This is a genomic window from Pseudomonas sp. F-14 TE3482, assembly GCF_053629455.1.
In genome coordinates, this window is the sequence record NZ_JBRJII010000001.1 from 2204237 (window position 1) to 2665609 (window position 461373).

General features: G+C 59.1%; 391 protein-coding genes, 4 tRNA genes, 3 rRNA genes, 1 other RNA gene, 6 pseudogenes and 1 riboswitch (1 of these 406 running past the window's edge). Of the genes and pseudogenes, 220 read left to right on the forward strand and 185 right to left on the reverse strand.

The genetic code is table 11. The features are described from left to right. From AB7M26_RS09955 to dksA, 4 genes are all read right to left on the reverse strand, one after another. Positions 1-2331 carry the 5' portion of a sensor histidine kinase gene (locus AB7M26_RS09955; RefSeq protein ID WP_185022148.1) on the reverse strand. The gene continues 624 nt to the left of window position 1, outside the view, so 2331 of the gene's 2955 nt are visible here — the first part of the coding sequence; its start codon is at positions 2329-2331; the stop codon falls past the left edge of the window. Further along, the gene (locus AB7M26_RS09960; protein ID WP_003176118.1) at positions 2315-2491 is read right to left on the reverse strand and encodes a hypothetical protein; all 177 of its coding nucleotides are present in this window, start codon (positions 2489-2491) and stop codon (positions 2315-2317) included. Before AB7M26_RS09960 ends, AB7M26_RS09955 begins: the two co-directional genes overlap by 17 nt. Positions 2492-2568: 77 nt before the next feature. Beyond that, positions 2569-3465 (reverse strand): tRNA glutamyl-Q(34) synthetase GluQRS, encoded by an 897-nt coding sequence (gene gluQRS, locus AB7M26_RS09965; protein WP_123497195.1) that lies wholly within the window; start codon positions 3463-3465, stop codon positions 2569-2571. Positions 3466-3668: 203 nt separating this feature from the next. Then, on the reverse strand, positions 3669-4112 hold the full coding sequence (dksA, locus tag AB7M26_RS09970) for an RNA polymerase-binding protein DksA (protein ID WP_030130357.1): 444 nt from the start codon (positions 4110-4112) through the stop codon (positions 3669-3671). A 334-nt stretch (positions 4113-4446) separates the two neighbouring features. On the opposite strand from dksA, the gene AB7M26_RS09975 reads away from it, so the two are divergent. Both AB7M26_RS09975 and sfsA read left to right on the forward strand, forming a co-directional pair. Beyond that, on the forward strand, positions 4447-5619 hold the full coding sequence (locus AB7M26_RS09975) for a pyridoxal phosphate-dependent aminotransferase (protein WP_052967680.1): 1173 nt from the start codon (positions 4447-4449) through the stop codon (positions 5617-5619). After that, on the forward strand, positions 5619-6332 hold the full coding sequence (gene sfsA / locus AB7M26_RS09980) for a DNA/RNA nuclease SfsA (protein WP_123497199.1): 714 nt from the start codon (positions 5619-5621) through the stop codon (positions 6330-6332). The genes AB7M26_RS09975 and sfsA overlap by 1 nt, the downstream gene beginning before the upstream one ends. Here the strand turns inward: sfsA and AB7M26_RS09985 are convergent. Next, the gene (locus AB7M26_RS09985; protein ID WP_123497202.1) at positions 6321-6638 is read right to left on the reverse strand and encodes a Rieske (2Fe-2S) protein; all 318 of its coding nucleotides are present in this window, start codon (positions 6636-6638) and stop codon (positions 6321-6323) included. The genes sfsA and AB7M26_RS09985 overlap by 12 nt on opposite strands. A 240-nt stretch (positions 6639-6878) precedes the next feature. Between AB7M26_RS09985 and AB7M26_RS09990 the strand changes: the two genes are divergently transcribed. The 3 genes from AB7M26_RS09990 to AB7M26_RS10000 are packed head-to-tail and all read left to right on the forward strand — an operon-like array spanning position 6879 to position 9517. Next, positions 6879-7862: a FecCD family ABC transporter permease gene (locus AB7M26_RS09990; protein ID WP_185022152.1), complete on the forward strand. Its 984-nt coding sequence runs from the start codon at positions 6879-6881 to the stop codon at positions 7860-7862. Further along, on the forward strand, positions 7862-8629 hold the full coding sequence (locus AB7M26_RS09995) for a heme ABC transporter ATP-binding protein (RefSeq protein ID WP_123497206.1): 768 nt from the start codon (positions 7862-7864) through the stop codon (positions 8627-8629). Before AB7M26_RS09990 ends, AB7M26_RS09995 begins: the two co-directional genes overlap by 1 nt. Before the next feature lie 21 nt (positions 8630-8650). Beyond that, entirely contained in the window at positions 8651-9517 is an 867-nt protein-coding gene (locus AB7M26_RS10000) for a ChaN family lipoprotein (RefSeq protein ID WP_123497208.1), read from the forward strand. Between the two features lie 268 nt (positions 9518-9785). On the opposite strand, the gene AB7M26_RS10005 is transcribed toward AB7M26_RS10000, so the two are convergent. The 3 genes from AB7M26_RS10005 to AB7M26_RS10015 form a co-directional block, all read right to left on the reverse strand. After that, entirely contained in the window at positions 9786-10058 is a 273-nt protein-coding gene (locus tag AB7M26_RS10005) for a TfoX/Sxy family protein (RefSeq protein ID WP_007902045.1), read from the reverse strand. A 231-nt stretch (positions 10059-10289) separates the two neighbouring features. Next, entirely contained in the window at positions 10290-10634 is a 345-nt protein-coding gene (locus tag AB7M26_RS10010) for a pentapeptide repeat-containing protein (RefSeq protein WP_008015079.1), read from the reverse strand. Between the two features lie 91 nt (positions 10635-10725). Continuing rightward, a complete protein-coding gene (locus tag AB7M26_RS10015) occupies positions 10726-12282 on the reverse strand; it encodes a bifunctional aminoglycoside phosphotransferase/ATP-binding protein (protein ID WP_123497210.1) in 1557 nt (518 codons plus the stop codon). Positions 12283-12400: 118 nt separating this feature from the next. Between AB7M26_RS10015 and mrcB the strand changes: the two genes are divergently transcribed. Genes mrcB through AB7M26_RS10030 form a run of 3 tightly spaced genes read left to right on the forward strand, consistent with a single transcriptional unit; the run spans position 12401 to position 15805 of the window. Then, positions 12401-14719: a penicillin-binding protein 1B gene (gene mrcB / locus AB7M26_RS10020; protein ID WP_123497212.1), complete on the forward strand. Its 2319-nt coding sequence runs from the start codon at positions 12401-12403 to the stop codon at positions 14717-14719. Between the two features lie 16 nt (positions 14720-14735). Further along, a complete protein-coding gene (locus AB7M26_RS10025) occupies positions 14736-15470 on the forward strand; it encodes a tetratricopeptide repeat protein (protein WP_123497214.1) in 735 nt (244 codons plus the stop codon). Then, positions 15470-15805, forward strand: a complete 336-nt coding sequence (locus tag AB7M26_RS10030) for a YqcC family protein (RefSeq protein WP_123497216.1) — start codon at positions 15470-15472, stop codon at positions 15803-15805. Before AB7M26_RS10025 ends, AB7M26_RS10030 begins: the two co-directional genes overlap by 1 nt. A 48-nt stretch (positions 15806-15853) precedes the next feature. Here the strand turns inward: AB7M26_RS10030 and AB7M26_RS10035 are convergent, their stop codons facing one another. Further along, positions 15854-16276: a DUF4124 domain-containing protein gene (locus tag AB7M26_RS10035; protein WP_123497218.1), complete on the reverse strand. Its 423-nt coding sequence runs from the start codon at positions 16274-16276 to the stop codon at positions 15854-15856. 401 nt (positions 16277-16677) lie between these two features. Here AB7M26_RS10035 and AB7M26_RS10040 point away from each other — a divergent pair, with 401 nt between their 5' ends. The 14 genes from AB7M26_RS10040 to AB7M26_RS10105 all read left to right on the forward strand — a co-directional run bounded on the left by AB7M26_RS10040 (position 16678) and on the right by AB7M26_RS10105 (position 32138). Next, the gene (locus AB7M26_RS10040) at positions 16678-18402 is read left to right on the forward strand and encodes an acetolactate synthase 3 large subunit (protein ID WP_123497228.1); all 1725 of its coding nucleotides are present in this window, start codon (positions 16678-16680) and stop codon (positions 18400-18402) included. Between the two features lie 2 nt (positions 18403-18404). Continuing rightward, a complete protein-coding gene (ilvN, locus tag AB7M26_RS10045) occupies positions 18405-18896 on the forward strand; it encodes an acetolactate synthase small subunit (RefSeq protein WP_003176102.1) in 492 nt (163 codons plus the stop codon). Positions 18897-18943: 47 nt separating this feature from the next. Beyond that, on the forward strand, positions 18944-19960 hold the full coding sequence (ilvC, locus tag AB7M26_RS10050; RefSeq protein WP_003185459.1) for a ketol-acid reductoisomerase: 1017 nt from the start codon (positions 18944-18946) through the stop codon (positions 19958-19960). 146 nt (positions 19961-20106) lie between these two features. Then, a complete protein-coding gene (pssA, locus tag AB7M26_RS10055) occupies positions 20107-20964 on the forward strand; it encodes a CDP-diacylglycerol--serine O-phosphatidyltransferase (protein ID WP_429388809.1) in 858 nt (285 codons plus the stop codon). Positions 20965-21027: 63 nt separating this feature from the next. Next, the gene (gene msrP, locus AB7M26_RS10060) at positions 21028-22041 is read left to right on the forward strand and encodes a protein-methionine-sulfoxide reductase catalytic subunit MsrP (RefSeq protein WP_123497222.1); all 1014 of its coding nucleotides are present in this window, start codon (positions 21028-21030) and stop codon (positions 22039-22041) included. Continuing rightward, a complete protein-coding gene (msrQ, locus tag AB7M26_RS10065) occupies positions 22041-22661 on the forward strand; it encodes a protein-methionine-sulfoxide reductase heme-binding subunit MsrQ (protein WP_123497224.1) in 621 nt (206 codons plus the stop codon). Before msrP ends, msrQ begins: the two co-directional genes overlap by 1 nt. Before the next feature lie 555 nt (positions 22662-23216). Next, positions 23217-24755: ribosomal RNA gene (locus AB7M26_RS10070) — 16S ribosomal RNA — on the forward strand. An 82-nt stretch (positions 24756-24837) separates the two neighbouring features. Next, positions 24838-24914, forward strand: a tRNA-Ile gene (locus AB7M26_RS10075). A gap of 30 nt (positions 24915-24944) precedes the next feature. Continuing rightward, positions 24945-25020: transfer RNA gene (locus tag AB7M26_RS10080), tRNA-Ala, on the forward strand. A gap of 235 nt (positions 25021-25255) precedes the next feature. Beyond that, a 23S ribosomal RNA gene (locus tag AB7M26_RS10085) occupies positions 25256-28147 on the forward strand. Between the two features lie 160 nt (positions 28148-28307). Then, a 5S ribosomal RNA gene (gene rrf, locus AB7M26_RS10090) occupies positions 28308-28423 on the forward strand. Together the 16S, 23S and 5S rRNA genes with 2 tRNA genes alongside form the textbook arrangement of a ribosomal RNA operon. Positions 28424-28572: 149 nt before the next feature. After that, entirely contained in the window at positions 28573-29232 is a 660-nt protein-coding gene (locus AB7M26_RS10095) for a paraquat-inducible protein A (RefSeq protein ID WP_123501347.1), read from the forward strand. Further along, positions 29219-29842 (forward strand): paraquat-inducible protein A, encoded by a 624-nt coding sequence (locus AB7M26_RS10100; RefSeq protein ID WP_123501346.1) that lies wholly within the window; start codon positions 29219-29221, stop codon positions 29840-29842. The genes AB7M26_RS10095 and AB7M26_RS10100 overlap by 14 nt, the downstream gene beginning before the upstream one ends. Beyond that, complete coding sequence (locus tag AB7M26_RS10105) at positions 29835-32138, forward strand: PqiB family protein (RefSeq protein ID WP_123501345.1); 2304 nt, start codon at positions 29835-29837, stop codon at positions 32136-32138. Before AB7M26_RS10100 ends, AB7M26_RS10105 begins: the two co-directional genes overlap by 8 nt. A gap of 221 nt (positions 32139-32359) precedes the next feature. Here the strand turns inward: AB7M26_RS10105 and mksF are convergent, their stop codons facing one another. From mksF to mksB, 3 genes are read right to left on the reverse strand one after another with little or no spacing between them, the layout of a single operon-like run. Further along, positions 32360-35200, reverse strand: coding sequence for an Mks condensin complex protein MksF (gene mksF, locus AB7M26_RS10110; protein ID WP_123501344.1), 2841 nt, complete (start codon positions 35198-35200; stop codon positions 32360-32362). Continuing rightward, positions 35197-35898, reverse strand: coding sequence for an Mks condensin complex protein MksE (gene mksE / locus AB7M26_RS10115; protein WP_123501343.1), 702 nt, complete (start codon positions 35896-35898; stop codon positions 35197-35199). The genes mksF and mksE overlap by 4 nt, the downstream gene beginning before the upstream one ends. Then, entirely contained in the window at positions 35888-37165 is a 1278-nt protein-coding gene (gene mksB, locus AB7M26_RS10120; protein ID WP_185022262.1) for an Mks condensin complex protein MksB, read from the reverse strand. Before mksB ends, mksE begins: the two co-directional genes overlap by 11 nt. 206 nt (positions 37166-37371) lie before the next feature. Here mksB and AB7M26_RS10125 point away from each other — a divergent pair, with 206 nt between their 5' ends. Then, positions 37372-38112: an energy transducer TonB gene (locus tag AB7M26_RS10125; protein ID WP_123501340.1), complete on the forward strand. Its 741-nt coding sequence runs from the start codon at positions 37372-37374 to the stop codon at positions 38110-38112. Continuing rightward, the gene (gene rimI, locus AB7M26_RS10130) at positions 38105-38557 is read left to right on the forward strand and encodes a ribosomal protein S18-alanine N-acetyltransferase (RefSeq protein ID WP_123501339.1); all 453 of its coding nucleotides are present in this window, start codon (positions 38105-38107) and stop codon (positions 38555-38557) included. The genes AB7M26_RS10125 and rimI overlap by 8 nt, the downstream gene beginning before the upstream one ends. A 120-nt stretch (positions 38558-38677) precedes the next feature. Here the strand turns inward: rimI and AB7M26_RS10135 are convergent, their stop codons facing one another. Continuing rightward, positions 38678-39082, reverse strand: a complete 405-nt coding sequence (locus AB7M26_RS10135; RefSeq protein WP_429374880.1) for a serine kinase/phosphatase — start codon at positions 39080-39082, stop codon at positions 38678-38680. Between the two features lie 183 nt (positions 39083-39265). Here AB7M26_RS10135 and can point away from each other — a divergent pair, with 183 nt between their 5' ends. After that, complete coding sequence (gene can, locus AB7M26_RS10140) at positions 39266-39910, forward strand: carbonate dehydratase (protein ID WP_052965823.1); 645 nt, start codon at positions 39266-39268, stop codon at positions 39908-39910. A 6-nt stretch (positions 39911-39916) separates the two neighbouring features. Here the strand turns inward: can and AB7M26_RS10145 are convergent, their stop codons facing one another. Further along, positions 39917-40441 carry an SET domain-containing protein-lysine N-methyltransferase gene (locus AB7M26_RS10145; protein WP_123501337.1) on the reverse strand — a complete coding sequence of 175 codons (525 nt, stop codon included), beginning with the start codon at positions 40439-40441 and terminating at the stop codon, positions 39917-39919. Between the two features lie 180 nt (positions 40442-40621). Beyond that, entirely contained in the window at positions 40622-41794 is a 1173-nt protein-coding gene (locus AB7M26_RS10150) for a hypothetical protein (protein WP_123501335.1), read from the reverse strand. 236 nt (positions 41795-42030) lie between these two features. Here AB7M26_RS10150 and AB7M26_RS10155 point away from each other — a divergent pair, with 236 nt between their 5' ends. The 3 genes and pseudogenes from AB7M26_RS10155 to AB7M26_RS10165 all read left to right on the forward strand — a co-directional run. Next, positions 42031-43344, forward strand: coding sequence for an MFS transporter (locus tag AB7M26_RS10155; protein WP_123501349.1), 1314 nt, complete (start codon positions 42031-42033; stop codon positions 43342-43344). A gap of 208 nt (positions 43345-43552) precedes the next feature. After that, a pseudogene (locus AB7M26_RS10160) lies at positions 43553-44239 on the forward strand (PAS domain-containing protein); the annotation flags it as partial. Positions 44240-44347: 108 nt separating this feature from the next. Beyond that, a pseudogene (locus tag AB7M26_RS10165) lies at positions 44348-44779 on the forward strand (methyl-accepting chemotaxis protein); the annotation flags it as partial. A gap of 129 nt (positions 44780-44908) precedes the next feature. On the opposite strand, the gene ggt reads toward AB7M26_RS10165, so the two are convergent. From ggt to AB7M26_RS10180, 3 genes are all read right to left on the reverse strand, one after another. Further along, positions 44909-46753, reverse strand: a complete 1845-nt coding sequence (gene ggt, locus AB7M26_RS10170) for a gamma-glutamyltransferase (protein ID WP_123501331.1) — start codon at positions 46751-46753, stop codon at positions 44909-44911. A gap of 149 nt (positions 46754-46902) precedes the next feature. Then, positions 46903-46979, reverse strand: a tRNA-Met gene (locus tag AB7M26_RS10175). Between the two features lie 116 nt (positions 46980-47095). Further along, positions 47096-49153: a methyl-accepting chemotaxis protein gene (locus AB7M26_RS10180; protein ID WP_123501329.1), complete on the reverse strand. Its 2058-nt coding sequence runs from the start codon at positions 49151-49153 to the stop codon at positions 47096-47098. A 322-nt stretch (positions 49154-49475) separates the two neighbouring features. Between AB7M26_RS10180 and AB7M26_RS10185 the strand changes: the two genes are divergently transcribed. Continuing rightward, positions 49476-50693, forward strand: a complete 1218-nt coding sequence (locus AB7M26_RS10185) for an MFS transporter (protein ID WP_123501327.1) — start codon at positions 49476-49478, stop codon at positions 50691-50693. A 15-nt stretch (positions 50694-50708) separates the two neighbouring features. On the opposite strand, the gene AB7M26_RS10190 is transcribed toward AB7M26_RS10185, so the two are convergent. From AB7M26_RS10190 to AB7M26_RS10230, 9 genes are all read right to left on the reverse strand, one after another. Continuing rightward, complete coding sequence (locus AB7M26_RS10190; protein ID WP_123501325.1) at positions 50709-51722, reverse strand: 1-aminocyclopropane-1-carboxylate deaminase; 1014 nt, start codon at positions 51720-51722, stop codon at positions 50709-50711. 162 nt (positions 51723-51884) lie between these two features. After that, on the reverse strand, positions 51885-52985 hold the full coding sequence (gene ychF / locus AB7M26_RS10195; protein ID WP_123501323.1) for a redox-regulated ATPase YchF: 1101 nt from the start codon (positions 52983-52985) through the stop codon (positions 51885-51887). A 22-nt stretch (positions 52986-53007) separates the two neighbouring features. Continuing rightward, the gene (gene pth, locus AB7M26_RS10200; protein ID WP_007905795.1) at positions 53008-53592 is read right to left on the reverse strand and encodes an aminoacyl-tRNA hydrolase; all 585 of its coding nucleotides are present in this window, start codon (positions 53590-53592) and stop codon (positions 53008-53010) included. A 168-nt stretch (positions 53593-53760) separates the two neighbouring features. Beyond that, positions 53761-54360 carry a 50S ribosomal protein L25/general stress protein Ctc gene (locus AB7M26_RS10205; RefSeq protein ID WP_123501321.1) on the reverse strand — a complete coding sequence of 200 codons (600 nt, stop codon included), beginning with the start codon at positions 54358-54360 and terminating at the stop codon, positions 53761-53763. A gap of 142 nt (positions 54361-54502) precedes the next feature. Next, positions 54503-55444 carry a ribose-phosphate pyrophosphokinase gene (locus AB7M26_RS10210; protein ID WP_003171603.1) on the reverse strand — a complete coding sequence of 314 codons (942 nt, stop codon included), beginning with the start codon at positions 55442-55444 and terminating at the stop codon, positions 54503-54505. A gap of 46 nt (positions 55445-55490) precedes the next feature. Further along, a tRNA-Gln gene (locus AB7M26_RS10215) sits at positions 55491-55565 on the reverse strand. A gap of 37 nt (positions 55566-55602) precedes the next feature. Continuing rightward, positions 55603-56454 carry a 4-(cytidine 5'-diphospho)-2-C-methyl-D-erythritol kinase gene (gene ispE / locus AB7M26_RS10220; RefSeq protein ID WP_123501319.1) on the reverse strand — a complete coding sequence of 284 codons (852 nt, stop codon included), beginning with the start codon at positions 56452-56454 and terminating at the stop codon, positions 55603-55605. 2 nt (positions 56455-56456) lie between these two features. Then, positions 56457-57074, reverse strand: coding sequence for a lipoprotein insertase outer membrane protein LolB (gene lolB, locus AB7M26_RS10225; RefSeq protein ID WP_008074188.1), 618 nt, complete (start codon positions 57072-57074; stop codon positions 56457-56459). A gap of 4 nt (positions 57075-57078) precedes the next feature. After that, entirely contained in the window at positions 57079-58803 is a 1725-nt protein-coding gene (locus tag AB7M26_RS10230) for a tetratricopeptide repeat protein (RefSeq protein ID WP_123501317.1), read from the reverse strand. 235 nt (positions 58804-59038) lie between these two features. Here AB7M26_RS10230 and hemA point away from each other — a divergent pair, with 235 nt between their 5' ends. The 6 genes from hemA (at position 59039) to AB7M26_RS10260 (ending at position 64409) form a co-directional block, all read left to right on the forward strand. Continuing rightward, positions 59039-60328 carry a glutamyl-tRNA reductase gene (gene hemA, locus AB7M26_RS10235; protein ID WP_123501315.1) on the forward strand — a complete coding sequence of 430 codons (1290 nt, stop codon included), beginning with the start codon at positions 59039-59041 and terminating at the stop codon, positions 60326-60328. Then, entirely contained in the window at positions 60325-61407 is a 1083-nt protein-coding gene (prfA, locus tag AB7M26_RS10240) for a peptide chain release factor 1 (RefSeq protein ID WP_095051167.1), read from the forward strand. Before hemA ends, prfA begins: the two co-directional genes overlap by 4 nt. Next, complete coding sequence (gene prmC / locus AB7M26_RS10245) at positions 61408-62238, forward strand: peptide chain release factor N(5)-glutamine methyltransferase (RefSeq protein WP_123501314.1); 831 nt, start codon at positions 61408-61410, stop codon at positions 62236-62238. Further along, on the forward strand, positions 62232-62987 hold the full coding sequence (locus AB7M26_RS10250; RefSeq protein ID WP_123501312.1) for a molybdopterin-synthase adenylyltransferase MoeB: 756 nt from the start codon (positions 62232-62234) through the stop codon (positions 62985-62987). The genes prmC and AB7M26_RS10250 overlap by 7 nt, the downstream gene beginning before the upstream one ends. After that, positions 62980-63771, forward strand: coding sequence for a glutamate racemase (murI, locus tag AB7M26_RS10255; RefSeq protein ID WP_123501310.1), 792 nt, complete (start codon positions 62980-62982; stop codon positions 63769-63771). Before AB7M26_RS10250 ends, murI begins: the two co-directional genes overlap by 8 nt. Positions 63772-63890: 119 nt before the next feature. Further along, positions 63891-64409: an acyloxyacyl hydrolase gene (locus AB7M26_RS10260; RefSeq protein ID WP_123501308.1), complete on the forward strand. Its 519-nt coding sequence runs from the start codon at positions 63891-63893 to the stop codon at positions 64407-64409. A gap of 117 nt (positions 64410-64526) precedes the next feature. Here the strand turns inward: AB7M26_RS10260 and AB7M26_RS10265 are convergent, their stop codons facing one another. From AB7M26_RS10265 to AB7M26_RS10290, 6 genes are all read right to left on the reverse strand, one after another. Further along, entirely contained in the window at positions 64527-64832 is a 306-nt protein-coding gene (locus AB7M26_RS10265) for a YkgJ family cysteine cluster protein (RefSeq protein ID WP_123501306.1), read from the reverse strand. Positions 64833-64892: 60 nt separating this feature from the next. After that, entirely contained in the window at positions 64893-65669 is a 777-nt protein-coding gene (locus AB7M26_RS10270) for an SDR family NAD(P)-dependent oxidoreductase (protein WP_123501304.1), read from the reverse strand. A 56-nt stretch (positions 65670-65725) separates the two neighbouring features. Beyond that, a complete protein-coding gene (gene phrB / locus AB7M26_RS10275) occupies positions 65726-67174 on the reverse strand; it encodes a deoxyribodipyrimidine photo-lyase (protein ID WP_123501302.1) in 1449 nt (482 codons plus the stop codon). A 34-nt stretch (positions 67175-67208) separates the two neighbouring features. Further along, the gene (locus AB7M26_RS10280) at positions 67209-68150 is read right to left on the reverse strand and encodes a MerR family transcriptional regulator (protein WP_123501301.1); all 942 of its coding nucleotides are present in this window, start codon (positions 68148-68150) and stop codon (positions 67209-67211) included. Then, a complete protein-coding gene (locus AB7M26_RS10285; RefSeq protein WP_123501299.1) occupies positions 68150-69109 on the reverse strand; it encodes a YbgA family protein in 960 nt (319 codons plus the stop codon). Before AB7M26_RS10285 ends, AB7M26_RS10280 begins: the two co-directional genes overlap by 1 nt. Before the next feature lie 141 nt (positions 69110-69250). Then, entirely contained in the window at positions 69251-70237 is a 987-nt protein-coding gene (locus tag AB7M26_RS10290; protein WP_123501297.1) for an NAD(P)/FAD-dependent oxidoreductase, read from the reverse strand. A 196-nt stretch (positions 70238-70433) separates the two neighbouring features. Between AB7M26_RS10290 and AB7M26_RS10295 the strand changes: the two genes are divergently transcribed. Continuing rightward, on the forward strand, positions 70434-71342 hold the full coding sequence (locus AB7M26_RS10295) for a TIGR01777 family oxidoreductase (RefSeq protein WP_429384111.1): 909 nt from the start codon (positions 70434-70436) through the stop codon (positions 71340-71342). A gap of 8 nt (positions 71343-71350) precedes the next feature. Further along, complete coding sequence (gene hemH, locus AB7M26_RS10300; protein ID WP_429384114.1) at positions 71351-72376, forward strand: ferrochelatase; 1026 nt, start codon at positions 71351-71353, stop codon at positions 72374-72376. A 154-nt stretch (positions 72377-72530) separates the two neighbouring features. On the opposite strand, the gene AB7M26_RS10305 is transcribed toward hemH, so the two are convergent. Both AB7M26_RS10305 and upp read right to left on the reverse strand, forming a co-directional pair. Further along, positions 72531-73805 carry a uracil-xanthine permease family protein gene (locus AB7M26_RS10305; protein ID WP_123501291.1) on the reverse strand — a complete coding sequence of 425 codons (1275 nt, stop codon included), beginning with the start codon at positions 73803-73805 and terminating at the stop codon, positions 72531-72533. A gap of 2 nt (positions 73806-73807) precedes the next feature. Then, the gene (gene upp, locus AB7M26_RS10310; protein WP_007905839.1) at positions 73808-74446 is read right to left on the reverse strand and encodes a uracil phosphoribosyltransferase; all 639 of its coding nucleotides are present in this window, start codon (positions 74444-74446) and stop codon (positions 73808-73810) included. Positions 74447-74622: 176 nt separating this feature from the next. On the opposite strand from upp, the gene AB7M26_RS10315 reads away from it, so the two are divergent. Then, the gene (locus AB7M26_RS10315; protein ID WP_052965782.1) at positions 74623-75180 is read left to right on the forward strand and encodes a hypoxanthine-guanine phosphoribosyltransferase; all 558 of its coding nucleotides are present in this window, start codon (positions 74623-74625) and stop codon (positions 75178-75180) included. 101 nt (positions 75181-75281) lie between these two features. Here AB7M26_RS10315 and dauA read toward each other — a convergent pair whose 3' ends face one another. Next, complete coding sequence (dauA, locus tag AB7M26_RS10320; protein WP_123501289.1) at positions 75282-77003, reverse strand: C4-dicarboxylic acid transporter DauA; 1722 nt, start codon at positions 77001-77003, stop codon at positions 75282-75284. 151 nt (positions 77004-77154) lie between these two features. Between dauA and AB7M26_RS10325 the strand changes: the two genes are divergently transcribed. Both AB7M26_RS10325 and AB7M26_RS10330 read left to right on the forward strand, forming a co-directional pair. After that, positions 77155-77640, forward strand: a complete 486-nt coding sequence (locus AB7M26_RS10325) for a hypothetical protein (protein ID WP_123501287.1) — start codon at positions 77155-77157, stop codon at positions 77638-77640. A 63-nt stretch (positions 77641-77703) separates the two neighbouring features. Beyond that, a complete protein-coding gene (locus tag AB7M26_RS10330; protein ID WP_123501285.1) occupies positions 77704-77991 on the forward strand; it encodes a PA4642 family protein in 288 nt (95 codons plus the stop codon). A gap of 200 nt (positions 77992-78191) precedes the next feature. Here the strand turns inward: AB7M26_RS10330 and mqo are convergent, their stop codons facing one another. Both mqo and AB7M26_RS10340 read right to left on the reverse strand, forming a co-directional pair. Beyond that, on the reverse strand, positions 78192-79700 hold the full coding sequence (gene mqo / locus AB7M26_RS10335; RefSeq protein ID WP_123501281.1) for a malate dehydrogenase (quinone): 1509 nt from the start codon (positions 79698-79700) through the stop codon (positions 78192-78194). Between the two features lie 740 nt (positions 79701-80440). Then, positions 80441-80674, reverse strand: coding sequence for a hypothetical protein (locus AB7M26_RS10340; protein WP_008012002.1), 234 nt, complete (start codon positions 80672-80674; stop codon positions 80441-80443). 204 nt (positions 80675-80878) lie between these two features. Between AB7M26_RS10340 and AB7M26_RS10345 the strand changes: the two genes are divergently transcribed. Next, on the forward strand, positions 80879-81463 hold the full coding sequence (locus AB7M26_RS10345) for a YajG family lipoprotein (protein ID WP_007905851.1): 585 nt from the start codon (positions 80879-80881) through the stop codon (positions 81461-81463). 269 nt (positions 81464-81732) lie between these two features. Here the strand turns inward: AB7M26_RS10345 and AB7M26_RS10350 are convergent, their stop codons facing one another. Beyond that, positions 81733-81939 carry a hypothetical protein gene (locus AB7M26_RS10350; RefSeq protein WP_007939788.1) on the reverse strand — a complete coding sequence of 69 codons (207 nt, stop codon included), beginning with the start codon at positions 81937-81939 and terminating at the stop codon, positions 81733-81735. A gap of 193 nt (positions 81940-82132) precedes the next feature. On the opposite strand from AB7M26_RS10350, the gene AB7M26_RS10355 reads away from it, so the two are divergent. Continuing rightward, on the forward strand, positions 82133-82411 hold the full coding sequence (locus tag AB7M26_RS10355; protein WP_123501277.1) for a hypothetical protein: 279 nt from the start codon (positions 82133-82135) through the stop codon (positions 82409-82411). 235 nt (positions 82412-82646) lie between these two features. Here AB7M26_RS10355 and AB7M26_RS10360 read toward each other — a convergent pair whose 3' ends face one another. Beyond that, positions 82647-83813, reverse strand: coding sequence for a 1-acyl-sn-glycerol-3-phosphate acyltransferase (locus AB7M26_RS10360; RefSeq protein ID WP_123501275.1), 1167 nt, complete (start codon positions 83811-83813; stop codon positions 82647-82649). Positions 83814-83952: 139 nt separating this feature from the next. Between AB7M26_RS10360 and AB7M26_RS10365 the strand changes: the two genes are divergently transcribed. Genes AB7M26_RS10365 through AB7M26_RS10375 form a run of 3 tightly spaced genes read left to right on the forward strand, consistent with a single transcriptional unit; the run spans position 83953 to position 85066 of the window. Beyond that, positions 83953-84135 (forward strand): CPXCG motif-containing cysteine-rich protein, encoded by a 183-nt coding sequence (locus tag AB7M26_RS10365; protein WP_123501273.1) that lies wholly within the window; start codon positions 83953-83955, stop codon positions 84133-84135. An 11-nt stretch (positions 84136-84146) separates the two neighbouring features. Further along, positions 84147-84407 (forward strand): putative signal transducing protein, encoded by a 261-nt coding sequence (locus AB7M26_RS10370; RefSeq protein ID WP_123501271.1) that lies wholly within the window; start codon positions 84147-84149, stop codon positions 84405-84407. Positions 84408-84442: 35 nt separating this feature from the next. After that, positions 84443-85066, forward strand: a complete 624-nt coding sequence (locus AB7M26_RS10375; RefSeq protein WP_123501269.1) for an SOS response-associated peptidase — start codon at positions 84443-84445, stop codon at positions 85064-85066. Between the two features lie 106 nt (positions 85067-85172). Here the strand turns inward: AB7M26_RS10375 and AB7M26_RS10380 are convergent, their stop codons facing one another. Then, positions 85173-87314 carry a methyl-accepting chemotaxis protein gene (locus tag AB7M26_RS10380; RefSeq protein ID WP_429384126.1) on the reverse strand — a complete coding sequence of 714 codons (2142 nt, stop codon included), beginning with the start codon at positions 87312-87314 and terminating at the stop codon, positions 85173-85175. A gap of 274 nt (positions 87315-87588) precedes the next feature. Between AB7M26_RS10380 and AB7M26_RS10385 the strand changes: the two genes are divergently transcribed. Beyond that, positions 87589-88407: a M48 family metallopeptidase gene (locus AB7M26_RS10385; RefSeq protein WP_429374918.1), complete on the forward strand. Its 819-nt coding sequence runs from the start codon at positions 87589-87591 to the stop codon at positions 88405-88407. A gap of 150 nt (positions 88408-88557) precedes the next feature. Here AB7M26_RS10385 and AB7M26_RS10390 read toward each other — a convergent pair whose 3' ends face one another. The 3 genes from AB7M26_RS10390 to AB7M26_RS10400 form a co-directional block, all read right to left on the reverse strand. Next, positions 88558-89142 (reverse strand): TMEM165/GDT1 family protein, encoded by a 585-nt coding sequence (locus AB7M26_RS10390; RefSeq protein ID WP_123501348.1) that lies wholly within the window; start codon positions 89140-89142, stop codon positions 88558-88560. Positions 89143-89233: 91 nt separating this feature from the next. Continuing rightward, positions 89234-89358: riboswitch (yybP-ykoY riboswitch) on the reverse strand. A 40-nt stretch (positions 89359-89398) separates the two neighbouring features. Next, positions 89399-90397: a class I SAM-dependent methyltransferase gene (locus AB7M26_RS10395; protein ID WP_123501263.1), complete on the reverse strand. Its 999-nt coding sequence runs from the start codon at positions 90395-90397 to the stop codon at positions 89399-89401. Positions 90398-90430: 33 nt separating this feature from the next. Then, a complete protein-coding gene (locus AB7M26_RS10400; RefSeq protein WP_123501261.1) occupies positions 90431-91396 on the reverse strand; it encodes a 2-hydroxyacid dehydrogenase in 966 nt (321 codons plus the stop codon). Positions 91397-91715: 319 nt separating this feature from the next. On the opposite strand from AB7M26_RS10400, the gene AB7M26_RS10405 reads away from it, so the two are divergent. The 5 genes from AB7M26_RS10405 (at position 91716) to AB7M26_RS10425 (ending at position 100922) form a co-directional block, all read left to right on the forward strand. Beyond that, entirely contained in the window at positions 91716-92345 is a 630-nt protein-coding gene (locus AB7M26_RS10405; RefSeq protein ID WP_123501259.1) for a LysE family translocator, read from the forward strand. Between the two features lie 296 nt (positions 92346-92641). Then, a complete protein-coding gene (locus AB7M26_RS10410; RefSeq protein WP_123501257.1) occupies positions 92642-94324 on the forward strand; it encodes a fatty acid--CoA ligase in 1683 nt (560 codons plus the stop codon). A 334-nt stretch (positions 94325-94658) separates the two neighbouring features. Beyond that, positions 94659-96548, forward strand: a complete 1890-nt coding sequence (locus AB7M26_RS10415; RefSeq protein WP_123501255.1) for a DUF1302 domain-containing protein — start codon at positions 94659-94661, stop codon at positions 96546-96548. Between the two features lie 28 nt (positions 96549-96576). After that, positions 96577-97941 (forward strand): DUF1329 domain-containing protein, encoded by a 1365-nt coding sequence (locus AB7M26_RS10420; RefSeq protein ID WP_123501253.1) that lies wholly within the window; start codon positions 96577-96579, stop codon positions 97939-97941. Positions 97942-98183: 242 nt separating this feature from the next. Continuing rightward, complete coding sequence (locus tag AB7M26_RS10425) at positions 98184-100922, forward strand: LuxR C-terminal-related transcriptional regulator (protein WP_123501251.1); 2739 nt, start codon at positions 98184-98186, stop codon at positions 100920-100922. A gap of 72 nt (positions 100923-100994) precedes the next feature. Here AB7M26_RS10425 and AB7M26_RS10430 read toward each other — a convergent pair whose 3' ends face one another. Continuing rightward, positions 100995-109976, reverse strand: coding sequence for a M10 family metallopeptidase C-terminal domain-containing protein (locus tag AB7M26_RS10430; protein ID WP_429384134.1), 8982 nt, complete (start codon positions 109974-109976; stop codon positions 100995-100997). A gap of 216 nt (positions 109977-110192) precedes the next feature. Here AB7M26_RS10430 and AB7M26_RS10435 point away from each other — a divergent pair, with 216 nt between their 5' ends. Both AB7M26_RS10435 and AB7M26_RS10440 read left to right on the forward strand, forming a co-directional pair. Next, positions 110193-110837, forward strand: a complete 645-nt coding sequence (locus AB7M26_RS10435; protein ID WP_123494479.1) for an MBL fold metallo-hydrolase — start codon at positions 110193-110195, stop codon at positions 110835-110837. A gap of 117 nt (positions 110838-110954) precedes the next feature. Next, positions 110955-111677, forward strand: coding sequence for an OmpA family protein (locus AB7M26_RS10440; RefSeq protein ID WP_123494478.1), 723 nt, complete (start codon positions 110955-110957; stop codon positions 111675-111677). Between the two features lie 100 nt (positions 111678-111777). Here the strand turns inward: AB7M26_RS10440 and AB7M26_RS10445 are convergent, their stop codons facing one another. Beyond that, the gene (locus AB7M26_RS10445; protein ID WP_123494477.1) at positions 111778-112212 is read right to left on the reverse strand and encodes a YhcB family protein; all 435 of its coding nucleotides are present in this window, start codon (positions 112210-112212) and stop codon (positions 111778-111780) included. A gap of 144 nt (positions 112213-112356) precedes the next feature. On the opposite strand from AB7M26_RS10445, the gene AB7M26_RS10450 reads away from it, so the two are divergent. From AB7M26_RS10450 to zapE, 3 genes are all read left to right on the forward strand, one after another. Then, positions 112357-112989, forward strand: coding sequence for an alpha/beta hydrolase (locus tag AB7M26_RS10450; protein ID WP_123494476.1), 633 nt, complete (start codon positions 112357-112359; stop codon positions 112987-112989). A gap of 24 nt (positions 112990-113013) precedes the next feature. Continuing rightward, positions 113014-114369 (forward strand): tryptophan--tRNA ligase, encoded by a 1356-nt coding sequence (locus tag AB7M26_RS10455; protein ID WP_123494475.1) that lies wholly within the window; start codon positions 113014-113016, stop codon positions 114367-114369. Positions 114370-114459: 90 nt separating this feature from the next. Beyond that, positions 114460-115554, forward strand: coding sequence for a cell division protein ZapE (zapE, locus tag AB7M26_RS10460; protein WP_123494474.1), 1095 nt, complete (start codon positions 114460-114462; stop codon positions 115552-115554). A 175-nt stretch (positions 115555-115729) separates the two neighbouring features. On the opposite strand, the gene AB7M26_RS10465 is transcribed toward zapE, so the two are convergent. Then, entirely contained in the window at positions 115730-116626 is an 897-nt protein-coding gene (locus AB7M26_RS10465; RefSeq protein WP_173667540.1) for a GlxA family transcriptional regulator, read from the reverse strand. Between the two features lie 244 nt (positions 116627-116870). On the opposite strand from AB7M26_RS10465, the gene AB7M26_RS10470 reads away from it, so the two are divergent. Further along, complete coding sequence (locus tag AB7M26_RS10470; RefSeq protein ID WP_008004989.1) at positions 116871-118007, forward strand: acyl-CoA dehydrogenase family protein; 1137 nt, start codon at positions 116871-116873, stop codon at positions 118005-118007. Positions 118008-118109: 102 nt separating this feature from the next. Here AB7M26_RS10470 and AB7M26_RS10475 read toward each other — a convergent pair whose 3' ends face one another. Continuing rightward, the gene (locus tag AB7M26_RS10475; protein ID WP_008072121.1) at positions 118110-119150 is read right to left on the reverse strand and encodes an NADP(H)-dependent aldo-keto reductase; all 1041 of its coding nucleotides are present in this window, start codon (positions 119148-119150) and stop codon (positions 118110-118112) included. Positions 119151-119395: 245 nt separating this feature from the next. Here AB7M26_RS10475 and rplM point away from each other — a divergent pair, with 245 nt between their 5' ends. From rplM to AB7M26_RS10510, 7 genes are all read left to right on the forward strand, one after another. Continuing rightward, a complete protein-coding gene (gene rplM, locus AB7M26_RS10480; protein WP_007905295.1) occupies positions 119396-119824 on the forward strand; it encodes a 50S ribosomal protein L13 in 429 nt (142 codons plus the stop codon). 14 nt (positions 119825-119838) lie between these two features. Beyond that, on the forward strand, positions 119839-120231 hold the full coding sequence (rpsI, locus tag AB7M26_RS10485) for a 30S ribosomal protein S9 (protein ID WP_002555064.1): 393 nt from the start codon (positions 119839-119841) through the stop codon (positions 120229-120231). A 267-nt stretch (positions 120232-120498) separates the two neighbouring features. Beyond that, a complete protein-coding gene (petA, locus tag AB7M26_RS10490) occupies positions 120499-121092 on the forward strand; it encodes a ubiquinol-cytochrome c reductase iron-sulfur subunit (protein WP_123494473.1) in 594 nt (197 codons plus the stop codon). Continuing rightward, the gene (locus tag AB7M26_RS10495; protein WP_030129766.1) at positions 121092-122303 is read left to right on the forward strand and encodes a cytochrome b; all 1212 of its coding nucleotides are present in this window, start codon (positions 121092-121094) and stop codon (positions 122301-122303) included. Before petA ends, AB7M26_RS10495 begins: the two co-directional genes overlap by 1 nt. Further along, the gene (locus AB7M26_RS10500; RefSeq protein ID WP_123494472.1) at positions 122303-123085 is read left to right on the forward strand and encodes a cytochrome c1; all 783 of its coding nucleotides are present in this window, start codon (positions 122303-122305) and stop codon (positions 123083-123085) included. Before AB7M26_RS10495 ends, AB7M26_RS10500 begins: the two co-directional genes overlap by 1 nt. Before the next feature lie 150 nt (positions 123086-123235). Next, positions 123236-123853: a glutathione S-transferase N-terminal domain-containing protein gene (locus AB7M26_RS10505; RefSeq protein WP_007905304.1), complete on the forward strand. Its 618-nt coding sequence runs from the start codon at positions 123236-123238 to the stop codon at positions 123851-123853. Positions 123854-123869: 16 nt separating this feature from the next. After that, complete coding sequence (locus AB7M26_RS10510; protein ID WP_008004998.1) at positions 123870-124283, forward strand: ClpXP protease specificity-enhancing factor; 414 nt, start codon at positions 123870-123872, stop codon at positions 124281-124283. A 103-nt stretch (positions 124284-124386) separates the two neighbouring features. On the opposite strand, the gene AB7M26_RS10515 is transcribed toward AB7M26_RS10510, so the two are convergent. The 4 genes from AB7M26_RS10515 to AB7M26_RS10530 all read right to left on the reverse strand — a co-directional run bounded on the left by AB7M26_RS10515 (position 124387) and on the right by AB7M26_RS10530 (position 127834). Beyond that, entirely contained in the window at positions 124387-124965 is a 579-nt protein-coding gene (locus AB7M26_RS10515) for a BON domain-containing protein (protein WP_008072118.1), read from the reverse strand. Continuing rightward, the gene (locus AB7M26_RS10520; RefSeq protein ID WP_007904374.1) at positions 124962-125555 is read right to left on the reverse strand and encodes a phosphoheptose isomerase; all 594 of its coding nucleotides are present in this window, start codon (positions 125553-125555) and stop codon (positions 124962-124964) included. The genes AB7M26_RS10515 and AB7M26_RS10520 overlap by 4 nt, the downstream gene beginning before the upstream one ends. Before the next feature lie 105 nt (positions 125556-125660). Further along, positions 125661-126023, reverse strand: a complete 363-nt coding sequence (locus AB7M26_RS10525; protein ID WP_007904371.1) for a YraN family protein — start codon at positions 126021-126023, stop codon at positions 125661-125663. Further along, positions 126023-127834, reverse strand: coding sequence for a penicillin-binding protein activator (locus tag AB7M26_RS10530; protein ID WP_123494471.1), 1812 nt, complete (start codon positions 127832-127834; stop codon positions 126023-126025). Before AB7M26_RS10530 ends, AB7M26_RS10525 begins: the two co-directional genes overlap by 1 nt. Positions 127835-128044: 210 nt before the next feature. On the opposite strand from AB7M26_RS10530, the gene rsmI reads away from it, so the two are divergent. From rsmI to lpxC, 18 genes are all read left to right on the forward strand, one after another. Next, the gene (rsmI, locus tag AB7M26_RS10535) at positions 128045-128917 is read left to right on the forward strand and encodes a 16S rRNA (cytidine(1402)-2'-O)-methyltransferase (protein WP_123494470.1); all 873 of its coding nucleotides are present in this window, start codon (positions 128045-128047) and stop codon (positions 128915-128917) included. 74 nt (positions 128918-128991) lie between these two features. Further along, an RNA gene (rnpB, locus tag AB7M26_RS10540) (RNase P RNA component class A) lies at positions 128992-129345 on the forward strand. A gap of 354 nt (positions 129346-129699) precedes the next feature. Further along, on the forward strand, positions 129700-130155 hold the full coding sequence (mraZ, locus tag AB7M26_RS10545; RefSeq protein WP_008147486.1) for a division/cell wall cluster transcriptional repressor MraZ: 456 nt from the start codon (positions 129700-129702) through the stop codon (positions 130153-130155). Next, positions 130152-131099 carry a 16S rRNA (cytosine(1402)-N(4))-methyltransferase RsmH gene (gene rsmH / locus AB7M26_RS10550; RefSeq protein WP_008072115.1) on the forward strand — a complete coding sequence of 316 codons (948 nt, stop codon included), beginning with the start codon at positions 130152-130154 and terminating at the stop codon, positions 131097-131099. Before mraZ ends, rsmH begins: the two co-directional genes overlap by 4 nt. Next, positions 131096-131389: a cell division protein FtsL gene (ftsL, locus tag AB7M26_RS10555; RefSeq protein ID WP_032830409.1), complete on the forward strand. Its 294-nt coding sequence runs from the start codon at positions 131096-131098 to the stop codon at positions 131387-131389. Before rsmH ends, ftsL begins: the two co-directional genes overlap by 4 nt. Continuing rightward, positions 131389-133128, forward strand: coding sequence for a peptidoglycan D,D-transpeptidase FtsI family protein (locus AB7M26_RS10560; RefSeq protein WP_177319036.1), 1740 nt, complete (start codon positions 131389-131391; stop codon positions 133126-133128). Before ftsL ends, AB7M26_RS10560 begins: the two co-directional genes overlap by 1 nt. Further along, the gene (locus tag AB7M26_RS10565) at positions 133128-134591 is read left to right on the forward strand and encodes a UDP-N-acetylmuramoyl-L-alanyl-D-glutamate--2,6-diaminopimelate ligase (RefSeq protein ID WP_429384154.1); all 1464 of its coding nucleotides are present in this window, start codon (positions 133128-133130) and stop codon (positions 134589-134591) included. Before AB7M26_RS10560 ends, AB7M26_RS10565 begins: the two co-directional genes overlap by 1 nt. Continuing rightward, positions 134584-135951, forward strand: a complete 1368-nt coding sequence (locus tag AB7M26_RS10570) for a UDP-N-acetylmuramoyl-tripeptide--D-alanyl-D-alanine ligase (protein WP_123494467.1) — start codon at positions 134584-134586, stop codon at positions 135949-135951. Before AB7M26_RS10565 ends, AB7M26_RS10570 begins: the two co-directional genes overlap by 8 nt. Continuing rightward, positions 135951-137033, forward strand: coding sequence for a phospho-N-acetylmuramoyl-pentapeptide-transferase (mraY, locus tag AB7M26_RS10575; RefSeq protein WP_007904350.1), 1083 nt, complete (start codon positions 135951-135953; stop codon positions 137031-137033). Before AB7M26_RS10570 ends, mraY begins: the two co-directional genes overlap by 1 nt. Positions 137034-137038: 5 nt before the next feature. Further along, positions 137039-138385: a UDP-N-acetylmuramoyl-L-alanine--D-glutamate ligase gene (gene murD, locus AB7M26_RS10580; protein WP_123494466.1), complete on the forward strand. Its 1347-nt coding sequence runs from the start codon at positions 137039-137041 to the stop codon at positions 138383-138385. Further along, positions 138382-139599 carry a putative lipid II flippase FtsW gene (gene ftsW / locus AB7M26_RS10585; RefSeq protein WP_123494465.1) on the forward strand — a complete coding sequence of 406 codons (1218 nt, stop codon included), beginning with the start codon at positions 138382-138384 and terminating at the stop codon, positions 139597-139599. The genes murD and ftsW overlap by 4 nt, the downstream gene beginning before the upstream one ends. After that, positions 139589-140659: an undecaprenyldiphospho-muramoylpentapeptide beta-N-acetylglucosaminyltransferase gene (gene murG / locus AB7M26_RS10590; RefSeq protein ID WP_008072109.1), complete on the forward strand. Its 1071-nt coding sequence runs from the start codon at positions 139589-139591 to the stop codon at positions 140657-140659. Before ftsW ends, murG begins: the two co-directional genes overlap by 11 nt. After that, positions 140652-142112, forward strand: a complete 1461-nt coding sequence (gene murC, locus AB7M26_RS10595) for a UDP-N-acetylmuramate--L-alanine ligase (RefSeq protein WP_401177573.1) — start codon at positions 140652-140654, stop codon at positions 142110-142112. The genes murG and murC overlap by 8 nt, the downstream gene beginning before the upstream one ends. Continuing rightward, entirely contained in the window at positions 142109-143092 is a 984-nt protein-coding gene (locus AB7M26_RS10600; protein WP_123494462.1) for a D-alanine--D-alanine ligase, read from the forward strand. Before murC ends, AB7M26_RS10600 begins: the two co-directional genes overlap by 4 nt. Before the next feature lie 4 nt (positions 143093-143096). Beyond that, a complete protein-coding gene (locus tag AB7M26_RS10605; RefSeq protein WP_007904320.1) occupies positions 143097-143963 on the forward strand; it encodes a cell division protein FtsQ/DivIB in 867 nt (288 codons plus the stop codon). A gap of 15 nt (positions 143964-143978) precedes the next feature. Beyond that, positions 143979-145238, forward strand: a complete 1260-nt coding sequence (ftsA, locus tag AB7M26_RS10610) for a cell division protein FtsA (RefSeq protein ID WP_007904319.1) — start codon at positions 143979-143981, stop codon at positions 145236-145238. A 67-nt stretch (positions 145239-145305) separates the two neighbouring features. Further along, positions 145306-146499, forward strand: coding sequence for a cell division protein FtsZ (ftsZ, locus tag AB7M26_RS10615; protein WP_007904318.1), 1194 nt, complete (start codon positions 145306-145308; stop codon positions 146497-146499). Positions 146500-146611: 112 nt separating this feature from the next. Further along, positions 146612-147523 (forward strand): UDP-3-O-acyl-N-acetylglucosamine deacetylase, encoded by a 912-nt coding sequence (gene lpxC / locus AB7M26_RS10620; protein WP_007904315.1) that lies wholly within the window; start codon positions 146612-146614, stop codon positions 147521-147523. A 76-nt stretch (positions 147524-147599) separates the two neighbouring features. Here the strand turns inward: lpxC and AB7M26_RS10625 are convergent, their stop codons facing one another. The 3 genes from AB7M26_RS10625 to AB7M26_RS10635 all read right to left on the reverse strand — a co-directional run bounded on the left by AB7M26_RS10625 (position 147600) and on the right by AB7M26_RS10635 (position 153615). After that, the gene (locus AB7M26_RS10625) at positions 147600-149096 is read right to left on the reverse strand and encodes a sensor domain-containing diguanylate cyclase (protein ID WP_429384161.1); all 1497 of its coding nucleotides are present in this window, start codon (positions 149094-149096) and stop codon (positions 147600-147602) included. Positions 149097-149365: 269 nt separating this feature from the next. Beyond that, a complete protein-coding gene (locus tag AB7M26_RS10630) occupies positions 149366-152458 on the reverse strand; it encodes a multidrug efflux RND transporter permease subunit (protein WP_429384164.1) in 3093 nt (1030 codons plus the stop codon). Next, a complete protein-coding gene (locus tag AB7M26_RS10635; protein ID WP_429384166.1) occupies positions 152455-153615 on the reverse strand; it encodes an efflux RND transporter periplasmic adaptor subunit in 1161 nt (386 codons plus the stop codon). The genes AB7M26_RS10630 and AB7M26_RS10635 overlap by 4 nt, the downstream gene beginning before the upstream one ends. Positions 153616-154226: 611 nt before the next feature. Here AB7M26_RS10635 and AB7M26_RS10640 point away from each other — a divergent pair. The 3 genes from AB7M26_RS10640 to AB7M26_RS10650 all read left to right on the forward strand — a co-directional run bounded on the left by AB7M26_RS10640 (position 154227) and on the right by AB7M26_RS10650 (position 156382). Then, complete coding sequence (locus AB7M26_RS10640) at positions 154227-154595, forward strand: DUF6124 family protein (protein ID WP_429384169.1); 369 nt, start codon at positions 154227-154229, stop codon at positions 154593-154595. Positions 154596-154838: 243 nt separating this feature from the next. Beyond that, entirely contained in the window at positions 154839-155096 is a 258-nt protein-coding gene (locus AB7M26_RS10645) for a hypothetical protein (protein WP_123494455.1), read from the forward strand. Between the two features lie 143 nt (positions 155097-155239). Beyond that, complete coding sequence (locus tag AB7M26_RS10650) at positions 155240-156382, forward strand: transporter substrate-binding domain-containing protein (protein ID WP_429384171.1); 1143 nt, start codon at positions 155240-155242, stop codon at positions 156380-156382. Positions 156383-156435: 53 nt separating this feature from the next. On the opposite strand, the gene AB7M26_RS10655 is transcribed toward AB7M26_RS10650, so the two are convergent. From AB7M26_RS10655 to norR, 5 genes are all read right to left on the reverse strand, one after another. Next, positions 156436-157185, reverse strand: a complete 750-nt coding sequence (locus AB7M26_RS10655) for a YkgJ family cysteine cluster protein (RefSeq protein ID WP_429384174.1) — start codon at positions 157183-157185, stop codon at positions 156436-156438. Between the two features lie 83 nt (positions 157186-157268). Next, complete coding sequence (locus AB7M26_RS10660) at positions 157269-157595, reverse strand: hypothetical protein (RefSeq protein ID WP_429384176.1); 327 nt, start codon at positions 157593-157595, stop codon at positions 157269-157271. Positions 157596-157742: 147 nt separating this feature from the next. Beyond that, positions 157743-158201 carry a GNAT family N-acetyltransferase gene (locus tag AB7M26_RS10665; protein ID WP_123494481.1) on the reverse strand — a complete coding sequence of 153 codons (459 nt, stop codon included), beginning with the start codon at positions 158199-158201 and terminating at the stop codon, positions 157743-157745. A 27-nt stretch (positions 158202-158228) separates the two neighbouring features. Next, positions 158229-159131, reverse strand: coding sequence for a chemotaxis protein CheV (locus tag AB7M26_RS10670; protein WP_123494450.1), 903 nt, complete (start codon positions 159129-159131; stop codon positions 158229-158231). Positions 159132-159404: 273 nt separating this feature from the next. Further along, positions 159405-160958, reverse strand: a complete 1554-nt coding sequence (gene norR / locus AB7M26_RS10675) for a nitric oxide reductase transcriptional regulator NorR (RefSeq protein WP_123494449.1) — start codon at positions 160956-160958, stop codon at positions 159405-159407. 147 nt (positions 160959-161105) lie between these two features. Between norR and hmpA the strand changes: the two genes are divergently transcribed. Beyond that, positions 161106-162287 (forward strand): NO-inducible flavohemoprotein, encoded by a 1182-nt coding sequence (gene hmpA / locus AB7M26_RS10680; protein WP_123494448.1) that lies wholly within the window; start codon positions 161106-161108, stop codon positions 162285-162287. A 233-nt stretch (positions 162288-162520) separates the two neighbouring features. Then, positions 162521-163297, forward strand: a complete 777-nt coding sequence (locus AB7M26_RS10685; protein ID WP_123494447.1) for an ABC transporter substrate-binding protein — start codon at positions 162521-162523, stop codon at positions 163295-163297. Between the two features lie 123 nt (positions 163298-163420). On the opposite strand, the gene AB7M26_RS10690 is transcribed toward AB7M26_RS10685, so the two are convergent. The 5 genes from AB7M26_RS10690 to AB7M26_RS10710 all read right to left on the reverse strand — a co-directional run bounded on the left by AB7M26_RS10690 (position 163421) and on the right by AB7M26_RS10710 (position 168747). Next, positions 163421-164062: a helix-turn-helix transcriptional regulator gene (locus tag AB7M26_RS10690; protein ID WP_038981650.1), complete on the reverse strand. Its 642-nt coding sequence runs from the start codon at positions 164060-164062 to the stop codon at positions 163421-163423. Positions 164063-164154: 92 nt separating this feature from the next. Then, complete coding sequence (locus tag AB7M26_RS10695) at positions 164155-165282, reverse strand: NAD(P)/FAD-dependent oxidoreductase (RefSeq protein ID WP_123494446.1); 1128 nt, start codon at positions 165280-165282, stop codon at positions 164155-164157. Between the two features lie 149 nt (positions 165283-165431). Then, complete coding sequence (locus tag AB7M26_RS10700; RefSeq protein ID WP_185022045.1) at positions 165432-166379, reverse strand: ornithine cyclodeaminase family protein; 948 nt, start codon at positions 166377-166379, stop codon at positions 165432-165434. A 138-nt stretch (positions 166380-166517) separates the two neighbouring features. Then, complete coding sequence (rhlB, locus tag AB7M26_RS10705) at positions 166518-168005, reverse strand: ATP-dependent RNA helicase RhlB (RefSeq protein ID WP_123494444.1); 1488 nt, start codon at positions 168003-168005, stop codon at positions 166518-166520. Between the two features lie 85 nt (positions 168006-168090). After that, positions 168091-168747, reverse strand: a complete 657-nt coding sequence (locus AB7M26_RS10710; protein ID WP_123494443.1) for an alpha/beta hydrolase — start codon at positions 168745-168747, stop codon at positions 168091-168093. Positions 168748-169216: 469 nt separating this feature from the next. On the opposite strand from AB7M26_RS10710, the gene AB7M26_RS10715 reads away from it, so the two are divergent. The 4 genes from AB7M26_RS10715 (at position 169217) to AB7M26_RS10730 (ending at position 173378) form a co-directional block, all read left to right on the forward strand. Next, positions 169217-170248 carry an amino acid ABC transporter substrate-binding protein gene (locus tag AB7M26_RS10715; protein ID WP_123494442.1) on the forward strand — a complete coding sequence of 344 codons (1032 nt, stop codon included), beginning with the start codon at positions 169217-169219 and terminating at the stop codon, positions 170246-170248. 65 nt (positions 170249-170313) lie between these two features. Then, positions 170314-171495, forward strand: coding sequence for an amino acid ABC transporter permease (locus AB7M26_RS10720; RefSeq protein ID WP_123494441.1), 1182 nt, complete (start codon positions 170314-170316; stop codon positions 171493-171495). A gap of 10 nt (positions 171496-171505) precedes the next feature. Beyond that, positions 171506-172603, forward strand: coding sequence for an amino acid ABC transporter permease (locus AB7M26_RS10725; RefSeq protein WP_007905491.1), 1098 nt, complete (start codon positions 171506-171508; stop codon positions 172601-172603). A 10-nt stretch (positions 172604-172613) separates the two neighbouring features. Further along, a complete protein-coding gene (locus AB7M26_RS10730; protein ID WP_007905492.1) occupies positions 172614-173378 on the forward strand; it encodes an amino acid ABC transporter ATP-binding protein in 765 nt (254 codons plus the stop codon). Between the two features lie 65 nt (positions 173379-173443). Here the strand turns inward: AB7M26_RS10730 and AB7M26_RS10735 are convergent, their stop codons facing one another. Further along, complete coding sequence (locus AB7M26_RS10735) at positions 173444-173926, reverse strand: type II TA system antitoxin MqsA family protein (RefSeq protein WP_123494440.1); 483 nt, start codon at positions 173924-173926, stop codon at positions 173444-173446. Next, positions 173923-174234, reverse strand: a complete 312-nt coding sequence (locus AB7M26_RS10740; RefSeq protein WP_123494439.1) for a type II toxin-antitoxin system MqsR family toxin — start codon at positions 174232-174234, stop codon at positions 173923-173925. Before AB7M26_RS10740 ends, AB7M26_RS10735 begins: the two co-directional genes overlap by 4 nt. A 166-nt stretch (positions 174235-174400) precedes the next feature. On the opposite strand from AB7M26_RS10740, the gene AB7M26_RS10745 reads away from it, so the two are divergent. The 5 genes from AB7M26_RS10745 (at position 174401) to AB7M26_RS10765 (ending at position 178324) form a co-directional block, all read left to right on the forward strand. Continuing rightward, positions 174401-175060: a FadR/GntR family transcriptional regulator gene (locus tag AB7M26_RS10745; RefSeq protein ID WP_123494438.1), complete on the forward strand. Its 660-nt coding sequence runs from the start codon at positions 174401-174403 to the stop codon at positions 175058-175060. Next, positions 175050-176366, forward strand: a complete 1317-nt coding sequence (locus AB7M26_RS10750) for a CynX/NimT family MFS transporter (RefSeq protein ID WP_123494437.1) — start codon at positions 175050-175052, stop codon at positions 176364-176366. The genes AB7M26_RS10745 and AB7M26_RS10750 overlap by 11 nt, the downstream gene beginning before the upstream one ends. A gap of 112 nt (positions 176367-176478) precedes the next feature. Beyond that, positions 176479-176949, forward strand: a complete 471-nt coding sequence (locus tag AB7M26_RS10755) for a nuclear transport factor 2 family protein (protein ID WP_123494436.1) — start codon at positions 176479-176481, stop codon at positions 176947-176949. Positions 176950-176988: 39 nt separating this feature from the next. Continuing rightward, positions 176989-177300, forward strand: a complete 312-nt coding sequence (locus AB7M26_RS10760) for a GIY-YIG nuclease family protein (protein WP_123494435.1) — start codon at positions 176989-176991, stop codon at positions 177298-177300. A gap of 88 nt (positions 177301-177388) precedes the next feature. Further along, entirely contained in the window at positions 177389-178324 is a 936-nt protein-coding gene (locus AB7M26_RS10765; RefSeq protein WP_429374971.1) for a glutathione S-transferase family protein, read from the forward strand. Between the two features lie 147 nt (positions 178325-178471). Here the strand turns inward: AB7M26_RS10765 and AB7M26_RS10770 are convergent, their stop codons facing one another. Both AB7M26_RS10770 and yejK read right to left on the reverse strand, forming a co-directional pair. Further along, the gene (locus tag AB7M26_RS10770) at positions 178472-178822 is read right to left on the reverse strand and encodes a glutaredoxin family protein (protein WP_123494432.1); all 351 of its coding nucleotides are present in this window, start codon (positions 178820-178822) and stop codon (positions 178472-178474) included. Further along, positions 178822-179826, reverse strand: coding sequence for a nucleoid-associated protein YejK (yejK, locus tag AB7M26_RS10775; RefSeq protein WP_007905511.1), 1005 nt, complete (start codon positions 179824-179826; stop codon positions 178822-178824). The genes AB7M26_RS10770 and yejK overlap by 1 nt, the downstream gene beginning before the upstream one ends. 396 nt (positions 179827-180222) lie before the next feature. On the opposite strand from yejK, the gene AB7M26_RS10780 reads away from it, so the two are divergent. Further along, complete coding sequence (locus AB7M26_RS10780) at positions 180223-180504, forward strand: HU family DNA-binding protein (RefSeq protein WP_007905514.1); 282 nt, start codon at positions 180223-180225, stop codon at positions 180502-180504. 195 nt (positions 180505-180699) lie between these two features. On the opposite strand, the gene rlmF is transcribed toward AB7M26_RS10780, so the two are convergent. From rlmF to AB7M26_RS10805, 5 genes are all read right to left on the reverse strand, one after another. Continuing rightward, on the reverse strand, positions 180700-181722 hold the full coding sequence (rlmF, locus tag AB7M26_RS10785; RefSeq protein ID WP_007905515.1) for a 23S rRNA (adenine(1618)-N(6))-methyltransferase RlmF: 1023 nt from the start codon (positions 181720-181722) through the stop codon (positions 180700-180702). 264 nt (positions 181723-181986) lie between these two features. Continuing rightward, entirely contained in the window at positions 181987-184833 is a 2847-nt protein-coding gene (locus tag AB7M26_RS10790; protein WP_123494431.1) for a valine--tRNA ligase, read from the reverse strand. A gap of 269 nt (positions 184834-185102) precedes the next feature. After that, positions 185103-185492 (reverse strand): hypothetical protein, encoded by a 390-nt coding sequence (locus tag AB7M26_RS10795; RefSeq protein ID WP_008072054.1) that lies wholly within the window; start codon positions 185490-185492, stop codon positions 185103-185105. A gap of 8 nt (positions 185493-185500) precedes the next feature. After that, a complete protein-coding gene (locus AB7M26_RS10800) occupies positions 185501-185929 on the reverse strand; it encodes a DNA polymerase III subunit chi (protein WP_123494430.1) in 429 nt (142 codons plus the stop codon). A 61-nt stretch (positions 185930-185990) separates the two neighbouring features. Further along, positions 185991-187481, reverse strand: a complete 1491-nt coding sequence (locus AB7M26_RS10805) for a leucyl aminopeptidase (protein WP_123494429.1) — start codon at positions 187479-187481, stop codon at positions 185991-185993. A 295-nt stretch (positions 187482-187776) separates the two neighbouring features. On the opposite strand from AB7M26_RS10805, the gene lptF reads away from it, so the two are divergent. The 8 genes from lptF to pdxJ all read left to right on the forward strand — a co-directional run bounded on the left by lptF (position 187777) and on the right by pdxJ (position 196238). Next, positions 187777-188895, forward strand: coding sequence for an LPS export ABC transporter permease LptF (gene lptF / locus AB7M26_RS10810; protein ID WP_123494428.1), 1119 nt, complete (start codon positions 187777-187779; stop codon positions 188893-188895). After that, positions 188888-189949, forward strand: a complete 1062-nt coding sequence (gene lptG, locus AB7M26_RS10815) for an LPS export ABC transporter permease LptG (protein WP_063341463.1) — start codon at positions 188888-188890, stop codon at positions 189947-189949. The genes lptF and lptG overlap by 8 nt, the downstream gene beginning before the upstream one ends. 170 nt (positions 189950-190119) lie before the next feature. Further along, a complete protein-coding gene (gene lepA, locus AB7M26_RS10820; protein WP_123494427.1) occupies positions 190120-191919 on the forward strand; it encodes a translation elongation factor 4 in 1800 nt (599 codons plus the stop codon). Positions 191920-191924: 5 nt separating this feature from the next. Next, entirely contained in the window at positions 191925-192779 is an 855-nt protein-coding gene (gene lepB, locus AB7M26_RS10825; RefSeq protein ID WP_123494425.1) for a signal peptidase I, read from the forward strand. Between the two features lie 184 nt (positions 192780-192963). Next, positions 192964-193653: a ribonuclease III gene (gene rnc, locus AB7M26_RS10830; RefSeq protein ID WP_007905528.1), complete on the forward strand. Its 690-nt coding sequence runs from the start codon at positions 192964-192966 to the stop codon at positions 193651-193653. Then, positions 193646-194548, forward strand: a complete 903-nt coding sequence (gene era / locus AB7M26_RS10835) for a GTPase Era (RefSeq protein WP_123494424.1) — start codon at positions 193646-193648, stop codon at positions 194546-194548. Before rnc ends, era begins: the two co-directional genes overlap by 8 nt. 171 nt (positions 194549-194719) lie before the next feature. Next, on the forward strand, positions 194720-195409 hold the full coding sequence (recO, locus tag AB7M26_RS10840; protein ID WP_123494423.1) for a DNA repair protein RecO: 690 nt from the start codon (positions 194720-194722) through the stop codon (positions 195407-195409). Between the two features lie 82 nt (positions 195410-195491). Next, entirely contained in the window at positions 195492-196238 is a 747-nt protein-coding gene (gene pdxJ, locus AB7M26_RS10845) for a pyridoxine 5'-phosphate synthase (protein WP_123494422.1), read from the forward strand. 128 nt (positions 196239-196366) lie between these two features. On the opposite strand, the gene mltF is transcribed toward pdxJ, so the two are convergent. Continuing rightward, positions 196367-197827 carry a membrane-bound lytic murein transglycosylase MltF gene (mltF, locus tag AB7M26_RS10850; protein ID WP_123494421.1) on the reverse strand — a complete coding sequence of 487 codons (1461 nt, stop codon included), beginning with the start codon at positions 197825-197827 and terminating at the stop codon, positions 196367-196369. A 274-nt stretch (positions 197828-198101) separates the two neighbouring features. Between mltF and purL the strand changes: the two genes are divergently transcribed. From purL to AB7M26_RS10865, 3 genes are all read left to right on the forward strand, one after another. Continuing rightward, positions 198102-201998 (forward strand): phosphoribosylformylglycinamidine synthase, encoded by a 3897-nt coding sequence (gene purL / locus AB7M26_RS10855; protein WP_123494420.1) that lies wholly within the window; start codon positions 198102-198104, stop codon positions 201996-201998. 18 nt (positions 201999-202016) lie between these two features. After that, positions 202017-202328: a Nif3-like dinuclear metal center hexameric protein gene (locus AB7M26_RS10860; RefSeq protein ID WP_123494419.1), complete on the forward strand. Its 312-nt coding sequence runs from the start codon at positions 202017-202019 to the stop codon at positions 202326-202328. Positions 202329-202585: 257 nt separating this feature from the next. Next, positions 202586-202885, forward strand: a complete 300-nt coding sequence (locus AB7M26_RS10865; RefSeq protein ID WP_123494418.1) for a hypothetical protein — start codon at positions 202586-202588, stop codon at positions 202883-202885. 240 nt (positions 202886-203125) lie between these two features. Here the strand turns inward: AB7M26_RS10865 and AB7M26_RS10870 are convergent, their stop codons facing one another. After that, positions 203126-203629: a L,D-transpeptidase family protein gene (locus tag AB7M26_RS10870; RefSeq protein WP_038981698.1), complete on the reverse strand. Its 504-nt coding sequence runs from the start codon at positions 203627-203629 to the stop codon at positions 203126-203128. Positions 203630-203694: 65 nt separating this feature from the next. After that, positions 203695-204246 (reverse strand): NUDIX hydrolase, encoded by a 552-nt coding sequence (locus tag AB7M26_RS10875; RefSeq protein WP_123494416.1) that lies wholly within the window; start codon positions 204244-204246, stop codon positions 203695-203697. 146 nt (positions 204247-204392) lie between these two features. On the opposite strand from AB7M26_RS10875, the gene AB7M26_RS10880 reads away from it, so the two are divergent. The 5 genes from AB7M26_RS10880 (at position 204393) to purT (ending at position 207741) form a co-directional block, all read left to right on the forward strand. Continuing rightward, positions 204393-204992, forward strand: a complete 600-nt coding sequence (locus AB7M26_RS10880; RefSeq protein ID WP_007897550.1) for a CoA pyrophosphatase — start codon at positions 204393-204395, stop codon at positions 204990-204992. Between the two features lie 56 nt (positions 204993-205048). Then, a complete protein-coding gene (locus tag AB7M26_RS10885) occupies positions 205049-205573 on the forward strand; it encodes a gamma carbonic anhydrase family protein (RefSeq protein ID WP_003221962.1) in 525 nt (174 codons plus the stop codon). Then, positions 205570-205785, forward strand: a complete 216-nt coding sequence (locus AB7M26_RS10890) for a DUF1289 domain-containing protein (protein WP_123494415.1) — start codon at positions 205570-205572, stop codon at positions 205783-205785. Before AB7M26_RS10885 ends, AB7M26_RS10890 begins: the two co-directional genes overlap by 4 nt. Positions 205786-205992: 207 nt before the next feature. Then, entirely contained in the window at positions 205993-206460 is a 468-nt protein-coding gene (locus tag AB7M26_RS10895; RefSeq protein ID WP_123494414.1) for a VUT family protein, read from the forward strand. Positions 206461-206559: 99 nt separating this feature from the next. Beyond that, complete coding sequence (purT, locus tag AB7M26_RS10900; protein WP_123494413.1) at positions 206560-207741, forward strand: formate-dependent phosphoribosylglycinamide formyltransferase; 1182 nt, start codon at positions 206560-206562, stop codon at positions 207739-207741. A 112-nt stretch (positions 207742-207853) separates the two neighbouring features. Here purT and AB7M26_RS10905 read toward each other — a convergent pair whose 3' ends face one another. The 3 genes from AB7M26_RS10905 to AB7M26_RS10915 form a co-directional block, all read right to left on the reverse strand. Next, complete coding sequence (locus tag AB7M26_RS10905) at positions 207854-209170, reverse strand: MFS transporter (protein ID WP_123494412.1); 1317 nt, start codon at positions 209168-209170, stop codon at positions 207854-207856. 343 nt (positions 209171-209513) lie between these two features. Beyond that, entirely contained in the window at positions 209514-210752 is a 1239-nt protein-coding gene (locus AB7M26_RS10910; protein WP_123494410.1) for an HlyC/CorC family transporter, read from the reverse strand. Between the two features lie 12 nt (positions 210753-210764). Continuing rightward, on the reverse strand, positions 210765-211577 hold the full coding sequence (locus tag AB7M26_RS10915; protein WP_123494409.1) for a cytochrome C assembly family protein: 813 nt from the start codon (positions 211575-211577) through the stop codon (positions 210765-210767). A gap of 210 nt (positions 211578-211787) precedes the next feature. Between AB7M26_RS10915 and ffh the strand changes: the two genes are divergently transcribed. The 5 genes from ffh (at position 211788) to rplS (ending at position 215358) form a co-directional block, all read left to right on the forward strand. Beyond that, positions 211788-213164, forward strand: coding sequence for a signal recognition particle protein (gene ffh / locus AB7M26_RS10920; RefSeq protein WP_123494408.1), 1377 nt, complete (start codon positions 211788-211790; stop codon positions 213162-213164). A gap of 249 nt (positions 213165-213413) precedes the next feature. Continuing rightward, a complete protein-coding gene (rpsP, locus tag AB7M26_RS10925) occupies positions 213414-213665 on the forward strand; it encodes a 30S ribosomal protein S16 (protein ID WP_003198088.1) in 252 nt (83 codons plus the stop codon). A 5-nt stretch (positions 213666-213670) separates the two neighbouring features. After that, positions 213671-214207, forward strand: coding sequence for a ribosome maturation factor RimM (gene rimM / locus AB7M26_RS10930; protein ID WP_123494406.1), 537 nt, complete (start codon positions 213671-213673; stop codon positions 214205-214207). Then, entirely contained in the window at positions 214189-214962 is a 774-nt protein-coding gene (trmD, locus tag AB7M26_RS10935) for a tRNA (guanosine(37)-N1)-methyltransferase TrmD (protein WP_173667518.1), read from the forward strand. Before rimM ends, trmD begins: the two co-directional genes overlap by 19 nt. A gap of 45 nt (positions 214963-215007) precedes the next feature. Beyond that, complete coding sequence (rplS, locus tag AB7M26_RS10940) at positions 215008-215358, forward strand: 50S ribosomal protein L19 (protein WP_003175895.1); 351 nt, start codon at positions 215008-215010, stop codon at positions 215356-215358. A 228-nt stretch (positions 215359-215586) separates the two neighbouring features. On the opposite strand, the gene suhB is transcribed toward rplS, so the two are convergent. Beyond that, positions 215587-216405 (reverse strand): type III secretion system regulator SuhB, encoded by an 819-nt coding sequence (gene suhB / locus AB7M26_RS10945; RefSeq protein ID WP_052967503.1) that lies wholly within the window; start codon positions 216403-216405, stop codon positions 215587-215589. 146 nt (positions 216406-216551) lie between these two features. On the opposite strand from suhB, the gene trmJ reads away from it, so the two are divergent. The 21 genes from trmJ (at position 216552) to AB7M26_RS11050 (ending at position 235563) form a co-directional block, all read left to right on the forward strand. Continuing rightward, the gene (trmJ, locus tag AB7M26_RS10950; protein WP_007903572.1) at positions 216552-217322 is read left to right on the forward strand and encodes a tRNA (cytosine(32)/uridine(32)-2'-O)-methyltransferase TrmJ; all 771 of its coding nucleotides are present in this window, start codon (positions 216552-216554) and stop codon (positions 217320-217322) included. A gap of 2 nt (positions 217323-217324) precedes the next feature. Beyond that, complete coding sequence (gene cysE, locus AB7M26_RS10955; RefSeq protein WP_008014724.1) at positions 217325-218101, forward strand: serine O-acetyltransferase; 777 nt, start codon at positions 217325-217327, stop codon at positions 218099-218101. A gap of 264 nt (positions 218102-218365) precedes the next feature. Then, positions 218366-218857 (forward strand): Fe-S cluster assembly transcriptional regulator IscR, encoded by a 492-nt coding sequence (gene iscR, locus AB7M26_RS10960; protein WP_007903581.1) that lies wholly within the window; start codon positions 218366-218368, stop codon positions 218855-218857. A 50-nt stretch (positions 218858-218907) separates the two neighbouring features. After that, on the forward strand, positions 218908-220122 hold the full coding sequence (locus AB7M26_RS10965; RefSeq protein ID WP_123494405.1) for an IscS subfamily cysteine desulfurase: 1215 nt from the start codon (positions 218908-218910) through the stop codon (positions 220120-220122). Positions 220123-220207: 85 nt separating this feature from the next. Continuing rightward, positions 220208-220594 (forward strand): Fe-S cluster assembly scaffold IscU, encoded by a 387-nt coding sequence (iscU, locus tag AB7M26_RS10970; protein ID WP_003443374.1) that lies wholly within the window; start codon positions 220208-220210, stop codon positions 220592-220594. A 34-nt stretch (positions 220595-220628) separates the two neighbouring features. Further along, positions 220629-220952, forward strand: coding sequence for an iron-sulfur cluster assembly protein IscA (iscA, locus tag AB7M26_RS10975; RefSeq protein ID WP_007903589.1), 324 nt, complete (start codon positions 220629-220631; stop codon positions 220950-220952). Positions 220953-220960: 8 nt separating this feature from the next. Further along, entirely contained in the window at positions 220961-221482 is a 522-nt protein-coding gene (gene hscB / locus AB7M26_RS10980) for a co-chaperone HscB (RefSeq protein WP_095632456.1), read from the forward strand. A 51-nt stretch (positions 221483-221533) separates the two neighbouring features. Then, entirely contained in the window at positions 221534-223399 is a 1866-nt protein-coding gene (gene hscA / locus AB7M26_RS10985; protein ID WP_123494404.1) for a Fe-S protein assembly chaperone HscA, read from the forward strand. After that, positions 223399-223740, forward strand: a complete 342-nt coding sequence (gene fdx / locus AB7M26_RS10990) for an ISC system 2Fe-2S type ferredoxin (RefSeq protein ID WP_007903596.1) — start codon at positions 223399-223401, stop codon at positions 223738-223740. Before hscA ends, fdx begins: the two co-directional genes overlap by 1 nt. Before the next feature lie 14 nt (positions 223741-223754). Next, complete coding sequence (gene iscX, locus AB7M26_RS10995) at positions 223755-223955, forward strand: Fe-S cluster assembly protein IscX (protein ID WP_123494403.1); 201 nt, start codon at positions 223755-223757, stop codon at positions 223953-223955. Between the two features lie 92 nt (positions 223956-224047). Next, a complete protein-coding gene (ndk, locus tag AB7M26_RS11000) occupies positions 224048-224473 on the forward strand; it encodes a nucleoside-diphosphate kinase (RefSeq protein WP_007903599.1) in 426 nt (141 codons plus the stop codon). A gap of 28 nt (positions 224474-224501) precedes the next feature. After that, complete coding sequence (rlmN, locus tag AB7M26_RS11005; protein WP_007903600.1) at positions 224502-225650, forward strand: 23S rRNA (adenine(2503)-C(2))-methyltransferase RlmN; 1149 nt, start codon at positions 224502-224504, stop codon at positions 225648-225650. Positions 225651-225662: 12 nt separating this feature from the next. Next, positions 225663-226421: a type IV pilus biogenesis/stability protein PilW gene (pilW, locus tag AB7M26_RS11010; protein ID WP_007903601.1), complete on the forward strand. Its 759-nt coding sequence runs from the start codon at positions 225663-225665 to the stop codon at positions 226419-226421. Next, on the forward strand, positions 226421-227473 hold the full coding sequence (locus tag AB7M26_RS11015; RefSeq protein ID WP_429375003.1) for a RodZ domain-containing protein: 1053 nt from the start codon (positions 226421-226423) through the stop codon (positions 227471-227473). The genes pilW and AB7M26_RS11015 overlap by 1 nt, the downstream gene beginning before the upstream one ends. A 2-nt stretch (positions 227474-227475) precedes the next feature. Beyond that, positions 227476-228585 (forward strand): flavodoxin-dependent (E)-4-hydroxy-3-methylbut-2-enyl-diphosphate synthase, encoded by a 1110-nt coding sequence (gene ispG / locus AB7M26_RS11020; protein ID WP_008070966.1) that lies wholly within the window; start codon positions 227476-227478, stop codon positions 228583-228585. 37 nt (positions 228586-228622) lie between these two features. Then, positions 228623-229912, forward strand: a complete 1290-nt coding sequence (hisS, locus tag AB7M26_RS11025) for a histidine--tRNA ligase (RefSeq protein ID WP_123494401.1) — start codon at positions 228623-228625, stop codon at positions 229910-229912. A 40-nt stretch (positions 229913-229952) separates the two neighbouring features. Next, positions 229953-230594: a tetratricopeptide repeat protein gene (locus tag AB7M26_RS11030; RefSeq protein ID WP_007903605.1), complete on the forward strand. Its 642-nt coding sequence runs from the start codon at positions 229953-229955 to the stop codon at positions 230592-230594. Then, positions 230587-231738, forward strand: coding sequence for an outer membrane protein assembly factor BamB (bamB, locus tag AB7M26_RS11035; protein ID WP_429375007.1), 1152 nt, complete (start codon positions 230587-230589; stop codon positions 231736-231738). The genes AB7M26_RS11030 and bamB overlap by 8 nt, the downstream gene beginning before the upstream one ends. Before the next feature lie 135 nt (positions 231739-231873). Then, positions 231874-233343, forward strand: a complete 1470-nt coding sequence (gene der / locus AB7M26_RS11040; RefSeq protein ID WP_008070964.1) for a ribosome biogenesis GTPase Der — start codon at positions 231874-231876, stop codon at positions 233341-233343. 292 nt (positions 233344-233635) lie between these two features. After that, positions 233636-234784: a pyridoxal phosphate-dependent aminotransferase gene (locus AB7M26_RS11045; protein WP_429375011.1), complete on the forward strand. Its 1149-nt coding sequence runs from the start codon at positions 233636-233638 to the stop codon at positions 234782-234784. Then, positions 234772-235563 carry an amidohydrolase gene (locus AB7M26_RS11050; protein ID WP_123494398.1) on the forward strand — a complete coding sequence of 264 codons (792 nt, stop codon included), beginning with the start codon at positions 234772-234774 and terminating at the stop codon, positions 235561-235563. Before AB7M26_RS11045 ends, AB7M26_RS11050 begins: the two co-directional genes overlap by 13 nt. A 203-nt stretch (positions 235564-235766) precedes the next feature. Here the strand turns inward: AB7M26_RS11050 and leuA are convergent, their stop codons facing one another. The 4 genes from leuA to AB7M26_RS11070 all read right to left on the reverse strand — a co-directional run bounded on the left by leuA (position 235767) and on the right by AB7M26_RS11070 (position 241141). Beyond that, positions 235767-237446, reverse strand: coding sequence for a 2-isopropylmalate synthase (gene leuA, locus AB7M26_RS11055; protein WP_123494397.1), 1680 nt, complete (start codon positions 237444-237446; stop codon positions 235767-235769). A 452-nt stretch (positions 237447-237898) separates the two neighbouring features. Beyond that, positions 237899-238720 (reverse strand): peptidoglycan DD-metalloendopeptidase family protein, encoded by an 822-nt coding sequence (locus tag AB7M26_RS11060; RefSeq protein WP_123494395.1) that lies wholly within the window; start codon positions 238718-238720, stop codon positions 237899-237901. A 3-nt stretch (positions 238721-238723) separates the two neighbouring features. Next, on the reverse strand, positions 238724-240103 hold the full coding sequence (xseA, locus tag AB7M26_RS11065) for an exodeoxyribonuclease VII large subunit (protein WP_429375012.1): 1380 nt from the start codon (positions 240101-240103) through the stop codon (positions 238724-238726). Between the two features lie 87 nt (positions 240104-240190). Next, a complete protein-coding gene (locus AB7M26_RS11070; protein ID WP_123494393.1) occupies positions 240191-241141 on the reverse strand; it encodes a LysR family transcriptional regulator in 951 nt (316 codons plus the stop codon). 100 nt (positions 241142-241241) lie between these two features. Between AB7M26_RS11070 and AB7M26_RS11075 the strand changes: the two genes are divergently transcribed. From AB7M26_RS11075 to guaA, 4 genes are all read left to right on the forward strand, one after another. Then, positions 241242-242009, forward strand: coding sequence for a sulfite exporter TauE/SafE family protein (locus tag AB7M26_RS11075; protein ID WP_123494392.1), 768 nt, complete (start codon positions 241242-241244; stop codon positions 242007-242009). Positions 242010-242193: 184 nt separating this feature from the next. Further along, positions 242194-242742, forward strand: coding sequence for a sugar ABC transporter ATPase (locus tag AB7M26_RS11080; RefSeq protein ID WP_123494391.1), 549 nt, complete (start codon positions 242194-242196; stop codon positions 242740-242742). A gap of 216 nt (positions 242743-242958) precedes the next feature. After that, positions 242959-244428: an IMP dehydrogenase gene (guaB, locus tag AB7M26_RS11085; RefSeq protein WP_008070940.1), complete on the forward strand. Its 1470-nt coding sequence runs from the start codon at positions 242959-242961 to the stop codon at positions 244426-244428. 93 nt (positions 244429-244521) lie between these two features. Beyond that, a complete protein-coding gene (gene guaA / locus AB7M26_RS11090) occupies positions 244522-246099 on the forward strand; it encodes a glutamine-hydrolyzing GMP synthase (protein ID WP_007903619.1) in 1578 nt (525 codons plus the stop codon). 196 nt (positions 246100-246295) lie between these two features. On the opposite strand, the gene AB7M26_RS11095 is transcribed toward guaA, so the two are convergent. Then, a complete protein-coding gene (locus tag AB7M26_RS11095; protein WP_123494389.1) occupies positions 246296-248368 on the reverse strand; it encodes a TerD family protein in 2073 nt (690 codons plus the stop codon). Positions 248369-248896: 528 nt separating this feature from the next. After that, a complete protein-coding gene (locus tag AB7M26_RS11100; protein ID WP_123494388.1) occupies positions 248897-249544 on the reverse strand; it encodes a TetR/AcrR family transcriptional regulator in 648 nt (215 codons plus the stop codon). 108 nt (positions 249545-249652) lie between these two features. Here AB7M26_RS11100 and AB7M26_RS11105 point away from each other — a divergent pair, with 108 nt between their 5' ends. Further along, on the forward strand, positions 249653-250546 hold the full coding sequence (locus AB7M26_RS11105) for an NAD(P)/FAD-dependent oxidoreductase (RefSeq protein WP_123494387.1): 894 nt from the start codon (positions 249653-249655) through the stop codon (positions 250544-250546). Here the strand turns inward: AB7M26_RS11105 and AB7M26_RS11110 are convergent. After that, positions 250525-250704: a DUF736 domain-containing protein gene (locus AB7M26_RS11110; protein ID WP_123494480.1), complete on the reverse strand. Its 180-nt coding sequence runs from the start codon at positions 250702-250704 to the stop codon at positions 250525-250527. The genes AB7M26_RS11105 and AB7M26_RS11110 overlap by 22 nt on opposite strands. Positions 250705-250751: 47 nt before the next feature. Between AB7M26_RS11110 and AB7M26_RS11115 the strand changes: the two genes are divergently transcribed. After that, the gene (locus AB7M26_RS11115) at positions 250752-251615 is read left to right on the forward strand and encodes a class I SAM-dependent methyltransferase (protein WP_123494386.1); all 864 of its coding nucleotides are present in this window, start codon (positions 250752-250754) and stop codon (positions 251613-251615) included. 322 nt (positions 251616-251937) lie between these two features. Here AB7M26_RS11115 and treR read toward each other — a convergent pair whose 3' ends face one another. After that, the gene (gene treR / locus AB7M26_RS11120; RefSeq protein ID WP_019647781.1) at positions 251938-252642 is read right to left on the reverse strand and encodes a trehalose operon repressor; all 705 of its coding nucleotides are present in this window, start codon (positions 252640-252642) and stop codon (positions 251938-251940) included. Positions 252643-252879: 237 nt separating this feature from the next. Here treR and treP point away from each other — a divergent pair, with 237 nt between their 5' ends. The 5 genes from treP (at position 252880) to AB7M26_RS11145 (ending at position 260297) form a co-directional block, all read left to right on the forward strand. Continuing rightward, on the forward strand, positions 252880-254322 hold the full coding sequence (gene treP, locus AB7M26_RS11125) for a PTS system trehalose-specific EIIBC component (protein ID WP_123494385.1): 1443 nt from the start codon (positions 252880-252882) through the stop codon (positions 254320-254322). Between the two features lie 117 nt (positions 254323-254439). Beyond that, a complete protein-coding gene (treC, locus tag AB7M26_RS11130) occupies positions 254440-256089 on the forward strand; it encodes an alpha,alpha-phosphotrehalase (protein WP_123494384.1) in 1650 nt (549 codons plus the stop codon). 94 nt (positions 256090-256183) lie between these two features. Next, positions 256184-257407, forward strand: a complete 1224-nt coding sequence (locus tag AB7M26_RS11135) for a maltoporin (protein WP_123494383.1) — start codon at positions 256184-256186, stop codon at positions 257405-257407. A gap of 62 nt (positions 257408-257469) precedes the next feature. Continuing rightward, a complete protein-coding gene (ptsP, locus tag AB7M26_RS11140) occupies positions 257470-260004 on the forward strand; it encodes a phosphoenolpyruvate--protein phosphotransferase (protein WP_429384243.1) in 2535 nt (844 codons plus the stop codon). Positions 260005-260006: 2 nt separating this feature from the next. After that, positions 260007-260297 carry a PTS transporter subunit EIIB gene (locus AB7M26_RS11145; protein WP_429384246.1) on the forward strand — a complete coding sequence of 97 codons (291 nt, stop codon included), beginning with the start codon at positions 260007-260009 and terminating at the stop codon, positions 260295-260297. Positions 260298-260456: 159 nt separating this feature from the next. Here AB7M26_RS11145 and AB7M26_RS11150 read toward each other — a convergent pair whose 3' ends face one another. The 4 genes and pseudogenes from AB7M26_RS11150 to AB7M26_RS11165 all read right to left on the reverse strand — a co-directional run bounded on the left by AB7M26_RS11150 (position 260457) and on the right by AB7M26_RS11165 (position 267888). Continuing rightward, complete coding sequence (locus tag AB7M26_RS11150) at positions 260457-261707, reverse strand: IS256 family transposase (protein WP_123501454.1); 1251 nt, start codon at positions 261705-261707, stop codon at positions 260457-260459. A gap of 273 nt (positions 261708-261980) precedes the next feature. Beyond that, positions 261981-262304 (reverse strand): hypothetical protein, encoded by a 324-nt coding sequence (locus tag AB7M26_RS11155; protein WP_429384249.1) that lies wholly within the window; start codon positions 262302-262304, stop codon positions 261981-261983. A 523-nt stretch (positions 262305-262827) separates the two neighbouring features. After that, positions 262828-263223 (reverse strand): Imm50 family immunity protein, encoded by a 396-nt coding sequence (locus AB7M26_RS11160; RefSeq protein ID WP_429375041.1) that lies wholly within the window; start codon positions 263221-263223, stop codon positions 262828-262830. Between the two features lies 1 nt (position 263224). After that, a pseudogene (locus tag AB7M26_RS11165) lies at positions 263225-267888 on the reverse strand (RHS repeat-associated core domain-containing protein). Positions 267889-268334: 446 nt separating this feature from the next. Here AB7M26_RS11165 and AB7M26_RS11170 point away from each other — a divergent pair. Together AB7M26_RS11170 and tadA are read left to right on the forward strand one after the other, a co-directional pair. Continuing rightward, a complete protein-coding gene (locus AB7M26_RS11170) occupies positions 268335-269711 on the forward strand; it encodes a multicopper oxidase family protein (RefSeq protein ID WP_123500584.1) in 1377 nt (458 codons plus the stop codon). Beyond that, on the forward strand, positions 269711-270208 hold the full coding sequence (tadA, locus tag AB7M26_RS11175) for a tRNA adenosine(34) deaminase TadA (protein ID WP_095631346.1): 498 nt from the start codon (positions 269711-269713) through the stop codon (positions 270206-270208). The genes AB7M26_RS11170 and tadA overlap by 1 nt, the downstream gene beginning before the upstream one ends. A gap of 129 nt (positions 270209-270337) precedes the next feature. Here tadA and cmoB read toward each other — a convergent pair whose 3' ends face one another. The 9 genes from cmoB to AB7M26_RS11220 all read right to left on the reverse strand — a co-directional run bounded on the left by cmoB (position 270338) and on the right by AB7M26_RS11220 (position 282292). Further along, a complete protein-coding gene (gene cmoB / locus AB7M26_RS11180) occupies positions 270338-271294 on the reverse strand; it encodes a tRNA 5-methoxyuridine(34)/uridine 5-oxyacetic acid(34) synthase CmoB (RefSeq protein ID WP_123500586.1) in 957 nt (318 codons plus the stop codon). Further along, positions 271291-272070, reverse strand: a complete 780-nt coding sequence (cmoA, locus tag AB7M26_RS11185) for a carboxy-S-adenosyl-L-methionine synthase CmoA (RefSeq protein WP_019647788.1) — start codon at positions 272068-272070, stop codon at positions 271291-271293. The genes cmoB and cmoA overlap by 4 nt, the downstream gene beginning before the upstream one ends. A 160-nt stretch (positions 272071-272230) precedes the next feature. Further along, positions 272231-272719, reverse strand: a complete 489-nt coding sequence (locus tag AB7M26_RS11190) for a hypothetical protein (protein WP_123500588.1) — start codon at positions 272717-272719, stop codon at positions 272231-272233. A gap of 150 nt (positions 272720-272869) precedes the next feature. Further along, positions 272870-273502, reverse strand: coding sequence for a lysoplasmalogenase (locus AB7M26_RS11195; protein WP_123500590.1), 633 nt, complete (start codon positions 273500-273502; stop codon positions 272870-272872). 2 nt (positions 273503-273504) lie between these two features. Next, the gene (locus AB7M26_RS11200) at positions 273505-273897 is read right to left on the reverse strand and encodes a protease inhibitor I42 family protein (protein WP_123500592.1); all 393 of its coding nucleotides are present in this window, start codon (positions 273895-273897) and stop codon (positions 273505-273507) included. 203 nt (positions 273898-274100) lie between these two features. Further along, positions 274101-276518 carry an endopeptidase La gene (gene lon, locus AB7M26_RS11205; protein WP_123500594.1) on the reverse strand — a complete coding sequence of 806 codons (2418 nt, stop codon included), beginning with the start codon at positions 276516-276518 and terminating at the stop codon, positions 274101-274103. 180 nt (positions 276519-276698) lie between these two features. Next, complete coding sequence (locus tag AB7M26_RS11210; RefSeq protein ID WP_429384260.1) at positions 276699-279107, reverse strand: glucose/quinate/shikimate family membrane-bound PQQ-dependent dehydrogenase; 2409 nt, start codon at positions 279105-279107, stop codon at positions 276699-276701. 214 nt (positions 279108-279321) lie between these two features. After that, on the reverse strand, positions 279322-280704 hold the full coding sequence (locus tag AB7M26_RS11215; RefSeq protein WP_429384263.1) for a carbohydrate porin: 1383 nt from the start codon (positions 280702-280704) through the stop codon (positions 279322-279324). 382 nt (positions 280705-281086) lie between these two features. Beyond that, positions 281087-282292: a benzoate/H(+) symporter BenE family transporter gene (locus AB7M26_RS11220; RefSeq protein WP_123500600.1), complete on the reverse strand. Its 1206-nt coding sequence runs from the start codon at positions 282290-282292 to the stop codon at positions 281087-281089. A gap of 348 nt (positions 282293-282640) precedes the next feature. Here AB7M26_RS11220 and AB7M26_RS11225 point away from each other — a divergent pair, with 348 nt between their 5' ends. From AB7M26_RS11225 to AB7M26_RS11235, 3 genes are all read left to right on the forward strand, one after another. Next, positions 282641-284029, forward strand: a complete 1389-nt coding sequence (locus AB7M26_RS11225) for an aminotransferase-like domain-containing protein (RefSeq protein ID WP_063341427.1) — start codon at positions 282641-282643, stop codon at positions 284027-284029. A 161-nt stretch (positions 284030-284190) separates the two neighbouring features. Further along, the gene (locus AB7M26_RS11230) at positions 284191-284421 is read left to right on the forward strand and encodes a VF530 family protein (RefSeq protein WP_007941719.1); all 231 of its coding nucleotides are present in this window, start codon (positions 284191-284193) and stop codon (positions 284419-284421) included. A 2-nt stretch (positions 284422-284423) separates the two neighbouring features. Then, positions 284424-285080 (forward strand): Pr6Pr family membrane protein, encoded by a 657-nt coding sequence (locus AB7M26_RS11235; RefSeq protein ID WP_429384268.1) that lies wholly within the window; start codon positions 284424-284426, stop codon positions 285078-285080. 165 nt (positions 285081-285245) lie between these two features. Here AB7M26_RS11235 and AB7M26_RS11240 read toward each other — a convergent pair whose 3' ends face one another. Next, a complete protein-coding gene (locus tag AB7M26_RS11240) occupies positions 285246-286037 on the reverse strand; it encodes a siderophore-interacting protein (RefSeq protein ID WP_123500604.1) in 792 nt (263 codons plus the stop codon). Beyond that, a complete protein-coding gene (locus AB7M26_RS11245) occupies positions 286034-286615 on the reverse strand; it encodes a PadR family transcriptional regulator (protein WP_008010671.1) in 582 nt (193 codons plus the stop codon). The genes AB7M26_RS11240 and AB7M26_RS11245 overlap by 4 nt, the downstream gene beginning before the upstream one ends. 513 nt (positions 286616-287128) lie before the next feature. Between AB7M26_RS11245 and AB7M26_RS11250 the strand changes: the two genes are divergently transcribed. The 6 genes from AB7M26_RS11250 to AB7M26_RS11275 all read left to right on the forward strand — a co-directional run bounded on the left by AB7M26_RS11250 (position 287129) and on the right by AB7M26_RS11275 (position 294221). Beyond that, positions 287129-287623, forward strand: a complete 495-nt coding sequence (locus AB7M26_RS11250) for a fimbrial assembly protein (protein ID WP_123500606.1) — start codon at positions 287129-287131, stop codon at positions 287621-287623. 108 nt (positions 287624-287731) lie between these two features. Continuing rightward, positions 287732-290254, forward strand: a complete 2523-nt coding sequence (locus tag AB7M26_RS11255; protein WP_429384272.1) for a CS1-pili formation C-terminal domain-containing protein — start codon at positions 287732-287734, stop codon at positions 290252-290254. Positions 290255-290291: 37 nt separating this feature from the next. Then, positions 290292-291551 (forward strand): hypothetical protein, encoded by a 1260-nt coding sequence (locus AB7M26_RS11260; RefSeq protein WP_123500610.1) that lies wholly within the window; start codon positions 290292-290294, stop codon positions 291549-291551. A 59-nt stretch (positions 291552-291610) separates the two neighbouring features. Continuing rightward, positions 291611-292354, forward strand: coding sequence for a molecular chaperone (locus tag AB7M26_RS11265; protein WP_123500612.1), 744 nt, complete (start codon positions 291611-291613; stop codon positions 292352-292354). Between the two features lie 47 nt (positions 292355-292401). Then, entirely contained in the window at positions 292402-292896 is a 495-nt protein-coding gene (locus AB7M26_RS11270) for a CS1 type fimbrial major subunit (RefSeq protein ID WP_429384275.1), read from the forward strand. A 50-nt stretch (positions 292897-292946) separates the two neighbouring features. Continuing rightward, entirely contained in the window at positions 292947-294221 is a 1275-nt protein-coding gene (locus AB7M26_RS11275) for a hypothetical protein (RefSeq protein ID WP_429384278.1), read from the forward strand. A gap of 221 nt (positions 294222-294442) precedes the next feature. Here AB7M26_RS11275 and AB7M26_RS11280 read toward each other — a convergent pair whose 3' ends face one another. Both AB7M26_RS11280 and AB7M26_RS11285 read right to left on the reverse strand, forming a co-directional pair. Further along, complete coding sequence (locus AB7M26_RS11280; protein ID WP_429384281.1) at positions 294443-299557, reverse strand: NEL-type E3 ubiquitin ligase domain-containing protein; 5115 nt, start codon at positions 299555-299557, stop codon at positions 294443-294445. A gap of 146 nt (positions 299558-299703) precedes the next feature. Further along, on the reverse strand, positions 299704-302853 hold the full coding sequence (locus AB7M26_RS11285) for a transglycosylase domain-containing protein (protein ID WP_123500620.1): 3150 nt from the start codon (positions 302851-302853) through the stop codon (positions 299704-299706). 638 nt (positions 302854-303491) lie between these two features. Between AB7M26_RS11285 and AB7M26_RS11290 the strand changes: the two genes are divergently transcribed. Further along, on the forward strand, positions 303492-304913 hold the full coding sequence (locus tag AB7M26_RS11290) for an amino acid permease (RefSeq protein ID WP_123500624.1): 1422 nt from the start codon (positions 303492-303494) through the stop codon (positions 304911-304913). Between the two features lie 217 nt (positions 304914-305130). On the opposite strand, the gene AB7M26_RS11295 is transcribed toward AB7M26_RS11290, so the two are convergent. After that, the gene (locus tag AB7M26_RS11295) at positions 305131-306255 is read right to left on the reverse strand and encodes an OpgC family protein (RefSeq protein ID WP_123500626.1); all 1125 of its coding nucleotides are present in this window, start codon (positions 306253-306255) and stop codon (positions 305131-305133) included. A 221-nt stretch (positions 306256-306476) separates the two neighbouring features. On the opposite strand from AB7M26_RS11295, the gene AB7M26_RS11300 reads away from it, so the two are divergent. Genes AB7M26_RS11300 through AB7M26_RS11310 form a run of 3 tightly spaced genes read left to right on the forward strand, consistent with a single transcriptional unit; the run spans position 306477 to position 310487 of the window. Beyond that, a complete protein-coding gene (locus AB7M26_RS11300; RefSeq protein WP_123500628.1) occupies positions 306477-307418 on the forward strand; it encodes a glycosyltransferase family 2 protein in 942 nt (313 codons plus the stop codon). Between the two features lies 1 nt (position 307419). Beyond that, positions 307420-308928, forward strand: a complete 1509-nt coding sequence (locus AB7M26_RS11305) for a glucosyltransferase domain-containing protein (RefSeq protein ID WP_123500630.1) — start codon at positions 307420-307422, stop codon at positions 308926-308928. 5 nt (positions 308929-308933) lie between these two features. After that, on the forward strand, positions 308934-310487 hold the full coding sequence (locus AB7M26_RS11310; protein ID WP_259698715.1) for a glycosyltransferase family 39 protein: 1554 nt from the start codon (positions 308934-308936) through the stop codon (positions 310485-310487). Between the two features lie 8 nt (positions 310488-310495). Here the strand turns inward: AB7M26_RS11310 and AB7M26_RS11315 are convergent, their stop codons facing one another. From AB7M26_RS11315 to AB7M26_RS11340, 6 genes are read right to left on the reverse strand one after another with little or no spacing between them, the layout of a single operon-like run. Then, positions 310496-310780 (reverse strand): putative quinol monooxygenase, encoded by a 285-nt coding sequence (locus AB7M26_RS11315; RefSeq protein WP_123500632.1) that lies wholly within the window; start codon positions 310778-310780, stop codon positions 310496-310498. Between the two features lie 57 nt (positions 310781-310837). Further along, positions 310838-312241: an ATP-binding protein gene (locus AB7M26_RS11320; RefSeq protein ID WP_123500634.1), complete on the reverse strand. Its 1404-nt coding sequence runs from the start codon at positions 312239-312241 to the stop codon at positions 310838-310840. Next, positions 312238-314049 carry a DAHL domain-containing protein gene (locus tag AB7M26_RS11325; protein WP_123500636.1) on the reverse strand — a complete coding sequence of 604 codons (1812 nt, stop codon included), beginning with the start codon at positions 314047-314049 and terminating at the stop codon, positions 312238-312240. The genes AB7M26_RS11320 and AB7M26_RS11325 overlap by 4 nt, the downstream gene beginning before the upstream one ends. Further along, a complete protein-coding gene (locus AB7M26_RS11330; protein WP_123500638.1) occupies positions 314046-315005 on the reverse strand; it encodes a cytochrome-c peroxidase in 960 nt (319 codons plus the stop codon). Before AB7M26_RS11330 ends, AB7M26_RS11325 begins: the two co-directional genes overlap by 4 nt. Before the next feature lie 46 nt (positions 315006-315051). After that, positions 315052-316926, reverse strand: a complete 1875-nt coding sequence (locus AB7M26_RS11335) for a putative bifunctional diguanylate cyclase/phosphodiesterase (protein ID WP_123500640.1) — start codon at positions 316924-316926, stop codon at positions 315052-315054. Then, positions 316923-319229, reverse strand: a complete 2307-nt coding sequence (locus tag AB7M26_RS11340; protein ID WP_123500643.1) for an EAL domain-containing protein — start codon at positions 319227-319229, stop codon at positions 316923-316925. Before AB7M26_RS11340 ends, AB7M26_RS11335 begins: the two co-directional genes overlap by 4 nt. A 257-nt stretch (positions 319230-319486) precedes the next feature. On the opposite strand from AB7M26_RS11340, the gene AB7M26_RS11345 reads away from it, so the two are divergent. The 4 genes from AB7M26_RS11345 to AB7M26_RS11360 all read left to right on the forward strand — a co-directional run bounded on the left by AB7M26_RS11345 (position 319487) and on the right by AB7M26_RS11360 (position 322666). Next, on the forward strand, positions 319487-320845 hold the full coding sequence (locus AB7M26_RS11345; RefSeq protein ID WP_123500645.1) for an HD domain-containing phosphohydrolase: 1359 nt from the start codon (positions 319487-319489) through the stop codon (positions 320843-320845). A 207-nt stretch (positions 320846-321052) separates the two neighbouring features. Further along, on the forward strand, positions 321053-321487 hold the full coding sequence (locus AB7M26_RS11350; RefSeq protein ID WP_123500647.1) for an NUDIX hydrolase: 435 nt from the start codon (positions 321053-321055) through the stop codon (positions 321485-321487). Positions 321488-321510: 23 nt separating this feature from the next. After that, a complete protein-coding gene (locus AB7M26_RS11355; RefSeq protein ID WP_008072313.1) occupies positions 321511-322149 on the forward strand; it encodes a LysE family translocator in 639 nt (212 codons plus the stop codon). A gap of 1 nt (position 322150) precedes the next feature. Then, the gene (locus AB7M26_RS11360) at positions 322151-322666 is read left to right on the forward strand and encodes a GNAT family N-acetyltransferase (protein WP_123500649.1); all 516 of its coding nucleotides are present in this window, start codon (positions 322151-322153) and stop codon (positions 322664-322666) included. A gap of 209 nt (positions 322667-322875) precedes the next feature. Here the strand turns inward: AB7M26_RS11360 and metR are convergent, their stop codons facing one another. Beyond that, positions 322876-323793, reverse strand: coding sequence for a transcriptional regulator MetR (gene metR, locus AB7M26_RS11365; protein ID WP_007898547.1), 918 nt, complete (start codon positions 323791-323793; stop codon positions 322876-322878). 120 nt (positions 323794-323913) lie between these two features. Here metR and metE point away from each other — a divergent pair, with 120 nt between their 5' ends. Continuing rightward, positions 323914-326226 (forward strand): 5-methyltetrahydropteroyltriglutamate--homocysteine S-methyltransferase, encoded by a 2313-nt coding sequence (gene metE, locus AB7M26_RS11370; protein WP_429384292.1) that lies wholly within the window; start codon positions 323914-323916, stop codon positions 326224-326226. Between the two features lie 41 nt (positions 326227-326267). Here the strand turns inward: metE and AB7M26_RS11375 are convergent, their stop codons facing one another. Further along, positions 326268-331841 carry a dermonecrotic toxin domain-containing protein gene (locus AB7M26_RS11375; protein ID WP_123500653.1) on the reverse strand — a complete coding sequence of 1858 codons (5574 nt, stop codon included), beginning with the start codon at positions 331839-331841 and terminating at the stop codon, positions 326268-326270. A gap of 252 nt (positions 331842-332093) precedes the next feature. On the opposite strand from AB7M26_RS11375, the gene AB7M26_RS11380 reads away from it, so the two are divergent. Then, complete coding sequence (locus AB7M26_RS11380) at positions 332094-333128, forward strand: alpha/beta fold hydrolase (RefSeq protein ID WP_123500655.1); 1035 nt, start codon at positions 332094-332096, stop codon at positions 333126-333128. A gap of 189 nt (positions 333129-333317) precedes the next feature. On the opposite strand, the pseudogene AB7M26_RS11385 reads toward AB7M26_RS11380, so the two are convergent. After that, positions 333318-333675: pseudogene (locus tag AB7M26_RS11385) on the reverse strand (DUF6124 family protein). Between the two features lie 553 nt (positions 333676-334228). Between AB7M26_RS11385 and AB7M26_RS11390 the strand changes: the two are divergent. Then, a pseudogene (locus tag AB7M26_RS11390) lies at positions 334229-334579 on the forward strand (DsbA family protein); the annotation flags it as partial. Positions 334580-334759: 180 nt separating this feature from the next. Here the strand turns inward: AB7M26_RS11390 and AB7M26_RS11395 are convergent. The 11 genes from AB7M26_RS11395 to AB7M26_RS11445 form a co-directional block, all read right to left on the reverse strand. Beyond that, positions 334760-335089, reverse strand: a complete 330-nt coding sequence (locus AB7M26_RS11395) for a GlpM family protein (RefSeq protein ID WP_429388818.1) — start codon at positions 335087-335089, stop codon at positions 334760-334762. An 8-nt stretch (positions 335090-335097) separates the two neighbouring features. After that, the gene (locus AB7M26_RS11400) at positions 335098-336426 is read right to left on the reverse strand and encodes a two-component response regulator AauR (protein WP_123500659.1); all 1329 of its coding nucleotides are present in this window, start codon (positions 336424-336426) and stop codon (positions 335098-335100) included. Further along, the gene (locus AB7M26_RS11405; protein ID WP_123500661.1) at positions 336423-338324 is read right to left on the reverse strand and encodes a two-component sensor histidine kinase AauS; all 1902 of its coding nucleotides are present in this window, start codon (positions 338322-338324) and stop codon (positions 336423-336425) included. Before AB7M26_RS11405 ends, AB7M26_RS11400 begins: the two co-directional genes overlap by 4 nt. A gap of 163 nt (positions 338325-338487) precedes the next feature. Then, positions 338488-339222 carry an amino acid ABC transporter ATP-binding protein gene (locus AB7M26_RS11410; RefSeq protein ID WP_008069475.1) on the reverse strand — a complete coding sequence of 245 codons (735 nt, stop codon included), beginning with the start codon at positions 339220-339222 and terminating at the stop codon, positions 338488-338490. Continuing rightward, on the reverse strand, positions 339219-339890 hold the full coding sequence (locus tag AB7M26_RS11415) for an amino acid ABC transporter permease (protein ID WP_008069476.1): 672 nt from the start codon (positions 339888-339890) through the stop codon (positions 339219-339221). Before AB7M26_RS11415 ends, AB7M26_RS11410 begins: the two co-directional genes overlap by 4 nt. Continuing rightward, positions 339890-340636, reverse strand: a complete 747-nt coding sequence (locus AB7M26_RS11420; RefSeq protein ID WP_008069477.1) for an amino acid ABC transporter permease — start codon at positions 340634-340636, stop codon at positions 339890-339892. The genes AB7M26_RS11415 and AB7M26_RS11420 overlap by 1 nt, the downstream gene beginning before the upstream one ends. 190 nt (positions 340637-340826) lie before the next feature. Then, positions 340827-341741: a glutamate/aspartate ABC transporter substrate-binding protein gene (locus tag AB7M26_RS11425; protein WP_123500663.1), complete on the reverse strand. Its 915-nt coding sequence runs from the start codon at positions 341739-341741 to the stop codon at positions 340827-340829. Positions 341742-342187: 446 nt separating this feature from the next. Beyond that, positions 342188-343726, reverse strand: a complete 1539-nt coding sequence (gene glpD, locus AB7M26_RS11430; protein WP_429375089.1) for a glycerol-3-phosphate dehydrogenase — start codon at positions 343724-343726, stop codon at positions 342188-342190. A 290-nt stretch (positions 343727-344016) separates the two neighbouring features. Continuing rightward, positions 344017-344772: a DeoR/GlpR family transcriptional regulator gene (locus tag AB7M26_RS11435; protein ID WP_007898523.1), complete on the reverse strand. Its 756-nt coding sequence runs from the start codon at positions 344770-344772 to the stop codon at positions 344017-344019. Positions 344773-344855: 83 nt separating this feature from the next. After that, complete coding sequence (gene glpK, locus AB7M26_RS11440) at positions 344856-346361, reverse strand: glycerol kinase GlpK (protein WP_008009318.1); 1506 nt, start codon at positions 346359-346361, stop codon at positions 344856-344858. A 76-nt stretch (positions 346362-346437) separates the two neighbouring features. Continuing rightward, positions 346438-347289 carry an MIP/aquaporin family protein gene (locus tag AB7M26_RS11445; RefSeq protein ID WP_123500668.1) on the reverse strand — a complete coding sequence of 284 codons (852 nt, stop codon included), beginning with the start codon at positions 347287-347289 and terminating at the stop codon, positions 346438-346440. 369 nt (positions 347290-347658) lie between these two features. On the opposite strand from AB7M26_RS11445, the gene ybaK reads away from it, so the two are divergent. After that, positions 347659-348129 (forward strand): Cys-tRNA(Pro) deacylase, encoded by a 471-nt coding sequence (ybaK, locus tag AB7M26_RS11450; protein WP_218399012.1) that lies wholly within the window; start codon positions 347659-347661, stop codon positions 348127-348129. 110 nt (positions 348130-348239) lie between these two features. Further along, entirely contained in the window at positions 348240-349022 is a 783-nt protein-coding gene (locus AB7M26_RS11455) for a PhzF family phenazine biosynthesis protein (protein WP_429375092.1), read from the forward strand. A 45-nt stretch (positions 349023-349067) separates the two neighbouring features. On the opposite strand, the gene AB7M26_RS11460 is transcribed toward AB7M26_RS11455, so the two are convergent. Both AB7M26_RS11460 and argF read right to left on the reverse strand, forming a co-directional pair. Next, positions 349068-350177: an ABC transporter ATP-binding protein gene (locus tag AB7M26_RS11460; protein ID WP_123500674.1), complete on the reverse strand. Its 1110-nt coding sequence runs from the start codon at positions 350175-350177 to the stop codon at positions 349068-349070. After that, entirely contained in the window at positions 350174-351094 is a 921-nt protein-coding gene (argF, locus tag AB7M26_RS11465) for an ornithine carbamoyltransferase (RefSeq protein ID WP_032830187.1), read from the reverse strand. Before argF ends, AB7M26_RS11460 begins: the two co-directional genes overlap by 4 nt. 405 nt (positions 351095-351499) lie before the next feature. Between argF and AB7M26_RS11470 the strand changes: the two genes are divergently transcribed. The 3 genes from AB7M26_RS11470 (at position 351500) to grxD (ending at position 354472) form a co-directional block, all read left to right on the forward strand. Then, a complete protein-coding gene (locus AB7M26_RS11470) occupies positions 351500-351790 on the forward strand; it encodes a hypothetical protein (RefSeq protein ID WP_192345600.1) in 291 nt (96 codons plus the stop codon). Positions 351791-351924: 134 nt separating this feature from the next. Continuing rightward, a complete protein-coding gene (locus AB7M26_RS11475) occupies positions 351925-354033 on the forward strand; it encodes a molybdopterin oxidoreductase family protein (protein ID WP_429384305.1) in 2109 nt (702 codons plus the stop codon). Between the two features lie 97 nt (positions 354034-354130). Beyond that, positions 354131-354472, forward strand: coding sequence for a Grx4 family monothiol glutaredoxin (gene grxD, locus AB7M26_RS11480; RefSeq protein ID WP_007898513.1), 342 nt, complete (start codon positions 354131-354133; stop codon positions 354470-354472). 197 nt (positions 354473-354669) lie between these two features. Here the strand turns inward: grxD and bfr are convergent, their stop codons facing one another. Further along, the gene (gene bfr / locus AB7M26_RS11485; protein WP_123500680.1) at positions 354670-355143 is read right to left on the reverse strand and encodes a bacterioferritin; all 474 of its coding nucleotides are present in this window, start codon (positions 355141-355143) and stop codon (positions 354670-354672) included. A 199-nt stretch (positions 355144-355342) separates the two neighbouring features. Then, complete coding sequence (locus AB7M26_RS11490; RefSeq protein ID WP_429384310.1) at positions 355343-355561, reverse strand: bacterioferritin-associated ferredoxin; 219 nt, start codon at positions 355559-355561, stop codon at positions 355343-355345. 322 nt (positions 355562-355883) lie between these two features. On the opposite strand from AB7M26_RS11490, the gene AB7M26_RS11495 reads away from it, so the two are divergent. After that, entirely contained in the window at positions 355884-356486 is a 603-nt protein-coding gene (locus tag AB7M26_RS11495) for a peroxiredoxin (protein WP_007898510.1), read from the forward strand. Between the two features lie 119 nt (positions 356487-356605). On the opposite strand, the gene rnt is transcribed toward AB7M26_RS11495, so the two are convergent. Both rnt and pyrC read right to left on the reverse strand, forming a co-directional pair. Continuing rightward, positions 356606-357283, reverse strand: a complete 678-nt coding sequence (gene rnt, locus AB7M26_RS11500) for a ribonuclease T (protein WP_008069497.1) — start codon at positions 357281-357283, stop codon at positions 356606-356608. Then, positions 357280-358326 carry a dihydroorotase gene (pyrC, locus tag AB7M26_RS11505; protein WP_192345602.1) on the reverse strand — a complete coding sequence of 349 codons (1047 nt, stop codon included), beginning with the start codon at positions 358324-358326 and terminating at the stop codon, positions 357280-357282. The genes rnt and pyrC overlap by 4 nt, the downstream gene beginning before the upstream one ends. Positions 358327-358483: 157 nt before the next feature. Here pyrC and AB7M26_RS11510 point away from each other — a divergent pair, with 157 nt between their 5' ends. After that, positions 358484-359392 carry a flagellar protein MotY gene (locus AB7M26_RS11510; RefSeq protein WP_123500686.1) on the forward strand — a complete coding sequence of 303 codons (909 nt, stop codon included), beginning with the start codon at positions 358484-358486 and terminating at the stop codon, positions 359390-359392. Positions 359393-359521: 129 nt separating this feature from the next. Then, positions 359522-360739, forward strand: a complete 1218-nt coding sequence (locus AB7M26_RS11515; protein ID WP_123500688.1) for an argininosuccinate synthase — start codon at positions 359522-359524, stop codon at positions 360737-360739. A 174-nt stretch (positions 360740-360913) separates the two neighbouring features. Here AB7M26_RS11515 and AB7M26_RS11520 read toward each other — a convergent pair whose 3' ends face one another. After that, positions 360914-361495, reverse strand: a complete 582-nt coding sequence (locus AB7M26_RS11520; RefSeq protein ID WP_123500690.1) for a hypothetical protein — start codon at positions 361493-361495, stop codon at positions 360914-360916. Between the two features lie 547 nt (positions 361496-362042). On the opposite strand from AB7M26_RS11520, the gene AB7M26_RS11525 reads away from it, so the two are divergent. Next, complete coding sequence (locus tag AB7M26_RS11525; protein ID WP_008069501.1) at positions 362043-362669, forward strand: response regulator transcription factor; 627 nt, start codon at positions 362043-362045, stop codon at positions 362667-362669. Between the two features lie 86 nt (positions 362670-362755). Here the strand turns inward: AB7M26_RS11525 and AB7M26_RS11530 are convergent, their stop codons facing one another. The 8 genes from AB7M26_RS11530 to metG all read right to left on the reverse strand — a co-directional run bounded on the left by AB7M26_RS11530 (position 362756) and on the right by metG (position 369632). Next, a complete protein-coding gene (locus tag AB7M26_RS11530; RefSeq protein ID WP_007898493.1) occupies positions 362756-362935 on the reverse strand; it encodes a PA3496 family putative envelope integrity protein in 180 nt (59 codons plus the stop codon). 108 nt (positions 362936-363043) lie between these two features. Beyond that, the gene (gene nth, locus AB7M26_RS11535) at positions 363044-363682 is read right to left on the reverse strand and encodes an endonuclease III (protein WP_429384318.1); all 639 of its coding nucleotides are present in this window, start codon (positions 363680-363682) and stop codon (positions 363044-363046) included. 25 nt (positions 363683-363707) lie between these two features. Then, the gene (locus AB7M26_RS11540; protein WP_123500765.1) at positions 363708-364298 is read right to left on the reverse strand and encodes an Rnf-Nqr domain containing protein; all 591 of its coding nucleotides are present in this window, start codon (positions 364296-364298) and stop codon (positions 363708-363710) included. Further along, positions 364291-364902: an RnfABCDGE type electron transport complex subunit G gene (locus AB7M26_RS11545; protein WP_429384321.1), complete on the reverse strand. Its 612-nt coding sequence runs from the start codon at positions 364900-364902 to the stop codon at positions 364291-364293. Before AB7M26_RS11545 ends, AB7M26_RS11540 begins: the two co-directional genes overlap by 8 nt. Then, complete coding sequence (locus AB7M26_RS11550; RefSeq protein WP_429384324.1) at positions 364899-365891, reverse strand: RnfABCDGE type electron transport complex subunit D; 993 nt, start codon at positions 365889-365891, stop codon at positions 364899-364901. Before AB7M26_RS11550 ends, AB7M26_RS11545 begins: the two co-directional genes overlap by 4 nt. Continuing rightward, positions 365878-366885 carry an electron transport complex subunit RsxB gene (rsxB, locus tag AB7M26_RS11555; protein WP_429384327.1) on the reverse strand — a complete coding sequence of 336 codons (1008 nt, stop codon included), beginning with the start codon at positions 366883-366885 and terminating at the stop codon, positions 365878-365880. Before rsxB ends, AB7M26_RS11550 begins: the two co-directional genes overlap by 14 nt. After that, entirely contained in the window at positions 366882-367451 is a 570-nt protein-coding gene (locus AB7M26_RS11560; RefSeq protein ID WP_123500758.1) for an Rnf-Nqr domain containing protein, read from the reverse strand. Before AB7M26_RS11560 ends, rsxB begins: the two co-directional genes overlap by 4 nt. A 129-nt stretch (positions 367452-367580) precedes the next feature. Beyond that, a complete protein-coding gene (gene metG, locus AB7M26_RS11565; protein ID WP_123500756.1) occupies positions 367581-369632 on the reverse strand; it encodes a methionine--tRNA ligase in 2052 nt (683 codons plus the stop codon). 367 nt (positions 369633-369999) lie between these two features. Between metG and apbC the strand changes: the two genes are divergently transcribed. Then, complete coding sequence (gene apbC, locus AB7M26_RS11570) at positions 370000-371094, forward strand: iron-sulfur cluster carrier protein ApbC (protein ID WP_123500752.1); 1095 nt, start codon at positions 370000-370002, stop codon at positions 371092-371094. 106 nt (positions 371095-371200) lie between these two features. Here the strand turns inward: apbC and AB7M26_RS11575 are convergent, their stop codons facing one another. Further along, the gene (locus AB7M26_RS11575; RefSeq protein WP_123500750.1) at positions 371201-371959 is read right to left on the reverse strand and encodes an SDR family oxidoreductase; all 759 of its coding nucleotides are present in this window, start codon (positions 371957-371959) and stop codon (positions 371201-371203) included. Positions 371960-372128: 169 nt separating this feature from the next. Here AB7M26_RS11575 and AB7M26_RS11580 point away from each other — a divergent pair, with 169 nt between their 5' ends. The 4 genes from AB7M26_RS11580 to groL all read left to right on the forward strand — a co-directional run bounded on the left by AB7M26_RS11580 (position 372129) and on the right by groL (position 375637). Then, positions 372129-372860 (forward strand): HugZ family pyridoxamine 5'-phosphate oxidase, encoded by a 732-nt coding sequence (locus AB7M26_RS11580; RefSeq protein WP_123500748.1) that lies wholly within the window; start codon positions 372129-372131, stop codon positions 372858-372860. A gap of 66 nt (positions 372861-372926) precedes the next feature. Further along, the gene (locus tag AB7M26_RS11585; protein WP_123500746.1) at positions 372927-373403 is read left to right on the forward strand and encodes an FxsA family protein; all 477 of its coding nucleotides are present in this window, start codon (positions 372927-372929) and stop codon (positions 373401-373403) included. A 247-nt stretch (positions 373404-373650) separates the two neighbouring features. Then, on the forward strand, positions 373651-373944 hold the full coding sequence (locus tag AB7M26_RS11590; protein WP_007898444.1) for a co-chaperone GroES: 294 nt from the start codon (positions 373651-373653) through the stop codon (positions 373942-373944). A 49-nt stretch (positions 373945-373993) separates the two neighbouring features. Beyond that, positions 373994-375637: a chaperonin GroEL gene (gene groL, locus AB7M26_RS11595; protein ID WP_123500744.1), complete on the forward strand. Its 1644-nt coding sequence runs from the start codon at positions 373994-373996 to the stop codon at positions 375635-375637. Positions 375638-375701: 64 nt separating this feature from the next. Here groL and AB7M26_RS11600 read toward each other — a convergent pair whose 3' ends face one another. Beyond that, on the reverse strand, positions 375702-376457 hold the full coding sequence (locus tag AB7M26_RS11600; protein WP_123500742.1) for a phosphatase PAP2 family protein: 756 nt from the start codon (positions 376455-376457) through the stop codon (positions 375702-375704). 218 nt (positions 376458-376675) lie between these two features. Between AB7M26_RS11600 and colR the strand changes: the two genes are divergently transcribed. The 5 genes from colR to AB7M26_RS11625 all read left to right on the forward strand — a co-directional run bounded on the left by colR (position 376676) and on the right by AB7M26_RS11625 (position 380394). Next, complete coding sequence (gene colR / locus AB7M26_RS11605; protein WP_008069526.1) at positions 376676-377359, forward strand: two-component system response regulator ColR; 684 nt, start codon at positions 376676-376678, stop codon at positions 377357-377359. After that, the gene (locus AB7M26_RS11610) at positions 377349-378629 is read left to right on the forward strand and encodes a sensor histidine kinase (RefSeq protein WP_123500740.1); all 1281 of its coding nucleotides are present in this window, start codon (positions 377349-377351) and stop codon (positions 378627-378629) included. Before colR ends, AB7M26_RS11610 begins: the two co-directional genes overlap by 11 nt. Before the next feature lie 148 nt (positions 378630-378777). Continuing rightward, positions 378778-379446 (forward strand): class I SAM-dependent methyltransferase, encoded by a 669-nt coding sequence (locus AB7M26_RS11615; protein WP_123500737.1) that lies wholly within the window; start codon positions 378778-378780, stop codon positions 379444-379446. A gap of 4 nt (positions 379447-379450) precedes the next feature. Further along, on the forward strand, positions 379451-380164 hold the full coding sequence (locus AB7M26_RS11620; RefSeq protein WP_123500735.1) for a lipopolysaccharide kinase InaA family protein: 714 nt from the start codon (positions 379451-379453) through the stop codon (positions 380162-380164). A 2-nt stretch (positions 380165-380166) separates the two neighbouring features. Further along, entirely contained in the window at positions 380167-380394 is a 228-nt protein-coding gene (locus tag AB7M26_RS11625) for a hypothetical protein (RefSeq protein ID WP_026331876.1), read from the forward strand. An 89-nt stretch (positions 380395-380483) separates the two neighbouring features. Here AB7M26_RS11625 and AB7M26_RS11630 read toward each other — a convergent pair whose 3' ends face one another. From AB7M26_RS11630 to AB7M26_RS11675, 10 genes are all read right to left on the reverse strand, one after another. Beyond that, positions 380484-383510, reverse strand: a complete 3027-nt coding sequence (locus AB7M26_RS11630) for a multidrug efflux RND transporter permease subunit (protein ID WP_123500733.1) — start codon at positions 383508-383510, stop codon at positions 380484-380486. Between the two features lie 13 nt (positions 383511-383523). Then, positions 383524-384672: an efflux RND transporter periplasmic adaptor subunit gene (locus AB7M26_RS11635; protein WP_123500731.1), complete on the reverse strand. Its 1149-nt coding sequence runs from the start codon at positions 384670-384672 to the stop codon at positions 383524-383526. 169 nt (positions 384673-384841) lie between these two features. Beyond that, positions 384842-385942: a DUF1513 domain-containing protein gene (locus AB7M26_RS11640; RefSeq protein WP_123500729.1), complete on the reverse strand. Its 1101-nt coding sequence runs from the start codon at positions 385940-385942 to the stop codon at positions 384842-384844. Positions 385943-385956: 14 nt separating this feature from the next. Then, entirely contained in the window at positions 385957-387021 is a 1065-nt protein-coding gene (locus AB7M26_RS11645; protein ID WP_123500727.1) for an imelysin family protein, read from the reverse strand. 27 nt (positions 387022-387048) lie between these two features. Continuing rightward, positions 387049-388476 carry a di-heme oxidoreductase family protein gene (locus AB7M26_RS11650; RefSeq protein WP_123500725.1) on the reverse strand — a complete coding sequence of 476 codons (1428 nt, stop codon included), beginning with the start codon at positions 388474-388476 and terminating at the stop codon, positions 387049-387051. Between the two features lie 266 nt (positions 388477-388742). Beyond that, positions 388743-390086: an imelysin family protein gene (locus AB7M26_RS11655; protein WP_123500723.1), complete on the reverse strand. Its 1344-nt coding sequence runs from the start codon at positions 390084-390086 to the stop codon at positions 388743-388745. A gap of 323 nt (positions 390087-390409) precedes the next feature. Further along, complete coding sequence (locus AB7M26_RS11660) at positions 390410-392458, reverse strand: putative bifunctional diguanylate cyclase/phosphodiesterase (RefSeq protein ID WP_123500721.1); 2049 nt, start codon at positions 392456-392458, stop codon at positions 390410-390412. 383 nt (positions 392459-392841) lie between these two features. Continuing rightward, the gene (locus AB7M26_RS11665) at positions 392842-393438 is read right to left on the reverse strand and encodes a superoxide dismutase (protein WP_007898423.1); all 597 of its coding nucleotides are present in this window, start codon (positions 393436-393438) and stop codon (positions 392842-392844) included. Positions 393439-393614: 176 nt separating this feature from the next. Further along, positions 393615-394217, reverse strand: a complete 603-nt coding sequence (locus AB7M26_RS11670; RefSeq protein ID WP_008069553.1) for a LysE/ArgO family amino acid transporter — start codon at positions 394215-394217, stop codon at positions 393615-393617. A gap of 5 nt (positions 394218-394222) precedes the next feature. Then, complete coding sequence (locus AB7M26_RS11675; RefSeq protein ID WP_123500719.1) at positions 394223-394624, reverse strand: ACT domain-containing protein; 402 nt, start codon at positions 394622-394624, stop codon at positions 394223-394225. Positions 394625-394720: 96 nt separating this feature from the next. On the opposite strand from AB7M26_RS11675, the gene AB7M26_RS11680 reads away from it, so the two are divergent. The 3 genes from AB7M26_RS11680 (at position 394721) to AB7M26_RS11690 (ending at position 397692) form a co-directional block, all read left to right on the forward strand. Then, positions 394721-395620, forward strand: coding sequence for a LysR family transcriptional regulator ArgP (locus AB7M26_RS11680; protein ID WP_429384349.1), 900 nt, complete (start codon positions 394721-394723; stop codon positions 395618-395620). A 96-nt stretch (positions 395621-395716) separates the two neighbouring features. Next, a complete protein-coding gene (locus AB7M26_RS11685) occupies positions 395717-396709 on the forward strand; it encodes an NAD-dependent epimerase/dehydratase family protein (RefSeq protein WP_007898415.1) in 993 nt (330 codons plus the stop codon). 116 nt (positions 396710-396825) lie between these two features. Next, positions 396826-397692 (forward strand): GumC domain-containing protein, encoded by an 867-nt coding sequence (locus AB7M26_RS11690; protein WP_427622944.1) that lies wholly within the window; start codon positions 396826-396828, stop codon positions 397690-397692. Positions 397693-397936: 244 nt separating this feature from the next. Here AB7M26_RS11690 and AB7M26_RS11695 read toward each other — a convergent pair whose 3' ends face one another. After that, positions 397937-399454: an MDR family MFS transporter gene (locus tag AB7M26_RS11695; protein WP_429375132.1), complete on the reverse strand. Its 1518-nt coding sequence runs from the start codon at positions 399452-399454 to the stop codon at positions 397937-397939. A gap of 78 nt (positions 399455-399532) precedes the next feature. After that, positions 399533-400726 (reverse strand): 4-hydroxybenzoate 3-monooxygenase, encoded by a 1194-nt coding sequence (pobA, locus tag AB7M26_RS11700; protein WP_429375134.1) that lies wholly within the window; start codon positions 400724-400726, stop codon positions 399533-399535. Positions 400727-400905: 179 nt separating this feature from the next. Here pobA and AB7M26_RS11705 point away from each other — a divergent pair, with 179 nt between their 5' ends. Then, positions 400906-401817, forward strand: coding sequence for a helix-turn-helix domain-containing protein (locus AB7M26_RS11705; RefSeq protein ID WP_429384356.1), 912 nt, complete (start codon positions 400906-400908; stop codon positions 401815-401817). Between the two features lie 9 nt (positions 401818-401826). On the opposite strand, the gene AB7M26_RS11710 is transcribed toward AB7M26_RS11705, so the two are convergent. Then, positions 401827-402048, reverse strand: a complete 222-nt coding sequence (locus AB7M26_RS11710) for a hypothetical protein (RefSeq protein WP_123500711.1) — start codon at positions 402046-402048, stop codon at positions 401827-401829. A 172-nt stretch (positions 402049-402220) separates the two neighbouring features. Beyond that, positions 402221-403126, reverse strand: a complete 906-nt coding sequence (locus AB7M26_RS11715) for a LysR family transcriptional regulator (protein ID WP_429384359.1) — start codon at positions 403124-403126, stop codon at positions 402221-402223. 114 nt (positions 403127-403240) lie between these two features. On the opposite strand from AB7M26_RS11715, the gene AB7M26_RS11720 reads away from it, so the two are divergent. Beyond that, a complete protein-coding gene (locus AB7M26_RS11720; RefSeq protein ID WP_429384362.1) occupies positions 403241-404122 on the forward strand; it encodes an MBL fold metallo-hydrolase in 882 nt (293 codons plus the stop codon). A gap of 195 nt (positions 404123-404317) precedes the next feature. Then, complete coding sequence (locus tag AB7M26_RS11725) at positions 404318-404932, forward strand: NAD(P)-dependent oxidoreductase (RefSeq protein WP_429384365.1); 615 nt, start codon at positions 404318-404320, stop codon at positions 404930-404932. Positions 404933-405088: 156 nt separating this feature from the next. Here the strand turns inward: AB7M26_RS11725 and AB7M26_RS11730 are convergent, their stop codons facing one another. Then, complete coding sequence (locus AB7M26_RS11730) at positions 405089-405970, reverse strand: LysR substrate-binding domain-containing protein (RefSeq protein WP_429384368.1); 882 nt, start codon at positions 405968-405970, stop codon at positions 405089-405091. A gap of 159 nt (positions 405971-406129) precedes the next feature. Here AB7M26_RS11730 and AB7M26_RS11735 point away from each other — a divergent pair, with 159 nt between their 5' ends. The 6 genes from AB7M26_RS11735 to AB7M26_RS11760 all read left to right on the forward strand — a co-directional run bounded on the left by AB7M26_RS11735 (position 406130) and on the right by AB7M26_RS11760 (position 413551). Next, complete coding sequence (locus AB7M26_RS11735; RefSeq protein ID WP_123500702.1) at positions 406130-407767, forward strand: 5-guanidino-2-oxopentanoate decarboxylase; 1638 nt, start codon at positions 406130-406132, stop codon at positions 407765-407767. Next, positions 407764-409212, forward strand: a complete 1449-nt coding sequence (locus tag AB7M26_RS11740) for an aldehyde dehydrogenase family protein (protein WP_429384371.1) — start codon at positions 407764-407766, stop codon at positions 409210-409212. Before AB7M26_RS11735 ends, AB7M26_RS11740 begins: the two co-directional genes overlap by 4 nt. 218 nt (positions 409213-409430) lie before the next feature. Next, positions 409431-410534 (forward strand): ABC transporter substrate-binding protein, encoded by a 1104-nt coding sequence (locus AB7M26_RS11745; protein WP_008010017.1) that lies wholly within the window; start codon positions 409431-409433, stop codon positions 410532-410534. A gap of 192 nt (positions 410535-410726) precedes the next feature. Further along, positions 410727-411635, forward strand: a complete 909-nt coding sequence (locus AB7M26_RS11750) for an ABC transporter permease (protein WP_007898367.1) — start codon at positions 410727-410729, stop codon at positions 411633-411635. Next, positions 411632-412480: an ABC transporter permease gene (locus AB7M26_RS11755; protein WP_008069587.1), complete on the forward strand. Its 849-nt coding sequence runs from the start codon at positions 411632-411634 to the stop codon at positions 412478-412480. Before AB7M26_RS11750 ends, AB7M26_RS11755 begins: the two co-directional genes overlap by 4 nt. 15 nt (positions 412481-412495) lie before the next feature. Next, positions 412496-413551, forward strand: coding sequence for an ABC transporter ATP-binding protein (locus AB7M26_RS11760; protein ID WP_008069588.1), 1056 nt, complete (start codon positions 412496-412498; stop codon positions 413549-413551). 129 nt (positions 413552-413680) lie between these two features. On the opposite strand, the gene AB7M26_RS11765 is transcribed toward AB7M26_RS11760, so the two are convergent. Then, positions 413681-414610, reverse strand: a complete 930-nt coding sequence (locus AB7M26_RS11765; protein ID WP_063341346.1) for an AraC family transcriptional regulator — start codon at positions 414608-414610, stop codon at positions 413681-413683. A gap of 335 nt (positions 414611-414945) precedes the next feature. On the opposite strand from AB7M26_RS11765, the gene AB7M26_RS11770 reads away from it, so the two are divergent. Both AB7M26_RS11770 and AB7M26_RS11775 read left to right on the forward strand, forming a co-directional pair. Continuing rightward, the gene (locus AB7M26_RS11770) at positions 414946-415299 is read left to right on the forward strand and encodes an antibiotic biosynthesis monooxygenase family protein (RefSeq protein ID WP_123500696.1); all 354 of its coding nucleotides are present in this window, start codon (positions 414946-414948) and stop codon (positions 415297-415299) included. 41 nt (positions 415300-415340) lie between these two features. Next, a complete protein-coding gene (locus AB7M26_RS11775; protein ID WP_008010028.1) occupies positions 415341-415571 on the forward strand; it encodes a hypothetical protein in 231 nt (76 codons plus the stop codon). Here AB7M26_RS11775 and AB7M26_RS11780 read toward each other — a convergent pair whose 3' ends face one another. From AB7M26_RS11780 to AB7M26_RS11800, 5 genes are all read right to left on the reverse strand, one after another. Then, on the reverse strand, positions 415572-416201 hold the full coding sequence (locus AB7M26_RS11780; protein WP_429384379.1) for a flavin reductase family protein: 630 nt from the start codon (positions 416199-416201) through the stop codon (positions 415572-415574). 161 nt (positions 416202-416362) lie between these two features. Then, entirely contained in the window at positions 416363-417682 is a 1320-nt protein-coding gene (locus AB7M26_RS11785; RefSeq protein WP_123501351.1) for an MFS transporter, read from the reverse strand. 318 nt (positions 417683-418000) lie between these two features. After that, on the reverse strand, positions 418001-419335 hold the full coding sequence (locus tag AB7M26_RS11790) for a sigma-54-dependent transcriptional regulator (protein WP_123501352.1): 1335 nt from the start codon (positions 419333-419335) through the stop codon (positions 418001-418003). Next, positions 419335-421095, reverse strand: coding sequence for a sensor histidine kinase (locus AB7M26_RS11795; protein WP_123501374.1), 1761 nt, complete (start codon positions 421093-421095; stop codon positions 419335-419337). Before AB7M26_RS11795 ends, AB7M26_RS11790 begins: the two co-directional genes overlap by 1 nt. A gap of 238 nt (positions 421096-421333) precedes the next feature. Next, positions 421334-422857, reverse strand: a complete 1524-nt coding sequence (locus tag AB7M26_RS11800; protein ID WP_095632211.1) for a fumarate hydratase — start codon at positions 422855-422857, stop codon at positions 421334-421336. A 557-nt stretch (positions 422858-423414) separates the two neighbouring features. Here AB7M26_RS11800 and AB7M26_RS11805 point away from each other — a divergent pair. The 3 genes from AB7M26_RS11805 (at position 423415) to AB7M26_RS11815 (ending at position 426333) form a co-directional block, all read left to right on the forward strand. Then, the gene (locus tag AB7M26_RS11805) at positions 423415-424521 is read left to right on the forward strand and encodes a GGDEF domain-containing protein (RefSeq protein ID WP_429384383.1); all 1107 of its coding nucleotides are present in this window, start codon (positions 423415-423417) and stop codon (positions 424519-424521) included. Continuing rightward, entirely contained in the window at positions 424514-425449 is a 936-nt protein-coding gene (locus AB7M26_RS11810) for an iron-sulfur-binding ferredoxin reductase (protein ID WP_123501353.1), read from the forward strand. Before AB7M26_RS11805 ends, AB7M26_RS11810 begins: the two co-directional genes overlap by 8 nt. Positions 425450-425583: 134 nt before the next feature. Further along, positions 425584-426333, forward strand: a complete 750-nt coding sequence (locus tag AB7M26_RS11815) for an enoyl-CoA hydratase-related protein (RefSeq protein WP_123501354.1) — start codon at positions 425584-425586, stop codon at positions 426331-426333. Positions 426334-426539: 206 nt separating this feature from the next. Here AB7M26_RS11815 and pyk read toward each other — a convergent pair whose 3' ends face one another. Beyond that, positions 426540-427991 (reverse strand): pyruvate kinase, encoded by a 1452-nt coding sequence (pyk, locus tag AB7M26_RS11820; protein ID WP_123501356.1) that lies wholly within the window; start codon positions 427989-427991, stop codon positions 426540-426542. A gap of 188 nt (positions 427992-428179) precedes the next feature. On the opposite strand from pyk, the gene AB7M26_RS11825 reads away from it, so the two are divergent. Both AB7M26_RS11825 and AB7M26_RS11830 read left to right on the forward strand, forming a co-directional pair. Then, positions 428180-428563 carry a tetratricopeptide repeat protein gene (locus tag AB7M26_RS11825; RefSeq protein WP_429384388.1) on the forward strand — a complete coding sequence of 128 codons (384 nt, stop codon included), beginning with the start codon at positions 428180-428182 and terminating at the stop codon, positions 428561-428563. 222 nt (positions 428564-428785) lie between these two features. Continuing rightward, positions 428786-429145: a PilZ domain-containing protein gene (locus AB7M26_RS11830; RefSeq protein ID WP_063341337.1), complete on the forward strand. Its 360-nt coding sequence runs from the start codon at positions 428786-428788 to the stop codon at positions 429143-429145. Positions 429146-429291: 146 nt separating this feature from the next. On the opposite strand, the gene AB7M26_RS11835 is transcribed toward AB7M26_RS11830, so the two are convergent. The 8 genes from AB7M26_RS11835 to AB7M26_RS11870 form a co-directional block, all read right to left on the reverse strand. Further along, a complete protein-coding gene (locus tag AB7M26_RS11835) occupies positions 429292-429678 on the reverse strand; it encodes a DUF6124 family protein (protein WP_123501359.1) in 387 nt (128 codons plus the stop codon). A 300-nt stretch (positions 429679-429978) separates the two neighbouring features. After that, positions 429979-430227 carry a hypothetical protein gene (locus AB7M26_RS11840; RefSeq protein WP_123501360.1) on the reverse strand — a complete coding sequence of 83 codons (249 nt, stop codon included), beginning with the start codon at positions 430225-430227 and terminating at the stop codon, positions 429979-429981. Positions 430228-430364: 137 nt separating this feature from the next. Continuing rightward, a complete protein-coding gene (locus tag AB7M26_RS11845) occupies positions 430365-431696 on the reverse strand; it encodes a DUF58 domain-containing protein (protein WP_123501361.1) in 1332 nt (443 codons plus the stop codon). A gap of 169 nt (positions 431697-431865) precedes the next feature. Next, positions 431866-432867, reverse strand: coding sequence for an AAA family ATPase (locus AB7M26_RS11850; RefSeq protein WP_123501362.1), 1002 nt, complete (start codon positions 432865-432867; stop codon positions 431866-431868). Continuing rightward, positions 432864-434027, reverse strand: a complete 1164-nt coding sequence (locus AB7M26_RS11855; protein WP_429384394.1) for a DUF4350 domain-containing protein — start codon at positions 434025-434027, stop codon at positions 432864-432866. The genes AB7M26_RS11850 and AB7M26_RS11855 overlap by 4 nt, the downstream gene beginning before the upstream one ends. Then, the gene (locus AB7M26_RS11860) at positions 434024-435568 is read right to left on the reverse strand and encodes a DUF4129 domain-containing protein (protein WP_429384397.1); all 1545 of its coding nucleotides are present in this window, start codon (positions 435566-435568) and stop codon (positions 434024-434026) included. Before AB7M26_RS11860 ends, AB7M26_RS11855 begins: the two co-directional genes overlap by 4 nt. After that, positions 435555-436532, reverse strand: coding sequence for a stage II sporulation protein M (locus AB7M26_RS11865; RefSeq protein WP_123501365.1), 978 nt, complete (start codon positions 436530-436532; stop codon positions 435555-435557). Before AB7M26_RS11865 ends, AB7M26_RS11860 begins: the two co-directional genes overlap by 14 nt. Continuing rightward, entirely contained in the window at positions 436529-437254 is a 726-nt protein-coding gene (locus AB7M26_RS11870; RefSeq protein WP_429384401.1) for an RDD family protein, read from the reverse strand. The genes AB7M26_RS11865 and AB7M26_RS11870 overlap by 4 nt, the downstream gene beginning before the upstream one ends. Before the next feature lie 170 nt (positions 437255-437424). On the opposite strand from AB7M26_RS11870, the gene sbcB reads away from it, so the two are divergent. After that, positions 437425-438855, forward strand: coding sequence for an exodeoxyribonuclease I (sbcB, locus tag AB7M26_RS11875; protein ID WP_429388821.1), 1431 nt, complete (start codon positions 437425-437427; stop codon positions 438853-438855). Positions 438856-438953: 98 nt separating this feature from the next. Here the strand turns inward: sbcB and mvaT are convergent, their stop codons facing one another. Continuing rightward, complete coding sequence (gene mvaT / locus AB7M26_RS11880; protein WP_007933316.1) at positions 438954-439331, reverse strand: histone-like nucleoid-structuring protein MvaT; 378 nt, start codon at positions 439329-439331, stop codon at positions 438954-438956. Between the two features lie 328 nt (positions 439332-439659). Between mvaT and purU the strand changes: the two genes are divergently transcribed. Together purU and AB7M26_RS11890 are read left to right on the forward strand one after the other, a co-directional pair. Further along, complete coding sequence (purU, locus tag AB7M26_RS11885) at positions 439660-440508, forward strand: formyltetrahydrofolate deformylase (protein WP_123501370.1); 849 nt, start codon at positions 439660-439662, stop codon at positions 440506-440508. Between the two features lie 82 nt (positions 440509-440590). Continuing rightward, positions 440591-440767: a hypothetical protein gene (locus AB7M26_RS11890; RefSeq protein WP_429378270.1), complete on the forward strand. Its 177-nt coding sequence runs from the start codon at positions 440591-440593 to the stop codon at positions 440765-440767. 74 nt (positions 440768-440841) lie between these two features. Here the strand turns inward: AB7M26_RS11890 and AB7M26_RS11895 are convergent, their stop codons facing one another. From AB7M26_RS11895 to AB7M26_RS11915, 5 genes and pseudogenes are all read right to left on the reverse strand, one after another. After that, complete coding sequence (locus AB7M26_RS11895) at positions 440842-441837, reverse strand: lysylphosphatidylglycerol synthase transmembrane domain-containing protein (RefSeq protein WP_429384407.1); 996 nt, start codon at positions 441835-441837, stop codon at positions 440842-440844. Then, positions 441834-442610 carry a DUF2334 domain-containing protein gene (locus tag AB7M26_RS11900; RefSeq protein ID WP_429384410.1) on the reverse strand — a complete coding sequence of 259 codons (777 nt, stop codon included), beginning with the start codon at positions 442608-442610 and terminating at the stop codon, positions 441834-441836. Before AB7M26_RS11900 ends, AB7M26_RS11895 begins: the two co-directional genes overlap by 4 nt. Continuing rightward, on the reverse strand, positions 442603-443724 hold the full coding sequence (locus tag AB7M26_RS11905; RefSeq protein WP_429378276.1) for a glycosyltransferase family 4 protein: 1122 nt from the start codon (positions 443722-443724) through the stop codon (positions 442603-442605). Before AB7M26_RS11905 ends, AB7M26_RS11900 begins: the two co-directional genes overlap by 8 nt. A gap of 219 nt (positions 443725-443943) precedes the next feature. After that, positions 443944-444708: a methyl-accepting chemotaxis protein gene (locus AB7M26_RS11910; RefSeq protein ID WP_427623017.1), complete on the reverse strand. Its 765-nt coding sequence runs from the start codon at positions 444706-444708 to the stop codon at positions 443944-443946. Between the two features lie 93 nt (positions 444709-444801). Then, positions 444802-445833: pseudogene (locus AB7M26_RS11915) on the reverse strand (HAMP domain-containing protein); the annotation flags it as partial. 183 nt (positions 445834-446016) lie between these two features. Between AB7M26_RS11915 and AB7M26_RS11920 the strand changes: the two are divergent. After that, positions 446017-447504, forward strand: a complete 1488-nt coding sequence (locus AB7M26_RS11920; RefSeq protein WP_123495529.1) for a helicase HerA-like domain-containing protein — start codon at positions 446017-446019, stop codon at positions 447502-447504. A 93-nt stretch (positions 447505-447597) separates the two neighbouring features. On the opposite strand, the gene AB7M26_RS11925 is transcribed toward AB7M26_RS11920, so the two are convergent. After that, the gene (locus AB7M26_RS11925; RefSeq protein WP_123357942.1) at positions 447598-448053 is read right to left on the reverse strand and encodes a DUF721 domain-containing protein; all 456 of its coding nucleotides are present in this window, start codon (positions 448051-448053) and stop codon (positions 447598-447600) included. A 307-nt stretch (positions 448054-448360) separates the two neighbouring features. Here AB7M26_RS11925 and secA point away from each other — a divergent pair, with 307 nt between their 5' ends. The 4 genes from secA (at position 448361) to AB7M26_RS11945 (ending at position 454171) form a co-directional block, all read left to right on the forward strand. Continuing rightward, positions 448361-451096, forward strand: coding sequence for a preprotein translocase subunit SecA (gene secA, locus AB7M26_RS11930; RefSeq protein WP_123495523.1), 2736 nt, complete (start codon positions 448361-448363; stop codon positions 451094-451096). 120 nt (positions 451097-451216) lie between these two features. Next, positions 451217-452434 carry a bifunctional glutamate N-acetyltransferase/amino-acid acetyltransferase ArgJ gene (argJ, locus tag AB7M26_RS11935; RefSeq protein WP_008015216.1) on the forward strand — a complete coding sequence of 406 codons (1218 nt, stop codon included), beginning with the start codon at positions 451217-451219 and terminating at the stop codon, positions 452432-452434. A 163-nt stretch (positions 452435-452597) separates the two neighbouring features. After that, the gene (locus AB7M26_RS11940) at positions 452598-453230 is read left to right on the forward strand and encodes a glutathione S-transferase family protein (protein WP_429384417.1); all 633 of its coding nucleotides are present in this window, start codon (positions 452598-452600) and stop codon (positions 453228-453230) included. Beyond that, positions 453227-454171, forward strand: a complete 945-nt coding sequence (locus tag AB7M26_RS11945; RefSeq protein ID WP_123495517.1) for a Nudix family hydrolase — start codon at positions 453227-453229, stop codon at positions 454169-454171. The genes AB7M26_RS11940 and AB7M26_RS11945 overlap by 4 nt, the downstream gene beginning before the upstream one ends. Positions 454172-454305: 134 nt before the next feature. Here the strand turns inward: AB7M26_RS11945 and AB7M26_RS11950 are convergent, their stop codons facing one another. Genes AB7M26_RS11950 through AB7M26_RS11960 form a run of 3 tightly spaced genes read right to left on the reverse strand, consistent with a single transcriptional unit; the run spans position 454306 to position 457889 of the window. Next, positions 454306-454887 (reverse strand): cob(I)yrinic acid a,c-diamide adenosyltransferase, encoded by a 582-nt coding sequence (locus AB7M26_RS11950; RefSeq protein ID WP_429378283.1) that lies wholly within the window; start codon positions 454885-454887, stop codon positions 454306-454308. 2 nt (positions 454888-454889) lie between these two features. Next, the gene (locus AB7M26_RS11955; protein ID WP_192343864.1) at positions 454890-456926 is read right to left on the reverse strand and encodes a sensor histidine kinase; all 2037 of its coding nucleotides are present in this window, start codon (positions 456924-456926) and stop codon (positions 454890-454892) included. A 45-nt stretch (positions 456927-456971) separates the two neighbouring features. Further along, the gene (locus AB7M26_RS11960) at positions 456972-457889 is read right to left on the reverse strand and encodes a putative 2-dehydropantoate 2-reductase (RefSeq protein ID WP_429384422.1); all 918 of its coding nucleotides are present in this window, start codon (positions 457887-457889) and stop codon (positions 456972-456974) included. 140 nt (positions 457890-458029) lie between these two features. On the opposite strand from AB7M26_RS11960, the gene AB7M26_RS11965 reads away from it, so the two are divergent. Together AB7M26_RS11965 and AB7M26_RS11970 are read left to right on the forward strand one after the other, a co-directional pair. Continuing rightward, positions 458030-458515 carry a YajQ family cyclic di-GMP-binding protein gene (locus AB7M26_RS11965; protein ID WP_007906601.1) on the forward strand — a complete coding sequence of 162 codons (486 nt, stop codon included), beginning with the start codon at positions 458030-458032 and terminating at the stop codon, positions 458513-458515. Positions 458516-458650: 135 nt separating this feature from the next. Continuing rightward, the gene (locus tag AB7M26_RS11970) at positions 458651-459493 is read left to right on the forward strand and encodes a mechanosensitive ion channel family protein (protein WP_123495511.1); all 843 of its coding nucleotides are present in this window, start codon (positions 458651-458653) and stop codon (positions 459491-459493) included. A gap of 143 nt (positions 459494-459636) precedes the next feature. Here AB7M26_RS11970 and AB7M26_RS11975 read toward each other — a convergent pair whose 3' ends face one another. Further along, positions 459637-460965 carry an OprD family porin gene (locus AB7M26_RS11975; RefSeq protein WP_429384426.1) on the reverse strand — a complete coding sequence of 443 codons (1329 nt, stop codon included), beginning with the start codon at positions 460963-460965 and terminating at the stop codon, positions 459637-459639. Positions 460966-461373 lie beyond the last annotated feature (408 nt).

Genomic DNA, 461373 nt, shown 5'->3' on the forward strand with positions numbered 1-461373 from the left:
ACAGGCAATGCCGGTGATCGGGTTGCCGATTTCATGGGCCACGCCGGCCGCCAGTCGACCGATGCTGGCCAGGCGCTCGGAGTGCACCAGCTTGTCTTCGAGCATCTGGGTTTCGGTCAAATCTTCCACCAGCAGCACCAGGCCACTGTTGCCCGGCGCCAGCGGTTCATCGATCGCCGCTTTGTGCAGGTTCAGCCAGCGCGTCTGACCGTCGAGAGCCAGGTGCTGTTTGTGCAAATGCTCGTCCGGCAGATTGATGAAGCCTTGCAGCAGTTCTCTCCACGGATCGCCAATGGTGCTCAGGCGCGAACCGACCACACGCTGCGCGGCAATCCCGGTCAGTTCCTCCATGGCTTTGTTCCACATGAGGATTTCCTGATCCTTGGCCAGCGAGCACACGCCCATCGGCAATTCCTGCAAGGTCTGGCGGTGGTAGCGGCGCAGGGCATCAAGTTCGGCGGCAAGACCGGTGAGGCGCGAGTGGTAGTCCTCAAGACGGCTTTCGATGAAGTGGATGTCTTCGGTGACGTAGTTTTCGCCGCCAGCCTTGTAGGGCAGGAAGGTTTCGACCATGTCCTGCGCCACGCTTGGCCCCATCAGGCCCGAGAGGTTGGCTTCGATACGGTCCCGCAAACGGCGCAAGGCGTATGGCCGGCGTTCATCGAATGGCAGATAGAGGTCTCGCAGCGCCTGCTCGACTTCTTTCTGCGCAGCCTTGGCGCCCAATGGTTTTGCAAGCTGCGTGGCAAACTCCTGAGGCGAGGCCGCGTGCAGTTCGCGGCGTTGTGGGCGGCGAACGTTGTCCACCGCGCAGGCTTCGGCGGCGCTGGCCTCTTCGGGACTGGCGTTGGTGAACAACGAGATCAGCGTGAACATCAGCACGTTGGCGGCCAGCGAGGCGATTGCCGCCATGTGCCAACTGGTGTCGTCCAGCACGTAAATCATGTTCAACAGCGGAATGTAGAAGCCTTGCAGATTGCCGACCAGCGGCAGCAGCATGGTCACCAGCCACACCAGAATCCCCGCCAGCAGACCTGCGATGAAGCCGCGGCGGTTGGCGGTCGGCCAGTACAGCACCGACAACACCCCCGGCAGGAACTGCAACGTGGCGACGAAGGCGACGATGCCGAGGTTGGCCAGATCCTGCTCGGCACCCAGCATCAGGTAGAAACCGTAACCGGCCATGATGATCGCGACGATCAGCGCCCGGCGGGTCCATTTCAGCCAACGGTAGATATTGCCTTCGGCCGGCGGCTGATAGAGCGGCAGCACCAGATGGTTCAGCGCCATCCCGGAGAGCGCCAGCGTGGTGACGATGATCAAACCGCTGGCCGCTGACAATCCGCCGACATAGGCCAATAGCGCCAGGGCTTTGCTGTTGGCGGCGATGCCGATGCCCAGGGTGAAGTATTCCGGATTGGTCGTGGCGCCGAGTTTCAGCCCGGCCCAGAGAATCAGCGGCACCGCGAGGCTCATCAACAGCAGAAACAGCGGTAAACCCCAGCTCGCACTGACCAGCGAGCGCGGGTTGAGGTTTTCGGTAAAGGTCATGTGGTACATGTGCGGCATCACGATCGCCGAGGCGAAGAACACCAGCAGCAGCGTGCGCCACGGGCCTTCCTGCAATGGCGTGTGCAGGGCGGCGAGGGCGGTCTGGTTTTGCAGCAGCCACAGTTCCAGCTGCTGCGGGCCGTCGAACACGCCGTACAGCGCATACAGGCCGACGCCGCCAATCGCGATCAGTTTGATCACCGATTCGAAGGCAATCGCGAACACCAGGCCTTCATGTTTCTCGCGGGTAGCGATGTGGCGTGAGCCGAAGAAAATCGTGAACAGCGTAATCAGTGCGCAGAAGCTCAGGGCCACGCGATGCTGCACCGGCTCGCGGGTGAGGATGCTGATGGAGTCGGCCACCGCCTGAATCTGCAGCGCCAGCAACGGCAGGACGCCGATCAGCATGAAAATTGTCGTCAGTGCGCCGGCCCAGGTGCTGCGGAAACGAAACGCGAACAAGTCGGCCAGGGACGAGAGTTGATAAGTGCGGGTGATTTTCAGGATCGGGTACAGAAGCACCGGCGCCAGCAGAAACGCTCCGGAAACCCCGAGGTAGCTGGACAGAAAACCGTAGCCGTACTGATAGGCCAGGCCCACCGTGCCATAAAACGCCCAGGCACTGGCGTAAACGCCCAGCGACAGGGTGTACGTCAGCGGGTGGCGAATGATCGCCCGGGGGATCATGCCTCGTTCGCTGACCCAGGCCACGCCGAACAGCACCGCCAGGTACGCGGCGCTGATCAGGATCATCTGGGTCAGGCTAAAGCTCATCGGCATCTTTTTGGCTCTGCAGAATGAAGGTCACGACAATCAGAATCAGCCAGAGCAAATAAGGGCGATACCAGGCGCCCGTGGCGTCGATCCACCAATCCATGATGGCCGGGGAGAACAGATAAATCCCCACTACCAGGAGCAGGACCAAGCGATAGATGTACATCCCGGCCTCTCTTTTTTATGCGCGTGCCCGAAAACGTGCGGCGATGGTAACGGATGGGCGCGCCACTGCAAGTGGCATCACTGCAGTTGCGCTTCAGGCAACGTCAGTGTGCGCGGGATCAGCGATGCATCCCAGTGGGTAATTCCCCAGTTCAGCACTTGCCGTGGCGTGGCGTCATTCAGTTCGGTCGCAGGTTTGTGCCCCAGCGCCCGCAATGCGCGCAGTAACAGCGGCGTGGCCTGATCTTCGGTCAGCGGCGGTGATCGATAGGATTTGCCGAGTTTGTGGCCGTCCGGCTGGGTAATCAGCGGGATGTGCAGGTAGCGCGGTTGTGGCAGGCCCAGCAATTCTTGCAGATAGAGTTGGCGCGGCGTGGAATCCAGCAGATCGGCGCCTCGCACGATATCGGTGATGCCTTGCCAGGCGTCGTCCAGCACCACTGCCAGTTGATAGGCGTAGAGCCCATCGCGGCGGCGGATCACGAAATCACCCACCTCCCGCCCCAGATGTTGACGGAACTCGCCCTGCACCCGGTCGATGAAGTGGTATTCCAGTTCCGGTACACGCAGGCGGATCGCGGCGTTCTCAGTGCCGTGCCCTGCGTTGCGGCAGAACCCGGGATAGATGCCGTGATACGGCTCCAATTGCTTGCGCGAACAGGTGCAAGCATAGGCCAGGCCCTGATTGAACAGGCGATTGATGACGTCGTCATAGGCCGCGTGCCGGTCACTCTGTCGGACCATGTCGCCATCCCACTCGAACCCGTAGCTTTCCAGGGCCTTGAGAATCGCCGCCTGAGCGCCAGGCTCTTCCCGTGGCGGATCGAGATCTTCCATGCGTACCAGCCAGCGGCCGCCGACCGAACGGGCGTCGAGGTAGGAGGCCAGTGCTGCGACCAACGAACCGAAGTGCAAGTGGCCGCTGGGTGTAGGAGCGAAACGGCCGATGTAGAGAGGGGAAGTCGTGGCAGTCATGGACGAATGTTACTTCTCTGGTCGTGCGCAAGTCCCTGTGGGAGCGAGCCTGCTCGCGAAGGGGGCATCAGCTCCAACATTAGTGTTGCCTGACACACCGCATTCGCGAGCAGGCTCGCTCCCACAGGTTTGCTGCCAGGGCAAATGTCAGAAACAAAAAACGGAGCGTTCGCACGCTCCGTTCTTCGTTCAAGTCGTCAAGATTACTTGCCGACTTGCTTTTCCTTGATTTCCGCCAGGGTCTTGCAGTCAACGCACATGTCGGCGGTAGGGCGGGCTTCCAGTCGCTTGACGCCGATTTCGACGCCGCAGGACTCGCACCAGCCGTATTCTTCGTCTTCGATCAATTGCAGGGTTTTGTCGATTTTCTTGATCAGCTTGCGCTCGCGGTCGCGGGCGCGCAATTCGAGGCTGAATTCCTCTTCCTGGCTGGCACGGTCTGCCGGGTCAGGAAAGTTGGCCGCTTCGTCTTTCATGTGATCAACAGTACGGTCGACTTCCTGCATCAAGTCCTGTTTCCACTTGTTCAGGATCTTGGTGAAGTGAGCGCGCATGGGCTTGCCCATGTACTCTTCGCCCTTCACTTCTTTGTAGGGTTCGAAGCCGCTGATCGACTGGTTCTGCTGTTGCTTTGCTTGGGTGGGCATGAAATGGACCGCCTCTACTCTTGTAATCCATTGCGCAGGATTGCTCCATCACCGACACCTGCCGGCCCTGCGGCTGCAAGCGGGCGAACTTACCAGATCAAATCGGACCGCGCTACTCCCGGATGTCGAGCCCGCGGCCCGTGGGCCTTGCAAAAGATTGCAAAGCCTTGCCTGGTGGCTCTGGAGACCTGATCAATTATTGATTTTAGTCAAACCTGGAGCATACGCTTGAACCGTTTGAGACCAGCGTTATATGGGCTCTGACCGCTTTAGGTTCTCGCTCGTTCCTGCGCTTGGGTAGAATCGATTCTTTTCCCCGTTGTAAGGAAGGCTAATGGCTCTGTCCTACAGTGCGCGCAGTCGCGCTATCGAACCGTTTCACGTCATGGCCCTGCTGGCGCGGGCCAACGAGCTGCAAGCGGCCGGTCACGACGTGATTCACCTGGAAATCGGCGAGCCGGACTTCACCACCGCCGAGCCGATCATCCAGGCCGGCCAGGCCGCGTTGACGGCGGGGAAGACCCGTTACACCGCTGCCCGCGGCATTCCTGAGCTGCGTGAAGCCATTTCGGGCTTTTATCAGCAACGTTACGGGCTGAACATCGATCCGCAACGAATTCTCATCACGCCCGGCGGTTCAGGCGCGTTGCTGTTGGCCAGCGCCTTGCTGGTGGACCCAGGTAAACACTGGCTGCTGGCAGACCCGGGTTACCCGTGCAACCGGCATTTCCTGCGGTTGGTGGAAGGCGCGGCGCAACTGGTGCCGGTCGGCCCGGACGTGCGTTATCAGCTGACCCCGGACCTGGTGGCGCGCCACTGGGATCACGACAGCGTCGGCGCCCTGGTGGCATCGCCGGCCAACCCGACCGGGACCATCCTGACCCGCGACGAATTGGCCGGGCTCTCTGCAGCGATCAAGGCCCGCCACGGCCATTTGGTGGTCGATGAGATCTACCATGGCCTGACGTACGGCACGGATGCGGCCAGCGTGCTGGAAGTCGATGACAGCGCCTTTGTCCTCAATAGTTTTTCCAAGTATTTCGGCATGACCGGCTGGCGTCTCGGTTGGCTGGTTGCGCCAGAAGCGGCGGTCGGAGAGTTGGAAAAACTCGCCCAGAACCTCTACATCAGCGCGCCGAGCATGGCCCAGCACGCCGCATTGGCTTGCTTCGAACCCGCCACCATCCAGATTTTCGAGGAGCGCCGCGCCGAGTTCGGCCGACGTCGCGATTTCCTGCTGCCCGCCCTGCGTGAATTGGGTTTCGGTATCGCCGTGGAGCCGGAAGGCGCGTTCTACTTGTACGCCGATATCAGCAAGTTCGGCGGCGATGCCTTCGCGTTTTGCCGACATTTTCTCGAAACCGAGCACGTCGCGATTACGCCGGGCCTGGACTTCGGGCGTTATCAGGCCGGGCATCATGTGCGGTTTGCCTACACCCAAAGTCTTCCACGTTTGCAGGAAGCGGTTGAGCGGATCGCTCGTGGTTTGCGGAGCTGGCAAGGCTGATGCGTTTTCATCCTCCCCTCGAAGAAGGTCGCTTGATTCGTCGCTACAAACGTTTTCTCGCTGATATCGAAACCGTTAGCGGCGAGTTGCTGACCATTCACTGCCCTAACACCGGTTCGATGCTTAATTGCCAGGTCGAAGGCGGGCAGGTCTGGTTCAGTCGTTCCAACGACCCCAAGCGTAAATTGCCCGGCACCTGGGAAGTCGGCGAAACCCCGCAGGGGCGACTGTTCTGCGTAAACACCGGGCGCGCCAACGGTTTGATTGAGGAGGCATTGCGGGCCAATGTCATCACCGAGCTGAACGGCTTTACCGAATTGAAGCGCGAAGTGGCCTACGGTCAGGAGAGCAGCCGCATCGATTTCCGTCTCGACTACCCGAGCGGGCCAGCCTATGTAGAAGTCAAAAGCGTCACCCTGGGCTTCGATGGCTCGTTGGTGGCGGCATTTCCTGACGCCGTGACCCAGCGCGGGGCCAAGCATTTGCGCGAGTTGGCGCATTTGGCCCGGGACGGGATTCGTGCCGTGCAGTTGTATTGCGTGAACCTGACCGGCATAGACTCCGTGCGTCCTGCTGAAGAAATCGATTCGGCCTACGCGGTGGCGTTACGCGAAGCGGTGGCGTGCGGGGTCGAAGTGCTGGCGTATGGCGTGCACTTGACCCACGAAGAGATGGTGGTCGATCGGCGCCTGGAGGTACTGTTAAACGGTTAGCCAGATCCCTTGCTCATCTTCGCGGCAGGGGATGGCGGTCAGGGATTGACCGGCGCAGGGGCCAGCGATGCATTCGCCGTCTTCAATCAGAAACAGCGCGCCATGGGTGGCGCACTGGATCAGGCTGTTGCTGGAGTCGAGAAACTGGTCGGGCTTCCATTCCAGTCCGACGCCCCGGTGCGGGCAGCGATTTTCATACACATACACCCGGCCGGCCCGGCGCACGGCGAAGAGCTTTTGACCATCAACGTCGAAACCGCGACTGCTGGCGTCAGCCAATTCGGCGCCTGTGCAAAGAAGCTTCATGTCTATCCTCAAGTCCCGCAGCTCGTGAGCGGATATGTCCGAGCTTGACGTTCAAATGCAAGCAAATATCAAATGGCCGCTCACCCCCAGGGCGATTGCCGGGGGCCGAGGATACTTGGCCTGTTCTCTCGATGCCCGGCAAAATTTTTCAAGGAAGCTGTTTATGCGCCTGAGTGCGACCGGCCAATGACCGTTCTGGTTAAACCCCGTGCATTATTCATTGGCCTGAGCCTGCTGTGTTTGCTGGCGATCTGGTTGTCGCTGGCGTTGGGTTCGGTGAGTTTGCCGTTGTTCGACACGTTACGCGCGGCGTTGCGGCTGATTGGTTTACCCATCGCGCCCGACGGGTTGGAGCAGGCCGAACTGATCCTCGGGCAGATTCGCTTGCCACGAACCTTGCTCGGCTTGGCGGTGGGCGGCGTGCTGGCGCTGTCCGGCGTGGCGATGCAGGGCCTGTTTCGCAATCCTCTGGCCGATCCGGGATTGGTGGGAGTCTCCAGCGGCGCGGCATTGGGCGCAGCCATCGCGATTGTCGGCGGCTCGGTGTTCGGCGGTCTGCCGGAATCCTTCGGGCCTTATCTGTTGTCGGTGTGCGCGTTTCTCGGTGGGCTGGGTGTAACGGCGCTGGTCTATCGACTGGGGCGACGCAATGGCCAGACCAACGTCGCCACCATGCTGCTGGCCGGTATTGCATTGACTGCCCTGGCCGGTTCGGCGGTAGGGTTATTCACCTATCTGGCGGATGACGCGACCCTGCGCACCTTGACGTTCTGGAACCTGGGCAGCCTTAACGGCGCCAGTTATTCGCGACTTTGGCCGTTGTTGCTAGTGAGCACCGGTGTGGCGCTGTGGCTGCCGCGTCGGGCCAAGGCCTTGAATGCATTGTTGCTGGGGGAGTCAGAGGCCGGTCACCTGGGTATTGATGTCGAAAGGCTTAAGCGCGAACTGGTGTTCTGCACGGCACTGGGCGTCGGTGCGGCGGTTGCGGCAGCGGGGATGATCGGGTTTGTCGGTCTGGTGGTGCCGCATCTGGTGCGGCTGCTGGCCGGCCCGGATCATCGTGTGCTGTTACCTGCATCGGTATTGGCGGGGGCCAGTCTCTTGTTATTTGCCGATCTGGTGGCGCGGCTGGCCCTGGCGCCGGCCGAGTTGCCGATCGGGATTGTCACGGCCTTCATCGGCGCACCGTTCTTTCTGTATCTACTGCTCAGAGGGCGTGCCTGATGTTGCGAGCGCAGAACCTGCAAATCCGGCGCGGTCGAAAGATTGTTCTCACCGACATCACCCTTGAACTCAAGCCGGGCGAAGTCCTCGGCGTGCTGGGCCCCAACGGTGCCGGTAAAAGCACTTTGCTCGGCGCCCTGTGCGGCGAATTGCAGGCGGACCACGGCAGTGTCTGGCTCGACGAGCGCGAGTTGAGTCATTGGGCCCGGGCGCAGCGAGCCCAGCGTTTGGCGGTGTTGCCGCAGGTGTCGACCCTGGACTTTGCCTTTCGCGTCGAAGAAGTGGTTGGCATGGGCCGTCTGCCGTATCAAAGCGGCCGGGTCCGGGATGACGAAATCATCGCCGCCGCACTAGACGCGGCTGATGCGCGGCACCTGAGCGGACGCAGCTATCTGGCGCTGTCTGGGGGGGAGCGTCAGCGGGTGCATCTGGCGCGTGTGCTGGCGCAGCTGTGGCCGGGAGAGGCGGGGCAAACGTTGTTGCTCGATGAGCCGACGTCGATGCTCGACCCGCTGCACCAACACACCACTCTGCAAGCGGTGCGCGAGTTCGCCAATCGTGGTGCCGCGGTGCTGGTGATCCTGCATGATCTGAACCTGGCGGCACGCTATTGTGATCGTCTATTACTGCTCGAAGGTGGGCGTCCCGTGGCGCTGGATACGCCGGAGCAGGTATTGCGCCCGGAACCGCTCAAGGCCGTGTTCGGGCTGGAAGTGCTGGTGCAGCCGCACCCGGAGCGTGGGCATCCGCTGATCATCGCCCGCTAAGCATTTCATCGAGGTGAGAACATGCGTGTGATGGTGATCCTGGCTGTGCTGTTACTGAGTGCCTGTCAGCATGTGCCGGTGGTGCCGCCACCCGTCAGCGGCGAGATCCGGGACCTGCGCAGCGGGCAAACACTGACAGCGCAGGAACTGCTTGCACGGTTGGCCAAGCCTTCGCGGTTGATCGTCGGCGAGCAGCATGACAATCGTGATCACCATCAACTGCAATTGTGGTTATTACAGACGCTGAATGAGCAGCGACCCCAAGGCAGTCTACTGCTGGAAATGCTCACGCCGGATCAACAAGGGCGCGTCGATCACGTTAAGCACTCTTCACCGCTACCCGCTGACTTGCCCAATGCGTTGGCCTGGCAACCGGGTTGGGAGTGGAATCTGTACGGGCCGATCGTTGGTTTTGCCCTGACTCAGCCGTACCCGTTGCTGGCGGCCAATCTGGATACGCTTGAAGTCCGTAATGTCTATGCCAAACCGCCGACATTGAGCGGTTCGCGCTCCAACGCCCCGATGGTCAAGGAGACGTTGCTGGCACAAATCAGCGATTCCCATTGTGGCTTGCTGCCCACATCGCAAATGCCCGCGATGCTGGCCGTCCAGCAGCAACGTGACCGGCGGATGGCCGGGCGATTACTGGCCGCACCAACGCCTTCACTGCTGTTTGCTGGCGCGTACCATGCACGCAAGGATGTCGGGGTGCCGATCCATGTGCAGGACTTGGGTGAGTCTGAAGCGCCGATGGTATTGATGCTGGCGGAGCGGGGCGCAGAGGTCACGCCGGCCATGGCCGATTACGTTTGGTATACGCCCGCCACGCCACCGCAAGATTACTGCGCACAAATGCGTAAACAGTTCGGCAAGCAGTCAGGGCAGTAAAACCTGGCGAGTTTTCCACAGGCAAAAAAAGACCCGGCAAGAGCCGGGTCAAATAACCGTGATTAGCCTGATGAGGAGATAATCTGAGAGTCCGAACCAAGGGCTTTTCAGAATATCGACCAGTCTCGCGACCAGTTGTGATAATCATAGCGATTCTCATTACCAAGTCAACCGCTGATTTTCAATTTCTGTGGATCTCACCAGTTCCCTTGGTGAAGGCCTTGCAATCATTGCTCTTCAGGCTGTGTGCGTAAGCGTAATTACCCGTTCAAATCTTGTGGCGTGACGAGATGGCGTCCAGTTGTTTGTTCAAAGCTTCCTTGCGTTCGGCGGGAATGTCGTTCCAGTGAACATCCATCAGTGCGCCTTCGATCGCATACAACAACACCTTGGAAGCCCGAAAACCGCGCGTGCGCACGGCCCGATAAGCATCCACAGCTCCCAGCCGACGCAAGTCCGATGCACTGTGGATGCCCACGGCATGCAGCCATTGCGCCGACGTCTTGCCAAGATTTTTCAGGTGTTGCAGTTCATCATTCATCAAGCCTCCTTGCGACAGCCGAACGGTGCGTGGGCGAGCCTCTCAGCAGTGTAGCCATCAGTAGGAAAAGCGTGATTGTTTGGTCGGTTTCGACGCAAAAGCTTCTAAGAAACGGGCTCAAGAAGCGGCGTGAAAAGGCTGCGAGTGCGGTCGGAAGGTGTGAGTTTCGGGGGGTGAAAAAGTACAAGTCCAGCGCAAGGCAGGGGCGCCGGACCTGGTAGAACGTCGCTTTTAGCGGGTGCGATAACGCAGTCGCGTACCGAAATTCATCGACATCAAAATCTCATCGGCACTCAGCTCTGGCGGGAAGTACGCGCCGGAGATCTGCGCGTGGGCCAGGCTCGCCCCTTCCAGGGAAGCGTTGCGAAAGTCGATGCCGCGCAAGTCGGCAGAACGGAAATAGGCATCGGTGAAGTCGACGCCGTCGGCGTTCAGTTCACGCAGATCGAGACCACGGAAGTCGCCACCGACCATGTCGATGGGTCCATCTTTCGGGCGCTCGTTGTTAAAGCCTGTGATGTCGTCTTTGTGCAGCAAGGCATAAAGCGGGGTGTCGAGAAGTTTCGGCTGGCTCATGTCACATCACCTGATGGTTTTATGGCGCCAGTATAGTGCCACTATTTGACAGCCGTGAAGCCGGTGAAGGCTTCACGGTTGAAATAGTTTCTTACAGGCCTGGCAGGCGTTGGCGGATCTGCGCAACGACGGTATCGAGCGTGCCACTTTCATTGGTCTGGACGCGTTTGCTGCAGAGAATTTCTGCTGGCGTCAGGGCCTCGCGGCTGGCTTGCTGGGCGGCGATAACGGCCAGGTTGGCGTCGGACGGATCGTTATTGTCTGTCTGACGTTGCTTAAGCCAGCTCTCGATCACCGCTTGCGGTGCGTCGCAGTCGAGGATCAGGAACGGCGCGCCCGTGGCTTCGGCGATTTTCGCCGCGCCGTCGCGTTGGTCGCGCTTAAGATACGTGGCATCGACCACCACCGGGAAACCGGCATGCAAAATTACACCGGTGATTTCATGCAGACGGCTGTAGGTGGCGGCGCTGGCATCGGCACTATAGATGCCGGCCTGCGGGTCATTCGGTACGGTTTGCTCGCCGAACATACGCTTGCGCTCGACATCGGAACGCAGGCGAATGGCGCCGAGGGCTTCCACCAGGCGCATGGCCACGTGACTCTTGCCGACGGCGGAAACACCGTGGGTAATCGCCAGGAAACGCGAAGGAATGGTGCTGTAGCTTTCCGCCAGATTGGCGTAGTTGCGGTACTGACGCAGGGTGGTGGCGCGCTGCACCGGATCGGCCTCGGCCGGCATGCTGAACAGGCTGACCTTGGCGCGAACCAGTGCGCGGTAGGCTTTATAGAAGTTCAGCAGCTCAAGGCCCTGATAGTCGCCGGTCAGCTCCAGGTATTGGCTGATGAAACGGCGCGCCAGGCTTTTCAGGCCGCGGTCTTCCAGGTCCATGGCCAGGAAGCCGGTGTCGGCGTAAACGTCGGTGAAGCGGAACGGTTCGTTGAACTCGATGCAGTCGAAAATCACCACTTTGCCGTCGATCACGGTAGCGTTGCCCAAGTGAATGTCACCGTGGCATTCACGAATGAAACCGTCGGCCTTGCGCTGGGCGAATAGCGGCTTGAGGCGTTCGAAGCTGCTTTCGGCCCAGGCTTGCAGCGCCTCGAGTTGCAGCAGATCGGCCTTGTCGCTGAGGAACGGACGGATCTGTTCGAAGTTCTGCCGCACCGGCGCCATCACGCTGTCCGGCGTACCGGCTTCGTGCTCGGCAGGCACTTTCGGCGCGCGGAGGTGGAATTGAGCGATCTGCGCCGCCATCTCGTCGATGTGCGTGGTGGTCAATTCGCCATTGGCTTGCAGAGTGCTGAGCAACTGGCTTTGTGGGAACTGACGCATTTTCAGGGCGTAATCGACAATCGGACCATCGCCACCCAGTTGTGGCGCCTCGGCGCTGCCAGTGATCGGCAACACTTCCAGATACAAATCATGGGTCAGGCGCTGGTTCAGGCGCAGCTCTTCAGCGCAGAAATGCTCGCGAGCCTCGAGGCTGGTGAAGTCGAGGAAGCCGAAATTCACTGGCTTCTTCACTTTATAAGCGTAGGGGCCGGTGAGCAGCACCCACGAAATATGGGTTTCGATGACCTGAAACCCTTCTACGGGATGCGGGTAGAGGGCCGGGTTTTGCAGGGCAGCGATCAGGGACTGGCTCACAGGCGATCCTTCAGAGTCTGGGGAAAATTCAAGGCCGCCATTATGGCCGCAAGTCTGCCCGACGCAAACCTCAGCGGGCTTCTGTCGAGGATGAATAAAGTGCGTATAATCCGCCGCCATGACTCGTACTCGATCCCCCCGCACCCCCAAAAAACCACCTTCCAAGGGCATGCGCCCCTGGCTGGGCTGGGCCCTTAAACTCAGCCTGGTCGGCCTTGTGGTGCTTGCCGGGTTCGCGGTTTATCTCGACGCTGTGGTCCAGGAGAAGTTCTCCGGCAAGCGCTGGACCATCCCGGCCAAGGTGTACGCGCGCCCGCTTGAGCTGTTCACTGGCCAAAAGCTGAGCAAGGAAGACTTCCTCACCGAGCTCGATGCCTTGGGCTACCGACGCGAAGCCGTCAGCAACGGCCCCGGCGCGGCGGCGGTCAATGGCAATACCATCGACTTGAACACCCGTGGCTTCCAGTTCTACGAAGGCATGGAGACAGCTCAGCCTGTGCGCGTGCGCTTCTCCGGCGATTACGTGGCCGAGCTCTCGGCGACCAACGGTTCGAAGCTCTCTGTGGTGCGACTGGAGCCGCTGTTGATTGGCGGGATTTACCCGAAAAACCTTGAAGACCGCATCCTGATCAAAATCGATCAGGTTCCGCCGTATCTGCTCGAAACCCTGATTGCCGTAGAAGACCGGGATTTCTACAACCACTGGGGCGTGTCGCCGAAGTCGATCGTCAGAGCCATCTACGTCAACACCTCGGGCGGCAAAATGACCCAGGGCGGCAGTACGCTGACGCAACAGTTGGTCAAGAACTTCTACCTCACCAGCGAACGCAGCCTGACCCGTAAGCTCACCGAAGCCATGATGGCGATGTTGCTTGAGCTGCATTACGACAAGCGCGAAATTCTTGAGGCTTACCTCAATGAAGTGTTCGTCGGCCAGGATGGTCAGCGCGCGGTGCACGGTTTCGGTCTTGCCAGTCAGTTCTTCTTCGGGCAGCCATTGTCTGAGCTGAAACTGCATCAAGTCGCTTTGTTGGTGGGCATGGTCAAGGGGCCGTCCTATTACAACCCGCGTCGCAACCCTGAGCGGGCGCTGGAGCGGCGCAATCTGGTGCTTGATGTTCTGGGGGAACAAGGCGTTGCCACCGCCGAACAGGTTGAAGCGGCGAAGAAAATGCCACTGGGTGTGACCACTCGCGGCAAGTTGGCCGACAGCTCGTTCCCGGGCTTCCTCGACCTGGTCAAACGTCAGTTGCGCGAAGACTACCGCGACGAAGACTTGACCGAAGAAGGGTTGCGGATTTTCACCAGTTTCGACCCGATCCTGCAGATGAAAGCCGAAGCCTCGGTCAACGACACGTTCAAGCGTCTGGCCGGGCGCAAGGGTTCCGATGAGGTTGAGGCGGCCATGGTCGTGACCAACCCCGAAACCGGAGAAGTCCAGGCGATGATCGGCAGCCGTCAGGCGGGTTTTGCCGGTTTCAACCGGGCGCTGGACGCAGTACGACCAATCGGCTCGTTAATCAAGCCGGCGGTTTATCTGACAGCCCTCGAGAAGCCGAGTCAGTACACGCTGACCAGTTGGCTGTCGGACGAATCCTTTTCGGTCAAAGGCGCGGACGGTCAGGTCTGGAAACCGCAGAACTATGATCGCCGTTCCCACGGTACGGTGTTCCTTTATCAAGGGCTGGCGCATTCCTACAACCTGTCGACCGCACGTCTCGGCTTGGCGGTGGGCGTACCGAATGTCTTGAAGACCCTGGCGCGTCTGGGGGTGAGTCGCGAGTTTCCGGCGTTCCCGTCGATGTTGCTGGGGGCCGGTGGCTTGACCCCGATCGAAGTGGCGACCATGTACCAGACACTGGCCAACGGCGGATTCAATACGCCGATGCGTGGGATTCGCAGCGTGCTGACTGCCGAGGGCGAGCCGCTCAAGCGTTATCCATTCCAGATTCAGCAGCAGTTCGATCCGGCGTCCATTTACCTGGTTCAGAGCGCCATGCAACGAGTCATGCGTGAAGGCACCGGTAGTTCGGTTTATAACGTGTTGCCGAAAACCCTGACGCTGGCCGGCAAAACCGGTACCAGTAACGATTCGCGGGACAGCTGGTTCGCCGGTTTCAGTCAGGATCTGCTGGCGGTGGTCTGGCTGGGGCGCGATGATAACGGCAAGACGCCGTTCACCGGTGCCACCGGTGCGTTGCAGGTCTGGACCAGTTTCATGCGCAAGGCCGATCCGCTGCCGCTGGACATGCCGCAGCCGGACAACATTGTTCAGGCCTGGGTCGATTCGCGTACCGGGCAAGGTTCTGAAGGCAGCTGCCCAGGCGCAGTGCAGATGCCGTATATTCGCGGCAGCGAACCGCCTCCCGGTCCCGCTTGCGGTGGCGAAAGCCCTGCTGAATCGGTGATGGATTGGGTCAAGGGCTGGATGAATTAAGCAAAGAGGGTTTCAAGTGAACAAGTGGTTGATTCCAGCAGTGACCGCCGTGGCTTTGCTCAGCGGCTGCTCCACCGTACAGCGTGGTTCGATTCCGGTTGTGGACTCCGGCAGCGCCGTCTCCAACAGCGAACGGATTTCGGCGAATGGCGGTTTCCGGCAGTCGACGGTAAAACGTCCTGCACAAGCCCAGACTCAGGCAATCCCGCAAGGTGATACTGGCGTCGTCGTGATGGTGCCGGGTGGTGGCGCGGTTTCCTCGGCCCCGATCAGCACTTCGCCGATTACCCCAGGCCCGATCACTCCGGGCCCGATCGATACCTCGCCGGTTCAGTCGGCACCGATCAATCAGGGCAGCTACAGCATGCCATCGACGCCGAGCGGGATTCCTTCGGCGAGCTCCGGCGGCCTGTCTGCCGATGAGCAACTGGACGGTCCGGTCCTAGCGTTGTTGACCACTGCCCAGCAGCAACAGGCCAGCGGCGACCTTAATGGTGCGTCTTCCAGTCTCGAGCGCGCCCAGCGTGTCGCGCCGCGTGAGCCACAAGTGCTTTATCGTCTGGCCCAGGTACGTATGGCTCAAGGCGATGCGGCACAGGCCGAACAATTCGCTCGTCGTGGTTTGACGTTCGCCAATGGTCGTCCGGCCCTTCAGGCCAGCCTGTGGGAATTGATCGCTCAGGCTCGTGAGAAGCAGGGTGACTCCGCCGGTGCAGCGTTGGCGCGTCAGAAGGCCAAGGTCTCGCTGTGATGGATGCACGCTTCCCGAAGATTGCCGAGCAGTTGCTGCTGATCGAGCGCGAACTGCGCGTTCAGGGCTGGTGGGACGAAGTTCCGCCGTCCGCTGAAGCGCTTTCCAGTGTCGAGCCGTTTTCGGTGGATACGCTGGATTTCGAGCAATGGCTGCAATGGATCTTCCTGCCGCGCATGAAAACGATTTTGGAGCAGGATCTACCCTTGCCAAACGCATCGGGGATCCAGGAGATGGCCGAAATGGTCTTCGCCGCCCGCAACGTCCAGGGCAAGGATCGGCAGCTTCAGGTCTTGCTCAAAGAGTTCGACCTGTTGATCACCGCCTCCCGCTAACTCCAATCCGTTGTAGGAGCCGTAGGAGCTGTCGAGTGTCGACAGCTCCTACTGGCAGTTTTTCGCAATCTGTTTCTGTGCTTCGGTGATGCGCTCCTGACGTTGTTGGTCGGTCAGGCGGCGCATCTCACCGTCGACATCCTCCCGTAGTCGCGGATTATTCTGCAGTTGAGCCAGGTTCGTTCGGGCCTGTTCGCAGAATACTCTTAGCTGGTCTTGCTGCTCGGCGACCTGCTTTTTCACTTTGTTGTCGATGGCCCGTTGATCGCCTACGACGTTGCTGCGCGGCGGCGTGCTCGGTTTGCCGACGGGCGGGGCGGGCGTCACCACTAGGGTGGGCTCCTGGCCTGGGGGCGGTTGCGCATCGAAATGGGTAACGCCCTGGGCATCGACCCATTTATAGATCTGACCCGCCATGCACAAAGGGCTCAGGCTGATCAGCAAGCCGGCGGTGAAGAAGAACGTTCGCATGCCATTTCCTTGTCATGGGTGCGCAATCGAAGCTAACACAGTTGCGGTTTAAAGGTTTTTTCTTGCGTTCTCATGCGCTTAGTTCGAATAAAGCACATTGACGGCTTGACTTGCGATGGGCGAAACAGAAGAATCCAAAGTCCGCTGTAGAGGGACTGCCAGAAGCAGACCCACTCGGTAGATCATGAGGCGCACATCCGCGCCGACCTGTTACACCCGCAACGCGTTACCTCGCGCTGGGTGGGAAAGGCCCGCAACACTTGGGACGATCCCAATACTTGCTCAGTCAGTGCTGACGTAGTCGGCGACCACCGTCGCTCATGCTCTGCCGAGAAGTAAACCTATTAAGACCCGTCCTCTTTGTATGTGGGCGGTATTCTGGCGTTTTAGAGGTGAACAACGTGGAGCTTTTATCTGGCGGTGAGATGCTCGTCCGCTTTTTGCGTGACGAAGGCGTCAAATATATCTACGGGTACCCGGGTGGTGCTCTTCTTCATGTCTATGATGCCCTGTTCAAAGAACCGGAAGTGACCCACATCCTGGTTCGTCACGAGCAGGCTGCGACCCATATGGCTGACGGCTATGCCCGTGCCACCGGTAAAGCCGGTGTGGTACTGGTAACCTCCGGCCCGGGCGCAACCAACGCCATCACCGGTATTGCCACGGCCTACATGGACTCCATTCCGATGGTGATCATTTCCGGCCAGGTGCCTAGCACCATGGTAGGCACCGATGCATTCCAGGAAACCGACATGATCGGTATCTCCCGGCCGATCGTGAAGCACAGTTTCATGATCAAGCATGCGTCGGAAATCCCGGAAGTCATGAAGAAAGCGTTCTACCTGGCGCAATCCGGTCGTCCTGGTCCGGTCGTTGTCGATATCCCGAAAGACATGACCAACCCGGCCGAGAAGTTCGAATACATCTTCCCGAAAAAAGCCAAGCTGCGTTCCTACAGCCCGGCCGTTCGCGGTCACTCCGGGCAAATCCGCAAGGCAGCCGAAATGCTCCTGGCGGCCAAGCGTCCTGTGCTTTACTCAGGCGGCGGCGTGATTCTCGGTGGTGGCTCCGCGCCGCTGACCGAACTGGCGAAGATGCTCAACCTGCCAGTGACCAATACCCTGATGGGTTTGGGTGCCTACCCTGGCACCGACCGTCAGTTCATTGGCATGCTCGGCATGCACGGCAGCTACACCGCCAACCTGGCGATGCACCATGCCGATGTCATCCTTGCAGTCGGCGCGCGCTTCGACGATCGCGTGATCAACGGCCCGGCCAAGTTCTGTCCGAATGCCAAGATCATTCACATCGACATCGACCCGGCTTCGATCTCCAAGACCATCAAGGCAGACGTGCCTATCGTCGGTCCGGTCGAAAGTGTCTTGACCGAAATGGTCGCGATCCTCAAGGAAATCGGCGAGACCCCGAACAAGGAGTCCGTTGCCAGCTGGTGGAAGCAAGTCGATGAGTGGCGCGGCGATCGCGGCCTGTTCCCTTATGACAAGGGCGACGGCAGCGTGATCAAGCCGCAGACCGTGATCGAAACCCTGTGCGAAGTGACCAAGGGCGACGCCTTTGTGACCTCCGACGTGGGTCAGCACCAAATGTTCGCTGCGCAGTACTACACGTTCAACAAGCCAAACCGCTGGATCAACTCCGGTGGCCTGGGAACCATGGGCTTCGGTTTTCCGGCGGCCATGGGCATCAAGCTGAGCTTCCCGGATGATGACGTCGCCTGCGTAACGGGCGAGGGCAGCATCCAGATGAACATTCAGGAACTGTCGACCTGCCTGCAATACGGTTTGCCGGTGAAGATCGTCATTCTGAATAACGGTGTACTGGGTATGGTTCGCCAGTGGCAGGACATGAGTTATGGCAGCCGCCACTCGCACTCCTACATGGAATCGTTGCCTGACTTCGTCAAGCTGGCCGAGGCCTATGGTCACGTTGGCGTGCGCATCACCGAATCGAAAGATTTGAAGTCGAAGATGGAAGAGGCGTTCGCCATGAAAGATCGCCTGGTGGTTATCGATATTTCGGTCGACACCAGCGAGCACGTCTACCCGATGCAGATCAAAGACGGCTCCATGCGCGATATGTGGCTGAGCAAGACGGAGCGTACTTAATCATGCGGCACATTATTTCCTTGCTTCTGGAAAACGAACCGGGCGCTTTGTCTCGTGTAGTCGGCCTGTTCTCGCAGCGCAACTACAACATCGAGAGCCTGACCGTGGCGCCAACCGAAGACCCGACCCTGTCGCGTCTGACGCTGACCACGGTAGGGCACGATGAGGTCATCGAGCAGATCACCAAGAACCTGAACAAGCTGATCGAAGTGGTAAAACTGGTCGACCTGTCGGAGAGTGCTCACATCGAGCGCGAACTGATGCTGGTCAAGGTCAAGGCCACCGGCGCCCAGCGCGCCGAGATCAAGCGCACCACCGATATTTATCGCGGGCAGATCGTTGATGTCAGCGCTAGCGTGTATACCGTTCAATTGACCGGTACCAGCGACAAGCTCGACAGCTTCATTCAATCGATCGGGACTGCCTCGATTCTGGAAACCGTACGCAGTGGCGTCACCGGGATTGCCCGCGGCGACAAAGTACTGAGCATCTAAACCAAATTAGCGAATGGCCTGAAGGGCCAGATATAAAGGGGAAATTCATGAAAGTTTTCTACGATAAAGACTGCGACCTGTCGATCATCCAGGGCAAGAAAGTTGCCATCATCGGTTACGGTTCCCAGGGCCACGCTCAAGCGTGCAACCTGAAAGACTCCGGCGTTGACGTTACTGTCGGTCTGCGTAAAGGTTCGGCTACTGTTGCCAAAGCCGAAGCCCACGGCCTGAAAGTGACCGACGTTGCTTCTGCTGTAGCTGCTGCCGACCTGGTCATGATCCTGACCCCGGACGAGTTCCAGTCTGCCCTGTACAAGAACGAAATCGAGCCGAACATCAAGAAAGGCGCCACCCTGGCCTTCTCCCACGGTTTCGCGATTCACTACAACCAGGTTGTGCCACGTGCTGACCTCGACGTGATCATGATCGCGCCGAAAGCTCCGGGCCACACCGTGCGTTCCGAGTTCGTCAAAGGCGGCGGTATCCCTGACCTGATCGCTATCTACCAGGATGCTTCGGGCAACGCCAAAAACGTTGCACTGTCCTACGCTGCTGGCGTTGGTGGCGGTCGTACCGGCATCATCGAAACCACCTTCAAGGACGAAACCGAAACCGACCTGTTCGGCGAACAAGCCGTTCTGTGCGGCGGTACCGTTGAGCTGGTAAAAGCCGGTTTCGAAACCCTGGTTGAAGCTGGCTACGCGCCGGAAATGGCCTACTTCGAATGCCTGCACGAACTGAAGCTGATCGTTGACCTCATGTACGAAGGCGGTATCGCCAACATGAACTACTCGATCTCCAACAACGCTGAGTACGGCGAGTACGTGACCGGTCCGGAAGTGATCAACGCCGAGTCCCGTCAGGCCATGCGCAACGCCCTGAAACGTATTCAGGACGGCGAATACGCCAAGATGTTCATCAGCGAGGGCGCCACCGGCTATCCTTCGATGACCGCCAAGCGTCGTAACAACGCCGCCCACGGTATCGAAATCATCGGTGAGCAGCTGCGCTCGATGATGCCGTGGATCGGTGCCAACAAGATCGTCGACAAAGCCAAGAACTAAGTCCCGAGCTTGTACGGAAAACGCGGCCTAGGCCGCGTTTTTTCGTTTGGATCCGCCGGTTCTGGTATAAAGCTGCATTGTTTGTGGCCGAACCGTCGTCCCAGACACCTGTCGAAACTTTCCACCCCGTTGCAAGGTAAATGTCCATGAGCGAACGTCCCGAAGAGCCAAAGCAGGCTTCTGACGCCGAAAGCCTTCTGCCCATCGATGAACACATCGAAGAAGGGCATGACGCTGAAGGTCGTAAAGTCCGGCATCGTGGTATCTATCTTCTGCCGAATCTGTTCACCACTGCGAACCTCTTCGCAGGGTTCTATTCCATCATCAACTCAATGAGCGCCCAGAGTGCCTTGAGTGCTGGTGATGTGATTGGCGCGAGCAAATATTTTGCGTTTGCCGCGATCGCGATTTTCGTCGCCATGGTGCTCGACGGCCTCGACGGTCGCGTTGCCCGTATGACCAATACCCAAAGCGCCTTCGGTGCGGAGTACGACTCGCTGTCGGACATGGTTGCCTTTGGTGTGGCGCCGGCATTGCTGGCATTCGGTTGGGCCCTGGGTGACATGGGCAAGGTCGGCTGGATGGTTGCCTTCATCTATGTAGCGGGGGCGGCGTTACGCCTGGCGCGTTTCAACACTCAAGTCGGCACCGCAGACAAACGTTACTTCATCGGCCTGGCCAGCCCGGCCGCCGCCGGTGTGGTCGCGGGCATTGTCTGGGCATTCAGCGATTACGGCATTCAGGGTTCCAAGATGTCGTTCCTGGTTGCACTGATGGTTGCCGCCGCCGGGATGCTGATGGTCAGTAACATCAAGTACAACAGCTTCAAGGAGCTGGACTTGAAAGGGCGCGTTCCCTTTGTCGCGATTCTCGCGGTGGTATTGGTATTCGCCGTTGTGTTCAGTGATCCGCCGCGTATCCTGCTGCTGGTCTTCCTTACCTATGCGGCTTCCGGGCCGGTGCAGTACCTGTTGCGTCTTCGTCGCCACAAAAAAGCCGAGTGATGTAATTTCCCTCATACTCCGCAGTCTATGGGTGCATCTGTCCTCCAAAGCTGCGGAGTTGTCATGCTGATCAAAGTCCCCAAAGCGTCTGACTGTCATGAGTCGGACGTCACGCCTGAATCCCTCTACCTTTCTCGCCGCAGTGTATTAGGTGCCGCCGTTGCAGGTTTGGCGGTGAGCAGTCTGCCGCGTTGGGCGAGTGCCGATGATGTTGCGCGTTATGCTGATGTCGAGCCTGGCAAGGCGCCCGCCTGGTTTGCCGAAAAGCTTCCTTCTACCAAATGGGAGGCGGTCAACGTCAAGGACGAGGCGATCACACCTTTCAAGGATGCGACCCACTACAACAACTTCTATGAGTTCGGTACCGATAAAGGTGATCCCGCAGCCAATGCCGGTGCACTGAAAACCGAACCCTGGAGCGTGGTGGTGGACGGGGAGGTGGGTAAGCCGGGGCGGTATGCGCTGGAAGACTTCATGAAGCCTTATCAACTGGAAGAGCGCATCTATCGTCTTCGCTGTGTGGAAGCCTGGTCGATGGTCATTCCGTGGATCGGTTTTCCTGTTTCGGCGTTGCTCAAGGAAGTCGAGCCGACGTCCAAAGCCAAGTTCATTCGCTTCGAGACCTTGCAGGATCCCAAGAGTATGCCCGGGCAGCGTTCCGGCTTTGCCTTGATCGACTGGCCTTATGTAGAAGGGTTGCGTCTGGATGAAGCAATGAATCCATTGGCGATTCTTGCTGTGGGCATGTACGGGCGTGAGTTGCCGAATCAGAACGGTGCGCCGCTGCGCCTGGTGGTGCCTTGGAAGTACGGCTTCAAGAGCATTAAATCCATCGTGCGGATCAGCCTGGTCGGCGAGCAGCCGAAAACTACCTGGCAGAGTATCGCCTCCGATGAATATGGTTTTTATGCGAACGTGAACCCGACAGTCGATCACCCGCGCTGGACCCAGGCACGGGAAAGGCGTTTGCCGAGCGGTCTGTTCAAGCCCAATGTGCGGGACACGCAAATGTTCAACGGCTACTCGGATGAAGTTGCTTCTCTCTATACAGGGCTCGATTTGCGGAAGCATTACTGATGCGATATCCGTTTTGGCGTATTGGCGTCTTCATCACTGCAGCGATTTGGCCAGTGCTTTGGTTGTATCAGGCTTGGGCGGATGTGCTGGGACCTGATCCAGGCAAGGTATTGATTGACCGTCTGGGGCAGGGGACGCTTGTGCTGCTGCTCATTACATTAAGCATGACGCCATTGCAGAAGCTCACCGGTTGGCCGGGATGGATAGCGGTTCGGCGGCAGTTGGGGTTGTGGTGCTTCGCTTATGTGGTTTTGCATTTGAGCGGTTACACCGCGTTTATCCTTGGCTTTGATTGGTCGCAGCTGGGTATCGAGTTGCGCAAGCGGCCCTACATTATTGTCGGGGTGCTGGGATTTCTCTGTTTGCTGGCATTGGCGGTTACCTCTAATCGCTACAGTCAGCGGCGTTTAGGTTCTCGCTGGAAGAAACTGCATCGATTGGTTTATGTGGTTCTCGGGCTCGGATTGCTGCATATGTTGTGGATCGTACGTGCCGATCTGAAGGAGTGGGTGATCTATGCATCTATAGGTGCGTTGTTATTGGTGCTGAGATTGCCGCCTGTAATCCGTCGGATTCCACGTTTAACAGCTAAAAAGCCCACCTCTGCAAGAAAAGCGTAATTAGAGGTTGACGGCAGATTCTGGACGTCTATAATTCGCCCCACTTCCGGCGCAGTCGAAACGTAAAACTCCTTGGTAAACAATGAGTTATGCAGTTTTCGGCAGCGGTTACGCTTCAGTTCATCGAAGCCAGAAGGAGTTGAAAGAGCGGTGTTGTTTGGCTCTTTTGGCGGTTCGATCTTCTCGGTCGAAAGCGGAGAAAAAGAGGTGTTGACAGCAGCGAGTAACGCTGTAGAATTCGCCTCCCGCTAACGAGAGATCGGAAGCGCAAGTGGTTGAAGTTGTTGAAGATTCCCAAGCGAAACTTTGAAAACTTCTGAAAATAACCGCTTGACAGTAACAGAGGCTGCTGTAGAATGCGCGCCTCGGTTGAGACGAAAGATCTTAACCAACCGCTCTTTAACAACTGAATCAAGCAATTCGTGTGGGTGCTTGTGGAGTCAGACTGATAGTCAACAAGATTATCAGCATCACAAGTTACTCCGCGAGAAATCAAAGATGTAACCAACGATTGCTGAGCCAAGTTTAGGGTTTCTTAAAAACCCAAAGATGTTTGAACTGAAGAGTTTGATCATGGCTCAGATTGAACGCTGGCGGCAGGCCTAACACATGCAAGTCGAGCGGCAGCACGGGTACTTGTACCTGGTGGCGAGCGGCGGACGGGTGAGTAATGCCTAGGAATCTGCCTGGTAGTGGGGGATAACGCTCGGAAACGGACGCTAATACCGCATACGTCCTACGGGAGAAAGCAGGGGACCTTCGGGCCTTGCGCTATCAGATGAGCCTAGGTCGGATTAGCTAGTTGGTGAGGTAATGGCTCACCAAGGCGACGATCCGTAACTGGTCTGAGAGGATGATCAGTCACACTGGAACTGAGACACGGTCCAGACTCCTACGGGAGGCAGCAGTGGGGAATATTGGACAATGGGCGAAAGCCTGATCCAGCCATGCCGCGTGTGTGAAGAAGGTCTTCGGATTGTAAAGCACTTTAAGTTGGGAGGAAGGGCAGTTACCTAATACGTAATTGTTTTGACGTTACCGACAGAATAAGCACCGGCTAACTCTGTGCCAGCAGCCGCGGTAATACAGAGGGTGCAAGCGTTAATCGGAATTACTGGGCGTAAAGCGCGCGTAGGTGGTTCGTTAAGTTGGATGTGAAATCCCCGGGCTCAACCTGGGAACTGCATTCAAAACTGACGAGCTAGAGTATGGTAGAGGGTGGTGGAATTTCCTGTGTAGCGGTGAAATGCGTAGATATAGGAAGGAACACCAGTGGCGAAGGCGACCACCTGGACTGATACTGACACTGAGGTGCGAAAGCGTGGGGAGCAAACAGGATTAGATACCCTGGTAGTCCACGCCGTAAACGATGTCAACTAGCCGTTGGGAGCCTTGAGCTCTTAGTGGCGCAGCTAACGCATTAAGTTGACCGCCTGGGGAGTACGGCCGCAAGGTTAAAACTCAAATGAATTGACGGGGGCCCGCACAAGCGGTGGAGCATGTGGTTTAATTCGAAGCAACGCGAAGAACCTTACCAGGCCTTGACATCCAATGAACTTTCCAGAGATGGATTGGTGCCTTCGGGAACATTGAGACAGGTGCTGCATGGCTGTCGTCAGCTCGTGTCGTGAGATGTTGGGTTAAGTCCCGTAACGAGCGCAACCCTTGTCCTTAGTTACCAGCACGTTATGGTGGGCACTCTAAGGAGACTGCCGGTGACAAACCGGAGGAAGGTGGGGATGACGTCAAGTCATCATGGCCCTTACGGCCTGGGCTACACACGTGCTACAATGGTCGGTACAGAGGGTTGCCAAGCCGCGAGGTGGAGCTAATCCCAGAAAACCGATCGTAGTCCGGATCGCAGTCTGCAACTCGACTGCGTGAAGTCGGAATCGCTAGTAATCGCGAATCAGAATGTCGCGGTGAATACGTTCCCGGGCCTTGTACACACCGCCCGTCACACCATGGGAGTGGGTTGCACCAGAAGTAGCTAGTCTAACCTTCGGGAGGACGGTTACCACGGTGTGATTCATGACTGGGGTGAAGTCGTAACAAGGTAGCCGTAGGGGAACCTGCGGCTGGATCACCTCCTTAATCGACGACATCAGCTGCTCCATAAGTTCCCACACGAATTGCTTGATTCATTGAAGAAGACGATAAGAAGCAGCCCGAAATTGGGTCTGTAGCTCAGTTGGTTAGAGCGCACCCCTGATAAGGGTGAGGTCGGCAGTTCGAATCTGCCCAGACCCACCAATTTTGTGTGGGAAACGCCTTTAGAAATACGGGGCCATAGCTCAGCTGGGAGAGCGCCTGCCTTGCACGCAGGAGGTCAACGGTTCGATCCCGTTTGGCTCCACCACTACTGCTTCTGTTTGTTGAAAGCTTAGAAATGAGCATTCCATCGTGACGATGGTGAATGTTGATTTCTAGTCTTTGGCTAGATCGTTCTTTAAAAATTTGGGTATGTGATAGAAAGATAGACTGATGGCCACTTTCACTGGTGGTGATCAGGCTAAGGTAAAATTTGTGAGTTTAATCGCGAATTTTCGGCGAATGTCGTCTTCACAGTATAACCAGATTGCTTGGGGTTATATGGTCAAGTGAAGAAGCGCATACGGTGGATGCCTTGGCAGTCAGAGGCGATGAAAGACGTGGTAGCCTGCGAAAAGCTTCGGGGAGTCGGCAAACAGACTTTGATCCGGAGATGTCTGAATGGGGGAACCCACCTAACATAAGTTAGGTATCTTAAGCTGAATACATAGGCTTAAGAAGCGAACCAGGGGAACTGAAACATCTAAGTACCCTGAGGAAAAGAAATCAACCGAGATTCCCTTAGTAGTGGCGAGCGAACGGGGACTAGCCCTTAAGTGGCTTTGAGATTAGCGGAACGCTCTGGAAAGTGCGGCCATAGTGGGTGATAGCCCTGTACGCGAAAATCTCTTGGTCATGAAATCGAGTAGGACGGAGCACGAGAAACTTTGTCTGAATATGGGGGGACCATCCTCCAAGGCTAAATACTACTGACTGACCGATAGTGAACTAGTACCGTGAGGGAAAGGCGAAAAGAACCCCGGAGAGGGGAGTGAAATAGATCCTGAAACCGTATGCGTACAAGCAGTGGGAGCCCACTTTGTTGGGTGACTGCGTACCTTTTGTATAATGGGTCAGCGACTTATTTTCAGTGGCGAGCTTAACCGAATAGGGGAGGCGTAGCGAAAGCGAGTCTTAATAGGGCGTCTAGTCGCTGGGAATAGACCCGAAACCGGGCGATCTATCCATGGGCAGGTTGAAGGTTGGGTAACACTAACTGGAGGACCGAACCGACTACCGTTGAAAAGTTAGCGGATGACCTGTGGATCGGAGTGAAAGGCTAATCAAGCTCGGAGATAGCTGGTTCTCCTCGAAAGCTATTTAGGTAGCGCCTCATGTATCACTGTAGGGGGTAGAGCACTGTTTCGGCTAGGGGGTCATCCCGACTTACCAAACCGATGCAAACTCCGAATACCTACAAGTGCCGAGCATGGGAGACACACGGCGGGTGCTAACGTCCGTCGTGAAAAGGGAAACAACCCAGACCGTCAGCTAAGGTCCCAAAGTTATGGTTAAGTGGGAAACGATGTGGGAAGGCTTAGACAGCTAGGAGGTTGGCTTAGAAGCAGCCACCCTTTAAAGAAAGCGTAATAGCTCACTAGTCGAGTCGGCCTGCGCGGAAGATGTAACGGGGCTCAAACCATACACCGAAGCTACGGGTATCACTTAGGTGATGCGGTAGAGGAGCGTTCTGTAAGCCTGTGAAGGTGAGTTGAGAAGCTTGCTGGAGGTATCAGAAGTGCGAATGCTGACATGAGTAACGACAATGGGTGTGAAAAACACCCACGCCGAAAGACCAAGGTTTCCTGCGCAACGTTAATCGACGCAGGGTTAGTCGGTCCCTAAGGCGAGGCTGAAAAGCGTAGTCGATGGAAAACAGGTTAATATTCCTGTACTTCTGGTTATTGCGATGGAGGGACGGAGAAGGCTAGGCCAGCTTGGCGTTGGTTGTCCAAGTTTAAGGTGGTAGGCTGGAATCTTAGGTAAATCCGGGATTCTAAGGCCGAGAGCTGATGACGAGTGTTCTTTTAGAACACGAAGTGGTTGATGCCATGCTTCCAAGAAAAGCTTCTAAGCTTCAGGTAACCAGGAACCGTACCCCAAACCGACACAGGTGGTTGGGTAGAGAATACCAAGGCGCTTGAGAGAACTCGGGTGAAGGAACTAGGCAAAATGGCACCGTAACTTCGGGAGAAGGTGCGCCGGTGAGGGTGAAGCATTTACTGCGTAAGCCCACGCCGGTCGAAGATACCAGGCCGCTGCGACTGTTTATTAAAAACACAGCACTCTGCAAACACGAAAGTGGACGTATAGGGTGTGACGCCTGCCCGGTGCCGGAAGGTTAATTGATGGGGTTAGCTAACGCGAAGCTCTTGATCGAAGCCCCGGTAAACGGCGGCCGTAACTATAACGGTCCTAAGGTAGCGAAATTCCTTGTCGGGTAAGTTCCGACCTGCACGAATGGCGTAACGATGGCGGCGCTGTCTCCACCCGAGACTCAGTGAAATTGAAATCGCTGTGAAGATGCAGTGTATCCGCGGCTAGACGGAAAGACCCCGTGAACCTTTACTATAGCTTTGCACTGGACTTTGAATTTGCTTGTGTAGGATAGGTGGGAGGCTTTGAAGCGTGGACGCCAGTTCGCGTGGAGCCAACCTTGAAATACCACCCTGGCAACTTTGAGGTTCTAACTCAGGTCCGTTATCCGGATCGAGGACAGTGTATGGTGGGTAGTTTGACTGGGGCGGTCTCCTCCTAAAGAGTAACGGAGGAGTACGAAGGTGCGCTCAGACCGGTCGGAAATCGGTCGTAGAGTATAAAGGCAAAAGCGCGCTTGACTGCGAGACAGACACGTCGAGCAGGTACGAAAGTAGGTCTTAGTGATCCGGTGGTTCTGTATGGAAGGGCCATCGCTCAACGGATAAAAGGTACTCCGGGGATAACAGGCTGATACCGCCCAAGAGTTCATATCGACGGCGGTGTTTGGCACCTCGATGTCGGCTCATCACATCCTGGGGCTGAAGCCGGTCCCAAGGGTATGGCTGTTCGCCATTTAAAGTGGTACGCGAGCTGGGTTTAGAACGTCGTGAGACAGTTCGGTCCCTATCTGCCGTGGACGTTTGAGATTTGAGAGGGGCTGCTCCTAGTACGAGAGGACCGGAGTGGACGAACCTCTGGTGTTCCGGTTGTCACGCCAGTGGCATTGCCGGGTAGCTATGTTCGGAATAGATAACCGCTGAAAGCATCTAAGCGGGAAACTAGCCTCAAGATGAGATCTCACTGGGACCTTGAGTCCCCTGAAGGGCCGTCGAAGACTACGACGTTGATAGGTTGGGTGTGTAAGCGCTGTGAGGCGTTGAGCTAACCAATACTAATTGCCCGTGAGGCTTGACCATATAACACCCAAGCAATTTGCTGACCTGAAAAGGCACCAGATTGCGGTGTGTGAAGACGAAACGAACCGAAAGTTTGTGACACTCACAAAACACCAAACTATCACATACCCATTCGCTGGAGCGTGAACCCGCAAGGGCCCACGACCTGGCTACCGAATTTCTTGACGACCATAGAGCATTGGAACCACCTGATCCCATCCCGAACTCAGCAGTGAAACGATGCATCGCCGATGGTAGTGTGGGGTTTCCCCATGTGAGAGTAGGTCATCGTCAAGATTAAATTCCGAAACCCCTATCTGCGTATGCAGGTAGGGGTTTTGTTTTGTCCGCAGGAAAAGAGCACTCTGGCGACAATACAAAATTGCACAGTTATTTTCGAGTCAGGACACTAGAATAGGTCCAACTTTTTTGGAGCCAGAGCCTTTATGCCAGATCCGGTTGACGCCCCAGGGCTGTCAGATTTACCGCTGGACGACTTGGTAGCGTGTCATGAGTGCGACTTGCTGATGCGCAAGCCTGAGCTTGCTCATGGTGAGAAAGCCATCTGTGTACGCTGCGGTTATGAGCTGTATGCCCATCGACACAATGTCGTGCAGCGCAGTCTCGCCTTGGTCATTGCCGCGCTGTTGTTGTTCATCCCGGCGAACTTTTTACCCATCATGCAGCTCCATCTACTCGGACAGTCGTCGCACGATACTGTCTGGAGTGGCGTTGTCGGTCTGTTCGATACCGGTATGCGAGGCGTAGCGGCAGTGGTATTCCTTTGCAGCATGGGGATTCCGCTGCTCAAGCTGCTTTGCCAGCTCTTCGTGTTGCTGAGTATTCGCTTCGATATCGGACGCAGTTATGGCCTGCTGCTCTACCGCATTTATCACCATCTACGGGACTGGGGGATGCTCGAGGTCTACCTCATGGGCGTACTGGTTGCGATCGTCAAATTGGCCGATATGGCGGCGATCACCGTAGGTCTTGGTCTGGTGTGCTTCATCAGTTTGTTGTTGGTTCAGGTCTGGCTGGAAGTAGTGATGTCACCGCACCAGATCTGGCAGGCTCTATCAGGAGAGGATGCCCATGCGGGCGATTGATGCAGGCATTCTGATTTGTGCCGAATGCCACGAGTTGAATAAAAAGGAAGCCGATACCGACGAGCAGGTGTGCACTCGCTGCGGTGCGCTGGTTCATGCCCGCCGCCCGAACAGTCTGATGCGTACTTGGGCGTTATTAATCACGGGCGCGATTCTCTACATCCCGGCCAATGTGCTACCGATCATGACCGTCAATTCCCTGGGGCAGGGCGATCCGAGCACCATTATGTCCGGTGTGATCCAACTGGTTCAGCACGGCATGATTCCAATCGCCGCCGTGGTTTTTATCGCCAGCATTCTGGTTCCCACGTTCAAGCTGGTGGGCATCGCATTGCTGCTGTTTTCGGTGCAGCGCCGTCAGCCGCTCTCGGCACGCCAGCGCATTCTGATGTACCGCTTTATCGAGTTCATCGGCCGCTGGTCGATGCTGGATATCTTTGTAATCGCCATTCTGGTGGCGGTTGTGAATTTTGGACGGCTTGCCAGCATCGAAGCCAATCTTGGCGCCATCGCCTTCGCCAGTGTGGTGATTCTGACGATGCTTGCCGCAGTAACTTTCGATCCCCGACTGATTTGGGATAACACGGAGTCGGACGACGACCATGACTGATTTGCCTAAAGCGAAAACCCGACCGGCCTCGAACTGGTCTGCCATTTGGGTGTTGCCCCTGATCGCCTTGATCATCGGCGGCTGGCTCGGCTGGCGTGCCTACAGCGAGACGGGCATCGAGATTCAGGTGCGCTTCGAAAGTGGCGAAGGCATTCAGGCCAACAAGACCGAAGTTGTCTACAAAGGCATGTCGGTCGGCAAGGTGAAAGCCCTCAAACTCGATGACGAAGGCAGCTCCAAAGGAGTGATCGCTACCATCGAGATGAATAAAGACGTGGAGCAATACCTGAGGACCAGCACGCGTTTCTGGCTGGTCAAGCCGAGCGTGACCCTGGCCGGTATCACGGGCCTGGAGACGCTGGTTTCGGGTAACTACGTGGCCGTCAGCCCGGGGGAAGGTGAGCCGACCCGCAAGTTCAAGGCCCTGGCTCAGGAGCCTCCGCTATCGGACGCGCAACCCGGCCTGCACTTGACCATCAAGGCTGATCGCCTGGGCTCGCTGAATCGGGGCAGCCCGGTGTTCTACAAGCAGATTCAGGTCGGTCAGATCAAAAGCTATGTGCTGTCCGCAGACCAAAGCACCGTCGAACTCAAAGTCTTCATTGAACCGACCTACGCCAGCCTGGTGCGTAAACACACGCGTTTCTGGAATGCCAGCGGCATCAGTATCGACGCCAACCTTTCTGGTGTGAAAGTACGTAGCGAGTCCCTCGCCAGCATCGTCGCTGGTGGTATTGCATTTGCCACTCCGGAAAATCGCAAAGACAGCCCGCCTACCGATCCAAGCCTGCCGTTCCGTCTCTATGAGGATTTCGATGCGGCTGCAGCCGGTATTCGGGTCAAGGTCAAACTCAGCGATTTCGAAGGCCTGCAGTCCGGTCGTACGCCGGTGATGTACAAAGGTATCCAGGTCGGCAATTTGAAAACGCTCAAGGTTGATCCGGACCTGTCCAGTGCGACCGCCGAGTTGACTCTCGACCCGCTGGCCGAGGACTACCTGGTCACCGGCACTCAGTTCTGGGTGGTAAAACCATCGATTTCGCTCGCCGGTATTACAGGCCTGGAAGCGCTGGTCAAAGGCAACTACATTGCCGTGCGCCCAGGCGACAAGGGCGGTGCTCCGCAGCGTGAGTTCGAAGCACGGCCCAAGGCGCCGCCGCTGGATCTGCGTTCGCCCGGCCTGCATTTGGTGTTGTTCACCGACAACCTTGGTTCTCTGGAAGTCGGCAGTCCGATTCTCTACAAACAGGTCAAGGTCGGTTCGGTTCAAAGCTATCAATTCTCCCGCACCAAAAAGCAGCTGGTGATCGGGGTGCATATCGAGAAGGAATACGAAGGGCTGGTCAACGCCTCGACGCGTTTCTGGAATGCCAGCGGCATTACGCTCACCGGTGGATTAACCGGCGGCATCCAGGTCAAAAGTGAGTCGTTGCAGAGCCTGATGGCCGGTGGCATCGCCTTCGAAACCCCGGAAGCCAAAGCGCCGTTGCAAAAGCGTATTCCGCGTTTCCGCCTGCATGCCAACCATGATGAGGCAACGCAGAAAGGCACTATGGTGACGATCAAGGTCGATCGCGCCGATGGCCTGCGCAGTGGCACGCCGGTTCGATTCAAAGGCCTGGACGTTGGCAAGATTGAGGACGTCGACCTCAGTGATGACCTGCAATCAGTACTGCTGACCGCTCGGATCACCGAAGTGCCGGAGCGTATCGCTCGGGTCGGCAGTCAGTTCTGGGTGGTTAAACCTGAGCTCGGTCTGATTAAAACCTCGAACCTCGACACTTTGGTCACCGGGCAATACATCGAAGTACAACCGGCGCCGAAGAACCTCGGCCCACAGAAGACTTTCGTGGCCTTGACCAATCCTCCGGAAATCGCCAAGGAAGAGGCTGGTTTAAGCCTGGTGTTGAGTGCTGCTCGTCGGGGTTCGCTGAAGACTGGCGTCCCCGTCACCTATCGCGAAATCACGGTAGGCAAGGTGACCGGCTATGAACTGGGCCAGACGGCTGATCGAGTGTTGGTGCACATCCTGATCGAGCCGAAGTACGCGCCGCTGGTGCGCAGTGGCACGCGGTTCTGGAACACCAGTGGTTTTGGTTTTGACTACGGCTTGTTCAAAGGCGCGACAATACGCACCGAATCGCTGGAGACGCTGGTTCAGGGCGGCATTGCGTTTGCCACACCGGATGGCGACCGCATGGGTGTTCCGGCGCGTGCTGAGCAAACCTTTCCATTGTTCGACCAGTTCGAAGATGAGTGGCTGACCTGGGCGCCAAAGATTTCTCTCGGTAAGTAATTCAGGTTGATTGGCGTCTGAGAAGGCGCCTTCGCGGGCAAGCCCGCTCCCACAGTGATCGGTGGCGTACCCAAAGTCTGGGTTCAATACAAAACCCTGTGGGAGCAGGCTTGCCCGCGAAGAGGCCCTCAAGTCCACTCAAAATTTCAAGAATGCACCCACAAACAAAAAGGCCGCGATCCATTTGGATCGCGGCCTTTTTTTTGGCTTCGGTTTAAGCGTCAGACCGCATCCAGCTCTGGCTCATCAGCTTGTACAACAACGGTTGCCTTCACTTCATCGTGGCGACGAATGTACTTCCAGTCCGCCTCGTCGATGTAAATGCCGTTCGGGCCGCTTCCGCCTTCCAGGTCGATGGCGACACTGGCGCAAACTTGCGGCTTCACACTCGCCAGAATCGGCACGAAACCCAATTGCAGGCTGGTTTCCAGCAGTGCTGCCTGGTTCTTCTCGTCGATGTCCGCCGCCTCGTCGAGGTAGTACGGCAGGCGCACGCGACCGGCCTGATCGCGGTCCATCAAGTGCAGCAACAAGTACATGTTGGTCAGCGCCTTGATGGTCATGGTGGTGCCGTTGGACGCCGCGCCGTCGATGTCGGTGTGGATCACCGGCTGACCGTTGACCTTGGTGATCTCGAACGCCAGCTCGAACAGATCCTTGAGGCCGAGCTGGTTGTGGTTCGCCGCCACCAGCCGCGCCAGGTATTCCTTGGCCTCTTCGTTCTTGTTGTCTTGATCGGCGCTTTGGCTCAGGTCGAAGACGGAAAGGGTTTCGCCTTCTTCGTACTGACCGGCGCTGTGGATGATCTGGTCAATGTGCTTGAGCGCTTCCTTGTTCGGCGCGAGCACGATGCGGAAGCTTTGCAGGTTGGAGACCTGACGCTTGTTGATCTCGCGGTTGAACAGCGCCAGTTGATGTTCGAGGCTGTCATAGTCGCTGCGAATGTTACGCAGGGTCCGGGCGATGTCGGTGACGGCTGCACGACGGGCCTTGCCGAGAGTCAGGGCTTCGTCGGCGCGGTGGGCGTACGCGTTGATCAGCAGTTGCAGGCGACGCTCCATATCGTCTTCGCTGTCGAACTTGGCCACGCCCTTGAGGCGAACCTGAGCATAGAGCGCGTCGATCTGCCCGTCGCTGCGCAGCAGGCCTTGCCAGCTGTCCTGATAGTCGTTGAGCAACGGCAGCAGGTTGTCCATAGAGTCGTCGACCGGGTCCATGAACGGCGTGCCGAATGGCAGGTCCGCCGGCAACAGCTGACGACGGCGCAGGGCGTCGTCGAGGGTGCGTTGCTTGGCTTCCATATCGCCGATCTGCCGGCCGACCAGTTGCAGCTTGGCCGACAGTTGCTGGACGCGCTCGGTGAAGGCATCGCTGGAACGCTTCAATTCATCCTGAGCAGCTTCCATCTGCGCCAACTGCTCAAGCTTGTCGCCTTCCTCGGCGCTCAGGGTTTGCGCGCGGCGGAAATCTTCCAGGGCTTTCTGCGCATCCAGCACTTGCTGGTATAGCGCTTCAGTCTGGGTCTTGCTGGCCGCGCGGTCGGCTGCCACGGCAGCTTGAGTTTTCAGCTGCTTGAGTTCTTTTTCCAGGCGGTCTTTCTGATCGCGCAGCGCCGCGCGGTCAGCCAGGGCTTGCAGGGCTGGCGGCTCGATGTGCGAGATATCGATGGACAGGCCCGGCACTTCGAAGCGCTCGCCTTTGAAGCCATCGAGGATCAGTTCCATGGATTTGACCCACTGACCGTCCTCGTCGAGCGTAATGCCGTGTTCGCCCAACGGCAGGCTGAACAACGCGCTGTTGAACAGGCGCATCAGGCGCTCAACGTCCTGCTGCGAAAACTCTTCGCGCAAACGGGCGTAGCTGTTGTTGTCGGCGTGATCGAGTTGTTGCTTGACCGACTTCAGGCGTTTTTCCAGATCCCGCAGACGCTCTTCGAGGTCTTCGGCACTGAACTGCCGCGACTGGGCCAGCGCACCGGCCAGTTCGTCGTGCGCGTCCTTGGCGGCGAGCAGTTGCTGCTCGAGGACTTTGACGTCATCGACCAGCGCGAAGCGATGCTTGAGCACCGACAACTCGCCGAGCCAGCGCTGGATGCCGGTGATTTCCCGCTCCAGACGCATCAGCTCCTGAGTGCCGCCGCGCTGATCGTTTTGCAGCGCGTCCTGCTCGTTGCGGTAGTGCTCGGCCTGAATCGTCAGTTCTTCCTTGCGCGCACTGGCGTAGTCCGACCAGGTGCCGAGCAGGGAGTCGAGCAGCGGCGACAGGCGATGCAGTTTGCCGCGCAGGATGTCCCGCTGTTTCACGCCGTTGGCCAAGGCTTCAACCAATGGGCCGGCAGCGACCAGCGAGTTGTAGTCCTGCTCCATGCGGCGAACATCACGGAAGGCTTCCTCGCACGCGGCGATGTAATCGACGCTGCCGGAACGCAGGCTGTGTTCGAAGGCATCGAGGAACAGCTGCTTGAGTTTGGCCGCGGTGATTTCGCGCATGTGCAACAAGTTGATGAACAGCGCGCGGAAGGTCTTCAGGCTCTGCTCGCTGGTGGAGCGCAGCGGGATCAGCGTCAGGTCCAGCGGAATCGAGGTGTGACCGCCCACCAGCAAACGACGCAGTTCATCCGGCTTGAGTTCATAGGCTTTCAGGCCTTCGCGCTCAAGGTTGGTGAACAGCTCTTTCTGCCGCAGGCAGGTATCGTCTTTCTGGTAATGGGCCAGATCGAGTTTGCCGGCATAGGCAAAGAACTGGTGACCGAAACCGCCGCCCGGGCCGCGTCCGACCACGCCAATCACGTGTGGGCCGTGGGGCAGGGAGACTTCCACCAGGATGTAACTGGTGTCCGAGGCGAAGTAGAACCGACGGGATTGTTCCAGGCTGTACTTGCCGAAACTCATGTCCGACATGCGCGCCAGAATCGGGAACTGCAAGGCGTTGATCGATGCGGATTTACCGAGGTTGTTCGCCCCGTAAACCGACAGCGGCTCTTCCAGCGGGAACAGGCCGAGGCTGTAACCGGCGGTGTTCAAAAGGGCAAAGCGGCGAATGCCGTAGCGTTCCTTGCTCATGCGTCGGTCTCCTGTTCTTCGGCAATGGCGCGGGCCAGGGCGTCTTCTTCGCTTTCTTCTTCGAAGTCGCTGAGGTCTAGCGGATCATCGGTTTGCAGCAGCTTCTCGTCGCTGTCGTCATCGATTAGCACCGGGACCGGCAATGGCAACACGCTGTGCAGGCTGGCCGCCAGATCACGGTCCTGCTGAACCGACAGGCAGACATCAAGGAAGCGATGCATCGGCGGCAGAAAACGGTAAACGCCGTTTTCTTCGCTGGCGAAACCGAGCTGAGTCATGCGGCGCATGATTTTTTCTTCGAGTTCTTCGACGGTCTGCACTTCTGCCTGGATGAACAGGTCGCGGTACTTCTCCAGCAGCGATGGCAATTCATCGCGGCCAAGGCTGCCCCCATCCAGCACGGCGACCGGGTCGCGGCCCTGATCGGCCAGATGCTCGACAAGGATGAAGGTAAACAGCGCCAGACGTTGCGCGGTCTTGTTTACTGCCGCCGCAGCCAGGTCCGGAACGAAGTAATAGAAACCCCGGGTGTCGCAGACCAGTTCAAAGCCCAGTGCCTTGAACAGCGTGCGGTACTGGTCCTGGAAGTTCGACAATTGCGCGTACAGCTCCGGGTCGCGGCGGCTGACGTGGTAGCCCTTGAACAGCTCGCGAAAGATCGGCGCCAGTTGGGACAGTTCGGATAGATCAAGATGCATGTGGGATGCTCGCAGAATCCTCGGCGGCGGTGTCGCGGGCCGAGAGCAGGGCGAAGGAGCGCAGGCTGACCTGATGCTCATGAGTATGGTAATCGCGGCGTTCCAGACGCTCGCGTGTGAAGCGCTTCTCCCGCGACAGGCGCGAGAACCAGTAGAGCAATTCGTCGGTAGCGCCGTCCGGTTCCTGCTCCAGCAGCCAGGTCATCAGGTCCGGCATCGGCAGGGCGTCTTCGCAACGTTCGAGCATTTCCCGAACCGTACGTGGCGCGCGCGGCGCTTCGCCTTTCTGCGTTTTGTGGGCCTTGGGGAAACGCGCCGGTTTTGGTTCGAAACGGGCCAAGGCGTACACGTAGGCTTCGACTTGACTGGCGCTGCCGAGGAAGGTGCTTTGCGGCCGGGTGAACATCGGCATCGCGGCTTGCGGTACCGCATCGATGCCTTTACGACGAATGGCCGACAAGGCCAGCGCCGCGCCACGGGTCACGGCGTTGTGCCGGCGGGCTTCTTCACGCAGCGGCAGCAGCAGTTCACGGGCATGACGCAGCGTCAGTTGGGCGCTGGTCTGCATTTCGAGGATGCGTGCGTGGGTGCGCAGCAGCATGTCGTCGTCAACCAGATGGCCGAGGCGCTGCTGTTCGGAGAGCATCTTCAGCAGGACCGTTTCGACCTTGCGCACGCCTTGTTCGAAGGCGCCGTCGGCGTTCACCAGTTCAATCATCGGCTCGACGTATTCGTCCCAGGTCGCCAGCACTTCAGCGTAGCGCTGACGCAGCGGGATCTGCCGATCGCTGGTTTTCGCCCGTTCGGCGACGGCCACCAACGCCTGTTCGTCGTTGTCGAGTTTTTTCAGCACATCGCGCACGCGCATGTCGAGCAGACGCAATTGGCGCGCCAGATCGTTGCCGTCGCGAATGTCGAAGGCGTCCTGAATGTAACCGGCCAGGCGCTCGAGATGGCGCAAATAGGCTTCGATTTCCAGGCACAGGCCCAGACGGTGCTCACGGCGCAGGTAAGCGAGGAAATCGTGGATCTGCGCGTTGAGCTCGAAACGGTTCGGGCTTTTCGCCACGGGAACCAGAATGTCGAGGCGGATCCACACGTCGAGCAGGCTGGTGATGTCCTGTGGCGTACTGTCGAGTTGCTGGGCGGCCAGTTGCGTGCGCAGTTCGTTGAGGCTCAGGGTGCCTTGGTCGAAGTGCTCGCACAGTGGCTCCAGAAGTGCCCAGTGTTCAGCGAGGGCGCGCAAGACGCGCTTGGGTTCGATCATCGGAATGGCCGGCTGGTTGGCGATTAAAAGTCGCGATTGTACTGCATCACGCCCGTTGCGATTCACTCTCGGGACGGACAGTTGGCTTTCTATCGATCAAGCGCGGGCGATCTTGAGCGAAGGGCGGTAGAATCACTGCACTTTAGTTATCCACAAGTGGCCGACCTTTGCTTATCGAGTCCCGTCGCCGCGCTTATTTGACCGCCATGCAGGTGGTCAACTGGCTGCCGCGCACCGAATTGCCCTTTGCTGCGCCCTCGCGCCCCGAACTGCTGGAGATGCCCGAGCCATTGGTCGTCACCCCGGTTGCGCCGGCTCCCGTGGCCGAGGCACCGATGGAGCCCGTGGTCAAACCGGCCGAACGGGTAAAAATCGAAGTGCCACGGCCATCGTTGGCCAGCACCCGCACGAACGCCAAGGTCGAAGAAGAGGAGGCCCCGGTCGCGATCAAGGCGCCGGTCGTGCCGCCACCGCGTTTCGCCCTTCAATTGCTGCGCACAGGTCGTTGCCTGTTGCTGGTGGAGTTACCCACAGGCGAAAGCTTCCAGACCCGCGATCCTGCCTATCTTTTGCTCAAGGACATGCTGCGCGCCGCCGGTCTGCCGGACAGCCCGCAGATCGTCGGCGAGCCGGTGCGCTGGCCACTGCTGGCTCGCGGCACCATGGATCAAGGGCCGGAAGCGGCTCGGGATTTCGTACAAGGCTTTCTGTCGGCCCGTCTCGAAGATGCTCCATGCGTCTGCCTGTGGCTGATCGGCTTGCCGGCGGTGCGTTTTGCCGGTGAGGCGAACGCCGAATCCTTCAACCGTGAACTTCAGGTCGAAGGCCTGGGTTCGGTCTGGGCCCTGCCGGGTCTGGAATTATTAATGGAAGAGCCACAGCGTAAGGCTGGTGTCTGGCAAGCCATGCGTCGGCTGATGGCGCGCTGGAAAGAATCGAATGAGTGACGCTGTATCGTTCCGCCCGATGACCGAGGCGGACCTGGACACTGTACTGAAAATTGAATACGCGGCTTACAGCCACCCCTGGACCCGCGGGATTTTTCTCGATGGCCTGGGCAAGTACCAGATCTGGCTGATGTTCGAAGGGCAGCAGCAGGTCGGTCATGGGGTGGTGCAGATCATTCTCGACGAGGCGCATTTGCTGAACATCACCGTCAAACCGGAAAATCAGGGCCGAGGCCTGGGTTTGACGCTGCTGGAGCATTTGATGTCGATTGCCTGCAAGGCAGAGGCACGGGAATGTTTTCTGGAAGTGCGCGACAGCAACCGGGCGGCATTTCGGTTGTATGAGCGGTATGGGTTCAACGAAATCGGACGTCGGCGCGATTACTACCCCGCTGTTGGCGGGCGCGAAGATGCGGTCGTCATGGCCTGCACCTTAGTTGACTGATACGCCTGTAGGAGCTGCTGAAGGCTGCGATCTTTTGATCTTTCCATGTCGCGGCAACAAAAGATCAAAAGATCGCAGCCTTCGGCAGCTCCTGCGTTGGAATCCGGTCAAATCTGTAGATCAACGCTTGCCATCCATTGGATCGCGCTGCGCCATCTCTGCTTCGTCCAACCCATTGCCCCCGCCGATGTCGTCCTCATCGACAATGCTCAAATCCCAATCCGCCTGGCCGTCTTCACCCTCTTCGTGGGCATCCCGTGCGCCGTCTTCACGGATCAGGGTTTCCGGGCTCATGTCATCGTCGGTGGACTCATGGTCATTGGTCGAGCCTCCGGTCATGCCAGCTTCACGGACGCGTTCGTCGGACATCTTCTGCGCACGCTCGCGTTCGGGGATCAGGTCGCCGATTCTGGTGCCCGGTTCTTCCTCGTCGAAATCCAGCTCATGCACTGAGCCCATGCGGTCTTCGTTGTCGTCGATGGGCTCGGGTTGCGCCTTATCGAACGGACGTCGTGAATCAGTCATGGCATTCCCTCATACTGTAGGCCTTACTACAGTTGACCCACTGGGCTTGCGAGAATTCCACCGGCATGGAGCATCGGATAGCCATTAAATGCATCAGGGCATCATGGGGGATCTGCATCTTGCGCGTGACCCGGACAGACGGTTGTCTGTCAAACCAGCGCATCATTATCGAGGCTTCATTGCATGAACGAATTACAAGATCTGATTGATAACAATGAGCGCTGGGCCGACGCGATCACCCAGGAAGATCCTGATTTCTTCGCCAAGCTGGCCCGTCAACAAACCCCGGAATACCTGTGGATCGGTTGCTCCGATGCCCGCGTGCCAGCCAATGAAATCGTCGGCATGCTGCCGGGCGATCTGTTTGTGCACCGCAACGTGGCCAACGTTGTACTGCACACCGACCTCAATTGCCTGTCGGTGATTCAATACGCGGTCGATGTACTCAAGGTCAAACACATCCTGGTCACCGGCCACTACGGTTGTGGCGGTGTACGCGCCTCGATGCAGGACCGTCAGTTGGGCCTGATCGACGGCTGGCTGCGCTCGATTCGCGATCTCTATTATGAAAAGCGCGACGAACTGGCCAAGTTGTCCACCGAAGAAGAGCGGGTCGACCGCCTCTGCGAACTCAATGTGATTCAGCAGGTGGCCAACGTCGGTCATACCAGCATTGTGCAAAACGCCTGGCACCGCGGGCAGAGCTTGTCGATCCATGGTTGCATCTATGGCATCAAGGATGGACGCTGGAAAAGCCTGAACGCCACCATCAGCGGTTTCGAACAGTTACCACCGCAGTACCGTTTGCGTCCGGTCGAGGCGTTGTAAAGCCTTTTAGATGAGACTTCGTCGACGCCAGTGTTGAAAAAACTGTTCGCCATTGGCGTTCGGCGACTCGTCATAGCCGATGATCCAGCCACGGCAGGACGGACAACCGCAGCGGCAGGCGAACTGCCGCAGCAGCTTGTCTTCTGTCGCGGCGAAATCCATCGTCAGCCGGTCACCCTTTTTGATGTCCTTGAGCGCCCATATCCACAGTTCGCTCATGTCGAGAAAGACGTTGGGGTCGCAGGAGTGGTTCAGTAGACCGCAGAAGCGCGGATCGTAGACGTGGATGCCTGGCGCCAGCTGCCGGGTGTGTCGGCAGCGATAGGGCAACAGATGTCCAGAAACCCTGCAGATTCGGCTGATGCGGGGGAACTCGCGCAGTGCCATGACAGCTATTGCCGATCCCTGAGTGTTGCAGATGATTTCAAAGTCGTCTTTGGAGGGGAATCCAAGGCGAAGGGGCAACTCTACAAACGGATAGATGCCATTTGATGGCGGTGGGGGTATTGCCTGTTCTGCATGAGCTCTCATAACAATCCTTGTCAGTCGAGTGCTACGACCGCCGTCTACTGACATCCTGTCAGCCCTGCAGCACATGGGTATGCCCCAAGACTCTCGCAAATGAAACCATCAGTCTACTGTCAAATATGACAGGCGAAAAAGGCTCTTTCCCGCGTCAGCCATGGCTCACGCGGGAAAGACTTTCATCGTTTACAAGTGCGGGGCAGGAGCAGAGGTCGCAAGAGACGGGCTCTTCAGCTGTTTCAGCTGGGATTTGACCGTCGTTGTTGCGCATTTGGCCACGGCCTGTTCAGGCGTCAGGTTGCGGATCGAGGTGTAGAACAGTTCGCAGGTTTTTTCTTTCTGGGTCACTTGCCAGGTTTGAGTACAGCTTTTCAGCTGAACGGTAGGGTCAGTGCCCGGTTTGCTGCCCATCCCGGCCTGCCAGCACGCGGCGCTCAAATCCTGGCCCATGACTTTCAGCCCTGCAGCGTCCGCCTTGGCCTGGGCATCGCTGCCGCTATAGGCCTCGGGGTCGGCGGCGTACCAGATGTAGCTCGGGTGATTGGAACCCAGTACTGGTACTTTCACACCCTCGCTCGGGCTGATGGTTGCCAGACCCAGGACGTCTACGGTCGGCCCGTATTGTTGCTTGATCCAGTTACGCACCGGTGCGCCGAAGGCGACCATTGGCAATGCTGCGCCACTGGCGTTCTGGCTGACTTCCTTGACCATGGTGGTCTGGTAATCCTTGAAGTAGTCGTAGACGCCTTCAAGGTCCTTACCGGCGCTGGATGGCGCGGCAATCGGCGCGATGTCGATGATGGTCTGATAGCCCGGTGTCTGGTCGGCGGGGATGCCGTTGGCAGTCAGCAGCGTGGCCCAACGGTCGGTCGTCTTGGACTCCAGGTAGTCCTGGGCCAGGGTCAGCGAGTAATCCGGCGGGAAGTGCAGCAATTCGACGCTTTTGCGATTTTCCAGCGCCATGCCCAGCGGCAGGAACAAGTACCAGTTGTAGGTCCATTTGCCATCGGCACTCAGTTTGCTGGCGCCGTTGTAAGCCAAATCCCCAGCCTGGAGCAATGCGTTCAGTGGCTTGTCATAGCCTTTGGGCACACCGCTGATAGTGGCGTAGAGCTGCTTGTTGTCGGTTTTGACCACTACTTTTGCGGTGTTGTAGCCATCGCGTTGTACGCTTTGCGTCAGGTAGTGCTCGACGGTCTGTTCCAGTGTCCAGTTGCGATAGCAGATGACGTTGCAGTTGTTGGGGTAGGCGAACAGGCGGGTAACGCGTTCGGTACTGCCCAGATTCAGATCGACATCAGCGTGAGCGGCGGCACTCAGGGTGAGTGCGGCCAGGGTGAGTCCTGCGAGTTTGAACATGCTCAGATCCTTTTCAGCGTGAGCCCTCGGAGGCAGGGCGGGTACATCTTGAAACTACTTGTGTCGAGCGGTCTAGTACCCATCTGAAAAGAATGCCAGTCCAAGAGTGCCCTTCATGCTTGAAAGTACGCGCTAGCAGTAAGGTGGCATTGGGATCCTGGGCTAGCGGGTTGTCCACAAGCGCATTTGCGTAGACCATGGGCGCCTTGGTTTTTTGCCTGCCAGAGTTCTTTTCCATGACTGCCAACACAGATGCGCGCCCGGCGCCCTTCACCCGCTCGGACTACAAAACACTGGGGCTAGCAGCCCTTGGCGGTGCGCTGGAAATCTACGATTTCATCATTTTCGTATTTTTCGCGCTGACCCTCAGTCAACTGTTCTTCCCACCCGAAATGCCTGAGTGGCTGCGTCTGCTGCAAAGCTTCGGGATTTTCGTTACCGGTTACCTGGCGCGGCCATTGGGCGGGATCCTGATGGCGCATTTCGCCGATCGACTGGGGCGCAAGAAGGTTTTCAGCCTGAGCATCCTGATGATGGCGTTGCCGTGTCTGCTGATCGGGATCATGCCGACCTACGCCCAGATCGGTTATTTCGCACCGTTGTTGCTATTGGGCCTGAGGGTCCTGCAAGGCGCGGCGGTAGGCGGTGAAGTGCCGAGTGCCTGGGTGTTCGTGGCCGAGCATGCACCGGTCGGGCATCGCGGCTATGCCCTCGGTTTCCTGCAGGCGGGGCTGACCTTCGGCTACTTGATCGGAGCCCTGACGGCGACATTTCTGGCACAGACGTTCACCCCGGCGGAAATTCTTGATTACGCTTGGCGCTACCCGTTTCTGTTGGGCGGTGTGTTTGGCGTCATCGGTGTCTGGCTACGTCGCTGGCTCAGTGAAACCCCGGTATTCATTGCGATGCAGGCCCAACGCGAGGCTACTGTGGAACTGCCGCTGCGCACGGTCCTGCGGGAGCACCGCCTGGCGATGCTGCCGGCGATGATCCTCACCTGCGTGCTGACCTCGGCCGTGGTGGTATTCGTGGTCATTACCCCGACCATGATGCAAAAAACCTTCGGCATGACCGCCAGTCATACCTTCGCCCTGAGTGCCTTGGGCATCGTGTTTCTGAACATCGGCTGTGTGCTCGCGGGGCTGCTTGTCGATCGCATCGGCGCCTGGCGCACGGTGATGCTGTATAGCCTGCTGCTGCCTCTGGGTATTGGCGTGCTCTACACCTGCCTGATCATTGAAGGCCAATGGCTCGGTCTGGCCTATGCAGTGGCAGGCCTCTCTTGCGGGGTAGTCGGCGCAGTGCCGTCGGTGATGGTCAGCCTGTTTCCGGCGCGGATTCGCGTCTCGGGGATTTCCTTTACCTACAACATTGCCTACGCCGCCTGGGCCAGCGTCACACCGCTGTTGTTGATCGGTCTGATGCCGTGGAGTCCGTGGATTTGTGTGATTTTCTGCGCAGTGATGGGGGCGGTGGGCATCAGCAGCGCGGCGTATTTCGGCGCGCGAGTACCGCGAATTGGGCGCTGTTCGGTAGCCGGCGCGGTATAAAGGTGTTCGTGTTGCCACTATTTTTGTAGGACAACCCTGAAACACTCTTCAGAAAATATCCCCAAGGCCGATGGCTAGGCTGTATGCAGCTTTTTATCCCTGTCCGTCGGTGCCTCCCATGTTCAACAAACGCTTGAAGCAGGAGCTGTCGGCTCTTCGCGAAGAACTCTCCAGCCTTCAGCAAGTCAAGGAGAGCCTGGACAGCGAGATGCTGGTCCTGACCCTTGATTCCGATGGCAGGATTCAATCGGCCAACCAGAACTTCATGGGTGAAATGCTCTACAAGGGCAACGAACTGGACGGCCGGCACATCGAAGACATCGTCCCGGTTCATGTGAAGTCGGACGAATTCCACCGCCGCTTCAAGACTGCACTGACCCGTGGCGAGCATTTTGCCGGCACGGTTCGTTTATTGCGGGGCACTGGTGCCGAAGCCTGGCTGCGGTCGATCATGCAGCCGGTGCGCTCCGGGGATGGCCGGATCAAACACTTCTCGATTTACTCCAGCGACCTGACCCGCACCATCGAGGCGTCTCGTGAACATGAGAACCTGATCGGCGCGCTAGTGCGCTCGACGGCGGTCATCGAGTTCGACCTCAATGGCAACGTGCTGACGGCCAACGAGCGGTTTCTCAACGGCATGGGTTACAGTCTGGCGCAGGTCCAGGGCAAACATCACCGCACCTTCTGTGAACCAGAGGAATACAACAGCCCCGAGTATCAGAACTTCTGGCGCCGCTTGAACGCCGGCGAATTTGTGGCCGATCGTTTCAAGCGTATCGATAGCCACGGTCGCGTGGTCTGGCTGGAGGCTTCCTACAACCCAGTCGTCGACGCCAACAACAAGCTCTACAAAGTGGTGAAATTCGCTACGGTGATAACCGATCAGGTCAATCAGGAGCAGGCCGTCGCCGAAGCGGCCAACATCGCCTACAGCACCTCGTTGCAAACCGACAGCAGCGCCCAGCGCGGTACCACCGTAGTGACTCAAGCGGTGGACGTCATGCGTGACTTGGCCAAACACATGCAAACTGCTGGCGAAGGCATCGAGGCGCTGAACGAGCAATCACTGGTGATCGGCACCATCGTCAAAACCATCAGTGGCATCGCCGAACAGACCAACCTGCTAGCGCTCAACGCGGCCATCGAAGCCGCTCGCGCCGGTGAGCAGGGTCGAGGTTTTGCCGTGGTGGCTGATGAAGTCCGGCAACTGGCCTCGCGAACCAGCCAGGCGACCGACGAAATTGTCGGCGTTGTGCGCCAGAACCAGGACATGGCGCGCAACGCCGTGACCCTGATGACCGATGGCAGACTCCAGGCCGAACAGGGGCTGGCGCTGGCGGCGGAGGCGGGCACAGTGATCGTCGAGATCCAGGACGGGGCGCAGAAAGTGGTGAACGCGGTTGGGCAGTTTGCCAATCAGTTATCGACTTGATGCTATCTGTGCGGCGTGAATAGCCCTAAAAAGGTCACGCCTGCTTTTGCGGCTTGATCAGACCAGGATTCTTCGCTAACAAAAAAAGGCCTACCTCCCGGTAAGCCTTTCCCCAGTTTTGCGTACGACTCAATCCCCCAACGCTTCTCCCTCGCGTCGCGGATCGGCCCCGCCGGCCAACGCGGCTTTGCCCTGCGCATCCTTGACCTGAACAATCGCCTGAGTCCCGCTGGTCATGTCGATCTCGTTCACGTTGTGCCCTTTGTCCTTCAGTGCCTGAATCAGCTCTTCGCTGAACTGCCCCCGTTCCAGTTCGGTCGGGCCGTTGCGGCTGCCGAAATTGGGCAGGCTGATGGCCGCTTGCGGGTCGAGGTTCCAGTCGAGCAGGCCGATGGTGGATTTGGCCACGTATTCGATGATCTGCGAGCCGCCGGGGGAGCCGACGGTGGCCAGGAACTCGCCGTTCTGACGGTCGAAGATCAGCGTGGGTGCCATGGACGAGCGCGGGCGTTTACCCGGTTCAACACGGTTGGCGACTTTTTGCCCATTCTCTTCGGGAATGAACGAGAAGTCGGTCATCTGGTTGTTGAGCAGGAACCCCTGGACCATCAGGTGCGAGCCAAATGCTGCCTCCACGGTGGTGGTCATGGACACGGCGCCGCCTTCGTCATCGACTGCTACCACTTGCGAGGTGGAGATGCGCAGTGGCGAGCGGTCCGGCGCATAGGCAACCCGAATGCCCGGTGGGGTACCGGGTTTGGCCTGCCCCATGCTGCGATCGCCAATCAAGGAGGCGCGGCTGGTCAGATAAGTCGGGTCGATCAGACCTTTTACCGGCACAGGTACGAAGTCGGTGTCGGCGACGTACTGCGCTCGGTCGGCGTAAGCCAGGCGCTCGGCTTCGGCGATCAGGTGCACAGCTTCTGGGGCGGGTTCGATGCCTGCCGGTTTGCTAGTCTTGAGCGGTTTGAGTGGTGCCAGGGCAAAACGCGGGTGGCGGGATTCCAATGCCTGCAAGGTGCCAAGAATTTGCGCCACGGCGATCCCGCCCGACGACGGTGGCGGCATGCCGCAAACCTGCCAGCGTTTGTAGTCGGTGCATAACGGCGCGCGTTCCTTGGCCTTGTAGCCTTGAAGATCGTTTAGCGACAGGCTGCCGGGGTTGGCGTGGCCCTGAACCTTGGCGATGATCTCGTTTGCGATTGGTCCTTTGTACAGGGCATCGGGACCTTCCTTGGCGATGCGCTTGAACACTGCGGCCAGTGCCGGGTTTTTCAGCTGTGTACCGATGGCTTTCGGGCTGCCATCGGCATTCAGAAAGTAGGCGGCCATGTCTGGTGAACGCTGTATGAACGCGTCTGCCGCGATCAGTTGATGCAGGCGTGGCGAAATGGCGAAGCCTTGTTCCGCCAGTTCGATGGCGGGCTCGAACAACTTCGCCCACGGCAGACGACCGTTTTTCTGATGGGCCAGCTCCAGCGCCCGCAATACACCCGGCGTCCCCACCGAGCGCCCGCCGATCTGTGCCTGGGTGAACGGCATCGGTTTGCCGTCGGCTTGCAGGAACAGTTTCTCGGTGGCGCCGGCCGGAGCGGTTTCGCGCCCGTCATAGGTGCGTACAGCCTTGCCATCCCACAGCACAATCAACGCGCCACCACCGATACCCGACGATTGCGGTTCGACCAGCGTCAACACCGCTTGCATGGCAATGGCCGCATCAATCGCCGAGCCGCCCTGACGCAGCATCTTGCGCCCGGCTTCGGCTGCCAGCGGGTTGGCGGCTGCGGCCATGTGTTTCGAGGCGTGCCGGGTCTGCAGGTCGGTGCGATATCCGGAGGCGATTTCTGGCGCGACCGGCAGAGTAGAGACTGGCGGCGAAGAGGGCAGGGTATTACACGCGGCGAGGGTTAAAGCGGTGGCGATCAGCGAAAAAGCTGACAGGCGATAGCGACTCAAGTGGAAGGCTGAGAACACGCGGGGCACTCCGTCCATGGGATAAAATGTCCGGGGACTTTATCGGCCTGGGGGACGCGACGCAAATCAGGTCCGCTGTCCTGAAACAATGCCACTTTTCTCGAGGCATAAAAAAACGGCCTACCTTTCGGTAAGCCGTTTTTAGTACTTGGTGGCTACACAGGGACTTGAACCCCGGACCCCAGCATTATGAATGCTATGCTCTAACCAACTGAGCTATGTAGCCAAGTGGCGCGCATTATTCACCTGTAATGGAAATGCGTCAAGCGTAAATTTAAAATATTTCTCTACACTTTCAACCGCTTATCCCGCAGGCCCGAAAAATCGGGCTGGCGGAGGGCGTCAACTGAGCTGAAATCTGCCGGTATTGGCACTCAAGGCCTTACTGCCCTGGCTCAAGGTGTCTGCCGCAAGGTTCACCGCCCGTGCGCCGTCAAGTAAGCGTACCGCCGCCTGATCGACTTGCTGGATGTTGCCGCTGACTTCATCGGCGGTGCTCGCTTGCTCTTCGACAGCGGTGGCGATCTGCGCCAGGGTGTCGGTGACGCTCTGCACCGCGCTGGCGATTTCCCCCAGGCGCTCGCCGAGACCGGTGACGGCTTGCGCATCCGATTGTGCCTGGCCGCAGGCGGCTTCCATCAGGCTTACCGCTTCATTGACTGTGCTGCGCAAGCTGTCGACGGTGCCGGCGATTTGTGCGGTGGAGGATTGGGTGCGTTGCGACAGGCTACGGACTTCATCGGCCACTACGGCAAAACCACGACCTTGCTCACCGGCCCGTGCGGCCTCGATGGCGGCGTTGAGGGCCAGCAGGTTGGTCTGCTCGGCGACGCCGCGAATGGTATCGACCACCAATTGAATTTGCTGTCCTTGTTCGCTGACCCGACCCAATGCCGCTGCGGTGTCGTTCAAACGCTGATTGAGCTGCTGTATACTCGCTGTCGTGCGTTGGCTGTCACGGCTGCTGTCGGCGGCGATGCGCTGGGTATGCTGAGCGCTGCCTGAGGCCTGTTCGCAACTCTGGGCGACCCCTTGAGAGGTCGCGGCCAATTGCGTGGCTGCAGCGGCGATCTGGCTGATCTGCAGTTGCTGAGCTTCGACTTCCCCAAGGGCGCCACTCGAGTGATGGTTGAGGGTGCGCACCGCGTTGCTCAGTTGCAGGGTTTCGTGATCGACCCCCAACAGACTGTTGCGCAGTTGCACCACGGCGACATTCAAGGCGGTGCTGATTACCGCCAGTTCGTCGCGGCCCTGCACCGGTACTTGCAAGCTCAGGTTGCCGTCACGCAGTGCTTCGGCCAGGAGCGTGATGCCACTGGCGCTGCGACGGATTGAAGCCTGCAGACAGATAAACAGGTACAGCGCGGCCAGCAGCAGGCAGCCAAAAATTATCGCCACCAGAATGAACTGGCGGATGGCCGAGCCGTGGTAATAATCCAGCCGTTGATCCAGGGAAACCAACGATTGCTGACGCAACGAGGCGAGGTCGCCGAGGAGGGCGTCGAGGCTGCGTTCAAAGTCTTCCGGCTTGAGGTTGATGCTGCCGCCGAAGACGCCCTCGTCCAGCACTTTCAAACCGGCGTCCAGGTGTTTGAGGCTGTCGTGGTATTGCCCGGCCCAAGTTTGCAGTGCGCTGGGCAGGCGTGTTTCCAGCAGGCCAGCTGTTTTAACAAGCTGCTCCCGCGCATCGCCGATGCGACTGCGCAAGTCCCGCAGTTGCAGGCGGCTTTGCAGGGTGAACTGCCCGGATACCACTGAGGCCTGACCGACCGCGGCGAGACGCCCGACCCGTTCGATCAGGTCCGGTGCGTGTTGCGTGGAAATCTGCGTCAGCAGCCAGGTTTCCAGCCACGGTGCGAGGGTCAGGCGAGTGTCCATGGCAATTTGTTCGCGCAAGGCTTGCAGAGCACTCAAGGCATGGGTGAAGCGATCGTAACCATCTGGCCACCAACCGACGTTGCTCAGGCTTTTCGAGTCCAGGCCGGTGAGGGCGGATTGCAGAGCCTGAAAGCGGGTGAGGGTTTGCTCCTCGGCGCCTTCGGTTTTCAGGGCATTGCCCAGGTCCATGGTGGCTTGGGCAACGGCCGGCTGAACCGCGTCGAACGCTGCCATGGCTGCGATGGTTGCGGGTGTCGGCTGGCGATTGGTTTCGGTGGCGCGCCAACGAGCGGCGCGGTCACGCTGGGCGGAGAGCAGGTTGTCGAGCGCATCGAGGGCGAGCAATTGCCGAACCCCGGCGCGTTCGCCAGAGATCAGGCTCAACTTGTCACGATAGTCCTGACCGATCATCCACAAGCTGCCCGCCAGCGGCAGGATAAACAACAGAAACAGCAGCTGAAATTTGCGCGCGAAGCCGAAACGCCCCAGCAGCCCGATCCCCGGTGATAAAAAAGCCTGCATGCCCCATGACTCCTCTGGACACCACGCACCATTGGCGTGCGTCGAGGTCATTGCGACCGCGACTTGTGCCCTTCTAAAAGGCCTCGAAAGTTCACCCTTGGTCCGCTCTGTAGGCCGACTCTGTAGCGAAACTTCCCATTCTCGGTCCCCTTTGTAAGGGGCCGCGTTGAAGCGGATAAGCAAGGCAAGATTCAGACCATGGCGTTGCGCTATCACCTTTTATTAAGGTCGTTAGCAGGCTAAGGGGATGGCGCAACCGCACTAAAAAATGGCACATTGACCGACCTGCCTGTGCGCACCCATCCGCAGTACGGAAACTCTCATGGCCATTAGCAACGTTCAGTCCGCCGCGACGTCGGCGCCCGCCACTTCACAAAGCAGTCCGTTGGTCATGCGCATCATCGGCGCGGTGGCGCTGGCGCATTTGATCAACGACTTGATTCAGGCGGTATTGCCGTCGATCTATCCGATGCTCAAGGCCAGCTATGGCCTGACTTTCACCCAGATCGGCCTGATCACCCTGACTTTCCAACTGACGGCGTCGCTGTTGCAACCATGGGTCGGTTACCACACGGATCGTCATCCCAAGCCCTGGCTGTTGCCGGCCGGTACCGTGTGCACATTGATCGGCATTCTGATGATGTCGGTGGTCGGAAGTTTTCCGATGATTCTGCTGGCGGCGGGGTTGATCGGTGTCGGTTCATCGACCTTTCACCCGGAAGCTTCTCGGGTGGCGCGATTGGCTTCGGGTGGGCGTTTCGGCTTGGCGCAGTCGACGTTTCAGGTCGGTGGTAATGCGGGCTCGGCCTTCGGGCCGTTGCTGGCGGCGGCGATCATCATTCCCTACGGTCAGGGTCATGTGGCCTGGTTCGGATTGTTCGCGCTGTTTGCACTGTTCGTGCTGTATCGGATCAGTCGCTGGTACGCCAACCATCTGAATCTGTTCAAGCTCAAACAAGGTCAGGCAGCGACTCATGGCCTGTCGAAACGACGGGTGATCAGCGCACTGGTAGTGCTCGGGCTTCTGGTGTTTTCCAAGTACTTCTACATGGCCAGCCTGACCAGTTACTTCACGTTCTACCTGATTGAAAAATTCGACCTGTCGGTGGCCAGCTCGCAGCTGCATTTGTTCCTGTTTCTCGGTGCTGTAGCGGCGGGGACCTTCTTCGGCGGGCCGATCGGCGACAAGATCGGGCGCAAGGCGGTAATCTGGTTCTCGATCCTTGGCGTCGCACCGTTCACGCTGCTGCTGCCCCATGTAGACCTGTTCTGGACCAGCGTCCTGAGCGTGGTGATCGGTTTCATCCTCGCCTCGGCGTTCTCGGCCATTGTGGTGTATGCCCAGGAGCTGGTGCCAGGGAACGTCGGAATGATTGCCGGGGTATTCTTCGGTCTGATGTTCGGTTTCGGCGGGATTGGCGCGGCATTGCTTGGGCATCTGGCGGATATTCACGGCATTGAATACGTGTACTTCCTGTGCTCGTTCTTGCCGCTGCTGGGGGTGTTGGCGATCTTCTTGCCAAGAACCCGAAAAGTCTGAGGCGGACCGGCAAAGTCAGCCGTTTCGATAGATATAGCTATACGCGTTAATCGCTGGTACCCCGCCGAGATGTGCATAAAGTACCTTCGACCCCGTCGGGAAAAACCCCTGGCGGACGAGATCAATGAGGCCTTGCATGGATTTTCCCTCGTAGACCGGGTCCGTCATCATGCCTTCCATGCGAGCGCACAAACGGATGGCTGCGTTGGTTTCTTCTGATGGAATGCCGTAGGCCGGATAGGCGTAGTCTTCTTTAAGGACAACATCGTCAGCGGTGATTTCCTGGCCAAGCCCAATAAGCTGCGCCGTATGCTGAGCAATTGCCAATACTTGTGCCCTGGTTTGCTCAGGCGTGGCAGAGGCGTCAATACCAATCACATTGCGAGCACGACCATCCTTGGCGAACCCCACCAGCATGCCCGCATGGGTGGAGCCAGTCACCGTGCAGACGATGATGTAATCAAATTTGATCCCCATCCTGGCTTCTTGCTCGCGTACTTCTTCGGCGAAGCCGACATAGCCCAGACCTCCATATTTGTGCATGGACGCACCGGCGGGAATAGCATAGGGTTTGCCTCCTTTGGCCTTGACGTCCTCCAGCGCCCGCTCCCAGCTCTCGCGGATACCGATATCGAAACCTTCGTCGACGAATTCAATCTCCGCTCCCAGCACGCGGCTCATCAGAATATTCCCAACCCGGTCGTAGACCGCATCCGGGAATGGAACCCAGCTTTCTTGAACGAGACGGCACTTCATACCGAGTTTGGCCGCGACAGCTGCGACCTGGCGCGTGTGGTTCGACTGGACGCCACCGATGGACACTAACGTGTCTGCCTGCGAAGCGATTGCATCGGGAATGATGTATTCCAGCTTTCGGATCTTGTTGCCGCCAAACGCAAGTCCAGAGTTGCAGTCCTCACGTTTGGCATAGAGTTCGATATTGCCACCGAGACAGGCCGATAGACGATTCAGTTTCTCGATCGGTGTTGGGCCAAACATGAGTGGATAGCGTTCAAATTTTTCCAACATGACGGTTCTCCAGATCAGGGATGAGCCGTTTTTAGTCTAGCAGAGCACCTGTGAGGGAGTTGCGCGTTAGGCACCGCGATCCCAAAAAGCAAAATCCCCGTATCAGCGAGTGATTACGGGGATTTTCTGTCTATCGAGTTCCGTGTAAATCCACGGTCACCGTTACACGTTAAAACGGAAGTGCATCACGTCGCCGTCTTTAACGATGTAGTCCTTGCCTTCCAGGCGCCATTTACCAGCTTCTTTGGCGCCGGCTTCGCCCTTGTACTGAATGAAGTCGTCGTAAGCGATGACTTCGGCGCGGATGAAGCCTTTTTCGAAGTCGGTGTGGATCACGCCGGCGGCTTGTGGTGCGGTGGCGCCGACGCGGACGGTCCAGGCGCGGACTTCTTCGACACCGGCGGTGAAGTAGGTCTGCAGGTGCAGCATTTCGTAGCCAGCGCGGATTACGCGGTTCAGGCCAGGCTCTTCGAGGCCCAGGGCTTCGAGGAACATGTCTTTCTCTTCACCGTCTTCCAGTTCGGCGATTTCGGCTTCGATCTTGTTGCAGACCGGAACCACCATGGCGCCTTCTTCTTCGGCGATGGCTTTGACGATGTCCAGCAGCGGGTTGTTTTCGAAACCGTCTTCAGCGACGTTGGCGATGTACATGACCGGCTTGGTGGTCAGCAGATGGAAGCCACGAATCACCGCTTTGTCGTCGGCGCCCATGTTCTTCATCAGCGTGCGCGCTGGCTTGCCGAGGGTGAAGTGAGCGATCAATTGCTCCAGCAGGCCTTTCTGGACTACGGCGTCCTTGTCACCCCCTTTGGCGTTACGGGCGACTTTCTGCAGTTGCTTCTCGCAACTGTCGAGGTCGGCGAAGATCAGTTCCAGGTCGATGATCTCGATGTCGCGTTTCGGGTCGACGCTGTTGGAGACGTGAATCACATTCTCGTCTTCGAAGCAGCGGACCACGTGAGCGATAGCATCGGTCTCGCGAATGTTGGCGAGGAATTTGTTGCCCAGGCCTTCACCTTTCGAGGCACCGGCAACCAGGCCGGCGATGTCGACGAATTCCATGGTAGTCGGCAGGATGCGCTTGGGATTGACGATGACCGCCAGGGCTTCCAGACGCGGATCCGGCATCGGCACGATACCGGTGTTCGGCTCGATGGTGCAGAAGGGGAAGTTCTCGGCCGCGATCCCGGATTTGGTCAGGGCGTTGAATAGGGTGGACTTGCCGACGTTAGGCAGGCCGACGATGCCGCAATTGAATCCCATGGTGTTTTCCCCGAGGAGTGAGTCAGGCCTTCTGGCTGTGCAGGTTTTTCATCGCGCGGTTCCATTCGCCGGCGAGGATATCCGGCAGCACGCCGAGGGCAAAGTCGATGCTGGCATCGAGTTTTTCCTGTTCGGCGCGTGGCGCACGACCCAGGACGAAATTTGAAACCATACTGGCAACGCCCGGGTGGCCAATGCCAAGCCGCAAGCGGTGAAAGGTATTCTGATTGCCCAGTTGCGCGATGATGTCGCGCAACCCGTTGTGACCGCCATGGCCGCCGCCCTGTTTGAGCTTGGCAACGCCCGGAGGCAGATCGAGTTCGTCATGCGCCACCAGGATTTCTTCAGGCTTGATGCGGAAGAAGCCGGCAAGTGCCGCGACGGCCTGGCCGCTGCGGTTCATGTAGGTGGTGGGAATCAGCAGGCGAACATCCTGACCCTGATGCGAATAGCGCCCGGTCAGGCCGAAATATTTGCGATCGGCCACAAGGTTGACACCCTGCGCGTGCGCGATGCGCTCAACAAAAAGGGCCCCTGCGTTATGCCGGGTCTGTTCGTATTCAGCGCCTGGATTTCCCAGGCCAACGATCAGTTTGATGGCAGTCACGATAGGGGCCCTTCCTTGGAGTGGTGGATAACATCACCGCAACCAGTGTGTGCGGCGAAAGTGGACGACAAGTGCTCATTTACCATTATGTAAACTCCGCGTTCTCGCCCGCTTTCTCGCTACGCTCTAGTCCGCGATGTTCCGGTCACTCCGGCGAACAGAGTGAAATTACTCTGCTGCGCCTTCAGTAGCTTCTGGAGCAACACGTGGAGCGTGAACGTTGGCAACAGCCAGGTCGTTACCGTGAGCCAGAGCAACAAACTCAACGCCTTTAGGGGCTTTGAGGTCAGACAGGTGAATGATCGCGCCGACTTCGGCATCAGCCAGGTCAACTTCGATGAATTCAGGCAGGTCTTTCGGCAGGCACGAAACTTCGATTTCAGAAACAACGTGCGAGATTTCGCCGCCTTTCTTGATCGGAGCAGCTTCGCCAACGAAGTGTACAGGCACGATAGCGGTCAGTTTCTGGCCAGCTACAACGCGTACGAAGTCGGCGTGCATCACGTGGCCTTTGGCCGGGTGACGCTGCAGGGCTTTGATGATTACGTTTTGCTTGGTGCCGCCAACGTTCAGCTCGATGATGTGGCTGTAAGCCGCTTCGTTTTCGAGCAGTTTGGCAACTTCTTTAGCCAGCATGCTGATGGATTCAGGGGCTTTTTCGCCACCGTAAACTACAGCTGGAACCAGGCTTGCGAGACGACGCAGGCGGCGGCTCGCACCTTTCCCCAGGTCGGAACGCACTTCAGCATTCAGAGTAAAATCGTTCATGTTGTATCTCCAAAATAACCACATTCGCCCCAGCGTTTGCGACCAGCGCTAAAGGCGATATGGGCAAAAAAGCCCCGCCCCGACAGGAATGCCGGGGCGGGGCGCTTTTCGTCAACGAGATGTAATGAAAAGGGCAGGGCCCTTAACGGAACATCGCGCTGATCGATTCTTCATTGCTGATGCGGCGGACCGCCTCGGCAACTACCGGCGCGATATCCAGTTGACGGATACGTGCACAGGCTTGTGCTGCAGCGGACAGCGGGATGGTATTTGTTACCACCAGCTCGTCCAGCACGGAATTTTCAATGTTTTCGATCGCCCGACCCGACAGCACAGGGTGCGTGCAGTAGGCGAAAACCTTGGCAGCGCCATGCTCTTTCAAGGCCTTGGCCGCGTGGCACAGAGTGCCGGCGGTATCGACCATGTCATCGACCAGAATACAGGTACGCCCTTCGACATCACCGATGATATGCATCACTTCAGAGTGATTGGCTTTCTCACGGCGTTTGTCGATGATCCCGAGATCCACGCCCAGGGATTTGGCAACAGCCCGTGCACGCACGACGCCACCAATGTCCGGGGACACGATCATCAGGTTTTCGAAGCGCTGATCTTCAATGTCATCCACCAGTACCGGGGAGCCGTAGATGTTATCTACCGGAATATCGAAGAAGCCCTGAATCTGGTCAGCATGCAAATCAACCGTGAGAACACGGTCGATGCCGACTACGGTAAGCATGTCAGCAACGACTTTCGCGCTGATAGCCACACGTGCGGAACGCGGACGGCGATCCTGACGGGCATAACCAAAGTAAGGAATAACAGCAGTGATACGAGTAGCCGAGGAGCGGCGGAAGGCATCAGCCATCACTACCAGTTCCATCAGGTTATCGTTGGTCGGAGCGCAAGTCGGCTGAATAATGAAAACGTCTTTACCGCGAACGTTTTCATTGATCTCGGCAGTAATTTCGCCGTCGGAGAACTTTCCGACAGAGATGTCACCGAGAGGGATATGCAGCTGACGTACAACACGCCGAGCCAGATCGGGGTTAGCGTTCCCCGTAAAGACCATCATCTTGGACACGCGCAGTACCTGAAGGCTGAGGGTAACCTGGATGAGTATAGAAAAATGGCAGGGGCGGCTGGATTCGAACCAACGCATGGCAGGATCAAAACCTGCTGCCTTACCGCTTGGCGACGCCCCTGTATCTGTTGCAACGAGTACCCAGTACCCGATTCCTGTTAGAGCAGACTTTGCAGCTTGCGATGCAACATCGAAACGTTGCTTCCTTTTGCTACAAACCCTGTAAGGGTCTCTGTCAGAAGGGCCGAGACTTTATCAGCTTCAGCTTTGCTTGGGAAGCCCCCAAACACACAACTTCCAGTTCCGGTGAGTTTTGCTTCGGTAAATTTACCTAACAAATTCAATGCGTTACGTACATCTGGATAACGCCTTGCTACCACCGGCAAGCAGTCATTTCGACTGTTTCCCTTGGGAACGGGGCGCACTTTAATGGGAGGAGTGTTACGTGTCAACAGTGGATCTGAAAAAATTTCTGCTGTACTTACAGATACTTGCGGCACCAGTACGAGATACCACGGTTCTTCGGGCTCTACAGGGGTGAGTTTTTCCCCCACGCCCTCGGCGAAAGCCGCGTGGCCACGCACGAAAACCGGGACGTCGGCGCCAAGCGTAAGGCCCAGCGCGGCCAGTCGATCCTCATCCCAACCCAGTTGCCAAAGATGATTGAGGCCCAGCAACGTGGTTGCCGCATTCGAACTGCCGCCACCGATTCCACCGCCCATGGGCAGGATTTTTTCGATCCAGATGTCGACGCCCAGCGAACATCCGGATTGCGCCTGAAGTTTTTTTGCGGCTTTGACGATCAGGTTGCTGTCGTGAGGGACGTCGGCGAATTCGGTGTGCAACCGAATCACGCCATCGTCGCGAACGGCGAAGGTGATTTCATCGCCGTAATCGAGGAACTGAAAAATCGTCTGCAACTCGTGGTAACCGTCTTCGCGACGACCGAGGATGTGCAGCATCAAGTTGAGCTTGGCGGGCGAGGGCAATGTCAGGCGTGGCGCAGTCATGTTCACTGCCCCAGTTTGCGTGGTTGCCATTCCTTGATCACCAGCGTGACATCAAGGTCGGTGCCATGCAGTTTGATCCGCTCGGGCAGCCAGTAGCCGTTTTGCTCGGCATAACTGAGGTACTCGACCTGCCAGCCATCCTGTTCGAGATTGGCCAGACGGCTGTCGACGTCGAGGGTCAGGCGACTTTTGCTGTCCGGGGCCGGGAGCCCGCGAACCCACCATGCCAGATGGGATACCGGCAATTTCCAGCCCAGTTGTTCTTCAACCAGGGCTTCCGGGGTCGGCGCGTCATAGCGGCCCTGATTGGCTACTTCCAGCGAGACTTTGCCCGGACGACCGGTCAAACGGGCCGCGCCCCGACCCAGCGGACCGGAAAGGCGGATGTCGTAGTAATCCTGGCGTTGCAGCCAGAACAACGTGCCGCTGCCCGAATCTTTTGGCGCGCGGATGCCGATTTTGCCGTTGATCTGCCATCCATCAAGGCCGGTCAGTTGCTGTTTGTGCTCGCGCCATTGGGCCTTGTTGCCTTGACCCTGGACCGATTCGCGGGCAACGAAGCCCGCGCAACCGGCGAGCAGGGCGATGAAGCTGAAAATAATGAGGTGGCGCAAAAACATAATTTTAAAGAGTCTCTGATCCGGTCAGGCGTTTGATGGTGCCACGCAGGGTAGGGCTGTCGGGTTGTTCCTTGAGGAACTTGCTCCAGATTTGCTTGGCTTCGCGTTGTTTGCCGTTGGCCCACAGGACTTCGCCCAGGTGCGCGGCAACTTCCTGATCGGGGAAGCGCTCCAGCGCCTGGCGCAAATAGCGTTCGGCTTCATCGAGGTTGCCCAGGCGGAAATTGACCCATCCGAGGCTGTCCAGGACGGCCGGGTCTTCAGGGGTGATCTGGTGCGCCTGTTCGATCAAGGCCTTGGCTTCGGCGTAGCGTGTGGTGCGGTCGGACAGGGTGTAGCCGAGGGCGTTCAACGCCATCGCGTTGTTCGGATCGCGCTTGATGATCAGTCGCAGATCTTTTTCCATCTGCGCCAGGTCATTGCGTTTTTCTGCCAGCATGGCCCGGGTATACAGCAGATTCAGATCGTCCGGGTATTGCTGCAGGGCTTGCTGCAAGACTTTCCAGGCCTTGTCGCCCTGTTTGTTGGCGGACAAGGTTTCGGCTTCGATCAGATACAACTGGATCGCGTAATCAGGTTGCTCGCCGCGCTCCGCTGCCAGACGGCTTTGGGCTTCGGCGGTCTTGCCGTTGTTCATCAGAATATCGGCAAGACGCAATTGCGCCGGCAGGTAATCGTTGCCCGGCCCGACCTGGGCGTATTCAATCAATGCGCCCTGCGGGTCGTTACGCTCTTCGGCAATGCGCCCCAGGTTCAAGTGAGCAGAGTCGACGTGGCTTTCCCGGGCGATCAAATCTTCCAGGTAGCCTTTGGCTTCGTCCCAGGCTTTGGCTTCCAGGCAGACCAGTGCCAGGGAATAACGCAATTCGTCGTCTTCGGGGTATTGCTGCACCAGGCTCGAGAACTCTACCTTGGCGTCGTCCATGCGGTCCTGTTCAACCAGCATGCGCGCGTAAGTCAGGCGCAGGCGTTTGTCGTCCGGGTACTTTTTGATGCTTTTTTGCAGCAGCGGCAAGGCTTCATCGCCACGGTTGAGCCCTTGCAGCAGGCGCGCCCGCAGCAAGATAGGCGCTATTTCGCCTTCGTCCGGCGGATTGTCTTCGAGCAGGGTCAGGGCGCCCTTGGCATCGCCGTCCTGTTGCAGCAACAAGGCCTTGCCAAAAATCAGCTGGTTGTTGTGCGGATGGCGCTGCAGCAAGCGGTCAAAACCTTTCATCAGACCGTTGCGCGTTTCCTGGTCGGTATCGGCTGCGGACAGGGCGAGAAAATCGAAATGCGTGTCGCCTTTGCCTTGCAGGACTTTCTCCATATAGACCATGGAGTCGTCGTAACGCCCGGCGCGGGCGAGTTGCACGGCAGCCGCCCGTTGCGCCTCGAGATCGTCCGGGGCGTTTTTGGCCCAGACCAGTGCGGTGTCGAGGGCAGCCTGATCGGCACCCAGATACTCGGCAATGCGAAATGCCCGCTCGGAGATGCCCGGATCCTGGGTATTGATGGCCTGGGTCACGTAGTTGTCCAGGGCAATGTCGTAACGATTGCGCTGGCCAGCCAGTTCGGCGCTCAACAGGCTGAAAATGGTTTCTTCGCTGAACGAGCTGTAAACCTTGGGCTTTTCAGGGGCCGGAGTGCTGTCTTCGACCGGCGGCGTACCGTCCGATGAAACGGGTGCCAAGGCCTGGCAGCCGCTGAGGAAGACTAAAGCGAGGAGCAACGCGGAAGATCTATTCATATAGGAAAAGGACGACTAACCTGCGGTCGGATCATCATGACACAAGCCTTGAGCCAAACATAACCGCCCGGCCAATTTACCCGCGCGGGCAATCCCCGCAGGCCCGGCGCCCTTGTAAACGAGAACGGATCGCAGCCTTCGGCAGCTCTTACCTAAGCGATAGATATCGAGTGGTTGTTCTGGCTCTGTCGAAGTAGGACAATTGTCGGCTTCACGTCACCATCAGCGACCTTGAATGGCCTTCCTTGCACTCGGTATTAACCACAAGACTGCTTCAGTAGACGTCCGCGAGCGCGTGGCCTTTACCCCTGAGCAGCTGGTTGAGGCCTTGCAGCAGCTCTGCCGACTCACCGACAGCCGCGAAGCTGCGATCCTCTCCACCTGCAATCGCAGTGAACTGTATATAGAACAGGATCACCTTTCGGCTGACATCATATTGCGCTGGCTGGCCGATTATCATCATTTGAGCCTCGATGAGCTGCGCGCGAGCGCTTATGTGCATGAAGATGATGCGGCAGTTCGTCACATGATGCGGGTTGCCTCCGGGCTCGACTCGCTGGTGTTGGGCGAACCGCAGATTCTCGGTCAGATGAAATCGGCCTACGCTGTCGCTCGCGAGGCCGGCACCATCGGTCCGCTGCTTGGGCGGCTGTTCCAGGCCACATTCAATGCGGCCAAACAGGTGCGAACCGACACCGCCATCGGCGAAAACCCGGTGTCCGTAGCGTTTGCCGCGGTCAGCCTGGCGAAACAGATTTTCAGTGATTTGCAACGCAGCCAGGCTTTGTTGATTGGCGCCGGTGAGACCATCACCTTGGTCGCCCGCCATCTGCATGAGCTGGGAGTGAAGCGAATCGTGGTTGCCAACCGCACCCTGGAGCGCGCGAGCATCCTGGCCGAGCAGTTCGGCGCCCACGCAGTGCTGCTCTCGGACATCCCGGCAGAACTGGTGCGCAGCGACATCGTCATCAGTTCCACCGCCAGCCAGTTGCCGATTCTCGGTAAAGGCGCGGTGGAAAGTGCCTTGAAATTGCGCAAGCACAAGCCGATTTTCATGGTGGATATCGCCGTTCCTCGGGATATCGAGCCGGAAGTCGGCGAGTTGGACGACGTATACCTCTATAGCGTCGACGATCTCCACGAAGTGGTCGCCGAAAACCTCAAGAGCCGTCAGGGCGCAGCCCAGGCCGCCGAAGAGATGGTGTCGATCGGTGCCGAAGATTTCATGGTTCGCCTGCGCGAACTGGCAGCGGTAGATGTGCTCAAGGCCTATCGTCAACAAAGCGAGCGCATGCGTGACGAAGAATTGCTTAAAGCTCAGCGCATGCTCGCCAATGGCAGCAGCGCCGAAGACGTGCTGGTGCAACTGGCCCGCGGCCTGACCAATAAGCTCTTGCACGCACCGAGCGTGCAGTTGAAAAAGCTCTCTGCCGAAGGCCGCCTCGATGCGCTGGCCATGGCCCAGGAACTCTTTGCCCTCGGTGAGGGCTCATCGGATAGCTTTTCGGATAAGAAACCGCAATGAAAGCGTCACTGCTCAATAAGCTGGACATCCTCCAGGACCGTTTCGAGGAATTGACCGCCCTGCTTGGCGACGGCGAGGTCATTTCCGATCAAAACAAGTTCCGTACCTATTCCAAGGAATACGCGGAAGTCGAGCCGATCGTTGGTACCTATAAACAGCTGCTTAAAGTGCAGGGGGACCTCGAAGGGGCGCAGGCGCTGCTCAAGGACAGCGATCCGGACATGCGCGAAATGGCCGTGGAAGAAGTCCGCGAAGCCAAAGAGCAATTGATCGAAATCGAAGCCCAACTGCAACGCATGCTGCTGCCCAAGGATCCGAACGACGGACGCAACGTATTCCTCGAAATCCGTGCCGGCACCGGCGGTGACGAAGCGGCGATTTTCTCCGGTGACCTGTTCCGCATGTATTCGCGTTATGCCGAGCGACGTGGTTGGCGGGTAGAGATTCTCTCGGAGAACGAAGGCGAACACGGCGGCTATAAAGAAGTCATTGCCCGGGTCGAAGGCGAGAATGTCTACGGCAAGCTGAAATTCGAATCCGGCGCGCACCGCGTACAGCGGGTCCCGGCCACTGAATCCCAAGGCCGCATCCACACCTCGGCCTGCACCGTGGCCGTGTTGCCCGAGCCGGACGAGCAGGAAGCGATCGAGATCAATCCGGCGGATCTGCGGGTCGACACCTATCGCTCCTCCGGTGCCGGTGGTCAGCACGTCAACAAGACCGATTCGGCAATCCGTATCACGCACTTGCCGTCCGGTATTGTCGTCGAGTGCCAGGAAGAACGTTCCCAGCACAAGAACCGCGCCCGGGCGATGTCCTGGCTGTCGGCCAAGCTCAACGACCAGCAGACCAGCGCCGCCGCGAACGCTATCGCGAGCGAGCGTAAATTACTGGTAGGTTCCGGTGACCGTTCCGAGCGTATTCGCACCTATAACTTTGCCCAAGGCCGGGTCACCGACCATCGGGTCAACCTGACGCTGTATTCGCTCGACGAAATTCTCGCCGGTGGCGTGGATGCGGTCATCGAACCGTTGCTGGCCGAATATCAGGCCGACCAATTGGCAGCGATAGGTGAGTAAATGACGATCATTGCCAGTTTGCTGCGCGCCGCTGATTTGCCCGACTCGCCCACCGCGCGTCTGGATGCCGAATTGCTGCTGGCGGCTGCCTTGGGTAAATCCCGCAGCTTTCTGCACACCTGGCCTGAGCGTATCGTTCCGAGCGAAGCGGCACTGAAATTTGCCGAGTACCTGCAACGCCGCCGTAGCGGTGAGCCGGTGGCTTACATTCTGGGGCAGCAGGGCTTCTGGAAACTTGACCTGGAAGTCGCGCCCCACACGCTGATTCCGCGTCCTGACACCGAACTGCTGGTAGAAACCGCGTTGGAGCTGTTGCCGGCGACCCCGGCCAGGGTTCTTGATCTGGGCACCGGCAGCGGCGCCATTGCCCTGGCGCTGGCCAGCGAGCGTCCGGCCTGGAAAGTCACCGCCGTGGATCGCGTGCTGGAAGCCGTGGCCCTGGCTGAGCGCAATCGCCAGCGGCTGCACCTGAACAACGCCACGGTGCTGAGTAGTCATTGGTTCAGTGCTTTGGAAGGCCAGCGCTTTCAATTGATCATCAGCAATCCGCCCTACATTGCTTCGACCGATCCGCATCTGGCGGAGGGTGACGTGCGCTTCGAGCCGGCCAGTGCCCTGGTGGCCGGCGTCGATGGGCTCGACGATTTGCGTCTGATCGTCGATCAGGCACCGGATCATCTTGAGGCGGGTGGCTGGTTGATGCTCGAACATGGTTACGATCAAGCCGAGGCCGTGCGCGATTTGCTGCTGACCCGCGGCTTTGAAGAGGTCCACAGCCGCACCGATCTGGGCGGTCACGAACGCATCAGTCTGGGGCGCTTGCCGTGCTGAATGATCAGGAATTATTGCGCTATAGCCGACAGATTCTGCTGCAACACGTCGACATCGACGGCCAGTTACGGCTCAAAGAAAGCCGTGTGCTGATTGTCGGCCTCGGAGGTCTGGGCTCACCGGTGGCGCTGTACCTGGCTGCGGCCGGTGTCGGTGAGTTGCATCTGGCGGATTTCGACACGGTCGACCTGACCAATCTGCAACGTCAGATCGTTCATGACACCGACAGCGTCGGCTTGAGCAAAGTCGATTCGGCGATCCGTCGCCTGACTGCGATCAATCCCCAGATTCAACTGATCGCCCATCGCACCGCACTCGGTGAAGATTCCCTGGCGGCGGCCGTTGCGGCGGTGGATCTGGTGCTGGACTGTTCCGATAATTTTTCCACCCGCGAAGCGGTCAACGCCGCGTGTGTAGCGACGCGCAAACCGCTGGTCAGCGGCGCGGCGATTCGGCTGGAAGGGCAATTGTCGGTCTTCGACTCCCGTCGTCCGGAAAGCCCGTGCTATCACTGTTTATACGGGCACGGCAGCGAAGCTGAGTTGACTTGCAGCGAGGCCGGCGTACTCGGTCCGCTGGTGGGCCTGGTTGGTAGCCTGCAAGCCCTCGAAGCGTTGAAATTGCTGGTGGGGTTCGGCGAACCGCTGGTGGGACGCCTGTTATTGATCGATGCCTTGGGCACGCGCTTCCGTGAATTGCGGGTCAAGCGTGATCCGGGCTGTAGCGTCTGCGGGTCAAGCCATGCGTGAAGCGCCGATTGCTGTATTCGATTCCGGCGTCGGTGGCCTCTCCGTGCTGGCCGAGATCCAGCAGTTGCTGCCCAATGAATCTCTGTTGTACCTCGGCGATTGCGGGAATATTCCCTACGGTGAGAAATCCCCGGCATTCATCCGTCAGCGTTGCAGTGTCATGGCGCAGTTCTTTCAGCAGCAGGGCGCCAAGGCGCTGGTGCTCGCTTGCAATACCGCGACCGTCGCGGGTGTTGCGGACTTGCGTCGCGATTTCCCCGAGTGGCCCATCGTCGGCATGGAGCCTGCGGTCAAACCGGCGGCTGCGGCAACGCGCAGCGGTGTCGTTGGCGTACTCGCCACCACCGGCACTTTACAGAGTGCGAAGTTCGCCGCCTTGCTCGACCGTTTCGCCGCCGATGTGCGAGTCATCACTCAGCCATGCCCCGGGCTGGTGGAGCTGATTGAAAATGGCGATTTGCACAGCGAGGCATTGCGTCAGTTGCTGCAAGGGTATGTCGATCCGCTGCTGGCTGAAGGTGCAGACACAATCATTCTTGGCTGCACGCATTATCCTTTCCTAAAGCCTCTGCTTAAGCAGTTGCTCCCCCAGAACATCAGCCTGATCGATACCGGTGCCGCTGTGGCCCGGCAGCTTCAACGATTGTTGGCAGAGCGTGAGTTGCTGGCCGAGGGGCCTGCTCGCGCTGCCCGGTTCTGGACGAGTGCGGATCCGGAACATTTCAGAAATATCTTGCCGGTTTTGTGGCATTCGACGGGTGTTGTGCAAAGCTTCGACTTGTAGATAAAAAAAGAGATGACACGAATAATTGAGCTGAACTTCTGATCAAGCTTCAACTTCTATAGCTTTGTCTGTTGGGCAGCATAAAACCATACGAAATTGTTCGGAAAAGGATGTTTCTAATGAAGCGACTATTCTGCTTGGCCGCGATTGCGACCGCATTGATGGGGCACAGTTTTACCGCGCAGGCAGCAGGGGTGGAATTCGGGGTCGGCCAGACCAGCGATTCGACCATGACTTACCGACTGGGCATGCAATTCGACTGGGACAAGAGCTGGTTGCAGAGTGATATCGGTCGCTTGACCGGCTACTGGAGCGGCGCTTACACCTACTGGGAGGGCGATGAAACGTCGAGCAATCACAGTGTGTCGTTCTCGCCGGTACTGGTGTATGAGTTTGCCGGTGAGACCATCAAACCCTACGTTGAAGCGGGTATCGGTATCGCAGTGTTTGCCAACACTGAAGTCGAAGACAACAAACTGGGCAGTGCCTTTCAGTTCGAAGACCGTTTCGGGTTTGGTCTGCGCTTTACCGGCGGGCATGAAGTCGGGGTTCGCGCCACGCACTATTCCAATGCGGGGATCAGCAGCCCGAACGATGGCGTAGAGAGTTACTCGCTGCATTACACGATGCCGTTGTAACGTCAAAAGCTTCGCGGGCAAGCCTCGCTCCTACAGAGACCACCTTACCCTAATGTAGGAGCGAGGCTTGCCCGCGAAGACGTCAGACCTGCTGACACATCTCTAAAATCGGCCCTTTCAGCGATACGCCGTCGCAATCCCCTGGCGTTCGGTGATGCATTCCGGTGCGCCCATTTCGAACTCCCGGCAAATCAGCGGACGTTTTTCGTAGATGGTGCACATCATGCTGTCGCGATCCAGTGCGGCGCACCAGCCGTCATCCAGTCGCAGCATGACTTCCCCACCCCAATCGTCGGTATCGATAAAACGCTCGGGCACGCCGGTGTCGGTGATCAACATGACTTCAAGCTGACAGCAGCAGGCTGCGCAGGTCGAGCAGGTGACCGCCGGTTCGGCGATTTGCTTGTGGGGAATGGTTTTCATGGCGCGCAGTGTAAGCCAGTGGGGTCACACTGTGTGAAAGGCCTGACGGACGCTCAGGCTTCATGGCAGATCTTCGGTTGGCGGATTGTTTCGCTCCAGGCATTTGCCAATTTCCAGTCCCGTCTGGCCGGGATTTTGCGGCAGAGGCCAAAGGACAGGCATGAGCAGTTCCGGTAAGGGGAGTTCCAGTGGCCGATGCTTGAGCAGGTCGAAGAGGTACCGCGCAGCGTTGCACGCCGACCAGTCGATGTGTAGTGGAACGTCGTTACTCAGAGGGGGATCGATAAATCCTGGGCTGACGATGGTCATTTCGATGTTTTCCGGCGCCACGTCGATGCGCAAGGACTCGAAAAGGTGACGCAATCCGGGCCTTGAATCGCCATAGGCTTCGGCCCGTGGCAGAGGCAGGTAGGTCACCGAGCTGGCCATGACCACCAGATGCGGCGCAGTGCCCGCTCGCAGCAGGGGGCGGGCGGCTTCGATGCAATAGCTGCTGGCAAGCAGGTTGGTGCGCACGATGTGCTCGATGATTGATGAGTCGAGCTGATTGACGTCGACGTATTCGCAGGTCCCCGCGTTGAGGACCATGGTGTCCAGAGAGCCCCATTGCCTGGCAATCTGCTCGCCGATTTCGCGCACCTGTTGGCTGTTGGTCAAATCACCGGCAACCACCAACACTTGGCCGGGATAACGCTGAGACAAGGCTTTCAAGGGCGCCAATGAGCGGGAGCTGAGGGCCAGGTGGGCACCGGTTTTCAGTATTTCTTCGGCCAGCGCGGTCCCAATACCGTTGCTGGCGCCGGTCAACCAGTATCGCCTTGGAGGTGTACGACTCATCTCAATCCCCTCTGTCTTCCTGATTCAATTCCATGTTCATACGTAAAACTGCGCTATCAAAGCGATTCCGGTGGCGATAAACCCTGTCGCGACGGCAGGTTTTTGAACGCGGCTAAGGCCCGTTCGCGGGAAGTGCTCAGGTTGACAATCGGCGATGGATAATCCGTCACGCCGAATAATCCGTCGAGTCTCGCGCGATTGTGCAGGTCTTTTTTATTCATTTCGTTGATCTGCGGCAACCAATGCTTGATGAAAACCCCTTCGGCGTCGAATTTTTCCGACTGGCTCAGGGGGTTGAAAATGCGGAAGTAGGGCACCGAATCGGTGCCAGTGGACGAACTCCACTGCCAGCCACCGTTGTTCGCCGCCAGATCGCCGTCAATCAGATGCCGCATGAAGAAACGCTCGCCTTCACGCCAGTCGATCAGCAGGTTTTTGGTCAGGAACATTGCCACGACCATGCGCAGACGGTTGTGCATCCAGCCGGTTTCCAGCAATTGGCGCATGGCGGCATCAATGATCGGCAGGCCGGTACGGCCTTGCTGCCAGGCCTGGAGGTCTTGCGGGGCATCACGCCAGGCCAGGGCTTCGGTTTCCGGGCGAAAGGCGCGGTGTCGGGAAACCCGTGGGTAGCCCACCAGAATGTGTTTGTAGAATTCGCGCCACAGCAACTCGTTGATCCAGGTGACGGCACCGACCTTGCCGCTTTCGAATTCCCCCTGATTGCTTTGCAACGCGGCGTGCAGACACTGGCGAGGGGAGATGACTCCGGCGGTGAGATAGGCCGAGAGCTGGCTGGTGCCGGGTTTTGCCGGGAAATCGCGCTCGCTGTGGTAATAGTCGATCTGTGCGTCGACAAAGGTCTCGAGACGGCGTCGGGCCTCGGTTTCGCCGGCCGGCCAGAGAGCACGCAAACTGTCGCTGGGCGTGTCGAAACCCTCGACACAAGAGGGCGGTTCGTCGCTGGCGATACCCAGCGGCGCCTGGATGGCGGGGGCGGTAACCAATCTCGGCAATGATGCATGCAAGCGTTCGTAGCAGACCTTGCGGAACTGGCTGAAGACCTGGAAATAGGTGCCGGCTCTGGTCAGCACTGTGCCAGGCTTGAACAGCAGTTGATCAAGGTAGCGGTAAAAGTCGATGCCTTGGGCTTTCAGGATTTGGGCCACCGCGGCATCACGACGGGTTTCATGAATGCCGTATTCCTCGTTGACGTGCACTGCGTCGATCTTCAATTGCTGGCACAACTCGAGCAGGACCTTCGGTGCCTCATCCCAGCGGGACGCCGTGCGAATCAGCAGCGGGATGTTCAGGGCGCCCAGCGCATGACGTAATTCGCTCAGGTTGCGCAGCCAGAAATCCACTTTGCACGGCGCGTCGTCATGCGCCAGCCATTGCTGCGGACTCAGCAAATACACCGCCACACTCGGGCCGCGGGCTGCAGCGGCCGAGAGGGCGGTGTTGTCGTGTAGACGCAAGTCGCTGCGCAGCCAGATCAATTGCATGGTGGTGTCCGCACGATCATTGAAAAATACGCCATTAAATGAGCCCGCGCTGAATCAGGCCCTGATGAGCCGATAATGGGTCTTCGGCCAGGGACAAGTCAGTAATGGCGGCGGTTCTTGCGGATAACTCGGTGTGGTGGATGCACACCGTTGCCCCGGCAATCATTTTTGGGCAGCTGACGCCATTCAAAAGTTTCGTCAGCTGCGAAAGATTCATGGCTTTGCTGGAATACAGCAGTACGCCGCGGGCTTGCAGGTGATCAACCGCCAGCGCAAGTTCGCCAGCGGGGAGCGGCCAGTCGAAGACTTCCACCGGGCAATCGACGCTGCTGATCAGCCAGGCGGTGAGCCACAGATAAGGCTCCAGTGGCAGGTCCGAGTGGTTGATCAGCAACAGTGGCGCGGTGCGCAACTGACGGTTGTTATGGTAGATCCTCGCGCCGAATTTGCTGCGCAACCAGGAATAAACAAACACCCGCTCCATTTGCGCGCCGAACTGGCCTTGCCAGCGCTGCTCCAGATCCGCCAGCAACGGCATCAACAATTTTTCACACAAGGTGCGTGGCGGATACAGCGCCATCGCCTGATTCACCGTGTCATCGAGGGTGCGTTCGGCCAGCTGAGTGACCGCTTGCAGCAGCGTCTGGCGCAGCACCAGCCAATCGTTTCCGATGGGGTCGGTAAGCCCCTGTGGCGTGTCGAGCAATTGTTTGACCTGGCTGACAGCCACGCCGCGATTGAGCCAGGTAAGGATCGTCAGGATCCGCTGCACGTGCTCGGCGCAGAACAGCCGGTGCCCCTTGGGCGTACGCTGAGGCACGATCAACCCATAGCGCCGTTCCCAGGCGCGTAAGGTAACGGCATTGACCCCGGTCTGCCGGGCCACTTCACGAATGGGCAGCCAACCAGCGTCCAGGGCCTTCTTGAAGTCACTGCCAAGGTCTTCGCTGGCGCTGGTGTCCGGTGGATTTTTCATTAAATCGCGTTTCGCAGGCTGAGGTTTTCCGGGTGCGGTTGCAGGTAAACCTGTTGCGCAATGTACGGGTCCGGGTGTTGGCGAAAGTAGTGTTTGAGCAACATCAATGGCACCACCAGCGGCACGATGCCTCGGCGGTATTGGCCGATGACGTGCTGCACTTCCTGTTTGTCTTCACGGCTGATGGCTCGTTTGAGATAACCGCTGAGGTGCTGCAGCACGTTGGTGTGGGTGCTGCGTGTGGCGCACTTTTTCAGGGCCGCCATCAGCTCGCTGAAATAGCGCGGGCCGATCACTTGCAGATCGGTTTGCCCCATGTTGCCCAGCAAGTTGCCCAGGGTTTTGTATTGCACCGGGTTGTGGGCCATCAGCAGGTATTTGTAGCGCGAGTGAAAGTCAATGAGGCCGCGCCGGGTCAGGCCTGTTTGCAGCAATTGCTGCCAGGCGCTGTAGGCGAACACGCGGGTGAGGAAGTTTTCCCGCAGCACCGGGTCGTTGAGGCGGCCGTCTTCTTCCACCGGTAAATCAGGATGCAATGCACAGAAGGCTTGGGCGTAGATGCCACGGCTACCGCCGTCCACTGGCGCGCCGTTGGCGTGGTAGACCTTGACCCGCTCCAGCCCGCACGAAGGGGATTTCTGCATGAAGATATAGCCGCAGATGTCATCCAGTTCCAGTGCCATTTTTTGGCCGTACTCGGCCAGAGGTCGGGTGACGTTGATCTCAGGGTGGACGGTGCCGACAGCCTCAGGGTGCTCGGGGTTGCCGACCAGGCGGATCGGTTCGCGAGGGATACCCAGGCCAATGGCGACTTCCGGGCACAGCGGGACGAAATCGAAATAGTCAGAGAGGATGCGGCTACACAGAGGCGAGGCCTTGTGCCCGCCGTTGTAACGCACCTCGGCCCCGATCAGGCAGGCGCTGATGGCGATTTTGGGTTTCATGGCTGTAGGGGACATGGGAGTGCCTCGAATCCAGACCTGTACAGATGATTGGATCTGTACAACATGACTTCATCATAGATTCAAAGGTGTACAAGTCAAAATTTTTGTATAAGTTTTTTGCAAGGCTGCTGTCCATGTCGACAGCAGCGATTCAATTCATTGCAGGTGTTCGTGCAGCCGACGGGCTGCTTCCTGGCCACTGAGCCAGGCACCTTCGACACGGCCAGACAGGCACCAGTCACCGCACACATACAAGCCCAGATCGGCATCGGCCAACGCGCCCCATTCATGGCTGCTGGCCGGCCGGGCGTACAGCCAGCGGTGAGCGAGGCTGAAGGTCGGAGCAGGCATGGCGTCGTTCAGCAATTCGGCAAAGGCACCGTGCAGTTGCTCGATCACCGCTTCCTTGGGCAGGTCGATATGCTGCCGGCTCCAGGCACTGGTGGCATGCAGCACCCACGTATCGAGGGTGGTGTCGCGTCCCGGTTTGCTGCGGTTGCGCGCCAGCCAGTCCAGCGGACTGTCCTGCACGAAGCAACCTTCGATGGCGGTTTCCAGTGGCGTGTCGAACGCCAGGGCGACGGCCCAGGTGGGTTCCATTTTTACCCCGGCGGCGGCGCCGGCGAGTTTCGGTGCGGCCGCCAGCAGCGCGGTTGCCTGAGGGGCTGGCGTGGCGATGACGACATGGCTGAACGGGCCGTGAGTGAAGCCCTCGGCGTCTTGCAGATGCCAATGTTCTTCACCGCGATAGACCTCGGTGATGCGGCAGGCGAAATGCACTTCCAGATCACCGAGCAGGCCGCGCGTGATCGCGCTCATGCGGGGCGTGCCGACCCAACGCGTCTGTTCATCCGGCGAAGGTCTGAGCTGGCCGCCGTGAAAGGTATAGAGCTGCGGCGTCCATACGGCGACCCAGCCATTGGTTTGCCAGCGCTGGACTTCGGTGACGAAGCGGCGATCGCGAGCAGTGAAATATTGCGCGCCCATGTCCAGAGCACCCGCATCGCTGCGCTTGCTCGACATGCGTCCGCCACTGCCGCGGCTTTTATCGAAAAGCTGAACGACATGCCCGGCCTCCGTAAGGGCCTGGGCGGCTGAGAGTCCGGCAATGCCGGTGCCGATGATTGCGATAGGTACAGTCATAGGGGCCTCGTTTACCTTTCTGTACAGACTACGCCGTGGTTCAAACCTGTACAATATTGTTTTTTGGTATAACTTTTAGCGTCCTCGTTCTGACAGCTTGGCCTATTGTTAAGCACAGAGCCTGCCCAATACCAAAGATCCCTGCTTATAAAAATAGACTAGTGATCCGGGTAAAACGCCACGCGAGGAAGATGTCATGCACATATTGCTGACCGGCGGTACTGGTTTGATAGGACGTCAACTCTGCCGACACTGGTTGAGCCAGGGACATCGCCTGACGGTCTGGAGTCGCACGCCTGCAAAAGTCGCCAAAGTCTGTGGCACTCAGGTACGTGGAATCGCACGGCTTGAGGACCTGGGTCAAGAACCGGTGGATGCGATTATCAACCTCGCGGGCGCACCGATTGCCGATCGGCTCTGGACGCACAAACGCAAGGCGTTGTTGTGGAGCAGCCGGATCACCCTGACCGAAACCCTGCTGGCCTGGCTCGAAAGCCGCGAGCAGAAACCGAAGGTATTGATTTCTGGCTCCGCGATCGGTTGGTACGGCGACGGTGGTGAGCGGGAGTTGACTGAAGAATCGCCACCGGTCATTGATGATTTCGCCAGCCAGTTGTGCGTCGCCTGGGAGGAAACCGCGCAACGCGCCGAAGCCTTGGGCATTCGCGTGATCCTCATTCGTACCGGGTTGGTGCTGTCCGCCGAGGGCGGCTTTTTGTCGCGGCTGTTGTTGCCGTTCAAACTGGGGCTGGGCGGGCCTCTCGGCAGTGGTCGGCAGTGGATGTCGTGGATTCATATCAAGGATCAAATCGCCCTGATTGATTTTCTTCTGCACCGCAATGAGGCCAGCGGTCCATATAATGCCTGCGCGCCCAAGCCGGTGCGCAATCGCGAATTCGCCCAAACGTTGGGTAGCGTGTTGCATCGTCCGGCGTTCATGCCGATGCCAACCCTCGTGTTGAAGGTGGGCCTGGGCGAGTTGTCATTGTTGCTGCTGGGTGGCCAGAAGGCCATGCCGGCTCGCTTGCTGGAAGCGGGCTTCACTTTCCAGTTCACTGATTTGCGCGCGGCGTTGGACGATCTGTCCAGCCGCCTTAAGAAATAGGACGTTGCATGACCGATCACGCGTTGCTTCTGGTCAACCTGGGTTCACCCGCTTCCACCTCGGTGGCGGATGTGCGCAGCTACCTCAATCAATTTCTGATGGACCCGTATGTGATCGACCTGCCATGGCCGGTGCGTCGTTTGCTGGTGTCGTTGATTCTGATCAAACGCCCAGAGCAATCGGCCCACGCTTATGCGTCGATCTGGTGGGCGGACGGCTCGCCACTGGTGGTACTCAGCCGTCGTCTGCAACGGGCCATGACTGCGCAGTGGACTCAAGGGCCTGTAGAGCTGGCGATGCGCTACGGCGAGCCATCCATTGAGTCGATGCTGGTTCGTCTGGCGACTCAGGGGCACAAAAAAATCACCCTGGCACCGCTCTATCCGCAGTTCGCCGATAGCACCGTGACCACAGTGATCGAAGAAGCCAAGCGGGTGGTTCGGGAGAAGAAACTCGACGTGCAGTTCTCGATTCTCCAGCCGTTCTACGATCAGCCGGAATACCTCGATGCGTTGGTGGCCAGTGCCAAGCCTTATGTGCAACAGGACTACGATCACCTGCTGCTGAGCTTTCATGGTTTGCCGGAACGGCACCTGACCAAGATCGACCCCACCGGTCATCATTGCTTTAAAAGCGATAATTGCTGTCAGAAGGCTTCGCCGGAAGTATTAGCTACCTGCTACCGCGCCCAATGCCTGCGCACCGCTTCCGAGTTTGCCCGGCGCCTGGGCCTGCCGGACGACAAGTGGTCGGTGTCGTTCCAGTCGCGTCTGGGGCGAGCCAAGTGGATCGAACCCTACACCGAAGCGCGCCTTGATGAGTTGGCCAAAAGTGGTGCGAAGAAAGTTCTGGTGATGTGCCCGGCGTTCGTCGCCGATTGCATCGAAACCCTGGAAGAGATCGGTGATCGCGGGAAGGAGCAGTTCCGCGAAGCGGGAGGGGAGGAGTTGGTGCTGGTGCCGTGCCTCAATGATGATCCGCAGTGGGCGAAGGCGTTGAACGCATTGTGTGAGAGAGCGCCGTTGGCGTTGTAGGAACATTGAAACAGGCGGGCTTGTTGTGGCGAGGGAGCTTGCTCCCGCTGGGTCGCGAAGCGGCCCCAAAATCCTTACAGTCGATGAAGGTTTTGTGAGTGCTGCGCACTCAAGCGGGACCAAGCTCCCTCGCCACAGGGGATTGAGTCGCCTGTTACGACAACGGCTCATCCGCCTTCTTGTGCTTCCAGCTGTCATGGCCCGGCAGCAACAGGTTCAGCGCAATCGCCACCACCGCGCACAGCGCGATGCCTTTGAGGCCGAAATCGTCCGGGCCAGTACCGGTGCCGATCAGCACTCCGCCAATCCCGAACACCAGCGTCACCGAGACAATCACCAGATTGCGTGCTTCGCCCAGGTCGATCTTGTGGCGAATCATGGTGTTCATCCCCACCGCGGCAATCGAACCGAATAACAGGCAGAGAATCCCACCCATCACCGGCACCGGGATGCTTTGCAGCAAGGCGCCGAACTTGCCGATGAACGCCAGGCTGATCGCAAAGATTGCGGCCCAGGTCATGATTTTCGGGTTGTAGTTTTTGGTCAGCATCACCGCGCCAGTCACTTCGGCGTAGGTGGTGTTGGGCGGGCCGCCGAACAGACCGGCCGCGGTGGTGGCAATGCCATCGCCGAGCAACGTGCGGTGCAGGCCGGGCTTCTTCAAATAATCGCGTCCCGTCACGCTACCCACGGCAATCACGCCGCCAATGTGCTCGATCGCTGGTGCCAAGGCTACCGGAACGATGAACAGAATCGCCTGCCAGTTGAATTCCGGTGCCGTGAACTGTGGAATCGCGAACCACGGTGCAGCGGCAATCTTCGCAGTGTCGACCACGCCGAAATAGAACGCCATGGCAAAACCCACCAGCACGCCGGAGATGATCGGCACCAGGCGGAAAATACCTTTGCCGAACACCGCGACGATCAAGGTGGTCAGCAGCGCTGGCATCGAGATCAACATCGCCGTCTGGTAAGGAATCAGCTCGGTGCCGTCGCCGGCCTTGCCCATCGCCATGTTGGCGGCGATCGGCGCCATGGCCAGGCCAATGGAGATGATTACCGGGCCAATCACCACCGGTGGCAGCAGGCGGTCGATGAACCCGGTGCCTTTGATCTTCACGGCAAGACCGAGGAAGGTGTAGACGAAACCCGCCGCCATCACACCGCCCATGGTCGCCGCCAGGCCAAACTGGCCCTTGGCGAGAATGATCGGCGTGATGAAGGCGAAGCTCGAGGCGAGGAACACCGGCACCTGACGCCCGGTGACGATCTGGAACAGAATCGTCCCCAGGCCTGCGGTGAACAGCGCCACGTTGGGGTCGAGGCCGGTAATCAGCGGCATCAACACCAGGGCGCCGAAGGCCACGAACAGCATCTGCGCGCCAGACAGCACTGTGCGCCAGAGCGGATCGTTGAACGCTTGCTGCATGCTCAAGCGTCCTTCTGCTTGGTACCGAAGATCTTGTCACCGGCATCGCCCAGGCCTGGGATGATGTAACCGTGTTCGTTGAGTTTTTCGTCAATGGAGGCGGTGTAGATCATCACGTCCGGGTGAGCTTTGCCCACAGCGGCGATGCCTTCAGGGGCAGCCACCAGGACCATCGCGCGGATGTCCTTGCAACCGGCCTTTTTCAGCAGGTCGATAGTGGCGACCATCGAGCCACCAGTGGCGAGCATCGGGTCGATGATCATCGCCAGACGCTCGTCGATTTCCGGTACCAGTTTCTCAAGGTAGGTGTGGGCTTCGAGGGTTTCCTCGTTGCGGGCCACGCCCACGGCGCTGACTTTGGCGCCCGGGATCAGGCTCAGCACGCCTTCGAGCATGCCGATACCGGCACGCAGGATCGGTACCACGGTAATTTTCTTGCCGGCGATTTTCTCGACCGACACCGTGCCGCACCAGCCTTCGATGTCGTAGCTTTCCAGCGGTAAGTCTTTGGTGGCTTCATAGGTCAGTAGGGCGCCGACTTCCTGAGCGAGCTCACGGAAATTCTTCGTGCTAATGTCGGCGCGGCGCATAAGGCCAAGTTTATGACGGATCAGCGGATGGCGGATCTCGAGGATGGGCATGGGAAAGGCTCCGGCGGCGGGCAAAAAAACCGGCCTAGATTAATCTATCCGAGGGTGTTGTCCTATAGACATCCAGAACGTTAGTCCACAAACGCTTGATCTGGCCTCGCTTGATGCGTACCTTTGCCCGCTTTTCCGAATCCGTCCCTCCCCCTAAAACCCCCTTGGAGAGCGCCATGTCCGCTGATCTCGAGCATATCCGTCAAATCATGCGAGAGGCTGACTGCCTGTACACCGAAGCTGAAGTCGAGGCGGCCATCGCCCGCGTCGGTGCACAAATCAACGATCAGCTGGCTGAACGCAACCCGGTGGTGTTCTGCGTGATGAACGGCGGGCTGATTTTCTCCGGCAAGCTGCTGACGCATCTGAACTTCCCGCTGGAAGCGTCCTACCTGCACGCCACCCGTTATCGCAACGAAACCAGCGGCGGCGACCTGTTCTGGAAAGCCAAGCCGGAAGTCTCGTTCATCGACCGTGACGTACTGATCATCGACGACATCCTCGATGAAGGTCACACCCTGGGCGCGATCATCGACTTCTGCAAACACGCTGGCGCCCGCGCCGTGCACACTGCCGTGCTGATCGACAAGGACCACGACCGCAAGGCTCGCCCGGACCTGAAAGCCGATTTCGTCGGCCTGCCGTGCATCGACCGTTACATCTTCGGTTACGGCATGGACTATAAAGGCTACTGGCGTAACGCCAACGGGATCTTTGCTGTTAAAGGCATGTAAACAGGATGACTGCCTGGGGGCGATTGGCCACCAGGCACGTTGAGGCTTGAATGCAAGGCCTCCATGCCTGGATGCGTGCGCAATTCGCTCGAATTGCGCGCTCAATTCAGCCCGGCGAGCCAATGTTCGCTTTTGCGTCGAGCCTGTTCCAGATTATTCACGTAGGCCAACTGTCGCTGTTCCCGATGGATGCCCGCGCGCCTGAGTTTCAGGCGCACCCGTGGAGCGGTCCCGACCAGAATCAGGCCGATACCATCGGTGCGGTAATCCCTGAGGATATTGTCGAAGGCAGCCAGTGCTGTCATGTCCAGCATGGGCACGGCACTCATCTCGACGATCACTACTTTGACCTCCGGGCTGAATTTACGTAGCACGCCCAAGGCTTTTTCCGCAGCGCCGAAAAACAGCGGCCCGCGTATCGCATAGCAACGAACATGCTCCGGCATATCTTGTAAGGCTTGATGGAACTCGCGAGGCAGCTCGGCGGTGTCCGTGAGATCGCTCATGCGTTTGATGAACAAACCGGCGGCCAGCAGCAGGCCGACGGCGACGGCCAGCACCATGTCGAACAGCACCGTCAGGCTCAGGCAGGTCAGCAAGACCAGCACATCGCTGCGCGGTGCGATGCGCAAGGTGTGCATGACGTGCCGGGCTTCGCTCATGTTCCACGCCACCATCACCAGCAATGCCGCCAGCGCTGCCATGGGCAAATAGCTGAACAGCGGGGCGAGGACGAGTATCGCCAGCAGCACCACAGCACTGTGGATAATTGCCGCCAATGGCGAAAACGCCCCGCTGCGCACGTTGGTGGCGCTACGGGCAATCGCGGCAGTGGCGGTGATGCCCCCGAACAACGGTGCGACCAGATTGCCCAGGCCTTGACCCAGAAGTTCGGCGTTGGGGTCGTGTTTGCTACCCGTCATGCCATCGGCCACCACCGCGCACAACAGCGATTCGATGGCGCCGAGCATGGCGATGGCGAACGCTGGCGCCATTAATTGGTGAATCAGGTCGTAAGACAAATGCAGCGGCTGACCATTGGGCCCCGGCAGATTCCACGGCCAGTCGAAGCCCGGCAGAAACGGCGGTATGCCGGGATGGCTGACGCCATTGACGATATAGCTGAAGCGCTCCCCCAGCGTCGCAACCGGTAACCCGCCGCTTTCCAGTGCCACCCCCAGCAATGCGCCGACGGCCAGTGCCACCAGATGCCCCGGAATCCTCGGCACAAAGCGCGGCCAGACGATCAGGACTCCCAGGCACATAGCACCGATGATCCCGTCCCCCAGGCGGGCGCTGGGTAACGCCTGGAGCAGCGCACCTAGTTGCTCGATGTAATGTTCGGCATGCCCGGCGGTAGTCAGGCCCAGCAAATCCTTCAATTGGAGGGTGGCGATGACAATGCCGATCCCCGCGGTAAAGCCCAGGGTCACTGGGTAAGGGATGTACTGAATCAGCCGTCCGGCCCGAATCAGCCCCAAGGCAATCAGGATTACCCCGGCAAGCATGGTGCAAAGCAGCAGGCCACCCAGACCATACTGTTGGGTGATCGGCAGCAGTATCACCACGAATGCGGCTGTCGGCCCGCTCACGTTGAAGCGCGAGCCTCCCGTCAGGGCGATCAGGGGCGCGGCGATCAGCACTGTATACAGACCTTGCTGGGGCGCTACCCCCACCGCAATCGCCAGGGCCATGGCCAGAGGGATGGCGATAATCCCGACCGTCACCCCGGCGCTGATATCGCCGCGCAAACGTCTGAGGCTATAACCTGCGCGCCAGGTCTGACGCCAGGCGGCGAATAATGGGGGCATGGAGAATGACATGGGGACTCCACAGTAGACGGCGCACCGTCGAAATAGGGCTGAAAGCTCTTTCAGTATGCCCGGCCTTGTGTTCCAGAGTTTTGATCTGGATCGGTTATTTGCCTGATTGATCATCGTGCTAGAGTGCTCGGCCCCGCCTCCGGAGCCTGTCATGAGCCTTTTGATCCGCAGCTGCGCCGTCCTGTTGCTGACCCTCAGCCTGCCCCTGGCCGCAGCCCCGTCGCCAATGCATTCGCAGTTTTTGCCTCCGGACGACTTGACCCTGCGCGACGCCGAGCCCGAGCAGCAGCAACTGTTGCAGGTCACCGACTATTCGGTGGTGATCGGCAGTCAGCGCCAGTCCAACCAGCAGCCGATCCCGGTCACATCGCCATTGCTGATCCGCCTCAAGGGCAAATCCTTGAACAAGGGCGCGACCATCAGCCAGGTGCTGGTCAACTTCGATGGCGAAAGCAAAAGCCTGAAGAAGCCGATCTACGACGAAAAAAGCAAAACTCTGACGCTCTTCTACCCAATGGCCCAGTACCGGGTGGTGATCGACTTGTTGCGCAACGACACGGTGTATTGCCAGTTCCTCAGCTACGCCAACGGCCATATCTGGGCCGATCTGCACACTGGCAGCGTTCGTCCGCGTTGAGCCTTACGCCCGGGCAGGGGTAAACTGCCCGCCCCGTGAAATGTCTGCGAGCTGGAGTCGGCAATGCGTAAAGATAAGAAGCAAGTGATTGGTGACGAGATCGGCGATGCACAGATCAAGCTGTTCCTCGATTTTGAGCCGGTCGACGCCACTTCACCGTCGCTGCACAAACTGATCAAGGCTTACCGTGGCCTGCGCATCGATGACTTCGAGCGTTTTCTGACGTTCTTTGTTGAAGCTGGTCTGGACCTGGATGGCAAGGATATGCACGGCAATGACTTCGTTACCCTGATCAAGGATCAGCGCAACGCGGCCGAATACATCGAGTTGATCGACAAGGCTCGCGGTTAACGTCAACACACCGGCATTTGTGGCGAGGGAGCTTGCTCCCGCTGGGCTGCGGAGCGGCCCCAAAATTCTGCGAACGACGCAGATTTTTGTGAGCGCTGCGCACTCAAGCGGGAGCAAGCTCCCTCGCCACAATGATTGTTTCACCGCACAAAAAAACGCCCCGCCTTCAATGAGGACGGGGCGTTTTTTATGCGGCCGGATCAAGCGTAGCTTTCGGTCTCGTTACTGGCTTCAACCAGTTCCAGCGCGACGTTGTTGTGCGCATTGATCTTGCGATACAGCGCAGCGTCGGTTTCCAGGACTTTTTCCCGAGCCGGGAAGATTTCCGCCAGCTTGGCAGCCCATTCACCGGAGGCTTTGTTCGGGAAGCATTTTTCGATCAGCTCAAGCATGATCGAAACAGTCACCGAAGCGCCTGGCGAGGCGCCGAGCAGGGCCGCAAGCGAACCGTCCTTGGCTGCGACCAGTTCGGTACCGAACTGCAGAACGCCGCCTTTCTTCGGATCTTTCTTGATGATCTGCACCCGTTGGCCAGCCACTTCCAGGCGCCAGTCTTCGGCTTTCGCTTCAGGGTAGAAACGACGCAGGGATTCCAGGCGCTGTTCCATCGACTGCATCACTTCGCTGACCAGGTACTTGGTCAGGTCCATGTTGTTTTTGGCCACGGCCAGCATCGGGCCGATGTTGCCGGCGCGGACTGACATCGGCAGGTCCATGAACGAACCGTGCTTGAGGAACTTGGTGGTGAAACCGGCGTAAGGTCCGAACAGCAAGGACTTCTTGCCATCGACCACACGGGTGTCCAGGTGCGGCACGGACATCGGTGGTGAACCTACCGCAGCCTGGCTGTAGACCTTGGCCTGGTGGTGCTTGACCACTTCCGGGTTGTCGCAACGCAGCCATTGGCCGCTGATCGGGAAGCCGCCGAAGCCTTTGCTTTCTTCGATGCCCGAAGCTTGCAACAGAGGCAGTGCCGCACCGCCAGCGCCGAGGAACACGAATTTGGCGTCGACGTCACGGCTGTTGCCGGTATTGACGTCCTTGATGCTGACAGTCCAGCCACCGTTGTTACGCTTCAGACCCGTCACACGCTTGCAGTACTTGACCTGGGCATCGGGTGCGCTGGTCAGGTGCTTGAGCAATTGGTTGGTCAGGGCGCCGAAGTTGACGTCGGTGCCGTTCATCACGCGGGTGGCGGCGAGGACTTCGTCAGGCGCGCGGCCCGGCATCATCAACGGCATCCACTCGGCCATTTTGGCCTTGTCTTCGGTGTATTCCATGTCCGAGAAGGCGTGATGTTTGCTCAGCGTCTTGAAACGTTCCTTGAGGAAGGAGACGCCGTCGTCGCCCTGCACGAAGCTCAGGTGCGGCACCGGGCTGATGAACGACTTGCACGAGCCGAACGTGCCTTTCTTGGTCAGGTAGGACCAGAACTGCTTCGACACCTCGAACTGGGTGTTGATATGCACGGCTTTCTTGATGTCGACGGTGCCGTCGGCGGCCTGCGGCGTGTAGTTCAGCTCACACAGCCCGGCGTGACCGGTACCGGCGTTGTTCCACGGATTGGAACTCTCCGCAGCACCGGAATCCATCAGCTCGACGACTTCCAGCTTGATCGCGGGGTCGAGCTCTTTGAGCAGTACCGCAAGGGTGGCACTCATGATGCCGGCCCCAACCAGTACTACGTCGACTGCTTCGTTATGCGCCATTTAACGCGTCTCCAAAATCTGCAGCACCAAATTGTCGGCATAGCTGCCAGGCGTTCCGGGGCGATGTCAGTGATGCCCCAGGTACCCATGGCCAGGATCGCCATGTCCGAATCTTCGCAATTTTTTGCAACTTCGACGGATGCATGCGGCCTGGCTTCAAGAGTCACATGAACTCATTTCGGCACGCGGCTGGCAATTCGACTTATGGTCGAGACATCCGTTTGTGCAACCAAATCCGTAGCGGACAGGCTTCAGGCTCCGGTGTTCGAGGAATACTCGGTCCTGTGTCGTTGGGCTGTTGTAGACGCTAATGGTGCATGTTCAGACGCAAAACTATTCATTTGCTCGCCACACTCTTGTGAAGTTGTGAAAACCCGTTTTTTTCACGCTCTTTTGAAGACGTGAACCTCAAAAAAGGGCTGTCCCAGCCGGGCACCGTGCCCGGATGGATTGCCGCCATGGGATACATGACAAGCAAAACGGGCAAACAGCTCAGTAACCGAGCGTAATGACAGCTCTGCAGATTCGCGAAAAGTGGTGTTTTGCTTAAGGAACAGCAAGCGCGCCAGCTTCACTCGATCTGTGTGGGCGGCTCTCTGGGGGCGGTGCGGGGGTGTCAATGCCGAGGCATTAACGATGCTGCGAGGCCCGATCAGGAGACGTCCTTATAATCGGGGGGAGATTGTATCTAAGAAACGCAGGGAAATGGTCGTGTTTAATGACTTTTATTAGGCGTCCGGTCAGGTGGTCAACAATTGTTGCGCACGTGCACGTGGCTGGCGCTGGCTGACACGGGCGCTGGCGGGCAGGGGATGGTGCAGCCAGTTGAGGCGGATTTCTTCGATTTCGACCCAGCCATCGCCCATGGGCTGGAGGCTGCACTGTTTGAACGCCTGGCAGCGGCCATCGCGGTCGAGCAGGGCAAAGCAGCGATGCAGTGGACGTGGCGCGAACATTGAGATGAGAAAACGCATGGCAAAGTACCTTGTGGGTGACTGCTATGAAGGTTGCCAGTGAGCCATGACGTGCATGTGTAAGGTCGGTGACAGATGTGTGACAGGAACCGCGCTGGGCCGGGTTTGTCAGAGATTTCAGTAATCGTTGTGCGAAGCTAGTTCGCCGCAGTGGCGCACCGCTATACTGCGGGCCTGTTTGTGCCTGATTCTGGAGAGAAGAGCATGTTGCAACGCCTGTTGTTCGGTTTGATCACTGTGACCAGTTTGACCCTCGTCGGCTGCGCCCACAGCCCGCAACAACTGAACCCGGAACCCAAGCTGACGGCTCAGCTGGCGCCGGTCGGCCGTGGTCAGCCGGTGGTGGTGCGAGTGGTGGATGGTCGTCCATCGCCCACCTTGGGAACGCGTGGTGGCCTGTATCCGGAGACCAGTGCAATCACCGTGCAGGGCGCGCAGATTCTGCCGAAGTTGCAGGCTCAGGCTGAAGCGGCCGTGCGCTTGCTGGGCTTTACCCCGACGGCCAATGCGCTGAATGCACCGCAATTGACTGTAACCCTGGCCGAGCTGAAGTATCAGTCGCCCAAGGAGGGCCTGTATGTGACTGAAGCAACGATTGGCGCGACGTTCCGTTCGGATGTGCAGAATGCCAACCGTCGTTACAGCGGTCGCTACGGTGCGTCGCTCGATCAGCGTTTTGGCATGGCGCCGAATCAGGAAACCAATACCAAGCTGGTCAGTGATGTGTTGAGTGATGCGTTGACCCGCTTGTTCAAGGACCCGACGATTGGTCAGGTGCTTGCCGAGTAACGGTTTGCTACTTGTTTAAAGAACCCGGTGTCAGTGATGGCGCCGGGTTTTTTTGTGTCCGCAGATTCATTGTGGAAGCGGGCTTGCCCGCGATTCACCTGTAGGAGCGAGGCTTGCCCGCGAAGGCGCCCTGACAGCCGACCAATCTCTCGCAGATGTAAACGATTCAATTGTGGGAGAGAGCCTGCTCGCGATGGCGGCGTGACAGGCGACATCAATGTTGCATGTGAGAAAGCCTTCGCGGGCAAGCCTCCCACAGGGCACGACGCTCAAGCCGCTTCTGAATAAAAATCCAGAACACTCACCCCTGTCAGCAAATCCGTTTCCGGCAAATCCGCATGTTGATGCCCACCCAGCGCGCAATACACCAGCCAATGCCGGTCCTGTACGTTGAAGGCGAGGCTGCCGACTAAGGTTTGTTGTTCGTCGCTTTGGGCAATGAGGTAGAGGCGGTCCTGGTTTTCGGCGTGGAGCATGACGGAGTCCGTGTCGGTTTCGAGGGGCGACAGACTGGCGGATTCAAATGACGGTGCCATGACACAGGACAGCAATCGGCTAAATGGTTTCGTTATTTGTCGGAAAGCCGGGGCAGGTTGGGGCAGTTTCGGTAGAATCCGCGCCGTGGTCGTCGGTCCGGCGTCTGCTACACCGGTTTGCCTGAGGTTTGTGATGTCGCTGCAATTGATTTCGCTTCTTACTGCTCATCCCGCCAAATTGATCAATTTGCTGGCCTTGCTGTTCGCCTTCCCGGGCGGCTGGTTGCTGCACGCCACCCGTCGCCGCGAACAGCGCGCCCTGGCCAGTATCGAGGCGCAGCGCCAAAGTCGTCCCAATGAAGAACCAACACTGGATTGGGCGACCCTGCGCATGAACCGGTTTTTCTACCGCTTCGGTTTCGCCTGCCTCGGGATGGCGTTGTTGGTGTCGTGGATCAGCACGCGGGTCTGAAGAACAGACACAAGACCCTGTGGCGAGGGAGCTTGCTCCCGCTGGGCTGCGAAGCGGCCCCAAACCAGTCGCCCTGGTAGTGTCAGATGCACCGCGAGCGCTGACTTTACGACTGCTGCGCAGCCGGGCGGGAGCAAGCTCCCTCGCCACAAGTACAGTGCCAGACTGTCCTGTCGCATCAAGACAAACAAAAACGGCGCCCGAGGGCGCCGTTGTCGTATCCAGCCAAAATCGCTTAAAGCGGCAACCCGGCCTTGACCCGATACTGATTGCGCACCGGCGTCGCATATTGCAGCACCAGAAACGGACGATGCTCCTCAGGGCAAGCCTCCAGCCGGCGCTGCCATTCTTCCTGGGCCTTGGCCAGTTCGTCGGCCGCAAACACCTCGGCCGCTTTCGGCACCTGTAGTTGCGGGTCGGCGTCTTTCCACTGCGCATACGCCAGGTAGTGCACCGGGAACAACCGATAACCGCTGAGGATTTGCTTGTCCATTTCGATCGCCAATTGCTTGGTATCTTCGAACAATTCGGTGATCGGCGCGGCGAAGTTCACATGGACCCGGCCTTTGTAACCGGTGATACCTTTGGCGATGCTCACGTCATCCTCGCCCGGCACCTTGGTGTAGCTGCCGGTGGTGGCGCGGATGTACAGCTCGCGCGCCTTGGCCTGGTCGCACGGGTCGTATTCGTAGCTGATCGACACCGGGGTGAGGTTCAGCGAGCGGATGACTTCGCCGAACGGCTCGTCCTTGCGGCTCATGTGGAACATCTTGAGGATCGCCGACTCGGTGCGGTCGTCGCCATCCTTGGCCCGGCCTTCGGCCTGGGCAATCCAGATCGAGGCGCAGTCGTTGCGGATCGAGTGGTTGATGTACGCCGACAACAGCTGATACGCCGCCATTTTTTCCCGGCGACCAGTGATCGAACGGTGCACGATGAAGCTCTTGTTCAGGCGCATCAAATCGCTGACAAAAGGCTTTTGCAGCAGGTTGTCGCCAATGGCAATGCGTGGGGTCGGCAGGCCGGCATGGTACACGGCGTAGTTGACGAAGGCCGGGTCCATCACGATGTCGCGGTGGTTGGCGATGAACAGGTAGGCGCTGCCGGATTTGAATTGCTCCACGCCGGTGTAGGTCACCCCGTCCGTGGCGCGCTCGATGGTGTGGTCGACGTAAAACTCGACTTTGTCCTGCAAGGTGGCCACCGACGTGATGCCGGCGAACTCACGGCGCAGCCGATGCGCTATAAGAGGTTTGAGCATCCAGCCGAAGGCACCGGCATAGCGCGGGAAGCGGAAGTGGATGAGGATATCTAGAAACGCCTTGTCGCCGAGCAGCCGGTTCAGCACTGCCGGGACTTCGCTGTCGTCGTAAGGTCGGATGGCATCGAATTCGCCCATCATGCTCTCTTGTTAGAAACGGCTAGGGTAAGTAAAGGTTTTGATCGAAAACCAACGGGGCACGGTCTGAAAAGTTAGCCAGACGAAAATAGCCCTGCAAATAGACCGGCGATTATACGCACAAGTCACTTGGGAGACCGCGATGCTGGAAACTGCGCAGTATGAATGTCCGTATTGTGGTGAAGTGGTTGAGACTTCTGTAGACCTGTCAGGAGGCGATCAGACCTATATCGAGGACTGTCAGGTGTGTTGTCGGCCGATTACGTTTGTGTTGCAGGTTCACGGAGAGGAATGGCATCTCGAAGTCCGCAGCGAAAATGAATGAGAGGGCGGCCCATGCAGCGCATCTACGAACCGGAAAACCTTATGGAAGGCGAACTGCTTCAAAGCATGCTCGCCAGCGAGGGTATCGAGGCGCATCTGGTGGGCCGGGATTTGATCGGCGGCACCGGGGAATTGCCGATATTCGGCCTGCTGGGCTTATCGGTCGATAACGATCAGGCCGAATACGCTCGGGAGCTGATCACCGCGTACAATGCCGCGCTGCCGCTGTCCGGCGATGAGCCGGAGAGTTTTCCCGGCACGCTGGTCTGTTAGGCTGACGTTCGTTTGATCAAGAGTCGTATTGCCCCATGTGTGGACGTTATGCCCTGTTTCGCTGGAACCCCGCCTTCGCGGCCCTGCCCGGATTCCCCGCCGATCAGCAGGCCCAGTGGAATATCTCCCCCAACGATTCGGTGTTGATGCTGCGTGCCGGCGCAGACGGGCAACGTGAGTTGGCCCGCGCCCGCTGGGGCCTGACGCCGCCGTGGCTGACCGACTTGTCCCGCACCCCGGCCCATGCCCGCGCCGAAACCGTTACCGAACAGCCGATGTTTCGCGAAGCCTTGCGCTTGCGTCGTTGCCTGCTACCGGCCAATGGTTTCTATGAATGGCGCGGCACCACCCGCAAACGTCCGTACTGGCTGACCCCGGGGGAAGGTTCGGCGCTGTTCTTTGCGGCAATCTGGGAGGCGTATCCGGTGCAGGAGCAGGTTTGGTTGAGTACGGCGGTGATCACCCAGCCGGCTTCGAGCCAGCGTCGACCGTTGATTCTCGATGCGGCGGGGCAGCAAGCCTGGCTCGACCCCGACACCCCGTTGCATGCCTTGCAGGCCTTGCTGGCCAGTGAGCCCGCGGCGTTGCGCGAGCGGGTGCTGGCGAATCTGGTGAATGATCCGAAGCTTAATGGGCCGGAGTGTTTGACCCCGGGTTGATCTGTTGTCTGGGCTGACGTCATCGCGGGCAAGCCCGCTCCCACAGAGATTTATGGTGTTCACAAAACCTGTGGGAGCGAGGCTTGCCCGCGAATAGGCCCTTTGATCAAACCTTGAACTGATTGATCAACCGCCGCTGCTGCTCCGCCAACTTGGTCAAATCCGCACTGGCCGCGCTCGATTCATCCGCTCCGCCGGCCACTTCATTGGCCACTTGCCCGATGTTGATCACGTTACGGTTGATATCGTCCGCCACCGCGCTCTGTTCCTCGGCGGCGCTGGCGATCTGGGTGTTCATGTCGTTGATCACCGACACCGCCTGGGTAATGGTCTCCAGCGCCTCGGCCGCTTTCGCCGCGTGTTGCACGCTTTCGTCGGTGCGGTTCTGGCTGTCTTCCATGACCCGCACCACATCACGGGTGCCTTGCTGCAGATGCTGGATCATGGTCTGGATTTCTTCAGTGGCCTTCTGGGTTTTCTGCGCCAGGTTGCGCACTTCATCGGCCACCACTGCAAACCCACGACCCTGCTCACCGGCACGGGCGGCTTCGATGGCCGCGTTCAAGGCCAGCAGGTTGGTCTGCTCGGCGATGCCGCGAATGGCCGTCAGGATCGCGTTGATGTTTTCGCTGTCCTTGGCCAAGGTCTGCACCACGCCGACGGCCTTGCCGATTTCCACCGCCAAAACGCCAATTGAATTCGACGTATCCCGGACGATTTGCATGCCTTGCGCCGCTGCCTGATCCGCATGGCTGGCGGCTTGCGCGGCCTGGGTCGCATTGCGCGCGACATCCTGGGCGGTGGCGGTCATTTCATGCACGGCAGTCGCGACCTGATCGATCTCGGCCATTTGTTTATGCACGCCGATGTTGGTGCGAATGGCGATGTCGGCGGTGTGTTCCGAGGAATCACTGACGCTCTGCACCGACGTCACCACTTGCGTGATCATCGCCTGCAACTTGGCGAGGAAAGTGTTGAAGCCTTTGGCGATCGAGCCCAATTCGTCGGCGCGGTCGCTGGTCAGACGACGGGTCAGGTCGCCTTCGCCCTGGGCAATGTCGTCGAGCATCGCCACCATTTGCTTGAGCGGGCGAGCAATGCCATGGCCCACCAGCCAGATCACCAGCAAACCGATACTCGCGATCAACAGGCCGACCATGGCCATGCCAAAGGTGTCGGATTTGCGCTGTGCGTCCAGATCACCCTGAAGCTTTTGCAGGTCCGCCATCACCGCATTCAGTGGCAGCTGCAGCATCAAGGTCCAGCGGGCGTCGGTCTGGCCGATGCCGAAGGGCAGGTACAGCTCGATCCGGCCTTGGGCCTTGTCGACGGTGTAAGTCACTTCGCCGCGCTTGAGATTGGCCATGTTGGCAATCTGCTTGCTGTCGAGAATGTCGCTGACCTTTTCGCCGAATTTGCTCGGGTCTTTGGTGTAGGCGACGATCCGGCCGTTACCGCCGATCAGGGCCATTTCCCCGGCGCCGCTGTACAGTTTCTGATTCGCCCCCAGGAGCATTTCCTGGATGAAGTTCACCGACAGGTCGGCGCCGACGATGCCCTGGAACGCGCCATTGAGCATGATCGGTTCAATGAAGGAGGCGAGCATGACGATCTTGTCGCCGACCTTGTAGGGCGCCGGATCGATCACGCAGGATTTTTTGGTTTCCTTGGAGCACAGGTAGTACTCGCTGGCGCGCACACCGGTGGACAGGGTTTTCTGGTCGTCGACGTCCACCAGTTTGTCCAGGCCCAGGCTGCCGTCTTCGTTGCGGAACCACCACGGCAGGAAGCGCCCGTTGCTGGCGTCGATGCCGACCACTGGGGTGTCGATGTAGGCCGCATCGTTGTGGTCGAGTGCGTTTTTTTCCCAGCCGATGTAGGTGCCGAGAATTTTCGGGTTGCGGGCGACGTTTTCCTTGATCAAGTTGATCAATTGCTCACGGCTCAGGCTCAACTGTGGCTGACCATCGGCGCCCGGGGTACCGATCAACGCGTTGACGCGAACCAGCCCGCCGGCAATCAGCAGCGGTGCTTCGAGTTCGCGCTGGATCTGGCTGACCTGGGTTTGCGCCAGCGAGGTCAGGCGTTGTTCGATGACTTGTTCGAACTGTGCCTGAGTCCGTTGCTGGACCATGTCTTGGGTCCGGGCGCCGGAAAACAGCGCATACATCACCAGGGCTGCAACGACGCTGAGCACAATGGCGCCGGCCAGGGCGGCAACGGAAAACTGGATCGACTTGAATTTCATGGGTGCTCCGCACGCAAGAGGACGTCTGCGGTGCTGTATCGGCAGGAAGCTGGAAGGTCATGAACGACGCATGACGAATTGGCTGTTTTGGCGTGCTGGATGTCGCAAATGAATCACTGCTGGCCGTGAGCGGCCGTGGTAGGCACTGTTATGTGAAATTTTTCCTACGGTGACAAGGGCTTTGTCTGAAATGTACGTGCTACACGTCCGTTGTATCTGGCGCCGATACAAATCCCCACCTAGGATACGCGGCATGTTTCCAGGGAGCTTCTTGATGAATAAGACATTGGTTTTGTGTGCACTGAGCGCAGGTCTGCTGCTCGCCGGTTGTCAGTCGGTCAACACCACTAGCGGTGGGGCCGTGGGCGTTGAGCGCAAGCAATACATGTTCAGCATGTTGTCGACCTCTGAGGTCAACCAGATGTACGCCCAGTCTTATCAAAAGACCGTCGGGGAGGCGAACAGTAAAGGCGTGCTGGACAAAACCAGTAACAATGCCAAGCGCGTTCAGGCGATCTCCAATCGCCTGATTGCCCAGGCGCCGGTGTTCCGTCCGGATTCGGCCCAGTGGCAATGGGAAGTGAACCTGATCAAGAGCGACGAGCTGAATGCCTCCTGCGGGCCTGGCGGCAAGATCATTTTCTACACCGGGCTGATCGACACCCTGCATCTCACCGACGACGAAATCGCCGCCATCATCGGCCATGAAATCGCTCACGCCTTGCGTGAGCACGGTCGCGAAGCGATGTCCAAGGCTTACGGCATCGAAGCGGCCAAGCAGGGCGTTGCTGCGTTGTTCAATGTGGGGCCGGTCAGCCTGGCCATGGCGGACACCGTGGTCAAATACGCCATGACCTTGCCCAACAGTCGCGGCAATGAAAACGAAGCAGACTTGATCGGCCTCGAATTGGCTGCCCGCGCGGGGTACAACCCGAACGCGGCGATTACCCTGTGGAACAAAATGAGCAAAGCCTCGAATGGCGCGCCGCCAGAGTTCTTGAGCACTCACCCGGCGTCGGCCAGTCGGATTGCTGCCTTGCAGGCGGCGATTCCGAAGGTGATGCCGTTGTATGAGAAAGCATCGAAATCCTGATAGTCATTGGGTGAAGCTGCTGACGCCTTCGCGGGCAAGCCCGCTCCCACATTTGATCAGTGTGAACACAGATTTTGTGTACACCAAAAATCCACTGTGGGAGCGGGCTTGCCCGCGAAGAACGATAACGCGGTCTACTGACCTACCGCATCAAACCCACCCACTACTCTCCATCGCCGTGTACACCGCTACAATTGCCAACACCAGGAACGCCGACGCCGCCAGGCGACGGATCAGGGTCAAGGGCAGTTTGTCTGCCGCAAAGTTACCTGCCAGTACCACCGGCACGTTAGCAATCAACATCCCGGCGGTTGTGCCGATGATCACCAGCCACAGGTCCGGGTATTGCGCCGCGAGCATCACGGTTGCGACTTGGGTCTTGTCGCCCATTTCCGCGAGGAAGAACGCAATCAGCGTGGTCAGGAACGGCCCGAATTTGCGGGCGGTGCTGGCTTCGTCTTCGTCCATCTTGTCCGGCACCAGGGTCCACAGGGCCGTGGCGGCGAAGCTCGCGGCGAGGATCCAGTGCAACGTCGCATTCGAGAAGAAACTGCCGAACCAGGCGCCTACCGCACCGGCTGCCGCATGGTTGGCCAGGGTCGCGGCGACGATGCCGGCGATGATCGGCCAGGGTTTGCGAAAGCGGGCAGCGAGAATGAGCGCGAGCAGTTGCGTCTTGTCGCCGATTTCGGCCAAGGCAACGATTGCGGTGGGAACGAGTAGAGAGTCCAGCATCATCAGGGTTTTCCTAAGGGGCGGGTCGACACGGCTATGACACGTACAGCCTTCCCGCCCCGGGTAAGGTGTTCGTGTCATAGGTCTTGTCAAACCCTGCGATCCGTCTGATGCGGACGCTTGGGTCGCATACGCCATGGTCTTTTGACCAAGTATGTTGACGTATGCCGGACGAGCATGGCGCTCGTGGGAGACTACTCCCCTAGGACGGAGCGGATTCTGCCTAGGCAGAATCCGTTAGGCAAGCACTTATTTATCAGCCGCGTTTGGCCCGGTAGATTCGGAAACCTTGTCCTTCAGCCTTGATTGCACACACGCCCAAGTGCTCTTCGATCAGCGGTTGATACTTCAGGAAACTGTTCGCTACCAGCCGAAGTTCGCCGCCGTTTTTCAGATGTTTCGCCGCTTTTCGCAGCAAATTCTCGGTGGCGAAGTAATCGGTGTGTACGCCGACATGGAACGGTGGGTTGCTCAGAATCGCGCTCAAACCCATGGGGGCGGCATCGATGCCGTCACCGGTCAGCACCTCCGCGTCCAGGCCGTTGGCGGCCAGGGTCAGGCGACTGCTGGCGGCAGCAAACGCGTCCACATCGAGCAGGGTGACCTGGTTGTGCGGATAACGCCGCTTGACCGCCGCCCCCAACACACCCGCGCCGCAACCGAAGTCCAGCAAGTGGCCGCTGGGCAGTTTGTCCAGATGTTCCAGCAACAGGGCGCTGCCGCGATCCAGTCGACCATGGCTGAACACGCCCGGCAGGCTGATGACTTTCAATGGGCCTTCGGCCAATGGCAGTTCATATTCCTGGGCCAGACTTTCCAGTGACTTGGCTTCTGGTGCATTGGCCACGGTGACCTGCCAGAGCTGGCAATGCCGTGCGCTGTCGAGCTTGCGGGGTTTGCCGAAGGGGTTCAGCTGCTTGGCCGCGCCTTCGATACCACTACGTTTTTCGCCCACCAGGTACAACTCACGGCCGGCCAAACGAGAGGCGATGGCGTTGAGGATGTAGTCGGTCAGGTCTTTGGACTTGGGCAGGAATACCACAGCGCTGTCGAACTCGCGCTCCGGCGCATTCACACCAAAATGGCTGCGCTCGGCGAAACGGGCGTCCAGCGCCGCTTGATCGCCGGCGTGCCAGCACCAACCGTGGGCATCGGGCAAGCGGCCCAGCAAATCATCGGCGGGCAAACCGGCCAGCAACACCGAGCCCTGGAATAACTCGGCCTGACGAAGCAGTACTTCACTGCGCGGATCCATACTCTGCTCCTTGAAAAAAAGTGCCGCAGTTTATCAACTGACGACCCGCAGCGCTTGACCGCTGAAGTAGCCTTGGGCGTTTTCGGTCAACTGGCCAACGATTCGCTGCCGCGCCTCGCGACTGCCCCAGGCGTTGTGCGGGGTGACGATCAGCCGTGGAATATCCTGGGCCAGCAGCGGATTGCCCGCAGTGGGTGGTTCGACGCTCAACACGTCGGTTGCCGCGCCGCCCAGATGACCGTTGCGCAGGGCATCGGCCAATGCTTGCTCGTCAATCAAACCACCGCGCGCGGTGTTGACCACGAAGGCCCCGGGTTTCATCGAGGCCAGTTCGCGGGCGCCGATGAAGTGGCGCGTGTGTTCGTTGAGCGGGCAGTGCAGGGTCAGGGCATCGATTTGCGACAGCAGCTCGTTCAGCGGCAGGCGATCCGGCCGGGCAGGGCGCCCCGGAATCTGCCCCAGCAACACGCGCATGCCGAACGCCTCGGCCAACCGCGCCACGGCACTGCCCAGTTCGCCATGGCCAAGCAGACCGAGGGTTTTGCCTTCCAGTTCGACGATCGGGTAATCCAGCAGACAGAACTGTTTCGCCTGTTGCCAGCGACCTTCGGCGACCGCCTTTTGATAGTCGGCCAGGCGCGTCGCCAGATTCAGCAACAACATGATCGTGTGCTGAGCCACAGACGGCGTGCCGTAACCCTGGCAGTTGCAAACGGTGATCCCGTGGGCGCGAGCGGCGGCGAGGTCGACGTTGTTGGTGCCGGTGGCGGTGATCAAGATCAGCTTCAATTCCGGGCTGGCCGCCATGGCCGCTGCGTCGATCACAATCTTGTTGCTGATCGCGACGCTGGCGCCTTTGAGGCGTTCGATCACTTGATCAGGCGTGGTCTGCGCGAACAGCTGCAAGTCGCTGAAGCACTCGCGAAGTGGGTTGAGATCGAGATCGCCGAGATCCAGGGACGGATGGTCGAGGAAAACGGCGCGGCGAGAGTTCGTCATCAACTGTACCTTTTGTGCATTGAACTGAAGGCGTAATCTGCCGAGCCTACCAGATGAAATAAACAGTTACGCATTGTCTGGCCTGGCCACAAACCTGTGGCGAGGAAGCTTGCTCCCGCTGGGCTGCGCAGCGGCCCCAACCCAGGCGACCGTGTATTGTCAGACATACCGTGTCATCCGGTTTTACGACTGCTTCGCAGCCGAACGGGAGCAAGCTCCCTCGCCACATGTTGGCAGACGCCACAAATTGGAAAGGTGGCAAAGGGGTGAAGTTTGCCTCGAAAAATTTTATTGATCGCCCCGCCCAAAAGGAGCCCCCATGTACTGGACAGAGTTCTTGACTGTTGCCCTGATTCACCTGCTGGCCGTCGCCAGCCCCGGCCCGGACTTCGCCGTGGTGGTGCGTGAGAGCGTGACCCACGGGCGCCGTGCCGGAACCTGGACGGCGTTGGGCGTCGGTTCGGCGATTTTCCTGCACGTTGGTTATTCGCTGTTGGGTATCGGGCTGATCGTGTCTCAGTCGATCGTGCTGTTCAACGCCTTGAAATGGGCCGCCGCCGCGTATCTGCTGTACATCGGCTTCAAGGCCTTGCGTGCGCAACCGGCCCCACCTGCGGCTGATGATCTGCACCAGGAAGCCGGCGAACGCACCGCGCGGGGCGCTTTCACCTCGGGCTTCGTGACCAATGGCTTGAACCCGAAAGCCACGCTGTTTTTCCTGTCGCTGTTCACCGTGGTGATCAACCCGCACACTCCATTGGCGGTACAGGCCGGTTACGGGATGTATCTGGCAGCGGCGACGGCAGTCTGGTTCTGCCTGGTGGCGATGCTGTTCAGCCAACAGCGCGTGCGCGCCGGTTTCGCCCGCATGGGCCACTGGTTCGACCGGACCATGGGCGCAGTGCTGATTGCCATCGGCGTGAAACTCGCGTTCACCGAGATGCATTGATCAAACACTACTCTGCCGAACTGCGCGGTCCCTCGTAGGAGCTGCCGAAGGCTGCGATCTTTTGATCTTCAGCGATATCGAAATCGCTCAGGGCCAAAAGATCGCAGCCTTCGGCAGCTCCTACGCCTGATTCAGCTGCGCATCAGATATACAAACGAATCCCTGCAAATGCTGGCGTAAAGCTAGCATTTATACGGCTGTGCAAATCATCCCTTTGGCTGATTTGGCTGGCGTTCAAGGGCTCTAGAGTGCTTAGCTTTAGAAACCAAGACCGTGCAGTCAGAAAAGGGACTCTTATGTTGCAGACTCGCGTTATCCCCCCAGCCGAGGGCGCTTACCAGTATCCGCTGTTGATTAAACGGCTGCTGATGTCCGGTGCCCGTTACGAAAAAACCCGCGAGATCATCTACCGCGATCAATTGCGCTACAGCTATCCGACCCTCATCGAGCGGGTCGCGCGGCTGGCCAATGTGCTGACGGCCGCTGGCGTGAAGGCCGGGGATACCGTGGCAGTGATGGATTGGGACAGCCATCGCTACCTGGAATGCATGTTTGCCATCCCGATGATCGGTGCGGTGATCCACACCATCAACGTACGCCTGTCGCCGGAACAGATTCTCTACACCATGAACCACGCCGAGGACCGCTTCGTGCTGGTCAACAGCGAGTTCGTCGGGTTGTACAAGGCGATTGCCGGGCACCTGACCACCGTGGAGAAAACCCTGCTGTTGACCGACCTGCCGGAAAAAACCGCCGACCTGCCGAACCTGATTGGCGAATACGAGCAATTGCTGGCTGCCGCCAGCACGCAATACGACTTTGAAGACTTCGACGAAAACTCGGTTGCCACCACGTTCTACACCACCGGCACCACGGGTAACCCCAAAGGCGTGTATTTCACCCACCGGCAACTGGTGCTGCACACCATGGGTGTGTCGACCATCATGGGTTCCATCGACAGCGTGCGCCTGCTGGGCACCAACGATGTGTACATGCCGATCACCCCGATGTTCCATGTGCACGCTTGGGGCTTGCCGTATGTCGCGACCATGCTCGGGCTCAAGCAGGTCTACCCCGGCCGTTACGATCCCGAGTATCTGGTGGAGTTGTGGCGCAAGGAGAAGGTGACCTTTTCCCACTGCGTGCCGACCATTCTGCAAATGCTCCTCAATGCCAAAGCGGCGCAGAACACCGATTTCGGCGGCTGGAAAATCGTCATCGGCGGCAGTGCGCTCAACCGTGCGCTGTATGAAGCGGCCAAAGCCAAAGGCATTCAGTTGACCGCCGCTTACGGCATGTCGGAAACCGGGCCATTGGTATCTTGCGCGCACCTCAACGATGAGCTGATGGCCGGCACCGAAGACGAACGCACTACCTACCGGATCAAGGCCGGTGTGCCGGGGCCACTGGTCGAGGCGGCGATCGTCGACACCGACGGCAACTTCCTGCCTGCCGATGGTGAGACCCAGGGCGAACTGGTGCTGCGAGCACCGTGGCTCACCGAGGGCTATTTCAACGAACCGCAGAAAGGCGCAGAGCTCTGGGCCGGGGGCTGGTTGCACACCGGCGACGTGGCGACCCTGGACAGCATGGGCGTGATCGACATTCGTGACCGGATCAAGGACGTGATCAAGACCGGCGGCGAGTGGATCTCCTCCCTGGACCTGGAAGACCTGATCAGCCGCCACCCTGCGGTACGCGAAGTAGCAGTGGTGGGCATCGCCGATCCGCAGTGGGGCGAGCGGCCGTTTGCGCTGTTGGTCGTCAGGGATGGGCATGAGATCGGGGCCAAGGAGCTCAAGGAGCACCTCAAACCGTTCGTTGAGCAGGGGCACCTGAGCAAGTGGGCCATCCCGAGCCAGATCGCCATTGTTACTGAAATTCCCAAGACCAGTGTCGGCAAACTCGACAAGAAGCGCATCCGCGTCGATATCACCGAATGGCAGGCTAACAACAGTACCTTCCTCTCGACGCTTTAAGCGTCATCTGGCGCGCCGAAAACGGCGCGCCAGACCCACCAAGCAAGCGCTTGGCTTGTGAAATCCGAATTTTCAGCCATCCTTGCCGTGCCGACAGGTGTCGGACTGGCGAAAGGACTGTTCCAGAGTGGCCGGCAGCTGCAAATCACACTTTAGAGGGATCAAGCACTACTACCTGCTGGCTATAGTCCGCTCAAGGAATTTTTAAGAACGGAGCGCGCACAAAACGGGGCGATGCAACTTTGGCGTGACGTCGGAACCACTTGGCTTGCGGTCACCCACAACGTTTTTAAAAGTACTCAGCCATAACAATAATGCACATGGAGTAGCGTCGATGACATCAGTAAACCAGTTCTGGCACCGGGCGAAACTGCCCCTGGCGGTCAGTCTTGCCTCTTCGCTCGCCGGGCCTGCATTCGGCGTCAGTTTCAACGTCGGTGAGATCGAGGGTCAATTCGACTCATCCCTGTCGATCGGAGCCAGTTGGTCTACTCAGAGCCCCAACAAAAACCTCATCGGCGTCAATAACGGGGGCCACGGCCTGTCCCAGACCTCTGATGACGGTCACAACAACTTCAAGAGCGGCGAAACCTTCTCGAAGATCTTCAAGGGCATCCATGACCTTGAATTGAAATACGGCGACACCGGCGTGTTCGTCCGGGGCAAATACTGGTACGACTTCGAGCTCAAGGATGAAAGCCGCGAGTTCAAAGACATCAGCGACAGCAACCGCAAGGAGGGCGCCAAGTCCTCCGGCGGCCAGATCCTCGACGCCTTCGTCTACCACAACTACGCCATCGCCGATCAGCCGGGTTCCGTGCGTCTGGGCAAGCAGGTCGTGAGCTGGGGGGAAAGTACTTTCATCGGCGGCGGCATCAACTCGATCAACCCGATTGACGTGTCCGCGTTCCGTCGTCCCGGTGCCGAGGTCAAGGAAGGCCTGATCCCGGTCAACATGTTCTATGTATCCCAGAGCCTGACCGACAACCTGTCGGCCGAAGCGTTCTATCAGCTCGAATGGGACCAGACGGTTGTCGATAACTGCGGCACCTTCTTCTCCCAGCCGGACATTATTGCCGACGGTTGCGAGGACAACCTGCGTGTGCTGAACAAGCGTTCGACCATTCCAGCCATCGCATTGGGCCCATTGGCCGCCGCGGGCGTCGACGTCAACGAAGAAGGTGTACTGGTGCGTCGTGGTCCTGACCGCGATGCGCGGGACAGCGGCCAGTGGGGCGCGTCCTTGAAGTACATGTTCGAACCGCTCGACACTGAGTTCGGCGCGTACTTCATGAACTACCACAGCCGGGCGCCGATCTTCAGCGCCACAGGTGCTCCGCAATCGATCTACAACGGCGTGGCAGCTTTGCCGGCGGCGTTCCGCGCGCTGGGGCCGCTGGTGGTCGCCGGTAATTCCGAGTACTTCGTCGAGTACCCGGAAGACATCCGTCTCTACGGCTTGAGCTTCTCCACCACGCTGCCTACCGGTACGGCGTGGAGCGGTGAGATCAGCTACCGTCCGAACGCGCCTGTGCAGCTCAACTCCACCGACATCCTGTTTGCCGGCGTACGCCCATTGGGCGGTGCCTTGGCCAACGCTTCGTTGCTCCCCGGTGTACCGGGTCAGGATTTGCACGGCTATCGCCGCAAAGAAATCACCCAGTTCCAGACCACGCTGACGCACTTCTTCGATCAGGTCATGGGCGCCAGCCGTCTGACCCTGGTGGGCGAAGTGGGCGTGACCCATGTTGGCGGCCTGGAAAGCAGCTCCGAAATCCGTTACGGCCGTGACCCGGTCTACGGTCCTGGTGAACTGCCGGCTACCGGCGGCCTCAACACCTGTTCGGCGATCCTCAACACCAGCACCATCAATGGTGCCGGCGCAGGTACTGCAACCAACAACCGCAGCCGTAATTGCGAAGACGAGGGCTTCACCACGGCGATGTCGTGGGGTTATCGCGGTCGCGCCATCTGGGAATACAACGACGTATTCGCCGGTGTGAACCTCAAGCCGAACGTGGCCTGGTCCCACGACGTGAGCGGTTACTCGCCTGGCCCTGGCGGCAACTTCGAGGAAGGTCGTAAAGCGGTGAGCCTGGGTGTCGATGCCGAATACCAGAACACCTACACCGCGAGCCTGGCGTACACCAACTTCTTCGACGGCAAGTACACCACCGTGGATGATCGCGACTTCGTTGCGCTCAGCTTCGGCGTGAACTTCTAAGCACTGTATTTTCAGGACGAACACATTTATGAAAATAACAAAGAGTCTGTTCCACGTTGGCGTTCTGGGGCTGTCGCTGCTGGCAACCGGTGTCATGGCGGCGGTCCCGGCAGCCGAAGCGGACAAGCTGGGCAAGAGCCTGACCCCGATGGGCGCCGAGATGGCGGGCAACGCCGACGGTTCGATCCCGGCCTGGAAACCCATGCCGAAAAACGCCGGTAGCGTGGACAGCAAGGGTTTCCTGGCTGATCCGTTCGCGAGTGAAAAACCGCAGTTCACCATCACCGCGCAAAACGTCGACCAGTACAAGGACAAGCTCGCGCCGGGCCAGTACGCGATGTTCAAGCGCTACCCGGAAACCTTCAAGATGCCGGTCTACCCGTCCCATCGCGGTGCCACCGTGCCGGATGAGGTGTTGGCCTCGATCAAGAAGAACGCCACCAACACTAACCTGGTGTCCGGCGGCAACGGTCTGGAAAACTTCGAAACGGCGATCCCGTTCCCGATTCCGAAAAGCGGCGTTGAAGTCATCTGGAACCACATCACCCGTTATCGCGGCGGCAGTGTGACCCGTCTGATCACCCAGGCCACGCCGCAGCCGAACGGCTCGTTCAGCCTGGTGTACTTCGAGGACCAGTTCGTGTTCCGCGACAAGATGAAGGATTACGACCCGAAAAATCCGGGCAACATCCTGTTCTACTTCAAGCAGAAAGTGACCGCGCCGGCGCGTCTGGCCGGTGGTGTGCTGCTGGTGCACGAAACCCTCGACCAGGTTAAAGAACCGCGTTCGGCGTGGGTCTACAACGCCGGGCAACGCCGCGTACGTCGTGCGCCGCAAGTGTCCTATGACGGGCCGGGTACCGCTGCCGATGGCCTGCGTACCTCCGACAACCTGGACATGTACAACGGTGCGCCGGATCGCTACGACTGGAAGCTTGAAGGCAAGAAAGAGATGTACGTCGCCTCCAACAGCTACAAGCTCGATTCGCCACAACTGAAGTACGCCGACATCATCAAGGCCGGCCATATCAACCAGGACCTGACTCGCTATGAGCTGCGCAGGGTCTGGCATGTGGTTGCGACCCTGAAGGAAGGTCAGCGTCACATCTACGCCAAACGTGACTTCTACATCGACGAAGACACCTGGCAGGCGGCTGTGGTCGACCACTACGACGGTCGCGGGCAACTGTGGCGTGTCGCCGAGGCTCACTCCGAGAACTACTACGACAAGCAAGTGCCGTGGTACGCCCTCGAAACCTTGTACGACCTGCAATCGGGCCGCTACCTGGCCCTGGGCATGAAGAACGAAGAGAAGTCGGCGTATAACTTCGGCTTCACTGCCAGCACCGCAGACTTCACGCCGGCAGCATTGCGTCAGGAAGGCGTTCGTTAGTACGTTGTAAACTGAGGCCGCATCCTCGTAAAAACGCCCCGACTGGTTCGGGGCTTTTTTTTGGAAGCTCATGAATATCGTTGTAGCAGCTGCCGAGCCTGCGAGGCTAGTCGGTTCATCGACACTTTTGTTCGTAGTCTTTTTGTAGCCATTTGTAGCAATAACCTTCAATAGCTCTTCGTTTACCGCTAGGCTGCGGACATCTGTAACGCCGCCATCAGCCTTTCAAACAAGAGCCGGCCATGACTGATCTGTCCCCACTTCCGGGCCCTGCAAGCGTTGCCGTCGCAGCATTGGACGGACGCTTTTTCCGGCCTCCGCTGCCCGACGGCCATGTGCTGCGGCCGCGTTTGTGCGAGCGTCTGAGCGCCGGCCTCGGTGGCAGGCTATTGCTGGTCAGCGCGCCAGCGGGGTTCGGCAAGAGTTCATTAGCGGTGGAGTTTTGCCAGGGGTTGCCGGGTCACTGGCAAAGCCTGTGGCTAGGGTTGAGCCCTCGGGACAGTGATCCCGGTCGTTTTCTTGAGCGCCTGCTCGAAGGTCTTCAGGAATATTTTCCGCAACTGGGCAGCCAGGCGCTGGGGCTGCTGAAAATGCGCCAACGTCATCAGCCGTTCGCCTTCGAAGAATGGCTGGACGGTTTGCTCGATGAACTGGCTGTGCACCTTTCACCCGCTACGCCGCTGTTACTGGTACTCGATGACTATCATCTGGCCCAGGGCCCGGTGCTTGATCGTTGCCTGCAATTTTTTCTCAATCATTTACCCGATGGTCTGCTGGTCATGGTCACCAGTCGGCAACGTCCCGACTGGCATCTGGCACGCCTGCGACTGTCGCGGCAACTGCTCGAGTTACATGAACAGGATCTTCGACTGACCCACGATGAAACCCTGAGCCTGCTTGATCGGCACAGCATTTCATTGCGTGGCGAGGCGCTGGAGAGTTTGATCCAGCGCAGTGAAGGCTGGGTGGCCGGGCTGCGCTTCTGGTTGCTGGCGGCCTCTGAGGCGGGCAGCGAGGGCGCATTGCCCCAATCGCTGTACGGTGGGGAAGGGCTGATTCGCGATTACCTGCTCGAAGAAGTGATCGATTGCCTGCCCGCCGAGGTGCAGTCATTCCTGTACGAGACCGCGCCCCAAGAGCGCTTTTGCAGCGAGTTGTGCGACGCCGTGCGCGAAGCCCATGACAGTGCCGAGATCCTGCGTTTCCTGCTGGCGCATCAGGTGTTTCTGGTGCCGCTGGACGAACACGGTCACTGGTATCGCTATCACCACCTGTTTTCCGACCTGCTGCGCAGCCGGCCCACCGCCCAGGCGATAGTGCCGACGGCCAGCCTGCATCTGCGTGCCTGCCGCTGGTTCAACTCTCAAGGGTTACTCGATGAGGCGGTGGAGCAGGCGTTGCGTGCCGGGCATCTGGATGTTGCGGCGAATCTGGTGCAAAACCTCTCCGAAGAACAGCTGCTGGCCGAGCAGAACGTCGGCATGCTGCTGCGCTGGAAAATGGACCTGCCCGACAGCTTGCTGATCAGCACACCACGGCTGATCGTGCTCTACAGCTGGGCGTTGGGGCTGGCCTGCCAGCTGGACGCCGCCGAGGAGCTGGCCAGCCATTTGAGCCACTTCTTGCCGGCGCCGTCGGCTACTGCGCAAAAATCCATGCTGGCGCAATGGCTGGCCCTGAGCGGCATCATCGCCCGGGGCCGAGGCAATCGCGAGCTGACGTTGCGCTATTGCACCGAAGCGCTGGAGAGCCTGCCGGCCAAACGCTATGGGCAACGCCTGATGTGCCTCTCTACATTGTCGAACCTGGCCATTGCCGACAGCGACCTCTGGCGTGCCCGGGGGCTGAATCGTGAGTCCCTTGAACTGGCACAACGGGTCGGCAATCCATTGTTCGAGGCGCTGGCCCATTACGACCGCGCCCGTGTGCTGCAGGCGCGTGGGGAGATTCTTCGCTCACTCGATGAAGTCCGCCAGGGGCTGCAACGCCTGCAAGGCTTATCCCCGCAACGGCTGTACGCAGTGCGCGCGCGGCTGATTTTATACGAGGGATTTTTGCTGGCTCTGCGCTTGCAACCCCAAGCTGCGCGGGCACGTTTGCAAGCAGGGTTGGGCGAAGCCCGGGCCTGTCGCGACATCAGCGTACTGATCGGCCATTGCGTGATCGCACGGCTGGATGGCCACAACGGCGAATTCGCAAAAGCCTTCGCCGAACTCGCCGAGGCCGAGCGCCTGATGCACATCTGGGACGTCCCGCCGATTTACTACCTGGCGATGATCACTCTGGTCAAATGCGAACTCTGGCTGGCCCAGGGCCGCACCGACCTCGCCGAAGCCTGGCTCACGCGATTGGGTCAGACTTACAACGGCGAGCATCCGGCGGCCCCCCCGGAGTTCCATCCGCAACTGCCGCTGCACATTGAACTGCAACAGGCGGTGCTGGACATGATGAAGGGCCAGCCCATGCTCGCCGAAGGGCGATTGAATGCGTTGCATGAACACGGTCAGCACAGCGGCCGGCAGATGCTCAGCGTGATGGCGCTCAGTCAGAAAATCATGCTGTTGCTGGCGGGCGGGCGCGAATCCGAGGCGCGCAAGGCGCTGGCCCAGGCTTTGGAAGCGGCCGCCGGAGGCGTCCTGCAACCGTTTGATCCATTGCTGACCGAGCACTCGGACTGGCTGCGCGGGCAACTTCAACTCTGTGCACCGACGGCCGTTTCGCAAAGTCTCTCGGAAAAACTTCCAGCCATGGCCTCTCGGCCGGTGATGGAATCATCGCCAGCTGCCGAACAGCTCAGTACGCGTGAACTGGCCGTTCTGCGACTGATCGCCCAAGGGTGTTCGAACCAGGAAATCAGCGATCAGTTGTTTATTTCGCTGCACACGGTGAAAACCCATGCCAGTCATATCAACAGTAAGTTGGGGGTAGAACGCAGGACCCAGGCGGTGGCAAGGGCGAAGGAGTTGGGCGTTCTGTCTTAACTGAGGGACAACTGCATCTCTTAAAGGAAAACGCCCCGAACAAGTCGGGGCGTTTTCATTGTACTGCCGTTGTCATGCCACCAGATCGTTGGCACTAAAGGTGTCCACGCCTACCAGCTGAATTTCGAAGTCTGCACCCAGCGTGCCGTTGACGTTGCCGTACAGCACATGATCTTCGAAACGCAGTTGTCCTGCCCCTGTGAATGCATTCGAGTCAATGAAAGTGAAGGCGTTGAACGCGGTGGTGAGGATATTGGCATCGAGTTTCGACAGGTCGATTTTGTCACCCTGCAGGCTGCTGAAGTCGGTGATGAAATCGCTGTTCGCCCCTTTGCCCAGCTCGCTTATCAAACTGAAAATAAACCGGTCGGCACCAGAGCCCCCCGTGAGGGTGTCTGCGCCCAGACCTCCCACCAGTAGGTCATTGCCCGCACCGCCGTCGAGCAGGTCGTTGCCCGCTCCGCCATTGAGTTGGTTATTGCCGCTATTGCCGGTCAGTACGTTATTCAGGGTGTTACCGACACCGTTGAGGTTATTGCTGCCGGTGAGGGTGAGGTTTTCCAGGTTGGCACCCAGGGTCCAGCTGACCGAGGAGCGCACGGTGTCGATTTCGCTCGCCAGGAGGCTGCTCTCGGTGACTACGTCCTTGAGGTTGTCGACGATATAGGTGTCATTGCCGCTGCCGCCGCTCATCACGTCGGCGCCGATTCCGCCATCCAGAACGTTGTTGCCGGAGTTACCGATCAGACGGTTGTTTAGAGCATTGCCGGTACCATCGAGGTGGTCAGTGTCGGAGAGGGTCAGGTTCTCGAGGTTACTGCCCAAGGTATAGCTGATCGACGACAGTACCGTGTCGATCTCGGTCAGCAAGGTGCCGCGTTCGATCACCGTGTCGCCGACATTGTCGACAATGTAGGTGTCGTTGCCGGCACCGCCGTCCAGGGTGTCGGCGCCGGTCTTGCCGTCGAGGAGGTTGGCGGCGGCGTTGCCGGTCAGGCTGTTGTCGAGCTCATTACCCGTGAGGTTCAACGCGGCGGCGCCGAGCAGCACGCTGTCTTCGACGTTGGCCGACAGGATATAGCTCACCGTCGTGCGGATCAGGTCGTGGCCTTCATCGGCCAATTCGGTGACATTAGCGGCGTTATCGGTAATGACATAGGTGTCATCACCATTGCCGCCGCTGAGGATGTCAGCGCCCACGCCGCCATCCAGCCAGTCGTTGCCGCCCCCGCCTTGCAAATCGTTGACGTAGGCATTGCCGAGCAGGGTGTTGTTCAGGTCGTTGCCGATAACGGTGAAGGCACCGAGGCCGGTGAGGGTCACGTTCTCGACGTTCTGCAGGTTGCTTTGGCTGAGGTCGATGATGCTGGTGGTCGGAGTCGAGGCATAGGTGATGTTCAGCAGGTCGCGACCCTGGTCGGCAGTTTCCTGCAGCAGCACCAGTTCGCCGGCTTGGTCGAGGGTATAAGTGTCGTCGCCAGCACCACCGCTCAGCGTATCCAGCCCCGTACCACCGTTGAGCACGTTGTTCCCACTGTTGCCGTTCAGCACGTTGTCCAGGGCGTTGCCGACTCCGTTTAGGTTATTGGTCCCGGTAAGGATGAGATTTTCCACGTTGGCACTCAAGGTCCAACTGACCGAGGAACGTACGGTGTCGATTTCACTTGCCAGGGTGCTGGTCTCGGTGACCACGTCCTTGAGGTTATCGACGATGTAGGTGTCGTTGCCGGTGCCGCCGATCATCAGGTCGGCGCCGAGGCCGCCGTCCAGGGTGTCGGCCCCGGCCTTGCCGTCGAGGACGTTGGCGGCGGCGTTGCCGGTGAGGCTATTGTCCAGTTCGTTGCCCGTGAGGTTCAACGCGGCGGCGCCGAGCAGCACGCCGTCTTCGACGTTGGTCGACAGGGTGTAGCTCACTGCCGTCCTGATCAGGTCACGACCTTCGTCGGCCAGTTCAATGACCTTGTCGGTGGCGTTGTCGATGACGTAGGTGTCATCGCCGCTGCCACCGCTGAGGATGTCAGCGCCCACGCCGCCATCCAGCCAGTCATTGCCGGCCCCGCCTTGCAGGGTGTTGATGGAGGCATTGCCGAGCAGGGTGTTGTTCAGGTCATTGCCGACCACGGTGAAGGCGCCGAGGCCGGTGAGGGTGACGTTTTCGACGTTTTGCAGGTTGCTTTGGCTGAGGTCGACGGTGCCGGTGGTCGGGGTCGAGGTGTAGGCGATGTTCAGCAGGTCACGACCCTGATCGGCAGTTTCCTGCAGCAGCGCCAATTCGCCGAATTGGTCGAGGACGTAGCTGTCGTCGCCGGCGCCGCCGATCAGTGTGTCCAGTCCGGCCGCGCCGTTGAGGATGTTGTTGCCGGCGTTGCCAGTCAGCACGTTGTTCTGGGTGTTGCCGACGCCAGTGAGGTTGTCGCTGCCGGTGAGGGTGAGGTTTTCCAGGTTGGCGCCCAAGGTCCAGCTGACCGAGGAGCGCACGGTGTCGATTTCGCTCGCCAGGGTGCTGATCTCGGTGATGGCGTCCTTGAGGTTGTCGACGATGTAGGTGTCATTGCCACTGCCGCCGATCATCACGTCGGCGCCGAGGCCGCCGTCCAACGTGTTATTGCCGTTGTTACCCACGAGGCGGTTGCTCAGGGCATTGCCGGTACCGTCCAGATTATCGCTGCCGGTGAGGGTCAGGTTCTCGAGGTTGCTGCCCAGGGTGTAGCTGATCGACGACAGCACCGTGTCGATCTCGGCCAGCGAGGTGCCGCGTTCGATCACTGTGTCGCCGGCATTGTCGACGAGGTAGGTGTCGTTGCCGGCACCGCCGTCGAGGGTATCGGCACCGGCCTTGCCGTCGAGGAGGTTGGCGGCGGCGTTGCCGGTGAGGTTGTTGTCGAGTTCGTTGCCCGTGAGGTTCAACGCCGCGGTGCCCAGCAGCAGGCCGTCTTCGACGTTGGCCGACAGGGTGTAGCTCACCGCCGTCCTGATCAGGTCACGGCCTTCGTCGGCCAGTTCGGTGATTTTGTCGGCGGCGTTGTCGATGACATAAGTATCGTCACCCATCCCGCCGCTGAGGGTATCGGCGCCGATACCGCCATCCAGCCAGTCATTACCGGCGCCACCTTGCAGGGTGTTGATGGAGGCGTTGCCGAGCAGGGTGTTGTTCAGGTCGTTGCCGATCACGGTGAAGGCGCCAAGGCCGGTGAGGGTAACGTTCTCGACGTTCTGCAGGCTGGTTTGACCGAGGTCGACGGTGCTGGTGGCCAGGGTCGAGGCGTAGGCGATGTTCAGCAGGTCGCGGCCCTGGTCGGCAGTTTCCTGCAGCAGCGCCAGTTCACCGGCCTGGTCGAGGACGTAGGTGTCGTCACCGGCGCCGCCGATCAGCGTGTCCAGCCCCGTACCACCGTTGAGCACGTTGTTGCCGCTGTTGCCAGTCAGCACGTTGTTCTGGGTGTTGCCGACGCCAGTGAGGTTGTCGCTGCCGGTGAGGGTGAGGTTTTCCAGGTTGGCGCCCAAGGTCCAGCTCACCGAGGAACGCACGGTGTCGATTTCGGAGGCCAGGGTGCTGGTCTCGGTGATGGCGTCCTTGAGGTTGTCGACGATGTAGGTGTCGTTGCCATTGCCGCCGATCATCACATCGGCGCCGGTTCCGCCGTCCAGAACGTTGTCGCCACTGTTACCGGCCAGGCGATTGCCCAGGGCGTTGCCGGTGGCGTCGAGGTGGTCGCTGCCGGTGAGGCTCAGGTTCTCGAGGTTGCTGCCCAGGGTGTAGCTGATCGACGACAGCACCGTGTCGATCTCGGTCAGTGAGGTGCCGCGTTCGATTACCGTATCGCCGACATTGTCGACGAGGTAGGTGTCGTTGCCGGCACCGCCGTCGAGGGTATCGGCGCCGGCCTTGCCATCGAGGAGGTTGGCGGCGGCGTTGCCGGTGAGGCTGTTGTCCAGTTCGTTGCCTGTGAGGTTCAACGCGGCGACGCCGAGCAGCACGCCGTCTTCGACGTTGGTCGACAGGGTGTAGCTCACTGCCGTCCTGATCAGGTCACGACCTTCGTCAGCCAGTTCAATGACCTTGTCGGCGGCGTTGTCGATGACGTAGGTGTCGTCGCCAGTGCCGCCGCTGAGAGTGTCAGCACCTGCGCCGCCATCCAGCCAGTCATTGCCGGCCCCGCCTTGCAGGGTGTTGACGGAGGCGTTGCCGAGCAGGGTGTTGTTCAGGTCGTTGCCGATCACGGTGAAGGCGCCGAGGCCGGTGAGGGTGACGTTTTCGACGTTTTGCAGGTTGCTTTGGCTGAGGTCGACGGTGCCGGTGGTCGGGGTCGAGGCGTAGGTGATGTTCAGCAGGTCACGACCCTGATCGGCCGTTTCCTGCAGCAGCGCCAGTTCACCGGCCTGGTCGAGGACGTAGGTGTCGTCACCGGCGCCGCCGATCAGCGTGTCCAGTCCCGTACCACCGCTGAGCACGTTGTTGCCGGCGTTGCCGGTCAGCACGTTGTTCAGGGTGTTGCCGACGCCAGTGAGGTTGTCGCTACCGGTGAGGGTAAGGTTTTCCAGGTTGGCGCCCAGGGTCCAGCTGACTGAAGAACGCACGGTGTCGATTTCGGAGGCCAGGGTGCTGGTCTCGGTGATGGCGTCCTTGAGGTTGTCGACGATATAGGTGTCGTTGCCAGTGCCGCCGATCATCAGGTCGGCACCGCTTCCGCCGTCCAGAACGTTGTTGCCGCTGTTACCTGCCAGGCGATTGCCCAAGGCGTTGCCGGTGGCGTCGAGGTGATCGCCGCCGGTGAGGGTCAGGTTCTCGAGGTTGCTGCCCAGGGTGTAGCTGATCGACGACAGCACCGTGTCGATCTCGGTCAGTGAGGTGCCGCGTTCGATTACCGTATCGCCGACATTGTCGACGAGGTAGGTGTCGTTGCCGGCACCGCCGTCGAGGGTATCGGCGCCGGCCTTGCCATCGAGGAGGTTGGCGGCGGCGTTGCCGGTGAGGCTGTTGTCCAGTTCGTTGCCTGTGAGGTTCAACGCGGCGACGCCGAGCAGCACGCCGTCTTCGACGTTGGTCGACAGGGTGTAGCTCACTGCCGTCCTGATCAGGTCACGACCTTCGTCAGCCAGTTCAATGACCTTGTCGGCGGCGTTGTCGATGACGTAGGTGTCGTCGCCAGTGCCGCCGCTGAGAGTGTCAGCACCTGCGCCGCCATCCAGCCAGTCATTGCCGGCCCCGCCTTGCAGGGTGTTGACGGAGGCGTTGCCGAGCAGGGTGTTGTTCAGGTCGTTGCCGATCACGGTGAAGGCGCCGAGGCCGGTGAGGGTGACGTTTTCGACGTTTTGCAGGTTGCTTTGGCTGAGGTCGACGGTGCCGGTGGTCGGGGTCGAGGCGTAGGTGATGTTCAGCAGGTCACGACCCTGATCGGCAGTTTCCTGCAGCAGCGCCAGTTCACCGGCCTGGTCGAGGACGTAGGTGTCGTCACCGGCGCCGCCGATCAGCGTGTCCAGTCCCGTACCACCGCTGAGCACGTTGTTGCCGGCGTTGCCGGTCAGCACGTTGTTCAGGGTGTTGCCGACGCCAGTGAGGTTGTCGCTACCGGTGAGGGTAAGGTTTTCCAGGTTGGCGCCCAGGGTCCAGCTGACTGAAGAACGCACGGTGTCGATTTCGGAGGCCAGGGTGCTGGTCTCGGTGATGGCGTCCTTGAGATTGTCGACGATATAGGTGTCGTTGCCAGTGCCGCCGATCATCAGGTCGGCACCGCTTCCGCCGTCCAGAACGTTGTTGCCGCTGTTACCTGCCAGGCGATTGCCCAGGGCGTTGCCGGTGGCATCGAGGTGGTCGCCGCCGGTGAGGGTCAGGTTCTCGAGGTTGCTGCCCAGGGTGTAGCTGATCGACGACAGCACCGTGTCGATCTCGGTCAGTGAGGTGCCGCGTTCGATCACTGTGTCGCCGGCATTGTCGACGAGGTAGGTGTCGTTGCCGGCACCGCCGTCGAGGGTATCGGCGCCGGCCTTGCCATCGAGGAGGTTGGCGGCGGCGTTGCCGGTGAGGCTGTTGTCCAGTTCGTTGCCCGTGAGGTTCAATGCGGCTGCGCCGAGCAGCACGCCGTCTTCGACGTTGGTCGACAGGGTGTAGCTCACTGCCGTCCTGATCAGGTCACGACCTTCGTCAGCCAGTTCAATGACCTTGTCGGCGGCGTTGTCGATGACGTAGGTGTCGTCGCCAGTGCCGCCGCTGAGAGTGTCAGCACCTGCGCCGCCATCCAGCCAGTCATTGCCGGCCCCGCCTTGCAGGGTGTTGACGGAGGCGTTGCCGAGCAGGGTGTTGTTCAGGTCGTTGCCGATCACGGTGAAGGCGCCGAGGCCGGTGAGGGTGACGTTTTCGACGTTTTGCAGGTTGCTTTGGCTGAGGTCGACGGTGCCGGTGGTCGGGGTCGAGGCGTAGGTGATGTTCAGCAGGTCACGACCCTGATCGGCAGTTTCCTGCAGCAGCGCCAGTTCACCGGCCTGGTCGAGGACGTAGGTGTCGTCACCGGCGCCGCCGATCAGCGTGTCCAGTCCCGTACCACCGCTGAGCACGTTGTTGCCGGCGTTGCCGGTCAGCACGTTGTTCAGGGTGTTGCCGACGCCAGTGAGGTTGTCGCTACCGGTGAGGGTAAGGTTTTCCAGGTTGGCGCCCAGGGTCCAGCTGACCGAGGAACGCACGGTGTCGGTATCCCACGTCCAAATACCTGTCTCGACGACCACGTCCTTGACGTTGTCGACAATGTAGGTGTCGCTGCCGCTGGCGTCGGTCATCACGTCGGCGCCAAGGCCTCCGTCGAGGATGTTGTCGCCGCGGTTACCTACGAGGCGGTTATTCAGCGCATTACCGGTAGCATTCACGTCGTCGAAGTCGATAAGGGTCAAGTTCTCGAGGTTGCTGCCCAGGGTGTAGCTGATCGACGACAGCACCGTGTCGATCTCGGCCGGCGAAGTGCCGCGTTCGATTACCGTATCGCCGACATTGTCGACGACGTAGGTGTCGTTGCCGGCACCGCCGTCGAGGGTGTCGGCTCCGTCCCAGCCATCAAGTACGTTGGCAGCGGCGTTGCCGGTGAGGCTGTTGTCCAGTTCATTACCGGTGAGGCTCAGCGCTGCAGAACCGAGCAGCAAGCCATCCTCGACGTTGTCTTCCAAGTAGTAGCTCACCGCCGTTCTAATCAGGTCGTGGCCTTCGTCGGCCAGTTCGGTGACATGCACTCCATTGTTGTAAATGGCGTAGGTGTCATCGCCGCTGCCGCCAATGAGCTTGTCAGACCCGGCCCAGCCATCCAGCCAGTCGTTGCCAGCGCCGCCCAGCAGGGTGTTGTTATAGTTGTTGCCGATCAGGATGTTGTTCAGGTCGTTGCCGATCACGGTGAATTCACCGAGCCCGGTGACGATGACATCCTCGACGTTTTGCAGGTTGCTTTGACTGAGATCGACAGTGTTGGTGGCCAAGGTTGATGCGTAGTTGATGTACAGCAGGTCATTGCCTTGATCAACGTCATCCTGCAGCAGTGCCAGTTCACCGGCCTGGTCAAGGACGTAGGTGTCGTCGCCGGCGCCGCCGCTCAGCGTGTCCAAGCCGGCCAAGCCGTTGAGGATGTTGTTGCCGACGTTGCCGGTCAGTACGTTGTTCAGGGCATTGCCGACACCGTTGGTGTTGTCACCGCCGGTCAAGGTGAGGTTTTCCAGGTTGGCACCGAGGGTCCAACTGACCGAGGAGCGTACGGTGTCGATTTCGGAGGTGAGGGTGCTGCTCTCGGTAACCACATCCTTGAGGTTATCAACGATGTAGGTGTCGTTGCCGCTGCCGCCGATCATCACGTCGGCCCCGGTTCCGCCGTCCAGAATGTTGTCGCCGCTATTACCGATCAAGCGATTGCCCAGCGCGTTGCCGGTGGCGTCGAGGTTGTCGCCGCCAGTGAGAGTCAGGTTCTCCAGATTGCTACTGCTGCCCAAGGTGTAGCTGATGGACGACATAACCGTGTCGATTTCGCTCAGCGAGGTGCTGGTTTCCACCACCACGTCATCAGCGTTATCCACAACATAAACGTCGTTGCCTGCACCGCCAATCATGACGTCTTGGCCGGCACCGCCATCGAGAACGTTACCCAGCGCATTGCCGATCAGCTCATCGTCAAAGGCCGAACCGGTGGCATTTTCGATTTTGGTGCCAAAGGCGATCGCCAGCCCGTCATTGATCAGTTCCAGGTTCGCAATGTCGACGAATGCCTTGCCGATGTTACTGAACTCACCCTCATTCAGGTTCAGTCTGACGGCCGCCTGCTGATTGCTGGCATCGATCGTATCGTTGCCGCCGGCATCCCAGATGGTTTCGAACACTGATTGGTCGGGTGCCCAGCTATAGACGTTGTTACCGGTTTGCCAAAGCATGTTGGCGCCGTAAATCTTCTGGATAGCGAGAATATCCAGCAGCATCGGTGTCGTCGGCTGGTAGGAATACGCATTGTTGTAGCTCATGATCGTGTAATGCGTATCATCGAGTAGAGGCGAGATCAGCGTGCTGTTGGATTGGCTCGACTCAAATGGATGTTTGAGGCCTAGGGCGTGACCGATTTCATGCACGAACGTCATGAAGTCATAGGTGCCTTTGACGGGGGTAGAGTTGTTCGTATCCGGGCTGATCCAGACATCCCCGGCCAGCGGTGCCCGGTCTGGGAAGTAGGCCCAGGCAGCAGCGTCGTCGTCCATGTCCCAATAGCCGCCGAATCGCAAGTCGCCCACGGTGTTGATGTTGTCACTGACCAGAGTGAACTTGACGTTGGCCACAGCGCTCCAGGCGCCAAGCGCACCGGTCACGGCGTTTTGTTGGGCCGAAGTCAGGACGAAGCTGTTCAGGTATTCATTTTCGGCGCTGTACTTGGTAGCGAAATACGATTGGCTGTTGATGAAACTATAGGTCAGCCGTGTCGCGAAGATGTCTGTGCCGAAGTCAGGACTCAGCCAAGAGGTGCCGTATATCAGACTGTCGATTTGTTGGTTACCGGTCAGAACAGATGGCTTTGTTAAAACGTAACCAAGAGGAGATGACATTCTAAATATCCTGAGAGGGCTGCGACCGTCCTGTATGTGGTCGCTACAAGGAAGCGATTTTGCACCAGAGTCAGCGTCAATTGATATTACATGGCCACTATTTTTTTTACTGATGGCGTCAAAAAACTGGCCGGTAAATCTGTGTCGGCGTGCGCCAGTGAGTCTTGAGGAGTGCGCGCTGGTATCCTGTTCGAAATTGACTTATCAGGGCCTCCCATGAACGCTCCGAACCCAGTGCTCATCCGTGAAACCTTCCCCGTCGGCCCCCTCCAATGCAACTGCACAATCATCGGCGACCCGATCACCAAAAAGGCCATCGTCGTCGACCCGGGCGGCAATCACGAACTGATCCTCGCGCGCCTCGACGCCTTGGGCTTGAAGGTGGTCAGCATTATCCACACCCACGCGCACCTGGATCACTTCCTGGCCTCCGGTCAGTTGAAAGAGAAAACCGGCGCGACGCTGCATCTGCATAAAGAAGATCAATTCCTCTGGGACAACCTGGAGATGCAGTGCCAGATGTTCGGTGTGCCTTATACCCCCGTGCCATCGCCAGATCGCTGGTTGGCCAACGACGAAGAGTTGGCTTGCGGGTGTGGCGTGGCGTTGCACACGCCGGGTCATACGCCAGGTTCCATGAGCTTTTGGTTTTCAGAGGCTAAGCTGCTGATTGCCGGTGATACGCTTTTCAAGCGAGGGGTAGGGCGCACGGATTTATGGGGAGGCGATCAGGCGACTCTCGTGCGTTCGATCAAGCAAAGGTTGTATACCCTCGACGAAGAGGCGACGGTGGTGACCGGTCATGGTCCGGACACGTGTCTGGGCGATGAAATGCGCGGTAACCCCTTTGTACGGGCCTGAAGATGCAGTTGTGAAAGGCACGACGGAATTTTTGGCGTTGGCCATGATCCAACGCCCGCAAAGGTTCATTGCTTAAGTCCGCTGCACCACAGAATGCAAAAAAAGTAGGAGCTCTCCATGTTCACCTCGCGTCGTTTGATTATTGTCGCTACTGCCGTGGCTTTGTTGTCCGGTTGCGCATCGCAGAACCCTTATGACAGCCAGGGTCAGGCTGATGGCGGCTCTACGGGCATGAGCAAAACCGCCAAATACGGTGGCCTCGGTGCCTTGGCCGGTGCGCTGGCCGGTGCTGCCATCAGTCACGATAACCGTGGCAAGGGCGCGCTGATTGGTGCCGCCGTGGTGGGGGCTTCTGCCGCCGGTTACGGTTATTACGCCGACCAGCAGGAGAAAAAATTGCGGGCCAGCATGGCCAACACTGGGGTTGAAGTGCAGCGTCAAGGCGATCAGATCAAGCTGATCATGCCAGGCAACATCACATTCGCCACCGATTCGGCGAACATCGCGTCGGGCTTCTACCAGCCGCTGAACAACCTGGCGGGCTCGCTCAAGGAGTTCAACCAGAACCAGATCGAGATCGTCGGCTACACCGACAGCACCGGCAGCCGTCAGCACAACATGGACCTGTCCCAGCGTCGTGCCCAGAGTGTGGCGACTTACCTGACCTCCCAGGGGGTCAGCGGCGCCAACCTGACAGCGCGCGGTGCCGGGCCGGATAACCCGATTGCCAGCAATGGTGATGTGAATGGCCGGGCGCAGAACCGTCGCGTCGAGGTAAACCTGAAGCCGATTCCTGGTCAGGAGTATCAGCAGCAGGGTCAGGTTCAGCAGTATCCTTAAGTGTCTGACTGAATCCCGCACGGGAAAAGAAGACATCAGCAACAAAAAAGCCCTCGAACAATCGCTTGTCCGAGGGCTTTTTGTGTCGCGCGAAACCTGATTACTTCTTCAGGCCGTAATGCTCATCGAGCATGCCCGGCGCGTTCGGGGCTTTGGGGGCGTAGTCGCGAGGCGGTTCCTGATCGCGCGGTGGCGTCAGGCGTTCCCGTGGAGCCTGCGCCGCGTCGGCGTGCAAGGCAGCCAGCAAGCGTTGGCGAGTCTGCTCGTCCAGGGCCAGACGGTTGGCACCCTCGGCGAGATGATCCTGCACTTCCTGATAGCTCGCAGTCAGTTTCTTGACCAGGTTTGCAGTGCTGTTGAAGTGGGTGACCACTTCGTTCTGATAATTGTCAAAACGTTCCTGAATATCATCCAGCTGACGTTGCGTGCGGTTAGGCGCGGCATTCGGCACCAGGCGAGCGATCAGGAATCCAATGGCGACACCCACAACCAGGGCAAGAGTCGGCAACAACCAAACTAAGAGCGAGTGTTCCACGAGTCCTTCCTCTATAAACGGCTTTGCTTTACGTTAACGGCTCGAACCTGCGCTGTATACCGCGATTCACTCGCAATAGATTGGCACAGACAATTGGCTAGACGAGTCGACCCGATTCGAGGTCACGGAGTTCCTTCCTTGCTTATGCGCGAAACCCCTGTAGTGATTGATGGCCCGGTCGGCCAACTGGAAGCCCTGTATTTGGCTAACAACGAGCAACCCCGTGGCCTGGCGCTGATCTGCCACCCGAACCCGGTGCAGGGAGGCACCATGCTCAACAAAGTCGTTTCGACCTTGCAGCGCACCGCGCGCGACGCTGGTTTGATTACTTTGCGTTTCAACTACCGTGGCGTCGGTGCCAGTGAAGGCACGCACGACATGGGCACTGGTGAAGTCGACGATGCCCAGGCGGTGGCCGAGTGGCTGCGGGACAGGCATCCTGAAATACCTTTGACTCTGTTCGGTTTTTCCTTTGGCGGATTTGTTGCAGCAAGTCTCGGCGGACGCCTGGAAGCCAAGGGCGAGCAGCTCAAGCATTTGTTCATGGTGGCGCCCGCCGTCATGCGCTTGGGCGATCAGGATCAACTGCCGCAACAAGGTACATTGACCCTGATCCAGCCGGAAACCGACGAAGTCATCGATCCGCAGCTCGTTTACGACTGGTCCGACGCACTCGATCGCCCCCATGAGCTGCTGAAAGTGGCAGAATGCGGACACTTTTTTCATGGCAAGCTGACCGATCTCAAGGATCTGATCCTGCCGCGTCTTTCGAATTGATTGCAGTCTGACAAGCGATTACCCATGACGACTCGTACCCGTATCCTCACCGGCATCACCACCACCGGCACGCCGCACCTGGGCAACTACGCCGGCGCCATCCGTCCGGCGATCATCGCCAGCCGTGACAGCAATGCCGATTCGTTCTACTTCCTGGCCGACTACCACGCCCTGATCAAATGCGATGACCCGCTGCGCATCCAGCGCTCGCGTCTGGAAATCGCCGCGACCTGGCTGGCCGGTGGCCTGGACGTGGACCGCGTGACGTTCTATCGCCAGTCCGACATCCCGGAAATCCCTGAACTGACCTGGTTGCTGACCTGCGTGGCCGCCAAGGGCCTGCTCAACCGTGCGCACGCCTACAAGGCCTCGGTGGACAAGAACATCGAAACCGGCGAAGACCCGGACGCCGGCATCACCATGGGCTTGTACAGCTACCCGGTGTTGATGGCAGCAGACATTCTGATGTTCAACGCCCACAAGGTGCCGGTCGGTCGTGACCAGATCCAGCACGTGGAAATGGCCCGGGACATCGGCCAGCGCTTCAATCACTTGTTTGGCCAAGGCAAAGAATTCTTCACCATGCCCGAAGCGCTGATCGAGGAAAGCGTCGCGACCTTGCCGGGCCTCGACGGTCGCAAGATGTCGAAGAGCTACGACAACACCATTCCGTTGTTCAGCAGCGCCAAAGAGATGAAAGACGCGATTTCGCGGATTGTCACCGACTCCCGTGCCCCGGGCGAAGCCAAGGATCCGGACAATTCGCACCTGTTCACCTTGTTCCAGGCTTTCGCTACGCCAGCACAATCCGACGAATTCCGCAGCGAATTGCTCCAGGGCCTGGGTTGGGGCGAGGCGAAGAATCGTCTGTTCCAACTGCTCGACAGCGAATTGGGCGAATCCCGCGAGCGTTATCACCAACTGATCGAACGCCCGGCAGATCTGGAAGACATGCTGCAGCTCGGCGCCAAAAAGGCCCGTTCGGTGGCGACGCCGTTCCTCCACGAACTGCGTGAAGCGGTCGGCCTGCGTTCTTTCGTCGCTCAGACCCAAGTCGCAGCGACCACCAAGAAGAAAGCCGCGAAAGCCGCGCGCTTCGTCAGCTTCCGTGAAGACGACGGCAGTTTCCGCTTCCGTCTGCTGGCGGCCGATGGCGAGCAACTGTTGCTGTCGCGCAACTTCGCCGACGGTAAAACCGCAGGGCAAGTGACCAAGCAACTGCAATCCGGTCAAGCCTTGGACGTGCGCAGTGAAGACCTGAGCTTCAGCGTCTGGCTGGAAGGCGAGTGCGTTGCCGACAGCCCAGCCTTCGCCGACAGCGCTGCTCGCGACGCTGCCATCGGTGCTTTGCGCGTTGCCCTGACACCGGTTCAGGAATAATCAACGGCTCGGTCCGACCAAGGGCCGATTGCCATTCCCACGGGCCGTCGCTACAGTGACGGCCCGTTTTTGTTGCCTTGCTAACGAATTATGACGCCCCTAGAACGATATCAAGCTGATCTGAAACGCCCGGAATTCTTCCATGACGCCGCGCAGGAAACTGCCGTGCGCCATTTGCAGCGCCTGTATGACGATCTGGTCACGGCCTCGCAGAACAAACCGGGCCTGCTCGGCAAACTGTTTGGCAGGAAAGACCAGGTGCCGGTCAAGGGCCTGTACTTCTGGGGCGGCGTTGGTCGCGGCAAGACTTACCTGGTCGACACCTTCTTCGAAGCGCTGCCGTTCAAGGAAAAGACCCGCACTCACTTCCACCGCTTCATGAAGCGCGTGCATGAAGAGATGAAGACCCTCGGCGGCGAGAAAAACCCGCTGACCATCATCGCCAAGCGTTTCTCCGACGAGTCGCGAGTGATCTGTTTCGATGAGTTTTTCGTCTCCGATATCACCGACGCAATGATCCTTGGCACGTTGATGGAAGAGTTGTTCAAGAACGGCGTGACCCTGGTCGCGACCTCGAACATCGTGCCGGACGGCCTGTACAAGGACGGCCTGCAACGTGCGCGTTTCCTGCCGGCCATTGCACTGATCAAGCAGAACACCGAGATCGTCAACGTCGACAGCGGCGTCGATTACCGTCTGCGTCACCTCGAGCAAGCGGAACTGTTCCACTTTCCGCTGGATGATGCTGCCCAGGAAAGCCTGCGCAAGAGCTTCCGGGCCCTGACGCCGGAATGCACGGCAGCCATCGAGAACGACGTACTGGTGATCGAGAACCGTGAAATCCGTGCCGTGCGCACCTGCGATGACGTGGCCTGGTTCGACTTCCGCGAACTCTGCGACGGCCCACGCAGCCAGAACGATTACATCGAACTGGGGAAAATCTTCCACGCCGTGTTGCTTAGCGATGTCGAGCAGATGAGCGTCACCACCGACGACATCGCGCGACGCTTCATCAACATGGTCGACGAGTTCTACGACCGTAACGTGAAGCTGATCATTTCTGCCGAAGTCGAGCTCAAAGACCTCTACACCGGCGGTCGCCTGAACTTCGAGTTCCAGCGCACGCTTAGCCGCCTGCTGGAAATGCAGTCACACGAATTCCTGTCCCGGGCGCATAAGCCGTAGACAATTCGAAAACATAAAAAAGGGCCTGCATATGCAGGCCCTTTTTCGTTTATCGCAGAACCTGTGGGAGCGGGCTTGCCCGCGATGGCGGTGCATCAGTCACAATAATGTTGAATGTGCCGCCGCTATCGCGGGCAAGCCCGCTCCCACAGTTGATATGTGTTGTTCGCCAGGGCTACGCCGCTTGCTGAAACTGCTGCCGATACTGGTTAGGCGACAACTCCGTGTGCTGGCGGAACAGTCGCGCAAAGAAACTCGCATCGTCGTAACCGACTTCATAGCTGATGGTCTTGATGCTCTTGCGGCTGCCGGACAACAAGCCCTTGGCCGTCTCGATGCGCAGCCGTTGCAGGTAATGCAGCGGTTTGTCGCCGGTAGCGGTCTGGAAACGACGCATGAAGTTGCGGATGCTCATGCCGTGTTCGCGGGCCACGTCTTCGAAGCGAAACTTGTCGGCGAAGTGTTCTTCGAGCCAGTGCTGGATCTGCAGGATGATCACATCCTGGTGCAGCTTCTGACCGCCAAAACCGATTCGTCCAGGCGCATAGCTGCGCTGCACTTCGTAGAGAATGTCGCGGGCCACGGCCTGGGCTACGTTGGCGCCGCAAAAACGCTCGATCAAATATATGTAGAGATCGCAGGCCGAGGTGGTGCCGCCGGCGCAATACAGGTTGTCGGCGTCGGTCAGGTGTTTGTCCTGATTGAGCTGGACCTGCGGGAAGCGCTCGGCAAACGCATTGAAGAAACGCCAGTAGGTCGTCGCTTCCTTGCCATCGAGCAGCCCGGCCTCGGCCAGCCAGAACACACCGGTAGCTTCGCCACACAACACGGCGCCGCGTGCATGCTGCTGACGCAGCCATGGCAGAACCTGTGGATAACGTTTGCAGAGCGTGTCGAAATCGTCCCAGAAGGCGGGAAGGATGATGACGTCGGCATTTTCCAGGCCGCCGTCCACCGGCATGATCACATCGCTGAAGCTGTTCACCGGTTTGCCGTCGGGGCTGACCAGCCGGGTTTCAAACGCCGGTGTCAGGCCGTGGCCCAGTTGTTTGCCATAGCGCAGGCTGGCCAGATGGAAGAAATCCTTGGCTTGCATGAGGGTGGAAGCGAAAACCCGGTCGATAGCCAGGATGCTGACGCGCCGCAAGGGCGTGGAGACTTGGTTAGACATAATTCAACTTTATTCTTATAGGGGAAAGTGGTCACCAGACGGCTGGATCGTCTTATTTTTTGTCGGATGTGTCCAGTGTCCTGTATCGGAAGCGAGGCTTAGTCTCTAAAGGTCAATTCCGGCTAACAATAACCATAGGTGCCGCATGATCCCCAGAACCTTGTTCAGTTCCGAGCACGAACTTTTTCGCGACAGCGTGCGAACGTTCCTCGAAAAAGAGGCCGTGCCGTTCCATGGGCAATGGGAAAAACAAGGCTATATAGACCGCCAACTCTGGAACAAGGCAGGGGAGGCGGGGATGCTGTGTTCGCATCTGCCGGAAGAATACGGCGGGCTGGGGGCAGACTTTCTCTACAGCGCGGTGGTGATCGAGGAGGTCGGCCGCCTGGGGCTGACCGGCATCGGTTTTTCACTTCATTCGGACATTGTTGCGCCTTACATACTGCATTACGGCAGTGAAGCGCTGAAACACAAATACCTGCCCAAACTGGTGTCTGGCGAGATGGTCACCGCGATTGCCATGACCGAGCCGGGTGCCGGTTCCGACCTGCAAGGGGTGAAAACCACCGCTGTGCTGGATGGCGACGAATACGTGATCAACGGTTCGAAGACCTTCATCACCAATGGCTTTCTGGCGGATTTGGTGATCGTCGTGGCCAAGACCGATCCAAAGGCAGGAGCGAAGGGCACCAGTCTGTTTCTGGTCGAGGCCAACACGCCAGGCTTCGCCAAGGGCAAGCGTCTGGAAAAGGTCGGCATGAAGGCTCAGGACACCTCGGAGCTATTCTTCCAGGACGTTCGGGTACCGAAGGAAAACCTGCTGGGCCAGGCCGGGATGGGCTTCGCTTACTTGATGCAGGAACTGCCGCAGGAGCGTCTGACGGTCGCGGTAGGTGGCTTGGCGTCAGCTGAAGCGGCGTTGCAATGGACGCTGGATTACACCCGTGAGCGCAAGGCTTTCGGCAAGGCCATCGCCGACTTCCAGAACACTCGCTTCAAACTCGCTGAAATGGCAACCGAGATCCAGATCGGCCGGGTTTTTGTCGATCGCTGCCTGGAACTGCATCTGCAAGGCAAACTCGACGTGCCGACGGCGGCCATGGCCAAGTACTGGGGCACCGACCTGCAATGCAAGGTGCTCGATGAGTGCGTGCAGTTGCATGGCGGTTACGGGTTCATGTGGGAATACCCGATCGCCCGGGCGTGGGCGGATGCGCGGGTGCAGCGGATTTATGCCGGGACCAATGAGATCATGAAAGAGATTATTGCGCGGTCGCTTTGATTGGCGTTGCCTGGGCGAACGCCATCGCGGGCAAGCCACGCTCCCGCAGGTTTGTGATTTCTGTGGGAGCGTGGCTTGCCCGCGATTGGGCCTATGAATCAATCAAGGGGCAGGATTCGGATGGTCCTGGTGAATCGCCTCGATCCCCGCCAACACTTCGTCGGAAAGTTTCAGCTCGAAGCTGGCAATGTTGCTGTCCAGTTGCTCAAGCGTGGTGGCGCCAATGATGTTGCTGGTGACGAACGGTTGCTGTGTGACGAAGGCCAGTGCCATCTGCGCCGGATCCAGACCGTGTTCACGAGCCAATGCCACATAACGGCTGCACGCTGCCTCTGACTGAGGATTGAAGTAGCGGCTGAAGCGGCTGTAGAGGCTCAGGCGACCTTTGGGCGGACGCGCGCCACCTTCGTACTTGCCCGACAGGAAACCGAACGCCAGCGGCGAGTAGGCGAGCAGACCGCACTGTTCGCGGATGGCGATTTCCGCAAGGCCGACTTCGAAGCTGCGATTGAGCAGGTTGTAGGGGTTCTGGATCGATACGGCGCGCGGCCAGCCACGGGCTTCGGCGAGGGCGAGGAAACGCATGGTGCCCCACGGCGTTTCGTTGGACAGGCCGATGTGGCGGATCTTGCCGGCCTTGACCTGTTCGTCCAGTGCTTCGAGGGTGTCTTCCAGCGGGGTGAGGTTGACTTCGCTCGTGTGCTTGTAGCCCAGTTGTCCGAAGAAATTGGTACTGCGTTCAGGCCAGTGCAGCTGATAGAGATCGATGTAGTCGGTCTGCAAGCGCTTGAGGCTTGCATCCACGGCCTGGACGATGTTCTCGCGGTTGTGCTTGAGGTTTTTGTCGCGGATGTAGTCGATGGTGTTGCCGGGGCCGGCGATCTTGCTCGCCAGGATCCAGTCGGCGCGATCGCCGCGACTTTTGAAGTAATTGCCGATGTAGCGCTCGGTGGTGGCGTAGGTTTCGGCCTTGGGTGGCACCGGGTACATTTCGGCGGTGTCGATGAAATTGATGCCCGCGCTCTTGGCTCGTTCGATCTGGGCGAAGGCTTCAGCCTCGCTGTTTTGCTCGCCCCAGGTCATGGTGCCGAGGCAGATTGCACTCACGTTCAGATTGGTTCGGCCTAGCTGGCGATAGTCCATCGGGTGCTCCTTGGGCAAAACAATCATAAAAGCAGGTTGAAATATTTTTCGCAATCTGCATAATTGCGCACCTCTTTCTGCAGTGGAAGTGATGCGCCGCCGCCGAAGAATCTTGCCGTTGAACGGACGCGCCGACCCGAGCCCCCGAAAGCGTCTGTATCCGGCTGCCTTTGACTTGTCAAAGTACGCACTATTCAGTAAGATCCGCCGTCTAATTTACAGGGCGGCCCCTGAGGCTATAAAGAATGAAAACTTTTACTGCTAAACCGGAAACAGTACAGCGCGACTGGTTTGTCGTCGACGCTGCAGGTCAGACCCTGGGTCGTCTGGCCACCGAAATCGCGAGCCGTCTGCGTGGCAAGCATAAAGCTGAGTACACTCCTCACGTTGACACCGGCGATTACATCGTCGTTATCAATGCCGAGCAGATTCGTGTAACCGGTGCTAAAACCACCGACAAAATCTACTACTCCCACTCCGGTTTCCCGGGCGGCATCAAGTCGATCAACTTCGAAAAGCTGATCGCTAAAGCCCCTGAGCGCGTGATCGAGACCGCGGTCAAAGGCATGCTGCCTAAGAACCCGCTGGGTCGCGACATGTATCGTAAGCTGAAAGTCTATGCGGGCGCTGTACACCCTCATACTGCTCAGCAGCCCCAAGAACTGAAGTTTTAACGGAATAGTTCATTATGTCGGCGACTCAAAATTACGGCACTGGCCGTCGCAAGACCGCAACCGCACGCGTTTTCCTGCGTCCGGGTACTGGTAACATCTCCATCAACAACCGTTCGCTGGATAATTTCTTCGGCCGCGAAACTGCCCGCATGGTAGTTCGTCAGCCGCTGGAATTGACTGAGACTGTCGAGAAGTTCGACATCTACGTCACCGTGATCGGCGGTGGTGTAAGTGGTCAAGCTGGCGCAATCCGCCACGGTATCACTCGCGCACTGATGCAGTACGACGAAACCCTGCGTGGCGCTCTGCGCAAAGCTGGCTTCGTTACTCGCGATGCTCGTGAAGTTGAACGTAAGAAAGTTGGTCTGCGTAAAGCGCGTAAGCGTCCGCAGTACTCGAAGCGTTAATTCGCTTTCGCGTTCAAAAAGAACGCCCAGTTTCCTCGCGAAGCTGGGCGTTTTTTTATGGGCGCGATTTATCGAGGAATTGCGCTGTGACAACTTGCCACATCCGCAGAAGCCCTATACTGCAAGGCTTGGCAGTGAAGCCCCTCGGTAATTACCTTGTCAGGATTGGGGCTTTTCATTACCATTCGGCAAAATTTTTATAAGTTCAGATTTTTACTTAGTAGACGCCTGATTTAACAGGCCACAAAGCTGATGGGAGAGGACTGAATGAGCAATGACGGCGTGAATGCAGGCCGGCGTCGCTTCTTGGTAGCAGCCACATCCGTGGTGGGTGCTGCAGGAGCGGTGGGGGCTGCGGTCCCGTTCGTGGGGTCATGGTTTCCCAGTGCCAAGGCGAAAGCCGCAGGTGCACCGGTGAAAGTGAATGTCAGCAAAATCGAGCCAGGTCAGCAAATGATTGCTGAGTGGCGCGGCCAGCCGGTGTTCATTGTCCGCCGTACCGAGGAAATCCTGGGGAATCTGAAAAAGATCGAGGGCCAGCTGGCTGACCCGACCTCCAAGAACTCGACGCAACCGACCTATGTCGACCCGGAGACACGTTCGATCAAGCCAGAAGTTCTGCTGCTGATCGGTATCTGCACGCATCTGGGTTGCTCACCGACTTTCCGTCCAGAAGTGGCACCTGCAGACCTGGGCAAGGATTGGGTAGGGGGTTATTTCTGCCCTTGCCACGGTTCTCACTACGATTTGGCTGGCCGCGTCTACAAGTCGCAACCTGCGCCTTTGAACCTGCCAGTTCCCCCGCATTCCTATGAGACCGATGACATCATTGTCATTGGCGTCGATACGGAGAAAGCGTGATGAGCAAGTTCATGGATTGGGTTGATGCGCGCTTTCCCGCGACCAAAATGTGGGAAGACCATCTCAGCAAGTACTACGCCCCGAAGAACTTCAACTTCTTCTATTTCTTTGGCTCCCTGGCACTGCTCGTTCTGGTCAACCAGATCGTTACCGGTGTCTGGCTGACCATGAGTTACACCCCGTCGGCAGAAGAAGCGTTTGCTTCCGTCGAATACATCATGCGCGACGTCGAGTACGGCTCGATCCTGCGTCTGCTGCACTCCACTGGCGCTTCGGCGTTCTTCATCGTGGTCTATCTGCACATGTTCCGTGGCCTGCTTTACGGTTCGTACCAGAAGCCGCGTGAGCTGGTGTGGGTGTTCGGCATGCTGATCTACCTGGCGTTGATGGCTGAGGCCTTCATGGGTTATCTGCTGCCGTGGGGCCAGATGTCCTACTGGGGTGCCCAGGTGATCATCTCGCTGTTCGGCGCGATCCCGGTCATCGGTAACGACCTGACCCAGTGGATTCGTGGTGACTACCTGATTTCCGGTATCACCCTGAACCGCTTCTTCGCCTTGCATGTGGTTGCCCTGCCGATCGTGATCCTCGGTCTGGTGGTGGTGCACATTCTGGCGCTGCACGAAGTCGGTTCGAACAATCCGGATGGCGTCGACATCAAGAAGCACAAAGACGAAAACGGCGTACCGCTGGACGGCATTGCCTTCCACCCGTACTACACCGTGAAAGATATCGTCGGCGTGGTGGTGTTCCTGTTCATCTTCTGCTCGATCGTGTTCTTCTTCCCTGAAATGGGCGGCTACTTCCTCGAGAAGCCGAACTTTGAAGTGGCGAACGCCTTCAAGACCCCTGAGCACATCGCTCCGGTCTGGTACTTCACACCGTTCTACGCGATTCTGCGGGCGGTTCCGGACAAGCTCCTGGGCGTAATCGCCATGGGCGCGGCCATCGCTGTGCTGTTCGTCCTGCCATGGCTGGATCGCAGCCCGGTCAAGTCGATGCGCTACAAAGGCTGGCTGAGCAAGATCTGGCTTTGGGTGTTCTGCATCTCGTTCGTGATCCTGGGTGTGTTGGGTGTTCTGGCGCCAACGCCAGGCCGTACGTTGCTGTCGCAGGTATGTACCTTCCTGTACTTCGCCTACTTCATTCTGATGCCGTTCTACACCAGGCTCGAGAAGACCAAACCGGTTCCGGAAAGGGTGACTGGCTGATGAAAAAGCTATTTGCTGTACTGATTCTTGCGGCGATGCCTGTACTGTCTTTTGCATCGACATCGAGTGGCCCGGAGCTTGAGAAGGTCGACATCGACGTTTCCGACAAGGCTGCCATGCAGGACGGCGCACGTACGTTCGCCAACTATTGCATGGGCTGCCACAGCGCGAAGTTCCAGCGCTACGAGCGTGTCGCCGATGACCTGGGCATTCCTCACGAGTTGATGCTTGAGAAGCTGGTGTTCACCGGCGCCAAGATTGGCGATCACATGAACATCGGCATGCAGCCGGCTGACGCCAAGACCTGGTTCGGTGCGGCGCCGCCTGACCTGACGCTGGTGGCTCGTGTTCGTGGCACCGACTGGCTCTACGGCTATCTGCGTTCGTTCTATGAAGACCCGTCACGTCCATGGGGCGTGAACAACAAGGTGTTCCCGAACGTCGGCATGCCTAACGTTCTGGTCGGCCTGCAGGGTCGTCAGGTGGTAGGCTGTAAACAAGTTCAAGTCGTCGAAGACGGCAAGAAGCAATACGATCCGCTGACTGGCACCGCTTTGACCCATGAAGCCTGCGATCAACTGACTGTATTGCCGAAAACCGGCACGCTGAACGAAGAGCAGTTCGACGAGAAGGTCAAGAATCTGGTGACCTTCCTGGCCTACTCGGCCAACCCGGTGAAGCTGCAGCATCAGCGCATCGGTACCTATGTGTTGCTGTACCTGGCGTTCTTCTTCGTATTCGCTTACTTGCTCAAGCGTGAATACTGGAAAGACGTCCATTGATAAAGCTGTAAGCCATTGCTGTTAATCGCGCGCGCCCAGGGGCGTCTCTGAAGGTGTAACGAGTCTGGTGATCCAGGCGTTACGGGAGGCGCCCTCTGGGCGCGCGTGTTTTTCCGTTTCCGATAATTTCAACAAGCGAGGAGGACCGCCATGGGCGTGACCAATCGGTTGGCCTGTTACTCCGACCCCGCCGACCACTATTCCCACCGAGTGCGCATCGTACTTGCAGAGAAGGGTGTCAGCGCCGAGATCATTTACGTGGAAGCTGGTCGCCAGCCGCCTAAACTGATTGAAGTCAACCCTTACGGAAGCCTGCCCACCCTGGTCGATCGTGACCTGGCGTTGTGGGAGTCGACCGTGGTGATGGAGTATCTGGATGAGCGTTACCCGCACCCGCCGCTACTGCCGGTTTATCCCGTGGCGCGTGCCAACAGTCGTCTGCTGATTCATCGTATTCAGCGTGACTGGTGTGGCCTGGTGGATCTGATTCTGGATTCGCGGACCAAGGAAGCAGCCCGTGTCGTGGCTCGTAAAGAGCTGCGCGAAAGCCTGACAGGCGTGTCGCCGTTGTTTGCCGACAAGCCGTTTTTCCTCAGTGAGGAACAAAGTCTGGTGGATTGCTGCCTATTGCCAATACTCTGGCGATTGCCGATTCTGGGTATTGAACTGCCGCGGCCTGCCAAGCCGCTGCTTGATTATATGGAGCGCTCGTTTGCGCGTGAGGCTTTCCAGGCGAGTCTGTCTGGTGTCGAACGCGATATGCGCTAAGGCTTAAGGAGCCGCTATGAACTCCAGTCGACCTTATCTGGTCCGCGCGCTCTACGAGTGGATTGTGGACAACGATTGCACCCCGCACATGCTGGTTAATTCCGAGTATCCATCGGTGCAGGTGCCTCAGGGTTTTGCCAGTGACGGACAGATTGTCCTGAATGTTTCCCCGGCAGCCGTGCGTCATCTGCACATGGACAACGAGGCAGTCAGTTTCGAGGGGCGCTTCGGTGGCGTGCCGCACACCCTGTACGTGCCTATCGCATCGATCCTGGGCATTTACGCCCGGGAGAACGGTCAGGGCATGGTGTTCGATATGGAATCGCCTCTGGAAGACGAGGAAGAGATCGAGCCGGATGATGATGTTCCGCCACCCGACAGTGAGCCGCCGCGTCCCAGCGGTCGACCGAGTTTGAAGGTGGTGAAGTAATAAAAAAGGCGATCCGAAAGGATCGCCTTTTTTATTACTTCATTACCTTCAAACGCTACAGGGCGATGGCGATCTCAAGGATGCCATCGCCGGTAAGCAGGTATCAGTCGATGTACTCAAACAACTTCACGATCTTCTGCACGCCAGAAACGCCTTGTACCAAATTGGTCGCCTGAGCCGCTTCCTGCTTGGTCAGCAGACCCAGCAAGTAGACGATGCCGTTTTCGGTCACAACCTTGATGCGCGAACCCGGGATGGAGGCATCGGTGAGCATCTGGGTCTTGATCTTGGTGGTCAGCCAGGTGTCGTTCTGACGCGCCAGCAGCGAGGACGGCTGCAGTACTTGCAGTTCGTTGTGCACCTTCTTTACCCGCTGAACGGAGGCGGCAACCTGTTCGGCCTTGGCCTTGAGGTCGGCACGAGGGGTTTGCCCGGCGAGCAGCACCACACCGTTGAAGCTGGTGACGACGATGTGCGAGTTGTTGTCCAGGTCCGGATCGGCCTTGGCGATGTTTACACCGGCCTTGGTTTCGATCAGGGAGTCGTCGATCTTGCTGCCGAAGGTGCGGGTGCCGCGGTCATCATCGATCGGCGCTTCACGGCTGGCGTTAACCACCGAGGTGCAGCCGCTGATGCCAAGGCACAGGGTCAAGGCCAGAAGGCCTAGGCGATTAGGGGTCATTCTTCACTCCCGAACAGTTGGCTGTCGATCAGATCGCAAAGGCAATGGATCGCCAGCAGGTGGACTTCCTGAATACGTGCGGTAACGTTGGCCGGTACGCGAATCTCGACGTCCTCAGGCAATAGCAGTGACGCCATGCCGCCGCCATCACGACCGGTCAATGCTACGACAATCATTTCGCGATCATGTGCGGCCTGGATCGCTTGAATTATGTTTGCCGAGTTGCCGCTGGTGGAAATCGCCAGCAAAACATCACCCGGCTGACCGAGGGCGCGGATCTGTTTGGAGAAGATTTCGTTGTAGCTGTAATCGTTGGCGATCGAGGTGATCGTCGAGCTGTCGGTGGTCAGCGCGATGGCGGGCAGGCTCGGGCGCTCGCGTTCGAAGCGGTTGAGCAGCTCGGAGGAGAAGTGCTGTGCGTCACCGGCGGAACCGCCGTTGCCGCAGGACAGCATTTTGCCCTCGTTGAGCAGGGCGTTGACCATGACCTGGCTGGCTTGCTCGATGTGCGGTGCAAGTACGTCCATCGCCTGTTGCTTGGTGTCGATACTGGCCTGAAAAAGCTGGCGAATTCGCGATTGCATGTCCATCTGTGTGACCTTAATTAGCGCGGCTACTCGGCACATTGAATGTGCAGCCCGCAAAGCAAAGAGCAAAAGTGTTGGGTGAAAGTGTCCGGTTCGGGACGCAAGCGATCAGCTGTCGAAGGCATTCTGCAACCAGTTCAACTGATCAAGGTTGCTGTCGATGGCAACCACGTCGAAGCGGCAGGGGGAATTGGCCCAACGCGACTCGCGCTGAAGAAAATACTGCGCGGCAAAAATCAGTTTCTGCCGTTTGCGCCCATCGATGCTATCGAGCGCACCACCCCATTGGGTGTTTTTTCTGTAGCGGACTTCGACGAATACTACTGTATCGCCATCAAGCATGACCAGATCAAGCTCGCCGCGTTTACACAACCAGTTCTGCGCCAGCAGGCGCAGACCTTGTTGCTGAAGATGCTCGAGCGCATGACGCTCGGCATCTTTACCGCTTTGCTGGCGTGACCTGTCGGGCATCAGCGTGAGGTGTCCGGCAGGCGTTGAACCTGACCGTTGATGAACTCTGCCCATGGCAACTGACGCTCGACCCGTTGACTCTGAGTCATGCCCAGGCTGCCCGATTGACCCTGGATGCGGCTGTCCGGCAAGGCCTTGAGTTGCCCCAGGCGCGGTGCCAGGCGATAGGCGTCAACGCCCATCGCGTACAGACGGCCCAGGCTGCCGCCGGCTTGTGGCCATTGTGCAGTGACCTGTTTGCGCAGCGGGTCGTTGGCATCCAGCAGCCATGGGGTTTCGCAGAAGCGAATACCGTTCATGTCGTTGTACTGGTTCTGGTCGCCGCTGGCGCTGAACACGTGGGAGGTGGCGTAAACCGGCACGTCCCCGGCGTACTGGAAGTTCAGGGTCGGTTTGATTTGTTGAGCCTGTTGCGGCGTCGCGGCCAGGAAGATGAACTCGATGTCCTGACGACGCGAAGGTTGTGCGGCAACCTGCGAGCCAACGGTGCTTTGCAGGCTCTTGGCACGGCCTTCGCTCTGGCGCAGCTGGAACATGTCGGCAATCTGCTGGGCCAGTTGTACCGGCTGGTCGACGCGCTCGGTAGCGACAATGCTGCCACCGTTGGCTTGCCAATCCTGGCTGAACGCCTTGTAGACGCGGTCGCCCCATTCGCCTTTCGGCACCATGATCGCGGCGCGATGCAGGCCGTCGGCGCGTGCACGGCGAGACACTTCGCGGGCTTCGTCTTCAGCGGCAAGACCGAACTGGAACAGTTGGGCCGGACCTTGTGCGCCTTCGCTGTAGTTCAGGGCCAGGGTAGTGATCGGCAGTTGCGGGCGGGCGCTGAGCTGTTTGACCAGCGGCTTCTCCAGCGGGCCGACCACCAGTTGCACGCCATCGGCCTGGGCCTTGCGATAGAACTCGTCGAGGGACGTCAGGCGCGAGCTGTCATAGAACTCGATGGCTGGTGGCTTCTGCCCGGCTTGTTGCGCCTGGTAGTGCGCAGCCATGAAGCCTTCACGTAGCGCTTTGCCAACCGAACCCAGTGGGCCGTCTTGCGGCAGCAGCAGGGCGATCTTGCTCAGGGGCTGGCTGGCCAGCTCCTTGAGTTTGGTCAGTGGCAACGGCAGCTGGATGGCGGCCGGGTGTTTTGGATTCTGCTCGCGCCAGTTGTCGATCGCGGCTTGCTGCTGTTCCAGGGTGCCGGCCGTTTTCACCACCAGCGCCAGACGGATCCAGCCGCCGAGGTCATCGTCGGTGGTCGGCTGCAATTGATCGGTCGGCAGCGAGGCGATCAGGGTCCAGATCGCTTCGTGGTTTTTGCTGGCTGCTTCACCTTCAAGCATCGGCGCAATAAAGATGCGCTCCCGTGCGGCGGCCAGAGTCTGGCCGTCGGCCTCAAGGGCGCGGGCATGAACGGTGCCGGTGCGAACCTGTTGTTCGACGGGCAGTTCGCTCAGGCGTTGCAGGCTCGGATGGCTCAGGGCAGTCAGCGCCGCTTTGGGCTGATTGCGGACCATGGCCAGTTCAGCCGCCAGGGTGCTGGCGAAGACTTGTTGGCCAGGCTTGAGTTGTTCCACCGGCACCTGTTGCAGGATTTGCGCGGACTGGCCGGCATTGCCCTGGCGATAAGCCAGGTCTGCCGCGCTCAGGCGCAACAGGGCGGCTTTTTCCGGATCTTTGCTTTTAGTGGCCTGCTCGAGCAGTTGCTCGATACTGGCATCCGGGGTCCGTGGAAGTTCGCCAAGGCTGGAAGAGGGCGAGCTGGCGCAAGCCGCCAGCAAGGCAGCGAGGCAGAGGGCAGTGAACAGCCGCAGGCAAGCGATCATGTAGTGTTCCTGATACTCGATCAAATTAGCGTGGAATTGTACCCAAGCGCTGGCCGGGGCGCGATGTTACTGGCGTGAATCGATCAATTTAGCTCGTACAAATGTTGCAGCACTGCACATAACGCTGGAAAACCCGCGGAGGGTGAAGCGTATCGCAAGCGCCGCTACGCGCTACAATGTCGCCTTTTTACCGATCATGAGGTGCGCGTTTTGACTGCTCCAGGTGCTTTGAATTCCGCTGCTGGCTCGCTTTATGTGGTGGCGACGCCCATCGGCAACCTGGACGACATCAGTGCGCGTGCGCTGAAAATCCTGCGCGACGTCGCCTTGATTGCCGCCGAAGACACTCGCCATTCCCAGCGATTGATGCAGCATTTCGGTATTCCCACGCCGCTGGCGGCCTGTCATGAGCACAACGAGCGTGAGGAGGGTAACCGCTTTATCACGCGTCTGCTGGCGGGCGACGATGTGGCGTTGATTTCCGACGCTGGGACGCCGCTGATTTCCGATCCGGGTTATCACCTGGTGCGTCAGGCTCGTGCCGCGGGAATCAATGTGGTGCCGGTTCCGGGGGCGTGTGCCTTGATTGCGGCATTGTCGGCGGCGGGCCTGCCGTCTGACCGTTTCATCTTCGAAGGGTTTTTGCCGGCCAAGGCTGTCGGCCGACGGGCTCGTCTGGAGCTGGTAAAAGAAGAGCCGCGCACGCTGATTTTCTATGAAGCACCGCACCGCATCCTTGAGTGCCTGCAAGATATGGAGCTGGTATTCGGCGCCGAGCGTCCGGCGTTGCTGGCGCGTGAACTGACCAAGACCTTCGAAACCCTTAAAGGCTTGCCGCTGGCCGAGTTGCGCGAATTCGTCGAATCGGACAGCAATCAGCAGCGTGGCGAGTGTGTTGTGCTGGTGGCGGGCTGGACTGCCCCTGAGACCGAAGACGCTGTCAGCAGTGAAGCCATGCGTATTCTCAATCTGCTGCTCGAAGAGATGCCGCTCAAGCGTGCGGCGGCATTGGCGGCGCAAATTACCGGCGAACGCAAGAATGTGCTCTATCAGGTCGCGCTGGATAAACAGAAGGGCGAGTAAAACCGATGTGCAGCGCCGGCCAGAGGCTTTTAGCGCTTGTTCTTCGGCCGCTCTGCCGTTAATCTTCGCGGCGGAGAGTCGATCGGACAGTCGCTGCCCTCTATGAAAATTAGGGGGGGGAGGAAAGTCCGGGCTCCATAGGGCGAAGTGCCAGGTAATGCCTGGGAGGCGTGAGCCTACGGAAAGTGCCACAGAAAATAACCGCCTAAGCGCTTCGGCGCCGGTAAGGGTGAAAAGGTGCGGTAAGAGCGCACCGCACGTCTGGCAACAGTTCGTGGCTAGGTAAACCCCACTTGGAGCAAGACCAAATAGGGTCCCAAGGCGTGGCCCGCGCTGGGACCGGGTAGGTTGCTAAAGATGTCCAGTGATGGCCATCGTAGACGAATGACTGTTCAAGACAGAACCCGGCTTACAGATCGACTCTCCACCTTTTTTTCCTCGCTGCCGAGTCATTGGCAGCGATGTGTGTAATGGCAATTTCCCTCCCTGCTGAATCAATAGCAGAAGCGCTTTTGTAATACCGAAAAAATCTTACTCTTAACAAACTACTTTAACTTCTGAACGCAGCCTTCTGTGCTGATTCAAGTTATTGAGTGAATTCATCCGTCAGATTCTCGTTAACCCTCCTTTAACGCCGCTAAATCTCCGTTCTGTAAGGCTTTTCCTTTAATCCGCGCCTTGACGGTGTGGTGGGCGCATTCCTATAGTGTGCGCAAGTGGCGGAAAGTGGCATGAAGTGGGTTTTTTGAGCGTAAAACGCTAATATTTGGAGAAACGCTGACGTGTTTCGCGGAGCTAACGCTATCAGTCTCGATGCAAAGGGCCGTCTCGCAATGCCGAGCCGGTACCGTGACGAGCTGGTTTCGCGTAGTTCCGGTCAATTAATCGTCACCATCGATGCCGTTGATCCGTGTTTGTGTGTTTATCCCCTCGATGAGTGGGAAATTATCGAAACCAAACTGCGCGCACTGCCTTCGCTTCGCGAAGAGAACCGCCGCCTGCAACGTTTACTGATTGGTAATGCCGTCGACCTCGAGCTCGATGGCAGTGGTCGTTTTCTGGTTCCGCCACGTCTTCGCGAATATGCCAAGTTGGATAAGCGCGCGATGTTGGTAGGCCAACTGAACAAGTTCCAATTGTGGGACGAGGATGCCTGGGATGCGGTTTCTGCCGCTGACCTGGCTGCTATTCAACAACCGGGCGCCATGCCTGATGAACTGCGTGATTTAATCCTGTGACTATTGATAGCGGCTTTAACCACATCACCGTACTGCTTGACGAAGCCGTCGAGGCTCTCGCCGTACGTCCTGATGGCTGCTATCTGGACGGTACGTTCGGACGTGGCGGGCACAGTCGGTTGATCCTCAGCCAGCTCGGGCCTGATGGCCGGTTGCTCGGATTCGACAAAGATCCTCAAGCGATTGCCACCGGGCAAACGCTAGCGGCCGAAGACGGCCGCTTTGTCGTTGTACAGCGCAGCTTTGCCGAGCTCGGTTCGGAAGTCGCCGAACGCGGTCTGGCCGGCAAGGTCAGCGGTGTTCTGCTCGACCTCGGCGTGTCTTCGCCGCAGCTCGACGATCCTGAACGCGGCTTCAGCTTCCTCAACGACGGTCCGTTGGACATGCGCATGGACCCGTCCCGCGGGATCAGCGCCGCCGAGTTCGTCAACACCGCGCCGGTGGAAGAAATCGCCCGGGTGTTCAAGCAATACGGCGAAGAGCGTTTCTCCGGTCGCATGGCGCGTGCCGTGGCTGAGCGTCGCGATATCAAGCCGTTCGAGCGCACTGGCGATCTGGCTGAAGTGCTGAAAGTCGCCAACCCGGCGTGGGAAAAGGGCAAGAACCCGGCCACCCGTGCATTCCAGGGCCTGCGTATTCACGTCAACAACGAACTGGGCGATCTGGAAGCCGGCCTCGAAGCGGCGCTGGAATGCCTGGAAGTGGGCGGGCGTCTGGTCGTCATCAGCTTCCACTCGCTGGAAGACCGCATCGTCAAACTGTTCATGCGCAAACTGGTGAAAGGCGAAGCCGACAACCTGCCGCGCAACCTGCCGGTCCGTCACGTCGCTTTCGAACCGGTAATCAAAATCCATGGCAAAGCGCAGACCGCCTCGGAGGCCGAACTCAAAGCCAACCCACGTTCCCGTAGTGCCGTCATGCGTGTCGCGGAGAAATTGCGGTGAGCAAGCTTTTCGCCAAGCCACTTCCCGGCGGAAGCTTTTTCATGCTGCTGTTGTTTGCCGGCGTCCTTGTGTCGGCTATAGGCGTGTCCTATAGCGCGCACTGGAACCGTCAGTTGCTCAATTCGCTGTACGGCGAATTGAGCGTGCGCGACAAGGCACAGGCGGAGTGGGGCCGGTTGATTCTCGAGCAGAGCACCTGGACCGCCCATAGCCGCATCGAAGTCCTGGCCACCGAGCAACTGAAGATGCGCATTCCCGGCGCCGCTGAAGTGCAGATGGTGGCGCCATGATGAAACTCGAAGGCGCGCTCTTTCCATGGCGGTTCCGTCTGGTGGTCGGGTTGCTCGGCATCATGGTGGCGGCGATTGCCTGGCGCATCATCGATTTGCAAGTGGTCGACCGTGCCTTCCTTAAAGGTCAGGGCGATGCGCGCAGTGTTCGTCATATTCCAATTCCGGCTCACCGTGGTCTGATCACCGACCGTAACGGCGAGCCGTTGGCCGTGAGTACCCCCGTCACCACCCTGTGGGCCAACGCCAAGGAAATGCAAACGGCCAAAGAGAAGTGGCCGGCACTGGCGGCTGCCTTGGGGCAGGACCCGAAAGCCCTGGCCGAACGTCTCGAAGCCCAGGCCAACAAAGAATTCATTTATCTGGTGCGCGGGCTGACCCCCGAGCAGGGCCAGGCTGTGCTCGATCTGAAAGTGCCGGGCGTTTATGGCATCGAAGAGTTCCGGCGTTTCTACCCGGCCGGTGAAGTCACCGCCCACATGGTCGGCTTTACCGACATCGATGACCACGGGCGCGAAGGCGTCGAGTTGGCCTACGACGAATGGCTGGCCGGCGTGCCCGGCAAGCGGCAGGTGATCAAGGACCGGCGCGGCCGGCTGATCAAAGATGTCCAGGTCACCAAAAACGCCAAGGCCGGCAAGCCCTTGGCGTTGTCCATTGACCTGCGTCTGCAATATCTGGCCAACCGTGAACTGCGTAATGCGATCATCGAGAACGGCGCCAAGGCTGGCAGCCTGGTGATCATGGACGTGAAGACCGGCGAGATCCTCGCCATGGTCAACCAGCCGACCTACAACCCGAACAACCGTCGCAATCTGCAACCGGCGATGATGCGCAACCGCGCGATGATCGACGTGTTCGAACCGGGTTCGACCATGAAGGCGATCTCCATGAGCGCCGCGATTGAAACCGGGCGCTGGAAGCCGACCGATACGGTTGAGGTGTATCCAGGCACCTTGCAGATCGGTAAGTACACCATCAAGGACGTATCCAAGAGTGAAGGCCCGGTGCTCGACCTGACCGGTATCCTGATCAATTCCAGTAACGTCGGCATGAGTAAGGTCGCGTTCGATATCGGCGGCGAAACGATTTTCCGCCTGGCGCAGAAAGTCGGCCTCGGCCAGGACACCGGGCTCGGTTTCCCGGGCGAGCGCGTCGGCAACCTGCCGAACTACCGCGAATGGCGCAAGGCTGAAACCGCCACGCTGTCCTACGGCTACGGTATTTCCGTGACTGCGATCCAGTTGGTCCACGCCTTCTCGGCCCTGGCCAACAATGGTCGCCTTGCGCCGCTGACCCTGATCAAAACCGACAAGGCACCGCAAACCACACAGGTATTGCCGGAAGCTGTCGCGAAAACCATGCAAACAATGTTGCAACAAGTGATCGAAGCCCCGCGCGGTGTATTCCGTGCGCAGGTGCCGGCGTATCACGTGGGCGGCAAGTCGGGTACCGCGCGTAAAACGTCGGTCGGTACCAAGGGCTACGCCGAGAATTCCTACCGCTCGCTGTTCGCCGGCTTCGGCCCGATGAGCGATCCGCGTTACGCAATCGTGGTGGTGATCGATGAACCGACCAAGGCTGGTTACTTCGGTGGTCTGGTATCGGCGCCGGTGTTCAGCAAAGTGATGTCCGGGACCCTGCGCCTGATGAACATCACCCCGGACAACCTGCCTGCCACTCAACAAGCGAACGCCGCACCGGTCGTTCCGCTGAAAGCTAATGGAGGGCGCGGCTGATGTCGCTGAGCCTGAACAAGATTTTCGCCCACGCCGGCCGCGATCTGTTGATCCGCGAATTGGCGCTGGACAGCCGCAACGTACGAGCAGGCGATCTGTTTCTCGCGGTTCCTGGTGGCAAGTTCGACGGACGTGCGCACATCGCCGACGCCTTGCAACGCGGCGCTGCTGCCGTGGCTTATGAAGTCGAAGGCGCGACTGTGCTGCCGATCACCGACGTGCCGTTGATTCCGGTCAAAGGCCTGGCGGCGCAGCTGTCGGACATCGCCGGGCGCTTTTATGGCGACCCGAGCCGTCATTTGAACCTGATCGGCGTGACTGGCACCAACGGTAAAACCAGTGTGACGCAATTGGTCGCCCAGGCGCTCGACCTGCTCGGTCAGCACTGCGGCATTGTCGGCACCCTGGGCTCCGGTTTCTATGGCGCGCTGGAAAGCGGTCTGCATACCACGCCAAACCCGATTGCGGTGCAAGCGACCCTCGCCGACCTGAAAAAAGCCGGCGCCAAAGCCGTGGCCATGGAAGTCTCTTCCCACGGCCTGGATCAGGGCCGCGTGAGCGCGTTGGCCTTCGATGTGGCGGTGATGACCAACCTGTCGCGCGATCATCTGGATTACCACGGCACCATGCGGGCCTATGGCGAAACCAAGGCCAAGTTGTTTGCCTGGGATGATCTGAAGTGCCGGGTGGTCAACCTGGACGACGATTTCGGTCGGCAACTGGCTGCCGATAAAGGCGAGTCGCGACTGATCACTTACAGCCTGGAAGATTCCAGCGCCTACCTGTATTGCCGCCAAGCGCAGTTCGACGACGAAGGCGTGCGCGCCACGCTGGTCACGCCGCAAGGCGAACACCATTTGCGCAGCACCTTGCTCGGCCGTTTCAACCTGAGCAACGTGTTGGCCGCGATCGGCGCCTTGCTCGGGCTGGACTACGCGCTGGACGAAATCCTCAAAGTGCTGCCAAAACTCGAAGGTCCGGCCGGTCGCATGCAGCGCCTGGGCGGCGGTACTCAGCCATTGGTGGTGGTCGATTACGCCCACACACCGGATGCGCTGGAAAAAGTCTTGATGGCCCTGCGTCCACACGCCAAAGGCCGGTTGCTGTGCCTGTTCGGTTGCGGCGGTGATCGCGATCGCGGCAAGCGTCCGCTGATGGCGGAAGTGGTCGAGCGTCTGGCCGATGGCGTACTGGTCACCGATGACAATCCGCGCACCGAAGACCCAACAGTGATTTTCGACGACATCCGCGCCGGTTTTACCGCTGTGGATAAAGTTGCCTTCGTCGCCGGCCGTGGCCAGGCGATTGCCCAATTGATCGCCAACGCTTCGGCGGATGACGTGATTGTCCTGGCCGGTAAAGGTCACGAGGACTATCAGGAAATCAACGGCGAGCGCCACGCTTTCTCCGATCTGGTCGAGGCCGATCACGCCCTGACCGCGTGGGAGGTGGCCCATGCTTAAAGCCTTGAAACTGAGCGAACTGACCAGTGCATTGAATGGCCGTCTGATTGCCAGCGACGCCAGTTTCGACGGCGTCAGCATCGATAGCCGCGCGATCAAGCCCGGCCAACTGTTTATTGCTCTGGCCGGCCCGCGTTTCGATGGCCATGACTACCTCAATGACGTCGCCGCCAAAGGCGCCGTGGGTGCCCTGGTCGAGCGCGAGGTTGCCGACAGCGCGCTGCCGCAACTGCTGGTCAAGGACACCCGCCAGGCCCTCGGCCAATTGGGCGCGATGAACCGCGCTGCGTTCACTCATCCGGTCGCGGCCATCACCGGTTCCAGCGGCAAGACCACGGTCAAGGAAATGCTTGCGAGCATCCTGCGTACGCGTGGTCCGGTGCTGGCGACCCGTGGCAACCTGAACAACGACCTCGGTGTTCCGCTGACCTTGCTCGAACTGGCGCCGGAACACACGGCGGCGGTCATCGAGTTGGGGGCTTCGCGTCTTGGTGAGATTGCCTACACCGTTGCCATGACCAAACCGCATGTCGCTGTGCTGAACAATGCCGGCACTGCCCACGTCGGTGAGTTCGGCGGCCCGGAAAAAATCGTCGAGGCCAAGGGCGAGATTATTGAAGGGCTGGATGCCTCGGGCATCGCCGTGCTGAATCTCGACGACAAGGCGTTCCCGATCTGGAAGGCCCGTGCCGCTGCCCGACGGGTGCTGAGTTTCTCTCAGCTGGATGCCACCGCAGATTTCCATGCCAGCTTCATCGTTTCCGATGCACGCGGCTGCCCTGCATTCGAACTGCACACGCCGCAAGGTATTGCCCGGATTCAATTGAACCTGCTCGGCGGGCACAATGTCACCAACGCAGTCGCCGCCGCCGCGGCGGCTCACGCCCTGGGCGTGTCCTTGTCGCATATCGCTTCGGGGCTCAATGCAGTGCAACCGGTCAAGGGGCGTGCCGTCGCGCAACTGGCAACTAACGGTATGCGCGTGATCGATGACACGTACAACGCAAACCCCACCTCCATGTGCGCCGCCGTTGATATACTCGCCGGCTTTTCCGGTCGCACCGTTTTGGTGCTCGGAGATATCGGCGAGTTGGGCGATTGGGCGGAGCAGGGGCACCGTGATGTGGGCGAGTACGCCCGCGGCAAGGTTTCCGCGCTTTACGCGGTCGGGCCAATGATGACCCACGCCGTAAACGCTTTCGGCGAGCAGGCTTTTCACTTCAGCACTCAGGCTGAGCTGATCAAGGCCCTGGAAGCCGAGCAGGACCCAAACACCACCATTTTGATCAAGGGCTCGCGCAGCGCCGCGATGGAAAACATCGTCGCCGCTTTGTGCGGGACCCGTCTGGAGAAACATTAATGCTGCTGCTGCTAGCGGAGTATCTGCAACAGTTCTACAAAGGCTTCGCGGTCTTTCAGTACCTGACCCTGCGCGGGATTCTCGGTGTGCTGACCGCGCTGGTCTTGTCGCTGTGCTATGGCCCGTGGATGATCCGCACTTTGCAGAACCGTCAGATCGGTCAATCCGTTCGCAACGACGGCCCGCAATCGCACCTGTCCAAATCCGGCACCCCGACCATGGGGGGCGCGCTGATTCTTTCGTCCATCGGTGTCAGCACCCTGCTCTGGGCGGACCTGGCCAACCGTTACGTTTGGGTGGTGTTGTTGGTGACCTTGCTGTTCGGCGCCATCGGCTGGGTCGACGACTACCGCAAAGTCATCGAGAAAAACTCCCGCGGCCTTCCGAGCCGCTGGAAGTATTTCTGGCAGTCGGTGTTCGGCCTGGGCGCGGCGATCTTCCTTTATATGACTGCCGCGACGCCGGTAGAAACCACCCTGATCCTGCCGATGCTCAAGGACTACAGCATTCCGCTGGGCGCGGGGTTCATCGTCCTGACCTATTTCGTGATTGTCGGCTCGAGCAATGCGGTCAACCTGACCGACGGCCTCGACGGTCTGGCGATCATGCCTACCGTGATGGTCGGCGGCGGTTTGGGGATCTTCTGCTACCTGTCGGGTAACGTGAAATTCGCTGAATACCTGCTGATCCCTTACGTACCGGGCGCGGGTGAGTTGATTGTGTTCTGCGGCGCGCTGATCGGTGCGGGCCTGGGGTTCCTGTGGTTCAACACCTATCCGGCCCAAGTGTTCATGGGCGACGTCGGCGCACTGGCGCTGGGCGCGGCTTTGGGCACCATCGCAGTGATCGTCCGTCAGGAAATCGTCCTGTTCATCATGGGCGGCGTGTTCGTGATGGAGACCCTGTCAGTCGTCATTCAGGTTGCCTCCTTTAAGCTGACCGGTCGCCGTGTGTTCCGCATGGCACCGATACACCACCACTTTGAACTCAAGGGCTGGCCCGAGCCGCGCGTGATCGTCCGTTTCTGGATCATCACCGTGATTCTGGTACTGGTCGGCCTTGCCACCCTGAAGCTGAGGTAGAACGAGTGTCTCTGATCGCTTCTGACCACTTCCGCATCGTTGTCGGCCTCGGCAAGAGCGGCATGTCCCTGGTTCGCTTCCTGGCGAACCGGGGCGTGTCGTTTGCTGTCGCCGATACGCGGGAAAATCCACCGGAACTGGCCACGCTCAAGCGTGACTATCCGCACGTGGAAGTGCGTTGTGGCGAGCTGGACGTCGAATTCCTGTGCCGTGCCGACGAGCTCTACGTGAGCCCCGGCCTGGCGCTGGCGACCCCGGCCCTGCAGGCTGCCGCCGCCCGTGGCGTGAAGTTGTCCGGCGACATCGAGCTGTTCGCGCGTAACGCGAAGGCGCCGATTGTCGCCATCAGCGGTTCCAACGCCAAAAGCACCGTCACTACCCTGGTCGGCGAAATGGCGGTTGCGGCTGGCAAGCGTGTTGCTGTCGGCGGCAATCTCGGCACACCGGCGCTGGATTTGCTCAGCGACGACATCGAGTTGTACGTGATGGAGTTGTCGAGCTTCCAGCTCGAAACCACCGATCAACTCAACGCCGAAGTGGCGACCGTGCTCAACATCAGCGAAGACCACATGGACCGTTACAGCGGTCTGCCGGCCTATCACCTGGCCAAGCACCGGATCTTCCGGGGGGCCAAGCAGTTTGTGGTCAACCGTCAGGACGCCTTGAGCCGTCCGCTGATGGGCGAAGGTCAGCCGTGCTGGACCTTCGGTTTGAGCAAACCCGATTTCAAGGCCTTCGGGATCCGGGAAGAAGACGGCGAGAAATACCTGGCCTTCGAATTCCAGAACCTGATGCCGGTGCGCGAGTTGAAAGTTCGTGGCGCGCATAACCAGTCCAACGCTCTGGCGGCCTTGGCATTGGGGCATGCCGTCGGCCTGCCGTTCGACGCCATGCTTTCGGCCCTGCGCAATTTCGCCGGGCTCGAGCATCGCTGCCAATGGGTACGCGAGCTGAATGGCGTGAGCTACTACAACGACTCCAAAGCCACCAACGTCGGTGCCGCACTGGCCGCCATCGAAGGCCTGGGCGCGGACATCGACGGCAAACTCGTGCTGATCGCCGGTGGCGATGGCAAGGGTGCCGAATTCAAGGATTTGCGTGATCCGGTGGCGGCCAACTGCCGCGCCGTCATTTTGATGGGCCGTGATTCCGACAAGATCGGCGAGGCCATTGGCGATGCCGTGCCACTGATTCGCGTCGGCTCGCTGATCGAAGCGGTCGCGCAATGCCGCGCCATCGCAGAAAAGGGCGATGCGGTGCTGCTGTCGCCGGCCTGCGCCAGTTTCGACATGTTCAAGAACTACGAAGATCGCGGTCACCAGTTTGTCCGCGCCGTGGAGGACTTGGCATGAGCCTCCTGAATATCATCAAGCCGTACCCGTCGCCGATCATCACCGGGCGCGGCATCGACCTCGATTTCCCGATGCTCGCCGGTTGTCTGGCGCTGCTGGGCCTGGGCCTGGTCATGATTGCATCGGCATCCACTGAAGTGGCGGCGGTGCAATCGGGCAGTGCCCTGTATTACATGATCCGCCACCTGATCTACGTGGTGCTGGGACTGGGTGCCTGCATCGTCACCATGATGATTCCGATCGCTACCTGGCAACGCCTGGGCTGGCTGATGCTGATTGGTGCATTCGGTTTGCTGGTGATGGTGATCATCCCCGGCATTGGCCGTGAAGTGAACGGTTCGATGCGCTGGATCGGCTTCAGCTTTTTCAACGTTCAGCCTTCCGAGATCGCCAAGGTGTTCGTGGTGATCTACCTCGCCGGTTATCTGGTGCGTCGCCAGAAAGAAGTGCGTGAAAGCTGGATGGGTTTCTTCAAGCCGTTCATCGTTCTACTGCCGATGGCGGGGCTGTTGCTGATGGAGCCGGACTTCGGTGCCACCGTTGTAATGATGGGGGCGGCTGCAGCGATGCTGTTCCTCGGCGGCGTCGGGCTGTTCCGTTTTTCCTTGATGGTTGTCCTGGCTGTCGGTGCGGTGGTGTTGTTGATTCAGATGCAGCCGTATCGAATGGCGCGACTGACCAACTTTGCGGACCCGTGGGCCGACCAGTTCGGTGCGGGCTATCAGTTGTCTCAAGCCTTGATCGCTTTCGGTCGCGGCGAATGGCTGGGCGTTGGCCTGGGCAACAGCGTGCAGAAACAGTTCTACCTGCCGGAAGCCCACACTGACTTCGTGTTCTCGGTCCTGGCCGAAGAACTGGGTGCCGTGGGTTCGTTATGCACCTTGGCGCTGTTCGTCTTTGTCTGTATTCGTGGCATGTACATCGGTTATTGGGCCGAGAAGGCCAAACAATTTTTCGCCGCTTACATCGCGTATGGTTTGTCGTTCCTGTGGATCGGTCAGTTCCTGATCAACATCGGAGTGAACGTAGGCCTATTGCCGACCAAGGGGCTGACTCTGCCATTCCTCAGTTATGGCGGCAGTTCGTTGGTGATCTGCTGTGCCTGTCTTGGCTTGTTGCTGCGCATCGAGTGGGAGAGTCGAACCCACTTGGGCAGTGAAGAGATGGAGTTCCATGAGAGCGACTTCGCCGAGGAGCCGAACCATGGGCGCTAACGTATTGATCATGGCCGGCGGCACGGGGGGCCACGTGTTCCCGGCACTGGCCTGCGCTCGGGAGTTCCAGGCCCGCGGTTACACCGTGCACTGGCTGGGCACGCCGCGCGGGATCGAGAACGATCTGGTGCCGGCGGCCGGCCTTCAATTGCATCGGATCAACGCCAGCGGTTTGCGCGGCAAGGGCAAATTGTCCCTGCTCAAGGCACCGTTCATGTTGCTCAAGTCGATCTGGCAGGCGCGGGCGATCATTCGTCAGCTGCGGCCAGTCTGCGTGGTCGGCTTCGGGGGTTATGTGACCGGGCCCGGCGGCGTTGCAGCCAAATTGTCCGGCGTGCCGGTGATCGTTCATGAGCAGAACGCCGTGGCCGGTACCGCCAATCGGTTGCTGGTGCCGTTGGCCGCCCGAGTCTGTGAAGCGTTCCCCGACACCTTTACCCTGTCGAACAGCCGTCGCACCACCGGTAACCCGGTGCGCACCGAGCTGTTCCTCGAAACACCGCGACCTGCCCTGGCCGGTCGCAAGGCGCGTTTGCTGATCCTGGGCGGAAGCCTGGGCGCAGAGCCGTTGAACAAGTTGCTGCCTGAAGCCCTGTCGCAAGTCGCTCCCGACCTGCGTCCGGACGTGTTTCATCAGGCCGGCAAAAACCACGATGAAGTGACTGCAGAGCGCTATCGCGCAGCTGGCGTCGAGGCGCAAGTGCAGCCTTTCATCAAAGACATGGCCCAAGCCTATGGCTGGGCCGACCTGGTGGTGTGCCGCGCAGGCGCATTGACCATCAGTGAACTGGCGGCTGCCGGTCTGCCCTCGATGCTGGTGCCTTTGCCCCACGCGATCGACGATCACCAGACCCGTAACGCTGATTATTTGGCCCGTGAAGGCGCTGCCTTCCTGATGCCGCAAAGAACGACTGGCGCAGCGGATCTTGCCGCTCGCCTGACAGAGGTCTTGATGCAACCGCAACGACTCAACGACATGGCCACCGCGGCACGCCGCCTGGCCAAACCCGATGCCACTCGTAACGTGGTCGATACCTGCCTGGAGGTGGCTCATGGTTGAGAACAAGAAAGCCATGCCGCACCCGGAAATGCGCCGCATCCGTCGCATCCACTTCGTCGGTATCGGCGGCGTGGGCATGTGCGGCATTGCCGAGGTGTTGCTGAACCTGGGCTATGAAGTGTCCGGTTCCGACCTCAAAGCATCGCCGGTGACCGAGCGCCTGGAATCCTTCGGTGCCCACATCTATATCGGTCACCGTGCCGAGAACGCCACGAACGCCGATGTGCTGGTTACCTCCAGCGCCGTGAACACTTCCAACCCGGAAGTGGCCACGGCCCTGGAACGCCGGATTCCGGTGGTGCCGCGTGCCGAGATGCTGGCCGAACTGATGCGCTACCGCCACGGCATCGCCGTTGCCGGTACCCACGGCAAAACCACCACCACCAGCCTGATCGCTTCGGTGTTCGCCGCCGGTGGCCTGGACCCGACGTTCGTGATCGGTGGTCGTCTGAATGCCGCGGGCACCAATGCCCAGCTCGGCACCAGCCGTTACCTGATCGCCGAAGCCGACGAAAGCGATGCCAGCTTCCTGCACTTGCAGCCGCTGGTGGCCGTGGTCACCAACATCGATGCCGACCACATGGCGACCTACGACGGTGACTTCAACAAACTGAAGAAAACCTTCGTCGAGTTCCTGCACAACCTGCCGTTCTACGGTCTGGCGGTGGTGTGCCTGGACGATCCGGTGGTGCGTGAAATCCTCCCGCAGGTGAAACGTCCGACGGTCACCTACGGTTTTGGCGACGATGCCGATGTGCGTGCCATCAATGTGCGCCAACAAGGCATGCAGACCTTCTTTACCGTACTGCGCCCTGATCGCGAGCCGCTGGATGTGTCGGTGAACATGCCGGGCAACCACAACGTGCTGAACGCGCTGGCGACCATTTGCATCGCCACCGACGAAGGCGTCAGCGATGAAGCCATCGTCCAGGGCCTGTCCGGGTTCCAGGGTGTGGGTCGTCGCTTCCAGGTGTACGGCGAACTGCCGGTTGATGGCGGCAACGTGATGCTGGTGGACGACTACGGTCACCACCCGACCGAAGTCGCCGCCGTGATCAAAGCCGTGCGCGGTGGCTGGCCGGAGCGCCGTCTGGTGATGGTTTACCAGCCGCACCGTTACAGCCGCACCCGCGACCTGTACGACGACTTCGTCAACGTGTTGGCCGACGCCAACGTGCTGCTGTTGATGGAAGTCTACCCGGCCGGCGAAGAGCCGATTCCGGGCGCTGACAGCCGCAAGCTGTGCAACAGCATTCGCCAGCGCGGTCAGCTCGACCCGATCTACATCGAGCGTGGCATCGACCTCGCGCCAATCGTCAAGCCGCTGCTGCGTGCCGGCGACATTCTGCTGTGCCAGGGCGCCGGTGATATCGGCGGTCTCGCACCGAAACTATTGAACAGTCCGTTGTTCGCTGGCGCGGTTGCCGCGCCAAGCGTGGGGAAGTTGAAATGACTGCTGCTTACGCCAACCTCGTCTCCACTATCGCGCCGAAAGACTTCGGCCGTGTCGCCGTGCTGTTCGGCGGCAAGAGTGCCGAGCGTGAAGTCTCCCTGAAGTCGGGTAACGCGGTGCTCGACGCACTGCAAAGCGCCGGTGTGGACGCCTTCGGTCTTGATGTGGGCGATGACCTGCTGCAGCGTCTGCTGAACGAAAAAATCGACCGCGCCTTCATCATCCTCCACGGTCGTGGCGGTGAAGACGGCAGCATGCAGGGCCTGCTCGAATGCCTGGGCATTCCGTACACCGGCAGCGGCATTCTGGCCTCGGCACTGGCCATGGACAAACTGCGCACCAAGCAGGTCTGGCACAGCCTCGGTATTCCGACGCCGCGTCATGCGGTACTGAGCTCTGAGGCCGATTGTATTTCGGCGGCCACGGAACTGGGCTTCCCTTTGATCGTCAAACCGGCCCATGAAGGTTCCAGTATCGGGATGGCCAAAGTGACCTCCGCGTCCGAATTGATCGACGCATGGAAAGCGGCCAGTACCTACGATTCGCAAGTGTTGGTCGAGCAATGGATTCAAGGTCCGGAGTTCACCATCGCCACCCTGCGTGACCAGGTGTTGCCTCCAATCGCCCTGGGCACAACCCACAGTTTCTACGACTACGACGCCAAGTACGTGGCTTCCGATACCCAGTACCGGATCCCGTGTGGCCTGGACAGCAATAAAGAAAAAGAACTCATGGACCTCACGGCCAAAGCCTGTGAGGCGCTGGGTATCGCCGGTTGGGGCAGGGCAGACGTGATGCAGGACGCCGACGGGCAGTTCTGGTTCCTGGAAGTCAACACCGCACCGGGCATGACCGATCACAGTCTGGTTCCAATGGCGGCCCGTGCCGCTGGCCTGGATTTCCAGCAACTGGTTCTGGCGATTCTGGCCGCCAGCGTTACCGGCAATGCTGCCGGTAACCAAGAGCCGACAAGAGGTTAAGACCATGCAAGGCGCTCAGCTACGTCATCAGCCTTCCGCACCCGGCCGCAAGCCGGTGCCGCGGGGTGCCAGCCGAATGGTGGCCAAAGAGCCGATGTCTGCGCGCCTGCCGAAAGCCAATTTTGGTTTTCTGAAAAGTCTGTTCTGGCCCGTGCTGTTGGTCGCGCTGGGGTTCGGCACTTATGAAGGCGCACAGCGTTTGCTGCCGTACGCCGACCGGCCGATCACCAAGATCGCGGTGCAGGGCGACTTGAGTTACATCAGCCAGCAAGCGGTGCAGCAGCGGATCGCCCCCTACGTGGCGTCGAGCTTCTTCACCATCGACCTGGAGAGCATGCGTACCGAGCTTGAACAGATGCCATGGATTGCCCACGCCGAAGTGCGTCGGGTGTGGCCGGATCAGGTGGTGATTCGCCTGGAAGAACAACTGCCGGTGGCCCGCTGGGGCGATGAGTCGCTGCTGAACAACCAGGGGCAGGCGTTCACTCCACGCGAGCTGGCGAACTACGAACACCTGCCACAGCTGTTCGGCCCGCAGCGGGCCCAGCAGCAAGTGATGCAGCAATACCAGGTACTGAGCCAGATGCTCAGGCCATTGGGCTTCTCGATTGCACGCCTGGAGTTGCGTGAACGAGGCAGTTGGTTCCTGACCACCGGCGCCGGAAGCGCGGGCCCGGGAATCGAACTGCTGCTGGGACGCGGCAAGCTGGTGGAAAAGATGCGCCGCTTCATTGCCATCTATGACAAGACGCTCAAAGAGCAGATTACGAACATTGCGCGCATCGATCTGCGCTACGCCAACGGCCTCGCTGTTGGCTGGCGGGAACCTGTAGCGCCCACGACAGCCCAACCCGCTGTCGCGAAGAATTAAGAAGAGGCAGGACCCATGGCAAACGTGCAAAGCGGCAAAATGATCGTCGGTCTCGATATCGGCACCTCCAAGGTGGTGGCGCTGGTCGGCGAGGTCTCGGACGACGGCACGCTCGAAATCGTCGGGATCGGTACTCATCCGTCCCGCGGCCTGAAAAAAGGCGTAGTGGTGAACATCGAGTCCACCGTCCAGTCGATCCAGCGCGCGATCGAAGAAGCGCAGCTGATGGCCGGTTGCCGGATCCACTCGGCGTTTGTCGGCGTGGCTGGCAATCACATCCGCAGCCTGAACTCCCACGGCATCGTGGCGATTCGTGATCGCGAAGTCAGCTCCGCCGACCTTGAGCGCGTTCTCGACGCTGCCCAGGCTGTGGCGATCCCGGCTGACCAGCGCGTGCTGCACACCCTGCCGCAGGATTACGTGATCGATAACCAGGAAGGCGTTCGCGAGCCGCTGGGTATGTCCGGCGTGCGTCTGGAAGCCAAGGTTCACGTGGTCACCTGCGCCGTCAACGCCGCACAGAACATTGAAAAATGCGTGCGCCGCTGCGGCCTGGAAATCGACGACATCATTCTCGAGCAGTTGGCCTCGGCCTACTCGGTCCTGACCGACGACGAGAAAGAGCTGGGCGTGTGCCTGGTGGACATCGGCGGCGGCACCACCGACATCGCGATCTTCACCGAAGGCGCGATCCGTCACACCGCGGTGATCCCGATTGCGGGCGATCAGGTGACCAACGACATCGCCATGGCGCTGCGCACCCCGACCCAGTACGCCGAGGAAATCAAGATTCGCTACGCCTGCGCCCTGGCCAAACTGGCCGGTGCCGGCGAAACCATCAAGGTGCCGAGCGTCGGCGATCGTCCACCGCGCGAGCTGTCCCGTCAGGCCCTGGCCGAAGTGGTCGAGCCACGTTACGACGAGCTGTTCACCCTGATCCAGGCCGAGCTGCGTCGCAGTGGCTACGAAGACTTGATCCCGGCCGGCATCGTGCTGACTGGCGGTACGTCGAAGATGGAAGGCGCGGTGGAACTGGCCGAAGAGATCTTCCACATGCCGGTTCGCTTGGGCGTGCCGCATGGCGTCAAGGGCCTGGACGACGTGGTCCGCAACCCGATTTATTCCACCGGCGTTGGCCTGTTGATGTACGGCCTGCAGAAGCAGTCCGACGGGATTTCGTTCTCGGGCATCGGCAGCCGCGACAGCTACAGCAATGACGAACCGAAAGTCGCCTTGCTCGATCGCTTCAAGAGCTGGGTACAAGGCAATTTCTAAAGCTTTACCGCAACACCGCTTCAAACAGCAGTAGGCGAAAAAACTAGAGAATGTAAGGAGAGGGAAAATGTTCGAACTCGTAGACAACATCCCCGCAAGCCCGGTAATTAAAGTTATCGGTGTTGGCGGTGGCGGCGGCAACGCTGTCAATCACATGGTCAAGAGCAACATTGAAGGCGTTGAATTCATCTGCGCCAACACTGATGCCCAAGCGCTGAAAAGCATCGGCGCTCGGACCATCCTGCAACTGGGCACCGGCGTGACCAAAGGCCTGGGCGCCGGCGCCAACCCTGAAGTAGGTCGTCAGGCCGCTCTCGAAGACCGTGAGCGCATTGCCGAAGTCCTGCAGGGCACCAATATGGTGTTCATCACAACCGGCATGGGCGGTGGTACCGGTACCGGTGCTGCGCCGATCATTGCCGAAGTGGCCAAGGAAATGGGGATCCTCACCGTTGCGGTGGTGACCCGTCCGTTCCCGTTCGAAGGTCGCAAGCGTATGCAGATCGCCGACGAAGGCATTCGTCTGCTGTCTGAAAGCGTCGACTCGTTGATCACCATTCCCAACGAGAAGCTGCTGACCATCCTCGGTAAAGACGCAAGCCTGCTGTCGGCTTTCGCCAAGGCCGACGATGTACTGGCCGGTGCCGTTCGCGGTATCTCCGACATCATCAAGCGTCCGGGCATGATCAACGTCGACTTTGCCGACGTGCGTACCGTGATGAGCGAAATGGGCATGGCGATGATGGGCACTGGCTGCGCCAGCGGTCCGAACCGTGCACGTGAGGCCACCGAAGCGGCCATTCGCAACCCGTTGCTCGAAGACGTGAACCTGCAAGGCGCACGCGGCATTCTGGTGAACATCACCGCCGGTCCTGACCTGTCCCTGGGTGAGTACTCCGACGTGGGTAGCATCATCGAAGCCTTCGCTTCCGAGCACGCAATGGTCAAGGTCGGTACCGTTATCGATCCGGACATGCGCGACGAGCTGCACGTGACTGTTGTTGCCACCGGTTTAGGCGCTAAAATCGAGAAGCCTGTAAAGGTCATCGACAATACCGTTCACACCTCGATGGCTTCCCAGCCACAACAACAAGCCCCTGTTCGTCAGGAGCAGCCTGCGGTGAATTACCGTGACCTGGATCGTCCGACCGTCATGCGCAACCAGGCTCAGGCCGGTGCTGCGACTGCCGCGAAGATGAACCCGCAAGATGACCTGGACTACCTGGACATCCCGGCTTTCCTGCGTCGTCAGGCCGATTGATGAAATGTATCAGGGGTATTAGGGTGATTGGTGTTCAGCAAAGGTCTGGTCTGCTATCATCGCCAGCCTTTGTTGATACCAGTTCGCAATTTGCGCTGAAGCGGCCCATGCCATGATAAAACAACGCACCCTGAAGAATATTATCCGTGCCACAGGTGTCGGCCTGCACTCCGGGGAGAAGGTCTACCTGACCCTCAAGCCAGCGCCCGTCGACACCGGCATTGTGTTTTGTCGTGCTGACCTCGACCCTGTGGTGCAGATTCCTGCCCGCGCGGAAAACGTTGGCGAAACCACTATGTCGACCACGCTTGTTAGCGGTGACGTCAAAGTGGACACGGTGGAGCACCTGCTCTCGGCCATGGCTGGCCTGGGCATCGATAACGCCTACGTCGAGCTCTCCGCGTCCGAAGTCCCGATCATGGATGGTAGCGCTGGACCCTTCGTATTCCTGATTCAATCGGCCGGCCTGGAAGAACAGGACGCCGCCAAGAAGTTCATCCGGATCCTGCGGGAAGTGACAGTGGAAGACGGCGACAAGCGCGCCACTTTCGTCCCTTTCGAAGGTTTCAAAGTGAGCTTCGAGATCGATTTCGATCACCCGGTTTTCCGTGACCGCACACAAAGTGCAAGCGTGGATTTTTCCAGCACTTCGTTCGTAAAAGAAGTCAGCCGCGCCCGTACCTTTGGTTTCATGAGTGACATCGAGTACCTGCGCAAGCACAACCTCGCACTCGGCGGCAGCGTTGAAAACGCTATTGTGGTCGACGCGGATGGTGTACTGAACGAAGACGGCCTTCGCTATGAAGACGAATTCGTGAAGCACAAGATCCTCGATGCAATTGGTGACCTCTACCTGCTGGGCAATAGCCTGATTGGTGAGTTCAAGGGCTTCAAGTCCGGACATGCATTGAACAACCAGCTGCTGCGCAAGTTGATTGAGCAGACAGATGCTTGGGAAGTCGTGACTTTCGAAGACGCCAGCACTGCACCGATCTCTTACATGCGTCCTGTTGCGGCCGTGTAAGCAAAAAACCTCTCTAGTTTTTAAAGGCTGCCTTCGGGTGGCCTTTTTTTATGCCAAGATCTTTTGATTCTGGCTTCTAATCCGCGCAAACCACCCGATTCCGCCCACTTTCCTTGGCCTGATACAGCGCCTTGTCTGCCGTATACAACAACTGCTCCAGGCTGATATCGGATGCTGTCGTCCAGGTACTGATACCGATACTGACAGTAATCGGCGATGTATCACTCCCCACCAACGGCAACTGCTCCACTGCTGCGCGGATGGTGTCGGCAATCTGTTGCGCGCCGGCGCTGTCGGTTTCAGCCAGGATCACCGAAAACTCCTCGCCACCGTAACGGGCGACCAGATCCGCCGGCCGTCGAACATGGGGGCCGATCACTTTGGCCACCCGGCGCAAGGCATCGTCGCCGCCCTGATGGCCATGGCGATCGTTGAACGCCTTGAAGTGATCGACATCGATCATCAGCACCGACAATGGCAGACCGGAACGTTGGGCGCGAAACCATTCATGGTGCAAGGCCTGATCCAGGCTTCGACGGTTGGCCAGACCGGTCAAAGGGTCGGTAGCGGCCAGTTGTGCCAGTTCCTGCTCGGCACTTTGACGCCGACGCAATTCCCGGCAGAGCAACCAGGTCAGCCACAGCAAGCTCACACACAGGGCAATGGTCGCGAAGCTGACCACCACCGCAGTGCGCTTCCAGGCCGCAAAGACTTCATCGCTCGATAGCGCAACGATGACGATCAACGGCAAGTTCCCGACCTTGGAGAAGGTGTACAAGCGCTTGTCCTGGTAGCGGCTGGACATGCTGGTAAAGCTGCCGTTGCCTTCTTTGACTATGCGCTGAAAGTTGGGGCGATGACTGAAGTTCTTGCCGATCAGTTCTTCGGCCAGACGTGGTTGATGAGCCAGAAGAGTCCCGTCCTTGCTGATCAGATTGACTGTGCTGTCGCGGCCGATGCTCAAACTGTTGAACAACTGATCGAAGTAACTTAACCGCATGGCGGCTTCGGCCACGCCCAGGAACTCACCTTGGGGGCCGTTCACCCGGCGGCTGAAACTGATACGCCAATCCTGTTCGGGCGACCGGCCTCTGAAAGGGGGGCTGATGAACATGCCCGGGTCCGGGTTATCCACGTGAGACTGGAAGTATTCGCGATCGGCATAATTGCCCTGTCTGGGCTCAACCGAGGCCGAGTCGGCGATCACGTCGCCCTTGTTATCGAGCAACAAAATGTTGCCCTTGTACGGCGCGGCGGTGGCGCGGTCGAAATAGGCCAGATGGCGAATGGCTGGAGAAACGCTCTTGAGGTCTTCTCGCTGGGAGGCAGCGATCAAACCCAGCAGGGACACATCATAGAGTTCGACATTGCGCAGCACGTCGGCGTCGATCAATTGCACGATATTGTTGGCGGCGCGAGCAGCGGACAATTCGGCATTGGCGCGTTCACGGATCAGCAGGAAGGTCACGATGCTGAGTATCGCAATCACCAACAACACACTGCCAAGAACCAGAAGCCGCTCCGATCGTGTCGAACGGATCGGATGTTGAGATTTCGCACTGCTCACACTCATGGTTCTGACTTCTGCAAATAAGGCGTTAAAGAGTTCTTTTACAAGAATCGGGCAGAGTCCCAGAAACCAGTCGCGTTCAGAGGCGACTATATAAATCCCGAATAAAAAAAAGGCCAGCAAAACATGCTGGCCTTTTGCTAATTGGAGCTTAGAAGACATTCTGCGGGTAGTCGATAATTACCCTGTGTGGATGGTTTGGCAGTTTTGTGGCGAGGGGGCTTGCCCCCGTTGGGCTGCGAAGCGGCCCCTGAACCGCGTGAGATCCCGCCTCAGTCTGTGGTCGCCATCGCCGTCAGCGGTGCGGGCTTAGGCCGATGGAATAGCCGCTCGAGCCACAAGTATATGACCGGCGTGGTGAACAGCGTCAGCGCCTGGCTCACCAGCAAACCGCCGACTACTGCGATGCCCAATGGCTGACGCAGTTCGGCGCCGGTGCCGTAGCCGAGCATCAGCGGCAGGGCGCCGAGCAAGGCGGCGAGGGTGGTCATGATGATCGGCCGGAACCGCGTCATACACGCCTCATAGATCGCTTCTTCCGGCGGCAAGCCACGGTTGCGCTGGGCCTCCAGTGCGAAGTCGATCATCAGGATGCCGTTTTTCTTGACGATGCCGATCAGCAACACCAGCCCGATCAGCGCCATGATCGAAAAGTCCTGGCCGCAGATCCACAGCATGATCACCGCCCCGAGCCCCGCCGAGGGCAGCGTCGAAATGATGGTCAGCGGGTGCACGAAGCTTTCATACAGAACGCCAAGAATGATGTACACCGCCACCAGCGCCGCCAGAATCAGCCACGGTTGGCTGGCCAGCGAACTCTGAAACGCCTGGGCCGCGCCCTGGAAATTACCGCTGATCGCCACCGGCATGCCGATGTCGGTCTTGGCTTGGTTGAGCATGATCACCGCATCGCCCAACGCGATGCCGGGCGCCAGGTTGAACGACAGGTTGGCCGCCGGGAACATCCCGTCGTGAGCGATGGACAACGGGCCGATGGTTGGCGCATCGAATTTCGCCAGGGCCGACAGCGGCACCATTTCTCCGCTCAGCGGCGAGCGCAGGTAGAAATAATTGAGGCTTTCGGCCTTGCCGCGCTGCTTGGTGTCCAGTTCCAGAATCACGTTGTATTGGTTGGTCTGGGTCTGGAACTCGTTGATCTGCCGCTGACCGAAGGCGTCGTACAGCGCCTCGTCGACATCACTGGCGGTCAGGCCGAAACGCGCCGCCGCGCTGCGGTCGATGCTGATGTAGGTGATGCTGCCGCCCAGTTGCAGGTCATTGGACATGTCGCGGAACGCCGGGTTGCCGCGCAGTTTTTCCGTCAGGCGCTGGGTCCAGGTGCTCAGGAGTGCCCCGTCGTTGCTCTTGAGCACGTATTGGTACTGCGCACGGCTCGGGCCGGCGCTGAGGTTGATGTCTTGCCCGGCACGCAGGTACAGCACGATGCCCGGGACTGTCATCAGCTGCGGGCGAATCCGGTCGATGAATTGGCTGGCTGACACGTCTCGGTCGCCGCGTTTTTTCAGCGAAATCCAGAAGCGGCCGTTGGCGATGGTCTGGTTGCTGCCCGCAACGCCGACCGAGTGTGAGAACGTCTCGACGGCAGGATCGGCGGCGACGATTTCGGCCATTGCCAAGTGTTTTTTCACCATGTCGCCGTAGGAGATGTCCGCCGCTGCTTCGGTGGTGCCAAGAACGAAACCGGTGTCTTGTACCGGGAAGAAGCCTTTAGGGATAAAGATGTAACCGGCGACGGCCAGCCCCAGCGATAGACCGAATACACCGATCATCAACTTCTGATGGGCGAGGGCGCGGCGCAAGCCTTTCTCATACAGCGCCAGCAAGCGCTCGCCGAAGCCCGATTGGCTGTGTTCCGGCGCACGCATGAATAGCGCGGCCAACGTCGGTGCGAGCGTCAGGGACACCACCACAGAAATCATGATGGTCGAGGTGGCGGTCAGGGCGAACTCCTTGAACAACCGCCCGACCACGCCGCCCATGAACAGCAGCGGAATGAACGCCGCCACCAGCGAGAAACTGATCGAGACCACGGTAAAACCGATCTCGCCGGCGCCCTTGATGGCCGCCTCGCGCATGCCGTCGCCGGCTTCCAGGTGACGGTGAATGTTTTCCACCACCACAATCGCATCGTCCACCACAAACCCGACGGACACCACGATCGCCACCAGCGTCAGGTTATTCAGGCTGAAACCCATGATGTACATCAGGGCAAAACTGGCGATCAGCGACACACCGAGCACCGACGCCACGATCAGGGTCGCCGACAACTGCCGCAGGAATAGCGCCATTACCGCTACCACCAGCAGGATCGCGATCAGCAGGGTGATTTCCACTTCATGCAACGACGCGCGGATGGTCTGGGTGCGGTCGACCAGCACGTTGACCTGCACCGAGGCCGGCAGCATGGCCTCCAGCGCCGGCAGGGCTGCTTGAATTCGGTCGACGGTCGCGACGATGTTGGCTCCCGGTTGCCGGAAAATCACCAGGTTCACCCCCGGCTTACCATCAGCCCAGGCCTGGATGTAGGCGTCTTCCGAACCGTTGACGACTTTGGCCACATCCTTGAGATGAACCGGTGCGCCGTCCTTGTAGGAAACAATCAGCTGACCGTATTCCTCGGGGTGGAACAATTGGTCGTTGGTGGACAAGGTCGAAATGCTCGACTCGCCGTACAACGCACCTTTGGCCAGATTGAGGCTGGTCTGCTGGATTGCCAGACGAATGTCCGCCAGGGTCAGGCCAATGGCAGCGAGTTTGTCTGCTGATGCCTGCACGCGGATCGCAGGACGTTGCTGACCGGTGATGTTGATATTACCTACGCCGTCGATCTGGCTGATCTGACGGGCGAGCAGGGTTTCCACCAGGTCACTGACTTCGGTGCCGGGCATTTGCGGCGAGTTGATGCTGAGGATCAGCACCGGGCTGTCGGCCGGATTGACCTTCCTCCAGTTCGGCAGGTTCGGCATGTCTTTGGGCAGTTTGCCGGCGGCGGTGTTGATCGCGGCCTGGACTTCCTGCGCGGCGGTATCGATGCTTTTGTCGAGGGTGAATTGCAGGGTCAGAATGGTCGAGCCCAGGGCGCTGCTCGAGGTCATCTGGGTCACGCCGGGGATGGCGCTGAATTGCACTTCAAGCGGCGTGGCCACCGACGAGGCCATGGTTTCGGGGTTGGCGCCAGGCAGTTGTGCGGCCACCTGGATGGTCGGGAATTCCGCTTCCGGCAGTGGCGCAATCGGCAGTCGCGGGAAGGCGATGACACCGAGCAGCACCAAGGCAAAGGTCAGCAGGACCGTCGCCACCGGATGATCGATGCACCACGCGGAAATCGAGCCATGGCCCTTCATGGTTTCGGCTCCGATTGCACCACTTGCGGTGGGTCGGTCACTACCTGCACGGTCGAACCCGGTTTGAGCCGCGAATGCCCGTCGCTGACCAGCACATCGCCTGGTTTCACGCCTTTGATGAGGTCCTGGCCGCTGCCTTGATAAACCATCTGCACCTGAACGGCTTCGACCTTGTCGCCGTTGACCCGGTAGACGAAATGTTGATCGAGGCCACGTTGTACGACGCTGGGTGGCACCACCAATGCATTTTTATCCAGTGCTGTCTGAATCTTTACCGTTACCAGCAGGCCCGGCCAGAGTTTCTGTGCGGGGTTGGCGAACTCGGCCTTGGCACGGATGGTCCCGGTATTGGCGTTGATCTGGTTGTCGATCAGGGTCAGGCGGCCTTCGCCTAGCAGGTTGCCGGTTTCGCCGTCGGTGTCGGCACCGATGTAAGCCTTGACCGGCGTGTGCCGGGGATCGTTGATCAGGCCTTGCAGGGTCGGCAACAGGTGTTGCGGCAGGGAAAATTCCACGGCGATCGGGTCGATCTGGGTCACGGTGAACAAGCCTTGGGTGTCAGTCATGCGCAGGAAATTGCCTTCATCCACTGTGCGAATACCGACGCGACCGGTGACCGGGGAGCGAATCTGTGTGTAAGAAAGCTGCACCAGAGCGGCATCGATCGAGGCCTGATTTCCTTGGGCGGTAGCTTTGAGTTGGTTGACCAGGGCTTGTTGCTGGTCGTAGGTCTGCTTGGACACACCGTCGTCGACGGTCAGCAGTTTGTAGCGTTTGAGGTTGACCTGCGCCACTTGCAGTTGCGCCTGACTTTCGCCCAGTTGCGCCCGGGCCTGGTCGAGGCTGGCGCGGATCGAGCGGTCGTCGATGGTGGCCAGCAGATCACCTTTGTTCACCAGTTGACCTTCCTTGACCAGCAGTTTGGTGAGGATGCCGTCGATCTGGGGGCGCACGACCACGCTGTGCAACGACAGCACCGAGCCAATGCCGCTGATGTAGCGGGGCACGTCTTTTTCGGCGACGCTGACCACTCGCACGGGGATGGCGGTGGAGGGGGCCAGTTTGGTGGTGGCGGGTTTGGCGGCGTACCACACGCCCAGCGCTGCCAGGGTGATCAGAAGGGCGGCGAACAGGGCGTTTTTTTTCTGAATTCGCATGCGAGTGGGGCGCCGGGCAGAGTGGTTGGAATTTTGTCAGGCTTATACCTTCCTTTATAAACCTGTTCGCCCGTCAGGAGAGTGACTGGTAACTGACGGCGCTGTCAGTTTGGACCTCTTTGGATTGATGCTGATTCCCCGTGATCAAAAGATCGCAGTCTCGTTTCACTCGACAGCGCTCCTACAGTAATCCGTGTCAGACGAATTCGGTGTCAGACGTGGGATTGATCGTTCTCATGCTCCCGCATGGGAATGCTGCCAGGGACGCTCCGCGTTCCGATTTGAATGTTTAACGGATGTGTCAAAACATGGAACTTTCCCACGCGTTTTTCAGGTTGTCGGTCGGACGCGGGCTCTCTAGTCTTTAGCTGTCGCTGCAAATTCAGCGACCGGGCGTGAGATCCCCGGCAACTAGTATGCATCTAGCGCCAATGCCACCATAATTGGCGCCAGCTTATCCGCTGCCTGTAAATGCGTTATGGCAGCTGTGTGCGGGCAGACTTCGGTCTGGCCGGTTGCCTGCTCCGGTGGATCTCACTCTGCACATAGCTGCCACCTCCTCGTCGCTTGAGATCCGGCGAGTGGTGGCACCCATTTCAGCAGGAGTTTGTATGGATAAGTTAATCCCCGACCCACCCTTCAACGCCACCACCCCCAACGCCGAAGCCTCGCGCACCGAAGAATTACTCAAAGATCGCGAAGCCATAAAACGCGCCCTCGATTACTACCTCGATCCCCCGGCGCCATACACCGAAAAAAAACGTCGCCCCAGCACCCTGTTCATGGTCGTCCCGGGTGCCGATACCGAAAGCCTGCTGGCCCACGCCTGTGAATCGTTGGCCTCAGCAAGTGTCCTGGCCAGCGATTTCGCCAACTACCTGACCGGCCCGCAGCGCCATACGGCGATGGCGATTCAGCAGGTCATCATGCTGGCGGAGTTGGTAGTGAATCGGGCGCTGGATAACGTCGATCCGGCGTAGACCGCGTTATCGTTCATCGCGAGCAAGCCCGCTCCCACAGGGTTCATCGTCGTTCGCAGATTCGGTGTACGACACAATGCACCTGTAGGAGCGAGGCTTGCCCGCGATAGCGGCCGGTCGGTCAGCACAAAACCCGACGGACTCACTTGCGGCGTGAAGCTTGCGGCTCCCGACACAGGTATACTGCCGCCTTTCGCGGCTCGCCTACCGGGCCCGACTCTTTAAGCATCACCCGGAGCTTTCATGACTTCCCCGACACAACCGCCGGTTGCCGACGCTTTGAGCGACGACCAGGCAGACCTGCCAGCCAGCGTCGACTCCAGCGCAGACAGCGAAACCAAAGCGGCGATTCCAGCGTTCAAGTTTCCATTCAAACCAGGTGAATTGGCTGCGGCGAAGAATGCCAGCCAGCCTTGGTACAAGAATGGCGCGAAGAATGGCCATACCAAGACTCCCGGCGCAGCACCTCCCGGCACGCGTCGTTCGATGGGTAAACGCTGAGAGTCAGTGCATTTTGTTGGCGGGTCACTATTCCTCCCGCCAATGAGACAGTTCCCACAAGAGCGCGCGATTACTCCTCTAGGAAAGACGGTTGTCATTCATCAAGAATTCATGCCCTGTGAATTTTTGATGAAGGTCGCCAGATGTCTCTGCTGAAAACCCTGTCCCTGCTCTCTCTGGTGGCCCTGACCTCCGGCTGCGTGTCCTCTGCGGTCGATCCGCAGATCCGCTTCGGGGTCGAAGCCCTGGTTCCACCGTTCGAGAGCCGTAACGACAAAGGTGAGCTAGTCGGATTGAACATCGAGTTGGGCAACGCACTGTGTGCCGAGCTCGAATCCCGCTGTGTCTGGATCGATCAGGATTACGCGACTAACCTCCATGCCCTTGAAGCCGGCCGCTTCGACGTGATCATGCCGATGACGGCTACACAGGCGCGGCGCGAGCGGGTCGATTTCACCGACAATCTTTATCCCCTGAGCAGCCGTCTGGTAGCGCGCAAAGGCGCGACGTTGCAACCGGATGTGCAATCGCTCAAAGGCAAGCGTATCGGCGTCCTGGCGGGCACCAGTCGTGAAGCGTTCGCCAAGGCGCGTTGGGCGGACGCGGGCGTAACGGTGCGCAGTTTTCAATTCAACGATCAGTTGATTACCGGTCTTCTGGCGGGCGAGATCGATGCCACCCTGCAAGACTCCATCGAAATCACTCAAGCCTTGCTAAGCCAACCTCAAGGACAGGCGTTCGACTTTGCCGGTCCTGCCCTCAACGATCCGATGCTGGGCAATGGTGTGGCGATGGCTGTGCGCAAAAGCGACACCCGCTTGCGCGATAACCTGAATGCAGCCCTTGAGCGTCTCAAGCAAAATGGCCAGTACCAAGCGATAACCGAGCGCTGCTTGCCACCAGCAGTACCCGATTCACCACGTTACTTTCCGAATGAAGAAGGCTTGCCATTTTCCGATGCGGTACAGGCCGGTGAGACCCTTTATCTTTCCGGGATGCTCGGTCTGGATGCTGATGGCCAACTGGTCAAGGGCGGGATTGGCCCACAAATGACCCAGGCCATGGAGAACCTGCGCACCGAACTGCAACGTCGAGGCTCATCCCTCGCTCATGTGGCCAAATGCACGGTCATACTTGACGATATCAAAGACTTCGATGCCATGAATGCGGTTTACCGCCGGACTTTCCCAGCCGATCGCCTACCTGCCCGGACAACGTTCGCGGCTAAAAAACTGCTGGCGAATGCTCGGGTGGAAGTCGAATGCCTTGCGGTTGCTGCTCGCTGACTCACCATCAGACAAGCCACTGTGCAACTAAAGTTGTGCAGTGGTTGGGTGTTTCAGGCTGCCCGCAACGAAATAAACGCATAGCTAACCGGTGTATCGGTTGCCACCTGTGCGCCCGCCGCCTGCACTTGCCCGGCAATATCCTCACCCGACACGTGAAACAGCCAATCACTGCTCGACTCCATCTGCGATTGCGCTGAAATCTGATCGATAACCGTGGCAAACGCGTTCATATCCGGCAAATAAGCGGTAAATCCATCGCCCTTCAACGCTGTCGTCCGAATCCCCAATAACGCGCAAATCGCCTCCTTGGCCTGAATCTCATCGCGATCGGCCTGACGGGAGCGCTGGATCAATCCCGTCAGTTCCTGATCCACCAGCTCACCCCCGATGATTAAATCCGGCCCTGTTACCCAGGACTCGGGCGGGCATTCCTTGATAGATGGGTTGAGCGGGATGTGCGGGTTGATTTCCATCGGATAGATGCGGCACACCAGTGGTCGGCGTTCGTAGATGCGGCAGAGGTTGTCTTCGTCAAGATTCCGGCAGGGGCCGACGTTGTACGCGGCAAAGGTGATCGCCACATGCGCCTCGCAGGCGCCGCTTCGAACCACCACCGAACGGCGTTCGGCGTGTTCACGTTGCTGCGCGGGCAGGCCCAGGCCATTGGCGAGGAAGGCCTCCACCAGCACGATCACCTGACCGCCATCGGCCGCCCACATCCGGGCTTCGGCCAGTGTCAGGGGTACATGGTGGTCGTTGCAGCATTTGCCACAACCTACGCAGGAAAACGTTGTATTCATTGAACGGCCAGTCACCTGTGAGGGCATGAAATGGCGACAAAAAGCCACCGCAAGGGCCTGTGCCGAAGCAAGTTATGCGCCATTCACTGCGCTTTTGCTGTTGGGCGGATGGAGTCCCACTCGGTTACGTAGGCGGTTTTGCTTTTCTTGTTGTAGAGGCACAGCTCGGTGCCTTGCTGGCCTTTCATGTGTTTTTGCGGGTACTGGCCTTGCAGCAGGAGCGCGGTATAACCGACCCGATCATCGAACTGCGCGGCGTTGCCGATGGGTTTGACGTTCTTCAGGGCGCTGGTTTTGGTGCAACTGGCGAGCACGGCTTTGTCGTAGGCGGCCCAGGCTTCGGGACTGGAGGCGTGGGCTTGGGTGGCGAGGGCGGTGAGGCAGAGGAAGGTCAGGGTGGTGGCTTTCATGGTTTGGGCATCCTTGGCGTGTAGTGGCCGAGGTCGGAGTATGCCTGATGGTTTTGGGTGGTTGTGCGGGCGTCTTCGCGCGCAAGCCACGCTCCCACAGGGATCACCTGAATCCTGTGGGAGCGAGGCTTGCCCGCGAAAGCGGTGTCAGGTTGGAACCGGTTCCCGGCGGACCACATACATCCCGGCACTTTCATACAAACGCTGGGCCCGAAGGTTGTTTTCCAGCACCTTCAGATCCACAAAGCCTTCGCGACGTTGCTGAAACACCTTGAAAGCATTGAGCAGCAGCGCACGGCCAAGTCCGAGGCCTTGAGCGCGCGGATGCACCACCAGGCTCTTGATGTAGGCACTGGTCCAGCACTGGGCAACGCCGACGATTCCTTCGGCGTCGAACGCAATGAAGCACAGGGACGGATCGTATTCGGGATCGGTTTCGAAACGCTGTTGCCAGACTTCCAGCGCCGGTACGCGACCGCCACCTTCCCGATAGCCGAGTTCCATCAAGTGATGGACGGCTTCGGCGAGTTCAGGACGGTACTCGGTCAACTCAATGCCATTTGGCCAAGTGCAAGGCGGCACATCCTCAGCGAGGTTGCGCCGCATCAGAAAACAAAAGTCCTCGGCCACCACTCAATGACCTTGTTCGGCGACGGCCCTGGCCGCCGCGATCAGGCATTTGGTCAATTCCGGCGAGGAGAATTTGGTCAACACGGCGTTGGCCCCGGCCAGTCGAGCCTTCTCGCTGTTCATCGCGCTGTCCAGCGAGGTGTGCAGCAACACATAGAGGTGCGAGAAGTCCGGCGTTTCGCGCAATGTGCGGGTGAGGGCATAGCCGTCCATTTCCGACATTTCGATGTCCGAGACGATCAGGTTGATCTGCTGGGCGGTGCCTTGCAGGTCCAGCAGGCAGTCGATGGCTTCCTTGGCGCTGCGAGCGGTGTGGCATTGCAGGCCGAGGTTGCGCAGGGTGTGTACCGATTGTTGCAGGGCGACCTGGCTGTCATCGACCACCAGGATTCGCGCGTTGCCGAGGACTTCGGCGTCTTCCATGCTCAGTTCGGTGGGGGCCGTTTCGATCTGCGCCGGAGCGATGCCGTGGATGACCTTTTCGATGTCCAGCACCTGCACCAAAGTGCCGTCGACCGAGGTCACGCCGGTGATGTACGAGCGCACGCCGCCGGAACCGAAGGGCGGTGGACGGATGTCGGTGGTCAGGCAATGGACGATCTTGCTCACCGCCTGAACATGCAGGCCCTGTTTGGAGCGGCTGACGTCGGTGACGATCAGGCAGCCACCGTTCGGGTCTTCCAGCGGTCGCTCGCCGATGGCGCGGCTCAGATCGATCACCGACAGCGATGCGCCGCGCAGGGTGGCGATGCCTTTGACGTGGGGGTGCGACTCCGGCAGCCTGGTCAACGGCGGGCAGGGGATGATTTCGCTGACTTTCAGCAGGTTGATCGCCATCAGCTTGCCGCTGCGCAAGGTAAACAGCAGAAGCGAAAGTGAATCTGCGCGGGCTTTGTTGGAAGACATAAAAACCTTCTGTGGAGAAAGGTGATGGGCGATTGTGAGGATCGCCAACAGCTATCGATGCCGGGTTATCGACTTGTGAGGGGCAGGCTTTAGGAGTAATCCCCATTACCGCCTAAACAGTGAACCCCTGTGGCGAGGGAGCTTGCTCCCGTTCGGCCGCGAAGCGGTCGTGAAACCAGCAATGAGGTTCTACTCTGGAAAAAGCGGGAGCGCTACGCACTCCAACGGGAGCAAGCTCCCTCGCCACAAGGGTACGACGTTATCCAGGTGAGACTATTTCATACCCAACCGCTTGGCCATCCGTCCAAGGTTCGCCCGATCCAGGCCCAGCTCCCGGGCCGCGCTGGCCCAGTTGTTCTGGTGCCGTTGCAGGCAAGCGCTGATCAGTTGGCGCTGATAATGCTCGGTGGCCTCACGCAAATCCCCTGCAATTAATGCCGCCGCCGGTGCCGCAACCACCGGTTCCGGCACGGGTTCAATGCTGCCGTTGGGCAAGTCCAGATCCGCCGCACTCAAACTGAGAATCTTCGGCCGTTGCTTGCAGTTACCCAACGCCTTCAACGCACTGCGACCAATCAAATGCTCCAGCTCCCGCACGTTCCCCGGCCAGTCATACGCCAATAGTGCCGCTTGCGCATCACTGGTCAGGCGCAGGCTGTTGAGGCCCATGCGTGAGCGGTTTTGTTCCAGGAAGTAGCCGCTGAGCAGCAGCACATCCCGACCGCGATCGCGCAGTGCGGGCACCAGTAGCGGGTAAACGCTCAGGCGATGATAGAAGTCGGCACGGTAGCGACCGCTGCGCACTTCTTCAGCCAGGTCACGGTTGGTCGCGGCGATCAATCGCACGTCGACCTGATGTTCCTGGTCCGACCCCAGACGCTGCAATTGCCCGCTCTGCAGCACTCGCAGCAATTTGGCCTGCACCGTCAGCGACAGTTCGCCCACTTCATCGAGAAACAACGTACCGCCATTGGCCAGCTCGAACTTGCCGCGCCGATCATTCGTCGCGCCGGTGAAAGCCCCGCGCACATGGCCGAACAATTCGCTCTCCACCAGCGTGTCTGGCAGGGCGGCGCAATTGAGGCTGATGATCGGTTTGTCGGCCCGTGGGGACGCCGCGTGGATGGCTTGGGCCACCAGCTCTTTGCCGACTCCGGTTTCGCCGGTGATCAGCACCGTCAGGTCACTGCCGCCCACCAGGCTGATCTCTTCCACCAGTCGTTTGTAAGTCTTGCTCTGGCCGATCATTTCGCGGTTCTGCTGGCCGCTGGCCTGACGGTAAACCTCGGCGCGCTGATGTTCGTCCTCGACGCGATTGGCCAGTCGTTCGATGCGCTCGGCGGCGTTGACCGTGGCGGCGGCGAGGCTGGCGAAGGCTTGCAGGGCGTCCAGTTCGATCGGTTCGAAACGTTCAGGGTCGAGCGCGTCGAGGGTCAGCAAACCCCACGGACGCTCGTCAATAAACAGCGGGCAGCCCATGCAGTCGTGGACCTCCAGATGTTCGTGAAGACCATCGACCAGACCGTCATAAGGATCGGGCAAATCACTGTCGGCGGCGAAGCGAGTCGGGCCGGGGCTGCTGAGCAACGCTTCGAAGCGCGGGTGTTCGCTGACTTTGAAGCGTCGACCGAGGGTGTCGGTGCTCAACCCGTCCACCGCCAGCGGCACCAGCCATTCGCCATCGAGCCGCAGCAGGGCCGCGGCGTCGCACGGGAGCAGGGCGCGCATGGCTTCGAGCAAGCGTCGGTAGCGCTCGCCTTCGGGCAGTTCGCGGGACAGGTCGGAGACCAGGGGCAGCAACGTCGTGAGCAGTAATTTTGCAGTCATAATGACTCCGTGTAGTCGGTGTGACTATAAAACGTCGCGTGTCGATATGACTACTGTGTTTTTAACCTACTGATTTATAACGTTTTAATTGTTGGCATGGAAACTGATAAGTAAAGGTTATTCATATAAAGCCCAGGGGTTGCTCTTATGCTTAGCGTTCAAGACCGTGCCATCATCAAGTCCACCGTGCCGTTGCTGGAAAGCGGCGGCGAAGCGTTGATCACTCACTTCTACCGCATGATGCTCTCCGAATATCCGGAAGTCCGTCCGCTGTTCAACCAGGCCCACCAGGCCAGCGGCGATCAGCCTCGCGCCCTGGCCAACGGTGTATTGATGTATGCGCGGCACATCGACCAGCTCGATCAGTTGGGCGACCTGGTGGCCAAGATCATCAACAAGCACGTGGCCCTGCAGATCCTCCCGGAGCATTACCCGATTGTGGGTAGCTGCCTGTTGCGAGCCATTTCCGAAGTGCTGGGCGAAGAGATTGCCACGCTTGAAGTGATGAGCGCATGGGGCGCGGCCTACGGTCAATTGGCCGAGATCCTGATCGGCGCCGAAGCCAGCATCTACGACCAGAAGGCCCAGGCGCCGGGCGGCTGGCGTGGTGCGCGGGAGTTCATCGTGGTGGCCAAGGTCGAGGAGAGCGCGGAAATCATTTCTTTCTACTTCGAACCGGCGGACAAGGGCCCGATTCTCGCGGCAGAGCCTGGCCAGTACATCGGCATGAAACTGATCCTCGATGGCGAAGAAATTCGACGTAACTATTCGCTGTCGGCGCTGGCCAATAAGGGCCAGTACCGCATCAGCGTCAAGCGCGAAACCGGCGGCCGCGCTTCCAACCATTTGCACGATCAACTGCACGTCGGCGCAAGCATTATGCTGTTCCCGCCAGCGGGCGATTTCACCCTGACCGCCAGCGACAAACCGTTGGTGCTGATCAGTGGCGGCGTCGGCATCACCCCGACGCTGGCGATGCTCGAAGCGGCGCTGGCGACCGAGCGGCCGGTGCACTTTATTCACTGCGCGCGTAACGGTAGCGTGCATGCTTTCCGTGACTGGATCGATGGGCTGGCCGAGCGTCATCCGCAGCTCAAGCGTTTTTATTGCTATGCCGAAGACGATGGCATCAGCCCGGCGGCGGACAAGGTTGGCCTGTTGAGCCAGGAGCAACTTGGCGCGTGGTTGCCAAAAGAACGCGATGTGGATGCGTACTTCCTGGGGCCTAAAGGCTTCATGGCGGCGATCAAGCGTCACCTCAAGGCTTTGGGTGTGCCAGAGAAGCAGAGCCGTTACGAGTTCTTCGGGCCGGCTGCCGCGCTGGAATAACTCTCTGGGCGGTTGCTGAGGGCCGGGTCGGTGTTTCGCTAATTTGCGAAGCACCGACCCGGCCTTTTTTGCATTTGGCTAGCACCCGACCAGAGGCCGGGTATAAGGCTGTCTGCCCGATTGACGGATAATACGTAAAAGTCCAGTATGGAATTCTAAGTACAAAAAAGGTTTCCCCGTTTCATTTTTTCTTCTGTCTTGCCAAACCAACAACAACCCGCGAGAGAACGAATATGAAGAAATTCCCCCTCATCACCGGTCTGGCCCTGAGCCTGTTGGCGTGCAGTAGCTTGTTCGCCGCCGAGAAAGACCTGCGTATCGGTATCGAAGCGGCTTATCCGCCGTTTGCGTCCAAAACCGACAAAGGCGAGATTGTCGGCTTTGACTACGACATCGGCAATGCGCTGTGCGCGCAGATGAAGGTCAAGTGTGTGTGGGTCGAAGGCGAGTTCGACGGTCTGATTCCTTCCCTGAAAGTGAAGAAAATCGACATGGCGCTGTCGTCCATGACCATCAACGAAGACCGTAAGAAATCGGTGGATTTCACTCACAAGTATTACTTCACCTCATCGCGTCTGGTGATGAAGGACGGCGCAGTGGTGGATGACCAGTACGCCAGCCTCAAGGGCAAGAATATCGGCGTGCAGCGCGCAACCACCACCGACCGTTACGCCACCGAGGTTTTCGAACCCAAGGGCATCAACGTCAAGCGCTACAGTAACAACGAAGAAATCTACATGGACCTGGCAGCCGGTCGTCTCGATGCGATTTTTGCCGACACCATCCCGTTGAGTGACTTCCTGGCGATGCCGCGTGGCAAGGGCTATGCGTTTGTCGGGCCGGAATTGAAAGACCCGAAGTACGTGGGTGAGGGCGCCGGGATTGCCGTGCGCAAGGGCAACACGCAGTTGGTGGCGGATCTGAACAAGGCGATCGACGAGATTCGCGCCAGTGGCGAGTATCAGAAGATTTCGCAGAAATATTTCAAGTCGGATATCTACGGCGATTGATCAATCGCCATCGCGGGCAAGCCCGCTCCCACAGGTTCAGCGGTGTACTCATATATGTGCACGACACGGACACTGTGGGAGCGGGCTTGCCCGCGATGAGGCCGGAACAGTCTCTGCAAATCTTTAGCCCTTCAATTCCTTCAAATGCTTGTACACCGTCGCCCGCCCCATGTTCAGCACATTGGCCACATAGTTGGAGGCGCTTTTGCCTTTGAAGGCGCCTTCGGCGTGCAGCGCCAGCACCAGTTCGCGTTTGTGGTCGCGGGTCAGCACGTTCAGGCTCAACTGACGCTCGCGCAGCCAGGCGTGCAGAAAGGTGTTGATCCGTTCCTGCCAGTCATCGCGAAACAGTGAGTCCGGTTGCGGGATCAGCTTGGTCGGCGACAGGAACAAATCCAGCGCCGCTTTCGCGTTCTCGAATAGCGAAATATTCAGGTTGATGCACAGGACCGCCAGCGGACGACCCTCGCTGTCGCGCAGCACGCTGCTGAGGCTGCGAATCTTCTGGCCGTCCCAGTTGAGCTTTTCGTACGGCCCGATGTTTCGTTCGCTGACCTCTTCGCTGAGCATGTCTTCCAGCGATGAGTCGTCGCCGATTTCCCGTTTGGACAGGTTGTTGGCGATGTAATCGACCTTCTGCGTGCGCAGGTCGTGCAGCACCACCTCGGCATGAGGGAAGAACAACGTGGCGATGGCATCGGCAATCGCGCGGAAGTTGTCCATGGACGTAGCGTCCAGTGCCGAGTCTTTTTCAGGTGCGTTCATACAGTGGAACTCCAGGCAGCGTCAGTGCCCCGTTAAAAAGGGGCACTGGAAGTTTGCCGCAATCGTGTGGACACGTCACCTGACGGGCAGGATCAGCTCAGGCGGGCGGGGGAGAGCATCTCGGCGTCCAGGCCGAAACGGGTGAGCTGCTCGGGCAAGGCTTCGCCGCGTACCAGTGCAGCGCTGGCCTGGCCCATGGCCGGAGACGTCTGGATGCCGTAGCCGCCTTGCGCCGCGACCCAGAACAGCCCCGGCACCTGCTGATCGAAGCCGGACAGCAAATCCCCGTCGCGAACGAAACTGCGCAGGCCGGCCCAGGTGCGGGTCGGGCGGCGAATGGTCAGGGTGGTGGCTTCTTCGATCTGGTAAATGCCCATGGCGATGTCCAGCTCTTCGGGCTGCACGTCGTGCGGTTCTACCGGGTCGGCGTTGGCCGGTGAGCCGAGGAACATGCCAGCGTCGGGCTTCATGTAGAAGGATTCATCGAGGCTGACCAGCATTGGCCAATCATGGATATCCAGGCCCTCGGGGCCGGCAAAGATAAATGCTGCGCGGCGTTTGGGTTGCAAACCCATTGGTTTGGCACCGGCCAGCTCGCCAATCTTGTCGGCCCAGGCACCGGCAGCGTTGATGATGATCGGCGCGCTGAAGGTCTGAGTGTTGGTTTGAACCTGCCACTGCCCTTCGGCATCACGGCTCAGGCTCAACACCTCGCTGTCGGTATGAACCTCACCTTTATTGCGCCGGATACCGCGCAGATAGCCCTGATGCAGAGCATCGGTATCGATGTCGCTGGCGGTCGGGTCGTAGATCGCGCCATGGACTTTTTCCCGACGCAGGATCGGCAGGCGCGCACAGGCTTCGTCGGCGCTGAGCCATTGCATTTGCGGCACTGTGGCTTTGGCGCTCAGGTATTGATTGCTCAGCTCGGCCGGATCGCCGGTGAAGTCGACGGTCATCTCGCCGCGCGGGGTCAGCAATGGGTGTTCGCAGAAACCGGGCGGTGGAGCGTCGAAGAAGTCGCGGCTGGCCTGGGTCAATGCCCGAACCTGCGGTGTGCCGTAGGCGGCGGTGAACAGCGCCGCCGAGCGTCCGGTGGAGTGATAGGCCGGATGGGATTCGCGTTCGAGCACAATCACCCGCCCGTGCTGCGACAGCCAGAAACCGGTGGAAGCGCCGGCAATCCCGCCGCCGATGATGATGAAATCTGCCTGGCTCATGAACGTCTCCTGTGGGGGCGCAAATGCCGAAATGGTGGAATTCCCCTGTAGGAGCGAGGCTTGCCCGCGAAGGCGGCGTATCAGTAAACATAGATTGAGACTGACACACCGCCTTCGCGGGCAAGCCTCGCTCCTACAGGTTTATGGTGTTAGCGCTGTAGTTGGTAAAGGGCATTGGCCAGTGCGATATCTTCCAGGCCCAGGCCGATGGAGCGGAAGAACACCGGGCGGTCGTAGTCGGGGCGCTGCACTTTTTCGCTGAGCAAGTCGGGCAGGTCGCCGACAATCGAGCGCTTGTCCCAGCCATGCTGCTCACCGGCGATCAGCATTTCGCCGGCCGAGCCCGGAGTGGTTTGACGATAGTCACAGAACACCTGCATGTCATTGAGGCTCTGCGGCGGCACTTCATGGGCGCGTGGGGCGTTGGTGCTGATGGAGGTGATCAGCGCCGGTTTGCTCAACATTGACGGGTCTATCACCGGGCCGGCGGACGAGGTGCAGAGCATGATCACGTCGGCATCTTGAATCGCGGCTTCGCAACTGTCGACGAGGGTCAGCCGTGGATCGAGGCTTTTAAGCTGTGCCAGCGCTTCGGGATTCTTGCCGTTCAGGCTTGGCGAATAAAGGCTGATGCTTTGCCAGTCCCGCAGGCCCTTGACGTAGTGCAGGTGCGCCTGGGCCACGTTACCGCTGCCGATGATCGCCAGGCGCTGAGCGTTCAATGGAGCAAGGGCATCGACCGCCACCGCCGTCGTCGCGGCGGTGCGTGCGGTGGTCAATTCACCGGCATCGCAGAGCAGCAGCGGTTGGCCGGTCTGCATCGACATCAGCAGCGTCCAGGCGGTTACGAGCGGGCCTTGCTCGCGCACGATGTAGGGAGATGTCTTGACGCCATAGACCCCGTCTTCGGCCAGCACACCCAGGTAGTTGATGAAGTCCCCGGCACCCTGCGGGAATTCCACCAGCTGTTGTGCCGGCTGCACGGCTTGCCCGGCGGCCAGGTCGCGGAACAGCTTGCGCAGGATCTGCGGCACGTCAACGTGTGCCAGCAGTTCGCGGGCTTGAGGTTGGGTGATTACATAAGGCGTGCTGGGCATGGTCGGCTCCGGGCGCTGGAAGTAAACTAATTTGTCCATTATGGACTTTTAGTTATCTCTAGCAAGTCCTGTTGAAAAAGCCGGACGAAAAAAAAGCGCAGTCCGTTGCCGGCTGCGCCTCTTTCTGAAAGGCCCGAGTTACGGGCGCTTGCGCTCAACCGCCCGCAGCAGATGCGTCGGTGGCGTTTCACAACTGATCTTGCGACCCAGCAGTGCCTCGATGGACGGTAGCTGGTAGGAGTCGTCTTCACCGGCAAAACTGATGGACACGCCATCCGCGCCGGCACGGCCGGTACGACCGATGCGGTGCACGTAGTCGTCCGGGACTTCCGGCAGGGTGAAGTTGATCACGTGGCTGATGCCGTCGATGTGAATGCCGCGACCGGCCACATCGGTGGCCACCAGTACGCGAATCTTGCCTTCGCGGAAACCTTCCAGGGTCTTGATGCGCTTGTGCTGCGGCACATCGCCCGACAGTTGCGCCGCATTGACGCCATCGCGCACCAGGCGCTCTTCGATGCGCCGCACTTCGTCCTTGCGGTTGGCGAAGACCATTACCCGTTCCCAGCCGTTATCGTTGACCAGGTTGTAGAGCAGTTTGTATTTGTCGGCACCGGCCACCGCGTAGATGTGTTGCTCGACGTTTTCGCTGGCCACGTTCTGCGCTTCGATCTCGACGATCGACGGATCGGTGGTCCATTGCTTGGCGAGGTTCATCACGTCTTCGGTGAAGGTCGCGGAGAACAGCAGCGTCTGGCGCTCGTTCTTCGGCGGAGTCTGGCGAATGATCTGACGCACTTGCGGGATGAAACCCATGTCGAGCATCCGGTCGGCTTCGTCCAGTACCATGACTTCGACCATGTCCAGGTGCACGTCGCCACGCTGGTTGAAATCGAGCAAACGGCCCGGAGTGGCCACGAGGATGTCGCAGTGACGGGCTTCGAGGTGCTTGAGTTGCTTGTCGAAGTCCATGCCACCGACAAACGTCATGACGTTGAGGCCGGTGTACTTGGTGAGGTCGGCTGCGTCCTTGGCGATCTGCACCACCAGTTCCCGGGTCGGGGCGATGATCAGTGCTCGCGGTTCACCCATGTAGCGCTCTTTGGGCGGCGGGGTTTGCAGCAGCTGAGTGATGATCGAAATCAGGAAGGCAGCGGTTTTGCCGGTGCCAGTCTGGGCGCGACCGATGGCGTCTTTGCCCGCGAGGGTGAAGCCGAGCACCTGCGCCTGGATCGGCGTGCAATACGGAAAGCCCAGGTCCTGAATGGCGTGCATCAGTTCGGGGGCGAGTTTGAAATCGTGGAAGCGGGTTTTGCCTTCCTGGGGTTCGACGACGAAGTCTTCGAGTTTCCAGGGAATAACCGGCGCTTTTGGCTTGGGTTCGCGACGCGGTTTTGCCGGTTTCGGGGCTTCGCTGCGCGGCTGCTCAGAGGCGATGGGCTCGGCTGCGGGGGCGGTCGGTGTGGTCACCGGCTCGTGCTTCGGTGCCGCTACGGTTGCGGTCCGGCCAGGCTGATTACCGTCGGTGCGGTGGCTGGGAGTATGAGAAGGAGCGCTGGAGACTGGCGCGAGCTGCTCAGTCTCGCTTTTACCGAACATTTTCTTGAGTGCTTTGAGCACGGTCATCTCATCAATTGGTTAAGGAATATACGCCGGCCAGTGTAATGCAAGAATCGGGCGCGGCGTAGTGGGATGGATCAATGGGTAGCTTTTAGCGCAAACGCTCGGCGAGCCAGACGCCAATGTCGCGGATTTCTTCGGGTAACACTTCGTGGCCCATTGGGTATTCCTGCCATGTCACGGTGACACCATGTTGCTTTAAATACTCGTAGGCGGTCCGGCCCATGGAGTTTTGCACAACGTCATCGTACTGGCCGTGCAATGACAGCACCGGAATGCGTTGCTGGCTGGCGGAAAGCTCCAGTTCATCACTGAAGGTCGGGGCATAAGTCGAGAGGGCAAGTACGCCACCCAACGGTCCCTGCCATTTCAGAAAGGCCGTGTGCAACACCACGGCGCCACCTTGGGAAAAACCGGCGAGAAAGATGCGCGAGGCGTCTATTCCGCTGGCCTTCTGCTCTTCGATCAAATCAAAGACCCGTTGCGCGGATGCCTCCAGCTGCTCGCGGCTGATCGCCCGCGCCGGGCTCATTGCCAATATGTCGTACCAGCTTGGCATCTCATAGCCGCCATTAATGGTGACGGCGCGAGTCGGTGCCTGGGGCAAAACGAAACGGGTGCTGAGCAGGTTTTCCTGTAGCGCCTCGGCTACCGGCAAAAAGTCGTAGCGGTCGGCACCCAGCCCGTGAAGCCAGATTACGCAGGCGTCTGCGGGCTTGACGGGTTGAAGAATCAGGGGCTCGGTCATGTCTGCTCCATTGTTGTGCGTGCGCTCTCATTAAGTGCGAGGTTCGAGTGCGCAATGGGTTGATCAGTTAAGAAGATGTCGCAAGGTTGAAAGTTTTGCTATTGATCTTGCGCTGAATCGCTTTAGCGAGCGGTCTGGTACGGGCTTTGCTATGGGGAAGCCTGTGCAACCAATCTCATGCCTTGCGGTAACACTATCAGTGTATGGCTGGTCATGGGATAGCAAAGAATCCGGTGATGGATGTTCGCCAGTGGCCGCTACGGGCTTCGCGAACGTGAAAGGGCTACAGCCCGTTCGGCCGATTGGTGAGAAGGGAGTTGTCCATGATGTGGATTTTCTCCTACTAGACTCATAGCGACGGTCCTTACGTCGGTTGACCCTAAAAAAAGCCAACATGGGTCAACAACGCCTCATAAGGGTGCGACAGGGCTCAAGCTCCGACACAACAAGAGCAAAACTGGAGGTTTGAATGAAGTTATTGAAATCCACCCTGGCCATCGTGACTGCAGCCGCAGTACTCGGTGTCAGTGGGTTCGCTCAGGCGGGTGCAACCCTGGATGCAGTGCAGAAGAAAGGTTTCGTACAGTGTGGTGTGAGTGACGGTCTGCCGGGCTTCTCGGTTCCGGACTCCACTGGCAAGATCGTCGGTATCGATGCTGACTTCTGCCGCGCTGTGGCTGCTGCCGTATTCGGCGACGCGACCAAGGTCAAATTCAGCCAGTTGAATGCCAAGGAGCGTTTCACTGCTCTGCAGTCCGGCGAAATCGACGTGCTGTCGCGCAACTCCACCATGACCAGCTCCCGTGATGCGGGCATGGGCTTGAAGTTTCCAGGCTTCATCACCTACTACGACGGCATCGGCTTCCTGGCTAACAGCAAGCTGGGCGTGAAAAGTGCCAAGGAACTGGACGGTGCAACCATCTGCATCCAGGCCGGTACCACCACTGAGCTGAACGTCTCCGACTACTTCCGCGCCAATGGCCTGAAATACACCCCGATCACTTTCGACACCTCCGATGAAAGCGCCAAGTCGCTGGAATCCGGTCGTTGCGACGTGCTGACCTCCGACAAGTCCCAGCTGTTCGCCCAGCGCAGCAAGCTGGCCTCGCCGAAGGACTACGTGGTTCTGCCGGAAACCATTTCCAAGGAGCCCTTGGGCCCGGTCGTGCGTAACGGCGACGACGAGTGGCTGGCCATCGTGCGTTGGACTGGCTACGCCCTGCTCAATGCTGAAGAAGCAGGCGTGACTTCGAAGAACGTCGAAGCCGAAGCCAAATCCACCAAGAACCCTGACGTCGCTCGTATGCTGGGCGCTGACGGTGAATACGGTAAAGACCTGAAACTGCCGAAAGACTGGGTCGTGAAGATCGTCAAGCAAGTCGGCAACTACGGCGAGATGTTCGAGCGCAACCTCGGCAAGGATACTCCGCTGCAAATCGACCGCGGCCTGAATGCGCTGTGGAACGCTGGCGGCATTCAATACGCACCACCAGTGCGCTGATGGTTCTATCACCCGGTGGGCCAACCACCGGGTGATGTTCTGTTCCATTATTTCCGGGGCACTTCATGCAAAATTCAATCGGCGCACCTAAGCAGAGGCTCAGCCTCAGCGATCCACGAGTGCGTGCGTGGCTGTTTCAGATCATCACGGTTGTCGCCGTGGTCGGGATGGGTTGGTACCTGTTCGACAACACGCAAACCAACCTTCAGCACCGGGGCATTACCTCGGGTTTCGACTTTCTTGAGCGCAGTGCCGGTTTCGGCATCGCTCAGCACCTGATCGACTACACCGAATCGGACAGCTATGCCCGTGTGTTCGTCATCGGTTTGCTCAACACCCTGCTGGTCACCTTTATCGGTGTAATCCTGGCGACGATCCTCGGTTTCATCGTCGGTGTGGCACGGCTGTCGAAGAACTGGATCATTGCCAAGCTGGCGACGGTGTATGTAGAGGTCTTCCGTAACATTCCGCCGCTGCTGCAAATCCTGTTCTGGTACTTCGCCGTGTTCCTGACCATGCCGGGGCCACGCAACAGCCATAACTTCGGCGACACCTTCTTCGTCAGCAGCCGCGGCCTGAACATGCCTGCAGCGTTGACGGCGGATGGTTTCTGGCCGTTTGTGGCGAGCATCGTCGTGGCCATCGTGGCCATCGTGCTGATGAGCCGCTGGGCGACCAAACGCTTCGAAGCGACAGGCGTACCGTTTCACAAATTCTGGGCAGGCCTGGCGCTGTTCCTGGTGATCCCTGCGCTGTGTGCGTTGATCTTCGGCGCGCCACTGCACTGGGAAATGCCAGAGCTCAAGGGCTTCAACTTCGTCGGTGGCTGGGTGCTGATCCCGGAACTGCTGGCGCTGACCCTGGCCCTGACGGTGTACACCGCGGCGTTTATCGCCGAAATCGTGCGTTCGGGCATCAAGTCGGTCAGCCACGGCCAGACCGAAGCGGCCCACTCGTTGGGATTGCGCAATGGTCCGACCCTGCGCAAGGTGATCATCCCGCAAGCCCTGCGCGTGATCATTCCACCGCTGACCAGCCAATACCTGAACCTGGCGAAAAACTCCTCGCTGGCGGCCGGTATCGGTTATCCGGAGATGGTGTCGTTGTTTGCCGGTACGGTGCTGAACCAGACCGGGCAGGCGATCGAAGTCATTGCCATCACCATGAGCGTGTACCTGGCGATCAGTATCAGCATTTCCCTGCTGATGAACTGGTACAACAAGCGCATTGCGCTGATCGAGCGGTAAGGAAAAGCGCATGACGACTCATACTTTCAAACCCGACATGCCACCACCGAGCAGCAGCATCGGTATCGTGGCGTGGATGCGGGCGCACATGTTCTCCAGCTGGATCAACACCCTGCTGACGCTGTTCGCGTTCTATCTGATTTACCTGATAGTTCCGCCTGTCGTGAGCTGGGCGATTCTTGATGCCAACTGGGTCGGTACCACCCGCGCCGATTGCACCAAGGAGGGCGCCTGCTGGGTGTTCATCCAGCAGCGCTTCGGCCAGTTCATGTACGGTTACTACCCGACAGACCTGCGCTGGCGCGTAGACCTGACCGTGTGGCTGGCGGTGATTGGCGTGGCGCCGTTGTTCATCGCACGCGTTCCACACAAGGCAATCTACGGCCTGAGCTTTCTGGTGCTCTATCCGATCATTTCCTACGTCTTGTTGCACGGTGGATGGTTCGGTCTGACCGAAGTGGCGACCAGCCAATGGGGCGGCTTGATGCTGACTCTGGTGATCGCTACCGTCGGTATCGTCGGTGCATTGCCGCTGGGTATCGTTCTGGCCTTGGGCCGGCGTTCGAACATGCCGGCGATTCGTGTGGTCTGCGTGACCTTCATCGAGTTCTGGCGCGGTGTGCCGTTGATCACGGTGCTGTTCATGTCGTCGGTGATGTTGCCGTTGTTCCTGCCCGAAGGCATGAACTTCGACAAACTGCTGCGCGCGCTCATCGGTGTGATCCTGTTCCAGTCGGCCTACATCGCTGAAGTGGTGCGTGGCGGTTTGCAAGCGATCCCCAAAGGTCAGTACGAAGCGGCTGCAGCGATGGGCCTCGGTTACTGGCGCAGCATGGGCCTGGTGATTCTGCCGCAAGCCCTGAAGCTGGTGATCCCTGGCATCGTCAACACCTTCATTGCGCTGTTCAAGGACACGAGCCTGGTGATCATCATCGGCCTGTTCGACCTGCTCAACAGCGTCAAGCAAGCCGCCGCCGACCCGAAATGGCTGGGCATGGCCACTGAAGGCTATGTGTTCGCGGCCCTGGTGTTCTGGATTTTCTGTTTTGGTATGTCGCGCTATTCCATGCATCTGGAACGCAAGCTCGACACTGGCCACAAGCGTTAGGAGTTCTGTAATGAGCGAAGCAATCAAAAAGCCTGTGAGCCCTGAAGGCATTATTCAGATGCAGGGTGTGAACAAGTGGTACGGCCAGTTCCACGTGTTGAAAGACATCAACCTGAACGTCAAGCAAGGCGAGCGTATCGTTTTGTGCGGCCCGTCGGGTTCCGGCAAATCCACCACCATCCGTTGCCTCAACCGACTGGAAGAACACCAGCAGGGCCGCATCGTGGTCGATGGCGTGGAGTTGACCAACGACCTCAAGCAGATCGAAGCGATCCGCCGTGAAGTCGGCATGGTGTTCCAGCACTTCAACCTGTTCCCGCACCTGACCATCCTGCAGAACTGCACCCTGGCGCCGATGTGGGTACGCAAGATGCCCAAGCGCAAGGCCGAGGAAATCGCCATGCATTACCTGGAGCGCGTACGCATTCCGGAGCAGGCGCATAAATACCCGGGGCAACTGTCTGGTGGTCAGCAACAGCGTGTGGCAATTGCCCGTGCCCTGTGCATGAAACCGAAAATCATGCTGTTCGACGAACCGACTTCAGCACTCGACCCAGAGATGGTGAAAGAAGTTCTGGACACCATGATCGGCCTGGCCGAAGACGGCATGACCATGCTTTGTGTAACCCACGAAATGGGCTTCGCCCGTACCGTGGCCAATCGCGTGATCTTCATGGACAAAGGTGAAATCGTCGAACAGGCTGCGCCGAACGACTTCTTCGACAACCCGCAGAATGAGCGCACGAAGCTGTTCTTGAGCCAGATTCTGCATTGATGCCAGACTGACTCGTGAAAACCAACCCGGCCTCGCGCCGGGTTTGTTTTTTGTACGTCTGGTGCTCAGGACACAGTGAGCGTTTCATGTTCCTTGTGCACTGTATCCTTGAAACCCCTCAAGTCCGCTCCTTCACCCAGGGCTTTCGCATCGGCAAGCAAGTGCGGATAGCGATCCAGCAAGCGCATAAGCAGCATCAACGCTTTGGGCGGAAGTAATTCGCCGCGCTCGTAACGGGAAAACGCGTTGTGTCCGCCGCCGGACAACAGATGTATCGCTTCTTTTTGCGACAGATGCAGTTTGCGGCGGATGCGCTTCATCTCGTTGCCGATCATTTGTCTGCCGGCGATGACCAGTTCGTCGCACGCATCTGAATAGCGCTCCGAGCAACCGGGGTCGAGTATGACTTCTCCGCATGCCTGGCACTCCCATCCAGACAAGTCATCGACCCGGCGCTCCATTCCCTTGACACTCATGGTTTCGCCGCGACCTTCGAAGTGCCTCATTCCCTCACGCGCGCCGCAGCTGAAGCATTGTTTTGTATTCATGGGTTTTTCTCCTTGAAGGAGATCACCGGAGGTTCACTGCCTGAGCAGTAAGTAACCTTTATGTAAATCTCCAGATCGTGCGAAGTGATGTGGTAGACGTCTTGCCAAATCCGATGATCGTCATAGGTAGTCATTGATTTGTACAACATCTTGCTGTGCAATTCGAAAACGACTTCTTGCATTTCCCTGATGCTAAAGCCCAGGTCTCTGCCGTTTTTCCGTGCCGTCTTGGTAAACGCGTTTTTCCCGAGCCGCCTGACATCCTCCTTGATCACCACCAGGTTGTAATGGGGTGTGTTCTTCTCCATAAGAAACCTTGAACCTGTCCTAGAAATTACCCTTAAAGGGTAATTTTGACTAATCGAAAATCCCGCTCCTTCTCCTGCCCTTTGAACGTAGGCGGTTGCCGTCCTACGCATAGCTGACTAACATGTCAGAAAATTCATCCTATGATTGGATGAAAGGGCGAATTCAATGTCAGAAATTTCTCCACTCATAAAGCGGTCCTTGGTCGATCAGGCCCTGGATCAGTTGCGCTTGCGCATCACCGAAGGTGTATGGGCGGTCGGCCAGCGTTTACCTACCGAACCCGAGCTGTCCGCCGAGTTGGGCATCAGTCGCAATACCGTGCGTGAAGCCATGCGCGTGTTGGCGTTTTCCGGGTTGATCGAGATTCGGCAGGGCGACGGCAGTTATCTGCGGGCGGTGGTTGATCCACTCGACACCATAAAGGCGTTGTCCCGCTGCTCCCACGAGCAAGCCCGGGAGACTCGGCACATTCTGGAAGTCGAGGCCATCGGCCTGGCTGCGTTGCGTCGGACCGACGAAGACCTGGTGGCATTGCGCGAGGCGTTGGGCGTCAGTGGCAGTCACTACCACGGCGATCTCGACACGTATATCGCTTGCGATCTGGTGTTTCACCGCCGCTTGGTTGACGCCGCACACAACCCGACCCTCAGCGAGTTGTATCGCTATTTCTCCAGCGTCATCGGCGCGCAATTGCGCGAAACCCTGAACATTTCCCCCCGACGTCAAGAAGTGTTCGACCTCCATATCGAACTGCTCGATGCCGTCGAGCAACGCGACCCGGAACGGGCAAAAGCCCTGTCGAGGCAGTTGATCAATGAACCTTGAAACCGAGAATCCCATGTCCACCCAGCAGGCCAGCAACAGCAGCATCACTGAGCGCAAGCGTACGGCGGAGCTCGAAGAGCTGTTGATCGACGCCGAGGCCGACGACGAACAGGTTCAGCAAACTCACCCGGTCCTTCAGCGGCCATGGCTGCTGTTGCTCGGCCTGATTCTGGTGGCGCTGAACCTGCGTCCGGCGTTGTCGAGCATGGCGCCGATGCTCAGCGAGATCTCGAAGACGCTGGGGCTCTCGGCTGCCCAGGCCGGGTTGCTGACAACCTTGCCGGTACTTTGCCTCGGTCTGTTCGCACCCTTGGCACCAGTGCTGGCGCGGCGTTTTGGTGCCGAACGGGTGGTGTTGGGGATTCTTCTGATGCTGGCTGGCGGGATCATGTTGCGCAGTTCGTTCGGCGAGGTCGGCCTGTTCGCCGGTAGCGTGATGGCCGGCGCCAGTATCGGGGTGATCGGCGTGCTGCTGCCTGGCATTGTTAAACGCGATTTCCCGAAACAGGCCGGCACCATGACCGGCGTCTACACCATGGCCCTGTGCCTGGGCGCGGCCATGGCGGCTGGGGCAACCGTGCCGCTGAGCGAACACTTCGATAAAAACTGGGCCTTGGGTCTCGGCTTCTGGATGGTTCCAGCGTTGGTCGCGGCGATTTTCTGGCTGCCGCAAGTCGGTCAGAAACACGGCGCGCACCATGTTGCCTATCGGGTCCGAGGGCTGTTGCGTGATCCGCTGGCCTGGCAAGTGACCTTGTACATGGGCCTGCAATCGTCTTTGGCCTACATCGTGTTTGGCTGGCTGCCGTCGATTCTGATCGGCCGCGGTCTAACGCCAACCCAGGCCGGTCTGGTGTTGTCGGGTTCGGTGATTGTCCAGTTGATCAGCTCGCTGGCAGCACCCTGGCTGGCGACGCGTGGCAAGGATCAGCGGCCGGCGATCGTGATTGTCATGGCAATGACCCTCGGCGGTTTGTTCGGTTGCCTCTATGCACCGATCGATGGCCTGTGGGGCTGGGCGATCCTGCTGGGGTTGGGGCAGGGCGCCACCTTCAGCCTGGCGCTGACCCTGATCGTGCTGCGTTCGCGGGACGCCCATGTCGCGGCCAACCTGTCGAGCATGGCCCAGGGCTTCGGCTACACCCTGGCGTCCATGGGGCCGTTCGCGGTCGGTGTAGTGCATGACTGGACCGGCGGCTGGACTGCCCTGGGCTGGATCTTCGGCGTTATCGGCCTCGGTGCGATCATCGCCGGCCTGGGTGCCGGGCGTTCGCTGTACGTTCAGGTTCAAAGCGAGAAGGTTTGACGCTTGCGCACTGTCGGTATTCGGGCCACGAATGCCGATAGTGTTCCGCGCATTTGTTGACTATCGTGCAGGCAATCTTTCGATGCCACTTTGCAACCCAGAGAGCCTGCCCATGAGTGACGCCCACAACGCCTTGATCACCCGGTTCTACCAAGCCTTCCAACGGCTCGATGCCGAGGCCATGAGCGCCTGCTATACCGACGACGTGGTGTTCAGTGATCCGGCATTCGGCGAGCTGCGCGGGCGCGACGCCGGCGACATGTGGCGCATGCTCACCACCCGGGCCAAGGACTTCTCCCTGACCTTCGATAACGTGCGCAGCGATGAACGCACCGGCGGTGCCCATTGGGTGGCGACCTACCTGTTCAGTCAGACCGGCAATACCGTGGTCAACGACATCCAGGCGCGTTTCGTGTTTCGTGACGGCAAGATCTGCGAGCATCACGACAGCTTTGATCTGTGGCGCTGGTCGCGTCAGGCGCTGGGTTTCAAAGGGCTGTTGTTGGGCTGGACGCCAGTGGTGAAAAACGCCGTTCGTGCCCAGGCCTTGAAGGGGCTGAAGGCATTTCAGGCCAGTCGCTGATAAGATCGCGGCTTGTTTCCTACAAGCCTTGATCGTGACGTGACCACCCTCAGCGAAATCCCCGTCGATGCCGATACACCGGTTAGCAAACCCTGGTTCGTCTACCTCGTTCGCGCGGCCAATGGTTCGCTCTACTGTGGGATCAGCGACGATCCCGTCCGCCGTTTCGCCACTCACCAAAGTGGCAAAGGTGCGCGCTTCTTCCTGTCCAGCCCGGCCGTGGCGCTGGTGTACACCGAAGTCTGTCGCGACAAAAGCGAAGCGCTGCGCCAGGAACGATTGATTAAAAAACTCAAGAAAAGCGCCAAGGAATGTCTGGTGGCGAGCGCGGCTGCGGGCTTATCAATCTGACTGATAAGCGTCCATCAGGCAGATGGGTAGGCTGCTTGTGGATTGCGCGCTAAGCTGCGGGTTCCTTATCCGAGCGGCGGAGCCGAGCATGTCCGAGTTGATTCTTCATCACTACCCGACGTCCCCTTTCGCCGAAAAGGCCCGCTTGCTGCTGGGCTTCAAGGGGCTGTCCTGGCGCTCGGTGAACATCTCGCCAGTGATGCCGAAACCCGATCTGACGGCGCTGACCGGCGGCTATCGCAAGACGCCGGTATTGCAGATTGGTGCTGATGTCTATTGCGACACGGCACTGATGGCGCGTCGTCTGGAGCAGGAAAAAGCTTTGCCGGCGTTCTTCCCGGAAGGCCAGGAAATGATCACCGCGACCTTCGCGGCATGGGTTGATTCAGTGGTGTTCCAGCATGCGGTCAGCCTGGTGTTCCAGCCGGCGTCGGTGGCGGTGCGCTTTGGCAAGTTGTCGCCGGAAGCGATCAAGGGGTTCCTGGCCGATCGCGCCGGCTTGTTCAGCGGTGGCAGCGCTACACGGTTATCGGCCGAGCAGGCTCGGCATCAGTGGCCAACGATCATGGCGCGTCTGGAGCAGCAGCTTCAGCGCGAACAGGGCGACTTCCTGTTTGGCGAGCCGTCGATTGCCGACTTTGCCCTGGCTCACCCGTTGTGGTTTCTCAAAGCGACGCACGTGACGTCACCGTTGGTGGATGCTTATCCGGCCGTTTCGGCGTGGTTTGGTCGGGTGATGGGGTTTGGTCATGGCGCGTTCAGCGAGATGACTTCCGAGGAAGCGCTTGAAGTCGCGCGTAACGCCACACCGGCTGTGTTGCCGGATGAGCAGTTCGATGAGCCGAACGGGTTCGAGGTTGGCCAGCAGGTGGTGATTGCAGCGACCGATTACGGTGTTGATCCGGTGGCGGGAGAGTTGCTGTTTGCGGGTAGCGAAGAATTGATTCTGCGTCGTGAAGACGAGCGGGCGGGTGTGGTGCATGTGCACTTTCCGCGGTTCGGATTTCGAATCGAAGTTCAGTAGGCGCTAACCATTGAATTTCTGTTCATGCACTAACCTGTGGGAGCTGGCTTGCCTGCGATGAGGTCAGCCCTGCAATTTTGATGTTGCCTGACACTCCGCTATCGCAGGCAAGCCAGCTCCCACAAGGGACGGTGTCGGTCTGAAGAGTTACTTCAGCGCCGCAAGAACCTTGTCCGGGTCATACCCGCGTATCAACGTGCCGTTCACATCGATCAGCGGAATCCCGCGTCCTCCGAGCGCCTCATAGGCCTTGCGCGCCTGGGCATCTTTCTCGATATCGAATTCCTTGTATGGAATGCCCTTCTGGTCGAGAAAGCGTCGGGTCAGCTTGCAGTAGCCGCACCAATCGGTGGCATAGAGCACGACGTTGGCCTTGGCCTGGGTCTGCTCGGACACCACCTGCGAAGGGTGAAACACCCGCTCGATCTTGCCCCAGTTCTGGTAAACCACGACCACCAGCAAGATCAGCAGGCATTTCTTCAATACACCGCCGAGCATCAGTTGCGTCGCTTGAGCTGATCGGTCAATTGGGTCGGCAGGCCTTTAATGATCAGCGTACCGGCTTCTTCGTCGTATTCGATCTTCGAGCCCAGCAGATGCGCTTCAAAGCTGATGGACAATCCCTCGGCACGACCGGTGAAGCGGCGGAACTGGTTCAGGGTGCGTTTATCTGCCGGAATCTCGGGTGACAGGCCGTAGTCCTTGTTGCGGATGTGATCGTAGAAAGCTTTCGGGCGTTCTTCGTCGATCAGCCCGGACAGTTCTTCCAGGCCCATGGGCTCGCCCATTTTTGCCTGGCTGCTGGCGTAGTCCACCAGGGTCTTGGTCTTCTCGCGTGCGGACTCTTCCGGCAGGTCTTCGCTTTCGACGAAGTCACTAAAGGCCTTGAGCAGGGTGCGGGTTTCGCCGGGGCCGTCGACGCCTTCCTGACAGCCGATGAAGTCGCGGAAGTACTCCGAAACCTTTTTGCCATTCTTGCCTTTGATGAACGAGATGTACTGCTTGGACTGTTTGTTGTTCTGCCACTCGGAGACGTTGATCCGCGCCGCCAGGTGCAACTGGCCAAGGTCCAGGTGTCGCGAAGGGGTCACGTCCAGCTGATCGGTCACTGCCACGCCTTCGCTGTGGTGCAGCAGGGCGATGGCCAGGTAATCGGTCATGCCTTGCTGGTAGTGCGCAAACAGCACGTGGCCGCCCACAGAGAGGTTCGACTCTTCCATCAGCTTTTGCAGATGTTCCACTGCCACCCGGCTGAAGGCTGTGAAGTCCTTACCGCCGTCGAGGTATTCCTTCAGCCAGCCGCTGAACGGATGCGCCCCGGACTCGGCATGGAAGAAACCCCAGGCCTTGCCTTGTTTGGCGTTGTAGCTCTCGTTGAGGTCGGCAAGCATGTACTCGATGGCGCTGGACTCGGCCAGTTCGGAATCGCGGGCATGAAGAACTGCGGGTGTGCCGTCGGGTTTTTTGTCGATCAGGTGGACGATGCAATGACGGATCGGCATGGGCTTCTCGGCTGATTGAAGAGAGGAGGGCGTGCTCCCCCGAAAAAGCGCCCAGTGTACCGCAACCACTGGTTTTGGCGCGGTACGAAGGTCAATTCGAAGCTGCCCGACGGCCCTTATGCAGCTTTTTCACGATTTAGAGCAATAAAGCTGACCAAATGGGTAGCTAGAGGCGGATATTTCCCCGTCTCTGTGCTAGTTTTGCCCGGTCTTACGCGAAGTCACTGCGTTAAGCGTGCATTCAGCATTTGTCAGGTCGAACCAAACCCTGATTTCGGTATCTATAACCCCGACTCGTCGAGGTTATGCCGAGGGTGCCAGATCCAGAAGATCGGGCTCGATGGCTGACACTGCACTCTGCAATCCATATGAATTTGATAGGGAAGGAACACTACAATGGCTCTTACTAAAGACCAACTGATCGCCGACATCGCTGAAGCTATCGACGCGCCAAAAACCACCGCGCGTAACGCTCTGGACCAACTGGGCCAAATCGTTGCTGATCAGCTGGAAAACGGCGGCGAAATCACCCTGCCAGGTATCGGCAAGCTGAAAGTGACTGAGCGTCCTGCCCGTACCGGCCGCAACCCTTCGACTGGCGCTGCCATCGAAATCGCTGCCAAGAAAGTTATCAAGCTGGTTGTGGCCAAAGGCCTGACCGACGCTGTTAACAAGTAAGACTTGTTAGAAAAAACCGTGCTCCGGAGCAATCCGGGCACGGTTTTTTTGTGTCATAAATTCTTCAAACACCGCAGATCTTTGTGGGAGCGGGCTTGCCTGCGATGGCGGCGTGTCAGTCGCCTTCTTTGACGCCTGACACACTGCTTTCGCGAGCAAGCCCGCTCCCACAGTTGATCTCCGGCGGTCAGTTAATCAGCTTTTACGCGCCCAACGTTCGCGCCAGACCTGCTGCTCGCTTTTAGTCTGGAACGTCCAGGCGACAAAGCGGCTTTGCTTCTGCCCCTGAGACATTTCCACGACCTGGCTTTCCAATACACCGGCCTTTTTCAGTGCCGTCTGGATCGCAGGCAGGTTTGAGGCTTTCGAGACCAGGGTGCTGAACCAAAGCACTTTGTGTTGAAAGTGCGCACTCTCGGCGATCAGTTGCGTCACAAAGCGTGCTTCGCCGCCTTCACACCACAGTTCGGCCGATTGACCACCAAAGTTCAGCACCGGCAGTTTGCGTTTCGGGTCGGCGCGGCCCAGTGCGCGCCATTTACGCTCGCTGCCCTTGGTTGCCTCGTCCATCGAGGCGTGGAACGGCGGGTTGCACATGGTCAGGTCGAAGCGTTCGCCGGGTTCGAGCAGGCCCAACAGAATGTGCTTGGGATTGCTTTGCTGGCGCAGCTGGATGGCTTTGTTCAGCCCGTTGGATTGCACGATGGCTTTGGCGGCGGCCACGGCCGTCGGGTCGATTTCCGAGCCGAGGAAGTGCCAGCGATAGTCGCTGTAGCCGATCAGCGGATAGACGCAGTTGGCGCCCATGCCGATATCGAGCACCTTGACCGGCGCACCGCGAGGAATTTCACCGTCGTTGACGCTGGCCAGCAGATCAGCCAGGAAGTGCACGTAGTCAGCACGGCCCGGCACCGGTGGGCACAGGTAATCGGCCGGGATGTCCCAATGGGCGATGCCGTAGAACGACTTGAGCAGCGCCCGGTTGAACACCCGAACCGCGTCCGGGCTGGCGAAGTCGATGCTTTCCTTGCCATACGGATTGATGATCACGAACTTCGCCAGCTCCGGCGTGGTCTTGATCAGCGCCGGGAAGTCGTAACGACCCTGATGGCGATTGCGCGGGTGCAGGCTGGCCTTCTCGCGGGGTTCCACGGCTTTGGCCGGGGTAGCGGAGTCAGGCTTCTTGCGCGCAGGTCTTGGTGTGCGGGGGGCGTTCATGGGCGTTGTCGATTCGGGTATGGCTAAAAGTGGCGGGTATTGTCCCACATCCAGCCGTTGTGAACCCAATTGTGAAGATCAGCACGAATCCCTGTGGGAGCGGGCTTGCCCGCGATGGCTATCTGTCAGTCACCTCAATGTTGAATTTGATGGCCCCATCGCGGGCAAGCCCGCTCCCACAGGGTGTTGTGGTGTTTGTGGGTAAGGGGCAGGCATAAAAAAGGGAGGCCGCTGCGGGCCTCCCGTTTTCATTGCGACTTGCCGTTACAGGCTGGCAATCCGCGCATGCTGCTCGGCCAGCTTGCCCAAAGCCTGCTCAGCTTCAGCCAGTTTGGCGCGTTCCTTCTCGATGACTTCGGCCGGGGCCTTATCAACGAAACCGGCATTGGACAGCTTGCCGCCGACGCGCTGAACTTCGCCCTGCAAACGCAGGATTTCCTTGTCCAGACGAGCCAGTTCGGCGTCCTTGTCGATCAGGCCGGCCATTGGCACCAGCACTTCCATCTCGCCGACCAGTGCGGTGGCGGACAGCGGTGCTTCTTCGCCGGCTTTCAGAACGGTGATCGATTCCAGACGGGCCAGCTTCTTCAGCAGCGCTTCGTTCTCGGTGAGGCGGCGCTGATCTTCGGCGCTGACGTTTTTCAGGAACAGGTTCAGCGGCTTGCCTGGACCAATGTTCATTTCGCCACGGATGTTACGCGTGCCGAGCATCAGGCCCTTGAGCCATTCGATGTCGTCTTCGGCGCCCTGATCGATACGTGCTTCGTTGGCCACTGGCCAAGGTTGCAGCATGATCGTCTTGCCTTCGATACCGGCCAGCGGCGCGACGCGCTGCCAGATTTCTTCGGTGATGAACGGCATGAACGGGTGCGCCAGGCGCAACGCGACTTCCAGTACTCGAACCAGCGTGCGGCGGGTGCCGCGTTGACGTTCGACCGGTGCATTTTCGTCCCACAGCACAGGCTTGGACAGTTCCAGGTACCAGTCGCAATACTGGTTCCAAATGAACTCGTACAAGGCTTGTGCGGCCAGATCGAAACGGAACTGATCGAGTTGACGAGTGACTTCGGTTTCGGTGCGTTGCAACTGCGAAATGATCCAGCGATCTGCCAGGGACAGCTCGTAGGCTTCGCCGTTCTGACCGCAATCTTCGCCCTTGTCCAGCACGTAGCGCGCAGCGTTCCAGATCTTGTTGCAGAAGTTGCGATAGCCTTCGACGCGGCCCATGTCGAACTTGATGTCGCGACCGGTCGATGCCAGCGAGCAGAACGTGAAGCGCAGGGCGTCGGTGCCATAGCTGGCGATGCCGTCGGCGAACTCGTCGCGGGTCTGCTTCTCGATCTTCTTCGCCAGTTTCGGCTGCATCATGCCGGAGGTACGTTTCTGCACCAGTTCTTCCAGCTCGATACCGTCGATGATGTCCAGCGGGTCAAGGACGTTGCCCTTGGACTTGGACATCTTCTGGCCCTGGCCATCACGCACCAGACCGTGCACGTAAACGGTCTTGAATGGAACCTGCGGCGTGCCGTCTTCGTTTTTCACCAAGTGCATGGTGAGCATGATCATCCGGGCAACCCAGAAGAAAATGATGTCGAAACCGGTCACCAGCACGTCGGTGGAGTGGAATTTCTTCAGGAGTTCGGTCTGCTCCGGCCAGCCGAGCGTGGAGAAAGTCCACAGGCCCGAACTGAACCAGGTATCCAGAACGTCGTTGTCCTGTTGCAGCGCAACGTCCGGGCCGAGGTTGTTCTTGGCGCGTACTTCGGCTTCGTCGCGACCGACATAGACCTTGCCCGACTCGTCGTACCAGGCCGGAATCCGGTGGCCCCACCACAGCTGACGGCTGATGCACCAATCCTGGATGTCACGCATCCACGAGAAGTACATGTTTTCGTATTGTTTTGGCACGAACTGAATGCGGCCGTCTTCAACCGCAGCGATGGCCGGCTCGGCCAATGGCTTGGTGGAGACGTACCACTGGTCGGTCAGCCACGGCTCGATGATGGTGCCGGAGCGGTCGCCTTTTGGCACTTTCAGGGCGTGATCGTCGACGCTGACCAGCAGGCCGGCGGCTTCGAAGGCGGCCACGATTTCCTTGCGGGCCTGGAAGCGGTTGAGGCCGACGTATTCGGCGGGCAGCGTGCCGTCGATTTGCTCGTTGACGCTGCCGTCGAGGTTGAACACCTGGGCCGCGGGCAGCACGTCAGCATTCTTGTCGAAGATGTTCAGCAGCGGCAGGTTGTGGCGCTTGCCGACTTCATAGTCGTTGAAATCGTGGGCCGGGGTGATTTTCACGCAACCGGTGCCGAATTCAGGGTCGCAGTAATCGTCGGCGATGATCGGGATGCGGCGGCCAACCAGCGGCAGCTCGACAAATTTGCCGATCAGGGCTTTGTAGCGTTCATCGTTCGGGTTAACGGCCACGGCGGCGTCGCCGAGCATGGTTTCCGGACGCGTGGTTGCGACGATCAGGTAATCATTACCTTCAGCGGTTTTGGCGCCGTCGGCCAGCGGGTACTTCAGGTTCCACAGGAAACCTTTCTCGTCGTGGTTTTCCACTTCGAGGTCGGAAATCGCCGTGTGCAGCTTGGTGTCCCAGTTGACCAGACGCTTGCCGCGGTAGATCAGGCCGTCTTCGTGCAGGCGCACGAACGCTTCTTTAACCGCTTCCGAGAGGCCGTCGTCCATGGTGAAGCGCTCACGGCTCCAGTCCACGGACGAGCCGAGGCGGCGGATCTGACGGCTGATGTTGCCGCCGGACTGATCCTTCCACTCCCAGACTTTCTCGAGGAATTTTTCGCGGCCCAGATCATGGCGACTCTGGCCTTGGGCTTCGAGTTGGCGCTCCACCAGCATTTGCGTGGCGATACCGGCGTGGTCGGTACCCGGCTGCCACAGGGTGTTGCGACCCTGCATGCGGCGGAAACGGATCAGGGCGTCCATGATCGCGTTGTTGAAGCCGTGACCCATGTGCAGGCTGCCGGTGACGTTCGGCGGCGGGATCATGATGGTGTAGGACTCGCCCGCGCCTTGCGGGGCGAAGTAATTCTCAGACTCCCAGGTGTTGTACCAGGAAGTTTCAATGGCGTGCGGCTGGTAGGTCTTATCCATGCGCGGCGGGACCCTATTGGCATTTAATCAGGAAAAGCCGGCAAGTATAGCGGGGCGTGGGGCGTAGGGCGAGCGAGTGCAGACCGGGCGCAGATCAAATGTGGGGGAAGAGCTTTTGTGGCGAGGGAGCTTGCTCCCGCTGGGGCGCGAAGCGGCCCCAATATCTGCAAGTCGGGTATGTCAGGTACAACCCATGCTCAGGTTTTACGACTGCTTCGCAGCCGAGCGGGAGCAAGCTCCCTCGCCACAGAAGCCCGCTCGGTTCTGGGTTATTCGTACTGACTCAACAACCGCTCCATCCGCGCATCCAGCCGGCGTTTGATTTCGGTTTCGATGTGCGGGGCGAAGTCGTCGATCACGTCTTGCATGATCAATAGCGCGGCGGCGCGCAGTTCGCTGTCCAGGTGCAGCAGGGCGTCGGGGCCTTTGCTGGCGGCGGGCGACGGTTGCGCGGCCGGGGCGGGTGGCGGTGTCGTTTCGACGGGTTGCGGCGCATTGCCGACAGTGTCGAACAGCATGGGGATCTGTTCCTGATCACCTTCAATGACCGTGTCGGTCAGCAAGGGCGGTTGCAGGTTGTCATCGCCGAGCAATTGGCGGATCGACTCGAGGTCATCCAGCAAATGCGCGGAATTTTGCTGCGGTTTTGGAGTGTCCATCGGAATGCTCAGAGTCGCTGTAAACGGTGATCTTGCAGAGGATAGCCCTGTTCGCGGTAGAAACGGAAACTCTCCCGCGCAGCCGAACGAATCGTCGGATCTTCCACCACCACTTCCGCCACGCGGGCGAACTGTTTGGCAAAAACCGGGACTTTCAGGTCGAGATTGACCAGCAGATCCTGATGCTGACCGCAGTCATCGCCAAGACCCAGGACAATCAAACCCTCCGGCTCGTTTTCGGCGGGACCGTGGGGCACGAAGCTCTCGCCCTTGAAGGCCCACAAACGTGCATCGAGGTCATCACGCTGGGCGGCATCGCTGCAGTGCAGGTAAATGCGGTGGCCCATGCGCCAGGCTTTTTCGGTGAGCTTGCAGGCGAAATCCAGCCGTGCCGAAGGATCGGCGCTGGGCAGGATATAGAAGTCGACTTTGGTCATTGCGGTTCCTGAGCCCCGGGACGGCGCCACTGGTCAGTGGCACCGCTCGGGGTCATCGGTTTCAGGCTTTGGCGCGGTCCAGCAGGTATTGGGTCAGCAGGGGAACCGGACGGCCAGTGGCGCCCTTGTCTTTGCCGCCGCTGGTCCAGGCCGTGCCGGCGATGTCCAGGTGCGCCCAGTTCAGGTTCTTGGTGAAGCGCGACAAGAAGCAGGCAGCGGTGATGGTGCCGGCTTTCGGGCCGCCAATGTTGGCGATGTCGGCGAACGGGCTGTCCAGCTGCTCTTGATATTCATCGAACAGCGGCAGTTGCCAGGCGCGGTCGTCGGCGGATTGGCCGGCGCTCAGCAGTTGACCGATCAGCTCGTCGTTGTTGCCCAGCAGGCCCGAGGTGTGGGAACCCAGTGCGACGACACACGCGCCGGTCAGGGTGGCGATGTCGATCACCGCTTGCGGCTTGAAGCGTTCGGAGTAGGTCAGGGCATCGCACAGCACCAGACGGCCTTCGGCGTCGGTGTTGAGGATTTCCACGGTCTGGCCGCTCATGGTGGTGACGATGTCGCCCGGACGCGAAGCATTGCCGCTCGGCATGTTCTCGGCGCAAGCCAGGATGCACACCAGGTTGATCGGCAGTTTCAGCTCAAGCACGGCACGCAAGGTACCGAACACGCTGGCGGCGCCGCCCATGTCGTACTTCATTTCATCCATGCCGGCACCCGGCTTGAGGCTGATGCCGCCGGTGTCGAAGGTGATGCCTTTGCCGACCAGTGCGTACGGCTTCTCGGATTTCTTGCCGCCGTTGTATTGCATGACGATCAGGCGCGGCGGCTGGGCGCTGCCCTGGCCGACGGCGTAGAACGAGCCCATGCCCAGGTCCTTGATCTTCTTCTCATCGAGGACTTCGACTTTCAGGCTCTTGAATTCTTTGCCCAGGTTCTTGGCTTGCTCGCCCAGGAACGTCGGGTGGCAGATGTTTGGCGGCAGGTTGCCCAGGTTACGGGTGAAGGCCATGCCATTGGCGATCGCGGTGGCATGGGCCACGGCGCGTTCGACTTCTGCCTGTGCGGCCTTGATGGTCACCAGGGTGACTTTCTTCAGGGCGAGCGGGTCGGCTTTCTGGCTCTTGAACTGGTCGAAGGTGTACTCGCCATCTACCAGGGTCTCGGCCAGCAGACGGGTCTTGCCATAGCTGTCGCGGCCTTTGACCACGACTTCGTCCAGGGCCAGCACTGCATCGCTGCCGCCCAGGCCTTTAAGGGTGTTGAGGATGCCGGCGATGATTTTGCGGAACGGGCGATCGCCCAGCTCTTCATCCTTGCCTACGCCCACCAGCAACACGCGCTCAGCCTTGAGGTTAGGCAGGCTGTGCAGCAACAGGCTCTGGCCGACTTTGCCGGCCAGGTCGCCGCGCTTGAGCACGGCACTGATGGTGCCACCGCTCAGCTCGTCGAGTTGTTTGGCAACGGCGCCGAGTTTGCGGCCTTCGCCGACGGCGACCACCAGCGTGGCGGTCTTCAACGTTTCCGGGCTAACGCTTTTTACAACCAGTTCCATGTCTGGGTCCCTGAATTAATGGTCAAAGTGCGCGACGCGCAGAAGCTTGCTTATAAGTAGAAGGACGCCGGTGCAGTGCCAGCGACAAAGGCCGCAGTTTGAACCTCGCTACCGGCGCCTGACAACCCTCGGGCGTGCGAACTTCGGTGGTTCAGGTGTCTGCTTGAGCGTGCGCAGTGACAGGCGCACCCAATCACAGGATAATGCGCCATCTTTTTCGGCGGCTCTGCCCTGCGGGCCGACCGATACGTTTGTTTGTTTGGCCGCTTAGCCTGACAACCCTGGAGTGTCTGGTTTGATTGTCTTCCGTTATCTTTCCCGCGAAGTCCTGTTGACCTTGAGCGCCGTCAGCGCCGTGCTGCTGGTCATCATCATGAGCGGACGCTTCATCAAGTACCTCGCCCAAGCGGCCTCTGGCGCCCTGGATCCGGGCTCACTGTTCCTGATCATGGGCTTTCGTCTGCCAGGTTTCCTGCAGTTGATCCTGCCTTTGGGGCTGTTTCTCGGGATCCTGCTGGCCTACGGTCGTCTGTACCTCGACAGCGAAATGACCGTGCTGTCGGCCACCGGCATGAGCCAGCAGCGACTGTTTCGCATCACCTTGTTTCCGGCCACGCTGGTTGCGCTGGTGGTGGCTTGGCTGAGCCTGAGCCTGGCGCCACAAGGTGCCAATCAGTTCCAGCTGCTGCTGAACAAACAGGACGCACTGACGGAATTCGATACCCTTGAGCCCGGCCGCTTCCAGGCTTTGCGCGACGGTACCCGGGTGACCTACACCGAGCAATTGTCGGATGATCGCGTCAATCTGGGCGGCGTGTTCATTTCGCAAAAGAATGTAAATTCCGACAAAAAGGACCGCGGGATTTCCGTATTGGTGGCCGAGAAGGGCCGTCAGGAAATTCGCCCCGACGGCAATCGGTATCTGATTCTCGACAATGGCTACCGCTACGACGGTAATCCGGGTCAGGCCGACTACCGCGCCATCAAATACGACGAGTACGGCGTATTGCTGCCCAAGCCGGACGTCAGCGACGAAGTCACCGACCGCGATGCGATGACCACCAGCTCCCTGCTGGGCAATGATGACATCCGCTCGCGCACCGAACTGCAATGGCGTCTGTCGCTGCCGTTGCTGGTCTTCATCGTGACCCTGATGGCGGTGCCGCTGTCGCGGGTCAACCCGCGCCAGGGCCGTTTCCTCAAGCTGCTGCCGGCGATTCTTCTTTATATGGCTTACCTGACCATCCTGATTGCCGCTCGCGGCGCCCTCGAAAAGGGCAAGATCCCGGCGGCATTAGGCTTGTGGTGGGTGCATGCGATCTTCCTGGCCATCGGCCTGGGCTTGCTGTACTGGGAGCCGTTACGCTTGAAGATGGCGAGTCGCCGCAGTGCGCTGGAGGTGGCCCGTGGATAAGCTCGATCGCTACATCGGTAGCAGCGTGTTCATGGCGATCCTGGCGGTACTGGGGATCATTCTGGGTCTGGCAACGTTGTTTGCCTTCATCGATGAGATGGGCGACGTCAGCGATACCTACACCCTGGCGGATGTCCTGAGCTATGTGCTGCTGACTGCGCCGCGCCGTCTGTACGACATGTTGCCAATGGCGGCGCTGATCGGTTGCCTGATTGGCCTCGGCAGCCTGGCCAGCCACAGCGAACTGACCATCATGCGCGCTGCGGGCGTGTCGCTCGGGCGGATCGTCTGGGCTGTCATGAAGCCGATGCTGCTTTTGATGGTGGTGGGGCTGGTGATCGGTGAATACGTCGCGCCGGCAACAGAAGTCACCGCTCAGGCCAATCGCTCGCTGGCCCAGGGCAGTGGCGATGCGCAAAGCGCCAAGCACGGTCTGTGGCACCGTCAGGGTGATGAGTTCATTCACGTCAACTCCGTGCAACCCAATGGTCTGCTGTACGGCGTGACCCGTTATCGCTTCGATGATCAGCGCCACATCCTGTCTTCGAGCTTCGCCAAGCGCGCGGAATTCGACACGGATCACTGGCAACTGAGCGACGTCACGACCACGTTGTTCCATGAAAAGAACACCGAAGTGGTGACGACTCCGGTGGAGCGTTGGGAGGTAGCGCTGAGCCCGCAATTGCTGAGCACTGTGGTGATGGCGCCTGAATCACTGTCGATCACCGGTCTGTGGAGTTACATCCACTACCTGGCTGACCAGGGCCTGAGCAACGGTCGGTACTGGCTGGCATTTTGGGTCAAGGTGTTGCAGCCGCTGGTGACCGCTGCATTGGTGCTGATGGCGATTTCCTTCATCTTCGGCCCGCTGCGTTCGGTGACTCTCGGTCAGCGGGTTTTTACTGGTGTGTTGGTGGGCTTCACCTTCCGCATTGTCCAGGATTTGCTCGGCCCTTCGAGCCTGGTATTCGGTTTCTCGCCGCTGTTTGCGGTGCTGGTGCCGGCCGGAGTCTGTGCCCTGGCCGGGGTCTGGTTGTTGCGCCGGGCCGGTTGATCGCGGGTTATTCCCGAAAGGCTTGTCACTCAAAACGCCCCTGTCGCAAGACCGGGGCGTTTTTGTACGCGCCGTCTGACCTGCGAACGTGACGCTTGCGTCGTGGATCAGGTACAATTCCCGGCTATTTTTCGGCGGGCTATGCCTGCAGCCTTTTTGAGTGTTGATCCGTGAGTGATTTGAGTCATATCCGCAATTTCTCCATCATCGCCCACATTGACCATGGCAAGTCGACGCTGGCCGATCGCTTCATCCAGATGTGCGGCGGCCTTGCCGAGCGCGAAATGGAAGCCCAGGTGCTGGACTCCATGGACCTGGAGCGTGAACGCGGGATCACCATCAAGGCCCACAGCGTCACCCTTTATTACACCGCCCGCGATGGCATCAAGTACCAGCTGAACTTCATTGACACCCCCGGCCACGTTGACTTCACCTACGAAGTCAGCCGGTCGCTGGCGGCCTGTGAAGGTGCATTGCTGGTGGTCGATGCCGGTCAGGGCGTTGAAGCGCAGTCGGTTGCCAACTGCTACACGGCAATCGAGCAAGGCCTGGAAGTCATGCCGGTACTGAACAAGATCGACCTGCCACAGGCCGATCCGGACCGCGTCAAAGAAGAAATCGAAAAAATCATCGGCATCGATGCCACTGACGCGGTCGAGTGCTCTGCCAAGACCGGCCTGGGCGTCGACGAAGTGCTCGAACGCCTGGTAACCACGATTCCTGCGCCGACCGGCAACTACGAAGATCCGCTGCAAGCGTTGATCATCGACTCGTGGTTCGACAACTACCTGGGCGTTGTTTCCCTGGTACGCGTGCGTCACGGTCGTGTGAAGAAGGGCGACAAGATCCTCGTCAAGTCCACCGGCAAGATCCACCTGGTGGACAGCGTCGGCGTCTTCAACCCGAAACACACCGCCACCGTTGACCTGAAGGCCGGCGAAGTAGGCTTCATCATTGCCGGCATCAAGGACATTCACGGTGCACCGGTCGGTGACACCCTGACCTTGAGCTCCACGCCAGACGTTGACGTGCTGCCAGGCTTCAAACGCATTCAGCCACAGGTATATGCCGGTCTGTTCCCGGTCAGCTCCGACGACTTCGAAGATTTCCGTGAAGCCCTGCAAAAGCTCACGCTCAACGACTCGTCCCTGCAGTACACCCCGGAAAGCTCCGACGCGCTGGGCTTCGGCTTCCGTTGCGGGTTCCTCGGCATGCTGCACATGGAAATCATCCAGGAGCGCCTGGAGCGCGAGTACGACCTGGACCTGATCACCACCGCGCCGACGGTAATTTTCGAGCTGTTGCTGAAAACCGGTGAAACGATTTACGTCGATAACCCGTCGAAGCTCCCGGACCTGTCGTCGATCGAAGACATGCGTGAGCCGATCGTGCGGGCCAATATCCTTGTGCCGCAAGAGCACCTGGGTAACGTCATTACCCTGTGTATCGAAAAACGCGGTGTGCAGGTCGACATGCTGTTCCTCGGCACTCAGGTACAAGTGACTTACGACCTGCCGATGAACGAAGTGGTGCTGGACTTCTTCGATCGCCTGAAATCCACCAGCCGCGGCTATGCTTCGCTGGATTACCATTTCGATCGTTACCAATCGGCTAGTCTGGTGAAACTGGATGTGCTGATCAACGGCGACAAGGTCGACGCCCTGGCGTTGATCGTGCACCGTGACAATGCGCACTACAAAGGTCGCCAGTTGACCGAGAAGATGAAAGAACTGATTCCGCGGCAGATGTTCGACGTGGCAATCCAGGCCGCCATTGGCGGGCAGATTGTGGCGCGGACAACCGTCAAGGCGCTCAGAAAGAACGTATTGGCCAAATGCTACGGTGGTGACGTCAGCCGTAAGAAAAAGCTGCTGGAAAAGCAAAAGGCCGGTAAGAAACGCATGAAGCAGGTCGGTAACGTGGAAATTCCACAGGAAGCCTTCCTTGCCGTGCTCAGGTTGGATAGTTAGGTCCTATGTCACTAAATTTCCCGCTGTTGCTGGTCATCGCCGTGTTCGTCTGCGGCCTGTTGGCGTTGCTCGATCTGCTGTTCCTGGCGCCACGGCGCCGGGCTGCCATTAACTCTTATCAGGGTAGCGTCAGCCAGGCTGACATGGTGGTGGTCGAGAAACTGAACAAAGAGCCGCTGCTGGTCGAATACGGCAAGTCGTTCTTCCCGGTGTTGTTCATCGTACTGGTGCTGCGTTCGTTCCTGGTGGAACCGTTCCAGATTCCTTCTGGCTCGATGAAACCGACCCTGGACGTCGGCGACTTCATTCTGGTGAACAAGTTTTCTTACGGGATCCGCCTGCCGGTGATCGACAAGAAAGTCATCGAAGTGGGTGATCCGCAGCGCGGTGATGTGATGGTGTTCCGCTACCCGAGCGACCCGAACGTCAATTACATCAAGCGTGTGGTTGGCCTGCCGGGTGACCAGATTCGCTATACCGCAGACAAGCGTCTGTTCGTCAATGGTGAGTCAGTTGCCGAACAATTGGTCGGCTCCGAGCCGGGCACATTGGGCAGCGCCGAGCTCTACAAGGAAAAACTCGGCATTGCCGAGCACCTTATCCGCAAGGAAATGAGCCGCTACCGCGCAGCGCCGGATCGTTCGTGGACCGTGCCTGCCGGGCACTACTTCATGATGGGCGACAACCGCGACAACTCGAATGACAGTCGCTACTGGGATGATCCGAGTATTCCCAAGAATCTGCTGGGCATGGTTCCCGACAAGAATATCGTCGGCAAGGCCTTTGCAGTCTGGATGAGCTGGCCGGAACCCAAACTCAGTCACCTGCCGAATTTCTCGCGGGTTGGCCTGATCAAGTAATCACACACGGCGCTGTTGAACACAGCGCCGAATGCATTTCTGGAGTCGGCATAATCGGCACCGGACGCATGAAAACAATGATATTCAGGACGTTATTTTTGAACACAGCGTTAATTGTCCCAAGCCTGCGCCGCACCACGGCGATGGCGGTGGAATCCAGCCACGAACTCAGCGTGGGTAAACCGTGAGCGTCTCCTTAAGCCGTCTAGAGCGTCAGCTCGGCTACACCTTCAAAGACCAGGAACTGATGGTCCTGGCCCTGACTCACCGCAGCTTTGCCGGGCGCAACAATGAACGCCTGGAGTTCCTCGGTGATGCCATCCTCAACTTCGTCGCTGGCGAGGCGCTGTTCGATCGCTTCCCGCTGGCCCGCGAAGGCCAGTTGTCGCGTTTGCGTGCCCGCTTGGTAAAAGGTGAAACCCTGGCCGTACTGGCCCGTGGTTTCGATCTGGGCGAATACCTGCGCCTGGGTTCCGGCGAATTGAAAAGCGGTGGTTTCCGTCGCGAATCGATTCTGGCCGATGCCCTCGAAGCGCTGATTGGTGCGATCTACCTGGACGCCGGCATGGACATGGCGCGCGAGCGCGTGCTGGCCTGGCTGGCCGGAGAGTTCGAAGGCCTGACGCTGGTCGACACCAACAAAGATCCGAAAACCCGCCTGCAGGAATTCCTGCAGTCCCGTGGTTGTGAGCTGCCGCGTTACGAAGTGGTGGATATCCAGGGTGAGCCGCATTGCCGGACGTTCTTCGTCGAATGTGAAATCATCTTACTGAATGAAAAAAGCCGAGGTCAGGGTGTGAGTCGTCGTATTGCCGAACAGGTAGCGGCCGCTGCAGCACTGATTGCCCTGGGTGTGGAGAATGGCAATGACTGATTCAACCGCAACTCGCTGTGGCTATGTTGCCATCGTCGGCCGTCCCAACGTGGGCAAGTCCACGCTGCTGAACCACATTCTGGGTCAGAAGCTGGCGATCACCTCGCGCAAGCCGCAGACCACCCGTCACAACATGCTCGGCATCAAGACCGAAGGCGTCGTTCAGGCGATCTACGTCGACACCCCGGGCATGCACAAGGGCGGCGAAAAGGCTCTGAACCGCTACATGAACAAAACCGCTTCGGCGGCGTTGAAAGACGTCGACGTGGTGATCTTCGTGGTTGACCGCACCAAGTGGACCGACGAAGACCAGATGGTCCTCGAGCGCGTTCAATACGTGACCGGCCCGCTGATCGTGGCGCTGAACAAGACCGACCGTATCGAAGACAAATCCGAGCTGATGCCGCACCTGAGCTGGTTGCAGGAACAGCTGCCGAACGCGCAGATCATGCCGATCTCGGCCCAGCACGGGCACAACCTGGACGCGCTGGAACGAGTGATCGCCGAGCACCTGCCGGAAAACGATCACTTCTTCCCGGAAGATCAGATCACTGACCGCAGCAGCCGCTTCCTCGCCGCCGAACTGGTGCGCGAGAAAATCATGCGTCAGTTGGGCGCCGAGCTGCCGTACCAGATCACCGTGGAAATCGAAGAGTTCAAGCAGCAGGGCAAAACCCTGCACATCCATGCGTTGATCCTCGTCGAACGTGACGGCCAGAAGAAAATCATCATTGGCGACAAGGGCGAGCGCATCAAGCGCATCGGCACCGAGGCGCGCAAGGACATGGAGCTGCTGTTCGACTCCAAGATCATGCTTAACCTGTGGGTCAAGGTTAAGGGTGGCTGGTCCGATGACGAACGTGCGCTGCGTTCGCTGGGTTACGGCGACCTGTAATACCGGTCTGCGCTGCACCGTAGAACCCTGTGGGAGCGGGCTTGCCCGCGATGAGGATGTAACATTCAGCAGAGATGTTGAATGTAAGTCCGCCATCGCGGGCAAGCCCGCTCCCACATTGGTTTTGGTTGTTTGTAAAACTGCGCTCCTTCATTGAGAACTGCGATTTCCATGTCGAACACCGCGCCAACCGGCCAACCCGCGTATGTCCTCCACTCCCGCGCCTACCGCGAAAGCAGTGCGCTGGTGGATTTCCTTACGCCGCAAGGTCGGCTACGGGCGGTGTTGCGCAGCGCGCGGGGCAAGGCCGGGACATTGGCGCGGCCGTTTGTGCCGCTGGAAGTCGAATTCCGTGGGCGGGGTGAATTGAAAAACGTCGGTCGCATGGAAAGCGCCGGTGTTTCCACCTGGCTCAACGGCGAGGCGCTGTTCAGCGGTCTCTACCTCAACGAGTTGCTGATCCGTCTGCTGCCCGCCGAAGACCCCCATCCCGCAGTCTTCGATCACTACGCCGCGACCTTGCTCGCCCTGGCCGAAGGCCGTCCATTGGAGCCATTGCTGCGTTCCTTCGAATGGCGTTTGCTCGACGACCTCGGTTATGGCTTTGCGTTGAACACCGACATCCACGGTGACCCCATCGCGCCGGATGGTCTCTACCGCTTGCAAGTGGATGCAGGCCTGGAGCGGGTCTACCTGCTGCAACCGGGCCTGTTCAACGGCATTGAATTGCTGTCCATGGCCGATGCCGACTGGTCCGCGCCCGGAGCGCTGTCCGCTGCCAAGCGCTTGATGCGTCAGGCACTGGCCGTTCATCTGGGCGGTCGTCCGCTAGTCAGTCGCGAGTTGTTTCGCAAGCCATAGTTTCGCAAGCCTTGCGTCAACAGACCCAAGCTCCCCGTGTATGCTGTGCACCGAACTTTCCCTTGTTTTCAGGAGCGCTTCCGTGACCACCAGCAATCGCATTCTTCTTGGCGTGAACATCGACCACGTTGCCACCCTGCGTCAGGCCCGGGGTACTCGCTACCCGGATCCGGTCAAGGCAGCGCTGGACGCGGAAGAGGCGGGTGCTGACGGCATCACCGTGCACTTGCGCGAAGACCGCCGGCATATTCAGGAGCGCGATGTGCTGCTGCTCAAGGAGGTGCTGCAAACCCGCATGAACTTCGAAATGGGCGTCACCGAAGAAATGATGGCGTTCGCCGAACGCATCCGCCCGGCGCACATTTGCCTGGTCCCGGAAACCCGTCAGGAGCTGACCACTGAAGGCGGTCTGGACGTGGCAGGGCAGGAGGCGCGGATCAAGGCTGCGGTGGATCGCCTGGCGAAGATCGGCTGTGAAGTATCGCTGTTCATCGACGCTGACGAGCGGCAGATCGAAGCATCCCGCCGTATTGGTGCGCCAGCCATCGAATTGCACACCGGGCGTTATGCGGATGCCGAGTCACCAGCCGAAGTCGCTGAAGAGCTCAAGCGCGTGGCCGATGGCGTGGCATTTGGTCTGGCCCAGGGGCTGATCGTCAACGCCGGCCACGGTCTGCACTATCACAACGTCGAAGCAGTCGCGGCGATCAGGGGCATCAATGAACTGAACATCGGCCATGCGCTGGTAGCCCATGCGTTGTTCGTCGGGTTCAAGTCGGCTGTTTCCGAGATGAAAGCGCTGATTCTGGCAGCTGCACTAAAAGGTTAGATCGGCGGCGCTGCCATCGCGGGCAAGCCACGCTCCTACAGGTCCGAGTTGAACGACAGTTGAATATTCGACGCGGACCTGTGGGAGCGTGGCTTGCCCGCGATGGCGTCTTTGAAGACTGCGAAGATTTAAAGCGGTGGGGTTTCCTGGCTCGGCTTGGTCTTGTCGACCCCCGGCACATGCAGGTTGCCCTCGGCGACCTGATTGCCTTCCAGCTGCGGCTGCGTGACCCACGTCAGGATGTCGTAGTAACGACGGATGTTCGCTACGAAGTGCACCGGCTCGCCGCCACGGGCGTAGCCGTAACGAGTCTTGCTGTACCACTGTTTCTGCGACAGACGCGGCAGGATTTTCTTCACGTCCAGCCACTTGTCCGGGTTCAACCCTGCCTTGGCCGTCAGTTTGCGCGCGTCATCCAGATGACCGCTGCCGACGTTGTAGGCTGCGAGCGCGAACCACGTACGATCCGGCTCCTGGATCGACTCATCCAGTTGCTCCTTCATGTAGGCCAGGTACTTCGCGCCGCCCATGATGCTCTGCTTGGGATCGAGTCGATTGGACACGCCCATGGCTTGCGCGGTGTTCTGGGTCAGCATCATCAAACCGCGTACGCCGGTCTTGGACGTGACCGCCGCTTGCCACAGCGATTCCTGATAACCGACCGCAGCCAACAAGCGCCAGTCGACTTTCTCTTTCTTGGCGTACGTCTTGAAATGCTGCTCGTATTTGGGCAACCGCTGCTGCAGATGCTGGGCGAAGGTATAGGCGCCCATGTAGCCGAGTACATCGACGTGCCCGTAATAGCGATCCTTGAGGCGTTGCAGGGTGCCGTTCTTCTTCACTTTGTCGAGGTAATCGTTGATCTCGTTGAGCAGGCTGTTGTCTTCGCCGGCGGCCACGGCCCAGCTCTGATTGCTGGCATCACCGAGATCGAAAGCGACCCGCACGTTGGGGAAGTACACCTGGTTCATCGCGACTTCGTTGGAATCGACCAGGGTCAGATCGATCTGGGCTTCGTCGACCATGCGCAGCAAGTCGACGACTTCAACCGCGTCGGACTCTTCGTATTCAATGCCGGGAAATTTCTTTTTCAGTTCTGCCAATTGCTCGGCGTGGGTGCTGCCCTTGAGCACCATGATCTTCTTGCCGACCAGATCGCCTGCGTCGGTCGGCCGCGACTGGCCATTGCGGTAGATGATCTGTGGAGTGACTTCGAGGTAGGAGTGGGAAAACCGCACCTGTTTTTTGCGTTGCTCGCTGCTGACCAGGCCGGCAGCAGCCAGCACCGGGCCATTGGGCTTGCCCACCTGATTGAACAGGTCGTCGAGGTTGTCGGCAGTTTCGATCTTGAGCTCGACCCCCAGATCGTCGGCAAAGCGCTTCACCAGCTCATATTCGAAGCCGGTTTCACCGTTGCGATCCTGAAAGTAGGTGGCGGGACTGTTACGGGTAACCACCCGCAGCACGCCATCCTCCTTTACGCGCTCCAGCGTGTTGGGTTTATCAACACAGCCACCGAGCACCAGGAAGAGTCCGGTTGCGATCAGCCATTTGGCGTACCGCGGACGCAAAGCCGTTGGGGAAAACATCTGCGCAGTATACGCAAAGGACCACGAGCGCCATATCTCGACAGCGAAGGGCTTGTCTGCTAGAGAATCTAAAACCCGCTTGGAGCCCGCAGGAATGGGCCCGGACAGCATTTTGTGACAGAAAAAATAACCCTCGGCGCGCGCCTGTTCAGGGCCCGAATACCCGGCCCGACGTTCGGGTGCAGCCGTGCGTACCGTTTCGGGTGATGTCGCGGGCGGTTTAGGCTAGAATGCACGGCCTCAAAGCACACCCCTTCCCGAGGCTGTCCCGAAGATGTTGATCCTGCGCGGCGCTCCTGCCCTTTCTGCCTTTCGCCACAGCAAACTCCTTGAGCAACTGAGCCAGAAGGTTCCGGCTGTCAGCGGCTTGTATGCTGAATTCGCTCACTTCGCCGAAGTTACCGGCGTCCTGACCGGCGACGAACAGCAGGTGCTCGCGCGCCTTCTGAAGTACGGCCCAAGCGTTCCAGTACAAGAGCCCACCGGTCGCCTGTTTCTGGTGTTGCCACGTTTCGGCACCATCTCGCCATGGTCCAGTAAAGCCAGCGACATCGCTCGCAACTGCGGCCTGACGAAAATCCAGCGCCTGGAGCGCGGCATCGCGTTCTACGTCGCCGGCCAGTTCAGCGACGCTGAAGCGCAGCTGATTGCTGACGGTCTGCACGACCGCATGACCCAGATCGTGCTGGACAACCTTGAACAAGCCGCCGGCCTGTTCAGCCACGCCGAACCCAAGCCACTGACCGCGATCGACGTGTTGGGTGGCGGCCGCGCCGCGCTGGAAAAAGCCAACACCGAGCTGGGCCTGGCCCTGGCCGAAGACGAGATCGACTACCTGGTCGCAGCCTTCGTTGGCTTGAAGCGCAATCCGCACGACATCGAATTGATGATGTTCGCCCAGGCAAACTCCGAGCACTGCCGCCACAAGATCTTCAACGCCAGTTGGGACATCGACGGTCAGAGCCAGGAAAAAAGCCTGTTCGGCATGATCAAGAACACCTATCAGATGCACAGCGAAGGTGTTCTGTCGGCTTATAAGGACAACGCCTCGGTAATCGTCGGCTCCGTCGCCGGCCGTTTCTTCCCGGACCCTGAAACCCGCCAGTACGGCGCGGTGCAGGAACCGGTGCACATCCTGATGAAAGTCGAAACTCACAACCACCCGACCGCGATTGCCCCGTTCCCGGGCGCATCCACCGGTAGCGGCGGTGAGATTCGCGACGAAGGTGCAACCGGTCGCGGCGCCAAGCCAAAGGCTGGCCTGACCGGTTTCACCGTGTCCAACCTGCAGATCCCGGGCTTCGAACAGCCGTGGGAAGTGCCATACGGCAAGCCTGAGCGCATCGTTACCGCGCTGGACATCATGATCGAAGGCCCACTGGGTGGCGCCGCGTTCAACAACGAATTTGGTCGTCCGGCCCTGACCGGCTACTTCCGTACCTTCGAACAGTCGATCACCACTCCGCGTGGCGACGAAGTTCGCGGTTACCACAAGCCGATCATGCTGGCAGGCGGCATGGGTAACATCCGTGCCGAACACGTACAGAAAGGCGAGATCACCGTCGGCTCCAAGCTGATCGTGCTCGGCGGCCCGGCAATGCTCATCGGCCTGGGCGGCGGCGCGGCTTCCTCCATGGCCACCGGCACCAGCTCGGCGGATCTGGACTTCGCATCGGTACAGCGCGAAAACCCGGAAATGGAACGTCGCTGCCAGGAAGTCATCGACCGTTGCTGGCAGTTGGGTGATAAAAACCCGATCAGCTTCATCCACGACGTCGGCGCGGGCGGTCTGTCCAACGCCTTCCCGGAACTGGTCAACGACGGCAACCGTGGCGGTCGCTTTGAACTGCGCAACATTCCAAACGACGAGCCGGGCATGGCCCCGCACGAAATCTGGAGTAACGAATCCCAGGAACGCTATGTTCTGGCAGTCGGCCCTGCGGACTTCGAACGCTTCCAGGCGATCTGCGAACGTGAGCGTTGCCCGTTTGCCGTGGTCGGCGAAGCCACTGCCGAACCGCAACTGACCGTGACCGACAGCCACTTCGGCAACAGCCCGGTGGACATGCCGCTCGAAGTGCTGCTGGGCAAAGCCCCGCGCATGCACCGTTCGGCCGTTCGCGAAAACGAGCTGGGCGACGATTTCGATCCGTCGACCCTCGAGATCGCCGACTGCGTCGAGCGCGTTCTGCATCACCCGGCCGTGGCCAGCAAAAGTTTCCTGATCACCATCGGCGACCGCACCATCACCGGCCTCGTGGCCCGTGATCAGATGGTCGGCCCGTGGCAGGTTCCAGTGGCCGACGTTGCCGTCACCGCTACCAGCTTCGACGTTTACACCGGTGAAGCCATGGCCATGGGCGAGCGTACTCCGCTGGCTCTGCTGGACGCTCCGGCGTCGGGCCGCATGGCCATCGGCGAAACCCTGACCAATATCGCGGCGTCGCGCATTGCCAAAATCTCCGACATCAAACTGTCGGCGAACTGGATGTCCGCCGCCGGTCACCCGGGTGAAGACGCGCGTCTGTACGACACCGTGAAAGCGGTCGGCATGGAACTGTGCCCGGACCTCGGCATCACTATTCCGGTAGGCAAGGACTCGATGTCCATGGCCACCCGCTGGAACGACGACGGCGTCGACAAGACGGTGACTTCGCCGATGTCGCTGATCGTGACCGGTTTCGCCCCAGTGGCTGACATCCGTCAGACCATGACCCCGCAATTGCGCATGGACAAGGGCACCACCGACCTGATCCTGATCGACCTCGGTCGCGGTCAGAACCGCATGGGCGCTTCGATCCTCGCTCAGGTTCACGGCAAACTCGGCAAGCAGGCCCCGGACGTCGATGACGCCGAAGACCTGAAAGCCTTCTTCGCCGTGATCCAGGGCCTCAACGCCGACGGTCATTTGCTGGCTTATCACGACCGTTCCGACGGTGGTCTGCTGACCAGCGTCGTGGAAATGGCCTTCGCCGGTCATTGCGGCCTGAGCCTGAACCTCGACGGTCTGGCAGAAACCTCTGCCGACATCGCCGCGATCCTGTTCAACGAAGAACTGGGCGCTGTGATCCAGGTTCGCCAGGACGCCACTCCAGACATCCTCGCGCAGTTCAGCGCGGCGGGCCTGGGTGACTGCGTGTCGGTGATCGGTCAGCCGATGAACAATGGCGAGATCAGCATCACCTTCAACGGCGACACCGTGTTCGAAGGTCAGCGTCGTCTGCTGCAACGTCAGTGGGCCGAGACCAGCTACCAGATCCAGCGTCTGCGTGATAACGCCGACTGCGCCGAACAAGAGTTCGACGTGCTGCTGGAAGAAGACAACCCGGGCCTGAGCGTCAAGCTCAGCTACGACGTCAACCAGGACGTCGCCGCGCCTTACATCAAGAAAGGCATCCGCCCACAGGTTGCCGTGCTGCGTGAGCAGGGCGTCAACGGTCAGGTGGAAATGGCGGCTGCGTTCGACCGCGCCGGTTTCAACGCGATCGACGTGCACATGAGCGACATTCTGGCCGGCCGTGTCGACCTGAACGAGTTCAAGGGGCTGGTGGCTTGTGGCGGTTTCTCTTACGGCGACGTATTGGGCGCCGGCGAAGGCTGGGCCAAGTCCGCGCTGTTCAACAGCCGCGCTCGCGATGCCTTCCAGGGCTTCTTCGAACGTAACGACAGCTTCACCCTCGGCGTTTGCAACGGTTGCCAGATGATGTCCAACCTGCACGAGCTGATCCCGGGCAGCGAGTTCTGGCCGCACTTCGTGCGTAACCGTTCCGAGCAGTTCGAAGCTCGCGTGGCGATGGTGCAGATCCAGGAGTCGAACTCGATCTTCCTGCAAGGCATGGCCGGTTCGCGCATGCCAATCGCTATCGCTCACGGTGAAGGCCATGCCGAATTCGCCAGCGAAGAAGCGTTGCTGGAAGCCGATCTGTCGGGTTGCGTGGCGATGCGTTTCGTCGACAACCACGGCAAGGTCACTGAAAACTACCCGGCCAACCCGAACGGCTCGCCGCGCGGGATCACCGGTTTGACCAGCCGTGACGGTCGCGTGACCATCATGATGCCGCACCCGGAGCGGGTATTCCGCGCCGTGCAGAACTCGTGGCGTTCGGAAGACTGGAACGAAGACGCACCTTGGATGCGTATGTTCCGTAACGCTCGCGTTTGGGTTAACTAAGAGCGGGAGCTGATTGCCGTGTACAAGCTCGGTTTTTTTGTTCCGGCCAGTCATGTCGAGGTGGTCAAGAGTGCTGTGTTCGCTGCCGGTGGCGGGCGGATCGGGGCTTATGATCACTGCGCGTGGCAGGTGTTCGGGTTGGGTCAGTTTCGTCCTCTGGATGGCAGTCAGCCGTTCATTGGCGAAGCGGGGCAGGTCGAGCAGATTGAGGAATGGAAGGTTGAGCTGGTGGTCAGCGATGAGTTGATTCGGGCGGTAGTGGTGGCTCTGAAAGAGAGCCATCCCTATGAGACGCCGGCTTACGAGGTATGGCGGTTGGAAGATTTCTGATCTTCCTGGCCGCTGAAAATGAGAAACCCGCTGAAAGTGATTTCAGCGGGTTTTTTGTTGTCCGGAGTTTGCGCCCAGGAGGTCGAAGGATGCGGGGTTTTCGAATGCCCGGTTAGTGTGGATGGCGAGCCAGACGTCGAGAGAAAACGTGATATCCGTTTGTCTGGAATCGCGCGGACCTATCAACTATGGCAGTAGCGAGGATGCGGAGTTTGCTATGTGATATAGCTTCCATCAGCTAATAGAAGGGATTCATCATGATTTTAGCAATCACAGAGGTTATTTCGAGGTTGGACGGTAAGCCGATCGAAAATGGCTCCAGCACCGAATCCGCCATAGTGACGATAAAAGGCACCACATCGAAGGCAAACCAGCTCATTCGTTTTTATGATAATGACGTAGAGGCTCCAGGTACCACCTCAGATCAAGACTCAAAGTGGTTTATCTACTCGTCCACGCTAGGTGCTGGGGTGCACAAGTTCAAGGTAAAACCTCAGTGGAGTGACGAGGTATCAAATGAATGGGTTATTACCGTCCTCTCATCGAACACCCACTAGCCCGGCGCTCGTTCCTGAGGCGTCGATGATTTAACCGTTTTGATCATTCTCAAGCAGAGTGGAGCGGGGCCGCTGAGCCGATGAAAATCAGCGGACTCTGAGATTTTCGGTGTTTGTCAGGGCCTCATCGCGAGCAAGCCCGCTCCCGCAATGGTTCGGTGTACATAGATCCAATGTATGTGGGCTTGCCCGCGATGACTGCCACAGACGCCCCCCGTTATTGAAGATACAGGGGGTAGGTTACGGGCGAATCTCAATCATCGTGCCGTCCGGCACCAAACCCCAAACCTCGCGCATGTCCATGTTGCGCATGGCGATGCAGCCATCGGTCCAGTCCAGCGTATGGAACAGGTCTTCGGGATTGTCTTCGGTGTCCGGGGTGCCGTGGATCATGATCATGCCACCAGGCTCGACGCCTTCGCGCCGGGCACGGGCGGCGTCGCTGATGTTGGGGTAGGAGATGTGCATCGCCAGGTTGAAACGGTCGCTGATCTTGCGCCAGTCCACCCAATAAAAGCCTTCGGGGGTGCGTTTGTCGCCCTCCATCAGCTTCGGCCCCTTGGGGCGTTTGCCCAGGGAAATGCGATAGGTCTTGATCGGCTTGCCGTCATTGATCAACTGCAACTGATGGGCAGACTTGAGAACCAGGACTTTTTCGATGACTTTGCCGTCCAGCGTTTCCGTGGAGGAAGCCTGGCTGACAGCGACGAACGACAAGCAAAAAACGGCAAGCAACCAGCGCATTGAAACGATATCCCTAAGAGGTGTCGCGATTATTAATTTTATAGATGCTTTTATGTGTAGGCGTGTTAAATGATGGCAGGCTGGACGAGCGGTGGGATCGATTCGGACCGCACGGGGTAGATCTCGGTCCGCCGGTCAGCGAAGAAGCATTCTAAGGTACGGCCCACCGTGCGGAAAGCCAGTTCGCCCCAAGGGATGTCGGCTTCTTCGAACAGTTGCACTTCCAGGCTCTCGGGCCCCGCGGAAAAATCCAGGTCCACCAGCTCGGCGCGAAAGAATACATGCACCTGGCTGATGTGTGGCACGTCGATCAGCGTATAGATACTCAGGTTGCGCACCCGGGCACAGGCTTCTTCGGCGGTCTCGCGAATGGCGGCCTGTTCGATGGTCTCACCGTTTTCCATGAAGCCGGCGGGCAGGGTCCAGTAACCGAGCCGTGGCTCGATGGCGCGACGGCACAGCAACACCTTCGAACCCCAGACCGGCACGCAACCGGCGACGATATTGGGGTTTTGGTAATGGATGGTATGACAGCTGTCGCAGACAAAACGCAGGCGCGAATCGCCTTCGGGAATGCGCTGGGTTACCGGGTTGCCGCACTGGCTGCAAAATTTCATGCTTGGGTTCCTGAATGCTGCGCCTATCTTGGCGTGCAGCGGTGTCGGTCGGCAAGTTGTCGTTTCGCGACATGAGGCTGTTCGGGGCTTGGGCGGCCGATGCGATTGGTGCATGATGCAGGGTAAGGCACAGATCGAGAAGACTCATGCTGGACGAGCTACTGCACCGGGTAAGCAATCACACGCCGCGTACGCTGGAAACCGACCGACGTTTCCCCGAAGCCGCGGTATTGGTGCCCATCACGCGCAGTGACGAACCGGAGCTGGTGCTAACCCTTCGCGCCAGCGGGCTTTCGACCCATGGCGGCGAAGTTGCCTTTCCCGGCGGTCGACGCGACCCCGAAGACCCTGACCTGATTTTTACCGCCCTGCGCGAAGCCGAAGAAGAAATCGGCCTGCCGCCGGGGCTGGTTGAAGTGATCGGCCCGCTGAGCCCACTGATCTCCCTGCACGGCATCAAGGTCACGCCCTATGTCGGCGTGATTCCGGATTTCGTCGAATACCAGGCCAATGACGCCGAGATCGCCGCGGTGTTCAGTGTGCCGCTGGAGTTCTTCCGCAAAGACCCACGAGAGCACACTCACCGCATCGACTATCAGGGCCACAGTTGGTACGTGCCGAGCTACCGTTATGGCGAGTACAAGATCTGGGGGCTGACGGCGATCATGATCGTCGAGTTGATCAACCTGCTCTATGACGCGAAAATCAGCCTGCATCAACCACCCAAGAGTTTTATCAACACCTGAAGCCATCGTTCGCATGGCATGAGTCTGCGGCTGCCTGAGCCTTTGAGGACAATAAGATGAAATACCGCCTGGGCGACGCCCGCGTCGACACCCATCCGCAGAGTTGGGTCGCACCCAATGCCGTGCTGGTGGGCAAGGTCAAACTGGAAGAGGGCGCCAACGTCTGGTTCAACGCCGTGTTGCGTGGCGACAACGAACTGATCCTGATCGGCAAGAACAGCAATGTGCAGGACGGCACCGTAATGCACACCGACATGGGCTACCCGCTGACCATTGGCACCGGCGTGACCATCGGCCACAACGCGATGCTCCATGGCTGCACGGTGGGCGATTACAGCCTGATCGGCATCAACGCGGTGATCCTCAATGGCGCGAAAATCGGCAAGAACTGCATCATTGGCGCCAACTCGCTGATCGGTGAAGGCAAGGAAATTCCGGACGGATCGCTGGTCATGGGCTCACCGGGCAAGGTCGTGCGCGAGTTGACCGAGCCGCAAAAGAAGATGCTCGAAGCCAGCGCTGCCCACTATGTGCATAACTCGCAGCGTTACGCCCGCGATCTGGTCGAGCAGGAAGAATGAGCACCACTGAACGACCTGTTCCATCGCCGTGCGTGAACATTTGTGCGCTGGATGAGGATGACATTTGCACCGGGTGTCAGCGCACGGTGGAAGAAATCACCCGCTGGAGCCGGATGGACAACGCAGAGCGACGCAAGGTGCTGGGGTTGTGTCATGAGCGGGCGAAGTCGAGTGGGTTGATCTGGATGTTGCCATCCAAATCCAAATCCTGACTCGCTTGGCGCTTTTGTGGCGAGGGAGCTTGCTCCCGCTGGGCTGCGAAGCAGCCCCCAAACCGACCACGTTCTATCTGACACTCCGCATCCGCTGATTTCAGGGCCGCTTCGCAACCCAGCGGGAGCAAGCCCCCTCGCCACAGGTTATCTATGCGCTGAGGATGAAGTACCCTGTGCACCAAAATCGACAGGTACTCCCGCCCCATGCTCTTCCTGATCGCCTACATCAGCAGCGTCGTGCTGATCAATTACGCTTTTTCCAGCGCCCCGCACCTGGACATCATCTGGTCGGCCTGGGGTGGGCTGGTATTCGTGTTGCGCGACATGGTGCAAACCCGCTTTGGCCATGGCGCGATTGCGGCGATGCTGGTGGCGTTGGTGCTGTCCTATGCCACTTCCGACCCGTCCATAGCGTTGGCCAGCGCCACGGCGTTCGCGGTGTCCGAGTGCATCGACTGGCTGGTGTTCAGCATCACCAAGCGTCCATTGCATGATCGCCTGTGGATAAGTTCGGCGCTGAGCATCCCGCTGGACACCTTCATCTTCTTCGGCATGATCGATGCGTTCACTCCGGCCGTGATCCTCACCGCCATGGGTTCGAAGTTCGCAGGTGTGACAGTCGTGTGGCTGATCATGGCCTGGCGCTTGCGTAATCAGGCCGTCGTCAGCTGAAGCCAAACCCTCAGGTTCATGTAAAATGCCGCGCTTTCTCCCCATGGGAAGCGTGCCAGGCACCGCATCCCTCGATGATCCGCTTCTTGAGGACCTGAGATGACCCGTATCGGAACTCCATTGTCGCCAACCGCGACCCGCGTATTGCTGTGTGGCTGTGGTGAGTTGGGCAAGGAAGTGGTGATCGAGCTGCAACGCCTGGGCGTTGAAGTGATTGCCGTGGATCGCTACGCCAATGCGCCGGCCATGCAAGTCGCCCATCGCAGCCATGTGATCAACATGCTCGACGGCCCAGCCCTGCGTGCAGTGATCGAAGCCGAGAAGCCGGACTTCATCGTGCCGGAAATCGAAGCCATCGCCACCGCGACCCTGGTAGAGCTGGAGTCCGAAGGCTTCACCGTGATCCCGACCGCTCGCGCCGCGCAGCTGACCATGAACCGCGAAGGTATCCGTCGCCTGGCCGCCGAAGAGCTGGGCCTGCCGACGTCGCCGTACTACTTCGCCGACACCTTCGAGGACTACAGCAAGGCTGTCGACGATCTGGGTTTCCCATGCGTAGTCAAACCGGTCATGAGTTCCTCGGGCAAAGGCCAGAGCCTGCTGCGCAGCGTCGATGACGTGCAGAAAGCCTGGGATTACGCTCAAGAAGGTGGCCGCGCCGGTAAAGGTCGCGTGATCATCGAAGGCTTCATCGATTTCGACTACGAAATCACCCTGCTGACCGTGCGTCACGTTGGCGGCACTACGTTCTGTGCGCCGGTTGGCCACCGTCAGGAGAAGGGCGACTATCAGGAATCCTGGCAGCCACAAGCCATGAGCCCGGTTGCTCTGGCTGAATCCGAGCGCGTTGCCAAGGCGGTGACCGAAGCTTTGGGTGGCCGTGGTCTGTTTGGCGTCGAGTTGTTCATCAAGGGTGATCAGGTCTGGTTCAGTGAAGTTTCGCCGCGCCCGCATGACACCGGTCTGGTGACCCTGATTTCCCAGGACCTGTCGCAGTTCGCGCTGCACGCACGGGCGATCCTGGGCCTGCCGATTCCATTGATTCGTCAGTTCGGGCCTTCGGCTTCGGCGGTGATTCTGGTGGAAGGGCAGTCGACTCAGACCGCATTCGCCAATTTGGGCGCTGCGCTGAGCGAGCCGGATACCGCATTGCGTCTGTTCGGCAAGCCTGAGGTCAATGGCCAGCGTCGGATGGGTGTGGCGTTGGCGCGTGATGAGTCGATCGAGGCTGCACGGGCTAAAGCGACCCGTGCTTCTCAGGCTGTTGTTGTAGAGCTGTAACCGAGTCGCGGCTATCGCGGGCAAGCCCGCTCCCACAGGGTTTTCGGTTGATCACAAATTTTGTGTACACCTGAAATCCTGTGGGAGCGGGCTTGCCCGCGATGGCGGTCTATCAGGCAACCTGATTCAAATCGTTATGCCGCGTCTCCTTCAGGCACAGCACCGCGATCAAGCTGAGCACCGCCGCCCCCGATACATACCCGCCGACATAACTCAAACCGCCCATCGCCACCAGTTTTTGCGCAAAGAACGGTGCCGCCGAGGCTCCGACAATGCCGCCCAGATTGTAGGCCGCCGACGCGCCGGTATAGCGCACGTGGGTCGGAAACAGCTCTGGCAGCAGTGCGCCCATTGGCGCAAACGTCACGCCCATCAGAAACAGCTCGATGCACAGGAACAGCGCCACGCCCCAGGTCGAGCCTTGGGTCAGCAGCGGTTCCATCAGGAATCCGGACAGGGTCGCCAGCACACCGCCGATGATCAGCACCGGTTTGCGTCCGAAACGATCACTCGCCCAAGCCGACAACGGTGTTGCGGCCGCCATGAACAGCACCGCGAAACACAGCAGGCCGAGGAAGGTTTCGCGGGTATAGCCGAGCGTCGAAACACCATAGCTCAGCGAAAACACTGTCGAGATATAGAACAGCGCGTAGCACACCACCATCGCCCCGGCACCCAGCAACATAGGCGCCCAGTATTGGCTGAACAGCTCGACCAAAGGGATCTTCACCCGTTCCTGACGAGCCATGGCATTGGCGAATACCGGGGTTTCGTGGAGCTTGAGGCGTACATACAGGCCCACCATCACCAGTGCGGCACTGAGCAGGAACGGAATCCGCCAGCCCCACGAACGGAACTGCTCGTCGTTCAGGCTCATGGCCAGGGTCAGAAACAGGCCGTTGGCCGCCAGAAACCCGATCGATGGGCCGAGTTGCGGAAACATGCCGTACCACGCGCGCTTGCCTTTGGGCGCGTTCTCCGTGGCCAGCAACGCGGCGCCGCCCCATTCACCGCCCAGCCCCAGGCCTTGGCCGAAGCGCAGCACGCAAAGCAGGATCGGCGCCCAGGCGCCAATGCTGTCGTAACCCGGTAGCACGCCAATCAGCGTGGTACACACGCCCATCAGCAGCAGGGAGGCGACCAGTGTCGATTTACGCCCGATGCGGTCACCGAAGTGACCGAACAGCGCCGAACCCAGTGGCCGCGCAAGGAAGGCGATACCGAAGGTGAGGAACGCCGACAGCATCTGGGCGGTGCCGGAGGTTTGCGGAAAGAACACCGGCCCGATCACCAGCGCTGCTGCAGTGGCATAGACGTAGAAGTCGTAGAACTCGATGGCCGTGCCGATGAAACTCGCGGTGGCGACTCGGGTGGCGGAGTTGGCTGGTTGGACAGGCGCGGTGTCGCTGAACGTTGTGCTGGTCGTCATGCGGTAATCCCTGACAGTCATGGGCCCCAGTGGAGCGAATTATTATGGTCGAATACCCAGGGATGTGGGTTCAGATACGGTCGCTGTTCAAGGTAGGAACAGTCGTCGCAGTGGTGCGGATATTGTCGATGATCTGGCCGGAACCTGCTGCGCGCGGGGTAAGCACGTGGTTCGGCGGGGGCTTGGGTAAGCGACTTGATTATAGGAAGGCGGCTAACGATCTAACAAGGGCATGGATATTGAAAAAGATCGCAGCCTCGCTTCGCTCGACAGCTCCTACAAAGGAACGCATTCCAAACTGTAGGAGCTGTCGAGCGAAGCGAGGCCGCGATCTTTTGCTGAGCTAACGGACGAGGGCAGGTACTGAGCTGGTATGCCAGATCAACACCCGCGTAACGCGATTGTCTTCCGTCTCCAGAATCTCCAGCCGATAACGCCCGATCTTCAGGCAAACCGCGCTGTCGGGGATCGTTTCCAGCGCCTCGGTCACTAACCCGTTGAGGGTTTTCGGACCATCACTGGGCAGATGCCAGCCAAGGCTCTTGTTCAATTCACGAATCGACGCCGCCCCCTCGATGACCAGGCGACCATCGGCCTGCGGATGGATGTGTGGATTATCCAGGCTGTGCTGGCTTTCGAACTCACCGACGATTTCTTCGAGAATGTCTTCCAGGGTCACGATGCCCAGCACTTCGCCGTACTCGTCGACCACCATGCCCAAACGCCGCTGCTGCTTGTGGAAGTTCAGCAATTGCAGCTGCAGCGGGGTGCTTTCCGGTACGAAGTACGGTTCGTGACTGGCTGCCAGCAGCGCTTCCCGGGTCAGGCTTGAATCCGGCAGTAAATGACGGATTTGCCGGGTGTTGAGCACGGCTTCGACCTGGTTGATGTCGCTGTGGAATACCGGTAGGCGGGTGCGTCTGTTATGGCGCAGTTGTTCGATGATTTCTTCGAGGGAGTCGTCCAGATTGATTCCGTCGACCTCACTGCGCGGCACCAGAATATCGTTGACCGTGATGTTATCCAGCGCATGGATACCTGACAGCGAATGCGGGCGACTGGCTGCGTGCTCGTGATCGTCATGCCGATCTGCTGGCGCCTCGTCTTCACTTTGTTGCACCACATTGATTTTGCGGGCGAATGGTCGCATCAGCAGTTGGCTGATGGCATTGAGCAGCCAGGCAGCCGGGTAGACGATCTTCAAGGGTATGCCGAGCAGTGTGTTGCCCAGGCTCAGGACAGCATCTGGATAGCGCACGGCAAGGGTGCGCGGCAGGTAGTCGGCGAACACCAGCAGCACCGCGCTGGCACCGAGGCAGGCAATCCATACACCGTTTTGCGCCCAGGTGAAAATCGCCAGCAAAGTGCTGATGACCACTACCAGCGCGCGGCACAGGGTATTGCAGAGGATCAGGCTGTTGAGCGGGAAACTCAGCTTCGCAACGGGTTTGTCGCCCGAACGCGAGGCCGTGCGCTGGGCCAGCAGCTGCTGTTGTGCAATTTCGATGGCGGTAAACAGCCCCGACCATAAAATCAGCAGGGCCAGCACCGCGAGCATCGGCCCTATGGGCAAGTCGTCCATTAATGCCGCCCGTCAGATATGCAGAATGTATTCGCGGACCAGCTTGCTGCCGAAGTACGCCAGCATCAGCAGGCAAAAACCGGCAAGGGTCCAGCGGATGGCTTTGTGTCCGCGCCAGCCGAGGCGGTTACGCCCCCAAAGCAACACGCTGAACACGATCCAGGCCAGGCACGCCAGCAAGGTTTTATGCACCAGGTGCTGGGCGAACAGGTTCTCGACGAACAGCCAGCCGGAGATCAGCGACAACGAAAGCAGGCTCCAGCCGGCCCAAAGGAAACCAAACAGCAGGCTTTCCATGGTTTGCAGCGGCGGGAAGTTCTTGATCAGCCCGGATGGATGCTTGTGTTTGAGCTGATGGTCCTGAACCAGCAGCAGCAAAGACTGGAACACGGCAATGGTGAACATGCCGTAAGCGAGAATCGACAAGAGGATGTGGGCGAGGATGCCTGGTGCTTCGTCAATGATCTGCACCGTACCGGCGGGGGCGAACTGTGCCAGCACCACGGTGGCGGCGCCCAGCGGGAACAGCAATAGCAGCAGGTTTTCCACCGGAATCCGCGAGCAGGCCAGCAGGGTCAGGGCGATGACCGCTGCGGCAATCAGGCTGGCGGCGCTGAAAAAGTCCAGGGCCAGGCCGATCGGTGTCAGCAGATAGGTGATCAGGCTGACGCTGTGAGCCAGCACGGCCAGCACACCGAACGTGACCAGCAGGCGCTTGTTCGCCTTGGCGCCGGTGGCCAGACGAGTGCCTTGATAGAGAGTCGCAGCGGCATATAAGCAGGCGGCGGCGAGGGTGGTAAGCAAACTGGGTGACAAGGGGAGCATAAATCCTGTTAGGCAAGCCCGAAAGGCGCTGAGTTTGGCATAGAACCCCCATAGCACGAAAGACCATGCAACCTGACGGCGAGGTGTCCGCCAGACGCAGTCTTCGCTATAATCCGCGACCTGCCCACGCCGCAGGCTCGCCGAGCACATGTTTATTCCGGTCTGGGCCGCCATTATCCCGGTCTACACAGGGCCTGAAAGGATCGCGCAATGTTTGAAAACTTAACCGACCGTCTCTCGCAGACGCTGCGCCATGTCACCGGCAAGGCCAAGCTGACCGAAGACAACATCAAAGACACCCTGCGCGAAGTGCGCATGGCGCTGCTCGAAGCCGACGTCGCCTTGCCAGTGGTCAAAGACTTCGTCAACTCGGTCAAGGAGCGCGCTGTCGGCACCGAGGTGTCGCGCAGCCTGACGCCGGGCCAGGCCTTCGTGAAGATCGTCCAGGCCGAACTCGAAAGCCTGATGGGCGCGGCCAACGAAGACTTGAACCTGAGCGCCGTTCCTCCTGCCGTCGTATTGATGGCCGGTTTGCAAGGTGCGGGTAAAACCACCACCGCCGGCAAACTGGCGCGCTTCCTTAAAGAGCGCAAGAAGAAGTCGGTCATGGTTGTATCCGCAGACGTTTACCGTCCGGCGGCAATCAAGCAGCTTGAAATGCTCGCGGGTGAAATTGGCGTCACCTTCTTCCCGTCCGACCTGAGCCAGAAGCCGGTCGACATCGCGCAAGCCGCTATTAAAGAAGCCAAACTGAAATTCATCGACGTGGTTATCGTCGATACCGCCGGTCGTTTGCACATCGACGAAGAGATGATGGGCGAGATCAAGGCGCTGCACGCCGCGATCAACCCGGTCGAAACCCTGTTCGTGGTCGATGCCATGACCGGCCAGGACGCCGCCAACACGGCCAAGGCCTTCGGCGATGCGCTGCCGCTGACCGGTGTGATCCTGACCAAGGTCGACGGCGATGCCCGTGGCGGTGCCGCGTTGTCGGTACGTGCCATCACCGGCAAGCCGATCAAGTTCATCGGTATGGGTGAGAAGAGCGAAGCGCTCGAGCCGTTCCACCCTGAGCGTATTGCTTCGCGCATCCTCGGCATGGGCGACGTGCTCAGCCTGATCGAGCAGGCCGAACAGACCCTCGACAAAGACAAGGCCGATAAACTGGCCAAAAAGCTGAAGAAGGGCAAGGGCTTCGATCTCGAAGACTTCCGCGATCAGCTGCAACAGATGAAGAACATGGGCGGCCTCGGCGGCCTCATGGACAAACTGCCGAACATCGGTGGTGTGAATCTGGCGCAAATGGGCAACGCCCAGGGCGCGGCAGAGAAACAGTTCAAGCAAATGGAAGCCATCATCAACTCCATGACCCCGGCCGAACGCCGCGACCCTGAGCTGATCAGCGGTTCGCGCAAGCGCAGGATCGCCATGGGTTCCGGCACTCAGGTGCAGGACATCGGTCGCTTGATCAAGCAGCACAAGCAGATGCAGAAGATGATGAAGAAATTCTCCGCGAAAGGCGGAATGGCCAAAATGATGCGCGGCATGGGCGGTATGTTGCCCGGCGGCGGCATGCCGAAAATGTAAAAGATTCGCGCCGGCAGTCATGTCGGCGCTGCCCACATGGAAGTGGGATCTCCAGCAAACCCGCACTTGGCGGGAGCTGACTGGCCGTTTTCAACGACGGCTCTATAGCAAATCTGGATGGCGACCGATAGGCCGCCGGAAAAAGACATTTGCAAAAGTCCGGATATTCCTTAGAATATGCGGCCTTTCGGGCACCTATGCCCGCTGTGCCTTTAGATTTGCAGCACCGACTACAGGAACGATGTTCACATGCTAACAATCCGTCTTGCCCTTGGCGGCTCCAAAAAGCGCCCGTTTTACCACTTGACCGTAACCGACAGCCGCAACCCGCGCGACGGTTCGCACAAGGAACAGGTTGGTTTCTTCAACCCTGTTGCTCGTGGTCAAGAAGTTCGTCTGTCCGTGAACCAAGAGCGCGTAGCCTACTGGCTGAGCGTTGGTGCACAACCTTCTGAGCGCGTTGCTCAGTTGTTGAAGGAATCTGCTAAGGCTGCGGCCTGAGCAATATGAACGCGACGCCAGTTGTTGCCGATGATTTGATCGTTATTGGCAAAATTTATTCTGTTCATGGCGTTCGCGGCGAAGTGAAGGTGTATTCCTTTACTGATCCGACTGAAAACCTGTTGCAGTACAAAACCTGGACGCTCAGGCGCGAAGGCAATGTGAAGCAGGTCGAGCTGGTCAGCGGACGTGGGAACGACAAGTTCCTGGTCGCAAAGCTCAAGGGTCTTGATGATCGTGAAGAAGCGCGTCTTCTGGCTGGTTATGAGATCTGTGTGCCGCGCAACCTGTTCCCTGAATTGACCGACGGCGAGTACTACTGGTACCAGCTGGAAGGTCTGAAGGTTATTGATCAACTCGGGCAATTGCTCGGGAAAATCGATCATCTTCTGGAAACCGGCGCCAATGATGTAATGGTGGTCAAGCCTTGCGCTGGCAGCCTGGATGATCGCGAACGCCTGTTGCCCTATACGGAGCAATGCGTGTTGGCTGTCGACCTTGCCGCAGGCGAGATGAAGGTGGAATGGGATGCGGACTTCTAAACGTGGCTAACCTGCGCGTAGAAGTGATCAGTTTGTTTCCCGAGATGTTCTCCGCCATCAGCGAGTACGGCATCACCAGTCGGGCGGTGAAACAGGGGCTGTTGCAGCTCACCTGTTGGAATCCGCGAGACTACACGACGGATCGACATCACACGGTGGATGATCGCCCATTTGGCGGTGGTCCGGGCATGGTGATGAAGATCAAGCCCCTGGAAGATGCTCTGGTTCAGGCCAAGGCAGCAGCCGGGGAGGCGGCGAAGGTAATTTACCTGTCCCCCCAAGGCCGTCAACTGACTCAGTCGGCGGTACGCGAGTTGGCGAATCTGGATGCATTGATCCTGATTGCCGGCCGCTATGAAGGCATTGACGAGCGTTTTATAGATGCTCATGTCGATGAAGAGTGGTCGATTGGCGACTATGTACTGTCTGGCGGCGAGCTGCCGGCGATGGTCCTGATCGATGCGGTTACACGACTGCTGCCCGGAGCTTTAGGGCATGCGGACTCCGCCGAGGAAGATTCCTTTACGGATGGTTTGCTGGATTGCCCGCACTACACCCGACCGGAGGTGTATGCGGATCAGCGTGTTCCCGACGTATTGCTAAGTGGCAATCACGCGCACATCCGGCGTTGGCGTTTACAGCAGTCCCTTGGTAGGACCTTTGAACGACGCGCCGATCTTCTGGAAAGCCGCTCGCTTTCTGGAGAAGAGAAGAAGCTGCTCGAGGAATATATCCGCGAGCGGGACGATAGTTAACAACGTATCGATGGTAGATCCGACGATTTACCTTAGGAGCACAGCATGACTAACAAAATCATCCTTGCACTCGAAGCAGAGCAGATGACCAAAGAGATCCCTACCTTTGCCCCGGGCGACACTATTGTCGTTCAGGTGAAAGTGAAGGAAGGCGATCGTTCGCGTCTGCAAGCGTTCGAAGGCGTAGTTATCGCCAAGCGTAACCGCGGCGTAAACAGTGCTTTCACCGTTCGTAAAATCTCCAACGGTGTCGGCGTAGAGCGTACTTTCCAGACCTACAGCCCGCAAATCGACAGCATGGCCGTTAAGCGTCGCGGTGACGTACGTAAAGCCAAGCTGTACTACCTGCGTGACCTGTCCGGTAAAGCAGCTCGCATCAAGGAAAAACTGGCTTAAGTCCAGCTTCCGATGCAGAAGGGTCAGCCTGTTCAGGTTGGCTCTTCAAGAAAATGCCTCGTATCGAAAGATACGGGGCATTTTTCGTTATGGCTGCATATAAAGGCTGGCTAATGGCGGAACCTGTGGGAGCGGCGTTAAGGGGAAGACTTTTTCCGCACAAAAGAAAACGCCCCGAACAGGTCGGGGCGTTTGCTTGAAGTGCTGCGGCTTTTTGAGCGTGGGCGCTTAGCGCTTCAGCGAAGCTGGCAGGTGCGGCTGGATCGCCGTCAATACTGCCTTGAAGCACTTGGTGTTGCCGGCGACGATATGACCTTTCTCAAGGAAGTCGTGACCGCCGGTGAAGTCGCTCACCAAGCCGCCGGCTTCCTGGATCAGTAGGGCGCCTGCAGCCATGTCCCACTCGGACAGGCCTGACTCCCAGAACGCATCGAAACGGCCGGCGGCCACATAGGCCAGGTCCAGGCTCGCTGCGCCAGCACGGCGGATGCCGGCGGTCTGGCCTACCAGGGCGCGGAACATGCCCAGGTAGTTGTCGAGGTTGTCCATCTGCTCATCGCGGAACGGGAAGCCGGTACCCAGCAGGGCGCCGTCCAGGCTGGTGCGACCGCTGACGCGCAGACGGCGACCGTTCAGTTGGGCGCCGCGACCGCGGCTGGCGGTGAATTCTTCCTGGCGAACCGGGTCCAGAACAACAGCGTGCTCCAGGCGACCACGGTATTTGCAGGCAATGCTGACAGCGAAGTGCGGAATGCCACGCAGGAAGTTGGTGGTGCCGTCCAGCGGATCGATGATCCACAGGTACTCTTCGCCTTCGATGCCGTTACCGGCGTGCATGCCGGTTTCTTCGCCCATGATCGAGTGATTAGGGTAGGCCTTGCGCAGCGCATCGATGATTTTCTGTTCGGCGGCGCGATCCACCTCGGATACGTAATCCTTGGCGTCTTTTTCGTCGACCTTGATGGTATCCAGGCGCTCGATGGAGCGGAAAATCAATTCACTGGCGCTGCGGGCGGCGCGCAGCGCGATATTCAGCATGGGCTGCATGGATGTGTCACCTAAGGTTGTTAAAGAAAGCCGGGCATTCTATCAGAAAGTTTCTACAGGTGAAGGTCGGTGTTCGCTTTCATAGCTTAACGGTAGGTTGAGCTGTAAGATTCTGCTCCCCATTAAAGTGTTCGAGAGCGTCTCCCTTGCTGCAAAACATTCGTGTCGTCCTGGTCAATACCAGTCACCCCGGCAATATTGGTGGGGCTGCGCGTGCCATGAAGAACATGGGCCTGTCGCGGCTGGTGCTGGTCGAACCGCGGTTGTTCCCGCATCACGAGGCCGATGCGCGTGCGTCCGGCGCCGGTGACATCCTTGAAAACGCGCAAGTCGTCGCCACCCTGGAAGATGCCTTGGTCGGCTGCAATCTGGTGCTCGGTACCAGTGCTCGTGATCGTCGCATTCCCTGGCCGTTGCTCGATCCCCGCGAATGCGGTGTGAAGGTAGTAGAGGAGGCGGGGCAGGGTGCCGAGATCGCGTTGGTGTTCGGTCGTGAAGATTCCGGCCTGACCAATGAAGAGCTGCAGCGATGTCATTATCACGTGCACATCCCATCAGACCCTGAGTTCAGTTCGCTGAACCTTGGGGCGGCGGTGCAGGTGTTGAGCTATGAAGTGCGTATGTCCTGGTTGGCGGCAGCAGGTCAGCCGAGCAAGGTCGAAAAGGAAGAAGTGGCGTCCACCAAGAGTGGTGAGCTGGCGACCATGGATGAGTTGGAGCGATTCTATGAGCACCTGGAGCAAACGCTGGTGGCCATCGAATTCCTCGACCCGGAAAAACCACGGCACTTGATGGCGCGTCTGCGCCGGTTGTACGGACGCAGCTCGGTCAGCCGGGCGGAAATGAATATATTGCGTGGCATCCTCACGGAAACCCAGAAAGCGGCCCGTGGCGAGCTTCTAAAGCGGAAGGATTAATGATGTTCGAGCGTTTGCGTGAAGATATCCAAAGTGTTTTCCATCGTGACCCGGCGGCGCGTAATGCTTTTGAGGTTCTGACGTGCTACCCGGGCATGCACGCCATCTGGATCCATCGCCTGTCGTCAGCGTTGTGGGGCATGGGCTGGAAATGGCTGGCGCGTCTGGTGTCGAACTTCGGTCGTTGGTTGACCGGAATCGAGATTCATCCGGGTGCCAAGGTCGGTCGTCGCTTCTTTATCGATCATGGCATGGGCATCGTTATCGGTGAGACTGCCGAGATCGGCAACGATGTCACCCTGTATCAAGGCGTGACCCTTGGCGGCACCAGCTGGAACAAGGGTAAGCGTCACCCGACTCTTGAAGACGGCGTGGTGGTCGGGGCGGGCGCCAAGGTGCTCGGCCCGTTTACGGTGGGTGCCGGGGCCAAGGTGGGTTCCAATGCCGTGGTCACCAAGGCTGTGCCGCCCGGAGCGACGGTGGTGGGGATTCCAGGGCGGATCATCGTCAAGTCCGATGAAGAGCAGGACGCCAAGCGCAAGGCCATGGCCGAGAAGATCGGTTTCGATGCTTATGGTGTTGGTGAAGACATGCCGGATCCAGTGGCTCGCGCCATCAACCAGTTGCTCGATCATCTGCAGGCTGTAGATGGTCGGCTTGAAGGGATGTGCGGGGCGCTGAAGGACCTGGGTAGCAATTACTGTGCGAAAGATCTGCCTGAACTGCGCGAAGAAGACTTTGCCTGTGTGAAGGACAAGGATCAGAGCCAGGCCGGCTAAACCGAGTCAGCTTCATCGCGGGCAAGCCCGCTCCCACAAGGTCTCCGGTGAAGCACAGATTGTGTGAGCACCGAAAATCCCTGTGGGAGCGGGCTTGCCCGCGATGAACGATAACTCGGTACTGCTGGCTGTGCACCGCCAGCCTTTGCTATGATGCGCGCGCTCTTTTGCGGGTAAACCTGAGTAAAGCACTAGGTCTTATAGTTGACTTAAATACTCGGGAATTGCATACTCGCCCCATTCCGAATTCCGTGGTAATTGTCCATGCGACTGACTACAAAAGGCCGATACGCCGTGACCGCCATGCTTGACCTGGCGTTGCATGCGCAGCACGGGCCGGTGTCCCTGGCCGATATCTCCGAGCGCCAAGGCATCTCCCTGTCCTACCTCGAGCAGCTTTTTGCCAAATTGCGCCGCAGCAATCTGGTATCCAGTGTTCGCGGTCCAGGCGGTGGTTACCAGTTGTCCCGAGACATGCAGGGCATCCAGGTCGCCCAGGTGATCGATGCGGTCAACGAATCGGTCGATGCAACCAAATGCCAGGGCCAAGGTGATTGCCATCAAGGCGACACCTGTCTGACCCACCACTTGTGGTGCGATCTGAGTCTGCAGATTCACGAATTTCTGAGCGGTATCAGCTTGGCTGACCTTGTAACTCGCCGTGAGGTGCAAGAAGTAGCCCAGCGTCAGGACCAGCGTCGTTGCAACAGCAAGGCGCCACGCCTGGACAAGATTGAAGCGTCCGCCGTCGAATGACAGCCAAAGAGCTAGCGGCACGCCAGCCAGCCTGATTTAGGAGATAGTCCATGAAATTGCCGATTTACCTTGATTACTCTGCGACGACCCCGGTTGATCCACGTGTCGCGCAAAAGATGAGTGAATGCCTGCTGGTCGACGGAAACTTCGGTAACCCGGCGTCCCGTTCCCACGTGTTCGGCTGGAAAGCTGAAGAGTCCGTCGAGAACGCTCGCCGTCAGGTCGCTGACCTGGTTAACGCCGACCCGCGTGAAATCGTCTGGACCTCCGGTGCCACCGAGTCCGACAACCTGGCAATCAAGGGTGCGGCGCATTTCTACGCCACCAAAGGCAAGCACCTGATCACCACCAAGATTGAGCACAAGGCTGTCCTCGACACCATGCGCCAACTGGAGCGTGAAGGTTTCGAAGTGACCTACCTCGACCCTCGCGAAGATGGTCTGGTCACTCCAGAGATGGTCGAAGCTGCCCTGCGCGACGACACTATCCTGGTGTCGATCATGCACGTGAACAACGAAATCGGCACCATCAACGACATCGCTGCCATCGGCGAACTGACCCGCTCCAAGGGGATCCTGTTCCACGTCGACGCCGCTCAGTCCACCGGCAAGGTCGAGATCGACCTGTCGAAACTGAAAGTCGACATGATGTCGTTCTCTGCCCACAAAACCTACGGCCCTAAAGGCATCGGCGCGCTGTACGTCAGCCGCAAGCCGCGTGTTCGCATCGAAGCGACCATGCACGGCGGCGGTCACGAGCGCGGCATGCGTTCCGGCACCCTGGCGACCCACCAGATCGTTGGCATGGGCGAAGCTTTCCGTGTGGCCAAGGAAGACATGGCTGCCGAGAACGTCCGCATCAAAGCCCTGAGCGACCGCTTCTTCAAGCAGGTCGAAGGCCTGGAAGAGCTGTACGTCAACGGCAGCATGACCGCCCGCGTACCGCACAACCTGAACCTGAGCTTCAACTACGTTGAAGGCGAATCGCTGATCATGGCGCTCAAGGATTTGGCGGTTTCGTCCGGTTCGGCCTGCACCTCGGCGTCGCTTGAGCCTTCGTACGTACTGCGCGCCCTGGGCCGCAACGACGAACTGGCACACAGCTCGATTCGCTTCACCTTCGGCCGTTTCACCACCGAAGAAGAAATCGACTACGCCGCGCAGAAAGTCTGCGAGGCCGTTACCAAGCTGCGCACTCTCTCGCCGCTGTGGGACATGTACAAAGATGGCGTCGACATTTCGAAAATCGAGTGGGCGGCGCACTGATATTCAAGTCGCCGCAACCGGGCTCTGCTAATCCACGATTGGCAGGGCTTCAAGAGCGACTCCTGATGAGTGAGGATTAAGAATCATGGCTTACAGCGAAAAGGTCATCGACCACTACGAGAACCCGCGCAACGTCGGCAAGATGGACGCGGAAGATCCTGATGTCGGCACCGGCATGGTCGGCGCTCCGGCGTGCGGCGACGTGATGCGCCTGCAGATCAAGGTCAACGAGCAAGGCATCATCGAAGACGCCAAGTTCAAGACTTACGGTTGCGGTTCGGCGATCGCCTCCAGCTCCCTGGCGACCGAGTGGATGAAAGGCAAGACTCTGGATGAAGCAGAGACCATCAAGAACACTCAGCTGGCCGAAGAACTGGCGCTGCCGCCAGTGAAAATTCACTGCTCCGTACTTGCTGAAGACGCTATCAAAGCGGCCGTTCGCGACTACAAGCAGAAGAAAGGCTTGATCTGACTTTCAAGATTTGGCGACGAGTAAGGAGTCACCGATGGCTATCAGCATGACAGAAGCGGCTGCTCAACACGTGCGACGCTCCCTCAACGGGCGCGGCAAAGGTGAAGGGATTCGTCTGGGTGTTCGCACCACAGGCTGTTCCGGCCTTGCCTACGTGCTGGAGTTTGTCGACGAGGTGGTGGCAGAGGATCAGGTGTTCGAAAGTCACGGCGAGAAAGTGATCATCGACCCGAAAAGCCTGGCCTACCTGGACGGCACCGAACTCGATTTCGTCAAGGAAGGGTTGAACGAAGGCTTCAAGTTCAACAACCCCAACGTGCGCGGTGAATGTGGCTGCGGCGAAAGCTTCAACATCTGAGGCTGCGCGTGGGTACTCCTTGTCATTTCGCTTTATTTGAGCTGAAACCGAGCTTCCGTCTGGATCTCGATCAGTTGGCCACGCGCTACCGTGAGTTGGCGCGCGGTGTTCATCCGGACCGCTTTGCCGACGCTTCCGAGCGTGAGCAGCGGCTGGCGCTCGAGCAATCCGCGAGCCTCAACGAGGCCTACCAGACGCTCAAAAGCCCCCCCAAGCGCGCGCGATACTTGCTTGCGTTGAGTGGTGGCGAGTTGCCGCTGGAGGTCACGGTGCATGATCCGGAGTTTCTTCTGCAGCAGATGGAATTGCGTGAAGAACTCGAAGACCTGCAAGACAGCGCCGACCTGGCCGGCATTGCCGTGTTCAAGCGCCGCTTGAAGATCGCGCAGGATGAGCTGAACGAAAGCTTCGCAGCCTGTTGGGATGATGCAGCGCAACGTGAACGGGCCGAACGCCTGATGCGGCGCATGCAGTTTCTCGACAAGCTCACCTACGAAGTGCGCCAGTTAGAAGAGCGCCTCGACGATTAACCCAGTGCCGCTCCGGTCGCACGCCTGATATACAGATAAGTCCTGATCACGATGGCCCTACTGCAGATCGCCGAACCCGGCCAAAGTCCTCAACCGCACCAGCGTCGTCTGGCTGTGGGGATCGACTTGGGCACTACCAATTCGCTGGTCGCTGCGTTGCGCAGTGGTCTTTCCGAGCCTCTGGCCGACGCGCAAGGGCAGGTCATCCTGCCATCTGCCGTGCGCTATCACGCCGATCGCGTCGAAGTCGGCGAGTCGGCCAAACTGGCCGCTGCGTCCGATCCTTTGAACACGGTGATGTCGGTCAAGCGCTTGATGGGTCGTGGTTTGTCCGACGTCAAGCAATTGGGCGATCAGCTGCCGTACCGTTTTGTCGACGGCGAGTCGCACATGCCGTTCATCGACACGGTGCAAGGCCCGAAAAGCCCAGTCGAAGTTTCCGCCGATATCCTCAAGGTACTGCGTCAGCGTGCTGAAGCGACCTTGGGTGGCGAGTTGGTTGGCGCGGTGATCACCGTTCCGGCCTATTTCGATGATGCTCAGCGTCAAGCCACCAAGGATGCGGCCAAGCTGGCCGGCCTGAACGTGCTGCGTTTGCTCAATGAGCCAACCGCTGCAGCCGTCGCTTACGGTCTGGATCAGCATGCCGAAGGCCTGGTCGCGATTTATGACCTGGGCGGCGGTACCTTCGATATTTCGATTCTGCGCCTCACTGGCGGTGTGTTCGAAGTGTTGGCCACTGGCGGCGACAGTGCGCTGGGTGGCGATGACTTTGACCATGCTATTGCTGGCTGGATCATCGAGAGCGCCGGTCTGTCGGCCGACCTCGATCCGGGTACGCAACGTAATCTGCTGCAAACCGCGTGCGCAGCCAAAGAGGCCCTGACCAATTGCTCGTCCGTCGAAGTCGCTTATGGCGACTGGAAGGCCGAGCTGACCCGTGACGCCTTCAATGCGCTGATCGAGCCGATGGTCGCTCGCAGCCTGAAAGCCTGCCGTCGCGCGGTGCGTGATTCCGGTATCGAGCTGGAAGACGTACACGCTGTGGTCATGGTCGGCGGCTCGACGCGTGTGCCTCGCGTCCGCGAAGCTGTTGCGCAGGCCTTCGGTCGCGAGCCGTTGACCGAAATCGATCCGGATCAGGTCGTGGCCATCGGCGCCGCGATCCAGGCCGATACCCTGGCCGGCAACAAGCGTGACGGCGGCGAACTGCTGTTGCTCGACGTGATTCCGTTGTCCCTGGGGCTGGAAACCATGGGCGGTCTGATGGAGAAGGTGATTCCGCGCAACACCACCATCCCCGTCGCCCGGGCGCAGGACTTCACCACCTATAAAGATGGCCAGTCGGCCATGGCGATTCACGTCTTGCAGGGCGAGCGTGAGTTGATCAGCGACTGCCGCTCCCTGGCGCGTTTCGAATTGCGCGGGATTCCGGCGATGGTGGCCGGTGCGGCGAAGATTCGCGTGACTTTCCAGGTCGATGCCGACGGTCTGCTCAGTGTTTCGGCCCGTGAACTGGGTTCGGGTGTCGAAGCCAGCATCCAGGTCAAACCGTCCTACGGCCTGACCGACGGCGAAATCGCCAAGATGCTCAAGGATTCGTTCCAGCACGCCAATGACGACAAGGTCGCTCGGGTATTGCGTGAGCAGCAGGTCGATGCCCAGCGCCTGATCGAGGCGGTGCAGGGCGCTCTGGAAGTTGACGGCGAACGCCTGCTCGACGCCGAAGAGCGCATGGTCATCGAATTGCAGATGCAGGAACTGACCGAATTGATGAAAGGCACCGATGGTTACGCCATCGAGCAGCAGACCAAGCGTCTGTCGCAAGTGACCGATGCCTTTGCTGCCCGCCGCCTGGACTCGACGGTGAAAGCCGCTCTGGCGGGGCGCAACCTGAATGAAATCGAGGATAACTGATGCCGCAGGTCATTTTTCTGCCACACGAGAAGTTCTGCCCGGAAGGCATGGTTGTAGAGGCTGAGCCTGGTATTTCCATTCTCGAACTGGCCCATGAACACCATATCGAGATGGAAAGCGCTTGCGGCGGCGTCTGCGCCTGCACCACTTGTCACTGCATCGTTCGCGAAGGTTTCGATTCGTTGGAAGAGGCCGATGAGCTGGAAGAAGACTTTCTTGATCGGGCATGGGGTCTGGAAGCGCAATCTCGTCTAGCCTGTCAGGCGATCGTCGGGACAGAAGACCTGACCATCGAAATTCCGAAATATTCGCTCAACCATGCAGCCGAAGCGCCGCACTGATTCAAGGAGCCGACATGAGTCTGAAATGGGTTGATGTGCTTGAAATCGCGATCCAGCTGGCTGAATCCAGGCCAGAAGTGGACCCGCGTTTCGTGAACTTCGTTGATCTGCACCAATGGGTGCTGGCATTGCCGGAGTTCAGTGATGATCCGACCCGCGGTGGCGAGAAGGTGCTTGAAGCCATTCAGGCCGCCTGGATCGAAGAAGCAGACTGATTCTGCACCGTACGCCGTTAGGCAATACCAAAGAACCCGCGTATAATTCGCGGGTTTAATTTTTCGCAAATTACCGTTTCTGGAGTTACACCATGGCTGTTCAACGTACTTTCTCCATCATCAAGCCTGACGCTGTTGCAAAAAACGTTATCGGCGAGATCACCACTCGTTTCGAAAAAGCTGGCCTGCGCGTTGTAGCTTCGAAACTGAAGCAACTGTCCAAAGCTGAAGCTGAAGGCTTCTACGCTGAGCACAGCGCTCGTGGTTTCTTCAACGACCTGGTTGCTTTCATGATCTCCGGTCCGGTTGTCGTTCAGGTTCTGGAAGGCGAAAACGCTATCGCTCTGAACCGTGAGCTGATGGGCGCTACCAACCCTAAAGAAGCTGCTGCCGGCACCATCCGCGCTGACTTCGCTGATTCCATCGACGCCAACGCTGTACACGGTTCGGACTCCGAAGCCGCTGCTGCTCGCGAAATCTCGTACTTCTTCGCAGCTACTGAAGTAACCACTCGCTAAGCATTGGCTTAAGAGTGAAGGTGAATCCATGACTACATCGACTGTAAAAACCAACCTGCTGGGTCTGACTCAACAGGAAATGGAAAAATTCTTCGACTCAATCGGGGAGAAGCGTTTCCGTGCCGGTCAGGTAATGAAATGGATTCACCACCTTGGCGTTGATGATTTCGACGCCATGACGAACGTCAGCAAGGCCTTGCGCGACAAGCTCAAGGCCATTGCTGAAGTCCGCGGCCCCGAAGTGGTCAGCGAGGACATCTCCACCGATGGCACCCGTAAATGGGTAGTACGCGTGGCGTCCGGTAGCTGCGTCGAGACCGTGTACATTCCCCAGGGCAAACGCGGCACTCTGTGCGTTTCGTCCCAGGCAGGCTGTGCCCTGGATTGCAGTTTCTGCTCCACCGGCAAGCAAGGTTTCAACAGCAACCTCACCGCCGCCGAAGTGATCGGTCAGGTGTGGATTGCCAATAAATCGTTCGGCAGCATCCCGGCGACCGCCGACCGTGCCATCACCAACGTGGTGATGATGGGCATGGGTGAGCCGCTGCTGAACTTCGACAACGTCGTGGCCGCCATGCATCTGATGATGGATGACCTGGGCTACGGGATATCCAAGCGCCGCGTGACCCTGTCGACTTCGGGTGTGGTGCCGATGATCGATGAGCTGTCCAAGCACATCGACGTGTCCCTGGCGTTGTCGCTGCACGCACCGAATGACGCATTGCGTAACCAATTGGTGCCGATCAACAAGAAATATCCGCTTAAGATGCTGCTCGAGTCGTGCCAGCGCTACATGTCGTCCCTGGGCGAAAAGCGCGTGCTGACCATCGAGTACACCTTGCTCAAGGACATCAACGACAAGGTTGAACACGCCGTTGAGATGATTGAGCTGCTCAAGAACATCCCGTGCAAGATCAACCTGATTCCGTTCAACCCGTTCCCGCATTCCGGTTACGAGCGTCCGAGCAACAATGCGATTCGTCGTTTCCAGGATCAGCTTCACCATGCAGGCTTCAACGTCACCGTACGCACCACCCGCGGTGAAGACATCGATGCCGCGTGTGGCCAATTGGTAGGGCAGGTGCTGGATCGCACCCGTCGCAGTGAACGTTATATCGCCGTGCGCGAGTTGAGCGCCGAAAACGATATCGCAACGAACGCCGCGAACAATAATTAAGAGAGGATCTCTATGTCCCTGCGCTTCGCGCTGCTTGTGCTGTTGGCCAGCCTCTGTGCTGGTTGTGTCCTGTCGGGCGATTTCAACCCGATGAAGACCAGCAAGGGCCGTGATGAAGCGCGTGCTGCCTACGTGCAGCTGGGCTTGGGTTATTTGCAACAGGGCATGACCGAGCGCGCCAAAGTCCCGTTGAAGAAGGCTTTGGATCTGGATAGCTCGGATCCTGACGCCAACGCAGCCCTGGGGCTGGTGTTCCAGGCTGAGATGGAGCCGGAACTGGCCGATCAGCATTTTCGCAAGGCGCTGTCTTCTCGTCCCGCCGATGCGCGAATCCTGAATAACTACGGCAGTTTTCTTTTCGAAGAGAAACGTTACAAAGAGGCGTACGAACGCTTCGAACAGGCCGCCGCCGATACTTTGTATCCTGAGCGTTCACGGGTTTTCGAAAACCTGGGCATGACCGCTTCAAAGCTAGGCCAGCGTGATCTGGCCCGCCAGCAACTGGAAAAAGCCCTGCGTCTGAATCGCCAACAGCCACGTGCATTGCTGGAAATGGCTGAGTTGTCTTACGAAGACAGGCATTATGTGCCCGCGCGTGACTATTACGACCGTTTTAGCCTGCTTACCGAGCAAAATGCACGTAGTCTATTGCTCGGCGTTCGGCTGGCAAAAGTGTTCGAAGATCGCGACAAGGCCGCCAGTTTCGGCCTGCAATTAAAACGACTCTATCCCGGTACGCCGGAATATCAGCAATACCTGTCGGAGCAATGATGAAAGCGGCGCATCCCGAAGTTGTAGCAGCGAATCGCGTTAACCCCGGTGAGACTTTGCGCCAGGCCCGCGAAAGCAATGGCTGGTCGCTGGCCGAAGTGGCCCTCAAGCTCAACCTCACCGTCAATTCCCTGAGCAATCTGGAAGCCGGCGCTTTCGACAAGCTGCCTGGTCACACCTTTGCTCGTGGCTATATTCGCGCGTATGCCAAATTGCTCGGCATGGACCAAACCGTTCTGGTCCAGCAGTTCGACCAATCCACCGGCACCGACTCCCATGGCAGCAACGTCCACAGCCTGGGGCATATCGAAGAGCCGGTTCGGGTTTCCCACACCATTTTGCGAATTGTCAGCCTGCTGTTGCTGCTTGCGGTGATTGGCGGTGGTTTTATCTGGTGGCAGGATCAAACTTCACTGCGTACCAAAGACCTGATTGGCCTGGCGCCGGAACACGTTGAAGTCGAAGGCGCTGACGGCACCACCCAGATCCATCCACTGGACGAGCCGGAAGACCAGGCCGTTGCGCAAGGTCAGGCTGAAGGGGAAACGCCGCTTGCGTTGCCTCAGGCCGAGTCTTCGACCGAAACTTCGGCCGAGGAACCAGTCAATGCCGAAACGAGTGCACCGGTTCCAGCGCCAGTCGTTTCAGCAGTAACGCCTGCGGCTGCGGCCCACAGCACCGCTCCGGTTGTCGCAACACCGGCAACGCCAGCGGCACCTGCCCCGGCTGTTCCCGCTGTACCGGCACCGGTTATCACTGCTCCGATTGCTCCGACCGCCCCGGCTCCAGCTCCGGCAGCTCCGGTGGCCGGCCAGGGCCAGGTTCAACTGCAATTCACCGCCGATTGCTGGACGCAAGTGACCGATGGCACCGGCAAGGTGCTGTTGAGCGGTCTGAAGCGTAAAGGCGAAAATGTATCCGTTAGCGGCAAGCCGCCCTTTTCCGTGCGTCTGGGCTTCGCCCGTGGCGCGCAGGTCAGCTATAACGGGCAGGTGGTTGATGTCGCTCCGTTCACCAGTGGCGAGACTGCTCGCCTGAAGTTGGGTCAATAGTCATGCACGGCGAATCTCCAATCAAACGTCGCGAATCCCGCAAGATCTGGGTGGGTAATGTGCCCGTGGGCGGCGATGCGCCTATCGCTGTGCAGAGCATGACCAACAGCGACACCAATGACGTGGCCGCTACCGTGGCCCAGATCAATCGTCTGGAAGCCGCTGGCGTCGATATCGTGCGGGTTTCCGTGCCGGACATGGACGCCGCAGAAGCCTTCGGCAAGATCAAGCAATTGGTCAAAGTGCCGTTGGTGGCCGACATCCATTTCGACTACAAGATCGCTTTGCGCGTCGCCGAACTGGGCGTGGATTGCTTGCGGATCAACCCGGGCAACATCGGTCGTGAAGACCGCGTGCGTGCGGTGGTCGATGCCGCCCGTGATCGCGGGATTCCGATCCGCATCGGCGTCAACGCCGGTTCCCTGGAAAAAGACCTGCAAAAGAAATATGGCGAGCCGACGCCCGCTGCGCTGGTCGAGTCCGCCTTGCGTCACGTCGAACACCTCGAGCGCCTGAATTTCCAGGACTTCAAGGTCAGCGTGAAAGCCTCCGACGTGTTCATGGCCGTCGCCGCCTACCGCTTGCTGGCCAAGGAAATCGTTCAGCCGCTGCACTTGGGCATCACTGAAGCCGGTGGTTTGCGCTCAGGCACAGTGAAATCCGCCGTGGGCCTCGGTATGCTGCTCGCCGAAGGGATTGGCGATACTATTCGCATCTCGCTGGCGGCCGACCCGGTCGAGGAAGTGAAAGTCGGCTACGACATTCTCAAATCCCTGCACCTGCGTTCCCGTGGCATCAACTTCATCGCCTGCCCGAGCTGCTCGCGGCAGAACTTCGATGTGGTCAAAACCATGAACGAGCTGGAAGGGCGCCTCGAAGACCTGCTGGTGCCGCTGGATGTCGCGGTGATCGGTTGCGTGGTCAACGGGCCGGGCGAAGCCAAGGAAGCCCATATCGGCTTGACCGGCGGCACGCCAAACCTGATTTACATCGACGGCAAGCCGGCGCAGAAACTGACTAATGACAATCTGGTGGATGAGCTTGAACGCTTGATCCGTCAGAAAGCGGCCGAAAAGGTCGAAGCCGACGCAGCGGTAATCGCTCGCGGCTGAGGCTGACTAAAGAGCCGAACGAATTTAAGGATTTATAGTGAGCAAGTCTCTGCAAGCCATTCGTGGCATGAACGACATCCTGCCCGAACAGACGCCCCTGTGGCGTCATTTCGAGGGCACCGTCTCGCGTCTGCTGGATAACTACGGTTACAAGCAGATCCGCATGCCGATCGTCGAGTTCACCGAGCTGTTCAAACGCTCCATAGGTGAAGTGACCGACATCGTCGAAAAAGAGATGTACACCTTCGAGGATCGCAACGGCGATTCACTGACCCTGCGCCCTGAAGGCACAGCGGCCTGCGTGCGTGCGGTGCTCGAACACGGCATCACCGGCGGCGGTCAGGTGCAGAAACTCTGGTACATCGGCCCGATGTTCCGTCACGAACGTCCACAGAAAGGTCGTTATCGCCAGTTCCACCAGATCGGTTGCGAAGTCTTCAACCTCGACGGTCCGGACATCGACGCCGAGCTGATCGTGCTGACCTGGCGCCTGTGGGGCGAGCTGGGTATCCGTGATGCGGTCAAGCTCGAACTCAACAGCCTGGGCACCAGCGAGTCCCGTGGTCGTTATCGTGAAGCACTGGTCGACTACCTGTCCGCTCGCCTGGATCAACTGGACGAAGACAGCCAGCGCCGTCTGAAGACCAACCCGCTGCGGGTTCTGGATACCAAGAATCCCGACACTCAAGCGGCGTTGGCCGACGCGCCAAAGATGGCCGATTACCTCGACGAGGAATCCCGCGTGCACTTCGAGGGCCTCAAGGCTCGTCTGGACGCCGCCGGCATTCCTTATGTGATCAACCCGAAGCTGGTTCGCGGGCTGGACTACTACAGCAAGACCGTTTTCGAATGGGTCACCGACAAGTTGGGCGCCCAGGGCACCGTATGTGCCGGTGGTCGCTACGACGGTCTGGTGGAGCAGATGGGCGGCAAGCCGACCACGGGCGTTGGCTTCGCCATGGGCATCGAGCGCCTGGTGCTGTTGCTTGAAACCCTGGAGCAGATTCCCGAAGAAATCTCCCGTCAGGTCGATGTCTACCTCTGCGCCTTCGGTGAAGCCGCCGAGCTGGCCGGTCTGGCCCTGAGCGAGCGTGTTCGTGATCAATTGCCCAACCTGCGCCTGCAAGTCAATGCCGGCGCCGGCAGCTTCAAAAGCCAGTTCAAGAAAGCCGACAAGAGCGGTGCGCTGTATGCATTGATTCTCGGTGAGGACGAAATGGCCCAGCAAGTGGTAGGTTTCAAACCCTTGCGTGGCCAGGGCGAACAACAAAGCATTGCCTGGGATGCGCTTGCTGCACACCTGGCCACCTGCGTCGTGCAGGGTTGAAGCTGTCAAACAGCCGATTTAGCGATTAAGGAGTATTGGGGTGTCGAGTACCGAAGACGAACATCTGGCGGAGTTGAAGGACTGGTGGACACGCAACGGCAAGCCCCTGGTCACTGGCGGCCTGTTGGCGCTGGTCATCGTGTTCGGCTGGCAGGCCTTTCAGAAGTATCAGAGCAATCAGTCGCAAGGCGCCTCGATTCTCTATCAGCAATTGCTCGAAACCACGCTGACGCCTGACGGCAAGCCTGATGCTGCACGTGTTTCGGATCTGGCCGGCAAGCTCAACAGCGAGTTCGGCGGCACCGCTTACGCGCAATACGGCAGCCTGTTCGTGGCGAAAGTTGCAGTCGACAGCGGCAAGCTGGACGACGCAGCCAGCGAGCTGAAAGCCATTGTCGCCAAACCGGCCAACCCGGCACTGGGCGAAATTGCCCGTCAGCGCCTGGCGCAGGTGCTGGCCGCGCAGAACAAGGTCGATGAAGCCCTGAAACTGCTCGAAGGCGATGCCGACAAAGCCTTCCTGGCCACTCGCGAAGAACTCAAAGGCGACCTGCTGGTGCAGCTGGGTCGTACCGACGAAGCGAACACGGCGTATCAAAAAGCCAAGGCGGCACTGTCGGATGAAGCGGCGGTCGGTGGCCTACAAATCAAGCTGGACGACCTGGCCAAAGGGGATGCGTGACGTGATCCGTTGGAAACATGCAGCATTGCTGGCTCTGGCCATACTGGCCGCGGGTTGCAGCAGCAACAGCAAAAAAGAATTGCCACCGGCCGAGTTGACCGACTTCAAAGAAGAAGTGGTTCTGCAAAAGCAGTGGAGCCGTTCGATCGGTGACGGTCAGGGCGAAACCTACAACATGCTGGTTCCGGCGATCGATGGCGATACCATCTATGCCGGCGACGTCACCGGTGTGGTGATGGCGATGGATCGCAGCAATGGCGACGTCAAATGGAAGAAAGATCTCGAACTGCCTGTCTCCGGCGCCGTTGGCGTAGGTTACGGTCTGGTCATGATCGGCACGCTCAAGGGTGAAATCGTTGCCCTGGACGCCAGCAGCGGTGAAGAGAAATGGCGCGCTCGCGTGACCAGTGAAGTGCTCGCGCCGCCGGCCACCAACGGTGACGTTGTTGTGGTTCAGACCCAGGATGACCGTCTGATCGGTCTGGATGCCGCTACCGGCAACCAGCGCTGGTTGTATGACAGCACGCCAGCGGTTCTGACCCTGCGCGGTACCAGCGCACCGATCGTCACCAACCGCCTCGCGGTGGCTGGCCTGTCGACCGGTAAAGTGGTCGCTCTGGATGTTTCCAACGGCGTGCCGGTATGGGAACAACGCGTAGCGATTCCACAAGGTCGTTCGGAACTGGAGCGTGTGGTCGATATCGACGGTGGCTTGCTGCTGTCCGGCGGTACACTGTATGTCGCCAGCTACCAGGGTCGCGTCGCGGCACTGGACCTGGAAAGCGGTCGTCAGCTCTGGCAGCGTGATGCTTCCAGCTATGCCGGCGTTGCCGAGGGTTTTGGCAGCGTCTACGTGAGCCTGTCTGCAGGCACCGTTGAAGGCGTTGACGAGCGTTCCACCACTGCCTTGTGGAGCAACGATTCGCTGGCCCGCCGTCAATTGTCGGCTCCGGAAGTGTTCTCCAGCTATGTTGCAGTCGGTGATATGGAAGGTTACCTGCACCTGCTGAGTCAGGTGGACGGTCGTTTCGTCGGCCGCGAGCGCATCGACAGCGACGGCCTGCGTGCCCGTCCGCTGGTGGTGGGTGACACGATTTATCTGTATGGCAACAGTGGCAAGCTGGAAGCCCTGACCATCAAGTAAGAACTATGCTTGGGGTTTAACCCCCAAGCGGCCCCGTTCTGCGGGGCTCGCAGCGCTTACAGGCGCTGCCCCGAGCACCAGCCGCTGCCTCGCAGCGGCTTTTGTATTTTCTGAAATAACGAAGTGGAGAGCCGCATGGTTCCCGTAATCGCCCTGGTGGGCCGACCGAACGTCGGCAAGTCCACCTTGTTCAACCGCCTGACCAGGACTCGCGACGCCATCGTCGGCGACTTGTCCGGTCTGACCCGTGATCGCCAGTACGGTGAGGCCAAGTGGCAAGGGCGTTCCTACATTCTGGTCGACACCGGCGGTATCTCCGGTGATGAGCACGGTATGGACGAAAAAATGGCCGAGCAGTCGCTGCTGGCCATTGAAGAAGCGGATGTCGTTCTGTTCCTGGTAGATGCCAAGGCCGGTTTCACCGCGGCCGACCAGATGATCGCCGAGCACTTGCGCAAGCGTAACAAGCGTTCCTACGTGGTCGCCAACAAGGTCGACAACATCGACCCTGAAATGGCCCGCGCCGAATTCGCCCCGTTGGGCATGGGCCACGCGATCCCGATCGCCGGCGCTCATGGTCGTGGCATCACCCAGATGCTGGAAATCGCCCTGAGCGACTTCCCGAAAGACGACGAAGAGCCGGAAGAAGGTGAAGAAGAGATCGTTGCCGAAGGTGAGGAAGCCAAGCGCATTCCTGGCCCAAGCGAAAAAGACGGTATCAAGATCGCCATCATCGGCCGTCCTAACGTCGGCAAGTCGACCCTGGTCAACCGCATGCTCGGTGAAGACCGGGTTATCGTTTATGACCAGCCTGGCACCACCCGCGACAGCATCTACATCCCGTTTGAACGTAACGACGAGAAGTACACGCTGATCGACACCGCCGGTGTGCGCAAGCGCGGCAAGATCCACGAAGAAGTCGAAAAGTTCTCCGTGGTCAAAACCCTGCAAGCGATCAAAGACGCCAACGTGGTGATCTTCGTGATGGACGCCCGCGAAGGCGTGGTGGACCACGATCTCAACCTGCTGGGCTTTGCCCTTGAAGCCGGTCGTGCGCTGGTTATCGCGATCAACAAGTGGGACGGCATGACGCCGAGCGAGCGCGACTTCGTCAAGGTCGAGCTGCAACGTCGGCTGTTCTTCGTCGACTTCGCCGATATCCACTTCATCTCGGCCCTGCACGGCACTGGCGTAGGCAACCTCTACGCGTCGGTACAGAACTCGTTCAAGTCCGCGGTCACCCGCTGGCCGACCAACCGCTTGACCCAGATTCTGGAAGATGCGGTCGGTGAGCACGCGCCACCGATGGTCAACAACCGTCGGATCAAGCTGCGTTACGCCCACTTGGGTGGTGCGAACCCGCCGATCATCGTGATTCACGGTAACCAGATCGAGAAGGTGCCGAAGTCTTACGTCCGTTATCTGGAAAACACCTATCGTCGTGTCTTGAAGCTGGTCGGTACGCCGATTCGCATCGAGTTCAAGGGGGGGGAGAACCCGTACGAAGGCAACAAGAACTCGCTGACTGACCGCCAGGTTAACAAGAAGCGTCGGATGATGTCGCACCACAAGAAAGCCGATAAGAAGCGCCGCGACAAGCGTTGATTCACTACCTCACTCTTTTTTGTGAGGGGCTTGTTGTGGCGAGGGAGCTTGCTCCCGCTCGGCTGCGCAGCAGTCGCAAATCAGCCGATGCGTTCTGCCTGAGCGACTTCGGTTGCGGATATTTGGACCGCTTCGCGGTCCAGCGGGAGCAAGCTCCCTCGCCACAGTATTTGCGGTGAATGTTTTAGAAGAAGGGCGCCGGTTGGCGCCCTTTTTTTATGGGCGCCGTTTGGGCTATTCTCGAGCTCTCCCGTGCCGTCGTAGAGCCGGGTGTAGAGCCAGGGAATCACCGATGATCACCAGTAAGCTGCCGAATGTCGGCATCACTATCTTCACGCAGATGTCCCAGCTTGCGGTGCAAACCGGGGCGATCAATCTGTCTCAGGGGTTTCCCGATTTCGACGGCCCGCAAGCCCTGCGTGATGCAGTCGGTCGGCACATCGCCAGTGGCCACAACCAGTATTCGCCGATGACCGGCTTGCCGGTGTTGCGTCAGCAGATTGCGGCGAAGATCGCTCGCAGCTACGGCGCCCATGTCGATGCCGACAGCGAAGTGACGGTCACTCCCGGCGCGACACAGGCGATCTTCTGCGCCATTCAGGCGGTGATCCACAGCGGTGACGAAGTCATTGTGTTCGATCCGGCCTACGACAGTTATGAACCTTCGGTGGAGCTGGCCGGTGGCCGTTGCGTGCATGTGCAACTGGGCCTCAACGATTTCAGCATCGACTTCCAGAAGCTTGCCGATGCGTTAAGCCCGCGTACGCGGATGATCATTCTTAACAGCCCGCACAACCCCAGCGGCGCGCTGATCAGTCGTGCCGAGCTGGATCAACTGGCGGCGTTGATTCGCGACCGCGATATCTATGTGATCAGCGACGAGGTCTACGAACACCTGGTATTCGATGGCGTATCTCACGTCAGCGTACTGGCCCACGAAGAGCTCTACCGGCGCGCATTTGTGGTCAGTTCGTTCGGCAAGACCTACCACGTCACCGGTTGGAAAACCGGTTATGTCGTGGCACCTCCGGCCCTCACCGCGGAGCTGCGCAAGGTTCACCAATACGTCAGTTTCTGCGGCGTGACGCCACTGCAATACGCGTTGGCCGATTACATGGCCGAGCATCCGGAACACGTCGAAGAGTTGCCGGACTTCTATCAGGCCAAGCGCGATCTGTTCTGCGATCTGCTGTCGCCGTCGCGCTTCAGTTTCACCCGCGTGGCCGGTACTTACTTCCAGCTGGTCGATTACTCGCAGATTCGCCCGGACCTCAATGACGTCGAGATGGCGCTGTGGATGACCCGTGAACATGGCGTCGCGAGCATCCCGATTTCTGTGTTCTACCAGACGCCACCCGAAGGCCAGCGCCTGGTGCGTCTGTGCTTCGCCAAACGCGAGGAGACCCTGCGTGAAGCAGCGGCAAAACTATGCGTGATCTAAGTGCTCTGCCCAATCTGAATGTCGCGCTGATCCAGACCACCCTGGCCTGGCATGATCGTCAGGCCAATCTGGAGCATTTCGAGCCTTTGCTGGAACAGGCTCGCGGCGCGGACCTGATCATCCTGCCGGAGATGTTCACCACCGGTTTCTCCATGGAATCGGAAACCCTCGCCGAGCCGGAAAATGGCCCCACCAGTAAATGGCTGCGGGTTCAGGCGGCGAAACTGGATGCGGTGATCACCGGCAGCATCATCGTCCAGGTGGCTGATGGCAGTCATCGCAACCGTTTGTTGTGGGCGCGACCGGACGGGGAGGTGTGGCATTACGACAAGCGTCACCTGTTCCGCATGGCGGGCGAGCACAACCATTTCACCCCGGGCGAGCGTCAGGTGCAGTTCGAATTGAAGGGCTGGCGAGTGCGGCCGTTGATTTGCTACGACTTGCGTTTCCCGGTCTGGAGCCGCGACCCTCAAGACACCGACTTGTTGCTGTACACCGCCAATTGGCCGGGCGCCCGGCGCCAGCACTGGAACCGTTTGCTACCGGCACGGGCGATTGAAAACCTCTGCTATGTGGCGGCGGTGAACCGCATAGGTACCGATGGCAAAGGCTTTGCGTATACCGGTGACAGTCAGGTGCTGGATTTTCAGGGTGAAACGTTGCTTGGCGCAGGCGATGCTGATGGTGTGTTCAAGGTCGTTCTGGACGCGGCGGAACTGGCGGCTTATCGCACGCGGTTTCCGGCAAATCTGGATGCGGATACCTTCGAGTTCACTTGAGATTTTCGCTGTCTGAACCGGCCTCATCGCGGGCAAGCCCCGCTCCCACAGGTTCAGTGGTGTGCACAAACTTTGTGTTCGGCGCTATCACTGTGGGAGCGGGCTTGCCCGCGATGAGGGCATTACAGGCAACACAAAAACTCCAGGCAAACAAAAAGGCCCCGAGGTTCTCACCCCGGGGCCTTTTGCATTGCAGCGCTGACTTACGCCGCTTTCGCTTCCGGCTGGCTCAGGGAGCGGTTCAGTGCGCTGAACAGGGCCTTGAAGCTGGCGGTGGTGATGTTTTCATCGATGCCGACGCCGTGCACCGCACGCTCACCGTTTACGCGCAGTTCAATGTAGGCCGCAGCCTTGGCATTGGTGCCCGCGCCGATGGCGTGTTCGTTGTAGTCCATGATTTCCACCGGAATCGGCAGACCGGCCACCAGCGCTTCCAGAGCGCCGTTGCCCTTGCCACGCCAGTGCAGGTTGGTTTCGCCCTGGCCTTTGCTGGAGACTTCCACTTCCACCGCGCTGTGACCGTTTTCTTCCTGCAAGCGATGGCTGACCAGCGCGTACGGGGTGTTGGCCTGCAAGTACTCGCTGTGCAGCAACGCGTGGATCTGCTGGGCCGTCATTTCAAGGCCCAGGCGATCGGTTTCACGCTGCACGACCTGGCTGAACTCGATCTGCATGCGGCGTGGCAAGTTGATGCCGTATTCCTGTTCCAGCAGGTAAGCGATACCGCCTTTGCCCGACTGGCTGTTGACGCGAATCACCGCCTCGTAGCTGCGGCCGATGTCGGCCGGGTCGATCGGCAAGTACGGCACTTCCCACAGGGCGTCCGGTTGCTGCTGGGCGAAGCCCTTGCGGATCGCATCCTGGTGCGAGCCGGAGAAGGCGGTGTGAACCAGATCGCCGACATACGGGTGACGTGGGTGCACAGGAATCTGGTTGCACTCTTCGACGACTTTGCGCACGCCATCGATGTCAGAGAAGTCCAGCTCAGGGTCGACGCCCTGGGTGTAGAGGTTCAATGCCACGGTCACCAGATCGACGTTACCGGTCCGCTCGCCGTTGCCGAACAGGCAGCCTTCGACACGGTCGGCACCGGCCATCAGGCCCAGCTCGGTGGCGGCTACGCCAGTGCCACGGTCGTTGTGGGTGTGCAGGCTGATGATCACGCTGTCACGACGGTTGATGTGGCGGCCGAACCATTCGATCTGGTCGGCATAGATGTTCGGGGTGGCGCATTCGACGGTGGCAGGCAGGTTGAGGATCACCTTGTGCTCAGGCGTCGGGTTCCAGACTTCGATGACTGCGTCGCAGACTTCTTTGGCGAACTCGAGCTCGGTGGCGCTGAAGGTTTCTGGCGAGTACTCGAAAGTCCACTCGGTTTCCGGCTGCTGGGCGGCGTATTTGACGAACAGCTTGGCGGCGTTTACGGCGATGGCTTTGACCCCGTCCTTGTCCTGATTAAAGACAATGCGGCGGAAGGAAGGGGAGGTCGCGTTGTACAGGTGAACGATGGCTTTCTTGGCGCCGCGCAGGGATTCGAAGGTGCGTGCGATCAAGTCTTCACGGCCCTGGGTCAGCACCTGGATGGTGGTGTCGTCCGGGATGTGGCCGTCTTCGATCAGCGTACGCACGAAGTCGAAGTCAGTTTGTGAAGCGGCCGGGAACGAGGCTTCGATTTCTTTCACGCCGACTTGCACCAGGGTCTTCCAGAAACGCAGCTTCTTGACCGCGTCCATCGGCTCGATCAGCGACTGGTTGCCGTCACGAAGGTCCGAGCTGCACCAGATCGGCGCTGCGGTGATGGTCTTCGATGGCCAGGTGCGGTCCGGGATATCGATGGTCGGGAACGCGCGGTATTTCGAAGACGGGTCTTTGAGCATGCTCATCGGGAAATCCTTATTGTGTGGGCCGAAAAAAGGCGGCCTGCCGGTGGATCAAAAGTTGGGATAAAGCGTAAGACGAGGCACCGCGATTCAGCCTGGCAGTCGTGCACTGACGAGGCACAGGCTGCGGTGCTGGCGGAGCTGAATGAGGGTGTGAGAGGTTTTCATGCCTTCAACCCTAACCGCGGGAGGAAAGGATGGCAAGCAGTCGAAAAAAATTGAGAGGAATACTCGAAAAGCGGAGGTTTGCGCGATTTTATTGTGTTTTATTCGACCGATCGTTGTGATTTTTGCGCGGGGTTTGATAGCTGCGCAATTGCGCCGGTCGAGATATTTCAGTGCGCTGGGAGTGCGTTATCGCTAGCAGGCTAGCTCCCACAGGGGCGTTGTGTTGTGAACACGGTCCAATGTGGGAGCCAGCCTGCTGGCGATGAGGCCAGTGGCCTCACAATGCTTCAGGGCTGAAATGCGCCAATGAAAATCGCCGGGTCCACCCGGGCGTCATTCAGGCTGACGTTCCAGTGCATATGCGGCCCAGTCGCCCGGCCAGTCGCACCGACCTTGCCAACCACGCCACCGCGAGCCAGTTGCTGGCCGACCTTCACATCGATCTTCGACATATGGCAAAACATGCTGATAAAGCCCTGGCCGTGGTCGACGAATACCGTATTGCCATTGAAGAAGTAGTTACCGATCAGGATCACCTTGCCGACGGCCGGGGTCTTGATGGGTGTTCCAGCGCCCACCGCGAAATCCAGGCCTGAATGGGGGTTGCGCTCTTCACCGTTGAAGAAGCGGCGCACGCCGAACTTGCTCGACAGCGGCCCATTGACCGGTTTGTCCAGCAGCAGATTGCTCGGGGTGTTCGGGCTGAAGCTGCGGTAGGCCTGGATCTGCTCCGCCAGTTCGCCCTCGATGCGCTTGAGATTCTCCGGGTTCGGATTGACCTGCTGGGTATTCTTCAGGGTGATGTGCTGTTCCGGGTATTTCTTGCTGGCAACGATGAAGTTCAGGTTACGACCGCCGCTGCTGATTTGTTGTGTACCCGGTTTTACAGTCAGCGGCACGCCGACGATGGCCAGCCAGTTGTTCTGTTCCTTGACCACCAATACCGGTCTCCCCTGATAGCTGGCTTTGGGTGCCTGGGCGGAGCTGCCCAGATCCACTACCGCCACGCCACCCGGCACCGGTTTGTTCAACAGGCGGGTGATGTAACTGTCGGCGTGGGCGTTGAAGGTCAGGCACAGCAACAGCAGCGGAGCTAAAAAACGCGGCATGGATCAATCCAGTAAAGAAAGGGTGACGGGCGTCAGGTGATTGTCTTCGACCCGCACCTGCAGTTCGCCTTCGCCCAGTCTGGCTTTCAGGCGCTGGCCGGTGTGGGTTTGCGCGGCGCTGCGAATCGCATTGCCGCGCTCGTCCAGCAGAATGCTGTAGCCGCGAGCGAGGGTCGCCAAGGGGCTGACCACGTGCAGCGTCTGCATCTGACTTTGCAGTTGCAGGCGACGGGATTTAAGCCCTTCACGCATGGCCCGGGGCAGGCGTTCGGCGAGGCTGTCGAGGCGCTGACGAAGCATCGCCAGTTGTCGCCCTGGATGTTGCCCGGCGAGGCGGGTTTCCAGGCGGATCAGGCGTTCGCGACGGGTATTGAGGCTGCGTTCGAACGCACGGCGCATGCGCATGTCCAGATCATCCAGACGTTGTGCCTGCTGACGCAGTCGTTCGCCGGGATGGCGCAGTCGGCGTGAAATACCTTCCAGACGCAGCCGGTCACGCATCAGGCGGTCGCGCATGCGCATCACCAGGCGCCGATGCAGGCTTTCGACCCGACGCACCAGATCGCTGGAATCCGGCGCGAGCAACTCGGCCGCGGCGGACGGTGTCGGGGCGCGGACGTCGGCGACGAAGTCACTGATCGAGACGTCGGTTTCGTGGCCGACGGCGCTGACAATCGGCGTCACGCAGGCATCCACGGCGCGGGCCACGGCTTCTTCGTTGAAACACCAGAGGTCTTCCAGCGAACCGCCGCCACGGGCCAGGATCAGCGCGTCGAAACCGCGGGCGTCCGCCAGTTTCAGCGCGCGGACAATCTGTGCGGTGGCTTCGCGGCCTTGTACGGCGGTGGGGATCAGCGTCAGTTGGATCTGCGGCGCGCGGCGGCGGAACACACTGATGATGTCGCGGATCACCGCGCCGGTGGGCGAGCTGATGATGCCGATGCGTTGCGGGTGCGCCGGCAACGGCACTTTGCGTTCGGCGCTGAACAGGCCTTCGGCGCTGAGCTTCTCCTTCAAGGCATCGAAGGCCAGGCGCAGGGCGCCATCGCCGGCCGGCTCCACGGTGTCGAGGATCAGTTGGTAGTCACCACGGCCTTCAAACAGCGAAACCTTGCCGCGAACCTTGACCGCCAAGCCGTCCTTCAACGCCTGGCGAACCCGCGCGGCGTTCTGCCGGAACAGCGCGCAACGCACTTGGGCGCCGCTGTCCTTGAGGGTGAAATACACATGACCGGACGCCGGGCGGGCGAGGTTGGATATTTCACCTTCGACCCAGATGTTGCTGAACACGTCTTCGAGCAGCACCCGCGCGCGGCCGTTGAGCTGGCTGACAGTCAGGACTTCCCGGTCCAGGCCGAGTCTTGCAAAGGGATCTTTAATCATGGGGCGCAGTTTAAAGGCATTCGGCAAACAATCTCCATGCTCCACGCAAATCCCTTTTGTGGGAGCGGGCTTGCTCGCGAAAGCGGTTTAACATTCAACATTAATGTCGACTGTCACGCCGCCTTCGCGAGCAAGCCCGCTCCCACAGGGATTTGTGCAGGTTTTGATGAAGTGCTGAACCAGCGCCGTGGGATTTTGCCGGCAGGCGAGGGCGACGGTGCTGTGGCAATCCGGGTCGGCCAAGGGCAGGAAGTGGATATCCGGCGGCGCGATGTCCTGCATCGATTCCGGTAACAGCGCGATGCCGAACCCGGCCTGGATCAATTGCAGTTGCGTGGTTTTACGCGACACCACCCGAGCCGCTTGGGGAAAGAATCCCTGGCGCATGCACAACTCGGCGGACAAATAGCTCAGACCGCCACGCTGTGGATGAGGGATGGAAATAAACGCCTCATTCTTCAACTGCGCCAGATCGATGCCTTGCGCGGACTTATCCACAGCCAGCCGATGATTCGGTGGCACCGCCAGCAACAAGCGCTCGCTGTACAGCGGAACAATCTGCACCCCTTCACGCTGACGCAACACCGGCAGGCGCAACAGACCCACATCGAGACGACCTTCGGCCAATTCTTCCAGTTGCGCCTCGGAGGACAGCTTGACGATGTCCATGGACACGCCAGCGTGCCGATCCAGATAGTCGCTGATGCCTCGCAACAGCCGACCGCTCATAGGCACAGTGCTGGAGTGACTCAGGCGCAACACGCCCAGTTGACCACTGCCCACTTGGGTGGCCATCTCGCTGGCCTTGGTCAGTTCGTTCAGCAGGTTTCTGGCCCGAGGCAAAAAAGCTTCACCTGCCGCCGTCAAACGGGGCTGGCGCGCGGTGCGTTCGAACAGCGGCGTTTGCAGCCGGGTTTCCATGTCCTTGATCTGCCGGCTCAGGGCGGATTGAGCAATAAACAGTCGTTCGGCCGCAGCGCTGAAGCTGCCGCTCTCGGCGATTTCCACGAAGTAACGCAATTGGCGGGTTGAAAGCACGAGGTATGCCTTTTCGAGATGGGTAGTCGACGTTGAAGATATTAGTCGCAACGCTCGGCGCTGGCTAAAGTCATCGCAGGAATAAAAGGAAGCCGTATCGATGAATGTGCTGGAGTTGTTAAACCAATGGCCGTGGGGTGCGGTGGATTGGCTGGTGATTGGGTTGGGCGTTTCCCTGGCCTACATCGTGTTCGGCATCGCCGGTTTTGGTACCGCCCTGGTGGCGGGGCCGATTCTGATCCTGTTCATGCCGCTGTCGAAAATCGTGCCGCTGTTGGTGCTGCTGGATTTCGTCGCGGCGTTCGGCAATCTGCTGCCCTCGCGACGGGATGTGGCGAAGCCAGAATTGCTCCGACTGCTCCCGTGCATGGCGGTGGGCTGCACGTTGGGGGTTATTTTCCTGCTGAACCTGAAGTCTGATGTTTTGCTGCTGTTGATGGGGCTGTTTATCAGCACCTATGCGATTTACAGCCTGTGGATTAAAACCCGTCCGGCGCAATTGTCCGCCGGGTGGGCGGTGCCGATGGGCACCGTGGGCGGGATGTTCGGGGCGCTGTTTGGCAGTGGCGGCTTCTTATATGCGATCTATCTGAACAGTCGCTTGTCCAAGGATGCGGCCCGGGCAACCCAGAGTGCCCTGATCAGTTGCAGCACTGTGGTGCGTTTGAGCCTGTTTGCCATCGCCGGTGTGTATGCCGAGCTACCCTTGTTGATATTGGCGCTGTGTTTGTTGCCGGCGATGGCGCTGGGGTTGTGGATCGGCCGGCGGTTGACCATGAAATTGTCCCGTGAGGCATTCGTGCGGCTGGTGACCTGGCTGGTGCTGGCCAGCGGGATTGCCTTGATCGGGCGTTATTTGAGTACTTGACCGGATTTCGTCAGGGATTAAGCTGCCGGCCGCCCTGACGCTATCGCGGGCAAGCCCGCTCCCACAAGGATCTGAGGTGAGCACAAATGTGTTTACGACCGAGATCGTGTGGGAGCGGGCTTGCCCGCGATGGCGTCAGGACGAACACCGCAGAAATATCCATTTGACGCAGTAGGCTTGCACCATGAATTCCCAAAGCATCATCGTCCCGAAAATCTCCACCCTGCCGGTACACGAACCCCGGGCCCGGGCGGTCGTGCGTTGGCTGGTGCGCAAGAACATCATTAAAGAAGAGCTGACCACCTGTGGCCGCACCGGCAATCGCATGGCCCACGCCATCGCCGACGGAGCCCGCGCCGTGGTCCTGCACCCTGATGCGCTGCCGTTCGGCGAGCCGGTCAATGGCCTGGAAATCATCACCAAACGCTGCATCTACACACCGGCCAAGGGGTTTCTCGAAGAAGCCGGCTGCTCCGAGTGCCGCAAGGAGATCGGCGAAGCATTGTTCGAAAGCCTGGAAGAGTGGATGCCGGGGCGCACCGATAACTTCACGTGCCCTGAATGCGGGCATGAAGATGACATCAACGGGTTTCTGTTCTTGCAGGAATGCGGCTTTTCCAACCTGGGTTTCATCTTCAACAACTGGCTCGAGGCCGGGTTCAAGCAGAGCTTCATCGACGAATTTGCCGATTGGCTGGATCAACCTGTGAGCTGGGTCAAAGTCGAACTCTGAACGCGGGCGCCTTTGTTGGAGCTGCCGAAGGCTGCGATCTTTTGCTCTTGTTTTTGAAAATCAAAGTCAAAAGATCGCAGCCTTCGGCAGCTCCTACAGGGGCTTTGTTTCTCCGTATGTCAGTAATGCCAATAATAGACAGAGTTTTACATTGAACCCGAGGGGGTGTCTGACTATAATGGCGCGCTTCCATTTTCCCGCTCGGGAGCCCCCGCGATGCTGCGTATCAGCCAAGAAGCTCTGACCTTCGACGACATTCTTTTAGTGCCCGGTTATTCCGAGGTTCTTCCTAACGAAGTCAGTCTCAAGACCCGCCTTACCCGTGGCATCGAGCTGAATATTCCACTGGTTTCTGCTGCCATGGACACCGTTACTGAAGCCCGCTTGGCAATTGCCATGGCTCAGGAAGGTGGCATCGGTATCATCCACAAGAACATGACCATCGAGCAGCAAGCTGCCGAAGTGCGTAAGGTCAAGCGGTACGAGGCCGGCGTGGTCAAGGACCCGATCACCATCGAGGCTGACGCCACGGTTCGTGAACTGTTCGAACTCACCCGCCTGCACAACATCTCCGGCGTACCGGTACTGCACGATGGCGACCTGGTCGGCATCGTCACTTCCCGTGACGTGCGTTTCGAAAACCGCATGGACGCCTCCGTCCGTGAAGTGATGACGCCTAAAGAGCGTCTGGTCACGGTCAAGGAAGGCGCCAACAAGAACGATGTGCGCGAACTGCTGCACAAGCACCGCATCGAACGCGTGCTGATCGTCGACGACAAATTCGCCCTCAAAGGCATGATGACCGTCAACGACATCGAAAAAGCCAAGGCTTACCCGCTGGCCAGCAAGGACGATCAGGGTCGTCTGCGCGTTGGCGCTGCAGTCGGTACCGGTAAAGACACCGGTGACCGCGTAGCTGCCCTGGTTCACGCTGGCGTTGACGTGGTAGTGGTCGACACTGCTCACGGTCACTCCAAGGGCGTGATCGACCGTGTTCGCTGGGTCAAGCAGAACTTCCCTGAAGTGCAGGTCATCGGCGGCAACATCGCCACCGGCGCTGCCGCCAAGGCCCTGGCCGAAGCCGGCGCTGACGCAGTCAAGGTCGGTATCGGTCCTGGCTCGATCTGCACCACCCGTATCGTCGCCGGTGTCGGCGTCCCGCAAATCAGTGCCATCGCCAACGTCGCCGCTGCCCTCGAAGGCACTGGCGTTCCGTTGATCGCCGACGGCGGCATCCGGTTCTCCGGTGACCTGTCCAAGGCCATCGTTGCCGGTGCTTCCTGCGTGATGATGGGCTCGATGTTCGCCGGTACCGAAGAAGCGCCAGGCGAGATCGAACTGTTCCAGGGCCGTTCGTACAAGGCTTACCGCGGCATGGGTTCGCTGGGCGCCATGTCCCAGGCTCAAGGTTCCTCCGACCGTTACTTCCAGGACTCCTCGGCAGGTGCCGAGAAACTGGTTCCGGAAGGCATCGAAGGGCGTGTTCCGTACAAGGGCACCCTGAGCGCCATCATCCATCAACTGATGGGCGGCCTGCGTTCTTCCATGGGCTACACCGGTAGCGCCGATATCGAAGAAATGCGCACCAAGCCTGAGTTCGTGCGGATCACCGGCGCTGGCATGGCCGAGTCCCACGTTCACGACGTGCAAATCACTAAAGAAGCGCCAAACTACCGCGTAGGTTGAGGCTTCCAGCAATAAGTTAAGTAACCGGGGCTGTTTTCAGCCCCGAGTTGTTTCTGATTCTCTTCACCGAACTGCATAGACGAGACTGACCACATGGCCCTCGACATTCACGCCCACCGCATCCTGATCCTCGACTTCGGTTCCCAGTACACCCAGCTGATTGCCCGCCGCGTGCGTGAAATCGGCGTGTACTGCGAACTGCATCCGTTCGACATGGACGACGAAGCGATTCGCGAATTCGCTCCAAAAGGCGTCATTCTCGCCGGCGGCCCCGAGTCCGTGCACGTAGCCGACAGCCCGCGCTGCCCGCAAGCGGTGTTTGACCTGGGCGTACCGGTCTTCGGTATCTGCTACGGCATGCAGACCATGGCTGAACAGCTGGGTGGCAAGGTCGAAGGTTCCGAGCTGCGTGAGTTCGGTTATGCCCGCGTTGACGTGGTCGGCAAGAGCCGTCTGCTCGATGGCATCGAAGACCATATCGACGCCGATGGCCTGTTCGGCCTCGACGTGTGGATGAGCCACGGTGACAAGGTCACCAAGATGCCGGAAGACTTCCACATCCTGGCCAGCACCCCGAGCTGCCCGATTGCCGGCATGTTCAACGATGCTCGCGGCTACTACGGCGTGCAGTTCCACCCGGAAGTGACCCACACCAAGCAGGGCGGTCGCATCCTCTCGCGCTTCATCCTCGACATCTGCGGCTGCGAAGCCCTGTGGACACCTTCGAAGATTGCTGAAGATGCCATCGCCCAGGTCCGCGCCCAGGTTGGCACCGACAACGTATTGCTCGGCCTGTCCGGCGGCGTTGACTCCTCGGTGGTTGCCGCGCTGCTGCACAAGGCTATCGGCGACCAATTGACCTGCGTCTTCGTCGACAACGGCCTGCTGCGCCTGCACGAAGGCGAGCAAGTGATGGCCATGTTCGCCGAGAACATGGGCGTCAAGGTGATTCGCGCCAACGCTGAAGACCAGTTCCTCGACAACCTCGCCGGCGAGTCCGACCCAGAGAAGAAACGCAAGATCATCGGCCGTACCTTCATCGACGTGTTTGATGCCCAGTCCAACAAACTGGATAACATCAAGTACCTCGCCCAAGGCACCATTTACCCGGACGTCATCGAGTCGGCTGGCGCGAAAAGCGGCAAGGCGCACGTGATCAAGTCGCACCACAACGTGGGTGGCCTGCCGGAAGAAATGAACCTCAAGCTGGTTGAACCCCTGCGCGAGCTGTTCAAGGACGAAGTCCGTCGTCTGGGCCTGGAACTGGGCCTGCCGTACGACATGGTCTACCGTCACCCGTTCCCGGGCCCGGGCCTGGGTGTGCGGATCCTCGGTGAAGTGAAGAAGGAATACGCCGACCTGCTGCGTCGTGCCGACCACATCTTCATCGAAGAACTGCGTAAAGCCGACTGGTACCACAAGGTCAGCCAGGCATTCGTAGTGTTCCAGCCGGTGAAATCGGTGGGCGTGGTGGGCGATGGCCGTCGTTACGCCTGGGTCGTGGCCCTGCGTGCCGTGGAAACCATCGACTTCATGACCGCGCGTTGGGCACACCTGCCTTACGAACTGCTGGAAACTGTCAGCGGCCGGATCATCAACGAAATCGAAGGCATCTCCCGCGTCACCTACGACGTGTCGAGCAAGCCGCCGGCGACGATTGAGTGGGAGTGATGCCCCCGGCCTCAGGGCCGATCGGCTGAAACAAAAAACGCCTGGTGCTTATGTACCAGGCGTTTTTTTTGAGTTTTTCATAGTGCTCTGGAGCGAACAGCCACTCAGTCATGCTGACTGGAATTTTTGTTTTTGGTTGGAAAGCACCGAAGCAAGAGCCGTTGTTCTCAATAGATCGCAAAGGCTGGCGTAGGTATTAGAGAAACTGTGATCGAATCAAATCCGTATCGAACGGCGTTATCCCTTGCTCAGGTGCAAACACCGCCTGTGCCTGCTGCGGCGAAGCCACTCGTTCCCCGCGTGCTCGAACATGCAAGTCGAACAGAGTTTCCAAATCCGGCCGTGGTGTATGCACCAAAGCCCGCAGCATCAACGATACCCCACTGAGGTTGTTCCCGACGTTGTTCCACCGCGGCGATGAAGTGAGCCCCAGATCGGCCCAAATCATGCGTCGTTCCTGCAAGTCCATCACGAAGGGCAGACAGATCCCTGTGTCGGATGCGATATCGACACGGTCGAATACGGATCGCGGCTCGAATACTTCACCCGACGCCGTGTCGGCGCGGGCCATCCAGCCAGCGAAGCATTCTGGAAGGTCGCAGTACGGCTGCTCGGTGTAGGAGTTGATGGACGTGACGACGTAGCGAATACCCCTGTCGACGAGGGCATCTATGTCGAGGTCGATGAACTCCGAAGCTCCGTCGGGCGCGTCGACGATGTCGCCGCTGTGGTAGCCGCCGTAATCCTTCAGGTTGTAGTACGCGACCGTTTGTTTGAATACGAAGTTGGCGTCGAAAAAGGCGGCGGACAAGTCGATGTCCGTGCGCCCGGTGCCATTCTTCCACCACAGGAACAGGCGAATGAAACGTGTATCAGGCATAGGCAACCGACTGCCTCGCACCAGCGTACGTAGCGACTTCGATGAGGCTCGCTGCGCCAGCGGCACCTTGTATTCGCGTAATGCTGGATCGATGAAACAGCGACCTAGTGGCGGCAGCGATGCAAAACGCATTACAAGCGCGCTTTCGCAGATTCGGGCTGCGCGAGCCAACACTTCGGGTGTGAGAGGTTCGCGGCGATCCTTGATGCCATAGACCTTGGCGAATGCACCTTTCGGTGTAAAGGCCCGCAGGGGCAGGGGGCGTGGAGCGCGTACCTGGGCCAGCAACTGCAGCAGGACAGGTGAGGACACTTGTGTCGCAACAGCCTCGAATGCGTCGAGAACCGACTCGGGGTCCGTCGCGCGCCGCAGGGTCACGTCCAGCCGTCGTGCGAACTCACCGGGACGGCTCTGTAGTATGGGCATAAGCGTGGCGATGTCGCGCTGGGCAAGCAGTGTTTCGATACGTGAACCAAATGTGGCTGGCGCCTCGTTGCAACGCGCTGCCGTGATGGCCGCTAGCGCTCGTGGGTACTTGTCGGCGTAGTCGCCCGGATGCAGTACTTCAGCCAGACGCTTCCAGCGCTCGGCATGGCGCATCACGTCTTCTGTGGCGTTGGGTATGTGGTCGAGCAGGCGTAACAGCAGGCGGCGGACCGAGCGCTTCATCGCTGTGAAACGTGTCGAAGCTGTCGTCAGTGACACGTCTCCTCCATTCAGCGCGACCGCGAGTCGTAGCACATCAGTCGCCGTTTCGACGTTGCGCTCCAGGAATGCGTCCACCCGTGCATCGCCGGCTACATGCAGGATAAGTGCGCCGCCAACCTGTGCACGGATCTCCCGGAAAGGGATAGCCTTGGGCAGCAGACGGAACACATCGCTTTTGTACTCTCGGACAAACCAGACGACATCAGCAGTTTCCTCTTCGGAAAGTGAGGTGCGCGATGAAACCAGCGGCTCGAGCAGTGACTCGAACTCAGGGATGCTTCCCGGTTCAATAACCCAGGGTATGAAGTTGCCTTCAAGCAGTGGAGGTCGGGATTCTTCAGTCGGTGGTAAACGCCGAAGCGTGAGGTAATGCATGACGGCGTTAAGGTACAACTCCGCCTCTGTGGCCGTCAGAACCTGCTCTGGAAAGTCAGGATAAAACGGCCGGTGGTGCACATGAGCGCCACTCCTCCGCCGAAGGACTCCGACAATGCCACGCAACCAGTGCTTGAGTTCTGTCGCTGACAACATGCCGATTTGCTCAATCAGAGTTTCTGATAGTACGCATCGGAACGCCGCGACTTCCCGGACAGCCGACGCGACCTGAGCACGCGTGGCACCGCCAGTGCCCATCGGGACGTGAACTTTGCTACGGCGACGCAGGAACAGCTCCTGATTCATGCTTGATTTTCTCCTTTGGCCGCCGTCGTGAGCGAGCTGCAGCATCGTGTCTACAGCTGATATAAAAACGCCTGCTAGAAGCAGGCGCGGTGTGGAGAGCGGAACCCCTAGTTCATAGAGGTTTAGAAGGAAGGTGTTCCATAGCCACGAAGGCATTCTACGGGAGGTTGTTTCTGTTTGTCAGGTTGCTGCAAACCTCAACGGTAACAAGCTGCTTCGCCAGAAGAATAGGGGCTGATGAGCGACAAGTCGCTTGTCCATCGTCCAGACAAGTGGCGGCGTTATTGGTCAAGTGTGCCTTCAAGGTCGGCAAAGTTCCCAGTCCCGACTGCTGCCGGATCTGCGATGGAGAGAAGCGTCGACCGCATCCAGGCGGGAGCTTGGACCGCGGTAGATGCGAGCGTCTTTTTATCGTTGGGGGAAAGATGAGGTGCCGCGATCTGTGCAAGCTCGGCCGCGCGCGCCGGCCCAATATGACGAAGCGCCTGGACGACGGCCTCGGCCAAGCTGCCCGGAGCAATCAAATGCTTATCCGCCCGCGTGGTCGTTGCCACCGTGCGCGGCGATGAACATGGCGACGGCCGACCGGCAATAGGATTCGACTTCATTGTCGTCCTCTGCTCTCGCCTCATCGAAGCGCGCGATAATCAGGAGATCGGATCCTTTGAAAAGTGCGGCAAACAAGCGGGCGGACTGGAGAGGATCGGGCACGTTCAGAACCGCCTTCGCGTGCAACTGACGCAACAGGGCCTCGATTTGGGCGATGACATAGGCGGGGCCGGCTTCGTATTGGCGCTTGCTTAACGACTTTTGATTCGTCTTGTCGGCCATGATCATGGCTTCAACACTCCGCACGTCCGGGCTCAACAGGGTGCGAAGCAGGGTTGATCCCACCGCCATGAGCTGATCTTCGGCCGAACCGTCGAAGCCTTCAAAAAGGGCCTGTGGTGCAAACTGCTGGCAGTGGGCCGCGATGGCCGCGCTGAACAGCGCCTCCTTGTTCTCGAAGTGCCTATAGATGCTTAGCTTGGATATCTTCGCCCGCTGGGCGACCTTGTCCATGGTCGTCGCTTGAAAACCCAATTCCACAAAAAGTTCGCACGCGGCGTCGACTATTGTTTGGCCAAGCGCCTCGTTGGCGGGCCGGCCGCGCCGGCCCTGATTGTTTTCGCTCATAAAAAATTCCAGTACTTGACAGTATTCTAATTCTTGAATTAGGGTACTTCAAAGTATCTTAAAAGTGCAAGCCAATCTCCCTTCATCCATAACATGGAGCCTATCACCATGAATGACGTCATCATCATCGGCGGCAGCTTTGCCGGTCTTGCCGCAGCCCTGCAGCTCGGCCGTGCCCGCCGAAAGGTCACCGTTCTCGATACCGGCCTGCCGCGCAATCGCTTCGCCGACCACTCGCATGGCCTGCTCGGCCACGACCACAAGCCACCGCTGGAGATCCTGGCCGAGGCGCGGCAGCAGCTGGCGCGCTATCCCACGGTCAGGCTGGTCACTGCCCGGGCCGAGAGCATCTCCGGCGCCATCGACGATTTCTCCGTCCTCACTGGCGATGGCGAAAGCCTCAGGGCGCGCCGCCTGATCCTGAGCTATGGCGTCGCCGACCAGATGCCTGAACTTCCCGGCTTTGCCGAAGGCTGGGGCAGCTCCATCGTGCCCTGCCCCTATTGCGACGGCTTTGAAGTTGCCGGCCGGCATTGGGGCCTCGTCTGGTCCGGCCCGCCGTCGCACAACTACGTCAGGCTGTACCACGATTGGACCGACACATTGACGGTCTTCGCCAATGGTCACGACATTCCACCCGACATCCGGGCCGATCTGGCGCGCCGCGGCATCCCTGTCGTCGATGGCCGGATCACCGAAATCGACCATGACGAGAGCCATAACGCCACCGTCAGGCTCGACGCCGGCCCCCCTGTCGCGGTCGACATCCTGTTCGCGCATCCGCGCAACAAGCCGTCCGCGCGCCTGCATGAATCGCTGGGCCTCGCCACGGTCGATACGCCCCTGGGCATCGCCCTCAAGGTCGACGAACGCCGCGAAACCAGCATGCCCGGCGTCTACGCCGCGGGCGACCTAGCAAACCCCCTCATGGCCTCGGTCACCCTGGCAACATCGCACGGCGCGACGGCGGGTATCTCCGCTCAGCAATCGATGCTGGTTTGAGAGCACAGATTCCCTTCTCCGGTTGCGTCGTCGCTTTCGAAGAGGTTGGCGTAGATCGGCGCGGTGAAGGACGGATCGTCGAGTTTGACGGAATGGTAGGAGGGGTTGTCCTTCGAGGTCCGGCGCCAGGCGGCACCGATCTCGGTCTGGTGCCTTATCGCTGCTGGAGGCGGGTTTAGAACGAATCAAAACGAGGAGATGTATCATGACAGAGCAAAATGCCTATCAGGTCGCCGACTGGAATGGCCAAAGCGGAGAGTACTGGGTCGCCAACCAGGCCCGGCTCGACGCCATGTTTGCGGTGTTCGGCCAGGCCGCGATCGAAGCCGCCGCGCCCACGACGGGTGAGCGCGTGCTGGACGTCGGCTGCGGCGCGGGCGCGTCGAGTCTGGCTCTGGCCGCCCGCGTCGGCGCGGGGGGCCAAGTGTTGGGCGTGGACATATCCGAACCGCTGATCGGCCGAGCGCGCGCGCTTGCGCCACAGGATACGCCGGCCCGGTTCCGGGTAGCCGACGCCAGCAGCGCCGAGCTGCCCGAGGGCGCGTTCGACATCCTGTTCTCGCGTTTCGGAGTGATGTTCTTCGACGATCCGACAGGGGCGTTCGCCCATATGCGACGCGCGCTCCGGCCGGGCGGGCGGGTCGCTTTCGTCTGCTGGCGCGGCGTGGCCGAGAACGATTGGCTGCGCCTGCCGATGGGCGCGATCAAGGACATCGTCCCGCTACCCGCGCCGCCCGGTCCCGAAGCGCCCGGCCCGTTCTCGTTCGGCGACCGGGGACGGGTGACGCGCATCCTGACAGCGGCCGGCTTCACCGATATCGCTATCGCGCCCTTCGATGCTTCTATCCCGTTCGGCGAGGGCGGGACGCGGGACGCGGCGATCGACGACGCGGTGAAGATGGCGTTCGAGGGCGGCCCGCTGTCGCTTGTGCTCGCGGATCAGCCCGACGACATCCGCGCCCGTGCCTGGGCCGCGGTTCGTGCCGCCTTCGCGGGCTTCCCCGGCGAGCGGTCGGTGATGATCGACGGCGCGGCGTGGATCGTCATGGCACGCAATCCGGCAAGCTGACAGGGATTAAAGGGGAGATGCCCCCGCTCGGAAGCTTGTCACGCCGACGGACATGAAGGACAAGTCGACCTTCCGCTATTTCCATTCTGTGGCCACTGCCCGCGTCGATCATGCAACGTCGAAGGACAAGGAGATCGCCCAAAATGTGTTGCGTCAGCTCGATGCATTACCTCCTTGCGCGGATACGGCATTGCACGCCTACTGCAAAGGGCACAATTGCAGGCAGGAGCAGGCGGGAAATTTCGAGCGATCTCGACTGTAACTGATCGTCCCTAACACCTGAAAGGCCCCGTGAACGCGAGTTCACGGGGCCTTTTGCGTTTCAGCGCCGCGCCACATCCGAAAAGTAGAACTTATCCAGCGTATGCCGCGACTCGGTGTACTCGAATTGCCGGCCGTCCTGCAAAAACGTCTGGTTACTGACCACGATCACATGGCTCTGGCCGTCGAGATCCAGGTGTTGCTGGTCATCTTTGCTACGGGGCACCGCTTCGATGGTGCGCTGGGCGTAGGCGATTTGCAGTTGCAGGGTCTGCTCGATGAAGGCGTAGATTGAGTGCTCGGCAATGTCGCGGGACAAGCCGGGAATCACGTCGCTGACGAAATGGTTGATGTCGAGGATCACCCGTTTGCCGTCGATCCGCCGTACTCGCTTGATCCGCGTGATCAGGCTGCCTTCTTCGGCCTTGATGTGTTCGAGCAGTGGGCCTTCGAGGGGGATCTGGGTGAATTCGACCACCTCGGTGCTGACGTCGTTGCCCAGTCGCGGGTAGGTTTCCTGGAAGCTGACGATACCGCCGAGCTGGAATTCGATCGGGTTGGTGGACAGCACGAAGGTGCCTTTGCCGTGGACTTTCTGGGCGAAGCCGCGCTCCTGCAATTGCTCGATGGCCTTGCGCACGGTGCCGCGGCTGGCCTGATAGCTGTCCATCAGTTCGGTTTCGGAAGGCAGTCGTGCGCCGCGTTCCAGACGTTCGGTCGTGATGCTGGCAAGCAGATCGCTGTAGATCTGGTTGTATTTACTCATGGGGATGGCTCTGTGCCGCGCTGTGCTCAAGGTTTTGAACCTTAAGGGCAGGGTAGGGGTTTGTCCATGCGGGTTTAGGTTTCTTCGACTTTTGAGGTAGGAAATATCGCCGCTTGTCGGGTTCAGGATAAACAAAACCAAACTCGTCTGTACGAGTTGTTGCAATAACTCGTACAGACGAGTACTTTTCGCTTCGGCGTGCTGCCAATAACAAAAAACTACAGTGGAAGAACAAGCATGAGCCACGACTATCCGAACATCGCCTCTGAGCTGCTGCACAGCCTCGGCGGCAGCGATAACCTCGAGCAGGCCGCGCATTGCGTCACACGGCTGCGCCTGGCCCTCAAGGACCCGAGCCTGGTCAATAGCGCCACGCTGAACCAGATCGATCTGGTCAAAGGTTCGTTCTTTACCGGTGGTCTGTTCCAGGTGGTGATCGGCCCCGGCGAAGTGGAAAAGGTCTACGCCGAGCTGCGCCGGCAAACCGGTCTCGCCGCCTCGACCATCGCCGACGTCAAACAGAAAAGCGCCGACAAGATCCACCCGATGCAGCGGTTGGTGCGGGTGTTTTCCGACGTATTCATGCCGATCCTTCCGGCGCTGATCATTGCCGGCCTGCTGATGGGCATCAACAACCTGATCGGCGCGAAGGGCATGTTCATCGAGGGTAAGACTCTGCTGGACGCCTATCCCAAGCTTGACGGGCTCTGGAGCCTGATCAACCTGATGGCCAACACCTCGTTCGTGTTTCTTCCAGCACTGGTGGGCTGGTCGGCGGCCAAGCGCTTTGGCGGCAGCGAAATCCTTGGCATCGTGCTCGGCCTGATGCTGGTGCACCCGGATCTGCTCAATGCCTGGAACTACGGCAAAGCGGTGGCTGGGCTTGAGGGGCAGAGCCTGCCGTACTTCGACATCCTCGGTATGTTCCAGATCGAGAAGGTCGGTTATCAGGGGCAAATCCTGCCGATCCTGATGGCGGCCTATGTGATGAGCGTCATCGAAAAATGGCTGCGGGCGCGAGTGCCTAATGCGGTGCAATTGCTGGTAGTGCCGATCACCACCATCGTCGTCACTGGTGTGCTGGCGCTGGCAGTGATTGGTCCGGTGACCCGCCATCTGGGGATTCTCATCACCGAAGGCGTGGTGACCCTGTTCGACCTAGCGCCCATGGTCGGCGGCGCTATTTTCGGCTTGCTCTACGCACCGCTGGTAATCACCGGCATGCACCACATGTTTCTCGCGGTCGATTTGCAACTGATCTCCACCCAGGGCGGCACCTTCATCTGGCCGATGATCGTCATGTCCAACCTCGCCCAAGGCAGCGCGGCACTGGCGGTGTTCTACATGACCCGCAGTGTGCGGGACAAAAGCATGGCCTCGACTTCAGCGATTTCCGCTTACTTCGGCATCACCGAGCCGGCCATGTTCGGGGTCAACCTGCGCTACAAATTTCCGTTCTATGCGGCCCTGATCGGCTCGGCGCTGGGCAGCATTTTCCTTTCGATGAACAAGGTTCAGGCTTCGGCGATCGGCGTTGGCGGGTTGCCCGGTTTCATCTCGATCATCCCCCAGTTCATTCCGATGTTCGTGGTCGGGATGGTGATTGCCATGGTCGTGCCGTTTGTTCTGACCTGCGGGTTGAGCATGAGGATTGTCCGGCCGGGGTATCGGGTCGCCTGACAGATCGCATTCGCGAGCAAGCCCGCTCCCACAGTTGACCGCATTCCAATGTGGGAGCGGGCTTGCCCGCGAAGAGGCCCCCAAGGCCAGTACAAAACTTACTGAAGGAATCCCGCCATGCAAGACTGGCAACGTTCGGTGATCTACCAGATCTACCCGAAGAGTTTTCACAGCCACGCCGGCAACCCCACGGGGGATTTGCTCGGCGTCGTGGCCAAGCTCGATTACCTGCACTGGCTGGGTGTCGATTGCCTGTGGATCACGCCGTTCCTGCGTTCGCCCCAGCGCGACAACGGTTACGACATCAGCGACTACTACGCCATTGATCCAAGCTACGGGACCATGGCCGACTGCGAGTTGCTGATCGCCGAGGCCGGCAAGCGCGGGATCAAATTGATGCTCGACATCGTGGTCAATCACACCTCGATCGAACACACCTGGTTCCAGCAGGCCCGCAGCAGCCTCGATAACCCTTACCGCGATTTCTACATCTGGCGCGACCAGCCGAACAATTGGGAGTCCAAATTCGGCGGTTCGGCCTGGGAGTACGAGGCCCAGACCGGTCAGTATTACCTGCACCTGTTCGACCACACGCAGGCCGACCTGAACTGGGACAACCCACAGGTGCGCGCCGAAGTGTTCAAGATGATGCGTTTCTGGCGCGACAAAGGCGTGGGCGGTTTCCGTCTGGACGTGATCAACCTGATTTCCAAACCGGCGGATTTCCCCGAGGACAACAGCGACGGTCGGCGCTTCTACACCGACGGCCCGAACGTCCACGAATACCTCCAGCAGATGCACCGTGAAGTGTTCGAAGGCCATGACCTGATCAACGTTGGCGAGATGTCGTCCACCAGCCTGGAACACTGCATTCGTTATTCGCGGCCGGAGTCTAAAGAGCTGTCGATGACCTTCAACTTTCATCACCTGAAAGTTGATTACCCGAACCTGCAAAAGTGGGTTCGCGCCGATTTCGACTTCCTCGCACTCAAGCGCATCCTCTCCGACTGGCAGACCGGCATGCAGGCCGGCGGCGGCTGGAACGCGCTGTTCTGGTGTAACCACGACCAGCCGCGTGTGGTCTCACGTTTTGGTCACGACGGTGAGCATCGGGTGGTGTCGGCGAAGATGCTCGGCACGGCGCTGCATTTCCTGCAGGGCACGCCGTTCGTGTATCAAGGCGAAGAACTGGGCATGACCAATCCGGGGTTCGATCACATCGATCAGTACCGCGACGTCGAAACCCTGAACATCTTCCGGCTCAAGCGTGAAGCCGGTAGCAGCGACGCCGACAACATGGCGGCGATCATGCAGAAGTCCCGGGACAACGGTCGCACGCCGATGCACTGGAACGCCGAGCCGAATGCTGGCTTCAGCGCGGTCGAACCCTGGATCGGCGTGCCGGCCAACGCAGCGCAAATCAACGTCGCCCACCAACTCGACGACCCGGATTCGGTGCTGCATCACTATCGTCAGTTGATTGCGCTGCGTCGCAGTGAAACGTTGATGTCCGACGGCGTGTATCGGCAGTTAATGCCTGAGCACACACAAATCTGGGCTTACGTGCGTGAAGGCCAGGGCGAGCGTTTGCTGGTGCTGAACAACTTCTACGGCACGCCGTGCGAAGTCGAGCTGCCGCCAGAAGTGATCAACGAATCGATGGTGCAATCTCTGGTCATCAGCAACTACCCGGACTGCCCGCCGCGCAATCGGCAGGTGTTTCTACGGCCTTATGAGTCGTTCGTTCTGCGCCTGACTGACCACTAAAAAACACTAATTCAAAAAACACGCAGAACGCTGCGCGGGGGAGTTTTGCGCGCCGATTTTGCTGCATCACACAATAAAAATAATGAGGTGGTTCTTGAAAACAACAATAAATCGCAGCCTTGTAGCGGCGGGCGTGTACCTGGCGTTACCGTTATCGGCCCATGCGCTGGAGTTCGCCGGCTATGTGCGTAGCGGTGTCGGCACTTCGGTCAACAGCAGTTCGCAATCATGTTTTCAATTGCCGGGTGCGCAGTCGAAATACCGCCTCGGCAACGAATGCGAACAGTATGCGGAGCTGGAGTTGCGTCAGGATCTGTTCACCCTCGACGACGGCTCGGTGTTCAGTATCGACGGCATGGCCTCGCTGTATAACCAGTACGACCGCAGCCTGACGTTCAACGGCGACAACGGCTCGGTACGCATGCCGCAGTTGTATGCGCAATGGTCGAACATGCCCAGCCTCAACGGTGGTTCACTGTGGGCCGGTCGGCGTTACTACAAACGGAACGATATCCATATTTCCGACTTCTACTACTGGAACCAGAGCGCCACCGGTGGCGGTATCGAAGATGTGCTGATCGGCGATCTGAAGTACAGCTACGCCTTCTCGCGCAAGGACAACCTGTACCAGAAGGACTACATCAACCGTCACGATTTCAACGTCGCCGGCTTCAACACCAACCCTGGCGGTGAGCTGGAGTTTGGCTTGAGCTACATCGACAAACCCGACAGCCGCGACGCTCACCACGGTTGGGCGATTACCACCCAGCATGTGCAGAAAGACTTTCTGGGCGGCAAGAATAAACTGGCCTTTCAGTACGGCGAAGGCCCCGGCACCGGGTTGGGCTATACCGGTAACGTGAGGCTGGACGACAGTAGTAAAAGCTATCGCGTGGTGGAGTTCTTTGACTGGCAAGTGACGCCGCGTTTCGGCGGGCAGGTTGAAGCGGTCTACCAGAAAGACATTCGCCCGGACGGCGCCGACCAGAACTGGATTTCCCTTGGGATTCGTCCGGCCTATGCGATCACCGAGCAGTTCAAACTGGTGACCGAGTTGGGTCACGATCAGGTTGAAGCCACGGGCGGGACGCGCAAGCTGAGCAAGTTCACCTTCGCCCCGACCTGGTCGCCCAAGGGCCCGGAATTCTGGGCGCGCCCCGAGGTGCGTCTGTATTACACCTATGCCAGCTGGAACGAGGCGGCTAAACGGGCGGCCAATGAACTGGCGGCGGGCTCGGCATTGTCCGACACCGGCTCCTTTGGCACGGCGCGACACGGTTCGAACGTCGGATTGCAGGTCGAGTATTGGTGGAAATAAGCGATGCTGTCGGAGCCTCGCGCTCCATCAGCACTTCAAAGAACAAAACAGCAGGTGACGTCATGGCCACACCCCAACAATTGCAACTGCTGGCACCCTTGTCCGGCGTGCTGATGCCGCTGGATCAGGTGCCCGATCAGGTGTTTTCCAGTCGCGTGATCGGCGACGGTCTGTGCATCGATCCGACTTCGCAAACCTTGTGCGCACCGCTGGCCGGCGTGATCAGCAATGTGCAGGTCAGTGGGCATGCCGTCAGCATCACCGACGACAATGGCGTACAGGTGCTGATGCACATCGGCCTCGATACCGTGAACCTGGCCGGCAAGGGTTTCACCCGATTGGTGGAGGAAGGTCAGCAGGTAATAGTGGGGCAGGCACTGATCGAGTTCGATGCCGATTACATCGCCTTGAACGCCCGCAGTTTGTTGACCTTGATGCTGGTGGTCAGCGGCGAGCCGTTCACCTGGCTGGCGCCTGAAACGGGTGTGGTGGAAAGTGGTCAGCCGCTGCTGAGGCTGCGTCCATCCGAAGTGGCGGCCGATGAGGGGATTGCGCAGGAGGGCGAAGCGCTGTTTTCCAAACCGGTGACGCTGCCCAACACCAACGGTTTGCATGCTCGCCCCGCAGCAGTGTTTGCCCAGGCAGCGAAAGGCTTTGCGGCGAGCATTTGCCTGCATAAACAGCAGGACAGCGCGAACGCCAAATCCCTGGTGGCGATCATGGCGTTGCAGACCGCCCATGGTGACGTCCTGCAGGTCAGCGCGGCGGGCGCGGATGCCGAAGTGGCGATCAAGACGCTGGCCGAGTTGCTGGCCACCGGTTGTGGAGAAGCCGTGACGGTGATGGCAGAGGTTGAGACAGTTGCCGCGCAGGCCTCATCGCTAACGGTGCTGCGCGGCGTCTGTGCATCGCCGGGGTCGGCGTTTGGCCAGGTGGTGCAGATTGCCGAGCAGACCCTGGAGGTGAGCGAGTCAGGCGTCAGCCCTCAGGTTGAGCGCGAACACCTGTCCCGAGCGCTGGCCAAGGCGGTTCTGGCCTTGCAGCAGTTGCGAGACAAGGCCACGGGTGACGCCCAGGCAGACATCTTCAAGGCTCATCAGGAACTGCTCGAAGACCCTGGCCTGCTGGATCAGGCACTGGCACTGATCGATGCAGGCAAAAGCGCCGGTTTCGCCTGGCGTGCGGCCACCGAGTCGACGGCCACCTTGTTCAAAAAGCTGGGCAATGCCTTGCTGGCCGAACGGGCAGCGGATTTGGCCGATGTTGGTCAACGAGTGCTCAAGCTGATTCTCGGCGTAGAGGATCGTGCAATGGAGTTGCCGGACGGGGCGATTCTGATTGCCGAGCAACTGACGCCCTCCCAAACGGCTGGCCTGGACACGCGCAAGGTGCTGGGGTTCGCGACGGTCGGCGGTGGCGCCACCAGCCACGTGGCAATTCTCGCGCGGGCCGCTGGCCTGCCGGCGATCTGCGGCTTGCCGGTTCAGGTGCTGACACTGATCAATGGTACCCGGGTGTTGCTCGATGCCGACAAGGGCGAGCTGCAGCTGGATCCCGAGCTTGCCGCCATCGAGCAGCTGCAAGCCAATCGTCAGCGACAAAAGAAGCGCCAACAATACGAGCTGGAAAATGCAGGACTGGCCGCCTGTACCCGCGATGGGCATCACGTTGAAATCACCGCCAATATCGCGTCCCTGGCCGAAGCCGAACAGGCCATGGCACTGGGCGGCGAGGGCGTCGGTCTGTTGCGTTCGGAGTTTCTTTATCTGGACCGCAACCATGCGCCGAGCCATGACGAACAGGCCTCCACCTACAGCGCCATCGCCCGCGCATTGGGGCCCGCGCGTAACCTGGTAGTGCGCACCCTGGATGTCGGCGGTGACAAACCCTTGGCCTATGTGCCGATGGAGCGCGAAACCAACCCGTTCCTGGGCATGCGCGGCATTCGTTTGTGCCTGGAGCGTCCGCAACTGTTGCGCGATCAGTTCAAGGCGATCCTGAGCAGCGCCGGGATGGCTCGCCTGCACATCATGCTGCCGATGGTCACGCAATTGTCGGAACTGCGGCTGGCTCGCCAACTGCTGGAAGAAGAGGCGTTGGCATTGGGCCTGACTGAACTGCCGAAGCTGGGGATCATGATCGAAGTACCGGCTGCGGCGCTGATGGCTGACCTGTTTGCACCCGAAGTGGATTTTTTCTCCATCGGCACCAACGACCTGACCCAGTACACCCTGGCCATGGACCGCGATCACCCACGGCTGGCCAGTCAGGCCGACAGTTTTCATCCTTCGGTATTGCGCTTGATCGCCACCACCGTGAAAGCCGCCCATGCCCATGGCAAATGGGTCGGAGTATGCGGTGCCCTGGCTTCGGAAAAACTGGCGGTGCCGCTGTTGCTGGGGCTTGGGGTGGATGAGTTGTCGGTGAGCGTGCCGTTGATTCCGGCGATCAAAGCGGCGGTTCGCGAAGTGGATTTGCTGGACTGCCAAGCCATCGCCCAGCAAGTGCTGGGGCTGGAAAGTGCCGAGCAAGTGCGCGAGGCATTGCGGCTGCACCACGAGGCGACGGTCGATACTTCACTGGTTCTGGAGAACTGAGCATGTTCGAGAAAATGCAGCGGGCGTTCTGGAAAGCGTTGACGCCGGACCTGGTGGTGGACGAGCCGAAAGTAGTGGCTCAGCCTGTTGGCGGTTTGGCCGCAAATATCGTCGCCGGGCTTGGCGGAATGGATAACCTCAAGTCGCAACAGCCGGTGGCGCTGACCCGGGTGCGGGTGGAATTGCGGGATGTGGCGCGGATGGATCGACAGGCTTTGGCGGCGGCGGGGGTGCCGGGAGTGATGATGCTGGAGGATGGGGTTGTTCATCTGATCACCGGTCTTCAGCCATAACCGGATCTTTGTGGTGAGGGGGCTTGCCACCCCCTTAGGAGCTGCCGAAGGCTGCGATCTTTTGATCTTGCCCTTGTGGCGAGGGAGCTTGCTCCCGCGGGACTGTCAGATTTTTTGTGTGCGGGCCGGTAACGGCCTGCCGTTAGGCAGGCCATGCTTTTACCAGGTTGGCCTGATAAATCGATCTCCGTACAGAATCGCGAATTGATTCATCGCACTTTTCCAGTCATGGGCCGCTGAGCCCCAGTTTGCTGTGATATTGCGCAGCCCAAGCCAGATCAGTTTTGTCGCCGCATCGTCGGTCGGGAAGTGACCTCGGGTTTTGATGATCTTGCGCAGTTGAGCGTTGATGCTCTCAATGGCGTTGGTCGTGTAGATCACTTTTCGGATCGCAGGCGGGAAAACGAAAAATGGGATCACACGATCCCAAGCGCGGCGCCAAGCAGCCACTACCGTCGGATACTGCTTGCCCCATGGCCCGCTTTCAAACGCATCCAGCGCCTGCTCGGCCGCTTCGGCGGTGACTGCCTGATAGATCGGTTTGAGCGCCTTGGCCAGTTCACGACGCTTATCCCAAGCCGCGTAATCAAGACTGTTGCGGATCAGATGAACAATGCATGTTTGCAGTGTCGTTTCTGGAAATACGGCGCTGAGAGCTTCTGGCATGCCTTTAAGGCCATCGGTCACAGCAATCAACACGTCTTCGACGCCGCGTGTCTTGAGGTCGTTGAAAACCTTCATCCAGAATTTGGCGCCCTCGGTAGTTTCGATCCAAATGCCGAGAATATCGCGTGTTCCGTCAGGCAAAACACCCAGGGCCAAGTAGATCGCCTTATTGCGAACCAGCCCCTCTTCGCGGATTTTGACCCGCAGAGCATCGAAAAAAATAACCGGATACATCGGCTCCAAAGGCCGCTGTTGCCATGCACCGATCTCTGCCATGACCTCATCGGTTACAGAGCTGATGAAGTCGGGAGAAACGTCCGTACCGTACTGCTCGGAAAGAAACGCACGGATCTCTCTGACAGTCATTCCGCGGGCATACATGGCGATGATCTTGTCGTCGAATCCGGTGTAACGGCGCTCGTGCTTGGGAATCAGGATGGGAGAAAAACTGCCGTCCCGGTCGCGAGGAATATCCAGTCGGAGCGGGCCATCGCCGGTTAGAACCGTCTTGCCGCTTTTGCCATTGCGCTGGTTGGTTTCATCCTCTGGGCGCTGTGCGCCCGGCGGATAGCCCAAGTGGTGACCGAGTTCAGCATTCAGGGCTCTCTCGATCAAAGCCTTCTTGAACGCCGCAGAGGCGTCCTCAATGGCTTCAGCGGTCATCGGTCCATCGGTGAATTGCTCGAGCAGCTCTTTCGGGATTTTCGGTAGCTCTCGCAACGCGGGTTTCTTCTTGGTTGGCATACATGCACCTCTTACTCATGTTATGCCCGAACACAAAATTTCTGACACCCCCGCTCCCGCTGGGCTGCGCAGCAGCCCCAAGAAACCTGAGACCACCACACAAAACCCTGTGGCGAGGGGGCTCGCCCCCGTTCGACTGCGCAGCAGTCGCCAAACCAAACACCGCGGTATGTCTGACAAAACCGGATCGCTGGTTTTGGGGCTGCTGCGCAACCCAACGGGGGCAAGCCCCCTCGCCACAGACAAGCCCCCCATCATAAATGTCGGCCGCTGCTACTCCGAAGACCGAGCCCGCAACCGCCGCCCAATCACATCCAGCACATCACAGCCATCGCGCAACGGAATGGCGCAGAGCAAAGCAAAGTCACTGAGAATGAAGGATTCGCACTCGACTGAACCGCGCATCGACATGTTCTCAAGCACCTGAGTGACGGCACGAATTCGGTAGTTGGCAGCGTCATACAAAACATCGAGCGGCGCGTGGGTATCGACGAACAGGGTCGGCATGTCGGTGCAGTTGCCGGTGAGCGCCATGAAGCGGTTTTCGGGGTGGGGAATTGGGTTTTCGTAGGGTGGATCGGGGTGAAGACTTTTCATTTTTAAACCTCTGGTAGAAGTGGAGCTACCATCGGCCTTCCTACAGGCTTGGGTGGCAGCTATACGCGGGGTAGGAATATCGAGACCAGAGAACTCGACCACACCGAAGCGTGCCCGCGCACAGCCGCCGCTGCTGATATTACGGGCGCATGGTAACGGCCGCAAATCAGGTGTCGACGCCAAAGCGTTTCTCATGGTCTGAAAGGGTTCCTACACCCTGCCACTGAAATGTCAGTGACCGCCAAAGACTATCGATGGAACACATTTCACACCAGTTCATGGAAACCGCCGCAGGTTGAAGGAAACTTCCGACGATCTTGTCCGGAAATTTCGTGCCTCTATCAGAACGCTGCGGCAACCCCGCCTACACCGTGAACGAGAGCCCGACACCTGACATTTCAAATGATTTTCCTCACTACTTTACGAAATCATCACTACTTAAAACTCTCCCATCCAAAAAAATCGACAAAATTTACTTTTTATTCCCGTCCGCAACATGAAGTAATTAAGTAAGAGAGTCGAATTAGAAAGGAGTTTTCGTCAAATAAACCGAAGGATCTCGAAGGCTCAGAAATGAAGTTGTGAACTTTATAGCTGAATGCTCTGACATAGCTGATACCACGAAGCGGGAGCCGTCTTTCTCAATGGTTAATTTCATAGGCCCGGTTACCGGCAAACTTCTGACCACCAAATTATCAATTTCACTGCAACTGATCCCGATGCGGCAAGCATTATATTGAGCCTGTTGCCATTTTTGGGGGGGGCTATTGGGAAGCTCTCTGATATCGAATGCCAATGTCAATGTGGAAAGATTATTGTCGACAATTAAGGAAAATAGTTTTATCTCATTAATTGCAATTTGGCCACTAAACACCATACAAAAAAACGTACTGCCATCAAGGTCATTCCAGTACTTCATGTCACCTCCTGAAGGGGTAGTGTTCATTTGTATTTTCGACTTTTCCGTTTCTTGGGTCATCTGCAGGCCGAACGTTGAAATGAGGCCCTTGATCACCTTTTTTATTGTCCGCACCAAATCTATGACCGGCAGCATGGTCTTGCAATATCAATTTGAATCCGTCCTCTCGGGTGTACATGTATTGTCTGGTTTTAATTGGCATTCCGATGCTGTTTAGAATATTTTTTCCGTTTATATCAGTCATGTTGGCATAGGTGAATTGACTGGGTCTGCCAGTGACTTCATCCAGCTGTATATCTGGTTGCTGACCTCGTGGAATTCCGGCATCAGCCTTGGCCTGTCGGAAGGCGCCTCGTCGGGAGGTACCCGGTAATGCAGGCTCATCCGGGGCTGGGCAAGAGATTAAACGTTGGCTCTTGGGTGGGCAGTTGGAGCTCAACCCCAACGGATCAACCCACCCCGTCGGATTCGGCGTGTACTGATACTGGTTCAGCCCACCGGCCAACTTGATCGGATCCGGCGTCAGGTACCGACCAACCTCCGGATCATAGTACCGATGCCGGTTGTAGTGCAGACCGCTCTCGGTGTCGAAGTACTGCCCCTGGAAACGCAGTGGCTGCTCGAGCTGCTCGCCCCCTCCAAACGCCAGACGCGTGACTTTGCCGTAGGCGTTGTACTTCGCCGACCACACGATTTCGCCGCCGAAATCCGTCAGTTCCTGCGGTGTACCGAGGTGATCGAGTTGGTAGTAAAACGGGCAGGCCTTGCGCGGGCCTTTGCCGTCGAGCATCGCCAGCGGGCGGAAGCTGCCGGGTTCTTAGACGTAGCTGCGGTAGTGTTCGCGGCTGCTTTCGGCGACGAGGTTGTCGCCCTGCCAGAAGAACTCGGTGGTTTTGCCGTCGACGGTTTTGGCGATGCGGCGGCCGAAGGCGTCGTAGCGGTAGCTGGTGCAACGTCCATCCGGGGTCGTGACGCCGACCAATCGGTGCTGACAGTCGTAGCGGTATTCGGTGACGAGTTTTTGCGCGGTGCCGCGGCGCTCGCGGATGAGGTTGCCGAAGGCGTCGTAGTCGTAATGCCGGTCGCCTTGCATCAGCAGGCGATTGCCCTTAACGGTCGCCGCGCCGGGGCGATCCTGCATCAGCAGGTTGCCCGCCGGATCATGAGCAAAACTCTCCGGCGGGTCGTCGCGGGTGTGGCGCACGCGGGTCAGGCGGTTGAGCGGGTCATACTGGTAGCTACGCCGGCCATGGCGAGTGTCGGCGATGTGGTCGAGATTGCCGTTGAGGCTGTAGGCATAGTCGCGGCGGTACAGGTTTTTTTGCTGTTGGCTGACGGCGTGGGCCTTCAAACGGCCCTGATCGTCGTAGGCATATTCGCTGAGCAGCAGACCCTGTTGGCGGGTTTGTTCGCGACCGGCGAGGAAGGTGTGCGACGTAAGCCGCGCGCCATTGAGGTCGATGGCCGTCAGCGCGCCGCCCTTGGCGTGCTGGTAGTCGAGTTTGCTGCCGTCCGGCAGGCGCAGGCGGTTGAGCTGGCCGCAGGCGTCGTAGCCGTAACGCAGCGTGCCCCAACCCTGGTGCTCGGTGATCAGCCGGTCCTGCTGGTCGTATTCGAATTCCAGCGGATGGTCGTGGCCATCGTCGACACTGACCAATCGGCCCAGCGAATCGTAGCGGTATTCGACCTGGATGCCATCTGGCAGGGTCTTGACCAACAGGCGCCCGGCCGAGTCCCGCTCATAAGACGTGACCAACTGCGAGCCGTCATCGCCGAACTCGGTTTTCTCCTGCAAGTGGCCATTGAGGTCGTAGCTATAAGCGGTGCGCTGGCCGTCGAAGCCGGTTTCCTGTCGGATCAATCCGCCGGGGGTGTAGTCCAGCCGATAGTGTTCGCCGGCTTCGTTTTCGATGTCCGTGAGCAGCAGCTGGGCGTTGTCGTAGCGGTACTGGAGCTGGGTGCCGTCGGGGTTAATGCGGCGGCTGACCAGGTGCAGGTCGTCGGCGTATTCGTAGCGGGTGACGCGGCCCAGTTCATCGCGTTCGGCGGTGATCTGGCCGTAGGCGTTGTAGCTGAAGCCGCGCGTGGCGCCGGTCGGCAGGGTTGTCTGAATCAGTCGGCCGACGGCGTCCCATTGGTAACGAGTAACGGCACCATGTTCGTCCTGACCGGTAATCCTTCGGCCCAGTGCATCGTAGGAAAAGCGTCGCTGACCGCCGTCCGGCAACGTTTCCTCGACCAGTTGGCCCAAGGCATTCCAGACAAACACATGCCGACTGGTGTCCGGGTAGCGGATCGACAACAGCTGACCTTTGTCGTCGTAGTGATAGTGGGTGATATGCCCGTCCGGGTCGGTCGCTTCCGTGACGTCGCCCTGGGCATTGCGCTGATATTTCCACACCGCTTTGCCGCGATACCGCGCATGCAGGAAACCGTGGCGATACTCGTAGGCCGTTGGCTCGTCTTCCGGTGGAATCAGCGCGACCAGCCGTCCGACTTCGTCGTAGGGTATTCGGTGACGGCGCCGAGCGGGTCTTGTTCGGCAATCAACCGGCCTTGATCGTCGTAGGCCTTGAGGTGTTCGCCACCGTCCAGCTCGACCTTGCGCACCAGCCGCGCCCGATCGTCGTGGACGTACACTTCTTCGCTGCCGTCGAGGTTCTGGACGGTAACGCTGCCCTCGTCATCCCAGACATAACGCGTGTCCATCTGCGAAAACGACGCCCAGTGCCGGATGCAGCGTGCCGCCTTGCCGGACCGTTCCCACTCCCAGAAGAAACTCGCCCCACCGGCCAGTTGCCGCTGCAGAATCACATGCTGATCGTCGTAGTCGTAACGCTCGCTTTCCCCGGCGGCGTTGCTCGCTTCGATCAGTTGCGCGCATTCGTCGTAGCGGTAACTGACCAGCGTTTGCTCGGTGTGCCAGGCCTCGGCGAGGGTCTGCGCCGGGACAAACACCTGATAGTCGACGGCGATCAGGTGGGCGCGGTCATAGCGCAACAGCAAGGCACGACCGGCGCCGTTGTCGAGGCGCTGGATGCGCTGCTGGCGGTCGCGGGTGATGCGCAAGCGGTTGTCGTACGCGTCGCTGATCGCGGTCAGAAAACCGTTGTGAAAGTGGTAGAAACGGGTTTCTTCGCCAGCCTGGGCGAGGATCAGTTCTTCAGGCTCGGCACCGAGATAAATCGCCGCCCGCGACAAACTGTTGTGGATCGCCGGGCGCTCAATGGATGGCAGCGGAAAGGTGGTGCGGCGGTTTTCGTGGTCGATCCAGATGACCGTGTCGCCGTCGATTTCCAGCCGATGGGCGAGCGAATGGCTCCAGCCGAAGCCCAGCCCAAAATCGATCTCGGCGGCGCTGGTGCGATAGAGCCGGGTGAAGTCGAACGGCAGGATGCCGTCCAGCGAACCATCGGTGAGGGTCAGCAGTTCTTCGCCGGTGACCATCGACACCGGGCAACCGTTCTTGCAGGTGGACGGCACGCACGTGGCGCTGTCGTTGTTGGGGTTTTTCGCCTGATCCGGGACGTTATCGTGGTGTTCGTTTTGCTTGAGCGTGGTGTTGCGCTGGGCATCCCAGCGCAGTTGCATCCGACCTTTTTTCAGACCCGCTGCAACACCGCGTGCGGCGACTGCTTTGTACTGGTCGACGTACTTCATGAAGGTGGTGAGGATGCTGAATGTCGCCTCGACGAAGCGCATCGCTAGCCCCGCCAGCAACGCCCCGTACTTGAGCCCGCGAGCGGTGAGATAGGCTTTGGCGGCGGGGATACCGACACCCGTCCAGGCCAGTGCCAAAGCAATCAGAATATCGATCAGCACCGAGACCATGACCTGGCTGGTCACCTCTGCCGAGTTGCCGGCGATCTCGCTGGGCGGGAGCATTTCCAGCCACAGACTCGCCGTTCGTAGCAGCAAACAGAGCGCCGCTTCGTCACTGGCCAGCAGTTGGATTTTTGCCATGACCTCTGGCGCCGTCTGCGCAAGCTTGGCCAATTCATCGGCGCCGCTGCCCAACCGTTCAACGAACTTGCGCGGATCCTGAAGAATGTCCGAGAGCAGGCTGAGGCTGTCCCAAACGCCCATGACTGCCGCCCAACTGCCCGCCAGCATTCCATTGCCTACAGCAACCGCAGACGATTGCGACCACTTCGGTTTGAACGTTTTCCACTCTTCACGCAGCCAGTTGTCGAGCTCCGTGGTCAGCCCATCGTAGGAAGAGAAAAGATCTTCAACCTGCTGCGGCGTGACTTCGTGGTGAACATGAATGCGGTAGAACTTGCCTTCTTTCCCCTGGAACGTTCCCTTACCGTTTTTATCGAGGGTGACTGGCGTCGACTCCCCGCCATCCATGGCGATCACATCGACCTGAATGTTGCCCAGGGGAATGTCATAAACCGATTCGAACTTGCTCTCGATTTCCAGAATCCCGCTGTCTGGACACTGCGCAACGCTGGAGAAAAAATCGTCATCGCGACTGCTGACCGACTTGCTGGTATTTCCCAGCTTGATCTTGCGCTCCATGCCCATCAGCGACGGCAGATCCGCCACGTGGCTGACGTTATCGGCGGCCCGGTTGAACCAGTGTTTGAGCTGTTCGCGATAGAGTGTCAGGGTGTCTGGAAAACTATCGAGTTCTTGTTCGATGCGGGTGACGTGCTCCATCAACGCACCGAACGATAGGAGGCGGGGTTAAAAATCGGTTCGAACATGAGCAATTCCTCGCGCAGAAAATCAGGCGCGGGGACTTTGCGGGGGATCGAGCAGGAAAGAAGTCGGGAAAGGTGGAAATGGATGTAGGGGGATTCGCTGATTAACGGCGACTAAGTAACGTTCAGCGAAGCGGCCCTAAACCCTGCAATCGCATTACGTCTGACACATCGTGCTGGATGATTTTACGACTGCTTCGCAGCCGAACGGGGGCAAGCCCCCTCGCCACAGGGTTTCATTCCATTCAATTAGCTGAGGTTGAACACACCAGACGCATTGCCAGCCATGCTTTGACTGTGACCATCCGCCGCGCTGCCCTTACTGTTTCTCAACCGCAGGTGTATCGTATTCGCCTTTTGCAGGCCCCGTGCCTGTGGCTGATACGTGAGGTAGTTGAGTTCATGTCCTTTACCCGTCGACAAATACTCGGTGGCCTGGCCGGTCTTGTGGTGGTTGGCGTGGGGGCCGGTGGCGCGTCGCGTTACTGGCTGGGCAAGATGGCCGATGCAGACGCCGGCCATGACTACGAGCTGATCGCCGCACCACTGGACGTTGAACTGGTGGCCGGGCACAAGACCCCGGCCTGGGCGTTCGGCCCGTCGGCGCCGGGCACCGAGTTGCGCGTGCGTCAGGGCGAATGGCTGCGGGTGCGTTTCATCAACCATCTGCCGGTGGCGACCACCATTCACTGGCACGGTATCCGTCTGCCACTGGAGATGGACGGCGTGCCGTATGTCTCGCAATTGCCGGTGCTGCCGGGCGAGTACTTCGACTATAAATTTCGCGTGCCCGACGCCGGCAGCTACTGGTATCACCCGCACGTGAACAGCAGCGAAGAGCTCGGCCGTGGACTGGTCGGTCCGCTGATCATTGAAGAGCGCGAGCCCACCGGTTTCAAGTACGAAAAGACCTTGAGCCTCAAGAGCTGGCATGTCGATGAAGAGGGCGCCTTCGTAGCGTTCAGTATTCCTCGCGAAGCGGCCCGTGGCGGCACGGCGGGGGGCTTGTCGACCATCAACGGCGTCTCACAAGCGGTGATCGACTTGCCTGCCGGGCAGATCACTCGTGTACGCCTGCTCAACCTCGACAACACGCTGACGTACCGCCTCAATATCCCCGGTGTCGAAGCGCAGATCTACGCGTTGGACGGTAATCCGATTGAACCGCGCCCACTGGGCAAGGAATACTGGCTGGGTCCTGGCATGCGCATTTGCCTGGCGATCAAGGCGCCGCCCGCTGGTGAGGAACTGTCCCTGCGCAATGGCCCGGTACGCCTGGGCACCTTCCGTTCAGTGACGAACACCGATGCGCCGACCGAGTGGCCGCCGGCGCTGCCCGCCAACCCGGTGGCCGAGCCGGACCTGGCCAATGCCGAGAAACTCAACTTCAATTTTGAATGGGTGGGCTCGGTGTCGGTCAATGTCGAAAACGGCAAGCCGCCAAGCCTGTGGCAGATCAACGGCAAGGCCTGGGACATCACCGACAAGACCTGCGCCGATCGACCGATTGCCAAGCTCGAAAAGGGCAAAAGCTATATTTTTGAATTGAAGAACATGACTCAGTATCAACATCCGATCCACCTGCATGGCATGAGCTTCAAGGTCATTGCCTCGAACCGGCACAAGGTCATTCCGTACTTCACCGACACGTACCTGTTGGGCAAGAACGAGCGTGCGCAAGTGGCGCTGGTGGCGGATAACCCTGGGGTCTGGATGTTCCACTGCCATGTGATCGACCACATGGAAACCGGCCTGATGGCCGCCATCGAGGTGGCGTGATGCGTCAGATACGCCCCGCAGCGATTATCGACCGCAGCCGTGATCGTGATTTCATGCGCGAAGCCCTGGCCCTGGCCGCTCAAGGCGCGGCGCTGGGTGAAGTGCCGGTGGGCGCGGTGCTGGTGCAGGACGGTGAAATCATCGGGCGGGGTTTCAATTGCCCGATCAGCGGCAACGACCCCAGCGCCCACGCCGAGATGGTCGCGATTCGCGCTGCGGCCCAAGCCGCCAGCAACTATCGCCTGCCGGGCAGCACGCTCTACGTGACCCTGGAGCCGTGCAGCATGTGCGCCGGGCTGATCGTGCATTCGCGGATCGCGCGGGTGGTGTATGGCGCGCTGGAGCCCAAGGCCGGGATTGTGCAGAGCCAAGGGCAGTTTTTTACCCAGGGCTTTTTGAATCATCGGGTGTTATATGAGGGCGGGGTGTTGGCGGAGGAGTGTGGCGCGGTGTTGAGCGAGTTTTTCAAGGCCCGCCGAGCAAAACCTTCAGAGTAAACACCGATACCTGTGGGAGCGGGCTTGCCCGCGATATCGGTAGATCAGTCGATATCAATGTTTGATTTGCCGACGCCATCGCGGGCAAGCCCGCTCCCACAGGTTTATCTGGTGTCTGGGCGATTGAGGCTACTTGCGGGCGACGATGACGGCGCGCATCGGCGCCGGCAGCCCTTCGATGGTTTTGCTGTGATCCTGCGGATCAAGGAAATCGCTCAACGACTGATACTTCATCCACTCCGTCCCGCGTTGTTCTTCGACCGTGGTCACGCTCACATCCACGCAACGCACATCGCTGAAGCCTGCGCGGCGCAGCCACAGTTCCAGTGCCGGCACCGATGGCAGGAACCACACGTTACGCATCTGCGCATAACGGTCTTCCGGCACCAGCACCTGCTGTTGATCGCCTTCGATCACCAGCGTTTCCAGCACCAGTTCACCGCCCTTGACCAGGCAATCCTTCAGCGCCAGCAAATGCTCGATCGGTGAGCGGCGGTGGTAGAACACGCCCATGGAAAACACGGTGTCGAAGCCTTCCAGATTGGGAGGAAGATCCTCAAAGGGAAACGGCAAGTGCCAGGCATTGGGCTCGGACAGGTAACGCTGCACGGCCTGGAACTGGCAGAAGAACAGCCAGTTCGGGTCCACCCCAATCACACTGTCGGCCCCGGCGCCGAGCATGCGCCACATGTAATAACCGTTGCCGCAGCCGACATCGAGGATGCGTTTGCCTTTCAAATCCAGATGTGGCGCGACTCGCGACCATTTCCAGTCCGAGCGCCATTCGGTGTCGACATGCACGCCGAACAGGTCGAACGGGCCTTTGCGCCAGGGCGATAAACCCATCAGCGCGGTGCGCATTTGCGCGCGGGTCTCAACGTCGCAATCGGTGTCCAGTTTAAGACCGTTCAACAAATCGACTTCGCTCGGCTGAATCTTCGGCAGCGCGTCCAGCGCGCTCTGCCAGCGTTCCAGGTCGCCGTGACCTTTTTCCATTTTCTTGTCGAGTTGCGCTTGCAGGGTGTTGGCCCATTCGGCCAGCGGAGTACCGGCCAGACGGCGGGCGAGGGGGGACAGATCAATCATGGCAAGGCAATCAACGAGGCAAAGTTAAGACACTGGAACCATGGCACGACTTTCGAGAACCCGGCGGCCAGCAGGCGTTCGCGGTGTTCTTCGAGGCTGTCGGGCTTCATGACATTTTCGATGGCGCTGCGCTTCTGGGCAATTTCCAGTTCGCTGTAGCCGTTGGCGCGTTTGAAGGCCACGTGCAGGTCGGTGAGCAGCGCGTGTTCTTCGGGGTCGTTGAAGCGAAGCTTCTCCGAGAGGATCAGCGCGCCACCGGGCAACAACGATTGGCGGATGCGCGCGAGCAACGCGGTGCGCTGGTCCGGGGCAATGAATTGCAGGGTAAAGTTCAGCGCCACCACCGAGGCTGGCTGGAATTCCAGGGCAAGGATATCGCCCTCGATCACTTCCACCGGCAGCAACTCCTGGAACATCGAGTCCTGGCCGTTGAGGTACTCACGGCAACGCTCGACCATGGCTGCGGAGTTATCCACAGCGATCACGCGGCAGCCGTCGGTGCGCACGTGACGGCGCAGGGCCTGGGTTACGGCGCCTAACGACGAGCCCAGGTCGTAGAGCACGCTGTTGGGTTGGGCAAACTGCGCGGCGAGCACGCCGAGGTTTTCCACGATGGTCGGATAACCCGGCACCGAGCGCTTGATCATGTCCGGGAACACCCGCACCACGTCCTCGTTAAAGGCGAAGTCAGGCACCTGGGCCAAAGGCTGGGCGAAAAGGCGATCGGATTCTTTGCTCACGGCGGTTCCAGCGGCGTAGGTGGAAAAGGCTGGCATTTTAGCCAAATTGACGGGGGGATGCTTGGGTTGTCTGATAAAGCGTGGGGAATTTGCGAAGGGAGAAAAATGGGGCCTTGGTTGCAGAGGGCATTTGGAAAAGACAAATGAATGACCAGGCCGAAAAGCGGGACTTGGTCATTCATTGTCTAGAGCGAGATCATAAAGTACGCATGAAAACGTTGAATTCGGTTTTGCCAACGATATGCAGCTGCTCTTCGATCCTGCTGTCTTTGCCTTTGAAGTCAAAGGTGATGAGGTAGCGCAATGCAGTGGAATTGTTCTCGACTACTTCGACTGTAACAGTGCCGCTTTCGGGTTGGTAAGTGTAAAAAGTCGCAAGGTCATCGCTAGCTCCAGATTCATAATAATATAATGTGTCAAATGGAAAGTTTGAGTCTGTGGGTGAATAGGTGCCGGACTGAATATCCTTGGAATAAATAAAAAACATCCCTTTTTTGGAGTTGTTAAAGCCGTTTTCATAAGATCGACCGATAAAAGCAATCAAATTGCTGTCAATGTCTTTGTCGAACTGGATATTTTGAGTATGAAACTTTACGCGGCCTGAAACCGTGGCTTCAATATCGCAGTTGACGCTGATAAAGGGATCTAGAGAAAGTGTCGAGTTTTTGCTTTTAAAAAGACTCATGATTTTCTTCCTTGGTTTACGTTCGGGGGTTGGATAACGCCACTGAATAGTAAGTAGGCTGGAAAATCTGAGCTACTGTCGAATCTGATAGGTTTTTATAATGTTTCGGGATCACTCGTCGATAATATGGTTATAAAGCTGACTTGGTTGCTATTTGTCTTTATTGAAAGCCGACGCTGTTATACCCCACTGCCCCAGCCAATAGCTGAGAATGATCACGTATGGCGCGGCGGCAAATGGTGATACGAAACGGTTAATGCCAATCACGCTGTCAGAAAACACAAACGCCACCGCGCCCGCTGCCGCCAGCAGCGCTGAGCGTTTGGGCACGTCGGTGCCGAGTCGGGCCAGGGCGCGCCAGAGCATGGCGCTGATGGCCAGCCCGTAGACGATCACCGGGATCAGCAGCGGTCCCAAGCCATTGGAAATCAGAATCCCCAGCAGTACCGCGCCGACGCTCAACGCGAGGATCAACGGCAACAGCGCCAGACGCCGGCAATCGCTCAAATAGGCCTTCAGATACGCCAGATGCGCGACCAAAAATGCCCCAAGGCCAAACACGAACAAATCCCCCGGCCATGCCAGCAGCACGTCGCCGATCAGGGAGAAAATCAAACCCAGGCTGATCCAGCGCCGATAGTCACTGGGCGGCGCGTCGTGCAACCAGCCGAGCAGGGCCAGCACCGGCAACGGTTTGACCAGCAGGCACAGCAACGCGGCATGCACGCTCAGGCCATACAGAAAGGTCACCGCGCCCATCAACGCCAGAATCAGCCAGCCCACGATCAGTTAACCGCGATGGCGCAGTCGAAGGTTTTCACCGCCGGTACTTCGGGTGCCCACGGCTGTGAATACGTCAGCCGCAACCGACCAGTGCCGGTGGCAAAGGCCTGGAAGCGCCAAGTAGAGAGGCCGGCGCTGCCGACAATCCCGGCGTCTTCCGGGTTGCTATAGACCTCAGGGCTGAGCGAACGCAATACGCCACCGGCCGAATCCTGGATCGCCCAACGGTAACCCGTGGTCGGGTTGCTGGGCAGGGTCAGGATCAGGTTTTGCCCGTTGTTCAGTTGCACCGGGCATTCGCTTTGTTTTTCCACGGTCACGTTGTGTTTCGATTGCGTGGCGCAAGCGCTCAGCAGGGCGAGGGCGAGCGGGATAAACAGGCGGGTAGGGGACATTAGTCAGCGGCTCCGGCATTCACGACGAACGGCGAGCATAACTGAAGATGAGACAAAGTGTGACAGCCAGACCGGGATGGCCGTGAGGGAGGGTGTCGTCAGTGCCGACGTCATCGCGGGCAAGCCCGCTCCCACAGGGATTGCGATAAACCTGTGGGAGCGGGCTTGCCCGCGATGGCGGCGGTGCAGGCGCTACATAACGATCAGAACAATATCTTCGCCACATCCGCAAAGCGCTTGGCAAAATGCACGCTAATCCCTTCCTTCAGATAATCCGGCAGTTCTTCAAAGCTTCCACGATTAGGCTCGGGCAGGATCAACTCGAAAATCTTCTGCCGCCGCGCTGCAATCACCTTCTCGCGTACCCCGCCAATCGGCAGGACATGCCCGGTCAGGGTCAGTTCGCCGGTCATGGCCACGCCTTTTTTCGGTGGCTGGTTGCGGGCCAGGGACAGCAGGGCGCTGGCCATGGTCACGCCGGCGCTCGGGCCGTCTTTCGGCGTGGCGCCTTCCGGTACGTGGAGGTGAACGAAGGCTTCGTCGAAGAACGTCGGATCACCGCCAAATTGCTTCAGATGGGAGCTGACGTAGCTGTATGCAATTTCTGCCGACTCTTTCATCACTTCCCCCAGTTGCCCGGTGAGTTTGAAGCCACGGTTGAGGGTGTGAATGCGCGTGGCTTCGATCGGCAGGGTCGCGCCGCCCATGCTGGTCCAGGCCAGCCCGGTGATCACGCCGATGCCGGACAGCACTTGTTCGTTGCGGAACACCGGCCGGCCGAGTGAGGCTTCCAGGTCTTTCGGCCCGAGCTTGATCACCGCTTTCGGTTCGTCGATCAGCTTCATCACGGCTTTGCGCACCAGTTTGCCGAGGTTTTTTTCCAGCTGGCGCACCCCGGCTTCACGGGCGTAGCCATCAATCAAGGCTTTCAACGCGTTGTCGCTGATGCTCAGGCTACCCTTGGACACGCCCGCTTTCTCAAGCTGTTTCGGCCACAGGTGACGTTTGGCGATCGCGACTTTTTCTTCGGTGATGTAACCCGACAGGCGAATCACTTCCATCCGGTCCAGCAACGGGCCGGGAATCGAATCCAGGGTGTTGGCGGTGCAGACGAACAGCACTTTCGACAGGTCCAGGCGCAAATCCAGGTAGTGGTCGAGGAATTCGACGTTCTGTTCCGGATCGAGGGTTTCCAGCAGCGCCGAGGCCGGATCGCCCTGGTAGCTCTGGCCCATTTTGTCGATCTCGTCGAGCATGATCACCGGGTTCATCACTTCGACGTCTTTCAACGCGTGGACCAGTTTGCCCGGTTGCGCACCGATGTAAGTGCGACGGTGGCCCTTGATCTCGGCTTCGTCGCGCATGCCGCCGACGCTGAAGCGATAGAACGGCCGGCCCAGGGTTTCGGCGATGGACTTGCCGACGCTGGTCTTGCCCACGCCCGGCGGGCCCACCAGCAACACGATGGAGCCGCTGATCTCGCCTTTATAGGCGCCGACCGCGAGAAATTCGAGGATGCGGTCCTTGATGTCATCAAGGCCGGCGTGGTGTTTGTCCAACACCTTGCGCGCGTGTTTGAGGTCGAGTTTGTCCTCGCCGTACACGCCCCACGGCACTGAGGTCGCCCAGTCGAGGTAGTTGCGGGTCACCGCGTATTCCGGTGAACCGGTCTCGAGGACCGACAGCTTGTTCATTTCCTCTTCGATGCGTTTCTGCGCCTGAGGCGGCAACACCTTGCCCGTCAGACGTTGCTCGAACTGCTCGATGTCGGCGCTGCGATCATCCTTGGTCAGCCCCAGCTCTTGCTGGATGACCTTGAGTTGTTCCTTGAGAAAGAACTCGCGCTGGTGCTCGCCGATCTTGCGGTTCACTTCGGCGGAGATTTCTTTCTGCAGGCGCGCGACTTCGACTTCCTTGCGCAGCATCGGCAGGACTTTTTCCATGCGCTTGAGCATCGGCACACAGTCGAGCACTTCTTGCAGTTCGCTGCCAGTGGCCGAGGTCAGGGCGGCGGCGAAGTCGGTCAGCGGTGATGGATCGTTGGGGCTGAAGCGGTTGAGGTAGTTTTTCAACTCTTCGCTGTACAGGGGGTTGAGCGGCAGCAGTTCCTTGATCGCGTTGATCAGCGCCATGCCGTAGGCCTTGACCTCATCGGTCGGCTCAGTGGGCTGGTGCGGGTATTCGACTTCCACCAGGTACGGTGGACGATGGTGTTTGAGCCAGGCCTTGATGCGTACGCGGCTCAGACCCTGGGCGACGAATTGCAGTTTGCCGTTTTCGCGACTGGCGTGGTGGACTTTGACCAGGGTGCCGTATTCCGGCAGGGCTTTGGTGTCGAAGTGGCGCGGGTCTTCCTGGGGAGTGTCCATGAAGAACAGGGCCAGGGAGTGGTGGTCGGATTGGCTGACCAGTTCGAGGGTTTCGGCCCACGGTTCTTCGTTGACGATCACCGGCAATACTTGCGCCGGGAAGAAAGGCCGGTTGTGGATCGGGATGATGTAGACCTTGTCCGGCAGGTTCTGGCCAGGCAGGGCGAGGCCTTTGCCGGTGGAGTGGTGTTCGACGTTGTCTGTTTCGGCGTATTCGCTCGTGTCTTCGGGGAATTCTTGCTGGTCGGTCATGGGGCACCTGCGCAATGGGGTATGGGTCTTAGATGGGGCAGGTGGGGGGTGGTTTCAATGGGCCTGGATATTTCAGCGTGTGTGTTCAGCGGCCACAGGGGATGGGTGACCTGAAACAATCGAGCACAAAAAAGGCGACCCCCTCTCAGGAGTCGCCTTTGCTTTAACTGCCGCTACCGCTTATTCCGACAGTTTGTACGCAATCACATAGTCACCCTGTTTGGTGCCCAGCGATCCGTGACCGCCCGCAACAACGAGCACGTATTGCTTGCCGTCTTTGCCGGTGTAGGTCATCGGTGTGGTTTGCGCGCCTGCTGGCAGGCGGCCTTCCCACAGTTGCTTGCCGTTTTTCACGTCGTAGGCGCGCAGGTACTGGTCGAGGGTGCCGCTCAGGAAGGCCACGCCACTGGCAGTGGTGAAGGCCCCGCCCAGGCTCGGTACGCCCATGCTCAGAGGGATCGGAACCGGCGCGCTGTCGCGCACGGTGCCGTTCTTGTGCATCCAGATGGTTTTGTTGGTGGTCAAATCGACCGCCGCCACGTAGCCCCAGGCTGGTGCCTGGCACGGCAGGCCCATTGGCGACAGCAGGGCTTCGAGGATTACGCCGTAAGGCGCGCCTTTGTTGGGCTGCACGCCTTCGGTTTCGCTGACGCGAGGGCCTTGTTTGGCGATTTCGGCGGCCGGGATCAGTTTCGATTTGAACGCCATGTAGCTCGGGTTCACGAAAGCAATCTGACGCACCGGGTCAACCGAGATGCCGCCCCAGTCGAACACGCCGAAGTTACCGGGATAAACGATCGAGCCTTGCAGCGATGGCGGCGTGAACATGCCGTCGTAGCGCAGGGATTTGAAGTCGATCCGGCACAGCATCTGATCGAACGGGGTCACGCCCCACATGTCGCGTTCCTTGAGGGTCGGCGGCACGAAGTTCAGGTCGGACATCGGTTGGGTCGGCGAAGTGTAGTCGCCTTCCACTGCGCCTTGCGGCACCGGAATTTCCTTGATCGGCACGATCGGCTGACCATTGCTGCGGTCCAGCACGTAGATGCTGCCTTGCTTGGTGGACGCGAGCACCGCCGGTTTCACACCGTCTGCGGTTTTCAGGTCCATCAGGGTTGGCTGGCCACCGACGTCCATATCCCACAGGTCATGGTGGGTGAACTGGAAGTGCCAGCGCACCTTGCCGGTGGCGATGTCCAGCGCGGTCAGGCCGGCGGCGTGCAGTTCCGATTCTGGGGTGCGTGCGCCACCGAATTGATCCGGGGTCTGGTTGCCCATCGGCAGGTAGATCATGCCGAGTTTTTCGTCGACGCTGAAGATCGACCACATGTTCGGCGAGTTGCGGGTGTAGACCTTGCCTTCGGCAATCGGCGTGGTGTCGTCCGGGTTGCCGCTGTCCCAGTTCCATACCAGTTTGCCGGTGTGCACGTCGAACGCGCGGATCACGCCGCTTGGCTCGTCGATGGAAACGTTGTCGGTCACGTGGCCGCCAATCACCACCAGGTCTTTGGTGACCGCCGGTGGAGAGGTGGAGTAATAACCGCCGGCGGTGAATTCACCGATGTTGGTCGTCAGGTCAACCTGGCCACCGTTGCCGAAGTCTTCGCACATTTTGCCGGTGTCGGCGTTCAGGGCGATCAGGCGGGTGTCGGCGGTCGGCAGGAAGATCCGGCGCGGGCAGACGCTGGCGACTGGCGCGTTGGCAGTGCCGGTAGGGCTCTGCTCGGACGCGTAGGCGGCGTCATCGTGATAGGTCACGCCACGGCAGGTCATGTGCGCCCAACCCTTGAAGTTCGCCGCGTTCTGCGTGGAGAGCTTCGGATCGAAACGCCAGAGTTCCTTGCCGGTGTCCGGGTCCAGCGCGATCACCTGGCTGTGCGGCGTGCAGACATAGAGCATGCCGTTGGCTTTGAGCGGGGTGTTTTCGGCGGTGGTTTCGCCCGGGTCGTTCGGGCCAGGCAGGTCGCCGGTGCGGTAGGTCCAGGCGGGAACCAGTTTGTTGACGTTCTGCGGCGTGATCTGCGCCAGTGGCGAGTAGCGATCGCCATGGGCGCTGCGGCCGTAGGAGTTCCAGTCGCCATCGGGCATGGCCGGGGCGGTGTTGGTCATGCCAGGCACGGCGTCACGATCCAGTTCGCCTTTGATTTCACCGGGGTTGGTGAACAGGCTGGCCAGCGCAGCGATACCGGCGATGACCACGGCAGCGCTCAGCACGCCGGTGCCGACCGGGTTGAACTCGCCGGTACGCAACGGGCGACGGAACCATGGCAGCAGCATGACGATACCGAGGGCAAAGAGCAGCGCCAGACGTGGCACCAGTTGCCACCAGTCCAGGCCGACTTCCCACAGTGCCCAGACCGTACTGGCGAACAGCACTATCGCGTACAGGCTCAGCGCTGCATAACGGTCGGCAAGCAGCAGCCCACCGGTCAGCATCAGGCCGATACCGGCCAGCAGGTAATACAGCGAGCCGCCGAGCATGCTCAGCTTGATCCCCCCGGCCAGCAAGGCCAGGCCCATTAGTAGAAGCACGATACCGAGCAGGCTCGGCAGCAGACGGCTTCGACTGAAAGCACCATCAGCGCTCATAGTGTGGTTCTCCGTGACGTTTTAAGTAAGCCCGCGCAAGTTCACTGTAGATGACGATCTGGCGTGGGCAGGGTTCAGTTAAGAAAGGTGTGCGGTTGATTCAATCCCTGTGGGAGCTGGCTTGCCTGCGATGACGGTGTGTCAGTTGGCAAAAGTGTCGGCTGACCCACCGCTATCGCAGGCAAGCCAGCTCCCACAGGTCTTGTGGTTTTAATTAGAACGATGACTGGATCTTGATCCCGCCAATCAGCGCGTCATCGACCTTGTCCACGCCACCGGGGTGGCGGATGTATTGCAGGTTCGGGCGCACGGTCAGCCAGTTCGTGACGTGCACGCCGTAATAGAGCTCGCTGCTGTATTCGGTGTCTTGCGGTGGCAGGAACGATGGGTCGTCGTAGTCGAAGACGGCGCGGGCCTGATTGGTAGCTTCGGCGTTCTTGCGAAAGGCCGGGTTGACGTGGACACGGGCCAGGGCAAAACCGATGTCGTCCCGGGCGCGGGCATCGAACAAACCTTTATAGACGACGCCGGCCTGGACGTAGTTGTCGATGGCGTTGGTTTTCTTGTCGTGCATCGTGCCATTGGCGAACACGCTCAGGCCCCGAGAGTGGTCACTGGCGCGGCTGGTCAGCTGCTGCTGCACGCCCAGCCATACGCCGTGCTTGCTCGATGCGCTGCGATAAGCCTCGCCGCTGAGGGCTGCTGGCTGGCCGTTGCTGTCCTTGTAGACATCGGTGGCCTTGGCATTGCTGTAGTAATAACCGGCGCGGTATTCACCCGGCAGGCCATTGAATTTCGGAGTCCAGACCAGCTCCACCGGCAGGATCGCGCCCTGTGTGCCGCTGCCGCTGAGCTTGAAACCATTATCGCGATCAAGGTTGGACGGGTTTTGCTCGTAAGCCCCGACTTGCGCGTACAACTGCGGCGTCAGGTGATATTTGACGCGCATCGCCCACTGGCTGACCGGCCAGTTGTACCAGATGTCGCCCACCCAGTTGCCGACCTGGGAGCCGCAGAACGCCAGGTTCTGGAAGTCGCAGGGGAAGCTGTTGAAGTCTTCGCCCTCGCCGAAGCGGCCGACTTTGATGTCGAGCTTCTGATCGAAGAATTTCTGCTGATACCACATCTGTGTCAGGCGCCAGGTCTGGCCGCGACCCCAGACTTCCTGAGCCGAGGTGAAACCGCCGACCCGCGGATCGTTGATCCGGTCGTTGCTGATGTTGTTGCCGTTGCGCTCGGTGATGGTCAGCTGAAATTCAGCGTCGTCCCAGCCCAAAATTTTCTGCAAGTCCAGATGAGTGCCAAAGCCGAACTGGTCGCTGTAGCGAGCGGTGCGGTCATGGTCATAGCCACCGTGCAGGTTGCTGCCCATTTCACCGGTGTAATCGACCTTGAAGTCGTAGCCCTTTTCCGAAAGTTCGGTACGCGTACCGTTCCAGTCGCCCAGCATCCACGGTGAATCGCTATCGAAGGCCGGCGCAGCCTGGATGCAGGTGGCGAGACCCAACGCGGTGAATCCGCCCATCAGGATGAGGGCTTTTCGATTGGACACAGAGAGTAAGACAGCGCTGTCTCGCGGAGTTTGAAAATCAGGCATAGAGAAGGAATTCTTGGTTTTTTTCTAAGGGGGTGAACTGAACGCAGCGGGAATGCAGCAGGGGAGAAGCGTTTCAGCTGGACGGGCGTAAGGATAATGTTCTGTTACACATAGAGAAAGGGCTTTTACTGACATGGATCATTTCGGATTTCGTAACAGTCGGTTGCGACCGGTCGCCGCAGTGCCAGGTGGTGCCAAAAAAAAGGCGGACTCAAGCGTCCGCCCCCTTATGTTTCAGTGCCGTTAATTCAACAGATAGACCGGGAAACACTTCGGCCAAGGGGGCTGGTGCGTGATGCGGCAACAGCCCTCGCTGGCCGTTACCGCGCGCATGTCCTTGAGACTATTGCGCCGCCGACGACGATGAAGTCGTAACGAGTAGTCATGGTCGGCTGCCCTCGGCGACGGTGCTGGCTTTGCTTTCTCGGGTGTAGGTCAGTACGAAATGTGCCACGAGCCCGAAGATCAGCCCCCAGAATGCAGCGGCCAGCCCCAGGAAACTCATGCCCGAGGCGGTGACCAGGAAGGTGATCAGCGCCGCTTCACGTTGTTTCTCGTCAGCCATGGCGCCGGTCAGCCCGGCGCTGATCGCCCCGAACAGGGCCAGGCCGGCGAGCGAGGCGATCAGCTCTTTGGGCAAGGCAGAAAACACCGAAGCCAGGGTCGCGCCGAAGGTGCCCATCAGAATGTAGAACACCCCGCAGGCGATCCCGGCGATGTAACGCTTGTCGCGATCTTCATGGGCTTCGCGGCCGGTGCAGATAGCGGCGGTGATGGCCGCAAGGTTAAAGCCATGGGAGCCGAAGGGCGCCATCAAAACTGAACCGATGGCCGTGACCGAAATGATCGAGCGCGCGGGGGTGTTGTAGCCCGAGGTGCGCAACACCGCCATGCCCGGCACGTACTGCCCGGTCAGGGTGACGAGGGCCAGCGGCAGGCCGATATTGATGATCGCGTGCCAGCTCCACTGCGGGGCGATAAAGATCGGGTGGGCGACATCGATGGTGATCGAACCTGTGTTGAGTTCACCGAACGAGGCGGCCACGGCGCAGCCGACAATCAATACCGACAGGATGGCGTAGCGCGGTGAAAAGCGTTTGAAGATCAGGTACGCCGCGATCATTGACAGCACCAGGCTCGGCTGCAGCTTGATCGAGGTGAAGAGTTCGGCGCCGAAACGAAACAGGATGCCGGCGAGCATGGCGGCGGCGATGGCTTTTGGCAGGCGACTCATCAGTTTGTCGAACGCACCGGACAGGCCGACCACCGCGATAATCACCGAAGCCACCACATAGGCGCCGATGGCCTCGGGCAGGGAGACCGTGGGCAGCATCGACACCAGCAACGCCGCGCCTGGTGTCGACCAAGCCGTAATCACCGGAACCCGCAAACGCCAGCTCAATAACAGCCCGGTAATGCCGCTGCCGATGGAAATCGCCCAGATCCAGGACGACACTTGATCATTGGGCAGGTGTGCCTCCCGGGCTGCCTGAAACACGATGATCAGCGGGCCGGCATAGGAAATGATCACCGCGATGAAGCCTGCAATGACCGCTGACAGGGATAGATCCTTTCTGAGTGTGTCCATGATGTCTCGACTTGGCGTGGCGGGCACGCGGTGATTCAGAATTGAGATTGAGTCGATTGCTTCGATTCGAGATGAGTGTATTTGAATGAATTGAGTTGGTTCAATAGGCGAGAAGGTTGTTACGAGATGTTTTTTTGCTATCAAGGGGTATTTGTCAGATTTTTTCCAAATAAGTATTTGATTTATAAATAAATATTGTTGTTGAAAAATATTTTTCATGAAAGATGATTTTCGATTAAATCGCCGAATCAATCGACTCAATTTATTGATTGAGTCCATTTATTAGTTGCCTAACCACCATGTGATATGCTCGGATATTCATCATTTCTACGATGGTAGTGATCATTCATGTGGGTTCCTCAGCTAAGCGAGTTCAGCCAGCCGATGTATTTGTCGATTGCCGACGCGTTGGCGCGCGATATCAGCAACGGCGTGCTGAACGAAGGTGATCGTCTGCCGACTCTGCGGGAGCTGGCCACCACGCTGAATGTCACGCCCGGTACCATCAGCCGTGCCTATAGCGAAGCCCATCGGCGGCGTCTGGTGCAGGGGGAAGTGGGGCGTGGCACTTATGTACTCAACCAGAAGCAGTTGGAATTGCCGGCCAGCAACAGTGCCGTCTCGCTGAATCTTGGGCAGTCTGAATTACTGGATCTTTCGATCATCAAGCCTTACAGCGAAACCCTGGAATACTGGTTGCGCGGAGCATTGGTGGACATGGCCAAAAGCACGGATTTTGCCCATGCCCTCGATTACGCACCCGATGGCGGTCATCCGGCTCATCGCGAGGCGGGCGCGCAATGGCTGCGCCATTCGTTGCCCGATGCGCAATGGCAGCAAGTGGTGATCACCGCCGGCGCACAGCATGGTTTGATGGTCGCGATGAGTGCGCTGACCAACGCCGGTGATCTGGTGCTCTGCGAGGCGCTGTGCTACCCCGGCATCATTTCCCTTGCCCATGGGCTGGAACGACGTCTGCGTGGCGTGCCAATGGACGATGAAGGGATCATTCCCGAAGCGTTACGCGAACTGTGCCAGCGTGAGAAACCGGCGATGCTGGTCTGCGTGGCGACCTGTCAGAACCCGACGGCCGCAATCATGTCGCAAAAACGTCGGGCGCAGATCGCGGCATTGGCCGAGGAGTTCGACTTCATCATTCTGGACGATGACATCTACGGTTTTCTGGCCACAGACCCGTCGATCAAACCGCTGTCGGCGTTTGCCCCGGATCGTTCGGTGTACCTGACCAGTCTGTCGAAGTCGGTCATGCCGGCCTTGCGGATTGGCTATCTCTATAGCCCGCCGAAACTGCTGTCGCGCCTGACCTCCATGGTACGCAGCAGCGTCTGGATGCCGTCGCCATTGACCGCTCAATTGGCCAGTAATGTGATCACGCAGGGGTTGGATAAAAAGCTGATCCGTATTCAGCGCAACGAAGCCGCCGGGCGGCAGGCGATTGCTCAGGAAATCTTCGCCAATTTCGAGCTCAAGACCCAGCCGTATTCCTACCACGTCTGGTTGACGTTGCCCGAACCCTGGACCAGTGACGAATTCACCATGCTGGCCCGTGCCAACGGTGTGCTGGTCCTCAGTGGCACCCAGTTCCAGGCCGAACGTAGCGGCATTACCCGCTGCGTGCGATTGGTGTTGATGTCGCCCACCAGCCAGGACGAATTGAGGTTTGCCCTGACCAAGCTGGCCAGTCTGATCGATTCGGACCCGCGTCGTTATTACTGAGTTCTGGCAGTATCTCCTGACGTTTGCCCCTCAGATGATGGCCAACTCGCCTACAGTTAATTCAGCATCTGACGAATGCCTCTGTCCGGAGCCCTTCCACCGGGCGAAAGCCTCCGCTAAGGTGCGCGGCTTCCCATCCTTTCATCGCTCGAAGGCCCGGCATGACCGAACAGAACACCAACCCCCTGCACGGCGTGACGCTGGAACAGATCCTCAACGCCCTGGTTGAACACTACGAATGGTCGGGGCTGGCCGAGCGTATCGATATTCGCTGCTTCAAGAGTGACCCGAGCATCAAGTCGAGCCTTACATTCCTGCGCAAAACCCCATGGGCGCGGGAGAAGGTCGAACGCCTGTACGTGAAGCTGATGCGCACCAAGCGACCGGTCTGAGCATGGTCATACCCTCGACGCCAGGTGCTGCCACGAGGCGTCGTTGTGTTGCCGTGGCGGCGATTCTGGGCTGGGCGGGTTTGAGCATTCAGCTGTACCTGATTCTTTATTTGCGCTGGAGTGTTGCGGCCAGTCTGCTGGGTGGGCTGGTGAGTTTTTTCAGTTTTTTCACCGTGCTGACTAACACGCTGGTGGCGGTGGTGCTGACCTGTGAACTGACGTCCCGAGAATCGGCGACGCGGCGCTGGTTTTTGCAGCCATGGGTGAGCAGCGGGATTGCGGTGAGCATCGCCGTGGTCGGTTTGGCGTACAGCCTGTTACTGCGTCATTTATGGCATCCCGAAGGCTGGCAATGGCTGGCCGACGAGCTGATGCATGACGTCATGCCGCTGCTGTTTCTGGTTTATTGGTGGTGCTGTGTGCCCAAAGGTACGTTGCAGCTGCGGCACATTGCGGTGTGGGTGATCTATCCGCTGGTGTACTTCGGCTATGCGTTATGGCGCGGGCATCTGCTGGCGGTTTATCCCTATCCGTTCATTGATGTGGACAAACTGGGTTATCCACAGGTGTTTGTGAATGCAGGGGGATTGTTGGCGGGGTTTGTGGTGATTGCGTTGTTGGTGGTCGGGCTGGATCGGTGGCGCACGGATCGACAGTGAACACTGACTGTGGCGAGGGAGCTTGCTCCCGCTGGGCTGCGAAGCAGCCCTGAACCTGCAACCAGGTATCCTCTGACACACCGTGTTGTCCGGTTAACGACTGCTTCGCAGCCGAGCGGGAGCAAGCTCCCTCGCCACAAGAAGCATACAACCACAGTGTTGTGGTTATTCCTCGTCGCTGTCATCCAGCCGCCAGTAGCCGACCGCTTTGACGAATTGCTCGTTCAGGCCATGCTCATCGAGCAATACCCGACGGATCTGCCGTGAGACTTTGGACTCAGTCGCCACCCACGCATACAGATTGCCATCGGGCACCTTGATCTGTTGGACGGTGGTCAGCAGGTTGTTTTTGCCTCCCTCACGCAGCACCCAGATCACATCGACCTGGGCTGCGCTTTCCAGGCGTTGTTGTTCGGCGCCGTTTTCCACTTCCACGATCACCAGCGCCCGCCGGTTGGCAGCCAGGCCTTCGAGCCGGCGGGCGATGGCGGGCAGGGCGGTTTCGTCGCCGATCAGCAAATAGCTGTCGAAGATGTCCGGCACGATCATCGAACCCCGTGGCCCTGCGATGTGCAGGAATTGGCCCGGTTTGGCCTGCTCGGCCCACGTCGAGGCAGGGCCATCGCCGTGCCGCACGAAATCGATGTCCAGTTCCAGGGTGTCGAGGTCGTAGCGGCGCGGGGTGTAGTCGCGCATTTCGGGCAACGGGCCGTTGTCTTTGCCGGCGCCCAGCACCAGGTTTTCCAGCGCTGCCTCTTGCTCGGCATTTTGCGGGAACAGCAGTTTTACATGGTCGTCCGTTCCGAGGCTGACGAAGCCTGCCAGCTCAGGACCACCCAGCGTAACCCTGCGCATACGCGGTGTCAGGTCGACCACCCGTAGGACTTCCAGGCGACGGCGTTTGAGCTCATGCATGACGCGGTGAATGGAGGGTGATTGCAGGATCACGTCAGTCATTCGGCTTTCTCCTGAACAGGTTGAACAGCGGGTCCATCGACGATGGCCTTGGCGGTGTTGTTGAGCAGGTCGCGCACCCGCAGGATTTCTTCCGGGCTCCAGCGACCATGGTGCATTTGCAAGGCATGGCGCAGGTTATGCACCGCTTCGTGAATTTCGGCGGGGCGGTCATGGCCGCGCAACGAACGCTTGCTGACTTCGATGCGCATGCGCACGCCGTCCAGGGCAATCGCTTGTTCACTTAAAGACAGACGTCCGGCGTCGGTAATGCTGTAGCGTTTTTTTCCGCCTTCGGCATCGCCCAGGATCATTTCGCTTTCTTCAAGGAAGGTCAGGGTCGGGTAGATCACACCGGGGCTGGGGCTGTAGGCGCCGTCGAACATGCTTTCGATCTGGCGGATAAGGTCATAGCCATGGCACGGCTGCTCGGCGATCAGTGCCAGCAGCAGCAATTTCAGGTCGCCGGGGGCGAATACCCGGGGGCCGCGCCCACCACGTTCGCGGCCAGGGCCGGGGCGTTTCTCGAAGCCGTCGCGGCCGTCGCCGTGTTCACGGTGGGGGGAATGATGGTCTCTCATTTTTGCGTTCTCTCGTCATGTTTAGATACAACGTAAGATATATCTTAAGACCGGAGCAAGCGCTTCAGACCAACGGCGCCTCTGTGCCAGGACGAAAAAAACAATCCGACGAGGAAAAAACACAAAGGAATTCACATTCATGCACCTGTTAATTACAGAGAATTAGTGTTAACTCTCTAATACATGGACATTGACCTTTAATTTCAGGGAGTGTGGTATTTGTCTTACGGAAGTTGCACGGTATTGCACAAGTAAAGCAGGTCGTGTTTGGCATGATTTGTAGTCCGTCTCTTACAGTCGCTGTTTGATTATTTCAATATATCGGGTTTTTTCACGCTGCCGCCATGTCCATTTGGCTACACGCTCATCAGAAGTTGCCTGCTTACTTTCAGGAGGGATTGCTTGATGATCTTCCGGCATTGAAAGTTCAACAAAGCCTCTGACGGTTATATGGCCTATCACAGGCTTTCGGACTTCAATGAGCCAATCCTTAGATAAAAAGACAGGTATTAGATGATGTTCAAGAAAATTGCGATGACTGCTCCACTGGCCATTCTGGCACTCAGTTCTTCTGTGGTTTTTGCAGCAGGGGAAGCACGGCATTCCATCAGTCTGATCGCCACCGTTCCGGAAAACGGTTTCTACGTGACGCCTGTCGATCCGGACCTGGTCAACAAGGATCAGGACATGAGCCCGCGCACAGGCTCCAATACCCTGACGCCTTTGGTCGGTTACTTCGATGTACGCAACAATAACGGTTCGGTTCACGCCAGTGTGGAAGGGACGCCGCGGCTCTACGGTGGGCCCAATACGATTGATCTGGTCGTCGCGTTCAATGATGTTGTACTCACCAATACACCGCAGATGGTTGTCGGTGAACAAGAGTCCGATGTGAATTATCGCGCGCCAATCCGCATCAGCGCGGTGGGTGCGAACCACCCTGCAGGCGATTACACCGGCGCTGTCGCCGTCGTTTACGATGCCGTTCCTCCTACCATCACTCCATGAGTGTCGACAAGGCAGTAAACGCTTACTTGTTTAAGTAACGTAACCGGTTGGCAAACACGCTTGTTTGTCGGCCGGGCTTTAATCTATTGGTAATCAGAGTACGTGTTCATGTTCCCGATGACACCCATCGCGGCTGCGCTTGCGTTGCTGCTTTGTAGCAGTGCCTTTGCAGCGCCTGCTACTGTTGCTAATACGCCGAGAAGTTTGTTGTCTCAGGCCAAAGGTTTGCCGGCGGACTTTGAAGAACACTTCTTTGATGTTCCGCTGGCAGTCAGGGTGGAACTTGATCAGCAGCCGCTTGGCGAGGCCATGATTGTATTGTCTCGTGATGACCGTATTACCCTACTTGAATTCACCGATACCAGTGAAAGTAATATCAGTGCCGTTGAGCGCGACAGTTGGGCCACTTATCTTAAATCCGGTGTGAGCCTTGGGGCTTGCACGGGGACGTGCCCGGAGCAAATGCAGGCCATTCACTACAACCTGCAAAATTCACTGGTGTCGATCGGTACTGAAAACGCCGAACGCGACACCGAAGCCAAGCGCTACTACGACCAGCCCGAGGGCGGCAGCAGTGGCTTGATCGTGCGCAATCAGCTCAACCTCAATGGTGGGCAGGAACAGGATCTGGGCGGCCGTTTTGGCCTGGAGGCCAGTGGCAGCCTGGGCAATTGGAGCCAGACATTCAACATGCAGCTGGCCCGTCTCGGTGGGCCCGATGACAAGCTTTATCACGCCATACATGAACTCCATACCCAGCGTGAATTGCAAGGCAGCTTCTTTCGCCTGGGCTTCTTTACCCCCAATTCCGAAGGCCTGACCCGCCAGCCACGCACTTTCGGCACCAGCCCCGATACTGCGATGGGCATGATGTTCGGCAGTTCCGACAGCCTGGCGATCGACACCCCGAAACCGAGCGTCTATCCGATCTACGTCACTGCCAACCGGCAGGCCTCGGTGGAAATTTTCCGCGACGGTTTGCTGATCAATACCCAATCGGTGCCGGCCGGCTTGCAAACCCTCGACACCCGGCCATTGCCCGGTGGCATTTACGAAGTGGAAGTACGCCTGATCGAAGACGGTCAAATCACCTCGACGACCCAGGAGCTGGTGTACAAGCCGAACAACTGGCGCAACTTCGATGAGCGTTGGCGCTACAACCTGTTTGCCGGGCAGGAACGCAAACTGTTCAGTAACTGGGATCAACAGGCCAGTGGGGACGCGACGGCGGGCGCGTCGATCAACTACCTGCTGCACCCCAGGGCCATTCTCGGGCTGTCGTTGCGTCAGGTACGCGAGAAGCTGCAATACGGCAGTTCCATCGATTGGACGCTGGCTAACAGCACCAGCGTATACGCCAATATTTATCAGACTGAAGACCATGGCACCGGGCTCGACCTGCAAGGCCTGTACAACTATGGCTCCGGCAGCGTGGTGGTCAGTCACAATCGCAGCTGGCTCGATACCACCAACATTTACGAAACGTTGCCCGACGGCACCCGGGTGCGCCAACGCAACGTGTTCACCGGCGAGGCCAGCAATTCCTCCCTGGCGCTGAACCACCGCATCAGCCGTAAAAGCTCGGTCAACGCGCGGGTGTCTCACAGCGAGGGCAACGTTGAAGGTGTTGGCGTAGACCTGGGCTGGACGCAACGCGGCGAGCTGTTTGGCAGCGATGCCAGTTGGCGCCTGTCGCTATTCGATCGTCCCGGTAGCTACAGCAGTGGCAATGATCGTAGTCGCGGCGTCGACCTGAGCGTCAACGTCGCGCTGGGGGCACCGGGACAACAAATATCCGGCAGCATCGGTTCGCGCACCGCGCGCGACGGCAGCCGTGACAACAACGCCTCCCTGGGTTACCGCAAAGACCTGCAGGACCACGTGTTGCAGAGCGTTTCGGTGACGGCACTCACCGACACCTATGGCGTCGGCGTGTCGAGCCTGGCGAACTTTAGTACCGACACGATCCGGGGCGACGGGTTTGTGCAACGCTCGTCCTACAACGGCAACTTTACCGGTGGCCTGAACCTGGACAGCACGGTTGCCGTCGGCGCCCAGCAGATGGTGATGACCAGCCAGCCTCAGGGGCGGGGCGCCGGGATGATCGTCGATGTCGAGTCCGATATCGACGGCATCGCCTTACGCGCCGACGACCTCAGCGGCGGCAGCGCCGCCTTGCGACCGGGGCGCAATTTCATCCCCATCACCGCTTACAAGAACAGTTCGGTGAGTTTCGACTTCGAAGGCAATCACGTCCCGGCGGCGACCATCGAGCCGGCGCGCACCCGTTATCACCTGAACAAGGGCGGGGTGGAGTACCGCAAGGTGCGCGTGATGAAAACCCTGACCGTGCTCGGTCGTTTGCTCGACCCACAAGGCCGTCCCCTCAAGGGCCATCACGTGATCAACCACGCCAGCCGCGGGGTGAGTGAAGTCGACGGGTTCTTCTCCATGGAAATGAACGCCGGCTCGCCGACCCTGCAAGTGCGTTACGCCGATCAGTTGCTGTGCCAGTTCCGACTCGATACTGGCAAGTACCGCAGTGAAAACGACGTGTTGATGATCGGTGACCTGCGCTGCAGCCCGGACACCTTGGCAGACGCAACGTTTGCGCCTGAAACAGCAGGCTGATGCCGCTTACAGACATTAACTTTCGGACTATAAACCCATGGCTCATAAAAGGCGGTACGGCAAGTTTCTTGCGCTTTCGATCGTCGGATTATTGATCGGCTGTTTTCAACACTCGGCCGAAGCGGAGGAGGTGTTCATCACGGCGATGTTCAAACCGGACCCTTCGAAACCGCAGCAAAACACTTTTGAAAATACCACCATACCCAGTGGTTACTGCGCCACTTATCCGGACAGATGCAGGGATGAGGAAATGTTCAGCCTGCGGGTGCCGCTTACATTCGAGTCCAACCGCGCGATTACGCCCGGCTACAGCGACCCGCGTGAGGGGGCGACATTTTTGATGCCGGTGGCCTGGCGCACCTTGACTGTTTTTCACGAAACAACCGGTGAGCCGCAAACGCTGCAGGTTCGGATTTCGGGGTTTGGTACCAGAGTCAGGTCACCCAATGTTCTCGATCTGGTCGACCAGGATGTCACCCTTCCACAGGCCCACGACCTTTTGTGGGGAACCGGTTGGCTCTACGCGCCGGCTCCGTGTCTGGGAAGCGGGTTAAGTGGGTACAGCCAGGATTCGTACCTCTTTTTCTGGAAAACCACGACTACTAGAGGGTATTGCAGCAAATATGCGAGGTACAACGTGCCTTGGCTGCGCTATGAATATCTTGACTTCGCTTACCAGTTACGAACCCCGGACCCGTTGAAAATGGCTTCGGGCAGGTACAACGGGAGCATTCAATACACCGTCGGCCCTGATGCGGATATCGACATGGGTCATGTCATGGTGCCGAGTAGCTCGACGTTAGGCTTGAACTTCAGTCTCGACGTACAGCACACCCTCAAAGTCGACATTCCTCCCGGCGGCAACAAGGTCGAACTGGTACCGGAGGGCGGCTGGCAAAACTGGCTGCAAAACGGGCGCAAACCGGTGCGGTTGTTCCGGGACCAGACCTTCAATATCTCCGCATCGTCGCGGTTCAAGATGGAACTGAGCTGCTTCATCACCGGAACTAACAATTGCATGATTGTCGACCTGGTTTCAGGGCGTACCGCGGAGGTGCAGATATCAATCAGCTTGCCCAATGGTCTGACGGACGTTGCTGGGGAACCGGTCAAGCGCAAGCGTTTTCATCCCGGCTCGCATAGGGCCCAACAGTTTCAACCTGCGTTCTATGTTGATCGGGCCCCCGGCGTGCTGCACTTCGAAATCGATTCCACTTACGTGAACTCAATGCTGCAAGCCGGGCGGGCGGCCACTTATTCGGGGTCTGTCACGGTGATCTGGGATTCGGAAATCTGATGGGCTGTTTATCGAGTTATCGAGTCAGCGTTGTATTCAATGTCATGAGGTACAAGGTTATGAAGCGTCTGTTTGCGCTGGTAAGTCTGGGCGGGTTTTCCCTGGCCGTTCAGGCTGCACCCAACATCAACGTCGGGACGGTTTACGACTATCTGGATGGCGATAAAAGTACCTACCTGAAACGGGTGTTCAATGGCGGCGACAGCACGGCTTTCGTCAAGGTCAACATTCTGGAAATCATCTACGACGCCGATGGCACGCCCCGTGAAGTGCCGGTCAAAAGCCAGGCCGATGCCAGCGCCCGCGACGGGTTGATGGCCAGCCCCGCGCGGCTGATCGTGCCCGTCAATGGCATGCAGGGTTCGCGCCTGTTGTATATGGGCGAGCGTGAAACCGAGCGGTATTTTCGCGTGCGCTTTGTACCCGTGGTGCCGGAAAAGGAGGATGAGTTCGCCGTTTCCGAGGAGGATCGCGACACCTACAAAAAGAACCTGTCGGCGGGGGTCAACGTGATGGCCGGTTTTGGCACGGTGTTCTTCGTGCGTCCGAAAAACACCCGTTACGACAGTGTGATCGATGATGGTCCGGGCACTTACAGCATTCGCAACAACGGCAACACCGTGGTGATCGTCGACGAGTTCAAGAACTGCTCGCTGAAGGTCGAGACCGAATGCGAGCCGACCACCAAGCACCACATCCTCGCGGGAAAGAGTTTTCAGTTCGAGAAAAAACCCGGTCGTGAGTACCGTTTCCAGCTGATTGAAGGCCAGGCCAAAAAGACCATGCGCATTGCCAGCCGGTAGCACCGACCCGTGTTGCTGCGGTTTTCTTTGATGAACAGGTACCAGACATGATCAAGCAATGGGCCTTCGCGGCATCGTTGAGTGCCGCGACGCTGATGAGCTCCCAGGTGTTCGCGGCGCGGGAAGAACATGAGTTCGAAATTTCGGTGAACATCCCCACCTTGGCGTTTTACGTGATACCGGCGGAAACGGACTGGATTCATCGCGAGCAGCGATTGCCGTGGAATCCTCATACTTCAACCTTGGGCGGTTTGCGCAAGTATTTCGACGTCAAGCACGACACCAGCGCGATTGAAGCGCGGCTGGAGAGCGAACCTTATCTATCCAACGGCAACGATACCGAGAATATATACCTGCGCGTCAGCTTCAACGGTCAGGCGCTGAGTCACGACGCTCAGCCCCGGCAAGTGGTCTCGGCACAGGAGGCCATGGCGGGCAGTCGGGTGCGGTTGGACATCGAGCCGACAATCCCCACTGGAGGTTATAAACCGGGCAGTTACTACGGCAACGTGCTGTTGGTGTTCAGTGCCGTGGCACCCTGAGCCCGTTAAAAAAACGTCCTCCATCCCATGACAGGGAGTCATGAGCGAAGATGAAATCAGTGAAGGTTTGCAAAACCCTCCTCCAGGGCTGCGTGGGGTGGGTGTTGTTGTGTGCATTAACCGTTGAATCGGCGATCAGCGCGACCATGGACATCAGTGCCTCGTTCAGGCCGGATCCGTCCGAACCCCATGAAAACAAGTTCACCAATGACACCCCGATGAGTGGACATTGCGCACTTCAACCCGAATTTTGCAAGGAGCAGGGGTTGTTCTCATTGCTTGTCCCCATCGAGTTTCAGTCCATCACCCCCATCCTGGCCGGGCATGCCGATCGCCGCAAAGGGGCGATGTTCAAAGTGCCGGCCGATTGGCGACGGCTCACGATCAGCAGGGTCGATGGTCGTGCGGAGACATCGGAGGTCGAGGTTCGTATTGTTTCTATCGGTGGCCGTTACATTCTTCCCGATACGGCGCAAAACCTGGTCGGCGAAGGCGAACCCACCAACGTGCAAGGCTGGCATACCCGTTTGTGGGGGGACTGGACCTGGGCTCCGCCCGCGCCTTGTCAGCCCACGGGAGGCATGTACACGCAACCGAACAGCAGAACCTTTTTCTGGATGACGCCCACTGCCAGCGAATGCGCAATGACGGCTAATTATCGAATTCCGAGCCTTACTTATGACCAGATGCAGATTGGCTATGAATTGCGCACCCCCGATCCGCTGCACATGTCCTCCGGAATTTTTACCGGCAATCTGACTTACCATGTCGGCCCGGGCATGGACTTCGACATGGGCGATATCATGCACCCCAGCGACTCTACCCTGACATTGAGTTTTACCCTCAACGTTGAACATACGCTCAAGGTCGATATCCCACCGGGCGGTAACAAAGTCGTGCTGGAGCCGGCGGGCGGGTGGCAAAACTGGCTGCAACATGGACGAAAGCCGGTGCGCTTGTACCGCGACCAGGTCTTCAATATCTCTGCGTCATCACGGTTCAAGATGCAAATCGACTGCGAAATCCCCGGACTGTACGACTGCATGATTCGCGACCCCGTTTCGCAGCGTGCCGTCCTGGTGGAACTCAACGTCACCCTGCCCGATGGCTTGACCGATCTCGCTGGCGTACCGGTCAAGCGCCGTCGTCTGATACGTGTGGGTCAGGAGGAGCAGCAAAAATACCAGGCCCTGAATTATGTGAACAATCGGCCGGGCATCCTGCACTTTGAAGTCGCGAGCGAATACATGGATTACATGCTGCAACCTGGCGTCGCCGCCCGCTATACCGGGAACATCGTCGTGATCTGGGATTCGGAAATATGAAAGGCCTTGGGCTAATGCCGGTAAGTCAAAACATTTGAGCGACGAAAATCCTGTGGGAGCGTGGCTTGCCCGCGAAGAATGCACCGCGGTTTTTCAGGTACTACGCGTCATCGTTCTTCGCGGGCAAGCCACGCTCCCACAGGTTCTGCGTCTTGACTTACCGGCTGACTGTTTGCCTCCAGGTACAGCATCTGGCAATGGTCGAAACGTTCAGGGCGTTATCAATGACCTGCCATTCTCAATGCCATTCGGGTCAGGCGTCGCGCCAGCTCCTTTTCGTCGTCGAAAAGGTCGTTGATCAATCGGTTGTACACCTCATCGGTCATTTCCTTGCCAGTGAACACAACCGACTCGGGCACCGACAGCTGTCGGGCAAGGTCTTTGAGTTTTTCCGCGAGCTGGTTTTTGTATTCGTCCGTGCGGTGCCGGGTATGAGCCCGTTCGTTTTGCGTCTGCCGCAAATCCGCCAGTAACCCGGCCTTGACCACCGTGTACAGCTCGGTGTTTTCCTCAAATGCTCGCGGGTGCGTCGCGCGCAGGTATTCAATCCAGAAACGTTGCTCCAGCATCTTGTTCACCAGCCCGTCACCGTACTCCAGTGACAGCACCGCGCCGTAGGCGTGATCGATCATGCTCTCACTCACGCCGGCAACCGGCCGGTGAAGCATGCTTCGCGATTGCCAGGGCAGGTCCAACCGTCGGGCCAGACCGGTCTGGTAGGCGAGATAGACCTCGACTTCATCCGGTGTGAGGCCGCTGGCCATCCGTTTCTGCATGTCCGCCCGGGCAATCTCGTTCACATGATCCAGACGCGCCGCACTCCGGGTCAGGGTCACCAGTTGACGTTCGAGCATCTGCGGCGAGGTGCTCAATGACCTGGCTTCCGAGGCCATCACTTCCAGCCCCATGTTGTTGAACAATTGAGCGCCGGCATCGGCGCAGTTAACGGGTGAGCTGGCCATGGTGAAGAGCCTGTTCCTGAGCTCGGCATCCATGTCGGCGGCATCGATCATTCGCCATACACGCTTGGCCAGATCGGTTCGAAACTCGCCTCCCGCTCGATAATCAGCAGACTGGGTAAGGCCGCGAATCACCGTGAAGAATCCCGCCGAGTCTGGTTCATCGGCCAGATCACCCCAGGCCTCGCCACGGTATCGGCCAAGCCCGGGGGAGGGCGTCCACCATTCGCTGTCGTCCGTTACAGGCCAGAAGACCAGATCGTTGTCGGTGGCAGGTGGATAGGCATGTCGAGGGCTGAGCCCAACGGATCTCCTGACGCCTTCGTAGGTCAACCGGTTCACGTCACTGAGCGCTTGCGCGTCAAGCTGGGTGCGCGCGACCACAAAGGCATCGTTCGAGCCCGGGATCACGTCGGGAATACGCGCCAGCGGGTTGTCCTGCAAGTCGAGGAAAAAACCGCGCGGTCGAGGTTTGGCGAAGGTGCCTCGGGGCCAGGTGTCGATGCCGGTGCCACGCAGGCTGACGATCATCAGGCCGGGCATGCGTCCGATGTCCGGTAGCGCGCCCAAAGGGTTGTGATCCAGCCTGAGGGTTTTCAGGTAGGTCAGGCGGCTGAGTTGTTCGACGCTTTGCGCTGTCAGGCGGATGTGATTGTTGTTCAGGCGCAGGGTCGACAGAACGTGCATCGCGGTGATGCCCTGGGGGATCTCAGTCAGTTGACAGCCTCTGGCGCTTAATTCGTCCAGGTGAGCAAAATCCTTCAACAGACCGCCCGGTTCGCTGGAGAAACGCGTGTTGTCCAGATTCAGGGCCGAGACCTTGTCGAGAAACCGCTTGAGATCGGGCTTCTGTTTCCACCAAGTCTCAAGATTGACACTGCTCAGCTCCACCGATAGATCGAGACGATAACCGCCGTGGGGATGCAGGCTGCGTTCATCGAACACCTGGCTTCGACGTTCGAAACACTCGATCAGCCGTTCGGCGATGTGGCGCCCGCCGCCGTCGCGGAAACCCAGGGGGTCAGGCCCCCAGATGTCGGGTTGCTGATAGCGCCACTGATTGAGGGTGATGCGCAGGTCGTCGAGTTCATCCTCAAGCGCCGAAAGGGCGGTCAGGGGGTCACCTTGCGTGGTCAAGGCCTCGACAAATCGCGTGGCCTCCTCAGCGCTGAAGGTCGGGTAAAGGTCGCGAACCCGCCGATCCAGTGAGGCGGAATCGTCCTTGCTCAGGCCCCCGCCCTGTAACAGCAGGGTGGTGATCCGCTCACGCTGCGAGCGAATCGGTAGTTCGGCGAGCGCGGTTCTGCGGACTTCAGGGGTGACGAGGATTTGCTTGAACCAGTGTTTGAGCGCTTTGCCCTGGCCGAGCTGGAAACCCAAGGCGTTGCGCTGATCCTGCGGCATTGCACGCAGCAACGACTCATAGAGGCTGCTGGCTCCGTAAAGGCGATTGTCCTCGTCGAACACTTCGTATTTGTTGCGTCCGCCGCTGCTGACGAGCGTCCTGACCCGGGTGGCAGATTGCGCGCCAACGCTGCAGCGCAAGCTGCCGTGCGGGGAACCGTCGCGGATGTCGACACGCAGATCGGTGAATACGTCGCTGTGCAGTCTCAGCGTATTCAGGAGCAGACGCTCGGTGTCCGCGGTTAACCCCGAATGCCCATAAAGGCTCTCGGTTGCCCGGACCGCGCGCACTTCGAAATTCAGTTCACGGGCCTGATTTTTTATACGCAACGGAAGGCGTTTTTCGCTGAGCATCTTGAAACGTTCCGCGCCCGTGGCGTTGGTCAGCAGCGTTTGGCTGATGCTTGAGGGCAATTCGGGGAACGCGTCTCTGAGCAGCCTCACTTGCGGATCGCGGGTTTTTTCCCGGGCGCGATAAGTCTGTTTGGCCAACCGGTTCATGTCACCTTCGACATAGTCGGCCAGTTGATTGCGCAAGGCTTGTGCCCGATGCGCCGGTGGCACGCCGGGGCCGAGCATGACGGCGAGTTCGGGCTCCTCCAAAAACGCCACCACGCGTTCGGGCAACTGCCCGGCCATGATGTCCGCCAGGCTGATGCTGAGGATATCCGATGGCAAGGCCTCGGGATTGCCATAGAGGCGATCTTGCGCCGAAGCACTGGATTGATGAAGCACGCGCAGGGCCTTGTCGTGTGGCCAGCCGGGCAACTCGGTCACAGTTTGTTCGAACCAGGCCGAAGCCGGATCAGGCGTCAGCGGCAGACCACTGCGAATCTGTTCTTCCAGCCGGGCGACATCTTCATACGCCTCGAAGCGTTTCAGCGCATCGGCCAGCAGCGGCGGTGGCGCGTCAGACTCGACGTACATCCGCCGCAACGTATCGTGATCGGTGCCGCTGATGGCGCGGATCTGCTCCAGTTCGCCGTCGCTAAAGCGCTCGACCGAATGCCCAAGCCGGCGCATCAGTTGGCGTTCACTCCAGGCTCTGGGCTGTTCGCCTTCATGCACGAAGGCACCCAGGCCATTGTGTGTCACCTGTGGCCGATAAGCGTCCGGCCGCCGGGGATGAATCACTCGCATCCGGCCGGAGGGTTCTCGCTCGACCTCAAGCAGTTTGCCCTCGTGGGGCAGAATGGATTTGCCTTGATGCCGGTGCAGCCCCCAGGCATCCGGTGTCGAATCGGCGGGCAATGACAGGTTGTGCTGTTGATAGGCAGTGAGATCGGGATGCCACAGGCGTTGGCTGCCGTCAGGCAATTGCACCGGTTTCATCGCGTTGATGAACGGTGAGGAGAGGGAGTTGCCCAGCTCGGCGGCGCTGCCGAAGATACCGAACTGAACCAGGTTTTCGACAATACCCAATACATGCCCGGCCGCTTCGGTGGTCTGGCCTTCAGCCCAGTCCACAACGCCTTCGAACACTTCATCCGTCAGTTGGTAAGCGGTGTACGCCAGCATCAGCTCACCGAGCACCGGCACGAACGGCGTGACCACGAACAGGGCCACATTGAAAATGTCCGAGAGCATCTTCTCCAGATTATCCCACCAGGCCCAGCGCGCCATGCGGTCGGCATCCTGGGTGGAGATCGCGAGGTCGCGGGCATCGTTGACGATCTTGTTGAGCCTGATCCGGAACAGGTATTGCCAAAGGTCGTCATGGGCCGGGTTGGGCGAGCGGTTTTGATAGTCATCGGTGATCGCCTGGACGCTGAAACTCAGGTTGGGATTGTCCACCGGCGTATCCCTCCAGACGGGGCCGCCGGCCTGCCGATCTCGTTGATGCCATTTCACCGTGCTCAGGCGTTGATTGAGACTGGCGAAGAAATGCCCTCGCTCTTTGTGGGGCACGAACTGGCTGAAGAACTGTTGATAACCGAACCCATCCGATGACTGTCCGTCGGCGGGTTTTTCTTCCTGCAACTGGCGAGTCAGTTCGGCCATGAACTCGGCGGGTGAGGGGTATTCCTTGAGTGGGTGTTGGTTGTCGTGTGGCACATAGGCGATCAGGCGACCGGGAGAGCCACCCGGTCCCGGGTCGGTTGTGATCAACAGAATGCCCGCCAGCACCGTTTCCATCATGGCCAGGTTGTAGTAGCTCACGTGCTTGCCGTCCAGCCTCAAATCTTGTCGGCCATGGACCAGATCGAGGATGAGTCGATGGGCGTGTGCATCAATGTGTTTGTTCAGCAGTGCCAAATGTGCTGCTGCTTTCAACGCGGCTTTTTGGCTGGCAATGACCGCCATGCGCACGTTGTTGGCGACCCGGGAGCTGCCGAATCCAAGGGCCTGACGCAGGGCCTGCTGGTAGCGGGCGCCGATGTCCAGATCACGGCAGATGGCCTTGAACGCCTGGGCGGTAAGCGGAGCTCCCGTGATCCTGTGGTTGATGTGCAGCGTTTTCATCTGTCCGCGCGGGTCCGGCGCGTCAAGAAAAGCAAAGTCCGAAAATGTTTCGTTATCCGAGAAATTGTGCAGGGCCGCGTTCAGCAACGAGACCGTCCGAACCTTCGTGCCACCCTTGAAATCATGCACCCACCACGGGAGGTTGGCGGCAGCATAGAGCCGCAGGTAGGTGTTCCTGACATCAATATCGCCGTAGTGCTCGCTGAGCGCATTTTTCAACAGAGGTTCGGCAAACGCATAGACATCGGTCAGGTTATCAAGCAGGGCGTCCACGGCGTTCTGGGTAGACCAGTGCTCGGATATCGCCTCTTTGAGCTGATGATGAGCTGAGCGGGCATGGGTTTTGAACGGCGCGAAGTCGCGCTGGGCAGCCTTTAATGCGCGAGCGTTGACAGGGGAAATGTCGGCGATCCAGGCGGGCAGCGCCTGAGCGATCCAGGTGTCATTAATGCCGTCCTGGTTTTTTTTGGTGTTGCGGCGTCTTTGATCAATCCTTGATAAATTCGTCATGTGCTAACCGTCTAAAGCTGTAATCAGGCTCTTCAGGTTAGGCAGGTGCTGCGGTCGAAAAAAGCTCAAATACAGGGTTGGATTGCCCCGAAAGACGCCTCAATCCAACTATAAACAAAGAGCGAAAAATACAGGAATACCACCCTTTAATGTGCAGATGTGCCCAGTGCGGCCGTAGCTTGAGTGACGACCGGCGATCCAGTCCCGGCATAGCACAACGTGTGGGTGCCCGGTTGCAGATAAGGCGACAGGATCGGCGCCATGCCCTTGAGCACTTGCGCGGGCAACGCCGAGGTGAATTTGAAATTCTCCGCCGTGCGACCGGGAACATAGGCGGTGAGGGTGCCGAAATGCTTATCGCCGATAAAGAACACGAAAGTTGCCGTGCGGTTGATCGATTTTGAGCTGAGAATCCGCCCGCCGGAACCGATGGCTTCAATGCGGTTGTCGCCGGTGCCGGTCTTGCCGCCCATGGCCAACGGGCTGCCATCGGCCAGTTTGAAGCTGCCGGCCAGGCGTTTGGCGGTGCCGGCGTCCACCACTTGTGAGAGGGCTTCGCGCATCGCGGCGGCCACTTCCGAAGGCATCACTCGTTTGCCGACCACCGGATTGTTGGTCAGGCGGGTTTCATAGGGCGTATCTGCCGCGAAGTGCAGGCTGTCGATCCGCAATGTCGGCATCCGCACACCATCGTTGAGAATGGTGCCAATCAACTCGGCCAACGCAGCGGGGCGATCGCCCGAGCTGCCGATAGCGGTGGCCAGCGATGGCACCAGGTGATCGAACGGATAGCCGACTTTCTGCCAGCGCTGGTGAATGTCGAGGAACGCTTCGATCTCCAGCATGGTGCGGATGCGGCTGTCACGGGCGCCCTTGTGACGGCTTTTGAACAGCCAGCTGTAGACTTCCTGGCGTTCGAACTGGCTGGCTTTGACGATCTGGCTGAACTTGGCGTCGGGGTTATTCAGCAAGTAGCCGATCAGCCACAGATCCAGCGGGTGGACCTTGGCGATGAAGCCTTGATCCGGCAGGTCGTAGCTGCCAGGGCCGTAACTCAGGTAGAGGCGTTCGAGGCGTTCATCGGTCAGTTTTTCTGTGAGCTTGGCGCCTTTGAGGTGCGAGCGTACGAAGGTATTGAAGTCTTCCTGGTCGGCCTGGGGAAATAGATAACGATGCACGGCGGACATGCGAATCGGCGTTGGGCGCATGCCGTCGAGAAAGGTTTCGAGCCGCGCCTGGGTGTCCTTGTTGCGGTATTTCTTCCAGAACTTCAGCAGGAATGAGGTGCCTTCTCTGTCGGCGAAGGAGGCCAGGTATTCCTGACGCCGCGGGTCGCGATCGTCCTTGAGCAATTCGGCGCTGCTGTTGGGGCCCGCGTAGGTGCTATAGCGCACCAGGTCACGCATCAGCCGAATGAACGGCAGGTTGATCGATTCGCGCAGAGCATCGCGCAGGGTCGGCAGGCGGCCGTTGTCTTCCTTGCGGAAGTTGACGAATGTGTGCAGTCCGCCGCCAGTGAAAAAGGCCTCGCCAGGGCTGGCGGAATATTTTCGATCCAGCGCGGCGCCGAGCATTTTCGGCAGGCTGCGGTCGGTGTTCTGAATCATGTAATCGACGGCCCAGCGGGACAGGCGATCCGGGTCGGCGACTTCGGTTTTCTTCAGTTCGGCGACGCTCATGCTGGCGTAGCGATCGTGCAGTTCGGCCATGATCTGCAGGTAGGTGGTGAGCACGCGCATTTTTGCGGTGGAGCCCAATTCCAGCTTGCTGCCTTCATTGATGTCGAATGGCTGGTCGGTGCTGTCGGTTTGCACCCGCACGCGCGAACCGTCCGGGGTCAATTCGAACAGGGTGAAGCTATAGCGCACCTGCGCGGTGTTGGTGGGGGTGAGCAGGCGTTCGCCGATCAGGCCGATTTCCGCTGCATAAGCTGGATCGGCCAGATGCTTGAGGTAGGCGGTGGCCTGGGTTTGCAGCTCGCCTTGCAAGGTACTGGTGGCGGACAGGTCGAGGCGGTCGAGATCATACAGCGGACGATTGAGTAAACCGGCCAGGCGGCTGCGCGCCACACTGATGCCTTTATTGGTTTCGATGGGCTGAATGGTGGGCTGGGTGGCCCAGTCGCGATAAGTCACTTTACTGGCCAATGCCGCGGTGGCGAGTGGCGCATCGATCACGCCGTTTTGAGACAGCAGGCGAATATGGCTGTCGGTGAGGCTGGCCAATTCATCACGACCCTTGGTCAAGTAATGGGAAGGGCGGCGCTGAGCAATCATCAGTGACAGCATTTCGCGCAGGGCCAGGCCTTTTTCCGACAGACTTTTCGGGTCGGTGTCGGTGCTGGCCAGCCGTTCGTTGGCCTTGTTAAAGTCGGCGCCGTACCAGACACGCAAACCTTCGGCCATGCCATGCACTTCACCGTGGCCCGGTACCGCCGACAGCGGAACACTGTTGAGGTAGTCGCGAATCACGTTTTGTCGCGCCTGGAGGGTTTCCGGCCCCGCCTGATAGGCGCGCACGCTGGCGGAAATCATCTGGCGGATTTTTTCCGCGCCCGACACCGTCAAGCCATCAGGCGAATGGCGATATTTCTCAAGTTGCGTGGCCAGCGTACTGCCGCCCGCCGACTGACCGGGCAGGCTCAACAGCTTGGCTACCTGGGACCACGCCGCCTTGCCGAACCGCGGCCAGTCCACGGCGGGGTTGGCCAGAGGCTGACGGGGATCGAGCAAAAAACGGTTTTCAATAAACAGCAAACTGCTGACCACGACCGGCGGGATCGCGGCAAAGCTTGAATATAGTTGCTGGGGGTACTTGAACTGGTACAGCGGGGCCGCGCGGCAATCGGTGATCGACAGCCCAGCCTGGATTTTTTCGGCATAGGGCACAAAAAAACCCTTGTCGGTGTAATTCATCAGTGCTGGGGAGAAGCGGGTTTGTGCCGCTATTACGTAATCGCGTTTGAGCAGTCGCGGTAGAAACTCATCCATGGTGCTGTAACCCAAACGCTGATCGAACGGGCCTGCGCCAGGGTAGCGAATCGCATCGCTGGGTCCGGGTTGCAGCTCGTACTTCAGCGAGGCGGCGTATTTGCTGATTTCCCGGGCCTGAAACTTGGAGGTGCGCATTTCCTTGGCCGCGGCAAGGCCCAGGACAATCAGGATAATCAGCAACAGCAACCAGAAAGCCCCCCAGCCGTGCCGGGAGCGACGGGGTTTCTCAGGTAAAGGCGCTTCATCCACTCGTTCAGTCGGAACCACGGTTTTACTCGAATCGGTTTGCCACAAAGCGCCCATAGTCGACTGATCCATTCACGCAGATTGATCGGACTTGCTTGAAGCTTAGACGGTGGTTGGCGTTGGTGAAAAAATTGTGAATAACCAGATATCGGGTACGCATCATTCCTTGTGGCTTGTGGCTTGTGGCTTGTGGCGAGGGAGCTTGCTCCCGCTGGGCTGCGAAGCGGCCCCAATCCTTACCCTCACGGTTTGTCTGATAAATACCATTCGCCGGTTTTGCGACTGCTTCGCAGCCGAGCGGGAGCAAGCTCCCTCGCCACAGGGACGGTGATGTCGTCTGTAATAGCCGAGCTAGACGCATCAAAGCGGTAAATGCTGCCGAAGTAAGGGGCATGACGATGCACCATTGCTGTGCAATACTCGGCGCCGTTTCAGTGGCGAATAATCCTGCATAAGTCAGGTAATGCCCCTCCGAAAACCCCGCTTTTGCCGAGAGTTATGGCTGAATGTTGTGGTTTATAGAGTGAAAAAACCTGCTGTAAGCTTTTTATACTGCATGCCCGCTGATCTTGCAGGTTTTGGTCCTGCAAGACGTGTCTGCCCATGAAGCAGGCCCGGTTTCAACAGGCACTGGTTTATCGGTCGGTGCTTCGACACTCGGTGGTCACATCCAATAACAAGACGAGGTTGTACCTATGCCAGTCGGCAATCACCTGCCTCACGGCGAGACCGCTCAGGGCGGCCCGCTTAAACGCGAACTCGGCGAACGGCATATTCGCTTGATGGCGCTCGGTGCCTGTATCGGCGTCGGCCTGTTCCTGGGTTCGGCCAAGGCCATCGAAATGGCCGGCCCGGCCATCATGCTCTCTTACATCATCGGCGGTCTGGCGATCCTGGTCATCATGCGCGCCCTCGGCGAGATGGCGGTGCACAACCCGGTCGCCGGCTCGTTCAGCCGTTACGCTCAAGACTATCTCGGCCCGTTGGCAGGTTTTCTGACCGGCTGGAACTACTGGTTCCTGTGGCTGGTAACCTGCGTCGCGGAAATCACCGCGGTGGCGGTGTACATGGGCGTCTGGTTCCCCGACGTGCCGCGCTGGATCTGGGCATTGGCGGCGTTGATCAGCATGGGCTCGATCAACCTGATCGCGGTGAAAGCCTTCGGTGAGTTCGAGTTCTGGTTCGCCCTGATCAAGATCGTCACCATCATTGCGATGGTGGTCGGCGGCATCGGCGTGATCGCATTCGGTTTCGGCAACGACGGCGTCGCCCTGGGAATCTCCAATCTCTGGGCTCACGGCGGCTTCATGCCCAACGGCGTGCAAGGCGTGTTGATGTCTCTGCAAATGGTGATGTTTGCCTACCTCGGCGTCGAGATGATCGGCCTGACCGCCGGTGAAGCCAAGAACCCGCAGAAGACCATTCCCAATGCGATCGGCTCTGTGTTCTGGCGGATTCTGCTGTTCTACGTCGGCGCCTTGTTCGTGATCCTGTCGATCTACCCGTGGAACGAAATCGGCACCCAGGGCAGCCCGTTTGTGATGACCTTCGAGCGTCTGGGCATCAAGACCGCCGCCGGCATCATCAACTTCGTGGTGATCACCGCGGCGCTGTCGTCCTGCAACGGCGGCATCTTCAGCACCGGGCGCATGCTCTACAGCCTGGCGCAGAACGGCCAGGCCCCGGCCGGTTTCGCCAAGACCTCGAACAACGGCGTGCCGCGTCGCGCGCTGCTGCTGTCGATCGGTGCCTTGCTGCTGGGCGTGTTGCTTAACTATCTGGTGCCAGAGAAAGTCTTCGTCTGGGTCACCGCGATTGCCACCTTCGGCGCGATCTGGACCTGGGTGATGATCCTGCTGGCCCAGCTCAAGTTCCGCCAAGGCCTGAGCGCCAGCGAACGTGCCGGCCTGAAATATCGCATGTGGCTGTACCCGGTCAGTTCTTACCTGGCGCTTGCATTTCTGGTGCTGGTGGTCGGCCTGATGGCGTACTTCCCGGACACTCGCGTGGCGCTGTATGTAGGGCCTGCTTTCCTGGTGCTGCTGACGGTGTTGTTCTACATGTTCAAGCTGCAACCGACCAATGTGTCGCAAGGTGCGGTGCGTTCGGCTTCGTAAGTTGTAACGCCAGAAATACAAAAGCCCCGGTTTAGATGACCGGGGCTTTGTATTAATTGGCACAATCTCTTGTGGCGAGCGAGCTTGCTCGCGCTGGGGCGCGCAGCGGCCCTAAAATGGTCACGATCGCATGTACCGGATTACGACTGCTGCGCAGCCGAGCGGGAGCAAGCTCCCTCGCCACAAAAGCCCTTCCCCACAAGAATTGGTTTGTCTATCAGACGACGGCGACTTGGGCCGGCCGATTCAACCGCTTGTTGAAATCCAGCCAGGCCCCCAGCAGCACCATCAACCCGACCCCCAACATTGCGCTGAATACCTGCATCGCCAGTGCATTCGCGCCCAAGGCATTGAGCATGTCCGCCAATGGCGCCAGCAACACGCCAAAACAAAACACTTCCAGCGAATAACGGCCCATGCGACAGCTTTGTTGCGCCAGCCAATGTTGCGTCCAGCCGTTGTCGGGCAACAACCTGGCGGTGACGTAGGCGAGGGCGAGGAAATGCAGCAGGCGTGCCGGCGAGAGGTTGGTCTTGCTGATCGGATAGAGCCATTCGCCGAGTGTCTGGGGCATGAAGACCTCATGCACGGTCGGCCACTTCCACGACACCGCGATCAACCCGGTCAGCAGCAAATAGGTCAGCGCGGCGATAAAAACCGGCTGCCGAATCAGCGGTCGAGGTTGCGGCGCCCGAGGCCTTTGCCCGTGAATCGCCGTCGCGCCACCGAGAATAAACAACAGTTGCCAGGCCATAGGATTGAAAAACCACACGCCACCGTCGGTGCCCGCCAGGTTCCATTGAAGCCATGGCGCCAGCAGATACACCACCACCGACAACCCCACCACGTATTCAGGCTTGCGCAGCAGCATCGGCAGCACCAACGGCAGGCCAAGCAGCAACAAAATATACAGCGGCAGCGGGTCCATCAGGTTCGGCTTGAAGCGCAGCAACAGCTCATCCATCAATGCCTGCTGCGGATTGCTGAGGAAGTACTGCAAGCCCATCTCCTGCACCAGATCACGGGTTTCCACGTGGCTGTTGGCGAAAAACACGATACCCATCAGCAGCGCCAGCAAAAAGATATGCACCACATACAGCACCCAGGCGCGTCGCAGGATTTTCACCGTGGCAACCATGAAACCGTCGCGCCGGGCGATTTTGCCGTAGGCCAGCACGGCCGCGTACCCGGCCAGGAACACGAAAATCTCTGCCGCATCGCTGAAACCGAAATTACGCACCGTGAACTGCGCGAGCGGGTTCTGTGGCACGTGATCCCAGAAGATGAAGATCAAGGCCAGGCCGCGAAAAAAGTCGATTCGGTGGTCGCGTTCAAACGTCATGATGGCGGGCTCTTGAACGGGTGGAGTAGGAGCGAGCGGCGCGCAGGGTGGCGTGATTCGCCGCCAATTGCAAAAGGCTGGATATTACTGAATGTCTCAGGGGGCTATAGCGAACGCTCGGGATGGCGTGTCCGTCGGTCTGCCGGGCAGTTCGCGCACCAGAACGCCCCCTGATGGCGGTCTGCCGAACATCTACACTTCGATTTTCAGGAGTGTGAAACGTGAAAGTTTCGCTGATTGTTCCGGTATTCAATGAAGAGCAGGCGATCAGTCTGTTCCATCAGGCGGTGCGTCGCGAATTGAAACTTGACCCGTGTGAGGTCGAGATCGTGTTCATCAACGACGGCAGTACTGACCGGACGGCTGAGCAGGCGAAGGCGCTGGCACAGGTCGATGAACAGGTATTGCTGATCAACTTCTCGCGCAACTTCGGCAAGGAACCGGCGTTGTTTGCCGGCCTGGAATACGCCACCGGCGATGCAGTGATCCCCATGGACGTGGACCTGCAGGATCCGATCAGCGTCATCCCGCAGTTGATTGCCGAGTGGCAAAAGGGCGCCGATGTGGTGCTCGCCAAACGCCGCAATCGTGACAGTGACAGTTATTTGAAACGCCACAGCGCATCGCTCTTCTATCATTTGTTGAACAGGATTTCCTACACCCGGATCGAAGAAAACGTCGGGGATTTCCGGCTCATGGACCGCAAGGTGGTCAATGTGATTCGGGCGCTTCCCGAGCATCAGTTGTTCATGAAGGGCGTTCTGTCCTGGGCCGGATTCACCACCGCGGTGGTGGAGTACGAGCGGGCCCGGCGAGTGGCAGGACGCAGCAAGTTCAATGGCTGGAAACTGTGGAACCTGGCGCTGGAAGGCATTACCTCGTTCAGCACGGTGCCGTTGCGATTGTGGACTTACATCGGTGGCGGCATTTCGATCTTCGCGGTGCTGTACGCGGTGTACATGGTGCTGGACAAGATTTTCTTCGGGAACAATGTCCCCGGTTACCCCTCGCTGATGACGGCCATTCTGTTTCTCGGCGGCGTCCAATTGATCGGTATCGGCATCCTCGGCGAGTATGTCGGCCGCATCTATATCGAAGCCAAGCATCGACCCCGTTATGTGGTCAAAGACGTCATTGGCGGCAAAGACCGGACCGGGCTTTAGCATGGGCAGGCTGAGCGACTTTTTCAGCAAAGAGCTCGGGCGTCGTCGGGTCTGGCTGTTTTTTTTGATCGCGACGCTGGTGTATGTCATTCCGCTGATCCTGGCGGACTATCCCTACATCGATGACAACTGGCGTTCGCTGTCGGCCGGTACGGCCTGGGCGGGGCAGGGGCGGTTGTTCACCGAGCTGTTCTACAACCTGCTGACGTTCAGCGATGGCGCACCGAATATCTTTCCATTGCCGCTGCTGATCGCCACGCTGGCCATGGCTTTTGCGTTGACCAGCCTGACCTTCCATTACTACCCACGGCCGACAATATCCTGCTGCCTGGTGCTGTTGCCGCTCTGGTACAACCCGTTCTTCCTGCAGAACCTGTCTTATCAATACGACGGGCCGGCCAATGCCTTGAGTCTGGTGGCAGTGATCTACGCGATCACTTTTCGTCATCCCTCGCGCATTCTGCAATGGCTGGTGCCGGCCTTCCTGATTGCGCTGGCGCTGGGGTTCTATCAGGTGAGCCTGAATGTGTTTCTGGGTCTGTGTTGCCTGGAACTGCTCAGGGGCGCGAATGACAAATGGGCGTGGCGGCAGTGGTACGAGTTGATCGGCTGGAAAATCGCCCAGGCAGGGCTCGGCGGGTTGATCTATAGCGTCACGGCTTATCCGTACATGAACCAGGATCGCGCCTTGCTGCTGAACTGGGCGGCGGCGCCCTTGCTGCAACTTGAAATCAACATCGGCCGGGTGCTGGAAAAAGTCGCGCTGCTGTTTCACGGTGGATTCACTTGGGTGTTCGCTGCGCTGCTGTTGTGTGCACTGGCGGGCAGCGTGCGGCTTGCCCGGAACGTGATGGAACGCCATGACACCGGGCTGAGAAAAATCATGATGGGCCTGGTGTGTGTGCTGACAGTATCGGTCGTGACCTTGCTGGTGTCGGGGGCTGCGCTGTTTTTCCGCGACTTCAATGAAGGCGCCAGGACCTTGATGGGTTTTGCGGTGTTGCTGGTGCTGTTGTTCTATTTGAGCCATCTGGCGCTGGCGCCCATCCATGAGCGGCTGCCGCTGCTGTTGGCGGTGCCTATGTTGGCCATGCTTTCGTTGTCTTACGCCTATGGCCGCGTGCTGACGGCGCAGAACACTTTTGCGTCCAGCGCGTTGTTTTCCCTGGGGCATGACATCGCGGCCCAGCGGCAATTGCACGAGGCCAAGCGTATTTATCTGGCGGTGAGTTATTCCGATCACTGGCTGGTGGGGGCCGCGGGGTCGTTCAAGCAGATGCCGGTTTTACATTATCTGCTGAACATCAATTTCTTCATGCTGGCCGAAAACCTGCCGAAGGCGGGCATCACCAATGTGGTCGCGGAGAGGGAGCGGCGCAACGCGACCCTGGCCGGTTACCAGGGTTACCCACCACTGGTGGAGAGCAAGTTCTATCGCATCTATCTGCTGGGCGATTACGGTTTCATCGTCATGAAAGAGCCGACCCCGATCACCACGCTTCAGTGGTGAGCCTGGTGATTACCTCTTCGATCCCTCCCGAAAGCTTTCCATCCCGGATGGCCGACAGGGCAGGTCTGGTGGCGGTGATCGTCCTCGCGTTGTTCGCAAGGTTTCATTCCATCACCGTGCCGGTCATCTGGTACGACGAGGCCTACAGCATCTTGCTGGCCGAAGGCTCGCCTGCGTATATCTGGGCTACGACGGCACGGGATGTTCATCCGCCGCTTTACTATGTCTTGCTGCATTTGTGGATGTTGCTGTTCGGCAATGGCGTGTTGGCTGCGCGATCCCTGAGTGCGCTGGCGGATGTCGGCACGCTGTTGCTGTGCATTAAATTGATGAGTCTAGTGACGACGCGAAAGGCGACCTGGATAGCGGCATTGTTGTTGGCATTCCTACCGATATCGGTGCGCTATAGCCAGGAAGTGCGAATGTACACCTTGCTCGGCTTTTGGCTGATGGGCGCGACCGTGGCGCTGGTGTGCTGGGTCAAGGCACCGGCTCAAAAACGTTATCCGGTTTTTTACGTGCTGCTGATGTCGGCTGCTTTCTATACGCACTACTTCGCCGCACTGTGCGTTCTGGTGCATTGGCTTTGTTGGTGGCAAGCGAGGGAGGGCGGTCGGTCCACGGCAATACCGTTTCGTGCATGGGTCGTGGCCAACAGCGCAATCGTTGTGTTGTACCTGCCGTGGATTCCTCATTTCATCGATCAATTGCTGCGAATGGATGGGCTCGAGTGGATACCGCCACTCACTTGGCAAACAGCGCTGACCTTTGTTTGGCAGCTGGTGATGATGGGAGATTCGGCCAGTTATTCATCCCTATGGCGTGCGCTACCCTCGGTGTTGATCGTTGTTTGCGCCGCTGCGGTGCTGCTCAAGGCTCATCATGAGCGGCCTTTCAGCGTCTTGCTGGTGGGCTATTTCTTTGTACCGGTGCTGACCGTTTTTCTGGTGTCGCTGATCGTGCCGGTTTTCAATGCCAGATACCTGGTGTTCGCTGTCGCCGCGTTGCCCCTTATTGTTGCGCTCGCGTTGGACGCATTTAGCCAACGCCATGCCGTTCTTGCCGCTGTCGCCATGGCGTTGGTTTTATTGGCAGAGGTACACGGGCTTTCGGCGGTCTATGCGCAAACCGATGAGATGAACGGGACGAGCGTTCGCAAGGACGCAAGACTGGACGCCGTGGTCGCAGGGCTTGGCCGCGAAGTACGTCCGGGTGACGAGATCGTTGTGGATAACCTGTATTGGTATTTGCCGTTTACGTACTACAACTCGACCGGTATTCAGCCGAGGTTATACGCTTTCAAACCACCGACAGGCACCCTTTGGGGAACCGCCGAATACGGTGGTTGGGCACTCATCCCCCGTCACCTGCATTCGATTCTCTTCGACGATTTTTCAACCTTGAAACTGGATGCCAAGCGGATCTGGTGGGTCACGGGCGACGCTCGTCCTGAACACGACGCCTTGTTTCCCAAACACTGGAAGCAGGTGCTGATGCTAAAGGAAGGGGACAGCGAAGCCCGTTTGTTTATCCGGGGGGAAGCGGCAACCCCCCCTTGAGGTTGACGTCAGAACGCATCCATCAGCACAACAATACAATCCTTCGCCTGGTAATCATTAATCTGCGGCACCAGACGCCGAAAATGCTCAGACTGGCAATGAGCATCCAGCGCCGCCTTATTCGGCCATTGTTCGACGAAGATAAAGTGCCCCGGGTCTTTTTGATCGATGAACAGATCGTAAGCAATGCAATCAGGTTCCAGTCGAGTCTTCTCGACCAGTTCGGCGTACCACGGGCGAACGGTTTCAATGTATTCGGGTTTGATGAAATCTTGAGCGATTACTTTCAGCATGGGGTTCTTTCTTGGTGCATGGGTATTGGAACAGCCAGGTAGGAGCTGCCGACGTGTTTATGCTGGCCAGGATTGCCGCACCGGCAACTCGACCCGAAAGGTGCTACCCACCCCGACTTCGCTACGAACCGAAATATCGCCCTGGTGTTTTTTCACGATGCCATAGGACAGGGACAACCCGAGCCCTGTCCCCTGGCCCACCGGTTTGGTGGTGTAGAACGGGTCGAATATTTTCTGCAGGTTGTCCGGCTCGATACCTATGCCCGTGTCCGCGACCTCGATCGACACCGTTTCACCTTCAAGGCCAGTGCGTAGCGTGATGGTGCCCCGTTCCGGTCCCATCGCCTGGGATGCGTTGACGATCAGGTTCATGATCACCTGATTGATTTGCGACGGCAGACATTCGATATCGGGCAGCTGTTGAAACTCCTTCACCACATCGGCCTTGTACTTGAGTTCATTGGCAACGATGTTCAAGGTCGACTCGATGCCTTGTTGCAGATTGGCCCACTGCCACTCCTGATTGGAGTCCACGCGGGAGAAGTCCTTCAGGTCTTTGACGATCTGCCCGACGCGGCCGATGCCTTCCTTGGACTCCTTGATCAGCAGCGGAATGTCTTCGCGCAGAAAGTCCAGTTCCACCCGTTCACGTAACTGACCGAGACGGTCGATGACCTCGCTTGAACCAATGGCGTTTTCCGCTTCCCGATAGGCATCGAGCATGGCCTGCAGTTGCTTGAAGTAGCCATCGAGGGCGCCAAGGTTGGAGGAAATGAAGCCGATGGGGTTATTGATTTCATGGGCGACGCCCGCCGCCAGTTGCCCCAGCGAAGCGAGTTTTTCCGACTGCACCAATTGGGATTCAAGCTGTTTACGCTCGTCGATTTCCCGCTGCAACGCCTCGCTGGCTTGCTTGAACTGGGCCGTGCGCTGATCCACCAGATGCTCCAGATGGCTCATCTGAATAGACGCCCGCTCGGTCATCTCCCATTTGGTGAGCAGGGTGTTGGCCATTTGCTGGACTTCAATGTTGTCGAACGGTTTTTTCAGAATCAGCAGGCGATCATGGGCATGCAAGCGTTCCAGCAGTTCATCCCAGGAATAGTCGGAATAGGCGGTACACACCACCACTTGCAGCAACGGATCTTTTTGCCACAGGTGTTCGATGGTCTGCGCGCCGTCCCAACCCTCGGGCATGCGCATGTCGACGAAGGCCAGCGCATAGGGGCGGTTTTCCTGTAATGCCTGGATGAGTTTGCCTAGCCCCTCCTGACCGCCATAGGCCGAATCCAGCTCGAACAGCAGGTTGGTGGATTTCGCTTCGCTGCCGAACAGCGCGGCCTCCATTTCGTCCAGCTCTGCATGCTGCACTGATGTCGGGGTGAGGATCTTGCGAAAATCTTCATGGATGGACGGTGTGTCGTCGATCAGCAGAATGCGTCGGTTTGAAAGATCGCTCATGCTTCCTCCATGACGGGTTTTAACGGGATCTGCAAAGTGAACAGTGCACCTTTGCCCGGTCCGTCGCTATGGGCGGTGAGATGGCCGTTCATCTCGATGGCGGCCAGGGCACAGCTGTGCAGGCCGAAGCCGTGACCTTCCTTGCGGGTGGTAAAGCCATGGGCAAAGATCCGCGTCATGTTCTCCGGCGCGATGCCTTCGCCGTCATCCTTGACGCTGATTTGCAGGATCGAGTCCTCGACGACTTTCACCCCGAGGGTCATTTGACGCGGGCGATTGCTGAGGTCAGTCATGGCGTATTTGGCGTTGCTGATCAGGTTGATCAGGATCAGCAACAACCGGTGTTTGTCGCCCATCACCTGCGGTACGTCACCGTACTCCTTGACCACCGTGACATGATGCCGGGTCAGGGCGCCGGCGTTCATCCGCAGGGCGTCTTCCAGCAGTTCGTTGATGTGCAACGGCTCCACCAGGCTGTTGGCGCCCGCGTAGGATTGCTGGGTGGCGACGATGTCCTTGATGTGATCGACGCTTTTGCTCAGTTGCCCGAGTTCGTCGGCCATGCCTTGTTGTTCAAGGGCAATGGCATCCACCAGTTGGTTCAGGTAACCGGGCAGCAGTTTTCCTTTCTCGTCCTGGGTCAGGAAGGCGCCCAGGTCGTCTTGATGCGCGTTGATCAGCAGCATCGCCTTGCCCAGTCCCTGGGTCTTGCTGTTACGCAGCTTGCGGGTGACCAGGTCGGCCGAGATGTTCACGCTGTTGAGCACGTTGCCGACGTTGTGCAGCACGTTAGTGGCGATTTCAGCCATGCCGGCCTGGCGAGCGGTGTCGAGCAATTCGCTCTGGGTATCCTTGAGTTCGCGGGTGCGCTCTTCGACCCGTTGTTCGAGTACGTCGTTGGCAGTTTGCAGTTCCTTGTTGACCCGATGGGTCTCCCCGAAGCTGCGCATCAGGCGAATGGCCAGGTACACCAGCACCATCACCAGCAGCGTTGAAAATACCAGCATGTAGAGGTGGTAGCGTCGGTTGGCTGCATCGGTTTGCTGCTGATCCTTGTTCAGCAGCGCAGTCATGTCGTCCAGCCGTGCGGCCACGGGAACGGCTTCGATATTCTCCAGCAGCCGATTGACCACGGGTTGTTCCCGCAGGATCAGCGCAATGTGATTGCTCAAGACATCGATCGGGCTATGAAACTGCTCCGGTAATCGTTCCTTGTTCACCCGCAGTTTGTTCAGCCCGACCAGGATATCGGCCGCTTTGTCGTCGGAGGTGACCTGGGCGAACTCCAGGCTGCTGAGCAGCAAGTCGTAGGTGTCGGTGGCGATGTTCTGTAGTTGCAGTTTGTCTTCGTCGACCAGTTGGGTAAGCGGTTCCTGGATGTCATCTTCGGCGGTGGGCAAAAACGCCAGTGAGTTACGCAGCACAGCGTTGTGCGATTTGAACTGCTCCACCAGCCGGGTTTTTTCCTGAATGGCGGTGTGGTAAGCCTCATGGCTGGCACGCCAGATCGGCGAGTCATTACGACCATGACTGGATTCCATGGTCTCGAAGCGCTGCCACAGGAGCGTCATCTCGGTCAGCGGTGCAACCAGCGGGTCGTAGTTGTGGCTGATGGCAATCCTGGCCTTGAGAATCTCGGTTTCCCACTGCGCATTGAACTGTTTGATCCGGCCAATCAGGTCCCGGGACTCGGCGTACGTCGAGGTCTGGTCGGAGCTTGATTTGAGGTACAGAAACAGCAGTGTCGAGGCCAGTAACACGGCCACGCCACTGAGCAATAAAAGGTTGCGACGGTGGTACGTTTTCATAAGGATTTGCCTCCCCACTCACCGGTCAGGGTCTTGAGGAATTTGATGATCAAGGTCTTGTCCTGGTCAGAGGGCACGCGACCGAGCTGGAATCTGAACATCACGTCTACCGCGTCTTCGAGGGTCTTGGCCGAGCCGTCGTGAAAGTACGGCGCAGTCACGGCGACGTTGCGCAGGCTTGGAACCTTGAACACGTTGCGGTCTTCTTCATCTTTGGTGACCAGATAGCGACCCAGATCGGCTTCGGTGGGGTTGCCTCGAACCTGGAAGTAATCACCCATTACCCCGAATTTCTGGAACATGTTGCCACCGATGTTCACTCCTTGATGGCAGGCGATGCAGCCGTAGTCCTTGAAGCGCTGGTAACCGTACTTCTCTTCGGTCGTCAGAATCTCGGTATTGCCCAGCAGATATTGGTCGAAACGCGAGTTGGCACTGATCAGCGTGCGCTCATAGGTGGCCAGGGCTCTTTGCACATTGTTCATGGTCACGCCGTCCGGGTAGGCCTTGGCGAAAGCGCTTTTGTAAGCCGGGTCGGCGGTCAGTGTCTGAACGACATGCTCCCAATGACTGCCCATTTCGCTGGGGCTCTGCACCACTTCGTGGACTTGTGTTTCCAGAGTGTCGGCGCGGCCGTTCCAGAATTGCCGGAAATTCAGACTTGCGTTGAACACGCTGGGGGTGTTGATCGTCAAGGGGGCGCCGTTGAAGCCGATGGAAAACGCCAGGGCGTCGGCGCCTCCGTTTTCCAGACGATGACAACTGGCGCAGGACAGGGTGTTGTTGACCGACAGGCGTGGTTCGTTGAACAACCGACGACCGAGTTCGACTTGCAAGGGATTCTGCTGGGGCACTGCGGGCAAGGGTTTGAGCGGTTCGTCCAGCGGTGCGCCGTTGGCTATCAGACAACATCCGAGTAGAGGCGCTAGAAGCAGGTAGTAGAAGGGGCTCGACATCTTATGATTCCTTGGCGCAGGGGGCCTGGGTGTCGTTGCACATCATTCATTTGGGGCTGGATGGAGCGGACTGCACAGACGTCAGGTATTGCACGAAGGCCTCCGGCTCCACGGCTTTGCTGAAGTAATAACCCTGGCCTTCCTCGCATTGGAGGGCCTTGAGAAAATTCAATTGTTCGAGGGTTTCCACCCCTTCGGCAATGACGGTCAGTTTGAGGCTCTTGCCCAGGCTGATGATGGCGCTGACCAGGGCCGCGTCATTGCTGTCACGGCTCAGGCCACGAATGAATGACTGGTCGATTTTCAGCACATCGATGGGAAACCGTTGCAGGTAACTCAGGCTCGAATAGCCGGTGCCGAAGTCATCGATAGCCAGCCGTACGCCCAATGCCTTGAGCCGATTCAGCGCGAGCATCGTGGCATCGACGTTCTGCATCAATACGCCTTCGGTAATTTCCAGCTCCAGCAAGGTGGGGTCCATACCGGTTTGCTTGAGTATCTGTTCGATCCCTTTGACAAAGTCCCGCTGGCGGAAATCGATGGCCGACACGTTCACCGACATGCAGAGTTTCGGCAGACCTTTCGCCTGCCAGGCGCAGGCTTGTTGACAGGCCTGGGCGAGCACCCATTTGCTCAACGGTACGATCAAGCCGCTGTCCTCGGCCACACCGATGAAATCTGTCGGGTAAACCCAGCCTTGCCCAGGCTTTTGCCAGCGGATCAATGCCTCGGCGCCGACCACCTTGCCGCTGCCCAGGTCAAGTTTGGGCTGGTAGTGCAGGACAAATTCGTTGCGTTCCAGCGCCAGGCGAATACCCGACTCGATGCTCTGCTGTTCCCGGGCGCGCTGGTTCATCTCATCGATGAAAAAGCTGAAATCGTTCGGGCCGCTTTCCTTGACGTTGCGCATCGCGGTTTCGGCTTTTTTGATCAGCGCGATGGCATCGAAACCGTCCTCGGGGTAGATGCTGATGCCCAGGCTGGCCGTCACGCTCAGGTCGTGGCCGGCAATGTGTTGAGGCGCGCGTATGGCGTTCAAGAGCTTTTCGGCGATGCCCTTGGTCTGTTGGGGGTGATGGATGTCAGCCAGGATCACCACAAACTCATCGGAGCCGTAACGAAACACCGAGTCGGATGCGCGCACGCAGGCCACCAGATTGTGCCCGACACGTTTGAGCATCTCGTCACCGGTCGGGTGACCCAAGGCATTGTTGATGCGCTTGAAGCGATCGAGCCCCAGAAACATCACCGCCAGTTGTTTGTCATGGCGTCGCGACAGGGCCAGTGACTGGTTCAGCCGGTCGCCCAGCAAGGTGCTGTTGGGCAATTCGGTCAATACGTCGTACTGCAACAAGTGCGATACCTTGAGCAGCTCATGGACCCGGGCCTCAATGGTTTGCTCCAGTGTTTGCACTTTCATGGCCGCGTCCTGCGCCATCTGCCACTTCCAGGTCAAGGCGCTGGCCATCTGGCGGATTTCCAGGCTGTCGAAAGGTTTTTTCAGCACCAGCAACTGATCGCCGAACTCCAGTCGCTCGGCCATGGCTTCCCAGGTGTAATCGGAGAAGGCCGTGCACAGCGCGATTTGCAAGTGAGGATCAGCCTTCCAGAGCCGTTCGATGGTTTCCAGGCCATCCCAGCCCGGGGGCATGCGCATGTCGGTGAACGCCATGGCGTAAGGGCGACCTTGTGCCTGGGCGCGCTTGACCAGTTCGAGTGCTTCTTCGCCCTGGTAGGCGGAGTCGAGCTGAAATACCAGTCGTGCCGACTGCGGGTTGCCGAACAGCGCGGCTTCAGTGCCGGCGAGCGTTTGTTCATCGTCGGTATCGGGGCCGAGAATCTTGCGAAAGTCCTGATGGATCGAAGGCGTGTCGTCGATGATCAGGATGCGCCGGTTAGCCTGGACGAACGGAGTTTTCATTCCTTGTCCTCCGTGGCACGCGGCGGGTCATCCGGCATCGCTGCGGTTGCGTGGTTGGCGCGCAGGATGCTCCCGGCCTTCAGCAACTCGGCAGCCTGTTGACTGCTGACCGCTTGGCTGAAGTAGTGACCCTGGGCGTTCATGGGTGAGCCGGTGGCCATCAGCGAACTGCGTTGCTCCTGGGTTTCTACGCCCTCGGCGATAATGCCGATCCCTACATCGCGGGCGAAGTTGATGATGGCCCGCAACGTCGTCGCGCTGGCCGGGTCGCGTGCGGCCATGTCGATGAAGGTCTGGGCGAGCTTCAGGTGATTGACCTGATAAGTCTTGAGGTAATCGAACGAGGAGTATTCGGTGCCGAAGTCGTCGATGGCGATTTTCACCCCCAGCTCACGCAGGCGCGGCAGTACATCGTTATGCGTCCACTTGGTCTGGGCCAGGGTCGCCTCGGTGACGTCGAAGCGCAGGTCCCACGGGCACAGTTCCCAACGCGCGGTGGTGCGCAATACGTCATAGATCAGCTCGGGACCACTCTTGAGCTGAGCCAGGGACAGTTTTATCGCCACCACCGGTGGCGCCATGCCTTCGTCACGCCACTGACGCATTTGCCGACAGGCGCGCTCCAGCACCCAGTGACCGAGGGCGATGATGGTGCCGGTCTTTTCCGCCGCGGGTAAAAACGCCTGGGCTTCCAGCAACCCGCGCTGAGGATGGTTCCAGCTGACTTGTGCTTCCATGCCGAGGATCTTGCCACTGCTCAGGTCCACTTCCGGCCAGTAACGCAGTTCGAGTTCGTCGTGTTCGATGGCCGTTTTCAAGTCGTTGGCGATGGTCATGCGCTCGACCACTTCCTGATTGATCTCCTCGGAATGGAAGTGGTACTGGTTGCGGCCTTTTTCCTTGGAGCGATACAGCGCCATGTCGGCCTGGGTCAACAGGCTGTCGGCACTGAGGCTGATCGGCGCATAGCTGCTGATGCCGATGCTGACCGAAACCCGCACATCATTGCCGGCCAGGGAGTAGGGCAGCACCAGTGCATCGCGGACCTTGGCGGCCAGGGCCGCTGATTGGGTCGGATCGCCGACGTCCAGTTGCAGTATCGCGAACTCGTCGCCACCCAGTCGGGCGACCACATCGTTTTCGCGCACGCAGTTTTTTATGCGCCCGGCGACCTCTTGCAACAGCAGGTCGCCTACCGGATGGCCCAGGGTGTCGTTGATCCGTTTGAAATGATCCAGGTCCAGGTAAAACATGGCGAACGGTGTGGCCCCGCGCCGGGCGGCGGCGAATGCCTGGTGCAGCCGCTCGATCAGCGTCGCGCGGTTGGCCAGCCCGGTCAGCCCGTCGGTGCGGGCCAGCAGGGCGATTTTTTCCTCGGCCAGTTTGCGTTCGGTGATGTCGATGATGATGCCTTCGACTTCCAGCAAGCGGCCTTCATCATCGCGCACCGGGATATAGCGGTTTTCGACCCAGCGCCAGTCCCCGTCACCGGTGCGCATCCGAAACTCGATGGAAGCACCTGACGCATGGCGGTCCAGTACCCTGGCCATCGCCGTATCGACTTTTGCCTGATCGTCAGGATGGATCAGCTCCTGCGCCCAATTGGCCGACGCCACCAGGGCCGCCGCGATGTGGCCGTATTTGGTGATGTTGTGGGAGATGTACATCAACGGGAACGACGGTTCGCCCCGCAGCCGATACAAAATGGTCGGGCTGTTCTGCACGATGATGTTGGCGTCGGACAATTCCCGGGTGCGCTCTTCGACCGCGTGCTCCAGCAAGGACATCTTCAGCGCCGCGTCTTCGGTCATTTGCCACTTGGCGGTCAATGCGCTGGCCATCTGACGGATCTCGATGGCATCGAAGGGTTTTTTCAGGATAAGCAGGCGATCGCCCAGTTCCAGACGCTCGGCGATGTCTTCCCAGGAATAGTCGGAATACGCGGTGCAGAGCGCCACCTGCAGCTTGGGATCGACTTGCCACAAGCGTTCGATGGTTTCCAGACCGTCCCAGCCCGGCGGCATGCGCATGTCGATAAAGGCCATCGCGTAGGGCGAGTCATTCGCCAGTGCGCTCTCGACCTTGTCCAGCGCTTCGCGGCCCTGAAACGCGGAATCGATGACGAAACTCTGCAACGATACCGACGCAGGGGTACCGAACAGGGCGTTTTCGGCGCTGATCAGGCTGTCGTCTTCGATCGATGGCGGGCTGAGAATCTTGGCAAAATCCTCATGGATCGACGCGGTGTCATCGACGATGAGAATCCGACGATTAATGCGCGCAAGCAGCGTGTTCACTGACATGCGCCTGTACCGACAGCAGGTTGGTGCAATGAGCTCATAGAGGGTATCCCTTCCCTGATCGCTGGATGAAGCGGGTATCGTTCTGGATCCGAGTGATCTGAGCATAGTCGCCCGGCCAGAAATTCGCCCGGTTGACTGAAACGAATCATTTCCGGGGTCGGGCTGAAAATCATCTAGCCTGTAGGTCAGGCTTGGGAACGCCAGGACATTCGCCCCGCGCGCGACATAAAGACACACGTTTCACTTGAGGTAATGCCATGGAAGAGCAACTCCCCACGACAGTGACCGATAAACCCAAATTACTACTGGTCGACGATGAGGAGTCGATTCTCAATAGTCTGCGCCGTCTACTGCGCGGTCAGCCCTACGAGGTACTGCTGGCCACCAGCGGTGCCCAGGCGCTGGAGATCATGGCGCAGCAACCGATCGATCTGGTGATGAGTGACGCGCGCATGCCCAATATGGACGGCGCCACGCTGCTGGCTCATGTCCATCAGCGTTACCCCGACACTCTCCGGATCATGCTGACGGGTTATGCCGATCCGTCGGCCATTATCAAAGCCATCAATGAAGGGCAGATTCATCGTTACATCAGCAAACCCTGGCACGATGAGGAAATGCTGCTGACCCTTCGACAATCACTTGCCTATCAGCATTCCGAGCGTGAGCGTTTGCGACTGGTGCAGGAGACGTGGGATCAGAACGAGCAACTGAAGCGGCTCAACGCCACCCTGGAAAAACACGTCGCGGCCCGCACCAGCGAGCTGCAGCAGACCGCCGACATGCTGGACCTGGCCTACGAAGAGCTCAAGCGCAGCTATGTCACGGGCACCGAGGTGTTTTCGTTGCTGGCCAACCTGCGCCTGCCGCCCGCCAAACAGACCAACCGGCAGATCATCGAGCTGGTGCGGGTGTACTGCAAACTGCATGGCCTGGACGAAGGCAGCAGTCGTGACCTGACCATGGCCGCGGCGCTTTACAACATCGGAAAATTGAGCTGGACCGACAGTATGATGAGCACGCCCTCGGACCTGCTGCATCACAATGACCGCGAGCGCTATCGGGGTTATCCGAAGCAGAGTGAGTCGCTGCTGATGACGCTCGACCCAATGAAAGATGCCGCTCGGCTGATCCTGCATCACCAGGAGCGTTGGGACGGCAGTGGTTTTCCGGATCGGCTCAAGGGTGAAGCGATTCCGTTCGGTTCGCGGTTGCTGAAACTGGCAGTGGATTTCATCGAGTTGCAGCGCGGGCTGATCCTCGAACGGCAGATGAACAGCGATGAAGCCCTGGTGTACATCCGCCAGTACGCCGGTCGCCTCTACGACCCGGAACTGGTGGAGGATTTCATTCAGGTTTGCGCCACTTATCTGAGCGACGTGACACTGGCCGATCCGACGGTCAAGGTGCTGACCACCCGGGATCTGGCGGCGGGCATGATCCTGGCGCGCAATCTCAACGCCGACAACGGCATGCTGCTGCTCAATGCCGGCAAGGTGTTGAATGGGCCGCTGGTGGAGAAGTTGATCGCTTTCGAGGCGATGGAGGGTGCCAGGTACAGCATTTTTGTGAAAGTGCCGGAGGAAGTGGAGGGCGCGCTTCTCGAGACGAGTTAAGTGTTCAAGACTCAACACTGATCCCCTGTGGGAGCGGGCTTGCCCGCGATGAGGTCATCACATCCAACATTGATGTTGCTGACAGTCCGCTATCGCGGGCAAGCCCGCTCCCACATTATTTGGCGTTCGGCAGATAAGTTTTCGGCGTGACGAAGAACCGGCGCTCATGTGATCCTTGCGTCTTTTACCCAAGGCCAATCCTGATCCATGACACTTCCATCCGCCGCTTCGCCCCGCCTCATCCGCATCGCCGCTGCCCTGCTGATCGGCCCCGACGGTCGCACCCTGCTGGTTCGCAAGCGCGGTACCCAGGCGTTCATGCAGCCGGGAGGCAAGATCGAGGCCCATGAGCAACCGGTCCATGCCCTCGCTCGGGAGCTGGAAGAGGAACTGGGGCTGGTTATCGATCCGGCCCATGCCGCCTACCTGGGGCAATTCTCGGCACCGGCCGCCAATGAGCCGGGTTTTGTCGTACAAGCCGAACTTTTTCAATTGATCATCGACTCACACGTTTCCCCAGCGGCGGAAATCGAAGAAGTGCGCTGGATCGATCCTGCCACCGACGGCGATGTCATGCTGGCGCCATTGACACGGGACCAGATATTGCCGTTTTATCGAGCCTCACTGAACGAAACCGCTTGATCGTCCAAGGACGGAGGATGCCCATGATCCCGCTTCAAGATTTGCTGATTTTCGCCGCGGCGGCGCTGCTGATGGTACTCACGCCCGGGCCCAACATGATCTACCTGATCTCTCGTTCAATCTGCCAGGGGCGCAAGGCCGGAGTGACTTCGCTGCTCGGCGTGGTCGCGGGATTTTTAGTGCACCTGTTCGCGGCCGCCGCGGGTTTGACCGCGGTGTTCGTGGCAGTGCCGATGGCCTATGAAGTATTGAAGTGGGCCGGTGCGTTGTACCTGTTGTGGCTGGCCTGGCAGGCGGTCAAGCCCGGTGCGCGTTCGCCGTTCGAGGCGCAGCAGTTGCCGGCGGACTCGTCCCGCAAGCTGATTACCATGGGCTTTCTCACCAGCGCGCTGAACCCGAAAATCGCGGTGTTTTACCTGTCGGTGTTTCCGCAGTTCATTACCCCTGAACACGGTTCCGTGTTCACCCAGAGCATCATCCTCGGCCTGACCCAGATCAGCGTGAGCTTCAGCGTCAATCTGCTGATCGCGCTGTTTGCCGCGGGCATCGCGTCCTGGTTCGTCAACAACCCGAACTGGCTGGCGATGCAGCGTTACTTCATGGGCTTCGTGCTATCCGGGCTGGCGGTGCGCTTGATGCTCGAGCAGCGGCGAGTGGCCTGAAATGTGGATTCAACGGCTTGATGCCAGCCATGCCCTGGATTACCGGGCGCTGATGCTTGAGGCCTATGACTTGCATCCCCATGCGTTCACCTCCAGCGTGCGCGAGCGCGCGGTAATGCCGTTGAGTTGGTGGGAATCGCGCCTGACCGGCAAGCTGGACGTAGTGTTCGGGGCGTTCGAGAAGGGTGAGCTGGCGGGCATCGTCGGCCTGGCCTTCGAGCCGCGGGAAAAGGCCCGGCACAAGGCGACGCTGTTTGGCATGTACGTGACCGGCAAGGTTCGGCAGCGCGGGCTCGGCTATCAACTGGTTCAGGCAGCTTTGGCTGAAGCACAGACCCATCAGGGCCTGAGGCTGATCCAGTTGACCGTCACCGCCGGCAACGAAGCCGCCTTCAAGCTGTATCAGCGATGCGGCTTCGTGCAGTTCGGCCTTGAGCCGCTGGCAGTTCGGGTGGGCGAGGACTACTTCGACAAAATCCACATGTGGCGCGAGCTCACCGCTGAATCTTTGGCATAAGGGCTGTTGTGGCGAGGGAGCTTGCTCCCGCTGGGCTGCGAAGCGGCCCCAAAACCCGCAACCGCATGTTTTCAGACACTCCGCGTACACCGGTTTTACGACTGCTTCGCAGCCGAACGGGAGCAAGCTCCCTCGCCACAATTTTGAGTACTACTGAACACCAAGACCTGTCGCTGCTCGTTGCCCCAACCATTTCGGCTGACAGAGCACTAGCGAACTGCACTAACCCCATCCAGCGTCGAAAACGACGTGTCCTTGGCCGTCAGCAAAAAGTCGCGCATGTAGGGTGCATCCAGCATGTCGGCGCGAATCCCGGCGTAGAGCGTCGCGAACAAGCCTTTTTCCCCCAGCCGTTTAGCCTTCACGTAACCCCGTGAACTGTACTCATGCAGCGCCCAATGAGGCATGCCGCAGACGCCGCGACCGCTGGCCACCAGTTGCATCATCATCACCGTCAGTTCCGAGGTGCGGACCTGGGCCGGTTCGATGTCGGCTGGCTCCAGGAAGCGGGTAAAGATGTCCAGCCGATCACGCTCCACCGGGTAGGTGATCAAGGTTTCCGTCAGCAGATCTTCGGGCACGATGTACGGCTTGCTCGCCAGGCGATGCTGGTTAGCCACCGCGAGCATGGCTTCGTAGGTGAACAACGGCACGTAAGTGATCCCGACCAGTTCCAGCGGGTCGGAGGTCACCACCAGGTCCAGATCGCCTCGGGCCAGCGCCGGCAGCGGGGCGAAGGAGAAACCCGAGGCCAGATCCAGCTCGACTTCCGGCCAGGCATCGCGGAACTGGTCGATGGTCGGCATCAGCCACTGAAAGCAACTGTGGCATTCGATCGCCATGTGCAAACGCCCCGCCGTGCCGCCCGCCAGTCGCGCAATGTCACGCTCGGCGCCGCGCAGTAGCGGCAGGGTGGCGTCGGCCAATTGCAGCAGGCGCAAGCCGGCACTGGTGAAGCGCACCGGTTTGGTCTTGCGCACGAACAACGGCATGCCCATGCGCTCTTCCAGCTCCTTGAACTGATGAGACAACGCCGACTGGGTCAGGTGCAGGCGGTCGGCCGCATCCACCAGGCTGTCGGCTTCGCGCAAGGCGTGCAGGGTTTTCAGGTGACGGATTTCAAGCACCGGGGGCTCCATGAGGAAAACTTGTGATCAACACGAAAAGGTTGAGTTTGTCTCATGTTGGGTGAGCTGTCGACAATAGCACCATGTTTTATAGCGTCCTTTATAGAGAGAACTCTTACCATGGCCTTGGCCCACACACTTGGTTTCCCGCGCATCGGCGCCGACCGCGAATTGAAAAAAGCCCTTGAAGCCTACTGGAAGGGTGATCTTGACCAAGACGCATTGAAAAGCGTCGGCCGCCAATTGCGCGCCACCCACTGGCAATTGCAGAAAGACGCTGGTATCGACCTGCTGCCCGTGGGCGACTTCGCCTGGTACGACCAGGTGCTGACTCACTCACTAACCTTCGGTGTCATCCCCGAACGTTTTGACAGTGCCAAGGATAAACGTGGCCTGCCGACCCTCGACACCCTGTTCGCCATGGCCCGTGGCGCTACAGCAGCCTGCTGCGGCGGTGAACATACCCAGGCGCAATACGCCCAAGAACTGACCAAATGGTTCGACACCAACTACCATTATCTGGTCCCGGAATTCACCGCTGATCAACAGTTCAAGCTGAGCTGGGAACAGCTGTTCGACGAAGTCGACGAAGCCAAAGCCTTGGGCCACAACGTCAAACCGGTGATCATCGGCCCGTTGACTTACCTGTGGCTGGGCAAGGCCAAAGGCAATGACTTCGACAAGCTCGACCTGCTGGAGCGCCTGCTGCCAATCTACGGCGAAATTCTCGGTCGCCTCGCAGCCCAAGGCGTGGAGTGGGTGCAGATCGACGAACCGATCCTGACCCTAGACCTGCCACAGGCCTGGAAAAACGCCTTCGAACGCGCCTACCACATCCTTCAATACTCGCCGCTGAAAAAACTCGTGGCGACTTACTTCAGTGGCCTGGAAGACAACCTCGGCCTGGCTGTCAGCCTGCCAGTGCAAGGCTTGCACATCGACGCGGTGCGCGCGCCGGATCAACTTGGTCAAGTGCTGGATCGTCTGCCGACTTACAAAATTCTCTCGGTGGGTCTGGTGAACGGTCGCAACGTCTGGCGCTGCGAACTGGAGCAAGTGCTGGCGCAACTGCAGCCAGCCCAGGAACGCTTTGGCGATAACTTGTGGGTCAGCAGTTCCTGCTCGTTGCTGCACAGCCCGGTGGACCTGGACCGTGAAGACACACTCGACCCGGAACTGAAAAGCTGGCTGGCGTTTGCCGTGCAGAAGTGCGGTGAAATCGCCGTGCTGCGTGATGCCCTCAACGATCCGCAATCGCCCAAAGTGCAAACCGCCCTGGCTGAAAGCCGCGCCATTGCGGCCAGTCGCGCTCAATCTCCACGTATCCACAAAACGGATGTTCAGGCCCGAATCAAAGCCATCGGCGCAGCGGACAGCCAGCGTCACTCGCCGTTTGCCAAACGCATCGAACAACAACAGGCACGGCTGAAACTGCCGGCGTTCCCGACCACCACTATCGGCTCGTTCCCACAGACCGCATCGATCCGTCTGGCGCGCCAGGCCTTCAAGCAAGGCAAGCTGTCGGCCAACGATTACACCGATGCCATGCACAGCGAAATCCGCCACGCCGTGCAAATCCAGGAACGCTTGGGCCTGGACGTGCTGGTACACGGTGAAGCCGAGCGCAACGACATGGTCGAGTACTTTGCCGAACAACTGGACGGCTACTTGTTCACTCGGTTCGGCTGGGTCCAGAGCTATGGCTCGCGCTGCGTCAAACCGGCGATCATTTATGGCGACCTGAGCCGTCCGAAGCCGATGACGGTCGACTGGATCACCTATGCCCAGAGCCTCACCGACAAAGTCATGAAAGGCATGCTCACCGGTCCCGTCACCATGCTGATGTGGTCATTCCCGCGCGAAGACGTCTCGCGCAAAATTCAGGCGCAGCAACTGGCCCTGGCCTTGCGCGATGAAGTGGTGGACCTGGAAAACGCCGGCATCAAGATCGTGCAGATCGACGAAGCCGCGTTCCGCGAAGGGCTGCCACTGCGCCGGGCGCAATGGCAGGAATACCTCGACTGGGCGGTGGAAGCCTTCCGCCTGAGTGCATCGGGTGTGCGCGACGAAACCCAGATTCACACCCACATGTGCTACAGCGAATTCAACGACGTGATCCAGTCCATCGCCGCCATGGACGCCGACGTGATCACCATCGAAACCTCGCGCTCGGACATGGAACTGCTGGAAGCCTTCGAAGCGTTCGACTACCCCAACGACATCGGCCCGGGCGTCTACGACATCCACTCGCCACGGGTGCCGGACACGGCCGAGATGGTCAAGTTGATGAGCAAAGCCGTGAAGCGCATTCCGGCCGAACGCTTGTGGGTCAACCCCGATTGCGGTTTGAAAACCCGCGCCTGGCCGGAAACCGAAGCAGCGCTGGTAAACATGGTCGCGGCAGCACGGCAGTTGCGTAGCCAGCTGGCGTGAAGCGTCAGGAAGGAGCGGAGTAATCCCGCTCCTTTTTTTCATCAGAGGTTTTCGAAGTGTGGCAGCGCGGCAGATTGTTTACCGATATCGGCGTAAGGCAGGTCGGCGTTGTCCGCATGGGTGAGAAACCGATGTTCCGGTAATTTCAAGTGGGCTTTCTCGAATGCGCCGAATGCAGGTGCGGCCTTGTTGTAATGGAAGTGGGCGTACCACAGCACTTTCGCGGGTGTTTGCGTCAAGTCCCAGACTTCGTATTCCTGCATATAGTCAATTCGACCATTCGAGCGTTTGCCCAGGTTTTTGATCGGGCTGGTTTTACGGATATCTACCACGTGGTGCGTGACGAGGTCGTCGAGCATGCCATCGGTTGGTTTTTTAATCAGCAGCGACTGACGGGTTCGCAGTGCGCGACCGGTGGCAATCAATTCGGTGGCCTTGTCGCGTAGCTGCTGGACAAGGGCATTGCCTGGGGCAATGTCCTCGATGCCAAGAGCGCGGCGTGTGAGTTCATTCGCCTCACTGACCATCATGTGCTCGAGGTCCACCGGGAGCATGTCTTGATCCGCGTAGGCTTGAACCCTGGCCTGGTAGGTTGCTTGTGATTGCAATCGGTGGCGGGCATCTGCCACTAACGGTTCAAGTTCTCTGCGAATGGAGTGGGATGGCTGTGGCTGTGGGTTCAAGAGGCGGAATTTGCCGTTGCTCCCTTGTTCCCAGATCTCCATGTACCCACTTCGTCCCGTCAGGATGTATTGCCGCTTTTGTGTAGTCGTTTCCCAGCGCTCCACCCCGATCAACAATTGGTCGCCTTCAGTGGTGAACACTTTTTTGTTGCTGCGCCCTGGAATAGTCGGTGCAGGCAAATCAAGCGCCTTGTGCGCTCTCTCGGCCATTTTCGCGATGCCGTCCATCAATGACGGCACGTCATCCAGATGAAAATGCTGAGGATAGCTGGCAGTCCAGGCATTCATATCCCGACGAAATTGACTGTAGTACTCGATGCACTCTTGGAGGATCTGGTTACGCTGAGCCTTGGTAACATTGACTTCCGGCAGACTGAACTGGGTGAACAGGGCGCGGTCGACTTGGGCTCTTTTCACTTGCGCCTGGCTTTGGAGCCAGAACCAGGACACATCGTTGGCGGTGTCATAGCGTGTCACCATTTCCAGCAAGTTACCGGTTCTCAAGTAAAGGAGATTTGTCTCGCTGAGACGCCCGTTCAACATTGTGACTTCCTGGGTCAGTTGGGCTTTGTGTGCCTTGACGGTAATTTTCTCGTACCAATAGTTAAGATCCCGCATTTGGGCCTTGATGGTGTCGAGTTGTTTAATCGTTTCCAGCCGCAGCTTCCGGATATCCCCCAGCACCCGCAACCGGTCGGAGAGGGCTGTAGCAGGCAATGTGTCCAGGCTCTCTATCAGCGCATCGATGCTGTTCAGCAGGGGATCGGTTCGATGATTGGCAAAGAACAATTGTTGCTTGTACCTGTCGGTCAGTAACGCCGCGTCATCGCTTTGGATTTGCACAAGCGCGCGCTTTTTGTTGCCGTGGCTGAGTGGAAGCAGATCTGCCAGCGTCTGGTAGTGCTGTTTGGCTAACTCGATATCGGCGATGCAGGCTGTCTCCGCTTCGTGCATCAGCGCCTTGGGACGCTCTGGATTGGCGTTGTAGGCTTGCAGGGCGGCTTTGGTGCGCTTTACCTGGGTATCGAATTGCAGGGCGAGTCTATCGGCCTCTACGGTCAATGCATGATGGCGACGATAAGCGTGGTCGCTCCACCAGCGAGGCAACCGTTCGCGCAGAGCCTGAGGCCATACCGGATCAAGCGTATCCGCCAGGTGCCCGAGCATGTTGCCGCCACCGAGCCCTCCGCCTTCGAACGTAACGCCATAAACGCCGAAATAAGTATCCCAGTGGCCTGCTTCATCGAGCGCGATGGGCTGTTTGTAGGTTTTTTGGCTATTGCCGCTCAAGCGCCAGTTGCGTGAATCCTTGCTGCGCTCGACCTGGAAAATCCGTCCCTGGCGCACGATAAAATCACCCTCGGCATGGCGGTAGATATTGCGATAGGTCCCCTGGGTTGCCGACTGGAGTCCCGACAGGGAAACTGGCTGCTCATACTCGTAACCGGCGAAGCGTTCGGCCACATGCCGGGCCTGACGCATCGAGGGCACCTGTATCGCGGCCGCCGTTGTGCCCAACTTATGCAGCTGGCGCGCGCGCGTGACGGAGCGGGCTGTCCGGGAAAGCGCCGAGGTTGCAACTTCACCGGGAAGCAAATCCATGGCCGCGTCGATCAGCGACAACAGCACCGATTCGACCTCCGCCAGGCCGTCACCCACGTCTGCGCGTAAAAAGGCTGCCACCGCCTGGTTCGCGGCGATCCAGGCATCGTAGAGTGCGATAGCGGTCCCGAGGAAAGGCACCAGTCCAAAAGCCATTTTTATGTAGTTGAAGGCGCGCGGGCCTTTCAGTGCGTAACGCTCCATGTACAGCGCGTCGTTGGCGCGGGAGGTGCCGCGATGAGTTTCGATCAGGCGACCCATATGAGCATTGACCAGGTGGGCCGCCAACGAGGTGGTCGCCGGCCAGCGCAAGCCGACTCCGATCAACGCGTCGAAGTGTTTAAGCATGCTCTGCTTGATGCGGATTTCGTGGGCGCGTACGTCGCCCTGTAAGGCCCGGCCAGCCAGGTAGCCGACCCATTTGTCATGCAGACACAGGTTGAACAGGGCTTTGCGAGCGGTTTCCAGGCTGTCGTAACGGCGCAGGAATTGGCCATCGGGGCTGTCGGGCAGGTATAGCAGGGTGACCCCGCTGACCTGTTCCTCGATGAAGTTCACGCCAGACAACGTCACGGGGCCTTCATTGGGTGTGTCCTTGCCACCCACGCTCAAGTGGGCCGGCAGCAATACGATGCGCTTGCCATCGGTGCGCCAGGCTTGGGGGGTGTCGGCGTCGATGGCGATGTTCAGGACTTGCAAGTCGTTTTGGTCGATCTGCTTTTGCAGGCGGGCGGTCTCACCCTGCAATTTGAGCATCAGAGCCCAGGGCTCGATCAGGCTCTCGCGGCGATGCTCTTTGCTGAAGACGGGCTCGGTGGCCGCCCCTGTGAACGCGTCGCGGATCAGCGTTTCGTATGCCTTGGGCAAGTCGAGTTCCGGCAGGACCCTCATCAGATAATCACGGGTGATGCCGCTTTTCAGGGCCTGGGCTTCGGACTTGTTCGCCGCAGTAACCTCCACCTGCATGAAGCTCAATCGCAGGGGAAGGGGTTCCAGGTTCATCGACGGTGTGTTGTCTATATTGTGTTGGGCCAGGTCCTCGAGGGACATCCTGCTACGCGTCACACTTGGAGTCAGCACGAGTTTTTGCGGGGTTCCTGGCGCTCCGGGAGCGGGATCGAGATGCTTTGTCCATTTCACCGAATCGGGCAAGTCGAGCTTCACCTCGAAACGGCCCTTGATCGAGAAGTCCTTGCGCAGACGGGCGTGCAAGTGTTTACGGGTGAAGTCGTCACGGGGTTCCAGGGCGACTGTTAGCAGTTCGTGGCTGCGTTGCATCGCCGTGATGTACGCCTCGATCAGTCGCTTGAGCCTGATACGGTCAGCCTCGGTCAGTGCACTGAGCCAATTCGGCAGGTTGGACGCGAGGATATTGCTGCGGTCTTGCTCCTGCAGGTGGGCGAAAGCAAGGTTCCTGGCGGCGTGCACCGGAACCTGCAACGTGGCGCGGGCGTGTTTGCGCAAGATTTCCAGTTGTTCGGCACGCTGCGCGGCCTTGGCCGGCTCGGCGTGACGCTGGCGTAGCGCGCCGGCCTGTTCTTCGAAGTCGCTGGTCAGTTGGTTCAGCCCGTACGTCAGCGCGTCGCCAGGAATTTTATTCAGCTGCAATGTCAGTGCATTGTCCTGCTGATGAATCTGCAATACCTGGCGTTCAAGCTCACGACGGTTGGCGAATCGTTGCAGACCACCGCCGGTGCCAGACCAGTAGAGCAGCACGCTGTGCGGCGAATTGGCATCGGTCAGCGCATCCGCTCGGGTGACGATAAATGCGCCGTTGAGTTCCTGGGCGGTGACTGTGGTTTTGTCACCGCTCTGTTCGGTCATCGATAGGGTCAGGCTGGCCGCGACCGGGTCCGGCCCTGGATTGTCGGGAGTGTCCAGCAAGGCTTTGAGCAGGCTGCACTCCTCGTCACTGAGTTGTTTAAGCGCCAGTTGGAGCCTGGCTTCAGCGTGCAGACCGGCCTTATGGGCGCTGTGCAGGGCGGTGAACGCCTGCTGGAACGAGACCACATCCAGTGGGCGCGATCGATTAAGCAACGCAGAGGCGGCCTTGTCTGCGGCTTCTTCGGCGGTTTCCAACGCGTTGAGCGAGTCCTTGAACGGTTGCAGGCCCTGGCCATCTCCTACCTCTGCCACCAATATTTCGAGCGCATCGCGCTGCTTGTTCAGCGCGGCCTGGCGCAGTGACAAGGGGATATCCGCATATAGGCTGCCAAATAGTGGCTGTTCACTGGCCACCGTATCGCGATCGGCGGTTTCCAGCTTGGGGGGTGAGGCGAGAATGGCAGTCTTGCCGCGCTCTTGGTCAACCTGGTCAGCCAGGGCGAGGGATTGCGCACCGTGCTCGGCCAACCCGGGCTTGCCGCGGGTTCCGTGGCGTAACGCGCTGACCTGAGCCGGCTGGCAGGCCGCAAACAGGTCGCTTGCGCCCACGCCCATGGGGTCGGTTTTGGCGGTGTATTCAAAGCGAACGTTATCGGTGGGCAAGCCGGGCGGGACGAGTGCCTGTCGGGAAAGCCATGCCTCCATGTCGCTGCGTTGACTGAAAAGTTGAATTGCGACGGGCCGGCTAGGCAGATACAGCCATTGACTGCCGCTGGCCGCCTCGCCTGTGGTGATGACCCATGCGCCTGGGAGTTCAACTCTGCTGAGGTTGCTCAATACCAGGGCCAATTGCTCGGTATGGACAGGCAGGCCGTCCAGCGTCAGAGCACCGAGGGGCGGATCGATGATCAACAACAGGGGGTTGAGCTGTTCCGCCGTCAGGGTTCTCTGGGCGAATGCCAGTTGGACGCTCGCTTCGAAATGCTGACGGTAAAGCTGTATTGCCCGTTGTTTGCGCGATACCGCAGTGCCGGGGGCGCGCGTGTCCCAGTAGGTTGCCCAGCGCTCGCGGTGCGACTGTTCGGGGTTGAGTGTCTTGAGTCGTTCGAGCATTTGCAGTGGCGTCAGGTTCGACAGGGGATGAGTCTGACTCAGACCGGTCACTTGGCAGCGCTCATCGAGCGTCGTCTCCAGTGTCGGGTGTTGCAGGACGAAGGCGCAGGCATCGGTGAAGCTGACAAACCGTTCCGGATGCTCCTGTGTGGCGACGAAGAGCAAGCCAGCTTGTTGCCCGGCCAGATCGAGTTTCTGTTTCAACAGTTGAGTGAGCGTGTCACGCATTCCCGGACTGGCGGCAAGAAGCTCGCGCAAGCCCTCGCTGCTTTCGCGCCAGCGTGCCGAAGCATGCAGAAACAGGCTTTCGTCGTAGAGAGGCGGCAGCGCGGATGGGGTAGGGATGAGGATCGGCGCCGGGTTGGGGAGGTCGAAAAGAAGTCTATCGGTCATATCAACAGGGCTCGGTGTGAGGAGCGGCGGTTCCACTCCATTTGTGAGCCATTTAAGGAAAGTTGTCGGGGACGGTGGCGGTAAATAGTTATCGCATCAGAGGCGGATGTGATCGAACGCACCTCATGCAATCGAACTGTCGCGATGACCGCTCGGCAATCTTCATCAAACTGTCACGTAACTGTGGCAGCGCGCTTGAACAAACTTCATCAGACTCGCGCTCTACTGGAGTTCTGCGTTTCGGTGTTTTTCATGCGTGCTTTATTGTTATCGGCGGCCACTTTTCTGGCCGCTTTATTGTTCAGCTTGCCGTCCCTGGCGGCTTCGCGGTGCGATGTCGATGTTCCGACCGAGCGGGTCGATCTGGAGCAGGTGAGCCTGGCCTACCAAATCATTGGCCGTGCCTCGGACCCTGCGTTGTTGCTGGTGATGGGCCTGGGCGGGCAGTTGATTCACTGGCCGGACGAAGTGGTGGTTGCGCTGTGTCAGCAGGGTTTTCGGGTGATCCGCTATGACAACCGCGATGTCGGCCTCTCCACTTGGCGGCAGACGCCGGTCGACGCCAACCTGACGTTCGAAGTGATGCGCTACAAACTCGGCTTGCCGGTATCGGCGCCGTACACCCTGACCGACATGGCCGACGATGCCTTCGGCCTGATGAGTGCCTTGCACGTCGAGCAATTCCACGTACTGGGCGCCAGCATGGGCGGGATGATCGCCCAGCATATGGCGGCCATGGCACCGCAGCGTATCGAGAGCCTGACCTTGCTGATGACCAGCTCGGGGGCCGAAGGTTTGCCAGCGCCAAGTGCGGCACTGATGCAGTTACTCGCGCGACGCGGTGCGCCGAATCGCGAAGTAGCACTGGAGCAACAGGCCGATTTGCTGGCGGCATTGGGTAGCCCGGCGGTGAGCGATGACCGGCAGGCGTTGTTGCAGCAGGCGGCGCAATCTTATGACCGGGCATTCAACCCCGAGGGCGTGAAGCGCCAGATCATGGCGATCCTCGCTGAACGGAGCCGTGTGGCGTTGCTCAATCAATTGCGGGTGCCAACGCTGGTGGTTCACGGCACCGCCGATCCGTTGTTGCCGGTGATGCATGGCGTACACCTGGCGGCGCACATTCGCGGCAGTCAATTGAAGCTGATTCCGGGGCTGGCCCATCGTTTCCAGGAGGCGTTCAAGGCGCCGTTACTGGCGGCGGTGTTGCCGTATTTACAGGCCCACCGCGAAGACACCTCGCATTGGGCGCAGATCGATCCGGTGGCCGAACACAATCTTCTGTAACACCCCAATCCAAACTGTGGGAGCCCTGTGGCGAGGGAGCTTGCTCCCGCTGGGCTGCGAAGCAGCCCCAATCCTGCACAGGCTGCTGAGTCTCAGGTAATCCGCATTGACCTGTTTACGACTGCTGCGCAGCCGAGCGGGAGCAAGCTCCCTCGCCACAAAAGCGCCTCAACGACAGTGGAGGCTGGTTTACGTTGGAACGAAGTTATCGAGCATCCGGTTCACCGCCAGTTCACCCAGCATGACCGAGTTCTGGATGCCGAGCACGGTGTTGCGTTGCGGGCCGTTCAGTTGCCCCGCGAAATCACTCAGCATCACGCTCGCCGCCGCCAGCGATTCGCAGGCGTTGACCAGCAGGGTTTCGTTACTGGCGTCGGGGGCGATGAGGTAAAGGGTGCTGGGTTTGCGTGGGGTGTCTTGGGGAATGACCGGTTTGAGGTAGTAATCGAGGGCGCGGTCGGCGGCTTCGTTGAGCTTTTTGGAGCCGGGGGGCTTCGTATGGGGAAACGTCGTCGGTTTCCGGTGGGTTTGGAGTGATTTTGAACATTGAGGGATACACCTTTTAGTAGAGCTACAACCCGTCTCGCTACTAAACGGAAGGGGGGCAGCTGTGCGCAAGTTAGTAGACCGGAGTACCCCTCAAACCCGGCGCACCCGAGGGTGCCATGCGCACAGCCACCATCAAGTGCAGGTGAAAACCTGACTAAATGACGCTTGTGCAACCGTCTTGAGGGGGAATCCGGGCTACTAAACCCGATCACTGGGAATCAGTGACAGGAGCCAAGTTACCGACGGGCCTCCAGACGCACAAGCCGGCGGATTCTGACGTGGTTGTAGGCGACGGCGCAAGGCGCTGTAGCTTTCAGGAAGTAACGCTAAACAGAACTAAACATGCCCGCCCACCCCCCCCAAAAAAAAACCTGTGGGAGCCGGGCTTGCCCGCGATGGCGGCGTGTCAGTCACCGAAGATGTCGTCTGGAAGGCCGTCATCGCGGGCAAGCCCGGCTCCCACAGGGATAGTGGAACGGCTGCCACACGGGCTCAGCCTGCGGGTGTATCGTTCGAACTTTCCGGCGCGATTCAAGCCTGTGAGGTCAATGATGAGTACCCCCTTGAAAATCGATTTCGTCAGCGACGTGTCCTGCCCCTGGTGCGTCGTCGGTCTATATAGCCTGACCCGTGCCCTGGATTTGCTGGGTGACGAAGTCCAGGCCGAGATCCGTTTCCAGCCGTTCGAACTGAACCCGAAGATGAACCCCGAAGGCCAGAACATCACCGAACACATCAGCGAAAAGTACGGCTCGACGCCTGAGCAATCGCAGAAGAACCGCGAAATGATCCGCGCGCGTGGCGCCGAGGTCGGGTTTGCCTTTCGCACGGATGGCAACAGCCGCATCTACAACACGTTCGATGCTCATCGCTTGCTGCACTGGGCCGGGCTGGAAGCCATGAGTGAGGCCAAGGGCGGAACAGTCAACGGCTAACGGCTCGATCTGCGTAGGAACTGCCGCAGGCTGCGATCTTTTGATCTTGACCTTCAGCGGTCTAGAAAAAATCAAGATCAAAAGATCGCAGCCTGCGGCAGCTCCTACAGGTGTGTGCAAATGCCGCAGGCCGCGATCTTTTTGAATCTAGCCGTGCAAGCGAACCCACACGCTGACCAGCACCGTCGCCGCCATCAACCAGGCCACCGCCGCCACCGCCAACGAAGCCTCCAGCCGCATTCGGTCGACCATCACATACAAGGTCGCCAGGTAGACGAAGTACGGAATGATCGACCACATGCCAAACACGATGGTGGTTTTCAGATCATCCAGCGAGCGCCCTTTGCCGACGATGTAATGAGCGATCAGCGCAAAGGTCGGGAACAGCGGCACCAGGCCGGCGATGTAATAGTTTTTGGTCTTGGCCAGCATGGCCAGAATCACCACCGCCGCCGCGCCCAGGGTCGCTTTGAATATCAGGTCCATCAGTGGCTCAACCCGTATTTCTTCACTTTGTCGAACAGCGTGGTCTTGGCCATCCCCAGTTCCTGGCTGGCCTGGGTCAGGTTGCCGCCGCTGCGCTGCAAGGCGTCGCTGAGCAGGTTGCGTTCGAAAGCTTCCACCGCTTCGGCGAAGGCCAGACCCTGGTTGCTGCCATTGGTGCCGGATTTTTTGAAGGCCGGCAGGCCCAATGCGAAACGCTCGGCGACGTTGCGCAATTCGCGCACGTTGCCTGGCCAGTCGTGGCTCATCAGGTTCGACAGGGTCTGGTTGTCCAGCTCCGGCACCGCGCGGTCGAAGCGCAAGGATGACTGCTGCAAAAAGTGTTCGAACAATTGCAGGATGTCTTCGCGGCGCTCGCGCAACGGCGGCAGCTCCAGGGTCACCACGTTCAAGCGGTAATACAGGTCGCTGCGAAATTCGCCAGCCTTGCTTGATTGATCCAGATCGGACTTGGTCGCGGCGATCACCCGGCAATCCACCGCCACGCTCTGGTTCGAGCCAAGGCGTTCAAGAGTGCGTTCCTGCAACACCCGCAGCAGCTTGATCTGCAACGGTAGCGGCATGCTTTCCACTTCATCGAGGAACAGCGTGCCGCCGTCGGCGTGCTCGATCTTGCCGATACGCCGCTTGCCGGCACCAGTGAAGGCGTTGGCCTCGTGGCCGAATATTTCACTTTCGAACAGGTTCTCCGGCAGGCCACCGCAGTTCAGCGCGACGAACTGTTTGGAGTGCCTGCGGCTGAAGTCGTGCAGGCAGCGCGCAACCAATTCTTTACCGGTGCCAGTCTCGCCTTCGATCAGCACGTTGGCCGACGTATCGGCGACGTTGGCGATCAGTTCCCGCAGGTTCTGCATGGCCGGCGAGCGCCCGATGATCCGGCCTTCGAGGGAGTCGCGCTCGAACAGCTGTCGACGTAACGACGACACTTCCCGCGCCAGGCTGCGTTGCTCCAGCGCACGGCGGGCGACGTCCACCAGACGTTCGGGGGAGAAGGGTTTCTCCATGAAGTCATAGGCGCCTTTCTGCATCGCGCCGACGGCCATCGAGATGTCGCCGTGGCCGGTAATCAGCACCACCGGCAGGCTGCGATCGCGGGCCTTGAGCCGGGTCAGCAGTTCCAGGCCATCGATGCCCGGCAGGCGGATGTCGCTGATGACAATGCCGGCGAAGTTATCGCCGACACGTTCCAGCGCTTCTTCGGCGCTGCCCACGCCTACGCAGGGAATGTCTTCCAGGGTCAGCGCCTGTTGGCAGCCGAGTAGGACATGGGGGTCGTCTTCGACGATCAGCACACTAAGGTCGTTGTTCATATTGGCTCGGCGGGAGTGGGGCTTACCAACGGTAAACTGAGGACGAAGGTGGTACCACCGCTGGCCGGGTGCTCGACACCCAGATGCCCGCCAGTGGCGGCGGCCAGGCTGGCGGAAAGCGTCAGGCCGAGGCCCAGGCCTTGTTCGCCGGGTTTGGTGGTGAAGAACGGTTCGAACAGATGCTTGCGCGCTTCGGCATCGATGCCGTGGCCGTTGTCGCGTACCCGCAGACGATACTTGCCATCGAACGCCTCGCCCTCGAGCCACAACGCCGGCTGGGGTTGCGACTGCATGGCGTCGAGCGCGTTGCCGATCAGGTTGACCAGGATCTGTTCCAGGCGGGTCTGGTCGATCTGCAGTTGTACGTCTTTGAAGTCGCGGTGCAATTGCAGGTGCGCACTTTCCACCCGGCTACCCAGCAACTGCAGGGCAGCGTCCACGGCTTTGCCGAGGCTGGCCTGGCCCTTGTCATCGCCACGCCGGGCGAAGGAACGCAGGCTGGCAGTGATCCGGCCCATGCGGTCGATCAGTTCATTGATGGTCTTGAGGTTGGTGCTGGCCACATCCAGCTGACCGCGTTCCAGAAAGCGCACGGTATTGCCGGACAAGGTCCGCAAGGCGGCCAGCGGCTGGTTCAATTCGTGGGCGATGCTGGTGGACATCTGGCCGATGGCCGCCAGTTTGCCGGCCTGGACCAGTTCATCCTGGGCGCGGCGCAACGTCTCTTCCGCCTGCCGCCGTTCACGGATCTGGCCCTTGAGCCGTTCGTTGCTGGCGCGCAGGTCGGTGGTGCGTTCGGTAATCCGACGCTCCAGTTGATTGTTGGCTTCCTGCAAGGCTTCCCGCGCCGCGAGGCGGGTGGCGATCACCTTGCGCCGCTCGTTCCAGGCGATCAGCAGAAACGCCACCAGGGCAAATGCCACCGCCACCAGAATCCCCTGATTGATCGCTTCACGGCGCAAATCCTGCAGAGGCGTGAGCAGGGTGAAATTCCATGGGGTGTCGCTCAGCGGCCGCGTTTGCGAGAGATAGCTGATGTTCTCTTCTTCGGACATCAATTCGCTGTTGGCGGGGAAGGTCAGCTTTTCTTCGCCTTCGGCGAGTTTCTCCCGTGCCAGCGGTTGCAGTTCATTCAGCGGAAACCAGTAGTACTGCAGGCTACGGGCCAGTTTTTCCTTGGTTTCCTCGCTCAATGGCACCACCGATTTAAGCCGCCGCGCCGGATCGCTGGAAAGAATGATGATGCCGTTCTCGTCGCTGACGAAGGCTTCCAGGCGCGCACGCTGCCAGCGTTCTTCCATGGCTTCGAGGCGGACCTTGACCACGGCGACGCCGATGATCTTGCCGTGCTCTTCCAGGCCATGCGCCAGGTAGTAACCGGGTTCGCCACTGGTGCTGCCGATGCCATAGAAACGCCCCGGCTGACCGCGCACGGCATTCTGGAAATAGGCGCGGAAGGACAGGTCTTCACCCAGATAACTGTCGACATCGCGCCAGTTGCTGGTGGCCAGTACGCGACCGGTGGTGTCCATCACATAAATGGCCCGACTGCGGCTGCGCCGGTTCAGGCCTTCAAGGTATTCGTTGACCGTCTGCCGGAGTTCCGGAGACGGGGCGGCCAACAGCTTTGAAACACTGGATTCGAGTTCCAGCAGGCTGGGCAGGTAGGTGTACTTGCTGATTTCGCTCTCGACGGCGCGGGCGTGCAGTTCCAACTGACGCTGGCCATTCTCGCTAAGGCTGCGAATTCCGTAGTGTTCACTGACCCAGAAGCCGATGTAACCCAATCCGATCATCAGGGCGATGACCAGTGGCGGCAGGAACAGATGGCGAATCAAACGGGGTTTCACGGCGAGTGATGGCGGCGCGGCGCGATAGAGAGTGGAGTCGCATTTCATCACAGATGCCTTGGGTCAACCACAACACAAATCTACAGATCACCACAGATCCTTGTGGGAGCTGGCTTGCCTGCGATAGCGGTCGGTCTGTCAATGATGATGTCGACTGACACTCCGCTATCGCAGGCAAGCCAGCTCCCACAGGGGGAGCGGCGTCCGATGCTTAGTGCTGCAGAATCTTCTCGAGGAAATGCTGCGCGCGGTCGGAGCGGGCGGTGATGTCGCCGAAGAACTCTTCTTTCTTGCAGTCTTCGATGATCTTGCCCTGGTCCATGAAGATCACCCGGTCGGCCACTTTGCGCGCAAAGCCCATTTCATGGGTCACGCACATCATGGTCATGCCTTCGTGGGCCAGTTGCACCATCACGTCGAGTACTTCGTTGACCATTTCCGGGTCCAGCGCCGAGGTCGGTTCGTCGAACAGCATGACGATCGGGTCCATCGCCAGCGCACGGGCAATCGCCACACGCTGTTGCTGACCGCCGGAGAGTTGGCCTGGATGCTTTTTCGCGTGGGCCGAAAGACCGACGCGTTCGAGCAGTTGCAGGGCTTTCTTGGAAGCCTCTTCCTTGCTGCGACCCAACACCTTGACCTGTGCGATGGTCAGGTTGTCCATGATGCTCAGGTGCGGGAACAGTTCGAAATGCTGGAACACCATGCCCACGCGCGAGCGCAGTTTCGGCAGGTTGGTCTTCGGGTCGGCGATGGATGTGCCATCGACGATCACGTCGCCTTTCTGGAACGGTTCCAGGGCGTTGACGCATTTGATCAGGGTGGATTTGCCGGAACCAGACGGCCCGCACACCACAATCACTTCGCCTTTTTTGACCTCGGTGCTGCAGTCAGTCAGTACCTGGAAGTCGCCATACCACTTGTTGACATTCTTGATAGAGATCATACGGCAAACCTTTTTTGCAGACGCTTGACCAGCAGCGAGGCGGCAAAGCTGATTGTGAAGTACGTGAGACCTGCGAAGATCAGGAACTCATTGGAGCGACCGATGATGTCGCCACTGGCACGGGAGGCATTGAGGAAATCCACCAGGCCCACCGCATACACCAGCGAGGTGTCCTGGAACAGGATGATGCTCTGTTGCAGCAGCAGCGGGGTCATCTTGCGAAACGCTTGCGGCAGGATGATCAGTCGCATCATCTGGCCGTATTCCATGCCCAACGCCTGGGCAGCGCCCATCTGGCCCTTGGGGATCGACTGCACGCCAGCCCGGACGATTTCGCAGAAATACGCGGCTTCGAACATCATGAAGGCCACGATGCACGAGGCGAACGCGCCGATCGGGGTGTCTTCGCCGGTAATCCAGCGTAATACAAACGGCACCGCCAGGTAGAACCAGGTGATGACCAGCAGCAACGGGATCGAGCGGAAGTAGTTAACGTAGGCGCCGGCGATGTTCGACAGCAGTTTGTTGTGGGACAGGCGCATCAGCGCCAGGAGCGTGCCGAGGATGATCCCGCCGATCACGCCCAGCGCCATCAGCTTGAGGGTCATGATCATGCCGTTCCACAAACCCGGCAGGGACGGAATGATGCCCGAGAAGTCGAATTCCATCATTTACCCCCTACGGAAATCAGGCCCGGTACGGCGACTTTCTTCTCGACCGAACGCATCAGCAGCATCAGGCTCATGTTCAGCGTGAAGTAGATCAGCGTGGCCAGGGTGAAGGCTTCGAACAGGTTGGCGGAGAACTCGGCGGTCTGTTTGGTCTGCGCGAGCAGCTCCATCAGGCCAATCAGCGACGCGACGGAGGAGTTCTTGAATACGTTCAAAAATTCCGAGGTAAGCGGCGGAATGATGATGCGGTAAGCCTGGGGCAGCAGCACGTTCCAGTAGATCTGCGGCAGCTTGAAACCCATGGCGCGAGCGGCGGCTTCCTGGCCGCGGGGCAGCGCCTGGATACCGGTGCGCACTTGTTCGCAAACCCGAGCGGTGGTGAACAGGCCAAGGCACACGACGACGCTGAGGAACGCCGAAGTGGTGGGGTTGAGATCCTGCTTGTACCACTCCTGGATATCCGCAGGCAGCAGATCGGGCACCAGGAAGTACCAGATGAACAGCTGAACCAGCAGCGGCACGTTACGGAAGAGTTCGACGTAGCAGGTCGCGATGCCCGATACGATGCGATTCGGTACCGTGCGCATGACGCCCAGAATCGAGCCCAGCAGCAGCGCGATGATCCAGGCTGCGACGGCAATGGCGATGGTCCAGCCCAAACCGGAAAGGTACCAGTCGAAATAAATCTCGCTGCCCACGCCGGTGGACTTGAAGAACACGCCCCAGTCCCAGTTGTAATTCATTAGGGTCTCCCCTCGGATTCGTTCGATGTACAAATGCCCGCCTGGGGACTCCGTTCCCGCCCGATCTTGAAGATCAGGCACACACGAGCGGCTCGACAGCCACCGGTTCGAGTGTTTCCAGAAATGCCAGCAGGGAGTGACAACCCCTGAAAGGGCAAAGGCTCTCTCAGGGGATAAGGTTAGTCAGAAATCAGGATTTCTTTTCGTCAGCCGCTTTGTCGGTTGGATTGGCGATCAGGGCCTTGAGCTCTTCGCTCATCGGGAACATCAGGTTCAGGCCTTTTGGCGGAATTGGCTGCATGAACCATTTTTCGTAGATCTTGTTGATCTCGCCGGACTTGTAGGTCGCGATGATGGCGTCGTCGACAGCTTTCTTGAACGGCGCGTCGCCTTTGCGAACCATGCAACCGTAAATCTCATTGGACTGCGCAGTCCCGGTCACGGCCCAGTCGGTCGGCTTCTTGGCCTTGGCCATTTCACCGGCCAGCAAGGCGTCGTCCATCATGAAAGCCACGGCACGGCCGGTTTCCAGCATCTGGAAGGACTCGCCATGGTCTTTGGCGGAGATCACGTTCATGCCCATCTGCTTGTCGGCGTTCATCGACTTGAGGATGCGCTCGGACGTGGTGCCGGCGGTGGTCACGACGTTCTTGCCTTTGAGGTCGGCGAAGTCTTTGTATGGGGAATCTTTCTTGGCCAGCAGCTTGGTGCCGATTTCGAAGATGCCGACGGAGAAGTCAACTTGCTGCTGACGTTCGACGTTGTTGGTGGTGGAACCGCACTCGACGTCCACGGTGCCGTTCTGCACCAGCGGGATACGGGTTTGCGAGGTCACCAGGTTGTATTTGACCTGGAGGTTGGGCATGTCCAGGTCTTTCTTGATGGCTTCGACGATTTTCAGCTGAATATCGTGGGAGTAGCCAACCGGTTTGCCGGAAGCATCCGCGATGTAGGAAAACGGAATGGAAGCGTCACGATGCCCGAGGGTGATGGTGCCGGACTCTTTGATCTTCTTCAGTGTGCCGGTGAGTTCGGCGGCGAAAACTGGAGTGCTAATCAGAGCGGCAGCAATGGCTGCGCCCAGGAGATGGGGAACGATGCGCATCAAATTTTCCTCGACATTGTTTTTATATGGAGCCAGTTCATCGGCCCTTTTTGGTGCTTCGAATGCTTGCCGGCTCCTGAAGGGGTGGCGCAACGAACATTCGTCCAAGAGTGTAGAGCATGACTCGTGCCAGGCCAGGCGATATAGATCAAGCTATTGATTTATAAGGCTATTAAATATTTATGGCGCTGAATTTTCTATTGGGCGATCCGGTTTACCGAATCGACTGGCAAGTCGCGTTCGGAAAACCGAATAGAATCTTGGGTTTTACTCCAACCCTGTGGGAGCGGGCTTGCCCGCGATAGCGGTATGTCAATCGACATTATTATTGCCTGTGCTGGCTTCATCGCGGGCAAGCCCGGCTCCCACAGGGGGCGAGGTGTATTCGGAACGCAAAAAGCCCCTGAATCGTGAGATTCAGGGGCTTCGTTTCACCGGATTCCCGATCAGGCCGCTTCGATCTTGCTGCGGTTCTGTTCGAGCTTGTTCAGGTAATCTTCGAGCTTCTGCTGTTCCGCCGGGGTAGTGAACAGCCCAAGCTTTGTGCGGCGCCACAGAATGTCGTGGGCGGTGGTCGCCCATTCTTCGCTGCACAGGTAATCAACTTCGCGAGTGTAGAGACCGCCGCCGATGTGTTCGCCCAGATCATTAAGGCTTTCCACACCTTCGAGCATGCGCCAGGTGCGGCTGCCGTAAGTGGTGGCCCAACGTCGGGCGATCTCGGTGGGCACCCAGTCGAATTTGTCGCGGATCCGCGAGCTCAAGGCCTGCGGGGTGGTCATGTCTTCGCCGCCGGGCAGGGTGGCGCTGGCCGTCCAGCTCGGCTTGATGTGCGCGAAGTAAGGGGCCAGTTGCGCCAGCGCCGACTCGGCCAGTTTGCGGTAAGTCGTCAGTTTGCCGCCGAACACCGACAGCAACGGCGCTTCTTCGCCACTGCCCGATAATGCCAGGGTGTAGTCGCGAGTAACGGCCGACGGGTTGTCGGATTCGTCGTTGCACAGCGGACGAACACCGGAATAGCTGTGCAGAATGTCGCCGCGACTGACTTGCTTCTTGAAGTGGGCGTTGACCACTTTGAGCAGGTAATCGGTTTCGCCTTCAGTGATCGCAACTTTCGCCGGGTCGCCGGTGTACTCACGGTCGGTGGTGCCGATCAGGGTGAAGTGATTCAGGTACGGAATGGTGAAGACGATGCGCTGATCTTCGTTTTGCAGAATGTGCGCGTGTTCGCCTTCATATAGCTTTGGCACGATCAGGTGGCTGCCCTGGATCAGACGGATGCCATACGGCGATTCCATCTTCAGGTCATCACGGATGAACTTGGCGACCCACGGGCCGGCTGCATTGACCAGTGCTTTGGCGCGGATCGAAAACAGGCTGCCATCGGCACGCTCCAGGTTCAGATGCCACAGGCCCTTGGTGCGACGGGCACTGACGCAGCGGGTCTGGGTGTGAACATGGGCGCCTTTCTCGCGGGCGGCCATGGCGTTCAGTACGACCAGGCGTGCGTCATCGACCCAGCAATCGGAATATTCGAAACCTTTGGTGATTTCGCTTTTCAGGGCGTTGTCCGGACCAAACTTCAGGCTTTTCGAGCCTTCGAGTTTTTCTCGTTTGCCGAGATGATCATAAAGGAACAGGCCGGCGCGGATCATCCAGGCCGGACGCAGGTGCGGGCGGTGCGGGAGCACGAAACGCATCTGTTTGACGATGTGCGGCGCCTTGGCCAGCAGCACTTCGCGCTCGGCGAGGGCTTCGCGCACCAGGCGAAATTCGTAATGTTCGAGATAGCGCAGGCCGCCGTGGATCAGCTTGCTGCTGGCGGACGAAGTGTGGCTGGCCAGGTCATCCTTTTCGCAAAGGAATACCGAAAGACCGCGACCGGCGGCATCCGCTGCGATCCCCACGCCATTGATCCCACCACCGATGACGGCGATATCGTAAACCTCGGCGAGAGGGGGCGTAGGCAAGGTAGAAGTGGGCATCGGCTGGCCTCGGGCTTTGATTTTCTATATTGGAATTCGAACATTAATGTTCATTTACGAAAATACTAGCCCATAAAGACGCGCACAGCCAGTCAACTTCGATTGAAAATACTGATCGAAGGGCGGTTAAAGGAAAATTTACGAACATTTAGAGGCGCGATTGGGCGCAAGAGGTGTTTTGTGTGGCCTGTCGCCATCGCGGGCAAGCCCGCTCCCACAGGTTATGTGCAGACCTGTGGGAGCGGGCTTGCCCGCGATGGCGTCGGTACAGACGACGAAAATGTGGGGGGTTAAACCACTTCCAGCCGAATCTTGTGCTGACTCAACAGCTGCGCCAAGGCTGGCGAAGGCTGCTGATCAGTGACCAGGCAATCGATCAGGCTGATCGGCCCCAGGCGAATCATGGCATTGCGCCCGAATTTGCTGGAGTCGGCGGCCAAAATCACCTGCCGGGCATTGGCAATGATCGCCTGGGACACCCGCACTTCCTGATAATCGAAGTCCAGCAAGCTGCCGTCTTCATCAATGCCGCTGATGCCGACCAGGGCGAAGTCGACCTTGAACTGGTTAATGAAGTCGACACTCGCCTGACCGACCACGCCACCGTCACGCCGCACGTTGCCACCGGTCAGCAGCACGTCGAAATCGTCCTTGGCGCTGAGCATCGAGGCCACATGCAGGTTGTTGGTGATGATCTTCAGGTGGTTGTGGTTGAGCAGCGCCCGAGCTATGGATTCGGTGGTGGTGCCGATATTGATGAACAGCGAGGCGTGATCGGGAATCTGAGCGGCAATGGCTTCGCCGATACGCTGTTTTTCATCGCGCATCTGATCGGCGCGCATGGCGTAGGCAGTGTTTTCGACGCTGGAGTCGTAGGCTGCGCCGCCGTGGTAGCGACGCAACAGATTGACTTCCGCCAGTTGATTGATATCGCGGCGGATGGTTTGCGGTGTAACGACGAACAGCTGGGCCATTTCCTCGATGCTGACATAGCCGCGTTCGCGGACCAGTTCGAGGATTTGCTGCTGACGGGGAGGCAGATTCATGGGGCTTCCTTTGGGCTGCCGTGCAAAATTTGCCCATGATGCCGCAGGAATCTGCTCCCTACCAGTTAGAACCCGACCTTGGCTTATTCAGCACCCTCATGCGGTTCCCAATCACGAGTGCGGCTGACCGCTTTTTTCCAGCCGGCGTAGAGTTTTTCCTTCGCGGTTTCGTCCAGTGTCGGTTCGAACTCGCGCTCGATCACTGCCTTGCCGCGCAACTCGTCCAGGCTGCCCCAGAAGCCACACGCCAGACCCGCTAGGTAAGCCGCGCCCAATGCGGTGGTTTCACGCATTTGCGGACGCTCGACCTGCGTACCGAGAATGTCGGCCTGGAATTGCATCAGGAAATTGTTCGCGACTGCGCCGCCGTCCACGCGCAGGGACTTGAGGCGTTCGCCGGAATCCTGCTGCATGGCGTCCAGGACGTCGCGGGTCTGGTAGGCAATCGACTCCAGCGCGGCACGAATGATGTGATCCACGCGTACGCCGCGCGTCAGGCCGAACAATGCGCCACGGGCATACGGGTCCCAGTAGGGAGCGCCCAGACCGGTGAAGGCGGGCACCAGGTACACACCGTTGCTGTCCTTGACCTTGTTGGCAAAGTATTCGGTGTCGTGGGCGTCGTTGATGATTTTCAACTCGTCACGCAACCACTGCACGGTGGAGCCACCGTTGAATACTGCACCTTCCAGGGCGTAGGCCACTTCGCCACGCGGGCCGCAAGCGATGGTGGTGAGCATGCCGTGTTTGGATTTCACCGCTTTGTCGCCGGTGTTCATCAGCAGGAAGCAACCGGTGCCATAGGTGTTTTTCGCCTGGCCTGGCTCGACGCACATTTGGCCGAAGAGGGCTGCCTGCTGGTCGCCGGCGATACCGCCAATGGCGATGCCACTTTTGGTGTGGCCGTAGATCTCGGACGAGGATTTAACTTCCGGCAGCATCTCGCGCGGGATGTCGAGGACCTCCAGCATCTTCGCGTCCCACTCCAGCGTGTGGATGTTGAAGAGCATGGTGCGCGAGGCGTTGGTGTAGTCGGTGACGTGTACTTTACCGCCGGTAAATTTCCAGATCAGCCAGCTGTCTACGGTGCCGAACAGCAGTTCACCCTTGCGCGCACGTTCACGGCTGCCTTCGACGTTGTCGAGGATCCACTTGAGCTTGGTGCCAGAGAAGTACGGATCGGTGACCAGGCCAGTGGTGTCGCTGATGTATTGCTCGTGGCCATCGCGCTTGAGCTGTTGGCAGATTTCGGTGCTGCGCCGGCACTGCCAGACGATCGCGTTGTAGATCGGGCGGCCGGTGGTCTTGTCCCAGACCACGGTGGTTTCGCGCTGGTTGGTGATGCCGATGGCTGCGACCTGATCGTGATGCAGGCCGGCTTGAGCCAGGGCCTCGACCATCACGGCGCTTTGGGTGGCGAAGATTTCCATCGGGTCATGTTCGACCCAGCCGGCTTGCGGGTAATGCTGCGCGAATTCGCGCTGGGCGGTGCAGACCACGTTCGCGTCACGGTCGAAAATGATCGCGCGGGAGCTGGTTGTACCCTGATCGAGGGCAATGATGTAGTTCTTATTCTGTATGTCGGTCATGTCGATTGCCTTGGACGAAAATTAGGAAGTGAGGTCAGGCGCGGCACCACATGGGCAGGATCACGCGCCAACGGTTTCAAGACGTTCTTGGTTTGCCGTCAATGGCCGGTACTGCATCCTTTGTAGCAGGTATGGCGCTGGGCAGATGACGGGCAATCAGCCCGCGATAAGCTGCAGCACCGAGGCAGGCACCGACAATCGGTGCAAAAATCGGGATCAGGAAGTACGGGATATCGCGCCCGCCAGTGAAGGAAATTTCACCCCAGCCGGCGAAGAAAGTCATCAGTTTAGGACCGAAGTCTCGGGCCGGGTTCATCGCGAAACCGGTCAACGGGCCCATCGAGCTACCAATCACGGCAATCAGCAGGCCGATCAGCAACGGCGCCAGCGGCCCTTTGGGCAGGCCATTGTTGTCGTCGGTCAGCGACATGATCACGCCCATCAATATGGCGGTGATGATCACTTCAACCAAAAAGGCCTGGGCAGTGGTCAGGGCAGGGTTCGGGAAAGTGGAGAACACCGACGCCAATTCAAGGCTGGCCTGGGTGCCACGAACCATTTGGTGAGTTTGTTCGAAATCGAAGAAAAGGTTGCTGTACAGCGTGTAAACCAACAAGGCCCCGCAAAAGGCGCCGGCCACCTGAGAGAAGATATAGAAAGGCAGTTTGCGCTTTTCGAAGTCAGCGAAAATGCTCAGCGCGATACTCACGGCAGGATTGAGGTGCGCGCCGGAAACGCCGGCGGTGAGGTAGATCGCCATGCTGACGCCCACCCCCCAGATGATGCTGATTTCCCACAGTCCGAAGCTGGCACCCGCCACCTTGAGCGCGGCAACGCAGCCGGTACCGAAAAAGATGAGCAGTGCAGTACCCAGAAACTCGGCCATGCATTGGCTCGAGAGCGACGGTTGTTGTAAAGCAGTTGTCATTGAAAACCTCGTTTTTGTTGTTGTCTGGCGCTTTTTGATCAAAGTCAAAGCGCGATTTTCACCAAGTCAGGATCCCCATCCTGTGTTCGGCTTACTGCTGGGTGCTGCGGTGAGACATTCGTACAGTATTCAGATTCGAAAAAATATAGACAAGAAACGCTGCTGTCAAAGGTCGAAAGTGAACTGTCGGTCACATTTCAACTATTAGTCACGTGAATGACCGCATCGTTCATCGGGCAGGCCGATCGTGGACGAACGGCACAGAAGCCCGGCCAAGCTTTGAAATAGCGTTGTAATAGAGCCTTTTATCGATCAATGACCTAGAATCGTGCCCAGTATTTTTCTTCTGCCGCCAAGCCTGGAGCTGCCATGACCCCCGCATTGGATTTGTTGAAAAAAGTTCGTGCCGAACATCGCGTGCACAGTTACGAACATGATCCGAAGGCAGCGTCCTATGGTCTGGAGGCCGCGGAAAAACTGGGGTTGGACCCGGCGCAGGTGTTCAAGACATTGCTGGCGGCCAGCGAAAAGGGGGAATTGTTGGTGGCGGTGGTGCCGGTCGTCGGAAGTCTGGACTTGAAGGCGCTGGCGCAGGCCGCCGGGGTGAAGAAAGTCGAAATGGCCGATCCCGCAGCTGCACAGCGCTCGACAGGTTATCTGTTAGGCGGCATCAGTCCACTCGGGCAGAAGAAGCGTCTGCGTACCTTTATTGATCGTTCGGCTCAGCCTTTTTCCAGCATCTTCGTCAGCGCCGGACGGCGTGGACTGGAAGTGGAACTGGCGCCCGCTGTGTTGGCCGAACACACCCAGGCGAAGTTCGCCGATATCGGTCGCCCCTGAACAGAAGGCCTCGGGCGTTCAGCCTGTATGGTGGAAATTGATTCGTTCTGTCACTGGTGAAGGGCTCTTCGTGGCTTCATGCTCGTCGACCTGAAAAAGGGAGAAGTGCCATGCAGTTGGAGTTTCATCAGGTTGATGCGTTCAGTGATCGTCCATTCAGTGGTAACCCGGCGATGGTGTACCGGCTCGATTCCTGGCTTGACGATGAGTTGATGCAAAAAATCGCCGCCGAACACAACCTCGCCGAAACCGCATTTCTGGTACATGAGGGTGCCGTCTGGCACATACGCTGGTTTACCCCGACCACCGAAGTCCCGTTATGCGGCCATGCGACCCTGGCCAGTGCCTATGTTCTGTTTGAAGTCTATAAGGAACCGGTCGAGCGACTGGACTTTATCTGCAAGTCCGGCCCGCTGAGTGTCAGTCGTGAGGGCGAGCGCTTGTGGCTGGATTTCCCGGTCATCGTGCCGACGGAAGTGGGCGTGACCCTGGATATCGAGCGCGCCTTGGGTGTGAAAGCAGTCGATGTGTTGGGTTCGAAAGAATTGTTCGTGGTACTGGAGTCCGAGCAAGCGGTGCTCGATTGTCAGCCGGACATGGTTGCGCTGGCAAAACTGCCATGGCTGGGCGCCATTGTGACCGCCAAGGGCAGCAAGCATGACTTTGTGTCGCGATACTTTGCCCCGGCAATCGGCATCAACGAAGACCCGGTGACCGGGTCGACCCATTGCAGCCTGATTCCGTATTGGGCGGAACGCTTGAGCAAGTCGAGTCTGACGGCTTATCAGTGTTCGGCGCGAGGCGGGGAGTTGTTCTGCCAGCTGGAAGGGGATCGAGTGAGCATTGGCGGTAATGCGACGCTGGTTGCAAGCGGCAAATTAATGCTCGGATGATTTTTTTGTAGGAGCGGGCAAGCCTCGCTCCTACAGATTCTGGTGTCAGCTGGCGGTGCTGTACCGCCGAACACCGGATTCGATCACCGGAATCTGCGCCGCCGTGCTGCCGTTCGCCTGAAACAGTACCAAGTGTTCAGCCGCCACCCGAATGCCTACTTCAGCACCGACCAGATGATCGGCATGACTCGGGAAAATCGACTCCAGCTGCGCGCCCGTAGACAACTGCAAGCGGTACAGAGTCGATGCCCCCTGGAAGCTCTTGCCAACAATTTGCGCCTTCAGTGGGCTGTCCGGCGCATAGACGATATCGTCCGGACGCAACAACACATCCACGGCACAACCGATTGGCCAGGTGTAGGCACGGTTGCCGCGCAATTCACCCAACTCGGTCTGCACCGACTCCGGGCTGCTCAACTGGCCGCGAATGAAGTAACCCTGGCCAATGAAACTGGCCACGAATGGCGTCAGGGGTTCGTGATAGAGGTTGTAGGGCGTGTCCCACTGCTCCAGGCGACCTTCCTTGAAAACGCCCACGTGGTCGCTGACCGCGAAGGCTTCTTCCTGATCGTGGGTCACCAGGATTGCACTGGTGCCGCGCGCCTTGAGAATGGCGCGTACTTCATGACTGAGCTTGCGTCGCAATTCGCCGTCGAGGTTAGAGAACGGTTCGTCGAGCAACAGCAGTTGAGGTTCCGGCGCCAGGGCGCGGGCCAACGCCACACGTTGCTGCTGGCCACCGGACAGCTCATGGGGGAAGCGCTTGCCGAGGTTTTTCAGATTGACCAGTTCGAGCAGTTCTTCGGTGATGCGATCCTTTTGCGGATGCTTGCGGATTCCGAAAGCGATGTTCTCGGCCACGCTCAAATGCGGAAACAGTGCGTAATCCTGAAACACCATGCCGATCCGGCGCTTCTCCGGGGCAAGGGTGAAACCGGCGCTGGAGATGGTCTCGCCCGCCAGCTGGATTTCACCTTCGTGCACCGGTTCAAAACCGGCAATCGCCCGCAGGGTGGTGGTTTTGCCGCAGCCCGAAGACCCCAGCAGGCAACCGATATCGCCGGCATTCAAATGCAGGTTGAGGTTCTGCACAACCCGCTGGTTTTGATAACCGCAGGCCAGGTTGCGCAGGTTCAGCAGTAATGGCTGGCTCATGCGTGGTGGTACGAAGGCGGGACGAGGAATTCGAGCAAGGCCTTTTGTGCATGAAGACGGTTTTCGGCTTGATCCCAGGCCACCGAACGCGAGTCGTCGAGCAGGTCGAGGCTGATTTCCTCACCACGGTGGGCCGGCAGGCAATGCATGAACAGCACGTCCGGCGCGGCCAGGTCGAGCAGGGCACGGTTGACCTGGAACGGTGCGAACAACTTCAGGCGCTTGGCGGTTTCCTCTTCCTGGCCCATGGAGGTCCAGACGTCGGTGCTCACCAGGTGCGCGCCGCGCACGGCTTCCTGCGGGTCGCGGACGATGGTCACCCGATCGCCGGCTTTAGCCACGAACTCAGGATTGGGTTCGTAACCTTCCGGGCAGGCGATGCGCAACTGGAAGTCGAACTGGATCGCCGCTTCTATATAGCTGTTGCACATGTTGTTGCCATCGCCGATCCAGGCCACGGTCTTGCCTTGAATCGAACCACGGTGTTCGAGGAAGGTTTGCATGTCGGCCAGCAACTGGCAGGGGTGCAGGTCATCGGACAGGCCATTGATCACCGGCACGCGGGAATTGGCGGCGAATTCGGTCAGGGTACTGTGGGCAAAGGTACGGATCATCACCGCATCGAGCATGCTCGACATGACGATGGCGCAGTCGCCGATCGGCTCGCCGCGACCCAATTGGGTGTCGCGTGGCGACAGGAATATCGCCTGGCCGCCGAGCTGGATCATGCCGGCTTCGAACGAGATGCGTGTGCGGGTCGAGGACTTCTCGAAAATCATCCCCAGGACGCGGTTTTTCAAAGGCTCGAACAGTACGCCGCGGTTACGCAGGTCCTTGAGCTCAACGCCTCGACGGATCACGCTGACCAGCTCTTCGGGCGTGCAATCCATCAGGGAGAGAAAGTGCCTTGCGCTCATCATTGACTACCTTTTTGCAACAGACCGCAGATACTCAAAGCCTTGTTTAACTGAAAAACGGGCGAGACCTGCGGCGTAAGCCGCACGGGGCGACGAAATAGGGGAAGGCGCGATATTGACATTAAATGTCGCGTTTTTCCAATGGGCTACGGTGTTTAGAGGATTTCAGAGGGGCTACGGGTGACCGCAGTAGCGCTTTTGAAGCCTGTTTCCTGACAGCAGCTAACCATTTGTACACCGCGCTCGCCGGACTTGGCAATCAAACAGGACGCGGGCGACACGCTGGCGGTCGGTTTTTGACCTGTCATTCGGGCCTTTGGCGGGCAATGTGTCTTGTCCGAAACATTTGCTAAAGCAAAGTGCTGGGTTATAACTAGTGCACGAGCGATGCAGGAAGCCTTTGGAATGGAATCGAAAGAACAGCTGTTGATGGAGCTACTCGGCCTTACGGCACGCTCCCTGACCCACCTCACTGCTTCCATGACCTCGATGTCTTTCGAGTTGTTGCGTAGTGAAGACGAAGTCACGAAGACGGCCGGTCGGCGCATGATCGACCGCATGGCCACCATCAGCGCCGGGCTCGACGAGCATTGGCGATTGATCGGCGAGCTCACCGGCGTGCATGTTGCCCATGAGCAGATCGAAACCATCGAGGAGATCCAGTTGCAGGCGCCGCCGAGTCTGCCATCGAACTGATCCCTTGCTGCCATCGGCTGGCCTGATAGTCGCCGATTCACAAGACGAACGTCGCTGGCAAAGGGGCGGATCGCGCGCCATAGTTTTGTTCCCGCGGCCGCTATTGCCCGCCCAGAACAAAACAGAGACTGGCCATGACCAAGACTCTCCATCACCGAGCGTGCCACCTGTGTGAAGCCATCTGCGGCCTGACCATCGAAACCTCTGAGGTCGAAGGCAGCAGCGTACAGATCACCTCGATCAAGGGTGATCCGCAGGACACCTTCAGTCGTGGGCACATCTGCCCCAAAGCGGTTGCCCTGCAAGACATTCAAAATGATCCGGATCGCCTGCGTCAGCCGATGCTGCGAACAGGCAGCGAATGGCAGCCTATCGAGTGGGAAGACGCTTTCAGTCTTGTTGCCGAACGCCTGGCGGCGATTCAGGAGCGTCACGGGCAGAACGCGGTGGCGGTCTATCAGGGCAACCCCAGCGTGCACAACTACGGGTTGATGACCCACAGCAATTATTTCCTCGGCCTGCTGAAAACCCGCAACCGGTTCTCCGCGACATCGGTCGATCAGTTGCCCCATCACCTGACCAGTCATTTGATGTACGGCCACGGCTTGCTGCTGCCGATCCCGGACATCGATCACACCGATTTCATGCTGATCCTGGGCGGCAATCCACTGGCCTCCAACGGCAGCATCATGACCGTGCCGGATGTGGAGAAGCGCCTCAAGGCGATTCAGGCCCGGGGCGGCAAAGTGGTGGTGGTCGATCCGCGTCGCAGCGAAACGGCGGCGATGGCTGATCAGCATCTGTTCGTGCGCCCCGGTGGCGATGCGGCGCTGTTGTTCGGGCTGCTCAATACCTTGTTCGCTGAAAGTCTGACCCGCGACAGTCATTTACCGGTCGATGGCCTGGATGAGGTGCGTGAAGCGATCTCAGGTTTCACCGCCGAGGCCATGAGCCCGCTGTGCGCGGTGCCCGCCGAGCAGATCCGCCAACTGGCACGGGACTTCGCGGCAGCGCCGACAGCGGTCTGCTACGGTCGCATGGGGGTTTCGACCCAGGCTTTCGGCACCCTGTGCCATTGGCTGGTGCAACTGATCAATCTGGTCACCGGCAACCTCGACCGGGTGGGCGGTGCGTTGTGCACCGAGCCGGCGGTGGATCTGGTGGCCTCGACCTCGGGGGGGCATTTCAACCGGTGGCAGAGCCGCGTGTCCGGGCGTCCGGAATACGCGGGAGAACTGCCGGTATCGGCGCTGGCCGAAGAGATGCTTACCGAAGGGGAAGGGCAGGTCCGCGCGCTGATCACCGTGGCGGGCAATCCGGTGCTGTCCACGCCCAATGGCCGGCAACTGGAGCAGGCGCTGGACGGATTGGAGTTCATGGTCAGTGTCGACCTGTACATCAATGAAACCACGCGTTATGCCGACCTGATCCTGCCGTCGACTTCGGCGCTGGAAAACGATCATTACGACACCACGTTCAACATGTTCGCGGTGCGCAACGTCACCCGCTTCAACCGGGCGATCCTGGCCAAGCCCGAAGGCGCGCTGCATGACTGGGAAATCTTCGTAGGGTTGGCCAAGGCTTTTGCAGCGAAGACTGGCAAAGAGCTGAAGCCAACCATCGCCCCCGCGCAGATGATCGACCTGGGGCTGCGGATGGGACGGTATGGCGACGCTTCGGAACATAAGCTATCACTGGCGACTCTGTTCGATCATCCTCACGGTATCGATCTCGGGGCGCTAAAACCCAACCTGGTGCCACGCCTGAAGACCGCCAGTCAGCGAGTCCAGGCAGCGCCTGTCGAGATCCTCGCCGACCTGGCGCGCTTCGCGGCGCTACAAGCTCCGGCTGCCGATGAGCTGCTGATGATCGGCCGCCGCCATGTGCGCAGCAACAATTCATGGATGCACAACTATCACCGTCTGGTGAAGGGCAAACCGCGCCATCAACTGCTGATGCACCCGGACGACCTGGCCAGCCGCGGGCTCAGCGATGGGCAGCGGGTGCGCGTCAGTTCGCGGGTCGGGGTGATTGAGGTTGAAGTGGTCGCCAGCCTGGATATGATGAAAGGTGTGGTCAGCCTTCCTCACGGTTGGGGTCATGCGCGACCGGGTGTGCAGATGACGATTGCCAGCGGTCAACCCGGCTCCAGCGCCAATGACCTGACTGACGAATGTCAGCTCGATGAGTTGTCGGGTAATGCGGCGTTGAACGGCGTGCCGGTGACCGTGGCGGCGGCATGAATATGACTGTCGGGGAGGCCGAGCATGGCGCTCGGGTTTCCGTTACAATGCGCCACCGTGCCGACCACTGAGTCGGAAAGTTCAGCCGAGGTGCTCCATGGATATCATCGAAACGATTAAAGAGCAGATTGCCAACAACACCATTCTGCTTTACATGAAAGGCTCGCCGAATGCCCCACAGTGTGGGTTCTCCGCGAAAGCCGCTCAGGCTGTAATGGCCTGTGGCGAAAAGTTTGCCTATGTGGACATCCTGCAGAACCCGGAAATCCGCGCCAACCTGCCAAAGTACGCCAACTGGCCAACCTTTCCGCAATTGTGGGTCGGTGGTGAGCTGGTCGGCGGTAGCGACATCATGACTGAGATGGCTGCTGACGGTTCGTTGCAAGCGACGATCAAAGCCGCTGTTGAAGCTGCTGCGGCCAACAAGACCGACGCCTGAGACGCTATGTGTGGGAGCGGGCTTGCTCGCGAAGGCGGTATAACATTCAACAGATAAGTTGACTGACATACCGTTTTCGCGAGCAAGCCCGCTCCCACATCTGTTCTAGGGTGAACCTGAAATTCGGTCATAAAAAAGCCCCGCCTCTATAAAAAAGAGCGGGGCTTTTTATTGCGTCGCGATTAGCGGCGTAGCATTTACTCTTCGCCCATCTGCGACTGCAGATAGTTCTCAAGACCGACTTTATCGATCAGGCCCAGTTGGGTTTCCAGCCAGTCGATATGTTCTTCTTCGGATTCAAGAATGTCTTCGAGCAGTTCACGGCTACCGAAGTCGCCAACAGTTTCGCAGTGAGCGATAGCGACTTTCAGATCGGCATGGCCGTCGCGTTCGATCTTCAAGTCACACTCAAGCATTTCCTTGGTGTGTTCGCCGATGTTCAGCTTGCCCAGGTCCTGGACGTTCGGCAGGCCTTCAAGGAACAGGATGCGCTTGATCAGCTTGTCGGCGTGCTTCATCTCGTCGATGGATTCGTGGTACTCGTGCTTGCCGAGCTTGTTCAGACCCCAATCTTCATACATGCGTGCATGCAAAAAGTATTGATTGATCGCGACCAGCTCATTGGCAAGGATCTTGTTGAGATGCTGGATGACTGTAATGTCGCCTTTCATGATGGGGTCCTGCCCTGTATTAGCTGTCTATAAGGCAGAGTTTGAGCCGCGTAATTAAGAGTGTCAAACCTAAGTTATTGAAACTTAAATGAAAATTAATCGGAATAAGAATGTTTGTGTTCCGCGTCTAGCGCCTAAGCGGTTGATTTTCAGACATAAAAAAACCGGACATCAAGTCCGGTTCTTTGTAATACGGTCATTATGCGGCGGTAAATTCTGTGGGGTAGGGGATCGACGCCTGGGCCGATTGCAGTTTGCCCAGGGTTTCACGGACCACTTCCTTGGCAAGGCAGGCGCATTTACCGCATTGGCTGGCAACGCCGGTGGCCTGACGGACTTCCCGATAGCTGCAGCAACCTTCATAGATTGCATCGCGGATTTGACCGTCGGTGACGCCAGTGCAGAGGCAGACATACATAAGTGAAAACCGTCGCTGGTTGTGACTCAATTGCGATGGATCTTAATGTTAACGAGAATGATTGTCAAAGTGGTTTCTGAAAGGTTTTCGTCATAAGGGCATGTGACTGACGAACGGTTTCTTCTCACGTTGTCAGGAGAAAAATATAGCAGCGGTCTTTTTACCTTCCAGGAAAAAAACCATTAAGGCGCTAAGGACAGGTGAAAAACGCGGTGTATGATGGTCGGCCTTTTGCGAAGCAGGTTTGTGTCACAGGGCTGTCGCCCGAGGGTGGCAGGCTGGCATGAACCCTGTTCAACGTTATTACACCAGGAGATATCCAATGAGCGTACTCGTAGGCAAACAAGCCCCTGACTTCACCGTACCGGCCGTACTCGGCAATGGCGAAATCGTAGACAGCTTCACCCTGTCCTCGGCCATCAAAGGCAAATACGGCCTGGTGTTCTTCTACCCACTGGACTTCACCTTCGTTTGCCCGTCCGAGCTGATCGCTCTGGACAACCGCATGTCTGATTTCAAGGCACGCAACGTGGAAGTGGTAGCCGTTTCGATCGACTCGCACTTCACCCACAACGCCTGGCGCAACACCCCGGTCAACAATGGTGGCATCGGCGAAGTTCGCTACACCATGGCGGCCGACCTGAAGCACGAAATCGCCAAGGCCTACGACGTTGAGTCCGAAGGCGGCGTGGCTTTCCGTGGCGCGTTCCTGATCGACGACAAAGGCGTTGTCCGCTCGCAGATCATCAACGACCTGCCGCTGGGCCGTAACATCGAAGAGCTGATCCGTCTGGTCGACGCTCTGCAATTCCACGAAGAGCACGGCGAAGTTTGCCCTGCCAACTGGAAAAAAGGCGACAAAGGCATGACCGCTTCCACCGAAGGTGTTGCGGCTTACCTGACCGAGAACGCTGCTGCGCTGTAAGGCACGTTCGAGGCATAAAAAAACCGGCTGATAAGGCCGGTTTTTTTATGGGCGGGATAAACCCATTCTGTTCATCGGTGGCGAGGGAGCAAGCTCCCTCGCCACCGATTAGTAACAGATCAGTCGTTGTAATCTTCCCAACCGCCCATTTGTTTCCAGCGATTGACGATGCCGCAGAACAGCTCGGCAGTCTTCTCGGTGTCGTAGCGAGCCGAATGAGCCTCGCGACCGTCGAAATCGATATCGGCGGCCTGACAGGCCTTGGCCAATACGGTTTGACCGTATGCCAGACCTGCGAGGGTCGCGGTATCGAAGCTGGAAAATGGATGAAACGGGTTACGTTTCATGTCCAGGCGCGCGACAGCGGCGTTGAGGAAGCCCAGATCGAAGCTGCTGTTGTGCCCGACCAGAATCGCCCGTTTGCAGCCGTTGGCTTTCAGGGCCTTGCGGATGCCGCGGAAAATATCAGTCAGGGCTGCTTCTTCACTCACGGCCATGCGCAACGGGTGATCGAGCTTGATCCCGGTGAACTCCAGAGCGGCCGCTTCGATGTTCGCGCCTTCAAATGGCTCGACGCGGAAGAAGTAGGTGTGATCGGGATACACAAAGCCTTTTTCGTCCATGGCGATGGTGGTCGCCGCAATTTCCAGCAGGGCATCGGTGGCCGAATTGAAGCCACCGGTTTCTACGTCGACGACAACCGGCAGGTAACCACGGAATCTGGCAGCCATTGGATGACGAGGACCACCTCCGTTGCCTTGACCGTCCTGTTCGTCGTCGAAATGGTCTTCACTCACGCGTGTTCCTCCAGCAGGCGCCAGCGCAGTTTTTCACCGGCGCGCAGCGGGATTACAGTCAGCTCGCCAAACGGCAGGCTGGTTGGGGCGGTCCACTCATCGCGGACCAGGGTGATGCGATCGGTATTCGCCGGCAGGCCGTAGAAACGCGGGCCATTGAGGCTGGCGAAGGCTTCGAGCTTGTCCAGCGCGTTGCGCTGTTCAAAGGCTTCGGCATACATCTCGATCGCGGCATAAGCGGTGTAGCAACCGGCACAGCCGCAAGCCGCTTCTTTGGCGTGCTGGGCATGGGGCGCCGAGTCGGTGCCGAGGAAGAACTTGTCGCTGCCACTGGTGGCGGCGTCGAGCAGGGCTTCCTGGTGAGTATTGCGCTTGAGGATCGGCAGGCAATAGAAGTGCGGCCGAATCCCGCCCACCAGCATGTGGTTGCGGTTGTACAGCAGGTGATGCGCGGTGATGGTAGCGCCGACGTTGGCCGAAGCCTCGTTGACGAACTGCACGGCGTCAGCGGTGGTGATGTGTTCGAACACCACTTTGAGGGTCGGGAAACGCTCGACCACTCGACGCATGTGCTCGTCGATGAAGATTTTTTCGCGATCGAAAACGTCGACATCGCCACGGGTGACTTCACCGTGAACCAACAAGGGCATCCCGACGTCGGCCATGGCCTCGAGTGCAGGGAAAATCTTGTCGATGCTGGTGACGCCAGAGTCCGAGTTGGTGGTCGCGCCGGCCGGGTACAACTTGGCGGCGTGAACGAAACCGCTGGCCTTGGCCTCACGAATTTCTTCGGGCTGGGTGCGGTCGGTCAGGTACAGAACCATCAGCGGTTCGAAACGGCTGCCGGCCGGACGCGCGGCGAGAATCCGCTGGCGATAGCCATTGGCTTCAGCCGCGTTGCGCACCGGCGGTACCAGGTTGGGCATGATGATGGCGCGACCAAAGGTGCGCGCGACATCCGCGACGGTATTGGGCAACACAGCACCATCGCGAAGATGAATATGCCAGTCGTCGGGACGCAGCAGGGTCAGGCGGTCGGACATGAGGGGATTCCAGGCGGGTCAAACTCAGGGGAATGCTACCGGAAAAGACTCTTGCAGGCACTCGCTATCAAGTTTTGCGGCAAGCTTCCGATATCCAACAGGTACGCCGTAAATATGTGTGTCGGTCTTTTTGTTGCACAAGCCAGTGGAGCCTCCCGTGCGCCAGCGTTATTTAGCCTTGCTCAGTGTGTTTGCCAGCCTTCCTGCGATGGCGCTCACTTTCCAGACCCGTCTGGAGAGCATCGAGTGGACGGTCGAAGGTGACAAGTTCGAATGCCGCCTGACTCAACCCATCACCGATTTCGGCTCGGGAGAGTTCGTGCGTCGTGCCGGCGAACAGGCGACATTTCGCTTGAAGGCCTACAACTCGATGATCGGTGGCGGTTCCGCGACCTTGCTGGCGGCCGCTGCGCCATGGCAGCCGGGGCGTGGCGACATCAACCTGGGGTCGGTACGAATCGGCAGTGGCAACGTGCTGTTCAACAGCTCGCAAGTTCAGGCCGGGCGCTTGATCAGCGGGTTACTGGACGGTCGCAGCCCAGTGGTTCGACACTCCTCGGGCGAGGGGCGGGTATCTGAAGTCCGCCTGCTGCCGGTCAAATTCAGCAAGGCCTATAGTGACTACCAGGGTTGCGTGGCCAAGTTGCTGCCGCAGAATTTTGAACAGGTGAAGCAATCCGAAGTCGGCTTTCCGGGGGAGGGCATTGATCTAGACGCCCAAGCCAAGGCCCATTTGCAGGTCATGCTGGAATTCATGAAAGCCGATCCGACGGTCAACCACATCGAACTCGATGGCCATTCCGACAACAGCGGCAATCGCCTGACCAACCGCGAACTGTCGCGACGCAGGGCGTTGGCCGTGATGGATTTCTTCAAGGCCAATGGTATCCAGGAATCGCAGATCACCCTGCGTTTTCACGGTGAGCGCTATCCTCTGGCACCGAACAACACTGCCGCCAATCGGGCGAAAAACCGCCGGGTCGCCGTACGCCTTGAACGGGTAGCGCCGACCGAGCAACCGGCGCCTCCAGCCACTGCTTCCGCGGGCAGCGCGAAGACCTCCTGAACCCGCTGCAACCGTCGCTCGCTCGACATAATCTGTCGCTTCGTCGTCATAAGCTGTCGCGCCTCTGTAAATTATTCTGCATGAGCGGTAGACTTGACGGCTTTCCGTAGAACCCCGTGGAGTGATGGCATGGCGGACGTAAACAAGGTCGTTCTGGCGTATTCCGGCGGCCTGGACACTTCGGTGATCCTCAAGTGGCTGCAGGATACTTATAACTGTGAAGTAGTGACCTTCACCGCTGACCTGGGTCAGGGCGAAGAGGTCGAACCGGCCCGCGCCAAGGCACAGGCCATGGGCGTAAAAGAAATCTACATCGACGATTTGCGTGAAGAATTCGTGCGCGATTTCGTGTTCCCGATGTTCCGCGCCAACACCGTTTATGAAGGCGAGTACCTGCTGGGTACTTCCATCGCTCGTCCGTTGATCGCCAAGCGCTTGATCGAAATCGCCAACGAAACCGGCGCTGACGCCATTTCCCACGGCGCGACCGGCAAGGGCAACGACCAGGTTCGTTTCGAACTGGGCGCCTACGCTTTGAAGCCAGGTGTGAAAGTGATCGCTCCGTGGCGCGAATGGGACCTGCTCTCCCGTGAAAAGCTGATGGATTACGCTGAAAAGCACAACATCCCGATCGAGCGCCACGGCAAGAAGAAATCCCCGTACTCGATGGATGCCAACCTGCTGCACATCTCCTATGAAGGCGGCGTGCTGGAAGACACCTGGACCGAGCACGAAGAAGACATGTGGCGCTGGACCGTCTCCCCGGAGAAGGCTCCTGACAAACCGCAGTACCTGGAACTGACCTACCGTAACGGCGACATCGTCGCACTGGACGGCGTCGAAATGACCCCGGCCACCGTGCTGGCGACCTTGAACCGGATCGGTGGCGAACATGGTATCGGCCGTCTGGACATCGTCGAAAACCGCTACGTCGGCATGAAGTCCCGCGGCTGCTACGAGACCCCGGGCGGCACCATCATGCTGCGCGCTCACCGCGCGATCGAATCGATCACCCTGGACCGCGAAGTGGCTCACCTCAAAGACGAGCTGATGCCTAAATACGCCAGCCTGATCTACACCGGTTACTGGTGGAGCCCTGAGCGTCTGATGCTGCAACAGATGATCGATGCTTCCCAGGCCCACGTGAACGGCGTAGTGCGCCTGAAACTGTACAAGGGCAATGTGATCGTCACCGGCCGCAAGTCCGACGAGTCGTTGTTCGATGCCAACATCGCGACCTTCGAGGAAGATGGCGGCGCCTACAACCAGGCGGATGCGGCGGGCTTCATCAAGCTCAACGCCCTGCGTATGCGTATCGCGGCGAACAAGGGCCGCAAGCTTTTCTGAGACCTTTGAGTCGGTAATCAATTTGTGGCCTTGTCGATGACAAGGCCACAAATTTGAAAGAGGGGCTGCTGCATATAGCGTTTCGCTTTCTTCTTGTTCCGCTGACCGTTCCTTCTGCTTCCTGTCCTTGATCTGCTTCAAGGGCTGCCTTTCTGATGTGCGACAGTTCAATACCTAGCCCATAATCGTCACACCCTGTGAGCTCAAATTGTAAGAAATACAGAACGTTGCGCTATTGCGTTTCTTTATGTGTTTCCAATGTTTGAGCGTGTTTGCCTTCAGCAATTTATCCGAATCGGTACACGTGAGAAATACGATCACTTGTGCGGGATTGTCCGCAGGGTACTGAATGCTCTCCATCAGGGCGCTGAACGCCATTTTTTTGTGTATCCACCGTGCATCAACGATGTGCAGATCCTTTAGGGAGTCAGGCAGGTTTACATGGTGCCGGGTCCAGCTTTCGGGCGCGACGCTGGATGGGCTGTTACTCGGATGATGAACGTTCTCCATGGCTTTTATGAAATGCTTTCCCTTCATAAAATCGGAGGGCGCGTAAAGCGATCGATAGTTGAAGTTGAGAGTAACGAAGAAAAGAAAAAGCAAGTAAAAGGGAAAACTGATCAGGAACCACACATAGAGTTCCCTCTCCTCATTGTCGAGAAAGGGGAGGGAGACGGCGGCCGATGTTTCAGACAGTGCTGCAAATATGGCAATAATTGTCATGGGGTTGGTGATTCTTTTTTTGAGTTTTATCATGTTGTATGCTCATTAAATATTGTTTTTTCTCTATTGGTTTGTGGTTGTAATAACTAATATCAAGTTGTTCTGCTGTTGTATTGAGCTGTTTTTATTGGAGTGGTGAGGTTGTTATAGTAGCTGTATTGTTGCAGGTTCGGGTATGGCTGTTTAATTGTTTTGATGGTGCTCTGTTATTGGTCAAGTGTTACGGTGTGTGAGCTTTTTCGATTGTTGAGCCAGATTGCGCAAGAAGGTACTGGAAAATACCCGTTACTTTTAAGGGTAGCTCAATAGTCGGCGCGTCGTAGATTAATGCATTGACTCTGTTTTTTTGTCGTTTTTTGGTTGTAAGTCGATACAAAAAACTGTCGTAGCACTGAACAATAGTCGGTCAGTAAAATCTCTGTTTCTTCGTATGGCAATGATTTTTTGTAGGAATAATCCGTGTTGTTTGTAGGCTATGTCTCTCGCTGCGAGTGGCCGAGGGTGACGGCGTGCCATGGGTGAAACGACTAGGCTATGGTGCGGGCTCTAAAAATTCGAACAGCGAAAATTGGACTTGCCCATGAATAAAGTGCTGATCGTGGATGATCACCCCGTCATTCGTCTCGCGGTACGTATGCTAATGGAACGTCATGGCTACGAAGTCATTGCAGAAACAGATAATGGTGTGGACGCATTACAACTTGCCCGTGATCTTATGCCGGATATTGTCATACTGGATATTGGAATACCGAAACTGGATGGGTTGGAAGTTATCGCGCGCCTGACATCAACGGCGATGCCTCTTAAAGTACTGATATTGACATCCCAGGCGCCAGGGCATTTTTCCATGCGTTGCATGCAATCGGGTGCCGCCGGGTATGTTTGCAAACAGCAGGATCTCACTGAGTTGCTCAGTGCAATAAAAGCCGTGCTGTCAGGCTACAGCTATTTTCCTAATCAGGCTCTGCATACCGTGCGTTCCAGTCTTGGGAATGCCAGTGAAGCTGATATGGTGGATCGTTTGTCCGGGCGAGAGATGATGGTCCTGCAACAATTGGCCCGAGGAAAGACAAACAAGGAGATCGCCGACGGAATGTTCCTCAGCAATAAAACCGTTAGTACTTATAAGACTCGTCTTCTGTTAAAGCTCAATGCTCGCTCTCTGGTCGACCTGATTGAATTGGCCCAGCGCAACGGCCTGGTATGAAGCTGCCGGCATTTGGCGCGATGAACAGGTGTTTGTCAGGGGGCAGCACTTAGTAAAAAGCCTCCGTTTCGGGAGGCTTTTAAGTGTCATAAGTCAAAATCGTAATCGGCCAATTGCTTCTGCAGTCGGCGCTCCTCCAGCAGGTTGTCGATGGTGCGGCGTTTGCTCAGGTTGGTCTTTGCCACTTCCACTACCGGCTCTGCGTCATCGGCCTCAACGGGGGTGAAGTCGTCTTCTACGTCCAATTGCTCTTTGCCAGTGCTCATAAGGTTAACTCCAGGCTAAGGCTGCCCTTTGGCGCTCCTTATATCGACAATTTCCCGGCGGGTAAAAAAGATTTTTTCAATCGATCAATCAAAAAAACTAATAGAGCCTCAATCGTCCGAGGTCTTTTGCTTGTATTCGCATAAATCCTCGATCCGGCAGCTGCCGCACCGCGGCTTGCGGGCCAGGCAAATGTAGCGCCCATGGAGAATCAGCCAGTGATGGGCGTCGAGCAGATATTCCTTCGGCACGAACTTCATCAGTTTTTGCTCCACCTCGACCACGTTCTTGCCCGGAGCAATGCCGGTACGGTTACTGACCCGGAAAATGTGAGTGTCCACGGCCATGGTCAGCTGACGAAAGGCGGTATTGAGCACCACGTTGGCGGTCTTGCGACCGACGCCCGGCAAAGCCTCCAGTGCCTCGCGGGTCTGCGGTACTTCACCTCCATGGCGCTCCACCAGTAAGCGACAGGTTTCGATCACATTTTTCGCTTTGCTGTTGAACAGGCCGATGGTCTTGATGTACTCCGACAGCCCTTCGACGCCCAAGGCATGGATCGCCGCTGGCGTATTGGCCACCGGGAACAGTTTGGCGGTGGCTTTGTTCACGCCGACATCGGTCGATTGCGCCGAGAGAATCACGGCGATCAACAATTCGAACGGTGAGGAGTAGGCCAGTTCGGTCTTCGGTTCAGGGTTGTCTTCGTGAAACCTGCGGAAAATTTCAAGACGTTTTGCGGCATTCATGGGCGATGCGTTTCCTCGAAGGCGGTCAATGTGATGCCGCCGGGCGGCGGGTCCAGGCTTGATGTGCGGCGATCAATAGTCCCAGCAGAATAAACCCGCCAGGGGCCAGTGTGGCCAGATGCAGGCCACCGTCGACGATCAGCGTCCAGCCTTGCCAGTCCGGTTGCGTGGCACCGGCCATCCAGGAAAGATGGCTACCGAGTGTTCCGTTGCCGATGAGCTCGCGCAGCAGACCCAAGCTCACCATCAATGCGCCGAACAAGCCACACAGACGCAGTCGCCCACGCGGTGGGCTCTGGAAAAAACCGTTGTGTTCCAGCACAACGCATTGCAGGGCGATCAATCCTGCGTAGAAACCCAGCTGCTGGTGCCATTGGAGCGACCAGGCTTGCATGGCGAGTTCCGCGCAACTGGTCAGCGTGGCGGCCAGCAGCAGGCTAGCGAGCAAATGGGTGGCCGGCATCAGTCGCGAGCGCATGACGCCCATGCTCATACCATAAGCGCTGAACACCAGGGCAAACATCAGCCACAGGCCCAGGGCCGTTACCAATGAATCCGTAACGCCGATCAACGGCGTAAGCATCAGCGAGTTCTGCAGGGTCGATGACTTATTCATGGGCGCTGCTCCCGATCAGCGGTTGCCGATGTTCGTCGAAGTAGCGCAACGCGTCATGGGTGGCATTGATCACTGCTCTTGAGGTGATGGTCGCGCCCGCAATCTGATCGAATTGCCCTTGGTCCTTTTTCAAGGCCCAGCCATTGTCATCGGGGTCGGTTAGAGACTTGCCGGTAAACACCTCAAGCCAGGCATTGGGCCAGTCGGCGAGCTTGCCGCCCAGCCCCGGGGTTTCCGATTGCTTGAGGGTTTTGACCCCCACTAACTTGCCTTGGCGGTCGATGGCGATCAGCAATTCGATGGAGCCGGCGTAGCCCAGAGTCTGGCTGCGCAGCAACACGGCGCTCGGTTGGCCGGCCTTGGACGCCAGATAGCCACCCAGCAGTGTGCTGTTGGCCAGGCGAGTGCTTTCGAGACCGAGGGGGTGTTCCAGTGGCTGATTGTCGTAGCTGTCGGGCGGTAGCAGATCCAGTAACCGGCGGCTGTCGATCAGGCGTTGTTCGGCGGCAATGCGCGCGGCGCTGGTGTGCTGCACGAGGTAAGTCGCACCCATTCCCAGGCCTGCCAGCACTACCAGAATCACAACGCTCGTCGCTCGGTTCATGGGGCAACCTGTTCCTGTCTGGACGCGGCAAACCGTTCCAGCGCCGGTACACAGAGGTTCATCAGCAGAACCGCAAAGGCCACGCCGTCTGGATACCCGCCCCACGTCCGAATCAGGTAAGTCAGTAACCCCACGCCTGCGCCGAACAGTAATCGGGCCATGGGGCTTTTTGCGCCGGATATCGGTTCCGTCACGATGAAGAAGGCACCCAGCATGCTCGCGCCGGTGAGCAGATGAAACAGTGGCGAGCCATGAGAGTCGGAGCCCGTACCGTTCCAACACAACAGGCTGATGACGAACAGGCTGGCGAGCATGCCGACCGGGGCATGCCAGCTGAACACCCGTCGCTGCAGCAGAAACGCACCGCCCGCCAGAAACGCCAGGTTGACCCATTCCACGCCTCGGCCACCAAAACGGCCGAACGCCGGATTGCCGGCGAACAGTTCGTCCATGGTCAGGCTTTTGTTGATTCGCAGACTGTCCAGCGCCGTAGCCTGGGCCCACGCATCGGGTGCCTGGCCGAAGCTGAAACCGAACACCTGTTGCAGCCCACCGAACAAATCCATGCCATGGGACGCCGGCCAATGGGTCATTGGCTGGGGAAACATCACCAGGACCAGCGCGAAACCGAGCATCGCCGGATTGAACGGATTCTTGCCGACGCCGCCATACAAGTGCTTGCCGAAAAACAGTCCGAACGCCGCAGCGCTGACTGTCAGCCACCACGGACAATAAGGCGGCAAGGCCAGCGCCAACAGCGTCGCACTGACCAGCGCACTGCCGTCGCTCAACGTCGGTTTTATCGGTTGCTTGCGCAACTGCAACACCGCGGCCTCAACGGCCAGGGCGGTGGCAGCCGCCAGAATCAGGTTAACCAATACACCCCAGCCGTACAGCCAGAACAACATCAGCATCCCCGGCACGGTGGCCAGCAATACCAGCTTCATGGCTTGCTGAAGGCGTTCGTCCACCGATTCAAGGGGCGGCATAGGCATCCACCTGACGCTCGGCTTCGCTGAGCGCACGTTGCAACGCTTCGATCTGTTCGGGCGGTGCCTCGCTTGTTTGAGCTTTCTTGAGTTCGGCGCGGCGCATGGCCAACTGGATCTTTGCCCGTTTCAGCTCGGCATCTTTCGCTGGAGCAGGTGGCGCAGAAACCGGCGGTGCGCTGATCTCCAGTTGCGCCAGCGCCTGTTCGGCGGCTTCGAACTGCTGTTGCAGCACGATCAGTTGCGATTGCTGTTCGAAGGTCGGCGGATGCCCGAAGGCCTTGAGCGATTTGTTCAGTTGCGCCCGACTCATCGCCAGATCGACCTTGGCCTTTTTCAGTGCCGCATCGGCATTGTCGGCTTTCTGTGCGCGAACGCGCTCGAGTGCGGCCTGAACCGGGTCGAGCGTCACTTCGCTGTGCTGCACGGCGCGTTGGGCGCGGGCCTGGCGTTCGGCGAGCTTCTGTTCCTCTTCGCGATGCAAGCGGGCATTGCGCTGTTCGAAACGGCGTCGCGCGTGATTGCGCTTGGCGGCCCGGGCCTGTTGTTCCTCCAGGCTGAACGCCAGCCCGCCGACAATCGGCAGCACCCTGGCCAGCGGTAACGGATGCATCTCGATGCAATCCACCGGGCACGGCGCCACGCAGAGGTCGCAACCGGTGCATTCGTCGACGATGACCGTGTGCATGAATTTCGCCGCGCCGACAATGGCATCGACCGGGCAGGCCTGAATGCACTTGGTGCAGCCGATGCATTCGGCTTCACGGATGTAAGCGATCTGCGCGGGTGCCGAACCGCGACTGACGTCCAGTTCCAGCACTGGCACTTTCAGCAGGTCGGCCAGGGCCGCGATGGTTTCGCTGCCACCTGGTGGACACTTGTTGATCGGCTCGCCGCTGGCGATACCTTCGGCATAGGGTTTACATCCGGGGTGACCACACTTGCCGCATTGGGTCTGCGGCAAGAGGGCGTCGATGCGTTGAATCAGACTCATGTTTTGATCAGCCCGCTGAATCCGAGAAAAATCACTGCGATCAATCCGGCGCCAATCAGTTCGATCGGCAGGCCGCGAAAGGGCAGGGGGATATCGTTGTCGAGTGTGCGCTGGCGCAAGTCGCTGAACAGACTCAGCACCAGCCAGAAACCCAGTCCTGCGCCAAGACTCAGGGCTATGGCGTGGAAAATTCCCTTGTCGTCTTGAGCGTTTAGCAACGTCAGCCCAAGCACCCCGGCATTCCCCAGCAGCAGGGGCCAGAGGCCATCAAATGAAAGCTTCACCAATAACCGTGAAAGCAGCTTCAGCAGGGGGGCGATCAGCAGAACGCTCAACGGCAGGAACACGAACAGACGCAGCGACGTCAGCCCCAATGGCACCAGTAGCCAGTGGTAGAGCGCATAGCCAAGTGCGCCGACGATCAGCATCAGACACGTCGTCGCGATGCCCAGCGCATGGACCTGCGGCCGCTCGCTGCCCAGCACCGGATCGACGCCCAGCGGCCAGTGCAACACAAGGTTGTTGATCAGGGCAGCGCTGATAAGCGTTAAAAGCAGTTCGGTCATGATCGTGCCGGCAAAAGAAGGCCTGTCTAACAAGGTTAGGCATTATCCGGCAAGGAAGGAGGGTGGGCCAGACATGAAAATCCCACAGTCGCGCCGGGCACGACTGTGGGATCGGTTTACCGCAGAACTTTACTTGATGCGCTGACCCGGCTTGGCGCCGCTGTCGGGGCTCAGCAGGTAGATTTCTTCACCGCCAGGGCCGGCTGCCATCACCATGCCTTCGGAGATCCCGAATTTCATTTTGCGAGGCTTGAGGTTGGCAATCATCATGGTCAGGCGACCATTGAGCTTGGACGGGTCCGGGTAAGCGCTCTTGATCCCGGAGAACACGTTGCGTTGCTCGTCACCGATGTCCAGGGTCAGGCGCAGCAATTTGTCGGCACCTTCCACGGCTTCGGCCTTGACGATCAGCGCAACGCGCAGGTCTACAGCGGCAAAGGTGTCGAACTCGATCTCTGGCGACAGCGGATCCTTGGCCAGTTCACCGTTGCCGGCGGGCGCAGCTTCGCCGGTGTCGGTTGCGCTGGCGGTCAGGTCTTCTTTCGAGGCGTCGGTCATGGCTTGTACTTTTACCGGGTCGATGCGGGTCATCAACGGTTTGAACTCGTTCAGCTGATGGTTGCTGAGCAAGGTGGCGTGATCGTTCCAGGTCAGCGGGGCGACGTTCAGGAACGCCTCGGCATCGGCGGCCAGCAATGGCAATACCGGCTTGAGGAAAATCACCAGTTGGCGGAACAGGTTGATGCCCAAGGCGCAAATGGCCTGGACTTCATCCTGCTTGCCTTCCTGTTTGTTCAGCGACCACGGCGCCTTGTCGGCGATCCAGGCGTTGGCGCGGTCGGCCAGGCCCATGATTTCGCGCATGGCACGGGCGAAGTCGCGAGCCTCATAGGCATCGGCAATGCTTGGCGCTGCGGCCAAAAAGGCGTCGGTCAGTTCCGGCGCGGCGTTGCCGGCCACCAGTACACCGGCGTTGCCTTTATGGATGAAACCGGCGCAACGGCTGGCGATGTTGACGACTTTGCCGACCAGGTCGGAGTTGACCTTCTGCACGAAGTCTTCGAGGTTCAGGTCCAGGTCGTCGACGCCACGGCCAAGCTTGGCGGCGTAGTAGTAGCGCAGGTATTCCGGCGACAGGTGATCCAGGTAAGTCCGCGCCTTGACGAACGTGCCGCGGGACTTGGACATCTTCTGGCCGTTGACGGTCAGGTAGCCGTGTACGTTGATGCCGGTCGGTTTGCGGAAACCGGCGCCTTCAAGCATGGCGGGCCAGAACAGGGCGTGGAAGTTGACGATGTCCTTGCCGATGAAATGGTACAGCTCGGCGGTGGAATCCTTGCCCCAGAACGCGTCGAAGTCCAGGTCCGGACGGCGGGCGCAGAGGTTCTTGAAGCTGGCCATGTAGCCGATTGGCGCGTCCAGCCACACGTAGAAATATTTGCCCGGCTCGTCGGGGATTTCGAAGCCGAAGTACGGCGCATCGCGGGAAATGTCCCACTGTTGCAGGCCGGCATCCAGCCATTCGGCGATCTTGTTGGCCACGGCCTCTTGCAACGTGCCGCTGCGGGTCCAGGTTTGCAGCATTTCCTGGAAGTCCGGCAGCTTGAAGAAGAAGTGCTGGGAATCCTTGAGCACCGGCGTGGCGCCGGAGATGGCCGATTTCGGATCCTTCAGATCGGTCGGCGCGTAGGTCGCACCGCATTTTTCGCAGTTGTCGCCGTACTGGTCTTCGGTGCCGCATTTCGGGCAGGTGCCCTTGATGAAGCGGTCGGCCAGGAACATTTTCTTTTCCGGGTCGAAGTACTGCGTGATCGAGCGCGTGGCGATGTGCCCGGCGTCGCGCAGCTTCAGGTAGATCTGGCTCGACAGCTCACGGTTTTCTTCGGCGTGAGTGGAGTGGAAGTTGTCGAAGTCCACCAGGAACTCGGCAAAGTCGGCGCTGTGTTCAGCCTGGACATTGGCGATCAGTTGTTCCGGGGTGATGCCTTCCTTTTCCGCGCGCAACATGATGGCCGAACCGTGGGCGTCGTCGGCGCAGACATAAATGCATTGGTTACCGCGATGCTTCTGGAAGCGCACCCACATATCGGTCTGGATGTATTCCAGCATATGGCCGAGGTGGATCGAACCATTGGCATAGGGCAGGGCGCTGGTGACGAGGATCTTGCGTGGCTCGGACATGGGGCTCGGCTACTTGATGAAACGGAGGTCGGCCACTATAAAGCGCTGGCGCATATTTTTCACCCTTCGGGCCTGTTTCCGGATGCATCGGCCCTGAAAAAAGTGGTGATGAGTTCGCTGGGTGCAAGAGGGCTTTTGTGGCGAGGGAGCTTGCTCCCGCTGGGTGGCGAAGCCGCCCCAACCCCTGCCACCCGGTTCCGACAGAAAAATCGCGTCAGCTGGATTACGACTGCTGCGCAGTCGAGCGGGAGCAAGCTCCCTCGCCACAGGGATGTGTTTGCCACAATTCATCGTGGGGCATGCCGTCTATGATGTAGAACGGTTAGGATACCCGCCTGATTTTCCAGTCTTGCTATCGGAGTTGCCCATGAGCGCCGTCAATCGCGCAGCGGTGGAAGCCGTCCTTCGCCAATACACCGACCCTTACCTGAACCAGGACCCGGTCAGCGCCGGATGCGTGCGCGGCATCGACATCCAGGGTGATCGCGTCAGCGTCCAGCTGGAGCTGGGCTATGCCGCCGGTTTGTTCAAAAGCGGCTGGGCGCAGTTGTTGCAACTGGCCATCGAAGGCCTGGACGGCGTCGTCACCGCGCGCGTCGAGATCACCAGTGTGATCGCCGCGCACAAGGCCCAGGCACAGATTCCGGGGTTGGCCAACGTCAAGAACGTCGTGGCTGTGGCGTCCGGCAAGGGTGGCGTGGGCAAGTCCACCACGGCTGCCAACCTGGCCCTCGCGCTGGCTCGCGAAGGCGCCAAAGTCGGGATTCTCGACGCGGATATCTACGGCCCAAGTCAAGGCATCATGTTCGGCATCCCTGAAGGTACCCGACCAAAGGTCAAGGATCAGAAGTGGTTCATTCCGATTGAATCCCATGGCGTCGAAGTGATGTCCATGGCGTTCCTGACCGACGACAACACGCCGATGGTCTGGCGCGGGCCGATGGTTTCCGGCGCCTTGTTGCAACTGGTCACGCAAACGGCCTGGGGCGATCTGGATTACCTGGTCATCGACATGCCGCCAGGCACCGGCGATATCCAGCTGACTCTGGCGCAGAAAGTCCCGGTAGCCGGTGCGGTAATCGTGACCACCCCACAGGATCTGGCATTGCTGGACGCGCGCAAGGGCGTGGAGATGTTCCGCAAGGTCAACATCCCGGTGCTGGGCGTGGTGGAAAACATGGCCGTGCACATCTGCTCCAATTGCGGGCATGCCGAGCATCTGTTCGGTGAGGGGGGCGGTGTGAAGCTGGCCAACCAGTACGGTGTCGAACTGTTGGCTTCGTTGCCACTGTCGATGCTGATCCGCGAACAGGCCGATGGCGGCAAGCCAACGGTGATCGCCGAGCCGGACAGTCAGATTGCGATGGTTTACCAGGAACTGGCCCGCCATGTCGGCGCGCGGATTGTGTTGCAGGAAGCGGCGACGCCGGCGATGCCGAACATCACCATCAGCGACGATTGATTCGCTGAAAAGATCGCAGCCTCGCTTCGCTCACAGCTCCTACATGGATAGGCTTACACCTGTAGGAGCTGTGAGCGAAGCGAGGCTGCGATCTTTTGATCTTGCTTTAAATCCGTAACCCGCCATCCAATTCCAGAATCCGACCGGTGTAGTAGTCGTTCTCGAAAATGTAGGCTGCCGACTGGGCAATCTCTTCAGGTTTGCCCATGCGCTTGAGCGGAATCCCGGACGTCATTTTCTCCAGCGCTTCCGGCTTCATGCTCAGGGTCATCTCGGTTTCGATGAAACCCGGCGCAATGCCCGCCACGCGAATGCCGTAGCGTGCCAGTTCCTTGGCCCAGGTCACGGTCGCCGCAGCGACACCGGCCTTCGCGGCGGAGTAGTTGGTCTGGCCAACGTTGCCGGCGCGCGAAATCGACGAGATATTGATGATCGCGCCGCTGTTTTGCAGCTCGACCATTTTTGCCGCGACTTCACGGGTGCACAGGAACACACCGGTCAGATTGACGTCGATCACCGCCTGCCATTGGGCCAGGCTCATCTTGGTCATTTCGCCGTCCTTGACCTTCAGCAGCAGGCCGTCGCGCAGAATGCCGGCATTGTTGATCAGGCCATGGATCGCGCCGAAATCGTCTGCCACCTGGGCGACCATATGGGTCACTTGCTCTTCATCGGCGACGTTGCACAGGTAGGCACGAGCCTCGACACCCTTGGCTTTGCAAGCCGCGACGGCGGCGTCGAGTTTTTCCTGATTCAAGTCCACCAGCGCCAGCTTCGCGCCTTTGCCTGCAAGGTACTCGGCCATGGAGCGGCCTAAACCCTGGCAACCGCCGGTGATAATGATTACTTTGTCAGTGAGTTGCATTCGCATAGCCCCATAGCAGTTCGGAGTGGTTTTCCTTCTATTCTAGAGGGCCTCTCGATCTGAGCCTGATATGGCCTGGCTGCACATGAGAACTGCCCCTATGGCGTGCTGGAACTTTACCCAGGCGCCTGTCCGTTTTTTTGACGGATTCTATATAAGGAGTCATAAATTGAGCGTTGTAGTGGCTAAGCATGCCCGAGAATTGCTTCTCAAGGAATACCGTGGAGTGCTCTCGACGCACTCCAAAGCGATGCCCGGTTTCCCGTTTGGCTCCGTGGTTCCCTACTGCCTGGATGAGCAGGGCCGACCGCTGATCCTTATAAGCCGCATCGCTCAGCACACTCACAACCTGCAGAAAGATCCGAAATGTTCGCTGCTGGTGGGTGAGCGTGAAGCCGAAGACGTACAAGCCGTTGGTCGCCTGACTTACCTCGCCGAGGCAGAAAAGCTGCAAGACCCCGCTGCTATCGAGGCGGCCGCCGAGCGTTACTACCGCTATTTCCCCGATTCGCAGAACTATCACAAGGCCCATGATTTCGATTTCTGGGTGCTCAACGAGGTACGTCACCGCTACATCGGTGGCTTTGGCGCGATCCACTGGATTGATCAGTTGACCCTCGCCAACCCGTTCGCCGGCAAAGCCGAAGTGAGCATGGTCGAGCACATGAATGCCGATCACGCCAAAGCCATCGCCCACTACGTCGAGCTGGCGGGGCTACCGAAAACTGCACCGGCGCAATTGGCCGGCATCGACACCGAAGGCATGCACTTGCGCATTGGTCAGGGACTTTACTGGCTACCGTTTCAAACGCCCTGTAATACGCCGACACAAGTCCGGGAAGCCTTGGTTTTCCTGGCTCACGCCGAGCATTGGCCGAAAAATGAAGTGGCCGACGCTTGAATTCACGAAACGGCGACGTCATCTAAGGAAAACTGGCAAGGCATTCTTGCGTTGAGGAACCATTTGATGCGCCCTTTTTTGTTGCTCTTTGTACTGTTCCCGGTGTTGGAGCTGTTCGTATTCGTCAAGGTCAGCGGGGCGATCGGGTTTTTCCCGGCCCTGCTGCTGGTCATTCTCGGCTCGATGCTCGGCGTGTTCGTGCTGCGCATCGCCGGTCTGGCTACTGCGCTGCGCGCCCGTGAAAGCCTGAACCGCGGCGAGCTGCCGGCCCAGACCATGCTCGAAGGCCTGATGCTGGCCCTGGCTGGCGGGCTGTTGATCCTGCCGGGCTTCGTCACCGACGTGCTGGGCCTGATCATGTTGCTGCCGATCTCTCGTCGACTGCTGGCCAACAAAATGCGTCTGCGCGCCGAGGAACAAGCGATGCGTCAGCGTGCGTTCGCCGATGACCTTCAGCCACGGGGCGGTCCTGCTCCGCAGCAGCCACTGGGCCGTGAGCCCAATGTGATCGAAGGCGAGTTCGAACACCGCGATTCCAAGTAACACTTCCATCGACACGGCACCTTCGGGTGCCGTGTTCATTTTCAGGGCATGGAGATAAAAAATTTTCGCTCCCCGCCCTTGAAATAAGCTTGTACGCCCTTATGTAACGGTCACCGCAAGGTTTCTGGCAATTGCGCCAGACAGACTTCCGCGGTTCGCTTGACGAACCGCACCCGGCGCCGCCGGATTTGTTAAACCCGCCGGGACTACACCGGCCGATGAAAACCACAATTAGGAGAGATCGACAATGAAGCTTCGTCCTCTGCATGACCGCGTCGTCGTCCGTCGCAGCGAAGAAGAAAAGAAAACCGCTGGCGGTATCGTCCTGCCAGGTTCGGCTGCTGAAAAGCCAAACCAGGGTGAAGTCCTCGCCGTAGGCCCAGGCAAAGCACTGGACAACGGTGAAGTGCGTGCGCTGGCCGTGAAAGTGGGTGACAAGGTTGTGTTCGGCCCTTACTCCGGCAGCAACACTGTGAAAGTTGACGGCGAAGACCTGCTGGTTATTGGCGAGAGCGAAATCCTCGCAGTAATCGAAGGCTGATTCCCCGCTCATTTTCCCGCTACTACAAAGTATTTAAGGAATATCGATCATGGCTGCTAAAGAAGTTAAATTCGGCGATTCCGCCCGCAAGAAAATGCTCGCCGGTGTCAACGTCCTGGCTGACGCAGTAAAAGCGACCCTGGGCCCTAAAGGCCGTAACGTGATCATCGAGAAGAGCTTCGGCGCTCCGACCATCACCAAGGACGGCGTTTCCGTTGCCAAAGAAATCGAGCTGAAAGATCGCTTCGAAAACATGGGCGCGCAGCTGGTCAAAGACGTTGCCTCCCGTGCCAACGATGACGCAGGCGACGGCACCACCACCGCTACCGTTCTGGCTCAGTCGATCGTCAACGAAGGCCTGAAAGCCGTCGCTGCCGGCATGAACCCGATGGACCTGAAGCGCGGTATCGACAAAGCGACCATCGCCATCGTCAAAGAGCTCAAAGCCCTGTCCAAGCCTTGCGCTGACACCAAGGCCATCGCTCAGGTCGGCACCATCTCGGCCAACTCCGACAGCTCCATCGGCGACATCATTGCCGAAGCCATGGAAAAAGTCGGTAAAGAAGGCGTGATCACCGTTGAAGAAGGCTCGGGCCTGGAAAACGAACTGTCGGTTGTTGAAGGCATGCAGTTCGACCGTGGCTACCTGTCCCCGTACTTCGTCAACAAGCCAGAGACCATGACTGCCGAGCTGGACGGTCCGCTGATCCTGCTGGTCGACAAAAAGATCTCGAACATCCGCGAAATGCTGCCAGTACTGGAAGCCGTTGCCAAAGCCGGCCGTCCACTGCTGATCGTTGCCGAAGACGTTGAAGGCGAAGCCTTGGCGACTCTGGTTGTGAACAACATGCGTGGCATCGTTAAAGTCGCAGCCGTCAAGGCTCCAGGCTTCGGCGACCGTCGCAAGGCCATGCTGCAGGACATCGCTGTTCTGACTGGCGGTACCGTTATCTCCGAAGAGATCGGTCTGAGCCTGGAAAGCACTACCCTGGAACACCTGGGTAATGCCAAGCGCGTGATCCTGTCCAAAGAAAACACCACCGTGATCGACGGTGCCGGCGTTGAGGCTGACATCCAGGCCCGCGTTCTGCAGATCCGTCAGCAAGTGGTTGATACTTCGTCCGACTACGACCGTGAAAAACTGCAAGAGCGTCTGGCCAAACTGTCCGGCGGCGTTGCAGTGATCAAGGTTGGCGCCGGTTCCGAAGTTGAAATGAAAGAGAAGAAAGCCCGCGTTGAAGACGCCCTGCACGCTACCCGTGCAGCCGTTGAAGAAGGCGTGGTACCTGGCGGCGGCGTGGCACTGGTTCGCGCTCTGCAGGCTATCTCCGAGCTCAAAGGCGACAACGATGACCAGAACGTTGGCATCCAGTTGCTGCGTCGCGCTGTTGAAGCGCCACTGCGTCAGATCGTTGCCAACTCCGGCGACGAGCCAAGCGTAGTCGTCGACAAGGTCAAGCAGGGTTCGGGTAACTACGGTTACAACGCTGCTACCGGCGAATACGGCGACATGATCGAAATGGGTATCCTGGACCCGGCTAAAGTGACTCGTTCGGCTCTGCAAGCCGCTTCGTCGATTGCCAGCCTGATGATCACCACCGAAGCCATGATCGCTGAGATCAAGGACGACGCACCAGCTGGCGGCGGCATGCCAGACATGGGCGGTATGGGCGGCATGGGCGGCATGATGTAAGCCAGCCTTACCCTGTACATAAAAACCCCGCCTGCGTTGAGCCGGCGGGGTTTTTTATTGCCCTTCATAAGATCAACAGATCGCTGACCGGTTCTGCCTCACTTTCCCGCTCAACCTTGGACGCCGGTCGATAAAGAATGTAGTAATACGCCCCCAAACAAATCAACCAGCAAAAAATCGCCGTCCACACGTTGTGCGAAAAGAAGTGCGCCCCCTGCATCATCCGGCTGATGGAAAACACCGAACCCAACGCGAAGGCAAAGACAAACGCCTTGCGTGCAAGACGCGGGCGACGGTCGCGCAACACGAAGAACAACGCAAATAGCGTGAAACCGGTTGCCGCATGACCACCCGGCCAGCAGCGACCCGGCTTGTCGGTGTGTGGACGAGGGCTGAGCAGTTCGCTGTAGGTTTCGTGCCCGCCGAATTGCTCCAGGCTCCATGGGCATTGCACCGCCGTCACCGCTTTGACCGGGGTGACAAACGAGGTTGCCAGTGCCAGAGACAACACCAGGCAACCCAGCTCACGTTTGAACGGTTTGAGCCTGTCCATGAAAAAGGCGCCGATGAAGCCCAGAATGGCGAACACCGAAAAGGCGATGACCACTTGCTTGGCCCGGTCATGCAGGATGTTTTCCAGGAAGTAACTGTGCCGCCCGATGAACTCGCCGGCGACCGGGTCATAAAACAGCCGGGCAAGGTCCATGTCCAGGGAGGTCAGTTCGAGCAACAGCAGGGTGGTCGCCGCAATGGCGGGCACTCCCAGGCATAGCCAGGCATTCAGTGGCCTGGAAGCGGGGCGGGCAGCGGTCGAAGCCATGGCAATTCCTTGGTGAGTGAAATGTTCTGAAGAGCGCAACCGCGGGGAGTCTGGCCACGCCGCTGTCGTCAGCCTGTGAATCGATGGTGAAAAAGTTGTTAACGCCGTCCAAGGCTTTTTTTGTCGGATTTCCCCCCGCATGCCACCCTATCCCTGAGCCACACTTGCCTTTAAGCTGCGCGCCAAGACAGCCGTTACTGTGTACGGAGGAGGTGCCGATGCGAATTCTATTGGTTGAAGACAACCGCGATATCCTGGCCAATCTGGCCGATTATCTGGGGCTCAAGGGTTACACCGTGGATTGCGCGCAGGACGGTTTGTCGGGCCTGCACCTGGCGGCCACCGAGCATTACGATTTGATCGTGCTCGACATTATGCTGCCCGGCATCGACGGCTACACCCTGTGCAAACGTCTGCGCGAAGACGCCCGCCGCGACACGCCAGTGATCATGCTCACTGCCCGCGATCAACTGGATGACCGTTTGCAAGGCTTCAAATCCGGTGCAGACGACTATTTGATCAAACCCTTTGCCCTGTCCGAACTCGCCGCGCGGATCGAGGCGGTCATGCGCCGTGCCCAAGGGGGCGGTCGCCGTGCCTTGCAGGTAGGCGATCTGAGCTACGACCTCGATACCCTGGAAGTGACGCGCGAAGGTCGCCTGTTGAAACTCAACCCGGTGGGCCTGAAGCTGCTGGCTGTGTTGATGCAGAAAAGCCCCCATGTGTTACGCCGCGAGGTCCTCGAAGAAGCCCTGTGGGGCGATGACTGCCCGGACAGCGACAGCCTGCGCAGCCACGTCCATCAACTGCGTCAGGTGATCGACAAGCCGTTCGACAAGCCCTTGCTGCACACGGTGCATGGCGTCGGTTATCGCTTGGCCGAGGGCCGTGATGGAGTTTAAACAGAGCCTTGCGCAACGGATCATCATCGCCTTTGCGTTGATGAGCGCGCTGGTGGCGGGAGCCTTCGCCATGGGCATTGTGGCGACCGTGCACCTGGTGGAAGAGAAACTGATTTCGGCAGGTCTGGGCGGCGATTTGCAACGCCTGTTGCTGATGGACAGCGTGTCGGACTGGAGCCACCGCCCCGAACCGGACCAGCTGTTCTATTTCAGCGGCGGCCCGGGCGACTTCGAATTACCCAAGGATTTGCGGCACCTGGACTCAGGCTTTCATGAAGTCTTTCGCGAGCAGCTGTCGTACCACGCGATGGTCGAAATCGTTGACGGTCGGCGTTACGTGCTGATGCAGGACCAGAGCGATTTCGAAGAGCGTGAGCGGGTGCTGTTTGCCGTGGTGCTGGTGGGTTTCGTACTGAGCCTGGCATTGGCAGTATTTCTGGGCTGGGTGCTGGCACGCAAGGTCATGGCGCCAGTGGTGCGACTGGCCCGTCAGGTGCGTCATCGCGATCAACTGCTAGGGCTGGCGCCGCCACTGGCGCCGGACTATGCCGCCGATGAAGTGGGCGAGCTGGCCGTGGCCTTCGACGCCACCCTTGGGCGTTTGCGTCAAGCATTGACCCGAGAGCGATTGTTCACCAGTGACGTCAGCCACGAGCTGCGCACGCCGTTGATGGTGTTGGCCAGTTCCTGTGAACTGTTGCTGGAAAACCCTGGTATCGATCAGCGCGGCCGTGCTCAGGTGGAGCGAATTGCCCGTGCGTGTGCCGAGATGCGCGAGCTGGTGCAAACCTTCCTCATGCTGGCTCGCGCTCAACATGAAGACGCCAGCATGGCTCCCCAGCAGACCCTGAGCCAAGTGGCCGACGGGCTACTTTCTCAATGGCGCGAGCCGATCGAAGCCAAGGGCCTGACGCTGAACTTTGAGCCGGGCAATCCGCCGGACACCCGCTATAACGCGACCCTTTTGCATGCGGTGATGGGCAACCTGTTGCGTAATGCGCTGCATTACACCGAGCACGGTTACATTCGCCTCGCCCTGACGGATACAGGGTTCGTGGTCGAGGACAGTGGAGTCGGCATTCCCGAGGAAAAACGCGAGGCGATGTTCGAGCCTTTCGTACGCGGCAACGAGAAACGCGGCGAGGGCCTGGGGTTAGGGCTATCGCTGGTGCAACGGATTTGCGAGAACCAGGGCTGGAACGTCAGCCTGACCAACATGGAACCCAATGGTTGCCGCTTTCAGGTGGATTTGAGTCCGTCTTTGATCTGAAGGAAAAACGAAAAGATCCTGAATTGGCCCTGTAAAACCCTGAAATAATTCCGGGTTTTACATGACAATTTTTTCACAAAGGCACGACCTGACACTGACACGACGCTACCTAAGGTGGTGGTCATCAGAAGTCCAGGAGGCTGCAGTGATGGCTGGTCCGATCAAACTCGATTTTTCCGAAAAGTACGACGATCAACACGCCCAGAAATATTTGCGCAAGCATCAGGAGGGGCTCGGCCGCCGACTGTCCCACTGGCGTGACGAACAATTGGCGCGAAAAGCGCTGACGCTGGCCGGTGAGCCAGGATTGGTCCTCGATTTACCGTGCGGCGCGGGGCGTTTCTGGCCGCTGCTGGCGGAAAAACACAACCGCGTCATCATCGGGGCCGACAACTCGGAGTCCATGTTGAAGACTGCCATGCAGGCGCAACCCGCCGACGTGGTGAAACGGGTACAACCCTTGCACACTTCTGCATTCGACATTGCCTTGCCCGATAACGCCGTCGACAGCATTTTCTGCATGCGCTTGCTTCATCACATCGGTGAAGCCGAGCATCGACTGACCATTCTGCGCGAATTCGAGCGCGTCACCCGCGACAGCGTGATTGTTTCGTTGTGGGTGGACGGCAATTTCAAGGCCTGGAAACGCAAGCGCGCGGAGAAACGACGTAGTCAGGAGGGTTACCAGAATCGATTTGTGTTACCGGCCGCCACGGTTGAAAAGGAATTCGAGCAGGCGGGTTTTCGGATCCTGGAACATCTGGATTTTTTACCGCTCTACGCCATGTGGCGGGTATACGTATTACGCAAGAGGTAACAAGATGGCAATGCAATGGGCAGCACAAACAGAAGTGGCTTCTCAGGACCGCTTCGACTACTTCTGGAACCTGCGCGGTGAATGGGTAGAAGAACCCAACGTCCGTCGCGGTGGCGAAAGTGGCGTGCAGCGCGTTAGGGGCAGTGATGGACAGTTGCTCTACACCAAGCGTCAAACCGGGCATATCTATCGCAGTGCGTTACACCCGTTCGGCCGACCGACGGTGTTGCGCGAACGCGATGCGCTCATTGGCCTGCGTCTGCTCAACGTTCGTGTTCCGGAAATCGTTTTTTGCGGGGCGCAGCGCGATCCCATGCACAAATGGCGCGCACTGCTGGTTACCAAGGCCCTGGATGGCTTCGGGGAAATCCAACACTGGTACGCGGGTGGCGGTCGCGAGCGTTACGGTGAGGCGGTGCACGATCGCGTGTTGAAGGATCTGGCCGACAACCTGGCCCGCATGCACAAGGGCCGTTGGCAACACAGCTGTATCTACATCAAGCATGTATTCGTGAGGGTCACCGGCGAAGGCGAGTCAGCCAAGGTCGAGGTGGCGTTGATCGATCTGGAAAAATGTCGGCAGCGCTTGACCCCCCATCAAGCGGCGGCCCATGACCTGAAGCAACTGCGTCGCCACTCGTCGTTCAGCGATACGGACTGGAAAAAACTCGTCTATTTTTATGAGACGGCGTTTGGCAGCGCTATCAAAGGCTTATAACAATGAAACTCGAAATTGCACGAGGTTTGTTTTTAGCCGGAGCCTTGGCAGTTGCTTCATTGGCGGTGGCGGCCTGGGAGCAACCCCGCACGCAAGTCCTCAGCTCCGTGCACGGTGACGCGCATTGTCCGTTGCCCCGGGTTGCCAAGGCACCCGTGGCCACTCAACCCGATCATGACTTGTTACTGTTCATGTTCGGACTTTCTCAGGGACTGAGGCCACAGAGTTGAACAGATTGAAGCCCAAATAAAAGGCCTCGCAGATGCGAGGCCTTTTTTGTATCCGTTGACTCAAGTCTTGCGCGATCCATTTGTGGTCTTCAGGGTTTATCGGGCTTGGCCAGCAACGTGTAGATGCACGGCAACACAAACAACGTGAACAGCGTCCCGATCGACATCCCCGTCGCGATCACCGTGCCGATGTCGAACCGGCTGACCGCACCCGCGCCCGTGGCGATGATCAACGGCACCATGCCGAACACCATCGCCGCCGTGGTCATCAATACCGGACGCAGACGAATGGCCGCCGCTTCCTCCACCGCTTCGCGAGGTGACAGGCCCTTCTCCTTGCGTAGCTGGTTGGCGAACTCGACGATCAGTATCCCGTGCTTGCTGATCAGCCCGATCAACGTCACCAATCCCACCTGGGTATAGATGTTCATGCTCGACCAGCCAAGGAACAGCGGGATCAACGCGCCACAGATCGACAGCGGCACGGTGACCAGAATCACCAATGGGTCGCGGAAGCTTTCGAACTGGGCTGCCAGCACCAGGAAGATGATCGCCAGCGCCAGGGCGAAGGTGACCCACAGCGCGCTGCCTTCCTGAACGTATTGCCGTGATGCGCCGGCATAGTCGACGGCATAGCCCGCCGGCGCTTCTTCCCGGGCGATCTGGCGCACGGTGTCGATGGCTTCACCCATGCTGACCAGCGGGACCCCGGAAAGAATTGCCGAGTTGAGTTGCTGGAACTGGTTCAACTGACGCGGTCGCGCCCGGTCGGTCACGGTGATCAGGGTCGACAGGGGCAGCAATTCGCCCTTGGTGTTCTTGACGTAATAATGGTTCAGCCAGTCGGGGTTATCCCGGAAGGGCCGTTCCACCTGGGCAATGACTTTATAGCTGCGACCTTCGATGGTGAAACGGTTGATCTCCGCTTCACCCAGCAACGTTGCGAGGGTGCCGCCCAGGTCCTGCATCGACACACCCATTTGTGCAGCCTTGGCGCGATCGATATCCACCACGACTTCGGGTTTGTCGAAGGCCAGGTCGACGTCGACGAAGGCGAATTTGCCGGACTCCATCGCCCTTTTTTTCACCCGGTCCGTCACTTCCAGCAATGACTCGTAGGTGTTGGCCGAGTTGATCACGAATTGAAACGGCAAGCCTTCGCCTGTACCCGGCAGGGAAGGCAGGTTGAAGCCGAAGATTTGTAACCCGGGGATGCTCTCCAGCTTGCTTTGGACCTCGGGGAGGATCTGCATCTGGGTCCGGTCGCGTTCGTTCCAGGGTTTGAGCAGGAAGCCGCCGATCCCCGATTGCACGCCGTTGAAGCCGTTGATCTGGAACGAGGAGTAGTACTCGGGGAACTCCTTGAAAATCGCGAGGAACTCGTCGGTGTAAGTGTTCAGGTAGTCGAGGTTGGCCGGTTGCGGGGCACTGGCCATCATGAAGATCACGCCCTGGTCCTCGTCCGGCGCCAGTTCCGATTGGGTGAATTTGAGCAGGACTGGAATCAGGCAGAGCACGATCACCGCGAACACCAGCACCACCGGCCGGGTATTGAGGGTGCCATGAAGCACACTCTGGTAGCGGCGCTTGAGGCCTTCGAAGATCACGTCCAGGCGATGGGCCAGGCCGGTAGGGTTTTCATCGTGGCGCAGCAGCAGGGCGCACATCATCGGCGACAGCGTCAGGGCAACGATGCCGGAGATCACCACCGCCCCGGCCAGGGTCAGGGCGAACTCCTTGAACAGCGCCCCCGTCAGACCGGTCAGGAAGCCGATCGGCGCATAGACCGCCGCCAGGGTGATGGTCATCGACACCACCGGCATGGCGATTTCCGCAGCACCTTCAAGCGCGGCATCCAGCGGTGTCTTGCCTTCTTCAATGTGCCGATGGATGTTTTCCACCACCACGATGGCATCGTCCACCACCAGCCCGATGGCCAATACCATCGCCAGCAAGGTCAGCAGGTTGATCGAGTACCCCATCAGCTGCATGAAGAACATCACGCCGATCATCGACAGCGGAATGGTGACCACCGGGATCACCACCGAGCGCAGGGCGCCGAGGAACAGGAACACCACCACGATCACGATCAGCACCGCTTCGAACAGTGTTTTCACCACTTCGTCGATAGACGCTTGAATGAACAGCGTGGCGTCGTAGGCGATTTCACCTTTCAGGTTCGGCGGCAGCTGGGCTTCCAGCTCCGGCATGATCTTGCGCACTTCCCTGATCACATCCAGCGGGTTGGCGCCTGGCGTAGCCTTGATACCGATGTACACCGAGGGGGTGCCGCCAAAAGAGCTGATGGTGTTGTAGTTCTCCGCGCCCATCTCGACCCGCGCCACGTCCCGCAGCAGTACGCGGCTGTCGCCATCGACCTTGAGCGGGATCGCGCCAAAGGCCTCGGCGGATTTGAGTTCGGTGTTGGCGTTGATGCTGGTGACCACATACTCGCCTTTCACTTCGCCGGCGGCGGAGAGGAAGTTGTACTGGCGCACGGCGTTGGTCACATCGCTGGCGCTCAGGCCGTAACCGGCGAGTTTCACCGGGTCCAGCCACAGGCGCATGGCGAATACCTGGTTGCCAAGAATCTCGGCTTCGGCCATGCCTGGCAGGGTTGCCAGTTTCGGCTGGATGACCCGTGACAGGTAATCGGTGATCTGCGGATTGCTCAGTTCGTCGCTGAAGAAGCTGATGTACATCAGCGCCGAAGCGTCGGCGGCTTCCTTGCTCAGCACCGGGTCTTCGGCGTCCTGGGGCAGCTGGTTCTTCACCTCGTTGGCCTTGGCCAGCAGTTCGGTGAACAAGCGGTCGCTATTGGAACCGATGCGCGCGTAGATCGAGATCACCGAGAAGTTCTGGCGACTGACCGACGTCATGTAGTCGATGCCTTCGGCGCTGGCCAGGCTCTGCTGCATCGGTTGGGTGATGTAACCCTGGATGGTTTCGGCGTTGGCCCCGGGGTAAGCGGTGGTCACCGTGATCAGGGCGTTTTCCATTTGCGGGTATTGGCGCAGCGGTAACTTGCTCCAGGCCTGGAAGCCCAGCAGCACAATCAACAGACTGACCACGGTGGCGAGCACCGGGCGGCGGATGAACGGGTCGGTAAAAGCCATGGGGATTCCTTGATCAGTCAGCGCGCGGCTGACTGCTCTTCTCGGCTAGGGTCTTGTCGTCGCTGATGGCAATGTGCGCGCCGTGGTCCAGTTTGATCTGGCCCCCCGTGACCACTTTTTCGCCGTTCTGCACGCCTTTGGTGATCATGACCATTCCGTCGCGTCGCTCGCCGGTTTCGATGAAGCGCCGCTCGGCGATCAAAATCGGCTCGCCCTTGTCGTCTTTTTCGAGGCTGCCGTCTTCGGCCTTTTTCTGCGCGACGACGTACAGCGAGTTGCCATAAAGGGTGTAGGTGATCGCGCTTTCCGGCACGACGATGCGTGGCTGCGGATCGGGCAACATCACCTGCAGACTGGCGAACATCCCCGGCAGCAGTTTGTCATCGGGGTTGGCCAGGGTTGCGCGCACCAGCACGTTGCGGGTGCTGCTCTCGACCTTCGGGTTGATCGCACTGATAGTGCCGGGGAAACTCTCTGTCGGGTAGGCTGAGACAATGACTTGTACCGGTTGGCCGAGGGCGATTTTCGGCACCGATTGTTCGGGCAAAAAGAAGTCGACGTAGAGGCTGCTGATGTCTTGCAGGGTGGCGATCATCGTGCCGCTGGCCACGTAGTCGCCGACGTCTACCTGACGAATGCCGATGGTGCCGCTGAACGGGGCGAGGATGCGTTTTCTCTCCAGTGCCGCCTTGAGCTGATTGACGGTGGCACGGCTCTTTTGCAACACCGCCGAGAGTCGGTCGAACTCGCCTTTGGAAATGGCCTGGCTGCCCACCAATTGGCTACCGCGACCGTAATCCAGTTGCGCCAGTCCCAGGTCGGCTTGAGCGGTTGCCAGCAAGGCCGTTTCAACGGCAGTGTCGAGTTGCAGGATCGGCTGACCGGCCTTGACCTTCTGCCCCGACTCGAACTGCACCTCCTTGACGGTGCCGGCGATCTCCAGGCTCAGGTCGACTCCTTGCAGCGCCGTGAGGGTGCCGACCGTTGGCAAACGGCTTTGCCACGGACGTTCGGTGGCGGTGGCCACGGCGACACTTATCGGCGGTTTCGGCGCGGAGAAGCCTTGCATCATCGTGTAGATGGAGAAGGCTTTGTAACCGGCCAGGGCCAGCACGATTAGCAGGACAACACCCAACATGATCAGCATGCGGCGACGCAGCATATTTCCATTTCCTTGGAGAAAATCAGGTGAGACAGGCGGGAACATTACTCCGAGTGCAAGGGGGATTCCAATGGATGTTTTTTGCGTGATCTTACGGAAAAGATCGCAGCCTGCGGCAGCGCCTCCAGGTACGCATTCCTCTGTAGGAGCTGCCGCAGGCTGCGATCTTTTAAACCATCAGATGCAGATGGTTGTCCCAGAGCCCGGCAGGCAATTCCAGAGGTTTTGCAACAAGGGTTGTCTGGCGGCAATCGTAGTAGCGGCAGCGTCCTTGGCCGGAGGTCACGACGAAACCATCAGCCACGGCCCCGACACCGGCGCAGTCGGGAAGTGGCGCATCCAGGCGCACTTCACCACTGTCCAGGTCCCAGATAAAAAAGCGGTTGCCCCGCGGCGCGGTCAGGGCGACCAGACGCAGTTCGCTGTGTACGGCGACGCTGGCGGTGTAATGCCCCATGGCCTGCAACTGATGCTCGGAGACCGGGAACGCCACGAACGGTTGGCCGGGCCGCTTGATCGCCAGCAGCTCCGATGACTCGTGGGCATCGCCCATGAACTGCTGGCCGGCGACGATGGTGCCATCGCTGGCGACGCCCAAATGCCGCACGCTGTTCATCTGCTGGGCCAGTGTTTCCTTGCTCAACAAAGTGCCATCGCGCTGCATCAACACCAGGCTCGGCTCCATCGCGTTGAGGTTCATCTCGACCCGGCTTTCGGCCTCGGTGCGAATGCCGCCGTTGGCCACAATCAGCGTCTCGCCATCGGGCATCCACGACACCTGATGCGGGCCCACGCCATGGGTGGAAAGCTCGCCACTGTGCACCAGCCGCTCACCTTCGAACTTATACACACCGAGCAGGCCTCGGCCCGGATCGGACGTGTCGTTCTCGGTGGCGTACAGCCAGTCGCCGCTCTGGTGAATCACTGCGTGACCGTAGAAGTGCCGGTTTGGCTGCGAGACCACGGTTTGCAGCAGCGTGCCGTCGCGCAGGTCGATCAGGTAACTCTCGGTGCCCGGACGCCGAGCGACGAACAGCGCTATCGGTCGCGTCGGGTGGTTGATGATGTCGTGGCAACGCTGGGCGACCTGGGTGGCAAACACCCGGGTGCCATCCAGCCGATAACCGACGGCGTAATGCTTGCCGTCACCGTCGTCCCGCGCCGAGAGCAGCAGCGGGCTTTTGTCCTTTTGCTTGAACAGCGTCCAGCCGCCCAGTGTCACCGCACTCAGCAGCAAACTCCCTAACGTCAGAGCCTGGCGTCGCAGCATGGCACTTGCCCTCATCAGTCACCGTCGTTGGCGTTGAAGCCCAGTTGGATGCCCAGCGCCTTGGCCAGTTCGCCTTCGTGCAGGCGATGGACAACGTTGAGGCTGTCGTAGATGGCGTTGAGCTGCTGGCGCCCGGCATCGTCGGTGAGCATGTCGGTCAGCGAGCGTTGGTTGCTGGAGAACAGTTTCAGGGACGTTGCATAGGCTGCGTCGATCTTGTCGGCCAAGGGTTTCTGCTCGCTCGGCAACAGACCGCGCAGGCCTTTGTTGTCGACACCGACCCAGACTGTTTGCGCCGCGCTCAGGCTTGCTTGCAGGCCTTGCAGCGACGATTGGCTACGCCAGGCATCGGCCTGGAACGGCTGTGGCGTGCCCTTGCTCTGGCGACCCATCGGCGTGCCGAGTTTTTTCTTCAGGGTGTCCAGCGCGGTGACCTGCACGCGCAGCAGATCGGCGATCGCTTCGTGGGAGTCGGCGTAGCGCTGGTTCGGGAATTTGCTCATCTGCGCGAGCATGCCGTCGTTGGTGTTCCAGCGCGACAGGATCTCTTCGGCCAGTTGCTTCTGACGTTCGCCAATGGCGGTCAACAGCGGGCAGTATTTGGCTTTCTGCGCGCTGTCGGCCATGTCGATCTTGCTGTCGAACAGGATGTATTCATAGGCCGAGAGCCCCTGAACCACAACGCTGGACTTGGTCAGGGCGGCGGCATCGATCTGTGGCTGCGCGGTGACCAGTTGCTCGACCTGACGGCCCACGAGGTTCTTTTTGTCCGGCCAGAACTGCACCTGCCACGAACGGTTGCCCTCGGCCAGCGGCCCGATCAGCAGCGGTTGCAACTCGGCCCAGGCTTTCTGCGCGTGCAGGAAGTCGGCGCGGGCGGTTTCGAGGTTTTCCTTGCCTTGGCAGAATGCCAGGGCGCTGACCGCCAATTGACGGTCGGCTTCGACCCAGCGGCTGTAGGTCGGCAGGATGACTTGCTTGGCGATGGCCGCCGACGTGACCGCTTGCGGGTCCTGAGGCGAACAGGCGCCCAGGGCGAGGGCGGCAAGGCTGGTGAACAACAATTTGGGACGGAACATGTCGGGCTCCCGCTGAAGGAAAACGTATTAAAGGGAATTCAAAAACGCCAGCAACGCCGCGCGCTGCTCGGCATTGAAAGACAAAACCTGTTGCTGCGCCGCCTGTGCCTCGCCGCCATGCCAGAGCACGGCTTCGAGCAAGTTGCGGGCGCGGCCGTCATGCAAGAACTGGGTGTGGCCGTTGACCGTCTGCGTCAAGCCGATGCCCCACAACGGCGGCGTGCGCCAGTCGCGGCCGCTGGCCTGGAACTCGGTGCGGTGGTCGGCCAGGCCGTCGCCCATGTCATGCAGCAGCAGGTCGCTGTAAGGGCGAATCACTTGATTGGCCAATTCAGGTTCCGCGGCGTTGGCGGCGGTGGTGTATTTCGGGGTGTGGCAGGACTGGCATCCCGCCTGGAAAAACAGATTCTTGCCGGCCAGCACTTGCGGCGCGCCGACATCGCGACGGGCCGGTACCGCGAGGTTACGGCTGTAGAACAGCACCAGACGCAGGATGTTATCGCTGACTTCCGGCTCGCCATCCGGGCCATTGCCGTTGGGCGCCTGCTTGCAAGCGGTTTGCGCGTCGGTGCAGTCATCAATGGGTCTCAGGCTGGTGGTGAGGCCCATATCACCAGAGAACGCGTGAACGTTTTGTTGATTGAGGTTCGGTTGCCCGGCCTTCCAGCCAAATCGCCCGAGGACGGTTTTCTGCTGCGCGTCATCCCAGACCCGGTTTGGTCGTCCGGCGATGCCGTTCTTCTCCCGAGCCTGGGCCTCGGCGTTAGCCAGGATGGCCTCTTCGGGGATCGCCTCAAGCAAGCCCAGGCCAATCATCGGCGGTGCGATGCGCGCCGAGAAACGCGTGTCGGGGTGCATCGGGCCGTAGCCGAGCTGGGTCATCTGCAAGGTCGGTTTACGCAACTCGATTTCGCTGCCGTCTTTGAACCGCACCGGGACCGGCGTGTAATCGACGCGCACCTTGCCTTCCGGAACGACGCCGGGCACCGACATGTCCTGGAACTGCCCGCCGTAGACAGGCTCTGGCACCACGCCCAATTGTTCGATGACTTTGGCATAAGCCGGCGTATCAGGAATCGACAGGCGCACCAGCATCGACACCGCATTCGGTGCATCGGGCGCGGGCGGGTGACCGCGCCCGTCCTTGATGTGGCAGTTCTGGCAGGCGTTGGTATTGAACAACGGGCCAAGGCCATCGCGGGCGGTGGTGGTCGATGGGGCAATCACCCAAGGGCTGCGAAAGAAACTGTTGCCGACGCTGAAATCCACGCGTCGTGACGGCGGCAGGTTGGCGGACGGCAGGGAGAATGCGTTCTGATCGGTCTTGCGTACCGTCGCACTGCCGCCGGAGCGGGCTTCACCGGGTTCGGCCTGGGTGAAACGCGGAGCGTCATCGCAGGCACTCAGGCTCAGGGCCAGCAACAGAGCGGACAAGCGAAGAGGCAGCGAGGGCATCGGACATCCTGCAAGACGAGCAAAACAAGGGCGCAAAGTCTAACAGGGCAGGGGAGTTTGAATAAGAGGAATTATCGTTTGGTTGATTTGGCGCAGGGTTTGACTTGATACCGAGTCGCGGCCATCGCGGGCAAGCCCGCTCCCACAGGGTCTTGCACTGAACCTGTGGGAGCGGGCTTGCCCGCGATGAGGCCATCAGCATCACTCAAAAATCAGGCATGAAAAAGGCGACCCGAAGGTCGCCTTTTTCACTCAGCCAGCGTTGATCAGAACTCGTGATCAGCGTTGTCCGGGTTCAGGTCGCTGATGCCCAGTTTGCCGGCGGCCGCTTCGATCGAACCGGTCTGCTTGACCAGCGAGGCGATGGCGTCACGCACGATCTGGTTGCCAGCAGTGTTACCGGCAGCGATCAGTTGGTCGTAGTGCTCACCCTTGTTGGCGTGATCGACCATGACCTGAAGCTTGGCTTCGGTGGTAGCCAGGTCGGCTTTCAGGGCGGTGTCGGCTGCCGGGTCGGCTTTGGCGACCAGCGACGACAGGCTGGCGCCGGTCATTTTGCTGCCATCGACACGGGTGTATTCGCCCAGGTACACGTTACGCACACCTTTGGCGTCGTAGAAGTGCGAGTTGTGGGTGTTGTCGCTGAAGCAATCCTGTTCGTCTTCCGGGGAGTTGGCTTCCAGGGAAACCTTCATGCGCTCGCCCGCCAGTTCGCCCAAGGACAGGCTGCCCATGCCGAACAGCATTTTGCGCAGGCCGGTTTCAGCCGGTTCCGCTTCCAGGGTGGCGCGGTAGTTGTCGGCCACGTTCGGCTTCCAGTTACCGACCATTTCTTGCAGGTCGTTGACCAGCAATTGAGTCACGGATTTCAGGTAAGCACGACGACGATCGTTGTGACCGCCGGTAGCGCCTTTGCCTTCCAGGTAGTCGGTAGCCGGACGGTTGCCGGCGCCAGGGCCGGTGCCGTTCAGGTCCTGGCCCCAGAGCAGGAATTCGATGGCGTGGTAGCCGGTGGCGACGTTGGCCTCGGAACCGCCCAGCTCGTTCAGGCTGGCGAGTTTTTCCGGGGTGATGTCTTTCACGTCGACCTTGTCTTCGCCGACCTGAACTTTGGTGTTGGCGATGATGTTGGCGGTGGCGCCCGGGTTACCCAGTGCGTGTTCGTAGGATTTGTCGACGTAGTCGATCAGGCCTTCGTCCAGTGGCCAGGCGTTCACCTGACCTTCCCAGTCGTCGATGATGGTGTTGCCGAAGCGGAACACTTCGCTCTGCAGGTAAGGCACGCGGGCCGCAACCCAGGCAGCCTTGGCGGCTTTCAGCGTATCGGCGTTTGGCTTGGCCAGGAACGCGTCGACGGCGGTTTGCAGGGTTTTCGCGGTGGATTCGGCATCGCTGTAAACGGCGAAGACGATGTCGGCGTAGTGCGCAACCACAGCCTTGGCGGCGGCTTCATCGACTTTACCGGTAGCAGCAGGCGCAGCCGGGGCAGCGGTGCTGGCGGCCGGGGTCGGCGCTTGTGGAGCGGCAGCCTTGTCTTTGCCTTCGCCGCAACCGGCGAGGGAAATAGCGATGGCCAGCAGACTGGCGGTGGCCAGAGGCATACGAATCATGGCGAACATCCTGCTTCGGTGATTGATGGACGCGCGAGGGGCGCGCAAAACTGCGACATAATGCAAATCTTTCGCATTATGTGTAAAGGGTTGTTCCTGTAAATATTTCTTATTTACGCGGCTGAATGCCAACAGAATGATCTGTAACAGCTGGCAGATCCCTGTGGCGAGGGAGCTTGCTCCCGCTGGACGGCGAAGCTGTCCCAAATTCTGCAACCCGGTTCTGCCAGAAGTATCGCGTCAACCTGAGTGCGACTGCTGCGCAGCCGAGCGGGAGCAAGCTCCCTCGCCACAGGGCTTGGCCAGTTCCTTCAAAGGCTGTTTCAGAGGATGGCCGCGTTACTGCGTTGGGCTTGCTTGAGGTAGGCACTCAGTTCCCGTGCCGGCAGCGGTTTGCTGTAGTGATAGCCCTGACCTTCGTGGCAGCCTTCGGAGATGATGTAGGCCTCTTGCTCGGCGGTTTCCACGCCTTCGGCAATCACCTGCATGCCCAGGCTCTTGCCCAGCTGGATGATGGCCCGAACGATGGTCGCATCGTCGTCGTCATCGAGCAGGTCCTGAACGAAGCTCTTGTCGATCTTGATCTTGTCCAGCGGCAGGCTTTTCAGATAACTCAGGGATGAATAACCGGTGCCGAAGTCGTCGATGGCGATCAGTGCGCCGGAGCGACGCAGGCTCAACAAGTGCTGGGCGGCGGTGCTGATGTCTTCCATCAGGCCGGTTTCGGTGACTTCCAGTTCCAGGCTGCGCGGTGGCAGGCGGTACATCTGCAGCAGGTTATTGACCACCCGCGGCAACTCGGCGTGGTGCAGTTGCACGGTGGACAGGTTCACCGCCATGCGCAGGTCGAAACCCTGATCGTGCCATTCGCGCAATTGTTTGCAGGCCTGATCCAGCACCCATTCGCCGATAGCGATGATGGTGCCGTTCTGCTCGGCCAGCGGAATGAACAGGTCCGGCGGCACTAGCCCGTGTTCGGGATGTTGCCAGCGAATCAACGCCTCGACGCCCACCACGCGATGATCGCGGTAGCTGATCTGCGGTTGATAAACGAGGTAGAACTGGTCGCGGATCAAGGCATCGCGCAGGTCTTTTTCCAGCTCGCGACGCCGTCGCATTTCCGTGTCGACGCTGGCGATATAGAACTGATAGCGGTTGCGCGAGCGAGTCTTGGCCAGGGTCATGGTCTGCTCGGCTTTTTGCAGCAACTTCTCGGTGCTGTCACCGTCCTCGGGGAACAGGGTGATGCCGATGGTGGCGCGCAGACGGATTTCCTGATGATCGAGGGCGAACGCCGCTTCCAGATCATCAAGAATGCTTTGGGCCAGTTCGGCCGCTTCATAGGGTTGTTCGATGTCGGCCTGGACCAGTGCAAACTGATCGCCACCCAAACGGGCGAGGGCGCCGAGGCGACCGCTATGGGCCCGCAGTCGATCGGCCAGGGCCAGCAGCAATTGGTCGCCGGCCTGATAGCTGAACTGTTCGTTGATGCCTTTGAAATCATCGAGCCCGACACACAGCACCGCGACCCGACGCTGCAATTTACCGGCGTCGACGAGGATCTTGTCCAGTTGTTGCTGCAATTGCTGGCGGTTCGGCAAACCGGTGAGGAAGTCGTACTGGGCCATGCGCAGCAGGCTGTTTTCCGCTTCGTGGCGCAGGTGGGTGTTGCGCTCGATGGATTCGAGCAACTGGTTGGCGGTGTTGATCCAGACGCCCAACTCGTTTCTCTCATGCCCCTTGAGCTGCGGAATCTTGTGGGCGCTCGGCCGGTCCGGGTTGATTTCGGTCAGGTGTTCGATAATCCGCGACAGCGGTTTGGTCAGCAGCCAGTGATAGACCAGATACAGCACCAGGGCCATGGCCATGGCGCGCAATACGCCAGAGATGAAGATGATCACGGAACTGACAATGAAGCCCTTGCCGTAGGTGGCGGTGTCGAGGGTAATGCTCAGGTCGCCGTAATACTCGCTGTAGGGCCCGCGGCCCACCAGTTGGGTGGTGAAGGTGCGTTCCTGGCCGAGGATCAGATCGGTCAGCCAGCGGCTGTTGGAGTGCTGCAATTCACGGGTTTTTTGCGCGAGCATGGCTTCGTGAGGGTGGCCGATGGAGGCCATGCGCACGGCGTCGTCCTGAAACAGGCCCTCGATCACCTGCATGCCCATTTCCCGGTCCAGGCTGTAGACGGCCTGGGTCGAAGGGTCACGGAACATATCGAGGATGCGCTGGGCATCGCTGGCTACGGCCTGACGTGTTTTGTAGGCATCGAAAACGATCTGCGCGCAGCTCAAGACCACGCCGACGATCAATGCCGACAGGAGCACGACCCGGAGCAACTTCACCGACAAGCTGTTCTTGAGTTCCAGCTTCAAAGGGGTATTCCTTGTTCCGTGCGGGTAGCGTCAAGTTGCCATGAGTATTGGCAATCCCGTGAGGTCAGTCAAAGGGACAATCCAACCCAGGGGATTTTGCCGGTAGCTTGGCCGATAGGCTGTTGTTTGGAGTATTTGCCCTATTAGCACTGTGTCGGTTGTTGAGGCCCTCAACTTGAGGGGAGCGGGACAATTTTTCCTTGTGGTTGATGTTAGACGGCTGTGATGTGAGGGCAAGAGGGCGAATGCCACTCGCGTTGTGGGAATGTTCCCTCCAACTGTGGGAGCGAGGCTTGCCCGCGAAGGCGGCTGGAGGAATGTACCCATTTCCCCAGCCCATAAAAAAACCCGGCTACAGCCGGGTTTTTTGACTGGCGCGAAGCTTAAGCGGTGAAGGTTTTGCCTTCGAACTGCTCAGCCACGAACTTCCAGTTGACCAGGTTCCAGAACGCTTCGACGTACTTCGGACGAAGGTTGCGGTAGTCGATGTAGTAAGCGTGTTCCCAGACGTCGCAGGTCAGCAGCGGGGTGTCGCCGCTGGTCAGCGGGTTGCCGGCGCCGATGGTGCTGGCCAGGGCCAGGGAACCGTCAGCCTTTTTCACCAGCCAGCCCCAACCGGAACCGAAGGTGCCGATGGAGGTTTTGCTGAACTCTTCCTTGAACTTGTCGAACGAGCCGAACGCTGCGTTGATGGCATCAGCCAGCGCGCCGGTTGGTTGACCGCCGGCGTTTGGTGCCAGGCAGTTCCAGTAGAACGTGTGGTTCCAGACCTGAGCGGCGTTGTTGAAGATACCGCCCGAGGAAGTCTTGACGATTTCTTCCAGGGTCTTGCCTTCGAACTCGGTGCCTGGCACCAGGTTGTTCAGGTTCACGACATAGGTGTTGTGGTGCTTGTCGTGGTGGTACTGCAGAGTTTCCTCTGAGATGTGCGGCTGCAGGGCATCGTGTGCGTAAGGCAGCGGCGGCAATTCGAAAGCCATGATGATTCTCCTAATCAGGTCAGTTGCGGTGAGCGCAAGGCCGATCACGGGCGGCCAGACATGCGCCGGGGAGTTTGTACTCTTTGCGGCGCAGGGATCGGATCATAGCACCGGGGGTGCGGCATAACCACGCAACAACTGTGTGGAATAGAGGTTCCAGAGCCTTTTGGAATAAATCATCCGGCGCTGATTAGCTGGAACGCTACGGTGAACATCATGACGGCGACCAACAGGTCGAGAATTCGCCAGGTGCTTGGCCTTGCCAGCCACGGCGCCAGCCATGCCGCGCCAAGGGCTAAAGTGAAAAACCACAGCAATGACGCACTGGCCGCGCCCACCACATAAGCACCGGGCTCGGTTTGTTGAGCGCCGAGGGAGCCGATCAGCAACACGGTGTCCAGATAAACGTGCGGGTTGAGCAACGTCACCGCCAACGCACTGAGCAGCACCGCCCGCAGCGAGCGTACCGTCTGATTTTCACCCTGTTGCAGGCTTTGTTTCGAGCACGCCCTACGCAACGCCAGGCTGCCATACCACAGCAAAAACGCCGCGCCACCCCAACGAGCGATGGCCAACAGGGTCGGGTTTTGCGCCAGCACCGTCGCCAGCCCGAACACTCCGGCGGCCACCAGCAGCGCATCGCAGGTCACACAGAGTGCAGCCACCGGCAGGTGATGTTCACGCCGAAGGCTCTGCGCCAACACGAATGCATTCTGGGTGCCGATCGCCATGATCAGCCCCGCGGCCACCAACAGGCCGTTCACATAGCTTTGCCACATACGTTTTACTCCGCGTTGGACGCCAGATCCCGCAGTACCTGCAGGGCGCGTTCGGCATCGGCCTGGCCGACGAACAAATGATCGTGGTAATACCCGGCGATCACGTTGCAACTGATGCCGGCCTGGCCCAGTGCCGTGGCGAACGCGGCGGTCAGGCCGACGGCTTCGAGGGCCGAGTGCACGTTCAAGGTGATCCAGGCGGCGACGTAGTCGAAGCTGAAACCGGCCTTTTCAGCGTGGGAACGTTCCAGAATCACCGTCAGGCCTTCCCGTTCACGAAAGCTGCCGACAATCTCAAGGCCGGCGGGCAGCTTGCCGTCGCGCAACGTGCAGAACACGTATTCGCCTTCGTTGAGTTGCGGGCTCATGCTGCGCAGCAGGGTTGCCAATGACGTTTCGCCAGCCATGTCGGTGATCCTTGTTCAAGAGTTCTTGCTGGCCATTCTCCGGTTGAAGGCTGTATAAGAAAAACCAATAGTACTGATCGCCCATTAGGAAAACTGATGTTCGACTACAAATTACTGTCCGCGCTCGCCGCCGTCATCGAGCAGGCCGGATTCGAACGCGCCGCGCAGGTATTGGGTTTGTCCCAATCGGCGATCTCCCAGCGGATCAAACTGCTGGAGGCACGGGTTGGCCAACCGGTGTTGGTGCGGGTCACACCCCCGGCGCCGACGGAGATTGGCCGGCGCTTGCTCAACCATGTGCAGCAAGTGCGATTGCTTGAGCGGGATCTACAAACGTTGGTCCCGGCGCTGGACGAAGAAGGGCTGCCGGAACGCCTGCGCATCGCGCTGAATGCCGACAGCCTTGCCACTTGGTGGGCCGAGGCGGTGGGCGACTTTTGTGCGGAACAACATTTGCTGCTCGATTTGGTGGTAGAAGACCAGACCGTCGGCCTTAAACGCATGCGCGCAGGCGAAGTGGCGGGGTGTGTCTGTGCCAGTGAACGGCCAGTGGCCGGTGCGCGCAGCGTTCTGTTGGGGGCGATGCGTTACCGTGCGATGGCGAGCCCGGCGTTCATTGCCCGGCATTTTCCCGAAGGTGTACGCGCCGATCAGCTAGCCAAAACCCCGGCCCTGGTGTTTGGCCCGGATGATTTCCTACAGCATCGCTACCTCGCCTCCCTCGGTGTGGATGGCGGTTTCGAACACCATTTATGCCCATCGTCCGAAGGCTTTCTTCGTCTTACGGAAGCGGGGCTTGGCTGGGGCCTGGTGCCTGAATTGCAGGTGCGCGAGCAACTGGAACGCGGCCAATTGCAGGAGCTTTTGCCAGATAAGCCGATCGATGTGCCGCTGTACTGGCATCATTGGCGCAATGGCGGTCAGTTGCTGGGGTTACTCACCGACCAATTGGTGCACTCGTCGAAGCAATGGCTGGTGCCCTTAGAGCAGCGGTAAGCGTCAAGCTGCGAGCGGCAAGTGAAGAGCTTGCCCACCGGTTTTAACTTGCAGCTCGTAGCTTGAAGCTTGTAGCTGCATCTGTAGGAGCAATTCATGAAAATTCTGGTCACCGGCGCAAGCGGCTTCATTGGCGGACGCTTTGCGCGTTTCGCCCTGGAGCAGGGCCTGGACGTGCGGGTCAACGGTCGCCGGGCCGAGAGTGTCGAGCATCTGGTGCGCCGTGGCGCCGAGTTCATTCAAGGCGACTTGAGCGACCCGCAACTGGCGCGGGACCTGTGTTCAGACGTCGAAGCCGTGGTCCATTGCGCCGGCGCTGTGGGTTTGTGGGGGCGGTATCAGGACTTTCATCAAGGCAACGTCGAAGTCACCGAGAACGTGGTCGAGGCCTGTCTGAAACAGCGGGTTCGGCGCCTGGTGCACTTGTCGTCACCGTCGATCTACTTCGATGGCCGTGATCATCTGGGGTTGACCGAAGAGCAGGTGCCCAAGCGCTTCAAGCATCCCTACGCAGCGACCAAATACCTGGCCGAGCAAAAAGTCTTCGGCGCGCAGGAATTCGGCCTCGAAACCCTGGCCCTGCGCCCGCGTTTCGTGACGGGCGCAGGCGATATGAGCATTTTCCCAAGATTGCTGAAAATGCAGCGTAAAGGGCGGTTGGCGATTATCGGCAACGGCCTGAACAAGGTTGATTTCACTAGCGTGCAAAACCTCAATGAAGCGTTGCTCAGCAGCTTGCTGGCCAGCGGTTCGGCCTTGGGCAAGGCCTACAACATCAGCAACGGAGCGCCGGTTCCGTTGTGGGATGTGGTCAATTACGTGATGCGTCAAATGGATGTCCCACAGGTTACCCGCTACCGTTCCTACGGTTTGGCCTACAGCCTTGCCGCGCTCAACGAGGGCGTGTGCAAGCTGTGGCCAGGTCGTCCCGAGCCGACGCTATCGCGGCTGGGCATGCAGGTCATGAACAAAAACTTCACCCTGGACATCAGCCGCGCACGGCATTATCTGGACTACGATCCGAAAGTCAGCCTCTGGACCGCCCTCGATGAGTTCTGCGGTTGGTGGAAGGCTCAGGACATTCGCTGACACACAAGGATGGCCCTTACTGAACCGAGTTCGGGGTTCAGGGTCAACCGGTGCGGCAGCGGGGGTTATACTTCGCCGCATCAAGCCATCACCGCGTTCCACAAAGGTTGACCCTAATGCCCATGCGTAACGATGCCAACGACGACTTCGACGATGTCCCGAGCCTGCGCGCCAGCAGCCTCGATGACGATGATTTTCCGACCACCGCTCGCACTTCCGTGCATTCGCGCACCACACCGGTGGTCAAGGTCAAAGGCCCGAGCACTGGGCCTTTGTGGGCATTGGTCGGCGCGTTATTCTTTGCCTTCGCCGGCCTTGCCTGGTGGAGTTTTCAGCAGATCTCGCTGATGGAACAGCAACTGGTGGCGACCCAGGAAAGTTTCGCGCGTATCAGTGAGGAAGCGGCGGGGCGCTTGCAGGACATTTCCGGCAAGGTCGTGGCCAGCCAGTCCAACGTCAACACCGGCAGTGAAGCGTTGAAGCTGCAAATCAAACAGCTCGAAGGCAAACTCCAGGACCAGAGCAAGCAGCTGGAAAGCAAGCTTCAGGACCAGAGCAAACAGCAGCAAGGCGTACTCGGCCAGACCTCCGATCTGGACAAGCGCCTGGCGCAAATGACCGCGCAAGCCACCGAACAACAAACCGCCAATGCTCAGTTGCAGGCGCAGGTCAAAGCCTTGAGCGGCGAACTGGCCGCGTTGAAGAACGCGTCGGCCGATACCAGCCAAATCGATGCCCAGCTCAAAAGCCTGGGGGCCGACATTACCGCGCTGAAGAGGCAAGGTAACCCAAGCGCCGCCATCGAGCGCCTGGAGCAAGACATGATCGTGCTCAAAAGCCAACAGGACAATCGCCCGGCCGCCGCACAAGGTGGCACCAACACTGCCGAGTTCGACGCCTTCCGCGGCCAGGTCACCCGCAACATCAACACCCTGCAGGCGCAGATTCAGAATCTGCAGCAGCAGCTGCGCACCCGGCCTTGATTGACTGATGCCGTGATGGGGCCTGTGTGGAGTGGGGCCTGTGGAATGGGGCTTTTGTGGCGAGGGAGCTTGCTCCCGTTCGGCTGCGCAGCAGTCGCAAATCAGGCACCGCGGATTACCTGAAGAATTGGGGTGAATGGGTTTGGGGCGGCTGCGCCACCCAGCGGGAGCAAGCTCCCTCGCCACAGAAAAGCGCCTCGTCACAGAAAAGCCCTTCAAAGCACAGACCTCTCGGTCGGAGGGGTTAGCGAACCTTGTCCTCCCGCCCCCGCAATACTCTATTGGGCATGGCAATCGCCGCCGCCAGCCCCAGCAGCGACACCGCGGCGCTAACCATCAGCAAATGCCGGAAGGTCAGCAGCAACTCAGCGCGCAAGGCGTCCTGCGCATCCCCCGGCGCGGCGTTCAATCCGTCCAGCAAGACATTCCCCGAACTCCCCTCGGCCATCAGCGAAGAGCCGGCCAGGTGCGCGAAACTCGAATCCTGCAACAACGCCAGCAGCAGCGCCGACATTAACGCCACACCCACTGCCCCGCCCAGAGAGCGGAACAGATTGGTGGTGCTGGTGGCGACGCCGATGTCCCGTTGTTCCACCGAGTTTTGCGTGCCCACCAACGATGTCGGAAACTGCATGCCGCTGGCGATACCACTGAGCAACATGAACAGACTGCTCAGCACAAACGCCTGAGGCGCACTGAACGCCATGCCGAGAATCGAGAACGGCATCAGCAAGGCGCCAGTCAGGATCATCGGTTTATAGCGACCGCTCACCGAGGTCTGGCGTCCGGCAAAGTACGCGCCTATCGGCAAACCCATGGCCAGCGGCAACAGGTGCAGCGCGGCGCTGTCAGCCCCGGCGCCGGTGACGCTCTGAAAGCGCAGCGGCATCAGCACGATCAAGGAAATCGCCTGGAAACTGGTGAAGAAAATCGTGCACCAGCAAAAAATCGCACTGCGGTTGGCGAACAAGTGCATCGGCAGCAACGGTTCCCGCGCCCGCCGTTCATGCCAGACGAACAGCGCCAGCACCACCACCGCACAACCGAGCAAGGCCGATACTTCGGCGCTGCGCCACGAATGGCCCTGGCCGACCTGAGTGATGCCCAGCAACAACGCCGTCAGGCCGATGATCATCAGCAATGTGCCGAAGTAATCGATGATCGGCTTGCGCTGCGGCACGGGCAAACCCACCAGCGTACGTTGGGCCACCAGCCAGGCACCCAGGCCCAATGGAAGGTTGATCAGAAATACCCAGCGCCAGGACAGGTATTCGGTCATGTAGCCACCGAGCACCGGGCCGGCCACGCTGGCCACCGCGTACATGCTGCTGAAATAACCCTGATAGCGACCGCGTTCGCGGGGTGGAACGATGTCGCCGATGATTGCCTGGCTCACCGAAATCATCCCGCCGGCGCCGATGCCCTGAAGAATCCGCGCCAGCACCAGTTGCTCCATGCTCTGCGCCATGCCGCAGAACAACGACGCCAGGGTGAACACCCCCATGCCGAACAGCATCAACTTGCGGCGCCCATACAGGTCGCCGAGTTTGCCGTAAATCGGCACCGCCACGGTCATCGCCACCATGTACCCGGAAATCACCCAGGCCAGCAGGCTGACATCCTTGAACTGCGCGGAGATGGCCGGCATCGACACGGCGACGATGGTCTGGTCCAGCGCGCCCAGAAAAATCGCCAGCATCAGGGCGATCAGCACGCTGCGAATGGCCGGTTTGGGCGTTTCAGGCTGGTTGAGATTGGTCACGGGTAAAACCTGCGGGCAGTAATAGGCCCGCAGCAGGCAAGGCGAGCGGGATGCTCGCCAGTGTAAGTCGGTAGCAGGCTATTCGATAGCCTCGTATGGAAGCCCGACGTAATTTTCTGCAATGGTTTTTCGGCCCGCCTCAGAGTCCACGAAATAGGCCAGCTCCGATTCGCTGATGCGCTGGCTGAACGCGTCGTGCTCGTCGAAGCGATGCAACATCGAGGTCATCCACCAGGAAAACCGCTCGGCTTTCCACACCCGCCGCAAGCAAACCTCGGAATACTTCTCCAGCAAATCCACACGGCCTTCGCGGTAAACCTTCAGCAGAATATTGAACAACGTACTGACATCGCTGGCCGCCAGGTTCAGGCCCTTGGCGCCGGTGGGCGGGACGATGTGGGCGGCGTCGCCGACCAGGAACATCCGCCCGTACTGCATCGGTTCGACTACGAAGCTGCGCAGCGGCGCGATGCTTTTTTCGATCGACGGGCCGCTCACCAGCGTGTCGGCGAGGGCGGCAGGCAGACGGGATTTGAGCTCATCCCAGAAGCGTTGGTCAGACCAATCCTCGACTTTGTCCTGGGCCGGTACCTGGAGGTAGTAACGGGTACGTGTCGGCGAACGCATGCTGCACAACGCAAAACCACGTTCATGCCGCGCATAGACCAACTCTTCGTGCACCGGCGGCGTGTCAGCGAGAATCCCCAACCATCCGAACGGATAAACCCGCTCGAATACCTTCAGGCAGTCGGCAGGGATCGACTGCCGCGCCACGCCATGGAAACCGTCGCAACCGGCGATGTAGTCACAATCGAGTCGATACGTTTCGCCTTCCTTGTCGAAGGTGACAAAGGGTTCAGCGGTTTTCATGCCGTGGGGGACGACATTGCTGGCTTCGTAGATCGTCTGTGCACCGGCGTCCCGACGAGCGGCCATCAGGTCGCGGGTGACCTCGGTCTGGCCATAGATCGTTACGGTTTTGCCGCCCGTCAGCGCCTGCAGATCGATGTGCACTCGGCGCCCGTCGAGGGCCAGTTCGAAGCCTGTATGGACCAGCCCTTCGGCATCCATGCGCTGACCCACTCCGGCCTGACGCAACAGCTCTACCATGCCTTGTTCGAGGACACCGGCGCGGATGCGTCCGAGCACGTAATCCGGGGTCTGGCGTTCGAGGATCAAGGTGTCGATGCCGGCGTTATGCAGCAATTGGCCGAGTAGCAAGCCAGAGGGGCCGGCACCGATGATCGCGACTTGGGTTTTCAGTGTTTTCATTGTTTTTATGACTCGCAAGCTCCACACGGCCAAGGCCGGTGAATGATTTTTATGGATCGAGTACTTGCATTTTTCACTTGCGAGTCTGTCAATTGAAGGGGAAAACTGAGCCGATACCTGTACATTCTGCCAATCGGTGCGATTATCGCCCCGTTACCCTCGAGGCCTGGATTGAAGTGATGAACAAGCCTGACCTGCCATCGATTCCGGTGTTCAAACTCTATGGTGAAAGCCTGGACTGGCCGACCCCTGACTTGTTGCACTGTGAAACCATTTCCAAACGCAGCCGCGAACATCAATGGGAAATCAAACCCCACCGCCATGCCGATTTGTGTCAGTTACTCTTCGTTTTCAAAGGTCAGGCAGAGCTTGAGATCGAAGGCAAACGCTCACAATTGACTGAGCCGGCGATCCTGATTCTGCCGCCGTTATCGGTGCATGGTTATCGGTTTTCCGAGGACGTCGAAGGTTTCGTCGTCACGCTGGCCGCGCCGCTGATCGCCCACCTGCAAGCACAACTGGGCAATTCGGTGAAGGCTCTGGCACAGGCCGAAAGCTACCCGGCGGGCAAGGACAGCGAGTACCTCAACAGCCTGTTTTCAGCGCTGCAAAGCGAGTACACCGGCCATCAACCGGCGCGGGAAATGCTCATGCATTCGCTGGTCAGCGTGATTATGGTGTGGATCAGCCGCCAGGTGATTCAGCGCCAAACCGCCACCCAGCGTCCGCAGCGGGCTCGGGAATACCTCAACGGCTTTATTCAGCTGGTGGAAGAAACCTATCGCCAGCACGTCAAGGTCGAGGACCTGGCGCATCGGCTGGGGATTTCCGTGTCCCACCTCAATGGCACGTGCCGTGAACTGGCGGGGCAACCGGCGTTGCAGATCATGCACGAGCGTCAATTGCTGGAGGCCAAGCGCTTGCTGACCTACACCAGCATGACCATTTATGAAATGTCCGACGTGCTGGGGTTTTCCGATCCGACCAACTTCACACGCCTGTTCAGGCGTCGCGTGGGAATTTCGCCCAAAGCCTTTCGCGACCGTTTGAAGGCCGATCAGGACCATGCCGATCAGGACAACGAGGCCTGAACCCCTTCCTTACCGGAGGGCGTTGAGGGTCGCGTTGTGGGGAATGCAGCGCTCGAAGTTGCAGCTCGCAAAGTCACGGGGCTGTTGTCGCAACTGCTCGACACGCCAGGCGGCTGTGCCATACAGCGCCAGTGTCGCCGCGCAAGTGACGAAAATGGCGAGGTATCTTCTTGTTTTGATGTTCATGGCGTTGACCTCTGAACGAATACCTTTCGGTACTGCTTTGAGCATAGGTCAGCGCTGGTGGGTTGCCAGCAAGGCTGGCTTTCGCGGTTAACGCGATATTCAGAGCATTGATATCCCTGTGGGAGCTGGCTTGCCAGCGATAGCGGTCAGTCAATCAGCATCATTGTTGGATGTGACGACGCCATCGCAGGCAAGCCAGCTCCCACAGGGGATGTGTTTACAACCCGATATCCCACGCCGGTTCTTCCGGAAATCTGAGCACCAGAAAATCCAGCATGCTGCGCAACGCCACCGGCATGTGTTTGCGTGAGGCATACACCGCATAGATGTTCAGCTGCCGAGGCTCGGCCTGGGGCAGCAGGCGGATCAGTTCGCCGCTGTGGATATGCACGCCGGCCAGGTAACTGGGCAGCATCACCACGCCAGCCCCGGCCATCGTCGCGCGTAACAGCGTGCTGGCTTCGTTGGCGCTGATGTTGCCCTGCACCGGCACCGAGACGGGCTCGCCGTCTTGTTCGAAATGCCAGAGACTCTTGCCGAAGTAGGAGTGGGTCAGGCAGTTGTGCAGGCTCAGGTCCTCGACCCGTTGCGGTGTCGGGTGCTCGCGCAGGTACGCGGGCGAGGCGCAGATCACTGAACGGCAGACCGTCAGCCGCCGGGCGATCAGGTTCGGGTCCAGGTCGTTGCTGGTGCGGATGGCCAGGTCGATGCGTTCATCCACCAGGTTCACCGTGCGATCGAGCATTTGCATATCGATGCTGACGCCGGGGTAACGTTTGACGTAAGCCGCCATGGCGTCTGCCAGTTGGGCCTGGCCGAACGAGGTGCTGACGCTGATGCGCAGCGAGCCGCGTGGTGCGTCGTCCGGCTCGCTGACGGCGGCTTGCATGTCGGTGGACAACTCGAGCATCTGCCGACAGCGCGGCAGGATCTCGCTGCCGGCGGTGGTCAGGCTCAATTTGCGCGTGGTGCGGTGCATCAGGCGCGCGCCGACCCAATCCTCCAGCTCCGCCAGATACCGGGAAACCACCGGCCGTGACAGGTCCAGATGATCGGCGGCGGCCGATTGGCTGCCCAGGTCCACCACCGTAACGAACACCCGCATTGCTTGTAGACGATCCATGATTTGCCCGCTTTCAGAAACAAACTATGTTCAAGCATCGCATTTTTTGTATCGAACCAGGCAACTAAGCTCTGTCCCATCGCCAAGCACGGCATTCGGACAACGGAGCAACAGATGATCGGCTTCACTTCAATCAAACGCATTCTTCTGGCAACCGCCACGCTTGGCTTCGCGGCCCACGCCGCGGCGGCGTCCACCTTGACGCTGGACGTTTACAACCCTGGCACCAACGCGATCTTCCCGGTGACCTCGGTACTGGTCAGCGGCGAGAAGGAAGCGATTCTGCTGGACGCGCAATTCGGCAAAGCCCAGGCCGAACAAGTGGTGGAAAAAATCCGCGCCAGCGGCAAGCAGCTGACCACCATCTACATCAGTCACGGTGACCCGGATTACTACTTCGGCCTCGACACCGTGACCCAGGCGTTCCCGAAAGCCAAAGTGCTGGCTTCGCAACCGACTGTTGATCACATCAAAAAAACCGTCGACGGCAAACTGGCATTCTGGGGCCCGAAAATGGGCGCCGATGTGCCGAACAAAACCATCGTGCCGCAGGTGCTCAAGGGCGACAGCCTGATGCTGGAAGGGCAAAAATTGCAGGTGATCGGCCTGGACGGCAAGCAGCCGGATCGCAGCTTTGTGTGGATTCCGTCGATCAAGGCTGTGGTCGGAGGCGTGGTCGTCGCCGAAAACATTCACGTGTGGATGGCCGACACCCAGCCCCCGCAATCCCATGCCGATTGGCTGACGACGCTGCAGGCGATTGAAGCGCTGAAGCCAAACACCATCGTGCCGGGTCACTACCTCGGTGAGAGCGCTCGCTCTCTGGCGGCGGTGCAGTTCACCGCCGATTACATCAAGGCTTTCGACGAAGAAACCGCCAAGGCAAAAGACGCTACCGAACTGATCGCCGCGATGAAAAAACGCTACCCGACCCTGGGCGAAGAAAGCTCACTCGAGCTGAGCGCCAAAGTCGCCAAGGGCGAGATGAAGTGGTGATCCGCTGAGATTTTGTGGCGAGGGGGAGCGACGAAAATCCTGTGGGAGCGTGGCTTGCCCGCGAAGAAGGCACCGCGGTTTTTCAGGGATTACGCGTCATCGTTCTTCGCGGGCAAGCCACGCTCCCACAGGTTCTGCGTCGCCCCGTGCCACACAAATAAATACAGATACACCCAAACCAACTGGAGAAATGTCATGAGCAACATCGCAATCATCGGTGCCACCGGTCGTGCCGGTAGCCAACTGTTGGAAGAAGCCCTGCGTCGCGGTCACAGCGTCACTGCCATTGCCCGCGACACCTCGAAAATCGCCCCGCGTGCCGGTGTCGTGAGCAAAAATGTCGACGTACTCGACGCTGCTGCATTGCAAGCCGCCGTGGCGGGGCATGATGCGGTGATCAGCGCTGCGCACTTCTCCACCATCCCCGCCAGCGCGATCATCGAGCCGGCGAAGAAGGCCGGGGTCAAACGGCTGCTGGTGGTCGGCGGTGCCGGTTCGCTGTTGCTGCCGGGCGGCTCTCGGGTGATCGACAGCGAAGGCTTCCCGGAGGAATACAAGGCTGAGGCCAGCGCCGGTGCCGCGTTCCTGAATACCTTGCGTCAGGAACAGGACCTGGACTGGACCTTCCTGTCGCCGTCGGCAGAGTTTGTCGAAGGTGAGCGCACGGGTACGTTTCGAATCGGCAAGGATGACTTGCTGGTGAGTGCAGAGGGGCGCAGCTGGATTACCTTTGCAGACTTCGCCATTGCATTGCTTGATGAAGTGCAAACACCGAAGCATCCCCGCCAGCGGTTTACTGTCGGGTATTGAGTTCGCTGATCACTTGTGGGAGCGAGCCTGCTCGCGAAGACGGACGTACATTCAACATTGATGTCGACCGTACGGCCTCCATCGCGGGCAAGCCCGCTCCCACAGGACAGCGGATATCCTGTGGGAGCGGGCTTGCCCGCGATGCTTTTCGGGTTTTCAGCGGCTCTGAGCCTGCTCCACCAACCACCCCATCAATTCGCGCAACTTCGGCGAAGGTGCAGGTTTTTCCGGGAACACCAGGTAATACGCCAACCCGGTTTTCACCTTCAGGTCAAAAGGCATGACCAGCCGTCCGGCACTCAGGTCATCGCCGATCAACGACCAATCGCCAATCGCCACGCCCGTCCCCTGGGACGCCATCGACATCGCCAGGTCCAGGGTTTCGAAATGCTGCCCTTTGCCGACATTGCTCAGCCGAATATCCGCAGCCTTCAGCCAGGCGTTCCAGTCCCGTTCATCGCGGGTGGGGTGCAGCAACAAGTGCTGTTGCAGATCGGCCGGTGTCTGCAAGGCCATCGGCCCTTCAAGCATCGGTCGGGAACACACGGGCGTCAGTTGCTCATCGAACAAATGCTGGGAGGTCAGTGAACTGTCTGGCGGCGGGCCATACATCACCGCCGCGTCGAACTGCTCGCGATGAAAATCCACGCCGTGCTTCACCGTGGTGGTCAATTCCACCGGTACATCCGGGCGTTCCTTTTGCCACTGCAACAGGCGCGGTAACAGCCAGCGCATCACGCAGGTCGGGGCTTTCAGTTGCAGGGTTTCGCGCTTCTCGCCGATCTGCTCCACCGCCTCGTCGATCAGCCCGAAAATCTGCTGCACCCGTGGCAGCCATTCCCGTCCTTCGGCGGTCAGGCTCAAGCCCCGCGCCTGGCGAATGAACAGCTCATAACCCAGATGATCTTCCAGCCCGGCGATCTGCCGGCTCACCGCGCCTTGGGTGATGTGCAGTTGTTCGGCGGCCCGGGTGAAGTTGCAGCACTGCGCGGTGATCAGAAAAGTGTGCAGCGCCGGCAGGGGAGGCAATCGTTTCATTGGGATCCAAGGTATGACGTGAGGACATGGCTAGTATGACTTTTTATCCATTGTTGCGGCTACGTGTCGCCCGTTCCAATGAGGCCATCCCTGGACCTGCCAACCCATCATAAACACTGCGCAGGCCCGGCGTCTCAAACGAACAAAAAGGGCAAAGACATGGCGACGTGCGGCGAAGTATTGGTCAAGTTACTCGAAGATTACGGGGTCGAGCAGGTGTTCGGCATTCCCGGGGTGCACACCGTGGAGCTGTATCGCGGGCTGGCCCGTTCGAGCATCAACCACGTCACTCCGCGTCACGAACAGGGCGCCGGTTTCATGGCCGACGGTTATGCGCGCACCAGCGGCAAACCGGGCGTGTGCTTCATCATCACCGGCCCTGGCATGACCAACATCACCACCGCCATGGGCCAGGCTTACGCCGACTCGATCCCGATGCTGGTGATTTCCAGCGTGCAATCGCGCAGCCAGTTGGGCGGCGGTCGCGGCAAGCTGCATGAGCTGCCGAACCAGAGCGCACTGGTCGGCGGCGTGGCAGCGTTCTCTCACACCTTGATGTCGGCGGCTGAATTGCCGGGCGTGTTGGCCCGCGCCTTCGCGCTGTTCCAGGCTGGCCGTCCGCGTCCGGTGCACATCGAAATTCCGTTGGACGTGTTGGTCGAAGAGGCCGATGACTTGCTCGCCAGCGTGCCGGTGAACATCGACCGCGCCGGTGCATCGCCCAGCGCGATCAGCCGCATGACCGACTGGCTGGCCGGTGCCAAGCGCCCATTGATTCTCGCCGGTGGCGGCGCCATCGATGCCGCGGCCGAATTGACCGAACTGGCCGAACTGCTGGACGCGCCAGTGGCCCTGACCATCAATGCCAAGGGCATGCTCGAATCCCGCCACCCGCTGCTGATCGGTTCGACCCAAAGCCTGGTAGCCACTCGCGCGCTGGTCGCCGAGGCCGACGTGGTGCTGGCCATCGGCACCGAACTGGCCGAAACCGATTACGACATCACCTTCGCCGGCGGCTTCGAAATTCCCGGCGTGCTGCTGCGCGTGGACATCGACCCCGACCAGACCGTGCGTAATTACCCGCCGAAAGTCGCGTTGGTGGCCGACTCGCGCAACGCCGCTCAGGCCTTGCTGAGTGCGCTGTCCCACCAGTCGCTGGCCGAGCGTCGCAACGATTGGGGCCAGGTGCGTGCCGCGCGTTTGCGCGATGAATTGGCCGCATCCTGGGACGCCCCGACGCTGGCCCAGACTCGCTTCCTGGAAACTGTTTTGCATGAATTGCCGAACGCGGTATTCGTCGGCGATTCGACCCAACCGGTGTACACCGGCAACCTGACCTTCAACCCGGAACGCCCGCGTCGCTGGTTCAACTCGTCCACTGGTTACGGCACCCTCGGTTACGCCTTGCCAGCAGCGATTGGTGCCTGGCTTGGTGGCCGCGTCGAAGGCGGCGCACGCCCTCCGGTGGTGTGCCTGATCGGCGACGGTGGTCTGCAATTCACTTTGCCGGAATTGGCCAGTGCGGTGGAAGCACGCACCCCGGTGATCGTCCTGCTGTGGAATAACCAGGGCTACGAAGAGATCAAGAAATACATGGTCAACCGCGCCATCGAGCCGGTGGGCGTGGATATCTACACCCCCGATTTCATCGGAGTGGCCAAGGCCCTTGGCTGTGCGGCCGAGGCGGTCAGCAGTGTCGACGGATTGCGTGATGCATTGCGCCTTGCCACCGATCGCCAGGGCCCGACCCTGATTGAAATCGATCAGGCCCAGTGGATGAAGGCGGTGTCGAAATGAGTTTTCCAACTACTTTGGATGGCCTGTACATCAACGGCCAATGGGCCGCCGGCCACGAACATTTGCGCGTGATCAACCCGGCGACCGAAGCCCTGTTGACCACCGTTAATGGCGGCGATGCACAGGCTGTCGATCAAGCCGTCACAGCCGCGACCCATGCGTTCAAAGCATGGTCGAAAACCACCGGCGCCGAGCGCGGGGCGATCCTGCGCAGAATCGCTGCGGGCGTGCAGGCCGGTCGCGAACAGTTGATGAAGTTGCAGTCGAGCAACAACGGCAAACCGCTGTTCGAAGCGGCCATCGACGTCGACGACGTGATCGCCACCTTCGAGTATTACGCCGAGCTGGCCGAAGGCCTGGACGCCAAGCAAGACAGCGCCGTGGCGTTGCCGAGCGATGATTTCAGCGCCCGTTTGCGCCGCGAACCGTGCGGCGTGGTGGGGCTGATCGTGCCGTGGAATTTCCCGATGGTTACCACCGCCTGGAAACTCGCCCCAGCCCTGGCCGCCGGTTGCTGCGTGGTGCTTAAACCGTCGGAAGTGACGCCGCTGCCGGAGCTGGAACTGGCGACGATCATTGCCGAAGCCGGTCTGCCAAACGGTGTGTTCAATCTGGTCTGCGGCACCGGCCTGGCCGTCGGTGCGCCGCTGTCGGCTGATCCGCGCATCGCCAAGATTTCCTTCACCGGCAGTAACGCGGTGGGCGTGCAAGTGATGCAGCGAGCGGCAGAAACCGTGAAGGGTGTGAGCCTGGAATTGGGCGGCAAATCTTCGCTGCTGGTACTCGCCGATGCCGACATCGAACTGGCCGTGGAAGTGGCCTGTGGCGGTGGCTTCTTCAACGCCGGGCAAATGTGTTCCGCCACCAGCCGCGTGCTGGTTGCCGATGAGCTGGCGGAAGAATTTGTAGCGCGATTGAAGGTGCGCGCCGAAGCCATTCGCGTGGCCGACCCGTTCGACCCGAATGTGGAAATGGGCGCACTGGTCAATCAGGCGCAATACCAACGCGTGCTGGGCCACATCGACCGTGGTTTGAGTGCCGGGGCAAAGCTGATCTGCGGCGGTAATCGCCCGGCGGACCTGTCACGCGGCTATTTTTTGCAGCCGACCCTTTTCATCGATGTGCCCCTCGACAGTGCGCTGTGGTGCGAAGAAATTTTCGGCCCGGTGATTTGCGTGCGCAGTTTCACCTCTGAAGCCGAGGCCATTGCCCTGGCCAACGACAGCCAGTTTGGCCTGGTGGCCAGCGTGGTCACGCGCGACGCCGAAGCGGCCGATCGGGTCGCCAACGCTTTGCAGGCGGGGCTTGTGTGGATCAACGCGCCGCAAGTGATCTTCCCGCAGACCGCCTGGGGTGGCTACAAACAAAGCAGCATCGGCCGCGAATTGGGGCCGTGGGGTTTGCAGGCTTTCCAGGAAATCAAACACGTGATTCGGGCCGTCTGACAGCACGAAAAAGGTGAGCGCATGCCTCGTCATGAGGCATGCGCCAGCGTCATGGCTTCAATGAGTTTTTATCGATAGTCAGGTGTTTTGCACGACCTCAGGATGAACCCGCCGGTGCAGCTCAAGTCCTTTGAAACCGGGGACTGTAAGCCGATCTGGCCGCGCGGATGCAACGGTTGCGACCAACCTCATACTTAAAAAAACAAAGGGAGTCCTTCATGGGCGAGCACGATCTGAACAGACGTCAATTCATCAAAACCGTGGGCGTGGCGTCCGTGGCTGCGGCGGCCATGAGCATGCCGTTCATCAAGGCCAATGCCAGCGACACACGCTTCCAGGGCAAGACCCTGCGTTTGCTGACCTGGTCCGATGACACCGGCCTTGCAGCATTGCGCAACATCGCCGCGACGTTCGAAGCCAAGTACGGCTGCAAGGTCATCGCTGACCGCACCGGCAGCACCTCGGAAATGGTCGCCAAACTCAAGGCCGGCGGTGATCGTCCGCAGTACGACATCATCACCCTGGCCGGCGTTGGCGCCGAAGGTCTGGCCGCCGCCAACCTGCTGGAAAAACCGGATCTCAACCGCATCCCCAACCTGATCGACGTGCCGGAGCAATACCGCACCGGCGCCAACGGTCACGGCATCGGCTACCTGCTGTGGTGCAACAGCCTGGTCTACAGCACCCGCACCATCAAAGAAGCGCCGGACAGCTATGCCGCCCTGTGGGACGCGGAGCTGTCACCGAACATCTTCCTGCCGCCGCCGAACTGGACCGAGGCCATGGACCTGATCATCATCGCCGCCAAACTGGCCGGTGGTGACGAACACAACATCGAGCCAGGCTTCAAGAAACTCGCCGAGCTGAAAGATCGCGTCGTGACCCTGGGCGAAAACCCGAACCAGATCGCCGAGCTGTTCCGCACCGGTTCCCTGGACATGGGCGGCCTGTACGCGCCGGCGTTTTTCCCGAAACAGATTCGCGATCCGGCCTACGGTCTGGGCGCCACCTTCGGCATGAAGGAAGGCTTCTACACCGACCTGATGCTGTCGGTGATGCCGAAGAATCGTCCGGGCGATACCGACCTGGCCTACGCCTTCATCAACCACTCTCTGGACCCGCTGGTGCAGGGCAAGATGGCCGAAGACATCTACAACGGCCCGGTCAACGCCAAGGCGATCATCTCCGCCGAAGCGCGCAAGAGCCCGTACATCCTCACGCCGGAGCAGATTGCCGAGAAGGCGATCATGCACGACAACGCCTTCCTGGCCACCGTGCATGACCAATGGATTCGTCGTTACACGGAAATCTTTTCTTCCTGATCGAGTGGCGAACACAGGTCTTTAGAACACTGCAAAACACTGTGGGAGCGGGCTTGCCCGCGATGACGGCCTCCCTGTCGACAATGATGTGACTGACAGATCGCTATCGCGGGCAAGCCCGCTCCCACAGGGTTCACAGTGGTTTTGAAGGTTGTGTTCGCTCAGCTGCTTTCCATTGACGAGACCCTTGCTATGGAACACCAACCTCTGACCCATCCGGTAAGCGCCGCACCCGTGCGCATCAACCGGGGTGTCTCACCGACGGCGCGCGCCTGGCTTTTTCTCTCGCCGTCGATGCTGTTTCTCGGCGTGCTGATTGCCGCCAGCCTTTTGGTGCTGCGCATGAGCGTCGGCACCAAAGGCGCGGAGTGGTCCGGCTTCAGCCTGGCCAGTTACGCCCAATTGCTGGAACCCTATTACCTCAAATCGTTGCTGCTGACGTTGCGCCTGGCGCTGATCAGCGCGGTGATTGCGGTGCTGCTGGCGATCCCGGTGGCCTACACCATGTCGCGGCTGACCTCACCGTTTGTGCGGCGGATCTTCCTCGCGGCGGTGCTGCTGCCCTTGCTGGTTAACCTGCTGCTGCAAAGCTACGGCTGGCTGGTGATTCTCGGCCCCGGCGGCATGCTCAATCAGGCGCTGATGGGGCTGGGCCTGATCAAGCGGCCGATCATGCTGCTGTACAACCAGAACGGCGTGTTGATGGGCTTGGTGCAAACCGCGTTCCCGTTGGCCGTGCTGCCGATTGCCAGCGCCATGCGCGGCGTCGCCCGCACTTACGAAGAAGCCGCCGCCACCCTCGGCGCCAGTCGCTTGCAGGTGTTTCGCCAGGTGGTGTTGCCGATGAGTTTGCCGGGGATCATCACTGGCGCGACGCTGGTGTTCGCCTACAACGCCAGCAGCTTCGTGGTGCCGCTGCTGCTTGGTGGTCGACGCGTGCCGATGCTGGCGGTGATGGTGCATGACCAGATCGCCCCACTGATGAACTGGCCCGCCGCGTCGGCTGCCGGTGTGGTGCTGATCGTTACTACCCTGGCGATCATGACCTTGTCCGAATACATCACTGGCCGTCGTCGGCGCATGCTGGAGGCTTCCCAATGAGCACCCTGATCAAGAAGCGCCATTCGCTGCTGCCAGGCGATACCGGCAAGTTCGCCGGCATCCTGTCAGGCTTCATTTTGCTGCTGGCGGTGCTGCCGATTTTGACCATGATCGTCATGTCGTTCAGCGGTGCATCGAACCTCGATTTCCCGCCCAGCAGCTACAGCCTGCAATGGTACAAAGCTGCCTGGAACACCTTCGTGTCGCCGGATTCCAGCGATGTGCTGAGCCTCGGCAAAGCCATGACCACCAGCCTGATGGTGGCCTGCCTGACCATGATTTTCGCCACGATTATCGCGGTGCCGGCAGCCTATGCTCTGACCCGTTGCGAGTTCCGCGGCAAGGCCGTGGCGCTGCAATTGATGTCGCTGCCACTGGTGTTCCCGATGGTGGTGTTGGGCCTGGCCTTGCTGCTGGTGTTCGACAGCCTGCCGTTCCACATCACTACCTCGCGGCTGGTGATTGCCCACGTGATTCTGGCGCTGCCGTTCGTGGTGAAAAACTGCACCGCAGCGATGCTCTCCATTGGCAGCGAAGTTGAAGAGGCCGCGCAGATGCTCGGCGCTTCACCGCTGCGAGCGATTGTCGATGTGGTGGTGCCACTGATGAAGTCGGGGATTCTGGCGGGCATGCTGCTGGCGTTCATCGTCTCGTTCAACGAATTCACCGTGACCTATTTCCTCTACACCATCGACGTCATGACCGTGCCGATCTGGATGTACAGCCGCACTGTGTCTTCGCTCGACCCTACCGTTTTCTCGTTTGCCGTGCTGATCGTGCTGATCGACTTCGTGCTCATCTGGGCGTTGGAAAAGTTGGTTGGCGAAGGCGGCGTTTCGTTCTGATTCTTGAGGTGCAATATGACTGGTCTGATTCTGGAAAACGTCGAGAAACATTACGGCTCGGCCTGCGCGGTAAAGGATGTGAACCTGCATTTGCCCGAGGGCAAACTGGTGTGTTTCCTCGGCCCTTCGGGCTGCGGTAAAACCACCTTGCTGCGGATGATCGCCGGGCTGGAAACCCTGACCGGTGGCGAGATTCGCCTGGACGGTGAAGACATCGGCCATACGCCGGCGCACCAGCGTAATTTCGGCATGGTGTTTCAATCGCTGGCGCTGTTTCCGCACATGACGGTGGGGGAGAACATCGCCTATCCGCTGAAACTGCGCGGGGTCAGCAAGGCTGATCAACAGGCGCGGGTGGTGGAGTTGCTGGAGCTGATTCAGCTGCAGGAGATGATTGATCGGCCGGTGGCGAAACTCTCCGGCGGTCAGCGTCAGCGCGTGGCGATTGCCCGGGCGATTGCCTCGCGGCCGAAAATCCTCCTGCTCGACGAACCGCTGTCGGCGCTGGATGCCAAGCTGCGCGAATCGATGCAAGTGGAAATCCGTCAGCTGCAACAGCGTTTGAACATCACCACCATCATGGTCACCCACGATCAGCGTGAAGCCATGACCATGGCGGATATCGTGGTGGTGCTGGGGGAACATCGCGTGCAGCAGGTGGGCTCGCCGATTGAGATCTACCGGCATCCGGCCAATGAATTCGTCGCGGATTTTATTGGTTCGGGCAACATTTTTCCGGCCACGGCGCTGGGCAACGGCAAAGTCAGCTTGCCCGGTGGCGATGCGCTGCAAGTGCCAATCTGCAGCAGCATTGTGGTGGGGGAGAAGGTGAAGATGCTGATTCGCCCGGAAGACCTGCAACTGTCGCAACCTCAGGCCACGGCGGGTAATCGCTTGCTCGGAAAGGTGACGTTTGTGCGGGATATCGGGGCGACGATTGAAACCACCGTCGAGTGTTCCGGGGTGTCGTTTACCGCATTGAGCACGCCGTGTCAGGGCGTTGGGTTGAGCATTGGCAATCCGGTGTCGGTGACGTTGCCGGCTGAGGCTTGCCGCGTGTTGAGCGCCTGATCCAGATTTGATGTTGGCCTTTCTGGCCTCATCGCGGGCAAGCCCGCTCCCACAGGGGCTGTGTACACCGGTCCTTGTGGGAGCGGGCTTGCCCGCGATGGGGCCATCAGCCACTCAACAAATGCCGGATCAAACCGACAACCGCAACCGCGCCAAATCCCGCAGCGGCGGCGCCCCGAACAATCGGCTGTATTCCCGGCTGAATTGCGAAGGGCTTTCATACCCCACCCGATAACCCGCCGCCGAAGCTTCCAGCCCTTCAGCGAGCATCAACCGCCGTGCCTCTTGCAGGCGTAACTGCTTCTGATATTGCAGCGGACTCATCGCCGTCATCGCCTTGAACCGGTGATGCAATGTCGACACGCTCAGGTTCACTTCCCGCGCCAGATCATCGATGCGCAGCGGTTGCTCATAATTGCCGTTGAGCCATTTGATCGCCTGGCTGATGCGATGGCTCTGGCTGTTGGCGATAGCAATCTCATACAGCCGATGCCCCTGCTGGCTGCGCAACAGCCGATACAGAATCTCCCGACGAATCAGCGGCGCCAGCATGGCGATGTCTTTGGGTGTGTCCAGCAAACGTGCCAGACGCAGCACGGCATCGAGCATTGCCGTGTCGATCTGCTCGACATACAGGCCGCGACCAGTAGGCCGTGTGGGGACGCCGATGGGGCCGGCGTCGGCAATCAGCGCGGTGATTTCTGCGGGGTCGATGTCCAGCCGCACGGCGAGGATCGGTTCTTCGGGCGAGACATTCACCACTCGCCCGCTCAAAGGCATCGAGACCGACACCACCAGGTAATTCAGCGGGTCGTAGTTGAAGTATTCATCCGCCAGCCGCACTTCCTTGCGCCCCTGGGCCATGATGCACAGGGCCGGTTGCGCCAGCACTGGGGCGAAGTCATGGTTTTGACTGTGGCGCGACATGAACAGCGAACCGACGGCGGTGGCATACGTGCCATCCTCCATCGTGTTACGACGGATGAGGGCGGCCAGTTCCGCGCGCTGTTTTTCCATGTCGGCGGCAAGCGGGGCTTGAAAATGATCGAGCGACGACATGCTGGGCATCCTCGGTGACGCGTTGGTAATGGGCTGAGCTTAAATTTGTGCAAGGGACAGCGGTAGACACATCCTGCCAAAAGCTTGCCTGATTCTGCACGAGGTAAATACGCGGGGCTGCTATGGCAGGTCAGCGTCGGGAAAACTTGCTTGAAAGTCGTGTTACAGCGATGTGACAGTGGTTTACATGCTGTTACAGACGTTTTTTGCAGCCGCGCAGGATTGTGCAATGCGTCGGCAGGAATCGACTAACGACGACCAGGGCGCGCCGCCTAATCTTGGATCCTGTCGCAGCCCGTCCCCGGCTGCCACTGGATGACCTGGGAGGGTTGAACATGTCTACGCAAATCCCCGTCAGTCATATGGCCTTCATTCGCGCCCGCGCCGGGCGTTCGGCAGAACTCGGTGCGCGCCTGAGCGCCCTGATCGAGCCGTCGCGCAACGCGCCGGGTTGCCTGAGCTTTGCCCTGCAGCACTCGCAATGCGATCCCGAGCTGTGGCTGGTGTCCGGTTTCTGGGACAACCAACAGGCCATGACCGCTTACTTCGGCAGCCCGGCGATGCAGATTTTTGCCGAGCTGGTGCAGGAACTGGTGGTCAATAGCCTGGATTTTCATACCTTCAAGGATGTCTCGGCGGCCCAGGCCCTTGGCCAGTCCCAGGCAGCGGTACACAAACTCGCCGGTTGAGGGTTTAATGGCGCAATTCTCCATTAGCCAGGATCCGCGACATGGCACGCAAAGCCTTTGAACACTTCGAAGCCGTTTCAGCAGTAGTACCGGGCGAGGGCGGTTACCACGCCGCAATTGCCGTCAAAGCCCTCGGCGGTTCCGGTGCCCCGACTTTTCACAAAGTGCTGGAAGGCCAGACTTTCAAGACCGCTCATGAAGCGGACGAGGCCGCGGCCAAAGAGCTGACCCGCCTCAAAGACGTTAAAGAAGACGCTGACCTGCTCTGGTAATCACTTGACCGCCCCGGGGCGGAACATCTTGAACAATGCCTCTGGCCCCAGCTGAAAGTAATCCGCCGGCCCGCCGCCGCGCAGAATCGGTTCTGCCGCGGCGGTGTCGTATACCCCATCCTTCAACAGCCACTTGGCGATATGCACGGCGACCACTTCGCCGAGAATCAGCCAGCTCGGCACCACTTCCTTGTTGGCGCGCTGCAACTGAATGATCTGCGTGACTTTGCATTCAAAGGACACCGGGCTTTCGGCAATCCGTGGCACCTGAATGACTTTCGACGCAACGGTGGTCAGCCCGGACAGCTCGAATTCATTGACCTGCGGCCCGACCATGGCACAGCTCTGGTTCATCTGCTCGGCCAGCGGCCGGGTCGCCAGGTTCCAGGCGAATTCGCCGGTCTGCTCGATGTTGTTCAGGCTGTCTTTACGCCCGACGCTGGAAAACCCAATGATCGGCGGAATGTAGTTGAAGGCGTTGAAAAAGCTGTAGGGCGCCAGATTCAAGCAGCCGTTGGCGTCCTGGGAAGAAATCCAGCCGATAGGGCGTGGGCCGACGATAGCGTTGAACGGATCATGCGGCAGGCCGTGGCCGTTGGCGGGTTCGTAGAAGTGGATATCGTCGGGCATACAGTGAATTCCTGGGGACGTTCGGGAGGCGATCATGGTGCAAGGGCCAGCGGCATATTTCCAGCCCATCCTCGATCACTGTGGGAGCAGGCTTGGGTTGAGGCAAATAAAAAGGGGCAGACCCGTTAAGGTTTGCCCCTGTTTTTATTGCGCGGGCGGACTCAGTCCGTCTCGATCCGCGAATGTTTGCGGGTGTCTTTCATGGTGATGTACACCAGCAACGACACCGCGATGCACGCCGTGACATACCAGTAGTAACCGGTTTCCATGCCGATGCTCTTGAACCACAGCGCGATGTATTCAGCGGTACCGCCGAAGATCGACACGGTCAGCGCGTACGGCAAACCGACGCCCAGCGCACGGATCTCGGTGGGGAACAGTTCAGCTTTGACCACCGCGTTGATCGAGGTATAGCCGCTGACGATGATCAGCGCCGCCATGATCAGGAAGAATGCGCCCCACCAGGTCTGGACAGTGTGCAGGGTGGTCAGGATCGGCACGGTGAACAACGTCCCGAGGATACCGAAGGCAATCAGGATCGGCCGGCGACCGACTTTATCCGACAGCCCGCCAACGATTGGTTGCAGGCACATGAACAGAAACAGCGTGGCTGCCGAGATGCTGGTGGAGTCGGTGATGCTCATGCCGACGGTGTTCACCAGGTATTTCTGCATGTAGGTGGTGTAGGTGTAGAACGCCAGGGTGCCGCCCATGGTCAGGCCGACCACGGTCATCAGTTCCTTCGGGTGGCGCATCAAGGTGCGCATCGCGCTTTCCTTGGCCTTCTCTTTCTTGGTGAACGACTCGGTTTCTTCCATACCACGACGCAGGTACAGCGCGACCACGGCACACAGCGCACCGATGGCGAACGGGATGCGCCAGCCCCAGGCGTAGAGTTGCTCGGTGGTCAGGGTCTGTTGCAACACAATCAGCACCGCCAGGGCGATGAGTTGGCCGGAGATCAGGGTCACGTACTGGAAGCTGGAATAGAAGCCGCGACGCTCCTTGGTCGCCATCTCGCTGAGATACGTCGCCGAGGTGCCGTACTCACCCCCAACCGACAAGCCCTGCAGCAGGCGAGCGAACACCAGCAGGATCGGCGCACCGATACCGATGGTTTCATAATTGGGGCTCAAGGCGATCAGCAGCGAGCCGAAACACATCAGATACACCGAGGCCATCAACGCACGTTTACGACCGGCGCGGTCCGCGTAGAGGCCCATCAGCCAGCCACCGATCGGACGCATCAGGAAGCCCACGGCGAAGATTGCAGCGGTGTTCATCAGCTGTGCGGTGGAGGAACCGGCGGGGAAGAAGGTTTTGGCGAAGTACAGGGAGAAGGCGGCGTAGACGTACCAGTCGTACCACTCAACCATGTTGCCGACAGAACCGCTGAAGATCGATTTGATCCGGCTGGCGGTGGTTCTTTCTTTAGCCGGCGCGGCAGCCGACCCAAGGGGCAGGGTGTTGGAGTTATCCATTGAAGGATCCTCGTTTAATTGTTTTTGTGGAGCGCGAGTTAACGCAGCCTGCAGGGGCTATAGCAGGAGCTGTGCCAAGGAGAGGAGGGCCGGTTTAGAGGGGGTAGCGGGTTTTATTGAGCGGAAATCCGCTCATCGTAGAGGATCGGTGAGCGGAAAATTGCTTGTTCTGGGCTTGGATTTGCTGTGCCTGTGCTGACCTCATCGCGGGCAAGCCCGCTCCCACAGGATCGGTGTCATGCATAAAAATCTGTGTTCGACTCGGTCATTGTGGGAGCGGGCTTGCCCGCGATGAGGCCCATACAGACACCACAAAAATCAGCTGTCTTGCAAAAACATCTCCCGGCTCAACCCATGCCGCTGCATCTTTTCATTAAAGGTACGGCGCGGCAGTTGCAGCTCTTCCAGCACCGCTTTCACATCGCCTTTATGCCGGGTCAATGCCGCGCGCAGGCAATGGGCTTCGAAGGCTTCTTGCTGCGCCGCCAATGACTGGCCGGGATCGATCCCCGCCGGTTCCGGTTCGCCGAGGCCCAGCACTTGTCGTTCGGCGACGTTCGCCAGTTCACGCACATTGCCCGGCCAGTCGTGGCTCAGCAGATGGCTCAGTTGCGGCCCGCTCAAGGGCGCAAAGGTGCGCCCCAAACGCTCGGCGGCACTCTGGGCGAAGAACTCGAACAGCAGGGGAATGTCTTCACGCCGATCGCGCAATGGCGGCAGACGCAACTCGGCGACGTTCAATCGATAGGCCAAGTCTTCGCGAAAGCGTCCGGCCCGGGCTTCATCCAGCAAGTCGGGTTTGGTCGCGGCGATGATCCGCAAGTCCACGTGGATGCTCTGGTTGGAACCCAGGCGCTCAAGCTTCTGCTCCTGCAACACCCGCAGCAGTTTCACCTGCTGGGCCAGCGGCATGCTTTCGATTTCATCGAGAAACAACGTGCCCCCGTCGGCGTACTCGAGCTTGCCGATGCGCTTGCCCTGGGCGCCCGTGAATGCGCCGCTTTCATGGCCGAACAGTTCGGCCTCGAACAACTGCTCGGGAATCGCTGCGCAGTTGAGCGCCACAAAGGCTTTGTCGGCGCGTGGACCGAAGTCGTGCAGGCAACGGGCGACCAATTCCTTGCCGCTTCCGGTTTCGCCACGGATCAGTACATTGACCGGCAGCATTGCCAAATCCAGCACTTGGCGGCGCAGGGTCTGCAACCCACGGGACACCCCCAGCAGCGTGGCATCGAGTTTGGCGCGATTGTCCGCCTGCTCATGCAGCGCGCGGTTTTCCAGCACCAGTCGACGCTTGTCCAGCGCCCGGCGCAGACTGCTCATCAGGGCTTCCGGGCTGAAGGGTTTCTCAAGGAAATCGTAGGCGCCATCGCGCATGGCTTCGACGGCCATCGGCACATCGCCGTGACCGGTCAGCAGGATCACCGGCAAATCGGCATCGCGGCGCTGGACTTCAGCCAGCAGCTCCAGCCCTGTCATGCCGGGCATGCGCACATCGCTGAGAATCACCCCGGGGAAATGTCTGGGCAGTTGCGCCAGGCATTCGTCGGCGCGGCTGAACAGCTGCACCTCGAACCCCGACAGGCTCAGCCATTGCTCGACAGCACTGCGGATGCTGCTTTCGTCATCGACCACCATCACCGAATTGAGCATCAGGCAGGGACCTCCAGATCAATAGGTAACGTCAAGGTGAATACCGCGCCGTTTTCGCCATTGTCAGCACTCAAACGTCCGCCTGCTTCGTGAACGATAGCGAAGGATACGGCCAGCCCCAGACCCAGGCCATCGCCCACCGGTTTAGTGGTGAAGAACGGATCGAAGACTTGTGCCAGATGTTCTTCGGCAATGCCGCCACCGTTATCGGCGACGGTCAGGCACCAGAGCTGTTCATCGGCTTCAAGACGGATTTCCAGACGTTTGCAGGGTTTGTCGTGCATCGCATCCAGGGCATTGCGCAGCAGGTTGATCAGCACCTGTTCCAGGCGAATCGCATCGCCACGCACCCAGGCCGGGCGCGTCAGGTGCAGCACGAGACTGACATTTTCGTCCCGCAAGCGCGTATCCAGCAGCTGCAAGGATTGATCGACCACCGTCGCCAGGTCCAGCCGTTCACGCAGGCCGCTGGGGCTTTTGCGGGCGAAGGTTTTCAGGTGGCCAGTGAGCGCGGCCATGCGGGTGAGCATATCGTCCACCGGTTTCAGCGCCTTGTAAGCGTCTTCAACCCGACCATGATCGAGCAGCAGGCGCAAGGTCGCCAGTTGCATGCGCTGGGCAGTCAGCGGCTGGTTGATTTCATGGGCCAGCGCCGCCGACATTTGCCCCAGCGCCGCGAGTTTGGCCGATTGCACCAAGCCGTCCTGGGCGGTGCGCAAATCGCGGGTGCGTTCTTCTACCAGTCGTTCGAGTTCTTCGCGGCTGCGCTGGCGCAATTTCGCCAGCCGCCAACGCTGATTGAGGAAGAGCAATAGAAACACCACGGCCAGCCACACCCCGGCAGCCGCGAGCCCGGCGTTGCGCAGGTCTTCGAAAGCTACCTGCGGGCGGCGCAGCAAGTGCAGCGTCCAGCCTTCGGTGGCCAGCGGCAGGGATTCCCAGAGGTAATCCGCCGTCCCGTCGGGGCCTTCGACTCGGGTCAGATCGCTGTTGTCGTCGAAGCGCCGCACCGATTGATAGGCAAGCGGGGTCAACGGCTGCTTGTCGTATTGGCGGGTGGTCTTGAGCTCAGTGTGATCGCTGGCGCTCAGCGGCCGCAGCAGGCGATAGCGCCAGCCCGGCTGGTTGGCGATGAAGATGATCCCGCGGGCATCGCTGACCAGTAACGTGTCGCTGCCCTGGCGCCATTCGCGCTCCAGTTCCGGGAATTCGAGTTTGACCACCATGGCGCCGAGGAACTCACCACTGTCGCTGGTCACCGCGCTGGACAGGAAGTAACCGGGAATGCCACTGGTGACGCCCACCGCATAAAAACGCCCGGTGCCCTGAGTGCGGGTCTGGCTGAAGTAGGGGCGAAAGCCGTAGTTGTGGCCGACGTAACTGCTGGGCAAGCGCCAGTTGCTGGCGGCCACGGCGAGGCCGGTGTGGTCGAGCAGTTCCAGGGTCGAGGACTGCGCGGCGCCGTTGATTTTTTCCAGTTTGCGATTCAGCGCAAGCTGCTCTTCGGGGCTCACTTCACCGTTTAGCGCGGCGCGTAATTGCGGGTCCAGCGCCAAGACGGCAGGCAGGGCGCGGTAGCGTTCAATCAGCGTGTGCAGGGAGTTGGCGTACAACGCCAATTGCTGACTGGCGCGGGCGGCGTCTTCTTCCAGCGCCTGTCGCTCGGCGTGGCGGATGGCCAGGGTTGCGGCGAGCGCTGCGCCGGTGATGATCAACAGGGTGTACAACGACAGACGCAAGGTACGGGAAGTCGGCAGCATGCTGTAGGAAACAGGTTGAAGGTTGGGCTGGCACCATACCATGAGGCCGCACATCCTTCGTCCCAGCATGACATGTTCAGACGGTAGTGAGTTTACTCGATCGAGAGCGCAACATGGTCTGGGTATACGCCAATTCGTTAGTCACCTCTGCTTAGATCAAAGGGTTAAATCGATATCCAAAAAAAGGCCGGGTCGTCTGGGGAGACGGCCCGGCCTTTTCAGCAAGTGAGGGAAGCGCTTACTGCACTTCCACCGCCAGGCTTTCACTGATCTTTTTCTGCCAGATGGCAGGACCGGTGATGTGTACCGACTCGCCCTTGCTGTCGACCGCAACGGTCACAGGCATGTCTTTGACGTCGAACTCGTAGATCGCTTCCATGCCCAGTTCGGCGAAAGCCACCACGCGGGATTTCTTGATGGCTTGCGCCACCAGGTAAGCCGCGCCGCCGACTGCCATCAGGTAAACGGCTTTGTGGTCCTTGATCGCTTCGATCGCGGTCGGGCCGCGCTCGGATTTGCCGATCATGCCCAACAGGCCGGTTTGCTCGAGGATCTGACGGGTGAACTTGTCCATCCGCGTCGCGGTGGTAGGACCAGCAGGGCCAACCACTTCTTCGCGTACCGGATCAACCGGGCCAACGTAGTAGATGAAGCGACCCTTGAGGTCCACCGGCAGGGTTTCACCCTTGTTCAGCATCTCGACCATGCGCTTGTGCGCCGCGTCGCGACCGGTGAGCATTTTGCCGTTGAGCAGGACGGTTTCGCCCGGCTTCCAGCTCTGCACTTCTTCCGGCGTCAGGGTATCGAGGTTGACGCGACGGGCCGATGGGCCGGCTTCCCAGACGATTTCCGGGTAGGCGTCCAGTGGTGGCGCTTCCAGCGAGGCAGGGCCGGAACCGTCGAGCACGAAGTGCGCGTGACGGGTGGCGGCGCAGTTCGGGATCATGCACACCGGCAGGGACGCTGCGTGGGTCGGGTAATCCATGATCTTCACGTCGAGCACGGTGGTCAGGCCACCCAGGCCCTGGGCGCCGATGCCCAGTTGGTTGACCTTCTCGAACAGCTCCAGGCGCATCTCTTCGATACGGTTCTGCGGGCCGCGTGCTTTAAGCTCATGAATGTCGATGGATTCCATCAACACTTCCTTGGCCATTACCGCGGCTTTCTCGGCGGTGCCGCCGATGCCGATGCCGAGCATGCCCGGTGGGCACCAGCCGGCGCCCATTTCCGGAACGGTCTTGAGCACCCAGTCAACGATCGAGTCGGACGGGTTGAGCATGGCCATTTTCGACTTGTTCTCGGAACCGCCACCCTTGGCTGCCACGTCCACTTCCACGGTGTTACCCGGAACGATGGAGTAGTGAATAACGGCCGGGGTGTTGTCCTTGGTGTTTTTACGAGCGCCCGCCGGGTCGGCGAGAATCGAAGCACGCAGGACGTTTTCCGGCAGGTTGTAAGCCCGGCGTACGCCTTCGTTGATCATGTCGTCCAGGCCCATGGTGGCGCCATCCCAACGCACGTCCATGCCCACGCGCACGAACACGGTAACGATACCGGTGTCCTGGCAGATCGGGCGGTGGCCGGTGGCGCACATGCGCGAGTTGATCAGGATCTGCGCCATGGAATCGCGGGCTGCCGGCGATTCTTCACGCAGGTAGGCCTCGTGCATCGCCTGGATGAAATCCACGGGGTGGTAGTAGGAAATGAATTGCAGGGCGTCGGCAACGCTCTGAATCAGGTCGTCTTGCTTGATCACGGTCATGAGTCGCGCTCCTCTAAAAGACGGGAACATTCAATAAGGTGCTTGCAGCTTGGGTGCATCGGTCGGTTGCAAGCACCTTTCAAGGCACGCCGGGCATGCTGGCGCGACGCTAAAAAGGCGCGGCAGTATACCGCGCCTCGATGGCGGGCACATCCGTTGACAGTCAAACGTTGGTCGCATACCGCCCACAGATGAGTATTGGGGGGCTGGGCCGTTGTGGTGAGGGAATTGCCTGTGGAGGCTTGCCACAGGATTACCCCGCCCACCTATGAATATGGGCGAAGGGCTTTTGTGGCGAGGGAGCTTGCTCCCGTTCGGCTGCGAAGCAGTCGTAATAGACTCATCCCAGTTCAACTGAAAGGGGCAGAGGGCCGCTTCGCAGCCCAGCGGGAGCAAGCTCCCTCGCCACAGGATTATCCCGAGTTCGGGTCATGGCTTTGACGCCAGTTTTCTGCCCCGAAAATTGAATGGTCATTTATCAGACTCGCCACTAAAGTGGCATCCGGCCTGTAGAGTAGGACACTCGATCAGCCTCCTTTCCCACGGTGAATCAGCGATTGACCCATAACGCCATTCAGCGGCTTTTGCTTAAACGCTTTGCCCTCGCAGCTGGCACCTACGCCCTGGCTTTGCTGCTGCTGTGGCTGGCGTTTTTCACCGGTCACTACCAGGAATCCGTCACCGGCATGGCGATCGGCAGCGCGTTGGTAGTGCTCAGCCAGGCGGTGTTGTTCGCGGTGTTCTCCAGCGGCCGCAACCTGCGTTTTTCCGATCCGAGCCTGACCGAAGTGCAAATACTGCTGGGGCTGGGTTGGCAAACCTGGCTGATCGCCCACCTGGACGAGGCGCGCGGCGTGTTTCTGGTGTTTTACCTGCTGATTCTGTTGTTCGGGTTGTTTCATCTTTCGCGCATGGCTTTCGCCCGTTGCGCGTTTCTGGTGTTTTTCAGTTTCAGCGCCATCACCTTGTGGGAGGGCTATCACTTTCAGCTGCCCGACCCGACGCTGGCCCTGTTGCAGGTGTGCGTGCTGTTGGTGGTACTCGCGTGGCTGGTGCTTTACGCCCGTTACGTCCAGATGTCGCGCCAGCGTATGCGTCAGCGGCGGTTTGCCTTGCAGGCGCATCAGGACACCCTGCGCGGGATGATGCGCCAGCTCGAAGGTTTGGTGGCGACCGATGAACTCACCGGGCTGTTCAACCGCCGGCATTTCCTGCGCCTGGCCTCCCGGGAGTTGAACGCCATGGAAGCCGATGTGGTGCATGGCCTGGCGTTGATCGACCTCGATCACTTCAAACGCATCAACGATGTTCACGGCCATGCCGCCGGCGATCAGGTGCTGCAAGCGTTTGCCGGAGTGGCCACCGCCTGCCTGCGCGATGGCGATGTTCTGGCCCGCTATGGCGGTGAAGAGTTCGTGGTGCTGTTACCCGATTGTGATGCCGAGCGCCTGACGGCGTGTTGTGAGCGGTTGCGCATTGCGTTCATGGATGTCGAATTGGTCGGCCTGGATGTGCGCAACCTCAGCCTGTCGGTGGGCATGACTTTGTTGGCGCTCGGTGACGATCTGGATGACGCCTTGCACCGCGCGGATCAGGCGCTGTATCGCGCCAAGCGTGATGGCCGTAACCGTTGCGCGGCGGCCTGGGAGAATGTCGATGCCTGAGTTACGGGTCGGCGAACGCCAATGGACGGTGGCGGCGGGGAGTAACCTGCTCGATGCTTTGAATCAGAACGGCGTGTCGGTGCCCTATAGCTGCCGCGCCGGCAGTTGCCATGCGTGCCTGGTTAAATGTGTCGAGGGCTTGCCCAGCGACAGCCGTCCCGATGCCTTGAGCCATGAGCAGCGTCAGCAAGGTTGGCGGCTGGCCTGTCAGTGCCAGGTGGTCGACGATCTGCAAGTCGAAACCTTTGACCCGCTGCGTGATGGACTTGCCGCTCAAGTGGCCGCCAGCGATTGGCTGAGCCCCAGCGTTTTGCGTTTACGCCTGACGAGTGAGCGACCGTTGCGCTATCAGGCGGGGCAGCATCTGGTGTTGTGGGCGGGCCAGATTGCGCGGCCGTATTCCCTGGCCAGTCTGCCGCAAGAAGACCGCTTTCTGGAGTTTCACCTCGATTGCCGTCAGCCGGGGGAGTTCAGTGATTCGGCACGCCAGTTGAAAATCGGCGATCCGATCCGCCTCGGCGAGTTGCGCGGCGGGGCGTTGCATTACGACCCGGACTGGCACACCCGACCGCTGTGGCTATTGGCGGCCGGCACCGGTCTGGGGCCGTTGTTCGGTATTTTGCGCGAAGCATTGCGTCAGGATCACCAGGGCGCCATCCGTGTCATTCATCTGGCCCATGATGCGGGTGAGCATTATCTGGCCAAACCCCTGCAAGCCATGGCCGCCAGCCGTGAAAACCTTAGCGTCGAGCTGTGGACGGCGGCCGAGTTGCCCGCGGCTTTGGCACAACTGCGCCTTGTTTCGCGGCAAACCCTGGCCTTAGTCTGCGGGGCCCCCGACAGCGTCGACGCCTTTGCCCGGCGCCTGTACCTGGCGGGTTTGCCGCGCAATCAACTGCTGGCGGATGTCTTTCTACCCCGTGGTTGAGCGCTGATTTCTCTGTGGCGAGCGAGCTTGCTCGCGCTGGGCTGCGCAGCGGCCCCAAAAGTTTGTGAGCGCTGCGCACTCAAGCGCGAGCAAGCTCGCTCGCCACAGTTGATCCTCTCAGATCAGGACTCACCATGCCCGATACCCTCCAGTTTGAACGCGAGCGCGGCCTGCTGACCCTGCGCATCAATCGCCCCGAAAAGAAAAACGCCCTGACTCGCGCCATGTACAGCCAACTGGCGGAAGGTTTGCGGCTTGCCGACAGCGACCCCGAAATCAATGCGGTGCTGATCACCGGCAGCGCGGAATGTTTCACCGCCGGCAATGACATCTTTGATTTCCTTCAGCAACCCCCGAGCAACCTCGACAGCCCCGTGTTCCACTTCATGCTCAATTTGCTCGAGTGCCGCAAACCGGTCATCGCCGCCGTGGCCGGCGCGGCGGTGGGGATCGGTACGACGATGCTGCTGCATTGCGATCTGGTTTACGTCAGCACCGACGCCCGGTTGCGCATGCCGTTCGTTAACCTCGGGTTATGCCCTGAATTCGGCTCCAGCCTGATCCTGCCGCGAATGCTCGGGCACGCCAAAGCGGCGGAGCTGTTGTTGCTGGGCGAGGGGTTCAGTGGTGAACAGGCAGCCGCGTGGGGGATCGCGACTGAAGCCTTGGACAGTGGCGAAGCAGTGTTGGCCAAGGCACGGGAGATGGCGTTGCGATTTGAATCGTTGCCGGTGGAGGCGGTACGCATTAGCAAGCAATTGATGAAAGCGCCGGATCGGGAACAGATACGCAAGGTGATAGAAGAAGAGGGCGCGTTGTTCACCCAGCGGCTGCGTTCGCCGGAAGCGATGATGGCGTTGACCGGGTTTATCAAACGGCATTGAATTTTTCGCTGACTGTACTGGCCTCATCGCGGGCAAGCCCGCTCCCACAAGGATTGCAGGTGTCCACAAATCGAATTTCAACACAAATCCTGTGGGAGCGGGCTTGCCCGCGATGAGGCCCGCCCAGGCAACACAACTTTCGGCTCAGAAACCAAAAAGCCCCGCCATTCACATGGCGGGGCTTTTGTTTTTCAGCGCTCGATCACTCAGACCATCTTGTCGCCAACATGCAGGATTTTCATCCCGTTGGTGCCGCCGGTGGTGTGGTAGCTGTCGCCTTTGGTCAGGATGACCCAGTCGCCTTTCTCGACCACACCCAATTTGAGCAACTCGTCGATCGCAGCCTGGCTGACTTGCTCAGGCGGCAAGGACGCCGGGTCGAACGGTACGGTGTAGACGCCACGGAACATGGCCGCGCGGGCCTGGGTTTCGCGGTGCGGGGAGAACGCGTAGATCGGCACCGAGGAACGGATGCGCGACATGATCAACGGCGTGTAGCCACTTTCGGTCAACGCGATGATCGCCTTCACGCCCGGGAAGTGGTTGGCGGTGTACATGGCCGCCAGTGCGATGCTCTGGTCGCAGCTTTCGAAGACCTTGCCGATGCGGTGGCTGGAGGTCTTGCTGGTCGGGTGCTTTTCAGCGCCGATGCAGATGCGCGCCATGGCTTGCACGGCTTCCAGCGGGTACAAACCGGCAGCACTTTCGGCCGAGAGCATCACGGCGTCGGTGTAGTCGAGCACGGCGTTGGCTACGTCGGAGACTTCGGCGCGGGTCGGCATCGGGTTCTGGATCATCGACTCCATCATCTGGGTCGCAACGATCACCGCTTTGTTGTGGCGGCGTGCATGCAGAATGATTTTCTTCTGGATGCCCACCAGCTCGGCGTCGCCGATTTCCACACCCAGGTCGCCACGGGCAACCATCACCGCGTCGGAGGCTTTGATCAGGCCGTCGAGGGTTTCGTCGTCGGCCACGGCTTCGGCGCGTTCGATCTTCGCCACCAGCCAGGCAGTACCGCCGGCTTCGTCGCGCAGTTGACGGGCGTATTCCATGTCGGCGGCGTCGCGCGGGAAGGACACCGCGAGGTAGTCGACTTCCATTTCGGCTGCGAGCTTGATGTCGGCCTTGTCTTTCTCGGTCAGGGCCGGTGCGGTCAGGCCGCCACCGCGACGGTTGATGCCTTTATGGTCCGACAGCGGGCCGCCGATGGTCACGGTGCAGTGCAGCTCGGTGGCGGTGGCGGTATCGACGCGCATCACCACGCGGCCGTCGTCGAGCAGCAACTCGTCGCCCACGCCGCAGTCTTTCACCAGGTCCGGGTAGTCGATGCCGACCACTTGCTGGTTGCCTTCGGTCAACGGATGGCTGGTAGAGAAGGTGAATTGATCACCGATCTTCAGCTCGATCTTCTTGTTGGCGAATTTGGCGATACGGATTTTCGGGCCTTGCAGGTCACCCAGCAGGGCGACGAAGCGGCCGTGCTTGGCAGCGAGGTCACGCACCAGCTTCGCGCGAGCCTTGTGCTCGTCGGGGGTGCCGTGGGAGAAGTTCAGGCGGGCGACGTCCAGGCCAGCCAGAATCAGCTGTTCGAGAACTTCCGGCGAGTTACTGGCCGGGCCAAGGGTAGCGACGATTTTGGTACGACGGACGGACATGCATAGACTCCTGAGTTCAAGCGCTAGCAGAGGCTACTATGGTCCGTAGGTGTAGTCATTGTTCGTTTGCACTACTTTTTTTGAAGAACTTGGTTATTAGTTTCTTTATTGAACGCGACAATCGGCACAAACCGTCCTGAAGATTTCCGCCCAAGGGTCGATACAGAGCTCAAGACAGGAGATCCCCCATGCGATTCGTGCTCATTGCCGCCCTTGCCATTAGTGCCCTCAGTGTCACGGGCTGCACCCGTTGGTCGATGAACCATCATTTGAATAATGCCTACAGCGCCTATGAGCGCGGCAACTGCGAGCAAGTGATGCTCGAGCTGTCCAAGGTCGAGCGTGCCAGCCGCGCGCGGCCTTATGTGTGGCCGGAAGTGTCGATGATGCGCGGCCAGTGTCTGGAACGGCAAAAGCTGTTTATCGATGCGGCGCAGACTTACCAGTTCATCATGGCCTCTTACCCGCAAAGCGAATACGCCTACCGCGCCCGTGCCCGCCTGGAAACCCTGCAGAGCCTGGGCCATTACCCGATCCGCAGCGCGGCGGCGGTGCGTCCAACCCGGTTCTGATTGTCATGCGACAGCGGTGAGCTATAGTCCAATGGATCGGTTTAGAGCCTTGCCTCTAATTCGAGGTAACACCTGTGATCGGCAGCAGTAAGCGACAGCGGTTGGAAGGACTGTCGCACCAGGATCGGGGAGAGCGCGGCTGATGCCTATAAAACAATAGAGCAGGCCCGTTCCGAAGTATTGGTGCGGCCCTGCTTAAGGGCCTTGCGTAGCGAAATCAGCATGTTCACTGACCGCCGGATCGAGCGGCATCAACTGCCGTATTTTCTCAAAGTGTTCAACAGCGTCACCGACAAGCCCATCGGCTTTCTGGGTAATCTGTCCGAGGACGGGCTGATGTTGATCAGCCAGTTGCCGATGATGGTGGGCGCCGATTTTAATCTGCGCCTGAAAATCCCCATGGATGGCCATTGTCAGCAAGTGATCGACCTCAATGCCTGCTGTCTGTGGTGCCACGAAGACGCAACCCCCCACCACTATGACGCCGGCTTCAGCCTGCAACGGGCACCGCCGGAATATGGGCAATTGGTGGAAGCGTTGAGGCAGTACTTCAGTTTTCAGCCGTTGCCTGCCTCTGCTTGAAGGCTGCGGCGCTTTCACTATTGCCATCGCGGGCAAGCCCGCTCCCACAGTTTCGGCGGTGTTCACCTATTGTGTGTTCACCGAAGATCCCTGTGGGAGCGGGCTTGCCCGCGATGGTGTCAGGCTAGACGGCCAATACTTAAAGGCTAGGCCGGCTTAATTGCCCGCTCGATATCCAGCGACCGCTCCGCCAGCATCAACCCCATCTCGCTCATCTGATAAATCGCCATCGCCAGATGCCGCTGTTTGTCTTCCAGGCTGTCCGCCAGGTCCAGCAGCAGAAGGCTCACCGAAGAAAAGGTTTCATAGGTCTGGATGATGAGGGCTTCGGGGTTTGCATCGGGTACGACGGTGAACATCTTCATGGATCGTTCCTCGGTGGTGCGTTCTTCGGCAAAGCACGGTTTAGTGTTTTCCCGTTTGAGATAGTGATCGAGGGCCCTGTCGGCAGCTTCGTGGAGTTTTCTCGAGTCGAGGATGCTGTAGGGCGAACTGGAGGTGGTTTTGAGTGGGTTGGGTCGGGGCGTTATCACGGTTAACTCCTTGTTGGGGCTGCCACCGATTCGGAAATAACGAAAGGGCGGCGACAGGAGAACCTTATGTCGGGACGGACACCACCCACAATCAGACGGGTCGCTGATATTTGTAGGCAGAGGCGCTTCATTCTGTAGTCATTAGCGCAGTTATTCGCGAAGCCTGATGGGAGAGGACAACAAGCAGATTACCGGCCATTAACGTCAGTTTTTACATGGCAGAGCTTATTGCCCCCTCGTTACTACACGATCAGGAATATCGGGTAATGCCTAGGAGAAACTACAAATATTGAAGGTTAGCTAGTCATTAAGATCAGGCTTTTTGGGAATCTGTGAATTTTTAAAATCGGTGGAGATAGAAATAAGTGCCAAAGAGATAAAATCTTGGTTTGCATCTAGCGTTTGTAAGGCGCATCGGATGTTATCCGCTGTTTCGGCAGCCCCTTGCTGCGCCACCCAATTCGATAGCTCCTCTACAGCGGCACGCAATGCCAGTTGGTTCTCATTGATCTGCGTTAGCACTGAAGCGAATAGTTTTGCCTCGTCCATGATTGATTCCTTGTGATAGAGCTATCAGATTGTTGGGTGGGACTGCTTCTCGTAATTACTCTGGGGTGGGAGCTAGTCATACGTGCTCGCACATTATATTCATATCGTGACATGACTATTTTGTATGGGATTGGCCATTACATCGTTCCAGCTTTTTTCCATCCCATATACCGCGTCACCATCTCGGCCCCCAGTTCTGAGGGCCGAGCATCCAGCACGGGAACACCATGAGCACTCAACTGCTCATGGAGCTCTGCCCGTACATTCATATAATCCACTATCCCGCAATAGGCCAGCGCCTCGGGCAATGTTTGTACCGGCGCGTGCCGCAGACTGTCGAGCACCTCTTCGCGCAGGCTGCCCACCAACACCCGATGCTGATGGCTCAGCCGTTTGACGGCGGCAAGCAATTCTTCGTCGTCTTCATCCCTCAGGTTGGTCACCAGTACCACCAGTGCCCGGCGTTTTTGTCTGGCCAATAACTGGTTGGCGGCGACCAGATAGTCGGCGGGGCATTGTGTGCTGTCGAGATCGTAAACGCTGTTGAGTAACACGTTGAGTTGACCAGTGCCTTTGACCGGGGCGAGGTAGCGCGGCTGATGGCTGGCGAAGGTGCTCAGGCCCACCGCATCGCCCTGGCGTAGCGCGACGTAGCTGAGCAACAGGCAGGCATTGAGCGCGTGATCGAAATGCGAAAGTTCGCCGTCCTGGCTGCGCATGCGCCGCCCACAATCAAGCATGAAAATGATCTGCTGATCACGCTCGTCCTCATACTCACGGGCAATCGGTGTGCGCTGGCGTGCCGTAGCTTTCCAGTCGATCTGACGCAGGCTGTCGCCTTCGCGGAATTCGCGCAGTTGATGAAACTCCAGACCCAGACCGCGTCTCTGGCGTTGGCGCACGCCGAGCTGGCTGAGCCAGTTATCCACCGCCTGCAGTTGGCCGCCGTAGAGGCGGGCAAAGTCGGGGTAGACACGGGTGTTGTCGACTACGTTCAGTAAACGTTTGCCTGACCATAGGCCCATAGGGCTCGGCAGGCTGATTTCGCAGTGGTCGACGGTGAAGTGGCCGCGCTTGAGTGGGCGTAGGCGATAGCCGATCTGGCTCTGTTGGCCGGGTTGCAGTTCGACGGACAATGGAAGGTGTTCGAAGTCCAGGCCGTGCGGCACATGGTCGAAGATGTGTACGTTCAGCGGTTGAGCAAAGTCGTGCTCGACCTCCAGTCGCACTTCGCCCCATCGACCGAGCGCCAGGCTGCCGGGCATATGCCGTTGCACACGAGGCGAGGGCAGTCGTTTGAGGCGGATGGCGTCGAGTATCGCCAGGGCCAGCAGCGCCAGGAGCAATCCCCAGTTGATCGATAACAGGCTGGATGGAATGGCGATGTCCAAGGCTCGCAACGTGCCCAGTAGGATGCCGATGGCCAACAGTAGCGCGAGCCAGATCAGGAGAAGGCGAGAAGGCTTCATCAGCGCACACCTTTTGTGGCGAGGGAGCTTGCTCCCGCTCGGCTGCGAAGCAGTCGTAGAACAGGTAGACGCGTTTTACCTGACAGTACGCGTCGACTGGTTTTGGGGCTGCTTCGCAACCCAGCGGGAGCAAGCTCCCTCGCCACAAGGGGGCGTCGCATGACTGTGGTCACAGCCGCGGTGCCGGCACTTGGTCGAGCAACTGCCGGAGCACCTGATCGACTTCCAGCCCTTCGATGTCCAGTTCCGGGGCAATCCGCACACGGTGGCGCAACACCGACAGCGCGCAACCCTTGATGTCATCGGGAATCACAAATTCGCCGCCGCGCAACAAGGCCCGGGCGCGGGCGCAACGTACCAGCGCGATTGAAGCGCGTGGCCCGGCGCCGAGGGTCAACCCCGGCCAGGTTCGGGTGGTGCGGGCCAGGCGCACAGCGTAATCGAGTACCTGATCGTCCATGGGCAGATCACTGGCAATGCGTTGCAAGGCCAGCACGTCCTTGGCTTGCAACACGGTGCGCAACGGTTGCACGTCGAGCATGTCGGCGCGGGTCGAGCGGCTGACCTGGCGCACCATGTTCAATTCCTGCTCGGCATCGGGGTAGTCCATGCGCACCTTGAGCATGAAGCGGTCGAGCTCGGCTTCCGGCAACGGATAAGTGCCTTCCTGTTCGATGGGGTTTTGCGTGGCGAGCACCATGAACGGTTGCGCGATCGGCAGGGCGCGGCCTTCGAGGGTGACCTGGCGTTCCTGCATGGCTTCGAGCAGCGCCGCCTGGGTTTTCGCCGGGGCGCGGTTGATCTCGTCGGCCAGCAGCAGGTTGGTAAACAGCGGGCCTTTGCGCAGTTTGAATTGCTCGGTTTGCAAGTCGTACACCGCGTGCCCGGTGACATCGCTGGGCATCAGGTCCGGGGTGAACTGGATGCGTGCGTATTCACCGCCGAAGCAGCGAGCGAGGGCACGCACCAGCAACGTTTTCCCCAACCCCGGCACGCCTTCGAGCAGCACATGGCCGCCGGCGATCAGGGCGGTGAGCACGTCGTCGATCACAGTGTTCTGGCCGATCACGGCTTTTTGCAATTCTGTTCTTATCGCTTGGGCCAACTGACTGGCGCGCTGGCGCTGCTGGGCGGCGTGGGTCTGTGTGCCGGGCTCGATCTGTTCAGTCATAAGGCGTTCCTCAAGGTTTGCAGCTGGGCGACCTGACGGCTGAATTCAGCGCTGGACAGCCGCTGCTTCGGTCGCGGGCTCATGGCCTGGCTGATGGCGCGTGTGGGTTGGCCACTCAGGCGTGCGAGCACCAGCCATTGTTCGGCAACGCCGAGTTGTTCAAAACCGGGATGACGGTGACGGACACGACGCAGGATGTCTTGTTGCAAGGCTTGCAACAGGCTGTGCTGACCGTTGCGACGCAGCATGAAATCGGCGCTGGCACGCAGGTGTTCCTGAAGTTGACGACGTGCCCTCGGGGCAGGTTCGAGCAATGGGCCATTGCGCACGCCAACGTGCCAGAACCCCAAGGCGATCAAGGCAATCAGGGCCACCAGTGCTTGTGGAAAGTTGCGCCACAGCAAGGTCAGCAGACTGTCGTGATCAGTATTGAACAGCAGGGTCACGTCTGTGTCGGCCGTCAGGTACCACAGCAGCCAGGCGTTATCGTACTGGTCGATGGCCGGGGTTTTCCAGAGGTCGGCGTCGGTGACCACGGTGATCGAACCCAGCCCGTGAGTCAGCTGCATCATGTGCGTGGCCTTGCCGCTGTTGGCCCAGGCCTGGGCGAGGTTCTTCGGGTCGTCGAGATGGAACGCGGTATCGAAGCTGACGTAGGCCGGCGCCTCTTCGTTTTCCAGGTACAGCTTGGTCAGTTTCGGGTAGGGGTCGTCTTCAGGATCGGGCGGCGGTTCCTTGAGGTCTTTGCTCAGGGACTGGTGCACCTGCACCCGATCGAGCAGCAGGTCATTGCTCTGACCGGTCTTCTCATCCCACAGGGCTTCGGCGACGAACAAAAGACGTCCACCGGCCCGGGTCCAGTTCAACACCTGATCCACCTGTCGCGGCGACATGTTCGACCGATCGCCGAGCAACAACAAACTGCGCTGATGAGGTTCGAGGGTCGGCAAGATGTCGAGGCTGTTGGCGTGGCTGACAGTCAGGCCCTGTTTACGCAGAAAATGCTCGGCCGCCAGGTAGGGGTTGGCCTGTGCTTCGGGGGACGGGCCGTGATCGATTTCTGCCTGATAGGGGATGGCCTTGAAATACAGGTAAACACTCAGCGCGCCCACCAGCAGGGCGATGAGCGCACCGACCGAAAGCCACAAACGCCGGTTCAACGGGCCGCTCCGGGGCCGAATAACGCGCGCCAGCCGTCACAGAGTTCCTGCTGCAAATGCGCCGGTGGCAGGCGATGCCCGTAGGCCATGTTCTGCCAGTGCCCGGTGAGGTTTTTACTGAAGGCCAGCAAGGCAGGTTGTTGCAGTTGTTCGACCCGCTGAAGAACTTCACCTTCGGTGTCGGCGGGTTTGAGCGCCATGTTGAAATCGTGCAGCAAGTGGCTAAGCAGGGCGCGATAGAGCAACCCGAGGGCTTCACGGGGATGGGTCTGCCAGAGGCTTTCGGCGCTGGCGGCGATGTCGGCAGGCAGGGTTTCGCGATTGAGGTCCAGGCCGAACGCCTGCTGCGGTAACGGCCGCGCGACTTTACGATTTAACGTGGGTCGACGGCTGACAAAGGCCTGCAGCCAGTCGCGGTAACGCCAGATCAATAGCCCAATGGCGCCGATCACTGTGCCCCACAGCAACACTTCGATCAGGTTGGCCAATACGCCAAAGCGTTGACTGCCCAGCAAGCTGAACAGCGCCTTCAGCCAGGCGGGTGTTTGACCTTCGTCCGCGTTGTTGGCGGCGGGTTTGTCTTCGCCAAAACGATAGCGCGTGACCGTTTCCTTGTTCTTGAAGGGGGGCTGATCGAGGATGGCCTTGATGCTGTCCCGGGAGGCCTGACTGGTCAGTGGTTGCTCCAACAGGCGGGCAGATTCCGGTGAAGTATTCGGTTCGGCGGCCCAGCCACTTTGCGCCGTCGGCACCAGCAGCATCGCGGCCAGCAGCAGCGTGACGACCGTGCTGGTCAAGCGTTGGCGCAATCGGCGAAACACCAGCTCGATATCCCAGGCTTCTAGCCGCGTGCGTCGGTTCAGATAAAGGCTGAAACCGCAGGCCACGTAAATCGGTTCCCAGACAATCAGCACCAGAACGTAAAAGGTATTGGTCAGGTGTTCCAGCCAGCGCCAGTCTTGGGTGGCGGCGGTAATCAAGGTCTGCCAGCCCCAGTCGAGTTCGACCTGTTGCGGCAAGAGCATGTAGAACAGCACCATCAAGCCGATCCACAGCGCGGTTTCCAGATGCACGCCGATGATCGTCAGCCATTGGGCGGCACCCGCGTTGCGCTGCAGCAGCACGCGCAAACGTTGTTGGCGTGCTTCCCCCGCCAGACCTTCGAGTTGCACCACCGGCATCAGAAAACTGCGGCTCAGGCTCAGGCGGCGCCAGGTCAGGCTGGCCAGCAATTGCGGTTTGAGCAGGCGCGGCCATTGGCGCAGGGCCTGCTTCAGTGTGGGCGTTTCGCCGAACATGGCTTTGGACAGGATGTACAGCGGCAGCCGATCGAACGCCGGTTTGAGCCACCAGAACAGGAACACAGCGAGGGAGGGCGAATCCCACAACAGCAAGGTGAGCAGGGCGAAGATCGGCAAGGTCACGATGGCCCAACTGGTCATCAACAAGCGTCGATGGCGCTGACTCAGCAGCACTCCCAGGTCCATGGCTTCCCAGGTCGTGCGCGGGCGGATCACCACACTGGCATCACTCAGGCGCATGACGAGTCCGTCCGGCGAACAATAGATAAATCGCCACCAAGCCCCAGAGTGCCGCGCCGACCAGGTATTTGGTCAGCGGCGCGAGCCCGGTCCTCGACGACCAGTAGGCTTCGATAAACGCCGCAATCAGCAGAAACAACATGACCCCGCAAATCAGCAACACGCTCTTGCGCGCCGCCAGCTGCAGGGCTTCGGCGCGAGGCAAACGCCCCGGCGCGATCAAGGCCCAGCCCAGTTGCAGGCCTGCGGCGCCGGCCAGGGCAATGGCGCTCAGTTCGAAGGCGCCATGGCCGATCACGAACGACCAGAAGGTTTGGCCATAGCCGATGTACGTCAGGTGCCCGGCCACCGCTCCGATCATCAACCCGTTGTAGAACAGGAAAAATGCGCTGCCCAGGCCAAACAGCAAACCACTGGCGAAGGTCTGAAAAGCGATGCCGATGTTGTGCATGATGTAGTAACCGAACATCACCCAGTTTTCACTGGCCGCCCGTTCGGCCGAACGTCCCAGGTGGCCGGCGACGGGGTCGTACATGCTTTGCATCTCACTGACCTGCTCGGCCGGGATCAGGTTGTAGATCAGGTCCGGGAACAGATACACCAGCAACGCGAAGCCGATCAGGCTGCCAAAAAACATCAGGCTGGCGGCAAGCACGAAACGCCACTGCTCACGCACCAGTCGCGGAAAATCGGCGAGGATGAAACTCAACACGTTGGCACCCAGTCGACTGCGATGCCGATAAAGCTGTTGATGCCCGCGCAGGACCTGTTGCTGCAATGAATCGATCAGGAAACTGCTATAGCCGCGCTCCTGAGCCAGGGCCAGGTGTTGGCAGAGCCGTCGGTAATCGCTGGGGAAACTGGCGACTCCTGAGGCGTCCTTGCCGCGTTCCAGCCGTTCAAGCATGAGTGCAAACTGCTCCCATTCGGCACTGTGGCGACTTTCGAAAAGGCTTTGCTTCATGTGGGGCCCAACAGTCCGCGGGCGATGCCGTTGAGTTCGGCCACCGCCTGCGGCTTCGATACCTGCAACGGTTGCGCGAGTATCGAGGCGAGCTCGTTGACCCGCGCCTCGGAGAGTTCACCCTGGCGCTCGGCAAACCCGAGGATCGCGCGCTGCTCGGTCAGCGTCAGCGTGAAGGCTGCGCGCCGTGGCGGGACGTCGGGCAGTCGCGGTCGGGTGAGCGGTTGTTCGCGGTAGATCACCAGCGTACCGGCGGCCAGGTCGCCGAGGCGTTTGAAGGTGGGATGTTGCAGGCAGCTGATTGCTCCGAGAAAGTAGCCGAATGGCAACATGTCGACAAATCGCAGCAGGTTGCGCAGCAAGGACGCGGACCAGCCGATCGGCGTGCCATCGTCATGCACCACACGCAATCCCATCCATTGCTTGCCCGGCGAGCGGCCCTGATTGAGCACCTCGAACAGCACCATGTACCACCAGCTCACGACGAACAGCAGAATCGAACCCAGCCCGGCGCCGAGTTTTCCGAGAAACGCCAACACAATGAACAGCAGGCCCAGCATCATCCCGCGCAGGCCCAGGTCGATGGCGAACGCCAGCGCACGTACCATCAACCCGGCCGGGCGCAGCGGCAAGTCGATGCCTTCGGGCGTTTCGACGTGATACCGCGTGTCCAGTGGCCGGGACAGCGTCGCTTTCCCTGGCAGTGCTGTGGTGTCGAGCATGGGCAACCTTGATGTGGCCTGGTCCGTCGGATGCTAGCAGCCTCTCGGGGAAAAACGACATAACTATGTATTGCACGGTGCGTGGTCAGAGGTGATTGAATGACAAGATTTCTGGTCGGGGCGGCCTATGTGCGCCTAGACTTCGCCGGTCTTCAGTTCAGGAACAGCCCGTGACCTCGATCTTCTGGTACGACTATGAAACCACTGGCATCAACCCCCGTTGCGACCGCCCGCTGCAAGTGGCGGGGATTCGCACCGACTTCGATCTCAATGAAATAGACGAACCGGTCAACCTTTATTGCCAGCCCAGTGACGACATCCTGCCTCATCCGGCGGCGTGCGCGATCACCGGTATTACGCCCGCGCGTCTGGCCGAAGAAGGTTTGAGCGAAGCCGATTTCATGACACGGGTTCATGCCCAGCTCGCGGCGCCCGGCACCTGCGGGGCCGGATACAACACGCTGCGTTTCGATGACGAGATGACCCGTTACAGCCTGTATCGAAACTTTTTCGACCCCTATGCACGGGAGTGGCAGGGCGGCAACAGCCGCTGGGACTTGATCGATGTGGTGCGCGCCGCTTATGCCTTGCGTCCCGATGGCTTCGTCTGGCCCAGGGACGACGAGGGGCGGGTCACGCTCAAACTCGAACGTCTGACTGCCGCCAATGGTATCGATCATGGGCATGCGCACGAGGCGCTGTCGGATGTGCGCGCCACTATCGCTTTGGCGCGCCTGATTCGGGAAAAACAGCCGAAGTTATATGACTGGCTGTTTCAACTGCGCAGTAAACAAAAGGTCATGGATCAAATTCGACTGTTGCAGCCGATGGTGCATATTTCCGGGCGCTTCTCGGCGGCCCGCAACTATGTGGGTGTGGTACTGCCATTGGCCTGGCATCCACGTAATCGCAACGCGCTGATTGTCTGTGACTTACACCTGGACCCTCAGGGGCTGCTTGATCTGGATGCCGAAACCTTGCGTCAGCGGCTTTATACCCGCCGCGATGACTTGGCCGAAGGCGAACTGCCGGTGCCGCTCAAGCTCATACACATAAACAAGTGCCCGGTAGTGGCGCCGTTATCGGTACTCCGTCCTGTAGATCAGCAACGTCTGGGGCTGGATATGGCGCTTTATCAGGAGCGGGCGCTGCGGCTAAGTGACGCACAACAAGTTTGGCGAGATAAAGTGGCAGACATTTACGCCAGCGACGATTTCTCTCCGAGCCAAGACCCCGAGCAACAGTTATACGACGGTTTTATCGGTGACCGGGACCGGCGTCTATGTGAGCAAGTCAGGTCTGCCGACCCTGCGCAATTAGCACAAGAACAGTGGCCTTTCGATGATGAACGTTTGCCTGAATTATTGTTTCGTTATCGCGCACGCAACTTTCCCGATACGTTGAGCCTGGAAGAGCAAGAACGCTGGCGAATATTCTGTCAGAAACGTTTGTGTGCACCTGAGTGGGGCGCGCCAAATACGCTGGATAGTTTTTTGGAGGCGGCGGCTCAATTGACGACTAGTGCTACATCGTTTCAGCGAGAGGTTCTGGATGAATGGCAAAATCATGTCCAGTCATTACGCAAACGTTTGAATCTTTGAAAACGAAAATAATTTGCGCTTGAATTTCAGGCATAAAAAAACGCCAGCATTTGCTGGCGTTCTTTTGGTCGCGGATCAGTCTGCGACACGCTTGCGGCTTAGCCCAGCAGGGTAGCCCAACCTTCAACCACATCACCGCCCCACTTGGCTTTCCACTCTTTCAGAGTCTTGTGGTTGCCACCTTTGGTTTCGATGACTTCGCCATTGTGCGGGTTTTTGTATTGTTTAACTTTGCGAGCACGCTTGGTGCCAGTAGTTTTTACTGCGCCGCCACGTGGAGCCTTGGTTTTGGACTCTGGATCCAACAGCGCGATGATGTCGCGCAGGGATTTGGAGTATTCGCCCATCAGGGTGCGCAGTTTGCCTTCGAATTCCAGCTCGGTTTGCAGTTTGTCGTCTTGGGACAGATTCTTCAAACGGGCTTGCAGCTCTTTGATAGCTTCTTCGGTGGCGCGATATTCGTTGATCAAGGACATGAGGACTACCTTATGTTGGGGGCGCTGGGATGGCAGGTGACAGTGCGACAATAATAGTCAGGGTGTTTCATCAAGTAAACATTTAACCGGAGTTTTATTTAAATTAGTTGCGGAACAGGACACACATTGGAGGGATAGTTAAATAGCGTCACAAATATTCTCAGTTGACCTCTTGAAGATTGCCCGCAAGAACACCATCGCGTGGGGTCGCGTGTGCTTGCAGAACCTGTACCGAACCTGCGGGCAAGGCCATACGTCATCAATACTGCAGTTTTGCTGCGCAATCGCTAGAATGGCGGCCTTTGCGAAGTTCTGGAGTTTCCCCCTCATGCGCACTTTTCGGCTGGTGATTGCTTGCCCGGACCGCGTCGGCATCGTTGCTAAAGTCAGTAACTTTCTGGCGTCACATAATGGCTGGATCACTGAAGCGAGCCATCACTCGGATAATCTCAGTGGCTGGTTCTTCATGCGTCACGAAATTCGTGCCGATTCGCTGCCTTTCGGTATCGAAGCCTTTCGTGAAGCGTTTGCACCGATCGCCGAAGAGTTCTCGATGGATTGGCGCATCACCGACACCGAGCAGAAGAAACGCGTGGTGTTGATGGCCAGCCGTGAATCTCACTGTCTGGCCGACTTGCTGCACCGCTGGCACAGCGACGAACTGGACTGTGAAATCACCTGCGTGATTTCCAACCATGATGATTTGCGCAGCATGGTCGAGTGGCACGGTATTCCTTACTACCATGTCCCGGTCAACCCACAGAACAAGGAGCCGGCCTTCGCCGAAGTCTCGCGCCTGGTCAAACAGCACGAAGCGGAAGTGGTGGTACTTGCCCGTTACATGCAGATTCTGCCACCCGAGTTGTGCAGCGAATATGCTCATAAAGTCATCAATATTCACCACAGCTTCTTGCCGTCGTTCGTCGGTGCCAAGCCCTATCACCAGGCTTCGTTGCGCGGTGTGAAGTTGATCGGTGCCACTTGCCACTATGTCACCGAAGAGCTGGACGCCGGTCCGATCATCGAGCAAGACGTGGTACGCGTGAGTCACAGCGACAGTATTGAAGACATGGTGCGCTTCGGTCGTGACGTCGAGAAAATGGTGCTGGCCCGTGGTCTGCGTTATCACCTGGAAGACCGGGTGCTGGTGCATGGCAACAAAACCGTGGTGTTCTGATAGCGATACGGTTGAAACTCGAAGGGCCTGAGCGTTCAATCGCTGCAGGCCCTTCGCCGTTTTTTGCACTGAGAACATGACCATGGCCGATCCATTGGACAAAGCCACTTCCAAAGCACCCGCCACATTGGGTGAGGGCTGTTTGAGTCGCTATGACCCGGATGACCTGAGCGCCGAAGACGGCACGGAGTTTCCCGGCGCAGTCGAGTTGTGGGAGCAGTTGCAGGGCGATTGCGACGATGCAGTCGGGGGCGCCTGAAAAAGACACAGCCTTCGGCAGCTCCTACAAGGGCACGGTGTATACCCTGTAGGAGTTGCCGAAGGCTGCGTCTTTTAAGCCCGTTTGAACTTCATCAGCTTCCTGAGCAATGGCCGCCCGAGCATCAGCAAAAACACCGGACCACCGACCACCAGGTAGAAGTAATAAGTCACTGTCCGCCAGATCAGAATCGCCGCCGCCGCGGTGGACTTCCCGACCATAGGCGCCAGCAGCGCCGCCGATGTCAATTCCGCCGCCCCGGCCCCGCCCGGCAACAGGCTGAACTGCCCCGCACTTAGCGACAGCATCTGGATCAGAAAACACCAGGCCCACTGCAAGTCCGTACCCAGCCCACGCAACGCCAGATACAACACGCTATAGCGCAAAAGCCAATGCAGGCAGGTCAGTGCAAATACCGTGATCAATGTCTGAAAGGGCAACTTCAGTGTGTCAGTGAACGCCGCCAGGAAGTGCAGGAGTTTTCGTGCCCAGCGCACCCGGGTGGTGCCTTTGACATTGAGATGAGCGAGCAACCGACCACTCAGACGAATCAGCGAGCGGTGGTAGCGAGCCGCCAATACGCAGCTAAACAGTCCGCCGAACATCGAGATGGCACTGACGGTCAGCAGCCATTCCATGCGCTGACTGAGGTGCTGGAACAGTGCATAAATCAGAATCCCGCTCAGTGCGCAGAGAAAAAACAGCAGATCGCTCAACTGATCCATGGCGAACACGGCGCTGCCCCTGGCCGGTCGTACGCCGTGGCGTGCCAGCAGGGCCATGATGGTCAGCGGTCCGCCACTGCCACCGGGGGTGGCGCAGTAAGCGAATTCGGCGGACATCACCACCCCAAGGCTTTTGACGTGACTGATCTTGCCGCGCTGATCTCCCAGCAACAGGCGCAAGCGCAGGGTGTTGAGCATCCAGCACAGCAGGATCATGCCGAACATGACCAGCAACCATTTCAGCGGAAAGCTTTGCAACCGCGACCATGTCTCGCCGCCGCCCAGCAACGACGGGATGAGCACCGCAGCGAGCAGGGCGACGACCAGCAGAATCCCGCGGCTCATGCGGCGCGACCGACGACGTCGCGTTGCTGTGCCAGCCAGTTGGCCTTGGTCATCGGCACACGTCCCTCGTCGAGCAAGCGTTTGAGGGTGTGCAGCCAGTAGTGACGCGAAAACTCATGGCGCATGTCTACGGGGTGCAGGCCGAGACGAATTACCGGCGCCTGGCGCCAACGTTGCTCGCACTGATCGCTGACGATTTTCGACAGACCGCGGCGCCAGGCGCTGCGTGCGCTCCAGACCAGACCGGGGGCATCGATTGCGGTGAAATCCGGCAAACGATACAGATGCTGCGAGTCGCTGGTGTAGCGCAGCGGCACCTGGCGCAAGGCTTGGCGGGTGCCTTCGCTCATCAGCCAGGCCGGGGCGACGAAACCTTCCAGTGGCCAGTTATAGCGGTGAAACATCTCGATTCCGGCATGCAGGCGGGAGAGGGCGGCTTCCAGAGGCAGGTCGTAGAACTCGCCTTCATGGGTGTAGATTCGGCGCATGAACCAGTCTCGGGGAGTGATGGGGATTGGCCCTTCATCGCAATGGAAGTAACCGTGCAGTGCCAGTTCGTCGCCGCGAGCGACGCGGCGGGTCAGCAAACGTCGAAACGCCGGATACGCAGCCAGGTCGTTATGTTTGTGGAAATTTGGCACCACCAGCCAGGTGATCGGCACCTCACCCAATGCGTCGACGGCTTCGACAAAGGCTTGGTAATCGGGCCAGGTTTGCGGTGCAACGTCGTGCAATACCAGTAACAGGCTGGGCGCGTTCATGGGCTCAACCATTGGCGATCAGTGGCCATTGAGTGCCGAGTACCGCGTGATAGTGCCCCAGCAGGCTGTCGACCACGATATCCCAGGCGTAATGCTGCTCGACATGGCTACGGGCTTTCTTGCCCAGCGCGGCACTGCCCTGACTGAACAGTTCGCGCACCGCGTTGGCCATCGCTGCTGGATTGTTCGGCGCGCAAAGCAGGCCGCATTGATCGGTGACAATTTCCTGAAAAGCCCCGGCCGCCACGGCCACCACCGGAATGCCACTGGCCATGGCTTCAAGGACCACCAGGCCAAAAGTTTCCTGATCACCGGCATGCACCAGCGCATCGGCACTGGCCATCAAACGCGCGACTTGCGCCGCCGGGTAGAACTCATCGAGGACGGTGACATTGCGCGGTACCAGGGTCGGCATTGATGAACCCACCAGTAACAGATGGTAACGACGACCCAGGCGTTTCATGCATTTGAGCAGCACCGGCAGGTTTTTTTCCTTGGACCCACGGCCGGCGAAGATCAGCAGGTGTGTATTTTCATCGATGCCCAATTCGGCCCGCAAATCTGGATCCCGTGCATTGGGGTTGAACGTTTGCAGGTCGACGCCCAGCGGTTGTACGAAAACGTTTTTTACGCCCAACCCGATCAGTTTATCGGCCATGATTTGACTCGGTGCCAGAACCCGGTCGAAGTTGCTATAAAGCTTGCTGACATAAGCTTCGACATTGGGTGTAACCCAATTGCCCATGCGATTGCTGACCAGCAGCGGCAGGTCCGAGTGATAAAAACCGATCACCGGCACATCGAGCTGCCGCTTGGCGTCCAAAGCGGCCCAGGCAGTCAGGTAAGGGTCGCCGGCTTCAATCAGGTCAGGCTGCAAATCCTGCAGGACATTGCGCCACGGCCCGAGGCGGAGGGGGAAGCGATAACCCTTGCCAAAGGGCAGGGCAGGGGCCGGAACCGTGTAAATGCCATCCTGTTCACTCAAATGAGCCCCAGGAATCAGCAAACTGTGACGAATGCCTGGCTTGCTGCCCAGTCGTCGGTGTTTGGCATCCAGATAAGTGCGCACGCCACCGCTGGCAGGGGCGTAGAACATGGTTATGTCAGCGATATGCACGATGAACATTCCTCCGGTCCGTTTGTTCTCCCTTGGGTTGACCTATATGAAGGATAGATGTTCGGTTGGGGTTTTGCGGGTGGGGCGCGATAGTGGGATTTGTGGTGTCTGGGTGGACCTCATCGCGGGCAAGCCCGCTCCCACAATGATCTTCGGTGGACACATATTGTGTGTACGACAGAGATCACTGTGGGAGCGGGCTTGCCCGCGAAGGGGCCAGTTCAGGCTCTAGATGCGGAAACTGCCTACCAACTGCTTCAATCGCGAAGCCTGCTGTTCAAGGTCCGAGCATGCCCGCAACGTCGATTGCAGGTTTTCCACGCCTTCCTGGTTCAGCGTATTGATCTCGGTGATGTCCACGTTGATCGATTCAACCACCGCCGTCTGTTCCTCGGTCGCCGTGGCCACGGACTGGTTCATGCCGTCGATTTCGCCGATGCGCAGCGTCACGCTGTTCAAGCGTTCGCCGGCCAGGTTGGCGATTTCCACGCTGTCCTGGCTGTGGCGCTGGCTGTCGCTCATGGTGCTGACCGATTCCCGGGCGCCGACTTGCAGCTCCTCGATCATGGTTTGCACCTGTTGCGCCGACTCTTGTGTGCGGTGCGCCAGGTTGCGCACTTCGTCGGCCACCACGGCAAAACCGCGCCCGGCTTCACCGGCCCGTGCCGCTTCAATGGCGGCGTTCAGCGCCAGCAGGTTGGTTTGCTGGGAGATGCTGGTGATCACTTCGAGAATCTGCCCGATGTTCACGGTTTTGCTGTTCAGCGATTCGATGTTGGTGCTCGAGGCGCTGAGCATGGTCGACAGCTGATTCATCGCGGCAATGCTGCGATCCACCACCTGCTGGCCATCTTCGGCCAGGCTGCGCGCGTCGCTGGCCTGACTTGACGCTTGCGCGGCGTTGCGGGCGATTTCCTGGGCCGCAGCGCCGAGTTGGTTGATTGCCGCGGCAACGCTGCTGGTGCGCGAGGCTTGCTGGTCGGAATTGAACATCGACGAGTTTGAGGCGGCCACCACACGCAGGGCTACTTCGTTGACTTGGCCGGTGGCTGAGGACACTTCGCGGATCGAGGTATGAACCCGTTCCACGAAACGGTTGAACGCCGTGCCGAGGATGCCGAATTCGTCCTGATTTTGAATGGTCAGGCGCTTGGTCAGGTCGCCTTCACCGTCGGCGATGTCTTCCATGGCGCGGGTCATGACGTGCAGCGGCTGGATCAGCAGGCGGATCAGCATGCCGAGCAAGGCGATGATGATCGCCACGGCAATTATGGTCGCGATGACTGCCGAGGTACGGAATTCGCTGAGCATCGAGAAGGCTTTGTCTTTATCCACCGACAGGCCGATGTACCAATTGACCGAGGACAAGCCTTTGATTGGGGTGAACGTGACGATGCGGGTCTTGCCGTCGACGTCGATTTCACTGAGTTCGCTGCCGATGCGCGGGGTGTTTTTCGGATACGCCTCGCTCAGGGACTTCATCGCCAGGGATTTGTCCGGGTGAACCAGGATCTTGCCATCGGCGCTGATCAGAAAGGCGTAACCCATGCCGTCGAAGTCCAGCGCGTTGAGGCTGTCGGCGATCACCTGCAAGCTCAAGTCGCCACCGACCACGCCGATGCTTTGACCGTCCTTGAGCACACTGTTGACGATGGAAATGACCAGTTGGCCGGACGCGAGATCGATGTACGGTTCGGTCAGTGCCGAGCCGCCGGTGCTTTGGGCACTCTTGTACCAAGGCCGGGCGCGAGGGTCATAGCCGTCGGGCATCTTGCTGTCAGGGCGGATGATGAAGGTGCCATCCTTGTTGCCCAGATAAGCGCCCATGAAGGTCGAGGTCACGGCCTTCTGTTCGAGTAGTTTGGAGACGTTGTCGGTGTCGGCGTTCAGGGCGACGTTTTGTGACAGGTTCTCGATCAGCAGGCTCCGTCCGGCCAGCCAGGTCTGGATATTGTTGGCTGTTACGCTGCCCATTTCTTGCAGATAGTTGTCCAGATCGTTGCGTATCGCATTACGCTGCAGATAGTCGTTGTACAACGTGAACGAGGCGAAGGCAGCAATAACGATGAGGGCGGCGGCAAGCAGTATTTTATGGCTGAAGCGCAGATTTTTATTCATGGCTTGGGGTCCGCTAAAGTCTTAATGTCCAGGGCGTGCTTTTATAAAGGCGCGCAAAATGGGCAGTGTTGAAAGTAAGCTGATATTTCCACCTCTCCTTAGGGGATTACCGACGCTATTTTCAGTCTGGTCTCTCGCTTGTTATCGGCCATGAAGGATCAAAGATTAACCATGGGTGACAAAATGCCTGATTCATCGCAACTCGTTATCGGCGCCGACCTCGCGGGCCAGTCCATCGCCCAGGCCATGCGCCTGGCCAACCGTCACGGGTTGATAGCGGGGGCTACCGGGACTGGTAAAACCGTCACTTTGCAGCGTCTGGCCGAAGCCTTCAGCGATGCCGGCGTGGCGGTGTTCGCGGCGGACATCAAAGGCGACCTGTGCGGCCTGGGCGCTGCCGGCAACCCTCAAGGCAAAGTCGCCGAGCGGATCGCCGGCATGCCTTGGCTGAACCATAAGCCTCAGGCGTATCCGGTGACCCTGTGGGACATTAACGGTCAGTCCGGTCATCCACTGCGCACAACCTTGAGCGAAATGGGCCCGTTGCTGCTCGGCAGCCTGCTGGAACTGACCGACAGTCAGCAGTCGGCACTCTATGCCGCGTTCAAGGTAGCCGACCGCGAAGGGCTGTTGCTGCTGGATTTGAAGGATTTGAAGGCGCTGCTCAATCACCTGCGCGACAGCCCCGAATTGCTGGGGGATGACGCGGCGCTGATGACCACTGGTTCCAGCCAGGCGCTGTTGCGCCGTTTGGCAACGCTGGAACAGCAAGGCGCTGAAGCGTTGTTCGGCGAACCGGCGCTGCAACTGGAAGACATGTTGCAGCCGGCCGTGGATGGTCGCGGGCGCATTCACTTGCTCGATGCCAGCCGTCTGGTGCATGAAGCACCGAAGGTCTATGCGACGTTCCTGCTGTGGCTGCTGGCCGAACTGTTCGAGCAACTGCCGGAGCGTGGCGATGCCGAGAAACCGCTGCTGGCGCTGTTTTTCGATGAAGCACACTTGTTGTTCGCCGGTACGCCCAAGGCGTTGCAGGAGCGTCTGGAACAAGTGGTGCGACTGATTCGCTCGAAAGGCGTGGGGGTGTATTTCGTCACCCAATCGCCAGGTGATTTGCCGGATGATGTACTGGCTCAACTGGGCCTGCGCATTCAGCACGGTTTGCGTGCGTTTACTGCCAAAGAGCAGAAATCCCTGCGCGCGGTGGCCGACGGTTTCCGGCCGAACCCGGCATTTGAAGCCTTGTCGGTGTTGACCGAGTTGGGGATCGGCGAGGCACTGGTCGGCACCTTGCAGGACAAGGGCACACCCGGGATGGTCCAGCGTGTATTGGTTGCACCGCCACAATCGCGGATCGGACCGCTGACCGAGACCGAACGCACCGTGCTGATTGCCGGTTCGCCGTTCAAGGGGCGTTACGACAAACCGGTCGATCGCGAATCGGCTTATGAAGTGCTGATGGGGCGCAAAGGCCTGGCGCCGGAGCCCGAAGCCGCGCCGGGCAAACCTGCACCTGAAGAGCCGAGTTTCACCGAGCAGGCCGGGGAATTCCTCGGCACAGCGGCAGGCCAGGCATTGAAATCAGCGATGCGACAGGCGGCGAATCAATTGGGCCGACAATTGGTACGCGGGTTGATGGGCTCATTGCTCGGTGGCAGCAAACGCCGCTGAAAATCAAAAGATCGCAGCCTTCGGCAGCTCCTGCATTGGGATGGCGTACACCCTGTAGGAGCTGCCGAAGGCTGCGATCTTTTGATCCTGCTTTTAAACCTTGGGTTTGGCGTGAGCCGCCAGCCGTTCGAGGGCCGCCCGCAGGTTCGGGTCGGTAATCCCGTCAGCCGTCGCCTGAATGGTCGCCGCCGCATCGGTCGATAAATTTATCGTATGCCCCGCAGCCCCTTGCTGAACGGTAGGCGGCTGAACCTTGAACAGAATCCGCGTCAGGCTGGCGAACTCGTCGAACAGCTGTAACTGCCGTTGCAGACGCTTTTGTTGATAACGCAGGCGGGTGGCCCAATGGCCGTCGGTGACAATCAGCAATAAACTGCCTTCGCGCCACGACGCCACATGGCAATGCTCGCGGGCAGCTGGCTGCAACTGACTTTCCACCAGACGTTGTAAATGACCCAGGCGTTGAGCGTGGCCAAAAATGGCTTTCAGCGGTTTGGCTTCGCGAAGCAGAACGGCGGGTGCTCTGGCCGTGAGAGGGCGAAATGCCATGATCAGACACCTGAAGTAACAGAGCGGCCATGGTAACAGAAAGCACCCGCTGCCCCCGACCCATTGCTTTGCGAGCGCTTTACCCATTAAATCAACAAGTAACTTGTGCCCTTGATGGGTTGAAGTTCAGCAAAATGCCCTTATTTTAAGTGAGCCCCGTCATAGCGCAGTGCATGCATCGTGGAATAACGCCACTTTCCTCACCATCGTTTCCGGGTAGAATACTCGTTCGCATGCGGCCATGAGGGCTGCACGGGCGACTCACGGGGCCGCCCTCCATCCCTTTAGTGTGGAAGATCCTGCCGATATGTTTGCGCCTTTGTTAAAGAAACTTTTTGGAAGCAAGAACGAGCGTGAAGTCAAACGCATGCTCAAGACGGTGCAGCTCGTCAATGCCTTCGAAGAGCAAATGGTGGCCCTTTCGGACGATCAATTGCGTGCCAAGACAGACGAGTTCAAGGCCCGCCTCGCCAAAGGGGAAACCCTCGACAAGCTGCTGCCAGAAGCCTTTGCGGTCGCCCGCGAAGCCGGTAAGCGCGTCATGGGTATGCGCCACTTCGATGTCCAGCTGATCGGCGGCATGACCTTGCACGAAGGCATGATCGCGGAAATGCGTACCGGTGAAGGCAAGACCCTGGTGGCGACACTGGGCGTTTACCTCAACGCGCTGTCCGGCAAGGGCGTGCACGTTGTGACGGTGAACGACTACCTGGCCCGCCGTGACGCCAACTGGATGCGTCCGCTCTACGAATTCCTCGGCATGACGGTCGGCGTGGTCACCCCATTCCAGCCGCCGGAAGAGAAGCGTGCCGCCTACGCCGCCGACATCACCTACGGCACCAACAACGAATTCGGTTTCGATTACCTGCGCGACAACATGGCGTTCAGCATGGAAGAAAAATTCCAGCGCGAACTCAATTTTGCCGTGATCGACGAAGTCGACTCCATCCTCATCGACGAAGCCCGTACCCCGCTGATCATCTCCGGTCAGGCCGAGGACAGTTCCAAGCTGTACATCGAGATCAACAAACTGATCCCGCAGCTGGAATTGCACGTCGAAGAAGTCGAAGGCGAAGTCACCAAGGCTGGCCACTACACCGTGGACGAGAAGACCCGTCAGGTCGAACTCAACGAAGCCGGTCACCAGTTCATCGAAGACATGCTCACCCGCGTCGGCCTGCTGGCTGAAGGCGAGAGCCTGTATTCGGCGCATAACCTCGGTCTGCTGACCCACGTTTATGCCGGTCTGCGTGCGCACAAACTGTTCAATCGCAACGTCGAATACATCGTCCAGGACGGTCAGGTTGTACTGGTCGACGAACACACCGGCCGTACCATGCCGGGTCGCCGTTTGTCCGAAGGCCTGCACCAGGCCATCGAAGCGAAGGAAGGGCTGAACATCCAGGCCGAAAGCCAGACCCTGGCGTCGACCACGTTCCAGAACTACTTCCGTCTGTACAACAAGCTGTCCGGCATGACCGGTACCGCAGACACCGAAGCGTTCGAATTCCACCAGATCTATGGCCTGCAGGTCATGGTCATCCCGCCAAACAAACCGTTGGCGCGTAAAGACTACAATGACCTGGTGTTCCTGACCGCCGAAGAGAAATACGCGGCGATCATCAACGACATCAAGGAGTGCATGACTCAGGGCCGTCCGGTGCTGGTGGGTACCGCCACCATCGAAACGTCCGAGCACATGTCCAGCCTGCTCGTGAAGGAAGGCATCGAACACAAGGTTCTGAACGCCAAGTTCCACGAAAAAGAAGCCGAAATCATTGCTCAGGCCGGTCGTCCGGGCGCACTGACCATAGCCACCAACATGGCCGGTCGTGGTACCGACATCCTGTTGGGCGGTAACTGGGAAGTGGAAGTCGCTTCGCTGGAAGACCCGACCCCTGAGCAGATTGCCCAGATCAAGGCCGACTGGCAGAAACGCCACCAGCAAGTGCTGGAGTCGGGCGGTTTGCAGGTAATCGCTTCCGAGCGTCACGAATCGCGCCGTATCGACAACCAGTTGCGCGGTCGTGCCGGTCGTCAGGGCGACGCCGGTTCCAGCCGTTTCTACCTGTCGCTGGAAGACAGCCTGATGCGCATCTTCGCCTCTGACCGGGTGAAGAACTTCATGAAGGCGCTGGGCATGCAGTCCGGTGAGGCGATCGAGCACCGCATGGTGACCAACGCCATCGAGAAGGCTCAGCGCAAGGTTGAAGGCCGCAACTTCGACATCCGTAAACAATTGCTCGAATTCGACGACGTCAACAACGAACAACGTAAAGTGATCTATCACATGCGTAACAGTTTGTTGGCCGCCGACAACATCGGCGAAACCATCGCCGATTTCCGTCAGGACGTGCTCAACGCAACCGTCAGCGCACACATTCCACCGCAATCGCTGCCAGAGCAGTGGGACGTGGCCGGTCTGGAAGCAGCGTTGCAGAGCGACTTCGGCGTGGCGTTGCCGATCCAGCAATGGCTGGACGAAGACGATCACCTCTACGAAGAGACCCTGCGCGAGAAGCTGATGAACGAGCTGATCGCCGCGTACAACGAGAAAGAAGACCAGGCCGGTGCCGAAGCACTGCGCACCTTCGAGAAGCAAATCGTTCTGCGCGTACTGGACGACCTGTGGAAAGACCACCTGTCGACCATGGATCACCTGCGTCACGGCATCCACTTGCGTGGTTATGCGCAGAAGAACCCGAAGCAGGAATACAAGCGCGAGTCCTTCACCTTGTTCTCCGAGTTGCTGGATTCCATCAAGCGCGACTCGATCCGTGTGCTGTCGCACGTTCAGGTCCGCCGCGAAGATCCGATCGAAGAAGAAGCTCGCCTGCGTCAGGAAGCCGAGGCACTGGCTGCGCGCATGCAGTTCCAGCACGACGAAGCCCCTGGCCTGGAGCAACCGGAAGTGTTGGGTGAAGAGGTCGACGTAGCCCTCGCCACCGCGCCGGTGCGCAACGAGCAGAAACTGGGCCGTAACGAGCTGTGCTACTGCGGTTCGGGCAAGAAGTTCAAGCATTGCCACGGGCAGATCCAGTAAACCCGTTTCATACGCTGAAATACCCGCGCCGCGACCGGCTTATGCCGTCGCGGCGTTTTGCCATTTAAACCACCGACGCCCCGACGGCGGTGCAGACATCATTTATTAAGGAGCGCATTCATGGCTGTTGGTCTTGGTCCTTTGCCAACGTTGCACCCGGTTGCCGGTTTTGAACTCGGTATCGCCTCGGCCGGCATCAAGCGCCCGGGGCGCAAGGATGTCGTGGTCATGCGCTGTGCCGAAGGTTCCACGGTCGCGGGCGTGTTCACCCTGAACGCCTTTTGCGCCGCTCCCGTGATCCTGGCCAAACAACGCGTGCAAGGCCCGGTACGTTACCTGCTGACCAACACCGGCAATGCCAACGCCGGCACCGGTGAACCTGGCCTGGCCGCCGCCGAGCGCACGTGTGCCAAACTGGCTGAGCTGACTGGCGTCGATGCAAGCCTGGTGCTGCCGTACTCCACCGGTGTGATCGGCGAGCCGCTGCCGGTCGAAAAAATCGAAGGCGCGCTGCAAGCCGCCCTCGACGACCTGTCGGTGAATAACTGGGAAGCCGCCGCTACCGGCATCATGACCACCGACACCCTGCCAAAGGGGGCCAGCCGCCAGTTCCAGCATGACGGCGTGACCATCACCGTCACCGGCATCAGCAAAGGCGCGGGCATGATTCGTCCAAACATGGCGACCATGCTCGGCTACATCGCCACCGACGCCAAAGTTTCGCGCGACGTGCTGCAAAACCTGCTGCTGGACGGCGCCAACAAGTCGTTCAACCGCATCACCATCGACGGCGACACCTCGACCAACGACTGCTGCATGCTGATCGCCACCGGTCAGGCAGCACTGCCAGAAATCACCGAAGCGAGCGGTCCGCTGTTCGCTTTGCTGAAACAAGCGGTGTTCGAAGTCTGCATGGACGTGGCCCAGGCCATCGTGCGCGACGGCGAAGGCGCGACCAAGTTCGTCACCGTGGAAGTCAACGGCGGCGGCAATCACCAGGAGTGCCTGGACGTCGGTTACACCGTGGCCCACTCGCCGCTGATCAAGACCGCGTTGTTCGCCTCCGACCCGAACTGGGGCCGCATTCTGGCCGCCGTGGGCCGTGCCGGCGTACCGAACCTGGACGTGAGCAAGATCGACGTATTCCTCGGTGACGTGTGCATCGCCAGCCGCGGCGCTCGCTCTGCCACCTATACCGAAGCTCAGGGCGCGGCGGTAATGCAGCAGGAAGAAATCACCATCCGCATCGAACTGGGGCGCGGTGATTGCAGCGAAACCATCTGGACGACTGACCTGTCCCACGAATACGTGAAGATCAACGCTGAGTACCGTACGTAAGACCGAGTCGACCCTATCGCGGGCAAGCCCGCTCCCACAGGTTCAGTGGTGTGCACAAACTTTGTGTTCACGCCGATCACTGTGGGAGCGGGCTTGCCCGCGATGACGGACGGCCGGACACTAAAAATTCTGGCCTGTTCCACTTACCAAAAGGCGCCCGAACATGAGCCTCCACCTGATCATCGGCGACAAACTGCATTCCTCCTGGTCCCTGCGCGCCGCACTGGCCCTTGACCTGACCGGCGCGTCCTACACCGAAGAACTGATCAAGCTGAACCAGCCGGACACTCGCGAGCGCGTGCTCAAGCATTCGCCAACCGGGAAAGTCCCTCTGCTGAAAACCGAGCACGGCACCATTGCCGATTCCCTGGCGATTGCCGAATACCTGGCTGAACAATTCCCCGATGCCGGCCTCTGGCCCAAAGACACTGCCGCCCGTGCCCAGGCGCGTTCGGCGTGTGCGCAGATGCACAGCGGTTTTTTCGCCATGCGCGGCAACATGCCGTTCGACCTGAGCCACGGCGCGCCACTGTCGCCGACCCCGCCTGAAGTTCAGGCTGAAATCGAGCGCGTGCTGGCGTTGTGGGCTGAATGTCGCGCCGTCGCGACTGAAACCGGCCCGTTCCTGTTTGGCGGCGCGACCCTGGCGGATGCGTTTTTCGCACCGATCGCCGTACGCCTGCGCACCTATCAGGTAAAACTGCCCGAGGCCGACGCGGCCTATGTCGAAACCATCTACCAATGGCCAGCCTTCAAGGCCTGGCGGAAGGCGGGTCTGGAGGAAATAGAGCGGTGAAACGAGTCCATGTAGCAGCCGCGGTTATCCGCGATAGCAGCGGCAAGATCCTCATTGCCCGCCGTGCCGACACCCAGCATCAGGGCGGTTTGTGGGAGTTCCCCGGTGGCAAGGTCGAGGATGACGAATCCGTCGAGATGGCCCTGGCTCGCGAGCTTCACGAAGAGTTGGGCATTGTGGTCAATACCGCGCGACCGATGATCAAGGTCCGCCACGATTACCCGGATAAGCAGGTGTTGCTGGATGTCTGGGAAGTCTCGGCGTTTACCGGCGAACCCCATGGCGCCGAAGGCCAGCCTTTGGCCTGGGTGACCGCGCGGGAACTGGTGGATTACGAATTTCCGGCCGCCAACCAGCCGATCGTCGCCGCAGCACGCTTGCCCGGCGACTACCTGATCACCCCGGAGGGCCTGGAAACCCCGGCCTTGCTGCGCGGTATTCAGAAAGCCATCGCCGGTGGCATCAAGCTGATTCAGTTGCGCGCGCCCAACGGCTACGACCCGCAATACCGCGACCTGGCGGTGGACGCGGCGGGGCTGTGTGCCGGCAAGGCGCAGTTGATGATCAAGGGGCCGTTTGAATGGCTGGGGGACTTCCCGTCCGCCGGTTGGCACATCACGTCGGCGCAGTTGCGCAAGTACGCGGCGGCCGGGCGTCCGCTACCGGCGTCACGCTGGTTGGCAGCGTCTTGCCACAACGCTGAAGAACTGGCGTTGGCCGAGCAAATGGGCGTGGACTTTGTGACCCTGTCGCCGGTGCAGCCGACGCAGACTCACCCGGATGCTCTGCCATTGGGTTGGGAGCAGGCTTCGACTTTGATCGAGGGCTTCAGCAAACCGGTGTTTTTGCTCGGTGGTGTTGGCCCGGCGGAGCGGCAAAAAGCCTGGGAAGCAGGGGCGCAGGGTGTGGCGGGGATTCGGGCGTTTTGGCCTGAAGCTTGATTCTGCGGTGTTGCTGCTGGCGCCATCGCGGGCAAGCCCGCTCCCACAGTGGTCCGTGGTGGACACAGAATTGTGTACGACACTGATCCCTGTGGGAGCGGGCTTGCCCGCGATGGCGTCTTCTGACGCGCCGACTAAACTTCGGGTTTCGCAGCCGCTTGCCACAAAATCTCGGCAATCCCCTGACGCTTGGCAATCAACCGTGCCGCCACAAACAACAAATCCGACAACCGATTGATATACGCCAGGCCAACCCCGGCCAATGGCTCAATCGCATTCAACTGCTGACAGCGCCGCTCCGCACTGCGCGCCAGGCAGCGGCATACGTGGGCCTGGGCAATCAGCGCGGAACCGCCGGGCAGAATGAAATTCTCCAGCGGCCCCAACTCTTCATTCCACACATCGATCGCCGCCTCCAGCCGCTCGACTTCTGCCGTGTTCAGTGCCTGATACACCGGCATCGCCAGTTCGCCACCCAAGTCGAACAACCGATGCTGGCAGGGCGCCAACACCTCGATCACTTCGTTCAACCCCGGATACGTATCACTTTGCGCCGCCAACCCGGCCAACAGCACACCCACTTGGCTGTTCAGCGTATCGACTTCGCCAATGGCTTCGATGCGCGGATGGTCCTTGGGCACCCGGCGGCCATCGCCGAGCCCGGTTTCGCCTTTGTCGCCAGTGCGGGTGTAAATCTTCGACAAGCGAAAGCCCATGGTTACCTCGACAGCTGATTGAGTTCTTGAGAAACCACCGGAGTGCCCGACAACGGCAGGCGCAAGGTGAAACAGGTACCTTGGCCCGGCGTCGATTGCACTTCCATCTGGCCCTTGTGGTTGTTGGTGATGATGAAGTACGAGACCGAGAGCCCAAGGCCGGTGCCCTGACCGATTTCCTTGGTGGTGAAGAACGGCTCGAACGTACGTTTGCGCACGTTCTCACTCATGCCGATGCCGTTGTCTTCGACCTGAATTTCCGCCCATGGCGGATTCAGTTTTGTGCGCAGAATGATCCGCCCCGGTTCGCGGTCGTCCGGGCGCTGGTGAATGGCTTGCGCGGCGTTTTTCAGCAGGTTGAGCAGCACCTGTTCCAGTTCGTTGGCAGTGCCGGGCACCGGGCCCAGTGCCGGATCGAACTGCCGAATGATCGCCTGCCCCTTGAAGTCGAAGCCGATGGCCAGGTCGAAGTCGTTGCCGGCGATCTCCACCGCTTGATCGATCAACGCCGGCAAATCGCAGGGAGCCATCTGCCGGGTACTGCGGCGGCTGAAACTGAGCATGTGCGTCACGATTTTTGCTGCCCGGGCACCGGCCTGTTGAATGCCATCGAGTAATTGCGGCACTTCTCGAGCTTTCAAATACTGGTTGACCGTTTCCAGCTCAATGCCGAGTTGTTCGGCCTGTTCGAGGTTCTTCGGCAGATCGGGTGACAGGCGCCGACGAATGTTCTGCACGTTGTGCAGGATTGCACCCAGTGGATTATTGATTTCGTGGGCCATGCCGGCGGCGAGGCCACCGACCGAGAGCATTTTTTCCGACTGCACCATCATTTCTTCCAGGGACAGTCGCTGAGTGATGTCATCGATCCGGATCACCACGCCGCGCCCGGCACCGCCCATCAATGGGTAAAACGTCAGGGCATAATGCTTGGGCTCATCGTCCTTGAGCCAGGTAACGCGTTCGATTTTCGCCACGGTGTGCTGCTCGACGGTTTGCCTGAGTTGCGGCAGGAACGGTTTGAGCGGTTCGAAGGCGAGGAAGATCGGTTGGTTCAAGGCTTCGTCCAGGCGCGTGCCGGACAGGGCGCTGGCTTCCTGATTCCACTGGGTCACGTAGAGCTGCTCGTCGAGGGCGATCAAGGCCGACGGCATGGAGTCGATGATGCTGTTGAGGTAGTTCTGGAAACCGGTGAGTTTCTTTTCGATCTTGCTGCGCACCTGAACTTCCAGTTCCAGCTTGCGGTTGGTGTGACGGGTTTCTTCGGCCAGCCCCTGAGCCTGGTCGTAGGCGGCCTGGGAATCGTCGCGGGCGCGCTTGAGCTGCTGCTCCCGGGCCTCGATGCGCGAGAGCATGGTGTTGAACGCTTCGGCGAGGCTGCCGATTTCGTCGTGGTTGCCGCGAGAGGCGCGCAGGGCGTAGTTCTCTTCCCGGGTCACTTGCCGGGACAACTCTTCGAGCTGGTGAATCGGGCGGGTGATCAGGCGTTTGATCTGTCGGGCGATCACCAGCCATAACAGTACGCTGAAGATCAGAATCCCCAAACTGGCGGTCAGGGTCCCGGTGTAGAACGCCATCGGCAATTCGCTGCTGGCTACCAGCAGCAAGTGCCCCGGCGCGGTACCGGGGCGGGGCAGGGTGATCACTTGATTGCTGCGAAACTCGGTGGCTTGCCAGGCTTCCAGATGCCGGAAATGCTCCGGTAGATGGAGCTCGTCTCCCTGCTGCAGCTGCGCCAGAAGCACACCTTTACCGTCATAGAGCGCTGCTGCACGCAACGGTGTATAGCTGTTGAGCTCGTTGAGCAGGCGCTGGGCGGTTTGCGGTGACTTCAAGGCGTCGGAGATCAGGCTTGGGTTGGACACCAGTCGGCCGATGGTCTGCAAGGCCTGAGGAGCCATGCTTTCCTGGGAGATGTAATAGGCGGCGCTGATAAAGGTCAGGTTGGCGACCAGCAAAACGGTGGTCAACAGCACCAGCAGGGCGGCCAGCAATTTCTGGCCGACTGGAAGGTTTTCAAGGCGCTGGCGCAATGGCATCAGGTTCATCGCTGAAAAGGAACAAGTGGCCAGCGTAGCCGCTGCTCAGTCGCTGGGCAATCCAAGGCTGCGCAGATGAGCAATCAGGCGCTCCTGCAATTGACTGAGGTGGGGCAGGTTCAACTGATGCCGCGACGCGACCTTGCAGGCATGGCCCAACAGGTAGCTGATTTCGGTGCGGCGCTGATTTGCGACGTCTTGGTACATCGAGGAGAAATTGGCCGCTGTGGCCTGGATCACTCGTTCGACTTCCTCCCGGAGGTTCTCCGCCGCTGCCGGCTGGCCGCAGCGCTCCAGCAGTTCGGTGAGCTCGGCGCACAGGGTGGCGACTTCGCATTGATGTTGCTGCAAACCGCCGTTACGGCATTCGTGCAGTACGGTCAGCGGGTTGATCGCACAATTGAGCGCCAGTTTTCGCCACAGCCTTGTGAGGATGTCGGTGCTCCACTCGTGGGGAATGCCGGCGGCGCTCAAGTCCTCCAGCCAGATCGGCGCTACCGGATGGCCCGCATCGCCCAGCCAGGTGTAGCCGTGACCGGCGAACACCACACGCCAGTCGCTATCGCGAAACGCGCCTTCGGTGCTGGAGGCGAAGATGCAGCGCGCCTGAGGCACCTGCGCGGCAACCGCGTCCTGACTGCCGAGGCCGTTCTGCAGCAGGATCAGTTCGGCGTCGGGTGTCAGGCGGTGGGCGAGGCGGGCCACGGCTTTCTCGGCGTCGTAGGCTTTGCAGGCCACCAGCAGACGGCTGATGGGCTCATCGCTGTCGGGTGTCTCGCCGGGCACCGGATACAGCTGCGCTTCGCCGTGTTCGACCAGCGTCAAACCGCCCGCCGTCTGATAGGCCTGTAAGCGTGTCGCGTCCCGCACGATCAGCCTGACCGGCACATCTGCCCGCGCCAGACGTGTGGCCCAAAGGGTGCCGAGGCTGCCGGCGCCGAGAATATGCCAAGGGGTAGACATCAACTTTCTGCTCGGTTTGACGCTGGCATGTGAGGCTCGCAGTATCGGTTGGAAAAGACCCGTTATAATGAGCCCGATTTTAACCGCAAGCCAAGCGCGCTCCATCGTTATCGAGCGTGCCTTTTTATTGGAGAGATTACATGCCGTCGTTCGACGTGGTATCCGAACTGGACAAACACGAAGTCACCAACGCGGTCGAGAACGCCGTCAAGGAACTCGATCGTCGTTATGACCTGAAAGGCAAAGGCACCTTCGAGTTCAAGGAAAAGGACCTGACCGTCAACCTGACCGCGGAAGCCGATTTCCAGCTCGAAGCGATGATCGAGATCCTCAAGCTGGCTCTGGTCAAGCGCAAGATCGACGTGCAGTGCCTTGAAGTCAAGGATGCCTACGCGTCGGGCAAGTTGATGAAGCAGGAAGCGGTCCTCAAGGAAGGCATCGACAAAGAGCTGGCGAAGAAAATCGTCGCTCACGTCAAAGACGCCAAGCTCAAGGTCCAGGCCGCCATTCAGGGCGAGCAAGTGCGCATTACCGGCAAGAAGCGTGACGATTTGCAGGAAGCGATTGCAGCCCTGCGCGCCAAGACGTTCGACATGCCACTGCAGTTCAACAACTTCCGCGACTGATTTTTCAAGCGGAACCTCTTGGCGTTTTCGACGTCCGAGGCCCAAGCAACGGCAGAAACGATTGAGCCCTCACGGGTTTGGTCTTTCTGCCGCTTATTTTCGCGTGCCGGATGGCCGGAAATCAGGAGAAAGTAGATGGATTTGAATACTGAAGTGGACAATCTGGTCAAGGCATCCCAAGCCTGGATTCCGATGATCATGGAATACGGTAGTCGCGTGCTGTTGGCGGTGATTACCCTGGCCATCGGTTGGTGGCTGATCAACAAGGTGACGCAAAAACTCGGCGGCCTGCTGGCGTTGCGTAATGCCGACCTGGCGCTGCAAGGTTTCATCAGCAGCCTGGCGAACATCATTCTCAAGGTTCTGCTGATCGTCAGCGTAGCGTCGATGATCGGCGTGGAAACCACCTCGTTCGTCGCCGCGATCGGTGCTGCTGGCCTGGCGATCGGTCTGGCGTTGCAGGGCAGCCTGGCGAACTTCGCTGGCGGCGTGCTGATTCTGTTGTTCCGCCCGTTCCGCATCGGTGACTGGATCGAAGCTCAAGGTGTTGCCGGTACGGTCGACAGCATCCAGATCTTTCATACCGTACTGCGCACCGGCGATAACAAAACCATCATCGTGCCTAACGGTAATCTGTCGAACGGCATTATCACCAACACCAACCGTCAACCGACCCGCAAGGTCGTGTTTGATGTAGGTGTGGCTTACGAGGCGGACTTGCAAAAGGCCCGTGAAGTGTTACTGGAGTTGGCCAAGGACCCGCGAGTATTGGCTGATCCGGCGCCGGAAGCGGTAATTTCCATGCTGGGTGACAGTTCGATCACTGTTTCCCTGCGGGTGTGGGTGAAGACCGCTGACTACTGGAATGTGATGTTCATGTTTAACGAGCAATCGCGCGATCGGTTGAAGACTGCCGGTATTGATATTCCATTTCCGCAGCGGGTTATTCGAGTGATGCAGGAATCGGCAACGGTGTAATGATCGGTCTTTCGATTCATGTTTGACCTTTCGGTCAGACTTGTTCTGCAAGAGCTGAACCGTTAAACACAATGCTGTAGCCAATAAAAAAGGCCCATCCGAAGATGGGCCTTTTTTGATTACCGCGAAGTAGCTAACGGCAATTACAAAATCGACAGCGGGTAGTCGACGATCAGACGGAACTCTTTGATATCGCCTTCGCCCTGGTCGCCATTAGCGAAGTGCCATGCTTGACGAACGCGGAAGGAAAGATCTTTTGCCGGGCCAGTCTGAACAACGTACTTGGCTTCCAGGTTGGTTTCATTGTGCTTGCCATCTTCACCGTACAGGCCGGCGTAAGCACTGCCTGTTGGAGTGTTGGTGCCGTCGATGTCCCAACCTTTTACGTAACGGGTCATGAAGCTCAGACCTGGAACGCCGTACTCAGCCATTTTCAGGTCATAACGGACCTGAGCAGACTTCTCGTTAGGACCGTTGAAGTCAGAGTACTGGATGGAGTTGGCGAGGAAGATCGAGTCGCCGCCGCGGTTGTTGTCACCCACGCCGATGTAGTCGAACGGGACGTCGCCGTTAACTTTCTGGAAGGCCACGGTAATGGTGTGTGCTTTCAGGAACGAGTAAGCAGCAGCCAGCGAGAACGTGGTGTTGCTGATCTCGCCTGCTTTGGCGGAACCGGTATCTTTGGTGTTGTAGATGTTACCGTCCAGGTTAATCGACTGATCGCTACCCATTGGGATGGTGTAGTTCAGGTTGGCGTAGTACTGGTTCCAGATGTCTTCCAGCTGGGCGCCGTAAAACGATGCGCTGAGGTTGTCGGTGAACCCGTACTTGCCGCCAGCATAGTCTGCGGTTTTAGCGGTAACGCCGGCGTAGTTCGCCCACAGTTCGCCATCGCTGTTCATCTCATCCTGGCTGGAGGCCGAGTAGAAGTGACCGCCTTCCAGGTCCAGGTTCTTGATTTCGCTGCTCTGCAGTTGGAAACCGGTAGCGGTTTGAGGCACCAGACGAGAACCGCCGACAGCGAATACTGGAGAGGTGCTTGGCTGCATCTCACCGAACTTCAGTTCAGTTTTGGAGATGCGAACTTTAACGGCGGCACCGGCTTTGCCGAAGTCGTCGTGGTTGCGGCCTTGGGAGTCGCGGCTCAGGTTACCCGAGCCAGTTGTGCCGTCGCCACCGTCCAGTTTGATACCCAGATAACCGAATGCATCAACGCCGACACCTACGGTACCTTGAGTATAACCGGAGCTGAAATTGCCCCAGATGCCCTGTGTCCAGTCTTTCTGGTCGTTTGCGCCGTCTCTGCGGTCACGGTTGAAGTAATAGTTGCGAAGCAGCAAGTCGAACTTGGCGTCTTCAACAAAACCTTTGGCTTCAGCCTGGTCACTTACGAAAGGTGCGGCCGTAGCCAATTGAGTACTGGCTGCTGCTGCAACTGCCAGTGCGATCATGCTCCACTTCATCACGCGCATCGTGATTTGCTCCTTTGGTTTTTAGAAGAGTACTGCCGTCCCGCCTGTTTTATTATCCGGGCGGCTCTTTCTTTTTGTGTCGGCGCAAACTTATATCACGCCGACCATGTTGGCGATACTTGCGCATCTAACCTTTCAGCTTCTTTACGACCCTGTCGCAAATGGCTGGGTAGATGTCGCAAATTCACAATCCCGACGCAATCGGACTGACAACTTCAACGTTGTTTTCCATGGCTTGAGCGTCGGTAAAAAAGAGTCCCTTGTCCTGCACTTGAATCTCCATCGGGCAACCCTGCCGCTGTTTTTATTGGTCTTAAGGCTTCCACTTCCAGCGGAGCGCTTATAGACGATACGGGTGTGAATGCAACAAGCGTGCACAAATCGGAATTCTGTTGCTGTTTTTTTCCA

What these genes read in the sequence shown, in the direction of transcription:
- AB7M26_RS11210 (WP_429384260.1), bottom strand. Translation starts at nt 279,107, where the DNA reads ATGAGCGCTGATGGTGCTTTCAGTCGAAGCCGTCTGCTGCCGAGCCTG.
- AB7M26_RS10695 (WP_123494446.1), bottom strand. Translation starts at nt 165,282, where the DNA reads ATGAGCCAGGCAGATTTCATCATCATCGGCGGCGGGATTGCCGGCGCT.
- purT (WP_123494413.1), top strand. Translation starts at nt 206,560, where the DNA reads ATGACCCGTATCGGAACTCCATTGTCGCCAACCGCGACCCGCGTATTG.
- murI (WP_123501310.1), top strand. Translation starts at nt 62,980, where the DNA reads ATGCGTGAAGCGCCGATTGCTGTATTCGATTCCGGCGTCGGTGGCCTC.
- AB7M26_RS09960 (WP_003176118.1), bottom strand. Translation starts at nt 2,491, where the DNA reads ATGTACATCTATCGCTTGGTCCTGCTCCTGGTAGTGGGGATTTATCTG.
- AB7M26_RS10700 (WP_185022045.1), bottom strand. Translation starts at nt 166,379, where the DNA reads ATGCCCAGCACGCCTTATGTAATCACCCAACCTCAAGCCCGCGAACTG.
- AB7M26_RS11625 (WP_026331876.1), top strand. Translation starts at nt 380,167, where the DNA reads ATGAAACTCGAAATTGCACGAGGTTTGTTTTTAGCCGGAGCCTTGGCA.
- AB7M26_RS09985 (WP_123497202.1), bottom strand. Translation starts at nt 6,638, where the DNA reads ATGAAGCTTCTTTGCACAGGCGCCGAATTGGCTGACGCCAGCAGTCGC.
- AB7M26_RS11840 (WP_123501360.1), bottom strand. Translation starts at nt 430,227, where the DNA reads ATGGACGAGGCAAAACTATTCGCTTCAGTGCTAACGCAGATCAATGAG.
- AB7M26_RS10030 (WP_123497216.1), top strand. Translation starts at nt 15,470, where the DNA reads ATGGATGCACGCTTCCCGAAGATTGCCGAGCAGTTGCTGCTGATCGAG.
- rhlB (WP_123494444.1), bottom strand. Translation starts at nt 168,005, where the DNA reads ATGACCGTGCTCAAAGCACTCAAGAAAATGTTCGGTAAAAGCGAGACT.
- AB7M26_RS11305 (WP_123500630.1), top strand. Translation starts at nt 307,420, where the DNA reads ATGGGCAGGCTGAGCGACTTTTTCAGCAAAGAGCTCGGGCGTCGTCGG.
- apbC (WP_123500752.1), top strand. Translation starts at nt 370,000, where the DNA reads ATGAGCGCCGTCAATCGCGCAGCGGTGGAAGCCGTCCTTCGCCAATAC.
- AB7M26_RS10260 (WP_123501308.1), top strand. Translation starts at nt 63,891, where the DNA reads ATGAAGCGACTATTCTGCTTGGCCGCGATTGCGACCGCATTGATGGGG.
- AB7M26_RS11950 (WP_429378283.1), bottom strand. Translation starts at nt 454,887, where the DNA reads ATGGGCTTTCGCTTGTCGAAGATTTACACCCGCACTGGCGACAAAGGC.
- AB7M26_RS11645 (WP_123500727.1), bottom strand. Translation starts at nt 387,021, where the DNA reads ATGTTCCGTCCCAAATTGTTGTTCACCAGCCTTGCCGCCCTCGCCCTG.
- hemA (WP_123501315.1), top strand. Translation starts at nt 59,039, where the DNA reads ATGGCCTTCCTTGCACTCGGTATTAACCACAAGACTGCTTCAGTAGAC.
- AB7M26_RS10285 (WP_123501299.1), bottom strand. Translation starts at nt 69,109, where the DNA reads ATGTCCCCTACAGCCATGAAACCCAAAATCGCCATCAGCGCCTGCCTG.
- AB7M26_RS10230 (WP_123501317.1), bottom strand. Translation starts at nt 58,803, where the DNA reads ATGAATAGATCTTCCGCGTTGCTCCTCGCTTTAGTCTTCCTCAGCGGC.
- AB7M26_RS11475 (WP_429384305.1), top strand. Translation starts at nt 351,925, where the DNA reads ATGACCAAGACTCTCCATCACCGAGCGTGCCACCTGTGTGAAGCCATC.
- ptsP (WP_429384243.1), top strand. Translation starts at nt 257,470, where the DNA reads ATGGCCACACCCCAACAATTGCAACTGCTGGCACCCTTGTCCGGCGTG.
- AB7M26_RS11710 (WP_123500711.1), bottom strand. Translation starts at nt 402,048, where the DNA reads ATGCTCAAAGCAGTACCGAAAGGTATTCGTTCAGAGGTCAACGCCATG.
- AB7M26_RS10270 (WP_123501304.1), bottom strand. Translation starts at nt 65,669, where the DNA reads ATGAGTCGTACACCTCCAAGGCGATACTGGTTGACCGGCGCCAGCAAC.
- AB7M26_RS10435 (WP_123494479.1), top strand. Translation starts at nt 110,193, where the DNA reads ATGAACGCTCCGAACCCAGTGCTCATCCGTGAAACCTTCCCCGTCGGC.
- AB7M26_RS10890 (WP_123494415.1), top strand. Translation starts at nt 205,570, where the DNA reads ATGAGCACCACTGAACGACCTGTTCCATCGCCGTGCGTGAACATTTGT.
- AB7M26_RS11260 (WP_123500610.1), top strand. Translation starts at nt 290,292, where the DNA reads ATGGCTCATAAAAGGCGGTACGGCAAGTTTCTTGCGCTTTCGATCGTC.
- AB7M26_RS11635 (WP_123500731.1), bottom strand. Translation starts at nt 384,672, where the DNA reads ATGCTGCGTCGCCGCATGCTGATCATGTTGGGTGTTGTCCTGCTAATC.
- AB7M26_RS11235 (WP_429384268.1), top strand. Translation starts at nt 284,424, where the DNA reads ATGGTCATACCCTCGACGCCAGGTGCTGCCACGAGGCGTCGTTGTGTT.
- AB7M26_RS10100 (WP_123501346.1), top strand. Translation starts at nt 29,219, where the DNA reads ATGCGGGCGATTGATGCAGGCATTCTGATTTGTGCCGAATGCCACGAG.
- AB7M26_RS11725 (WP_429384365.1), top strand. Translation starts at nt 404,318, where the DNA reads ATGAGCAACATCGCAATCATCGGTGCCACCGGTCGTGCCGGTAGCCAA.
- AB7M26_RS10510 (WP_008004998.1), top strand. Translation starts at nt 123,870, where the DNA reads ATGAACTCCAGTCGACCTTATCTGGTCCGCGCGCTCTACGAGTGGATT.
- AB7M26_RS11665 (WP_007898423.1), bottom strand. Translation starts at nt 393,438, where the DNA reads ATGGCTTTCGAATTGCCGCCGCTGCCTTACGCACACGATGCCCTGCAG.
- secA (WP_123495523.1), top strand. Translation starts at nt 448,361, where the DNA reads ATGTTTGCGCCTTTGTTAAAGAAACTTTTTGGAAGCAAGAACGAGCGT.
- AB7M26_RS11225 (WP_063341427.1), top strand. Translation starts at nt 282,641, where the DNA reads ATGTGGGTTCCTCAGCTAAGCGAGTTCAGCCAGCCGATGTATTTGTCG.
- AB7M26_RS11925 (WP_123357942.1), bottom strand. Translation starts at nt 448,053, where the DNA reads ATGGCATTTCGCCCTCTCACGGCCAGAGCACCCGCCGTTCTGCTTCGC.
- lepB (WP_123494425.1), top strand. Translation starts at nt 191,925, where the DNA reads ATGTCACTAAATTTCCCGCTGTTGCTGGTCATCGCCGTGTTCGTCTGC.
- ispG (WP_008070966.1), top strand. Translation starts at nt 227,476, where the DNA reads ATGCACGGCGAATCTCCAATCAAACGTCGCGAATCCCGCAAGATCTGG.
- metG (WP_123500756.1), bottom strand. Translation starts at nt 369,632, where the DNA reads ATGTCCGAGCCACGCAAGATCCTCGTCACCAGCGCCCTGCCCTATGCC.
- AB7M26_RS11785 (WP_123501351.1), bottom strand. Translation starts at nt 417,682, where the DNA reads ATGGATAACTCCAACACCCTGCCCCTTGGGTCGGCTGCCGCGCCGGCT.
- AB7M26_RS11075 (WP_123494392.1), top strand. Translation starts at nt 241,242, where the DNA reads ATGAATGTGCTGGAGTTGTTAAACCAATGGCCGTGGGGTGCGGTGGAT.
- AB7M26_RS10005 (WP_007902045.1), bottom strand. Translation starts at nt 10,058, where the DNA reads ATGAATGATGAACTGCAACACCTGAAAAATCTTGGCAAGACGTCGGCG.
- AB7M26_RS11340 (WP_123500643.1), bottom strand. Translation starts at nt 319,229, where the DNA reads ATGTCAGTGAACACGCTGCTTGCGCGCATTAATCGTCGGATTCTCATC.
- AB7M26_RS11060 (WP_123494395.1), bottom strand. Translation starts at nt 238,720, where the DNA reads ATGCCGCGTTTTTTAGCTCCGCTGCTGTTGCTGTGCCTGACCTTCAAC.
- AB7M26_RS11455 (WP_429375092.1), top strand. Translation starts at nt 348,240, where the DNA reads ATGCAGTTGGAGTTTCATCAGGTTGATGCGTTCAGTGATCGTCCATTC.
- AB7M26_RS11895 (WP_429384407.1), bottom strand. Translation starts at nt 441,837, where the DNA reads ATGAGCCGCGGGATTCTGCTGGTCGTCGCCCTGCTCGCTGCGGTGCTC.
- AB7M26_RS11410 (WP_008069475.1), bottom strand. Translation starts at nt 339,222, where the DNA reads ATGATCTCTATCAAGAATGTCAACAAGTGGTATGGCGACTTCCAGGTA.
- AB7M26_RS11865 (WP_123501365.1), bottom strand. Translation starts at nt 436,532, where the DNA reads ATGAAGCAAAGCCTTTTCGAAAGTCGCCACAGTGCCGAATGGGAGCAG.
- AB7M26_RS10625 (WP_429384161.1), bottom strand. Translation starts at nt 149,096, where the DNA reads ATGAGTGTGAGCAGTGCGAAATCTCAACATCCGATCCGTTCGACACGA.
- AB7M26_RS11715 (WP_429384359.1), bottom strand. Translation starts at nt 403,126, where the DNA reads ATGGATCGTCTACAAGCAATGCGGGTGTTCGTTACGGTGGTGGACCTG.
- AB7M26_RS11615 (WP_123500737.1), top strand. Translation starts at nt 378,778, where the DNA reads ATGGCTGGTCCGATCAAACTCGATTTTTCCGAAAAGTACGACGATCAA.
- AB7M26_RS11355 (WP_008072313.1), top strand. Translation starts at nt 321,511, where the DNA reads ATGATCCCGCTTCAAGATTTGCTGATTTTCGCCGCGGCGGCGCTGCTG.
- rplM (WP_007905295.1), top strand. Translation starts at nt 119,396, where the DNA reads ATGAAAACTTTTACTGCTAAACCGGAAACAGTACAGCGCGACTGGTTT.
- rimM (WP_123494406.1), top strand. Translation starts at nt 213,671, where the DNA reads ATGAACGCGACGCCAGTTGTTGCCGATGATTTGATCGTTATTGGCAAA.
- colR (WP_008069526.1), top strand. Translation starts at nt 376,676, where the DNA reads ATGCGAATTCTATTGGTTGAAGACAACCGCGATATCCTGGCCAATCTG.
- AB7M26_RS11795 (WP_123501374.1), bottom strand. Translation starts at nt 421,095, where the DNA reads ATGCTGCCGACTTCCCGTACCTTGCGTCTGTCGTTGTACACCCTGTTG.
- rpsI (WP_002555064.1), top strand. Translation starts at nt 119,839, where the DNA reads ATGTCGGCGACTCAAAATTACGGCACTGGCCGTCGCAAGACCGCAACC.
- AB7M26_RS11405 (WP_123500661.1), bottom strand. Translation starts at nt 338,324, where the DNA reads ATGAAATGCGACTCCACTCTCTATCGCGCCGCGCCGCCATCACTCGCC.
- upp (WP_007905839.1), bottom strand. Translation starts at nt 74,446, where the DNA reads ATGCCCATCCTCGAGATCCGCCATCCGCTGATCCGTCATAAACTTGGC.
- der (WP_008070964.1), top strand. Translation starts at nt 231,874, where the DNA reads ATGGTTCCCGTAATCGCCCTGGTGGGCCGACCGAACGTCGGCAAGTCC.
- AB7M26_RS11245 (WP_008010671.1), bottom strand. Translation starts at nt 286,615, where the DNA reads ATGAGAGACCATCATTCCCCCCACCGTGAACACGGCGACGGCCGCGAC.
- AB7M26_RS11530 (WP_007898493.1), bottom strand. Translation starts at nt 362,935, where the DNA reads ATGAGCACTGGCAAAGAGCAATTGGACGTAGAAGACGACTTCACCCCC.
- AB7M26_RS11315 (WP_123500632.1), bottom strand. Translation starts at nt 310,780, where the DNA reads ATGCTGAAAGTAATCGCTCAAGATTTCATCAAACCCGAATACATTGAA.
- AB7M26_RS10875 (WP_123494416.1), bottom strand. Translation starts at nt 204,246, where the DNA reads ATGAAATTTTGCAGCCAGTGCGGCAACCCGGTAACCCAGCGCATTCCC.
- argJ (WP_008015216.1), top strand. Translation starts at nt 451,217, where the DNA reads ATGGCTGTTGGTCTTGGTCCTTTGCCAACGTTGCACCCGGTTGCCGGT.
- mksF (WP_123501344.1), bottom strand. Translation starts at nt 35,200, where the DNA reads ATGAGCAAGGAACGCTACGGCATTCGCCGCTTTGCCCTTTTGAACACC.
- murG (WP_008072109.1), top strand. Translation starts at nt 139,589, where the DNA reads ATGGGCGCTAACGTATTGATCATGGCCGGCGGCACGGGGGGCCACGTG.
- AB7M26_RS10790 (WP_123494431.1), bottom strand. Translation starts at nt 184,833, where the DNA reads ATGGATAAGACCTACCAGCCGCACGCCATTGAAACTTCCTGGTACAAC.
- pyk (WP_123501356.1), bottom strand. Translation starts at nt 427,991, where the DNA reads ATGTCCGTCCGTCGTACCAAAATCGTCGCTACCCTTGGCCCGGCCAGT.
- AB7M26_RS10415 (WP_123501255.1), top strand. Translation starts at nt 94,659, where the DNA reads ATGACATCAGTAAACCAGTTCTGGCACCGGGCGAAACTGCCCCTGGCG.
- AB7M26_RS11780 (WP_429384379.1), bottom strand. Translation starts at nt 416,201, where the DNA reads ATGCCCGACGATATCCACTTCTACGAACCCGCCAACGGCCACGGCCTG.
- mraY (WP_007904350.1), top strand. Translation starts at nt 135,951, where the DNA reads ATGCTGCTGCTGCTAGCGGAGTATCTGCAACAGTTCTACAAAGGCTTC.
- AB7M26_RS11655 (WP_123500723.1), bottom strand. Translation starts at nt 390,086, where the DNA reads ATGATTCGTATGCCTCTGGCCACCGCCAGTCTGCTGGCCATCGCTATT.
- AB7M26_RS11640 (WP_123500729.1), bottom strand. Translation starts at nt 385,942, where the DNA reads ATGCTGCGACGCCAGGCTCTGACGTTAGGGAGTTTGCTGCTGAGTGCG.
- AB7M26_RS11170 (WP_123500584.1), top strand. Translation starts at nt 268,335, where the DNA reads ATGTCCTTTACCCGTCGACAAATACTCGGTGGCCTGGCCGGTCTTGTG.
- leuA (WP_123494397.1), bottom strand. Translation starts at nt 237,446, where the DNA reads ATGAGCATGCTCAAAGACCCGTCTTCGAAATACCGCGCGTTCCCGACC.
- AB7M26_RS10440 (WP_123494478.1), top strand. Translation starts at nt 110,955, where the DNA reads ATGTTCACCTCGCGTCGTTTGATTATTGTCGCTACTGCCGTGGCTTTG.
- AB7M26_RS10630 (WP_429384164.1), bottom strand. Translation starts at nt 152,458, where the DNA reads ATGAAGGGCCATGGCTCGATTTCCGCGTGGTGCATCGATCATCCGGTG.
- AB7M26_RS10340 (WP_008012002.1), bottom strand. Translation starts at nt 80,674, where the DNA reads ATGCGTTTTCTCATCTCAATGTTCGCGCCACGTCCACTGCATCGCTGC.
- prmC (WP_123501314.1), top strand. Translation starts at nt 61,408, where the DNA reads ATGACGATCATTGCCAGTTTGCTGCGCGCCGCTGATTTGCCCGACTCG.
- AB7M26_RS11345 (WP_123500645.1), top strand. Translation starts at nt 319,487, where the DNA reads ATGGAAGAGCAACTCCCCACGACAGTGACCGATAAACCCAAATTACTA.
- AB7M26_RS10670 (WP_123494450.1), bottom strand. Translation starts at nt 159,131, where the DNA reads ATGTCTTCCAACAAAGCCCGCGCAGATTCACTTTCGCTTCTGCTGTTT.
- hscA (WP_123494404.1), top strand. Translation starts at nt 221,534, where the DNA reads ATGGCCCTACTGCAGATCGCCGAACCCGGCCAAAGTCCTCAACCGCAC.
- AB7M26_RS10385 (WP_429374918.1), top strand. Translation starts at nt 87,589, where the DNA reads ATGAATAAGACATTGGTTTTGTGTGCACTGAGCGCAGGTCTGCTGCTC.
- AB7M26_RS10395 (WP_123501263.1), bottom strand. Translation starts at nt 90,397, where the DNA reads ATGGATCCGCGCAGTGAAGTACTGCTTCGTCAGGCCGAGTTATTCCAG.
- AB7M26_RS11515 (WP_123500688.1), top strand. Translation starts at nt 359,522, where the DNA reads ATGGCGGACGTAAACAAGGTCGTTCTGGCGTATTCCGGCGGCCTGGAC.
- murC (WP_401177573.1), top strand. Translation starts at nt 140,652, where the DNA reads ATGGTTGAGAACAAGAAAGCCATGCCGCACCCGGAAATGCGCCGCATC.
- AB7M26_RS11685 (WP_007898415.1), top strand. Translation starts at nt 395,717, where the DNA reads ATGAAAATTCTGGTCACCGGCGCAAGCGGCTTCATTGGCGGACGCTTT.
- AB7M26_RS11095 (WP_123494389.1), bottom strand. Translation starts at nt 248,368, where the DNA reads ATGAATCAGGAGCTGTTCCTGCGTCGCCGTAGCAAAGTTCACGTCCCG.
- AB7M26_RS11295 (WP_123500626.1), bottom strand. Translation starts at nt 306,255, where the DNA reads ATGACGTTTGAACGCGACCACCGAATCGACTTTTTTCGCGGCCTGGCC.
- iscA (WP_007903589.1), top strand. Translation starts at nt 220,629, where the DNA reads ATGGCTATCAGCATGACAGAAGCGGCTGCTCAACACGTGCGACGCTCC.
- lpxC (WP_007904315.1), top strand. Translation starts at nt 146,612, where the DNA reads ATGATAAAACAACGCACCCTGAAGAATATTATCCGTGCCACAGGTGTC.
- AB7M26_RS10880 (WP_007897550.1), top strand. Translation starts at nt 204,393, where the DNA reads ATGCTGGACGAGCTACTGCACCGGGTAAGCAATCACACGCCGCGTACG.
- AB7M26_RS10375 (WP_123501269.1), top strand. Translation starts at nt 84,443, where the DNA reads ATGTGTGGACGTTATGCCCTGTTTCGCTGGAACCCCGCCTTCGCGGCC.
- era (WP_123494424.1), top strand. Translation starts at nt 193,646, where the DNA reads ATGACTGATTCAACCGCAACTCGCTGTGGCTATGTTGCCATCGTCGGC.
- AB7M26_RS10780 (WP_007905514.1), top strand. Translation starts at nt 180,223, where the DNA reads ATGGCTCTTACTAAAGACCAACTGATCGCCGACATCGCTGAAGCTATC.
- AB7M26_RS11720 (WP_429384362.1), top strand. Translation starts at nt 403,241, where the DNA reads ATGATCGGCTTCACTTCAATCAAACGCATTCTTCTGGCAACCGCCACG.
- AB7M26_RS10895 (WP_123494414.1), top strand. Translation starts at nt 205,993, where the DNA reads ATGCTCTTCCTGATCGCCTACATCAGCAGCGTCGTGCTGATCAATTAC.
- AB7M26_RS10295 (WP_429384111.1), top strand. Translation starts at nt 70,434, where the DNA reads ATGCACATATTGCTGACCGGCGGTACTGGTTTGATAGGACGTCAACTC.
- ndk (WP_007903599.1), top strand. Translation starts at nt 224,048, where the DNA reads ATGGCTGTTCAACGTACTTTCTCCATCATCAAGCCTGACGCTGTTGCA.
- AB7M26_RS11810 (WP_123501353.1), top strand. Translation starts at nt 424,514, where the DNA reads ATGCCTGAGTTACGGGTCGGCGAACGCCAATGGACGGTGGCGGCGGGG.
- AB7M26_RS10355 (WP_123501277.1), top strand. Translation starts at nt 82,133, where the DNA reads ATGTCGCTGCAATTGATTTCGCTTCTTACTGCTCATCCCGCCAAATTG.
- norR (WP_123494449.1), bottom strand. Translation starts at nt 160,958, where the DNA reads ATGACTGCAAAATTACTGCTCACGACGTTGCTGCCCCTGGTCTCCGAC.
- mksB (WP_185022262.1), bottom strand. Translation starts at nt 37,165, where the DNA reads ATGATCGAACCCAAGCGCGTCTTGCGCGCCCTCGCTGAACACTGGGCA.
- AB7M26_RS11190 (WP_123500588.1), bottom strand. Translation starts at nt 272,719, where the DNA reads ATGAGTCTTTTTAAAAGCAAAAACTCGACACTTTCTCTAGATCCCTTT.
- AB7M26_RS11650 (WP_123500725.1), bottom strand. Translation starts at nt 388,476, where the DNA reads ATGCCCTCGCTGCCTCTTCGCTTGTCCGCTCTGTTGCTGGCCCTGAGC.
- can (WP_052965823.1), top strand. Translation starts at nt 39,266, where the DNA reads ATGAACGAATTACAAGATCTGATTGATAACAATGAGCGCTGGGCCGAC.
- ispE (WP_123501319.1), bottom strand. Translation starts at nt 56,454, where the DNA reads ATGACTGCGCCACGCCTGACATTGCCCTCGCCCGCCAAGCTCAACTTG.
- AB7M26_RS11675 (WP_123500719.1), bottom strand. Translation starts at nt 394,624, where the DNA reads ATGGCTGGCGAAACGTCATTGGCAACCCTGCTGCGCAGCATGAGCCCG.
- AB7M26_RS10315 (WP_052965782.1), top strand. Translation starts at nt 74,623, where the DNA reads ATGTCCGCTGATCTCGAGCATATCCGTCAAATCATGCGAGAGGCTGAC.
- AB7M26_RS10150 (WP_123501335.1), bottom strand. Translation starts at nt 41,794, where the DNA reads ATGTTCAAACTCGCAGGACTCACCCTGGCCGCACTCACCCTGAGTGCC.
- glpK (WP_008009318.1), bottom strand. Translation starts at nt 346,361, where the DNA reads ATGACCGACATACAGAATAAGAACTACATCATTGCCCTCGATCAGGGT.
- hemH (WP_429384114.1), top strand. Translation starts at nt 71,351, where the DNA reads ATGACCGATCACGCGTTGCTTCTGGTCAACCTGGGTTCACCCGCTTCC.
- AB7M26_RS11765 (WP_063341346.1), bottom strand. Translation starts at nt 414,610, where the DNA reads ATGTCGTCGCTCGATCATTTTCAAGCCCCGCTTGCCGCCGACATGGAA.
- AB7M26_RS10525 (WP_007904371.1), bottom strand. Translation starts at nt 126,023, where the DNA reads ATGCCCGACAGGTCACGCCAGCAAAGCGGTAAAGATGCCGAGCGTCAT.
- AB7M26_RS10720 (WP_123494441.1), top strand. Translation starts at nt 170,314, where the DNA reads ATGCAAAATTCAATCGGCGCACCTAAGCAGAGGCTCAGCCTCAGCGAT.
- cmoB (WP_123500586.1), bottom strand. Translation starts at nt 271,294, where the DNA reads ATGATTGATCTGTCCCCCCTCGCCCGCCGTCTGGCCGGTACTCCGCTG.
- AB7M26_RS10750 (WP_123494437.1), top strand. Translation starts at nt 175,050, where the DNA reads ATGAACCTTGAAACCGAGAATCCCATGTCCACCCAGCAGGCCAGCAAC.
- treC (WP_123494384.1), top strand. Translation starts at nt 254,440, where the DNA reads ATGCAAGACTGGCAACGTTCGGTGATCTACCAGATCTACCCGAAGAGT.
- AB7M26_RS10410 (WP_123501257.1), top strand. Translation starts at nt 92,642, where the DNA reads ATGTTGCAGACTCGCGTTATCCCCCCAGCCGAGGGCGCTTACCAGTAT.
- AB7M26_RS11080 (WP_123494391.1), top strand. Translation starts at nt 242,194, where the DNA reads ATGAATTCCCAAAGCATCATCGTCCCGAAAATCTCCACCCTGCCGGTA.
- AB7M26_RS10500 (WP_123494472.1), top strand. Translation starts at nt 122,303, where the DNA reads ATGAAAAAGCTATTTGCTGTACTGATTCTTGCGGCGATGCCTGTACTG.
- AB7M26_RS11015 (WP_429375003.1), top strand. Translation starts at nt 226,421, where the DNA reads ATGAAAGCGGCGCATCCCGAAGTTGTAGCAGCGAATCGCGTTAACCCC.
- AB7M26_RS10870 (WP_038981698.1), bottom strand. Translation starts at nt 203,629, where the DNA reads ATGCGCTGGTTGCTTGCCGTTTTTTGCTTGTCGTTCGTCGCTGTCAGC.
- iscX (WP_123494403.1), top strand. Translation starts at nt 223,755, where the DNA reads ATGAGTCTGAAATGGGTTGATGTGCTTGAAATCGCGATCCAGCTGGCT.
- AB7M26_RS10380 (WP_429384126.1), bottom strand. Translation starts at nt 87,314, where the DNA reads ATGAAATTCAAGTCGATCCAGTTTTCCGTTGCCGCCCTGGCCGGCGCC.
- AB7M26_RS11740 (WP_429384371.1), top strand. Translation starts at nt 407,764, where the DNA reads ATGAGTTTTCCAACTACTTTGGATGGCCTGTACATCAACGGCCAATGG.
- AB7M26_RS10865 (WP_123494418.1), top strand. Translation starts at nt 202,586, where the DNA reads ATGATTTTAGCAATCACAGAGGTTATTTCGAGGTTGGACGGTAAGCCG.
- AB7M26_RS11610 (WP_123500740.1), top strand. Translation starts at nt 377,349, where the DNA reads ATGGAGTTTAAACAGAGCCTTGCGCAACGGATCATCATCGCCTTTGCG.
- AB7M26_RS11850 (WP_123501362.1), bottom strand. Translation starts at nt 432,867, where the DNA reads ATGACTGAACAGATCGAGCCCGGCACACAGACCCACGCCGCCCAGCAG.
- AB7M26_RS10730 (WP_007905492.1), top strand. Translation starts at nt 172,614, where the DNA reads ATGAGCGAAGCAATCAAAAAGCCTGTGAGCCCTGAAGGCATTATTCAG.
- AB7M26_RS11100 (WP_123494388.1), bottom strand. Translation starts at nt 249,544, where the DNA reads ATGAGCGAAAACAATCAGGGCCGGCGCGGCCGGCCCGCCAACGAGGCG.
- AB7M26_RS11540 (WP_123500765.1), bottom strand. Translation starts at nt 364,298, where the DNA reads ATGAATAAGTCATCGACCCTGCAGAACTCGCTGATGCTTACGCCGTTG.
- AB7M26_RS10135 (WP_429374880.1), bottom strand. Translation starts at nt 39,082, where the DNA reads ATGACTGATTCACGACGTCCGTTCGATAAGGCGCAACCCGAGCCCATC.
- AB7M26_RS10800 (WP_123494430.1), bottom strand. Translation starts at nt 185,929, where the DNA reads ATGACCAAAGTCGACTTCTATATCCTGCCCAGCGCCGATCCTTCGGCA.
- AB7M26_RS10290 (WP_123501297.1), bottom strand. Translation starts at nt 70,237, where the DNA reads ATGACTGTACCTATCGCAATCATCGGCACCGGCATTGCCGGACTCTCA.
- rsxB (WP_429384327.1), bottom strand. Translation starts at nt 366,885, where the DNA reads ATGAGTCTGATTCAACGCATCGACGCCCTCTTGCCGCAGACCCAATGC.
- AB7M26_RS11230 (WP_007941719.1), top strand. Translation starts at nt 284,191, where the DNA reads ATGACCGAACAGAACACCAACCCCCTGCACGGCGTGACGCTGGAACAG.
- AB7M26_RS10665 (WP_123494481.1), bottom strand. Translation starts at nt 158,201, where the DNA reads ATGCGGCGCAACCTCGCTGAGGATGTGCCGCCTTGCACTTGGCCAAAT.
- AB7M26_RS10965 (WP_123494405.1), top strand. Translation starts at nt 218,908, where the DNA reads ATGAAATTGCCGATTTACCTTGATTACTCTGCGACGACCCCGGTTGAT.
- AB7M26_RS10560 (WP_177319036.1), top strand. Translation starts at nt 131,389, where the DNA reads ATGAAACTCGAAGGCGCGCTCTTTCCATGGCGGTTCCGTCTGGTGGTC.
- AB7M26_RS10885 (WP_003221962.1), top strand. Translation starts at nt 205,049, where the DNA reads ATGAAATACCGCCTGGGCGACGCCCGCGTCGACACCCATCCGCAGAGT.
- cmoA (WP_019647788.1), bottom strand. Translation starts at nt 272,070, where the DNA reads ATGCCAGCCTTTTCCACCTACGCCGCTGGAACCGCCGTGAGCAAAGAA.
- AB7M26_RS11920 (WP_123495529.1), top strand. Translation starts at nt 446,017, where the DNA reads ATGCCTGATTCATCGCAACTCGTTATCGGCGCCGACCTCGCGGGCCAG.
- AB7M26_RS10635 (WP_429384166.1), bottom strand. Translation starts at nt 153,615, where the DNA reads ATGCGAATTCAGAAAAAAAACGCCCTGTTCGCCGCCCTTCTGATCACC.
- rlmF (WP_007905515.1), bottom strand. Translation starts at nt 181,722, where the DNA reads ATGAACGCCCCCCGCACACCAAGACCTGCGCGCAAGAAGCCTGACTCC.
- AB7M26_RS11145 (WP_429384246.1), top strand. Translation starts at nt 260,007, where the DNA reads ATGTTCGAGAAAATGCAGCGGGCGTTCTGGAAAGCGTTGACGCCGGAC.
- AB7M26_RS10390 (WP_123501348.1), bottom strand. Translation starts at nt 89,142, where the DNA reads ATGCTGGACTCTCTACTCGTTCCCACCGCAATCGTTGCCTTGGCCGAA.
- guaB (WP_008070940.1), top strand. Translation starts at nt 242,959, where the DNA reads ATGCTGCGTATCAGCCAAGAAGCTCTGACCTTCGACGACATTCTTTTA.
- AB7M26_RS11890 (WP_429378270.1), top strand. Translation starts at nt 440,591, where the DNA reads ATGGCCGATCCATTGGACAAAGCCACTTCCAAAGCACCCGCCACATTG.
- AB7M26_RS10305 (WP_123501291.1), bottom strand. Translation starts at nt 73,805, where the DNA reads ATGCAGCAAGCGTTCAACGATCCGCTCTGGCGCACAGTGCTGTCTGGC.
- AB7M26_RS10205 (WP_123501321.1), bottom strand. Translation starts at nt 54,360, where the DNA reads ATGAACGATTTTACTCTGAATGCTGAAGTGCGTTCCGACCTGGGGAAA.
- sfsA (WP_123497199.1), top strand. Translation starts at nt 5,619, where the DNA reads ATGCGTTTTCATCCTCCCCTCGAAGAAGGTCGCTTGATTCGTCGCTAC.
- AB7M26_RS11705 (WP_429384356.1), top strand. Translation starts at nt 400,906, where the DNA reads ATGAACAAGCCTGACCTGCCATCGATTCCGGTGTTCAAACTCTATGGT.
- AB7M26_RS11760 (WP_008069588.1), top strand. Translation starts at nt 412,496, where the DNA reads ATGACTGGTCTGATTCTGGAAAACGTCGAGAAACATTACGGCTCGGCC.
- argF (WP_032830187.1), bottom strand. Translation starts at nt 351,094, where the DNA reads ATGAGCGCAAGGCACTTTCTCTCCCTGATGGATTGCACGCCCGAAGAG.
- AB7M26_RS10475 (WP_008072121.1), bottom strand. Translation starts at nt 119,150, where the DNA reads ATGGACTATCGCCAGCTAGGCCGAACCAATCTGAACGTGAGTGCAATC.
- AB7M26_RS11280 (WP_429384281.1), bottom strand. Translation starts at nt 299,557, where the DNA reads ATGACGAATTTATCAAGGATTGATCAAAGACGCCGCAACACCAAAAAA.
- AB7M26_RS10735 (WP_123494440.1), bottom strand. Translation starts at nt 173,926, where the DNA reads ATGAATACAAAACAATGCTTCAGCTGCGGCGCGCGTGAGGGAATGAGG.
- AB7M26_RS11380 (WP_123500655.1), top strand. Translation starts at nt 332,094, where the DNA reads ATGCGTGCTTTATTGTTATCGGCGGCCACTTTTCTGGCCGCTTTATTG.
- AB7M26_RS10745 (WP_123494438.1), top strand. Translation starts at nt 174,401, where the DNA reads ATGTCAGAAATTTCTCCACTCATAAAGCGGTCCTTGGTCGATCAGGCC.
- AB7M26_RS11325 (WP_123500636.1), bottom strand. Translation starts at nt 314,049, where the DNA reads ATGAAAACGTACCACCGTCGCAACCTTTTATTGCTCAGTGGCGTGGCC.
- yejK (WP_007905511.1), bottom strand. Translation starts at nt 179,826, where the DNA reads ATGCCGATCCGTCATTGCATCGTCCACCTGATCGACAAAAAACCCGAC.
- ybaK (WP_218399012.1), top strand. Translation starts at nt 347,659, where the DNA reads ATGACCCCCGCATTGGATTTGTTGAAAAAAGTTCGTGCCGAACATCGC.
- ftsZ (WP_007904318.1), top strand. Translation starts at nt 145,306, where the DNA reads ATGTTCGAACTCGTAGACAACATCCCCGCAAGCCCGGTAATTAAAGTT.
- AB7M26_RS11845 (WP_123501361.1), bottom strand. Translation starts at nt 431,696, where the DNA reads ATGAAGCCTTCTCGCCTTCTCCTGATCTGGCTCGCGCTACTGTTGGCC.
- AB7M26_RS10350 (WP_007939788.1), bottom strand. Translation starts at nt 81,939, where the DNA reads ATGCTCCACGCCGAAAACCAGGACCGCCTCTACCTCATTGCCCAAAGC.
- AB7M26_RS10725 (WP_007905491.1), top strand. Translation starts at nt 171,506, where the DNA reads ATGACGACTCATACTTTCAAACCCGACATGCCACCACCGAGCAGCAGC.
- AB7M26_RS10185 (WP_123501327.1), top strand. Translation starts at nt 49,476, where the DNA reads ATGGCCATTAGCAACGTTCAGTCCGCCGCGACGTCGGCGCCCGCCACT.
- AB7M26_RS11495 (WP_007898510.1), top strand. Translation starts at nt 355,884, where the DNA reads ATGAGCGTACTCGTAGGCAAACAAGCCCCTGACTTCACCGTACCGGCC.
- AB7M26_RS10645 (WP_123494455.1), top strand. Translation starts at nt 154,839, where the DNA reads ATGACTTCCCCGACACAACCGCCGGTTGCCGACGCTTTGAGCGACGAC.
- AB7M26_RS11630 (WP_123500733.1), bottom strand. Translation starts at nt 383,510, where the DNA reads ATGGCTTTTACCGACCCGTTCATCCGCCGCCCGGTGCTCGCCACCGTG.
- AB7M26_RS11600 (WP_123500742.1), bottom strand. Translation starts at nt 376,457, where the DNA reads ATGGCTTCGACCGCTGCCCGCCCCGCTTCCAGGCCACTGAATGCCTGG.
- AB7M26_RS11470 (WP_192345600.1), top strand. Translation starts at nt 351,500, where the DNA reads ATGGAATCGAAAGAACAGCTGTTGATGGAGCTACTCGGCCTTACGGCA.
- pssA (WP_429388809.1), top strand. Translation starts at nt 20,107, where the DNA reads ATGAGCGAACGTCCCGAAGAGCCAAAGCAGGCTTCTGACGCCGAAAGC.
- rimI (WP_123501339.1), top strand. Translation starts at nt 38,105, where the DNA reads ATGAGTGACGCTGTATCGTTCCGCCCGATGACCGAGGCGGACCTGGAC.
- AB7M26_RS10345 (WP_007905851.1), top strand. Translation starts at nt 80,879, where the DNA reads ATGTTGCAACGCCTGTTGTTCGGTTTGATCACTGTGACCAGTTTGACC.
- AB7M26_RS10430 (WP_429384134.1), bottom strand. Translation starts at nt 109,976, where the DNA reads ATGTCATCTCCTCTTGGTTACGTTTTAACAAAGCCATCTGTTCTGACC.
- AB7M26_RS11420 (WP_008069477.1), bottom strand. Translation starts at nt 340,636, where the DNA reads ATGAATTACAACTGGGACTGGGGCGTGTTCTTCAAGTCCACCGGCGTG.
- AB7M26_RS10190 (WP_123501325.1), bottom strand. Translation starts at nt 51,722, where the DNA reads ATGTTGGAAAAATTTGAACGCTATCCACTCATGTTTGGCCCAACACCG.
- AB7M26_RS11435 (WP_007898523.1), bottom strand. Translation starts at nt 344,772, where the DNA reads ATGAATCTGCCTCCCCGTCAGCAGCAAATCCTCGAACTGGTCCGCGAA.
- AB7M26_RS11200 (WP_123500592.1), bottom strand. Translation starts at nt 273,897, where the DNA reads ATGTCCCCTACCCGCCTGTTTATCCCGCTCGCCCTCGCCCTGCTGAGC.
- mqo (WP_123501281.1), bottom strand. Translation starts at nt 79,700, where the DNA reads ATGGCGCATAACGAAGCAGTCGACGTAGTACTGGTTGGGGCCGGCATC.
- AB7M26_RS10770 (WP_123494432.1), bottom strand. Translation starts at nt 178,822, where the DNA reads ATGCTCGGCGGTGTATTGAAGAAATGCCTGCTGATCTTGCTGGTGGTC.
- AB7M26_RS10640 (WP_429384169.1), top strand. Translation starts at nt 154,227, where the DNA reads ATGGATAAGTTAATCCCCGACCCACCCTTCAACGCCACCACCCCCAAC.
- msrQ (WP_123497224.1), top strand. Translation starts at nt 22,041, where the DNA reads ATGCGATATCCGTTTTGGCGTATTGGCGTCTTCATCACTGCAGCGATT.
- bfr (WP_123500680.1), bottom strand. Translation starts at nt 355,143, where the DNA reads ATGAAAGGCGACATTACAGTCATCCAGCATCTCAACAAGATCCTTGCC.
- AB7M26_RS11350 (WP_123500647.1), top strand. Translation starts at nt 321,053, where the DNA reads ATGACACTTCCATCCGCCGCTTCGCCCCGCCTCATCCGCATCGCCGCT.
- trmD (WP_173667518.1), top strand. Translation starts at nt 214,189, where the DNA reads ATGGGATGCGGACTTCTAAACGTGGCTAACCTGCGCGTAGAAGTGATC.
- AB7M26_RS11360 (WP_123500649.1), top strand. Translation starts at nt 322,151, where the DNA reads ATGTGGATTCAACGGCTTGATGCCAGCCATGCCCTGGATTACCGGGCG.
- AB7M26_RS10905 (WP_123494412.1), bottom strand. Translation starts at nt 209,170, where the DNA reads ATGACGACCAGCACAACGTTCAGCGACACCGCGCCTGTCCAACCAGCC.
- AB7M26_RS10180 (WP_123501329.1), bottom strand. Translation starts at nt 49,153, where the DNA reads ATGCAGGCTTTTTTATCACCGGGGATCGGGCTGCTGGGGCGTTTCGGC.
- AB7M26_RS11970 (WP_123495511.1), top strand. Translation starts at nt 458,651, where the DNA reads ATGGATTTGAATACTGAAGTGGACAATCTGGTCAAGGCATCCCAAGCC.
- ftsW (WP_123494465.1), top strand. Translation starts at nt 138,382, where the DNA reads ATGAGCCTCCTGAATATCATCAAGCCGTACCCGTCGCCGATCATCACC.
- AB7M26_RS10280 (WP_123501301.1), bottom strand. Translation starts at nt 68,150, where the DNA reads ATGAAAAATCCACCGGACACCAGCGCCAGCGAAGACCTTGGCAGTGAC.
- AB7M26_RS11460 (WP_123500674.1), bottom strand. Translation starts at nt 350,177, where the DNA reads ATGAGCCAGCCATTACTGCTGAACCTGCGCAACCTGGCCTGCGGTTAT.
- AB7M26_RS11330 (WP_123500638.1), bottom strand. Translation starts at nt 315,005, where the DNA reads ATGTCGAGCCCCTTCTACTACCTGCTTCTAGCGCCTCTACTCGGATGT.
- nth (WP_429384318.1), bottom strand. Translation starts at nt 363,682, where the DNA reads ATGAATGCCGCAAAACGTCTTGAAATTTTCCGCAGGTTTCACGAAGAC.
- AB7M26_RS10755 (WP_123494436.1), top strand. Translation starts at nt 176,479, where the DNA reads ATGAGTGACGCCCACAACGCCTTGATCACCCGGTTCTACCAAGCCTTC.
- dauA (WP_123501289.1), bottom strand. Translation starts at nt 77,003, where the DNA reads ATGTCATTCTCCATGCCCCCATTATTCGCCGCCTGGCGTCAGACCTGG.
- AB7M26_RS10740 (WP_123494439.1), bottom strand. Translation starts at nt 174,234, where the DNA reads ATGGAGAAGAACACACCCCATTACAACCTGGTGGTGATCAAGGAGGAT.
- rplS (WP_003175895.1), top strand. Translation starts at nt 215,008, where the DNA reads ATGACTAACAAAATCATCCTTGCACTCGAAGCAGAGCAGATGACCAAA.
- AB7M26_RS10370 (WP_123501271.1), top strand. Translation starts at nt 84,147, where the DNA reads ATGCAGCGCATCTACGAACCGGAAAACCTTATGGAAGGCGAACTGCTT.
- rpsP (WP_003198088.1), top strand. Translation starts at nt 213,414, where the DNA reads ATGCTAACAATCCGTCTTGCCCTTGGCGGCTCCAAAAAGCGCCCGTTT.
- mltF (WP_123494421.1), bottom strand. Translation starts at nt 197,827, where the DNA reads ATGTTTTCCCCAACGGCTTTGCGTCCGCGGTACGCCAAATGGCTGATC.
- AB7M26_RS10125 (WP_123501340.1), top strand. Translation starts at nt 37,372, where the DNA reads ATGCAGGTGGTCAACTGGCTGCCGCGCACCGAATTGCCCTTTGCTGCG.
- guaA (WP_007903619.1), top strand. Translation starts at nt 244,522, where the DNA reads ATGGCCCTCGACATTCACGCCCACCGCATCCTGATCCTCGACTTCGGT.
- AB7M26_RS11545 (WP_429384321.1), bottom strand. Translation starts at nt 364,902, where the DNA reads ATGAACCGAGCGACGAGCGTTGTGATTCTGGTAGTGCTGGCAGGCCTG.
- AB7M26_RS11255 (WP_429384272.1), top strand. Translation starts at nt 287,732, where the DNA reads ATGTTCCCGATGACACCCATCGCGGCTGCGCTTGCGTTGCTGCTTTGT.
- AB7M26_RS11575 (WP_123500750.1), bottom strand. Translation starts at nt 371,959, where the DNA reads ATGCAACTCACTGACAAAGTAATCATTATCACCGGCGGTTGCCAGGGT.
- AB7M26_RS10600 (WP_123494462.1), top strand. Translation starts at nt 142,109, where the DNA reads ATGACTGCTGCTTACGCCAACCTCGTCTCCACTATCGCGCCGAAAGAC.
- tadA (WP_095631346.1), top strand. Translation starts at nt 269,711, where the DNA reads ATGCGTCAGATACGCCCCGCAGCGATTATCGACCGCAGCCGTGATCGT.
- AB7M26_RS11825 (WP_429384388.1), top strand. Translation starts at nt 428,180, where the DNA reads ATGCGATTCGTGCTCATTGCCGCCCTTGCCATTAGTGCCCTCAGTGTC.
- AB7M26_RS10400 (WP_123501261.1), bottom strand. Translation starts at nt 91,396, where the DNA reads ATGACGAACTCTCGCCGCGCCGTTTTCCTCGACCATCCGTCCCTGGAT.
- hmpA (WP_123494448.1), top strand. Translation starts at nt 161,106, where the DNA reads ATGCTTAGCGTTCAAGACCGTGCCATCATCAAGTCCACCGTGCCGTTG.
- AB7M26_RS10105 (WP_123501345.1), top strand. Translation starts at nt 29,835, where the DNA reads ATGACTGATTTGCCTAAAGCGAAAACCCGACCGGCCTCGAACTGGTCT.
- AB7M26_RS11425 (WP_123500663.1), bottom strand. Translation starts at nt 341,741, where the DNA reads ATGCGCATCGTTCCCCATCTCCTGGGCGCAGCCATTGCTGCCGCTCTG.
- AB7M26_RS10330 (WP_123501285.1), top strand. Translation starts at nt 77,704, where the DNA reads ATGCGTAAAGATAAGAAGCAAGTGATTGGTGACGAGATCGGCGATGCA.
- AB7M26_RS11955 (WP_192343864.1), bottom strand. Translation starts at nt 456,926, where the DNA reads ATGCCATTGCGCCAGCGCCTTGAAAACCTTCCAGTCGGCCAGAAATTG.
- treR (WP_019647781.1), bottom strand. Translation starts at nt 252,642, where the DNA reads ATGAGTAAATACAACCAGATCTACAGCGATCTGCTTGCCAGCATCACG.
- AB7M26_RS11940 (WP_429384417.1), top strand. Translation starts at nt 452,598, where the DNA reads ATGAGCCTCCACCTGATCATCGGCGACAAACTGCATTCCTCCTGGTCC.
- prfA (WP_095051167.1), top strand. Translation starts at nt 60,325, where the DNA reads ATGAAAGCGTCACTGCTCAATAAGCTGGACATCCTCCAGGACCGTTTC.
- AB7M26_RS11050 (WP_123494398.1), top strand. Translation starts at nt 234,772, where the DNA reads ATGCGTGATCTAAGTGCTCTGCCCAATCTGAATGTCGCGCTGATCCAG.
- groL (WP_123500744.1), top strand. Translation starts at nt 373,994, where the DNA reads ATGGCTGCTAAAGAAGTTAAATTCGGCGATTCCGCCCGCAAGAAAATG.
- cysE (WP_008014724.1), top strand. Translation starts at nt 217,325, where the DNA reads ATGTTCGAGCGTTTGCGTGAAGATATCCAAAGTGTTTTCCATCGTGAC.
- AB7M26_RS10650 (WP_429384171.1), top strand. Translation starts at nt 155,240, where the DNA reads ATGTCTCTGCTGAAAACCCTGTCCCTGCTCTCTCTGGTGGCCCTGACC.
- AB7M26_RS11975 (WP_429384426.1), bottom strand. Translation starts at nt 460,965, where the DNA reads ATGCGCGTGATGAAGTGGAGCATGATCGCACTGGCAGTTGCAGCAGCA.
- AB7M26_RS11335 (WP_123500640.1), bottom strand. Translation starts at nt 316,926, where the DNA reads ATGAAAACTCCGTTCGTCCAGGCTAACCGGCGCATCCTGATCATCGAC.
- AB7M26_RS10805 (WP_123494429.1), bottom strand. Translation starts at nt 187,481, where the DNA reads ATGGAACTGGTTGTAAAAAGCGTTAGCCCGGAAACGTTGAAGACCGCC.
- mvaT (WP_007933316.1), bottom strand. Translation starts at nt 439,331, where the DNA reads ATGTCCTTGATCAACGAATATCGCGCCACCGAAGAAGCTATCAAAGAG.
- AB7M26_RS11815 (WP_123501354.1), top strand. Translation starts at nt 425,584, where the DNA reads ATGCCCGATACCCTCCAGTTTGAACGCGAGCGCGGCCTGCTGACCCTG.
- AB7M26_RS10605 (WP_007904320.1), top strand. Translation starts at nt 143,097, where the DNA reads ATGCAAGGCGCTCAGCTACGTCATCAGCCTTCCGCACCCGGCCGCAAG.
- AB7M26_RS11490 (WP_429384310.1), bottom strand. Translation starts at nt 355,561, where the DNA reads ATGTATGTCTGCCTCTGCACTGGCGTCACCGACGGTCAAATCCGCGAT.
- AB7M26_RS10035 (WP_123497218.1), bottom strand. Translation starts at nt 16,276, where the DNA reads ATGCGAACGTTCTTCTTCACCGCCGGCTTGCTGATCAGCCTGAGCCCT.
- AB7M26_RS11585 (WP_123500746.1), top strand. Translation starts at nt 372,927, where the DNA reads ATGCGCCCTTTTTTGTTGCTCTTTGTACTGTTCCCGGTGTTGGAGCTG.
- AB7M26_RS10010 (WP_008015079.1), bottom strand. Translation starts at nt 10,634, where the DNA reads ATGAGCCAGCCGAAACTTCTCGACACCCCGCTTTATGCCTTGCTGCAC.
- AB7M26_RS11755 (WP_008069587.1), top strand. Translation starts at nt 411,632, where the DNA reads ATGAGCACCCTGATCAAGAAGCGCCATTCGCTGCTGCCAGGCGATACC.
- mrcB (WP_123497212.1), top strand. Translation starts at nt 12,401, where the DNA reads ATGACTCGTACTCGATCCCCCCGCACCCCCAAAAAACCACCTTCCAAG.
- AB7M26_RS11045 (WP_429375011.1), top strand. Translation starts at nt 233,636, where the DNA reads ATGATCACCAGTAAGCTGCCGAATGTCGGCATCACTATCTTCACGCAG.
- AB7M26_RS10690 (WP_038981650.1), bottom strand. Translation starts at nt 164,062, where the DNA reads ATGAACGCACCTGAAAAAGACTCGGCACTGGACGCTACGTCCATGGAC.
- AB7M26_RS11900 (WP_429384410.1), bottom strand. Translation starts at nt 442,610, where the DNA reads ATGGTTGAGCCCATGAACGCGCCCAGCCTGTTACTGGTATTGCACGAC.
- AB7M26_RS10425 (WP_123501251.1), top strand. Translation starts at nt 98,184, where the DNA reads ATGACTGATCTGTCCCCACTTCCGGGCCCTGCAAGCGTTGCCGTCGCA.
- AB7M26_RS11270 (WP_429384275.1), top strand. Translation starts at nt 292,402, where the DNA reads ATGATCAAGCAATGGGCCTTCGCGGCATCGTTGAGTGCCGCGACGCTG.
- AB7M26_RS10710 (WP_123494443.1), bottom strand. Translation starts at nt 168,747, where the DNA reads ATGACCGAGCCCCTGATTCTTCAACCCGTCAAGCCCGCAGACGCCTGC.
- AB7M26_RS11550 (WP_429384324.1), bottom strand. Translation starts at nt 365,891, where the DNA reads ATGCCGCCCCTTGAATCGGTGGACGAACGCCTTCAGCAAGCCATGAAG.
- AB7M26_RS10795 (WP_008072054.1), bottom strand. Translation starts at nt 185,492, where the DNA reads ATGGACACTCCAAAACCGCAGCAAAATTCCGCGCATTTGCTGGATGAC.
- AB7M26_RS11400 (WP_123500659.1), bottom strand. Translation starts at nt 336,426, where the DNA reads ATGAACAACGACCTTAGTGTGCTGATCGTCGAAGACGACCCCCATGTC.
- AB7M26_RS10495 (WP_030129766.1), top strand. Translation starts at nt 121,092, where the DNA reads ATGAGCAAGTTCATGGATTGGGTTGATGCGCGCTTTCCCGCGACCAAA.
- AB7M26_RS11910 (WP_427623017.1), bottom strand. Translation starts at nt 444,708, where the DNA reads ATGTTCAATTCCGACCAGCAAGCCTCGCGCACCAGCAGCGTTGCCGCG.
- purL (WP_123494420.1), top strand. Translation starts at nt 198,102, where the DNA reads ATGTTGATCCTGCGCGGCGCTCCTGCCCTTTCTGCCTTTCGCCACAGC.
- AB7M26_RS11320 (WP_123500634.1), bottom strand. Translation starts at nt 312,241, where the DNA reads ATGAGCGATCTTTCAAACCGACGCATTCTGCTGATCGACGACACACCG.
- AB7M26_RS10455 (WP_123494475.1), top strand. Translation starts at nt 113,014, where the DNA reads ATGACGACTCGTACCCGTATCCTCACCGGCATCACCACCACCGGCACG.
- AB7M26_RS10530 (WP_123494471.1), bottom strand. Translation starts at nt 127,834, where the DNA reads ATGATCGCTTGCCTGCGGCTGTTCACTGCCCTCTGCCTCGCTGCCTTG.
- iscU (WP_003443374.1), top strand. Translation starts at nt 220,208, where the DNA reads ATGGCTTACAGCGAAAAGGTCATCGACCACTACGAGAACCCGCGCAAC.
- zapE (WP_123494474.1), top strand. Translation starts at nt 114,460, where the DNA reads ATGACGCCCCTAGAACGATATCAAGCTGATCTGAAACGCCCGGAATTC.
- AB7M26_RS11285 (WP_123500620.1), bottom strand. Translation starts at nt 302,853, where the DNA reads ATGGGCGCTTTGTGGCAAACCGATTCGAGTAAAACCGTGGTTCCGACT.
- AB7M26_RS10325 (WP_123501287.1), top strand. Translation starts at nt 77,155, where the DNA reads ATGAGCCTTTTGATCCGCAGCTGCGCCGTCCTGTTGCTGACCCTCAGC.
- AB7M26_RS11775 (WP_008010028.1), top strand. Translation starts at nt 415,341, where the DNA reads ATGGCACGCAAAGCCTTTGAACACTTCGAAGCCGTTTCAGCAGTAGTA.
- AB7M26_RS11520 (WP_123500690.1), bottom strand. Translation starts at nt 361,495, where the DNA reads ATGATAAAACTCAAAAAAAGAATCACCAACCCCATGACAATTATTGCC.
- lolB (WP_008074188.1), bottom strand. Translation starts at nt 57,074, where the DNA reads ATGTTTTTGCGCCACCTCATTATTTTCAGCTTCATCGCCCTGCTCGCC.
- AB7M26_RS11745 (WP_008010017.1), top strand. Translation starts at nt 409,431, where the DNA reads ATGGGCGAGCACGATCTGAACAGACGTCAATTCATCAAAACCGTGGGC.
- AB7M26_RS11965 (WP_007906601.1), top strand. Translation starts at nt 458,030, where the DNA reads ATGCCGTCGTTCGACGTGGTATCCGAACTGGACAAACACGAAGTCACC.
- AB7M26_RS10095 (WP_123501347.1), top strand. Translation starts at nt 28,573, where the DNA reads ATGCCAGATCCGGTTGACGCCCCAGGGCTGTCAGATTTACCGCTGGAC.
- AB7M26_RS11415 (WP_008069476.1), bottom strand. Translation starts at nt 339,890, where the DNA reads ATGGAATTCGACTTCTCGGGCATCATTCCGTCCCTGCCGGGTTTGTGG.
- AB7M26_RS11830 (WP_063341337.1), top strand. Translation starts at nt 428,786, where the DNA reads ATGTTCACTGACCGCCGGATCGAGCGGCATCAACTGCCGTATTTTCTC.
- ftsA (WP_007904319.1), top strand. Translation starts at nt 143,979, where the DNA reads ATGGCAAACGTGCAAAGCGGCAAAATGATCGTCGGTCTCGATATCGGC.
- AB7M26_RS11620 (WP_123500735.1), top strand. Translation starts at nt 379,451, where the DNA reads ATGGCAATGCAATGGGCAGCACAAACAGAAGTGGCTTCTCAGGACCGC.
- AB7M26_RS11680 (WP_429384349.1), top strand. Translation starts at nt 394,721, where the DNA reads ATGTTCGACTACAAATTACTGTCCGCGCTCGCCGCCGTCATCGAGCAG.
- glpD (WP_429375089.1), bottom strand. Translation starts at nt 343,726, where the DNA reads ATGCCCACTTCTACCTTGCCTACGCCCCCTCTCGCCGAGGTTTACGAT.
- AB7M26_RS11750 (WP_007898367.1), top strand. Translation starts at nt 410,727, where the DNA reads ATGGAACACCAACCTCTGACCCATCCGGTAAGCGCCGCACCCGTGCGC.
- AB7M26_RS11240 (WP_123500604.1), bottom strand. Translation starts at nt 286,037, where the DNA reads ATGACTGACGTGATCCTGCAATCACCCTCCATTCACCGCGTCATGCAT.
- AB7M26_RS11870 (WP_429384401.1), bottom strand. Translation starts at nt 437,254, where the DNA reads ATGCTCGACACCACAGCACTGCCAGGGAAAGCGACGCTGTCCCGGCCA.
- AB7M26_RS10450 (WP_123494476.1), top strand. Translation starts at nt 112,357, where the DNA reads ATGCGCGAAACCCCTGTAGTGATTGATGGCCCGGTCGGCCAACTGGAA.
- AB7M26_RS11155 (WP_429384249.1), bottom strand. Translation starts at nt 262,304, where the DNA reads ATGAAAAGTCTTCACCCCGATCCACCCTACGAAAACCCAATTCCCCAC.
- AB7M26_RS10470 (WP_008004989.1), top strand. Translation starts at nt 116,871, where the DNA reads ATGATCCCCAGAACCTTGTTCAGTTCCGAGCACGAACTTTTTCGCGAC.
- ilvC (WP_003185459.1), top strand. Translation starts at nt 18,944, where the DNA reads ATGAAAGTTTTCTACGATAAAGACTGCGACCTGTCGATCATCCAGGGC.
- AB7M26_RS11730 (WP_429384368.1), bottom strand. Translation starts at nt 405,970, where the DNA reads ATGAAACGATTGCCTCCCCTGCCGGCGCTGCACACTTTTCTGATCACC.
- AB7M26_RS11375 (WP_123500653.1), bottom strand. Translation starts at nt 331,841, where the DNA reads ATGACCGATAGACTTCTTTTCGACCTCCCCAACCCGGCGCCGATCCTC.
- AB7M26_RS10570 (WP_123494467.1), top strand. Translation starts at nt 134,584, where the DNA reads ATGCTTAAAGCCTTGAAACTGAGCGAACTGACCAGTGCATTGAATGGC.
- AB7M26_RS10660 (WP_429384176.1), bottom strand. Translation starts at nt 157,595, where the DNA reads ATGAAAGCCACCACCCTGACCTTCCTCTGCCTCACCGCCCTCGCCACC.
- AB7M26_RS11590 (WP_007898444.1), top strand. Translation starts at nt 373,651, where the DNA reads ATGAAGCTTCGTCCTCTGCATGACCGCGTCGTCGTCCGTCGCAGCGAA.
- AB7M26_RS10360 (WP_123501275.1), bottom strand. Translation starts at nt 83,813, where the DNA reads ATGATGGGCGAATTCGATGCCATCCGACCTTACGACGACAGCGAAGTC.
- fdx (WP_007903596.1), top strand. Translation starts at nt 223,399, where the DNA reads ATGCCGCAGGTCATTTTTCTGCCACACGAGAAGTTCTGCCCGGAAGGC.
- iscR (WP_007903581.1), top strand. Translation starts at nt 218,366, where the DNA reads ATGCGACTGACTACAAAAGGCCGATACGCCGTGACCGCCATGCTTGAC.
- AB7M26_RS11560 (WP_123500758.1), bottom strand. Translation starts at nt 367,451, where the DNA reads ATGACCGAACTGCTTTTAACGCTTATCAGCGCTGCCCTGATCAACAAC.
- AB7M26_RS10685 (WP_123494447.1), top strand. Translation starts at nt 162,521, where the DNA reads ATGAAGAAATTCCCCCTCATCACCGGTCTGGCCCTGAGCCTGTTGGCG.
- dksA (WP_030130357.1), bottom strand. Translation starts at nt 4,112, where the DNA reads ATGCCCACCCAAGCAAAGCAACAGCAGAACCAGTCGATCAGCGGCTTC.
- AB7M26_RS11445 (WP_123500668.1), bottom strand. Translation starts at nt 347,289, where the DNA reads ATGACAACTGCTTTACAACAACCGTCGCTCTCGAGCCAATGCATGGCC.
- AB7M26_RS11800 (WP_095632211.1), bottom strand. Translation starts at nt 422,857, where the DNA reads ATGACCGTGATCAAGCAAGACGACCTGATTCAGAGCGTTGCCGACGCC.
- treP (WP_123494385.1), top strand. Translation starts at nt 252,880, where the DNA reads ATGAGCCACGACTATCCGAACATCGCCTCTGAGCTGCTGCACAGCCTC.
- AB7M26_RS11860 (WP_429384397.1), bottom strand. Translation starts at nt 435,568, where the DNA reads ATGCGCCTGAGTGATGCCAGTGTGGTGATCCGCCCGCGCACGACCTGG.
- AB7M26_RS11115 (WP_123494386.1), top strand. Translation starts at nt 250,752, where the DNA reads ATGACAGAGCAAAATGCCTATCAGGTCGCCGACTGGAATGGCCAAAGC.
- lon (WP_123500594.1), bottom strand. Translation starts at nt 276,518, where the DNA reads ATGACCGACCAGCAAGAATTCCCCGAAGACACGAGCGAATACGCCGAA.
- AB7M26_RS11275 (WP_429384278.1), top strand. Translation starts at nt 292,947, where the DNA reads ATGAAATCAGTGAAGGTTTGCAAAACCCTCCTCCAGGGCTGCGTGGGG.
- AB7M26_RS10405 (WP_123501259.1), top strand. Translation starts at nt 91,716, where the DNA reads ATGTACTGGACAGAGTTCTTGACTGTTGCCCTGATTCACCTGCTGGCC.
- AB7M26_RS10265 (WP_123501306.1), bottom strand. Translation starts at nt 64,832, where the DNA reads ATGAAAACCATTCCCCACAAGCAAATCGCCGAACCGGCGGTCACCTGC.
- phrB (WP_123501302.1), bottom strand. Translation starts at nt 67,174, where the DNA reads ATGCAATTGATCTGGCTGCGCAGCGACTTGCGTCTACACGACAACACC.
- bamB (WP_429375007.1), top strand. Translation starts at nt 230,587, where the DNA reads ATGCGTGACGTGATCCGTTGGAAACATGCAGCATTGCTGGCTCTGGCC.
- AB7M26_RS10515 (WP_008072118.1), bottom strand. Translation starts at nt 124,965, where the DNA reads ATGACCCCTAATCGCCTAGGCCTTCTGGCCTTGACCCTGTGCCTTGGC.
- AB7M26_RS11160 (WP_429375041.1), bottom strand. Translation starts at nt 263,223, where the DNA reads ATGAAGTACTGGAATGACCTTGATGGCAGTACGTTTTTTTGTATGGTG.
- rlmN (WP_007903600.1), top strand. Translation starts at nt 224,502, where the DNA reads ATGACTACATCGACTGTAAAAACCAACCTGCTGGGTCTGACTCAACAG.
- AB7M26_RS10000 (WP_123497208.1), top strand. Translation starts at nt 8,651, where the DNA reads ATGCGTGTGATGGTGATCCTGGCTGTGCTGTTACTGAGTGCCTGTCAG.
- pyrC (WP_192345602.1), bottom strand. Translation starts at nt 358,326, where the DNA reads ATGTCCGACCGCCTGACCCTGCTGCGTCCCGACGACTGGCATATTCAT.
- gluQRS (WP_123497195.1), bottom strand. Translation starts at nt 3,465, where the DNA reads ATGACTGCCACGACTTCCCCTCTCTACATCGGCCGTTTCGCTCCTACA.
- petA (WP_123494473.1), top strand. Translation starts at nt 120,499, where the DNA reads ATGAGCAATGACGGCGTGAATGCAGGCCGGCGTCGCTTCTTGGTAGCA.
- AB7M26_RS10155 (WP_123501349.1), top strand. Translation starts at nt 42,031, where the DNA reads ATGACTGCCAACACAGATGCGCGCCCGGCGCCCTTCACCCGCTCGGAC.
- AB7M26_RS10715 (WP_123494442.1), top strand. Translation starts at nt 169,217, where the DNA reads ATGAAGTTATTGAAATCCACCCTGGCCATCGTGACTGCAGCCGCAGTA.
- AB7M26_RS10365 (WP_123501273.1), top strand. Translation starts at nt 83,953, where the DNA reads ATGCTGGAAACTGCGCAGTATGAATGTCCGTATTGTGGTGAAGTGGTT.
- AB7M26_RS11670 (WP_008069553.1), bottom strand. Translation starts at nt 394,217, where the DNA reads ATGTGGCAAAGCTATGTGAACGGCCTGTTGGTGGCCGCGGGGCTGATC.
- AB7M26_RS09975 (WP_052967680.1), top strand. Translation starts at nt 4,447, where the DNA reads ATGGCTCTGTCCTACAGTGCGCGCAGTCGCGCTATCGAACCGTTTCAC.
- purU (WP_123501370.1), top strand. Translation starts at nt 439,660, where the DNA reads ATGCGCACTTTTCGGCTGGTGATTGCTTGCCCGGACCGCGTCGGCATC.
- AB7M26_RS11690 (WP_427622944.1), top strand. Translation starts at nt 396,826, where the DNA reads ATGCCCATGCGTAACGATGCCAACGACGACTTCGACGATGTCCCGAGC.
- AB7M26_RS10505 (WP_007905304.1), top strand. Translation starts at nt 123,236, where the DNA reads ATGGGCGTGACCAATCGGTTGGCCTGTTACTCCGACCCCGCCGACCAC.
- AB7M26_RS11150 (WP_123501454.1), bottom strand. Translation starts at nt 261,707, where the DNA reads ATGCCAACCAAGAAGAAACCCGCGTTGCGAGAGCTACCGAAAATCCCG.
- AB7M26_RS10520 (WP_007904374.1), bottom strand. Translation starts at nt 125,555, where the DNA reads ATGGACATGCAATCGCGAATTCGCCAGCTTTTTCAGGCCAGTATCGAC.
- AB7M26_RS10565 (WP_429384154.1), top strand. Translation starts at nt 133,128, where the DNA reads ATGTCGCTGAGCCTGAACAAGATTTTCGCCCACGCCGGCCGCGATCTG.
- recO (WP_123494423.1), top strand. Translation starts at nt 194,720, where the DNA reads ATGTCGAACACCGCGCCAACCGGCCAACCCGCGTATGTCCTCCACTCC.
- AB7M26_RS10910 (WP_123494410.1), bottom strand. Translation starts at nt 210,752, where the DNA reads ATGGACGACTTGCCCATAGGGCCGATGCTCGCGGTGCTGGCCCTGCTG.
- AB7M26_RS11105 (WP_123494387.1), top strand. Translation starts at nt 249,653, where the DNA reads ATGAATGACGTCATCATCATCGGCGGCAGCTTTGCCGGTCTTGCCGCA.
- AB7M26_RS11960 (WP_429384422.1), bottom strand. Translation starts at nt 457,889, where the DNA reads ATGTCTACCCCTTGGCATATTCTCGGCGCCGGCAGCCTCGGCACCCTT.
- metE (WP_429384292.1), top strand. Translation starts at nt 323,914, where the DNA reads ATGGCCTTGGCCCACACACTTGGTTTCCCGCGCATCGGCGCCGACCGC.
- AB7M26_RS11525 (WP_008069501.1), top strand. Translation starts at nt 362,043, where the DNA reads ATGAATAAAGTGCTGATCGTGGATGATCACCCCGTCATTCGTCTCGCG.
- AB7M26_RS10765 (WP_429374971.1), top strand. Translation starts at nt 177,389, where the DNA reads ATGTCCGAGTTGATTCTTCATCACTACCCGACGTCCCCTTTCGCCGAA.
- suhB (WP_052967503.1), bottom strand. Translation starts at nt 216,405, where the DNA reads ATGCAGCCCATGCTGAATATCGCGCTGCGCGCCGCCCGCAGCGCCAGT.
- AB7M26_RS11290 (WP_123500624.1), top strand. Translation starts at nt 303,492, where the DNA reads ATGCCAGTCGGCAATCACCTGCCTCACGGCGAGACCGCTCAGGGCGGC.
- ffh (WP_123494408.1), top strand. Translation starts at nt 211,788, where the DNA reads ATGTTTGAAAACTTAACCGACCGTCTCTCGCAGACGCTGCGCCATGTC.
- grxD (WP_007898513.1), top strand. Translation starts at nt 354,131, where the DNA reads ATGGATATCATCGAAACGATTAAAGAGCAGATTGCCAACAACACCATT.
- ilvN (WP_003176102.1), top strand. Translation starts at nt 18,405, where the DNA reads ATGCGGCACATTATTTCCTTGCTTCTGGAAAACGAACCGGGCGCTTTG.
- AB7M26_RS10145 (WP_123501337.1), bottom strand. Translation starts at nt 40,441, where the DNA reads ATGAGAGCTCATGCAGAACAGGCAATACCCCCACCGCCATCAAATGGC.
- AB7M26_RS11215 (WP_429384263.1), bottom strand. Translation starts at nt 280,704, where the DNA reads ATGCCTGATTTTCAAACTCCGCGAGACAGCGCTGTCTTACTCTCTGTG.
- AB7M26_RS10420 (WP_123501253.1), top strand. Translation starts at nt 96,577, where the DNA reads ATGAAAATAACAAAGAGTCTGTTCCACGTTGGCGTTCTGGGGCTGTCG.
- AB7M26_RS11770 (WP_123500696.1), top strand. Translation starts at nt 414,946, where the DNA reads ATGTCTACGCAAATCCCCGTCAGTCATATGGCCTTCATTCGCGCCCGC.
- AB7M26_RS11220 (WP_123500600.1), bottom strand. Translation starts at nt 282,292, where the DNA reads ATGGACACACTCAGAAAGGATCTATCCCTGTCAGCGGTCATTGCAGGC.
- AB7M26_RS11265 (WP_123500612.1), top strand. Translation starts at nt 291,611, where the DNA reads ATGAAGCGTCTGTTTGCGCTGGTAAGTCTGGGCGGGTTTTCCCTGGCC.
- AB7M26_RS10915 (WP_123494409.1), bottom strand. Translation starts at nt 211,577, where the DNA reads ATGCTCCCCTTGTCACCCAGTTTGCTTACCACCCTCGCCGCCGCCTGC.
- AB7M26_RS11905 (WP_429378276.1), bottom strand. Translation starts at nt 443,724, where the DNA reads ATGTTCATCGTGCATATCGCTGACATAACCATGTTCTACGCCCCTGCC.
- pobA (WP_429375134.1), bottom strand. Translation starts at nt 400,726, where the DNA reads ATGAAAACACTGAAAACCCAAGTCGCGATCATCGGTGCCGGCCCCTCT.
- ychF (WP_123501323.1), bottom strand. Translation starts at nt 52,985, where the DNA reads ATGGGATTCAATTGCGGCATCGTCGGCCTGCCTAACGTCGGCAAGTCC.
- AB7M26_RS11790 (WP_123501352.1), bottom strand. Translation starts at nt 419,335, where the DNA reads ATGCTCAATTCGGTGATGGTGGTCGATGACGAAAGCAGCATCCGCAGT.
- pilW (WP_007903601.1), top strand. Translation starts at nt 225,663, where the DNA reads ATGTCCCTGCGCTTCGCGCTGCTTGTGCTGTTGGCCAGCCTCTGTGCT.
- mksE (WP_123501343.1), bottom strand. Translation starts at nt 35,898, where the DNA reads ATGCATCTTGATCTATCCGAACTGTCCCAACTGGCGCCGATCTTTCGC.
- AB7M26_RS09995 (WP_123497206.1), top strand. Translation starts at nt 7,862, where the DNA reads ATGTTGCGAGCGCAGAACCTGCAAATCCGGCGCGGTCGAAAGATTGTT.
- AB7M26_RS11735 (WP_123500702.1), top strand. Translation starts at nt 406,130, where the DNA reads ATGGCGACGTGCGGCGAAGTATTGGTCAAGTTACTCGAAGATTACGGG.
- AB7M26_RS10655 (WP_429384174.1), bottom strand. Translation starts at nt 157,185, where the DNA reads ATGAATACAACGTTTTCCTGCGTAGGTTGTGGCAAATGCTGCAACGAC.
- AB7M26_RS11250 (WP_123500606.1), top strand. Translation starts at nt 287,129, where the DNA reads ATGATGTTCAAGAAAATTGCGATGACTGCTCCACTGGCCATTCTGGCA.
- msrP (WP_123497222.1), top strand. Translation starts at nt 21,028, where the DNA reads ATGCTGATCAAAGTCCCCAAAGCGTCTGACTGTCATGAGTCGGACGTC.
- xseA (WP_429375012.1), bottom strand. Translation starts at nt 240,103, where the DNA reads ATGATTAAAGATCCCTTTGCAAGACTCGGCCTGGACCGGGAAGTCCTG.